Source organism: Halorubrum sp. Atlit-8R, assembly GCF_003666025.1.
Lineage (GTDB): Archaea > Halobacteriota > Halobacteria > Halobacteriales > Haloferacaceae > Halorubrum > Halorubrum salinarum.
In genome coordinates, this window is the sequence record NZ_QPLV01000002.1 from 111040 (window position 1) to 541462 (window position 430423).

Below are 430423 nucleotides of genomic sequence, written 5' to 3' on the forward strand. Positions count from 1 at the left end.
CGTTCCACCCGTTAAAACCTCATGCGGTTCGCGGTGGAGCGACGCGGTGCGGGGCGGGAACGGCCGGTCACAGGGACGGCCGCGCGGCCGCCGGTCGAGCGGCCGAGGCCCCGCCCGGCGACGCTCCCTGAACACTTATCGGGGGCGTCGGTGTAGGCCCGCGCATGGACATCGGCGTGCTGACCGTCCCCCTCGGCGGCGAACCGATCGGCGACGCGGCCGCGTACCTCGACGGCCTCGGCGTCGACGCCGTCGAACTCGGCGTCGGCGGCTGGCCCGGCGAGGACCACGTCGACCGCGAGCGGCTCCTCGGCGACGGGGAGGCGCGCGACGAGCTGCTCCGCCTGCTCGACGGGCACGGGCTCCGAATCTCCGCGCTGGCGACCCACAACAACCCGCTCCACCCGGACGAGGAGCGGGCCGCGGCGGCCGACCGCGAGCTGCGCGAGGCGATCGAGCTGGCCGACCTGCTCGGCGTCGACGCGGTGACCTGCTTCTCCGGGCTCCCCGCGGGGGCGCCCGGCGACTCGACGCCGAACTGGGTGACCGCGCCGTGGCCGACCGAGCACGCCGACGCGCTCGACTACCAGTGGGACGAGGTGGCGGTCCCGTACTGGCGCGACCTGGCGGAACACGCCGCGCACCACGGCGTCGACGTCGCGATCGAGATGCACCCGAACATGCTCGTCTACGAGCCGACCGGAATGGCCGCGCTGCGCGAGGCCACCAACGAGCGGATCGGCGCCAACTTCGACCCCTCGCACCTCTACTGGCAGGGGATCGACGTGACGGAGGCGATCCGGTTCCTGGGCGAGCGCGACGCGATCCACCACGTCCACGCGAAGGACACGCGGGTGTACGAGGCCAACTCGCGCGTGAAGGGCGTCCTCGACACGACGGGCTACGCCGAGGAGGCCGACCGCTCGTGGCTGTTCCGCTCGATCGGTTACGGGCACGGCGAGGAGCACTGGAAGGACGTGGTCTCGACGCTCCGGATGGTCGGCTACGAGGGCGCGCTGTCGATCGAACACGAGGACTCGCTCACCTCGGCGCGCGAGGGGTTAGAGAAGGCGGTCGACGTGCTCGACCGCGCGGTCTTCGAGACGGAGCCGGGCGACGCGTACTGGGCGGAGTGAGGCGGCGACCGAGGAATCCACGACAATGACCGACGAACCACTGCGGATCGGCGTACTGGGGTATCGATTCATGGGTAGGGCGCACGCGAACGCGCTGGCGCGGCTCCCGATGTTCTTCCCGGACGCGCCCGAGGTCGAGCGGCACACGCTCGTCGGGCGCGACGAGGAAGCGCTGGCCGAGGCGGCGGAGCGGTTCAGCTTCGCGAACACCGCGACCGACTGGGAGGCGGTGATCGACGAGGTAGACGTCCTCTACAACCTCGGGCCGAACCACGTCCACGCCGAGCCGTCGATCGCGGCCCTCGAAGCCGGGGTCCCCGTCCTCTGTGAAAAGCCGCTCGCGCCGACGGTCGAGGAGGCGGCGGCGATGCGCGACGCCGCCGCGGCGACGGGCGTCACCGCCGGGACCGCGTTCAACTACCGGTTCGTCCCCGCGATCCGGCACGCGAAGGGGCTGATCGAGGACGGCGAACTCGGCGAGATCCGACAGGTCCGCGGGCGGTACCTCCAGGACTGGCTCGTCGACCCGGAAGCGCCGTGGGCGTGGCGGATGGACGCCGAGATGGCGGGGTCGGGCGCGCTCGGCGACCTCGGGGCCCACACCATCGACCTCGCGGACTTCCTCGTCGGCGACCGGGTCGGCGGGATCGATCGCGTCTCCGGACACCTGACGACGTTCGTCGACGAGCGCCCGGTCTACGACGAGGACGGGGAGGTGACCGAGTACCGCGACGTGACCGTCGACGACGCGTACGGCGCGCAGGTCGCCTACGAGTCGGGCGCGACCGGGACTTTCGAGGCGAGCCGCGTCGCCGCGGGCCACAAGAACGACCACACGGTCGCGGTCCACGGGACGGAGGGGAGCCTGAAGTTCTCCTTGGAGCGGCTCAACGAACTGGAGGTCCTCCGCGAGGGGAACCGCGGCTACGAGACGGTGCTGGTCACCGAGGAGTCGGACCCGTACGTCGACCGCTGGTGGCCCCCCGGACACGTGATCGGGTGGGAGCACACGTTCGTTCACGAGAGCTACGAGTTCCTCTCGGCGGTCGCCGAGGGGCGGTCGTTCGAGCCGTCGTTCGAAGACGGGTACGAGGTCCAGAAAGTCCTCGCGGCGATCCAGCGCGCCGACGAGCGCGGCGAGCGGGTCGCGGTCGAGTGAGCGGTCGCGGTCGAGTGAGCGGTCGCGGTCGAGTGAGCGGTCGCGGGCGGGCGTCGCCCGGGGGTCGAACGCCGACCGGCCTCAGACGCCCACGGCGCCGCCCGCGGCGGCGCCCCCGTTCTCCTCGCTCCACTCCTGTATCGCGGAGTCCTCGCCGTTGTAGCTGCCGAGCGTCTCGCGGGTGTCGAACGCCACGGGCTCCCAGACGACCTCGAAGTTCTCGTTGCCGGTCGCGTTGGGCACGACGACCTGATCGCCCGGTCTGACGATCCCGTCGCCGGGCCACGCGCCGAACTGGACGTTGCCGTCCGGGTCCTCGCCGCGGACGTACAGCTCCTCGGCCGGCACCGGCTCGGGGCCGAGCGCGACGACGACGAGGGAGCCGTTCTGCTGTTGTCCCTCGAACTCGGCGTCCGGCGGGGCGACCCCGTCGATGAGCCCGAACACCGCCGCGCCGACGAGAGCGAGCAGCAGCACGACGACCCCGACCAGCAGCCCCGTCCCCGCCAGCGGGGTGAACCCTCGCTCGTCGTTGCTGAACGCGGCCATTCGAGCGACAGTCAGAGAGGACCGATATAAGGGTTTGCGCGCCGCGTATCAGCGCTGATAAGTTTGGAGGCGGCCTCCCCCGAACGCACGGGCCGACTCCGCGGACGGGACCGAACCGGAAACGGGTTATTCCGCGCGGTCGAACTACCCTCGTGACCTCTCGGATGAGCGGTTCGTCGGGCGGTCGACCCCGCGGCCTGCGGGGGATAGCGCGCACGTGGGCCGAGGTGCTCGTCCGGCCGCGGCGGGCGTTCGCGAACGGGATCACGCCCGGCGACCAGGCGCCCGCGCTGACGTTCGCGGTGGCGGTCGCCGCGGCGTTCACGCTCGGGTGGATCGCGTCGGACCCCGCCGCGATGCCCGTCGTCGTCCCCTCCTCGCCCCTGCTCTCGCAGGCCGTGGTCTTCCTCGTCGTGGTCGCGCTGGCGGCGCCGGTCGGCCTCCACCTGACCGCGGCGGCGGCGACCGTCGCCGTCGTGGTCGCGAGCGTCGAGATCGCCGACGGACACTTCGCCTTGCGGGACCGCGGGGGCGTGAGCGAGACGGTTCAGGCCGTGGCGTACGCGAGCTCGCCGATGGCGCTGGCCGGTCCGGCGATCCCGGAGCTCAGGGTCGTCTGCGGCGCGTACGCGGCGGTGCTTCTGTTCGTCGGGTTCCGTGAAGTCCACGGGCTGGGGCCGCTCCGGACGGCCGTCGCCGCGGTGCCGCCGGCCGCGCTCGGCTACGGGGTCGGCTACCGCGCCGTGGCCGCCGCGCGAACGCTGCTCGGCGCGTGACGCGCCGGGCGCTCGCGCCGCCGCCAGCGGGCTTTCGACAACCGTTTTAGGCCCGAGACTCTCGGTGTACTCAAATGGGATCCTGTATCATCTGTGGCACCGACGTCGGGGGCGGTCGCGTCTGCGACTCGCACCAGGAGGACGTCGTGTTCGATTTCCGCGGCGACTCCCCCGAAGACCTGGTTCCGAGCCGGTTCTACCGGGGCGTCGTCGACGGGTACGCCGAGTTCGGCGTGTTCGTCGACCTCGCGCCGGGCGTCACCGGGCTGCTCCACCGCTCCGAGCTCGACCGCCGACTCGACAGCCTCAGCTGGGAGCCGGGCGACGACGTGTTCGTCCAGGTGAAGGGCGTCCGCGACAACGGCAACGTCGACCTCGCCTGGTCGATCCGACAGGCCGACCGCGAGTTCCGCGGCGTCCTCGTCCAGGAGTCCTCCGGGGAACACCTCCCCGACGAGGACCCGGACGACGACGAGCCGACGACCGATGAGTCCGCCGAGACAGCGGAACCGACCGACGAGAGCGACGACGAGGCCGTCGAGGAGTCCGCCGAGGGCGACGCAGAGCCCGCCGAGGCCGACGCGGGCACCGAGACCGCAGAACCCGACGACGAGGCGGAGGGTGACACGGAATCCGCCGACGAGACGGAGGCCGACACGGAGGCCGCTGACGAGTCGGAGGCCGCAGAGCCCGAGACCGACGACGTCGCGACCACGGGCGACGAGGCGACGCCGGAGGTCGAGGCCGACGAGGACGACGCGGAGCCGGAGCGCGTGTCGATCGCGACGCTCGGGGACGCCGTCGGCGACGTGGTCCGGATCGAGGGCGAGGTCGTCGGCGTCCGTCAGACCGGCGGCCCGACGGTGTTCGAGGTCAGCGACGAGACGGGCGCCGTCGACGTGGCGGCGTTCGTCGAGCCGGGCGTCCGGGCGCACCCGGACGTCGAGGTCGGCGACGCGGTGCGGGTCGACGGGGAAGTCGAGAGCCACCGCGGCGACATCCAGGTCGAGTCCGAGGCGCTCGCCCTCCTCGACGGCGAGGCGGCCGAGGCGGTCCGCCGCCGCCTGGCCGAGGCGCTCACGGACGAGGCGCGGCCGGAGGGCCTCCAGCCGCTGGCCGGCGACGAGACGGTCGCCGAACTCGCCGACGGCCTCCTCGACGCGGCCGAGGCGGTCCGCCGGGCGGTCCTCGAATCGCGGCCGATCGTCGTCCGTCACCCGGCGACCGCCGACGGCTACGTCGCGGGCGCCGCGGTCGAGCGCGCCGTGCTCCCGCTGATCCGCGACGAGCACGCGAAGAGCGACGCCGAGTACCACTACTTCACCCGCCGCCCGCTCGACGAGCCGGTGTACGGGATGGACGCGGCCACCAACGACGCGACGCGGATGCTCCAGGACCGCGACCGCCACGACGAGAAGCTCCCCCTCTTCCTGCTCGTCGGCGCGGGCTCGACGACCGAGTCCGCCGACGGCATCGACCTGCTGTCGGTGTACGGGGTCGACGCGGTCGTCGTCGACGCCGCGGTCGCGGACCCGGAGACCCGGGACGCGGTCGACACGCTCGTCTCGCCGGAGCTGTCCGACGTGGGCGGCGACGAGACGCTCTCGACGGGCGCGCTCGTCGCCTCGCTGGCGTCGGCGATCAACGGCGAGGTCCGCGAGGACCTGCGGCACCTACCCGCCGTGAGCTACTGGGCGGACGCCCCCGACCGCTACGTCGACCTCGCCCGCGACGCGGGCTACGACGCCGAGCGCGTCGCGGAGCTCCGCGAGGCCGTCGCGCTGGAGGCGTACTACCAGTCGTACCAGGACAAGCGGGAGCTCATCGCTGACCTCCTGTTCTCGGACGGCGGCAACCTCGCGGCGCACGTCTCCGAGCAGTTCCGCGAGAAGCTGGAGACGGAGATCCAGACCGCGGACGCGAACGTCGTGACCGAGGCGGTCGACGGCGTCGAGTTCGCGCTGCTCGACACCGACGGCTACACCCACCGCTACGACTTCCCGCCGACGCCGCTCCTGCTCGACGACCTCCACCGGCGCCGCGCCGACGGCGAGCCGTTCGCGACGGTCGGCGTCGGCACCGACGAGCTGTACGTGCGCACGACTGCGGACGTCTCCGTCCGCGACGTGGCCGAGCGCGCCGCCGAGCTCGCGCCGAACGCCGACATCGCGACCGCCGGCGTCCGCGAGGGCAAAATCGAGTTCCTCTCCGGCGAGCGCGACGCGGTCGAGGACGCCGTCGTCGCCGCCGTCGCCGAGTCGTTCTGAGCCGCCGGGCCGGTTCGGACGGGGCGTCCCCGCCCTCGACCGTCGAACCGGCCGAATATGTTCGTTAGTTTTAGAATAAGTTCCGCGTAGAACCGACGAGCATCGGGTCCGCCGGTAGATTATTGCTGGTGTATGGGACTTCCTCACGTGAGGTGTTACACAATGGCAACACAACCGTCGGAACGGACGCTTCGCGCGGACCTGCTCGGTCGCAACGTGGACTTCAACTACTCGGAGACCTGGCTCGCGTACTCGATGCTCGGGCTCCGGGTCGTGATGGCGTGGGTGTTCCTCCAGGCGGGGCTGTCGAAGCTGTTCGAGGGCGGCCTCGCCGACCCGCTCGCGTGGAGCTCGGTCGGGTTCCTCCAGAACGCCGTCGCGGACGCCAACCCGCTCCAGGGGCTGTTCCTCTTCTTCGCGGACTACGCGGCGATCATCGACCCGATGGTCGTGTTCGGACAGATCCTGATCGGACTGGCGCTGCTGTTCGGCGTCCTCTTCCGGTTCGCCGCGCTGATGGGCGCGATCATGATGTCGATGTTCTGGACCGCCGCGTGGCAGGGCGGACTCATGGACGGGTTCCCGGTCGCGCACGGCTACTTCGTCGACAGCTCGCTCGTGTATCTACTGATCCTGTTCGGCCTCGGCGCCTGGGGCGCGGGCCGGATCGTCGGGATCGACCGGGCGTTAGAGGAGACGGAGCTGGTTCGGAACACGCCGGCGCTCCGGTATCTGCTGGGGTGAAGGAACCGGCGTCACCCGCGGTCGCCGGCGGTCGGCGAGCCGCGGTCCGCCACGGTGATTTTTGCGGCGCGCGATCCGCGCTCAGCGGCGCGTGAAGGGGCCGGGCGGGAGGATCAGGTCGTCGAGCTCCGGGCGCTGTTTCACGTTGAACACGACCGACAGCTCGTCGGTCAGCGGGTAGCCGTTACAGGAGAGCCGGAAGCCGCGCTCGGCCAAGTCCTCGGGCATGATGTGGTCGGTCGGCTGCGAGAGCTCCCCCTCCGCGAGGTACACCGCGCAGTTCGCGCAGGCGCCGCCGCGACAGGAGAAAGGCCACGCGAAGCCGCTCCGCTCGGCCGCCTCTAAGAGGCTCTCGTCGGGGTGGACCAGCAGCCGACCGTGGGCGTCGGGGCCGAGGTCGGCGTGGCCGGCCTTCCGGAACAGCTCGTCGTCGTCGAGCGACCAGCCGTAGTCGACGACGGCCTCGTAGTCGAGGAACTCGACGCGGGTCGAGGCGGGCTCGCGCGCGTCCTCCCCCTTCGTGAGGTCCACGTCCGCCGGGTCGGCCCGGTCGTCGCCCCCGTCGCCGTCCCCGTCGCGCTCGGACAGCTCCCGGTAGGCGCGACGCACGAGCTGGAACTCGTCGATCGAGCCGCCCTGGTCCGGGTGCGCCCGCTTGACGCGCTCGCGGTAGGCCCGTTCGATCGCGTCGTCGTCGGCGTCCTCGTCGACCTCCAACACCTCGAACGGGGAGACCATTCAGACGGGAGTCCGTACGCGCGTGACGCACATAAACTGCCCAGAAGTCGGCAGGCGGGTCCCGGGGGCGTGCGGGAGGCGGACCGGACGCAGGGGAGACGGACCGGGCGCAGGGGAGACGGACCGGTGGGCGTTTAATAGCGGCGCGCCCCAGTGACCGACGATGGGAAACGCCGACCTGCGCGACCTCGCGTCGATCCGCGACGTCCCCTTCGCGGACATCGAGGGGAGCGTCGTCGCCGTCGACGCGCACAACTGGCTGTACCGCTACCTCACGACCACGGTCAAGTGGACGAGCGACGAGAAGTACACGACGGCCGACGGCGTCGAGGTCGCGAACCTCATCGGGGTCGTCCAGGGGCTCCCGAAGTTCTTCGAACACGACCTGATCCCGGTGATGGTGTTCGACGGCGCCGTCACCGACTTGAAGGCCGACGAGGTGGCCGAACGGCGCGAGAAGCGCGAGGCGGCCGAGGAGCGCAGGGCCGCCGCCGAGGAGCGCGGCGACGCAGTCGAGGCAGCGCGCCTGGAGGCCCGCACCCAGCGGCTCACAGACACGATCCAGGAGACGACCCGCGAGCTGCTCGAACTGCTCGACGTACCGATCGTCGAGGCGCCCGCGGAGGGGGAAGCGCAGTGCGCGCACATGGCCGCGACCGGGACCGTCGACCACGCGGGCAGCGAGGACTACGACACCCTGCTGTTCGGCGCGCCGACGACGCTCCGCCAGCTGACGAGCAAGGGCGACCCGGAGCTGATGGACCTGGCGGCGACGCTCGACGACCTCGGACTGGACCGCCAGGGCCTCGTCGACGCCGCGATGCTCTGCGGGACCGACTTCAACGAGGGGGTCCGCGGGATCGGGCCGAAGACGGCGGTAAAGGCGATCCGGGAACACGGCGACCTGTGGGGCGTCCTCGAGGCGCGCGGCGCCGAGATCCAGAACGCCGAGGCGGTCCGAGAGCTCTTCATGGACCCCCCGGCCGAGGACGTCGCGGTCGACGCCGACGTGAACCCGGACGTCGAGGCCGCCCGCGAGTACGTCGTCGACAAGTGGGGCGTCGCCGCGGACGAGGTCGAGCGCGGGTTCGAGCGCATCGCGGAGTCGCAGGTCCAGACCGGGCTCGACCGCTGGACCTGACGGGGCGGCGCGACGCGGGCTCGACCCGGCGCTCCCCCGCTCGACCGCCGCGAACACACCTTTTATTTCCTCGTCGCCGGAAGGGTGATTCACACGTGTCGCGGACCGCCACCCGATCGCGGACGCCGCCCGCAGCCGACCGACGGGTCGCCCCCGGCGACGGCGCCGACGTCCCGGCGCCCTCGCGGCCAGGCCTCCGAGCGGACCGCGGCGACCCTGACCAATGAGCTTCGACGTTCCCGACGACAGACGGTACCTGGAATCGCACGAGTGGGCGACGACCGGCGGCGACGCGGTCCGGATCGGCGTCTCCGACTTCGCGCAAGACGAGCTGGGCGACGTGGTGTTCGTCGAACTCCCCGAGGTCGGCGACGAGGTCGCCGCCAGCGAGTCGTTCGGCGTCGTAGAGTCGATCAAGGCCGTCTCCGACCTGTACGCGCCCGTCTCGGGCGAGGTCGTCGCGGTCAACGAGGCCCTGTTCGACCGCCCAGAACTCGTCAACGAGGACCCGTACGGCGAGGGCTGGATGCTGGAGGTCGCCCCCGCCGCGGACGGCGAGGCCGACGGCCTGCTCGACGCCGACGAGTACGACGACCAGATCGCGTGACGCCGGGGACTCCCCGGCGCGCGGACCGCGGACACCGGACCACACACCCATCCGACACACGACCATGACCACGCCACCTTCCCACGTTACCGCACCCGCGAACCGACGAGTCGCGCCCGGACGGGCCACCGGCGGACGGCCGAACGACCGCGGACGAGGCGAGACGCACCGATGAGCCGGGCGAACGGCACGCCGTACGCGCCCCACACCGACGAAGAGACCGCGGCGATGCTGGCCGAGATCGGCGTCGACGACGAGGAGGCCCTGTTCGACATCCCCGACGCCGTCGCCTTCGACGGCGAGTTCGGCATCGATCCCCGGACGGAACGCGAGATCCGCGACGAGTGCGCGCGGATCTTCGCCCGGAACGACGACCTGACCGAGTTCCTCGGCCGGGGCCACTACGGCCACTACGTCCCGAGCGTCGTCGACCACCTCGCGGACCGCGCCGAGTTCCTCACCAGCTACACCCAGTACCAGCCGGAGGTGTCTCAGGGGTTCCTCCAGGCGCTCTTCGAGTACCAGTCGATGCTGGTCGAGCTGACCGGCCTCGACGTCGCGAACTGCTCGATGTACGACGCCGCGACCGCGCTCGGCGAGGCCGCGACGCTCGCGGACCGCGTCCGGTCGACCTCGGGCGACACCGTCCTCGTCCCCGAGCAGCTCCGCGAGGGGAAGCGGGCGGTGCTGGAGAACTACTGCGACGGCGCCGACCTCACGGTCGAGACGTATCCGATGGCCGACGGGACCGCCGACGTCGACGCCCTCGCGGACCGCGCGGGCGACGACGTGGCGATGCTGTACGCCGAGAGCCCGACCGTCCGCGGCTGTATCGAGGAGCGGCTCGCGGCGATCGGCGACCTCGCCGACGAGACGGACGCGCTGTTCGTCCTCGGCTCGGACGTGGTCGCGCTGTCGGTCCTGGAGACGCCGGCCGCGGTCGGCGCCGACGTCGTCGTCGGCGAGGCGGGGTCGCTCGGCCTGCCGACCGCCTACGGCATGGGGCTGGGGATCTTCGCGTGTAGCGATGACTTCCTGCGGCAGGTCCCCGGCCGGCTCGTCGGCGCGAGCGAGGACGCCGACGGCGACCGCGCGTACACCCTGACGCTCCAGACCCGCGAACAGCACATCCGCAAGGAGCGGGCCACCTCGAACATCTGTACGAACCAGGCGTGGGTCGCGCTCCGCGCGGCGATCCACGCGGCGACGCTCGGGCCCGACGGGCTCGTCGACCTCGCGAACGACTGCGTGCGCGAGGCCGCCGACCTCGCGGATCGGATCGACGGCCTCTCCGGGGCCGCGGCGCCGGTCCACGACCGCCACCACTTCCGGGAGTTCGCGGTGCGCGTCGACCAGCCGGCGCCCGCCGTGGCCGAGGACTTAGAGGCCGAGGGGTTCGCGGTCCACGCGATCGGCGACCACCTGCTTCAGGTGTGCGTCACCGACCTGAACGCCGGGAAGACGGACGGCCTCGTCGCGGCCTTCGAGGAGGTGCTCTGATGATCCACGACCAGGCGAACTACGAGCGAGAGGCGGAGGGCGTCCGAGAGCCGCTGCTCTCGGAGAAGGGGCAAGAGACGGTCGACGTGCGCGAGGACTCCCCGCTGCCCGACGACCTCACCCGCGAGGAGCTGACGCTGCCGAACCCCTCGGAGCCGGAGACGGCGCGCCACTACACCCGGCTCTCGCAGATGAACTGGGCGATCGACGCGGGGCCGTACCCGCTCGGGAGCTGCACGATGAAGTACAACCCCAAGTTCACCGAGGACGTGGCCGCCGACCCGAACGCGGCGATCCACCCGGACCGCTCCGCGCGCTCCGCGCAGGGGAACCTGGAGCTCCAGTACCGGCTCCAGGAGGCCCTCGCCGAGATCGGCGGGATGGACGCCGTGACGCTCCAGCCCCCGGCGGGCGCCGCCGGCGAGCTCACGGGCATCCTCGTCGCGAAGGCGTACCACGAGCACCACGGCAACGACCGCTCCGAGGTCGTGATCCCGGCGTCCGCCCACGGGACGAACTTCGCGACGGCCGCGACCGCGGGCTACGACGTGGTCGAGCTGCCCTCCGGCGAGGACGGCCGCGTCGACCTGGAGGCGCTGGAGGCGGCGGTCGGCGAGGACACCGCCGCGCTCATGCTGACGAACCCGAACACCGTCGGGCTCTTCGAGCGCGACATCACGGAGATAGCCGAAATCGTCCACGACGCCGGCGGGCTGCTCTATTACGACGGCGCGAACCTCAACGCGCTGCTCGGGCGCGGCCGCCCCGGCGACATGGGGTTCGACGTGATGCACTACAACGTCCACAAGACGTTCGCGACCCCCCACGGCGGCGGCGGCCCGGGCGCCGGGCCGGTCGGCGTCGTCGACGAACTGGCGCCGTTCCTCCCCACCCCGCGGGTGTGCGAGACGAACGGCGGGAAGGGGTACGAGCGGTTCGAGCCGGAGCACACGATCGGGAAGGTCCACGGCTTCGCCGGCAACTGGCTCGTGGCGATCAAGGCGTACGCGTACATCGCGCGCCTCGGCGACGAGGGGCTGGCGGACGCGGCCGCGAAGGCCGTCCTCAACGCCAACTACCTCGCCGAGCGGATCGACCTCGACGTGCCCTTCGGCCCGTTCCACCACGAGTTCGCGGCGACGGCCGGCGACCGCGACGCCGCCGACGTGGCCAAGCGCATGCTCGACTTCGGCGTCCACCCGCCGACGACGAAGTGGCCGGAGATGGTGCCGGAGGCGATGCTGACCGAGCCGACCGAGATAGAGGGACGGTCCTCCCTCGACGACCTCGCGGAGGCGTTCAACCTCGCGTACGCCGACACCGACGAGGCGCTCGACGCGGCGCCGAGCCGGACCGCCGCGAGCCGGATCGACCAGGTCGGCGCCGCGCGGAACCCGCGGCTCTCGTGGCAGGCGCTCGACGGGGAGTAACCGTCGCGACGGACGCGGCGACCGCGGGCCTCAGGGCTCGGTCGCCGCGGACCGGACCGGCTCCTCGCGGTCGGCGGCCTCGAACTCGTCGGCGTCGGACTCGTCGCCGGCGCGCTCGGCCGCGTCGAACTCGTCGCCGTCGAGCGCGACCGCCTCGGCGGGTTCGGTCGCGTCGTTGCCCGCCGTCTCCGGCGGCGAGAAGGGCCCCTCGCCGTCGACGAACCGCCGCATCACCCGCCCCTCAGCGCGGTGGAGCGTCTCGCTACAGGTCGACTTCGCGATGTCGTTCGCCGCCGCCAGCTCGGTGAGCGTACACCGCCGCGGGGTGTCGTAGTAGCCGGTCTTGACCGCCTCGAACACTAGCTCGCGCTGCGCCTCCGTGAGCGTCCGGTCCGGCTCGTCGCTCCCGGTGGCGGCGACGCCGACAGTCACGCCGTCGGCCGCGAGCCGTCGACCGAACGCCTCGACCCGGTCGCGCTCGCCGACGACGCTCACCGTTGCGCGGCCGTCGACGACCTCGACCGTCGCCGCTATCGGGAGGCCGACCGCTCGCGCCGCGGGGAGGTACGCGGGCGCGCGGCCGACGACCCGGAGCGTGCGAACGTCTCCCCGGCGCTCGACCGCCGACGCGCGGTCGACCCGGTCGTGCTCGCGGAGCGCCGCCTCGACGCGGTCCCTGTCGGTGCCGCCGACGCGGACGGTCGCGGCCGCCGTCAGGCCCTCGCCGGCCGCCCCCAGGCCGTCGTCGTCGGTCGCCGTCGAGCCGTCGACCGCGATCGTCTCCGCGACCCGGAGCGTCGCCGCGGGGACGCCGCGGGAGACGTCCCCGAGCCACGACCCGGTCGGGAGGTCCAACCGCAGTTCCGTTCGGCTCATCGGTTCCACCTCGCTTCCCCCGGCGGACCGGACGCGGTCGCTGAAGCGGGCATCTCCCGTGGAGGTACGGCCGCGGCCCCCCTCGGCGTACCCCTTCATACGTTTCGACCATAAGTACCCGCCGCGGCCGCGACGCCGAGCGCCTCGCTGCGCCGCCGTGACCGCGGCACCGAAGGGCTCGGATCACGCCGCGATCACGGCACCGAAGGCCCCGGATCGCGCCGCGACCACAGCACCGAAGTCCCCGGCACGCGAGCCGAGGTCCATGGAGACGACAGACGCGTTCATCGGCCTGACCTGCGTCGACTGCGGCGAGACGTTCGACGCGGAGACGGCGACGCACCGCTGTCCCGACTGCGACGGCATCCTCGACCCCGACTACGACTACGACCGGATCGACCTGACGCCGGAGGCGCTCGACGCCCGACCGGACGGGTCGATGTGGCGCTACGACGAACTGCTCCCGTTCCCGGCCGAGGCGGCGGTGTCGCTCGGCGAGGGCGCCACGCCGCTCGTCGAGTGCCCGGCGCTGGCGGACGCGATGGGGGTCGGGCGCGTCCTCCTGAAAGACGAGGGCGCGAACCCCACGGGGACGTTCAAGGACCGCGGGCAGGCGGCCGCGATGACGGCGGCGCGCGAGCACGGCGCGAGCGAGGTCGCGCTGAACAGCGCCGGCAACGCGGGGCAGGCGGCCGCCGCGTACGCGGCCCGCGCGGACCTCGACGCGCACGTGTTCCTCCCCTCCCGGGCGGGGTTCACCCAGAAGGCGATGACGGAGGTCCACGGCGCGGACTTGACCGTCACCGACCCCGTCGACGGCAACTCGCAGATCGGCGACGCGGGGCGGGCGTACGCCGAGGCGATGGACGAACACCCCGAGTGGTACTCGACGAAGACGTTCGTCACGCCGTACCGCCACGAGGGGAAGAAGACGATGGCGCTGGAGCTCCTGGCGCAGCTCGACTGGGAGGCGCCCGACGGCGTCGTCTACCCGACCGGCGGCGGCGTCGGGCTGGTGGGGATGCACAAGGCCGCCCGCGAGGCGCGCGACCTCGGCTGGACCGACGGGCTGGTCCCGATGTACGCCGCGCAGGCCGCGGGCTGTGCCCCGATCGTCCGCGCCTACGAGTCGGGGGGGGACCGCCACGAGCCGCTCGCGGACGACGAGGTCGACACGGCCTGTAACGGGATCGCGATCCCCGACCCCGGCGCGAGCCACCTCATCTTGGAGGCGGTCCGCGAGTCCGACGGCGGCGCGGTGGCGACGACCGACCGCGAGATCCTCGACGCCGCGATCGAGGTCGCGCGGAGCGAGGGGCTGGAGGTCGGCGCCACCTGCGCGGCCGCGGTCTCCGGGGCGTTCGCGCTCGCCGAGTCCGGCGAGTTCGGCCCCGACGACACCGTCGTCCTGCTGAACACCGGCGCGGGCAACAAGGACGTGGACGCGCTCCGCGCGCACCTCGGCGAGCGCGAGGCCGAAGCGGGCGAATAGCCCAGAGGCGGACGGGCGGGCGAGGAGCCGAACCGGAACCACTACGGCGGGCGGTCGCCACCCCTCGCGCATGGAACTCGGGGTCATCGGACTCGGTCGGATGGGGCAGATCGTCGCGAACCGGTCGATGGAGGCGGGCCACGACGTGGTCGCGTTCGACCTCTCGGCGGAGGCGACCGCCGAGGCGGCGGCGAACGGCGCGGAGCCGGCCGACTCGGTCGCCGACCTCTGCGAGCGACTGGACGGGTCGGGCGAGGCCGACGGCAAGCGGATCTGGCTGATGGTGCCCGCGGGCGACGCCGTCGACGCCACCCTGGCGGACGTAGAGCCCCACCTCGACGGCGACGACGTCGTCGTCGACGGCGGCAACTCCCACTTCGAGGCGTCGGTCCGCCGCGCCGAGGCGACGGACGCCGCCTACCTCGACTGCGGGACCTCCGGCGGCCCTGTGAGCGCGGAAGCCGGGTTCTCCCTGATGGTCGGCGGCCCGGAGTGGGCCTACGAGGCGATGGTCCCGGTCTTCGACGCGGTGGCGACCGGCCCGGACGGCCACGACCGCATGGGCGAGTCCGGCTCGGGCCACTACGTGAAGATGGTCCACAACGGCGTCGAGTACGCGCTGATGCAGGCGTACGGCGAGGGGTTCGAACTGCTCACCGACGGGCGCTACGACCTCGACATGGAGTCGGTGGCCCGCACCTGGAACAACGGCGCCGTGATCCGCTCGTGGCTGCTGGAGCTCTGCGAGGAGGCGTTCCGCGAGGAGGGCTCCGACCTCGGCGACGTGGCGGACCACGTGGCCGGCGGCTCGACGGGGACGTGGACGGTCGAGGAGGCGCTCGAACAGGAGGTGCCCGTCCCGATCATCTACCAGGCGCTCGCGGAGCGGTTCGACTCCCGGAACGAGGGGCGGTTCTCCCGGCGGCTCGCGAACCGCCTCCGGTACGGGTTCGGCCGCCACGAGGTCGCGCGGCGCGACGACGCGTAGCCGTCCCGGCGCGCGCGGCGTCGACGCCGCGCGCCGGTGCCCGTACGCGGCGGGACCTCTTCCTCGAACGACACGTATTACTGATGGCTGTCCGACAATTCACTCGTGCTCGACCTCGCCTTCAGTCGTCGGCAGTACCTCGCCCGGCTCGCAGACGGTCCCGCGCGGATCCGGGACCTCGTCGACGCGTTCGAGCACTCCAGGTCGACGGTCAACCGCGCGGTCCGGGCCCTCGAAGCGGACGGGCTCGTCGAGCGCGGCGCGGACGGCTACGAGGCGACGTACGCCGGTCGGATCCTCCTTGACACCGTCGACGAGGCGGTCGCGGTCGCGGAGGCGGTCGAGACCGCGAACGGCGTCCTCAACGAGCTCCCGTCGTCGCCGCGGAACCACCGGTTCTTCGCGGACGCCGAGGTGGTGACGATAGCCGAGACGCCGCCGGCGACGGTGCTGTCCCGGCTTCGTCGCGTCGCCGAGGCGGCCGACCGGCTCCGCGGGGCGTCGATCGCCGCCAACGACGAGCAGTTCGTTTCGACGCTGTACCGCCACACCGTCGTCGAGGGGTCGCTGGAGCTGTCGTCCGTCCTGACGGAGTCGGTCGCGGACTACCTGGCCGCGGAGAGCCCGGAGCGGGCGCGCTCCATCGTCGAGGCCGAGGTCGAGGTGAGCGTCGTCACCGACCTCCCGTTCGCGTGGTACCTGAGCACCGTCGACGGCCGGACGACGGCGTACCTCGCGATCCACGGCGACAAGGGCAACTTCCTCGGGTACGCCGCGAACGACGACCCGGACGCCGTCGCGTGGCTCGCCAACCTGTTCGAGTCCCACTGCGAGCGCGGCACGTCGCTGGCGGCGTATTACCGGACGAACGACGGCGACGCGCTCGCTCCGTAGCGGACGCCCCGCCCGAATCTCAGCGCGCGCGAGTCGCGGGAAACGCTTATATGTAGTCATGGCAGAGAGTACCACGCATAGAATGTTCGAGCGATTCTCGAGCGGCTACTACCTGGGGGAACTGTACGTGGAACCCCACGGCGGCGAGCGCGCCGTCATCCAGCGGGCGGACCACGAGCACGTCAACGAGCAGCTGTACGCGGACGGCGAGGGGGTCGAGCGACTCGACGCTCCGCTCGTCATGAAGGTCGACGGCGGCCACATCCCGGTCGCCGGCGACGACGACGTACCGAGCGGGACGCTCGCGATTCCGCGAGAACTCGCCGACGAGACGCTCCCGGACCGCCGGAACGTGCTGTTGGCGGACGCGGACCGCGCCGAGAAGCTGCTCCGCTGGGAGGGGTGGGAGCCGTTCGTGAACGCGTAGGACTACGTGATTGACCCCGTTTTCGCTGATTTCGTCCCCGTGACCGGCTATTTATAAATAGCTGCTGACGGATCGACGGCGAACACCGCCAAAGCCCCAGCCGGGAGGCGGGCGCACGCTCGTTGCGCGCCTCGGTCGCTCGCTCCGCTCGCTCCCTGCGGTGCTTATGTCGCCTGTGCCCGCCTCCCGGCTGCCCCTTTGAGTCCCGCACCGCACAACGGCCACAGCCTCACACCTCCCCAACCTCGTCGCTCACGCCCTCCGGGCGTTCGCGACTCCCTCGCGCGTGCGACTCGCGCCACACGGGCGCTCGCCGGCACGCGCCACCGCACGGCACTCACTTATAAACAGATTCGAGCGTGTCGCCGTCGCAGACGCACCTTTTAGGTCGCGGGGGAGCGCCGTTCGGGTATGATCGACAGGCTGCTCGGGCGCGCCGAGCTGAAGGAGCGCATCGAGGAGTTAGAGGAGGAGAAGCGGCACCTCGAACGGCGCGCGGAGGCCGAAGAGGAGCGCCGGTCCGACGCCGTCGCCGACCGCCAGCGCGCCGAGGAGCGCGTCAACGAGCTCGAACACCGGATCGAGTCGTTAGAGGAGCGGCTGGAGCGCGCGGAGGGGACCGAGGCGTCCGTCGAGTTCCGGCGCGTGAGCGACCTGCGCGGCCCGAAGCTGACCGACGCGCTCGACCGCTTCCGCGCCGTCGAGAGCGACGACCCCGAGGGGCTGTTGACCGCGTTCGTCCCCGACGCCGACTCCGTCCCGGCGACCGTCGCGGACTGGTTCGGCGAGCGCGCGGCGCTCGTCCGGCGCGCGGCCCCGGCCGTGGTCCTCGCCGACGACACCGGCGCGGTGAGCGTCGCGCTGACGCCGCCGATAGCGCCCGACCCGTTCGACCGGTGGAGCGACCGCTTCCGGCTCGACGAGTCGTGGTTCCGCCCGACCGGTCGGTTCGCGTTCGCGCTGGTCCGCTCGGACACCTTCGCCGTCGGCACCTACGAGGGCGCCGAGCGCGTCGCCTTCGAGGGGTTCACCAGCGACGTGAAGGAGGCGCACTCGAAGGGCGGGTTCTCACAGGGGCGCTTCGAGCGCCGCCGCGAGGGACAGATCGACGACCACCTCGACCGGGCGGCCGAGACGCTCTCCGAGGTCGCCGACGCGAACGACCTCGACCGCGTGATCGCCGTCGGCGAGCGCAGCGTCCTCGGGCGGGTGCGCGACCGCGCCGACGTCACCGACGTCTCCGACGCCACCGGGAAGCCGGAGGCGGCGCTCGACGACGCGTTCCGCGACTTCTGGCGGGTTCGGGTCCGCGCGATCTGAAGGCCGGGCCCGGAGCGGCCGGGCCGCGTCAGAAGGGCGACTCGGGGCCTTCGTCGGCCCCCTCGTCCCCTTCGGGCGCCGGCGACTCGGTCAGCTCGCCGATCGCTTCCTGCCACCCCTCGATGCCGCCGCGGAGGCTCTCGACGCGCGCGTCTTGCGTGCCCTCGTAGCTGCCGATGAGCTGGGCCGCCTGCTGGCTGGCGACGCCGTGGGGACAGACCGTGACGATACGGTCCGCGCCCTCCAGCTCCGCGACCCGGCTCGTCAGCTCCGGGAAGGGGATGCACTCGCTGTCGGGGAGGTGGCCGCGGTCGAACGCCCGCTGATCGCGGATGTCGACGATACGCAGCGACTCGTCGGGGGAGCCGTCGCGCTCGTCCAGCAGCGCCGACAGCTCCTCGGGATCGATTTCGCCGTCCATCAGGGGAGGGGTGCGATGCTGGCCGTGAGCACGGCCCGGTCGTCGGTGTCGTTGCGCGCGCCGTGGACCGCGCCGCGCTCGTTCGGCACCACCGCGGGCGCCGCGAGCGCCGCCTCCTCGCCGTCGCGGACCACGGTCGGCTCCCCCTCCAGCACGTGGAACACGTTCGTGGCGTCGGCGTGTTCGTGCGGGTCGACCGCCGCGTCGGGGCCGAGGACGAACGCCTTCACGAGCACGTCGTCGGTCACCAGTAGCTCCGCCGTCTCGACCTCGCCGGGGCCCGGGTCGAGCCCGTCGACCGCCGCCGCGTAGCTGTCGAGCGTCATACCTCCACCTCGCGGGGGACGGGGAAAAATCGCGCGCTCGGGGCGACTCAGTACGTGGGCGACTCCTCGGGCTCGCCGTCGCGCGCGTTGACGACCCGACCGAGGGTGAAGAGGAGGTCGGAGAGCCGGTTGAGGTAGGTGACGACGGCCTCGTTTATCGGCTCCGAGCGCGCGAGGTCGACGACGCGCCGCTCCGCGCGCCGCACCACGGCGCGCGCGTGGTGAAGCGCCGCCCCCGCCTCGCCGCCGCCCGGCAGGATGAACGACTGGAGCGGCTCCAGCTCCTCGTCGAACGCGTCGATGCGGTCCTCGAGCGCCGCGGTGTGATCGCTTTCCACCTGCGGGTCGTCCGGGTCCGGGTCGGGGTTCGCGAGGTCCGCCTGGACGATGTGGAGGTGGTTCTGTATCGTCTCCAGCAGGTCGTCGACGTCGTCGTGACCCGTCGGGCGGACCGTGCCGAGGAGGGCGTTCGCCTCGTCGACGGAGCCGTACGCCTCGATGCGGTGGCTCGACTTCGACACCCGGCTCATGTCCCGGAGGTCGGTCTCGCCCTCGTCGCCGCGGCCGGTGTAGATGCTCATGCGAGGGTCCTCTCGACGTACTCGACGATGTTCGCGCTCTCGGCCATCGTCACGCCGCGCTCCTCGTCGACGAGGACCGGGACGCCGCGCTGGCCGCTGACGCGCTTGACCTCGTTCCGCCGCGAGTGGAGCGCCTCCACCCACTCCGTCTCGTAGTCGACGCCCGCCTCGTCCAAGGCGTCGGCCGCCTTCTCGCACCAGGGACACCCGTCAAGGGCGTACAGTCGAACGCTCATACCGATCGATCCGTCCGCGGCGTCAAGAAGGTGTGCGTCCGGCGCGGATCGGCCGGCGGGACCCGGTCCCCCGAGCCCCTCAGAGGTCGTGGTACGACTCCATCTTGGCCCGGTGTTCCTCGGGGATCGGCGCCGGGTCTCCGGTCTCCGGGTCCAGCGCGACGACCGTCGCCTCGGCCTCCGCGGCGACCGCGTCGCCGACGCGGATCTCGTGGGTCATCGTCGCGCTCGACCGCCCCAGGTCGGCCACGTCGACGGTGACGGTCACCGACCCGTCCGGGAGTTCGATCGGGCGACGGAAGTCGATCGACAGCGACGCCAGCACGGTCGACGCCCGAGAGAGGTTGATGTCGAGGACGTCGCGGAAGTACCTCGTCCGCGCCTGCTCGACGTACGTCGCGTAGACGGCGTTGTTGACGTGACCCAGCGCGTCGATGTCGCGGAACCGCACGTCGATGTCCGCAGTGTACGTTCCCATGTCGGACCCACTGGCGGCGGTCGTATGTAGGCGTCGGGTTCGAGGCGACGACCGCCGGCGCGGGCGGCGCGCGGAGCCGCCCCGGCAACGTATAAAGGCGACACGCGCCTATCGGCGGGGTATGGACAACGGCGCGATCGACGACGTCGACAGGGCGATCCTCTACGCGCTCCAGGCCGACGCCCGGAACACGTCGTCCGGGGACATCGCGGAGCGGACCGGCACCTCGGACAGCACCGTCCGCAAGCGCATCCAGCGGCTCGAATCGGAGGGCGTGATCAAGGGGTACAGCGCCAGCGTCGACTACCAGCGGTCGGGGTACCCGCTCCGGATGCTGCTCTACTGTACCGCGTCGATCCCGGAGCGCGGGGAACTCATCCCCGACATCTTAGAGATCGACGGCGTCGTCTCGGTCCAGGAGCTCGTGACGGGCGAGCAGAACCTGCTCGTGACGGTGGTCGGCGAGTCGGACAGCGACATCACGCCCGTGGCGCAGGCGCTCCTCGACATGGGCGTCACGGTCGCCGACGAGGTGCTCGTGCGGACCCACGAGACCACCCCCTTCGGGCGGTTCGACGCGGAGCGGCACGAGGGCGACTGACCGGGGCGGTCAGCCGACGACCCGCTTCACGTCCAGCCCGGTGGCGCGCCGGACGACCGCGCTGACCGGGTCGGCCGTCCCGGAGGTGTTGTCCGAGTCGCCGTCGAGGACGAGCAGCGCCGCCCGCCGCCCGGGCTCGACGACGCCGCAGTCGAGCCCGGCGATCTCGGCGCCCGCGGCGGTGGCCATCCGCAGCACCTCCCGGTCGGTCACGTCGAACCGCTTCGCGGCGGTCGCCATCTCGCGGAACATCGACGGCTGGTTCAGCATGACGTTGTCCGTGCCGAGCGCGACGGTCGCGTGGTCCACCAGGTCGCGCATCGGCGCCGTCCCGACGCCGAGGACCGCGTTCGCGCGCGGGCAGACCGCGATCGGAACGGACTGGTCCGCGACCCGTTCGAGGTGCTCTTCCTCGGCGTGGACCATGTGGACGAGCAGGTCCGGGTCCAGGTCGAGCGCCGGGTGGATGTCGGTCGCGTCGGGCTCGCCGGCGTGGATCGCGAAGGGGACGCCGCGCTCCTCGCAGGCGGCGCGCTCGGCGGCGAAGTCGTCGTCGTTGGCGCCGGAGGCACCGTAGCCGTCGGCCACGTCGAGCACCGCCGGGTCGCCGCTCCCGAAGATGAACGGGTCGACGCCCGTGTCTTCGGCCGCCTCGCGGAGCGCGCGCGCGCCGGGAAGGCCCGACTCGCGGAAGTCCAGCGCGGAGACGGTGCCCGTCCGGCGCATGTACCGGAGGGTGCGGCGCATCGCCGACACCAGTTCGTCGCGGTCGGCGGCCGCCAGCCGGCGGTGTTTCAGGCTGTCCGGCGGCGCCACGGCCTCGTCGAGCGAGAGGCCGACGGCCGCCTCCTTCGCGACGGAGTCCCCGAGGTGGGTGTGCGCGTTGACGAACGCCGGCAGCACGATGTCCGTCGACTCCGTGGCCGTCTCCTCGACCGCCGCTATCCGCCCGTCCTCGACGACGACCCGTCCCCGCACCGGCTCGAACGACTCGCCGGCGAGGACGGTCCCCGAGAGTTCTTCCATACCGCCTCTCCGAACCGGGGGACGTTATGGTTTCCTGAGTGGCGACGGCGGGCGAGCGGAAGTCGAGTGGGGTCGCAGGCCGGGGTCGTCCGCTGTACGCTCGCGAGTCGATAAACATAATGTTCTATAATCCAGAATATACGAACGAATTGTGAATACAGACAGATTTAATAGACGTAACGTTCTCGAAAGCGCATAGATGCGACCGAATTCGGATCCGGACGCGGTCCGGACGCCGACGGCGGTCGCGTGACGGCTCGAACGATGTCAGGACGCACCTCGAAACCGACGGTCGGAGCGCTCCGGGAGACGGCCGAACCCTCGTCCCTTCCCGTCGCATTAACCCGGCTCGCGTGGACGCTGTTCGCCGCGAGCGTCGCCGTCCTCGTCGCCCGACTCCGACTCGGCGGGGTGTGGGAGATCCCCGGCGCGGTCGCCGTCGACGGGCTGACCGTCCTGATGTGGGTGGTGGTCACGTTCTTCAGCGGGATCGTCCACAGCTACTCGCGCCGCTACATGGCCGGGGACGCCCACGAGACCGACTTCTTCCTCGGCGTCTTCGGGTTCACGCTCGCCGTGATGGCGCTCGTCGCGGCCGACCACGTCGCGCTGTTCTGGACCTGCTGGCTGGCGATGGGGCTCCTGATGGCCCGGCTCGTCGGCACCGTCGACGGCTGGCCGCAGGCCCGCGCCGCCGCGAGCGTCGCCCGCCGTCACTTCCTCGCCAGCAGCGCGCTGCTCGGCGTCGCGCTGGCTGCGCTGTGGCGGACGACCGGCGAGACGACGATATCCGGAATCGCCGCGAGCGCCGACGCCCTCGGCGGGCCCGCGTGGCTCGTCGCCGGCGCCGCGCTCGTCCTCGCGGCGATGATCCAGTCGGCGCTGGTCCCGTTCCACGGCTGGCTGCTCTCCTCGATGACCGCCCCCACGCCCGCCTCGGCGCTGATGCACGCCGGGTTCGTCAACGCGGGCGGGATCCTGTTGACCCGGTTCGCGCCCGTCGTGACCGTCGAGACCGGGCTCATGCTCGCCGTCGTGGTCGTCGGCGCCGCGAGCGCGCTGGCCGGGAAGCTGCTCAAGACCGTCCGGGCGGACGTGAAGGGCGAACTGGGCTGCTCGACGGTCGGGCAGATGGGCTTCATGATCGTCCAGGCCGGCCTCGGCTTCTTCGGCGCCGCCGTCACGCACCTCATCCTCCACGGGTTCTACAAGGCGTACCACTTCCTGAGCGCGGGCGACGAGGTCGAGCGCGCGGCCCCGGGAGCGGCCGGCCACGACGCCGGCGGGACGGGCGTCGCCGGCGCGGTCGTCGTCCTGCTGACGGGGCTCGCGGGCGGCGCGACGTTCGCGCTCCTGACGGGGAAGGGGACGAGCGTCGACACCGGGCTGCTGCTCGCCGGGTTCGTGACGCTCACGACCCTCCACGCGGCCCGGAGCGCCGTCCGGCAGACCGCCCTCTCGACGGCGGCCCGCTACGCGGCGGTCCCGCTCGTGGCGCTCCCGGCCATCGCCGTGTACGCGCTCGCGTACCGGGCCGTCTCGGGGGTCCTCTCCGGGCTCCCGCTCGTCTCCGCGCCGACCGAGCTGACCGCGCTCCACGTCGTCGTCGCCGTCGCCTTCCTCGCGGCGTACGTCGCGGTCGAGACCGGCGTCCACGAGCGGAGCGAGCGCCTCTACGTCGCGCTGCTGAACGCGGGCCAACCGGCCCCGAACACCGTCCTGACCGCCACGGAGGAGTACAATGACAGCTGAGACCGGTACCGACGACGACGCTGACGACATCGAAGCGGAGATCGACGCGGCCGCGACCGCGGTGGGCTCGGTCTGGCCGGTCCACTCGTTCGTGACCGCGAACCCCCTCGCCGGCTTCGAGGACCTGCCGTTCGACGAGGCCGTGAGCCGGGCGGCGACCCTGCTCGGCGGGCGCGGCTACCCGCGCGCGGAGACGTTCCGGGCGGCCCTCGACGAGGGGCGGATCGACCCGGAGCGCCTCGACGCGGAGCTGACCGACCGGGGGTACGAGGCGGACCCGGAGGCCACGCTGGAGCGGCTGGCGGCCGCCGAGGACGCGGACGGAGCGAGCGGCGCCGGCGAGGCGGCCGGCTCGGCCGCGGGCGCCAACCGCGTCGACCGCGTGCTGACGAAGTGGCTCTCGGCGTTCCTCGACGAGGGGCAGGCCGAGTGGGCGATGCCGAACCGCGAGGCGGGCTTCTACGACGCGTTCCGCTCTGTGGCCCGCCACGACGACGAGATCCCCGACGACGGGCTCGTCGCCGACCTGCCGGCGTCGCCGACCGAGGCGATCGAGGCCGCGCTGGCGCCGTATCCCCGCGAGCGGTGGGAGGCGGTCTTCGAGGCGCAGTTCGCCGCGCTCCCCGGGTGGACCGGACTGCTCAAGCGGCGCGCCGACGACGGCGGCGCGTGGCAGAGCGCGTACCCGATCACGCTGACGGGGTACCTCGCGGCGCGGCTCGCGCTGGCGGACGCCCTCGGGGTCGACCTCTCGCCGCCCGAGACCGACAGGCCGGCGGTCGAGCCGAGCGACGAGATCGCCGACGCGTTCCTGAGCGCGTGGGAGGCGACGTACCGCGACGGACTCGTCGAGCGCGTCGCCGCCGAGAGCGAGGCCCGCGAGGAGGAGCGCGGGGCGCGCGCCGACGGCGGCGCGTCGGGTCGCCCGGACGCCCAGCTGGTCTTCTGTATCGACACGCGCTCGGAGGTGATCCGCCGTCACGTCGAGGCGACCGGCGACTACGAGACGCACGGGTACGCCGGCTTCTTCGGCGTCCCGATGGAGTACAGCGGCTACGACGCGGACGTGTCCGTCGACGCCTGTCCGCCGATCCTCGACCCGCAGCACCGCGTCGAGGAGGTCCCGACGGACGGCGACGCGCGCAGGAGCCGCGACCGCTGGGGCGGCCTCCGCGAGGCGGCCGGCGAGGTGGTCGAGACGCTGCGGTCGAACCCCGCCACCGCGTTCAGCTTCGTCGAGGGCGCCGGGAGCGGGTACGGGCTCGCGCTCGCCGCGCGCACGCTCGTCCCGGGCCGGGTGCGCGACCTGCTCGGCGGCGCCGACGACGCGGTGCCGGGCGACCACGAGTTCTGCGAGCCCGGCGTCCACGGACACGACGACGCCGGCGAGGGGCTGCCGACGGGGCTGTCCCGCGACGAGCGGGTCGAGTACGCCGCGACCGCGTTCGAGCTGATGGGGTGGGAGTCGTTCGGCCGCCTGGTCGTCTTCACGGGCCACGCGGCGGAGACGGCGAACAACCCCTACGACTCCAGCCTCGACTGCGGCGCCTGCGCCGGCAACCCGGGCGGCCCGAGCGCCCGCGTGCTCGCCGCGATCTGTAACGACCCCGAGGTCAGGGACGGATTACGCGAGCGCGGGATCGACGTGCCCGACGACACCGTCTTCCTCGCCGCCGAACACAACACGACGACCGACGAGGTGACGCTGTACGACCGCGACGTGCCCGACTCGCACGCCGACGACCTCGAACGGCTGCGCGCGGACCTCGACGCCGCCCGCGAGCGCGCCGCCGACGAGCGCACCGGCGGGGCCGCCGAGGGGGCGGGCGTCCGCGAGACCGAGCGCCGCGCCGGCGACTGGGCCGAGACGCGCCCCGAGTGGGGGCTGGCCGGCAACGCCGGCTTCGTCGTCGGGCCCCGCGATCTGACGGACGGGCTCGACCTCGACGGGCGCGCCTTCCTCCACTCGTACGACTGGGCGACCGACGCGGACGGCGACGCGCTCGAAGCGATCCTCACCGGACCGATGGTCGTCACCCAGTGGATCAACGCACAGTACTACTTCTCGACGGTCGACAACGCGGCGTACGGCAGCGGGTCGAAGGTGACGCACAACCCCGTCGGGAACGTCGGCGTCTACCAGGGCAACGGCGGCGACCTGATGACCGGCCTGCCCCTCCAGTCGGTCATGGCCGCCGCCGACGAGCCGTACCACCTGCCCCTCCGGCTCTCGACGGTCGTCCACGCGCCGGTCGACCGCGTCACCGAGATACTGGCCGACAACGAGTCGGTGGCCGGGCTCTTGGACAACGGCTGGCTGTCGCTGACGGTCGTCGACCCGACGCGCGACCACCGCGCCTTCCACTACGACGGCGGGCTGGAGTGGACGCCGACGCCGGAGGCGGCCGACCCCGCCCGCGAGCGGCGCGCGGCCCCCGCCGTCGCGGACGACTGAGCGCCGTCCTCGGGCGGCGGCCCGCCGCGCGGTATCAGAAGTGATTGTCGGGAGGCAACGCCTATCCCCCGGGCGACGATGTCGGTGGTATGAGGAGCGAACGGCCCGTTGACCTGCTGTACGTCAACGACGACGATCAGCTCCGGGAGCTGGTCTCGCGGCAGCTGCGGGCGGAGAGCGACCGGCTCCGGATCGAGACCGCGGACTCCGCGGCCGAGGGAGAGCGACTGCTGGCGGAACGGGCGATCGACTGCGTGCTCTGCGACCACCACATGCCGGACGTGACCGGCGTCGAGTTCCTGCGGTCGGTCCGCGAGGACCGGCCGGACCTCCCCTTCCTGCTTTTCACGAACACCGGGACCGAGACGGTCGCGAGCGAGAGCATCGAGGCCGGCGTCACCGACTACGTGATCCAGGACGCCGTCGAGAACCAGGCGCCGCTGCTGGCGCGGAAGATCGTCACCTACGTCGAACACCGGCGGGCGCAGCGCGAGCGCGACCGGACGAACAGGCGGCTCCGCGAGATCGCCGCCGTGACGGACCAGGTGTGGTGGGTGTTCTCGCCGACGTGGGACGAGCTCCGGTTCATCAACGACGGCCACGAGGCGATATTCGGCCAGCCGGCGGATGAGCTCCGGGACGACCCGACGACGTTCTTAGACAGGATCCACGGCGACGACGTGGCCCGGGTACAGCAGGCGATGGAGTCGGCCTCGGCGGGGACGCCGCAGGTCGTCGAGTACCGCGTCGAGAAGTCCGAAACGGTGGAGATATGGGCCGAGTCGCGGTGTAAGCCGATCACCGACGACGACGGCGCGGTCACGTCGCTCGTGGGGCTGACGCGCGACATCACCGACCGGAAGCTGTACCAGCGGGAGCTGACGGAGACGATCGACCAGTTGGAGGAGTTCACCGGGACCGTCTCGCACGACCTCCGGAACCCGCTGAACGTCGCGGCCGGGAACCTCAGCCTCGCGGCCGCGGAGCGCGACGACGAGCGCGTCGACACAGCGCTCAACGCGGTCCAGCGCATGGACGCCCTCGTCGACGAGCTGCTGACGCTCGCGCGGGAGGGCAAGACGCTCAGCGACCGGAGCGAGGTGCCGTACGCGGAGATCGTTTCGAAGAGCTACGAGAACGTCCGCGCGCCCGAGAGCAGTCTGCGGATCGAAGAGAGCGTCGCGCTCTCGTGCGACTCCGCCCGGCTCACCGAGGCGTTCGAGAACGTCATCCGCAACGCCGTCGAACACGGCGGCAGCAGCGTCGCCCTCACCGCGGGCGTGCTCCCCGACGGGCGCGGCGTGTTCATCGAGGACGACGGGCCCGGGATCGCGCCGGAGGACCGCGAGCGCGTCTTCGAGAAGGGCCACACGACGAGACGGGACGGGAGCGGGTTCGGCCTCGCCATCGTCGAGCGAATCGTCGACGCGCACGGCTGGGACGTGCGCATCGACGAGGGCGACGCGGGGGGCGCCCGCTTCGAAATCGTCACCTGACCGCCGGACCGCTCCTCCCGAACCGGGGCCGGTGCCCGCGCGTGCGGAGCCGGTTCAGACGCCGGGCACCCCGAACGCGCTGATCCCGAGCCCGAGAACGCCGTTCAGCACGGCGATGACGACCAGGGCGGCGGCCCACGCGACGAGCCCCATGACCGCCGCGTCCCTCCAGCCGCCGGGGTACCGCCACTTGATCACCCACACCCACGCGACCAGCGCGACGACCGGGCCGATCAGCGGGATCAGCGATCCGAGCGCCCAGGCGAGGGCGCCGAGCAGCGCCGTGACCACGGCGTGCGAGTAGTCGTCGACCCCCGCGACGATCCGACCGCTGACGTAGATGCCCAGGCCGCCGACCAGCAGCGCGACGACGAACGAGACGATTGCTCCGAGAACCATGCGTCCGACCTCGCCGCTCGGACGGATATAACAGGGGGACAGCGTCAGACTCGGTGACAGGTTCCGGGCCGTCGGCGCAGACTGTGCCGGGTCGGTGACGGAGACTGCGACCGTATCGTCGACGCGGCGGAAAATCGGAAGGGGACGGGCGGCGGTCAGTACAGCAGCGCGTCGTCGTTCTCGATCATGTACAGCGACCGGGCCGCGATGTTGACCGCGTGGTCGCCGACGCGCTCGAGGTCGCGGATCGTGAGCAGGAGCCGCGAGACGTTCCGCATCGTCGCCTCCACGTCCTCCTCCTCGCGGAGTTCGTCGCGCTCGATGAGGTCGCGGACGACGAGGTCGCTCGCGGCCTCGCAGGCGGCGTCGAGGTCGTCGTCCGCCTCGGCGACCGCGTAACAGCGCTCGGGGTCCGACTCCGCGTAGGCGTCCATCGCCTCCTCCAGCATCGCCAGCGTGTCGTCGCCGATGCGCTGGACGTCGACGTCGGGGAACACCTCGCGGTCGGCCCGCTTCGCGTACTCGCCGAGGTTCGTCGCGAGGTCCGCGATCCGTTCGAGGTCCGTGATGATCTTGAACGAGGCGGCGATGAAGCGCAGGTCGCCCGCGACCGGCTGCTGTAACGCGATGAGGTCCGTACACTGCCCCTCCAACTCCAAGTAGAGGTCGTTGATCTCGGCGTCGCCGGTGATCACCTCCTCGCCTAACTCCTCGTCCTGCTGTTCGAGGGCGTCGAGCCCCTTGCGGAGGCGCTCGGCGACCACTTCGCTCATGTAGAGCACGTCGTCGCGGAGCCCCTCTAACTTCGTCTGGTACTGTTCGCGTGGCATCGTGTTGGCGTATCCGCCACGCCGGACGCACAAAAACACGTCGGCGGGCGTCGGTTCTCGGCGACAATCTCCGGTTGTCCGGCGTACGGTCGAACGCTGCCACGGTGTCTCCTGATTTATCCCCCGGAGCGATAGGGGAGGGCATGTCAGGTGAACTCGACCCGTCGCGGCGGCGCGTCTTGCGCGGCGTCGCGACCGGGGTGACGGCGGGAGCGATCGCCGGCTGCGCCGGTCGCAGCCCCGACGCCGATGGGAACGGAACCGCCGAGACGAACCAAAACGGAACGGACGACGGGAGCGGGGGCGAGAGCGAGCCGGTCAGCGGCGGGGAGCTGGTGTACTCCCAGCAGGTGTCGCCGATCGAGTTCGACCCGATCGTCGTCAACGACATCTACTCCCAGCAGGTGTGCTCGCAGGTGTTCGAGCCGCTGTACGCCTACGACGAGGGGACCGACCCCGTCCCGCACCTCGCCCGCGAGGAGCCGACGATCGAACGCGACGGGACGCGGTACGTCGTGGAGCTGCGCGACGGCCCGCGCTTCCAGAACGGCGAGCCGGTCACCGCGGAGGACGTCCGGTACTCGCTGCTGGCGCCGGTCGAGGAGGAGACCGCGAACGCCCCGGACGTCGACATGATCGACGCGGTGGAGGTCGTCGACGAGCGGACCGTCCAGATCGACTTACAGTACGGCTACGGCCCGTTCTACGCGCTCGGGCTGACGCGGAACGTGGTGCCCAAGTCGGTCCGGGAGGAGGACAAGGACGCATTCAACCTCGAATCACCGGTCGGCTCGGGGCCGTTCGAGTTCGTCGACTGGACCGAAGGCGAGTTCGTCGACCTGGTGAAGTGGGACGACTACTGGGGCGACGAGCTGCCGCACCTGGACCGGCTCCGGTTCGAGCCGGTCGCGGAGAGCACGACGCGCGTCGTCTCGCTGGAGACCGGGCAGTCGGACGTCGCGGACGGGATCACGCCGCAGACGTGGCAGACGGTCCAGAGCGCGGACAACATGTCGCTCCAGTCGGAGCCCGGCATCTCCTACTACTACCTCGCGTTCAACTGTAACGAAGGGCCGACCGCGGACCCGCAGGTCCGCGAGGCGATCGACTACGCGGTCTCGATGGACCAGGCGGTCTCCGACTTCATCGAGCCGGCCGGCGAGCGCAACTACGGACCGGTACCGCTCCCGGTCGCCGACTCGTGGGACTTCTCGGTGGACGAGTGGGCGGAGGTGCCCCACGACCGCGACGTCGACCGCGCCGCGGAGCTGCTCGCGGACGCCGGCGTGCCCGAGGACTACAACTTCCGGATCATCGTGCCCCCGGACGACCTCCGGGAGCAGATCGGGATCTCGGTCTCGAACGGCCTCAACGAGGCCGGCTACGAGGCGGAGGTGCGCCGCTACGACTGGGGCACCTTCCTCGACTCGTACAGCACGGGGAACGAGGACGACTACAACATGTACGCGCTGGGGTGGCTCGGCGGTCCCGACCCGGACTCGTACGTGTACAACCTGTTCTACGACGGACAGATCGGCGCCACCAACGGCACCTACTACGAGAACGACGACCTCATGGACGAGATCGTCGAGGCCCGGCGCGCCAGCGACGTCGACGAGCGCCGCGAGCGCTACGAGTCGATCATCCCGACGCTGCTTGAAGACCGGGTCCACCTCCCCAGCTACAGCCTGCGCGTCTCCATCGGCGTCCGCGACTACGTCAACGACTTCGTCGCCCATCCGCGCTCGCAGTACAACCCGCGGGTACTGAGCGACTACAACAACGTGTGGATCGACGAGTGACCGACCGGTTCGGCGGGTAGCGCGGCGCTCGGTCGAAGCGTTCAAACCCCGCGGCGACGAGGGGGCGCACATGCAGAACCTCGAAGACATCGTCCTCGACGAGAACGAGGAGGCCCTCGCCCCGGCGGTCGTGATCGCGACGGTCGCGCTCCTCGCGGTGTTCGTCGTCGGAATCGCGGTCTCCCTCGTCGGACTCGTCGCCTGAGGCCGGCCGCTCGGGCGGCGAACGCGGCCCGCCCCGGCGCGGCCCCGCGCACGGCGTTTTTTGTTCCCGCGTGCGGTCGGGACGGTATGGACAGCCGGATACTCGCCGACCTCCTCGACCGCAACGACGACCACGTCGCTGCGCTGCCGCCCGGCTCCTTCGACCGGCACCGCGACGACCAGCGGCCGGGCGTGGTCTCCGTCTGCTGTTCCGACTCGCGCGTCTCGCAGGAGGGGATGTTCGCCGTCGACGAACCGGGGTACCTCTTCACGTCCGGCGCCATCGGCAACAGCGTCAGCGCCGTCGTCGACGGCGAGCGGGTCCTCGACGGGAGCGTGGCGTATCCGCTCGGACACACCCACACCGAGGTGCTCGTCGTGGTCGGCCACACCGGGTGCGGCGCCGTCGACGCCGCGCTCACCGCGGCCCGCAGCGGCGAGTTCCCGAGCGAACCGGGCGTCCGCGCCGACGTCGAGGCGCTGTTGCCGATCGTCGAGGACGGGCTGAGCGACCCGCGGGTCGTCGGCGAGGCGGCCGACGAAACGGGCGGGGACGCGGCGGGCGAGGACCGGGGCGACGGCGCCGGCACCTCGCTCCGCGACCGCCTCGTCGAGCACAACGTCCACGAGCAGGTCGCGTTCGCCCGCGGGCGCGAGGAAGCGGCGGACGCGACCGTGTACGGCTTCGTCTACGACCTCCACGGGGCGTACGGCGACCGCGACGGCGCCGTCTACCTCGTCAACGCCGACGGCGAGCGCGACTTGGACGCGCTGCGCGACCTCGTCGGCGAGGAGCGCGCCGACCACGTGGGGACGCTGCTGGCGCGGTAGGGTCAGAGCCGGGCACGGCTCCCCGCGGCGCGGGCCGGGGGGTCGCATCCGACAACCGTTTCACGGCGACGCCCGAAGGGGGTTCAAATGGACCGACGCGTCCTGTTCGCGACGCTCATCTTGCTGGCCGGCGGGGCGACCGGCGTCGGGGTGGCGCTGTTCGCGTTCGTCGGCGTCGACGACGCCACCACGGGGACCACGGTCGTGTGGGAGTCGGAGCCGGCGGCCGGCGACGACGGCAGCGGCGCCGTGGTCGCGACCGCCGACGGCGACCCGCTCCTCCTCCGGCCCGCCGTCGAGAACGGGTCGCGTGTCGTCCGCGCGACCGTCGTCGGGACCGATGAGACCCCGTGGACGGTGCCGATCGCCGGGCCGGACGCCGAGCGCGGCGGCGGTGACGACGGGGACGGCTCCGGCGACGGTCCCGTCGGCGTCAGCGGACTCGCGACGGGCACCCTCGGCGGCGACCCGGTCGTCGCGCTCACGACGGCGTCCGGCGAGCTACACGTCGTCGACGCGGCCGACGGCGCGGAGCGGTTCGCGGTCGACCTCGGCGGGCCCTCGGGGATCCGCCCCACCGTCGGCGACCTCACCGGCGACGGAAGCGCGGAGGTGGCCGCCGTCACGACCGACGGGGGCGTCCTCGTCGTCGACGGCGAGGGCGACGCGGTCGCCGAGGCCTCGCTGTCGGGCGAGGTGGCCCGGCGGCCGCTCGTCGTCGAGCCCGACGCCGAGGCCGGCGAGCGGGGCGGGCTGGCGGTGCTGACGACCGCCGGCGACCCCGCGACGGTCCACATGCTCGACGCGAGCGGCGGGACGCGCTGGACGACCGAGCCGAGCGTGAACCCGCTGAGCTGGAACGCGGCGGACAGCCGCGACGGACCGGTGCTGGCGCTCGGCGGCGCGAACGGGAACATCGAGACCGTCGAGACGAGCGACGGGTCCGATCGCTACGAGGTGAAACTCCAGGACCGCCCGATCGCCGTGGGGGACGCCGACCCCGGTCGGGTGTACGTCGGCGGCTCCGGAAGCGTCTGGGCCGTCGACCTCCTCGACGGCGAGGTGGTCTGGAAACAGCAGTACGGCGCCTCGACCCGGATCAACGAGCCGCGGATGGGCGACGTCGACGGGAACGGCGAGCGCGCGCCGGTCGTGGTCAACCGCGCCGGCGAGGTGCTCGCGATGACCCAGCAGGGCGAGGTGCTCGCCCGGGGCGGCCCCGCCGAGGTCGTCGTCTACGGCGGGCCCCTGTTCGCCGACGTGACGGGCGACGGCGGCGACGAGGTGATCGTGGTCGCGGACGACGGGACCGCCGTCGCGGTCGACACCTGACCCGGCGGGGACCGTTACGGTCGTTTATATACGGTCCGCTGAGAGAAACCGGACGACTGAGCGGAGCTTTTCGAGGAACTTCACCGGAAACGCGGTGTGTCGACCAAGCGATGACTCTCCGGAGGTGGGGCGGCGGCGAAAAGCGAAATCCGCGAGCGGCGTCAGTGGTCCTCTTCCTCGTACACCCACGCCGAGGTGTCGAGGTCGTAGTCGACGAGCTCGTCGTCGTCGAAGAACAGGTCGATCTCGCGCTCGTTGGCGCCTTCGTCCTCGTGGTCCGACGCGTGGATCACGTTGTGGCCGAGGTCTAGGCCGAAGTCGCCGCGGATCGTGCCCGGGGCGGACTCGGTCGGGTCGGTCTCGCCGACCATCGCACGGACCTGTCGGGTCGCGTCCGCGCCCTCCCACACCATCGCGAAGACGGGGCCGGAGGTGATGAACTCGACGAGGCCGTCGAAGAACGGCTTGTCGGCGTGCTCGCCGTAGTGCTCCTTCGCGAGCTCCTCGTCGAGCTGGACGAACTTGCCGCCGACGAGCTTGAGCCCGCGCTCCTCGAAGCGAGAGACGATCTCGCCGATGAGGCCGCGCTGGACGCCGTCGGGCTTCACCATCACGAAGGTGCGCTCGTCGTGGTGGCTCACTGCTCGTCGCCTCCGGCTCGGTGGCCCTCCTCGGTCCACTCGACGTCGCGCGCCTCGCGGCCGAGGAAGTAGTTCTTCTCCGCCTTCGAGTCGACGAAGTGGAGGACGGTGCCGTCCTTCTTGACGAACATCGTGCCCGTGCCGGGCTCGATCTCCTCACCGCTGTAATCGCAGGTGCGTGTCTCGACCATTGGTTATCGGCCTCCGATGGAGTCGGCGTCGCGCTGGGTCTCCCGAAGCTGGAGCACGTCGCCCAGACGGACGGGACCCAGGACGTTCCGGGTGATGATCCGGCCCTGGTTCGATCCCTCCTGGATGCGGCACTTGACCTGCATGGCCTCGCCGTGCATCCCGGTCTTGCCGACGACCTCGATGACCTCCGCGGTCGTCGAGTCGCCGGTGCCCTCTTCTGCGCTCATGGGAGGTTATCGGAGCTCCGCGACCTTCTCGCCGATGTCCTCGACGTCGTCGGCGGCGTCGCCGGCGTCGACGACGGCGGCGGCGGCCGAGCCGACCTCGAGGCCGGCGGCCTGTCCGACCTCGTCCTGGGTGTCGACGAAGGCGACGGGGATCCCCTTCTCCTCGGCGAGCTCGGGGAGGTGCATCACGATCTCCTCGGGGGAGACGTCCTCCGCGACGATGACCAGGTCGGCGTTGCCGCGCTCGACGGCCTTGGTGGTCTCGTTGGTTCCTTTCTTCACGGTGCCGGTGTCTCGGGCGACCTCGAGCGCTTCGAGGGATCGCTCCGCGAGGTCCGCCGGGGTGTCGTAGTCTACGTAAACGGGCATGTGTTGTTCACCTATCCTCCGTGTAGGCTCGCGTGTCCGTCCCGTGGTCGGTCCCTAACGGAACGGCACATCATCGACCCCACAGAGGCTGTGCCCCGTCGTAGTCCGGACATCCATAAAAGCGCTTTCAATGTCCTGCGCGTGTGCGAGCGGGGATCACGGGGCGAAACCGCGGGCGGCGGAACGGACGCCGCGCGATCCGGCCGCGCCCCGACCGCGCGGGCGCCGACCGACTCCGCGATTTTTAAACCCCGCTCGCCCCTCTCGTTTCACATCGAATGGTCCGCCTCGTTCACTACTCCGACATCGAGAACGTCTTCGACGCCCCGGAGCGGGCGGCCCGCCTCGCCGGCCGGATCCGCGCGCTCTCGGGCCCTGACGCCGCGGTCGTCGGGACGGGCGACACGACCGCGCCGGGCGTCCTCTCGCTGGTCGCGACCGGCAGGCAGGTCCTCGACTTCTACGAGGCGACCGACACCGCCTTCGACACGTTCGGCAACCACGAGTTCGACTACGGCCCCGACGCGCTCCGCGGGCTCGTCGCCGACTCGCCGGCGACGTTCGTCTCCGCTAACGTCCGCGACGAGTCGGGGGAACCGTTCGGGCGCGCCGAGGGCGTCGTCCCGTGGGCGACCCGGGAGGTCGACGGCGAGACGGTCGGGTTCGTCGGCGTCACCGACCCCGCGACGGACTCGCTGAACCCGATGGCCGCCGACCTCTCGTTCGATGACCCCGTCGCCGCGGCGCGCGACGCGCTCGCGGAGATGCGGACCGCGGTCGCCGAGCGCGGGGAGGAGGGGGCCGGCGGCGACGCGGGCCCGCTCGATCACGTCGTCGTCCTCTCGCACCTCGGCGCCGGCGACGACGATCTCGCCCGCGAACTCGACGTCGACGCGGTGCTCGGCGGCCACGTCCACAGCCGCCGGAACGAGGTCGTCGCGGACACCCTGCTCGTCCGCCCCGGCGTCAACGGCGAGGCGGTCGCGGAGATAACCCTCGACGCAGAGCCCCCGACCGCGACGCTCCACGAGCCGGACGGGGCCGAGCCCGCGCCCGGCCTCGAGGCCGCGCTCGCGGAGCGGATGGCCGCGGCCGACCTCGACGAGGTCGTCGACACGGTCGCGGAGCCGATAGCGCGGACCGGCGACGTGGTCCACGGCGGGGAGTGCCGCGTCGGCAACTTCGTCGCGGACGCGTTCCGCTGGGTCCACGACGCCGACGTGGGGCTGTCGAACGCCGGCGGCCTCCGGCAGGGCGACCCGTTCGCCGGCGACGTGACGAAGGCTGACCTGATCAGTCTGATCCCGTTCGAGGAGCCGGTCGCGCTCGCGTCGGTCACGGGCGCGGAGCTCCACGACGTGTTCCGCGAGATGGCCGCGCCCGACGTGGACTTCGGCGAGGACGACTGGTGGCACGGCCACGTCTCGAACGCCCGGGTCGTCTGGGACGACGACGCCGAGCTGATCTTGGAGGCCACCGTCGGCGGTGAGCCGATCGACCCCGACGCCCGCTACACGGTCGCCGTCTCCGAGTACCTGCTCCACTCGGAACACGAGTACCCGACGCTCGCCCAGCGCCACCGGATCGACGAGGCGGACATCCAGTACGAGGTGCTGGCCGACTACGCCCGCGAGCGGGGGATCGACCCCGAGATCGAGGGCCGGATCGAGATCCGGAACCGCGCCGCCGCGGCCGACGACGACTGAGCGGCGAGCGCTACGGTAATTTCACGTCGACATCGCGCTGGAGCCCGGCCGCCTTCACCGTGTTATAGAGGAGCATCGCGCGCGTCATCGGCCCCACGCCGCCGGGGACCGGGGTGATCGCCCCCGCCACCTCGCTGGCCGACTCGTAGTCAACGTCGCCGACGAGCTCGTACCCCTTCTCCGTGTCCGCGTCGACCCGGTTTATCCCCACGTCGATCACGGTCGCGCCCTCCTTGAGCATCGAGCCGTCCACGAACTCCGGGAGGCCGGCGGCGGCGACGACGAGGTCCGCGCCCGCCAGCTTCGCCTCGAGGTCCTCGGTCCGGGAGTGGCAGACCGTCGTCGTCGCGTTGCCGGTCGGCGACTTCTGGATCAGGAGGTTCGCCATCGGCTTGCCGACGATGTCGGAGCGGCCGACGACGACGGCGTCGGCGCCCTCCGTCTCCACGTCGTAGGCGTCGAGCAGCTTCTGGACGCCGTGGGGGGTACACGGCTTGAACCGCGCGTCGCCCGCGACGAGGCGGCCGACGTTCTCCGGGTGGAAGCCGTCCACGTCCTTCTCCGGGTCGATCCGCCGGAGGACCGTCCGCTTGTCCACGTGGTCCGGCAGCGGCAGTTGGACCAGAATTCCGTGGACGTCGTCGCGGTCGTTGAGGTCGTCGATCGTCTCGTACAGCTCGCTCGCGGGGGCGTCGGCGTCGATCTCGACGTGGAAGCTCTCGATGCCGACCTCCTCGCAGTCGCGCTGTTTCATCGAGACGTACGTCTCGCTGGCCGGGTCGTCGCTCATCAGCACCGTGGCGAGCCCCGGCGCGACGCCGGCGTCGGAGAGCCGCGTCACCTCGTCGGCGACCGCGCCGCGCACGTCGGCCGCGACCGCCTCCCCGTCGATGATCTCTGTCACGGGAGAACATCGACGGCGGCGGGATAAAAATCATACGGGATCGTGGTTATCGGCTCGCTAATATCGAATATTATGTACAAGAACGCGGATCGGCTACTCGGGGAACAGCTCTTCCTCGCGCTCGACGGCGTCGATCGCGGCGACCTCCGCGTCGGCCAGTTCGAGGTCGGCCGCGGCGAGGTTCGCCCGGAGGTGGGCCTCGCTCGACGCCTTCGGGATCGTCACCACCGGCTCCTTGGCGGCGGCCCACGCGATCGCGACCGCCTCGGGCGTCGTCCCGTGCGCCTCGGCGACCTCGACGACGGCGTCGACCTCGCGCACCCGCCCGCCGGCGAGCGGGGAGTAGGCGACGACGGGATAGCCGTGCTCGCGGGCGTGGCCGAGCAGTTCCGGACGGTGGAAGAGAGGGTGGAGCTCGGTCTGGTGGGCGGCGGGCGGGCGACCGAGAACCTCGACCGCGCGGTCGAGGTCCGCGACCTCGAAGTTCGAGACGCCGACGTTCCGCACGAGGCCCTCCTCGACCAGTCGGTCGAGCGCCGGCAGCGTCGCCTCCGGGTCGTAGTCGCCGCGCGGGCGGTGGACGTACAGCAGGTCGATCGCGTCGACCCCCAGCCGCTCCGCGCTCTCGCGGGCCGCGGGCGCGACGGCCTCGCCCCCGAGGTCGTCGATCCACAGCTTCGTCGCGACTGTCACGTCGTCGCGGTCGAGGTCGGCGGCGGTCAGCCCCGCGGCGAGCCCGTCGCCGACGACCGCCTCGTTGTCGTAGATCCGAGCGGTGTCGAGGTGGCGGTAGCCGACCGAGAGCGCGGTCGCGACCGCGTCCGGGTCGTCGATCCCCATCGTTCCGAGGCCGACCGGCGGGAGGTCCATGCGCCGGGGTCCGGGCGACGCGGACAAAAGCCTCCCGTCACGTCGCCGACCGCGGTCCGACGCGGCGCCGAGGGCCACGGGATCACTTAGGTGAGCGGCGGTCGTAGCCCCGGCCGTCGATGTCAGTCCGCCCTCCGCGTAGTCCCCGCGCCGGACCCGCTCCGTCCGCTCCGTCCGCGCTGCCCGTCGAACAAATGTCGATCGATCCCCGCGCCGCGTGACCCGGACCGGGACGTGGTCGTTCGCGACGACCGCGGGACGGGTCGAGGTCGCGCCCGACGAGATCCGCGTTCGGAAGCGGCTCGCTCGCGTGGCCGAGACGACCGTCAGGCGCCTCGCGAGCGGCCGAGCGCCCCCAGTCGGACGCGAGGTGAGCTGGTCGGTCGTCGCGAGCGGGATCGCCCTCCTCGGGACCCTGATCGAGCTGTTCGCCGGGTCCGGCGGGGGGACCGAGGTGGCCGGGTTCGCGCTCGCGACGGCGCTCGCCGGGACCGGCGTCACCGCGCTCCAGAACGCCCGCGTCGAGGTGTCGACCCGCGATGTCCAGTACGTCGCGTTCAGGGACGGCGACGTGGTCGTCGTCCGCGACGACGACGGCGACGAGGCCGAGACCGTCCTTCGTCCCCGGTCGCCCGCGGCCCGGAACGACGCGGCGCTCGCCTTCCGACTGCGCGGGATCGAGGTCCGCGGCGCAGACGACGCGGAGGGCGTCTCCCGGACCGTCGTCGACGCGCCGAAGGCCGAACTGGTCGCGTGAGTCACCGCGTCATCGACACCGACCGCTCGACGACCTCGTACCCCTGCGCGGCGAGCACGTCGGCGTAGTACCGCTCCGCGACCCGTCCCTGCGGGAGGCGGCGGAGGTCGAACCGCCGCGTCGGCCGCAGTTCGATGTCGACCACACTCCCGCCGTCGGCCGCCTCGCGGACCGCGACCGCGTACGACGCCCACGGCTTCCCGCCTGCGCTCCCCTCGATTTCGACCGTCGCGACCGGCCGGCGCTCGGGCTCGTCCCCGTCGACCTCCTCGTCTCGCGCGTCCCCGTCGCTCACGTCGACGGAGAGGTCGAGTTCGACCGTCTTGAGCCCCAGGAGGTACGAGAATTCGTACGTCGCTGCCGTTCCGGACGCGCCCCCGTCGGCGGAGTCGGCCGGGCCGTCGTCGACACCGCGCACCTCGTCGGCGACGGCCCACTGGAACGCGAGGATCGGCGGCCTCGCGGACGCGAACTCGCGCACGACGGTCGCCGGCGGGGCGTCCGTCCGGAGCCGCGCGGTGCCGCGCCGCCGGAACGCGGGCGCGCGGAGCGCGAGCAAGAGGAGGCCGCCGACCGCCACGCCGGGCCAGAACGAGAGCGCGGCGACGGCCGCGAGGACGGCGCCGGCGGCGAGCAGCGCGAGCGTCCAACTGACCGCGCGTTCGGCGCGGCGGTAGCGGGCGGTCGATTCGTGGAGTGCGTCTCGGTCGGTGCGCCGGCGCGACCCGACGCGGGCGGAGGGCGCGGACACGGCTCCGACTCGTCGGGCGCGCAGTTCAGGATTGCGGTCGGATCCCGGTCGGACCCCCGGGGAACGGCGGTCAGGCCGGACCGTCGGTCGGCGCGCGGCCGCAGATGCTGACGAGGTCGTGGAGGTCGTCTATCTCGTAGGTCGGGTGGCAGGCGAGCTCCGTCGACCGGCGGTGCGGGCGCCGGAGGAACGCGGAGTCGATCCCCGCGTTGTCGGCCGCGCGCACGTCGGACTCGTTGTCACCGACGAACAGCGCCGTCTCGGCGCCCATATCTTCGAGGGCGCGTTCGAGGTAGTACGGGGAGGGCTTCTTGCGCGAGAGGCTGGCCACCGAGGGCTCGCGCCCGTACGCGACCTCGAAGTGGCCCGCCAGCCCGAAGTGGTCGAGGAGGGCGTCGACGGTCTCCTGCTGGTTCGAGGAGACGACGCCGAGCGAGGCGTCGAGCGCGCGGAGCGCGTCCACGTCGTCGTACGGCGTCTTCTGTCCCTTCCGGGCCGCGTCGATCTGCGCCGCGGCGGCGGTCTCGTCCCGGACCCGCCAGAACTCCGTCGGGTCGACCCCGTACCGCTCGCAGATGTCGGTCAGGGTCGCGGGGTCGACGCCGACGGCCACGTCGTCGACGTGCGAGAGGTCCGGATCCTCGACGCCGAGGCTCACGAACGCGTCCCACGCGGCCTCGCGGAGCGTGTCGAACGGCGTCCGCCCGACCAACACCCCGTCGTTGTCGAGGACGACGGCGTCGTACACGCCTTCCTGTGCGGGGGTAACGGGCAAAAAGCTTTCACACGCCGGGGGACGGCGCCTCACACGCCGAAGAGGCGGAGGAAGAGCCCGGCAAGCACCGCGAGCGCGCCGGCGATCACGCCGACGAAGGGGATCGGAACCGGCAGCGGGATCACGATCAGCGCGACGCCGACGGCGATCAGGGCGGTCGAGAGCTTCACGAAGCGGCTTCGTCGGCGACGCCCAAATACCTTCAGGCGGATTCCGGCGACCGGGCGAGACGTGTCGGCGGGCGCGACGACTCCCGCACTTTCAATACCCGGCCCGTCGAACTCTCAGAGTGGACTATGAACATCTCTGATATCGCGGTCGCGGAATACGTGGAGGTCGACGTCGACGAGCGGCTCGCCAAGGTCCGTTCTATCTTCGAGCGAGAGAACCCCAAGGGGATCGTCGTCGTCGAGGACGGCGAGTACGCCGGCGTCGTCGGCGAGAAACAGCTGATGCGGTCGCGCATGGAGGACGACACGAAGGTGTCGGCGGTGATGAAGCCCGCGCCCTCCGTCGACCGACACGAGGACGTGCGCGAGACCGCTCGGCTCCTCGTCGAGGGCGACGTGAAGATCGCGCCCGTCTACGAGGGGGAGAAGCTCTACGGGATCGTCACCGTCGACCAGATCCTCGAGGCCGTCATCGACAGCCTCGACGCGATCACCGTCGCCCAGATCGCCACCGAGGACGTGATCGGCATCGGCGAGACGGAGAGCGTCGGCCGCGCGATCAACCGCCTCCGGGAGAACGGCGTCTCCCGGCTCCCGGTCCTCGACGACGAGGGCGACCTCGTCGGCGTCGTCACCACGAACGACATCGTGGAGTTCGTCGTCCGCGACCAGGAGCGGCAGGGCAGCGGCGACCGCGCCGGCGACATCGACCGGATGCTCGACATCCCCGTCTACGACATCATGTCGAGCCCCGTCGTCACGGCGGCGAACGACGAGACCGCGCAGACGGTCGTCCAGCGCATGTTCGACAACGACGTCTCCGGGCTGGTCGTCACCCCCGAGGGCGCCGACACCGTCGCCGGGATGGTGACGAAGACCGACGTGCTGCGCGCGCTCACGTTCACCGAGCAGGACTCGATGGACGTCCAGATCACGAACGTCGACCTGCTGGAGGGGACCTCCCGCGAACACATCGTCGAGTCCATCGAGCAGGTCGCGGACAAGTACGCGGAGATGCAGGTCATCCACGCGCACGTCCGGCTCCACGCGCACAAGGAGAAGCTCCGCGGCACGCCCCTGATCCAGTGTCAGATCCGCCTCCGCACCAACGAGGGGCAGGTCGGCGGCTCCGGCGAGGGGTACGGCGCCGAGCACGCCTTCCACGTCGCGCTCGACAAGCTAGAGCGGAACGTCCTCGAAATCAAGGGCGTCAACGCCGACGAGGAGTACCGCGGCCAGCTCCTCCGGAAGCTCGGCGAGCTGTGAGCCGGTAGGTCGCCGTCCGGTCGACGACCGCCCTCTTCTTCTCCGCCTTCCGCGGCCGCTTGCCGCGTCGGCTACCCGTCGCCCCCCTCCGCGAGCCCGTCGCCGACGATCCGGAAGGTCGCGGTGTCGCCCGCGGGCTTCGACCGGTGCTTTTCGAGGGTCACGCGGCGGTTCCCGCCGCGGAACCGGTCGACGCGGAGGATCGCGCCGGTCCAGTGGTTGAGGGTGTTGCCGCCGAGCGCGCGGTCCCGGTCCCCCTCCGGGTCGGTGAACACCTGGTTCGTTATCACCACGGCGACGTCGTGACGCCGGGCGAGAGAGAGGAGATGGGTCACCTGCTTCGCGACCTTCCGGAGCGACTCGCCGCCCTGGGTGTCGCCGGCGCGCTCCAGCCGGTAGAAGCCCGTCGCGGAGTCTAAGACGATCAGCTCGATCTCCTCGGCGAGCTCCTCGGCGTCGCGGACCGCCTCGCGCTGGTCGTCGAAGTCGTACGCCTCCGAGATGACCAGCCGCGAGGCGAGCGCTTCGAGGTCGTCGTCGCCGTCGCCCCGGTCGAGCCGGCCGGCGGCCATCTGCTCGAACCGGTCGATGGAGAGCCCCTCGGTGTCGATGTAGAGGGCGCGGTCGCCGCCGGCCGCGACCTCGACCGCCGCGGCGAGCGCGAGGTTCGTCTTCCCCGCGGCCGGCGGGCCGTACACCTGCGTGACGACGCCGCGCTCGAAGCCGCCGCCCAACAGCTCGTCGACCGGCCGGCAGCCGGTCGGGATCGGATCGCTCACTGGACCCGACTTGGCCCGGGCTCGTATTTAAACGGTCGATCGCGTCGCTCCGCGGGGGCCGACGGTCGCGCGTCCGCGGTCAGCCGCCGCTCGTCGAGGTGTAATAAGTGTGAGAGAAACGGAGACGGCGCCGATCGCGTCGAGCGACGGCCGAAATCCGGTGGTTCGTGCGGACGCGTCGTCCGCGGTGTGAAGGGTTAGTTGCGGACGAGGTTCGTCGCGCGGGGTCCCTTGGGGGACGACTCGATGTCGAACTCCACTTCCTGCCCCTCCTCGAGGTCCGGGCCGCCGACGTCTTCCATGTGGAAGAACACGTCTTCGTCGTCGTCGAGGTCGCCGTCGTCAGTCGAGATGAAACCGTAGCCGCCAGTGTCGTTGAAGAAATCAACCTTACCGTTTGCCATTGCGAATAAACGTACAGCCGGTTCGGGGATAACCCTTGCGAGGGTCACGGTACCACGGGGGTTCCGGACGTTCGTCCAAGCGCGCAGTCTCCGGAGAACGGCCGCTCACGGCCGCTGAACCGGCTCATCGGGCGGCTGCGGTCGTGTTCATCGCGCGCCACCAGCCGCGGGGTTCATTTACGAGCGACCACGTAGGTCGGACAACGACATGGACCGCCGCCACTTCCTCCGCACGCTCGCCGCGACCGGCGCCGTCGCCGGGACCACCGCGACGGCCGGCTGCGCCGGCGTCCTCGGCGACTCCGGTCCCGAGGGGACGGTCCTCGGTCCGCCGGAGCAGAGCCGCGGCGATCCGGTTCATCCGATCCAGGGCGACGAGATGCCCGAGTTCACCGTGCCGGACCCGATCACCGGCGAGGAGATATCGACGGCGCAGTTCGAGGGGGAGCGCGCGTTCCTGTGGACCTCCTTCTACACGAGCTGCCCCGACGGCGTCTGTCCGGCGCTCATCCTCCGGCTGCGGCGCGCACAGGAGGTCGCCGCCGAGGAGGGGTTCGGCGACGAGGCCGCGTTCCTCCCGCTCACGTTCGACCCCGAGCGCGACACCGCCGAGGTGCTCCGCGAGTACGCGAACCGGCGAGGGGTCGACCTCGACGCCGGCAACTGGCACTTCCTGCGGCCCGAGAGCTACGAGGCGGGCGTCGAGTTGATGGACGAGAACTTCGGGCTCAAGATCCAGAAGACGGACGCCGAGGGGTACGAGAACCTGGAGTACGCGTTCCCGCACTACGGGCTCATCCTGCTCGTCAACAAGCGCGGCATCGTCGAGCGCGCGTACCCGCGCGGGCCGGCCACCGACGTGGAACGGATCGTCGACGACTTCAGACGGGTGGTCACGGCGTGAGGCGGCGGCACCTGCTGGCGGGGCTCGCGAGCGTCGGCGTCCTCGGCGGAGCGGGCGCCGTCGCGACCGGCGGGGTCCCGGACCCGCTCGGGGGCGAGGAGGCCCCCGAGCCGGTCGAGCCGGTGACGATCGACGCCATCGACGCGCCGGGAAGCCGCGACGGCGAGGTGACGATCCCCGCGCCCGACCGGCCGACGTTCGTCGACTTCTTCGGGACGTGGTGTCCGCCCTGCGCCGAGCAGATGCCGGCCCTCGTCGCGGCGCACGACCGGATCGGCGACGACGTGCTGTTCGTCTCCGTGACGACGGAGCCGGTCGGCGAGGCGGTCAGCGAGGAGACGGTGGTCGACTGGTGGCGCGAGCACGACGGCGACTGGCTCGTCGCGGCCGACGTCGCGGCCGAACTCGCGGCGCGGCTCAACGTCGGGAGCTACCCGAGCGCGCGCGCCGTCGACGCCTCGGGGCGCGTCCGCTGGGCGACCTCCGGGACGCACACCGCAGACGAGTTCGTCGCGGGCATCGAGCGGGCGCTCGACCGATGACCCGACGGCGCGACCGATGACCGACGTCTCGCTCGCGACGAACGTCCCGTTCGCCGTGACCGCGGGCGTGGCGACGTTCTTCTCGCCGTGCGCGTACCCGCTCCTCCCGGGGTACGTCGGCTTCTACGTGAACTCCGTCGAGGCCGACTCCGCGTCGGTGGTCGGCGCGGGCGCCCGCGGGGTCGCGGCCGCGGTCGGCGTGTTGGCGACGTTCGCGCTGCTCGCCGGCGCGACCGTCCGGATCGGCTACTCGACGCTGTCGAACATCACCGTCTTCGAGACGCTCGTCGGGGCGCTGCTGATCGCCTTCGGCCTGCTCGTGGTCAGCGGGCGCGCGCCGTCGGTGTCGGTGCCCCTGCCGGAGCGGCGCGCGAGCGTGTTCGGCTTCGGCGTCTTCGGCGCGGGGTACGCGCTGGCCGGCGCGGGCTGCGTGGCGCCGGTGTTCCTCGGCGTCGTCGCCCGCGCGGTCGCGCTCCCGGCCGAGGCGGCGACCCTCGTCGTCGGCGTCTACGCCGGGACCGTCGCCGTCCTGATGGCCGCGACCACGGTCGCGACGGGCGTCGGCCTCGTCAGCAACGCGAACCGGGTGATGGCCCACGCCGGCCTGCTGAAGCGGATCGCCGGCGCCGTGATGGTCGTCGCGGGGGTCGGACAGCTCTACCTCGCGCTGGTCGTGTACTGAATCCGGCGCGTCGCGGGCGCCCCCTGTGAGGCGCCCGCACGCCGCCCCATACCTTCTTAACCGATAGCGGGGAATCTCCGTACAGCCGAACCGAACGGTTCGGTCCCCGCATCATGAACCTAGACGAGTTCACCGCCGCGAACGCACCGACCGACAGCGCGGAACCCTTCCAGCGCGAGAACAGCTACACCCTCGACGTCGAGGTTTCCGGCACCGTCATGGCGAAGGCCGGCTCGATGGTGGCGTACACGGGCGACGTGTCGTTCACCGGGAAGGCCTCGGCCGAGGGCGGGATCACCGGCTTCCTCAAGGAGGCCGCGACCGGCGAGGGGACGCCGATCATGGCCGTCGAGGGCGACGGACACGTCTACTTCGCGGACGACGGCAAGAAGGTCCAGGTGATCGAGCTCGGCGCCGGCGAGTCGATCACGGTCAACGGCGAGGACGTGCTCGCGTTCGAGGAGTCGCTCTCCTACGAGATCAACACCATCGACAGCCTCGCCGGCGCGCTCGCCGGCGGCTTCAGCAACGTCTACCTCGAGGGGCCGGGCTACGTCGCGATCACGACGCACGGCGACCCGATCGTCTTGGAGCCGCCGGTGGCGACCGACCCGAGCGCGACCGTCGCGTGGGGCGGCACGTCGCCGGACGTGGAGGTCAACCGGAGCCTCTCGGACATGATCGGCCAGGAGTCGGGCGAGCGCTACCAGATGCGCTTCGACGGCGCCGACGGCTTCGTCGTGGTCCAGCCGCGCGAGGAACACGTCTGAGGCTGGGAGGCGACGCCCCCGCGACCGCGGTTACCGCGCGGCCAGCCAGTCGGCGAAGCCGCCGGTGAGGAAGTCGACGTAGTCGGTGACGCCGAGGACTAACGAGACGAAGATGACGACGACGAGGGGGAGTCGAACGACCCAGATCCACGCGCCGTCGAAGCCGGCGGCGTCGCCCATCCCCTTCCTAAGCTCCTCGCGGCCGACGCCGGGCACGACCCAGCCGACGAACAGCGCGAGCAGCAGCGATCCGAGGACGAGCAGGATGCCGTACGCGAGCCCGTCGTACAGGCCGAGGAAGATCGAGTCGATCGTCACCGGCACGCCGAGCAGGAACACCGCGGCGCCCAGCGCGGCTGACGCCGGGAGGCGGGCGACGCCGACCTCGTCGATCAGGTAGGAGACGAGCACTTCGAGGATGCTGATCGCCGACGAGAGCGCGGCGATCCCGACCATGCCGAAGAAGACGATCCCGAGGATCCGGCCGCCGGGGATCCCGGCAAACGCGGCCGTGAGACTGACGAAGATCGCGCCGGGACCGCCGGAGCCCGGTTCGATCCCGACCGTGAAGAGGACGGGGAAGACGACGAAGCCGACGAGGACGGCGACGAGCGTGTCGAGCGTCGCGATGATCCCGGCGTCGGCCGCGAGGTTCCGGTCCTCGCCGAGGTAGGAGGCGTAGGTGATCATCACGCCCATCCCGAGCGAGAGCGTGAAGAACGCCTGTCCGGCCGCGGCGGGGAGGATCTCCGTCCAGTTCGCCGCGATCGTGCCGAAGTCCGGCGAGAGGTAGTAGGCGTACGCCGCGCTCGCGCCGTCGAGCGTGAACCCGTACGCGGCCAGGCCCACGAGGAGCACGAGGATGGCGGGGATCATCACCTTCACGCTCAGTTCGATCCCGCGCCTGACGCCGGCGGCGATGATGCCGACGACGAGGAGCATGAACAGGGCGTGGAAGACGAGCGTGTCGAGTCCCGTCGAGACCGTCTGGTACAGCGCCTCGGCCTCGGCCGGGTCGGTCAGCGTGTACCCCTCGGTGATCCCGATGAGCGTGTAGCGCAGGAACCACCCCGCGACGACGCTGTAGTACGAGAGGATGATGAACCCGGTGACGACGAACAGCCACCCGGCGGACCCCCAGACGCCGCTGCCGAGTTCCCGCAGCGCGCCGACCGGGTTCCGGTCGGTCCGGCGCCCGATGACGAACTCCACGAGGATCGCCGGGAACCCGATCAGCGCGACGAACGCCAGGTAGGTGATCAGAAACGACGATCCGCCGTACTGGCCGGTGATGAACGGGAACCGCCAGACGTTCCCCAACCCGACCGCGCTGCCGACCGCGGCGAGGATGAAGCCCGCTCGCGTCGCCCACGTCTCGCGTGCCATTTGTGTGCCGGATGAATCCTCGCTCCCCCCTAAAAACGTGTCTCTCCGGCGCTCTTACCACCGATCATCGAACATGATCAATCGGTCACCGGCGGCGGCGGAGGGGGACGGCGACCCGCGGTCGCGCCGGGAGGGCGACCCGATCCGCGCCGCGTCGGGGACCGTGAATTTAATAGCCGGACGGCAACCTCTCGGGGTATGGAACGCGTAGACGTCGCGATCGTGGGCGGTGGGCCGGCCGGGTCGTCCGCGGCGCACGCGGCCGCGACCGGCGGCGCGGACGCCCTGGTCATCGAGAAGGGGGTCCCACGGGCCGACCGCGACCGCCTCGGCCCGGACTCCACCGACGCGGCCGGCATCTTGGACTACTGGGTGGACATCATGGGGATCCACCCCGACGAGTTCGACGACGGGGTCGTTCAGCGCGAGCTGAACCGCGCGGAGTTCCGCGGACCCGACGAGGCGGCGACGCTGACCTCGACCGGCATCGACTCCTCGTACGACAAGTTCGGCTACACCTTCCAGCGCGCGCGATTCGACGACTGGCTCCGCAACCGCGCCGAGGACGCGGGCGCCGAGTACCGCGTCGGCACCTCGGTCCGCGGCGTCGACACCGACCTCGCGGTCGCGCCCGGCGACGACGGCCCGCGCCACGTGCTCGACCTCGCGGACGGCGGGAGCGTCGGCGCCGACTTCGTCGTCCTCGCTGACGGCCCGCAGCGGACGGTGACGAACCGCGTCCTCGACGAGTACCTGCCGGCGGACGCGCAGGCCTCCGAGCGGTTGGCCTCCCGCACGGCGAACCACATCGCCTACCAGGAGTACCGGCGCGTCCCCGAGGCGGTGTTCGAGGAGGTGAACGACGCCATCGTCTTCTGGTGGGGCGTGATGCCCGGAGAGACCGCGTACCCGTGGATCTTCCCGAACGCGGACCGGGTCTGTCGGATCGGGCTGACGATGCCGATCGGCCTCGACATCGACGAGGTGGACGCCTCGGAGTACGCCCTCCTCCGCGAGGACGACGAGTCGATACCGCAGGGCGGCGAGTACATCCGCCGCCTCCTGGAGTGGCAGTACGGCGACGAGTACGACGTCGAGGAGGACTTCCCGCTGGTCGAGGAGGCCGGCAAGCGGAACGGGACGGAGACGTACCCGATCTCGTCGACGCGGCCGATCGACTCGCCCGTGGACGCCGGCATCGCGGTCGCGGGCGGCGCGATGGGGACGACCTCGGCGTTCCACGAGGGCGGCGACCACGTGGCGGTCCGCACCGGCGCCATCGCTGGCGAACTCGCCGCCGAGGGCGACCTGGCCGCCTACAACCGCCGCTGGAAGGAGGCGATCGGCGACGAGGTCGTCCGCAACGTGACCATGGCCGACATGGTCGCCGACTACGGCCCGGACGACTGGAACCGCGTCATCGGGGCGGCCGACGCGATGCTCGCCGCCGAGGCGGGCGGGAACCTCCTCTCGCAGCCGTACCGGTCCGGCTGGGAGTCGCTGAAGCTGCTGCTCGGCTACAAGTGGAACAAGCGCCGGGTGAAGGGCGACTACGTCGGCATCGACGAGAGCGAGTACGTCTACTGATCCGCGGCGCGCGCCCCGGTCCGGAGCGGGCTACCCAGGGCCGGCGCCGCGCCGGCGGCGCCGTTATCGGATGACCGGCGCCGCCAGTTCGACGGGCTCGCCGTCGACTCCCGCGACGTCGACCGGCTCGACCTCGTGGGTCGGCCACCGACCGGTCTTCGTGAGCCGCTCGGTCAGGTCCGGCGCGACGAGGTGCGTCTCCTCGCTTTTCGTCCCCTGAACCGTCGGGTTCCACGCGTAGCCCATCGGCCACCGGACCGGCTCGTCGCCGCCGGGCGTCGCGAACCACTCCCGGCCCGCGAAGCCGGCCGCGCCGCCCTGGTGGTGGTTCTCCCACTCGTCGCCGAAGCCGACCGCGTCGTACGCGTCCCGGATGGCGCCGAAGACGTCGCCGGCGGTGTCGGGGGCGTCGTCGTCCCCGGAGAGGGCTCCGGCCGCCGCGGCCTCGGTGGCGCGGACCGCCGTCGCCTCGACGCGCGCCGCGGCGCGGTGGCGCTCCTCGAACCAGTCCGGGGCGTCGAAGGCGACGGTGCGCGTCATCGAGGCGTACAGCCCGGCGCGCTCGGCGGTGACGGAGACGAGCGCGTAGTCGCCGAGCGCCGCGTCGGTCGGCGTGTAGTGTCGGAACGACTGCGCCCGCTCCGCGCCGCCGACGAGGACGACGGGCGTGTCCACGTCGCGTGAGGCGAGCGAGATGTCGATGCCGGCCGCGACCTCGTACTCGGGGTCCTCGGGTTCGAGGTTCCGACAGACCGTCTCGACGGCGGCCGCGACCTCGCGGCCGAGCTCGCGGTACCGCTCGACGTCGTCGTCGGTCAGGGGCTGTCTGAGCCGGCTCCCGTCGACGGCCTCGAAGCCCGGCACGTCGAAGTCGGCGGCCGCGGGCGCGGGCGAGCGCTCGGCGACCGCCTCCGGGAGCGAGTCGGCGTGCCACGGGAACGACTCGACCGCGAACGCCTCCGGGAGCTCCTCCGCGGCGAGTCGCTCCGCCTCGATGTTGTCGGTGATCACGCGGAGCTCGCCGTCGTAGCCGGCGGCCGCGACGCCCGTCGTCGCGTCGTCGTCGACGACGTTGTCGCCGCCGGTGAGCCACGCGAACCCGTTCGGGCGCGCGAACCAGACCGCTTCGAGCCCGCGCTCGTCGAGGTACGCGTCGAGCCTCTCCGTGCGGGCGGCAAGGTCGACCATACCCACGGACTCTCACCGAACGGGTAAAACCGGTCGGAACCGCGCCGACGGCCGAGAGACCGCCGCGCGGGGTCGGTGGGGCTCGACCCCGGAGGCCCCGAGACGACTCCGGCTGAGCCCGGACGAGCCGGGATCGTCGCCGCGCCGTCTCCCGATCGAGCGCTCGAAACCGAGTCGGCGGGCGGGCGGAAACGAAAGGTTCAATTACGTCCCTCGGAAACGAAGAGATGCGTCAGTAAGCCCCTGCGGGTTGGTAGTCTAGTCCGGTTATGACACCTCCTTGACATGGAGGAGGCCGGCAGTTCAAATCTGCCCCAACCCACTTTCTTATACCTGAAAACCGCACGACGGCGAGAGACGTGTGTGCCGTCGAAGGAACTCGGATCGCTGTGCTCTCCGATGGCAACGGGCACCCCCTGGGTGACCGCCGACCGACCCACAACCGACCGCTGACAGAGTAGATTGTCGGAAAGGCGGCACCGCCGACTCCACCGACCGGCCGGTCGGGAGTGGTACCGGACACGTACCTCTTTCCCTGTGTAGCGCAGTAAGGAAATATGAAACGAACAGGGGGTGCGCTCAAGGTCCTCCTGGTCGTGGGGATCGTCGTCCTCGCGGGCTGTGCCGGCGCGGCGCCCGGCGATCAGTCGCCGACGGGGCCGGACACGGGCGACGAGATCCCGGCCGGGACGGCGAACGGAACCGTCGAGGTCCACTACATCAATGTCGGGCAGTCGGTCAGTACGCTAATCTTCGGGCCGGAGGGCGAGACGATGCTCGTCGACACGGGCCACTACAACGACGACGGGGAGTACGTGCTGGAGTACCTCCGGCGACACGACGTCACGCGGATCGACCACCTCGTCACCTCGCACAACGACGCGGACCACATCGGCGGCAACGCGGCGGTCATCGAGTACTACGAGACGGAGGCCGACGGGATCGGGGCCGTCTACGACCCCGGGATCGCCGCGAGCACGCAGACGTACGCGGAGTACCTCGACGCCGTCGAGGAACACGACGTGACGCTGTACGAGACCCGCGAGGGCGACGCGATCTCGTTCGGCGCTGTCGACGTCGACGTGCTCGGGCCGCCCGAGCCGTACCTCGAAGGCGAAGCGCGCAACGAGAACAGCATCGTGCTGAAGCTCACGCACGGCGAGACGAGCTTCCTGCTCTCCGGCGACGCCGAGGACGATCAAGAGGAGTACCTGGTCGACACCTACGGCGCGGAGCTGCGGTCGACCGTGCTGAAGGCCGGCCACCACGGCTCGTCGAGCTCGTCGAGCGGCCCGTTCGTCGACGCGGTGGCCCCGCGGGCGGTCGTCGTGTCGAGCGCGTACGACTCGCAGTACGGGCACCCGACCGAGGAGGTGCTCCGCCGGTTCGCGGACCGGTCGATCCCGACGTACTGGACTGCGACGCACGGGAACGTCGTCCTCGTGAGCGACGGGAGCGGCGTCTCCGTGCGGACGCAACGCGACGCCCCCACCGATCCGCTCGCGCTCCGCGACGCCGAGCCGATCGAACCCGGCGCGGGGGGCGAGGTCGTCGAGCGCGCTCGGCTCGGGGGCGACCCAGTCGCGGGCGGGACCGACGGCGAGACCGGGGGCGATACCGGGGCCGACGGCGGCGGCGGGGACGAGGAGACGGCGAGCGGCGCGGACGCACTGGCGGTCGCCGCGGTCAACGCAGACGCCGAGGGCGCCGACGGGGAGAACCTCAACGACGAGTACGTGGTCTTCGAGAACACCGGCGAGGAACCGATCGACCTGTCCGGGTGGAACGTCGCGGACGAGGCGGGCCACAGCTACGAGTTCCCTGAGGGGTTCGCGCTCGACGCCGGGGCGACGGTCACGCTGCGGACCGGGAGCGGCGCGGACACCGAGACGGACCTGTACTGGGGCGCCGGGTCGCCGGTCTGGAACAACGCCGGCGACACCGTGATACTCTCGGACGCCGAGGGGGACCGCGTGCTGGAGGTGAGCTACGAGTGAGCGACGTCGACCTCCCGGACGGCGAGTACACCGCGGTCGTCGACGCCGTCGAGGACGGGCTCGCGACCGTGTTCTTCGAGCGGGACGGCGAGGAGGTGGGAGACGCGGTGGTGGACGCCGCGCGGCTCCCGCCGGACGGGCGACGCGCCGACGCCGTCCTCTCGGTGACTCTCAACGGCGGACGCATCGAGTCCGCCGCCTACGATCCCGAGCGGACGGAGGCGCGCTCGGAGGCGGCGCAGGACCGGTTCGACCGGCTCTCGGAGCGGCCGCCGTCCGACGACGACGCCTGACCGCTCGAGCGGTCGGAGCGCGCCGCGCCGGACGGACCGAGCGTTGAGCGCGGCGGGGGCTCGCGGGGGCGGACGATGCGAAGTTTCTTTAGCGTCACCCCGGAGGGTACGGGTAGATGAGCGACGGAGGCGGCCGACGACCGGGCCGGGCCGAATCGCCGACTTCAAAGCGTGACGCGTCCGATTCCCTCGCCCCGGAGGCGTCGACCGCGGCCGCTCCGGCCGCCGAGGACGGACTCTCGTCCGGGCGGCTGGTCGTCGTCTGCGGCCTGCCCGGCGTCGGCAAGACGACCGTCGCCGAGCGGGTCGCCAAGCACGTCGACGGCCGGATCCGCCGCACCGACGTGATCCGCAAGGAGCTGTTCGACGACCCCGAGTACACCGACGCGGAGACCGCGACCGTCTACGCCGAACTCCTCTCTCGCGCCCGCGACGACGTCGACGCCGGCGACGCCGTCGTCCTCGACGCGACGTTCGCGGACGCGCGGTTCCGCGCGGACGCCCGCGAGACCGCCGCCGCGGCCGCCGCCGAGTTCGACCTCGTCGAGGTCGCCTGCGACGAGGCCGTCGTCGAGCGCCGGATCGAGCGGCGCGACGGGATCAGCGACGCGGACTTCGACATCCACCTCCGCTTCAAGGAGCTGTTCGACGAGATCGCGACCGACCACGTCGTCGTCGACAACTCCGGGACGCAGGCGGAGACGTTCGCGCAGGTCGACGCCACGTTCGGCGGCAGCGCGCCCGGCGAGGACGCGCCGAACGAGGAGGCCGCCGCCGGCGACGACCGCCCGGCCGCGGTCACCGACGCGGAGTGAGGGCCCCGTCCGCGACGCGGCGGTCGTGTGAACAGACCGCATGACGGGAGTACACACGCGTCTCCCATCACTTATACGGGCGAGCGCACTACGGGTGGTATGAGCGAAGAATCCGGGCGGAAGAACCTCCGCATGCCCAACGACGACGAAGTGTTCGCCGTGGTGACGGAACACCTCGGCGGCAACCACGTTCAGCTGCGCTGCGCCGACGGCGTGGAGCGCCTCGGCCGGATCCCCGGCCGCATGAAGTACCGCACGTGGATCAGCGAGGGCGACGTTGTCCTCGCCGAGCCGTGGGACTGGCAGGACGAGAAGGCGAACGTCGAGTGGCGGTACGAGGACGAGGACGCCGACCAGCTGCGCCGCGAAGGCCACATCCAGTAAGCGAAGCGCGCGCCGCGTCGCCGCCGACCGGCACCTCTCAGTCTCTCTCAGTACTCCGACGCGCTGCGTGCGGGCGCTCGCCCGGGCAGCGCCGTTTCCGACCCCGATAGCGGCCGGGCCGGCTCGCACCGCGGCCCGATCGGACCGACCGCGCCAGCCGCGTTACGTAGTATTGTGGTTTCTATCCAAAACCATTATCACGTCGAGGCGCGTAGACGGGGGTATGAGTTCGACAGAAGCGGCCCCCGCGGAACCGATCCAACTGACCGACGCCGACGCGTTCGACGACCACGTCGCCGACGGCGTCGTCCTCGTCGACTTCTACGCCGACTGGTGCGGCCCGTGTCAGATGATGGAGCCGGCCGTCGAGGCGGTCGCGGCGGACACCGATGCGGCGGTGCTGAAGGTCGACGTCGACGTCCACCAGGCGCTGGCCGGCGAGTACGGGGTCCAGGGCATCCCGACGCTGCTCGTGTTCGCGGACGGCGAACTCGTCGACCGGATGGTCGGCGCGCAGTCCGAGCAGGCCCTGACCGACGCGATCGAGCAGCACGCCGCCTGAGCCGTCCTGGACGCGCAGCACGCCGAAGCAGCCGGGGCGCGGTCGGCGGTCGATCAACCGCGGCCCGGGTCGCCGAAACCGACACCATGAGAACGATTCGACTCGACGACGACGGTATGACCCCCAGAGAACTCCGCGCGGACGTCCCGGCCCTCGGCGACGCGGCGTACTTCAACTTCGGCGCGCACGGCCCGAGCCCCGAGTACGTCGTCGAGGCGGCGGCCTCGTTCGTCGAGGACCACGAGTACGGCTCCGCGACGACCGACCCCTACGAGCGCGCCTTCGAGACGTACGACCGGGTGCGCGAGCGGATCGCCGCGTTCGTCGGCGCCGACCCCGAGGAGATCGCGCTCACCGAGAGCACGACCGACGGGATCAACCGCGTCGCCGGCGCGATCGACTGGGAGCCGGGCGACGTGGTCGTCCGGACCGACCTCGAACACCCCGCCGGCGTCCTCCCGTGGCGGCGCCTCGAACGCGAGGGCGTCGAGGTTCGCGTCCTGGAGACGGAGGACGGTCGCCTCGACCGCGACGAGTACGCCGCGGCCGTCGCGGACGCCCGCCTCGTCTGCTTCAGCGCGATCACGTGGACGCACGGCACCCGCCTTCCGGTCGCCGACCTCGTCGAGGTCGCGAACGACGCCGGCGCGTTCACGCTCGTCGACGCGGTCCAGTCGCCCGGACAGGTGGCGATGGACGTTCACGAGTGGGGCGCCGACGCGGTCGCGGCAGCGGGCCACAAGTGGACGCTCGGCCCGTGGGGCGCCGGGTTCCTCTACGTCGACCGCGACGCCGCGGCCGACCTCGCGCCCCGCGCCGTCGGCTACCGGAGCGTCGCGGACCCGACCGGCGACGAGATCGAGTTCAAGCCGGCGGCGGGGCGGTTCGAGATCGGGACGACCACGGCGGCGGCCCACGTCGGCCTCGCCGAGGCGCTCGACGCGATCGACGCGGTCGGGCTCGACGCGATCGAGTCGCGGATCGAGTCGCTCACCGACCGCCTGAAGGAGGGCGTCCCCGACGACCGGCTCCGTAGCCCGCGAGCGTACGAGTCGGGGCTCGTCACGATCGACGTCGACGATCCCGAGGCGACCGTCGAGCGGCTCGCCGAGGAGGACGTCGTCGTCCGCTCGCTCCCGCACCCGAACGGGATCCGGGCGTCGGTCCACGCGGTCTCGACGGAGACGGAGGTCGACCGGCTCCTCGACGCGCTGGAACCGGAGTGGTGAGCCGCGGCGGAAGCCGGCGGTCCCGCACCGCGCGACCGGACGCGTTTTAGCACTCGACGGACAAGACCGCGTATGGGATTCCACACGTTCGACGCCGAGCAGGCGGACCGGCTGGAGCGCCCCGGCCGGTACCGCTGGGTGTCCGCGGAGGAGCTGGTCGGGCCGCTGGTCGAGGCCGACGCCGCGGTCGTCGCCGACCTCGGCAGCGGCACCGGCTTCTACACGGACGACGTGGCGCCGCACGTCGAGACCGTCTACGGCGTCGACGTCCAGCCCGAGATGCACGACCGGTACCGCGAGAAGGGGACGCCGGCGAACGTCGAACTCGTCGCGAGCGACGTGGAGGACCTCCCGTTCGCCGACGGGGAACTCGACGGCGCGGTCTCGACGATGACGTACCACGAGTTCGCGAGCGACGCGGCGGTCGCCGAGGTCGCGCGCGTCGTGCGCCCGGGCGGCGTCGTCGCGACGTTCGACTGGTCGGCCGACGGCGACGGCGAGCAGGGGCCGCCCGTCGACGAGCGGTTCGCCGCCGCCGACGCGGTCGCCGCGCTGGAGGCCGCGGGCTTCGATGTCGTCTCGGCGGCGACGCGGACCGAGACGTTCGCGGTCATCGCGCGGGCGCCGTAGCGCTCGCCGCCGCGGGGGTGAACCGACCGTCTCAGCCCCGGGGACGAACGTTCGTGAAGAAATAGCGTTAGGTGCGTTCGGCCCGTAACGAGAACATGTCCGTTCGCCACCGATCAGTCGCCGCGGTCGCGGTCGCACTGCTCGCGACGCTCGCCGCGCGGCCGGTCGCCGCCCACGTCGACTACGTCACCGAGGACTCGGGCGACCCGCTTGACGCGGCGGCGTTCGTCGCCGAGGTGCTCTCGGACCCGTTCAACGCGGCCCTCTTCGCCGGGTCCGGGCTCGTCGCGGTCGCCGGGCTGGCCGCGTACCTCTGGGTGCGTCCGACCATCGTCGACGTCGTCGTCCTCCGGGAGAAGCTCGCCGGGTACGGCGACCTCGTCCCGTGGATGCTGCGGCTCGCCGTCGGGCTCCCCCTCGTCGGCGCCGGCTTCCAGGGGTACCTGTTCGCGCCGACGCTGTCGTTCGACCCCGCGGCGAGCCCGCTCCTCCGGCTCCTGTTCATCGGGCTCGGCTTCGCCCTCCTCTTCGGGCTCGCGACCCGGATCGCCGCCGCGGTCGGCCTGCTGACGTACGCGTGGGTGCTCGTCGCGGTCGACCCCCTCGTCGTCCTCGCGGTGGAGTACGTCCCGGTGTTCGTCGCGCTGGGGATCCTCGGCGGCGGGCGACCGAGCGCCGACGACATGCTCCTCGAGGTCGCGAGCACGCCCGGGTCCTACTACGGTCGGGTCGACCCCGTCCACCACCTGAAGTCGTTCCTCGACGAGAGGACCGGGCCGCTGCGGCGCTACGTGCCGACGGTGCTCCGGGTCGGGATGGGCGTCTCGTTCGTCTACCTCGGGCTGATCCAGAAGCTGGCCGACCCCGCGAGCGCGCTTCAGGTCGTCGAGAAGTACGACCTCACGTCGGTCGTGCCCGTCGACGCGGGGCTGTGGGTCGTCGGCGCCGGCGTGACCGAGGTCGCCGTCGGCCTCGCGCTGATCGCGGGCTTCTTCACCCGCGGCGCGGCCGCCCTCTCGTTCGTCCTGTTCACGACGACGCTGTTCGGGCTCCCCGACGACCCGGTCCTCGCGCACGTGGCGCTGTTCGGTATGGCCTCGGCGGTGTTCACGCTCGGCTCCGGCCCGCTGGCGTTCGACCGCTGGGTCGGTCGGCCCGCGCTCGGCGAGGAGGAGGAACCGATCGCGGCCGCCGACTGATCGGCCGCCGATCGACCGGGGGCCGACCGACTCCCGTCGCTCGCGCGTCGCGCCGACGGGCGGCGGGGCGACGGCCGTCCGCCGGCGGTTATTAAGTCCCTCTCGCGCGGTGAGACACGTATGCGAGTGGACCTCGGCAACGCCCTGGAGACGACCCCGGGGCTCACGACGGAGACGTTGGACAGGCTCGACGACCGCGTCGCGGCCGCGCACGAGCGGATCGCGGCCGGGATGGCGGACGACGAGTTCGGGTACGCCGCCCTGACCCTCCCCGAGACCGCGGACCCGGACGCGATCTACGCCGCGGTCGACGGGTTCGACCGGCCCGAGGCGGTGCTGACGGTCGGCATCGGCGGGAGCGCGCTCGGCGCGGCGACGCTGTCGAACGCCCTCGCGAGCGACGTGGACGCCTACGTCCTCGACAACGTCGACCCCGACGACGCGCGGGCGCTGCTCGCCGACCTCCCCCTCGACGACACCGTCGTCAACGTGGTCTCGAAGTCGGGGACGACGGCCGAGACGCTCGCGAACTTCCTCGTCGTCCGCGAGGCGATGGCGGACGCGGGCGTCGACTGGACCGAGCGCACCCTCGTCACGACGGGGGAGTCGGGGAACCTCCGCGAGCTGGCCGACCGCCACGACCTGCCCTCGCTGCCCGTCCCCGACGGCGTCCCGGGTCGCTTCTCCGTCCTCTCGACGGTCGGGCTCGCGGTCGCCGCGCTCCGGGGCCACGACGTGGAGGCCGTCCTCGCGGGGGGCCGCGACGGGATGGACGCGCTCGCGGGGTCGCTGTACGAGTCGCCCGCTTACGCCTACGGGGCGGCGACGTACGCGCTCGCGGAGCGGGGCGCGCTCACCAACGCCGTGATGCCGTACGCCGAGTCGCTGGAGACGTTCGCGGAGTGGTTCGCCCAGCTGTGGGCCGAAAGCTTAGGGAAGGACGGGCTCGGGCAGACGCCCGCCCGCGCGCTCGGCGCGACGGACCAGCACTCCCAGCTCCAGCTGTACCGCGCCGGCCCGCCGGACAAACTGGTGACGCTCGTGCGCCCGACCGAGCGCGCCGACGCGCCGATCCCGGAGACCGACCTCGACGGGCTCGCGTACCTCGGCAGATCGTCGCTCGGCGACCTCCTCGACGCGGAGTTCGAGGCGACCGAGGCGAGTCTCGCGGCCGCCGGCGTCCCCAACGTGCGCGTCGAGGTCGACCGCGTCGACGAGCGCGCGCTCGGCGAGCTGCTGTTCGGGATGGAGGCAGCCTGCGTGCTGTACGGCGAGCTCGCGAGCGTCTCGACGTTCACGCAGCCCGCGGTCGAGTGGGGCAAGAAGGCGGCCCGCGGGCTCCTCGGCGGCGGCGACTTCGCGGAGGCCGAGGCGGTCGACGAGAAGCGCGAGTTGCGGATCGAGTGACTCTCGCGCCCGCTCCCGGGGCGGGCGCGCGGCGACCGCCGATCGACATCCGGTGCGTCTAAGCCGCGGGGCGCCGTACGGCCTCCAATGAGCGACGACGCACCCGGCTCGGCGGTCGCCGAGCGAGTGCTCCGGGTCGCGAGCGCGCTGTTCGCGATCGTGTTCGCCCTCCTCGTCGCGAGCGCGATCACCGTCCCGGCGGCGGACCTGGCGGTCTCGATCGGGCTGGTCGCGGAGGGGTCGACCGGCTACCAACTGCTCCGGACGGTGCTCCAGTTCGGCGGGTTCGCGGTCGCGGTCGCCGGGTACCTCGCGATCACGGGCGAGTGGGAGCTCGCCCGCGCGTCCCGGCCCGACGCGCGACAGGCGGCGATCGTCGTCGGCGGCGGGGCCGTCCTCTTCGCGTTCCAGTACGGCGCGCTGTTCGCGCTCGACCAGGTCGGGCTCTCGACCGGACAGAACCAGGCGGTCGTCCCCGCGGGCGACCCGGTCACCTACTACCTCGCGATGATCGCGGTGTCGCTCGCGGTGGTCGGCCCGGTCGAGGAGCTGCTGTTCCGCGGCGTCGTCCAAGGCGGCGTCCGGCGCGCGTTCGACGCCGTGCCCGCGGTGCTCATCGCGAGCCTCGCGTTCGGCCTGATCCACCTCCCCTCGGTCTCCGGCACCCCGGCCGAGCGGTGGGCGTACGTGGGCGTCGTCGTCGTGCTCGGGTCCGTCCTCGGCGCGCTCTACGAGTGGACGGACAACGTCGTGGTCCCCGGGCTGGCGCACGGCGTGTACAACGCCGCGATCTACGTGGTGCTGCTCGCGCAGGCGCTCTGAGGCCCGGAGCGGCGGGGATCGCGGTTGCCCCGGCGGGGGTCATCCGTCGGCCGGACGCTCCGTCACGGCGAGTTCGCCGGAGAGCGACTGCGCCGACGGGGGCGCGATCGCGATCCCCTCCTCGTCGAACCGGCGCTTCACCTCGCGGCGGAAGTCGGACCGGAGGGTCGCCACGTCCCTGTCCCCGGGGTCGTCGACCCACAGCTCGGCCTGGACCGTGACCGCGTTCTCGCCGAGGTCGAGGACGCGCGCGTTCGGCGCCGGCTCGTCGAGGACCGCCTCCGTGTCCGTCGCGACGGAGCGGAGCGCCATGAGCGCCCGCTCGACGTCCTCGTCGTAGGCGACGTACACCGCCTCCGTGATCCGGTAGGTGTCCCGGCCGTAGGGGCGGGTGAGCGCGTTGCTCGTGAGCTCCGTGTTCGGCACCGATATCGTCTCGTTGTCCGGGGTCCGGACGCGCGTCACGCGGAAGTCGACGGCCTCGACGGTCCCCTCCCCGCCGGGCCACGCGATCCAGTCGCCGACGTTGAAGTCGGGGTCGGCCACGAGGAAGATGCCGCTTATCAGCGACCCGAACACCTGCTGGCCGGCGATGCCGAAGACGAAGGTGATCGCCGCGATGACGATCGCCGAGTCGGTGAGCACGCTCCCGTAGCCGGCCGCGATCACGCCGGTCAGCGTCGCGAACCCGATCAGCGCCACCCGGACGTACGTCCTGACCGCCGTCTCGATCGTCGGGTTGTTGCGGTTCCGCGCCCGCACGACGCGGACGACGAACGGCACGACGACGACCTGTCCGAGGGCGTAGACGACCGCGAGCGCGGCGAGGAACCAGAACAGCTCCGAGAGCACGCGGTCGTACGCCGACACCAGTTCCGTCGCCCACCTCGGCAGCGCCGTCAGCCCGGTCATACGCTCGCGTCGCGTCGCACCGGTAAAAACCCCGGACCGCGCGGGAGCCGGGCCGGCGGGTCAGTACCCGTCCTTCCCCCAGCGCAGGTCGTCGTAGGTCGCCTGCTGGTCGCTGCCGAGCCGCTCCTCGAACTTCCGCCGGAGCGCCGCCTTCTCCGTGGCCGAGATCCGGGCCAGCTCGTCGGCCTTCGCGACCGGCTCCGGCGGGCCGCGCGTCGCCGCCACCTCCGCGATCACCTGTCGGGTGAGCCGCTCGCGCGTCGACTCGTCGCGCGTGAACGCGTACGGCGCCTCCAGCTTGTACGTCACGTCGGTCCGGGGGTCGTAGACGACCATGAACGTCGGCTCGTACAGCGCCGGGTCGAGCTCGCGTTCGACGCCGAGCGCGTCGCCGTCGGCGGCCATCGGCGCGTCCGCGCCGCCGCGGCTGCGGAACCACGTGGTGAAGGTGAGGTCGTCGTCGAGGCGGGCGCCGCGGTCCGCGCCGCGGCCGCCGGCGTCGTCGCCGCCCCCGACGCCGGCCGCGTCCGGCTCGCGCCGCTCCAGCAGGCGGGTGAACAGCGCGGTGTCGTCGGGCCACGGGGACTCCACGCCGGCGCTCGCGAGCGCCCGGACCGCCGTACCGCTCGCGGGGTTCTTCACGAAGCCGGCCAGCGGCACGTCCCGCTCGACGAACCGCTCGACGAGGCGGACGTACTTCTCGACCACCGCGCGGGGCTTCGCCTCGCGGGCGAGCGCGCCCAGTTCCGGGTCGCGGTCGGCCCAGGTGAAAAGCTCCTTCGGGTAGACGGGGCCGTCGAGGACGAGGAGCTCGTCGACCTCGTCGGCGTGGTCGAGCGCGTGGGTCCCCTCGGCGAGGTACAGGGCCAGCGCGTGGACGACCCGCTCCGCGTAGCGGTTCACCCGTGGGACGTGGAACACGCGCTGGCGGGTGTGGCCCTCGTCGCGGCGGGTCCACTCGCTGTCGAAGCCGGCGGTCGAGTCGCCGGCGTGGACCGTGGCGACGATGGTGCGGTCGCGGTGGAGGTCCAGGTCCGTCGGCGAACTGGCCATCGCCGCGTGCGCGACGTCGACGACGAGCCCGTTCTTGAACGTCGTGGGGTTGATCGTCCCCGAGTCGAGGCCGTGGACCGTCTCGAACGGGCGCGCCGCGAGCGCCACGTCGTCGATGGCGGCGCGCCGGCGCTCGTGGTCGCCGAGCGCCTCGACGACGACCCGGCCGTCGGCGCGGAGCTCCGGGAGCCACTCGCGCCACACGCGCTCCGCGAGGTCGTCGTGGTCCGTCGCGTCCACGTCGCCGCCGATGCCGTACGCGAGCTGGGCGATGTTCTCGACGTGGATCGGATCGAGCGTCACGGGCGTACGGCGGACCGGACCGATATAAAAACCGTCGGCCGCGTCGCCGGCGGCGTCACCCGGCCGAGGGCGACGAGCAGACCGGGGCGACGCCGCCGCGTCCGCGAACACGTTCGACTATCGCCGAAGAAGGAGCAAGGGCGGCCGGTAGCTGGTGTCAACTAAATACCACGCTTCGGCTTATTTTCCGGCTTCTTAGAGCCTAAACGACGATATCAGCGATAATAGTTGGAGGCGATGTCCTTTTATGATATACGACAACCAACGGATATGGCAGAGACTGCGACGGGGGTCGACGCGGGGGGATCGGGCGGGCTGACGGAGAAGGTGCGCGAGGTGCTCCGGTACATTCCGGACGGCACCTCGATGCCGACGGAGATGTGGGCGCCGCGGCATCGCAACATCCTGATCGCGACGCTGGTCCAGGTGCCGTTCCTGATCGCGCTCGGGCTCTACGAGGGGACGGAGTCGTTCACCGGCGCGCAGATCCCGGCGACGCCGCCGTGGATGCTCGGCGGGTTCGTCGCCGTCATCGTCGGCACCGCCGGGCTCGCGGCCTGGTCGGGGCTCGGCCGCCGCCAGCGGACGGTGCTCACGGCGTTCAGCCTGATGACCGTCTCGATGGCGATGGTGAAGCTGTCGGGCGGGTACATCGAGGCGCACTTCAGCTTCTTCGTGTTCATCGGCGTGCTCGCGCTGTACGAGGACTGGCTCCCGTTCGCCGTCGGCGTCGGCTACGTGGCGATCGGGCACGGCGCGTTCAGCCTCATCGATTCGAGCCTCGTCTACAACCACACCGCGGCGATCGAGAACCCGATCATCTGGGGCGTCATCCACGCGGTCTTCGTCCTCGGGCTCTCCGGCGCGCTGATGGTCAACTGGTACTCGATCGAGAAGTCGCGCGAGGCGGCCCAACAGCAGCTCGAACTCGCGGAACAGAAGCAGTCCGAGATCCAGGACGTCGAGGCCGCGAAGGCCGAAGTCGAGAAGCGCCGCGAGGAGGTCGAGCGCCTGAACAGCCACCTGGAGACGAAGGCCGACGCCTACAGCGCCGCGATGGACCGGGCGGCCGACGGCGACCTGACCGTCCGGCTCGACGCGGAGAGCGAGAGCGAGGCGATGGCCCAGATCGGCGAGGCGTTCAACGGGATGATGGACGACATCGACGACGCGATGGGCGAGGTCCGCTCGTTCGCCCAGGAGGTGTCGACCGCGAGCGCGAACACGGTCGACGGCGTCGAGACCGCGGCCGACCGCAGCGAGGTCGTCAGCCAGTCGGTCTCGGAGATCGCCGAGGGCGCCGACGAGCAGCGCGAGATGCTCCGGCAGGTGTCCGACGAGATGAACGACCTCTCGGCGACGATCGAGGAGGTCGCCTCCTCGACCGAGACCGTCGTGGACGTCGCCGAGCAGACCGCCGACATCGCCGACGACGGCGAGGAGACCGCCGAGGCCGCCATCGAGCGCGTCGAGGAGTCCCGCGAGGCGCTTGACAACGCGGCGGACACGGTCCAGCAGCTCGACGAGCGGATGGAGGACATCGGCGAGATCGTCGACCTCATCGGCGACATCGCCGAGCAGACGAACCTACTCGCGCTGAACGCGAACATCGAGGCGGCCCGCGCCGGCGGGGGCGGCGGCGGGAGCGACGGCTTCGCGGTCGTCGCCGACGAGGTGAAACAGCTCGCCGAGGAGACCCAGGACGCGGCCACGGAGATCGAGGAGCTGATCGGCGCCACGCAGTCGCAGACCGAGGGGACCGTCGAGGCGGTCCGGAGCGCCGAGGAGAACATCGCCGCCGGCGCCGACGCCGTCGACGACGCCGCGGACGCGTTCGCGCGGGTGTCGGACAACGCCGCGGAGGCCGGCGAGGGGATCCGCGAGATCAGCCGCGCCACCGACGACCAGGCCGCCAGCACGGAGGAGACCGTCTCGATGGCCGAGGAGGTCGCCGACATCAGCCAGTCGACGGCCGACGAGGCCGACGCGGTCGCCGAGGCCGCGGACGAGCAGCTGAGCGCGATGAGCGAGGCGACGAGCGAGGCTGGGTCGCTCGCGGAGCAGGCCGAGCGGCTCGGCGCGCTCGTCCGCGAGTTCGACGTCTCCGGCGAGGGGGCCGACCCCGGCGCCGCGCCCGGCCCGAACGTCGCGGTCGGCGACGGCGGACAGCCCGAGTAGCGACCCCCGAGACGGGCTCCCCCGCCCGTCGACGACGATTTCTCACCCGGCGCCGGTCACTCGGCGTCGGGCCCCGTGCGGAGCGCTTCGAGGACCGCGAGCGCTCGCTTCACCGCCGCGCCGTCCTCGACGAACACCAGCGTCCGCGGCGGGCGGACCGCCTTCGGTCGGACCCGGAGGCCCGCGGCCGCCGCGGCGTCGGCGACCGCGTCCGGGGCCGCGAGCGCCTCGATCCGCGTGCGGTCCGGCTGGACGTACACCTCGGCGACGGGGTCGCCGGCCTCCCGGGCGATCCGGTACGCCAGCGCGCCGTCCGGCGTCGGTTCGACGTCGCGGTCGGCGTCGGCGACGGTCAGCCCGCGGAGTCCGCTCTCGTTGCCGGTCACCTCGGAGGCGAGCAGCTGCGCGATCCGGACGCCGTCGTCGAGGCGGTCGGCGACCATCTCACGCGACCTCCGGGTCGTCGGCGTCGGTTGAGTCCGCGGTCCCGTCGTCGCCCGCGTCGGCGGCGAGCTCCTCGCGCACGTCGGCCGCGAGCCGGTCGACCGCGGCGCCCTGCTCGCGGGCGTAGAGGACCGCGGCGGCCTCGATGGTGACCGCGAGCGCCCGCTGGCGCTCGTTGATCGCGGCGACCGCGCGCTGCTTCTCGACGCCGGCGGCGACGATGGCGTCGAGCGCGCTCTCGAAGGTGGACTGCTCGCGGAGGACCGACTCGTCGGGGACGAACCCCTCCGGGACCGTCACCTCCGCCGGGTCGAACTGCGGGACGAGGTCGCCGTTCTCGGAGGCTAACAGCCCGCGCCCGACGGCGACGTCGACGAGCCGCTTCGCCTGGTCGGGCGAGAACCACTCCCGCTCCAAAGAGAGCGCGACGACGAACTCCCCCTGGCCGAGCCGGTCCTGTGCCCGGGTCTTGAACGGGGCGGCGACGGCGACCTCCAGGCTCATGTGAGACGGACGGCGCGGCGGCCGCGTAAACGTGTCGAACGCGGGGCCGATCGGCCGCGCGCGTCAGTCAGTCGTCGCCGCCCGGCGCGGCGGCCGCGTCGGTCGCGGCGGCGTCGGCCGAGGCCGGGCTCGCGTCGAGCGTGTAGCCCGTCGCGGCCATGGCGAACAGGACGAGCGGCGAGAGGAACGCGAACAGGTAGTACGGCGCGTACTCCAGCGTCGGCACCCCGGTGACGCCGGCCATGTAGACGGCGCCCGCGTGCCACGGGAACAGCGCGCCGGTCGGGGTCCCGGCGGCCTCGACCGCGCGGGAGAGCTGGTCGGTGTCGAGCCCGAACTCGTCGTAGGTGTTGCGGAGCGTGACGCTCGGCAGGACGATGCTCATGTACTGCTGGGCGGTGAGCGCGTTGATGGCGATGGCCGAGACGCCGGTGCCGCCGACGAGCGCGCCGGGGCTCTTCACCGACGTGGTGAACGCGTGGGCGATCACCGCGAGGACGCCCGTGCGCTCTAAGATGCCGCCGAGCGACAGCGCGGCGACGACGACCGTGATCGTCCACGCGGAGCCCGTGAGCCCGCCGGTCGCGAGCAGGTCGTTCACCAGCTGGGAGCCGGACTCCGGCGCGGTGCCGTACATGAACGTCTCCCAGGCGGCGACGAAGCCGGCCCCCTGGACGAGCAGGGTCGTGGCGACGCCGGCGAACACGCCCGCGACGAGCGTCGGGAGCGCGGCGTAGCCGCGCAGCGCCAGCCCGAAGGTGACGACGAGCGGGACGAAGGCGACGACGGTGATCGCGTACGTCTCGCCGAGCGCACCCTGGATCTCCGCGATTCGCCCCGCCGGGATGCTCCCGCTCGCGCGAAGGCCGAGCGCCGCGAAGCCGAGGACGGCGAGGCCGAACGCGACCGCGGTGCCGGTCCGCATCCGGCGGATGTGGGCGTACAGGTCCGTGTTCGTGACCCCGGCCGCGAGGTTCGTCGTGTCGGAGAGCGGCGACTGCTTGTCGCCGGCGTACGCGCCCGAGAGGACGGCGCCGACCGTCATCGGCGCCGGGACGCCGAGCCCCGCGCCGATGCCGACGAAGGCGACGCCGAGCGTCCCGACCGTGGTCCACGAGGAGCCGATGGCGAACGCGACGACGGCGGCGACGATTGCGGCCGCCGGGAGGAACGTCGTCGGCGAGAGGATCTCCAGGCCGTAGTACATCAGGCCGGGGATCGTGCCGGCGCTGACCCACGTGGCGATCAGCCCGTAGATGGTGAAGATGATCAGGAGCGCCTGGAGCCCCATCACGAGCCCGTTGGCGATGCCGTCGAACAGGTCCTCCCAGTCGTAGCCGAGCCAGAGGCCGAAGGCGCCGACGAAGGCGATACTCCAGATGAGCGGCGGGTGCGGGTCGAGGCCGAGGACGGCCGAGCCGATTCCGAGGAACGCCACGACGGCGAGGACCGGGACCAGCGCCGCCGCCAGGCTGGGGCGGCGGTCGGGGTCGAGGTCCTCGTACGACGTCGGCGTGAACGAGCGTGCCATGAGCGATCGTATTTCTCTGAAGCATAAGTATGTCTCGAAATATGAGCGCCGAAGATAACGATCGTTCATCGCAGACGCGGTCCCTCGGCGCCGGCCGCTCCCGCTGCCCCCACAGACCCCGCGTCCGCCCGTGTGCCGCCGTGTCGCGGCGGTCCGCGAACGGACGCTCTTATACGCGTCGGCGGTGAAACGCGGGTAACAATGATATTTGAGGGCCTCCCGACGACTCCGCGCGCGGAGGAACTCGTCGACAAGGCGTTCTCGCGGGCGTCGCGGGCCGGGCGCGCGAAGCGCGGCCACGAGGCGCAGGAGTCGATGCTACGGACCGCCGGCAACGTGCTCTCCGACAACTTAGAGAACGTCGTCACCTCGTGGCCCGACTTCGGCTTCGACGTCGACCCGTTCTACTACGAGCTCGCCGACGCCATCGTCGACGTTGACCGCCTCCGGCAGGCACTCTCGCAGGTGATGTGGGCCAGCCGCCAGATCGAGTCGCTCCGCGACGAGTACACGACGAAGATCCGGAACTCCGACGTCGACACCGCGCGGAAACACCGGAAGCAGGCGTTCGCTCGCATGGCCGACGTGATGGACCAGATCGAAGCGGACTTACGGTACATCGGCGACTCGCGGGACCAGCTGAAGGTCCTCCCCGACGTCAGGCCCGACGAGCCCGCCATCGTCGTCGCCGGCTACCCGAACGTCGGGAAGTCGTCGTTCGTCAACCGCGTCACCCGCGCGTCGAACCAGATCGCGGAGTACCCGTTCACCACGAAGGGCGTCCAGATCGGCCACTTCGACCGGAACCACGTCCGGTACCAGATCGTCGACACGCCCGGCCTGCTCGACCGCCCCGAAGACGAGCGCAACGACATCGAGCGGCAGGCGGTGAGCGCCCTCGAACACCTCGCGGACGCCGTCGTCTTCGTCATCGACCCCTCCGGCGACTGCGGCTACCCGCTCGACGTCCAGCTCGAGCTGCGCGAGGAGGTCCGCGAGCTGTTCGGCGCCGACGTGCCGCTGCTCACGGTGGCCAACAAACACGACCGCTTCGAGGCGGTGAAGGCGGAGTCGGTCGACGCGACGATGAGCGTCACGGAAGACGAGAACGTCGAGGCCGTCCTCGACACCGCCGTCGAGGCGGTCGGCTTCGAGCCCGACCTCCCCACGCGCGACGGGGAGTAACCGAGCCGCGGTCGGAGGAAAAAAGCGGTCGCCGCCGGTCAGGCCGGGACGGCCTCGTAGACGACGTTCACCGAGACGCGCACGGTCACGTCGCCGGTCTGGACGCTCGTCGACGCGCCCCCGGCGTCGCCGCCCGCGGCCGCGTAGCGCTCCGCGACGAACGGCGACGAGCCGGACTGCGCCGTGGAGAGGTCGTACACGCCGACCACTTCGAGGTCGCTCGCGTTCGCGAGGACGGCCGCGTCGTCGTCGGCGTTCGCCATCGCCGCCGTGATCGCCTCCTCGCGGAGCTCGCGCTCGCGCTCCTCGCTCAGGCCGAACCGGATCCGCTGGACCTGGTCGGCGCCGGCGTCGATGGCGACGTCGATGACCTCGCCGACGGCGTCGACGTCGCCGACTTCGATCGCGTACTGGTGGACCCCCTCGTAGCGCGTCCGGTTCGGGTCGTCCCGGGTCTCGTAGGCCTCGCGCACGTCGTACCGCTCCGTGCGGATCGCCTCCTCGTCGAGCCCCCAGTCGGTCAGGGCCGCGCGGAGGTCCGCCTCGCCGGCCGCCAGCTCGTCGCGGACCGCCTCGGCGTCGCCGCCGGTCGCGGTGACCGCGACCCGGAGGGTGGCGCGGTCCGGGGCCGACGCCGCCTCGCCGGTGGCCGTCACTTCGATGCTCCGCTCCAGTTGCGCGTCGTCGCCGCCGGTCGGGGTGGCGGTGCCCGCGAACCCCGTACAGCCGGCCAGCGCGACGAGCGCAGCGATGCCGATGAGTGCCGTCAGTCGCCTGTCCATACGCGACCGTTCGCGCCCGGACGACGTATAAACCGCAGATAACACAAAGAGCCGTTTTGCCTATCGGTCGTCGCGCTCGGCGTCCGCCTCCTCCGCGGCCTCCTCGTCCGCCTCGTCGTGGTCCGCGACGAACGTGTCGTCGAGGTGCGGCTGCTCGTCCTCCGGGCCGTCGTCGTCCGCGGCGGGCGCTCCGTCGTGGGCGGCAGACGCCGGGTCGGCGTCGGCGGACGCCCCGTCGGCGTCGGCGAGGGCGCCGTCCGCGTCGTCTTCGGGGGTGGCGTCCGCGTCGTCACCAGCGTCCGCCTCGTGGTCCTCGATCGACCGCACGTCGGTCCCCGCCGACCGCTCCGGGTCGCGCTCGACCCCGGGGGACAGGTCGGTGGCCCGGCGACCGGAGCCGAACAGGCGCTCGCGCAGCGACCGGCTGCTCGGCCGCTCGGTGAGCAGCACCGAGGCCTCGACCTCGTGGATCACGTCGAGGTGGAGGGAGTTCGAGACGAGCCGCGAGAGCAGCCCCTTCTCCGTGGCGCCGATGATGACGAGCGTCTTGTCGGCGGCGGCCCGGCAGATCCCGCCCTCCACGTCGCCGCCGTCGTCGACGACGAGCTCGGCGTCGCCGAGCCCGTGTTCGTCGGCCCACGACGCGAGGAACGCCTCGCCGCGCGCCCTGTCGCCCGGGTCGTCGACGACGTGGAGCAGCGTCACCTCGGCGCCGGTCGTCTCGGCGAGCACCCGCGCGACCTCGGCGCTGAGCGCCGAGTCGGGGCCCCCGGAGGTCGGGATGAGGATCCGCGAGGTGTCCAGGTCGCGCTCGTTGAGGATGAGGAAGTCGCAGGGGAGCTGGTTGGTGAGCTCGTCGATCGGCCGCTCGGCGCGGGCGGCGCTCCACAGCTGGTCGTCGCCCCAGCCCATCAGCACGGCGTCGGGGCGGGTCCGGCGCGCCATGTTGAACATCTCCTCGAACGAGCGGTGCGAGACGACCGTCGAGGTCGACACGTCCACGTCGTAGTCGGCCGCGGTCGACCGGAGGTTCCCCATCCCCTCCGCGGAGACGTCCGCGATGCGACGCCCGGCGTCGCCGGAGGACAGCGACATGCGCTCGGGCGCCTGGACGACGTGGACGATGTGGACCACGCCGTCCTCGTGGCTGCTCGCGAGCCGCGCCGCGAGCTCGACGATGGGGCCGTCGGTCCGAGGGTTCGTGATCGGCACCATGATCCGGTAGCCCTCGCCCGCGAACAGCGTCGCCTCGGTGGCGTCCAGGATGGGGACGTACGAGCGCCCGGCCGCGCGGCCGAACACCCACTCAGGAACGGTGAGGCGGCGACTCATGCCCTCGAAGCGCGCCTCCTCGAGGCGCTCCTCGCTGGTCTGGAAGTAGTTGACGAGCGTGACCAGCACGACCCCGCCGATCGTGTTCCCAAGCAGCACGGGGATTACGAAGCCGACGATACCGGTGTAGAGGCTGATCTCGGCGCCGTACAGCGGGATACCGTCCTCGAAGAACAGGAAGAGGACCTCGGTGAAGGAGACGACCACGTGGAAGAGGTCGCCGAGCGGGATCGCGAGGAACGCGAGGTAGACGACGAGCATCCGGCTCACGGAGTCGGTGGAGGCGAAGCCGACCCAGACGACGCCGGCGACGATGAGCCCGGCCATCGCGGCCTTGAAGAACAGCGGGACGAAGTCGACGGCGAACCCGCCCTGCGAGATGTACCGCGCCGCGGAGACGGTCTCACCGGTGAAGACGCCGCCGTACGAGAGGACGAGCGCCCCGATCGCGCCGCCGACGAAGTTGCCCGCCAAGACGATAGACCAGTGGCGCAGCAGGGTCGGCAGGCTCGCGAGCCGTTCGAGCGTGAGCGCCACCGGCGGCAGCGTGTTCTCGGTGTACAGCTGGTAGCCGCCGATGATGATGTAGATGAACCCGAGCGGGTACAGGAGGACGCTCAAGATAGGGTGCGAGTCGGTCGCCGCCGTCAGCGACGCGTACAGCATGAACGTGATCGTGATCGCCAGCCCGGCGGCGAGCCCGCTGAAGAACAGCTCCCGGCTCCCCGAGGTCACCTCCTCGTCCGCGGCCGCGATGATCCGCTGGAACACCTCGTCGGAGGAGAACCGGTCCCTGACGGCCTCGCCGACCGCGGGCGCGCCGCTCCGGGACCGCTCGACGACCTCCCGCATGGAATCGTCGTCGGGTTGCTGTGAGTCGGTCACTGGCGGGTCTCACGGCACCCCCGTAAAAAGTAGTTCCTCTTCGCCCCACTGCGGCGGCGTCCCGCCGCGCGCCGCCGGCCTCAGGCGCGCTCGACGGTCACCGTGCGGACCTCGACGTCGACCTCGCGGTCGACGACCGACTCGATCCGGTCGTCGAGCGCGGGCGCGGTCCCCGCGACGGTGCTGCCGGGCGGGACGCCCACGGTGACCACCACCCGGTCCGTTTCGAGCGGCGGGACGGTTCCGGTCCGTTGGACGGTCAGTTCGAGGAGCTCGAACTCGGAGTCGATCGCGGTCAGCTCGTCGGTGGCGGCCGCTCGGATGTCTGCTTCGGTGGTCGAGGCGACGTACGACTCGTAGGTGACGCCGCCGAGGAACACCGACAGCAGCGCGATCGCGACCGCCAGCACGGCGACGCGCTTGAGGAACGCCGAGCGCGCGTCGTCCTCGCGGAACCACCGCTGGGGGCGGTACCCCTCGTACCACAGCATGACGAGCGCCGAGAGGTTGATCGAGAGGACGTTCACGGCGACGATGACCCCCGCGCCGAGCACGAGCCGCGGGATCCGGAAGGCGATCCCGATCCCGACGGCGGCCGCGGGCGGGATGAGCGCCACCGCGATCATCACGCCGACGAGCGTCGCCGAGACGCCGGTCATCAGCGAGACGATGCCCGCGACCCCGGCGCCGACCGCGACGACCAACACGAGGACGTTCGGCGCGAGCCGCTCCGACACCTCCGCGAGCTCCAGCGGGTCGAGCCCGGGCGGGACCAAGGCGAGCGAGCGCAGCGCGAGCGCGAACAGCGTCGCCGCGAGGACCGCGACCGCGACGCCGATGACCTGCATCCGCACGCCCCGCCGGAACAGCGCCTCGTCGTCGACCACGGTGCCGATCGCGGCCGACATCGCCGGCCCGATGAGCGGCGCGATCACCATCGATCCGACCACGGTCGCGGGGGAGTCGAGCAGGAGCCCCGCCGTGGCGATCACCGCCGAGATGACGGTCATCAGCACGTAGGTCCCCAGCCCGGACGCGAGGTCGTCCGCCTTCGCTTGGAGCTCCTCGCGCGAGATCCGGTCGCCGCCGCGGTCGGCGTCTTCCTCGTACTGCTCTTCGAGCGCCTCGAACCGCCGCGAGATGACCGTCTCGGCCGCGACGATGACGGTGTAGGTGCTCTCGTCGATCCCGGCCTCCCGGAGTCGGTCGAGGACCGGCTCGACGGCGGCGGTCGGCAGCGGGAACGTCGCGACCGCGGTGTACTCCCGGCCGCTCGTCTCGTCGGTGACGACGTAGTCGACCCCCTCGTCGTCGAGCGCGCGGACGACCGCCGCCCGCTTGCCCGCCGGAATCATGACCTGAACGAGTCGCACGGTCCCCGGTGGCGCCGGCGACCCTTATAATATCGGCACGCGGCGAGCGCCCGGGCCACGAGAAACGGAACTTTAATGCGCGAATCGCTCGCACCTTCGGCCAAGAATGCTCTCGCCGCTGGTCATCGACACGTTCCTGCTCGACTACCACCTCGGGCACATCATCCTGTTCGGGCTCCTCGTGTCGCTCCTGGGGGCTGCGCCGCTGAAGTCACAGAAGGTCATCGCGTCGATCCTGGCCGTCTTCGGGGTCGTCTTCCTGATGGCGCCGTACACGACGATGCCGCCGACGTTCATCCTCCTCGGCGTCCCGCTCGTCCTCGTCGGCGCGCTGCTGTGGACGATGGCCCGGTAACGCCGCGGACCGACCGCCGACCGCTCCGCCCGCTCGAACCGCCCGCGACGCCGCTTTCTCTCGTCTCTCTCCGCCCGACAGCGACCGATTCGGTCCCCGTCTCACTATCTGTTCGATCCCGCTCCTTTTTGCCCCGCGGGGGACACTCCCCGCCATGGTAACGGTACGGGCCCCCGCGACGAGCGCGAACCTCGGGAGCGGCTTCGACGTGTTCGGGGCGGCCCTCTCGCGCCCGGCGGACGTCGTCACGGTCGAGAAGGCGGCCGAGACGACGATCGAGGTCACGGGCGTCGGCGCGCAGTACATCCCGGAGGACCCGGAGAAGAACACCGTCGGCGCCGTCGTCGAGGCGCTCGACGCGCCCGCGCGGATCCACATCGACAAGGGCGTGCGCCCGGCCTCGGGGCTCGGCTCCTCGGCCGCGAGCGCCGCCGGCGCGGCGGTGGCGCTCAACCGGCTGTACGACCGCGGTCTCTCCCGGAAGGAGCTCGTCCCGGTCGCGGCGGAGGGCGAGGCGGTCGTCTCCGGGGTCGCGCACGCGGACAACGTCGCGCCCTCGATCCTCGGCGGGTTCACCGTGACGACCGCCGAGGGGACCAGTTCGGTGGACGCGGCGATCCCCCTCGTCGTCTGTCTCCCCGACGTGGCGGTCTCGACCCGCGACGCGCGCCGGGTCGTCCCCGAGAGCGCCTCGATGGAGGACCTCGTGGAGACCGTCGGCAACGCGGCGACGCTCGCGGTCGGCATGTGCCGCTCGGACCCGGCCCTCGTCGGGGCCGGCATGAGCGACCCCGTGGTCACGCCCGAGCGCGCCCGTCTCATCACCGGCTACGACGACGTCCGCGAGCGCGCCTTCGACGCCGGCGCGACCGGCGTCACCGTCAGCGGCGCCGGCCCCGCCGTGATCGCCGCCTGCCGCGAGCGCGACCGCCGCGACGTCGCGGCCGCGATGCTCGACGCCTTCGCCGGCGCCGGCATCGAGGCACGCGCGTACCAGACCCGGATCGGACGCGGCACGACGTTCCTCGACGGCTGACTCGGGGTGAAACGGTGCGGAGCGGCCCTCGCCGACCGCTCCGCCGACACTCCGGGACGCCGACGCCCGTCGTCGTCACCGAAAGGGGTATATATACGCAGAAAGCTAGGATTAGACGAGTCTAACAATTGGATGTGGTTAGTGATATGATATCCGACGCGGACGACGGACGGTCGGTGACGCGACGCGACGCGCTTCGCATCGGTGGCGCGACGGCCCTGGCCGGAGTGGCCGGGTGTACGGCGCTCCCGAGCGCGCCGGTCGGGTCGGGGCGCGCCGAGGGCGACGACGGCGGGCCGGTCGCCGTCGCCTCCTTCTTCAGCTTCTACGACTTCGGGCGGAAGGTCGCCGAGGGGACCCCGCTGACCGTCGAGAACCTCGTTCCCACGGGGCTCCACGGTCACGGCTGGGAGCCGAACGCGAGCATCACGCGGCGGATCGTCGAGGCGGACGCGTTCGTCCACGTCGGCGAGGACTTCCAGCCGTGGGCCGACCGCGCCATCCGGACGGTCGAGGCCGACGGGACGGACACCGCGCTGATAAACGCCCGCGAGGGCATCGACCTGGTGGACCTCGCGGCGTCGCTCGACCGGGACGAGGAGGGGGTCGGCGCCCAGCGCGGGAAGGACCCGCACTTCTGGTTGGACCCGCTCCGCGCGAAGCGGTCGGTCGACAACATCGCCGAGGGGTTCGTCGACCTCGTCCCGGACCACGCCGAGACGATCCGCGAGAACGCGGCCCGGTACAAAAGCGAGGTGCTCGACCGCATCGACGCCGACTACGAGGCGATGTTCGAGCGGTCGGACCGCGACGTGGTCCAGCTGGCCGCGCACAACGCCTTCCAGTACATCGGCGTGCGGTACGGCGTCCGGATGCGCCCGCTCGTCACGAGCCTCGCGGCGAGCGGCGACGTCAAGCCCGCGGACATCCGCGAGGCGACGCGCGTGATCCGCGAGAACGACATCCGGTACATCGCGAACGGCGTCTTCGAGTCGCAGCGCCCGGCCCAGCAGCTCGTCCGCGAGACCGCCGTCGAGGCGTACTTCCCGGTCACGCCGTACGCCGGGATCCGCGAGGAGTGGCTCGCGGAGGACTGGGGGTACGAGGAGATCGCGTACAACATCAACATGCCGACGTTCGAGATCGTCTTAGGGAACGAGACGCCCGAGGCCGCGGCGCCGACGGACGGGTGGGTCGAACAGTGGCGGAACTTCGAGCCGGTATGAGCGCGGACGACGCTGACCAAGCGGCGGTCGTCGAGCGCGCCGACCGCTCGGCCGAGGCCGGCGCCGACGGCGCGGCGGAGTCGGTGATCGACCTCGCCGGCGTCACGTTCGGCTACACGGCGACGCCGGTCGTCGAGGACGTGTCGCTGACCGTCGAGTCCGGCGAGTACGTCGCCGTCGTCGGGCCGAACGGCTCCGGGAAGTCGACGCTGATGCGGCTCATGCTCGGGCTGCTCGGGCCCGACGCGGGGACGGCCCGGCTGTTCGGCGAGGACGCGGCGGGGTTCGACGACGGCGAGCGGATCGGCTACGTCGCCCAGCAGGCCAGCGCCGCCCAAGACATGCCGATCACCGTCCGCGAGGTGGTGAAGATGGGCCGGTTCCCGTACCTCGGGCTCGACCGGCTGGCCGGCGGCGCGCTCGCCGACGGGCTGGCCGACGACCCCGTCCGCACGGCGCGGTGGGCCGCGAACGTCGTCTCGGGCCGGCTCACGGCCGCCGACTGGGAAGTCGTCGACGACGCGCTCGCGACCGTCGGGATGGGCGCGTTCGCCGACCGGCGCGTCGGGCGGCTCTCCGGCGGCCAGCGCCAGCGGGTGTTCATCGCCCGGGCGCTGGCGGGCGAGGCCGACCTGCTCGTGTTAGACGAGCCGACCGTCGGCGTCGACGCCGAGTCCGTCGACGCGTTCTACGACCTGCTCGACGCGCTCAACGACGCGGGGATCACCGTGGTCCTCATCGAGCACGACCTCGGCGCGGTCGTCGAGCACGCCGACCGCGTCGTCTGTCTCAACCGCGAGGTGTACTTCGACGGCCCGACCGAGGAGTTCGTCGAGAGCGACGCCCTGGCGCGGGCGTTCGGGACCGAGGCGCGCTTCCTCGCCGGGGGTGCCGAATGAGCGACCCGCTGACCGCCGCGCTCGCCGCGTGGCTCCTCGCCGCGCTCGACCAGTCGCTGCCCCTCGCCGCGGGCTCGCAGCCGGCGGCGCTCGCGTTACAGGGCGGCCTCGCCGGCGTCGGGGAGGCCCTCTTCGCCGCCCTCCGCTGGGTGCTGGCGCAGTGGTACTGGCTGATGGACTGGGCGTACTACCTCTCCGGCCTGGAGATGCTGAACCCGCGCTACCGGTACATGCACCGGGCGGTGCTCGTCGGGCTCTGCGTGGGCGTGATGGCGCCGCTCATCGGCACCTTCCTCGTCCACCGCCAGCTCGCGCTTATCGGGGACGCGCTGGCGCACACGGCGTTCGCCGGGGTCGCGGTCGGGCTCTTCCTCAACGCCGTCATCGACCTCGGGGTGTCGCCGTACCTCACCGCGGTCGTCGTGGCGATGATCGCCGCGCTGTTCATCGAGCTCATCTCCGAGACGACCGACGCGTACAACGACGTCTCGATGGCGATCGTCCTCTCGACGGGGTTCGCGCTGGGGACGACGCTCATCAGCCTCAACGCGGGCGGGCTCGCGGTCGGGGTGAACCAGTTCCTCTTCGGGAGCCTCTCGACGGTGTCGCCCCAGAGCGCGGGGATCCTCCTCGTGCTGTTCGTCGTCATCGTCGGCACGGTCGCGGTGACCCGCAACCAGCTCCTCTACGTGACCTTCGACGAGACCGCGGCCGCCGTCTCCGGCATCTCCGTCAACTGGTACAACCGCGTGATGGTGATGCTGACGGCGATGGTCGTCGTCGGCGCGATGCAGATCATGGGGGTCATCCTCGTGGCGGCGATGCTCGTCGTGCCCGTCGCGGGCGCGACGCAGGTGTCCCGCAGCTTCACCGAGTCGCTCGTCGTCTCGGTCGTCTTGGCGGAGCTCGCGGTCCTCCTCGGCATCGGCGTCGCCTACTACGGCGGCGTCACCGCCGGCGGGGTGATCGTGCTCGTCGCCGTGGGGATCTACGTCTGCGCGGTGGTCGCCGGGAAGGTCCAGTCCGCCCGCGGCGGGCGGGAGGTCCCCGAGATGGAGAGCATCGAGACCGACGACGCGGCCCCGGACGCCGGAACGGGGGGTGACTGACCGTGGCGGGCGACGAGGACGGATCCGACGCGGGCAGCGCGGACGGAACCGCCGGGGGACGCGAGGCCGACGCCGACGGGTCCGGGCCGCGGGCGTCGTCGGACGTCATCAGCGCGGTCATGGAGGATTACATCAAATCGATCTACGCCATCGAGCGCGACACCGGGGAGCGGGTGTCGACCTCCGCCCTCGCCGACTACCTCGAGGTCACCGCGCCGACCGTCTCCTCGATGGTGAAGAAGCTCGAAGAGCGGGGGCTCGTCGACCGCGAGGAGTACAAGGGCGTGACGCTCACCGAGGAGGGCGAGGTCGTCGCGTTAGAGATCCTCCGGCACCACCGGCTCTTGGAGGCGTTCCTGACCGAGCAGCTCGACTACAGCTGGGTCGACGTCCACGACGAGGCCGACAGGCTCGAACACCACGTCTCCGAGAAGCTGAGCGACCGCATCGCCGAGGCGCTCGGCAACCCGCCGGTCGACCCGCACGGCGACCCCATCCCCGACGCCGACCTCTCGCTGCCGACGGCGGGCGACACCGTCCGACTGGTCGACGCCGACGAGGGCGACCGCGTCGTCGTCCGTCGGATCCGCCATCAGGGCGACGCCGAGCTGCGCTACCTCTCCGACGCCGGCGTCCGCCCGGAGGTCGAGCTCGCCGTCGTCGACGTGGCGCCGTTCGGGATGGTGACCGTCGAGACGCCGACCGACGACCAGAGCCTCCCCGAGGAGATAGCGCGACTCATCGAGGTCGAGCCCGTGGACGCCGCGAGCGACGGCTCCTGACGCTCGGCGCGAGGTGGGGACGGACCGAACGCGAGGCCGGGACGGACCCGAACACCCCCGTCGGCGCGGCTCAGTCGCGCTGAACGAACGGGCCCGAGCAGTCGTACTCGATCAGTTCGAACCGGTTCGCGGCCTCGACCGTCCCGTTGTAGGGATTCGTCCGCTCGTACGCCTGGTAGATAGTCACGTTCTCCACGGCCGTCTCGTGGGTGCGGTTCCACTCCCCGCAGAGGTAGTTCGCGAGGTACGAGCGGTGGTTCTCGTTGTCGGCGCCGTAGACGTTCTTCAGGTACTTCCGCCAGCGCGAGGTCGGATAGGTGGTCTCGACGCGCGCCGGTCTGTCGAAGGTGACCGGGGCGTCGCGGAACACGTCCCGCTCGCTCCCGTCTTCGAGCGTGCCCGCCGCGACGTACCAGCGCGTCGTGTGGATCGGGTCGGGCGCGAACATCTGCCACGACTGGTCCATCTCGGCGGCGTCTAAGGCCTCGTCGGCGGGCTCCGGCACCTCGGCGTAGCCGACCGACGCCGCGCTCGACAAGAGGATCAACACGAGGAAGACGTACGGCAGGACCGTCGTGAAGAGGACGCGCCCCCGGGCGAGGCCCGCGCCGAGGTCGCTGCCGCGGACGGAATCGAGGCGTTCAGACGCGGCCAGGCGGGGGAGCGACGGGCCGGCGGAGAGCGCGGTCCGCGCGAGGGACTCGGATCGGGCCTTCCAGCGCGCGAGCGGCGCCGACAGGTTCAGGCGGTCGGCTACCCGTCCGAGGGCGTCCCAGACGGGCGTCTGGAGGAAGGGGATGAAGCCGACAACGACGATTATCGGGAAGAGGCCGACCCGTATCGTGACCGCCATCCCGAGGTGCATGCCGACGAACAGCGAGGCGAGGCCGGCGCGCGGGAGCCCGGTCAGTAGAAGCAACAGCGGCGACGCGAACAGCAGCGCGACCCACAGGACCGTGAACACGCGCAGGAGGCCGGTGAAATCGGCGAGGTACGCGCCGAGCAGGTAGGTGAACTGGTCGGCCTGCATGACGTACGCGACCGCCTCCCCGCTCATCCAGGGCTCGCTCGCGAACTTGTGGACGGCGTTCGTCAGGTACATCACGAGGATCTGTAGCAGGACCGCCATCGTGGCGACGCTCGCCACGGCGGTCCCGCCCGAACTCGGTGACGGCGAGTCCCCGTCGCCGCCGGCCTCGCGGTCGGCGCGCCTGACGGCGTCGACCGACCAGCGCGCGCCGAGCGGGAGGAAGACGCTCCAGAACAGCAGCATGCGGAGCAGGGTGTCGCCCGAGTTCAGCACCATCGGGTTGCGGGCGTGAAGCGAGACCAGCAGCAGCCACGAGGCGATCGTCGCGAGCCGCGTCCGGTACCCGACGGCCAGCGAGAGGGCGAGGACGCCCGCGAGCGCGAACAGCAGGCCGACGGCCCACGGCTCGCCGGAGAGCGCGTGGAGCGAGTTGTTCGTCGCGTAGTCGGAAGTAAACGCCCGGAGCGGCAGGACGCCGGCGTCGGTGTAGAAGGCGGTGAACGAGCGCGAGCGGAGGAGCAGGTCGACGATCAACAGGGTTCCGAGCCCGATCCGGAACGCGGCCAGCGCGCGGCGGTCGACCGAGACGCGCGCGGCGACGGCGTCCCCGAGGCGTCGGACGGCCGCCGAGAGCCGCGACCGGGCGGTCGAGTCGGAAGGGGTTCCAGCCATGGTCTTGCGGTCCAACTTGTTGGTGACGACGAGGAACGCGTATAAGTTTTCCGTGCGACGGCACCGTCATCGCCTCGCGACGCCGGAGCGAGCGCCGCCCGCACCGGAATCCTGAACTGCGACGGCCGCGTAGGTCCGCCAGGCAATGGACGAGGACATCCCGGACGACGCCGCCGTCGTGCTCTTCGACGGCGTCTGTAACCTCTGTAGCGGGTTCGTGCAGTTCGTCCTCCCCCGCGACCCGGAGGGGAAGTACCGGTTCGCCTCGCTCCAGTCCGACGTGGGACGGTCGCTGCTGGCGGAACACGACCTCGCGACCGACGAACTGGACTCCGTCGTCCTGATCGAGGACGGCGAGAGCTACGTGAAGTCGGCGGCGATCATCCGGATCGCGACGGGGCTCGGCGGGGCCTACCGGCTGCTGTCCCCGTTCCGGTTCGTGCCGCGAGCGGTCCGGGACCGCGTGTACGACTTCGTCGCCGACAACCGGTATCGCTGGTTCGGGAAGAAGGACCGGTGTATGATGCCCCCAGGCGACGCCGAGTCGCGGTTCTTAGAGTGAGCGGCGGTCCGAGGGCGAGCGAAAGCCGGGTCCCGGCGCCTCTCACTCCGCGTCGCGTCGCTCGTAGGTGACGAACGCGAGGTCGCCGTCGGTCTCGCGGTCGCGCTCGGTCCACGCGTCGGCGTCCCACTCCGGGAAGCGGGTGTCGCCCGCCGGGCGCTCCGGGATCTCCGTGATGACCATCCGGTCGGCGCGGTCGAGGTAGGCCGCGTAGACGGTCGCGCCCCCGATGACGTAGACGGCGTCGACCCCGCGCTCGGCGGCGTCGGCGGTCGCTCGCGCGAGCGCGGACTCGACGTCGTGCGCGACGACCGCGCCGTCGGCGAGGTCGGCGTCGCCGATCGGACGGGTCGTCAACACGACGTTCGTCCGGTCGGGGAGCGGCCCGCCGATCCGCTCGGCGATGCGCTCGTACGTCTTCCGGCCGACGATCACCGGGTGGTCGGTCGTGAGCCGCTTGAAGTGCGCGAGGTCGGCGGGGTAGTGCCACGGCATCCCGCCGCCGTCGCCGATCACGCCGTTGTCCGCGACGGCGGCGACGAGGACCACGTCCGGGTCGGCGTCGCCCGGCGATTCGGCCGTGTCGGCGCCGCGCGCCGCCTCGCCGGCGTCGGCGCCGCCCTCCGACCCAGGCGCGTCGGCGTCCGCCATCACTCCGCGACCGCGAACGAGATGCCGTCCGCGGAGTCGTAGTCGACCACCGAGACATCCTCGTAGGCGAGCTCGTCGAGGGGCTTGTCCGCGATCTCGATCCGCGGTCGGTCGCGCGGCGTCCGCGAGAGCTGTTCGAGGAGGCCCGGGACGTGGTCGTACCCCTCCTGGCCGTTGGGCTCGTCCGGCGCGGTCCGCTCGACCCAGCTTTTCACGTCGAGGTACCCCTCCTTGCTCTCGACGTTCGCGAGCCGCTCTTGGACGTACCTGAGGTTGTTCGCGTACCACTGCCCGCGGTCGCCGCGGCCGCAGTAGACGTGCGCGTCGACGACGGTGTGGCCGAACTCCCCGACCTCGAAGCCGGTCCGCTGGGCTAAGACGTTCGCGAGCAGCGCGTACGCGGCGATGTTGAACGGGACGCCGAGCGCGATGTCGCCCGAGCGCTGCGTGAGGTGGAGGTTGAGCCGGCCGTCCTGGACGTTCACCACGAAGGTGTAGTGACACGGCGGCAGCGTCGAGACGGCGGCGTTCGCCGGGTGCCACGCGTTCACGACCATCCGGCGCGAGTGGGGGTTCTCCTCCAGCGTGTCGAGGACGTACCCGATCTGGTCGAAGGTCCGTCGCGTCGTCCCGTCGGCGTCCTCCTCGACGGTGACCCAGCGGTGCGCGTCGTCCGGCCACGTCTCGCCCGGGAGCGCGGCGTCGTCCTCCGGGACCGGGTAGCGGCGCCAGTACCGACCGTAGGCGGTGTCGAGCTTCCCCTCCTCGTCGGCCCACGCGTCCCAGATCTTCGTCTCCTCGCGGAGGTTCCGGATGTGCTCCTCGCCCGAGAGGTACCACAGCACCTCGTGGATGAGCGAGTTCCACCGGTAGCCGTCCATCTTCTTCGTGGTCAGGAGCGGGAACCCCTCCGCGAGGTCGACGGTGTACTGCCCGCTGAACGTCGCGATGGTGTCGACGCCGGTTCGGTTCGGTTTGTACGTGCCGGACGAGAGCGCGTCGTCGACGAGGTCGAGGTACTGTTGCATGGTGGGTTCCGCGCGCCGGGACGGGCGGTCGCCGGCGCGGACTGTTATCGACTCGTGTGCGGCGGGGAAAGTAAGCGCTTGGTTCCCGGACTTCGCCGGGGCGTCACCGGTACCGCTCGGGGAGGTACGGGTCGAGCGACGACGGGAGCAGCGGGATCACGGCCGCCGCCATCTCGGCGAGCCGCCGGCGGAGCGCGGTGTACACGACCGCGACGGCCAGCGTCCCGATCACGACCGCGCGGAGCGGGGGGTCGACCAGCACGAGCAGCGGGACCGAGAGCCCGACGGAGAGGGCGAGGTCCTCGACGGCCCCGTCGTACCGGACGCCGCGCCGCGGCGCGACCCACGTCTCGCGGTAGTGGTCGTACACGGCGCGGTCGGAGTTCCCCTCCCACGGGCGGAGCTCCAGGCCGCCGCCGTACATGTCGGCGACGCTGTGGAGCGCCGCGCCGAGGAGGAAGAGCGCGACGGCGACGGTGAGCGCCGACGGCGCGACCGCGGCCGCGACGAGCGCCGGGACGGAGGGGACCGAGTAGTAGACGGGGTAGTGGAGCGTCCGCCGGTGGCCGGTGTACATGTCGAGGTCGGGGACGAGCCCGCCGAGGAACCCGGCGACCAGCCCCACCGGCGCCAGTTCCGGCGCGACGCGCACCAGCGGGGCCGCGAGCAGCATCCCCGCCAGCACGTGGGTCGGAAGCATCATCGTACCGGAACGCAGGCGACAGAAACATATGAGCGTGTCGGCGCGCCGGTCGCGGGGCCGCACCCGCGTCGACGGCCGCCTCGGCCGCCGCAGCCGTCGTTTCGCGGTCCGTTTATATCCCGTCGCGCGAACCGGGGCGTATGCTCATGACGCCGGGGCCGACCGCGGTCCCAGAGCCCGTGCGCGAGGCGATGTCCCGCGAGCTGATCAACCCCGACGTGGACCCGCGGTTCCGGGAGATATACGACCGCCTCACGGAGCGGCTCGCGACCGTGTACGGCGTCGACCCCGCCGTCTCGGCGGCCGAGGGAGGGCGCGACGTGGTCGCCCTCGGCGGCGAGGGGATCCTCGGCCTGGAGGCGGCCGTCGCGTCGCTCGTCGAGCCGGGCACCGAGGTCCTGTGCCTGTCGAACGGGCTCTACGGCGAGGGGTTCGCCGACTTCGTCGAGTCGTACGGGGGCGACCCGACGCTCGTGGCCGCCGAGCACGACGAGCCCCTGCCGCTCGACGCGCTCGACGAGGCGCTGGCGGCCGACGACGCCGACTTCGACCTCGTCACGCTGGTCCACTGCGAGACGCCGACGGGGACGCTCAACGACCTCGAGGCCGCGCTCGACCGGATCGAGGCGGCGGCCCCGGCGGCCCTGACGGTCGTCGACGCCGTCTCCTCGCTCGGCGGCGTCGAGGTCCCGACCGACCGGATCGACGTGTGCCTCGGCGCGTCCCAGAAGTGTTTCAGCGCGCCGCCGGGGCTGGCGACCGCCGCGGTGAGCGACCGCGCGTGGGCGGCGATGGAGGCGAGAGAGCCGCACTCGCTGTACGCGAACTTCCTCCCGTTCCGCGACGTGAGCGACGGGTTCCCGTACACGCACCTCACGACCGAGGTCGTCGCGCTCGACGCCGCGCTCGGACTCCTGCTCGACGAGGGGCTCGACGCCGTCCGTGAGCGCCACACGGCGGCCGCCGCGCGGTGCCGGGAGCGCGGCGCGGATCTGGGGCTGGAGACCGTCCCGGGCCCGGAGCGCAGTTCGCCGACGGTGACCGCCTTCGAGGTGCCCGGGCGGGCCGAGGCGCTCCAAGACCGGCTGCGCGAGGAACACGACGTGATCCTCGCGACGGGGCTCGGCGAGGGGGCGGAGGACGTCCTCCGCGTGGGGCATATGGGCCACAGCGCGCGGGTCGAGCGCGTCGAGGAGGCGATGGACGCGCTCGCCGCGGTGCTGTGAGCGAGGAGTGAGAACACGGAGCACGCCGCCGGAACGTTGAACCGTCGCGCGACGGGGCGTCCGCACATGGCGTCGCCACGCGAGGCGATCCGGGAGCGCGGCTGGACGGTCGAACACGTTCCCCACGAGGAGATCGCGAAGTACAACGCCTGCTACCGCGTCGTTCTCGACGGCGAGATCATCTACCCGCCCGCGGCCGACGACCTCGGAATTCCGCGCAACGAGATCTGGGTCTCCGAGAAGTGGGCGAAGTACGACCGGTTCATCCTCTATCACGAGCTCAGAGAGATCGAACACCGAGCGGCGGGCCACGACAAGACCACGGCCCACGAGCTCGCGGAGCGCGACGAGCGCTCGCTGTGGCTGGACAACCCCCGCTGGCGGGTGATGAACGCCGAGTGGGACGAGGGGCGGGCGCACCTCCCGTTCCCGGGCGAGTAGGGGCCTCAGTCGCGGGGTTCCCACAGCAACAGCGCGATCCCGGAGAGCGACACCGACACCCCGAACAGGATCACGCCGAGGTATCCGACCGCGACGGAGCCGATGTCGGCTATCTGCGATACCTGTTGGTCACGTGTGCGTAACGCACGATGGTGCCGACCGCGCTGATCAGCAGACCGGCCGCGTTCACCGCCGGTCCGAGCCGCTTCATGACGCGCCCGAGTCGTTTCGGGTCCCCGTTACAACGGGTGATGTCCGGCGATGACGGCGATCGCCCGCCTCCGGAACGCCCTTGCGTCCGGCCGAGAAACGTTCGGGCGACATGAACCACCGCGAACTCGGCGACGTCGGCGCGGTCAGCGAGGTCGGCTACGGCGCCTGGCAGATCGGCGGCGACTGGGGCGAGGTCACGGAGGCGGAGGCGGTCGCGGCCGTCGAGGCCGCCCTCGACGCCGGGATCGACTTCTTCGACACCGCCGACGTGTACGGCGACGGCCGGTCGGAGCGGATCGTCGGCGAGACGCTCGCGGACGAGATCGCCGCGGGCGACGTGACCGTCGCGACGAAGGCCGGCCGCCGGCTCGACCCGCACGAGGCGGACGGCTACGCGGAGCCGAACCTCCGGCGGTTCGTCGACCGCTCTCGGGAGAACCTGGGGATGGACACGCTCGATCTGGTCCAGCTTCACTGCCCGCCGACGGACGTGTACTACCGGCCGGAGACGTTCGACGCGCTCGACGCGCTCGCCGACGAGGGACGGATCGCGAGCTACGGCGTCAGCGTCGAGCGCGTCGAGGAGGGGCTGAAGGCGATCGAGTACCCGGGCGTCGAGACCGTCCAGATCATCTTCAACCCCTTCCGGCAGCGGCCGGCCGAGCTGTTCTTGGAGGAGGCCGCCGCGCGCGACGTGGGCGTCATCTGCCGGGTTCCGCTCGCGTCCGGGCTGCTCACGGGCGCGCTCTCGCGCGACGCCGAGTTCCCCGAGGACGACCACCGGAACTTCAACCGCGAGGGCGAGGCGTTCGACGTGGGCGAGACGTTCGCGGGCGTCCCCTTCGAGGCGGGCCTCGACGCGGTCGACGCGCTCGACGAGCGCCTGCCGGACGACCGCCCGCTGCCCGAGTTCGCGCTGCGCTGGATCCTCGACCACGACGCCGTCTCGACGGTGATCCCCGGGTCGACGACGCCCGAGCACGTCCGGGCGAACGCGGCCGCGAGCGAGGCGCCCTCGCTCTCCGACGCCGAGCGCGACGCCGCGAGCGAGGTGTACGACGAGCACGTCCGCGAGCACGTCCACCAGCGCTGGTGAGGGCGGAAGAGCGCCGGCGAGCGGGACGCGGAGCGGCGTGAGGACGCGGTGCGCGCCCCGTTACCTCACTCGTCGAGCGCCGCCGCCAGCTTCTCGATCGGATGGGGCGGCGTCTCGGCGCCCTCGCGGTCGCCGAGCTGCGACCGGCAGGAGGCGCCGGGCGCCGTCACCGCGTCGCCGTCGCTGTCGGCGACCTGCCCGAAGAGGATCCGGCCGATCGCCTGCGAGAGGTCGTAGTGCTCGCTCTCGTAGCCGAACGACCCGGCCATGCCGCAACACGAGGAGTCGATCGGGTCGACGCCGTAGCCGGCGCGCCGGAGGACGCCGACGGCGTGGTGGTCCGTGTTCGCCGCCTTCTGGTTACAGTGGCCGTGGTAGGTGAGCGTCTCCGCCGGCGCGTCGAACGAGAGCCGCTCGTCGACCCGGCGCGCGTCGAGGTACTCGCAGACGCCCGCCGCGGCAGCGGACACCGCCTCGACGTCCGGGCCGTCGAGCAGGTCCAGGTACTCGTCCTGGAACATCACCGCGTCGGAGGGCTCGACGAAGAGGACCGACTGCCCCTCGCGGGCGCGGGGCGCGAGCGCCGCGACGTTCTCGGCCGCGCGCTCCCGGGCCGTGTCGAGGAAGCCGGTCGAGAAGGCGGCGCGGCCGGAGGGCGCGAGGCCCTCCGGGACCTCGACGCGGACGTCCGCGGCCTCCAGCACGCGCACCGCCGCCTTCCCGGCCGCCGGGTAGCTGTAGTCGGTGTAGGTGTCGGGGAACAGCGCGACCGTGTCGACCGCGTCGTCCGGGTCGACCGCCGGGCCGCCGCGGGCCGCGAACCACGCCTCGAAGCTCTCGGACCGGAAGGTCGGCAGCGCGCGCTCGGGCGCGATCCCGACGAGCGCGTCCATCGCCCTGCGGGCTCCGGGGAGCTTCGCCGCCGCGTTCGACAGCGGCGCGAGCCGGCTCCCGAGCGCCGAGAGCCGGTCGATGTCGCGGAAGAGCCGCTCGCGCAGCCCCGCGCCCTCCCGCTCGTGGTGCTCGTGTTTCACCTCCGCCTTCAGCTTCGCGAGGTCGACCCCGGTCGGGCAGTCGCTCTGACAGCCCTTACAGCCGACACAGAGGTCTAACACCTCCGCCTGGAACCGGTCGGAGTGGATCTCCTCGTCGTCGAGCTCGCCGCTTATCGCGGCCCGGAGCATGTTCGCCCGCCCGCGGGTCGTCTGGATCTCCTCGCCGGAGGCGCGGTAGGTGGGACACATCGTCCCGGAGTCGGTCTCGCGGCAGGTGCCGCAGCCGTTACACAGCTCGACGAGCTCCGAGAAGCCGCCCTCGTCGGAGAAGTCGAGGTTCGTCTGCGGCTCGATCGACCGGTACGTCGGCCCGTACCGGAGGTTCTCGCGCATGTCGGTGTCGGCGGCGGCCTCGGGGTAGCCGCGCTCGGCCGCGGTCTCGCCGTCGACGTAGACGACCTTCCCGGGGTTCATGCGCCACTCGGGGTCGAACGCGGACTTCACCTCCTGGAACGCGGCCCAGAGGTCCTCGCCGTACATCTTCGGGTTGAACTCGGTGCGCGCGAGCCCGTCGCCGTGCTCGCCGGAGAAGGCGCCGTGGTGCTCCAAGACGAGGTCGGTGACGTCGTCGGCGATGGCGTGCATCGTCTCGACGCCCTCGGACTCCTTCAGCGAGAGGATCGGGCGGATGTGGAGCGTCCCGACGCCGGCGTGCGCGAAGTACGCGGCCGAGGTGCCGTGGTCGTCGAGGACCTCCTCGAAGGCGGCGACGTAGTCGGCGAGCTCCGCGGGCGGCACCGAGGCGTCCTCGATGAACGGGTACGGCTTCGCGTCGCCGTCCATGCTCATCAGGAGCGGTATCGCGGCCTTCCGGAGGTTCCAGAGGTCCGCCTGCGCGCCCTCGTCGTACGCCTCGATGACGTCGAAGGCGTCGCGGTCGCCGTCGCCGCGGAAGCGGTCGTTCGCGTCGGCGACCGCCGCCTCGAAGTCGTCGACCAGCTCCGAGTCCCACTCCAGCATGAGCGCGGCCGCGGCCCGGTCCGGGATCGGCTCCGCGTACTCGGCGTACTCGGGCGACCCCGCGGCCAGCTCCACGACCGCGTCGTCCATCAGCTCGACCGCGCTCACCGGGAGCTCCAGCGCCTCGGAGACCGCGCGCATGGCGGCGTCGAGCGAGTCGAACGAGTACAGCGCCAGCGCGGTCGCCTCGGGGCGGGTGACGAGCGAGAGGGTGGCCTCGACGACGACGCCCAAGGTCCCCTCGGCGCCGACGAACAGCTTCGAGAGGTTGATCACCTCCTCGCCGTCGTCGTTCTCGTAGATCACCTTGTGGAGGTTGTACCCCGAGACCGACCGCTTGAGCGTCGGGTACCGCTCGGCTATCTCGTCGGCGTTGCCCTCGACGAGCGCGCGGACCGTCTCGTACAGCGCGGCCTCGCGCTCGCCGGCCGCCTCGCCTGCGACGATGGCCTCGTACTCGGGCGAGTCGAGGACGACCTCCCGGGTGTGAACGAGCGAGCCGTCCGCCAGCACCACGCGCAGCTCCTCGGTGTAGGCGTCGGTGATCCCGTACCGCACGGAGTGGGCGCCGGTGGAGTTGTTGCCGATGCCGCCGCCGACGGTGGCGCGCGCCGAGGAGGCGGGGTCGGGCGCGAACTTCAGGCCGTCCGCCGCGAGCCGGTCGTCGAGGTCGTCCTGGACGACGCCGGGCTGGACCGTGGCGCGGCGGGCGTCGGGGTCGACCGACAGGATCGCGTCCATGTGACGCGAGCAGTCGAGCACGACGCAGCCCGGCCCGACGGTCTGTCCCGCGAGCGACGACCCCGCGCCGCGCGGTAGCACGGGGACGCCGTGGTCGGCCGCGACCCGCATCGCGGCCCGCACGTCGTCGACGCCGCGGGGGTAGACGACGCCCGCCGGGCGGGCCTGGTAGACGCTCCCGTCGGTCGCGTACAGCACCTGCGCGTACTCGTCGAACTCGACGCCGCCCGCGACCGCGCCGCGCAAGTCGGCCGCGAGCGACCGGTACGCCTCGACGTCCGGTCGGTCGTGGCCGAGCGCGGCGGCCGAGACGCCCGATCGGTCCGCCCCGGCGGCCCCCGCGGCCACTCCGCCGTCGGACGCGGCCCGTCGCGGTCGGTCGTCGTCGGCCTCGTCGCGCGATCCCCCCGGGCCGCCGTCGCCGGCGAGTCCTCCTCCGTCCATGGGGTAGGTGGACGGGATGAGCGTGATAAATCTATCGTGAACGATAATTATATTCATTTAGGCCGGCGGCGAAGCGGGCCGCTTTTTCCGCGGCACCGCGACCGACCGACGGAGACGACCGTGGCGCACGAACGCGACGAGGCGGCGAGCGGCTCGGACGCCGACGGCCGGGAGAGCCACGAGCGCGCCGGAGGCGGAGGCGATGCGCGGTCCGACGATAGAGGCGACGCGCGATCCGAGGACGGAGGCGACGCGGGGTCCGACGGCGGAGGGGACGCGATCCCGGACGACGAGCGGGAGGCGCTGGAGACGATCGCGCACGGCGCGGTGCTCACCTCCGGCGGCGTCGCCGGCCAGCGCGCGCTGATCGCGGCGACGGAGTTCGCGCTGACCCGCGGGCTCGGCCCGACCGCCTACGGCGTGTACGCGCTGGCGTGGCGGATCGCCCAGCTGTGTTCCCGGCTCGTGACGTTCGGCAGCGTCCCCGCCATCCAGCGCTACCTCCCCGAGTACGCGGACGAGCCGGACCGGCAGGGCGCGGTCGCCGGCCTCGCGTACGCCACGACCGTCGCGTTCGGGGTCGCGATCGCGGCCGGCGTCTGGGTCGCGGCGCCGGCGATAAACGCGCGCACCGTCACGGAGCCGGCGTTCGCGGGGACGGTGCGCGCGTTCGGCGGGCTCGTCGGGCTCCTCGGCGTCGTGATGGTCGCGTCCGCGCTCCTCCGCGCGGTCGGGTCGGCCCGCGGCGAGGTGCTGTTCAACAAGCTGCTGCGGCCGGGGGTCAGGCTCGTCGGGGCCCTGGGGGCGCTCGCGCTCGGCTACTCAGTCGTCGGCGTCGCGGGAGCGATCGTCGCCGCGACCGGCCTGCTCGCCGCGGCCGCGGTCCCGCTGTCGGCGTCCGTCACCGGCGTCCGCCCGACGCTCCGAGGCGCCCGCGCTGAGGCGCGCCGCTTCTACGACCACGCGGCGCCGGTCGCGATGAGCAGCCTCGGAAAGGTGTTCCAGAACCGCGTCGACGTGCTGCTCGTCGGCGCGCTGCTGACGGCGACCGCGGCCGGCGTGTACAACGTCGTCCTCGTGGTGATCGCGGTCGCGTGGATCCCGCTCCTCTCGTTCAACCAGCTCCTCCCGCCCGTCGCCTCGGACCTGTACGCGAACGACCGGACGGCGACGCTCAACGCGGTGTACGGCTCCGTCACGCGACAGATCGTCACCGCCGTCGTCCCGATCCTCGCCGTGCTGGCGGTGTACGGCCGCGAGGTCCTGGCGCTGTTCGGCGCGGCGTACGCCGACGGCTACCTCCCGCTCGTCGTCTACCTCGGCGGCGTCTTCGTCGGGAGCGCGGTCGGCGCGACCGGCTGGCTCCTGATGATGACCGACCACCAGTACGCGCGGATGGCGCTCGACTGGCTGCTCGCGGTCCTCAACGTCGGACTGACCTACGCGTTCGTCGTCCGCTACGGGCTCGTCGGCGCCGCGCTCGGCACGTCGCTCGCCATCGCGGTTCAAAACGGGATCCAAGTGCTCCTCCTCCGCCGCTTCGAGGGGCTGTGGCCGTTCGACCGCACGTTCCTCACCCCGCTGGCGGCGGGCGCCGTCGCCGTCGCCGCGATGTACGCGGTCCGAGCGGCGCTGGCGGGCGCCCCGGCGGTCGTCGCCGGAAGCGCGGTCGGGCTCGTCGCGTACGCGGCGTCGCTCCGGCTCATCGGCGTGGACCCGCGCGACCGCTTCGTCGCCCGTCGGCTGGCGCGGCGGTACCGGGCCGCGCTCGCCGACCGGTTCGACCGCTGATCCCGCCGGGCGCGGATCGCGACGATTTATGGGCGGACCGGGACGTACTGACGGTATGCAAACGTTCGACCGCGGGTCGGCGGGGTCGGCCCGCGTCGCGATCGTCGGCGGGATCCACGGCGACGAGCCCGCCGGCGTGCGGATCGTAGAGCGGCTCGCAGCGGAGCTCGCGCCCCTCGACCCGTCCGACGACGAGGAGGGGTCCGCGGGGCTCGTCCGACTGATACTCGCCAACGAGCCGGCGATCGAGGCCGGAACGCGCTACACCGACGCGGACCTGAACCGGGCGTTCCCGGGCGACGCCGACAGCGACGAGTACGAGCGGGCGCTGGCGCCGCGGCTCGCCGCGGAGCTGGAGGGGTTCGACGCCGTGCTCGCGCTCCACACGTCGCACAGCGCGCCGCCGCCGTTCGCCATCTTCAGCGACCTCACGGAGTCGGTCCGCCGGACCGTCACCGGCCTCCCCGTCGACCACGTCGTCGACGCGAGCGGGCTGCGGTCGACGACGCTCGACTCCACCATCCCGCACACCGTCTCGATCGAGGTGGGCCGACAGGGCAGCGAGGAGGCCGTCGAGTTCGGCCACGAGGCGTGCCGCGCGTTCCTGCGGGTCCACGGCGCGCTCGCCGACGAGCCGCCGATATTCTCGCGGACGACCGTGGTCGCGGGCAGCGAGGAGGTGCCGAAGGGCGGCGGGACGCCGCACGTCCACTTCCGGAACTTCGAGCCGATCCCGGAGGGCGCGGTGTTCGCCGAGGACGACGTGTACACCCACCGCGTCGAGGAGCCGGGCGTGGTCCCGATCCTCGCGAGCGAGGACGGGTACGACGACATCTTCGGCATCTACGGCCGCGTCACGGGCACGCTGAAGCCGCCGGGGGAAGGAGACCTGCGGGTGTACCCGCGCGAGGAGAGCGAGGAAGGGGACGACTGAGAGAGCGGGGCGGACCGATCGCTCGAACGGCCTACGGCCGGGCCGGGACCGTCACTTCGCGGTGGGCGTGATGTCGCCGACGGCGTCCATCACCTGGACCGCCGCGCTGGCGGCGAGCCCGCGGGCGACCTCGTCGGTGTCGGACTCGGCGATGCCGGCGTCCAAGTCCTCCGGGTCCGGCGTGAAGCCGGCCGAGACGGGGTGGCCGGCCGGGGGGTTCACCGCGACGGTCGCCTGCGGGCCGTCCGCGCCGACGGACAGCTCGGAGCCGACGGCGTAGCTGTCGGGCAGGTACGATTCCGTGCGCGATACGATTCCGGCGACCGCGCGCCGGAGCTGTTTTTCCTGGTCCGGAGAGAGGTCGACGGCCGCGGGCGAGCCCGCGTCCGTCACACCCGGTGCCCCGGCGTACGGGTTGTTGCCGTTCATTCGAAGACACGACCCGTACGCGGAGCCGAGTCAAAAAGGCGTCGGCGACGGCGACCGGGGCTCCGGCGCGGCCCGGCCTCTCTCCGCGCGGCCCGTTACAGGATCGACTCGGACTCCCCGTAGGCGGCGATGACGACCGCGGTCGCGTACCGGTCCGGCTCGGCCGCGACCGTCTCGACGCGCGTCTCCCGGTCGGGGAGGTCCCAGTCGCGGAGGTCGCCCCCGGCGTCGAGGCCCGCCTCGATCCGCTCGCGCACGTCGTCGGGGTCCTCGCCGGTCACCTCGTAGAAGAGTCCCGGACCGGGGCCGGTCGCCCAGCCGAGCCCCGCGACCGCGTCGGGGTGCCGGCGGGGCGCGCGCTTCGACTCGGCGCCCTCGGCGCCCGCGCGGCCGCCCTCGCGGAAGTCGACCTCGTCGCCCGGCCCGACCGTCCGGCGCGCCTCGACGACGGTGAGCCGGTTCCCCGCGGGGCCGAGGTCGGGCGCCTCCGCGACCGCCTCGACCGTCGCCTCGGCGGGGACGACCGAGGAGACCGCCACGAGGTTGTAGTTGTGGAGGTTCGCGTCCGCGAGCGCGGCGTCGTAGGAGGCCATCGCCGTGTCGGCGATCCCGACGCCGCCGGCGACGTGGATGGTGTTCATTACGGGCGAGTCGGCGGCGGGCGCGCTAAGGGGTTACGAACTGACCGCTCCGAAACGGGCACGGCGGGGACAGGGACGGGGACGGGAACCGGGGGTTCAGTACTGGTAGTTGATGACCCGCTCGTCTTCCGTGTCCGCGTCCTGAAGCTTGTCGCGGGCCTGCTCGAAGTCCTCCTGGGTCACCTCGGTGCGCCCGTCGCGGATGGCGAACATCCCGGCCTCGGTCGCCAGGGAGGCGATGTCCGCGCCGCTGTACCCGTCGAGGTCGCGGGCGACGACGCCGAGGTCGACCCCGTCGGCGACGTTCATGTCGTCGGTGTGGATCTCCAGGATGCGCTCGCGGCCCTCGGCGCCAGGCTCGGGCACCTCGATGAGGCGGTCGAAGCGGCCGGGGCGGAGGATGGCCTCGTCGAGCATGTCGAAGCGGTTGGTCGCGGCCATGATCCGGACCTCGCCGCGGTCGTCGAAGCCGTCCATCTCGCTGAGGAGCTGCATCATCGTCCGCTGGACCTCGGCGTCGCCCGAGGTCTTCGAGTCCGTCCGCTTGGCGGCGACAGCGTCGATCTCGTCGATGAAGATGACGGCGGGCTCGCGCTCGGCGGCCAGCTCGAACAGGTCGCGGACGAGCCGCGCGCCCTCGCCGATGAACTTCCGGACGAGCTCAGAGCCGGCCATCTTGATGAAGGTGGCGTCGGACTCGTTGGCGACGGCCTTCGCGAGCATCGTCTTCCCGGTGCCCGGCGGGCCGTGGAGGAGGACGCCGCTCGGCGGCTCGACGCCGACCGTCTCGAACTGCTCGGGGTTCTCCAGCGGATCCTCGACGGCCTCGCGCACCTCCCGGATCTGGTCGTCGATGCCGCCGATGTCGGCGTAGGTGACGTCGGGCGACTCGGTGACCTCCATCGCCTGCGCCCGGGAGTCGGTCTCGTCGTCGAGCACCTGCTGGACCGCGAAGGAGTCGTTGATCGCGACGCGGTCGCCGGGGCGGAGGTCCTCGTCGAGCCGCGAGGCGGCCTGCGTGAGCACCTCCTGGTTGTTGCCGTGCTGTTTGATGACGACGCCCTCGTCGGTGATCTCCTCGACGGACGCGATGTACAGCGAGGTGGTCTTCAGCACCTCGTTTTCGCGCTTCAGCTGCTCGACGTCGTCCTTCAGCTCGCCGCGGCGCCCCTCGGCGTCCGCGAGCCGCGATTCCAGTTCCTCGTTCACCTGAACGATCCGCCGGTAGTGCTGGCGGATCGCCTCCAACCGCTCCGCGTCGCTCATCTCGGGGTCGAGCTCCAACCGCGGGCGGTCGGGCAGTGAGGGGCTGTGAGACATTCGTTGTGCCCGACTAAGATGCGGGCGTAAATGTGCCTTTGGGTCACGGAGAGACCGTTGGATCCGCGGGAGAGACGCCCCCGGCAGCGCGACGAGCCCCGGCCGGTCGGGTCCTCTCGACGACCGATATCGGCTTTGATAATCGAGGGTCAACGTTTTAACGCGAAGGGGGGCAAGGTGGCCGTATGGACGCACGAACGGCGGGCGGACGCGCCGGTCCGGGGGTCGCGAACCGCGAGACCGGGAGGGCCCGCCCATGAGCGGCACCCCGGACGCGACCGTCCTCGCGGTCGACGACGAGCCGGACCTCGCAGAGCTGTACCGGGTGTACCTCGACCCGGAGTACGACGTTCGCATCGCGACCGGGGGCGAGGAAGCGATCGACGCGATGGACGAGACGGTCGACGTGGTCCTCCTCGACCGCCGGATGCCCGACATGTCGGGCCACGAGGTGCTGAACGCGATCCGCGGCGAGGGGTACGACGCCCGGGTGGCGATGCTGACCGCGGTCGAGCCCGACGTCGACATCGTCGAGATGCCGTTCGACGACTACAAGACGAAGCCGGTCACGAAAGAGGACCTCATCACGCTCGTCGAGGTTCTCCTCCACCGCGCCGCGTTCGACGAGCGGAGCCAGGAGTTCTTCGCGCTCGCCTCGAAGAAGGCGGCGCTGGAGGCCGCCGGCACGACGAACTCCGACGAGTACGAGGAGCTCATCGAGCAGATGGAGTCCGTACGCGTCGAGGTCGACGACACGCTCGACCACCTCTCGGCGCGGGACGCGTTCGTCGAGGTCCCGGGCGAAGTACCGTAGCGGGGCGGGGACCGCCACCGGACCCTCACTCGATCGTCAGCTCGCCGTCCGCCGCCTCTTCGCCGCCGTCCTCGTCCCACTCCAGTTCGAACTCGACGCTCAGCTCGCCCGGCCCGTCGGCCGGCCCCTCGCGCTCCGCCTTCACCTCGAAGGTGGGGCGCGCGGGCGGCTCCAGCGTCGTCGACTCGGCGCCGCGCGTGAGGGTGATCGCGTTCCCGGCGTCGAGCGAGTCCGCGACCGTCCGCAGGTACGCGGCGATCTCCTCGCGGCTCCGACGGCTTTCCGACTTGAACAGGACTTCTTCGGGCATACGAGGCCGTACGCGTCCACGAGTGATAAACACCGACGCGGCGCGGGCGGCGGGTCGCCCCCGATCGTTTTGTGCTCCCCGAGCGAACCCACGTCCCGTGTCCGTCCCCGACTCGCTCCGTACGGTCGTCGCCGTCGCCGTCTACTGGACGGCGATCGCGCTCGGCGGGAGCGTCCTCCTCCCGGACCCGACGAGTCCGCTCGCCGCGGTCCCGATCCTCGGCGGCGGCGCCGTCGTCGCCCACGCGGCGCGCACCGGTCGCCTCGTCGAACTCGGGTACGCGGTGGGAACGATGTGGCTCGCCGTGCTCGCGCTGTCGGTCGGCACCGGCGTCGTCGACGTCTTTGTCCTGCCGGCGGGCGAGATCGCGCCGCTCGCCGGCTACCCGGGGATCGCGGCGATCGGCACGGTCGGGCTGTTCGGCGTCCTCCTCGTCGCGTACGCGGCGTTCGCCGGCCGCAACGCCGACGGCGCGGCCGAAACGTCGTGACCGCTGGGCCGTCGGGATTAAAACTCGTCCTCGAAGACGAACGTCCCGTTCCGCTGGACGACCTCGCCGTCGACCTCGATGACGGAGTCCTCGCTCATGTCGACGATCATGTCGACGTGCTCGGCGGACTCGTTGACCGCGTTCTCCTCGCCGACCGTCTCCGGGTACGCTGAGCCGACCGCCATGTGGACGGTGTCGCCCATCTTCTCGTCGAACAGCATGTTGTACGTGAACCGGTCGATCTGTCGGTTCATCCCGATCCCGAGCTCGCCGAGGCGCCGGGAGCCCTCGTCGGTGTCGAGGATGCCGGAGAGCAGGTCCTCGTTGCGCTCGGCGGAGTGGGAGACGACCTCGCCGTCCTCGAACCGGAGCCGGACGCCGTCGATCTCGCGCCCGTAGCGGTAGAGGGGTAAATCGAAGTGGACCTCGCCGTCGACCCCGTCGCGCGTCGGCGCCGTGAACACCTCGCCGCCGGGGAGGTTCGCCTCGCCGTAGTCGTTGAGCGTGGAGTTGCCCGACACGTCGAGCGTGAGGTCGGTCTCGTCGCCGGACCTGATGCGCACCTCGTCGGCCTCGTCCAAGATATCGACCATCTCCGCCTGGAACTCGCGCTGTTCGTCCCAGTCGAGCGAGACGGCGTCCCACACGAAGTTCTCGTAGGCCTCGGTGCTCATCCCGGCGAGCTGGGCGTGGCTCGCGGTCGGGTACTGCGTGAGACACCACGTCTTCGAGAGCCGCGTGCGCTTGACCTCCTCCATCGCGCGGTTGTACGCGGCGTTCGTCTCCGGCTCGATGTCGGCGTCCTCGGTGGCGTTCGCGCCGCCGCGCGCGATGACGAAGACGTCGGCCTCCTCGTAGAGCGCGCGCCGGTGGCTCGGCTCGGAGAAGTCCTCGGCGGCGCGCTTGAACGCGCGCTGGGCGCGCTTCGAGTAGTTGAGGTAGACGGGGTTCGCCCCGCGGTCGCCGCAGACCTCGTGGAGCGCGACCGCGAGGTCCTCGGCCTCCTTCGGCATCTGGATGACCACGTCGTCGCCCGACTCGATGCCGGTCGAGTGGTCGGCGATGATCTCCGCGTGTTCGCGTACGCGTGCGTCCATGACAGCCGATTTCGCGGCCGGGGAATTACCCCTTTTCCTTCCGGCGGGCCGGGTGGGGGAGCGGCCGCCCCCGTCGCGGCCCTCCCGGCCGCAACGCGTTTGCCCCGCCGTCGCGTAGCCTCGGACATGCCTCGGCTCGCGTTCCGCGCGGCCGCCGCCGCCGTCGGCGTCGCCCTCCTCGTCGGCTACCTGACCGCGGCGCTGCTCGTCGCCGACCTGCTGCGCGCGGCGTGGGCGGCCCGCCCGGACCTCCCGGTCCTCGTCGCGCTGCTGGCCGCGGTCGCGCTCGGGTCGGCGTACCTCAGCTACCGGCTCGGCACCGCGCAGATCCTCGCGAACCTGGAGGGCGACCGCGTTCCGCGGAGGCGGGCGCCGGATCTCCACCGCCGGGTCGACGCGCTCGCGGCGCGGATGGACCTGCCGCGGCCGGCGCTGTACGTCACCGACGCCCGCGCGCCGAACGCGTTCGCGGTCGGCGGCGGGGGCGACGGCGGCGCGCTGGTGATCGACCGGTCGCTGTTCGGGCTGCTCTCGCCGCGCGAGGTCGAGGCGATCCTCGCGCACGAACTGGCGCACTTAGAGGGCAACGACGGGTTCGCGATCGCGATGGCGGACGGGGTCGGCCGCTCGCTGGTCGGAGCCGCTACCCTGGTCGCGCTGCCCGCGCTGCTCGCGCTGTCCGGGCTCGCGGCCGCCTCGGCGTGGATCCGCGGGCGGCCCGGCGACCGGTCGGGGCCGTTCGCGCGGCTTCACCGGGCGCTCGCGGGCGGGCTCTTCGCCGCGTTCGTCCTCGCGACGCTCGTCGCCCGGTCGCGGTCGCGCAAGCGCGAGTTCGCGGCCGACGACCGCGCGGCCGAGGTGACGGGCGACCCCGCGGCGCTCGCGCGGGCGCTCCGCCGGATCGAGCGCGCGACCGACCCGGAGTGGCCCCTCGCGCCGTTCTCGTCGCAGAAACGGACCGACGAGGCCGCAGAGCGCTGGCTCTCGACGCACCCCTCGACCGACGAGCGGGTCGAGCGCCTGCGGGAGCGGGCCGAGTCGCAGGGGCCGACGCGGCGGATCCCGGCGGGGCCGTCGCGGACGGCCACCGGACGCGGCCGCTCGCTCCGGTGAGGGCTTACAGCCCGTACTGTTCGCGTGTCACGTCGTCGAGGCCCGACTCAGCCAGCACGTCGGCGGGCACGAGCATGTCGAGCTGGACGACCCCCGGGAGCCGACCGATCTGGACGCCGCCGGTGAAGGTACACCGGGCGCGGACCTCGCCCTCGCTCATGCCGAGCAGCGTCCCGGCGCGGTCGAAGGCGTTCTGCGTGGCGTCGTTGACGGTCGCGCCGGAGCCGATCACCTGGATCGGGGCGGCGTCGGTGTCCACGTCGACGCCGTGCTCCTCACCGAGGGCCTCGCCGGCCGCGACCTCGTCGTCGTCGTACGGCGCGCTGATGAACGGGAGGTCCTCCTCGTTCGGGAGCAGGACGGGCCCGTCGAGGTCCACGTCCTCGATCACCTCCACGTCCATCGTGACCGTCCCGCTCACGTCGGTGGTGTGGAGGGAGAGTTCGCCGTCCCCCTGGTTCGCGTGGAGGTCGCCGACGTAGATCCCGCCGCCGTCGACGGCGACCGGGCAGATCAGCGTCGCGCCCGCGCGGACCTCGGGCACGTCCATGTGGCCGTCGGTGCGCAGGTCCAGGTCCTCCTCGGTCTCGACGCCGTAGTCGTGGTCGGCGCCGATGAGGTTCTGCCCGAAGTCGCCCGCGTTGTGCGAGTCGGGCATGGTGACCGGCGGCGTCGTCCCGATGTTGCCGATGAACGGGCGGAGCCGACCGAGCGTGCCGGGCATCTCGTCGGGCTCGTACAGCAGGATCGGGTGCTGGCGGGCGTTCTCGGGGATGTCCATCACGCGCTCGGCGTCGGTCGCGAGCGCGTGGGCGCCGTCCTTATCGAGCGTGATCCCGACCGCGTTCTCGTGGTCGAAGGCGACGGTGTAGCCGTACTCGAAGCCGAACGAGGAGGCGTTGGCGCCGCACTCCGCACAGCGGATCGCGTCCTCGCCGGTCCCCTCGACGACGGAGTCGGGCCAGGTCGTCCCGCACTCCGGGCAGCGGTGGTCGACGAAGGGGTCGTCGCCGAACGCCTCGTCGCGCTCCGCCATCGATCCCGTGCTGGTGGCCATGCTCGTCACCTCCACGTCGCGGATGTGGATCGCGACGGCGTCGCCGACCTCGGCGCCCTCGACGCGGATCGGTCGGGTCACCTCGTGGCCGCCACGGAACGAGGGCGTCACCATCGGCCCCCAACAGCCCGGCGGCGTGTACGTCGTCACCGTCCCGCCGTCCGCGACCGTGCCGGCCCACTCCTGGTCGGGCCCGACGAGCCCGAGCGTGTACTGGTCGACGTACAGCTCCTCTTGAACGCCTTGCTGTGACATGACGTGTCAGGGTATGGCGCAGACCAAAATAACCCTACTGCCCGCGGCGGCGGACGGTCGGGGGAGCGATCCGGAGCGCCCGCGTCCGCCCGGGCTCGCTTGCGGTTGTTTATACCTGCGCCCCGTCAAACGGAGCGCGTATGCAGACCCACGTCGTGCCCGTCGGGTTCGACTACGACCGGATGATCGCCCCCCTCATCCGGGACCAGTTCGACGTCGACCGCGTGATCCTCTTGGAGGGCGCCGTCGGCAGCGAGGCCAACGTCGAGTACTCGCGGAACATCGCGCGCAAGCTCGAACAGGACTTCCGGAACCTCCTCGGCGCCGAGACGGTCCGCGAGCGGTTGGACGACGTGTACGACTACGACGCCGCCTTCGAGCGTGCCTTCGACCTCATCAACGCGGAGCTGGACCGCGACGATGACCCCGACGCGGCGGGCGACGAGGCGGGCGCGGAGGGCGTGGGGGACGCGGACGACCCGTCCGCCGGCGACCGCGAGGTGTGGGTGAACCTCTGTTCGATGCCCCGGCCTGTCTCCTTCGCGTTCGCGACCGCTGCGCACTCGATCATGGTCGAGCGGCAGGCGGACCGCGACCGCATCCACACCTACTACACGGCCCCCGAGAAGTACTTGGAGACCGAGCTGGCGGAGGAGCTGCGCGCGACGCGGGAGCTCCTACAGGATCTCAACGACGACGGAGATGCCGACCCCGACCGCGTCGCCGACCGCCTGGCGAGCACCACGGACCTCCTCGCGGAGTTCGACGAGCGCGGCACCACCATCGGCGCGAAGCGCATCGGCGACCGCCACGTGATCGAGCTGCCGGTCGCCTCCTTCCAGAACGTCAAGCCGTTCGAGGAGCTGGTGCTGTTCACGCTCGGCGAGCACGGCGAGTTCGAGTCGGTCTCGGAGCTGGCGGAGACGCTCGCGGCCGAGCTCAACGAGGAGTACACGGAGTCGTTCCGCTCGAAGGTGATCTACAACGTCGACCGGCTCGGCCCCGGCGGGAAGGGGTACATCGAGCGCGAGGAACACGGGAAGTCCTACCGCACGAGCCTCTCGCGGATCGGGGAGCTGTGGGTCCGCGCGCACGCCGACGAGGACCGGGACTACCGGGATCCGGCGTGAACGCGCCCTGACGAGACGGTCGCCTCCGCTTCGGTCCGGCCGCTCGCCGGCACGCGCCACGGGGGGACGGCGCGCGATTATCGCTCGGCGAGTGTCTCGACCCGCCCGTTTATCAGGGTGGAACCGGGAGCGTTAGGGGATGAGTTCGGGGGGCAGTTCCGACGCGAGCGGGTCGCACGGTCGCGGGGGCGGCGACGGCGAGAGCGGCGCGGACGAGTTCGACTTCGCGGCGCCGGCGACCGGCCAGTCGTTCGAGAACGCGCTCGCGAAGGCCCGCGACGGCGCCCGACTGACGGTCGACGACGCGACCGAACTGCTCGCCACGGGCACGGACCGCGAGGGGATCGACCCCGTCCGCAAGGAGGCGGTGCTGGAGGCGGCCGACCGGCGCAGGGCCGAGGAGGTCGGCGACGAGGTCACCTTCGTTGCCAACCTCAACAACAACGTCACCACGGCGTGTAACACGGGCTGTCTGTTCTGTAACTTCAAGGACACCGCGCACGCCTTCGAGGCCGACAGCGACGTGGAACACGCCGGGTTCACCAAGCCGCCCGCGGAGTCGCGCGCGGTCGTCGAGGACGCCCTCGACATGGGGGTCTACGAGGTGTGTTCCGTCTCGGGGCTCCACCCGGCGTTCGCGCTGAACGAGGAACATCACGAGATACTCGCCGCGCACGACGACCCCGCGAGCGAGGTGAACTACAAGCCGCCCGAGGCGTACGCGACCGACCCGGGCACCTACGTCGAGCAGATGGCGGCGATGTCGGTCGGCGGCGTCCACCTCCACTCGATGACGCCGGAGGAGGCGTACCACGCCAAGCGCGGCACCGACTGGGCGTACGAGTCCGTCTACCGCGAGTTGGCCGAGGCCGGCCTCGACTCCGCGCCGGGCACGGCCGCCGAGATCCTCGTCGACGAGGTCCGCGACGTGATCTGTCCGGGGAAGATCCGCACGGGCGACTGGGTGGCGGCGATGGAAGGCGCGGCCGCCGCCGGCCTCGACGTCACCTCGACGATGATGTACGGCCACGTCGAGACGGTCGCGCACCGCGCGCAGCACTTAGAGGTGATCCGCGACCTCCAGGACCGGACGGGCGCGATCACCGAGTTCGTCCCGCTATCCTTCATCCACCAAAACACCCCGCTCTACCGGCGCGGCGTCGTCGACTCCGGGCCCTCGCGCGCCGAGGACGAGCTGGTCGTCGCGGTCGCGCGGCTCTTCTTAGACAACGTCGACCACGTCCAGGCCTCGTGGGTGAAGTCGGGCGACGCCCACGGGCTGAAGCTGCTCAACTGCGGCGCCGACGACTTCATGGGCACCATCCTCTCGGAGGAGATCACCAGCCGCGCGGGCGGCGAGTACGGCGAGTACCGCTCGTTCGACGACTACGTCGAGATGATAACGGCGATCGGTCGGACGCCCGTCGAGCGCTCGACGGACTACCGCACCCGCCGCCGGATCGACCCCGACGACGGCCCGCACGGTCCCCGGCTCGGCCCCCGCGCGGACGGGACGCCGATGCTCCCGGACGGCCCGTCCGGCGGCGAGAGCGGCGCCGACGCGACCGGGACGCCCCCCGCCGACGCCGACGACTGAGCCGCCCGGAGCGACGCCGCCCCGACTGGTTCTTCACCGAACATGTTCCGCCGACCGCCGGCGACTCCCAGCGAGTGGGAACCCGCGGTACCCCCTTTATCGTGGTACACGTCACCACGTGTGAGATGGCCCTACCTGACGCGCGGCCCGTCGACCGTCCGGAGGACGCCGTCGATGACGGGAGCGGCGACGAGGGGGTCGACTTCGAACGGCCGTCGCTCACGCGCTCCGACGAGCGACTGCTCTCGTACCTCGCCGACGTGGGCGCCGACTACCAGGCGTTCATCGCCGGGAACACGGGCCTGTACGCCGACCACGTCGAGTCGCGGCTGACCGCGCTGGCGGACGCCGGGCTCGTCGAGCGCGTCTCCGGCGAGGCGGTGTACCGCGTCACCGACGCGGGGCGGGAGGCCCTCCGCGAGGACTGCCCGCGCTGGTCGGATTAAGAGAACGGCAGGATTGCCGCGCGGCGCCGACCCGTCTACCGCCCCAGCTCCTCGTGGGCCGACGAGAGGTGTCGCGACCCGAGCGCCGCGAGCAGCGACAGCTCGCCGGCGAGCGCGCAGACCGCGATCGACTCCGCGAGCGCGTCGGCGTTGCTCCCGGCCGGGTCGCCGCCGCCCGCGACGCCGAGGATCTCCAGGCTGGCCTGCTGCGTCGGCAGCTTCGTCCCGCCGCCGACCGTCCCGACTTCGAGGCTCGCCAGCGAGACGGAGACGTAGAGGTCGCCGTCCGCGGTCGTCTCGGCGGTCGTGATCGCGTTCGCGCCCTCGACGACCTGCGCCTCGTCCTGCCCGGTCGCGAGGAACATCGCCGCGACCGCGTTGGCGACGTGCGCGTTGAACCCGAGCGCGCCCGCCTTCGCGGAGCCGACGAGGTTCTTCCGGGTGTTGATCTCCGCGATCGCCTCCGGGGTCGTGTGGAGGCGGTCCTCGACGACTTCGCGCGGGACCGTCGCGTCCGCGACGACCGAGCGCCCGCGCCCCTCGACGGCGTTGATCGCGGCCGGCTTCTTGTCCGAACAGAGGTTCCCCGAGAGCGCGACGAGCGAGGCGTCCGTCTCCGCCTCGATCACGTCGCAGGCCTCCCGGGTCGCGATGGTGGCCATGTTCATCCCCATCGCGTCCTTCGTGTCGTATCGGAACCGGCAGAAGACGTTGTTCCCGACGACGTACGGGGTCACGTCGAGCAGTTCGCCGTGGCTCGTCGTCGACTCCGCGGCCTCGGCGAGCGCGGGCTCGTTGTCGCGGACCCAAGCGACGAGCGCCTCTGCCTCGGCGACATCGGCGACCCGGAAGACGGGCGCGCGGGTCATCCCGCTCTTCGTGACCCGCGCGGTCGCGCCGCCGGCGTCCTCGACGACGGAGCAGCCGCGGTTGATCGACGCGACCAGGGCGCCCTCGGTGGTCGCCAGCGGGAGGTAGCGCTCGCCCGAGGCGGCGCCGCCGTCTATCGTCACCGGGCCGGCGACGCCGACGGGGACCTGGACGCCCCCGAGCGTGTTCTCGATGTTCGAGCCGTGGACGGCGTCGGCGTCGAACGCGTACTCGCCGAGCGGGTCGAGGTCGGCGTCGGTCGCCTCCGCGACGAGCAGCCGGCGCGCGGCGGTCGCGACGTCGGCGTCGGCGTGGTCTTCCAGCTCGTGGAAGCGGAGGTCGCCGTCGCGGACCCGGGCGGCGAGGTCCGCGGGAGTCGGTTGCGACATGGCGGCCACTCCTCGCGGCGGGCGCTAATTACTGTCGGTTCGGCCGGCTTCGGGGGGGAGCGGGACGGGCGCGGAGGACGGTCGCCTACCGGCCGACGAACCCGGAAAGGCGCTCCCGGAGCGACTCGCCGCCGAGCTTGAGGTAGTAGGCGTCGCCGCCGTCCTCGTAGTAGTCGTCGATGCGGCGGATCACCTCGAAGCCGAGGTGCTCGTAGAAGCCGAGCGCCCGCCGGTTCGTCGTGCGGGCGTGGCACGTGACCGACCGGTGGTTCGCCGCGACGTCGGCGACGAGCCGCTCGGCGTGACCGCGGCCGCGGTGGTCCGGGTCGACGGCGAGAAAGAGGATGTAGCCGTCGCGCCGGACGGAGGCGAAGGCGACGAGCCGGTCGTTCTCCACGAGCAGGTGGGCGGTCGACCGGCGGTACGCGTCGACGAAGAAGCCGCGTCGCTGTCGGAGGACGCCCTCCGCGGACCGAATTCGCTCTTTGAGCTCCCACGCGGCGGTCGCGTAGTCGGACTCGCCGGGCGGGTCGGTCCGCTTTTCGACGTTGACGCTCACTGCGATGACCTAACACGTGGACGGAATATAACTCCACCGCCAGCGGGGACCGTTGCGGGCGCGTACGGCACCGTGCGCGGGTCGGCGCCCGTGCCGACGGGTCGAGGCCGAGGGGGGCGCCGACCCTGACGGAAACGATTTTGTCGCGGTCGCGCGTGGAGTCACACAATGACCGACGAGTCGTCGGGAGTCGAACTGCTCCGACGAGCCTTCCTCACCGGCATCGCCGTCATCGTCCCCGCCGTCATCACGCTGGCCGTCCTCGCGTTCGCGTTCAACGCGGTGTACGACTACCTCGACGCCTTCTCGTCAGCGATCGTCGCCGTGTCCCCGGGGAACGGGCTGCCGCTCGTCAGCGCGGTCTCCCGGGAGCTCGCGATCGAGATCGCGACCCCCGTCGTGTTCGTGGCCGCGATCCTCCTCATCGGCGCCGCCGTCGAGTCCTCGCGGTACGGCGAGCGCGCCGTCGACTACGTCGACTACGCCGTCGAGCGGGTCCCGGGCGTCGGCTCCGTCTACCAGGGGTTCCGGCAGATGAGCGACGCGATGCTCGACTCGGACGGCGGGAACTTCCGCGAGGTCGTCCTCGTGGAGTTCCCGACCGAGGAGACGTACACGCTCGCGTTCGTCACGAGCGAGACCCCCGACGTCATCGCGGACCACGCGGACGGCGAGGGCGACGGCATGCGGACGCTGTTCATGCCGATGGCGCCGAACCCGGTGATGGGCGGCCACGTCGTCTTCGTCCCCGACCGCCGGATCGTCGACGTCGAGCTGACCGTCGACGAGGGGATCCGCGCGCTGGTGACGAGCGGCGTCGCGTTAGAGGAGGTCGCCGCCGACCTCGACGACGTGGACGCGGAGGACCTCCGCGCTCCCCAGCCGGAGCGGACCATCGACGCCCGGTTCCAGCCCGACGAGCGGACGGAGAGCCACGAGGACTCCCGCGACGAGCGCGAGCGGAACGGTGACGGATGACGTACGAGCTGCGCGAGCACACCGCCGACGTCGCCGTCGAGGCGACGGCCGACACGCTCTCGGGACTGTTCGCGGCGGTCGCCGACGGGCTCGCGGCCGCCAGCGCGGAGTCGGTCCCGGCCGCCGGCGAGCGGTTCGACCTCGAGGTCGCCGCCGAGAGCCGCGAGGCCCTGCTGTTCGACTACCTCGACCGCCTGATCTACGAGCGGGACGTGCGGCTCGTCCTGCCGGCTGACCACCGGTGTACGGTGGTCGCGCCGGAGTCCGTCGGCGCTGCGGACGACGACGCCGCGGACGCGGACGAGTGGCGGCTCACGGGGAGCGCGCGCGGCGTCCCCCTCAACGCGGTGTCGGCCCGCGAGGTCAAGGCGGTCACTTACTCCGAGATGGCGCTCGAACGGCGCGGCGACGGGTGGTACGCGTACGTCGTGTTCGACGTGTGAGGCCGCCCCGCGGGGCGTGACAAACCGTTATGTTTGTCGAGTACATTGTTACCGTATGTCACGCACAGAGCTTCGCGACGGGACCGGACCGGACGGCACTGGTCGACGCTGGCGCGCGGGGGCGAGTTCGGGGCTCGTCGCCGGCGCGGCGATGGGCGCCGTGTTACACGTCGGCCTCGGGCTCATGCCGACGATCGGCGCGCTGGTCGGCGTCGAGACGGTCGTCGGGGGGTGGGCCGTCCACCTGTTCAACAGCACGCTGTTCGGCGCGCTGTTCGTCGCCGTCTTCGACCGGTCGTTCTTCGCCGACCTCCGCGGGGACGTGGGCGGGTGCCTGTCGCTCGGCGTCATCCACTCGGCGCTGCTCGGCGTGATCACCGGCGGGCTGCTGCTGCCGGCCGCGATCGCGATCGAGGGCGCCACCTCGCTGCCCGTGCCGACGCTGCCCGTGCCCGGCCTCACCGCGAGCTTCGAGTTCGGCGTCGTCATCGCGGTCGCGCACCTCGTGTACGGGGTCGTCCTGGGGCGGGCGTTCGCCGCGTTCACCCTCGCGGAGGGCGCGATCGACTGGCTCCCGATCGACCCCGCGAACCGGTAGCCGGCTCGCCGGCCCCCGGGCGGCGTCGCGGCGGCCCGCCGGCGACCGCCTGACGCAACGCCCTTGGCGCCCCGCGTCGAAGTGGCGCGCATGACAACGCGCGAGTTCGACGGGATCCGGCTAGAGAAGGTGCGCGAGCACGTCTGGGAGATCCCTCGCGAGGGCGAGATGAACGTCCCCGCGCGGGTCCTCGCCAGCGAGTCGCTGCTGGAGGCGATCGGCGACGACGACTCGCTCCGGCAACTGAAGAACGCGACGCACCTGCCCGGCATCGTCGAGCCCGCGATCTGTATGCCCGACGGCCACCAGGGGTACGGCTTCCCCGTCGGCGGCGTCGGCGCGATCGACGCCCGGACCGGCTGTATCTCGCCCGGAGCGGTCGGCTACGACATCAACTGCGGCGTCCGGATGGTGCGGACGAACCTCACCTACGACGACGTGCGCGGCCGCGAGGAGGAGCTGGTCGACGCGCTGTTCGAGGCGATCCCCTCGGGGCTGGGCGGCGGCGGCGTGATCGACGGCACCGCCGACGCCGTCGAGGGCGCGCTCGAACGCGGCGTCGAGTGGGCGGTCGAGGCGGGGTACGGGATCGAGAGCGACCTCGCGCGCTGCGAGGACGAGGGGCGGCGCCCCGACGCGCGCCCGGAGTACGTCTCCCAGAAGGCGATGGACCGCGGGCGCAACCAGATGGGGTCGCTCGGGTCGGGCAACCACTTCCTGGAGGTCCAGCGCGTCACCGACGTGTTCCGCGCGGACGTGGCCGGGTCCTACGGGCTGAGGGAGGACGGGATCGTCGTCCTGATCCACTGCGGGAGCCGCGGGCTCGGCCACCAGACGTGTAACGACTACCTGCGCCGGATCGAGCAGGAGCACGGCGACCTCCTCGACGAGCTCCCGGACAAGGAGCTGGCGGCCGCGCCCGCGGGCTCCGAACTGGCCGACGAGTACTACGGCGCGATGGGCGCGTGCATCAACTTCGCGTGGGTGAACCGTCAGCTGATCACCCACCAGACGCGCGAGACGTTCGGCGAGGTGTTCGACGCGGACCCGATCGACGACCTCGGGATGGAGCTGCTGTACGACGTGGCGCACAACATCGCGAAGAAGGAGACCCACGAGGTCGGCGTCGACGCCGAGGGTCGCCCCGCCGTCGGCGACGCGGCCGTCGACCGCGCGGAGCGCGAGCTGTACGTCCACCGCAAGGGCGCGACGCGGGCGTTCCCCGCGGGCAACGAGGACGTGCCCGAGGCGTACCGCGGCGTGGGCCAGCCCGTCATCATCCCCGGGAGCATGGGCGCCGGGTCGTACGTCCTCCGCGGCGGCGACGAGTCGATGTCGGTGTCGTTCGGCTCGACCGCCCACGGCGCCGGCCGCCTGATGAGCCGGACGCAGGCGAAACAGGAGTTCTGGGGCGGCGACGTCCAAGACGACCTCGAAGACGGTCAGCGGATCTACGTGAAAGCGCAGTCCGGCGCCACCATCGCGGAGGAGGCGCCCGGCGTCTACAAGGACATCGACGAGGTGATCCGCGTCAGCGACGAGCTGGGCATCGGCGACAAGGTGGCGCGGACGTTCCCCGTCTGTAACATCAAGGGGTGACGGCGGGCGCGGATACGGCGTCGCCGACGGCCGCGGGGCCTTTGTTTCCGCGGGCCGTTGAGCGGGTCGATGGGCGACACCCCGCCGCCGTACCCCGTGGAATCACTGCGTGATCCGGAGACGCTGCTCGACCGGGACGCGGTCGCGGTCGAGCGCGTCGCGAGAGGACTCGACGCCGAGAGCTACGAGGCGCGGCGCGAGCGGTACGAGGACATCGACGGCGTCGTCCAACTCGGCGTCACGGACGGCGACGGCCGCGTGCTGCTACAGGACTGGAACGGCACGGGCGAGTGGGCGCCTCCGGGTGGAACCGTCGACCCTGGCGAGGACTGGGCGGCGGCCGCGCGTCGGAGCGCCGAGCGCTTGACGGGCGTCTCGGTCGACATCGACGGGGCGGTCCTCGTCGAGGACCTGCGGTTCGAGCGGCGCGACGGCTCGGCGTCGTTCTCCGCGTACGGCGTCTCGTTCGTGCTCTCACTTGCGGAGACCGCCCCCTCGTTCCGCGAGGACCCAACCGTCGCCCCCGGGAGCCGATTCTCGGGGGGCGACGCCGAACTCGCCTGGGTCTCGGCCGTGCCCGACGACGCAAACGAGAACCACGTCGACCACGTCGAGCTGTTCCTCCGGTTCGCGGGCGGCGACTGAACGGCGGCCGCCCGCGGATCAGCGCTCCCGCTTCGCCTCTCGGCCGAGGTGCTCCTCGACGGCGTCGACCTTCGCCGCGGCGGTCCCGTCGCTCGTCCGCTTGTCGTCTATCTTGAGGAACGTCGAGACCCGGTCGCCGTCGACCGCGTCGTGGGCGGCCGCCGCGGCCGCGAACAGCGTCTCCGCGTCGTCGGCCTCGATCACCGTGCCCATCGGGTTCGTCTCGTAGCTCACGTCGAAGTCGTCGAGCGCGGCGACGGCCGCCGCCACCTCCTCGGCCATGCTCTCCTCGATCACCGGCGCGACGCTCAACATCGCGATCGCTGTCATACCCCAGTGTGCGCCGCGGGCTCACTTAAGCTGTCGCGCGGGCCGGTCCGCGGGCGCGGGCGAGCCCGACCGCCCGCCTATTCGAACGCGTCGCGCAGGAAGGAGAGCTGGTGCCCGACCGCGCCCTCGAAGTCGTCGCCGAGCACCGAGAAGTGGTCCGCGGGCATCGTGACGACGGTTCCGCGCGAGAGGCGCTCGCCGGCGGCCGCGACCGCGTCGGCGTCGACGATGGCGTCGTCGGTCCCCGCGAGCAGCAGGGTGGGCGCGTCGACCTCGTCCAGCCGCGTCACGGGCCGGTAGCCGACGAGGCCGAGCAGCGACCGCGCGGGCGTCTCGTTGCGCCACGCCGACTCGCGGTCGACGAGGTCGATGTACTTGCGCTCCGCTCCCGGCTCGGTGATCGCGGCGCGCTCCTCGGGGTCGCCGACGATCGGCACGGTGCGGCCGCGACCGACCCGGTGGCCGAGCAGGTCGCGCAGCCCGGCGGCGCCGGACCGGAGGAGGTAGCGCCCGCCGCGCCGCAGGGCGATGGCGCGCCCGTCGAGCATCGGGACGAGGCCGACCACCGCGTCGACGTCGCGGCGCTCCGCGGCGAGCGTGAGGACGTGCGCGGCCGACAGCGACGCCCCCCAGAGCACGAGGTCGTCGCCGGCGTCGTCGACGCGCTTCGCGCGGTCGATCGCGGCCGCGTACGCGTCGCGCTGGCGGTCGAGGTCGACGAGCTGGGAGTCGCCGTCGGACGCGCCGAACTCGGGGTGGTCGAAGAGGAGCGCGGCGTAGCCCGCGTCCGCGAACCGCTCCGCGACGGCGGGGTAGCCGAAGCTCCGCTCCGCGCCGAGCCCCGGGGCCATCACGACGACCGGGGGGTCGGCCGCGTCGCCGCCGGGCAGGTACAGCGTCCCGCGGCAGGTCGCGCCGTCGACGTCGAACGCGACCGCGCGGGTGGCGAACCGCTCGCGGGCCGGGCGCGCGAGGCGCCGCTGCGCGCGGTTGACCGGCTTGCGTCGGGTCACCGGTCCGCCTCCTGCCCGTCCGCGTCAGCGTCCGCCGCGTCCGACGAGCCCTCGGCCTCGTCTCCGGACTCGTGGCTGAGCGTCTCCAGCACGCGCGACGAGAACTCGGTCTCGGATATCTCGTAGCCGATGAGCGCCTCGAACCACTCGGCCTCGGCGTGCCACGTCCCGAGGACGTCGCCGGGCGAGCGGACCACCGTCCCCTCGACCCGGACGGGGTCCCACTCGTCGGCCTCGGCCTCGTCGATGAGCGCGTTGAGCGCGCGCCCGATCTCGCCGCGGTGGACCTCGCGGCCGGGGAACGCGGTCATGTACGTCAGCTCCAGCGGGTCGCCCCCGTCGATCGATTCGACGCTGACGCCGTAGCTCCTGAGCTCCGGCTCCAGATCGGTCGTCCCCTCGTCGCCGGTCATACCCGATCCGTCGGCGGGACGGGATAAATCGGTACCGGCACGCGGCGGCGACGCATCTGGGGGAACGGCGTCGGCAGAAAGCCGCGGACGGGGGGCGACCGCCGAGTGGCGGCCGCGGTGGGTTGTCAGAGGCACACGATTGTCCCGCGCGGCCGACCGGCAATACTCCGCGAAGCGGTATAAACGCTCGGGCCGGGTACCATTTATGCGGCTCCCGTCCCTGTGTCCGGTCACATGCTCACCGCGGCCGCGACGGCGCTGACGCGAACCGACGACACCGCGGGCGTCGTCCTCGTCGGCGGGTCCGTGACGCTGTTGGGGTGGATCCTCACACCCCTGTGGCTCGCCGGCGTCCTCTTCGTCAGCCCCGCCGTCGCCGTCGCGGCCCCGGTCGCGCTCGCGCCGTCGCTCGTGGCGCGCGGCTACCTCGTCCGGGTGACGCAGGCGGCGATCCAGCCCGGCGACGCCGCCGGCGCGCCGTCGCTCGTCGCCTGGGGAGAGCTGGCCAGGGACGGCCTCAAGTCGGCGCTGCTGTCCGCGGCGCTGCTCGCGCCCCTCGCCGGCGGGCTCGCGGTCGCGGGCGGCGCCGTCGCCGCGCTCGTCGCGGGCCCCGTCGAGCCGGCGGCGACCGCGACCGCCGTCGAGTCGGCGCTCGGACCGAACGGGCCGGCCGCCGTCGCCGTCGTCGCCGCCGGCGCCGTCCTCGCGCTCGTCGGCGCGTACCTGGTCGCGTTCGCGTACGTCCGCCCCGCGGCGCTCGCCGCGTTCGCCGCGTCCGGTCGCCTCCGGGACGGGCTCGACCCGCGAACGGTGGCCGGCGTCGCCGCGACGGGGCCGTACGCGACCGGGTGGACGCTGGCCGTCGGGGCGCTCGCGGTCGGGTACGCGGTCGCGGCGCCGACGGTCCCGCTCGTCGTCGGCGTCGCCGTCGCCTTCCTCGCCCGGATCGTCGCGCACGACCTCTACGGGCGGGGGGCGGCCGACAGCCTGACCGAGGGGACGGCGGCGGCAAGCGCGGCGACCGCGACGCGGCAGACGGTTGGTCAGGCGCACGACGCCGCTCGCTCGGGCGACGAAACGGGAGCCGACGCCGGATCGAGCCCGAGCGTCGGTCCGGCCGGCGACGGGCCGCCGGCCCCCGTGGTGTCGGGGGACGGCGGACGGCCGATGCGCAGCGAGCCGCCGGCCGCGGTTCAGGTCGGCCGCGACGTTTCGGTCGGCGAGGGGAGCGACGCGGTCGGCGGCGACCCGACCGACGCGGTCGGCGACGACGCGACCGGCGAGTCCGCCGATGCCGACCCGAGTCGCCCGGGTGACGCGAGCGACGGGGACGCCGATCCGACCGGCGGCTTCGAGTGGGGGCCGGCCCTGTCCGACGCGGAAGACAAGAGTTGATACGGGCGCGAGCGAACGCCCGGACATGCGCATCTCCGAGCGGGGGTACGGCGAGGAGGGCCGGGAACGGCTCACGCTGGTCCCCGAGAACGTGGACGACCTCTGGCACCTCGCGCACGTCCTCGAACCCGGGGACCTGGTCGAGGGCGACACCACCCGGCGGATCCAGCGGAACGACGACCAGATGCGGGACACCGGCGGGCAGCGCGAGCACATCTTCGTCACGCTGGAGGTCGAGGACGTGGAGTTCGCGCGGTTCGCCAACCGGCTCCGCGTCGGCGGCGTCATCGTCGGCTGCTCCCGGGAGGACCAGCTCAACGCCCACCACACGCTCAACGTCGAGGAACACGACGAGATAACCGTCGAGAAGCACTTCAAGCCGGACCAGACGGAGCGGTTGGAGGAGGCCACCGAGGCCGCGGAGAACCCCGACGTGGCCATCGCCACCGTCGAGGAGGGCGCCGCCTACGTCCACACGGTCCAGCAGTACGGGACGGAGGAGTACGCCTCGTTCACGAAGCCGACCGGCAAAGGCGAGTTCTCGCGGCCGCGCGAGGAGCTGTTCGCGGAGCTCGGCGAGGCGCTCGCGCACCTCGACGCCGACGCCGTCATCCTGGCCGGGCCGGGGTTCACGAAGAACGACGCGCGCGACTACATCGACGAGGAGCACCGCGACCTGACCGACCGCATCTCGGTCGTCGACACCTCGGCGGCGGGCGACCGGGGCGTCCACGAGGTGCTGAAGCGCGGCGCGGTCGACGAGGTCCAGAAGGAGACCCGCATCTCGAAGGAGGCGAACCTCATCGACGAGCTGACCGAGAACATCGCGAAAGGCGAGAAGGCGACGTACGGCCCGGACGACACCGCCGAGGCCGCCGAGTTCGGCGCGGTCGAGACGCTGCTCGTCGTCGACGAGCGCCTCCGGACCGAGCGCCAGGGCGACGGCGATTGGGACATCGACGTGAACGCGGTGATCGAGTCGGTGGAGCAACAGGGCGGCGACGTGGTCGTCTTCTCCTCGGAGTTCGCGCCCGGCGAGCAGCTCGCCAATCTCGGCGGTATCGCCGCGATCTTACGCTACCGGCTCCAGTGAACCGCTGACAGTCGAAGTGCGGTGGCGCGTGCCTGCGAGCGGCCGCCACCGCGGCCGCGAGGAGCACGCGCGAGGGACGCGGTGAGCGCTCGGAGAGCGCGAACCGCGAGGCTGGGGAGGTGTGAGGTGCTGTGCGGTGCGGGGCAGGAATCGAAGGGGCAGTCGGGAGGCGGGCGCAGGCGACGCAAGCACTGGAGGGAGCGAGCAGCGCGAGCGACCGAAGCGCGCAGCGAGCGTGCGCCCGCCTCCCGACTGGGGCTTCGGTGGTGTTCGTGCCGACCGGCGATTTATAAGGGCCACTTTCGCACGGCCGAGCGGCTGGGGCTTCGGTGGCGTCCGTGTCGATCGCCAGTTTACAAGTGTCACCTTCGTACGGCCGAGCGACCGGGACACCGGCGCGCTCGGCCCGCGGACCGTCCACAACGAAACCGGTCACATACGCGGCCGTGGCCTTATGAGAGCGGGCCGCCAACTCCGGATCGATGGCGGACCGACCCGGCGGTGACGAGAGCGTCTCGACGACCGCCGACCGCGAAAGCGCCGACGACGCGGACGCAGACGCGCTCCCCGACACCGACGCCCGCTCGGACGCCGACGCCCTCCCCGACGACCTCGACGACGCGGGCGTCGACGAGGAGGTGAAGCGCCGGCTCCGCGAGGCGTACCTCAACGACGAGGAGAACGCGCTGATCGTCACGCGGGTGCGCTCCGTCGGCGACCGCGTCGCCGTCGAGATGCGCCCGCCGCACGGCGACGCCACCCACACCGAGCGGTTCGACGCGCCCCGCGACGGGTCCCTCCAAGAGTCCGAGGCGTTCCTAGAGTTCCTGGAGGCCGCCGGCGTCTCGCCGCTCGACGTCGACGAGCTCGTCGGCACCCGGGTGCCGGCGACGTACGACCCGGAGACGGGGTGGCGCGTCGACGCCGCGTACCGCGGCGAGTCCGAGGCCGGCGGCGGAAACCGGGTCGCGGCCGCCCGCGAGTGGCTGTGGACCTACCGGGCGTGGCTGCTCGCCGCGCTGCTCGTCGGCGGCGAGCTCGCCTTCGTCGCCGTGCTCATCCTGTTGTACGCGTAATCGGGAGGGACGGCGCGTCCGGGTCGCGGCGCGGGCGCGAGCGCGGTCGCCCGCCGGTCAGGCCGACTCGGCGCCGTCGACGTAGCCGATGACCAGCTGCGGCGCCACGACGGCGACGAGCAGCAGCACGCCGATCAGGAGGCGGTCGCCCAGGTCCGTCGCGACGCGAGCGCCGTAGGCCAGCGCGAGGCCGGCCGCCATGAACAGGAGGATGATCGCGTTCTCTCGGGAGACCATGGGCGGCGCTGATCGCTCGGAGGAAAAGTGTCTTCCGGGGGCTTACTTGCCCCAGAAGGGGTCGCGCTTGCGGCGCGTCTCCAGGTAGCCCTGAAGCGCCTCGCGCTCGTCGGCGGTGATCTCCTCTCTCAGCTCCTGTTCTAAGATCTTCGCGTGCTTCTCGGGCACTTCGGTCCAGAGCGTGTCGCCCTCCTCGATGCCGCGGCCGACGGTCGGCCCGTCGATGGCGATGCTGACCCGCTCGCCCGAGCGCGCCTCGTCGACGTCCTCGCCCTGCTTCTGAATCCCGGAGAGGCCGCCGACGCGCTCGAACTCGTTGCCCTCGAAGTAACCGACGTTGCGGTTGTTCTGGAGCGTGCCGGAGATGACCTCCACGCCGACGACCGCGGGGTCGTTCTGCCGGAACGTGTGGTCGGGGAGGATGCGGAAGCGGGCCGGGCGCACGACCTTGTCCAGCACCGTCTCCTGTTGGGCGCGCTGCTTCTCCTCGACGTAGCGCTCGTAGTCCTCGACCAGCTGGTAGATGACCTCGTTCTTGAACAGCTTCACGTCGGCGTTCTCCAAGTCCGACTCCGCGTTCTGGAGGAGGTCGACGTTGAACCCGAGGATGGCTTTGTGCTCGTCCTGGTTCGCCGTCTCCGCGACCGCGATGTCGCGGGGCGCGATGTCGCCGACCTCGGCGCGCAGGATGGGGACCTCGGCCTCCCGGAGGGCGTTCGCCATCGCCTCCAGGGAGCCGAGGGTGTCCGCCTTGACGACGACGCCGTTGTCGGCGGTCTCGACCTCGATCTCGGCCAGCTCGGCCTTCACCTCCTCGACGACCTGATCGACGGTGCGGTCGCGGACGACGCGGACCGGCGCGCCGGCCATCGCCTGATCGAGGTCGGGCGCGGCGATCTTCACGCCGGCCGCGGCGCCGACCTCGCCGACCTTCTCGAACTCCTTCTCGGTGCGTATCTCCGCGAGCGGCCGCGGGCGGAGCAGCGCGCGGATCTCGGTGACGATCGGCTCGTCCTGCCCGCCGACGACGACGGTGTCTCCGTTGCGGATCACGCCGTCGTAGACGACGGTGTCGACGGTGGCACCGAACCCGCGCTCGTCTTTCACCTCGAGCACCGTCCCCTCGCCCGGGCCGGTGACGTCGATGGCCATCTCCTCTTTCATGAACCGCTGGGAGAGGCCCATGAGAACCGTCAGGAGGTCCGGGACGCCCTCGCCGGTGAGCGCCGACAGCGGGACGACGCCGATGTTCTTCTGGAAGTCCTGGACGCGCCAGTAGAGGTCGGCGGAGAAGCCGGCGTCCGACAGCTGGCCGATGATCTCGTAGAGGTTCTCGTCGAGCATGGACTTCGCGCGCTCGGACTGGGCGTCCATGCTCCGCTGGATCGGTTCGCCGTCCTGCGGGTTCCACCCGGGCGTCGTGTCGACCTTGTTGGCGGCGACGACGAAGGGCGTCCCCGTCCGCCGGAGGATGTCGATCGCCTCCTCCGTCTGCGGCTGGAAGCCGTCGTTGACGTCGACGACGAGCACCGCGATGTCGGCGAGCGCGCCCCCGCGGGCGCGCAGCGTCGAGAAGGAGTGGTGCCCCGGCGTGTCGATGAACAGCAGGCCGGGTAAATCGAAGTCCGACGGGTCGATCAGCTCGCCCGCCATCCCGGAGATGGTGTCGAGCGGGATGTCCGTCGCCCCGATGTGTTGGGTGATCGCGCCGGCCTCGCCCTCGCTGACGGCGGAGCCGCGGATCGTGTCGAGCAGGCTCGTCTTGCCGTGGTCGACGTGCCCCAGCACGGCGACGATGGGGGTTCGCAGGGTGTCCGCGTGTGTGTGGTCGGTCATATGTGATCGCCCCGAGAAGGTTATACCGTCTCTTGCGCCCGGCCGTCAGTTAAGCCTTTCAAAATGCCGCGACGAACGGCGGCGGCGAGCGCCCGGTCCGCGTCCGTCGCCCGTCCGACGCCCCGTGGCGTTTAATACCGTCGCCCGGAACCGTGCGGGTATGGTCGACATCCTCGCGGAGAACCTCTCCGGGAAGGCGGTGATGAGCTCGGACGGCACGGAACTCGGGGACCTGTACAACATCACGATGAACCTCGAGTCGGGGGAGCTGAACCACCTCCTCGTCAGCCCGCACGAGCAGCTCAGACACGAGCGCGTCGACTTCGAGTTCGACGAGATGGGGCGGCTCCGAGTCCCGGTCGCGAACGTGCAGGCGGTGAAAGACTACATCGTCGTCGCCCGCTGATGCAGGTCCTCGACTCGTCCGCGTTCATCCACGAGTACACGACCGACGAGGACGTGGTCTCCATCCCGGCGGTCCACGAGGAGCTCACCGGCGAGGTCGCGCTCCGGTTCGACGCCATGGAGGGCTCCGGCATGACCGTCCACGTGCCCGCGCCCGAGGCGGTCGACCGGGTCCGCCGGGCCGCGAAGGGCTCGGGCGACGCCGCGGAGCTGTCGGACACCGACATCCGGCTCATCGCGACCGCACTGGAGCTTCACGCGACGCTCGTCAGCGACGACTACGCGATGCAGAACGTCGCCGAGCGGCTCGACCTCCCGGTCGAGCCCATCGACAGGGAGGGGATCACCGAGGAGCGGGAGTGGCGCTTCCAGTGCGTCGGCTGTAACCGCACCTTCGACGAGAACAAAGAGCGGTGTCCGATCTGCGGCAGCGACCTCACGCGGAAGAACCCGGCGTGAGCGGGCGGGGGAGGTGACGCGGTCCGGCAGGAGGGTGCGGGCCGACGGGGTGACGCGGCCCGACCTGACGCCCGCGCCGCCCCGCCGCACGCGACCGACCGATTGAACAGGCGCGCCGCCGACCCGCCGCCATGAACGCCTTCGAGGAGCTGTCGCCGGACGCGCTCCGGGCCGGCCGGGCGGACGCGCTCGACGACGCCGTCGCGACCGCGCTGGCCGCGAACCCGCTCGACGGTGTCGAGACCGAGTACCCGGACTACCGGGGGACCGTGGAGGGCCCGGAGGCGCCCCCGCGGCCCTCGGAGACCCACCCCGTCTTCTACGGCTGCTTCGACTGGCACTCCGCCGTCCACAGCCACTGGGCGCTCGTCCGCGCGCTGCGGCTCGCCCCCGACCACCCGGACGAGGCCGAGATCGCGGCCGGCGTCGACGAGCGACTGACGCCCGAGAACGTCGCCCGCGAGGTCGACTACCTCGACGAGAACCCCGGCTTCGAGGAGCCGTACGGCTGGTCGTGGCTGCTGCGCCTCGCCGCCGAGCTCGACCTGTGGGACGACCCGCGCGCCGACGCGTGGCGCGAGACGCTCCGGCCGCTCGAAGACCGGGTCCGCCGCGGAACCCGCGAGTCGTTCCTCGGGATCGACCGCCCGCAGCGCGTCGGGACCCACGGCAACACCGCGTTCGCGCTCGCCGGCGTCCTCGACTACGCGCGGGTGGTCGGCGACGCCGCCCTCGAACGCGAGGCCGAGGCGGCGGCGCGGCGGCTGTACGCCGACGACACCGCCGCGGTCGTCGGCGCGGAGCCGATCGGCTGGGACTTCCTCTCGCCGGCGCTCGTCGAGGCGGACCTGATGCGCCGCGTCCTCGATCCCGACCCGTTCGCGACGTGGCTCGGCGGGTTCCTGCCCGACCTCAGCGCGCCCCCGCACGACGCGCTGCTCGCGCCCGTCGACGTCGAGCCGGAGGAGGGCGACGGCGCCGCGATGCACCTGATCGGGCTCAACGTCTCCCGCGCGTGGTGTCTCGCCGGGCTGAGCGACGCGCTGGCGGAGCGGACCGGTCCCGTGGCGGCCCGGCTCAGAGAGCCCCTCGACGCCGCGGCGCGCCGCCACGCCGAGGCGGGGGCCGCGGACGTGCTCACCGACGACTACGCGGGGTCGCACTGGCTCTCGTCGTTCGCGCTGTACCTGCTGACCCGGAACGAGGCCGGGATCGCGCCCGGCGCCGCTTAGTCGGCTCCCGACGCGTCGCGCGCGTCCCCGTCGGTCCGGCCGACCGACTCGCCGTCGGCCGACCCGACCGCCTCGCCCTCCGCGATGCCGAGGGCGTCGTCCGAGAGGTCGCTCCCGTCGAGCCGGGGGACGCGCTCCCGGAGCCGGGCGGCGGCGGCCCGCGCCTCAGCGAACTCGACCTCGGCGAGCGCGCGCACCAGCGCGGCGGCCCGCTCCGCCCGGGCGCGCTGCCACGACTCCTCGCGCGACTCGTAGGTGCGGATGGCACGCAGGAAGTCCGCCTCGGAGAACTCCGGCCAGTAGGGCGCACAGAAGTAGACGGCCGCCTCGTTGCCGTTCGCGTGCCACGGGAGGAAGTTCGACGTGCGCTCGTCGCCGCCGGTGCGGACGATCAGGTCCACGTCGCGGATCGGCCGGTCGTACAGCCGCTCCTCGACGGTCTCGACGTCGACGTCCTCGGGGGCCATCTCGCCGGCGTCGACGTCGCGGGCGATGGCGCGCGCGGCGTCGAGCAGCTCGGTCCGGCCGCCGTACGCGAGCGCGACGTTGAGCGTGAAGCGGTCGTTCCCGGCGGTGCGCCGCTCCGCGTACGCGACCGCGTCGCGGACCCGCGGCGGGAGGCGGGGCACGTCGCCGATGGCGCGGACGCGGACGCCCTGCTCGTGGACGCGGTCGGCGTCGGCGAACTCGCGCAGCTTGCGTTCCAACAGGTCGAAGAGGGGCTCCAGCTCCTCGTCGGGGCGCTCGAAGTTCTCCGTGGAGAAGGCGTAGAGCGTGAGCTCCGAGACGCCGAGGTCGGCGCACCAGTCGAGGACGCGCTCGGTGGTGTCCGCGCCGGCGCGGTGCCCGTCGGGGGCGTCGTCGCCGCGCTCGCGGGCGTACCGCCGGTTCCCGTCCTGGATGACGGCGACGTGGGCGGGGACGTCGTCGATCTCGCGGCGGAGGTGTCGCCGGTACGCGCGCCCGGCGAGGCCGCGGAGTCGGTTCAGCATCTTTCCTGACTCAGACGGCCAAACGGTATGTACTTTTATCCTCCCGCCGGTCCTCCGGCCCGCAGATGGAGGCCGCCTACGTCGTCAGCGTCGCGATCCGGCTCGACCCGCCGGCCGCCGCCGTCGACCCCGACCGCTTCGAGACGACGATGGAGATCCCCGCGAGCGAGCCCGGAACCGACGGCTGGCTGTTCTTCCGCGACCGCCTGTGGCGCGGCGAGATCGGCGACGAGCCGTCGTTCCGGCGGCTGGCGGAGGAACGACTGGGGCTCGCCGACGCGCCCGGCGCCGCGGTCGTCGCCGCGGACTTCCGAGAGCTGCGCACCGACGGGCCGTACCTCGACGCGCTGAAGGCGGCGATCGCCGACGACCTCGACCGGTTCAACGCCGACTCGGTCGACGAGGTCCTCCACAAGTACCTCGGCTCGTCGGTCCACGTGCGGGAGTGAGCGGCGGAGTCGGACCGGAACGACGTCGCGGGGCGAACCCACAACGCACTTGCCCGCCGCCGTCGTACGGAGCGATCCGTGACCCCCGCCGACTACGATTTCCACCTCTTCGACCTCGACGGGACGCTCGTCGACGCCGAGTGGGAGTACACCCGGACGGTGTTCGACCGCGTCGGCGACCGGCTCGGCCGCGAGTTCTCGGACCGCGAGGCGCGCGTCCTCTGGCACGGGCTCGGCGGCTCCCGCGCCGAGACCCTCCGCGGGATGGGGGTCGACCCCGACGCGTTCTGGCCCGCGTTCCACGCCGTGGAGGACCCGGTCGCCCGCGCGGAGGCGACGTACCTCCACGACGACGCCGCGCGCCTGCTCGACCGCGTGGGCGAGGTCGGCGGGCCGACCGGGCTCGTCACCCACTGCCAGGAGTTCCTCGCCGAGCCGGTCCTCGACCGCCTCGACCTCGGCGGCCGCTTCGACGCGGTCGTCTGCTGTACCGACGAGACGGGGTGGAAGCCGGCGCCGGACCCGATAGAGGCCGCGATGCGCGAACTCGGCGTCGACCCCGCCCGCCACCGCGGCTACTACGTCGGCGACGGCGAGAGCGACGTGGCGGCCGCCTGGAACGCCGGCCTCGACGCGGTCCACGTCGAGCGCGTCGGCCACGACGAGCGCGGCCGCTGTATCCTCGGGGACCGGCGCGTGCGCCGCCTCGACGAACTGGTCGGCGCTGAGGGCCGGATCGACGCCGGCCGGAGCGGCGACGACCCGCTCGGCGCCGGCGGGCCGGCGGACGCGTCGTGAGCGATTTATCCGCCCGCGGGGCGAGGCGCCGACCATGACGAAGTGGTTCCACAGCGGCCGGCGCCGCGACCTCTGCGCGCTCCTGTACGACCACGGCGAGCTGCGCGCGCAGTCGGCCAAGAGCCGGCTCGAATCCCACTACGACGAGCGGATCGACCCCGGGTCCTTCTACGGCACGCTCTCCGCGCTCGTCGAGGCCGGGTACCTCGACCGCCGGACGGAGGGGATCGCCGACGTGTACGCGCTCACCGACGCGGGCGAGGCCGCGCTGCTCGACCACTACGACTGGCTCGGCGAGCGGATCGAGGGCGGCGACGGGGACGACGGCGACGACGGCGGCGACGACGCCGACGACGGTGGCGACAGAAGGTAGCGGGGTCGGCGGGCGAGGGGCGGAGCGCCGCGGCCCGGACCTCAAGGATTAACAACTTCGTGGGCGTGGATTAACATATGACAGTCGTCAGCGTGTCCATGCCGGAGGAGTTGCTCGAACGGATCGACCGGTTCGCGGACGAGCACGGGTACACCGGCCGGAGCGAGGTCGTCCGCGAGGCCTCGCGGAACCTCCTCGGCGAGTTCGAGGACGCCAAGCTGGAGGACCGGGCCCTGATGGCCGTGGTGACCGTCCTGTTCAACTACGAGACGACGAGCGTCGAGGAGCGGATGATGCGGCTGCGACACGAGGACGAGGGGATCGTCGCCTCGAACTTCCACAGCCACGTCGGCTCGCAGTACTGTATGGAGCTGTTCGTGCTGGAGGGGGGCTTAGAGGAGATATCGGCGTTCGTCGGGAAGGTCCGCGCGACGAAGGACACGCTCACGGTCGATTACAGCGTCACGCCGGTCGACGAGTTCGGCGCCGGCGCGCTCGGCGACGCCCACGCCCACGGCGGGCACGGGCACGGGGCGTCCGAGGAGCCGGAGGGAGAGGCGGACGCGACCGCCGAGGCGAACGAGGACGACTGAGCGGGCCGCGGTCCCGGGCGACGGACCGGCCGTTCGCCCGCCTCAGGCGGTCTCGGGGCGGACGGACTCGAGCGCCGCGTCGAAGTCCTCGCCGGTGATCCCGACCTCGTCGGCGTGGTCGTTGGCGGCCTCGCCGTGCTCGTCGGCGACGCGCTCGATGGCGCGCATCGCGGCCGCCCGCGACAGCGAGGCGATCTCCGCGCCGGAGTACCCCTCGGTCTCGTCGGCGACCCGCTCTAAGTCGACGCCGTCGGTCAGGGGCTTCTCGCGGGTGTGAACCTCCAGGATCTTGCGCCGGGCCTCGCGGTCCGGCTCCGGCACCTCGACGTGGGTCTCCAGGCGCCCGGGGCGGAGCAGCGCCGGGTCGAGCGCGTTCCGCCGGTTCGTCGCCGCGAGGACGACGAGGTTCGGGTTGTCGCTGGCGCGGTCGAGCTCGGTCAGGAGCTGTGAGACGACGCGCTCGCTCACGCCGGAGCCGTCGCCGCCGGCCGCGTCGCGGTCGGTCGCGACCGCGTCGATCTCGTCGAAGAAGACGATCGCGGGCGCCGCCTGCCGCGCCCGGTCGAACAGCTCGCGGACCGCCTTCTCCGACTCGCCGACGTACCGGTCGAGCAGCTCCGGCCCCGCGACCTGGATGAAGTTGACGCCGCTCTCGCCCGCGATGGCGCGCGCGAGCAGCGTCTTCCCGGTCCCCGGCGGGCCGTACAACAGGACGCCGGTCGGCGGGTCCGCGCCCGCCGCGTCGAACAGCGGGCCGTACGACAGCGGCCACGTCACGGCGCGGTCGAGCTCCGCCTTCGCGTCGTCGAGCCCGCCCACGTCGGCGAAGTCGGTCGTCGGCTGCTCGGCGACGTACTCGCGCATCGCGCTCGGCTCGACGTTCGCGTGAGCGGCCTCGAAGTCCGCCTTGGAGACGGTCACCTCGTTCAGCGCGCGGGAGTCGGACTCCCTGGCGCGCCGGAGCGCGGTCATCGCCGCCTCCTGCGCGAGCCCCTCGATGTCGGCGCCGACGAACCCGTGGGTGCGGCCCGCGATCCGGTCCAAGTCCACGTCGTCGGCCAGCGGCATCCGGCGCGTGTGGACGTCGAGGATCTGTCGGCGCCCGGACTCGCCGGGGACGCCGATCTCGATCTCGCGGTCGAACCGCCCGCCGCGCCGGAGCGCGGGGTCGATGGTGTCGACGCGGTTCGTCGCGCCGATGACGATCACGTCGCCGCGCGCGTCGAGCCCGTCCATCAGCGAGAGCAGCTGGCCGACGACGCGGTTCTCCACGTCGCCGCCGTCGTCGCGCTTGCCCGCGATCGAGTCGATCTCGTCGAAGAAGACGATGGCCGGGGCGTCCTCGCTCGCGCGCTCGAACACCTCGCGGAGCCGCTCCTCGGACTCCCCCTTGTACTTCGACATGATCTCCGGGCCGTCGACGGTGATGAACGTCGCGTCCACCTCGTTGGCGACGGCGCGGGCGATGAGCGTCTTCCCGGTCCCCGGCGGGCCGTGGAGAAGGACGCCCTTCGGCGGGTCGATGCCGAGCCGGGTGAACACCTCCGGCTCGGAGAGCGGCAGTTCGATCGTCTCCCGGACCAGCTCCAGCTCCTCGTCTAACCCCCCGATGTCCTCGTAGGTCGCGCCCGCGGTGTGCTCGGCCGGCGGGGCGTCGCCGCCCTTCGGACGGGCGTCGTCGCCGGGGCGGTCGGTCCCGGAGCCGGCGGCGGATCCGGACCGGTCGTCGGCCGACGCGCCTCCGCGACCGTCCGCGTCCGCCCCGTCGCCGGCGTACTCGACCGACACGTCCGTCGCCGCCGTGATGCGGACGGTCCCCGCGGGCGACGTCCGCGCCACCACGAAGCGGAGCCCGCCGAGCCGCTCGACGTGGACGGCCTCGCCCTCGGTGACGGGGCGGTCGCGGAGCTCCCGGGAGAGCGCCCGCTCGACCACCTCGCGGCTCACGTCCACCTCCGCGAGGCGGCCGGGCGCGGTCAGCGTCGCGCGCTCGGCGTCGGACACGTCGACGGGGGCGATCGTGACGGTGTCGCCGACCTTCACACCGGCGTTCGCGCGGGTGTCGGCGTCGATGAGGACGGAGCCGTCCGGCGCGTCGGGACCGCCCGGCCACACCTTCGCGACGGCGGTGCGCTCGCCGCGCACCTCGACCGTGTCGCCGCTGAGGAGGGCGAGCCGCTTGCGGGCCGACTCGGGGAGCCTGGCGATGCCCCGGCCCGCGTCCCGCTTCTCGGCGGCACGCACCGTGAGCCGGAGCCCTGCGGTGTCGTTCATACCACTCGTTCTCGCCGGCGGCTCTTTATCCTTGTCCGGTCGCCGCGAGCGACCGTCCGAACGCGCTTCGGAGCCGCCGGTCGCCGAACCTCCCGCGCCGGCGCCGACCCGGGCGGCGAGTCGGGACCAAAACCGGTTTGTGCGCGCTCCGGAACCGACGGGTGTCCCCGATGAAACGCGAAATCGCCGAACGGCTCGACGCGGCGTTCGACAGCCACGAGGTCCGTCGCCGACTCCACGACGTGCCGCCGCACGAGGTGTACGAGGTGTCGGTCGACGGCCGCCGCGCCGTCTACAAGAGGAACACCGGGCCGACCGGGAACGCGGAGAGGGAGGGGCGGGTGATGGCCGCCGTCGCCGACCGTACCTCCGTCCCGGTGCCCGAGCCGCTGTGTATCGGGGACAGCTACTACGTCGCGGCGTGGCACCCCGACGCCCCCGCGGCCGAGGCGGACCACGAGGCGGACGAGGCGTGGGCGCGCGCCGCGGGCCGCGGGCTGGCGACGCTCCACGAGGAGACGACGCCGCTCGTCGACGCGTACGGCGCGTTCCGGGCCGACGAGGCGTTCGCGGTCCGCGGCCGCGACGAGTGGCACGCCGCCGCGGTCGAGTACGTCGAGGAGCGCCGCCCGGTCCTCGCTCGGTACGGGCACGCCGACGCGGCCGACCGGGTGCTCGACCACCTCGCCGAGCGGCCCGACGCGTTCGCCGGCGCCGGCGGGCCGGTCTGCTGTCACGGGTGGGCCACGCCCGAACACGTCGCCGTCGCCGACGGCGCGGTGACGTGCGTGATCGACTTCGAACACGCGATCGCCGCGCCCGGCGAGTACGACTACTGGCGGACGGTCTTCCCGGCGTTCGGGCCGGGGGAGAGCGAGCCCCGCAAGGCGTTCCGCGAGGGGTACGAGTCGGTCCGGTCGCTGCCGGCCGGGTTCGAGCGGCGGGCACCCCGATACGGTCTCCTGAACGCGGTGTACTACTTCGAGTCGCTGTACGTCCAAGACCAGAACGGCCCCGCGGAGACCGCTCGGCAGGCCGACCGACTGCGGAGTCGGATCGACGCGATGCTGGACGACGTCGCGTGAGGGGCGCGGCCCGCGGGCCGGGCGCGACCGCAACCCCCTTCCCTCGGCCGCCCGGCCCCACGGGTATGCAACCGACCGGCCACCTGCGGGGCGACGCGGTCCGCGTCGGCGGGGACGCCCGCCAGCGCTTCTACGACGCCCGGGGGTACGGGCGACCGCTCGACGGCAACGAGATCGCGCTCTCGCGGGTCGAGGCCGCCCACCTGCTGTTCCGCGGCGACCTCTCCGGGATCGAACTCGACGGCGAGGGCGGCGACGCCGACCCGGTCGGCTTCGAGCGCTTCTTCGTCGCGAGCGCGGCCGCGGCCGACCGCTTCGCGGTGCGGTTCCTCGTCTACTCGGACCTCCGCGACCGCGGCTTCTACCTCTCGCCCGCACGCGAGCCGTGGCCCGGCGGGCGCGACGCGGCGAGCGACGCGGTCGACTTCGTCGCCTACGAGCGCGGCGAGACCCCGGACACGGGGAACGTGAAGTACCCGATCCAGGTCGTCGGCGAGCGCGAGACGGTCGCGGCCGCCGGGCTCGCGGGGCGCACGCTCGCGGTCGTCGACGAGGAGTCGGACATCACCTACTTCGCGGCGGAGTCGGGCGCGGTCGACGGCGCGACCAAGTACGAGCCGCCGGCGGCCCTGAGCGGCGTCCTCCTCGCGGACCGCGTCGTCGTCTGGGACGCGCCCGAGGACCTGTACGACCGCGGGTTCTACGGGCGCCCGCTCACCGGCCGCGCCGCAGACGTCGAGGGCGCGCTCCAGCTCTCACTCGTCGAGGCCGCGTCGCTGGCCGCCGACGGGCGCCTGTCGCTGTCGGCGTCGGTCGGGGGCCCCGAGGCCACGGACGCGGGCTCGGGGGACGCCGCCGCCCGGATCGTCGCCCGCGGCCGCGACGTGGAGGGCGAGCGCTTCGACCGCCGGCTCGCCGTCTACCGGCGCCTCCGCGCGGCCGACGCGGTGCCGAAGACCGGCTTCAAGTTCGGCGCCGACTTCCGGACGTACCTCGACGTGGAGACCGTCGAGGACCTCCCGCACTCCGAACACCTCGTGCGCGTGGTGGGGCCGGGCCACGAGTTCTCGCCCCGGGAGCTCTCGCTCGACGTGCGGCTCGCGGGCGGCGTCCGCAAGGAGATGGTGTTCGCCCTGACCGAGGTCGGCGGCGCCCACCCCGCCGGCGGCGAAGACGTGGAGTGGCTCGCCGTCGACCGGCTGACGCCCTGACTCCCGGGTCGACGCGAACAGAAGGCTTTTTTGACCGCTCGCCGTCGTCGCGTCCATGCCGTTCCCCTCCGCGTCCGACGCCGAGTCGGGCACGTACGACATCTCGACCGTCGACCTCAGCGACGACCGCTACGAGGTGACGCAGTCGCTGGTCCGGAACAAGTACGCCGTCCGGGACAGCGCCGGAAACGTCGTCCTCCGCGGGAAACAGAAGATGTTCAAGCTGAAAGAGGAGTTCCCGTTCGTCACCGGGGACGACGAGGACGCCTTCTCGGTGAAGGCGGGCGGGATCGTCGACATCGGCGGCAACTACGCCATCGTCGACGCGGGCACCGGCGAGGAGGTGGTCGTGCTCGACGAGGACTACTCGCTGTTCGTCGAGAACTGGACGGTCCGCGACCCCGACTCGGGGGAGGCGCTGGCGACGATCAAGTCCAAGAACAAGCTGCTGTCGGGGCTCCGGCACCTCGTCGGCGCCGCGAACCTGATCCCGAACAAGTACGAGATATTCGACGCGGACGGGGGCCACGTCGGCGACATCGAGGGGCAGTTCTCGATGCGGGACGCCTACACGGTCACCATCGACGACGCGAGCGACGTGCCCAAGGAGGCGGTGATCGCCGCCGCCTGTATCCTCGACGCCCTGGAGAACCAGTAGCGGCGCTCGCGGCACCCCGGTACAAACCGCGGCCGCGCTACGGTCGGAACTCGTCCGCGTAGTCCGCGACGAACTCGCGGACCGTCCGCGGCGGGCGCCCGAGGACCGCCTCGACGTCGCCCGTCGTCCGGCCGGAGCGACCCAGCCGCACGACCGAGTACTCGGCGGTCATGAACGCGACGAACCCCGGGGAGAAGCCGCGTTCGTACATCCGCCGCGCGAACGTCAGCCGCGACGGGTCGGCGTACGCGATCGGTCTGTCGAGCACCTCTGTGAAGACGTCGGCCACCTCGTCGAAGTCGAGCGCGGCCGGGCCGGTGAGGTCGTACGCCCGGTTCGCGTGGCCCGACTCGGTGAGCACCCGCGCGGCGACCGCCGCGACGTCCCGCGCGTCGGTGAAGCTCAGGACGCCGTCGCCGGCCGGGACGAATATCTCGTCGCGCTCGACGATCTCTCGGCGGTGGATCTCGCTCAGGTTCTGGGCGAACCACGAGGCACGGAGGAACGTGTGGTCCATGCCGGTCCCGGCGAGGTGGCGCTCGATCCGACGATGGGGGAGGACCGGGAGCTTCTCCGCGCCGAGGATCGAGAGGAAGACCACGTGCTCGACGCCCACGCGGTCGGCGGCGGCGGCGAACTCGCGGACGTCGCTCACCGCGCTCCCCGGCGGGTACAGGAGGAAGAGCCGGTCGACGCCAGCCAGCGCCGCCCCCCACGTCTCGGGGCGACCGAGGTCGAACACCACGGGCTCCGGCCCGTCGCCGAACGCGTCCCGCGCGTGCTCCGGGCTCCGGGTCGCCACGCGGACGGACGCGTCCCGGTCCGCGAGCGCTCTGACGAGCGGATCGCCGACGGTCCCGGTCGCGCCGGTGACGAGCAGCCGGTCCGTCATCGCTCGTCCGTGACCTTCGGCATCTTGCCGACGTACGTCTCCGCTTCGAGGCAGTCGAGGACGAACGCCGCGACGTTCGCCCGCGCGGCGGCGTCGCGCATCCCGAGCGTGAGGTCCGTCCCGTGTCGGAACGCGCCCGTGTGCTCGTCCTCGGTGAGGCGCGGGGCGCGGACGACCGTCCAGCGCGCGTCGCTGGTCCGAACGGTCTCGACGTGGTCGCGGGCGTCTTCGAGGGCCGCCCGCGCCAGCAGCTTCAGGAGCGACTCCATCACCCTCCCGCCGAGACTCACCGACTCGCCCTCCTCCCTGACACCCGCGCCGACGAGCGTCACGAAGCGATCGACGCCGTGCTGGTCCATCGCCGCGAGCACGTGCTCGCCGGCCGCCGTGAGGAGGTCGTCCGGGCTCCCGTCGGTCTGTCCGAGGACGCTGACGACGGCGTCGACCGGGGCCCCGTCCCCGCCGACGGCGCGGTCGACGCCGTCGCCGGTGTACGCGTCGCCCGCGACGACGGCGACCCGGTCGTCGTCCCGGACCGACGACGAGAGGCTCGCGGGGTCCCGGACGAACGCGACCACCTCGTGCCCGCGGTCGAGCGCCTGTTCGACGAGCGGTCGGCCGGTTCGTCCCGACGCACCGAATACTGCGATTCGCATACCCGAGAGTGGCGCGCCGAGGACATATACTTGTGACTTCGAAGCTTCGAAGTGTTAGCCGGCATTCGGTCTGTATCCCAAAGATACAATAGCAATAGCGTCCAGTAATCGCTCGATGAACGGACAGAGCGATGTGCCGGACGTGCCCGGACTGAGCGGGGGGTTGACTCGCGCGGAGGCGACCGCCCTCCGCGAGTCGTTCGCCCCGGAGGAGCAGGAGCGCATCGGTCGGACGGTGGCCGAGCTCCTGGACCTCCTCGGAAAGACCCACACGATGGCGGTGTTGAGCGCGTTCGCGTTCGCCGAGGACTCGCTGCGGTTCAGCGACCTGGAGAGCGAACTCGACGCCGCCCCGAACACGCTCTCGGCGCGGTTGAAGGAGCTGACCGAGGCGGGGCTGCTCGACCGCGAGGCGTACGACGAGGTGCCGCCCCGGGTGGAGTACACGCCGACGGAGAAGGCGGAGTCGCTGTTCCCCGCCTTCGCGCACCTCCACCACTGGGCGATCGAACACGAACTCTGACGTGCCGAGCGGTCGACCCCGCTCGCCGACTTCATTTTTCGTAGTAACGTCGGACGTTCGAAGTCGGGAGTATATGCCGCCGGATCCGGTAATACGGATATGCCTACACAGGACACGGCGGGACCGACCGATCGGTCCCGAGACGGCAGCGCCGGCGAGCCGGCGGCCGCCGAGTCGGCGTCCGCCGCCGCGATCGACGTCGACGGGCTCGAACTCACCTACGCGGACGGGACCGTCGCCGTCGACGGGATCGACATGACCGTTCCCGAGGGGGAGTTCTTCGGCTTTCTGGGGCCGAACGGGGCCGGCAAGACGACGACGATCAAGGTGTTCGCGACGCTTTTGTCCCCGACCGGCGGAACGGTCCGGGTCAACGGCTTCGACGTGCGCTCCGACTCCCGGAAGGTCCGCGAGTCGATCGGGTACATGGCTCAGGAGACGAGCATCGACCCCGAGCTCACCGCCGCGGAGAACATCCGGTTCGCCTGCGAGGCGTACGGAGTCCCGCGGGACGAGCAGTCCGAGCGGGTCGACGAGCTGCTCGACCTCGTCGACCTGGCGGACGTGGCCGACAAGCGGGCCGAGGAGTTCTCGGGCGGGATGAAAAAGCGGCTCGACGCCGCGACCGCGCTGGTCCATCGGCCGCCGCTCGTCTTCCTGGACGAGCCGACGACGGGGCTCGACCCGAAGGCCCGCAACCGACTGTGGGAGTACTTCCGACGCATCAACGACCTCGGGACGACGATCTTCCTGACGACGCAGTACCTGGAGGAGGCGGACCAGCTCTGCGACCGCCTGGCGGTCATCCTCGACGGCGAGATCGTCGCCGACGGGAGCCCGAGCGAGCTCAAACGCGAGGTCGGGGGTGAGGTCCTCGACGTGGAACTGGAGGGCGACGGGACGGCAACCGAGCGGGCCGCGGCGATAGCGCGGGAGTTCGACGCCTTCGCGGACGCCTCGGTCGCCGAGACCGAGGAGGGGATCAGCGTCACCGCGGAGACGGCCCGGGAGCACGGCACCGACCTCCTCGTGGCGCTCCGGGACGCGGACGTAACGGTGACCGGGTTCAACATCCGCGCGCCGACGCTCGACGACGTCTTCCTCGCGATCACCGGGGAAGAGCTCGACACCGACGACGGGGAGGTGGCGCAATGAGCGCGCCCGCGAACGACCGCTCGGGGTCGAGCGCGCGCTCCGGGAACACGTTCGTCGGCGACGCGTGGGTGAACTTCAAGCGGTGGAATCTCAAGGCCGTGCGGAACCCGTTCGTCCTCGTCGTCTCGCTCGTCCAGCCGATCATCTTCCTCGTGCTGTTCACGGAGGTGTTCGGAAATGTCGCGGGCGGCGCGGTCAACCGGGGGCTACCAGGGATCAGCTACGAGACGTATCTCGTGCCGGCGATCACCATTCAGGTGGCGCTCGCGGCGGCGATCACCTCCGGCGTCGGGCTCGTGAACGACATCGAGAACGGGATGTTCGAGAAGGTGCTCGTCACGCCGATGAGCCGCACGGCCGTCTTCGTCGGCAAGACCGCCGCCGAGGTGTTCCGGATCGCGGTCCAGATCGCGATCATCCTCGGGCTCGGCGTCCTCCTCGGCGCCGACATCGTCACCGGCGTCGCCGGGGCGGCGGGGATCGTCGCGGTCGGGATCCTGTTTTCGCTCTGGTTCGTCGCGTTCTCGAACGCCGTCGCGATCCTCACGCGAGACCAGGAGTCGACGATCATCAGCGCGAACCTGCTGCAGTTCCCGCTGTTGTTCCTGTCGAGCGCGTTCCTCCCGCTCGAAGCGCTCCCGGGGTGGATCCAGACGTTCGCCCGCGTCAACCCCGTGACCTACGGCGTCGACGCCGCTCGCTCGCTCATGATCGACCGAGACGTGATGACGGTCATCGACGTCGCGTGGTTCGGCGGGACGCTCGACGGCGTCGCGCCCGGCGTCGCCGTGCTCGTCGGGCTCGACCTCGTGTTGGGCGCCGTCGCCGTCGTGCTGCTCTCCCGCGCGTCGAGTTCGGACGTGAAGTAGGTGGGAGCGCCGGCGCCGCTTCGGGGCGCGAGCGGTCGGAGGGCGTGCCCTACTCCCCGCCCAGCTTCGACTCGCCGACCGCGTCGCCGCCCTCGATGACCTCGGTGCCGCCCATGTACGGGCGCAGCGCCTCGGGGACGGTGACGGTGCCGTCGTCGTTCTGGTAGTACTCCAGGATGGCGACGACGATCCGCGGGACCGCGAGGCCCGAGCCGTTCAGGGTGTGGAGGTACTCCGCGGACTCGTGGTGCTCCTCGCGGTACCGGATGCCGGCGCGGCGCGCCTGGAAGTCCTCGAAGTTCGAGACGGACGAGACCTCCAGCCAGCGGCCGCCCTGCTCGGGGCCCTCGTCCATGTCGTCGGCCGGGGCCCACACCTCGATGTCGTACTTCTTCGCCTGCGTGAACCCGAGGTCGCCGGTACACATCTCCAGGATGCGGTAGGGGAGCTCGAGGCGGCGCAGCACCTCCTCGGCCTCGTCGACGAGCCCCTCGAAGCGCTCGTCGCTCTCCTCGGGCCGGACGAAGTTCACCATCTCCACCTTGTTGAACTGGTGGACCCGGACGATCCCGCGGGTCTCGGTGCCGTGCTCGCCCGCCTCCTGCCGGAAGTTCGGCGTGTACGCCTGATACTTCAGCGGGAGGTCCTCGCCGAGGAGGATCTCGTCGCGGTGGAGGTTCGTGACGGGCACCTCCGCGGTCGGGAGCAGCCAGAGGTCGTCGTCGTCGTACGCCTCCTCGTTGGAGCCCTCGACGCGGTAGGCGTCCTCGGTGAACTTCGGCAGCTGGCCGGTGCCGCGCATCGACGCGGAGTTGACCGGGATCGGCGGGAAAACGTCCTCGTACCCCTGCTCGCGGTGGACGTCGAGCATGAACTGGATCAGCGCGTGTTCGAGGCGGGCGCCGTCGCCCTTCGCGACGTAGAAGCCGCCGCCCGCGACCTTCGCGCCGCGCTCGAAGTCGAGGATCTGTAGCTCCTCGCCGATGTCGTAGTGCGGCTCGACGTGGTCCGGGAGCTCGCGGCGGTCGTCGAACCCCTCGCGGCGGCGCTCGACGTTCTCGGACTCGTCTTCGCCCACGGGGACCGAGTCCTGCGGGATCTGGGGCAGTTCGAGCAGCGACGCCTCCAGCTCGGCCTCCAGCTCGTCGGCGCGCTCCTCGATCGCCTGGAGCTCGGCCTTGAGGTCCTGCGAGCGCTCGATCGCCTCCTCGGCCTCCTCCTCCTTCCCGGCCGCCTTCAGCTCGCCGATCGTCGAGGAGACCTCGTTGCGCTCGTGGCGCAGGTCGTCGCCGCGCTGTTTCAGCTCCCGCCACTCCTCGTCGACGTCGAGTATCCGGTCGAGGTCCACGTCGACGCCCTTGTTGTCGAGCGCCTCGCGGACGACCTCGGGGTTCTCCCGGACGAACTGTCGAGACAGCATTTGGCTCAGGTTCCGCGGGGCGACCCAAAACCGTATCGGAGCGTCGGCAGCGGTTGGCACGGGGGCCGCACGGCGGACGGCGCCGCCGAGTTCGCCTCAGGGGATGAACGCGAAGTTCGCGACGACCATCAGCAGCGCGAGCGCGGCGACGACGACGCCCATCACGCGCATCGCAAGGACCCGCGTGTCGCTCGGTTCGATCCGCCCGGTCGAGCCGTCGGGCGAGCGCGTCTGCCAGCTCATCATCTTTCGGGGGAACGCCGCCATCGCCAGCGCGCCGCCGGCGACGAGGAGGGGGACGGCGACGAAGAACAGTCGGAAGGGTGCGGGGAGCATGCGCCGGGGACTGCTCGCGCGAGCCAACAAAGCGTTACGGAGTCGAACCGTCCCCGGGACCCACCGCGGTCGGCCGGTGTGGCGCGGGCGAGCGGCGCCGTCAGTACCCGCCCGGCAGCGCCATCCCGACCGCGAGCGCGACGAGCGGGACCGCGGCGACGGCCGCGTACCACAGCCCCGCGCCGCCGAGGAGGAGGTACGTCGAGACGCCGTAGCCGGTCGGGTCCCAGTCGGCGCCGAGCCGCGGGAGGCCGAGCGCGGCGACCGCCGGCGCGACGATTCCGACGAGGACGGTTCCGATCAGCGCCGTGAGCAGGAACCCGGAGCTCCAGGCGGGGCCCGCCTCGGCGGCGCGCGTGACCGTGACCGCGACGCCGACGAGGTACGGGACCGAGAGCCCGACCGAGACGCCGAGGTACGAGGGGAGGAGCCGCCCCGTCGGCGGCAGCGCGCGGAACAGCGCGCGGAGGCGCTCGGCGGCGAGGAACGGCGCGCACAGCCCCGCGGCGACGATCCCGGGGAAGAGGAACAGCGCGACCGTCCACAGCCAGCCGATGACAGCGTCGGCAATGGCGGGGACCGCGAGGGGCGCGGCCGAGCCCGAGAGCGAAAGAACGGTGCCCGAAAGCGGAGGGATGGCATCCGAGAGCGGAGGGGCGGCGCCCGAGAGGGCGGAGAGCGCAGAGACCATGCGCGAGGGAGCCCGCGCCGGCGACAAACGTCTTGTGGTGCCCTGTGGCGGGCCGCCGCGGAGCCCGCGACCGGGAACCACCAGCGTTTATCCCGCTCGCCGCGACCGGCCGACAACGATGCTCATCACGGGCGCGACGCTGGCCGACGGCCGGGTTCGAGACGTGCGGATCGGCGACGACGGACGGATCGACGCGGTCGCCGGAGGGCTCGGTGCCGACGCCGGCGAGCGCGTCATCGAGGCCCGCGGGAGACACCTCCTGCCGGGCGCGGTCGACGTCCACGTCCACTTCCGCGAGCCGGGCGGGAGCCACAAGGAGACGTGGACCTCGGGGTCGCGGAGCGCGGCCGCGGGCGGCGTCACGACCGTCGTCGACCAGCCGAACACCTCGCCACCCACCGTCGACGGCGCGGCGTTCGACGAGAAGGCTGCGCTCGCGGCCGACTCGCTCGTCGACTACGGGATCAACGGCGGCGTCACGGCGGAGTGGGACCCGGAGAGCCTCTTCGACCGACCCCTCTTCGCGCTCGGCGAGGTGTTCCTCGCGGACTCGACGGGCGACATGGGCATCGACGCCGACCTGTTCGCCGACGCGCTCGACGCGGCGGCCCGGCGCGACGTGCCCGTCACCGTCCACGCCGAGGACGCGACGCTGTTCGACGAGGGGGCGCTCGACGACGACCTCGGGGGCGTCGGCACGGCCGCGACCGCCGACGCGTGGTCGGCCTACCGGACGGCCGACGCCGAGGTCGCCGCCGTCGAGCGCGCGCTCGCGGCGGCCGCGGACCGCGACGCGCAGGTCCACGTCGCGCACACCTCAACGCCGGAGGCCGTCGACGCCGTCGTCGAGGCCCGCGACGACGGGGCGGACGCGACCTGCGAGGTCACGCCGCACCACCTGTTCCTCTCCCGCGAGCGGGCGCGGTCGCTCGGGACGTTCGGGCGGATGAACCCGCCGCTCCGCTCGGAGGAGCGCCGCGAGGCCCTGTTCGCACGGCTCGCCGAGGGCGCGGTCGACGTGGTGGCGACCGACCACGCGCCCCACACCGTCGCGGAGAAGCGCCGCGGGCTCGTCGACGCGCCGAGCGGCGTCCCCGGCGTCGAGACGCTGTACCCGCTCCTCCTCGAATCGGCCCGGACCGGGGAGCTGTCGCTCGAACGCGTCCGCGACGTGGTGGCCGCGAACCCCGCCGAGACGTTCGGCCTCGACCGGAAGGGGCGGGTCGCGGAGGGGCGCGACGCCGACCTCGTCCTCGTCGACACCGCCGACCCGCGCGAGATAGAGGCCGCCGCGCTCCACAGCGCGTGCGGGTGGACCCCCTTCGAGGGCCTCCGCGGCGTCTTCCCGGAGGTCACCCTCGTCCGGGGCGAGGTCGTCTACGAGCGCGACCCGGCGACCGGCGCGGCGTCGTTCGGCGAGCCGGTCGGTCGGAACGTCGGGGAGTCGTAAGTTCGCGACTGACGGCCCGGTCGCGAGGCGCGAATCGTCGCCCGCGACCGTCGGTGCCGAAGGGCCGAAATCGGCCGAGACGAGCGGACCGCCGCCGGCGGAACGCATATGCCGTTGCTCGCCTTACCCGTGGTATATCGATGATCACGGGGAGCATTCGCACGGTCGCCTTCGGACGGGAGCCCGACCCGAACGAGGCCGGCCGAACATGACGGACCCCGGAGAGTCGGGACCGTTCGGCGCCGGTCCCGCGGAGCCGGTGGACGGCGAGGCGGAATCGACCGGCGGCGAGGTCGGCGGGGCGGCCGCCGCCGCGGGCGTCGACCCCGAGACCCCCGCGGACGTGGCCGCGCTCGCTGACCGCATCGTCGAGGAGGTCGAGGACGTGATCGTCGGCAAGCGCGACGCCGTCGAGCACGTCCTCGTCACCGTGCTGGCGCGCGGGCACCTCCTCGTCGAGGACGTGCCCGGCGTCGGGAAGACGACGCTCGCGAAGTCGGTCGCGCGCTCGATCGACGGCTCGTTCAAGCGCGTCCAGTTCACCCCCGACCTGCTGCCCTCCGACGTGACCGGCGTCAACGTGTTCAACCGCCGGACCGACGAGTTCGACTTCCAGCCCGGCCCGGTGTTCGCGAACGTCGTGCTCGGCGACGAGATCAACCGCGCCCCGCCGAAGACGCAGTCGGCGCTGCTGGAGGCGATGGAGGAGAACCAGGTGACGACCGACGGGACGACCCGCGCCCTGCCGGACCCGTTCTGCGTGATCGCGACCCAGAACGACGTGGAGCCGGGACAGACGTACGAGCTGCCCGTCGCGGAGGTCGACCGCTTCACGAAGAAGATCCGGCTCGGCTACCCGGACACCGAGGAGGAGGCCGCGATCCTCGGGCGGCTCACCGGCGACCACCCGGTCGACGCGGTCGAGCCCGTGGCGACGATCGCCGACGTGCGCCGGGCCCGCCGGATCGTCGGCGAGATCGAGGCCTCGGAGGCGGTCCGGGAGTACGTGGCCCGGCTCGCGGTGTTCACCCGCCGGAACGCCAAGCTCGGGGCGAGCCCGCGCGGGAGCCTCGCGCTGGTCCGCGCGTCGCAGGCCCGCGCCGCGCTGGAGGGCCGCGGCTACGTGATCCCCGACGACGTTCAGGCGGAGGCCCCGACCGTGCTCTCGCACCGGATCCGGACCGAGTCGGGCGGGACCGACGGGGCCGACGTGGTTCAGGACGCGCTCGACCGGATCCGCGTGGAGTGACGAGATGACGCCGACACCGCCCCCACTCAGATGACGCCCGAACTCACCCGCCGGGGGCGCGTCGCCGGCGCCGTCGGCCTCGTCGCGGCCGCGAGCGCGCTCGCCGCCGGCGGCCGCGCGCTCGACGCGATCGTCATCCCCGTCGCCATCGCGCTCGCGGCGGGCTACGTTCAAGTGTCGCGCGTCGACGCCCCGACCGTCCGGCACGTGACGCCCGCCGACGGGTTCGTCGGGGAGACGCGCGAGGTCCGCCTGGAGTTCGGGCCGCCGGCGCGGGACGGCGGCGGGGCGTCCTCGTTCCTCGCCGACGTTCGGGTCCGGGTCGACGATGGGCTCGACGGACCGACGGCGCCGATCCGCGCGGCCGTCGGCACGGAGCCCGTCTCGTACGCCGTCACGTACCGCGAGCGCGGCGAGCGGACGCTCGGCCCGGTCGAGCTCACCGCGACCGACGTGTTCGGCCTCTTCGAGCGCTCGCTGCTCGTCGACGAGACCGACGCGGTGACCGTGTACCCGCCCCGCGACCCGGTCCCGGCGCGGTTCCGCCGGGCGCTGTACGCGGCCGACGCGGTCGACGTGAGCCGCCAGCGCGAGGAGTTCGACCGCCTCCGGGAGTACACCCGCGGCGACGCGGTCCGCGACGTCCACTGGGCGACGACCGCCAAGCGCGACGAGATCGTCGTCAAGGAGTTCGCGGCCGAGACCGCGCGGAACCGGGTGACGATCGCGGGCGGGACGGAGGTCAGCGGCGGCGGGCGCGCCGACCGCGGCGGCGACCCGTTCGGCGGCGTCGGGCGCGACGGCGACGCGGACGCCGACCGCACCGCGAGCGCGGCCGCGGCCGACGAGCTCGCGCGGGCGACCGTCAGCCTCGCGCTGGCGCTGCTCGACGACGGCGTCCCGGTCGACGTGCGGCTGCCCGCCGGACGGGTCTCGGCGGCTCCCGGCGGCCGCGGGCGGCGCGAGGTGCTGGAGCTGGCGGCGCGGACCGGCCCGGGCGCGGTCGCCGACGACGAGGCCGACGTCACGATCGTCGCCGGCGCGGACGACGCCCGGTTCCGCGCGGGCGACCGGTCCGAGTCCTTCGCCGACCTGCACCGCGAGGCCGAGGCGGAGCGCGCGACCGGGGACGACGCCGGGACGGGCCGGGCCGACGCGGCGCCGGACGGACGGGAGGTGGCGTCGCCGTGAGCCGCGGGGCGTCCGTCCGGGAGCTGCTCGCCTCGGGCGGTCCCGCCGGGGACGAGCGGCGGCTGGCCGACCCGGCGGTCGTCGGCGTCGCGGTCGTCGCCGCGGCGTACCTCGCCGTCTTCTTCGAGGTGACGAACGTCGTCGGCGGGACGGGGCGGACCGCGGCGGTCGTCGCGGTCGCGGGGGTCGGCGGGGTCGCGCTGGCGCGGGCGGTCGGCGAGCGGACCGCGCTGTGGCTGGCCGGCGTGCTGTTCGCCGCGGGGCTGGCGGGCTACTTCCTCGCGATCCCCGAGAGCCAGCGCGCGCTGTTCACGGTCCGGAGCGTCGCCTTAGACCTCCTCGCGCTGTCGACGGGGCTCTCCGTGTTGCGGCTGGCGCTCGCGGACGTGTGGGTGCTCGCCGTGGCGCCGGTGCCGACGTTCCTCGTGGGCTACTTCGCCGGCCGCGGGCGCCACGTCGCGGCCGCGAGCGTCGCCGGCGGGACCCTCGGCTTCCTCGTGCTCACGGGCGACGCGGAGACGGGGGCGGCGGTCGCCGGCGTGGTCGGGCTCGCGCTCGCCGTCGGCCTCTCGACGCTCTCGACGCCGAGCCGGCGCCGCGGCCACGCGGGCACGTTCGCGCTGGTGGTCGCGGCGATGGTCGTCGCGAGCGCGACGATCACCGTGATCCCGGCGGGCGCGGCGGCGCCGCTGGGGCTCGACCGCGGCACGACGACGCTGGAGTCGAGCCTGAGCGGCGAGGACGAACTCGACGTGATCGGCACCACGCGGCTCTCCCCCGAGGTGCGGTACACGATCGAGAGCCCCGTCGAGCGGAACTGGCACACCGGGGCGTACGACACCTACACCGGCGACGGCTGGGTGCGGACCGGCGAGCGGACCCCGCTGAACGGCACGCTGGCGGGGCCGCCGGGGGCGGCGGAGACGGTCGACGTGACGGTCACCGCGGAGACGGAGTCGGGCGCGCTGCCCGCGCCCTGGAAGCCCGTCTCGGTCTCGGGCGGCGGGGCAGTCGAGGTCGACGAGCGCGGCAGCCTCCGGCTCGCGGCGCCGCTCGAACCGGGCGAGGACGTGACGGTGACGAGCCGTGTCCTCGACGCCGACCCCGCGACGCTCCGGAACGCCAGCACCGACTACCCCGAGGCGATCGAGGAGCGGTACACCCAACTGCCCGAGAGCACGCCCGACCGGGTCGGCGAGCGGACCGAGGAGATACTCGCGGCCGCGGACGCCGAGTCGCCGTACGAGCGGGCGGCCGCGGTCGAGGCGTACCTGCGTTCGGAGTACGACTACTCGTTGACCGTCGAGCGGCCCGAGGGCGACGTGGCCGACGCGTTCCTCTTCGAGATGGACGCGGGCTACTGCGTCTACTTCGCGACGACGATGGCGGCGATGCTCCGGACCCAGGGGATCCCGACGCGGATGGAGACGGGCTACACCCCCGGCGAGCGCGTCGGCGACGACGAGTACGTCGTCCGCGGACAGAACGCCCACGCGTGGGTGTCCATCTACGTGCCGGACCACGGTTGGGTGGCGTTCGACCCGACCCCGTCGGAGCCGCGCGACGAGACGCGGGCGACCCGGCTCGCGGAGGCGCGCGCCGACGGGGCGGAGAACGTCGACACCGAGGCGTCGTCGCCGGACGCGGCGACGGAAGAAGACGACAGCGGTACCGCCCCCGACCCGACCGGTGGCAGCTCCGAGCCGGGGGCGGACGCGAACGGATCGACTGGCCCGGAGCCGGAGAGCCCGAACGGGACGAACGGATCGGGAGGCGTCTCGTCCGTCGATATCTCGCGTTTGGAAGGGGCAGGGGTGGAAGAGATCGAGACGAGCGGCGAGTCCGGCGGCTCTGGAGGAGATGGCTCCCTACCGAAACCGAGCGCGGAGACCGCGCTCTACTGGCTGCTCGTCGCCGGCCTCGGCGTCGCGGGGGTCCGGCGGACCGGCCTCGCGAGCCGCGCGGGCCGGCGGATCGGTCCGTTGCTCCCGCGCCGGCGCGGCGACCCGACCGCGGACGCCGAGCGGGCGTTCGCCGACCTCGAACGGCTGCTCGCCGAGCCCTACCGCGAGCGGCGGCCGGGGGAGACCCCGCGGCGCTACGTCGAGACGATGCGGGCGCTCGGCGCCGACGAGCGCGTCGAGACCGTCGCGACCGCGTACGAGCGCGCCGCCTACGCCGGGTCGGTGACGCGGTCCGAGGCCGACGCCGCCCGGCGGGCCGTCCGCGGGCTCGCGCTGGAGCGACTGCCGCTCATCGGGCGGTTCGTCCGCTGATCGGGGGGCTTCCCGACACTATTTAATACGGGCGTCCTGTAGATTCGGGCTGTAATGTCGGAAGTCTGCTCGACGTGCGGACTGCCCCAGGAACTCTGCGTCTGCGAGGACGTCGCGAAGGAGTCCCAGCAGATCAGCATCCGCATCGACGAGCGCAGGTACGGTAAGGAGGTAACGGTCATCGAAGGATTCGACCCGAAGGACGTGGACCTGAGCTCCCTCTCGTCGGACCTCAAGTCCAAGTTCGCCTGCGGGGGCACCGTCGAGGACGGCGCCATCGAGCTCCAGGGGAACCACTCGGGTCGCGTGGAGGACTTCCTCCGCGACAAGGGCTTCAACGTCGCGTGACCGTCACCTGACCGTCCGCCGTCGAGCATCGCTTCGAGCGAGACCGTTTTTTCGCCGCGCCACTCGCCCGGTAGCGGCCGCGCGACCCGTCTCACGCGACCACGGCTGCGTGACCTCTCTCACGCGACCACGGCGACCCGCCCGACGACGAACGCCGCCGCCGCGAGGAAGGTGCCGTACTTGAACCGGCGCTGCGCCGCCGCGGGGTCCTCGAACCCCTCGTAGGTCGCGTACAGCATGACCGCGTCCGCGACCGCGACGACCGCGAGGTACGCCGCGCCGAGGGTCCCGGAGAGGTACGGCAGCGGGCTGACGGCGACGGCGACGACGAGCGCGGCCGCGCCGATCCACAGCGCGGTGCGCTCGCCGACCGCGATGGGGAGCGTCGCGAGCCCCTCCTCGCGGTCGCCGGCCACGTCCTCGACGTCTTTGATCACCTCGCGCGTGAACGTCGAGAGCCCCGCGAGCGCCGCGAGGACGAGGACCGCCCGCGGGTTCCCGACCGCGGCGCCGCCGAACAGGAACGTCGAGCCGACGAGGTACGCGACCAAGGCGTTGCCGAGGCCCGGCGTCCCCTTGAAGAGGCTCGTGTAGGTGAGCAGGGCGACGAGGTTCACCGCGGCGATGGCGATGGCCGCCGGAGGGAGCGTGACCGCGGCCCCGACGGCGACGGCGAACCAGGTCGCGGCCGTCGCGAGCGCGAGCCGCGGCGGGACGGCGCCGCGCGGGATCGGACGGTCCGGACGGTTGACGGCGTCTATCTCGCGGTCGAAGTAGTCGTTGATCGCGTTGCCCGCGGCGACCGCGAAGACGGTCGTCGCGGCCGCGAGCGCGGTCGGGACGGCGGCGCCGCTCGCGCCGGCGACGAACGCGCCGGTGGCCGTGAGCACCCCGGCCGCGACGCAGTTGCCGAGGCGGGCGAGCTCGACGAGGCCGCGGAGCGTGTCTCGCACGTCGTCCGCGTACTCCCGCCCGCGAGGAATAAACGGTGCGGGATCGGTCGGTGACCGCCCCACCCCGAAGGTGTTCGCCCGGCCGCGAGCGAGGCCGGATCGATCCGCCACGAACGTTTATCACGTCCGAAATGAAATACCCGGATATGGCCAAGGGCTTAGACGTCGGCACGATGAACATCCTCTCCGGACGACAGGAAGGCGCGGAGACGGTGTTCGTACAGCAGCGGAACTCGTTCGTCGAGATCGAGTACAGCGACATGGCCGAGCAGATGCTCTCGCGCAGCGAGGTCCTCCACATCCGCAAGGACGACAAGGTGTACGTCGTCGGCGACGACGCCTTGAACTTCGCGAACATCTTCAACAAGGAGACCCGGCGGCCGATGCAACACGGCATCCTCTCCAGCGAGGAGGCCTCGGCCATCCCGATGATCAAGCTGATCACCGAGCAGGTGGTCGGCGAGCCCTCGAAGCCGAACGAGCGCCTGTTCTACTCCAGCCCGGCGGACCCCATCGACTCGCCGCTCACGACGCTGTACCACGAGAAGACCCTCGAATCGATGCTCGGCGACATGGGGTACGACCCCGAGCCGATCAACGAGGGGATGGCGGTCATCTACTCCGAGCTGGCCGACAACAACTTCACCGGCCTCGGGATCAGCTTCGGCGCGGGGATGACCAACGTCTGTCTCGCCTACTACGCGGTGCCCGTGATGAAGTTCTCCATCGCCCGCGGGGGCGACTGGGTCGACGAGCAGACCGCGCAGGCGACGGGCACGCCCGTCGACAAGGTGACGAGCATCAAGGAGGACGACTTCGAGCTCGACTTCCGCACCGACGTCGGCGGCGTCGAGGGCGCGCTCGCCATCTACTACGAGAACCTGCTCGACTACGTCATCGAGAACATCACGCGCGAGGTCGACGAGGAGGACGTCGAGGAGGGCCTCGACGTGCCCGTCGTCGTCACCGGCGGCACCTCCAGCCCGAACGGCTTCGAGGACCTGTTCGCGGACCACCTCGCGGACGCGAACATCCCGTTCTCGATCAGCGGCGTGCGCTCCGCCGAGGAGCCGATGTACAGCGTCGCCAGCGGGGCGCTCGTCGCCGCGCGCTCCGAGGAGGGCGAAGAGGAGTCGGCCGGCGGGAGCGAGCCGGCCGCCGAGGAGGCCGCCCCCGAGTCCGAGGACTGAGGCGCGACCCGCCCGCGCCTCCGACGCGACCGCGACCCCGACGCCGACCCTTTTCAAACCGACGAGCGCAGCGCCGGATTCCGGGAAACCGCCGAAAGATGAAACCGACGCCGTCCGTAGCGACCGACATGTCTGACGCCGCCGGCGCCGAGGGTGACCGCCGCCTGCGGGTCGACCTCGACGTCGATCCGAGCGGCGACCGCGGCTGTCCGATCGTCGCCGAGGCCGACGAGGCCGCCGAGGTGGCGGTCAACGCGGTCGGCGACGAGTGCGTGGTCGACGTGACGACGCCGGACGGCGACGTGCGCCGCGGGACCGGCGAGGTCGACGAGGACTGCCTCTGTCACGCGTTCGGGCGGCTCGGCTGCGTCCCGCACTTCCGCCGCGTCGAGGACGGGACGGTCCTCGTCACGACATACGTCGACGACCGCGACGCGGTCCGCCGGCTGGTCGGGGAGCTCCGGGAGGTCGTCGACCGCGTGCGGCTCGTGCGGCTCGCGGTCGTGGAGGGCCCGGACGCGACCGAACAGGTCACCTTCGACCTCTCCGCGCTGACGCCGAAACAGCGGCGCGGGCTCGAACTCGCGGTCGTCCGCGGCTACTTCGACGACGACCGCGACGTGCGCCTGAGCGAACTGGCCGACGAGCTAGAGATCAGCAAGTCCGCGCTCTCCCAGCGGCTCCGCACCGCGCAGGCGAAGCTGGTGACGGACGTCTTCGACGGCGCCGAGCGGTGAGCGGCCCCCTTGAAGGGGTACACCGGTAAAGCGGGAGGCGGAGGCCTCGCCGGCCCCTCGGTCCGGACATGGACGACGAGGACCCGCCGGCCGTCGAGCCGGTCCGAGACGACGCCACGCTCGAACTCGTGCGCGACGCCATCGGCGTCGCTCGCGGCGAGGTGCCCGCGGAGCGCTTCTCGGCGAAGTACGGGACTGGGGGAGACGCCGAGGGCGCGGGCGAGGAGCGGGAGTGAGCGCCGCCGGGCGAGCGCCTCAGTCGTCGGCCGGCGCGGACCGGTCGGCCGCGTCGATCCGGGCGAGCGCCTCGTCGCCGGCGCGCTCGGCCTCGGTGAGGTAACACTTCGGATCGGGGGCGAACGGGTCGCCGTGCGCCGAGAGCGCGCGGAGCCGCGACCCGCCGCGGCAGATCGACCGGTACGCGCAGTCGGCGCAGCGGCCGGTGAGGCGGTCCTCGCGCTCGCGGAGCCCGGCGAGGAGCGGGTTCGACTCGTCGGACCAGATCGCGCCGAACGAGCGGTCGCGGACGTTGCCGGGCGAGTACCCCTGCCAGAACTGCGTGAGGTGGACGTGGCCGACTGGGTCGACGTCGGCGACGCGCTCGCCGGTCGGGTCGCCGCCGTTGCGTTCGAGGTACCGGTAGATCAGGCGGGCGCGGTCGGTCCCCATCTCGCGGTCGGCGTACTCGACGAGGTGGCCGGCGTCGGCGTAGTTGCCGACGAGCAGCGTCTCTATCTCCTCGCCGGCCGCGTGGTACTCGCGGGTGAGGTCACAGAGGTCGGTGACGGCCTGCCGGGTCGCCTCCGGCGAGAGGTCGACGTCCGAGATGTCGGCGCCGCGGCCGCCGTAGTCGAGGTGGTAGAAACAGAAGCGGTCGACGCCCACATCGACCAGGAGGTCGACGACGCCCGCGAGGTCGTCGACGTTGTGCTCGGTGATCGTGTACCGCAGGCCCGTCTTGAGCCCGACGTCGAGGCAGGCCTCGATACCGCGGACCGCGGCGTCGAACGCGCCCTCCTCGCCGCGGATGCGGTCGTTGCGCTCGGGGAGGCCGTCGACCGAGACGCCGGCGTACTTGAGCCCGGCCTCCTTCAGCTCCCGGGCGCGGTCGCGGGTGAGGAGCGTGCCGTTCGTCGAGAGGACGGGGCGGATCCCGCTGTCGTCGGCGTAGGCGATCAGCTCGGGCAGGTCCTCGCGGACGAGGGGCTCGCCGCCGGAGAACAGGAGGACGGGGACGCCGAACTCGGCGAGGTCGTCGATGAGCGCCTTCCCCTCCGCGGTGGAGAGCTCGTTCGGGGCGCCCTCGGCGTCGGCGCCCGCGTAGCAGTGCTCGCAGTAGAGGTTACACCGCTTCGTGGTGTTCCAGACGACGACCGGCCGGCGCTGTTTCTCCTCCGTGATCTGCGACTCCTCGGAGTCGTCGGCCGCGTCGTACCGGAGTCCGTCGCTCTCGGCGTCGAGCCCGCAGAGGAGCTTGCTGACGGAGATCATCGCGACCCCTCCTCGTCCGCGTCGACCGCGGGCGCGCCGGCGCGGGAGGCGGTCGGCGTCCCCTCGGTCTCCTCGTAGACGCGCGGTTCGTCCGCGTCGGCGGCCTCGTCGTCCGTTCCGTCCGGGTCGGCCGCCTTCCCGTCCGCCTCGTCCGCGTCGCCCGCGAGCGACTCCGCGGAGTACCGGGACACCTCCGCGGCCGGACACACCCACACGTCGCGGGCGTACCACGCGAAGAGCTTGCTCGCCTCCTCGTGAGCGACGTCCGGCGTCGGCGCGGCGACGGTGCCGACGTGGCGGAGCGGGTCCGACTCCGCCTCGCGGACGAACACCTCGAACCGGCGACCGTCGGCCGACCGCGGCCCGTTCGCGTCCTCGGTTCGGTCCGTCTTCTCGACCATACCCCCCGTACGGACGGTTCCCCGAACGGGGTTTCGCGCGTTCTCACGGCCGCGAAATTCGCCCGAACAGGTTCGGGCGGCGAGGGCGACGCTCGGTCACCGGGTCGGCGCCGCCCGCCGCGGGCGGGCGCCGTCGCTGGCGGAGCGGCGAGAGATGCGAGGACCGCGAGCGGCGCGGTCCCGCGTGAGAACGGCCTGTCACCACAGGAGAGAGCCGATCAGATGACGCGGTTCTGCAGGTAGTCGAGGTGTTTCGCGTTGTAGACGATCTTGACCTCGTCGGTGGCCGGGCTACCGATACAGGTGAGGCGGACGTTCTTCTCCTCGACCTCCTCGTCGGAGAGGATCTGCTGCATGTCCATCTCGATGTCGCCCTCCTTGACGATGGACGCGCAGTTCGCACAGGCGCCGGCGCGGCACGAGAAGGGCCAGTCGTAGCCCTGCGCCTCGGCCGATTCGAGGATGTACTCGCCCTGGTTCACTTCGAGGGTGCCGTAGTCCTCCTCGTCGAGGCCCGCGTCGGCGGCCTCCTCGAAGAGGTTGTCGTCGTCCATCGACCAGCCGTGGTCGTCGAGCACTTCGTAGTTGAGGTATTCTACTGTGGGCATCACCTGCCGGTTTGGTGCCCACCTCATTAGGCTTTGCTGTTCCCCAGCCGACCGCCCCGACGCCGGGCGCCGTCGACCGAACAAATTCGGTCCCGTTCGGCGAGTCTCGCCGCTCCGATCCCCCGATCCGACCCGCTCGATCGGCGGCCCGCGGCGCTCGGGTGACAGATCGTTATCACGACTGATACGGGGTGAGTAACAATAAATAGCGTACGGCGCTCAGGAGACACCGATGGAGGAGTCCGTCGTCGCCGACTTCGTCGGCCGCGTCCACGCGGCGAGTTTCGGGACCGACGAGCCGGTGACGGGTCGCGTCCTGTTGAGCCAGCGGCGAATGGTCCTCGCGACGGACGACGGGAAGGAGACGATTCCCCTCTCCCGGGTGTTCGACGTCGTCGTCGGGAGCGTCCCGGGCGACCTGCGCTCGTTCTTCAACGACAGCGTCACCGTCGCGTACGACCGCGACGGGTCGCGGCGCTCGGCGCTCGTGGAGGGCGAGGCCGAGGACATGGACCGGTTCGTCCGGCTCCTGTTCAAGGTGTTGTTGCGGAACGTCACCGTCACCGTGCGGCACCCCGCGAAGGTCGGCGGGCGCGTCACCGACGCCAGCGACCACCGCGCCTCGGTGTCGGTGTCGCCCGGCGAGATACGCTTCGGGGACTGCCCCGAGCCGTTCGTCGTCGACCTCTCGGCCGTGATCGACTACGAGCGGACCGACCGCACCCTCGGGGGCACGAAGCGCCCGGCGCTCGTCTTCCGCCACGTCACCGACGGACAGACGGTCACGTCGATCGCGACCGTCCCGAACGAGCGGGCGCTCAACATCCTCGGCCGGTACATCAAGATCGAGTACGACGAGGCCATGGAGGACCTCGACTCGTTCGACCCGACCGAAGAGCAGCTGGAGATCCTCGTGTCGATCTACTCCGCCGGGGGCGAGGCGAACATCGCCGACGTGGTCACGGGCGACGTCACCCAGACCTCGATGATCCTCGACACGCTCCGCGAGGCCGACCTCGTCGCCGACGGCGACAGCGGGGCCGCGCTCACCCGGAAGGGGCAGATGATCGTGAGCTCCTACCTCGAATCGGTGAACGCCTGACGCGCGTCTCCGGCGCGTCGACCGCCGAACGCGCCGCCCCTGCGGGGGGAAGTTTCATGCTTGTGTAACCGTAGATACCTCTCATGCGAGACAACGACCACCGCGGCGGCGAGACGCCGCTCGACGCCGTGGTCCGCGAACGCGGAATCGACGCCCCCGACGCGGCCGGGGAGCGCGGCCCGCCCGGGGACGAGGCGCCCGCGGGCGACGCCGCCGGATCGGGCCCGCGGGTCGCCCGCGTCCCGTCGGACCACGACCACGACACGTTCTCCGTCGAGGGGATCGACACCGACCGGCGCGAGGGGCTGGTGGAGGCGGTCCTCCGCGACGTCGACGGCGTCAGCGCCGCCTCGGCGACCCGGCGCAACGGGACGGTCGGCGTTCACCACGACCCGTCGGTGTCGCGCGAGGCGCTCCGCGAGGTGTTGGCGGAGTGCGGGCTCGTCGTCGCGCCCGGCGACGAGGCGTTCGAGGCGCGGCGGGCCGCGCAGTTCGCGTCGGCCCGCGTCGCGGTCGCGGTCCTCTTCGGGCTGATGGTCGCGACGCCGTACATCGCGGTGCTGTACCCGACACGGGTGGAGTGGCTGTTCTACGACCCCGTGACGGTCCAGTACCTCCAGTCGATCCTCGACTCGTCGATGACGACGCACTTCTTCGTGAACCTCGGCGCGCTGTCCGGGCTCGCGTTCCTCGTCGCCTGCGCGCCCGCGATCCGCCGCGCGGTCGCCGCGGCGCGCGACGGGCGGTTCACCAACGAGGCCGCGTTCGTCGGGGGCGTCGCCGCCCTCTACGGGTACAGCACGCTGGTCGCGTTCGCCGGCGTCGAGGGCGCGGTCCACTACGACCTCGTCGCGTACGCGGTCGTCGTCGCCACGCTCTGGACGGAGTTCGGCGTCACCGACGCCGCGACCGACCCCGCGTCGAGCGACGACGCGGCGGCGGAGGCGCCGGCCGACGTCGACGCCGACGAGCCGGTCGCGATGACCGACGGCGGTCGCTGACGCGGTTCGCGTTCGCGGCGCTTTCCTCGCGGTACGTTCTCGCCCCCGCGTTGTTCGACGGTTACCCGTTTCCCGCGCTCGCTCGGGAACGTCCCGCTCGTGCGAGCGAGCGGACTGCTCGCGGACGTGACTGACGCCCGTTCGACGAGCGGAGGCGGTCACTGTCGACGGGTCGAGGGCGGCGTCGCGGCGTGCGGTCGAACGGGGGCGAAGAAGGACAGTCGCGGCGGCCGGGGGCCGCCCGCGGCCTCAGAGCAGTTCGAGGTAGATGAGCAGCCACCAGACGTAGCCGCCGGTGAGCGCGAGCGCGGTGAGCAGTTCCAGCGCGCCGACGTACTTCGAGCCGTGCGTCCGGCGGAACGCCTGGACCTTCTCCACCTGGTTCCACACCGGCAGCAGCGGCTCCGGAATGATCTCGTCGAGCCCGCCGGCCTGCTGTGCCGACTGCTCGGCGACCGCCTCGGGGGAGTCGTCGTCGCTCATTGGCTCGCCCCCCTGCCGAACGGCAGCGTGAGACCGCGGATCATCACCTTCTCCGCGACGAACACGGCCGCGAAGACCGCGATTCCGGCTATCTTCGCGACGTTCGACGGGTACACCATGATCAGCACGCCGAGCGTCGCGAGCAGGGCTCGCGCGCCGAGCTTCCGACCGGGGCGCATCTTGAACGGGTAGTTCAGCCCGTAGATGATCGTCACCGCGCCGAGCAGGACGAGCAGCCCGACGTACAGCGTGTTCAGCCCGACGTCCATCGAGATCAGGCCGGGGTTGTAGACGAACGCGACCGGCAGGATGAAAAGCGGCGCGGCGATCCGGATCGCCGCCCCGCAGGTCCGCCAGAAGTTCGCCTCCGCGATCCCCGCGGCTATCACCGCCGCGGTGGCCACCGGCGGCGTGATCCCCGCGAGGATCGCCGCGTAGAACATCGTGTAGTGGGCGGTGATCGCCGGGACGTTGAAGTCGGAGACGAAGGTCGGGACGATGAGGATGGCCACGATGACGTACGCGGCCACGGTCGGCATGCCGACCCCCATCAGGATGGCGACCCCCATCCCGAGCAGCACCGCGAACAGCAGCACGCCGCCCGAGATGTTGATGAGCAGCAGCGCGATCTTCGCCGGGATCCCGGTGGTGCTGAAGAGGTTCACGACGCCGCTGATGACGACGAGGATGATCGCGATGGGCGCGAGGATGATCGCGCCCCGCCGGATCCCGTGAACGGTGTTTTTCACCTGCGTGACGACTTCGCTGACCGGGCTGACGCCCGAGCTGTCGACGACCCGCTGGAGCGGCGGCATGAGCGTCCCCGTGATCATCATCGCGACCACGGTGTACAGCGCGGAGGTCATCACGGTGTACTGCGCGATGCCGAGCAGGTAGATGAGGATCCCGAACGGGACGCCGAACCGGATCGCCTCGAACACCTTCTTCTCGGTCGAGAGCGTCTCGTCGAAGAACTCGGAGAACTCCATGTCTTGGCTGCTGGAGTCCGAGATGGCGAGGTAGTGGACCGCGATAGAGATGGAGACGACCAGGATGGCGGCCGGCACGAGGCCGGCGACGACGATGTCGAGGTACGGCACCCCGAGGTACGACGCCATCACGAACGCGGACGCCCCCATCACGGGCGGCAGCACCTGCCCGGAGGTGGACGCGACCGCCTCGATGCCCGCCGCGCGGTGGCCCTTCATCCCGGCCTCCTGCATCGTCGGGATGGTGAACGAGCCCGTCATCGCGGCGTTGGCGGTGTACGACCCGTTGATCGAGCCGATGACCGCCGAGGAGAGCACCGCGGTCTGGGCGATGCCCGACTCGATGTACTTCGCGGCGACGATGGCGACGCGCAGGATCAGGTCGAACGCGCCGTACGCGAACAGCAGCCCGGCGTACAGCAGGAACGGCGCGATCCACGAGGCCGTGATCTGCGTCAGGCTCCCGTAGAACCCGTACAGGTCCGTGACCGTCGCCTGGAGCAGCGTCGCCTGGTTCATCCCCGCGTGGCCCAACACGCCGGGGACGAGGTTCCCGAACATCGCGTACCCGAACACGGCGAAGACGAGCCCGAGGAACACGTTGCCGAACTCGCGCCACGTGAGGTACATCAGCGAGAGGATCACCAGCCGCGCGAGCATGTACTCGTGTTCGAGCGCGTACCCCTGCCGCTGGAGGTACACGTCCTGGAAGTTGATCGCGAAGAACGCCGACGCGGTCATCAGCGCGAGCGACGCGGGGATCAGCACGGCGCCGTCGATCCAGTCGCCGTCCGAGATGGCGAGCCGCGTCTCGTTGAGCGCGTACACGGTCAGGATGCCGCCGACGAACGCGGTCGCGAACCGCACCTGCGAGATCGCCTGCGTCTGCGCCCAGTAGAGGACGCCGGCCCAGAACAGCAGCGCCGCCCCCGTGACGGTGACGTCGAGTCCCCGAAGGAGTCCGGACTCGGAGTCCGTCGAGGCCGTTTCCGTACTCATTGGCGCGGCTGTACCGCAGAGCGGCTGGTCGGTCGCCCGGACGTGAGTGATAGTGTCATAGTTGGTGTCTGAGTTGTCGGTTACGTATTCGATGATTTTAAATTACTGATCGGTACACCGCGGCAAACGGAGAGGAAAACCCGGTTACCGACCGATTAGGGGCTTTCGCCTTCGGTCAGGCTGTCGTCCCAGGCGTCGTTGTCCCGGTAGTACTGGACGGCGCCGCGGTGGACTGGGATGTTCTCGCGGGCGGAGCCGAGCATGTCGGCGGTCGACTCGAAGTCGTTGAACTGCGCCTCGCCCTCGTTGACGGTGTCGTTGTGCTCGTCGACGACGCGGCACAGCTCGTAGACGGCGTCCGGGTTCGCCTCGGGGTTGAACGTGTAGTTCACCTCGAGGTTCCAGTGGAACACCTCGTCCGTGCCGATGTCCGTGCCCGCGATGGACCAGTCGTCGTAGCTCGTGGTGCCGGTGCCGGCCCCGTCGTACGACTCGGCGGACTCGATGAGCGCGTCGGTCGGCTCGACGTAGTGGATGTCGACCCGGGAGGCGATCTCCTGGACGAAGCCGGTGTACCGCACGCCGGGCGTCCCGTACGCGATGCTGGCGTCGATGGTCCCCTCCTCCATCGCGCCGGGCGCGGAGTCGACGCCCATGTTCTGGATGTTCATCTGGTCGAAGACGTCAGCCGTCGGGTCCTGCGACCAGACGTCGAGCGTCGTCGCGCGCGTCGAGTACCCCGGCTCGGCCGGGTAGACGTTCGCGCCGGCCAGGTCGTCGAACGTCTCGATCCCCGTGCCGTCGCGGGCGATGACGTAGATGCTGTACGGGAACGCGTAGAAGCCGTACTGCGGGATGCGCTCGACCGGCTGCTCCGAGAACGCGCCCGTGTCGCTGAGCGCCTTCGACAGCGAGTTGTTGTCGGTGATGCCGGCGTTGAACTGGTCGTTCGCCATCCGGCGGATCGTCCCGATGTATCCCGGGCTCTCGATGGTCGAGTAGCTCAGCGTGTCGCTCTCCTGGCTCACCGCGCGCTCGACCGCCAGGCCGACGTCCTGCGTCCCGCCGGCCGACGTGCCGACGCGCAGCGAGAGGTCCTGGCTACCGCCGTCGCCGCCGTCTCCGCCGTCCATGCCGTCGCCGCCGTCGGAGCCGTCTCCCCCGTCGCCGCCGTCCCCGCCGCCGGAACAGCCGGCGAGTCCGGTGATGCCTACCGCGCCGGTACCGTACAGGAACTTCCGCCGATCGATTGAGTTCTCGGACATACTCAACAGAGTACTCCCAGTCGATCATTAACAATGTGTCTGTTTATTTCAGTTCAAACCGAAGGAATATTCATTATAGTGGTCGTCAGCGAACACGTCGCCGGAACGGGTTACCCGTCGAGGGAGGCGGTATCGGATCCGATTACCGGTCGGGATCCCGGTACCGGCGCCGGTTACTCGTCGAGGATGACCGTCACCGGTCGGTCGGCCGCGAGCAGCACCGACTGCGTCGTGCTCCCGAACAGCATCTTGCCGGTCGGGCTCCGCCGCCGCCCGCTCATCGTGATGTTGTCGACGTCGAGCTCCTCGGCGACCTCGATGATCGTCTCCGCGGGGTCGCCGTGCTCGCGCCGCTTCGACGTCGCCACCCCGGCCTCCTCCAAGCGCGCCTCGACGGCCGCGACGGCCTCGGGGAAGTTCTCCTCGTTCCACACGTCCTCGGAGTCGACGCGGCCGCCCTCGCCGCTGACCTCGAACCCCTCGTAGACGTTGAGCAGCACCGCCTCGACCTCCTCGGCGGCGTTCGGGAGCGACGCGACCGCGTCCGCGGCGGCCGGCGCGTGTTCGGACTCTCCGCCGACCGGCAGCAGTACCCGGTACATACCCGCCACTACCCGAAAGCAGGTAATAAAAGTAGCTGCCGGCTCGCCGGCCTACCGCGTCACCGGCGCGGTGACGGACCCGATCGACTCGACGACCGCCCGCACCTCGTCGCCGGGATAGATGGGCGCCGCGCCGGGCGTCCCGGTGCTGAACAGGTCGCCGGGCTCCAGCGTCATCACGTCGGAGTGGAACGAGACGATCTCCGCCGGCGGGAACAGCATGTTCCGGATCTCGTTTTCGGCCCGCACCTCCCCGTTGACTTCCGTCCGCACGGAGAGCCCCTCCAGGTCGACGGGGCCCTCCGGCACCGCGAGCGCGGCGCCGGGGACGAGGAACGTGTCGTAGCTCTTCGCCCGCGTGAGGAACCGCGGGTTCCGCTGGAGCACGTCCTCGGCGGTCATGTCGATCACGGGGAGGAAGCCGGCGACCACGTCGTCGACGTCGCCCTCGGCGACGTTCCGACACGTCCGCCCCATCACGACCGCCAGCTCGGCCTCAGCGGTCACCCGCTCGCTCTGCGACTCCGGGGGCAGCCGGATCGGGCCGCCGGGCCCCGTCAGGACCGACCGGGGCTTCATGAAGCTCGCCGGCTCGTCGGGGCGCTGCTCGTCGAGGTCCCCGGCGTGCTCCTCGTAGTTCAGGCCGATCCCCCAGAGCTTCCCGAACGGCTCCAGGGGCGCGCCGAACGACACGTCCGCTGCCGGGACGGGGTCCGCCGGCGCGTCGGCCGGGTCTCCAAGGTCGCCGGCGGCCGCCCGCGGGAGCGCCGCTCGGACGCTGCCCAGGTCGGGCTCGACGGCGCCGAGCGGGACGTACCCCTCGTCGTCGCCGAGGAGCGGCTCGCCGGTCGCCGTGCGCGCGAGGTACTTCATCGCGGGGTGGCTCCGTTCATCTCACTCCTCCCGGTCCGTCCAGAAGTCGAACGAGCGCCCGGGCGCGAACACGTCGAGGCCGACCGCGCGCTCGTCGCCGGTGTTCTCGACTCTGTGGGGCTCGTTCGACTCCAAGAGGACGGAGTCGTTCTTCTGAAGCGTGACCTCGTCGTCCTCGGAGACGACGGTGAGCTCGCCCTCCAGGCAGAGGCACACCTGCTCGTTCTCGTGGTCGTGCATCGGGGAGCTGTGGCCCGGCGGCTTCTCGAACCACTCGAAGGAGAACCGGTCGCTGCCCGCCATCGAGACGCGGCGCCAGCCCTCGTCGGGCTCGTACGTCTCCGCCTCGTCGAACGCCACCGGCTTCATAGGTTCGCTCCGGTGGAGCCGCCGTCGATCGGGAGGGCGGTGCCGTTGACGTACCCCGACTTCGGCGACGAGAGGAACGCGACCGTGTTGCCGAGCTCCATCGGGTCGCCGATGCGTTCGAGCGGGTTCTGTGCCCAGTCGTCGAGCCCCTCCTCGTAGGAGTCGTAGTCGCCGCGCTCGACGGCGGCCTCGACGAGGTCCCGGATCCGGCTCGTCTCGTGGGGGCCGGGCAGGACGGCGTTCGCGCGTACCTCCGGGGCGAACTCCTTCGAGAGGGTCTTCTCCAGCCCGATGACGCTCATCCGCACGGAGTTCGATAACACGAGGCTGTCGATGGCCTCCTTGACGCTGCGGGAGGTGACGTTGACGATGGTGCCGCCGTCGCCCTCCTTGAGGTACGGGTACGACTCCCGCGCCAGTCGGACGACGCTCATCACGAGCAGGTCGTAGGCGTGCTGCCAGTCCTCGTCGTCCGTGTCGAGGAACGCGCCGGAGGGCGGGCCGCCGGCGCTCGTCACGAGGTGGTCGATCGTGCCGAACTCGTCGACGGTCGCCTCCACGAGCGCCGCGACCTCGTCCGCGTCGGTCAGGTCAGCCGAGTGGGCGACGACCTCCCCGGTCGCGACGGCCTCGACCTCCTCCTTCGCGTCCGCCAGCCGCTCCTCGTCGCGGCCGTTGATGACGACGTCGACGCCCTCGCGGGCGAGCGCCTTCGCCGATGCCTTGCCGAGCCCGCTGGACGATGCGGTGACGAGCGCCGCGTTGCCGTCGATCTGTAGGTCCATGTCTCACCCATCCCGAGTGCGGCGTGAAAACGTTTGCCTACAGGCAACCGGGCGGTCTCAGGCGACGACGCGGCGGGTTCGACCGGCCGACGCGGAGGGGTTCGAGCAGCCGACTCCGAGGGCTCGACGGGCCGACGCGACCGCTACGCGTCCGCGTCGCCGTCGGCCACCGCCTCGAACGTCGCCGTCCCCGCGTCGAACGTCACCGCCTCGCGGTCGGTCACGACCGCGGCCTCCGGGAGGTCCTCGATCAGGGCGTCGGAGACGCGGAACTCGCCGAGCTCCTGCGTGTTCCGGATCCAGACGATCCGGGCGGTCTCCGGGTCGTACGCCCCCAGCGCGGCCGCCGCGGTCCGGAGCGCGAACTCGTCGTCCGGCGCGACCACGGGGAGCTTGGACTTCGCGAGCGAGCCGCTCGTGAGCGCGTTCGCGTACGTCTTCTTCAGGTCCAGCTGGTCGACCGCGGCCCGCCGGGTGAGGTCCGCCAGCCCGATCCCGTTGCCGTTCCCCTTCGTCGCCTCGGTGAGTCCCCGGACGTAGATGAGGTCGATGTCGGGCGTCTCCGGGTCGGGGGCGTTGAGGACGCGGTAGCGACCGATGACGTTCGTGTCCATGCCGGCGCCGGAGATCTCCTTGCCGATCTCGTCGACGACCAGCAGGTCGACGTCGTCGACCGGCAGCGTCGGCATCTCCTCGTAGGCGCGCTCTAACAGCGCCGGCTCGCGGTCGAGGAACGAGCCCGCCGGGACGCCTTCGACGTGGCCGATCTCCTCCTCGAAGTTCTCGACGAGGGCGACGCCGCCGACGATCGGGGTCTCCTCCTCGATGACGTCGAGCGCCGCCGTCAGCGTCTCGACGTACCCCTCGGCGATCGCCGTCGAGTGGAACGCCTTCGCGCCGCGCTGCTTGCCGAGCCCGACGACGGTCATCTTCGCGAGCCCGCTCTCGATCGGCCCGGTGAAGTTGGTGTGGGCCTTCACGCGGTTCACCACTACGGCCGCGTCCGCTTCGAGCGCCGCCTCGGCGAAGTACACCGGCGTCTCGGCGTCGCCGACGGACACCGTCGCCAGCTCCGCCGCCGCCATGCGCGCGTCGATCGGCGCGCCGACGCTCTCCTCGGTGATTCCGAGCGCCGCCAGTACCTCGCGCTGCCCCTCGGGCGTCGCGCCGCCGTGGCTGCCCATCGCGGGCACGACGACCGGGTCGAACCCCCGCTCGTCGAGGCGGTCGACGACCCCCGCCGCGACCTCGTCGATGCGGTCGATCCCGCGGCTGCCCACCCCGACCGCCACGGTCGCCCCCGCGGGGAGGCCGTCGAGGTCGAGCGCGTCGAGCGACTCCCGGGCCGCCCCGACGGGATCGTCGAGGCGCTCCGTGCGCGGCTCGTACCGCACCCGCGCGAACTCCGGAAGCGGCTGCGGGTCGATGAGTCCGTCGACGTCGGCTCGCTCGGGGAACTCCATACGGGGCCCCTCGCGGCGCCGATACAAAAGCTGCCGGTGGGCGCCGTCGGCGGGAGCCGGCGGGCGCGCCTCTTGCGCCGCGGCCCGAAAACGACCGACGACGGCCGGACTGTGGGCGGCGCGACCGAGAGCATTGCCGATACAGCGGGCTACTTGTACCCGTGTGACGCCGCACCACGCATGCAGATAACCGAAGTCGAGTCGTTTCCGATCAAGCTGCCGCTGGAGTCTCCCGTCTCCTTCTCCAACCGGACGCTCACCTACCGGGACCACGCGATCACGTACGTGCGGACGGACACCGGCCACGAGGGGGTCGGCTACTCGCTGGGGTACGAGGGGGCGGGGCTCATCGCCGACGCGGTCGAGTCGCTGCTGGCACCGCCGCTCGTCGGCGAGGACCCCCGCGACACCGAGCGCCTGTGGCACGAGATGTACGAGGGGAACGTCCAGATCGGGCGGAGCGGGCTCTTCTTGCGCGCCATCTCGACGGTCGACATCGCGCTCTGGGACGTGAAGGCGAAGGCCGCCGACATGCCCCTCCACAAGCTGCTGGGCGGCCATTCGGAGTCGGTCCCGTCGTACGCCAGCGGCGGCTACTACCGCGACGAGAAGGGCCACGAGGCGCTCCGCGGCGAGATGCGGCGCTACGTCGACGAAGGCCACAACGCCGTGAAGATGAAGGTCGGGCGCCTGTCGGCCGCCGAGGAGGCCGAGCGCGTCGCCGCCGTGCGCGACGAGATCGGCGACGACCGCACCCTGCTGCTCGACGCCAACGGCGTCTGGGAGTCGACGACGGAGGCGCTCCGCAACTGCCGGGCGTTCGCGCCGTACGACCCGTACTTCGTCGAGGAGCCCGTGATGATCGACCGCGTCGACACGATGGCCGAGGTGAACGACGGGATCGACTACCCCGTCGCCACCGGCGAACTGGAGGGGACGCGGCACAGCTTCGCCCGCCTCGCCGACAGCGGCGCGGCGTCGATCCTCCAGCCCGACGCCACCGTCTGCGGCGGGATCACGGAGTGGCTGAAGATCGCGAACCACGCCTCTGCGTACGACATTCAGATCGCTCCCCACTACAACTGGAACCTCCACGCCTCCCTGCTCGGCGCCGTGGAGAACGGGCTCTGGGTGGAGTACTTCTACCGCGACATGGACGTGAAGGCGTTCGACGACGTGGTCGCCGACCCCCTGAAACCCGGCGACGACGGGAGAATAGACCTGCCCGACCGCCCCGGTCACGGCGTCCCCCTGGACGAGGACGCGCTGGAGCGGTTCAGAGACGACTGACTCGGGGATACCAGCGAAACACAAACACCACACACATGCGAGACTACTCAGACCAGATCGACACCCGCGACCCGGACCGAGACGTACAGATCACCGGCCTCGACGCCTGCGTCGTCGAGGGGAACTTCGAGTGGAACCTGATCAAAGTGGAGACCGACGCCGGCGTCACCGGGATCGGCGAGGCGTACCGCGGCGGCGGGATCCCGGAGCTCGTCGAGTACACGAACCGGTTCCTCGTCGGCGAGAACCCGCTCGACGTGGGGCGGCTCGTCCGGTACGTCTTCCAGGAGATGTCGGGCCACGGCGGCACGACCGGGAAGGTCGTCACCGCGGCGTCGGGCATCGAGATCGCGCTCTTAGACGCCGCCGGGAAGATCCTCGGGCTCCCGGTCTACCAGCTGCTCGGCTCGAAGTACCGCGACGAGGTCCGGATCTACTGCGACTGCCACGCCGGCGAGGCGTACGCGGTGGAGGACGGCGCGACCGCCTACGCCGACGCCGAGGCGTACTCGCCGGAGGCGTACGCCGCCGAGGCCGCCCGCGTCACCGACATGGGCTTCTCCGCGCTGAAGTTCGACCTCGACCTCCCCGCGGACAACGAGAACGACCCGTACAACGGGCGCCTGACCAACGCGGCGATCCGGGAGAAAAAGGAGATCGTCGCCGCCGTGCGCGACGAGATCGGGTACGACGTCGACCTCGCGTTCGACTGCCACTGGGACTACTCCGTCGAGAGCGCGAAGCGGCTCGCCCACGAGTTGGAGGAGTTCGACCTGATGTGGCTCGAGGACCTCGTCCCGCCCGAGAACATGGAGGCGCAAAAGGAGGTGACGAAGGCGACGCGGACCCCGGTCGCGACCGGCGAGAACCGCTTCCGCGTGTTCGAGCTGTCGGACCTGATCTACGACCACGGCGTCGACATCGTCACTCCCGACCCGACGACCGTCGGCGGCCTCACGGAGACGATGCGGATCGCCGACCGCGCGGAGGAGAACTACATGCCGCTGTCCCCGCACAACGTCTGTAGCCCGGTCGGGACGATGGCCTGCGTCCACCTCGGCGCCGCCACGCCGAACTTCGACCTGCTGGAGTACCACGCGCTGGAGGTCGACTGGTGGGACGACCTGCTGGCGCGCGACGAGCCGCTGATCGAGGACGGCCGCATCGAGGTCCCGGAGGCGCCCGGGCTCGGGATCGAACTCGACGAGGCCGTCGTCGAGGAGCACCTGCTCGACGGGACGGACGGCTGGGATTGAGGCGCCGCGAGGGGTCGCCCGCCGACTGAGGTCCCGGGCGGTCGCCGGCCCGCTTCCGCGGCCTCCGCCCGGCGGCGATTTCGGCGTCGCCCCCGGCTCACTCGACGGCGAAATCGGCGGTTTTGGTCGCTGAGCGGACACAACTATACTTATTTATCCTTGGGATCGCAAGCGATCGTATGCTGGATTACTTCGACATGGAGTCGACGCTGTCAGAGGAGGAGCGGCTGCTCGTCGACTCCGCGCGGTCGTTCGTCGACGGGGAAGTCCCCGACATGGGAGACCACTGGATCGAGGGCACGTTTCCCACGGAACTGATCCCGAAGATGGGCGAGATGGGCTTTTACGCGCCGAACCTCGACGGGTACGGCCTGCCGGGCGTCAGCGAGACGGCGTACGGCCTGCTGATGCGCGAGCTAGAGGCGTGTGACTCCGGGCTCCGGTCGATGGCGAGCGTCCAGGGCGCCCTGGTGATGTACCCGATCCACGCCTTCGGCAGCGACGAGCAGAAGGAGGAGTGGCTCCCGCGGCTCGGCACCGGCGACGCGGTCGGCTGCTTCGGGCTCACGGAGCCGGAGCACGGGTCGAACCCCTCCGCGATGGAGACGATGGCCGAGCCGGACGGCGACGAGTACGTCCTGAACGGCTCGAAGACGTGGATCACGAACTCCCCGATCGCCGACGTCGCGGTCGTGTGGGCGAAGGACCACGGCGAGGAGGGGACGCCGGTCCGCGGCTTCCTCGTCGAGACCGACCGCGACGGCGTCACGACCAACAAGATCGACGAGAAGCTCAGCCTCCGGGCGTCGATCACGGGCGAGATCAGCCTCCAGAACGTCCGCGTCCCGGCCGAAAATCGCCTCCCCGGCGTCGAGGGCATGAAGGGCCCGCTGTCGTGTCTGACGCAGGCGCGCTACGGCATCGCGTGGGGCGCGGTCGGCGCCGCGCAGGACTGCTTCGAGGTCGCCCGCGAGTACGCCACCGACCGCGAGCAGTTCGGGAAGCCGATCGGCGGCTTCCAGATGCAACAGGAGAAGCTGGCGGAGATGGCGACCCAGATCACGCTCTCCCAGCTGCTCGCCCACCGGCTCGCGGACCTCAAGGAGGCCGGCGAGATGCGGCCGCAGCACGTCTCGATGGCCAAGCGTAACAACGTGCGGATGGCCCGCGACCAGTCGCGGATCGCCCGGGAGATGCTCGGCGGCAACGGGATCACCGCCGACTACTCGCCGATGCGCCACATGGCGAACATGGAGACGGTGTACACCTACGAGGGCACCCACGACATCCACACCCTGATCCTCGGCGAGGACCTCACCGGGATGCAGGCGTACCAGTAACCCCGCCCGCCCCTCATCCCCCGACTCCTATCTTCGACGGACCCGACGGGCGAGCCGTCCGCGCGGACCGCGTCGGCGCACGGCGGTCGCCGACTGGAGGCCGTCGCGGTTGGGATGGGAGGTCGTCGCGGTTGGGCGAGCGGACCGGCATACCGACCCTCTTTTGCTCGCCGGTCCGACGACGAGGTGATGCGAACGAGTTTCAACGTCCCCGAGGGGCTGATCGAGGAGTTCGACCGGACGTGGCGGGACGAGGGGATCGAGAACCGGTCGCGGGCGGTCCGGGAGGCGATGCGGGAGTACGTCGAGTCGCACGCGCGGCTCGAAGACACGGCGGGCGAGGTCGTCGCGCTACTCGGCTTCGACTACCGTCACCACGAGGTGATCCGGGAGCTCCACGGCGTCCAACACGAGTACCAAGACGTCATCCTCAACACGAGCCACACCCACCAAGGCGAGTGGTGTCTCGAATCGCTGTTCTGCCGCGGCGACGCCGCTCGCGTCCGCGAACTGACCTATCGGCTCCGCGACTTCGACGCCGTTCGCCGCGTGAAGGTGATGATGATCCGCGACGGCGATTGACTTCGGAGTTTCCGGACCGCCCGACGCGGAACCGGCCGGACCGTGGGATTGATACCTGTCGGTTCGCCAACTAGACTCGATGCTCGGACTCGTCGCGTTCGCCGCCGCGGCGGGCTGTCTTCTCGGGCTCTCGGCGGTGATGATCGTCTCCCTGCTCGCGCCCGAGCGTCGGCTCTGGCCCGCGGGCGACGACGACCGGAAGCGCCGGGTCTACCTCGCGTTCAGCCGCCCGCTGTTGCCCGCGGTGTTCGCGACCGGCGTCCTCGACTGGAACGCCGGCCCGCTCGCGGCCCCGTGGCACCTCGGCGTCGGCGCCGTCGGCGTGCTGGTCGCGTTCGGGGTTCTCAACAGGTCCGCCGTCGACCTCGGCGAGGCCGCGACCGAGGGGCGCGAGGACGAACTGCGGACCGACGGCGTCTACCGGTACACCCGGAACCCGCAGAACGTCGGCTACGTCCTCCTGTTCGCGGCGTACGCCGTCCTGGCGAACTCCCCGCTCGCCGGTGCGCTCGCCGTCGCCACCGCCGCCTTCTCCGTCCTCCAAGTACTCGCGGAGGAGAGCTGGCTCCGGGAGGTCTACGGAGACGCCTACGACGAGTACTGCGAGCGCGTCCCCCGATTCGTCGGCGTCAGGACGCTCACGCGCGTACTCGACGACGACTGAATTTCGGGAGCGCTCCGACGCGGCGACGGCGCGCTCACCGATTCTCCCGCTGTTCGACCTTGTTCAACTCGATCAGCAGCCGGAAGATGGCCTTCACGAGGTTGGCGTCCACGTCGAAGCGCTCGGCGTTCTCGCCGGCGCGCTCCATCACGCGCTCCTCTTGGCCCTCGTCGGTGGTGGGGAGGTCGCGCTCCTCCTTCACGGCCGCGACGGTGTCCGCGACGTACGTCCGGCGGGCGATCAACTCGACTATCTCGCGGTCGATGTCCTCTATCTCGCGTCGCAGTTCGTCGAGGCTCCGGTCCTCCGCGTTGGGTGTGTCACTCATTGGTAGTGGGGTGGGTCGTGTGGTCACTCGACGGCCGCGCCGTCGTTTCTGGTCGTCGTCCGTCGCAGCGTTCCGGGGCGCTCGCCCCAGGCGTCGGCGACCGCGTCGAGGTCGGTTTCGGGATCGTCGGGGTCCGCGACGGCGACGACGCTCGGGCCGGTCCCCGACAGCGACACCGCCGTGGCGTGCGGCATCGCCTCGACCGCGGGGTCGGCGTCGAAGCCGAGCGCGGCCGAGAACGCCAGCCCGTTCACCGTCATCGCCTCGCCGTACCGGCCGTCGAGCGCGAGGTCGGCGACGAGGTCCGCCATCGGCGCGACGGCCTCGCAGCGCGCCACGTCGGCGTCGGCCGAGTAGGCCCGCTCGGGCGGGGTCCAGACGAGGGCGTCCCAGTCGACCGCCTCGCGGCGGCGCAGCTCGTCGGCGCCGTTGTCGGTGACGGTGACGCCGCCGAGCATCGACGCGGTCGCGTCGTCGAACGCGCCCGTGACCGTGACGCCGGCCTCGCGGGCCGCGCGCACGCCGAGCCGGCAGGCCGCGAGGCGGGTGACCTCGACCGCGGGGTCGTCCGGGTCGTCGCCGACCGCGAGCCCGAGCGCGTCGCAGGTCGCGAGGACGGCCGCGTTGGCGGCCGCGCTGGAGCTCTTCAGGCCCGCCGCCAGCGGCACGTCGCTGTCGGTCCGGACGCGGCCGCCCTCGCCGTCGCCCCAGCGGTCGGTCGCGAGCGCGACGCAGCGCTCGATCAGGTCGGTGTCGGCGGCGGCGTCCTCGGCTATCTCGCCCTCGACGCCGTCGGCCGCGGGGTCCAGTTCGACCGCCGCGCGCGTCTCGACGTCGAGGCCGAACGCCGCGCCCGTGCCGGTCGCGAGCGCGTTCAACACGGTCCCGGCGCCGAGCGCCGCCGCCTGTCCCTCCATGGGTTCACGGCTCGCGACCGCGGACAAAGAGGTAGCGATCACGGCGAGTCTCTCTGCCGGGGGCGGAGCGGAACCGCGGCCCCGATCGAGGTCGCGTCAGAGCGGCTCCGCGCGCCGCACCGCCGCGTCGACGGCGTACCGGTCGCGCTCGGGACGGACCGGCGTCTCGTCGCTCTCGAAGCGGATCGTCACGTCGAACGACCGCGAGCGGCCCTCCCCGAACCGGTCGTCCGGGGAGAAGCGGCGCGTGACGTAGCCGAATCCGACCGGTTCGCGCTCGTCCGTGCCCGGGCTGACGGCGTACGCGTCGGCGCGGAACTCGACGGTCCCGTACTCGAACCGGCCGGCGTTCCGGACGGTCAGGCGGGCGCGAACTCTGGTCCACCCGCCGCCTTCCGTCACCTCGCGGACCGTCGCGTCGGTCACGACGAGCCCGGAGCCGTCGGGACCGACCTCGTCCGGGGTCGCCTCGCCCTCGGACTCCCCCCCGTCGCTTCCAGCGTCGCCGCCGGACCCGCTTCCCCCCTCGTCGCCGTCGGCGTCGCTCCCGTTCGCACCGTCGCTCGTCTGTCGGGCGTCCGAGCCCTCCTCTTCCGACGTGACGAGGCAGCCGGCCAGGAGTCCGGCGGCGCCGACCGCGAGGACGCCTCGCCGCGACGCGCGTCGGATCGGTCTGTCCGGTCGGTCGCCGTCGCCGGACCCGGACCGGCTTCGTTCGGCGGTCATCGCATCACCGTCCCGAGGACGCCGGTCGACGCGCCGACGGCGCCGGCGACGAACGCGGTCGCGAGCGTCGGGACGACGGCGTCGACGAGCCCGTGCGCCTGCGCGGCGGCGTCGCCCTGCGAGACCACGATCACCGTGACCGCGATCAGCCCGTACGCCAGCGCGCCGAGGCCCGTCCCGAGCCCGCAGGTCGTCGCCGCGGAGCCGACGCCGCGGGCGCGCGAGCCGACGAGGACGCCGAGGACGCCGGCCAGCGGGACGGCGGAGACGAGGACGGTCGCGGTCGCGGCGAGGTACGACTGCGCGACGAACACCGGGCCGAACCGCGCCGTCTCGCCGGTCGCGGCGGTCGCGAGCGCCGCCTCCGCCCAGCCCGTCGCGGCCGCGCCGACGATGCCGACGCCGGCGCCGACTAGGGCGAACGCCGCGGCGACGAGACCGATCTGGTTCGCGTTCACGCGCCGGTCACCCACCCGTGCCGCAGGCGGCCGTGCCACCCGGTCCGCTCCTCCCACGCGTCGCCCGAGAAGCCGGTCGCGAGCAGGAACTCGCCCGCCCGGACGAGGTAGCCGTACTGGACGCCGGCGTGCTCGTCGAAGCCGTACCGCTCGCCCTCCGCCTCGCGGTGGTAGAAGCGGTGCCAGGCCGTCGGGCTGTCGTCGGTCCCGCCGTCGGCGTCGGTGGCGTTTCCGCCCTCGGACGCGTTCCCGCTGAAGTCGGACCCGGCGAGCGTCGCCTCGGGGTCGACCGGCGCGCGGCCCTCGGTCGCCCCCTCGTCGAGGGCCGTCGAGAGCCGCGCCTCGGCGGTCTCGGCGTCCGGGTACCGCTGGACGTGGACCGGGACGCCGTCGAGCTCGCGGGGCCAGCCCTCGAACGCCTCCTGCTGGCGGGTTCCCAGCGGTGGCCGCCGCGCGTACGCGACGAACAGCTCCTCGACGCGGTCCTCCGACTGGGGGATCGGGCCGAGCCGGGCGCGGAGCTCCCGCTGCCGCTCGGGGTCGAACGCGTCGCCGTAGATGCGCGGGATCCGGTCGCGGTCGACCCCGTCGCGGTCGTACGGGCGGTGCGCGAACGTCGAGAAGTCGCGGCTCGCGACGGCGAGCTCGACGAGCGTGCCGCCGGTGACGCGGCCGCGCTCGGGGTCCTCGGGCGGGAGCGGCGCCAGCAGTCGACGGAACAGCCGGTTGTAGATCGGGTCCCGAGAGAACTCCTCTTCGACGTAGATGGAGGTTCCGACGCTCGCGAGGTCGCGGCGCATGCGGTCGAGTTCCTCCAGCGCGCGGTCGACGTCGTTGCGCGGCGCGAACTCCCGCAGGACGCCGACGTGTCGCTCGACGCGGGCGCGGATCCGCGGGCCGGGCGAGAAGTGCGGTTCGAGCGCCTCGGCCGCGCGGTCGGCGGCGGTCTCGCCCGCGGCCGCGACCGCGTCGACCTGTTCGGTCGCGATCGCCGCCTCCTCGTCGACCGTCGCGCGGACCGACCGGACCGTCGCGACCGCGTCGGCTATCGCGTCGCGGTACGTCGCGACCGCCGCCGGGTACTCGGTCGCGAACCACACCGCGTCGTCGACGACCGCGCGCGTCGCCGCCGCCAGCGCGGCGTTGGCGGCCGGCGGGTCGCCGTCGGTCTGCTCGGGCGGGTCGTCGGGAGGGCCGTCTTCGGGCGGGTCGCCGTCGGGGTCGTCCCCGTCGCCCGGCGCGTCGGCGCCCGCGGCGGCGTCGGGGTACTCGACGCCCTCGACGCCGAGACACCCGGCGGTCCCGGCGAGGGCGGCGCCGACCCCGAGAAGCGCCCGTCGCGTCCGTTGCATGCCACGCACTCCCCGCGGCAGGAACTTAAATGTGGTACGCCGATTCTCGCGGCTGAGGCCGCCCCGCCGCGCGGCGTTCGGGGCGGCTCGTCGCCGGGCGCGCGTCGGCGCGAGGCCCGAGCGCGTCCCTTTTGAGGCCGGCACTCCGAGCGTCGCGTATGTCCGCGCCATCACGCAGCGACGTGCCGCCGACCTCGATCGGCGTCGACCTCCGCGAGGAGGGCGTCGTCGTCGAGTACCTCGACGGCCGGACGACCCTCTACCGGGGCGTCCCCGAGTCCGCCGAGGGGTCGGTGACCGCCGGCCCCGGCAAGGAGACCCACGTCCTCGTCACCGACCCCACGGAGACGGAGGGCGTGATGACGTACGTCAACGACTACAAGACCGACGACGAGATATTGGAGGAGTCCGGCGTCGGCCGCGTCATCGTCGAGGACGGCGAGCGCGACGAGGTGTTCCCCGGCGTGATCGTCGGCCGCGAGGGGCAGCGCAACGAGGTCGTCGCCGACCCCGAGATCGCCGGCGGACGCGTGTTCGTCTTCGTCGAGGACGGCTGGACGGAGGGGAGCTACGAGATCGTCGAGGGCCCCGAGGACGGCCTCGACGCGCACCGGTGACGGGAGCGAGGGCGACGCCGTGAGCCTCGCGAAGCCCTGGCGCGACCTCGACCGCTCGACCGTCGGGAGCGCGCCGAGCCGCTACGCGCTGTACGAGCTGGGCGACGCCGACGGCGACACGGTCGGATTCGGCACAGGCGTCCTCCGCGACGAGCTGAAGGAGGCGCTGGCGTACGGCGACGCCGCGAAGGTCCGGTGGGAGCTGGCCGACTCGCCCGAGCACGCCGAGCGGCTGCTCGCCGAGCACACGGACGGCTGACGCCCGTCATCTCGGTTCGAGCGAGCGGGAACAACCGACAGACGAAAGGCCCGCGACCGCCGAGGGAGCGACATGAGCGACGAGGCCGAGACCGACGGCGGCGACGAGGTGCTCCGCGCCAGCGACATCGGCGGCGAGGGGCCGCCGATCGACGAGAAGCCGTACAAGATCGTCTTCGAGGCGAACAAGTGCTTCGGGGCGGGCAAGTGCGCCGAGGTCGCGGACAACTGGGTCATGGACGTGGTGAGCGGGATGGCGAAGCCCGAGGCGTACTACATCGGCGAGGAGGACCTCGAAGAGAACGTCCGCGCGGCCGAGGCGTGTCCCGCCAAGAAGGACGCGGGCGTGATCCACGTCGTCGACCGCCGCACCGACGAGGAGATAGCGCCGGACCCGCACGGCGACGGGACGCTCTCGGTCGACTGGTAGGACTTCCGAAAGGGGTTTCACCCCGCCGCCGGTAGCCGAATCCGCGCGGGGGTGGCTGAGCCTGGCCAAAAGCGGCGGACTTAAGATCCGCTCCTGTAGAGGTTCGAGGGTTCGAATCCCTTCCCCCGCATATCGCGGCGCTCACACATCGTGAGCGCCGCGTCTCTGACTGGAAGGGATTCGAATCAGGGAGGTCGCGCGCAGCGAAGCGAGCACGTCCGACCGTGGTTCGAATCCCTTCCCCCGCATGCTGTCGCGAACAATACGTGAGCGACAGCACTAGGAGCGGAAGAGATTCGAATCAGGGCGCTCTGTTGAAATCCTCAGTAGGCGAGATGTTCTTGGAGCCATGCTGAATAAAGTGCGCGAGTCGATCACCGGTAACTCATCGATAAAACATATTATACGCCCGACCAGGATCCGTTCACACATAGGATGCGACCAGAATGTGACCCCTATCGATGACTGACGTCGACGACGAGTTCAGTGGTGTGTGGGCCGGCGTGAGTACGATTCTGATCGCAATCCTCGCTATCGGCGTCTTCGTACTCACGACAGACCCTATCAATACTGGTGGAGTTGTCGCTGGAATCGTTCTCGCTCTCATCGGCCTCGCACAGGTTCTCGCCCCTCGCATCTCACCGTGGTTCGAGCACCTCAGCCATCACTGGATTGGACTGTGTTGGATACTCGTCGGTGGCGGGATAGCGACTCTTGGGCTTGTTGCCTCGCCAACAACCGGAAAGTTCGTTGGTGGGCTTGTACTCGGGGCACTGTTCATGCTCTTTGGAAGCTTCGTTGTGCTCGGTCGATAGACCACCCGCTGTATCTCGCACGCCGGTCCTATCAATTCTTAAGGATTTCAACAGAGCCAATCAGGGAACGGAGCGAGCGCAGCGAGCGGAGTGAGTGAGGTTCGAATCCCTTCCCCCGCATTGCTGTCGCGAGCACTTCACGAGCGACAGCACTGAGTACAGAAAGGATTCGAATCAGGGCGCTCTGTTGAAACCCTCAGTAGGCGAGATGTTCTTGGAGCCATGCTGAATACAGTGCGCGAGTGTATCACGAGTCAAACGAACAGAGGCCATCAGGAGGATTATCGTAATCACACGCTCGGCGGTAGCCGAAGTCGAGGCGTTCTCCTTCCCAAAGCGTGCCCTCGGCGATTGCAATCGAACAGTCGCCACCGTCTGTCTCATACCCTTGGAACGACTCGGTAACCCAGTCGCTATCGTCGACTCGAACATCGACTTCGTATCGTCCACGGGCACTCCCCCAGTCGCACTCCGGAATCGCGCTCTCGACGACGGCCCCGTCCTGTCCGGCCACATCGTGTGTCGAACGGTGAACGTTTGTGCCGTCGCGTCTCACCCGAATCGCAATCTGGTGAGCGTTCTCGGTGGAGTTGTGAACTGCGACGTAGCCAAGTTGGAACGACTCGTTCGGAATCCCCGCGAGACTATCTAGACACCCGGACGTCGAGGCAGCCCCATAGGTAGCGAGCGAGGCAAGGAGGGCACGACGATTCATACGTCGGTTTCTGTCCTTCTCAAAAAGTATCTTCCCATACCCGTCTCGTCAGATACATCCTCTGTATCTCGTACGCCAGTCTTATCAATTCTTAAATATTTCAACAGAGCCAATCAGGGAGCGGGACGTGAGCGAGCCGCACCGCGGCGAGCGAACGGGAGCGACCGTGGTTCGAATCCCGTCCCCCGCACTCCTGCGGCGAGAGCGCGACGCCGACTCACGACCGCTCGTTGAGCAGCCGCGTCACGCGGCCGTACCCCTTCCGAAGCAGTCGCGTGGCGCCGATCAGCGTCAGCACGGCGGCGCCGGCGACGACGCCGATGTGAACGACGCGGAACGACGGCACCGGGGTGTACCGTCCGAGGATGAGCAGGACGGTCAACAGGAGCCACAGCAGGTACGCACCGATTCCGAGTCGGTAGAGGGCCGCGTACATGGGCCCGGATAACGGCGGCGGCGGAAAAAGCGCACCGACGGCGGCCGGGGCGGCGAGCTAACAGCAGAACATGAACGGGTACACCAGGGCGACGCGGTCGCCCTCCTCCAGTTTCGTGTCGAAGCCGTTCTCGTTCTCGTTGAAGTGGCCGTTGACGAGGATCCGGGCGTAGGTCGTCGTCTGCTCGCCGACCGGGTTCTTCGTCCAGGTGCCGGGGAGTTCGTCGGGCGCGGGCGCCCAGCCGCTGTGGGTCGCGTCCTCCTCCGTCTCGGCGATCAGCATGTCCTGAAGCTGAGGGTACTCCTCGAACAGCTCGTCTAAGAACGCGCGGAGCGTGTCCCCCGCGAAGGTGTACTCGAACTCGTACACGTCGAGTTCGGTGCGCACGTGGCCGGTACACCGCACGGTGACGGTCGTCTCCGCCTCGGTCGCGGTCGCCGTCGCCCCGTCCGCGCCGCTCGCGTCCGCGTCCGTCGGGGGCGACTCCGCCCTCTCGGTGGTCTGGGACATACTCGACGATACGCCGCAAGGCCGTGTAAGACGGGTCGCGAACATGTTCGCGGGCGTCCGGCCCGTCGGCGAGCGGAGTCGGCCGGCTGCGCCCCTCGAACGCGCGGAGCGCGGCCGGGCGTTTCGCGATGCGCCGGTGACCGCGTCCGAAACCCCCCGACTGCGACGGTTTCGGGCGTCGGGAACGCGACCGAACATGTTGCCGCTAAGCGCATAGGGCCTCCCGGCGGTACGCTCGCCCATGCGACTCACGAGAAAGACGATAGCGAAGGTGATCGTCGCGGCGTTCCTGTTGAACCTCGCCGTGATGGGCGCCGGGGCGTGGTTCGCGTACCAGGAGGCACCACCGATACCCGACGAGGTCGTCGGGCCCGACGGCGAGACGGTCGTCACGGCGGCCGAGGTCCAGGACGGCAAGGCGGCGTTCCAGCAGTACGGGCTGATGAACCACGGGTCGATCCTCGGCAACGGGGCGTACTACGGCGAGGACTACACCGCCGAGACGCTGGAGCTGAAGACGCAGTACATGCGCGAGTACTACGCCGACGCCGAGTACGGCGCGGCGTACGAGTCGCTCGACGCCGGCGAGCGGTCGCGGGTCGACGCGCTCGTGCGCGAGGAACTGGACGCGTCGCACGACGGCGGCGACGTGGTGGAGTACTCCGCGGCGGAGCTGTACGCCCACGAGCGGGTGCGCGAGACGTACGTCGAGCGCTACCACGAGGGCGACCACGACCGCGGCGTCCCGGTCGGGATGATCGAGTCCGCGGAGGGGGCGGAGGACTTCGCCGACTTCGCGCTGTGGACCGCGTGGTTCTCACACACCGACCGCCCGAACGCCGACCACTCGTACACCAACGAGTGGCCGTACGCGCCCGGCGCGGGCAACGACGCCACCGGGTCGGCGATGATCTGGAGCGTCATCGCCATGGTGCTGCTCGTCGGCGCCGCGGGCGCGGCGATCCTGCTGTACAAGTCGGTGAAGCTGCCCGAGCCGTCCGCGGAGGGGATCTCGGTCCCCGAGCCGGGCGACGTGAGCGTCTTCCCGAGCCAGCGCGCCGCGCTCCGGTTCATCCCCATCGCGGCGGGGCTGTTCCTCGCGCAGGTACTCCTGGGCGGCCTGCTCGCGCACTTCTACATCGAGCGGGCCGGCTTCTTCGGGATCGAACGGATCTTCGGGGTCCACATCCTCCAGCTGCTCCCCTTCTCCATCGCGAAGACGTGGCACATCGACCTCGGAATCTTGTGGATCGCGTCGACGTGGCTCGGCGCCGGCCTCTTCCTCCCGCCGCTGCTCACCGGCCACGAGCCGAAGCGGCAGGGGACGTACGTGAGCGTCCTGCTCGGCGCGCTCGTCGTCGTCGTGGTCGGCGGCATGGGCGGCATCTGGCTCGGCGCGAACGGCTACCTCCCGGGCGAGCTCTGGTGGCTGCTCGGCAACGAGGGGCTCGAGTACCTCGAGGTCGGGAAGGTGTGGCAGGTCGGCCTGCTCGCCGGGTTCGTCCTCTGGGCGGTCCTCGCGATCCGCGGCCTCAAGCCCCTGCTCGACCGCGAGCCGATCTACGGGCTCGCGCACATGATCCTCTACGCGGGCGGGTCGATCACCCTGCTGTTCGTCGCCGGCTTCATGTTCACGCCGTCGACCAACATCGCCGTCACGGAGTTCTGGCGCTGGTGGGTCGTCCACATGTGGGTCGAGGGCGCCTTCGAGTTCTTCATCGTCGCCATCATCGGGCTCACCCTCGTCTCGATGAACCTGCTCTCGCGCCGCAGCGCGGAGAAGGCGGTCATGCTCCAGGCGCTCCTGGTGATGGGCACCGGCGTCATCGGCGTCTCGCACCACTACTGGTGGATCGGGATGCCCGACTACTGGGTGCCGATCGGCAGCGTCTTCTCGACGCTGGAGCTGCTCCCGCTGATCTTCATCCTCTACGAGGCCATCGGGCAGTACCGCGCGATGAGCGAGACCGGCTTCCCGTACAAACTGCCGTTCATGTTCATCGTCGCCAGCGGGGTCTGGAACTTCGTCGGGGCGGGCGTCCTCGGGTTCTTCATCAACCTCCCGCTGATCAACTACTACGAGCACGGCACCTACCTCACGGTCGGACACGCGCACGCCGCGATGTTCGGCGCGTTCGGGTTCCTCGCGCTCGGCATGGTGACGTACATGCTCCAGCTGTCGATCGACCCCGACCGCTGGGACGCCTCGTGGCTCCGCGCGTCGTTCTGGTGCTGGAACGTCGGGCTCGCGCTGATGGTGTTCGTCTCGGTGCTGCCCGTCGGCTTCCTCCAGCTCGACGTCGCGTTCACCGAGAGCTACGCCGCGGCCCGCAGCCTCGGCTTCTACGAGCGTGACCTCGTCCAGACGCTGTTCTGGGCGCGGCTCCCCGGCGACACGCTGATCATCGCCGGGACGGCCATCTACGTCGCCGACCTGATCCGCAAGCGGTTCGTCCTCCGCGCGTCGGAGGACGACCCCGCGGTCGAGGACATGGCGGTCGCGGAGGGGATCGTCGGCGACGACGACTGAGGGACGCCTGAGGGGGCGGTCCTCAGTCGCGGAGCCGGTCGGACCGCTCCGACCACCCGGTCGCGTCCGTCGCGAGGTCGCGGACCTCCCGGCGGATCCCGGCGTAGTTGTCGACGATGTCCTGCGTGGTGACGATCCCCTCGGGCGTCACGCCGTCGACGACGACGAGCTTCTTGACGCCCTCCGAGCGCATGCGCTCGGTCGCGCTCCGGAGGGTCGCGCTCGGCCGAACGGTGACGAGCGGGGCGCTCGCGGCCTGCCGAACCGGGATCGCAGACAATGGGTCGTCGGTGACGTACCCGGCGTGGAGGACGTCGCTCTCGGTGAGGATCCCGGCGGGCGTCCCGCCGTCCGTGACGACGACGCTGCCGATCCGGTTGCGGAGCATCGACTCCGTGGCGTCCCGGACCGTGGCGCCGACGTCGCAGGTCACGAGGTCCGTCGTCATCACCTCCTCGACCAGCATGGGTAGCGGTACCGCGGCGGGGTACTTGTAGGTGACTGGGGCGACCGCTCCGAGGGCCCTCGCGCGAGCGGCCGCGTCTCGGCGCCCCCGTCAGTAGTGCCAGGGGTAGTCACGGAACTGCGGCTCGCGGCCCTCAAGGAAGGCGTCGCGACCCTCCTGCGCCTCCTCGGTCATGTAGGCGAGCCGCGTCGCCTCGCCCGCGAACACCTGCTGGCCGACCATCCCGTCGTCGGCCATGTTGAACGCGTACTTCAGCATCCGCATCGCGGTCGGCGACTTCCGGGTCATCTCGTCGGCCCACTCCAAGGCCACGTCCTCCAACTCCTCGTGCGGGACGACCTCGTTGACCATCCCCATGTCCGCGGCCTCCGCGGCGGAGTAGGTCTTGCCGCGGAAGAACACCTCGCGGGCCTTCTTCTGTCCGATCTGCTTCGCGAGGTACGCGGAGCCGAACCCGCCGTCGAACGACCCCACGTCGGGGTCGGTCTGGAGGAACTGCGCGTGCTCCTCGCTGGCGAGGGTCATGTCGCAGACGACGTGCAGCGAGTGGCCGCCGCCGACCGCCCAGCCGGGGACGACCGCGACCACGGGCTTCGGCATGAACCGGATCAGCCGCTGGACTTCGAGGATGTGGAGCCGGCCCGCGCGCGCCTCCCGGACGAGGTCGTCGTCGTCGTCGCCCGCCTCGTCGTCGTCGCGGTACTCGTAGCCGGAGCCGCCCCGGACGGACTGGTCGCCGCCGGAACAGAACGCCCAGCCGCCGTCCTTCTCCGAGGGACCGTTGCCGGTGAGGAGGACGGTCCCCACGTCGGCCTGCTTGCGGGCGTGGTCGAGCGCGGCGTACAGCTCGTCGACCGTCCCGGGCCGGAAGGCGTTGCGGACCGCGGGGCGGTCGAAGGCGATCCGGACCGCGGGGACGTCGACGGCGCGGTGGTAGGTGATGTCGTCGAACTCGTCGGTGACGGGCTCCCACGCGTCGGGATCGAAGATCTCCGAGACCATGCGAGCCCGTACGGCCGGGGCGCTCATAAACGGCGCCGAATCGGAAGGAGAGGGGTCCGTCAGAGAGGCGATTCCTCGCGCGACGCGGCGACGACGGGGAGCCGCTGCCAGGGCCTGGGACGGACGCCGGGACCGCGGCCCGTCCGTCGGGACGTGTCAGTCGTTCTGCGCGTACGCACCCTTCGGGTGCCCTTTGTGCTGGAGGTTGCGGTTGTCGCGCTCCCGCGTCGCGGTCGCGGGGATCACCTCGCGGCTCGGGTCGAGCTCGGACCGCGGCATCCCCGTGTACCCGTGGTCCGGGTGCTCGGAGCAGTGCGCCATCGCGTCGTGCGAGCCCTCCCACGGGCCCTCGTCACAGCCGTCCGCCGTACAGACGAACACTATCTCCTCTGACATGCTAACCGGAGGTATCGGAGCGGTGTATAAAAACCTCGCACCGAAATTATCAGATTTGATTCCGCAGAGGAGCGGAGAACGACCGCCCGGCGGGCCGGTCAGTCGCTGACGGCGGGCGCGCCGAACAGTTCGACGTTCGTCCCGTCGTGCCGGCAGTCTTCGAGGGCGTGCTTGGCCGCGAAGCCGGCCTCGTGGGCGGACGCGCCGCGGCCCACGCCGACCTGGAGCTCGATGTCGACGTCGTCCTCGACGTGGGCGACCGCCGACGAGAACGCCGACTCGGGGAGGTCGGGGCAGACCGCGACGACGTTGTCGCCGCCGACGAAGAAGGAGAGCGCGCCGTGCGCCTCGCGGAGGTGGCGCATCAGCGAGCCGTACGCCCGTTCGATGTTGATGAACGTGTCGAACTCGTTGAGCTGGTCGGTGTACTTGCCGGTCGCGTTGATCACGTCGAAGTGCGCGACCTGGAGGTCCGACCGGTTCGTCTCCGAGAGGTACTCGCCGGCGAGCACCTCGGTCCGGCTCTCGTCCTGGGCGCTGCCCGCGGTCTGAAGCCGCCGGTTCGCCGCTTCGAGCGCGTCGACCGGGCGCTCGGCGACGGCGGTCCCGAGGCTCACGGTGACCGGGTAGCGGTTGCCGATCGACTCCTGGAGGGTCGCGTGGGCCGCGCCGTCGACGCCGTTCGTCACCGCGATCATGTTGTCGAAGCGGGTGAAGAAGACGTAGGCGTCGCGGTGGCCGAGGAACTGGGCGACGTCGGCGTAGAGCCGCGACTGGAGCGTCTGGAGGTCCATCTCCCGGCGCGGCTCCGGCGTCGTCGTCCACGGCCCGTAGTTGTCGATCTGGACGAGGGTCACCTGGGTCGTCGTCACAGTGACCACCGATACGGAACGCGGCCGCTTTACCCTTCCGTTATCCCGAAGGTGGGACCGGTACCGAGTTCGTGATCCCTGCGGCGGGCGGCGGCCGGGCGTCGCGGATCCGGGCGCAACCCCTACGGCCGTGGCGCTCCCACTCCCGGCATGGAATTCAGCGGCGCCGTCGTCGACGTCGACGGCACGGTCGTGCGCGGCGACGATCCGATCCCGGGCGCCCCGGCGGGGTACCGCCGGCTCCGCGAGGCGGGGGTCGAGACGCTGTTCGTCTCGAACAACCCGACGAAGGCGCCGCCGGCGTACGTCGACCGCCTCGGCGCGGCGGGGTACGACGTGGACGCCGACCGAGTGTTCACCGCCGGCAGCGTGACCACGCGGTACCTCCGAGAGCGCCACGCCGACGATGACCTCCTCTGTATCGGCGAGTCGGGGCTGCTCGACCAGTTCGCGGCCGCCGGCCTCTCGACGACCGACGAGGTCGACGCCGCCGACGCGCTGGTCGCCTCCATCGACCGCGGGTTCGACTACGACGACCTCTGTACCGCGCTGTGGGCCTTGGAGCGCGACATCCCGTTCATCGGCACCGACCCCGACGTGGTGATCCCGGCGCCCGAGCGCGACGTGCCCGGCTCCGGGGCCGTGATCAACGCGATAGCGGGCGTCGCGGAGCGCGAGCCCGACGCCGTCCTCGGCAAGCCCTCCGACACCGCCATCGAGATGGTCCGCGAGCGGCTCCCGTATCCGCCCGAGGAGTGTCTCGTCGTCGGCGACCGGCTCGACACGGACATCGCGCTCGGCGAGCGCGCCGGGATGACGACCGTCCTCGTCCGGTCGGGCGTCACCGACGAGGCCGCCCTCGCGGCCTCGGACATCGAGCCGGACCACGTGATCGACCACCTCGGAGAGATCGACCGCGTTCTCGGCTGAGCGCCGCGTCGCGGAGGGTGATAACGTTCACCGCGTGGGAAACAGTTATGTACCGGCGAGCGCACCGCTCGCATATGGGAGTGGTTGACTCACACGAGGACCGGACCGCCGACGACGAGGAGGACCCCGAGGAGTCCGTCCGCGTGCTGGAGGGACACGCGGTCCAGTTCAACGAGTACCGGTACTGAGCGCGGCGTCGCGGCGGGAGGCGGCGTCAAGCGACCGCCCGACGGCTGTCGGGACCGTTAAGTGGTCGTCGGGGGTAGCCGATGGTGTGATACGGAGGCTCCGACGCGCGGGTATCTTCGCCGCGGTGGCCGCCATTGCGGTCCTCGCACCGGCGCTCGACACCGCCGCCGCCGTCCCCTTCTTCGCCGTCGCCGGCGCGGCCTTCTTCGGCGTCCGCGACGGCGAGTGGTTCGAGACGCTCGCGCTGCCCGGCGACCGCGAGGCGGAGCGGCTCTACGGGCTCGTCTCCTTCGCGCTCGCCGGCGCGGGCCTCGCGCTGTTCGCGTCGCTGCCGCGCGCCCCGCTGCCGTACGAGGCGTTCGCGGCCGCGACGCTCGCGGTCGGCGTCGGCCGCCTCGGACGGACGGTCGTCTCGCGCCGGACGACCGACGAGTTCCCGCTCGTCGCCGGCTACGTCGTCGCCGGAACGGCCGCCGCCCTCGTCGGCCAGGTGGGGGTGCGGCTCCAGACCGGCGCCCCCGTCGACGGCGCGACGGTCCCCCTCCTCCTGTTCCTCGCGGCGGCGGCCGCGCTCACGGCCGCGCTGGTCCGTTCGCTGGTGTTCTCCCGCGACGCGCACATCACGACGATCCTCGTCGCGTTCGTGACGTGGGGGTTCCTCGCGCTGGAGCCGACAGTCAGCGTCGCGCTCATCCTCGTCGCCCTCCCGGTGACCGGCGCGCTCGGCTACGTCTCGTTCGCCATCGGCACCGCCTCGGTGGCCGGGATGCTCACCGGCGTCGTGGCGGCGCTGCTCGCGGTCGTCCTCGGCGGCGTGGGGTGGTTCGCGACGCTGATGGCCTTCTACGCTATCGGCGGCCTCGCCTCGAAGTACCGGTTCGACGAGAAGGCCGCCCGGGGCGTCGCCCAGGAGAACGAGGGCGCCCGCGGCACCGGCAACGTGCTGGCGAACTCCGCGGTCGCGCTCGCGGCGGTGGTGGGCTACGCGGCCGCGCCGCACCTCGCGGTCCCGGCCGCGCCGCTCGGCTTCGCGTTCGCGGGCGCGACGGCGACCGCGATGGCCGACACGCTCTCCTCTGAGATCGGCGGCCTCTTCGACGGCCCGCGGCTGGTGACGACGCTCCGCCGCGTCGAGCCCGGCACCGACGGCGCGGTCACCTGGCAGGGCGAGCTGGCGGGCCTCGCCGGCGCGCTGCTCGTCGGCCTCCTCGCCGCCGCCGGGGCGCCGGTCCTCGACCCGGTGACCCCGGGCGGGGTCGCGGCTGGCGGCGCGGTCGTCGCCGCGGGCGTCGCCGGCATGACCGTCGACAGCCTCCTCGGCGCCCTGATAGAGGGCGACCGGATCGGGAACCAGACCGTGAACTTCCTCGCGACGCTGGCCGGCGCGGCCGTCGCCGTCGCGCTCTGGGGGGTGGCGTGAGATGGCGGGCGAGAACGCCGCCGGCCCCGGCGGAGACGAGCGCGACGGCGGCGCCGACGAGCCCGCCGGCGACGACGGCGACCGCGGCGGCCCGGACCCGAGGGTCCGGCCGGGGCGGACCGCGGACGCCGACCGGATCCGCGAGCTCCAGTCGCACCTCCGGCAGCCGAGCCCGGACCTGCTGGAGTACGGCCTGGCGGTGGGCGCCGCCCGGGTGACCGTCGCGGACGGGCGCGTGGTCGGCTACCTGCTCCCGGTGGACGCGCCGAACCGGCCCGGCGTCCACCTCGCCGAGCTCGTCGTCGCGCCCGGGTTCCGCCGGGAGGGGCGCGCCCGCGGGCTCCTGCGGGCGGCGATAGCGGACTCCGACGGGCCGGTGACGCTCCAGGCGCACCCCGACAACGACGCCGCGCTCGCGCTGTACGACTCGCTCGGCTTCGAGGTCGTCGAGCGGCGGCCGGACGCGTACGCCGACGGCGACGCGCTCGTGCTGCGGCTGGGGTAGCGCCCGGACCGCCGGACGGCGGCTCCCGCGCGGTGACCGCAGGCACAAGGACTATTCGAGCGCCACGCCTCCGGACGGACATGAGTGACGCCGACGCGGAGTCCGAGCCGATCGACGTCGACTTCGGCGAGGACGGGCTGGTGCCGGCGGTCGCCCAGGACGCCGACTCCGGCGAGGTGCTGATGCTCGCGTACGTCTCGCCCGAGGCGCTGGCGCGCACCCGCGAGACCGGCGAGGCCCACTACTACTCCCGGTCCCGCGAGGAGCTGTGGCACAAGGGGGCCACCTCCGGCCACACCCAGTCGGTCCGGGAGGTCCGGGTCGACTGCGACGCGGACACCCTCCTGTACCTCGTCGACCAGGCGGGCGGCGCCTGCCACACCGGCCACCGGTCGTGCTTCCACCGGACGATAGACGGCGAGCACGTCGGCGAGCGCGTCTTCGACCCGGACGAGGTGTACTGACCGATGTCCGAGAGCGCCGGCGGGACCGCGGGACGGGCCGAGGGCGAGGGGGACGACCCGGTCGCCGAGGCGGGCGAGGCGGCCGCGCGCCTCCGCGAGCGCTACGACGAGCTCCGGCGCATCGAGTCGCGGATCGACGACTACGGCCGCGAGCGCGTCGAGGCGGCGGCCGACGCGTACCGGCACGCGCACCGGATCCTCGACCGCTTCGAGGAGGACGCGGTCGGCTCCGGCGACTTCGAGTCGTACGTCCGGTTCCGCGGCGAGTTCGACGACGCGGTCGACGTCGACGACGACCTCCCGGCCGCGGCGGCGTTCGACGCGGCCGACGAGGCGGTCGACAAGCGCCGGCTCTCCGAGGAGGACTTCGCGGCCGCCCGCGAGGCGCTGGAGCCCGCCGGGGAGTTCGTCGACCTCCTGGAGGCGTACGACGACGCGGTCGACGACTACCGGGCGGCCCGGAAGGCGGCCCGCGAGGCCCGCAAGCGCCTCGACGCGCGGCTCGACGAGCTGCGCGAGGTCGCCGAGATGGCCGACGCCGACCTCGACGCCGACCTCGACCGCCTCCGCGAGCCGATCGAGGCGTACGACGAGGCCGTCCGGGCGGCGTTCGAGGAGTTCTTCAAGTCGGCGTCGGCCCGCGAGGTGTTCGACTTCCTCGACCGCGCGGACGGGACGCCGTTCGTCGACGTCGACGTGCCGCCGACGGACCTCGCGGAGTACGTCGAGACGCACGCGGCCGGCGAGGAGCCGCCCGCGACGCTCTTAGAGTACGCCGACTACACGAACTCCAAGCTGGAGCACTACGTCGACGACCCGGGCGCGCTCCGCACCGCGGTCGCGGTCCACCGGACGTACCTCGAACGGCTCGACGGCGAGCCGCTGACGCTCGACTGGCCGCCGAAGCCCGGCGACGAACTCGCCTACGAGATCGACGAGCTGGTCCCGCTCGTCGGACGGATCGCGGACGACGAGGCGGTCGCGACCCTGCGCTCCGTCCGCGAGCTGGCGCGGAGCGACGAGTACGAACGGCTCCGCCGCGCGGCCGAGGTTCGATACGAACTCGACGACGAGGACCTGGCGCTGATCGAGGAGGGAGAGGCCGAGGCGCGGCTCGCCGAGGCCGAGCGGACGCTGTCGACCGTCGAGGCCGTGCTGGCGGAGACGGAGCGGGAGTAGCGGAGAGGGAGCGACGACGCCACCCCGGGCCTCGTTAGATTTTGTATGACTCGTACTAATAAATGTCCAAACACAATATGTGATCGTAGAAAAGCACAAACAGGCGGCTTCGTTAGAATTCCACGTTTCAGACCTGTTCTCGCCTGAAACAGCCGGTCGATGAGAACTGCGAGTCGGATTGTAATTACTGGTCGCCAGCAGAAACTATTTACGCATAAATAGACAATTTCTGACATGAAGCGCCGCGCCCTCCTCGCCTCACTTAGCGTGGTCGGTACATCGACACTGTCGGGGTGTTCCGGTTCAGTACCCACCTTCGAGCAGACCACACTGGGCTTCCTCGCGGTGAGGAACTACGATGAAACAGCAGCGCACACGTTTGATATACGTGTCCTTCGCGACGGAACACTCGTACACGAATCGACTCATTCCCTCAAGACCGCTGAGAAGGTGGACGGCGGCACAATCCCAACTGCCATCGTCGATTGTACGTGGGATGACGTAGCTGGCAAGTACGTAGTCACTGTCCGCGTCGACGGTAATGCGTGGAAATCATTCAATCTCCAAAAAATCGAACGCGACACGCCATCATGCGTTGTCGCAAATGTGGAGTACGGAAGATTTGGAACAGCCGACAACTCACTCCGTCTCGATTCCCTACTCTCCTGTTCAGCGGTCGATCAGGACGCTGGTACCTGCCTACGCTCATTCGAGGCGTCATCCACCCGCGGTTCCGGGACGGACTGAGTGATAGATAAACTCCCGCCACCAAACTATCCGCATCAATCCGATCTTCGTCGGCGACCACCCAGCGCCGCGGAGTGCGGATTTTTAAGCCCCGTCGCGGCCGAGCGGGGGTATGACCAGATTCGACGCCGCGAGCGAGGACGAGCGGCTGAAGCTGTTCGCCGACGCCGCGGCCGCGCACCGCGCGCGCTCCGGCGACGTGATGACCGTCGACGTCGACCCCGACAGCGACGACACCGAGGGCGGCGAGGTGCCGCCGTGGATCCAGCTGGCGGGGACGGAGCTCATCATGGACTGTACCGACGAGGAGCTAGAGCGCCTGAAGGACCTGATCTCGGAGTTCCCGGAGTTCCGGATCGACGAGCTCGTCAGTCCGGAGGAGGCCGAGGGGACGAACGCCGTCGTCACCGCGCGGTCGGACGCGAACCGCGTCGCGGGGTTCGTCGAGCGCGCGTTCCGCGAGGTGTACGAGCTCGACGCCGAGTACCGGGCGTGGGTGACGGCGATCTGAGGGCGACGGTTCCGGTTCGCCCTCGCCGCTCCGCGCGTCACTTCGCGAAGTAGCTCGTGAAGAACCCGGAGAAGAACGAGCTGATCGCGACCGCGACGAGGAGGTCAGCCGTGCTGTGGTCGCCGTCGCCGGCCGTGAGCCAGGTGACGCCGACGCCGATGCCGAGCGAGATTACGCCGTTCGCGGTGTCTTCTTTGAGTCCCATACCAGGTGTTGACCGCGGAGCGACAAAACCGATACGGCGGTGGTCGGCAGGCTCGGTCCGCGCGGACCGAGGAGTCGCCCCGGTCAGTGGAACCCGCGGTCCACGTCGTCGTCCTCGATCAGGTCGTCGAGCTCGCTAGTGAGCAGCTCCTCGGCCTCCTCGAAGGTGTCGGAGAGCTCGTCGAGCTCGTCCGGGCGGCCGTCGAACTCGTACTCCATCGGGCCGAACGCGGGCGACTCGACGGCCTCCATCACGTCCTCGAAGAGGTGGTCGGGGTCGGTCGGCGCCTCCGCGTGGACCCGCAGCGTCTCCGTGAGCCGGGTCGCCATCTCCTCGGCGTGTTCCTCGTCTTCCGGGGCCGACCGGACCGCGAACCGCCCGTCGCTGTCGGCGTCCGGGAGGAGCGGGTCGAGCTCGTCGTCGACGCTGCGGGCGACCTGCGCGCCGACGCCGCGGAGGTCGCGGGGGTTCTTCGCGTACGTCTTCAGGTGGTAGAGGCCGACGCTCGGGTGGCCGAAGTAGAGGTCCTCGCCGAGGCCGCCGCGGCGGGTGCCGGCGACCGCGCGCCAGCCGTCGGGGTCGGTCGAGTCGCTCGCGACGTCCGCGAGGATGTCGTCCCAGTCTCGTACGCGCATGCTGGTGGATGCGTGGGGGTCGCGAGCTCAAGAGCGTGTCGGTGCCGGGCGAACGCGGGGGGCGCCGGCGAGCAGAGGAGCACCGGCCGCGACGACCGCGCTCACCGACAGCGTTTTTCGCCGTCGCCGCCGAGCGGGGGCGTGAACGTTCGGGGGCCGATCGTCTCCGTCGGGGAGGCGCGGACGGTGTCGACGTCGTACGGCGAGCGCGACCTCCGCGAGGTGCGGGTCCGGCCCGACCGCGGCGCGGGCGACCCGGTCGACGTGACGCTGTGGGGGAAGTGGACGGAGACGGCCGAGCACGCGGAGCCAGGGATGGAGCTGCTCGTGACCGACGCGGAGGAGGACGAGTACCGCGGCGAAACGGGGTACGCCACGACCGACGAGTCGTGGGTCGTCCTCCAGCCCGACTTCCTCGTCGACGTGACGGGGATCCGGTCGTGGGTCCAGTGTCCACGGATGTACTACCTGAACAAGCTCTCCGGGATCCCGCTCAACTACCCGGTGGTCAAGGGGACCATCGTCCACGAGGTGTTCGGCGACCTGCTCCGCGGGATGGAGCTCGAGGCCTCAGTCGAGGACCGCGTCGCCGAGGCGGGGCTCGAACTCGGCCTCCTCGGCTACGAGACCGCGGAGGTCGAAGACGAGGTGCGCCGCAACGCCGCCGCGATCGAGGGGTGGCTCGCGCAGGGGACGCTCTCCGACGACGACACGTGGCGCTCGGAGTTCAGCCTCATCTCGCCCACCTTCGGGCTGAAGGGGCGCGCGGACGCGCTCCGGCGCGGCACGCCCGTCGAGCTGAAGACGGGGAAGAACACCAAGCGGGAGCCGCGCTTCCACGACAAGGTCCAGGCGGCCTGCTACGCGCTCATGCTCGACGAGCGCGGCGTCGACCCCGACATCGGGACGCTGCTGTACACGAAGAACACCGCCCTCGACCGTAACGAGGCGTCGGGCGACCTCGCGCCCGCCAAGGAGTTCACGGTCGGGCGCGGCTTCCTGGAGTTCGTCGTGCGCGAGCGCAACGCCCTCGCTGCGATGGAGTGGCGCGCGCTCAACGACCCCGGCGAGCGCCCGACGGTGCCGACGGGGTACGAGGCGGACGCGACGTGCAGCTACTGCTTCGAGCAGGACGCCTGTATGGTCGTCTCCGGTCGGCTCGACCAGGAGTCGAAGGCGGGACAGATCGGGACGCCGATCCCCGACGCGGAGCGCGACTACTTCGACCGCTTCTACGTCGCCTTAGAGGAGGAGCGCCGCGAGACCCACGCCGAGTACCGGAAGCTGTGGGAGCAGAGCCCGGAAGAGCGCGCCGCGGACGACCGCGCGCTGATCGGCCTCGAACCGGTCGCGCGGACGGAGATCGACGACGCCCGCTGGGAGCTCCGCGCCCGGAAGCCCGGCGACGCCGTCTCGAAGCTCCGCGAGGGCGACGTGGCGCTCGCGAGCGACGGCGACCCCGTCTCCGGCCACGCGGAGCTCGGCCGGATAACGTCGCTCGGGAGCGACGAGGTGGTCGTCGAGACGGACGAGCCGGTCGAGCTGCGCCGGCTCGACGTGTACCCGTCCGAGATATCGGTCGACCGCTCGCTCACCGCGCTCCACGACGCGGTCCTGAAGGGCGACCCGGACCGCAAGGACGTGCTGTTCGGCCGCCGCGAGCCCGAGTTCCGGGAGCCGAGCGAACGGCCGCCGGGCAGCCCCGGGACCGACGACCCGGACGCGCCGGAGGCGTACATCGGCAACAACGCGGCCCAGAACGAGGCGGTCGAGCTCGCGGTCGACGCCGAGGACCTGGCGCTGATCCACGGGCCGCCCGGCACCGGGAAGACGTACACCATCGCGCGGACGATCCGCGCCCTCGTCGCGGAGGGGAACCGCGTGCTGCTCTCCGCGTTCACGAACCGCGCGGTCGACAACGCGCTGGAGGCGCTCCGCGACCAGGGGTTCGACGACGTGCTCAGGGTGGGCACGGAGACGGGCGTCCGCGGGGACATGCAGGACGTGCGGCTGGTCCAGCGCGGCGAACCGAACGCGAAGGCGGCAGAGCTGCGGGACGCGCCGGTCGTCGCCGCCACCACCGCGGCCTGCGGCTCCCGGGTCATGCGCGAGTGCGAGTTCGACGTGGCGCTCGTCGACGAGGCCTCCCAGCTCACGGAGCCGGGTACCCACGCCGCGATCACCCTCGCGGACCGGTTCGTCCTCGTGGGCGACCACGAGCAGCTCCCGCCGGTCGTCCGGGCGGAGAACGACCTCAAGACCTCCCTCTTCGAGCGCCTCATCGAGACGTACCCGGACGCGAGCGTCATGCTCGACCGCCAGTACCGGATGAGCCAGCGCATCCAGGCGTTCGCCTCGGCGGAGTTCTACGACGGCGCGCTCCGGCCCGCCACGCCCGAGGTCGCCGGGCAGACGCTCGCGGACCTCGGCGTCGACCCCGACGCGCTCGCGCCCGACCTGACCGGCGGCGTGGGGTTCGTCGACCCGGACGGGGAGCGCGACGGCAACCGGAACGTCCGCGAGGCCGAGCGCGTCGCCGCGGTCGTCGACGCCTACGTCGCCGCCGGCGTGGACCCCGACGACATCGGCGTGATCGCGCCGTTCCGCGCGCAGGTCGCCGAGATCGGTCGCCGGACCGACGTGACGGTCGACACCGTCGACCGCTTCCAGGGCTCCTCGAAGGAGGTCATCCTCGTCTCCTTCGTCGCCACCGGCGACCTCGACGGGCCCATCTTCGAGGACCACCGCCGCGTCAACGTGGCGCTCACCCGGGCAAAAAAGCAGCTGACGATCGTCGGCGACGCCGACGCGCTCGCCTCCGACCCCTTCTACGAGCGCATGCTCGACTGGGCGCGGCGCTGACGGGGTCGTCAGTCCGAGTCGCTCGCTCCGATGGGCGACGGCGTCGGTTATTTATAAATCGGTGCGGTGGCGCGTGCCTCCGAGCGCCCGCAGGGCGGGAGGAGCACGCGCGAGGGAGTCGGCCGGTCGGAGCGAAGCGAAGACCGGCCGACGAGGCTGGGGAGGCGTGAGGTGCTGTGCGGTGCGGGGCGGGACTCAAAGGGGCAGCCGGGAGGCGGGCGCAGGCGACGCAAGCACTGGAAGGAGCGAACGAAGTGAGCGACTGAAGCGCGCAGCGAGCGTGCGCCCGCCTCCCGGCTGGGGCTTTGGAGGAGTTCACCGCCGATTCGCTATCAACTATTTATAACTCGTCGACCGCGTCTAGCGCCGTCTCGATGTCGGGCACGTCGAACCACTCGCGGTCGGTGTAGGCGTTCGTCCCCGCCGCGTACAGGTCGGAGACGGCCTCAACGACGGCCGCCGGAAGGGGATCGGGAGACTCGTCGCAGAGCTCGCGCCAGTCGTCCGTCTCGCGGCCCGCCACCGACTCCTTCGCTTCCTTCACGGCCGCGACCCAGTCGGGGTCGTTCGCCTTGTACCACTGCCGGACGACCTCCTTCGAGATGCCGCGGCCGCCGTACGAAAATCGATTCTCGTCGAAGGTGCCGACCACGTCGGCGACGCGCAGCTCGCCGTCGACGTAGAGGCACTCGATCTTGCCGTCCTCGTGGACGAACCCCGCCGCCTCGGCGCGGTCGGTGACGACGCGGTTCACGTCGCACGCGAGCGATTCGAGGGCGCCGACGTCGGCGACGCCCGCGACCTCGTCGGCCTCCGCGCGGGTCAGGTAGCGGTCCTGCTGCTCGTACTTCGTCGAGAACTCCACGACCGGCTCGGGGAGGTCGACCGGCTCGTCGGGCCACTGGCCGTCGGCGCCGGCGAGGTCGTCGAGGCCGAAGTCGGCGGGCTCGCTGCGGCGCCGCAGGCTCGACCCGACGGGGACGCGGTTGCGGAAGACGACCTCCAGCGGGACGAGGTAGTTCTCCCCGCCCGCGGCGTGGAAGGCGTCGTAGTCGTAGCCGGCGTGGGGCCCCTCGTACGGGAGGTCGGGCACCTGCGTCAGGCCGATGGCCATCTCCGTCGGCGGGGCGGCCGCCTCGTCGAGCGGGACGACCTCGCCGGAGTCGGGGTCCGCGACCCCTCGGTAGTGGGTCGGAACCCCCTCGCGCTCCAGCAGTTCGAAGTTGAACGCGCCCATCGCGCAGAGGCTCGCGCCCTTGTTCGGGATCGCGTCGGGCATCTGCCCCCAGTCGAACACCGAGTAGGCGTCCGTGAAGACGAACCGCCCCCGGCCGAGCCCGTCGGCGGTCGCCGGCTCGTCGACGCGGAACTCCTTGACGCTCGTCATGGCGCATACCGCGACCGCCTCCCACAAGAAGGTTCCAGTTACGTGGTTACCTCGGCCCCTCTTAGATCGTTTCGATCCACGTCTGCGGATCAATCCGAGCGCGGCGAGGCTCGTCGCCGGCGCGCTCGCATCGAAAGCGACACCCCGCTCGCCCGCCCAGCCCGTGGCATGAACGATGCGCGCGAGGTCGTCGTCCTCCGGTACGGCCACCGGCCGGGGCGCGACGACCGCATGACGACGCACGTCGGGCTCACGGCGCGGGCGCTCGGCGCCGACCGGGTGATCCTCCCCGACAACGCGGGCCAGTCCGCGGAGACGGTCCGCGACATCACCGACCGGTTCGGCGGGCCGTTCGCGGTCGAACTCCGCGACGACCAGAAGGCGATCGTCCGCGACTTCGAGGGCGTGGTCGTCCACCTGACGATGTACGGCGAGCGCGTCCAGGACGTGGAGGCGGCGGTCCGGGAGGCGGTCGGCCTCGACGAGCCAGCGGTGGTGGGGGAGGCGTCGCCGCCGCGCGACCTCCTCGTCGTCGTCGGCGGCGAGAAGGTGCCGTGGGCGCTGTACGAGCGCGCCGACTTCAACGTGGGCGTGACGAACCAGCCGCACTCCGAGGTCGCCGGGCTCGCGGTGTTCCTCGACCGGCTGTTCGGAGGCGCGGAGCTCGACCGCGAGTGGGCGGACGCCGACCGCCGCGTGGTGCCGGAGGCGACCGGGAAGACCGTGGTCGACGCCGACCGGGACTCGGCGGACGCGAGCGACGACGCGGCCGGTGAGGGCGACGACGCGGCCGGTGAGGGCGACGACGCGGCCGGCGAGAGCGCCGGAACCGACGACCGCACCGAAACCGACGACCGCACCGAAGCGAACGACCGCACCGAGGCCGACGACTGCGACTGAGCCGGCGCTCCGCTACTCGTCGGCGTCGTCCCGCTCGGACCGGCGCAGGTCCTCCTCGACGACCTCCGGCGTGCCGCTCAGGATGCCGCGGAGCCCGGACATCGGCTCGCCGACGGTGATCCCGTGTTCGGTGATCCGGAACTCGCGGATCGTCCGCTCGAAGTCGCTGGTCCGCTTTTTCAGGACCCCGATCGCCTTCCGGAGCTCGCCCCCGACCTCGATGTGCCGGAGGAAGACGATGTTGTCGGCGAGGTAGCTGACGTTCTCCATCGTCGCCCGGAACTCGCCGGTGACGTTCCGCGTCTCGTCGACGAAGACGCCCGTCACGCCCTCGTTCTTGAGGTAGCGACCGAGCGCGTGGAGCTGCTGGAGCATCTGTTCCTCCTCGCCGCGGAGCGTCAGCCGGTAGCCGGAGATGCCGTCGACCATGACGATGTCGGCGCCCTCGCCCTCGACCTCGTCGCGGACCATCCGCGCGAACTCCTGTGGCGACCGCTCTAACGCCTCCACCTCGACCACTTCGAGAGTCCCCTTCTCTAGCATCTCGTCGACCGGGATGTTGACCGCTCGCGACCGCGCGAGGAACGTCCGCCGGGACTCCTCGAACAAGTAGATGACGGAGCGTTCGCCCCGGCCCGCGGCCTCCTTCATGAACTGCGTGCTGAGGGTGGTCTTCCCCACGCCGGTCGGCCCGCTCACGATGCTGACGGTGCCGCGCTCGATCCCGCCGTGGAGCAGTTCGTCGACCTCGGGGATGCCCGAGGAGATCTGCTCGAACTCGGCGTCGCCGGCGCGGTCCGACCCGGGCTGGAGCGCGGGGTACACCTCGATTCCGGAGTCGGTGACCCGGTAGGCGTGATCGCCGCTCTGCGTCGCCGACCCGCGGAACTTCGGGACGCGGACCGTCGTGCCGGACCGCGTCGCGTCCAGTCGAATCGTCCCGTCGGTGATGAACTCCAGGTCGTCCGTCGGCAGGGAGTCGGTGTTCTGGACGGTGAACAGCACCGTCGCGTCCCGGTCTTTCAGGAACCGCATGAACCCGACCACCTGCTTCCGGAACTGGTAGTCGTCGGACAGCAGGAAGCGGAGCTGCGTCAGCGGGTCGACGACGACGCGGTCCGGGTCGACCTCGGAGACCCCTTCGACGATCCGGTCGGTCAGGGGCTCGCGCTCGACCTCCGAGGGCGCGAACACCTCGTACGACTCGTCCTCGACGAAGGCGTCCGCGCTCGGGCTCAGGTCGAGGAACTCGACCGCGTCGGTGTCGAACCCGAGCGCCGCCGCGTTCGCCTTCAGGTCGCGGAGGTCCTCTTCGAGGTTGATGAAAAGCGCCGTCTCGCCCTCGTCGATCCCGGCCTGAAGGAAGTGGAAGCTCAGGATCGTCTTCCCGCTCCCCGCCTGCCCGCGGACCATGTAGCTCCGCGCGGGGATGAGCCCCCCGGAGAGTACCTCGTCGAGCCCGGCGACCCCCGTCGACGCTCGCTCGGATAGCGGTGATGGCATACCACACCCGTCGGCGGCGATCGACATATAAATGAGGTAGTTCTTAGTGACGGCCGCGCCTCGTAGAAAGTAAGATGGGCTCGGACTCGGACCCCCCGGCCGCCAGCGTCGACGGCGACGAGTCCGGCGAGCGCGCGGTGCCGATGGACACCGAGGGCGAGGCGCCGCCGACCGCCGAGGGCGACGACGCGACCGTCCTCCTCGTGATGGACGCCGACCGCGACCGCGACCTGCTCGCCGAGGCGCTCGGCGACCGCTATCGGGTCCGGGCCGAGTCAGACCCCGCCGCGCTCGACAGCCAGTTCGACTGCTGTCTCCTCGACGCCGGCGCGTTCGAGGCCGTCGGCGACGCGCTCGACGCTCGCCGCGAGCGCGCCGACCCGGCGTTCCTCCCGTTCGCGCTGCTGGTCGGCGAGGGCGCGCGGACGCAGCCGACCGAACGCACGTGGGAGCGCGTCGACGACGTCATCGAGCTGCCGGTCGGTCGGCGGGCCCTGCTCACCCGGGTCTCGAACCTGATCGAGCGGCGGCTGACCTCGCTCCGCCTCAGGCGGACCGTCGCGGACCTGCGGCTCAAGGAGCGGGCGATGGACGAGGCGCCGGTCGGCATCACCCTCGCGCGGGCGGAGGGTGACGACAACCCCCTCCTGTACATCAACGAGGGGTTCGAGACGCTGACCGGCTACGGCGAGGAGCGCCTGGGCGAGGACTGCCGGTTCCTCCAGGGCCCCGACACCTCGGACGAGACGCGCGCGGAGATCCGGGCGGGCCTCGACGAGGAGCGGTCGATCGACGTGGACATCCTCAACTACCGGGCGAACGGGCAGAAGTTCTGGAACCGGCTCCAGATCGAGCCCCTGCGGAACGAGGCGGGCGAGACCACGCACTTCGTCGGGTTCCAGACGGACATCACCGAGCGGAAGATCCGCGAGCGGCGGCTGGAGGTGATGGCCCGGGTGCTCAACCACAACCTCCGGAACAAGATGAACCTCATCACGGGGTACACGGACCTGCTTCGAGACGACCCCGACGAGGAGTCGCGCCGCCGCTCGATCGACGTCATCACCGAGACGGCCACGGACCTCACGGGGATCGCGGAGGCGGTCCAGACGGTCGACGAGACGGTCTCGGCCCCTGCGCTCGACGCCCCGGTCGACCTCCGCGACGAGCTGGTCGAGATCCGGAACCGGATCCACAGCCGCTACCCGGACGCCGAGGTGACGCTGTCGTTCCCGGACGACGACCCGATCGAGGTGGCGGTCGTCGGCCTCGCCGTCGCCGTCGCGGAGGCGGTCGAGAACGCCGTGAAGCACAACGACGCGCAGTCGCCGTCGGTCGAGGTGCGCGTCGAGCGGCGCCCCGAGGGGTGGGTCACCGTCGAGGTCGACGACGACGGCCCCGGGATCCCGGACCACGAGACGCAGGTGTTGGAGGCGGGCGAGACCTCGCTGACCCACGCCGACCGCCTCGGCATCTGGCTCATGTACTGGGTCGTGGCCAAGGCGGGCGGCGAGTTCGACGTCGAAACTGACGGGGACGGGACGACGATCCGACTCCAGGTGCCGAGGCGGCCCTGAGTCGGACCGGGACCGGCGGGACCCTTCTTACAGCGTCCGCTTCGAACGGAGCCGCGCGAGCCGCGTCCGGGCCTCCTGCCGGCTCGTCCCGCGGACCCGGCCCGTCTCGGCGTCGGCCATGGAGACGAGCGAGAGGCGGTCGAGGAGCGGCGGCCAGTCGCCGGCGCCCGCGGCGTCGCCGGCGAACGCGACGGCGTTGCCGAGCCCCTCGCGCTCCGCGGCGCCGGCGCGCGCGACCAGCGCGTCCGCGGCGCGCCGCCCGCCGGCGACGGCGAACCGGTCGCCGACCGTCGCCGGGATCCACGCCGGGAGGAGCAGCAGCCAGCAGAGCACGCCGGCGGCGGCGTACGCCCACGACGGGACGCGCTCGCGGTCCGGCTCGTACCCGTGGATCCGGTTGACGCGCCGGTCCGCGGCGGTGCGGTCCCCGCGGCGCCCGACGAGCAGCGTCGCGAGCAGCGCCGCGGTCTCGACGGCCGCCAGCGCCGGGAGCGTCGCGGTCGCGAGCAGCGCCTGCCGCGTCCGGAGCCTGACGAGCGCGTGGCGCAGCGCGGCGTCCCGGTCGGCCTTCGGGAGGGCGAGCAGCCGCGTCGAGACCACCAGCCGGGACCCGCGGTAGCCGTCCGCGACGGCGACGTTCGCGGCGTCGACGCGGACGGCGGTCACCTCGGGCGGGTCGACGCCGACCTCGGCCGCGAGCGACGCGACGCGGTCGGCGACGAAGTCGGCGCGGCGCTCGTCGAGGTCGGCGTCGGGGAGCCGCGCGATCCGCCTGTCGACGAGGACCGGGCCGAGCAGCGCGGACGCGGCCGGTCCGACGACGGCCGCGGCGAGCAGGCCCCCGGCCGCGCCGAACGGGAGCGCGCCGAGCCCGCCGGAGCCGAGCAGCGCGGCGAGCGCGACCAGCGGCACCGCCGCCAACACCGTCGGGACGGCGAGGAGCGCGAGGGCGCCGAGCGCGCGTCGTCCCCGTCCGTCCACCGAGTCAGCCATACGGGCGAGTGTGAGCCACGGCCCGTAAAGCTCTGCCGGACCGGCGGGTCGGTCGGCGGCGGACCGGGCGCCGTTCGGCGGGGCGGAGCGGGAGCGTCGCGACCGCGCCTTTCGGAGGTTTTAACCGGATTCCTCCACCAGTTTCCCGTAATGGCTTTTGAGGATCTACTGAACGACCCCGTCATCCAGAAGTACCTCCACGAGCTGGTGGGGCCGACGGGGATGCCGGTCGCGGCCGCGCCGCCCGACGGCGAGGTCACCGACGAGGAGCTGGCCGAGGAGCTCGGCTTAGAGCTCAACGACGTGCGGCGCGCGCTGTTCATCCTGTACGAGAACGACCTGGCGACGTACCGCCGCGTCCGCGACGAGGACTCCGGGTGGCTCACGTACCTGTGGACGTTCCACTACGACAACATCCCGGAGAACCTCCAGGAGGAGATGTACCGGCTGCTCGAGGCCTTAGAGGAGCGCGAGGAGTACGAGCGCACCCACGAGTTCTACCTCTGTGAGGTGTGTTCGATCCGCTTCGAGTTCGGCGAGGCGATGGACTTCGGCTTCGAGTGCCCCGAGTGCGGCTCCCCCCTCGACGCGATGGACAACGACCGGCTCCGCGACGCGATGGACCAGCGCATCGCGGCGCTTCGCGACGAGCTCAACGTGGACGTGACCGGCTGATGGTCGTCCTCGCAACCAAGTGCTACGTCGAGGGCGACGCCCGCGACCGCGCGCTCGACGGCATGCACTCGCTCGTCGCCAACGACGTCGGCGAGCTCGACGTCGACTGGCAGGTGGGCGTGCGCGACGACGACTTCGTCCAGGTCGACGTGACCGGCGAGGACGCGCCGGTCGCGCGCAACGTCCTCGCCGAGACGTGGGGCGAGATCGTCGCCCACGACGGCGGGCTCGACGCCGGCGAGGAGTACGTCGGCACCCTCGAGTCGTGGGACGACGTCGGGTTCACCCTCGACGCCGGCGTCGACGTGTTCGTGCCCGCCGACGAGCTCGGCCTCGGCGTCGGCTCGCCGGAGCAGGTCGTCGAGCGGTTCGGCCTCGTCCAGCACCTACCCATGCGGTTCGTCTACGGCGGCGACGCCGGCGACCCGGACGCGGAGCCGTCCCGGCTGGCCGACGCCGAGCGCGACCGCCTGTACGACTGGCAGCGCGGCGACGGCCGGGTGAACGTCAACTCGGCGACGCGCGGCGAGACGCGCGCGACGGTGAACCGCGCGGGCCACGCGCAGGACATCGTCACCGTCGAGCGGCTCGGACTGCTGGAACAGAGCATCGTCTGCGCCGAAGGGACCGACCCGCCGGGACTGCTCGCCGCCATCGGCTCGTACCTCCCGGCCGAGATGCGCTGTGTGGTCTAACCGGAGGTAACACGTGAACAGACGCTTCGCGCTCGCGGCGGCGGCGATCGCCCTCCTCGCGGTCAGCGCCGGCTGCCTCGGCTACGCGACCGGCGGCGGCGAGGTGACGAACGAGACGCTGGACGCCGAGCCGCCCCGCGAGTACGACTTCGACACGGACCGCGACGCCGCGTTCGAGCTCTCGACCGACGCGCGCTACACCGTCGTGTACGCGGTCGGCGACAGGGAGGAGATCCGGCTGTACGAGCAGACGCCGTACGCGGGCGACCAGCCGCTCGAGTTCGAGGCGTTCCGGTACCGGTACCCCGACGGCGAGGTGATCACGGGCAGCGAGTTCCGCGCCCGCGGCGGGGAGATAGAGCGGACGACCGACGAGACGTGGATCCGCTTCGCGGACGACATGAGCGGCGGCCGGGTGGCGTTCTCGGGCGCCGGGTCGCCGCGCCGGTTCACCATGCGCGCGTACGTCGAGGGGTCGTACGCCGTGACGCTCCCGCCGGGCTTCAGCACCGAGTTCCCGGTCGTCGGCCACGTGTCGCCGCGCGACCACGCGGTCGAGACGGTCGGCGACCGCGACCGGATCGTCTGGGAGGAGGTGTCCCGCGGCTCGATCGTCGTCCAGTCGTACCGAGAGGGCGACCTGCTGGTGTTCGGCGTCATCCTCCTCGTGGGCGTGGTCGCCGCGGCGGCGGGGACGCTCTACTTCAGGCGACAGCTGGAGGCGCTCCGCCAGCGCCGCCGCGACCTCGGCCTGGGCGTCTACGACGACGAGGACGACGACGGCTGGCTCTGACGCTCGCGTCGCGTCGAGCGCCGTCCGGTCGCCGCCGCCGCGGTCCTTTTCTACCGCGCGCCGCTTGAACTGGGTATGAACGCCGCCGTCGTCACCGTCGGGGACGAGCTCCTCGTCGGAGACACCGAGAACACGAACGCGACCTGGCTCTGCGACCGGCTCGACGCGCGGGGCGTCGCCGTCCGACGGGTGACCGTCGTGCCGGACGAGGTGAGCGAGATCGCGCGCGTCGTGAACGAGTACCACGCCGAGTACGACGCGGTGATCGTCACCGGCGGCCTCGGGCCGACGCACGACGACGTGACGATGGAGGGGGTTGCGGCCGCGTTCGGCCGCGACCTCGCGGAAAACGAGGAGGCGGCCGCGTGGCTCGCCGAGCGGGGGTACAGCGGCGGCGACCTCGCGGCGGAGACGACGCACCTCCCGGCCGACTGCCGCCCGCTGCCGAACGAGGCGGGGGTCGCGCCGGGCGCCGTCGTCGAGTCCGTCTACGTCCTCCCGGGGGTGCCCGGAGAGATGAAGGCGATGTTCGAGCGGGTCGAAGCGGAGTTCGCGGGGACGCTCACCCACGTGCTCACGGTCGACGTGGACGAGCCGGAGAGCGAGCTGCTCGACCGGTTCGCGTCGCTGCGCGAGCGGTTCGACGTGCGCGTCGGCTCCTACCCGGGCGAGGTCGTGACGGTGAAGATCACCGCCGAGAGCGAGGCGGAGGCCGAGCGCGCGGCGGCGTGGATCCGCGAGCACGCGGACGCGGTCGGGGAGCGGTCCGCCTGAGCGGCCAAGAAGCGATCGGTCGGAGCGGTCGGTGCGACGAGAGCGGCCGAGGAAGGGGCAGCCTAGCGGTACAGGTACGCGACCCACACGGCGACGAGCGCGAGGCTCGCGAGCAGGACCACGCCCGCGGTCGCGCTGATCGGCAACGGCTCCGTCACGGCGGCTTCGAGGATCATGTCTCGCGGTTGTTCTGGGGGCGTCTTAAGTATTGATTCTCCGACGGAGTCCGTCGGCGCGGGACCGAGGACGGTCCCGAGACCGCGTCACAGGAGTTCGAAAACGGGACCGGAAGGCGTGGGCGTGTGGCAGCTACCGAGGGAGGGATCCAGTCCCGGTGAGACGAGCGGCTGACGTCGCCGATGGCGGGCTCGTTCCATCGGCGTCTACTGTGATGAGCGGACGCCTGTTGGTTCCCGTGTCCGCGTGTTGAGGGGCTTTATGAACCGTTCGAGTGAGTCGCCGGGCGACCGCCCTCGCGCCGCGGCCGGACGCGGCTCGCTTAAGAGGCCGGCGCGGTGAACGTCGGGCATGCACGTGGGGATCGCGGTGAATCCTGTCGCCGGCATGGGCGGCCGCGTCGGGCTGAAGGGGACCGACGGGAAGGTGGCGGAGGCGGTCGAGCGCGGCGCGGAACAGCGCGCGCCCGAGCGAGCGCGCCGCGCGCTGGACCGGCTGGCCGCGGTCGCGCCCGACGCCGTCGTGTCGGTGGCCGCGGACCCGATGGGCGAGTCCGTCGTCCGCGCGGCCGGCTTCGAGCCGGCGCGGGTCGTCGACCCCTTCGAGGGCGACGCGCCGGGACCGACCGACACGACCGCGGCGCACACGGCCGCCGTCGTGCGGGCGTTCGCCGGGCTCGACGGGGACGACGCGGCCGACGGCGACGGGCCCGCCGACCCCGTCGACCTCGTCCTGTTCGTCGGCGGCGACGGCACGGCCGCGGACGTCGCGGGCGCGCTGGAGGGGACCGACGTGCCGATGCTCGGCGTCCCCGCCGGGGTGAAGGTGTACTCGTCGGTGTTCGCGGTCTCGCCGGAGGACGCCGCCGAGGTCGCCGCCTCGTTCTCGCGGACGGAGCGCCGCGAGGTGATGGACATCGACGAGGACGCCTACCGGGAGGGGGAGGTGAGCCCGACGCTGCGCGGCGTCGCGCACGTCCCCGTCGCCGAGGACCTCCAGTCGTCGAAACAGACCGCGAGCGGGACCGTCGAGTCGCTGGCTGAGGGCGTCGCCGCCGACGTTCGCGAGCGCGACGGGGAGGGCGTCACCTTCGTCCTCGGTCCGGGGTCGACCGTGGGCGCGATCAAGGACGAGTTGGGGTTCGAGCCGTCGCCGATCGGCGTGGACGTGTGGCGCGACGGCGAGGTGATCGTCCGCGACGCGACGGAGGCCGAGATCCTCGGCGCGCTCGGCGAGGAGAACGTGATCGTCGTCTCCCCCATCGGCGGGCAAGGGTTCGTCTTCGGCCGCGGCAACCCTCAGATCTCGCCGGCGGTGATCCGGCGCTGCGACCTCCGGATCGTCGCGTCGCGGGCGAAGCTGGACGACGTGCGCGCGCTGCGCGTCGACACCGACGACCCCGACCTCGACGACGAGCTCGCGGGCTGGGTCCGCGTCCGCGTCGGGAAGTTCGAGACGCGGATGATGAAGATCGTCTGAGGCAGGCGGCCGCCGCCCGGCCGCCGCTCAGCCCCCTCTCCGCTCCCGGGCGCGGCGACGGACAGCCCTTTTGTCGCTCGCCGCGCCGGGAGGCGTATGGGACGCGAGAAGGAGCGGATGCTCGCCGGCGAGGCGTACGACCCGTCGGCCCCCAAACTGGTCGCCGACCGGCGGCGCGCGCAGGAGCGCTGCCGCCGGTACAACGCCACCGCTCCGACGGAGACCGACCGCCGCGAGCGGCTGCTCGGGGAGCTGTTCGGCGAGGTGCGCGGCGAGGCGACCGTCGCGCCGCCGTTCCGCTGCGACTACGGGTACAACGTCGGCGTCGGCGACGGCTTCTTCGCGAACTACGGCTGCGTCCTCCTCGACGTGGCGCCGGTCGCGTTCGGCGAGAACTGCCTGCTCGGCCCGGGCGTCCACGTGTACACCGCGACCCACCCGATCGACCCCGACGAGCGGGCGGCTGGGGTGGAGTTCGGCGACCCCGTCACGGTCGGCGACGACGTCTGGATCGGCGGGCGGGCGGTGATCACGCCGGGGGTCGAGATCGGCGACGGCGCGGTCGTCGCCGCGGGCGCCGTCGTGGTCGACGACGTGCCGGCGCGGACGGTAGTCGGCGGGAATCCGGCCGAGGAGATCCGCGAGATCGGCGACGGGTGATCCGTTACAGGGAGTCCATCGCGTCGGCGACGGCGGGCGCGGCGCTGACGACGCTACAGCCGCGCTCGACTGTGTCGCTGCCGACGATCCGGTCGACGCCGGCGGCGCGGAGCTTCGTCACCGCGTTGGCCGCGAGGACCGGATGGACGCAGGCGGTCAGCACGCGCGCGGCGCCGCGATCGGTGAGGACCGCGACCGACTCGCTCATCGTCGACCCGGTCGCGATGATGTCGTCGACGACGACCACGTCGCGGTCGGCGACGGGGGCGTCGGAGGGCGACACCGCGACGGCGCCCGTCTCGCGGTCGCGGTGCTTCTCGAAGTAGTCCGTCTCGCCGGCGCCGTAGGCGTCGCGGACGGTGGCGGCCACGTCGATCGCTCCCTCGTCGGGCGCGAGGAACAGGGGGTCGTCGAGGTCGGCCGGGAGCGGCGCCGCGAGGACGCCCGCGGCGTCGACCGCCTCGACCGGGACCTCGAAGAAGTCGGCGACGGTCGCCTCGTGGGGGTTGACGAGGACGACGCGGTCGGTGCCGGTCGAGATCGCTCGCGCCATCGCGCGGGCCGAGACCGGCTCCCCCTCGCCGAACGAGGCGTCCTGTCGGGCGTAGCCCATATACGGGACGACGGTGGTCACGTCTGTCGCGCCGGCCTCGCGGACGGCGTCCTGGAGCTGGAGCAGTTCGACCCACGCCTCGTCGGAGTCGGTTGCGGCGACGATCACGGCCGCTTCTGCGTCGAAGTCGGGCACCGCGGCGAGCCCCTCCCCGTCCGGGAACCGGTCGTATGTCGGGGTCGCGAGCGCCCGGTCCGTCTCCGCCGCGAGCGCGGCCGCGAGCTGCTGCGAGCTGGACCCGGGTACGATCATAGGCGACCGTTCCGCGGACTCCGGTAAACCAGTTTCCTTACCGCGCTGCCTCGGCGGCGCGCGCGGCCGCGGAACCGCGACGGCGTCGCCGCGCGCCACGCGAGCGCGACCCACACCGCCCCCACAGGGGCGGATATTTACGGGCGCGGCGGGTACGAGCGCCCAATGAGCGACACCGAAGCCGGCGCGCGCGTCGGGCTCCCCTGTCCGTCGTGTTCGCCCGCCGAGCCGACCGTCCACGAGGTCCTGAGCCCGGGCGGGCAGGCCACCGTCCGCTGTACCGAGTGCGACCACACCCACAAAGCCGAGATTCCGGAGGAGGAGACCGTCTCCGTGACCATCGTCGTCTCGCAGGACGGCGACTCGTTCACGACGACGATGGACGTGCCCGCCGAGGGCGACGTGGCCACCGGCGAGGAGTTCGTCGTCGACACCGACGACGCGCTGATGCAGGTGCGGATCACGGGGATCGAACTCGGCCCCGAGAATCGCGCCGAGGAGGCCGACATCACCGACGTGGAGACGCTGTGGACCCGGGCGGTCGACAACGTCGCGGTCCCGGTCACCCTCCACCCGAAGGACGGCGACGCGGACCAGACGCGCTCGCTCCGGGTGAACGTCCCCGGCGACTACGAGTTCACCGTCGGCGAGACGACGGAGTTCGGCGACGAGGAGTTCACCGTCGAGGGGCTCCAGATCCGCGAGGACGCCCCCGAGTACCGCCACGAGAAGCTCGACCACGCCGGCGACCTCGCCTACGCGAAGGACCTCAAGCGGGTGTACGCCCGCGACGAGACGCTCACCGCGTGGTCGGCCTGGTAGGGCGCCCCGGCGACGCGATCGGCGCGGTCGATCCGTCCCGTCCGCCCCGCCCGGCGATCCTCACACTAACATAAACAATTATGAAGGATACGCGCCTTGTCGGATCCGTGCCACCCGTAGTACACGACTGACGCACGCTCGACGGCGGGGACGACGACCGGTCCCGGCGGTCCGAGCACGCGCGAGGCGACGGAGACCGAACCGGCGACCGACCGATCGGGTCCATCGACCAGTCCGACCGAAGACGGCGCGACCACCGACGCCGAGGATCTCCCGACCGCCGCCGAGGCGGTCGCGAACGCGGCGGCGACGTTCGACCCGTCCGACACCCGGCGGATCGCGAACGGCACCGACCGCTGGAACGAGTACGCCGGCTCGTCGCACTGACGGCGCGGCCGGATCCTTTTATTCGACGGCGCGACTACTGGCGAGCGGCCAATGACGAACCACCGCTCCGAGCCGGACTCGGCACCCGGCGACGACGAGCCCTATGAGTGCCGAGGCCGACTTTCGATCACAGCGTGTCGAGGCGGCCAGCGACGCCTGCGAATCGCGTCTGTCGCCCGCTGAGAGGACGGCGTCGTCCGAGCGACCCCGCAGTCCCGCCGCGTCTCGAGGTGACATCGACCGCTCCGGCCCACGCGCGGAGACGCCGGCCACTCGGGACCGCCGCACCGGGCGGTTGGCGGCTACCGCTCGCTGAAGAACGGTCGAGGCAATCGTTTTCAGGCCGCCGCGTGATTCCGAGTTCATGGACCACCGCTGTCCCGATTGCGCCGTGACGATGGAAGAGGTCGAGTTCAGCATGGGCGACGCCTGGAACGCGCACGTCAAGACCGGCGAGAAGCGGTCCGGGCTGCTCGGGAAGCTCGGCATGAACGAACGCAAGGAGCTGACGACGGTGATGTGTCCCGAGTGCGGGCTGGTCCGGCACTACGCCGAGTTCGACGAGTGACGCGCCGGCGCGACCGGTCGCGGCGAGACGCTTCTGAGCCGCCCGATCCGGGCCGTAGACACCGGATAGATCCGGTCGGTGGTTTATTCTCCCGGGCGCCGGACGGGTTCGTATGGAGCCAGACTTAGACCGGTTCACGTCGCGCCGATCGACCGTGTACGGCCAGCGCGGCGTGGTGGCGACCAGTCAGCCGCTCGCCAGCGAGGCGGGGATCGAAGTCCTCCGCGAGGGCGGGAACGCGTTCGACGCGGCGGTCGCGACCGCGGCCGCGCTGAACGTCGTCGAGCCCACCTCGACCGGGCTCGGCGGCGACGTGTTCGCGCTGTACCGGACCGCAGACGGCGAGGTCGGCGCGATGCGCTCGTGCGGCGGCGCCCCCGCGGACGCGACGATAGAGAACGTCAAGGCGGCGCTCGCCGAGGACGACGACGCCGACTCGTACTACCCCGACGACGGCGGCTACGCGGTCGACGACGCCGGCGAGGCCGGGATGCCGTTCTACGGCCCGCACGCGGTCACGGTGCCCGGGACGGCCCGCGGCTGGGAGGCCACCGTCGAGGAGCTGGGCCGGCTCACCCTCGCGGACGCGCTCGCGCCCGCCATCCGCTACGCGACCGAGGGGTACCCGGTGTCGGAGGTCATCGCCTCCTACTGGGCGAGCGCCGACGCGCTCTTCACCGACGACCACGCCCGCGAGGCGTTCCTCTTTGACGGCGAACCGCCGGACGTCGGGCAGACGGTGACGCTCCCGCGGCTCGGCGAGTCGATGCGGCGGATCGCGGAGGAGGGCGCCGACGTCGTCTACGAGGGCGAGATCGCGGAGGCCATCGCCGACGAGGTCCAGTCGCAGGGCGGGTTCATGACCGTCGACGACCTCGCCGACTTCGAGGTCGAGTGGCCGGACCCCGTCTCGACCACCTACAACGGCGCCGAGGTGTACGAGCTCCCGCCGAACAACCAGGGACTGATCGCGCTGGAGGCGCTCAACGTCGCGAGCGAGCTCGGCGCCGGCGAGTACGACTACGACTCGCCCGAGCGCGTCCACTACTTCGCCGAGGCCATGAAGCGGGCGTTCCACGACGGCCACCGCTACATCACCGACCCCGACTACGAGGAGGTCCCGCCGCTCGCGTCGAGCGAGTGGGCGAGCGAGCGTGCCGCCGGCGTCGGCGAGACGGCCTCGCACGACGTCTCCTTCGGCGTGCCGAACGCGAACGCCGAGGACGCAGACACCGTCCTCCTCACCGTCGCGGACGAGGCGGGCAACGTCGTCTCGTACATCAACTCCCGGTTCGCCGGCTTCGGCTCCGGGCTCGTCGCCGGCGACACCGGCATCGCCTTGCAGAACCGCGGCGCGTCCTTCTCGCTCGACCCGGACCACCCGAACAGTCTCGAACCCGGCAAGCGGCCCTTCCACACGCTCATCCCGGGCGTCGTCCGGTTCGACGAGGACGACTGGGCGGCGTTCGGCGTGATGGGCGGGTACATGCAGCCGCAGGGCCACGTCCAGGTGATCTCCAACCTCGTCGACTACGGGATGCCGCTCCAGCGCGCGCTCGACGAGCCGCGGTGGCGCTACCGCGAGAGCGGCGAACTGGCGCTGGAGCCGCACTTCGACGACGACGCCGCGGCGAAGCTGGTCCGCAAGGACCACGACGTGCGGACGCTCTCGCCGGTCATGTTCGGCGGCGCCCAGATCGCGCGGAGCCGGGACGGGGTCCTCTCGGCCGCCACGGAGCCCCGGAAGGACGGGAACGCGCAGGGGTACTGAGGCGGGCGCGACCGCGCCCGGCGGCGCCGACCGAGCTCCTATCAGCGAGCGGGTACGACGCACCGTTCGCGGCCGGCCACCGATCGGCGAACCCGTCAGTAGAGCGCACGCGGACGCGGCGAAACCGGTCTGAAACGTCCGAACGCCGGCGCTGTGGTATTTGTGACCGTGGATACACTTATAACGGCTCGTATGGTATACGCTCACAGAATGAAGCGAAGAATCCAGCGACGCGACGTACTCAAGGGCGCCGGCGCGGTCGGCATTGCGGGGCTCGCCGGTTGCTCGACGGAGAGCGGTGACGGCGGCGACAGCGGGGACGGATCCGACGGGTCCGACGGCGGCGACGGGATGGACGGCGGCGACGGCAGCGACGGGTCCGACGGCGGCGACGGCGGGGACCAGAACAACGTCCCCGACGCCGTGATGGTCGTCGGCTTCCCGCAGTCCGGGATCCAGCTGTTCCGCGACTTCTACTCGGAGTTCGCCGACAGCGCGCCCGACCTCGACATCATCGTCCCCGACGGGCTGATCGACAGCGACCTGCCCGGCGAGGTCGACAACGACATGAACAACGTCATCGGCACCGCGCCCTCCGCGGGCGGCCCCGGCGCGGAGTTCTTCACCGAGTCGTACCAGGAGGCGTACGGCGAGGAACCGGGCGTGTTCACCGCGCAGGCGTACGACGCGATGGCGGTCGAGATCCTCGCCGCGACCGCCGCGGGCGAGAACAGCGGCCAGGCGATCCGCGACCGCGTCCGCACCGTCGCCAACCCCGGCGGCGAGGAGTTCGGTCCCGCTGACCTGCCTGAGGCCGTCGAGACGGTCGCCGGGGGCGACCCCGTCCACTACGTGGGCGCGTCCTCCAGCGTCAACTTCGACGCCAACGGCGACATCGCGACCGCGGCCTACGACATCATCGACTTCCAGGACGGCGACCTCGTCACGCTCGACACCGTCGAGTTCGGGAACGAGCTCAGCGAGGAGGACCGGAACGCGACCGCGGCCGGCCCCGTGGGCGTCGACTCGTTCACCGCCCGGATCGGCGTGTTGATGCCGGAGACCGGCGACCTCGGCCCGCTCGGCGTCCCGATCCGCGACGGCGCGCTGCTCGCGGCCACCCAGGTCAACGACGCCGGCATCAACGTCGACGTCGAGACGAGAGTCGAGGACACGCAGACCGACCCGCAGGCGGGGATCTCCGGCGCGAACGCCCTCGTCAACGCCGGCTTCGGCGCGGTCGTCGGCCCGGCGTCGTCGAACGTCAACCTCCAGGTCTCGGACCAGGTGTTCATCCCGAACGGCGTCGTGGGCATCTCGCCGTCCTCGACCGACCCGAACGTGACGGACTTAGAGGACAACGGCTACATCTTCCGGACCGCGCCCTCGGACCTGCTCCAGGGGCCGGCGATGGCCGACCTCGCCGTCGGCGACACCGTCGGCGCCTCGTCGTCCGGCACGCTGTACCTCAACGACGCCTACGGCCAGTCGCTAGAGGAGGCGTACGTGAACGCCTTCCAGGAGCGCGACGGGACGATCACCCAGCGCGTCTCCTTCGAGCCGAACCAGGCGACGTACACCAGCCAGTGGTCGAGCGTGCTGAACCAGTAGGGAACCGACCGAACTTCTCCCGATTTTTTTCCTTCCCGCGTGAGCCGCGGCGCTCGCCCGCGCGACGGAGGGCGTCGTCACCGCGTCGTCAGTACGCCCGGCTCTCGAACGTCGAAGGTGAGCCGCTCGCTCCCGTCGCCGTCGGGGACGAAGTGGACGTGGCCCTGATCGGTCAGCCTGGACCCGTCCTCGTAGACCCGGTAGCGGACGAGGTACCGCCCGACCTCGGCGACCGCGTCGCGCGCCGCCTCGCCGCCGGGGCCCACGTCGAGGGCGGACTCGTACGCCCGCGCCGCCGGCTCCGGGGCGTCGTCGTCGAAGAATCCTATCTCGACGGTGTAGGTCGCGTCCGTCTGGTTGAACACGGTCAGCCCGACGCGCTCGGCGTCGGAGGAGAGACGCGAACAGCCGCCGAGCGAGCCGACCGCCGCGACGCCGACCGCGCTGAGGACCGCTCGTCGAGAGGGCACGGCCTCACTGCGACGGCGCACCTGATAAGCCTTCCCCGAGCGGCGTCGTGAACGCCGTTCAGAGCCGCGCGAGCTGCGGTCGACCGCGGCTCACCCGCCGAGGAAGTCGCGCCGCACGTCCTCGTCGGCGAGCAGCACGTCGCCGCGGTCGGTGTAGCGGTTCGCGCCGTTCACCAGCACGTAGCCGCGGTCGCAGCGGCGCAGCGCCTCCTTCGCGTTCTGCTCGACCATCAGCACCGCCGTCCCGCTCTCGTTGATCCGGTCGATCCGGTCGAACATGTCGGCGACGAGGTCGGGGGCGAGCCCCGCGGAGGGCTCGTCAAGCAGCAGGAGGTCCGGGTCGAGCATGAGCGCCCGCCCCATCGCGACCATCTGCCGCTGGCCGCCGGAGAGCGTCCCCGCCTTCTGGTCGCTGCGCTCCCGGAGGATCGGGAACCGGTCGTAGATCGTCTCGATCTGGTCTTCGGGCACCTCGTCGAGGATGTACGCGCCCATCTCGAGGTTCTCGCGAACGCTGAGCCCGGGGAACACGTTGTCCGTCTGCGGGACGAAGCCGATCCCCTCGCGGATGATCTGCTCGGGCGCGAGCCCCTGGATCTGCGCCCCCTCGAACTCGACGGTGCCGCCCATGTGCGTCGTGAGCCCGAAGACGGTCTTCATCACCGTCGACTTGCCGGCCCCGTTGGGGCCGACGATGGTCACGTACTCCTCGTCGGCGACGTCCAGGGCCACGTCGGAGAGGATCTGGAGGTCGCCGTAGCCGGCGTCGAGGTCCCGGATCCGGAGGATCGCGTCCCCGTCGATCGTGTGGATCGTCCCGGCGGCCGCGTCGGCCGCCGGCTCGTCGGCGTCAGTCGGTGCGGCCTCGGCGGCGGTGTCGGCGTCCCCCGCCTCGCCCGCCGCGCCGTCGGCGGTCATAGGTCTTCCCCCAGGTACGCCTCGATGACCCGCTCGTCGTTCCGTATCTCGTCGCCGGTCCCCTCGGCGAGCACGCTGCCCTGATGCATGACGATGACGCGTTCGCAGTTGTTCATGATGACGTCCATGTCGTGTTCGACGAGCAGGAAGGTGTAGCCGTCCGCGCGCAGGTCGTGGACCCGGTCCAAGAGCTTCTCCTGGAGGGTCGGGTTGACCCCGGCGAGCGGCTCGTCGAGCAGCACCATCTCGGGGTCGGTCATCAGCGCGCGGGCCATCTCCAGCAGCTTCCGCTGGCCGCCGGAGAGGTTCCCCGCGTGCTCGTGCGCGAGGTGGTCGATCTCGAAGAACTCCAGCGTCTCCCAGGCCCGCTCGCGGATGTCGGTCTCCTCTTCGATCACCGCGCCGCGGAGGCCGGGCGTCACGGCCCGGATCGCGGACTCGCCGACCTGGCCCTGCGGCGCGAGCATGAGGTTCTCCAGGACGGTCATCTCGGAGAGCTCCCGAGCGATCTGGAAGGTCCGCACCAGCCCCTTGCGCGCGATCTCGTGGGGTCTGAGCCCGGTGATGTCCTCGCCCTCGAAGGTCACCGTGCCCGCGGTCGGCTCGTGGACGCCGGTGATACAGTTGAACGTGGTCGACTTCCCGGCGCCGTTCGGCCCGATGAGGCCGGTCAGCGAGCCGGCCTCGACCTCGAAGGAGGCGCCGTCGACGGCGGTGACGCCGCCGAACCGCTTGACGAGCCCCTCCACGCGGAGCGGGGGCGCCCCGGACGGGACGTGCTTCGCGGCCTCCTCGACCGCGCTGTCGTTCGCCTCGGGTTCGTCCTCGGGGGCGTCCGCCGCGTCGACCGCGTCGGCGACCCCGGCCGCGTCGTCCGCCTCCGGAACGTCGCTACTCATCGGTCTCACCCCCGTCCGGCCGCTCCGAGAGGTCGACGGCCGCGGCCGTCTCGATCCGGTCGCCGAGGATCCCCTCCGGGCGCCGGTGGATGATGAACACCAGGACCAGCCCGAGGAAGACGAACTGGAGCGGCGCGATGTTGTCGGTCGCGTACGCGAGGAACGTCACCGGGTCGAGCGAGACGACCGCGTCGGCGAACGACGGCGGCGTCTCCGCGTCGATGAGCCCGCGGACGACCCCGCCGACGCGGCGCGGCCCCTCGAACAGGACCGCGGCGAAGACGATGCCGCCGAGGACCGAGCCGGTGTTCGACCCCGACCCGCCGATGATCACCGCGATGAACACGTAGAACGTGAGCAGGGGGCGGAACTGCGGGGTCGGCGAGACGTTCCCCTGGCTGCCGAACCAGAGGATGCCCGCGAGCCCCATCAGGGCGCAGCCGATGACGAACACCTTGATCTTCACGAGGTTCACGTCCTTGCCGAGCGAGTCGGCGACGAGTTCGTCCTCCCGGATCGCCTTCATCGTCCGGCCGAACGGCGAGCGGCCGAGGCGTTCGACCAGGAGGTAGAACCCGACCAGGAAGGCGGCGAGGACGGCGATGTACCCCCAGCCGATGAGGATCGGGTTGGAGATGCCGAGGCCGTCGGCGCCGAAGACGCCGAAGACGAACTCGCCGAACGCGGTCGGCGTCCCCGCCTGCCCGTCGACGAGGAACAGCTCGCGGACCGGGTTGTCCGGCATGCCCATCCCGCGACCGCCGCCCGTCCCGGCGCCGACCGTGTCGCGCAGGAAGTTGTCGAAGGCGCTCGACTGGAGCGACAGGCGGATGATCTCCGAGAGTCCGAGCGTGACGATGGCGAGGTAGTCGGCCTTGAGCCGCAGCGCGGGCAGGGCGGCGACGGCGCCGAGCACAGCCGCCATCGCGACGCCCGCGGCGATCCCCACCGGGAGCGGCAGGCCGAGTCCGGGCGGGCCGAACGCGGGGTCCGGCGAGCGGACGACCATCCCCATCGTGTAGACGCCGACGGCCATGAAGCCGGCGACGCCGATGTTGAACAGGCCAGTGTACCCCCACTGGAGGTTCAGGGCGAGCGCGGTGAGCGCGTAGACGATCCCGAGGAACGTCAGCGTCTCCATGAGCCCGACGACGCTGTTGAGCCCGTCGGTGAACGTCAGCAGCGTCGCGGCCGCGTAGATCGCGAGCAGCGTCCCGACGACGAGGCCGAGGTCGCTCTCCCGGGCGGCCTCGACGAGCGCCGCCGTCGCGCTCTCGGGCGCCTCGGGCGCGCTCGGTCCGGACCCGGAGTCGCCGGGCGCGTCGGCGTCGCTCATGTGGTTGTCACCCCGCCGAAGAGCCCCTCGGGGCGCAACAGCAGCATGAGGATCATCACGCCGAACGCCGCGGCCTGGTTGAAGTCGGACGGGATCCAGATCGTCGAGGTGGTGAACACGACGCCGATGACGAGGCCGCCGGCGATGGCGCCGTAGACGGAGCCGATCCCGCCCAAGATCACGGCCGCGAAGATCAGCAGGAGCAGGAGCCAGCCGAAGTCGAACTGGATCGTCCCGCGGAGCAGGACGTAGAGGTAGCCGGACGCGCCCGCGAGCCCGCCGCCGATGATCCACGTCGCGGTGACGACGCGCTCGGCCGGGATGCCGGTGATGAGCGCGAGGTCCTTGTTGTCGGCCATCGCCCGCATCGCGGTCCCGAGCTTCGTGTGCTGGAGCATTCCGTGCATCGCGAGCATCAGGCCCACCGCGGCCACGAGGATGGTGAGTTCGTGGGCGTTCACCGACAGCCCGAGCGGGTCGAACGCGAGGTTCGACTGCTCGACGCTGGCGGTGACGCCGCGCCGGTCGGAGCCGTAGCCGAACTGGAGCAGGTACCGGACGATGAGCGCCGCGCCGATGGAGGCGATGAGCAGCGCGATCCCGTCGCGGTCGCGCATCGGCTTGTAGAACCCCCGGTCGAGCGCCACCGCGAGCAGCGCGGTGACGACGAACGCCGCCACCAGTCCGACGAGGATGGCGGCGGGCGTCGTGAGGATGTGCGCGCCGATGTCGCCCGGCGAGGCGTTCCCCGCGTCGCGGACGGTCAGGAGCGCGCGGACCGGCACGTCGCCGAACCCCGCGATCAGGAACGCCACGCCCCACCCGGAGAACGCGCCGACGCTGACGAGGTCCCCGTGCGAGAAGTTCGCGAACGAGAGGATGCTGTACGTCATCGAGAGCCCGATTCCCGCGAGCCCGATCACGAGGCCGATGACGACGCCGTTCCAGAGGTTCGAGCCGAGCCGGTCGACCGAGATCGACCCACCGATCGGGCCGAGGCCGACCCCCGCGAGCTTCGCCGCGAGGTCGACGACGAGCAGGCCGCCGAGGAGGGTGACGAGGAGAAGCCCCGGCCGGGCCCGCGCCGAGTCGACGATCGACGAGTCAGTTGTTCCCATGTGTACGTCTCACTGACGCAGGGTGAGTCACCGAGAGGTAAATAACTCGCTGTTCGGACAAGAATCCTCGAAACCGCCTGACAGCTGTGACGGGGCCGACGGCTCAGTCGCCGCCCGCCGCCCGCGCGTGGCGCCGCGCAGCCTCCGGCGACCGCCCCTCGCGCAGCAGCGCCTCGACGAACAGCTCGCCCGCCTTGTACGACGACCGGACCATGGCGCCCGACGCGCAGTAGAGGAAGTCGAACTCCTCCTCGGCGACCCGGCGCCACGTCTCGAAGACGTCCGGGTGGACGTACTCGAACACGTCGAGGTGCGAGCGCGAGGGCTGGAGGTACTGGCCGAAGGTGACCACGTCGACGCCGACCTCGCGGAGGTCGCCGAGCGTCCGGTACACCTCGTGGTCGTACTCGCCGACGCCGAGCATGAGGCTCGTCTTCGTGTGGATGTCGGACTCGCGGTCGACCTGATCGAGGACCGAGAGGGACTGCTCGTAGTTCGCGCGCCGGTCCCGGACCGGCCACTGGAGCCGCTCGACCGTCTCGACGTTGTGCGCGATCACGTCCGGCTCCGCGTCGATGATCCGCCGGATCGCCTCCGGGTCGCCCTGGAAGTCCGGAATGAGCGTCTCGACGAGCACCTCGGGATCGCGGCGCTTAATCGCCCGGATCGTCTCGGCGAACTGCGCCGACCCGCCGTCCGCGAGGTCGTCGCGGTCGACGGAGGTCAAGACGACGTAGTCGAGTCCGATCTCGGCGACCGCGTCCGCGACATTCGCGGGCTCGTCGGGGTCGAGCGGCTCCATCCCGCCCGTCTCGACGTCACAGAAGTTACACCCGCGCGAGCAGCGGTCGCCGAGCAGCATGAACGTCGCCGTGCCGGGGCCGTCCTGCCCCGACCAGCACTCGCCCATGTTCGGGCAGTTCGCCTCCTCGCAGACCGTGTGGAGGTCGTGGTCGCGGAGGGTGGACTTGATCTCGGTGAACCGACTCCCGGACGGCGGGCGCGACTTCAGCCAGTCCGGCTTCCGGCGGCCGCGTTGCATGGTCGACCCTTGGCGTCCGAGCGCAAAAGGGTGCGGGTCGGCGGGGGGTCGCGCCGCGGGCGCGACGCCGCCCGGCGGCCCTACGCCTCGGGGACGAAGACGTTCATCGACGGCGTCTGGATCCCCTGGAACTTGTTCTTCCAGTTGTACGCGATGTTCAGCACGCGCCGGCGGTTCCCCGGCGGGCCCGTCACCACGCTCACGGAGGTCCCGTCCTCGGGAATCTCGACGCGCGTGTCCTCCCACTCGAAGCCGGCGAGCAGCTCCGAGGGGTTCTCGACGCTCACCGCACCGCTGTTCCTGTTCACCTCGTAGAGGCGGTAGGAGTCCGTCTCCAGCAGCCGCTTGATGTCCTCGAGGTCGTCGTCGAAGTGCTCGTCGAGCGCGTCCGCGGTGTGGTAGCCGCAGACGATCAGGTGCGCGAACGTCTCGACGTTGCGCGGGTTCTGCTCGGCCTCGCGGAGGTGGTCGAAGTAGGCCAGCTTCTCCTCGCGGTCGAGGTCGAGGATCGCGTTCACGATCCGGGCCGCCTCGCGCTCTTTCTCCGTCGCGTCCGGGTCGGCGAGCACCTCGTCCGCCCGCGAGCCCGTGTTCTGTCCCCGGGACACGTCGAGGACGTTCTTGAGGTGTTTCGCCCGGTCGTACACCGCCGACTTGTACGACCAGTCGCGCACGTCGTCCGGGTAGCCGTCGAACTCCCGCAGCAGGGCCTCGCGGTCCTCGGGGAAGCCGATCTCCTCGCGGAAGTCGCTCCACGCGGTGGCGTCCTCGAACAGGCCGAACTCCGTCAGGGTGTCCTGCCCGAGGTTCGCCCGCGTGCCGCCGCTGGCGACGAACTTGGCCTCGACGAACGTCTCGCCGTCCGGCGTCTCGACGATCAGGTCGCCGAGCGAGTCGTAGGAGTTGCCGGCGTGGCGCACCGCGGTCGCGTCCGGGAAGTCGCTCCGGAGCCGGTCGGCCAGCGCCTCGGCGAGGTCGGGCCGGCCCGCCTCGACCAGTTCCTCGTCCGGGTCCGCGCCGTTCGCGAGCCGCGCGGTCAGCCGCTCGGTGGCCTCGACCCACGCGCGTTCGTGTTTGCCCATGTGGTGTGTCGGTCGCAGCGTGGGGACCAAAAAAGCGCGTACTGCGGCGTGGCGGTCGGGTCCCGGAACGGACGGCTATCGAGCCGGCGAGGTCGCTCGGGAAGCGAGGAAGGGAGGAAGCCTAGGCCGAGATTTGAACTCGGGGTCTCGTCCTTACCAAGGACGCGCTTTACCGCTAAGCTACCCAGGCGCGCAATCAGTCGTTGACCGGATTCGACTTTATGGGTTTCGATCCGGCGTCGCGGCGTCGGGGAATCCCGCGCCGTCTCGGAGGGTCGCCGCGCGGGTCACCGGTCGGTCGCGCTGACGGCCCGCTCCGAGATGTCGGCGATGCGGTCCGCGGTCGCCTCGGGCAGCGCGCGGCCCGCGGGCGGGAACTCGCCGTCGCAGTCGGCCGCGAGGTCCCGGGCGTATTCGAGCAGCTCCGCGGGCGGGTCGCCGCCGACGGCGGTGGTGCCCGCGACGACGGCGAGCTCCATCGCGTCCACCTCCAGGTTGCGGTCGAGTTCGGCCGCCGTCTCGGCGTCCGTGCCCTCGCGGTCGCGGAGCGTCTGGTCGCGGCCGAACGCGCGCACCACGTCGACGGCGGGCCGGGCGGCGTCGGTACAGGCCAGAAGCGAGAAGCCGCGGGAGACGAGCACGTCGGCCGCGAGGATGTCCATGTCCGCGTCGATGTCGGCGGCGGCGGTCGGCGCCGTCACCCACGGCTCGTCGTGAGCGACCGTCCGGGTGAGGCGAAGCCCCTCGTAGATGAGCTGCACGCCCGCGGCGCGGTCGGCCACGTCCCCGAGGTTGACGGCCGGTTCCAGCGCGCGGGCGGTGACCAGCGCCAGCACGCCGGGGGTCACCGCCGCGTCGCCGATCCGGGCGTCGAGGGCCTCGCGGAGCTGTTCGGGTTCGACGTCCGCGAGCGCCTCGCGCGCGGCGTCACGCGCTCGCGCGGCATCGTCCATTGTCGTTTCGTAGACGAGCGAAGGGCAAAGACCTTTGGAAACGAACGGGATTCCGTCTCGTGATCCGAACCCGAACCGACGGCGACGTGCGTGTCGTCACGCTCGACCGCCCCGAGGCGCGCAACGCGCTCCGGCCCGCGGACCTGACCGCCCTGCGCGAGGCGTTCGAAGCGCCCGCCGACGGAGACCTCCCGCCCGTGACGTACCTCCGTGGCGCCGGCGACGCCTTCTGCGCGGGCGCCGACCTCGACGCGGTCGCCGCGCTCGACGACCCGGAGGCGTTCGCGCGGCGGGGGCAGCGCGCGGTCGCCGCCGTCGAGGAGTCGCCGTCGGTCGTCGTCTGCGGGGTCGACGGCCCGGCCCGCGGCGGCGGCGTCGAACTGGCGCTGGCGGCGGACGTCCGGGTCGCCACCCCGCGGGCGACGCTCGGCGAGCCCGGCGTCTCGCTCGGGCTGTTCGGCGCCTGGGGCGGCACGGTCAGGCTCCCGCGCGTCATGGGCGAGGGCGAGGCGCTCGACTTCGCGCTCTCGGGGCGGGTCCTCGACGCCGAGGCGGCGCTGCGGACCGGGCTCGTCTCGCGCGTCGTCGACGACCCGCGCTCGGTGGCCGACGAGATCGCGGCGGGCGAGGCCGACGCGCTCGCGGCGATCAAGCGCCGGATCCGCGACCGCCGCGAGGACGGGGCGCAGGAACGGGCGGAGGCCGCGGCGTTCGCAGAGCTTCACGACGCGCACGCGGAGGATATCGCCCGACGGCGCGACCGGTGATCGGCCGAACGGGCGCCGACCGCGTCCGCCCGCCGTCCCGATGTGACAGACTTAAGTGAGTCTCCGTCCAACTGCGGGATGCGAAGCACGCACCGGTAGTGTAGTGGTATCACGCAACCTTGCCATGGTTGCAACCCGAGTTCAAATCTCGGCCGGTGCATTTTGCGAACGAAGTGAGCAAAATCACCGAGAGAGATTTGAACGCTATCAGTCGCGCGCAGTGAACGGCGAGCGGTGCGAGGCGCGAGCGAAGCGAGTCGCCTCGAAGAGCGAGCGGCGAAGCCGCGAGCCGCGAGCCGTGAACGAGCACGTCTGATTCTGAGTTCAAATCTCGGCCGGTGCACTCCTTTCAGTCGTACCCCGACCTGACTCTCGCTCGCTGCGCTCGCGAGAGTCTCGGCCGGTGCATTTTGCGAACGAAGTGGCGAAAATCATCGATAGACATCTGTGTGCGGACAGCGCGTCCCCCGACCGAATCGCGCAGATGTCATCGCCGATGGGCGGGCCCGTCAGCGGCAGACCCCGTCCGTTTAACAGCGCGTGTGTGCTCTGTTCGGGTATATGGTTGAGCCGCTTCTTCTCGTCGGCGTCGCGGTCGCGGCGTTCGTCGGATACAACATCGGTGGGGCGACGACGGGACCGGCGTTCGGGCCGGCGGTCGGCGCGGACGTGATATCGAAGGCGGGCGCGGCGGCGCTGATGTCGGTGTTCTTCTTCGTCGGCGCGGGGACGCTGGGGCAGCGCGTGGTGACCACGCTGGGCGAGGACCTCGTCACCGGCGCGAACGTGTTCACGCTGGAGACGAGCATCATCGTCCTCTTCTTCATCGGCGGCGCGCTGTTCGTCGGCAACTTCGCCGGCGTCCCGGCGTCGACGTCGATGACGGCGGTCGGCGCCATCGCCGGGCTCGGGATCGCGACGAACACCCTCGACTGGGCCGTGATGGGCGAGATCGCGATCTGGTGGCTCGTCGCGCCGATCATCGGGTTCTGGGTGTCGGGCGTCGTCGGCCGCTACTTCTACTCGGCGATCGACCGCTGGGTGGCCATCGAGAGCACCGAGGGCGCGCTGTTCGAACTCGACCGGTCGGGGCTGATCCCGCGGCCGGTCCTCGGCCCGAACACGACGCGACGCGAGCTGACGGGCGGGGTCGTCGTCATCTCCATCGGCTGTCTGATGGCGTTCTCCTCGGGCACCTCGAACATCGCGAACGCCATCGCGCCGCTCGTCGCGCTCGACGGCGTGGAGATGACGCCGATGATCCTCCTCGGGAGCGCGGCGGTCGCGGTCGGCGCGTTCACCATCGCCCGGCGGACGCTCGACACGCTCGGCAACGACATCACCGACCTCCCGCTGACGGCCGCCATCGTCGTCGCGGTCGTCTCCTCGGGGATCGTGATCAGCCTCTCGGCGGTCGGCATCCCCGCCTCGTTCGTCATCATCGCGACGATGTCGATCGTCGGGCTCGGCTGGGGGCGCGCGACGCGCACGGTGACCGTGCGACAGGGGATCAGCGGCGAGAAGGAGCCGGCGGTCTCCGTCGGCGCGCTGGCGGCCGACGAGATGCCGGAGATCGGCGAGGGCGACGCGAGCGACGTGCCCTCCGCGTCCGACCTGTTCAACCCCGGGACGAGCGCTCGCGTCGTGCTGATGCAGAACGTCGTGCCGATCCTCTCGACGGTCGGCGCGCTGGTGACGTTCGCCGTGCTATTCAGGTTCGTCTGGTAGGGCGGGGTCGGCGTCTCGCGGGGTCGGTCACCTGCCGAAGCGGCGCTGGCGGTCCTGGAAGTCCAGCACCGCGCGCAGGTACTCGCGCCGGCGGAAGTCGCGCCAGTTCACGTCGGTGAAGTAGAGCTCCGCGTACACCGACTGCCAGATGGCGAAGTCGGAGAGCCGCTCGGCGCCGGTCTTGATCACGAGGTCCGGCTCCTCGGGGAACAGCAGCCGCTCCGCGATGTCCGTCTCGTCGATCGCCTCGGGCGTCACCTCGCCGTCGGCGACGTCGCCGGCCAGTTCGCGGACCGCGCCGGCGAACTCCGCCTTCCCGCCGAGCCCGACCAGGATCCTCACCGGCGCGTCGATGGATTCCGGCGCCGCATCCGCGCCCCGGTCCGTCGGCGCACCCGAACTCTCGCCGTCGAACTCGTCGGTCTGGGGGCCGCGGACCACGGTCCGCTCCGGCGCGTCGAGCCGGCGAAGCTCCCGGACGAGCGTCGGGGCGACCGCGCGGTCAAGGACGGAGACCGAGACGGTGACGCGCTCCGCGCCGTACTCGAACGCCCAGCCGATCGCCGACGACAGCGTGTCGAAGGCGCCGTCGGCGAGGAGGTCCCGCTCGGTGAGCACGAGGGCGACGTGCGCCGGCGGCTCGGCGTCGTGGAGGCGGTGGCGCGTCGCGAGGTACGCGTCGTAGAGACCCACGTCGAGTCGATCCGGCCGCGCGTATAAATGGCTTCCCGCCGACGAGGGATTTAATTCGCCGACGCGCCTACCACGGGTGATGGCAGACAGCTACCGCGGGGTGTTCGGCGCGATCCCCTACGCGTTCCGCGCGACCGAGTCGTGGACCATGCGCGCGTACGCCGCGCTCGGCGCGCTGGCCGCCGGGTTCGTCGCGCTGGTCGTCACCCTCGCCTTGGTCGTCTGGATGGGCGAGACCGCCTCGGCGCAGGGGGGGACGTTCCTCTTCTCGCGGTCGCTGTACGTGGTCGCCGGCCTCGCGGCCGTCGGGCCGCTGCTCGCGCCGATCCTGTTCGTCGCCCGGCGCCACCGCCGCGGCGACCGCGTCGCGGCGACGTACGACCGGTGGATGGGCGTCGCCGGCTTCCTCTTCCTGCTCTCTCTGTACCTCGGGATGATCATCTCGGCGCCCGAGGGGCTCCGGGACCCGAGCGACTCCCTGATCGTCAACGCGCTGTACGACCTCCCGCAGCTCGCCGGGTTTGCCCCGCCGGTCGCGGCCGGGCTCGCCGTCTTCGCGACGCACTTCCGGCTCCGCGGCGGCGCCGACGGCGGGTCCCCCGACCGCGCCGAGTCGACCGAGGACGGCGGCTCGGCGTGAGCGGCCCCCTCCCGGTCGCGGCTCGAAAGCCGGAAGGCGCCGGAGTGACTACCCGGACGCAATGACCGACGAGAAGGAGAGCACGTTCCTCGTCACGCACGTCGAGAGCGACTCGGCCGTGCTGAAGGACGTCCACGACGGACAGGTCCACACGCTGAGTTCGAACCCCGGCCTCGACGTCGACGACGCCGTCGAGGCGACCGTCGCCCCGGACCCGCCGATGGAGGTGACCTATCAGGTGATCGAGGTCGCGGAGCGCCGGTCGCTGTCGATAGAGGAGAGCCCGGAGCCGCCGACGGTCCACGAGCGCGAGCTCGCCGCGGAGACCGCGACGGGGGATCTCTCCCGCGAGGAGCGCGCGGGCGTCGGCGAGGTCCACGTGTTGACGCCGCCGGAGTCGGAGACGGAGGCGGCGGTCGCGGACGTGATCGACGACCGCGAGGGGACGCTCTCGCGCGCGGCCCGGCTCGGCGTGAACCGCGTCGAGATCCGGTCGGAGCCCGGCGTCGTCGCCGTGCGGTACCTCCCGTAGGCCCGGCGAGCGCGCCGGCCGCTCAGTCGCCGTCGGACTCGGCGGACCGTTACCGCCGAGCGGGAGAGCGGTTCGACGGCGCCGAGCGGCCGCGTTATCGGGGCCGTGGACCGTCGGACGAGAGGCCGCAGCCACCCAGATAAGAAGGCTTATTCGCGCCCGCAGAGGAAGCGGTATTTATGGTAGCGATCGAGGTGCCGGAAGTCAACTACACCGACTACTCGAACCGGCAGCTCGCGGCGGTGCCGCTCGCCTTTCTGGTCCTCGCGCTGGCGATCATCGGCGGCTGGGTCGTGGCCACCGGTGCGCCGGCCAACCTCGGACTGGAGTTCACCGGCGGCGTCGAGCTGCGAGTCGCGGACGAGGCGAACGGGGACGTCGAACAGCAGATCCGGACGGCCTTCGACCGCGAGCCCGACGCGGTCCGGACGATCCCCGGCGACGACGTGGTCGTCGTCACGTTCCAGGCGGCCGAGGACGATCCGGAGGGGCTCGCGAACGACCTCCAGGACCAGGCGGAGGCGGCCGGCCTGACGACGACCGCGGTCGACCAGGTGTCGCCGAGCTTCGCGAGCGACACCGCGCGGACCGCGCTGTTCGGCGTGGCGCTCGCGTTCCTCGGCATGAGCGTGCTGGTGTTCGCGCTGTTCCGGACGTTCGTTCCCTCCGTCGCGGTCGTCGCGTCCGCCTTCTCCGACCTCGTGATACCGATCGCGACGATGAACCTCCTCGGCATCCAGATGACGCTCGGAACGATCGCGGCGCTGCTGATGATCATCGGGTACAGCGTCGACTCGGACATCCTGTTGAACGACTCCGTTCTGCGCCGGACCGGCGAGTTCTACGAGTCGGTCAGCCGCGCGATGCGGACCGGGGTGACGATGACGCTCACCTCCATCGCCGCGATGGTCGTGATGGCCGTCGTCGCCTCGGTGTTCGGGGTCGGGCTCCTCCGTGACATCGGGATCATCCTCTCGGTGGGCCTCTGTGCCGACCTGATGAACACGTACCTGCTGAACGTCTCGCTGCTTCGCTGGTACAAGTTCGAGGGGGTGGCCCGGTAATGCTCGAACCGATCAAGGAGAACTGGCGGATCCTGCTGCTCGTCCTCGTCGTGGTCGGGTCGACGGTGACGCTGTTCGGCCCCGGGTTCGGGCCGGAGCCGGCGCCCGGCGAGAACGCGAGCGAGGCCCGCCAGGGGGTCACGAACCTCCAGTACGGGCTCGACCTGGCCGGCGGGACGCGCGTCCGCGCGCCGCTGTCGGGATACACCGCGACGGACGTGGCGTTCGGGGGTGACACCCCGGGAACGGTCGCCGAGGCGGTCGCGGCCGAGCTCGACAACGCGTCGGTCCGGAACGTCGGCGTCGTCCCAGAGGAGGGCGCGGTGGAGGTCACGGAGCCGTCCGTGACCGAGTCCCAGTTCCGCGCGGCGATGGACGCGAGCGGGTACGAGTACGGCGACATCCGCGAGGGCGTCACCCAGGAGACCCGCGACGAGACGATGGAGGTCATCCAGGGGAAGATCAACGAGGCGGGCCTCTCGGGCGGGAGCGTCCAGCAGGTCCAGTCGATCACCGGCGAGTACTTCATCCTCGTCGAGGTGCCCGGACAGGGGCGCCAGGAGGTGATCGACCTCCTCGAAGAGCGCGGGACCGTCCGGATCGACATCGCGTACCCCGACGGCAACGGGACCGCCGTTCAGGAGGGCGCGCTGATCCAGGACGACTTCGAGGAGATCGGGACCGCGGCACAGAGCGACCGCGGCACGGGTGCGTACGTGCCGGTCACCGTCCGGAACACCGCCGAGAACGGCCAGTCGCCGGCGCACAGCTTCCAGGACGCCGTCGCCCAGCGCGGGTTCCAGGACGCGTACCAGAACCAGGCGGACCGGTGCGGGTACAACCCCGAGACCGGTGACATCGAGGTGGTGAACGGCGACCGGAACCCGTGTCTCCTGCTCGTTGTCGACGGGGAAGTCGTCAACTCCTTCGGGATGGACCCCGGCCTCGCCGACAGCATGGCGGCCGGCTCGTGGGCCGACACCGGGAACTTCCGCCTCACGACCGGCGAGTTCGCGGAGGCGCAGACCATCTCGCTGAACCTCCGCGCCGGCGCGCTCCCGGCCGACCTCGACATCAGCGGCGAGGGGACCTCCTCGTCCATCTCGGCCTCGCAGGGGGAGAACTTCCGGACGTACTCGCTGATCATCGGCGTCCTCTCCGTGTTCGCCGTCTCCGGGATGGTGTTCCTCCGCTACCGCGAGCCCCGCGTCGCGCTCCCGATGATCGTCACCGCGCTGACGGAGGTGTACGCGCTCCTCGGCTTCGCGGCGCTGCTCGGCTACCCGCTCGAGCTCGCGGTGATCGCCGGCTTCATCGCGGTGGTCGGGACCGGGGTCGACGACCTCGTCATCATCGCCGACGAGGTGATGAGCGAGGGCGACGTGAACTCCCGGAAGGTGTTCGACTCCCGGTTCCGGCGGGCGTTCTGGGTCATCGGCGCGGCCGCGGCGACGACCATCATCGCGATGTCGCCGCTGATGGTGCTGTCGCTCGGCGACCTCTCCGGGTTCGCCATCTTCACCGTCCTCGGCGTGCTGGTCGGCGTGCTAATCACCCGCCCGGCGTACGGCGACATCCTGCGTCGCCTGCTGACGGTCAGGTGAGCCGAGCCGGCGTCGCCCGGAATTTCACGCCGACCCGCCGACCGGGAGGAGGCGAGTGACGCATGCCCGGCTACGCCGAGATCGTCGTCGTCGCCCTCGTGGCGCAGCTCGCGGTGCTGCCCGGCGAGAAGGTCCAACTGATGATCGCCGGGCTCGCGACGAAGTACGACCCGAAGGTCGTCGTCGCCGCCGCGAGCTCGGCGTTCGCCGGCTGGACCGCGGTCGAGATCGCGTTCGGCCGGGCGCTCCAGTCGGCGCTCCCGCCGGTCGCGCTCGACGCCGTGACCGCGACGCTGTTCTTCGCCTTCGCCGTTGCCCTGTACCGCTCCGCGCCGCCGCGCGGCGCGTCCCCCGCGGCCGAGCGCGACGATGACGGGGGCGACCCGTTCGAGGAGCTCTCGCTCCCCGGACCGCTCGACAGGTACTCCGGGTCCTTCGGCGGCTTCCTGCCCATCTTCGCGCTCACCGCGACGGGCGAGTTCGGCGACAAGACCCAACTGGTGACCATCGGGCTGAGCGTCCAGTACGGCGCGACCTCCGCCATCTGGGTCGGCGAGATGCTCGCGATCGTCCCGGTGAGCCTCGCGAACGCGTACTTCTTCCACACGTTCGCGGGGCGGATCGACATGCGGCTCGCGCACTTGGGCTCCGCGCTGCTGTTCGCCTTCTTCGGCGCGGACACCGTGTTGGCGATCGCGACCGGCTTCTCGGTGTGGGAGACGTTCGTGGGGGCGGTCGGGGGATTCGCTGCCGGACTGTTCTGAAGCCGGCGCTGCCGCGTGGGCGAAGCCGAATCGGCGTCGGCCGACCGGGAGGGCCATCCCGCTGAACGGTTTAAATACTCGCGGCGCCTCCCGGTAGCAATGAAGCTCACACGCGGTCCACTCGTGCTCGCCGTGGCGCTGCTGGTCCTCGTCGCCGCCACCGGCGGCGCGGTCGCGCAGTCGTCGGGCGACGACCTGTACGAGTCCTTAGAGGAGATGGTGCCGACGTACAACGACAACGTCGACGGCATCAACCTCGGGCCGATCAACCTCGCCGGGACCAGCAACATCTACGTCGAGGACGGTGACTCCACGGTCACTTACTCGGTGACGATGGACGACCAGAACCGCATCACCGGACTGTCGGAGAGCCCGAGCGACGACGCCGTCAGGAAGATAACGACCGACCGTGAGACGATCCAGGGGATCGTCGACGCCGACGACCCGGCGACAGCGTTCCGGGACGCGGTCGCGAACGACGACATCGTCATCAGCGGCGAGAGCGGCCAGCCGATCGAGCAGATCAAGTGGGCGGTCATCAACGCGTTCAAGGGATTCTTCCTCTGACGCGGCGGTGAATCCCGCGGCGCCCGCGCGGCGGTCGGACCTCGATTTTTCCTCGGCGCGGCGGTCAGAACTCGTCGAGCGCCGACTGCTCGGCGGCGGCGAGCGCGTCCTCGCAGGTCGCCCACGACGCTCGCGCACAGCCCGGCAGCGCCCCGTTGTCGCCGACGTACGCCGCGAGGAACGCCCTGGTGGCCGGGTCGCTCGGGTAACCGCTGCCGAGGTCGTCGTACGCGGGATACGCGGCGTCGATCGCGGCCATCGCGGCGTCCCGCTCCACCTTCGCGACGACGCTCGCCGCGCCGACGACGGAGTCGTCCTCGTCGGCGCCGTGGGCGGCGGTCACGTCGACCGACGGGACGCGGTCGGCCCCCGCGGCGGAGTCCGCCTCGCCGCCCTCGGCGACGAAGCGCGCGAGCCGCTCCGCGAACCGCTCCTCGCTGGTGTCGCCCGCGTCGGCGACGACGCGGACCGGTTCGGCGACCTCCGGGGGGCGGTCGGCGAGCGCGGCCCGGACCGCCCGCGCCTGTCCGCGGACGGTGAGCGTGTTCATGTCGGTGTCCGGCCGGTCGATCTCGGCGGGCTCGACGCGGGCGACGCCGACGGCGACGGCCGGGTCGTCTCGGAGCGCCGCGGCCAGCTCCTCCCGCCGACCCGGCGCGACGCGCTTCGAGTCGTCCACGTCGGCCGGCAGGCTCTCGGGGTCGGCGATCACCGCCGCCGCCACCATCGGTCCCAGGGCGGGCCCCTTGCCGGCCTCGTCGACGCCGAGGTACACGCGTGGCTGGTGGGCGTGCGGGGGGAAATACCTTCAGAAAGGGCGCGGGCTCAGTCGAGCAGGACCGCGTTGACCTGGCCGGTCTGTCCGGGGCGGGAGGTGACGCGGGCGCGGCCGGCGGACGTCTCGATGATTGCGCCCTTGGTCACGATGTTCCGGCGGGCGTAGTTGACGTTCGCGGGGTTGTCGACGACGTTCTCGATCTCGGCCTCGTTGACCTCGCCGTCGTCGGCGACCTGCGCGACGTTCGTCGAGAGCGCGCGGACCTTCTTGTCCGTGCCGCGGGAGTCGATGTACTGGAGTCGCGTCTCGCCGACCGTGGTCTCGGCGGGCTCGCGGCCGAGCTGGTGGCGCTTCTTGTTCGAGGCGTGCTTGAGTCGGCCGCCGGTCCGCTTGCGCGCGGAGCGTCCCTGGTCTTTCATACGGGTACGAACAGCCAGCGAATACTTGAAGCGTTCGACTCGGCCCGGCGGGAACGGTCGCGCGGGCGGGATCGGCGGCGGAGGCGGGGACACGGGCGAGACCTGCGGCACGGACCGGTCAGGCGAACGCGCGCTCGAACGACCGGACCCCCTCGTCGGTGCCGGCGAGGACGAGCTCGTCGCCGCGCTCGATCCTCGTCTCGGGGCCCACGTCGGTGATGAGGTCGCCGTCCCGCTCGATGGCGATGACGGTACAGCCGGTGGTCTCGCGGACGGCCGCCTGCCCGACGGTCCGGCCGGCCAAGACCGACGCCTCGCTCCTGACGACCTCGACGTGCGTGTCGAGCGAGAGCACGTCGCGGTCCGTGAACACGGCCGATGCCGACATCCGCCCGGTCACCGTCGACAGCGAGAGCACGTAGTCGGCGCCGGCGCGGTGCATCTTCGGCACGCTCTCCGGGTCCTCGACCCGCGCGAGCAGCTCCACGTTCGGCGCCAAGTCGCGGACCACGAGCGTCGCGAACTCGGCGGTCGTGTCGTCGGGGAGCGCGAGGACGACGGTCCGCGCGTCGGTGACGCCGGCCTCCCGCAGCGTCTCCGGGTCGGTCGCGTCCCCGACCACGTCGATCGCCTCCCCGTCCTCGCGGTCGACGACTGTCACCGGGACGTCGCCCGCTTCGAGGGCGCTCGCGACGGTCCGTCCGACCTGCCCGTGGCCCACGACGACGGTCTCGCCCGCGCCGAACCGGCGGGCCGCCGAGTTGGTCAGGTCGACGAGCCGCTCGACCTGTTCTTCCGTCCCCGAGACGAGGAGGACCGTTCCGGCGGACAGCGTCGCGTCCGGCGGCGGCGCCGCCTCGAACGAGCCGTCGAACCACGCGCCGATCACGTCGACGCCGGTGCGCTCGCCGATGGCGCTGCCGGCGAGCGTCGACCCGGCGAGGCCGCTCCCGTGGTGGACCGATATCTCCGCGATCCGCAGGTCGCCGACCGCGACCGCCTCGTCGAGGTCGGTCCGGAGCGCGGTCGTGACCTTCGAGGCGAGGCGCTCGCCGAGCAGCGACCGCGGGGAGAGCACCTCGTCCGCGCCGGCGAGCCGGTGGTACCGCTCGCGGCTCGGGTCCTCGACGACGCTTATCGCGCGGACGTCCGTCGACAGCTCCTTCGCCGCGAGGACGATGCTCGCGTCCACGCGGTCGGAGACGTCGGTGACCAGGGCGCGCGCCGCCCCGAGGCGTGCCCTCTCGAGCCCCTCGGTCGTCTCGGGGTCGGCCCGAACCACCCTGTGGCCCGCCTCGTACAGCGCCAGCGCCCGGTCCGGATCGCGCTCCACGACGGCGTAGGGGACATCCTCCGACTCGAACTCGTCTAAGAGCGCGTCGGAGCGCGTGGTGTCGGACGCGACGACGACGTGTCCCTCCAGGTCCGACTCCAGCGACCGCGGGACGCTCGTCGCGAACGCGGACTCGAGGAGCGGGGTCGCGACGACGGGGAGCGCCCCGAAGATCAGCGCCATCCCGACGAGGTCCATCACGGCGATGTACGCGTTCATCTCGGGGCTCCGCCACGGCGCGTCGCCGCCGAACCCGGTGGTGGAGAACATCTCGACCGCGAAGCGGAACGACTCGATCAGGGTCCGCGGGTCATTCTCGTACGCCCGCATCCCGTACTGATACGTGACGGCGGTGAACGCTATCATCCCCCCGAGGAAGACCGCGTACAACACGACCCGCCGCTTCCACGTGTCCATCGGCCCGCGGTACGCCGCGGCCGTACAAAAACGGGCGGCCTCGGGCGGGCCGACTTCCGCGTCGCGCGGAGCGACCCCTGCGACCGGTTCCGGGCGGTCGCCGGCCGCGCCCTCGTGCGATCGGTCGCCGCTCGGACCGAAGTTCGATGGTTTAAGTTCCGGGGGCCGAACCGTCAGGCATGGTGCGGGACCCATCGCGAGAGCCGGAGCCGCCGTCGGTCGACGAGGTGCTCGACGCGCTGGCCGACGACGCGGCCCGTCGGATCGTCGCGGCGCTCACCGAGCCGAAGACCGCGAGCGAGCTCTCCGAGGAGTGCGACATCCCCCTGTCGACGACCTACCGGAAGCTGGAGAAGCTCACCGACGCCTCCCTGCTCTCGGAGTCGACTGACATCCGGCGGGACGGGCAGCACACGACGCGGTACTCGGTGTCGTTCGACGCCGTCACCGTCTCCGTCGACGACGGCGCCGACGGCGACGCGGACCGCCGCGAGTTCGACGTGGAGTTCTCTCGGCCCGAGCGGACCCGAGACGAGCGACTGGCCGACCTGTGGTCGGAGCTACGAGAGGAAACATGAACCCCTACATCGACCTGACTATCATCGTCGCAAAGACCGCCATCCTGGTGCTCGGTGGCAGCATCACCTACTACGCGCTCCGCGCGTACGACCGGACCGGCGACCGGTCGCTGCGCGAGCTGGGCGTCGGCTTCGGCATCGTCACGGTCGGGGCGCTGCTGGGCGGCGTCTCCCACCAGATCATCGGCGCGAACCTGACCGTCGGCATCGCCATCGACGGCCTCCTCACGGCGGTCGGGTTCGCGGTCATCGTCTACTCGCTGTACCTGGAGTGAGTCGAGGGCGTTCGACGCCCGACGAACGGTACCCTTTTGCGGCGCTCGGCCGTCCGTTCACGCCATGAGCGACGCACGTGAGGAGCTCTCCCGCCGGATCGCCGGCGAGATAACGCTGAGCGACGACCCGGGGGCGACCCTGCGGAAGTGGCGGACCGACTTCGACGTCTCGCAGACGGAGCTGGCCGACCAGCTCGGCGTCTCCTCGTCGGTCATCTCCGACTACGAGAGCGGTCGCCGGGAGAGCCCGGGGATCGGCGTCGTTCGCCGCACCGTCGAGGGGCTGCTCGACATCGACGAGCGCCGCGGCGGCGGCCGCCTCCGCCAGCACGCCCGGGTGCTCTCGGCCGGGTTCGAGAGCGACATCGTCCACGACCTCCGCGAGTACTCGACGGCGGTCCCCCTAGAGGACTTCTACGAGGCGATGGGCGCGACGGAGATCGTCCGCGGCGACCACGACCACGTGAACGGCCACACCGTCATCGACTCGATCCAGGCGATCACGCGCCTCTCCAGCGAGGAGTTCTACCGGCTGTACGGCCAGTCGACGAACCGCGCGCTCGTGTTCACCCGGGTGACGCGCGGCGAGTCGCCGCTCGTGGCGCTCCGGGTCGTGAGCCCGACCCCGAACGCGGTCGTGCTCCACGGCATCGAGGACGGCGACCTCTGGGACCACGCCGCCGACCTCGCCCGCGTCGACGGCGTCTCGCTGGCCACGTCGAACCGCGACCTCGACGACTGCCTCGCGGACCTCCAAGCGCTGTGAGGGCGTCGCGAGCCGGGAGGGCGGCCGAACCGCGGCCCTGAAACCGCCGGCGCCCGTCGGACCGGCCATGAGCGAGGACTACGCCGAGCGGCTCCGCGCGAACCGACGGGAGAAAGACGAGTTCTTCGACGAACACCCGCAGTCGCCGATCCCGCCGGAGGACCGCGACGAGTTCGACGGGCTCGACTACTTCCCGCCGGACCCGGACTACCGCGTCGAGGCGACGGTCACGGTCCACGACGACCCCGAGCCGGTCGAGATGGAGACGACCGCGAGCAACCCGGTCCGGTACCTCCGGGTCGTCACGTTCGCGTTCGACGTCGACGGCGAGGAGCACACGCTCGCGGGCTATCGACAGGAGGGCGACGACGGCGCCATCTTCGTCCCCTTCCGCGACAAGACGACCGGCCAGCAGACGTACTACCAGGGGCGGTACATGGAGCTGGAGCCCGAGGGCGACCTCGAGGACGGCGACGCCGTCACGATCGACTTCAACCTCGCGTACAGCCCCTTCTGCGCGTACAGCGACACGTTCTCCTGTCCGCTCCCGCCCGAGGAGAACTGGCTGGAGATCGTGATCCCGGCCGGCGAGCGCGCGCCGGACCTCGGCTAATCGGGAGCGCGGTCGGGGAGAGCGCGGTCGGCGGAAGCGCGGTCGCCGCGAGCGCAGTCAGTGGAGGCGCAGTCAACAGAAGCGCGGCCGGCGGCGCCGCTCGGCAGTGTGGAAAAAGCGGAGAATCTGAGATCCGGAACGGCCCGGAAGCGGTCCGCCGCGGTCGGCTTATTCGAGCGTCTCGCTCGTGACGAGGGTGTCGTCCTCGAGGTAGTGCTCGATGTGGTGGCCGTGTTCCTCGACGTCGCCGAGGATGTCGCGGAGCTGCTCTTCGGTGTTGTAGTCGCCGAGGTTGTTGGCGAGCTGGATGTGCTCCCGGAGCTGCTCGGTGATGTCGCCGAACATCTCGAGGTCGTGTTCGAGCGACGTCCGGATGTCGTAGGCGTCGGCGTCCTCGGGGGTCACCGGCGCGTGCTCCTCGTAGTTCGCGCCGCCCGAGAGCGGCACGCCGCCGAGCGCCTGCGCGCGCTCGGCGAGCACGTCGGCGCCCTCCTCGAGGTCGGCCGCGACCTCGCCGAGGTACTCGTGGATGTCGAGGAACTCGGCGCCCTCGACGAGCCAGTGGTGCTTTTTGATCTGGTGGTAGAGCACGTACGTCGCCGCGAGGTCGCTGTTGAGCGCGTCGACGAGCTGTTCGGCCTTCTCCTCGGGGACGCGGAGCGCTTCGCTCTCGTGAACGTCGCCGTATCGCTGACGGGCCTGCTTCTGGGTACTCATTTCGTCTCAGTATAGACGCGCGACCCACTTAATAGTTCCTACTGAGAAAACTACTTTTTCGACATAAGAAAATTATTTTCTATTTTTGCCGATAGCGCCGACGAGGTCTCGCTGCGCGGCGAGCGTGTCGCGGTCGAGCGTCGCGGTCAGCGTCGCCGGGTCTCGGCCGAGCTCGGTCGCGACCGCGCCGTCCGGGCGTGCGACGAGGGAGTTGCCGGCGTACGCCGCCTCGTCGGGCGCGCGCCCGCCGCCGGAGCTCCCGGTTCGGCCCGCCCCGACGACCCACCTGACGCCGTCGAGCGCGCGGGCGCGGCACAGGAGACGCCAGTTGGTGACGTGGTCGGCGGGCCACGCACCGACGACGACGAGCGCGTCGACCGCGCGCTCCGCGAACCACGCGCTCTCCGCGACGAAGTTGAGGTCGTAGCAGGTCAGCAGGCCGGTCGGTCCGGCGGCCGTCTCGACGACGACGCGGTCCTCGCCGGGCTCGACCCACGCGGTCTCGTCGTCCCACAGGTGTCGCTTGCGGTAGACGGCGAACCGGCCCGGGCCGTCGCCCGTCTCGCCCGTCGGCCCGGTGTTCGCGCCGCGGTCCGGCGGCGGAACGTACGCGGTCGCGTTGTAGACGCTCCCCTCGTCGCGCTCGGCGTAGCCCGCGATCACCGCCGCGTCCGCCGCCCGCGCGACGGATTCGAGTCGCTCTCGGGCGGCGTCGCGGGAGAGCGCGGCCTCGCGGAGTCGCTCGTCGGCCGCGAACCCCGTGAGCGCGTACTCGGGGAAGACGGCGAGGTCGACCCCGCTCGGCAGGTCGGCCGCTCGGCGCCGGAGCCGGTCGGCGTTCGCGTCGACGCGGAGGTCCTCGACCGGGACCTGCGGGACGGCGACTGTCGGGTCGATAGCGGATCGGTCGCTCACGGAGTCGCCTTTCGCGCGGGCGACCAATAACGTCCGGACTCCGGCGCCGGACCCGCTCTGCCGAACGCCGCCGCGACCGCAGCCCAAATACTGATTACCGTGACGCCTCCACTCGTACGGAGGGAATGCCTGAGAAACAGCAGCGTCCCGACTGGAACCTCTCCGAGCGGGACACGATCATCCTCCGGGAGCTCGCTCGCGACCCGCAGCTCACCTCTCGCAAGCTGCGGGACCTCCTCGAAGAGAAGCACGACATCGACGTCTCCCACGTGACCGTCAGCGAGTCGATCCGGCGAATGCGCGAGGACGGCGTGTTCCGCGAGGCGCTCGTTCCCAACGAGGAGAACCTCTTCTTTTCGCTGTTCGAGTTTCAGTTCAATCCGGAGGGGTTCGAGGACAACTGGCGGGAGGCGCTCGAACACATCCGGTCGAGCCGTCACACGTTCATGTACTTCCTCTCGGACGGCGACTACCAGTGGAAGACCATCATGATGTTCGAGGACCGCGAGCAGGAGTCGAAGTGGATCCACGCGTTCTACAAGGAGTACGGCGAGCTCATCACGAACCTCCGCAACTCCGTCGTGACGAACGTCCTCAAGTTCGGGACGGATCCCGAACTGTTCGAGGTGTTTCAGGAGGACGCCGACGACTGAGACGCACCGGGGCCACGCGCCGGATCAGTCGAACTCGCCGAACCGAGTGACGGCCTCCAGCTCCTCCGTCGGCGGGTCCTCGAACGCGTCGCGCGCGATCGACCGCCGGTGGACCTCGTCCGCGCCGTCGACGAGCCGGAACTGGCGGACGTTCTCGTGGAAGCGCGCGATCGGCAGGTCGTAGGCGATCCCGTTGCCGCCGCAGAACTGGAGCGCGTCGTCGATCGCCTCCTGGACCACGTTCGCCGCGAACGTCTTCGCCATCGCCACCTCGATGCGCGCCTCGTGCCCGTCGGCGATCCGGCCGGCGGCGTGCCGCACCATCGTGCGGGCGGCGTGGAGCTCGGTGCGGCGGTCGGCGATCCGGAACCGCGGCACCTGCTTCTCCGAGAGCGGCTCGCCGAACCCCTCCCGCTCCGAGAGGTAGGCGGTCGCGATGTCGAGCGCGCGGTCGGCCATCCCGGCGTACCGCATACAGTGCGTGAGCCGCGCCGGGCCGAGCCGCTGTTGGACCAGCGTGAACCCCTCGTTCTCCTCGCCGAGCGTGTTCTCGACCGGGACCCGAACGCCGTCGAACCGGATCTCGGCGTGCGTCGTCCCCACCAGCCCCTCGCCGAGGTGCGGGATGTTCCGGACGACTTCGACGCCGTCGGCGTCCGCGGGGACGAGGATGACCGAACAGCCCGCGTACGGGTGCGCCTCCCGATCGGTCCGAGCGAACGTCAGGAACACGTCGGCGTCGACGCCGCCCGTCGTCCACCACTTGTGGCCGTCGATGACCCACTCGTCGCCGTCCTTCTCGGCGGTCGTCTCCAGCATCTTCGGGTCCGACCCCCCGCCCTGCATCGGCTCGGTCATCGCGAACCCGGAGTCGATCTCGCCGGCCGCGAGCGGGCGGAGCCACCGCTCCTTCTGGTCGTCGGTGGCCGCTATTTCCAGGGTGTGCATGTTCCCCTCGTCGGGCGCCGCACACCGGAGCGCGGTCGGGCCGAGCAGGCTCCGCCCCGCCTCCTCGAACACGGGCAGCATCTCGCGGAACCCGAGCCCCAGCCCGCCGTACTCCTCGTCGACCTGCGGGGCGTAGATCCCCCTGTCGCGCGCGGCGTCGCGCAGCGCCTCGACCTCCGCCGGGGGGATCGGCCCCCGACCGAGCCACTCGCGCTCGACGGGGAGCACCGTCTCCTCGACGAACTCCCTGACGGCGTCCGCGACCTCGGGTCCGCGTCCGATGTCGTCGTACTCCATACCGATCACTGTTTAGCAATGTAAATAGAAGTTCCGGACAGATTCCCCAAAAATCTATAATACGAGAACACGAACGGATTTCTACCACAGATTGATTTACAATGTTAGTCGATCCTCCCACGACGAATAAAAGCCGTTCGGGCGGAGGCGGCTCGGGTGCGGTCGCCTTCGGCCCGACTCGGACGGAGGCCGATCGGCCGTGACCGACTACCTCGATCGGCTGGTCGACGACGACGCGCTCGGCGCGTACCTCGCGCGGGAGTTCGGGCCGGCGGACGCCTTCGCCGTCGAGCGACACGCGGAGGGCCACTCGAACGAGACGCTGTTCGTCACGTGGGGCGAACGCGAGCTTGTGATCCGGCGGCCGCCGCCCGGCGAGACGGCCGACACGGCGCACGACGTGCTCCGCGAGCACCGCGTCGTCGACGCGCTGGGTGACACCGGCGTCCCGGTTCCCCGGACGCTGCGCGCCTGCGACGACTCGTCGGTCCTGGGGAGCGACTTCTACGTCATGGAGCGCGCGGACGGCGACGTGCTGCGCGACGCAGAACCGCCCCGGTTCGCCGGCCCGGTCGCCCGCGAACGGATCGGGACCGAGCTCGTCGACACCCTCGCGTCGGTCCACGCGGTCGATTACGAGGCGGTCGGACTCGGCGAGTTCGGGCGACCGGAGGGGTACACGGCCCGGCAGGTCGAACGCTGGACGGACCAGCTCGAGTGGGCCTTCGGGACGACGGAGTCGGTGCGCGAAGTCCCCGACCTCGTCGCCGTCGGGGAGTGGCTCGCCGACAACGTCCCCGACGACCACCCGGAGACGCTCGTCCACGGCGACTTCAAGCTCGACAACGTGATGTACGGGCCCGGGACGCCGCCGGAGGTCGTCGCCGTCTTCGACTGGGAGCTGTCGACGCTCGGAGACCCACTCGCCGACCTCGGCTGGCTGCTGCTGTTCTGGTACGACGAGGGCGATCCGGACCCGGCGATGCCGGACCTGATGTCGACGTTCACCGCCCGCGAGGGGTACCCGACACGCGCGGAGCTGATCGACCGCTACGAGGCGGCGACGGGGCGCGAGTTCGCCCACGAGCGGTTCTACCGCGCGCTCGCGGCGTACAAGATGGCCGCCCTCGGCGAGATGTTCCTCGCCCGGCACCTGAACGACGACAGCGACGACCCGCTGTACCCGAAGATGGAGACGCAGGTCCCCGAACTGGCGGCGCGAACGCTCGCGTACGTCGAGGGCGAGACGGAGCGCCTATAGCCGCGGGGTCGGCGTCCCGCTTCCCGGCTGGCGGTTACCGGGGCGGCGGTCCCCGGGGCGGCTCACCGCGCCGTCCAGCCGCCGTCCGCGGCGAGCGTCTCGCCGGTGACGAAGTTCGCCGCGTCGCTCGCGAGGAAGACGACCGGGCCCGCGATCTCCGTCGGCTCCGCGAAGCGGTCGAGCGGCGTCCGGTCGAGGATCGACTGCCGGAGCCGCTCGTTCTCCTGGAGCGTCTCGGTCAGGTCGGTCGCGACGTAGCCGGGGGCGACGGCGTTGACCCGGACGGTCGGCGCCCAGTCCATCGCCGCGCTCTTCGTCAGCCCGACGAGCCCGTGCTTCGACGCGACGTACGGGTGCTGTCTCGGCAGGCCGACCTCGCCCGCCACGCTGGCGACGTTGACGACGCTCCCCTCGGCCTCCCGGAGGTGCGGGCCGGCGGCCCGGAGCGTCCGGAACGCGCCCCGCAGGTTCACGTCGAGGACGCCGTCGACCGCGTCGGACTCGATCTCGGCCGGGTCGCCGAGCGCGTCGCCGGGGTTGAACCCGGCGTTGTTGACTAAGACGTCGAGCGAGCCGAACGCCTCGACGGTCTCGTCGACGAGCGACTCCACGTCGGCGTCGTCGGTCACGTCGGCGGGGATCCCGCGGGCTTCGACGCCCAGTTCGCGGGCCTCGTCGGCGACGGCCTCGACCTCCGAGGCCGTCCGCGCCGAGGGGACGACCGTCGCCCCCGCGGCGGCCATTCCGAGGGTTATCGCGCGTCCGATCCCGCGCCCGCCGCCGGTGACGACGGCGACCTTCCCCGAGAGGTCCGGGAGCGCGTCGCCCGGCGTCGGGTCGTCGCCGGTCATGCTCCGCCTCCGTCGCCCGGCGCGTACGGGAGCTCCGGGTCCTCGACGTCCTCTCGGAGCGTCTTCTTGTCGAACTTCCCGGTCGCGGTCTTCGGGATCTCCTCCCGGAAGCGGACGTCGTCCGGGAGCCACCAGCGCGGGAACTCCTCTTCGAGGAAGGATCGAACGGCCTCGACGTCGAGCTCGCGGCCCGCCTTCGGCACGACGAACGCCAGCGGGCGCTCCTGCCAGCGCTCGTGCGGGGCCGCGATCACGACCGCCTCGGCGACGTCGTCGTGCGCCATCAGGGCGTTCTCCAGCTCGATGCTGGAGATCCATTCGCCGCCCGACTTGATAACGTCCTTGGCGCGGTCGACGACCTCGATGTAGCCGTCCTCGTCGACGGTGGCGATGTCGCCGGTGCGGAGCCAGCGCGCGCCCCCGTCCTCGGCCGCGACGAAGTCCGTCTCGTTGGCATCCGGGCGATTGTAGTACTCGCCGACGACCGTCGGCCCCCGGACGAGCAGCTCGCCGAACGCCTCGCCGTCCCACGCGACCGGCTCGCCGTCGTCCCCGACGACCCGCATCTCCAGCCCGGGCGAGAGCAGCCCCTGCTTCGCCCGCTTGTCGAGGGCCGCCTCGCGGTCGCCGTCCGCGGTTCCGGAGGTCGGCCGCGACACCGAGCCGATGCTCATCGTCTCGGTCATCCCCCACGCGTGTTCGATGGTCACGTCGTGTTCGTCCTCGTACCGGCGCATCACCTCGCGGGGCGCCGCGCTCCCGCCGACGACGATCCGCTCCAGCGAGGAGAGGTCGCCGCCGTGTTCGTCGAGGTGATCGAGCACGTCGATCCAGACCGTCGGGACGCCCGCCGTCAGCGTGACGCCCTCGGACTCGATCAGGTCCACGAGGTCCGCGGGGTCCGGGGACGGCCCCGGGTACACCTGCTTCGCGCCCGCCATGGTCACGGCGTACGGGAACTCCCACGAGTTCACGTGGAACATGGGGACGACCGGCATCACCACGTCGTCCTCGGCGATGTCGAGCGCGGCGGGCGTCATCACCATCATCGCGTGGGCGTACAGCATCTTGTGCGTGTACTCGACGCCCTTCGGCTGCCCCGTCGTCCCGGAGGTGTAACACATCCCGGCCGGGTCGTCCTCGGAGAGCGGCGGCCACGACGCCGTCGGCTCGGCGTCCGCGATCAGCTCCTCGAACGCCGACAGCGGCAGGTCCGACTCCGTCTCCGGCACCGCGTCGTCCATGACGACGACCTCGCGGACGCCGTCGATCCGGTCCCACAGGCGGTCGAGGATCGCCACGGCCTCGCGGTCGGCGATCAGCACGTCGTCCGCGGCGTCGTTGACGATGTACTCAATGTTGTCGTCCTGGAGCAGGAGGTTCACCGTGTGGAGCTGCGCGCCCGAGAGCGGGACCGCGTAGTACGCCTCCAGGTGTCGGTGCGTGTTCCACCCGAGCGTCCCGACGCGGTCGCCGGGCTCGACGCCGAGGTCGTCGAGGGCGGTCGCGAGCCGACGGACGCGGTCGCCGAAGTCGGCGTACGTGTACCGGTCGGTCCCGTCGTGGGTGCGGGAGACGACCTCCGTCTCCGGGAAGAGCCGCGTCGCCCGCCAGAAGAACGGGCGGAGGGTGAGCTCCTCAGGCATCGGCGGTCCCCACGGAGAGGTACGTCTCGAGGAGGTCCTCGCGCTCCCGGATCTCCTCGACGGTCCCGTCGAAGACGATCTCGCCGGTGTCCATGATGTACCCTCGCTCGGCGAGCCCGAACGCGAAGTCGACGTTCTGTTCGGTCAACAGGACCGTGACGTTCTGGTCGACCACCGTCTGGACGATCTCTTCGAGGTCGTCGACGATCACCGGCGCGAGCCCCTCGGTCGGCTCGTCGAGCAGCAGCAGGTCGGGCGCCTGGACCAGGGCCCGAGCGACCGACACCATCTGCTGTTCGCCGCCGCTGAGGTTCCGTCCGTTGCTGTCCCGGAGGTCGTCGAGCGCCGGGAACAGCTCGTACATCTCCTCGACCGGCCGCGGGTCGCTCGCGAGGTTGTGCGCCAGGCGGAGGTTCTCCTGAACGGTCAGGGTGGGGAACACCCGCCGGTCCTCGGGCACGAGCGAGATCCCGAGCCCGTTGATCTCGTCGGATGACAGCCCCGTGATCTCCTCGCCGCGGTACATGATCGACCCGGACCGCGGCGGCGAGGCGCCGACGATAGAGCGCATCGTCGTCGTCTTCCCCGCGCCGTTTCGCCCGAGCAGCGTCACCACTTCCCCCTCGTCGATCTCCAGCGAGACGCCGTGGAGGACGTGGCTGTTGCCGTAGTACGTGTTTATGTCGTCGACCGTGAGTATCGTCATACGCTGTCACTCCCTAGGTACGCTTCCGTCACTCGCTCGTCCGCCAACACGTCCTCCGGCGTCCCGTCGGCGAGGATCGACCCCTCGGCGAGCACGACGATCCGGTCGGAGATGTCGGTGACGACGTCCATGTTGTGTTCCGTCACGACGAACGTGGCGTCGAGGTCCGCGTCGAGCTCCCGGATCAGCGAGACGATCTCGGAGACCTCCGCCGGGTTCATCCCCGCGGTGGGCTCGTCCATCAGGAACACGTTCGGCTCGATGGCGAGGGCCAAGGCGATCTCGACGGTCCGCTTCTCGCCGTGGCTCAGCGTGTCGCAGGCCGCGTCCGCGATGTCGGTCAGCCCGGTGAGCGCCAGCAGCTCCTCGACGTCGGCCTCGACCGACTCGTCGCCGGTCGCCCGCGAGCGGAAGTCGAGCCGGGACCCGTCGTGGCTGATCCGGGCGACCCGCACGTTCTCGCGGACGGTGAGCCCCTCGAAGATATTCGTGATCTGGTACGACCGGGAGAGCCCCGCCTGCGCCACCTCGTGCGGCTCCGCGCTGGTGATGTCGGTCAGGTCGTCCCCGTCGCCGCTCCGCAGCCAGATCGACCCGGCCGTCGGCTGGAGCACCCCGGTCAGCAGGTTGTAGAAGGTGGTCTTCCCGGCCCCGTTGGGGCCGATAATGCTGGTGATCGCGTCGTCGTCGATCTCGATGGAGACGTCGTCGACGGCGGTCAGTTCCCCGAACTGTCTGCGGAGATCTTCGGTCTTGAGTACGGTCGTCACGAGGCGTCACCTCCGTCCGTCTGCGCGTTGTCGTCGCCCGATTCGGCCGCTTCGCCCGGCGCGGTCGGCTTCGCGTCGGCGTCGAGGGCGCCGCCGCCCCCTCGGTCCGACCCGCCGGCACCGCCGTCTCCGACCAGCCGATCGCGGAGCAGGTGGAGGCCGCCGACGGCCCCCTGCTTGAAGAACAGCACGACGGCGATGAGCAGCGCGCCGAAGAACAGCTCCCAGTACGCTTCGAGCGCCGGGAACCGGCTGATCGCCCACCGGATGTACAGGAAGACGAACGCGCCGACTATCGGCCCGGAGAAATAGGTCGCGCCGCCGATCACGGTGGCGATGACCGCGATCGCGCTGGTCGACCAGTGCGTGAGCCCCGGGGACGCGACGCTCGCGAGCCCCGCGCGCAACACGCCGGCGACGCCGACGATCATCGCCGAGAGGATGAACGTCATCCAGCGGTGGTGTCTGACGTCGATCCCGAGCGCGGCCGCGCGGTCGGGGCTCTCGCGGATCGCCTTACAGACGGTTCCGAACGGGGAGTTGACGACGCGCCAGACCCCGTACGTCGCCGTCACCACGGTGACCGCCGAGATGACGTAGTAGACCCGCCGGCCGCCGACCGGGACGCTCGCACCGCCGAGGTCGACGGTCCCGAGCAGAACGATGATCCCGTCGGTCCCGTTCGTCAGCCCGGCGGGGTCCTGAATGATAAGCGAGTAGCCCAACATCCCGAACGCGAGGGTGATCAGCGCGAAGTAGATCTCTTCGAGCCGAACGCTGAGCCACCCGACGGGGAGGGCCACGACGACGACGAGCGCGAGCCCGACGACGCCGCCGACGACGAACGTGACGAGCGGCGAGATCCCGGCGCCGACGACGTCGGCGATCACCGGGCCGAGGTCCCGCAACACGATCGCGATCCCGTACGCGCCCCCCGCGTAGAACAGGCCGTGACCGAACGAGAGCAGGCCCGTGTAGCCGTACAGCAGGTTGAACCCGAGCGCGAACAGCGCGACGACGAGGAAGTCGGTGAACAGGTACACCTGGAACGGCGGCCCGAACGCGATCAGGACCAGCGCGACGGCGCAGAGGAGGCCGAACCGCTCGCGGGTCCACCCCTCGGCGACGGCCGAGCCGAACCGGCTGACCCGGCCGCCGGTGTCGGTCGCGCTCATTCGCCGATCCCCCCGAACAGCCCCTCCGGACGGATCAGGAGCACGATCACCATCGCCAGGAACGGGATCGCGATGCTGCCCGCGCTGACGAACTGCGGGCCGAGGCTCTGCATCATGCCGATGAGCATCGCGCCGACGAACGCGCCGCCCATGGAGCCGAGCCCGCCGATGACCACGACGATGAACGCGTCGATGATCACCTGGTCGCCGAGCGCCGGGCTGGTCGCCTGGAGCGGCGCCGACAGCGCGCCGCCGAGCCCGGCCAACACGCTGCCGAGGAAGAAGACCCCGGTGTAGAGCCGCGGCACGTCGACGCCGAGCATGGCCGCCATCTCGCGGTCGGAGGACGTCCCCCTGACCAGCGATCCGAAGTACGTGCGCGTGATGAACAGCCAGAGCCCGATCAGCACGGCGACGGCCAGGCCGATGACGACCAGCCGGTAGGCGTTGAACGTGCTCCCGCCGAGCGACACGGAGAAGTTGAACACGTCCGGGGGATCGATCGAGTAGGAGCCCGACCCCCAGACGAACCGGACCGTCTCGTGGATCACGAGCACGAAGCCGAACGTGACGATGAGCTGGTCGAGGTCCGAGTCGACCCGCTCGTACAGCCGGCGGATCGCCGAGAGCTCGATCGCGGCGCCGACGACGCCCACCGCGAGGGCGCCCGCGAGCGCGGCGACCCAGAAGTTGTCGACGACGTTCGAGACGACGGCGAGGGTGACGTACGCCCCGAGCATGTAGAACCCGCCGTGCGCGAAGTTGAGCACGCCGAGCACGCCGAAGATGAGGCTCAGCCCGACGGCGATCAGGAAGAGGCGGCTGCCGAGGCTCAGCCCGATGACGACGTCGGAGATACCGATCAGCGGAACGAGGGATGTGAGACTCATGGGGATCGCGACGGGCTTAGATACCCGTCGGGAGGTCGGAGTCGCCGAGCGCTTCCGACAGCACGTCGGGACCGGCCTCGTACCGGTTCACGGGATCGAGCACGTTGCTCTCCCACTCGTCGTCGTACGTGACGGTGCCCCAGATGGACGCGACGGTCGCCTGGTTCGTCTCGCTGAACCGGTAGTCGCCGACGGGCCCGGAGTGCTCCATGCCGCTGAACTCGTCGAGGAGCGCGTCGGTGTCCGTGCTGCCGGCGGACTCGATCGCCTCCTTGTACAGGTAGAGCGCGCGGTACGCGCCCTCGGCGTTGTACGTCGGCAGCGTCCCGTACTCCTCGTAGTAGTCCTCGCGGAACGAGTTGTTCTGCTCGGTGTCGGGGACGAACGGGTCGTACCGGGTTGAGGCGTACTCGCCCTCCGGGAGCGGACTCCCGTCGCTCGGGTAGTCCGTCCCCATCCCGACGCTGAACAGCGTGTGGTCGATCTGGTCGAACCAGCCCGCGTCCTCGGCCTGCCCGATGAAGGTCGTGAGGTCGGCCCCCCACAGCGGGGTGAGCACCGCGTCCGGGTCAGCGTCGAGGATGGAGCTGATGAAGGGCGTGTAGTCGCTCGTCGCCAGCGCCGGGAACTGCTCCGCGGTGAACTCGGCCTCGACCCCGAGGCCGTCGCAGTACGCCTGGAAGTAGTCCCACGTCTCGTACCCGAACGCGTAGTCCGGACCGATGGTGGCCCACTCGGTGGCGTCGAGCTCCTGTGCGACCCGCGCGGCCCCGTAGATGTCCTGCGCGAGGCTGTTGGAGTCGCGGAAGACGTACTCGTTCCCGACGGAGTCCTCGTGTTCGCCCTGCGGCGAGGTGACGAACGGGGTCGCCGCGTGCGTGATCATAAAGGGGATCTGGAGCTGCGAGATCTGCGGCGCGACCGCCTGCGCGACGCCGCTGGAGTCGAGCCCGAACAGCCCGTCGACGTTGTCCTCCTGAACGAGGCTGCGGATCTGCTGGATCGCCGTGTCGCCGCTCGCCTCCGTGTCGCGGACGAGCACCTCCAGGTCGCGACCGTCGATCCCGCCGTTCTCGTTGATCCGCGTCTGCGCGAACTCGATCCCCCGTTCGGCTTCCTCGCCGTACAGCGACGCGAAGCCCGAGAGGATGTACGCGGCGCCGAGCGTCACGGGGCCGCTGTCGCCGCCCCCGCCGCCCGAACAGCCGGCGAGCGCGACCGCCGTGCCCGCGCCGGCGGCCTGGAGAAACCGCCGTCGACGGACCGATGACTGTGCGACCGAATCCGTCGTCGAGTCGTTTTCCCGGTTATGCTTGTTTCCGGCACCTCCATTTTCGGTTTCCATTGTTAACAATCGTCCGTGAGTGTCGCTCACCACATAAATATGTAGGTCCGTGACATACACGAGCCCGAGTTTCCGGTGAGACGCCCCGTCGAGACGCTCTGAACCGGGGTCGAACGCCTCGGATTGCCCCCTCTCCGTGGTGATTAGCGCGGCTCTCCGTGTGACCAATGTTAATGTGTCTGTGTGACATTGTCACGTCTTACGTAGATGTCGTGAACCCGCCAACCGGAGACCGCGCATTCGCCCCGGGAGCCGAGCGCGGCCGCAAGGACGATACGCCCGCGGCGTCGACCGTGACACATGACCTTCGGCGACCTGTTCGAGCGCGCGGCCGCGCTCGACGGCGACCGCGACGAAGCGGACGTGCGGCGCGCCCTCGACGACGCGCGAGCGGCGCGGGAGGCCGGGGACTCCTCCGGCGGCGACGCGGTCGCCGAGCCCCGCGAGCCCAGTCCGGCGCGCGTCGTCGCCGACGCCGACGCGCTCGCGGCCGACCTCCTCCTCGGCGGGGCCGCGCGCGAGGCGCTCGACGCGCTGCGGTCGCACGCGTGGACGACGCTCGTCGCCAGCGACCCGCTCCTCGACGACGCCGAGGCGGTGATCGCGTCGCTGTCGGACCCCGACCTAGCGGCGGACTGGCGCGCGGCGGTCGAGGAGTGGCGCGAACCGGCGGCGCAGCCCCCGGACGACCACCCCGCGCTGGCGTCCGCGTACCGGGGCGGCGCGATGCAGGTCGTGACCCTCGACCCGTCGCTGACCGGGCCGGGGGCCGCGGCCGGGCTCCGCGACCGCCTCCCCGTGAGCGTCCGGGAGCCGCGGGCGTTCGCGACGGTGTTCGACCCCGCGAAGCTGTACCCGGACGCGGTCGGCGGGACGTACCCCGGTCCCGACCGCGACCCGCGGACGATGGAGTCCGTCGTCGCCGACGGGGACCAGCACCGATAAACCGCCGCCGGCCGGAGGGATCCGCATGACCGACGCGGAGGGCGTCCCCGAGCTCCCGGCCGACCTCGACGCGGTCCGCGGGGCGCTCGTCGACTGGTACGAGGCGGACCACCGGGACTTCCCGTGGCGCCGCACGGAGGACCCCTACGAGATTCTCGTCAGCGAGGTGATGAGCCAGCAGACCCAGCTCGACCGGGTCGTGCCGGCGTGGGAGGACTTCCTCGACGAGTGGCCGACGACCGCCGCCCTCGCCGCGGCCGACCGCGCCGACGTGGTCGCGTTCTGGTCGGACCACTCGCTGGGGTACAACAACCGCGCGAAGTACCTCCACGAGGCGGCCGGGCAGGTCGAGGACGACTACGACGGGGCGTTCCCGCAGGACCCCCAGGGGCTGCGCGAGCTGATGGGCGTCGGCCCGTACACCGCCAACGCGGTGGCATCGTTCGCGTTCAACGACGGCGACGCCGTCGTCGACACCAACGTGAAGCGGGTGCTGTACCGCGCGTTCGACGCCCCGGACGACGACGACGCCTTCGAGCGGATCGCCTCGGCGCTCATGCCAGCGGGCGAGTCCCGGGTGTGGAACAACGCGGTCATGGAGCTCGGCGGCGTCGCCTGCGGGAAGAAGCCGCGCTGCGACGAGGCGGGCTGCCCGTGGCGCGAGTGGTGTCACGCCTACCAGACGGGCGACTTCACCGCGCCCGACGTGCCGGAGCAGCCGAGCTTCGAGGGGAGCAGGCGGCAGTTCCGCGGCCGGATCGTCCGCCTGCTCGGCGAGCACGACGAGATGGAGCTGGACGCGCTCGGCCACCGGATCCGGGTCGACTACGCGCCCGAGGGCGACCACGGCCGGGAGTGGCTCCGCGGGCTCGTCGACGACCTCGCGGACGACGGCCTGGTCGAGGCCGACGCGAGCGGGGACGGCGTCGTCGTGTCGCTCCGGCGCTGAGCCGCGTCGACGGCCGGCGCCCCCGCCCGGTGAACCGTCACCCGTTTATTACGGGAGCCGGAACGGAGACCCATGAGCGAGACCGTCGACGCCGACCTATACACCCGTACGAAGGCCCTCTTGGAGCCCGGTGACATCGAGCTGGTGGGCTGTATCGTCCACACGGACCTCGACGGCCAGCAGGACTTGGAGATGCACGAGCTGACGGTCGCCGCCAACGAGGTCATCGCCGACCACGCCGACAAGGGCGAGACGTACATCGAGGCGGGCAACGACGACACGAACTTCTCGTCGAACCAGTTCCAGGGGCTGACGCTCGACGGCGAGGAGTTCGTCTGGGAGTGCCAGCAGCTCCTCCGCGACGGCGCCTTCGACATCGTGTTCTACTACGAGGCGGGCGTCGACCAGGAGGCGCTCGCGGCCGACCTCGCCGCCCTCGATAACGTCGACCGCGTGACGCAGGTCCCGTGACGGAGAGCGACGGCGACCGCGGAGGCCGGACCCGGTGAGCGACACCGTCCTGATCCCCGGCGGCCGCGACGTGCGCGCCACGCTCGACACCGCCGCGAGCGACGGCGCCCGAGAAGGTTCCGACGACGCGCCGCGTGCGGACGCGGTCGTCGTCGCCTGTCCGCCACACCCGCAGCAGCGCGGCCACCGCGGCGACGAGCGGCTGCGGGCCGTGAGCGACGCGCTGACCGACCGCGGGGTCGACTGCCTCCGGTTCGACTACGGCGACTGGGACGAGGGGTACGGCGAGACCACCGACGCGGACGCGGCGGTCGGCTGGGCGCGCGAGCGCTACGACCGCGTCGGCCTCTTCGGCTTCTCGTTCGGCGGCACGGTCGCGCTCGTCGCGGCCGCCTCGCGACCCGACCTCGCGGGCGTCTGCGCGCTCGCCCCGACGGCGCGGCTGAACCCCGACGTCGACGCGGTCGCGGCGCTCGGCGACCTCGTCGAGCGCGGCGTGCCGACGCGCGTGCTGTACGCGACCCGGGACTCGACGGCCGACTGGGAGCCCGTGGTCGAGCGCGCGGGGGAACTGGGGATCGAGACGGTCGCGTTCGAGTCGGACCACTTCTTCGTCGGGCGGAGCGGAACGGTGGGCGAGGCGGCCGCGGCGTTCCTCGGGGAGCAGCTTAGCGACAAGCCGTGAGCGGGCGGCGGGGGCGGGTCGGTCGCCTATCGTAGGTCGTCGATCAGTTCGGCCGCGATCCGCTCCCCGCGGGCGGGATCGTACCCCTCCATCCGCAGGTGCGCCAGCGGCGCCACGTACGGGTTCCGCTCCCAGTGAGCCCATATCTCCGTCGAGCCGTCGGGCGCGGGGAACAGCCGAACGTGGACCTGCCAGTCGCCGGTGAGCCCCTCGGGACGGTGGACGAAGCTGCCCACCTCGTGGACCGTCTCCCCGTCGCGCTCGTAGGCGTGGAAGTACGCCCGGATCAGCTCCGAGAAGCCCCGGTCGGGGAGCATCGCGCGGGTCTCCGCGGGGCTCGTCGGGACCGTCCCGGCGTACTCGTCCGCGGGCGGCGGCAGCACCCGGACGTGGTCCGGAGCGCCCTCCTCGGGCAGCAGCGCGAGCAGCTTGCCGACCGCGAGCCGCACGCGCCAGAACCCGACCGCGCGGCCGAGGAGGAACGCCGCGGGGGCGACGACCGCGAGCGCCGCGAGCGCGCGGACGGCGGACGCGCGGAGGGACGGTCGCCGCGATGGAACCGCGTCCATCGCGGTCAGCTGTACCCGCGCCAGCGGTGGCCGCACTCCTTGCACTTGAAGAACCGCGTGGGCGGCTCGTCGGCGGCGCCGGTCTGTTTGATCGTGTACCACGCCTCGCCGTGACCGCACTCGTCGCAGACGACGTCGTCGGCGGTGGGCTTCCCCTCGAAGTTCGCGCCCTCCTCCGTCTCGATCACCTCGTCGCCGGTCTGTTCGGTCGTCGACTCGAACTCGGCGGCGAGCGCCTCGTCGCGCTCGGTCGTGGCGCCGCAGTCGTCGTTCTGACACACCATCTCCCCGTCGCGAGAGATCATCATCGAGCCGCAGTCGTCACAGAACTGCATATACGCGAGAGACAGGGGATCGAGCGGTATAGGTCCGGTGGGTGCGGCCGAGACGAGGACGTGTGGACCGAAGAGATCTTGTCAGTGACCCTCGGCACCGAGTTCGGAGTCGACGTATCAGGAACTGCCATCGTCGTCGCCTCTCCGAGAGCCCCGGCCGCTTACTTATCGATGGTCGAGTGCGAATCGGCGACGGACACCGCCGAAGCCCCAGCCGCGAGGGCGACGTACGCTCGCTGCGCGCTTCACTCGGTCGCTCACTGCGTTCGCTTCCTCGTTCCAGTGCTTGCGTCGCCTACGTCGCCCTCGCGGCAGCGTGGCGCTACGCGCCACGAGCAACCGGCGGCTTCGCCGCCGGTAACTGCCCCTTTGAGTCCGCCCCGCACCGCACGGCAACCGCACCACACGCCTCCCCAGCCTCGTCGCTGGCGGCGCCAGCCGCCAGCGACTCCCTCGCGCGTGCGACTCGCGCCCTACGGGCGCTCGTCGGCACGCGCCACCGGGCACGGAAATCACCACATTCACGGCGCGTTATCCGCCGATCCGCCCCCACGCGAGGTGGACGGCTATGCCGACGAGGAACGCGACGCCGAGGTTCGTCGCGAGCGCGAGGAGGCCGATCCCGACCGAGAGCGCGCGGTTGTCGGAGTCGGTGACGTTGCGCGCCAGCGAGACGGCGACGACGGCCAGCAGCGCGCCGAGCATCGCCAGCGGGAACGCGGCGATCAGCGCGGGCGTGGCGAAGAGGGCGGCGACGAGGTAGCCGGCGCCGAGCACGACGTTCGCGCCGCCGGTGCGGGCGCCGAAGGCGTACTTGCCGGCCACCCCGTCGCAGCCGTGACACATCGGGACGCCGCCCAGCGGCACGGCGATCAGGTTCGTCACGCCCATGCTCGTCGACAGCTCGTCGGGCGTGACGTCCGCGTCGAGCAGGTCCGAGAAGAGGAGGGAGGTCGCCAGCGCGGCGTTGCCGATGGTCATCGCCAGCTGCGCGACCGCGCCGTCGAACGCCGCCCGCGTGAGCGCCGCCCAGAACGCCGGCGTCGGCGGCGCACCGGGGAGCCGGGGCGAGGGGACGCCGGCGACGACGAGCGCGGTCGCGACGCCGACGCCGGCGACGGCCAGCGCGCTCGCCTTCCCGTGGCCCGCGAGCGCGAGCCCGCCGGCGACGGCGACCCCGGCGAGCGCGACGAGCGGATCCTCGACCGCGAGGCCGAGTCCCGTCTCCAGGAGGACGAGACCCACCGCGAACTGGACGCCGCGGACGACCGGCTCGCCGATCCACCGCTCGACGGACGCGAGCGTCCCGGTGCGTCCGATCGCGAGGAGGACGACCCCGAGTACCACCCCCGCGAGCGCGAGTTCGGCGTACGTGAGCGCGCCGGCGATGGCGAGCGCAGCGAGCGCCTTCATCGGCTCCACGGACACCGGCAGCCCGTACCGGACCCCCCAGACGATCTGGAACGCGCCGAACGCGACGAGCGCGTGCGGGAGCGAGACGTCCGTCAGCAGCGCCAGCGCGACGACGAGCGGGATCACCGTAATCGAATCCCCTATCGCGCCAGTGACGGCTCCCGGACCGAACTCGACCGATCGCCGTCCCTCGAAACCGAACCCTCCCACGGTACTGACGACGTACCGGGCGGTCAGGCTTGAACGTGTTCAGAAATCGACGGCGGGTACTCGGCGGCCGAAGCGAAACCGCTTCCGGTCACTCGCCGTCGAAGGCGGGGTCGTCCGCCTCGACCATCGGACAGTTACGGACGCGGAACTGCGAGAAGTCGACCGACTCCACTATCTCCGTTCTCTCGTGGGTACACGCCGTCTCCGGGGGCGCCGCGAAGTGCGGACAGCGCTGGCAGTAGCTCCGCTTGTCGACCACGCGCTCGTCGCCGGTCGCCGCCGCGCCCGGCGTCCCGGGAGTCGGGCCGTCCGTGTCGCCGAGGTCGGTCGCGTCGGCCCCAACGGCGGTGCCCTCGTCGAGCGCCGCCCACACGTCCTCCTCGCCGACGTCCCCGCTCCCCATCGACTCGAAGGGGTCCCCGTCGGTCGGCCCGTCGGCCGCGTCCGCGTCCAGTTCGGCGAAGGGGTCGTCCGCGGGCGCGCCCGGCTCCGGATCCGCGCCGGACCGCGTCTCGCCGCGGTCGTCGAAACGGCCCTCGTCTCGGTCGGGTCCGGCGTCGTCTCCGACCCCCTCGCCGAGGGCCGCGAACGGGTCGTCGACCCCGCCCGCGTCGGGCCCGTCGAGGCCGTCGCCGGCCTCGTCGCCCGGCCCCTCGGCGAACGTCTCGTCGCCGAAGGGGTCGTCCTCCGAACTGTCGTCGCCGAACGGGTCGTCTTCCGAAGCGTCGTCTCCGAACGGGTCGTCTTCTGAAGCGTCGTCTCCGAACGGGTCGTCCTCCGAGCCGCCATCGTCGAAGGGGTCGTATTCGGCCGCGTCGTCGTCGGAGCGGTCGTCGCTCATCGGCGGTCACCGTCTCCCCCGCCGTCGCTCGCGGCGGCGTTCGACCGGTCACTCGCCCCGCTCGTCTCGTCGCCGGGAGCGCCGTCCGCGACGTCGCCGTCGATGGCGGGCCGGTCCCCGACGAGGAGCTTCGACGTGCCGAGGAAGCCGGTGTTCGGCTCCAGGTCCTCGAACCGGCGCCCGCAGTGGGGGCACTCCGGCGCCGACAGCAGTCCCAGCTCGACGCCCCCGCCGCAGTGGTCGCAGTCGGCCGCCCGCACCCCGTGCCGGTTCGCCGTCCGCGTCAGCGCGTCGAGGCGCTCGCGGTCGGCGCGGTCGCGCTCCGCCGCGTCGAGCCGGCGCTTGACCCTGACGACCGCGTTCGCGACCCGCGAGAGCTTGTCGTCGATGTCGGACAGGTCCTCCGCGGATATCGCGTCGAGGTCCGTTTCGACGCCGTCGAGGCGATCGTCCACGTCGTCGACCCGGCCGTCTACCGCGTCGACCCGCCCGTCCACCTCGTCGAGGCGGTCGCCGAACTCGTCCACCCGGTCGCGGACGGCGTCCAGTTCGTCGACCCGGTCGTCGAGCGCGTCCAGTCGGTCGCGGAGCTCGTCGACGCGGTCCGCGGTCGGCGCGTCGGCGACGGCCGCGTCGAGGCGGTCGAGCCGGGCCGCGACCTCCTCCAGCTCGTCGGCGAGGTCGTCGATCCGCGCCGCGGCCGCGTCCCCCGCGCCGTCCTCGCCGGCGTCGAGCGACTTGACCTCGCGGTAGAGGTCGACGAACCGCTGGCGGAGGTCGGTGACCTTCTCGTCGAGCTCGGCGTCGAGGTCGTCGAGGCGGGCCTCGACCGCCGCCACCTCCTCGGCGTCGGGGACGTCGATCCCCTCGGACTCCGCGAGCGCGACGATAGCGCGCTTGAGGAGCTCCTCGCGGCTCACGCCGGCGTCCTCGGCCGCGGCGTCGAGGGCGGCCGTCGCCGGGTCGTGGTCGCTCATCGCGGATCCTCCGTCATCTACCTGCCGTTGAGCGGCGAGACATAAGTAACCTGTCGCGTCGTTCTCCGAATCGATAGCCGGCGGCCGTCCGACCCGGCGTCGGGGCGCGGGCTACCGGATCTTCCGCACGTCGCTGATGTCGAAGCCGCCCTCGTGGATCTCGGTCTCGAAGCGGACGATGTTCTCGGCCTCCAGCCGCGAGAGCACGCCGCGGAACTCGCGGACGAACATCGTCCGGGCGCGCTGGGAGCCGCCGCTCTCCCACGTGAACTGGAGGGTCCCGCCCGCGGCGTCCATCAGGGTGCCGAACTCGCGGTCGCGGAGCGCCTCGGAGTTCACCAACACGAGGACTAAGGCGTCCCACTCGTAGGCCGCCTTCTTCAGCCCCTTCATCACCATGGCGACGTCGCTCCAGTCGGTGTCGTCGGAGACCATCGAGACGAGGTCGGTGACGGAGTCGATACAGACGAGGCTCCGCTCGCCGTGCTCCGAGAGGTAGTCGCCGAAGGCGGTGAGCACGTCCTCGTACTCCCCGCGCTCGCCGAGTTCGGTGATCGAGGTCGTCGCCGTCTCGTACCAGTCGCGCGGCACCGGCGACAGCTGGAAGTACTCCGGCGAGAGGTCCCGGAAGGAGATCCCGTCGACCGCCGCGTCGACGATCTCGTCGGCCATCGTGTACCCCATCTCCCGGGTGATCGCCTCGGTGTCGGCGGTAAAGGAGAGGTAGTGGACCGACTCGGGCAGGGTGGCGTCGTCGTCGACGTCGCCGTAGTAGAGGTCGAACAGCTCCTCGTCGGCGTGCGCCAGCGAGTTCATCGCCGCGCTGGTGTAGGCGAACTCCCGGGCGCCGGCGCCCGCCTCGCCGGCGAGCAGCACGACGCTGCCGGACGGCGCCCCGCCGCCGAGGATGGAGTCGAGGCGCGCGACCCCGAACGGAACACTGGACATGCCTTACGCCCCGTCGCCGCGGGGCTTAGTGTTACCCCTCTCCGGGTCGGCCGACAGGGGGTCCGTCCCGCCCGCGGGGTCGATCTGCGCCCCCTCGTTCGACGCCCGGACGACCGACACCTCGCCGTCGACGCCGGCCCGATCGAGCGCGCGCTCGCCGGCCGCCAGCGCCGCGTCCGCGCGGGCCGCGTCGGTGACGCCGTAGACGGTCGGTCCCCACGAGGACTGCCCGGCGCCGAACACCGACGCGGCGCCCGACAGCGAGTCGACGACCGCGCCGACGGGCGGCCGGTACACGCCGCCCTGCTCGTCGGCGTACCACGCGCCGTTGAGCCGGCCGATCTCCGCGACCGCGGCCCCGAACGCCTCCGCGTCGCCCGTCGCGACCGCGGGGAGGACGCGCCGGGTGACGATCCCGCCGATCCGGTCGGCGAGGGCCGGGTCCGCGCGCTCGACCGCGGCGCGCATCGCGTCGTCCTCGGCCGGCCCGCTCCGGCCGGCGTCCGCGGCGGGCTCGACGAGCAGGAACCGCCAGTCGTCGGGGACTCGGTGGCGGGCGGCCACCGGCGGGACGGTCCACTCGCCGTCGGCGGGGCGGTCGGTGGTGAAGCGCGCCGTCGGGTGCCCGGCGTCGAGGACGAACCCCCCGTCCTCGAACGTCGCGACGCCCACGCCGGAGCGCCCGCCGCGGCCGAGGGCCGGGGCGCGCTCGCGGACCCGGGGCGGCTCGCCGTGGGCGGCCGCGACAGCGGCGAGCGTCGCCGCCGCCAGCCGCGTCCCGCTGCCGAGGCCGGCGTGCCGCGGGAGCGACTCGCGGACCGCGACCCGGGCGCCGTCGACGCCGAGCAGGTCGGCGGCCGCGGTCGCGTACCCGCGGACGTCGTCGCGCACCGCCGCGGCAGATTCGGTCGACTCGGCGAGGGTCCCCGCGGTCTCGTCGACCGTCACGCGGACCGCCGAGGCCGGCTCCGCGTCGACGACCGCGCGGGGCGCCGCGAGCCCGACGCCGAGGGCGCCGTACAGCCGCTCGTGGGAGAGGCTGAGGTTACAGAAGCCGAAGTGGAGCCGGGCCCCGACGCTCGCGCGTGCCATCTCGGCTGCGCTTCGGGGCGGACGGATAAATGGCCCGTGACCGTGGCCGGAGTTGCCTCGGTACGCGAGGACGGGCGCGAGCGAGCCGGAACGCGCGCGTCGGCGCTGCGGTCGCCGAGGCACCGCGGTCGCCGGGGCGGCCGAACTGGTGCGCTTTTGAACGCGGGGGACCTCGGTCCGCGTATGACCGAAACGCTCAGGCTCGCGACCCGCGGGTCGGACCTGGCCCTCCGGCAGGCCGAGACCGTCCGCGAGGCGCTGTCGAGCCGGCGCCGCGACGTGGAACTCCGGCAGGTGGAGACGCGCGGCGACCAGATCCCCGACGAACTGATCCACCGGCTCGGGAAGACGGGCGCGTTCGTGCGCGCCCTCGACGAGGAGGTGCTCGGCGGCGACGCCGACCTCGCGGTCCACTCGCTGAAGGACCTCCCGACCGAGGAGATGGCGGACCTCGTCGTCGCGGGCGTCCCCGAGCGCGCCCCCTCCGGCGACGTGCTCGTCCACCCGGACGGGCTGGGCATCGAGGACCTCCCGTCGGGCGCCGTCGTGGGGACCGGCTCGCTCCGCCGGGGCGCGCAGATCCGCGCGGCCCGCCCGGACCTCACCGTCGAGCCGATCCGCGGCAACGTCGACACGCGGCTGGAGAAGCTGCTCGCGCCCGGCCTCCAGGCGGAACACGAGCGGCGCCTGATCGCGTCGGGCGAGGAGAGCGCGCTGACGGCCGAGGGCGACGGCGAGGGCGACGCGGACGGCGAGAGTGCCGGCGAGGAGGACGAAGGAGACGACGCGGACGAGGTCGACGAGGAGTTCGAGCGCAGCGTCGAGGAGTGGTTCGACTCGCTGTCCGACCTCGAACGCTCGGCGATGGAGCGCAAGGTCGAGACGGAGTACGACGCGGTCGTGCTCGCCGAGGCGGGCCTGCGCCGCTCGAACCTCTTCCACGAGGTGGAGACGACGCGGCTCCCGCGCGAGGAGTTCGTCCCCGCGGCCGGTCAGGGCGCCATCGCGGTCACCGCGAGCGACCCGGACGTGGTCGAGGCGGTCCGCGACGCGGTCGACCACCCCCGGACCCGCGTGGCGGTCACCGTCGAGCGGACGGTCCTCGGCGAGCTCAACGGCGGCTGCGTCGCGCCGATCGGCGTCGCCGCGATGGTTCAGGGCGAGCACGTCCACGTCCGGGCGCGGGTGCTCTCGACGGACGGCACCGAGGAGGTGGCCGGGACCCGCGACCTGCCCATCCGGTCGCACGCGACCGCGGCGGCCGAGTTCGCCGCGGACCTCGCCGAACGCGGCGCCGACGACCTGATCGCCGAGGCGCGCGAGGAGGCGGAGACCGATGACTGACGGCGGCGCGACCCCCGGGGAGGACGCCGAGGAGCCGCCGACGCGGCGACGCGACGACGGCGTCGGCACCGTCTTCCTCGTCGGCTCCGGCCCGGGCGACCCGGACCTGCTCACCGTCAAGGCGAAGCGCCTGATCGAGTCGGCCGACGTGGTCCTCCACGACAAGCTCCCCGGCCCCGAGATCCTCGGCGAGATCCCCGAGGAGAAGCGGGAGGACGTGGGGAAACGCGCCGGCGGCGAGTGGACGCCCCAGGAGTACACCAACCGGCGCATGGTCGAGCTGGCCCGCGAGGGGAACCGCGTCGTCCGGCTGAAGGGCGGCGACCCGTTCGTCTTCGGCCGGGGCGGCGAGGAGGCCGAGCACCTCGCGGCCGAGGGAGTCCCCTTCGAGGTCGTCCCCGGCGTCACCTCGGCCATCGCCGGTCCCGCGGTCGCCGGGATCCCGGTGACCCACCGCGACCACGCCTCGTCGGTCTCGTTCGTCACCGGCCACGAGGACCCGACGAAGGAGGAGTCGGCGGTCGACTGGGCGGCGCTGGCGGCGACCGGCGGGACCATCGTCGTGCTGATGGGCGTCGGGAAGCTGCCGGCGTACACCGCGGAGCTGCGCGACGCGGGGCTCGACGGGGACACGCCCGTCGCCCTCGTCGAGCGCGCCACCTGGCCCGACGGCCGCGTCGCGACGGGCACGCTCGACACCATCGTCGACGCCCGCGACGAGGCGGGGATCGAACCGCCCGCGATCACCGTGATCGGCGACGTGGCCGCGACCCGCGACCGCGTCGTGACCTTCCTCGAGAACGCCGACTCGGCGCCCGTTCGGTCGCCGGGCGAAGGGCGCGACGGCGACGCGACCGGTGGTGACGGGGCGTGAGCGGGGGCGCCGACCGGCCGCGCGTGGCCGTCTTCCGCCCGGACGACGAGCGGATCGAGTCGGCCGTCGAGCTGCTCCGCGAGCTCGGCGCGGAGCCGGTCCCGGACCCGATGCTCGAGGTCGAGCCGACGGGCGCGGTCCCGGCCGACGCGCCGCTCGTCGTGCTCACGAGCAAGACCGGGGTCGAGCTCGCCGCGGAGGCCGGCTGGGAGCCCGGCGACGCGGACCTCGCCGCGATCGGACCGGCGACCGCCGCGGCCGCCCGCGAGGCCGGTTGGACGGTGGACGTCGTCCCGGAGGAGTACACCTCCGCCGGCCTCGTCGCCGCGCTGGAGGCGCGCGTGGCGGGCGAGCGCGTCGTCGTCGCCCGCTCGGACCACGGGAGCGACGTGCTCCTCGACGGTCTCCGCGACGCCGGCGCCGACGTGACCGAGACCGTGCTCTACCGGCTCGCGCGGCCGACCGACGCGGGCGACTCGGCGGAGGCGGCCGCGGCCGGCGACCTCGACGCGGTCGCGTTCACCTCCTCGCTCACGGTCGACAACTTCCTCGCGGCGGCCGCCGACCGCGGCGTCGACGGGGCGGCCCGCGCCGGGCTGGCGGACGCGGTCGTCGGCGTCATCGGCCCGCCGACCGCGGAGACCGCCCGCGACCGGGGCCTCGGCGTCGACGTCGTCCCCGACGAGGCGTCGTTCGAGGCGCTCGCGACCGCGGTCGTCGACGCGCTCGACGAGCGAGCCGACCGGCGCGACTGACGCCCCCCGGGCGCGTGACCGGCGCACCCGGAACCATCGCACGCGAGTCGAATCTCGTCTGTCGATAACCGACGCCGGCGGCGTCGCCGGTCGGCGCGGCGCCGACGGCCCCTCCGATCCGCGGACTCGCACGGATCGGCCGCCGGATCGCTCCGCCGTCCGGACCCTAGTATCCGATACGATAATCGGAGAGTGTAATTTATACCCCAGTACGTGGGAGATCGTGTCATGGAACCGAGCGAGCGCTGGCTGCTGCGGGTCGAGGACGAGGTCCTCGTGGTCGAGTTCCCGCACGGGACTGGACTGAGTCCCGCGGACGGCGAGGCGCTCCCCGATCGCTGGCGGACCGCGACCGATCCCGACACCGTCGAGGCCGTCGTGATCGTCGTCCGGACCAGCCGGCCGTGCTCCGACGCCGGCCGGCGGGCCCTCCGCGAGTCCGCGCAGATCGCGGTCGCGCGCGGCGTCGACCGCTTCGCCGTCGTCGGGCAGCGCTCGAAGCGGCGCTTCCTCAAGCGGACCATCGACGTCGAGGGGGTCGACACCGAGGCGTTCAACGACGACGACGCCGCGATGCGGTGGGCGCAGTCCCCCTCCGCGGTCGCCTCGTCGGCAGAGCGCTCCTCGTAGTTAGCTCCCGGCCGCGGTCCCGTTCTCGGCGTCATCCGTCTCGTTACCGGCGGGAGCGTCGCCGCCGTCGGAACCGTCACCGCCCGAGCCGTCGCCATCGGAGCCGTCGCCATCGGAGCCGTCATCAGCCGTCTCCTCATCGTCGTCGTCCTCCTCGTCGTCATCCTCCTCGTCGTCGATCTCGTTGACGTCGACGTCGCGACCCGCGACGCCGCTGCCCGAGATCACGGGCCTGAGGATGTACCCGTTGTTCCTCCCGCGCTTGACGACGTTGATGTCGAAGACGAAGTCGACTCCCTCGTCCGGCGTGACCTCGAACTCGGTGGTGATCTGGAGCTTCTCGCTCGGGAGCTTCACGTCGACCTCGCCGCCGTCGACGATCCCCTCCACCGCGGAGACGTCGAGTTCGATCTTCTCGTAGCTTCCAGCCGGGATCTCCCCGTCGAAGACGGCGATGGCGTCGTCCTCGATCACCCGCGTGAGGTCGACCGTCGCGCCGTCGAGGTCGACGACGATGAACCCGCGGTCGTCCTCGTCGGATTCGTCCGCGTCGTCCGAGTCGTCTTCGTCGTCCGCGTCGTCTCCGTCGTCCGAATCGTCTCCGTCCTCTGATTCGTCCCCGTCGTCGTCCGCGTCCGCCGTTTCGTTCGCTCCGTCGTCCTGGTCCGCCGTTCCGTTCAGCGGCTCACCGTCGCCGTCCTCGGCGTCCGTGGCGTTCTCCGCGGACTCGTCGTCGTCACCGCCATCTCCGTCCGATTCGGTCTCGTCGTCCTCGTCACCGCCGTCCTGAGCCTCGAAGACGCGAGCCCGGTCGAGAGTGACGTCCAGCCGGTCGAAGTCGCCGATATCGGCGGGCGCGTCGCTGATCAGGAGCCGGAAGTCGCCCGTGAGCGTCGCTGAACCGTCCGAGTCGTCCGACCCGCCGGAGCCGTCCGAACCGTCAGATCCGTCCGACCCGCCAGACGACGGGAGCGATCCGTCGCCGGCACAGCCGGCGAGCAGCGTCGCGCTCGCGCCGACGCCGAGGGCGACGACCTCCCGGCGACGGAAGCCGTCGGCGGACGTGTCCGTCGGACGACCGTCGCCCGTCGTTGCCTCCTCCCGTTCGCCCGTCGTTCGCGATGGGTCCGTCATGGTGAACCGATCCACGGGCCGTGGATGGGTATAAACCGGAGATACTCCGCCCGAATTCAGGCGGATAAAGCCGTTTTTAGCGCCTCTCGCTTCAGTTTCGGGACGGAAGACGAGATCCCGCCGGCGACGAGGCTACGGTTCGGCGACGTCGATGCCGGCCGTCTCCACCACGCGCTCCGCGTGGCGCGTCGCGCGCTCGCGGACCGCGGCGGCGTCGACCCCGACGTGCTCGCCGTCGGCGTAGCGGACCTCGCCGTCGACCATCGCGAAGGTCACGTCGTCGCCGTGCGCGGCGTACACCAGGTGCGAGAGCGGGTCGTGGATCGGGGTCGCCCGGGTCAGGTCGGTCGTGATCCCGATCACGTCGGCGCGGTACCCCTCGCGGAGCGCGCCGAGGCGGTCGAAGCCGGCGGCGCGGGCGCCGTGGGTCGTCGCCATCTCCAGCACGGTCGCGGCCGGGAGGCGCGTCGGGTCGCGGGCGTCGACCTTGCCGAGCAGGCTCGCCTGCCGCATCTCCGTGAACGGGTCGAGCGTGTTGTTACACGGCGGGCCGTCGTTGCCGAGCGCGACGGGGATCCCGCGGTCGAGGTAGTCTTGGACCGGGGCGATCCCCGAGGCGAGCTTCATGTTCGAGGAGGGGCAGTGCGTGACGACCGTTCCGGTGTCGGCGAGCACCTCGCGCTCGCGCTCGTCGGTGTGGACGCAGTGCGCGAGCGTCACGTCCGGGCCCGTCAGCCCGACCTCGTCGAGCCAGAGGACGTTCCGCTTCCCGGTGTCGGCCTCGACGGTCGCTATCTCGTCCTCGTTCTCGCTGGCGTGGGTGTGGATCGTCACGCCGTCGTAGCGGTCGGCCAGCTCGCGGCAGCCGCGCAGACAGGCCTCGGTACAGGTGACGGCGAACCGCGGCGTCACCGCGTATCGGACGCGGCCGTCGGCGGCGCCGTGGTACTCCCGAATCAGGGCCTCGCTCTCGGCGAGCGCGGCGTCGGTCTCCTCCAGCAGGCCGTCGGGGGAGTCCCGGTCCATCAGCACCTTCCCGAGCCGCGCGCGGATCCCGGTCTCGATCGCGGCCTCGAACGCCTCGTCGGCGTGGTTCACCGAGAGGTGGTCGACGACGGTCGTCGTCCCCGATTCGAGACACTCCAGGTAGCCCAGCTCGGCGGCCGCCCGAGTCGCCTCGGCGTCCATCGCGGCCTCCATCGGGAGGACGGCGTCGAAGAGCCAGTCGAGGAGGGCGGCGTCGTCGGCGATCCCCCGGCCCAGCGACTGGACCGAGTGGACGTGGCCGCCGACGAGGCCGGGCGCGACGAGGTCGAACGCCCGGCGCTCGTGGTCGGGGTAGCGGTCGCGGAGGGCGCGCTCCTCGCCGACCGCGGCGATCGTGTTCCCCTCGACGACGACGGCGCCGTCGGGGATGACGGTCTCGGAGTCGGCGACGACGGTTCCGGCGATCAGCATGTCCGTCCGTTCCTGACGGTCGACTCCTAAGAGGCTGTCCCTCGGCGCCGCCGGCGATCGCGTCCCGTCGCTGCTACCGAACGAGGCCGTTTCACCGGCGGATGCGGCCTGCGCGTGCCTGCGAGCGGCCGACAGGCCGCGAGTCAGCACGCGCGAGGGACACCGCGAACGCGAGCGGCGCAGCCGCGACGCGTGAGCGGCGAGGTTGGGGAGGCGTGAGGCTGCGGTGCTGTGCGGGGCGGGTGGGACTCAAAGGGGCAGTCACGAAGCGGGCGCAGGCGTTCGCCGCGATGCCACCCACGTACCATCGAGCGACTAGGGCTGTGGAGGGGCTCACCGTTGAGCCCGAGGCGACAGTGCCGAAAGGTCCGCGACGAGAACCCGATTCGACCTATTCCAGTCGGCGGTCGCGGAACGCGCGGATCACGTCCTGCCGCGCGATGATCCCGACGATCCGCCCGTCGTCGTCGACCACGGGCACGCGATTGATATCCGGATCGTCGCCGACGAGCAGGTCGAGCACGTCGTCGACGCTCGCGTTCGGCGTCACCGTCGCCACGTCGGCGCTCATCACCTCGGAGATGGGGCGGTCGGCGTTGCGGATCAGGTCCACGCCGAGGTCGAGGTCGGCCCACGGGCGCTTCACCTGATACGAGAGCGTGTCCACGAACGGCGGGAGCCCGATGGGGATCCACAGCGTCTCGTCCTCGGGCTCGAAGAGGTCGACGAGGTCCGACTCGGTGATCACGCCCACCACCCTGTCATCGTCGCCGACGACCGGGAAGCCGCTGAACGCGTAGCGGGCGAACCGCTTGAACACCTCGGCGACGTCGTCGTCGGGCGAGACGGTCTTCACGTCGGGCTCCATCAGGTCGCGGGCAGTCAGGGACATACCGGACGGTCACCGCGGGAGGCCGTAGGCGTTTCGCCCCCGGGGCGCGGACGCCGGTCACGCGGCGGGCGACGCAACGGACTTAGGGGACGGACCCGCACTGCGGGGCGTGTACCGGAAGGGCCACGTCGGAGCCTCGCTCGTCGTCTACGCCCCGCTCGGGTTCCTCGTCACCGCCCTCGCCTCGATCGAGGTCGGCGCCGCCGGCGCCGTCGGCGTCGCCTCGCTGGCGATGGTCCCCGACCTCGACATGCGAGTTCCCTTCGTCAAACACCGGGGGATCACCCACACCGTCTGGTTCGCGCTGCTCGTCGGGATCGCCTTCGGGGCCGCCGGGCTGGCGGTCGGTCTTCGGAGCGGACTCGTCGAGGCGCTCCTCTTCGGTGGCGCCGGGTTCCTCTTCGGCGTCGTGACGATCGGTTCGCACCTCCTCGCGGACGCGCTGACGCCGATGGGGGTCCGACCGTTCGCGCCCCTGCGAGACACCGAGTACACGCTCGATCTGGTCGCCGCGGCGAACCCGCTCGCGAACTACGCGCTGCTGGGACTCGGCGTCGCCGTCGCCGCGGCCGCGCTCGTCGCGGGCGAGGCCGTACCGGCGTAACAGAATCTCCGTCGGTCGGCGGCCCCTCGCCGCCGTTCGTGCTCGTGCGCGACGTGTTCGTTCCGGACCGCGTCCCGACCGCCTCAGGCGGCGCGCCGCTCCCCCGGGTGGCGCGTCAGCGTGACCGTGACGCTGAACTCCGCGCCGCAGTCGTCGCAGGCCACCCACTCGGTCATCCCCTCGTCGTCCGTCGCCGTCGCGTCGATCGCTGCCCCGCACGAACAGTCGAATGCGATCCGCATCTGTCGATCGCTTCGGCCGGTCGCCTAAACATCTGTTCAAATAGCGTACATATCGTGGGGAACGTTCCCGTGAACCTGACCCCCGGAGCGCGGTGCGGCGCTTGCGTTGTCGGGCGAGACGGTCTTCACGTCCGTATCCATCAGATCGCGGGCTGTCGGGGACATATCGGACGGTCACCGCGGGAGGCCGCAGGCGTTTCGCCGCGAGCGCGGCGACGCAACGGGCGTGGGAAAACTATCCAGAATCTATTAGACATTTCAGTTACAGTTGAGTGTATGCGAGCCAGGCGAGAGTTGTTAGCAAGTGTGGGCGCTATCAGTACAGTCGCGATCGCCGGGTGTTCTGGTGGAGGAACTGACGACACGGGTAATGAGGGAGACGGTCAAGATGGTGAGGGTGGTACAGCAACGAGTAACGACGAGAGCGGCGAAAATACGAGCAGCGATGGGGATGACGAGGATACTGAGAGCGGGACAGCGGAGAACACAACCTCGCAAACGCCGACGAGCGTTGTTCGACAGTTCTGGGAGGCGATCATAGCGGGCGATTATGAACGGGCGAATGAGTTACTACACCCGGGATCGCTGAATTACCCGTTAGATGAGTCTAATGTGGCAATCTCCGGGCAGACGGTCGAAAGCGTCGAAGTGGTAACGTACGAGGAGGCCAGTGAAATCATCGCAGTAGCTTCCGAAGAAGAGTTCGACCAAGCAGTTCAAGATGTGACTGGCGCCGCCGAGTACACGTTGGTACATGTTTCCCTGACGGAAAATGATGGTATTACTCCCGTAGTCGAGCAAGACGGTGAGCTACTGGCTGTCTGGCTGCGATAGGAACTCCGGCGCAGGGGTTTTGCGCCTGACTGTGCCAGAAGTGTAAATTATGGCCGGGGTGGGCTCCGAACCCACGATCTCCGCATGTCCCAGGTCCGAGGCTCGGCGGAGCCACGGGAAGGACGCGGACGCTTCCAAGGCGTCACCGCACCGAATCTCCGAACCCTATGAGTGCGGCGCTATGTCCAGCTAAGCCACCCGGCCTCACCTTTTCGTACCGCGATGAGACTCTTTAACCTTCCCATCCGTCGGAGGGTTGTGAACCGATCGCAGATCGCCGCGGGCGGCCGCTTCCACGCCGTTCGCGCGGGGGGCGACGGCGATTTCGCGCGGGAGTCCGACGGTGACCGGCGGGCAGAGCGCGCTCGCGGACGCGACGGCGACGAACTGGTACGCGGCCCGCTCGCGGCCGACCCAGCGGATTTATGCCGGGCGCGGCGTATCCCGGGCGTATGAGCCTCCCCGAACTGCTCGCGGCGACCGTCGGCGACGAGGACGTCGTCGCCGAGGTGCCGCTGGGCGGCGACGATCGACTCGCGGTCACGCCCACCCGGACCCTCGTCTTCCGCGGCGACGGGCTCCTGTCCGACGAGTCCGTCGACGAGTACGGCCACGACGTCGAGCGGATCGACGTCTCGACGGGCCGCCGCAAGGCGAAGATCACCCTCGGGTACGGCCTCGACGGCGACGAGACGCTCTCGGTCCCCGCCAAGCGCGTCGACGACGTCCTCCACCCGGTCCTCGCCGGCGTCCTCTCGGCGAGCGGCGTCACCGGCCCCGGCGAGACGGTCGTCCGCACCTTCCGCTTCTCCGAGCTCACCCTCATCGTCACCAGCGAGCGGCTGGTCAAACACGTCGGCTCGGCCGTCTGGGACGCCGACTTCGAGGAGTTCCATTACGAGGACATCACGGGCCTCGACTTCGAGGAGGGGACCGTGGCCACCGCGGTCGTCCTCGTCCACGACGGCCGCTCGGAGCGGTTCAAGGCCCCCAACGAGTCCGCCCGGGCGGTCCGGGAGACGCTCGCCGACGCGGTGTGTTCGTTCCACGGCGTCGACAGCCTCGAGGAGTTCCGCGTCGCCGCCGCCGAGGCCGAGGAGCCGGCCGCGGACGCCGAGCCGAGCGGCACGACCGACTTCGGCGAGGGACCCGACCCGCTCTCGGCGTCGCCCGCCGCCGACGCCGAGGCCGACGCGGAGGGCCCCGAACCGGGAGACGCGACGGGCGGCGCCGGCCGGTCGACCGAGACGGACCCCGGTTCCGGGGACGACGGCGCCGACTCGGCCGAGGCCGCGGCCTCGGCGTCGGCGGGGTCGGCGTCGGGCGACGACCCGCTGGACGCGGACCCCCTCGCCGCGGACGCGGGCGTCGACGACGCGGCGACCGACCCGCTGGCCGCGGACGCGACGGAGCCGGCGTCGACGGCCGAGGGGATCGACTCGGAGGCCGCCGGCGAGTCCGCGTCGGCGGTCGGCGCCGAAGGGCGCTCGGCGGACGCGGCCGGCGCCGAGTCAGCGGGCGGAGACCCCGTCGGCGACGCCGACGCCGTCGCGGCCGAGACCGACGCGGAGGGCCCCGTCCGCGGGGACGACGCCTTCGACGGGTCGCCGTTCGAGAGCGCCGGGGTCGAGGACGCCGACCTCGCGAGCGAGGTCGCGGCGCTGCGCCGCACCGTCGAGGCGCAGTCCGAGCGCCTCGACCGGCAGTCGGCGCTCATCGAACAGCTGATAGAGGAGCTCCGCCGAGGGCGGTGAGGGACCGCCCCGCTCCCGCGGCCCCCGCCCCCGGAGCGGCCGCGCCGATTCTCCCGACTGAGACTCGCGTCGGATCCGTTATCCGACCGGCGGCGAACGGACGACCGTGATCGGCGGACTCGGCGCTCGGGTCGGGGCGGTGTTGAGCGACGTCTCGAGCACGGAGGGGCGGCTGGCGGTCACCGCCGCCATCGCCCTCGGGACGCTCGCGGTCGGGTGGCTGCTGCTGCCGAAGGCCGTCCGCGCCGGCGAACGGACCGCCGCGAGCTGGATCGAGCGGCTCCTCGACGAGCGGATGGCGGAGTCGACCGAGGGCGCGATCGAGACGTTCCGCGAGGGGGTCCCGACCTCGTTCATCCTGCGGCTGTCGGTCGGGCTCTTACAGCTCGCGCTGTTCGCGCTCGCGGGCGTCGCCGTGTTGACGCTGTGGGGGCGCTTCGAACTCGTGGTCGCGGTGTTGCCCGTCGCGGAGAACGCCGCCAGGGTCGGCGCGCAGGTCGTCGTCACGGCGGTGCTGCTCGGCGGCGCCTACGTCGTCAGCGACGTGGTGGAGACGTACGTCGGCGAGCTGTCGGCGGACAGCGACCGGATCACGGCCCACCAGGAACAGCTGCTCACCCGGCTCGCGCAGGTCGGGCTGCTGGTGCTCGCCGGGATCACGGTCCTCGGCATCTGGGGCGTGAACCTCGGCGGCCTCCTCGTCGGCGCCGGGTTCCTCGGGATCGTGCTCGGGATGGCGGCCCGGCAGACCCTGGGGTCGCTCATCGCCGGCTTCGTGCTGATGTTCGCCCGCCCGTTCGAGATCGGCGACTGGGTCGAGATCGGCAACGAGGAGGGGTTCGTCACCGACATCACGATCATAAACACCCACATGCGGAACTTCGACGGGGAGTACGTCGTGGTGCCCAACGACCTCGTCGCCAACCAGGCGATCACGAACCGGAGCCGCGAGGGGCGCCTCCGGATCCACATGGAGGTCGGGATCGGGTACGACGACGACCCCGACGAGGCGGCCGGGATAGCCGAGGACGTACTCTCCGGGATCGACACGATCGCGAACAACCCGCAGCCGTACGCGATCCCGTCCGGGTTCGGCGACTCGGCGATCCTCCTCGACCTCCGGTTCTGGATCGACCCGCCGACGCCCCAGGCGCGGTGGCGCTCGAAGGCGATCGCCGTCGAGCGGATCCAGGAGCGCTTCGCCGACGCCGGCATCTCGATCCCCTACCCGCAGCGGACCGTCTCGTACCCGCCCGAGACGGCGGAGGCGGAGGAGACTGTCGAGCGCGTCGAGCGGATCGACGAGGACGGTGACGGCCGCTCGCGGGACGGGTCGGTATGAGAACGGTCGGCGTGCGTCGGCTCGCGGCCCGCGGCCGCGCTTACAGGTCTTCCGACGGTCCCGTGTAGCCGCTCGGAAGTTCCGAACCGCGGCCGGTGAAGAGACGCTCGAACCGCTCGATGCGCTCTAAGACGTAGCGCAGCGCCGCCGTGAGCGAGTCGGCGCCGATCGACAGGAGGTGGCGCGCCCCCTTCGTGCGGTCGGCGTGGTAGAAGCTGATCTCGCCTTCCGGCTCGGTGTTCCGCTCCGGCATCACCACGAGGTCCTGTCTGCTCGGATCGTGCCTGAAGACGAGCACGTCGGTGAGCGAGTCCGCGCCGTAGGTGACCACGTCGTGGAGGACGCTCCACTTCTGTGGCGTCTCCTCCGCGAGCGCGTCCGTGTCGACGACGTTCCGCATCGTCGTCGCCGTCGAGACGCGCTCCAAGCCGGATCCGCGCCGCTCCCGGAGCCACGTGAGGATCCGCTCGACGACGTCGCGGAGGCCGTCGGGGCCCGAGAACCGGCCGGCCGACCGCTCCGCCGGCAGCGACCCCCGCGTCACCTCGGTCCGCTCTCCCATGCGAGTACCCCCGGTCCCATCGCGTTAATAGGTATCGGTCAGGGACCCCCGTCCGAGCGCCGAGCGCCCCGGGTTCCTCACCGGTCCCGCCCGAACCCGGCCGCGAACGTCGCCGCGTCGACGGAGAGGACGGTCGGTCGGCCGTGCGGGCAGGCGTACGGCCGGTCGCACTCGCCGAGGCGGTCGAGCAGGTTCCGGAGGTCGCCGTCGCCGAGGGCGGCGAAGTCGCCCCGCTTCAGCGACGGGTGACACGCGAGGTCCGCCAGCAGGTCGTCGCGCGCGTCCCGCGCCGTCCCGGAGTCGGCCCCCGAGAGCGCCGCGAGCGCGTCGCGGAAGGCGTCCGCGTCGGCGGCCCGCCCGAACGGCGCGGGGACGGTCCGGAGCCGTCGCGTGCCGCCGCCGAACGGCTCGGTCTCGAAGCCGAGCGCGGCGAGGTCGTCGGCGTGCGCCCGCGCGGCCGCCGCCTCGTCGGTCGACAGCGAGACGGTCGCGGGCGGGTCCAGCGGCGCGGTCGGCACCGGATCGCCGTCGAACGCGCGCGCCAGCCGCTCGTAGTTCACGCGCTCGTGGGCGGCGTGGCCGTCGATAACGAGGAGTTCGTCGCCGGACTCGACGAGGACGTAGAGGTCGCGGAAGACGCCGATCGGCTCGGCGTCGGCGAAGGCGCCGGCCCGCGAGCCGTCCCCCTCGCCGACCGGGTCGAGCGCGCTGTCGAGGTCGGTGGCGACGTCCGCGGCGCGCCGGAGGTCGGCGCCGGTGAGCGCGTCCCCGACGACCGACGCCACCGCGTCCGCGACCGCGTCGGCGTCGCGGAGCCCTACCTCCCGCTTCGCCGGGTGGACGTTCGGGTCGACGCGCTCGGGCGGGAGCGACACGTCGACCGCGGCGACCGGCTCGCGGCCGTCCGAGAGGAGGCGGCCGTAGCCCTCGCGGACCGCGGCCGCGAGCCGGTCGTTCCGGACCGGGCGGCCGTTCACCGAGACGCGGACGTGGTCGCGCGTCGCCCGGGTGATCGAGGGGTACGCCAGCGCGCCCGAGACCCCGACCGAAGTTCCCCCCGCGTCGGCGCTCGCGTCGACGGTCGTCGACCGGCTCGCGGTGTCGCGGTCGTACACGCCGAGGAGGGCGTCGGTGCGGTCGGTCCCGGGCGTCGACAGCGTCGCCGACCCGTCGTGGTCGAGCGAGAAGGCGACCGAGGGGTTCGCCAGCGCGTAGTCGGCGACGAGCGAGGAGATCCGCTCGAACTCCGCGCTCGCGCCCGCGAGCGACTCCCGGCGCGCGGGCCGCGTCGCGAACAGGTCCTCGACGACGACCGTCGTCCCGCGGGCGCGGCCCGCCGGTTCGACCTCGACGCTCGGCGTCGCGTCCGCCCCCTCCGCGCCGTCCGCGGTCGGGGCGGTCCCGTCGACGACGACCCGCGTGCCGACCCCGTCGCCGGGGCTCGTCACGAGTTCGAGCCGGGCGGCCTCGGCGATGGCCGCGAGCGCCTCGCCGCGGAAGCCGAGCGAGTCGACCCCGACCGGGTCGCCGTCGGGCGCCAGCTTGCTCGTCGCGTGGCGCTCGACGGCGCGGGCCGCGTCCGCGCGGGCCATCCCCCTGCCGTCGTCCGCGACGCGGATCCGGTCGGTGCCGTCGCCGTCGACCGCGATCTCGACCCGAGAGGCGCCGGCGTCGAGCGCGTTGTCGACGAGTTCGCCGACGACCCTCGCCGGTCGGGTGACCACCTCGCCGGCCGCGATCCGGTCGACGGTCGCTCCGTCGAGTCGGCGGACGCGACCCTCCTCGTCGCCCGGGTCGCCGGCGCCCGAGGCGCGGTCGCCGCCCGCCGCGCCCCGGCCGGCGTCGGGCTCACCCGTCATCGTCGACTCGCGACTGGAGGTCGTGGAGGGCGTTCAGCGCCTCGATCGGCGTCATCCGGGCGAGGTCGAGGTCGCGGAGCGCCGCGGCGAGGTCGGGGGACGTGCCGGGCGCGGTCTCGCCGTCGGCCTCGTTCGACGGCTGCGCACGGTCGCCCTCGGTGGGGGTCTCGGCGGCGGGGTCGCGCGCCGCTGGACCGCCCCCGTCTCCCTGCTCCGACGCCTCCTCGGCGAGGAACTCCCGCAGCGACGCGTCGCCGTCGCGGTCCCCGTCGGCCGGTTCGCCCTCGTCGGTCGCCGCCGCGTCGTCGACCGGGCCCTCGGGGTCGGTTCCGCTCGGGTCCCGGCCCCGCTCCGCCTCCTCCGCGGCGACCAGGTCGCGCGCGCGGTCGACGACCGGCCCGGGGACCCCCGCCAGCTCCGCGACCTCGACGCCGTACGACGACGAGGAGGCGCCGGGGACGACCCGGTGGAGGAACGTCACGTCGCCGTCCTCGCGGGTGGCGGTGAAGTGGAGGTTGAAGACGCGCTCGCGCTCCTCGGCCAGGTCCGTGAGGCCGTGGTAGTGAGTGGCGAAGAGGGCGGTCGCGCCGAGCTCGTCGTGGAGGAACTCCGCGGCCGCGCGGGCGATGGCCCGCCCGTCGGTGGTGGCGGTGCCGCGGCCGACCTCGTCGAGCAGGACGAGCGAGTCGGCGCCCGCGTCGTGGAGGATCTCAGTCAGCTCGCTCATCTCGCGCATGAACGTCGACTGCCCGCCCGCGATGTCGTCGGAGGCGCCGACGCGGGTGAACAGCCGGTCGAAGACCGGGAGCGACGCCGCCTGCGCGGGGACGAACGACCCGGTCTGCGCGAGCACGACCGCGAGCGCGACCGACCGCATGTACGTCGACTTCCCGCTCATGTTCGGCCCCGTGATCACGGCGACCGAGCCGCGCGGGAGGTCCGCGTCGTTGGGGACGAAGGAGTCCTCGGTCCGCTCGACGACCGGGTGTCTGCCCCCCTCGATCGCGACGCCGGCGTCCGGGTCCGCGCGCAGCTCGGGCCGGACGTAGTCGCCCTCGACCGCGACCGTCGCGAGCGAGGTCAGGGCGTCGAGCTCGGCGAGCGCGTCCGCGAGCCCCTGGATCCGCTCGGTCTCCGCCGCGACGCGCTCGCGGACGTCGACGAACAGCTCGTACTCCAAGGCGTCCGCGCGCTCCGCGGCGCCGACGATCTCCTCCTCGCGCTCCTTCAGCTCCGGGGTGACGTAGCGCTCGCTGTTCTTCAGCGTCTGCCGGCGCCGGTAGTCGTCGGGGACGCGGTCGAGGTTCGCGTCGGTCACCTCGATGTAGTAGCCGTGGACCTGGTTGTGGCCGACCGACAGCGAGTCGATCCCGGTGCGCTCGCGCTCGCTCGCCTCCAGGTCGGCGACCCACTCGCGGCCCTCGCGCTCGGTGGCGCGCAGGTCGTCGAGGTCGCCGTCGAACCCCTCGCGGATCACGCCGCCCTCGGTGATCTCCTGGGGCGGGTCGGCCGCGATCGCCGCGTCGATCAGGTCGCGGACCTCGCCCAGCTCGTCGAGCCGGTCGCGGAGGTCGGCGAGGTGGTCGGTGCGTGGGAGTGCCGGCCCGTCGGCGTCGCCCCCCGTCTCGCGCTCCCCCTCCGCGCCCGCGAGCGTCGCCTTCAGCTCGGGGACGACCGCGAGCGTTCGGTGGAGCGACCGCAGGTCGCGGGCGTCCGCCCGGCCCCGCGAGACCCGGCTCACCAGCCGTTCGAGGTCGTAGGCGGTCGCGAGCGCGTCGGCGACCCCCTCGCGGGCGAGGCTCCGGTCCGCGAGCTCGCCGACCGCGTCGTGGCGGCTCCGGATCGCGTCGGCGTCGACGAGCGGGCGGCGGAGCCAGCGCTCTAAGCACCGTCGGCCGAGCGCGCAGTTCGTCTCGTCGAGCGCGTCGAACAGCGTGTCGCTCGCGCCCAGCCCGCGGTTCTCGAACAGCTCCAGGCTGCGCTGGGCGGCCGCGTCGAGCCGGAGCCGGTCGCGGGGGTCGTACCGCCGGATCCGGGTGACGTACCCGAGCGGCCCGTCGTCGCCCTGGGTGTACTCGGCGTACGCCAGCACCGCGCCGGCCGCCCGCAGCTCCGCGTCCGCGTCGAAGCGCCGCTCGGGCGCCGGGAGGTACGGCTCCAGGCGCTCGCTCGCGCGCCGGCGGTCGAACGCGCCGTCGTCGTACTCGTGGGTCGTCCACCCGCGCTCCGCGTCCGCGGGGTCGAACGCGGGGGCGTCCGGCCCGGCGATGAGCTCCGCCGGCGCGATCCGGTCTAACTCGCCCGCGACCGCGTCCCGGTCGCCCGAGGTGACGAGGCACTCGCCGGTCGAGACGTCGACGGCGGCGAGGCCGACGGTCCCGGAGGAGGAGTCGGTCTCCCCGCCGGCCCCGCCGCCCCCGTCGGCCGCCACCGCCGCGACGTAGTTCGTCGTCCCGGATTCGAGCAGGTCGTCCTCGACGACGGTGCCGGGCGTGATCACCTCGGTGACCGCGCGGTCGACGAGGCCGGACGCCTGCTCGGCGTCCTCGACCTGGTCGCCGAGCGCGACGCGGTAGCCCGCATCGAGCAGCGATTCGAGGTACGGCGCGGCGTTGTCGATCGGGATCCCGGCCATCGGGTAGTCGCCCGTCGAGTCGGACCGCTCCGTCAGCGTCACCTCGCAGACGCGCGCGACGGTCTCGGCCGCCTCGCAGAACGCCTCGTAGAAGTCGCCGACCTGGAACAGCACCAGGGCGTCCTCGTGGGCGGCACAGAGGTCGGCGTACTGCGAGAGCATCGGCGTGAGCTCCTCGCGGGCGGCCGCGATCCCGGGCGGCAGCCCCGTGGCCGTCTCTCGGTCCGCCGGTTCCATACCCCGTGTCCGGGCGGCCGCGGGCATAAACGGTGCGGAGCGGCGCGGACCGCCCCGGTCGAGCCCCCGCCGGCGGCGAGAGCCTTACGGTCCTCCGCCCCCGAATACGGCCGTGACGAACCGAACGATCGTCGTGGGGCTCGCCGGGGCGTTCGTCGGCATGACGGCGCTGCTCGTGATCGGCGGGATCGTCCTCCACCCGATCGCGCTGGCGCTGGCGCTGCCGTTCGGCGCCGTCTCCTACTTCCTCTGGTACCACGCCACCGGGCGCCTCCACGACCAGGCCCGGCGGTCGGCCGAGGCGGCGGGCCCGACGGAGCGCCAGCGCGCCAGGCAGCGCGCCCGCGCCGAGGCCAACCGGGAGCGCGCGTACCGCGCCGCCGGCACCGACGGCGGTCGCGGCGCGACCGGGCGGCGAGGGGGCGCTCGCGGACCGGGCGGACGCGACCCCCGCGACCGCGCGCCCGCCGCCGACCGGATGACCGAGCGCGAGGCGTACGAGACGCTCGGGCTCGACCGCACGGCCGACAGCGAGGCGGTCCGGCGGCGGTACCGCGAGCGCGCGAAGCGGCTCCACCCCGACGGCGAGGACGGCGACGAGGAGGACTTCAAGGAGCTCAACGAGGCGTACGAGGTCCTGAAGGAGTGAGCGGAGCGCGCCCCGCGGCAGCCTGCGAGCGCGGCGGTCCGCGACCGGGACGGTGACGCCGCGGCTCACCCCGCGTCGGTCGCGGCGGCGACCGCCCGCTCCGCCTCGTCGCGCTCGGCCCGCGTGTTGACGTTCGTGAAGGTGCGCTCGGTCGTCAGCGACCGGATCGCCTCGTCGTCGACGACCGCCTCGTTCACCCGGTCCAGCATCGCGAGCACCTTCCGCTCGCCCCAGTCGAGCGCGCGGTCGCAGGCGTCCGCGGCTGGTTCGGCCGCGTAGACGGCCTGCGTCGTCTGGTACCAACGGTCGTCGAGCCGCGGCACCGCCGCGTCGACGCCGGGCTCCGTGGCCAGTTCGCGCAGCGTCGCGAGGAACGACGGGTCGACGAACGGCATGTCGCAGGCGACGACGGCGGCGTAGCGGTCGGTCGCCGCGCGGCAGGCGTTCCGGATACCCGCCAGCGGGCCCAGGTCGGGCTCCTCGTCGAGCGCCCAGCGGACGGGGAGCGGGGTCCCCGACAGGGCCTCGGCGATCGCCTCGCGCTGGTCGGGGCGGCAGTTGACAACGAGTTCGTCGACGACCGGGTCGCCGCCGCTCGCGCGGTCCGCGCCCGGCGGGACCGGGTTGTCGGTCCCCGCGAGCCGGTCCGCGACGCGGCGGATCATCGGCACGCCGGCGATCGGCGCGACGGCCTTGTCGGCGTCGCCGAAGCGCGTCGAGCGGCCGCCGGCGAGGATGGCTCCCGTGGTCACGGCCGCGGCTTGGACGGCGGGGGACTTCGCGGTTGCGGTGGCGAGGCGCGCGCGGCGGTCTGGCGACCCGTGAACGGGGGTTTCGACCGGTCCATCCACCCGAAAGCGACCCGTTAAGTGTCCGGCGCCCCAACCGATATCCATGCCAGAGGCCACGGATCTGGAGGAACTGAAGCGCGGGACCGAGCTGGTCAAGCGCGGCTTCGCACAGATGCAGAAGGGCGGCGTGATCATGGACGTCGTCAACCGCGAGCAGGCCCGCATCGCGGAGGACGCCGGCGCGGTCGCCGTGATGGTCCTCGAACACGTCCCGGCGGACATCCGCAAGCGCGGCGGCGTCGCGCGGATGCCCGACCCCGAGCGCGTCCCGGAGATCATCGACGAGGTGTCGATCCCGGTGATGGGCAAGTCCCGGATCGGCCACCGGAAGGAGGCGGAGATCTTGGAGTCCCTCGGCGTCGACATGATCGACGAGTCGGAGGTCCTGACGCCCGCCGACGACGAGTACCACACCGACAAGCGCGACTTCACGTCGCCGTTCGTCTGCGGCGCCCGGAACCTCCCCGAGGCGCTGCGCCGCATCCGCGAGGGCGCGGCGATGATCCGGACGAAGGGCGAGGCCGGCACGGGTGACGTGAACCAGGCCGTCAAACACCAGCGCACCATCAAGAACCAGATCCGGACGCTCAGCGGCCTCAACTACGAGGAGCGCGAGAAGTGGGCCCGCGAGCACGGCGCCCCGCGCGACCTCGTCCACGAGACCGCCGAGGCCGGCCGCCTCCCGGTCGTCAACTTCGCGGCCGGCGGCATCGCGACGCCCGCCGACGCCGCGCTGATGATGTACCACGGCTGCGACGGCATCTTCGTCGGCTCCGGCATCTTCGGCGCGGAGGACCCCGAGGCGATGGGCACCGCCATCGTCGAGGCCGTCAACAACTGGGACGACCCCGACGAGCTCGCCCGGATCGCGAGCGGCACCGGGAAGGGGATGAAAGGCCAGTCCAACGAGGACATGAAAGAAGAGGAGAAGCTCCAAGGCCGCGGCGTTTAAATAGGCGTTTTCGGCACCACGACGACTTTTTTGATAGACTGCGGTGGCGCGTGCCGACGAGTAGCCGTCAGGCTGCGAGTCGCACGCGCGAGGGACGCCGCGAGCGACCGGAGGGAGCGAGCGGCGAGGCTGGGGAGGCGTGAGGCGTTGTGCGGAGCGGTGCGGGGCGGGACTCAAAGGGACAGTCGCGAGGGCGAAGCCTGACGACGCAAGCACCGCAGTGAGTGAGCGGAGCGAACGAACGAGGAGCGCAGCGAGTCATGCGAGCCCTCGCGACTGGGGCTTTGGAGGTGTTCAATATCGATCCGCAATCAACGAATTATAAGCGAACGAGCGAGTTTATTTGGACCCACTCGTTCGCGTCGACAGCCGACTAACGATCACTCCGACCGGGTACCCGACCAGCCCGATCACGACCGCGAACAGCAGCCCGTATCTGACGCCGATTTCGATCCCGCCGAGCAGTTCCGCACTCGCGGATTGGTACCCGTATCCCATCATTCGCGGATACGAGTACCGGCCCGCGCCCGTCCAGTTACCCGTGAGGTAGCCGACGAGGGGCGGGAAGGCGAACCACCAGAACCCGACGAGCCACAGCGAGCCGACGGTCGGGAGGAGGCCCGCACCCGCGACCCCCGCCGCGACGGCGATCCCGAGCGCCAGCGCGATCCACCAGAGGGAGATCCCGGTGTTCAGTCCGACGGCGAACCCGATGGAGGCGAGCAGGAGGAGCCCGACCACCGCCAGCGGGAGCACCGTCCTCGCCGGGGCGTCGCCGATGAGATGGGGTGACGGGCGGGCGTCTTGGAGGGCCATGATCGTCGGTTGTCCCGCCGCGCGCAAAAGCCGTTTGGGGCCGGGAGTCGGTCGGACCGCGGGGAGGGCGGTCGACGAACTCGACGGGGACGCCGCTCACCGCACGTCGTCGTCGTACACCCACGCCCCCACGACCTCCTCGTCGCCGTCACGACGCCAGCGGACCGTCACGAGGTCCGGGAACCGGATCCGTATCCGCAGCGTCTCCCCGTTGATCGCGTCGTCGGGTCCGAGGTCGTCGTCCAGTTCGGCCCACGCGACGGTGTCGTTCTCGCCCGCCTCGTAGTCCACGCTGACGTTCGTGACGAACACGTCCCCGGCGCGGAGCCGTTCGGTCCCGCCGGTGTGTTCGATCACCAGTCTGCTCGCCACGTCGTCCGCCCCATGGTGCTCGAACGCGAAACAGGCGAGCTCCTCGCAGTCCGTTAGTTCGCGATACCCGATGGCACCGAATCCGACCGCGCCCGCGCCGAGGAGGAGGACCGCTCGTCGCTTGGGGGACATGGCTAGGGCCGAGACGCGGCGATACATAGGCGTTTGGCTGGCCCGTCTTCCTTTATAAATAGTCGATAGTGAATCGACGGGGAACACCACCAAAGCCCCAGTCGCGAGGAGCGCGGACGCTCGCTGCGGTCCTCGGTCACTCGCTACGCTCGTTCCCTGCGGTCCTTGGGTCGCCTCCGCGCTCCTCGCGACTGCCCCTTTGAGTCCCGCCCCGCACCGCTCCGCACCACCGGAAGACGGTCCTGCTCGCTCACTCCGTTCGCTGCGCGGGCTGCGACTTCCGTACACCCGTTCGCTCCCTTCGGTCGCTCACGGGACCGCAGCCTCACGCCTCCCCATCCTCGCCAGTCGCCCTCGCTTCGCTTCGGGCGACTGACTCCCTCGCGGGCGGCTCGCGCCCTGCGGGCGCTCGCCGGCGCGCCGCTCGTGTTTTAAATGGCACGGAGCGGTGCGGCCGGTCGATCGGTCGCCGAGATCAGTTCCGCAGCGCCTCGACCGGCCGCTCGTTGGCGGCCTTCCACGCCGGGTACGCGCCGCTGACGATCCCGACGCCCACGCCGAACACGAGCGCGAGCAGGAGGTAGTAGCCGTTCGTCGGGTCGATCACGAGCGCGGCGTCGACGGCGGGCGTCGCGAGGACGAGCCCGGCGACGAGCAGGACGGTGAGCAGCGTGCCGGCCGCGGCGCCGGCCGCGCCGATCAGGCCGGCCTCCGCGAGCAGGACGCGCAACACGTCGCGGCGGGCGACGCCGACCGCGCGCATCACGCCGATCTCCTGCCGGCGCTCGACGGTGCTCATCAGCATCACGTTGAGGATCGAGACGCCGGCGACGACCAGCGAGATGGCGCCGAGTCCGAGCAGGAACGTCGAGAGCAGGTCGAAGAACTCGTTGATCTCGTCGACGAGGGCGGCCAGCTCGAACAGGTCCACGCGCTCCTCGCGGGCGTTCACCTCCTCGCGGATGGCGTCGGCGGCCGCGCGCGCCTCGGCGCCGGAGTCGGAGATGACGAGCGCCTGCGCGTAGCCGTCGGCCGAGAACGCCGACTCGGGAAGGAAGACGGCGTCGTCGGGCGCCACCGGGCTGAACGTCTGACTCTCGACGAGCACCGCGATCACCCGGACCTGCGAGCCCGCGATCTCGACGGTGTCGCCCGCGCCGGCGTCGAGGTCAGCGGCGATGCCCGCGCCGAGGATCGCGCCCTGTCTGTGCCGCTCGGGGAGCCGCCCTTCGGCGGCCTCGTACGCCAGCGCGGGCTCCTCGATCCCGTATACGGTCGCGAACGTCTGCTCGCCCTGCCGCGCGACCGTGGCGCTATCGGAGTACAGCGGGACGACCGCGGGCTCGCCGACCGCGCGCCGGATGGAGGCCACGTCCGCGTCCGACAGCGACTCCACGCCGGCGTCGGCGTTCGGCGAGACGACGACCTGCGTGCCGATGTCGCCGATGGCGTCGTCGGCGCCGAGCGCCAGCACGTTCCCGAAGATGCCGAGCGCGGCGACCGCGAGCACGCCGATACAGACGCCGAGCACCGCCAGCACCGTCCGCACGCGGTTCCGCCGCAGGTTCCGCGACGCCATCGACACCGCGGGGCGCCAGCCGCGGAGCCAGCCGGCGGAGCCAGCGCCCCTCCGGCCGCCGTCGCTCATCGGTCGTCCCCCGGGTCCGGCAGCCCGCCGGTCAGCACGCCGTCGGTGAGGTCGACGACGCGGTCGGCGTACTCCTCGACGAGCGGGTCGTGCGTGACCGCGACGACGGCGACCCCCTCGGCCTTGACGCGCTCGAACTCCGCGAGGATCGACTCTCCCGTCTCGGTGTCGAGATTCCCCGTCGGCTCGTCCGCGAGCAGCACGTCGGGCTCGTTGATCAGCGCGCGGGCGATGGCGACGCGCTGCTTCTGCCCGCCGGAGAGCTCGCTGGGGTCGTGGTCGAGGCGGTCGCCGAGCCCGAACCGCGCGAGCAGGTCGGCCGCCCGGCCGCTCGCGTCGCCGGGGTCGAACGCGGTCGGCATCGCGACGTTCTCGACGGCCGTCAGCGTCGGCAGCAGGTGGAAGTCCTGGAAGACGAACCCGATCGACTCCTTGCGGGCCCGCGTCCGCTCGGCGACGGAGAGGTTCGTCACGTCGGTCCCGTTCAGCAGGCGCCGGCCCGCGGTGGGGTCGTCGAGCAGCCCGAGCACGTTCAGCAGCGTCGACTTCCCGGAGCCGCTGGGGCCGACGACCGCGACGAACTCGCCGGGCCGGACCGCGAAGTCGACGTGATCGAGCGCGACGACCGGCTCGCCGCCGCCGCTCGGGTAGCGCTTCACCACGTCCCGCAGCGCGACGCCGAACTCGCCGTCCACTGCGGGGTCCGTCGTTCGATCGACCGCGGAGTCGCCGCTCACCGCGTCGTCGAGCGGGTCGGCCGCGGAGTCGTCGCTCACCGCGTCACCCGTCGCGTCGGCCGCGGCGTCCCCGCTCACGGCGCCGACCCGCCGCGTCGCCGCCCCGTCGACCCGCCGATCCGTCCGGTCCTGACGGCGAGGCCGACCGCGCCGGCCAGGCCGACGAGCGCGAGGCCGCTCGCGACCGCGCCCGCGGCGCCCACGCCGCCGACGCCGATCCGACCGAGCGTGCCGCCGCTCTCCCCGTCGTCGTCGGCCTCGGGCGCCGCCACCGTCAGCGTCTCCGTGTACCGGACGCCACGCTCGGTGTAGGTGACGCGGATCGGTATCTCGTCGGCGACGGAGGCGTTCACCGCGGTCGTCAGGTCGAACCCGACGAAGTCGCTCGGGCCGAGGGTGCCGACGAAGTACTCGCCGCCCGCGGCGGTCGGCTCGACGCCCGGCGCGTCGCCGACCGAGACGACCGCGCCGGTCATCTCGCCGCCGCCGGCGTTGCCGAGGTTCGCGTCGACGACGACGCCGTCGGCGGTCTCCCGCACGGTCGCGTCGGTGACGGTCGGCGCGGCCTCGCGGACCGGGTACGTCACCGTCGACTGCGCGCTGCGGTCCGCGCCCCGGTCGTCGAACCGGTCCGTGTCGGCGCGGAAGGCGGCGGTGACCGTCACCGCCGACCGCCGGTCGAGCGGGCCGAGGTCGACGATCACCCGCCGCTCCTCGCCGGGCGCCACGTCCTCGACGACGAACGGGCCGACCGAGACGGTCCGCTCGTCGCCGGCGACCGCGGTCCCGACCGCGCGGAGGCTCACCCGGTCGGCGGTCGTCGTGCCGGTGTTGACCACCGTCACCTCGACGGGCGAGTCGGCGACCGGGGGCGCGTCGCCCTGGCCGCCCGCGTCGCCGGTGTCGAGGCCGCCGCCACCGCCGAAGATGCCCTGGATGCCGCCGACGCCGAGGTCGCCGGCCGAACTCTCACTTCCCTCGTCGCTCTGGAGGTCCTCGGGGTCGAGCGCGCGGGTCCGGAGGTCGAGCGCGACCTGTGTCGGCCGGACCTCGATCACAGTGTCCCGGCTGACGGTCACGAGTTCGCCGGTCGTCGACTGGTTCGCGACCGCTTCGACGGTGAGCCGCTTCGCGCCCGGCTCGTCGAACGACGTCCACAGCGTCGCGTCGAGCGAGTCGCCGGCGGAGAGCGCGCCGACGCCCGAGACGCTGTCGAGCACGTCGCCGTCGGCGTTCCGGACGCGGACCGTCGTGACGTTCGCCGCCGCGTCGCTGCCGCCGGAGTTCGAGACGGTGACGTTCAGCGCCGTCCGCTCCCCGACGGTCGGGTCGCCCGGGGAGGCCCCCACCTCGCCGACGGTGATCCGCGCGTCCGGGACCGCCGCCGCGCCGCCCACCGCGAAGGCCCCGCCGATCGTCGCGAGAAGGGTCACGGCGGCCAGTAGCGCGGCCGTGGATGGTGTACGAGTCAATGTCATACCATCTACGCGATACCCGTGGATATATCCGTCGGCGACGGAAGCGACGCCCCTAACCAATTCAGCGACGGGCGCGACGGGAGCTCCCCCGGCGGTCGCTCGGGGGCAGGGAGCCGCCGGGCTCGCGGTTTCGACGGCCTCCGAGACGTACCGGTTACGGATGCTTTTTCAACGGGCCGACGTAAGTAGCGGTAATGAGCGAACGCGACACCGCGCGAGCGGGTGATGGGCGATGATGGGGAACAACGACCAGCAGGCGTACGACCGCGGCACGTCGCTGTTCTCGCCGGACGGGCGCATCTACCAGGTCGAGTACGCCCGCGAGGCGGTCTCGCGCGGCGCGCCGAGCGTCGGCGTCCGGACGACCGACGGCGTCGTGTTCGTCGCGATGTCCCGCCCCTCCTCGTCGCTGATGGAGGCCGAGAGCATCGAGAAGCTCCACAAGCTCGACGACCACGTCGGGACCGCGAGCGCCGGCCACGTCGCCGACGCCCGCCAGCTGATCGACCTCGCGCGCCGCCAGTCGCAGGGGAACCGCCTGCGCTACGGCGAGCCCGTCGGCGTCGAGACGCTGACGAAGTTCGTCACCGACCACATCCAGGAGAACACCCAGCGCGGCGGCACGCGCCCCTACGGCGCCGCCCTCCTCATCGGCGGCATCGACGACGGCGAGCCGCGCCTGTTCGCGGCCGACCCCTCGGGCACGCCGAACGAGTGGAAGGCGACCGTCATCGGCGGCGGTCGGCAGGATATCCAGGGCCACCTCGAAGACGAGTGGCGCGACGACCTCTCGCTCGCCGAGGGCATCGAACTCGCGGTCGCGGCGCTGGCCGCTCACGACGACGAGTTCGAGCCCGCCGACCTCGCGGTCGCGACCGTGACCGAGGCCGACGGCTTCCGGACGGTGCCGGTCGAGGAGGTCGAGACCGCGTTCGAGGCGGCCGGCCTCGACGCCGACGACGAGGCGGACGCCGACGGCGACGCCGGCGCAGACGAGTAGCGACCCCTCGGGCGGGTCGCGGTCGGCGCTCGGCGGCGGAGTGCGCGGAATTGTATGTCCCACACACAACACTTTTAGCGGCGGAACGCCTTACCTACGACGTAAAATGCCCGATTCGATGTCCGAACAGCTCCAGCGGGACATGGAGTGCGAGGGGTTACTCGAGTGTTTCCACGGCCTGAAGCAGTTGGACAAGGACTGTTACCAGGCGCTCGTCTCGGCCGACGAGGCGCTCACGATCGACGAGGTGGCCGAGCGCGTCGACCGGGAGCGCTCCACCGCCTACCGCGCGGTCCAGCGGCTCCTCAAGGCCGGCTTCATCCAAAAGGAGCAGATCAACTACGAGCAGGGGGGATACTACCACGTGTACCGGCCGACGGACCCGTCGCAGATCGCCGACGACATGCAGCGGATGCTCAACGACTGGTACGCGAAGATGGGCCAGCTCATCGGCGAGTTCGAGGAGAAGTACGACCGCCCCGAGCGCGCCGCCGTCGAGAGCTGAGGCGGGGCGCGCCCCGACTGACGACCGCGACCGCGACGGCGACGCGGACCGGTGGCGTTACGCCGTTCGAGGCCGCACGACCGGTATGGCGACGACCGTCCGCTGTGACGACTGTTCGTACGAGGAGGCGTTCGACTCCCTCCGGCGGGCGCGGACGGCCGTGAGCGAACACGAGCGCTCGACCGGCCACGCGGTCGCGTGGGAAATTGAGTCGCTGGCCGGCGGCGTCGAGCGCGCCGGCGCCGACGCGGGCGTGTGCGGCCGGCCGGAGTGCGCGAACCCCGACTCGCCGCTGCTCGACCGCGACGCCGCACGCGGGGGCGACCCCGACGACTGACGGCCCAGCCCCGTCCGCCCGCGGCGGAGGTTTTTGGTCCCGCCGCCCGGAGCGAGAGTCGATGTCACGAGAAGTCGTCTCACACCGCGACGGCCACGTGTACGAGTTCGGTCCGGAGATGGACCCGGTCTACGAGGCCGCGGACGGCGAGTCGCTGACGATCGAGACGGTCGACAGCCTGAACGGCGCGATCCAGGAGGACGACGACCTGCTCGACGCGATCCCGGAGGAGGTCAACGCCGCGACGGGGCCGATCGCCGTGGCCGGCGCGAGCCCGGGCGACGTCCTCGCGGTCGAGATAGAGGACGTGCGCGTCGCGGAGGACCGCGGCCGGGTGCTCACCGCCCCCGGGTTCGGACTCCTCCAGGACGACCCCGAGATCGACCACCCCGCGACGCGGATCACCGAGGTCGACGCAGACGCGGAGGCGGTCGACTTCGAGGGGATCGACGTGCCGATCGAGCCCGTGATCGGGACGATCGGCGTCGCCACGGACGGCGAGACGGTCTCGACGCTCACGCCCGACGACCACGGCGGGAACCTCGACACGACCGACGTGACCGGCGGGACGACCGTCTACTTCCCCGTCTTTCAGGAAGGGGCGATGCTGGCGCTGGGCGACGCGAAGGCCGCGATGGCGGACGGCGAGATGTGCGGGACGGGCGCCGAGATAGCGGTCGAGGTCGACGCGACGCTGTCGGTGATCGAGGACCCCGCCGTCTCGCCCGCCCGCCCCCTCCTCGACACCGGCGACGCCGTGAAGACCGTCGCGAGCGCCGAGACGATGGAGGCGGCGGTCGAGCTGGCGAACGCCGACATGCTGGACCTGCTTTCGCACCACCACGGGTTCTCGCGCACCGAGGCGTACCTCTTCTCCAGCCTCGTCGGCGGCCTGGAGGTCAGTCAGGTGGTCGACCCGCAGGTGACGGCGCGGAACGCGGTGCCGAGCGAGTACCTCTCGCTGCCGTTCTGACCCCCTACACCGCGTCCCCCTGGGTCGTACTCATCGCGTCGACCGGTCGACCCGGCCGGTCTCAGCGCTCGGACCGCTCGGCGAACCGCCGCGCGGCGTCGCTCAGCCCGCCGCCGGTCGGCGTCTCGGTCCGCTCCGACTCGGCGGCCTCGCCGGCCTCGGCCGCCGCCTCTCCGTCGCCGTCGGTCGCGTCGGCGTCGGTGCCGACCCCCTCGGCCTCCCCGGGTGCCGCGCCGGCACCGTCTCGGGCGGCCGCACCCTCGTCGGGGTCGGCGGCCGCCCCCTCCCCGACCTCGGCCGGGTCGGCGTCCGGCGGATAGCTCAGTTCGGCGGGGGGGACGAAGGCGGTCTCGACGGCGCGGACGATCTCGCGGACCTGCGCCTCGTCGAGGCGGTCCGCGTACGCCTCGCGGACGAGGTCCGGGACCGCGTACGCGTAGTGGCCGCGGCCGGCGTGGCGGATGAGCCCCGCGCGCCGGATCGGCCGGTGGCGGCTGTAGGCGTGCCCGGAGTCGCCGTCGCCGCCGGCGTCGATGTGGGCCGCGACGGGGTCGCTGGCGCCCTCGCGGCGGTAGTGACGGAGCATGCCGCGCGAGAGCTCCGGGAGCGCCTCGATCCGCGAGCGCAGCTCCTCGATCACCGCCTCGCGGGTGCCGAGCTCTATCGCGTCGTCGAACCGGAGCGCGCTCTCGGCCACGTCGTCGCGGGTGACCGGGTCGACGTCGTCCGGCGGGGCGGGGTCGGACTCGGCCGCGGCGTCGCCGTCTGCGGCCGCGGCGTCCGGATCCGACGAATCGCCGTCGGCGGACGCGGCCGGCTCCGCGTCTCCCTCGGCGCCGCCGTCGGCGGAGGGCGCCGCCTCGCTCGCGGGCTCGTCGTCGCCCTTCGTGGCGGCGACCGCCTCGTCGTACGACTTGAGCACGGACTGCCCGTCGTCGCCGTCGGCCGCGGCGTCGGAGGGATCGGCGCCGACCCGGGGCCGGCCGCCGCCGCTCCGGTACGGCGCCTCGGCCTTGCCGAGGAGCGCCTGCGCGAACTGGTCGGCCATGTCGCTCAGGTCGCGGGCCTCCTCCAGTTCGCGTTCGAGGTCGGCGATCCGGCGGTCCTTCTTCTCCAGTTCCTGTTTGAGGTCGGCGATCTCGGACTCGCGGCGCTCCTTCTCGTCGGAGATCGACTGGAGCTCGCCGACGAGGTCGCTGGAGACGGACTTCAGTTCGGGGCGCTCGAAGTCGTCGAGCCCGGGGGTCGCGCCCGCGTCGAACGTCTCCTTGCGGTGGAACTGGATCCGGCGGATCGACTCGTCCCAGTCGGTCATCAGGAACGCCTCGCCGTCGCCCAAGTCCTCCACCGCGCTCGCGTACTTCGACCCGAGGATGCGCCCGACGACCTTCGTGTCGTTGTCCCACGTGAGCCGGTGCCAGCAGAGCCAATCGCACTGGGTGATGAAGTCCTTTTTCACGTCGGCGGGGCGCTGGCTGATCCCGACGATGCCGAGGCCGTGTTTCCGACCGCGCTTGCCCACCTTGATCAGCATCTTCCCCGTCTCGTCCATCCCGCCGCCCTCGGGGATGTACTCGTGGCACTCCTCGATGACGAGGAGGAAGGGCTTCTTCATCCGCTTCTCCTTGGCGAACAGCTGTCTGACGACCGCCAGGAGGAGCTCGTTTGCGGTCTCCTCTTCGAGGTAGCCGGAGACGTCCAAGATGATCGGGACGTTCTGGTCGAGCGCGAGCGTCGCGAGCTTCTCGGCGTGTTCGGGGGAGACGACGATGTCGCACTCCTCGTCGGCGCCGGCGTGGAGGATCTCGTACTCCTCTTTCAGGCCGTAGTACTCCCCGTCCGTGTCGACGATCATCACGGGGAACCCGTTGTCGAGCAGGTTCTCGATGACGACGCTCGCGGTGTTACTCTTCCCGGACCCGCTTTTCCCCGTGATAAACGAGCGGCCGGTGAGCACGTCGACCACCGGGAGTTCCACCGGCGCGCCCGGCTCCGCCGTCGCGTCGCCGCCGATCCCCTCGCTGACGTCCGCGACGTGGATCGTCTCCTCCTCGCTCATACCCGTGAGAGGTGGCGCCCGCCTCATAAACTATCGCCTCGCTCGCCGCCCGGGCGGGCCGCTCTGCCGGCGGTCGCGTCGCCGACCGACCGCGACCGGGCCGCCCTCGGGCGTCCGCAAGACGTATGCCGTCCCCGGGAGTCCGACCGCACATGGACACGGACAACGCCCTCCTCAACGCGGTCGTCGGCGCGATCGCGTCGGCCCTCCTCTCGTTCACCGGCATCTCACCCCTCCTCGGCGGCGCGGTCGCCGGGTACCTGAACGGCGACGACGGCCTCCGGGTCGGCGCGCTCTCCGGCGCGATCGCGTCGATCCCGATCGTCGGACTGCTGCTGCTCGCGCTGGTGGTGCTCCCGTTCCTGGGCCTCTTCGGGTTCCCGCTCGAAGCCGGTCTCGCGGCCGGCGGCGTGTTCCTGGTCGCCGCCCTGATCGTGTTGGGCGGCGTCGCTTACAGCGTGGTGTTGAGCGCGCTCGGCGGACTGCTGGGCGTGTACGTGAAAAACGAACTCTGAGGCGCGCACGCGGCAGCGCCGAGCCGACGCCGCGACGGCCGCAAGAGGTATCTGACCGCCGAGAGTCGGTGTCCGAATGGACACGCAAAACACGTACGTCAACGCGCTCGTCGGCGCGGTCGCGACGGCCCTGCTCTCGTTCACCGGCATCTCGCCCCTCCTCGGCGGGGCGGTGGCGGGTTACCTCGAAGGCGGCGACGCGCGCGACGGCCTCCGGGTCGGCGCGATCTCCGGCGCGATCGCGTCGATCCCGGCGTTCGGGATCTTGATCGTGGTCCTGTTCCTGATCCCGGTCGCCCCGGATCCCGGCGTCGTGATCGGCGGCGGCCTGATCGCCCTCGCGCTCGTCGCGCTCGTGTTCGGCTACGTGGTGACGTTCAGCGCGGTCGGCGGGCTCGTCGGCGCGTACGCGAAGCGGGAACTGTAGGTCGCGGCGGCGCCGTCAGTGCTCGCCGCCCGTGCCGCGCCGGTCGGAGTCGAGGTCGATGTCGAGGTTCTCAAGCAGTTCCTCGGCCTCCTCGCGCTTCTCCTGGTGGTCTTCGAGGAACTCGCGCATCAGCTCGGCGGCCTGCTCCTTACAGCCGCCACAGAGTCGCTCGCCGTTGACGCACTCCGAGTACACCTCCTTCGTCAGCTCGTCGTCGTCGCCCGCGAGCAGGTAGGCGTATAGCTCGTAGACGGGGCACTCGTCGGCCTCGCCGCCGAGCTCGCGCTGCTCTTCGGCGGTGTCGCGCCCGCCGGTCGTCGCCGCCTTCACCTTGTCGTAGCCGTCCTCGGGGTCGTCGAGCAGCGAGATGTGGCTCGCCGGGATCGACGAGGACATCTTCCCGCCGGTGAGCCCGGTCATGAAGCGGTGGTAGATCGAGGAGGGCTGCCGGAAGCCGAACCCGTCGTGGTCGATCTCGACCTCCCGGGCGACCGACTCCGCCTCGCCGCGGGTGAGGTCGAAGGCGTCGACGTGGCCCTCGAACACGCGCTTCTCGCCGTCGACCGCCTCGATCAGCGCCTCGAACGCCTCGTCGGTGGCGTTGCGGTCGAAGAAGCGCACGCGAGGCCGGAGCGGCTCTTTCCCGCCGGCGCGGAGCTTGTCGAGCGCGGTCGCCTTCGCGGCCGCGAGGTCGACGCTCTCGCGGTCGCTCTCGGGCGGCTCGTAGTCGGCGAGCCACTCGGCGGCGTCCTCGCAGCGCACGTCTGGGTCGTCGCCGTCGGCGGCGCGATCCGCCGCGAGCGCGTCGTAGGCGGCCCGGACCAGCTGCCGCTCGTCGTCGTCGAGCTCGAAGGAGGCGAACGCCTCGGTCACCTTGAAGTAGCGCACGCGGGTCGCCAGGTCCCGGGTGAGCCGGACGTGGGGGTCCTGGTCCGGGCCGACCGGGATCACCGTGGGCTTCGGCTCGTCGACGAGCTGGGGGTAGAGGATGTCCGCCGTCTGGGTGATCACGCTCTGCATGTGCGAGATGTTGGTCTCGCCGTCGAAGCCGTAGATCGCCTCGAACTCCGAGAAGTTCGCCTTCGAGCCCAGCTCGAACCCGAGGTCCTGGACCTCGCGGTTGTCGGACTGGCGGTAGATCTCGCCCGCCTCCGCGTCGAAGCCGAGCGCGAGCAGCGAGAGGAGGTAGTTGCGCGCGTGCTCGTCGATCTCGTCCCACGACATGCCGCGCGCCGAGTGGGCTTCGAGGTCGGCGATGAGGCCGAACGCGTCCCCGCCCATCTCCTGGTGCCAGATGATCTCGTCGAACACGAGCTTGTGGCCGATGTGCGGGTCGCCGGTGGGCATGAACCCGGACAGCGCCGCGAACGGCTCGTCGTTCGCCATCGCCTCGGCGACCGCGTCGTACTCGCGGTGGCCGAAGATGACGCCGCGGCGCATCAGGTAGTGCGGGTCCGGAACCTCGTCGGCGACCTCGTCGAACGCCTCGATGCCGAACTCCTCGAACAGGTCCGCGTAGTCGCCGACCGACGCCGACCCCCACGGGTCGAGCGCGACGTCCTCGGTCGGCTCGCCCGCGCGCTCGGTCCCGCCGTCGGTCCGGGGGGCCGTCGACGGCTCGGGGGCGGGGTCGGACCCGCGCCCGTCGCCGCCCGGCGTCGCCCCCTCGGGGGTGTCCTCGTCCATACCACCTCTCCCGTCGGTCGACGCAAAAACCGTTCGCTTGCGCGAGAGCGGTTCCCACGCTCGGCGGGCGGACCGACCTCACCGAAACGGACGACCACGCCGACACGCGAGCCCACCGGACGGCGTCACGCCGCGTGCGCCACCAGCCGCGTCGCGGTCGCCTTCCAGCGGATCGAGACGTGGTCGCCGGGAGCGAGGCCCAGCCGCTCGATGCTCTCGGCGGTGATCAGCGCGGCCACCTCGACGTCGTCCGAGCCCTCGGCCGCCCCGACCGCGATCCGGACCGTCGACACCGTCTCGCCGGGGTCGACGCGCGAGACGCGGCCGGCGAGGCGGTTCCGGGCGCTCGTCGCGTCGGGGTCCACCGCGTCGGCCGCGTCGTTGACCGTGACGGCGTCGGCGCCGATCCGGACCTGGACCGCGTCGCCGACGGCCACCCCGCCCCCGTCCCCGACGCCGTCGCTCTCGCTCCCGCCGTCCGCGTCGTCTCCCGTCCCCCCGTGAAGCCCGGACAGTTCCCCGACCGGGGTGTCGACGACCGCGAGCTCGCCGTCGACGGCCGTCACGGTGCCGTCGAGCACCGTCTCCGGGACCGCCGCGGTCGCCGCGAGGACGGCCTGGAGCCGGTCGTAGCGGTCCAAGAGCGCGCGGCCGGACGCGGCGAGCCGGCTCCCGCCGCCCCCCTCGCCGCCGCGGCGCCGCTCGACGAGCGTCCCGTAGGCCTCCTCTAAGGTCTCGATCCGCGAGAGGGCGCGGGCGCGAGAGCGACCCAGCTCCGCGGCCGCGCCCGCGACGGACCCCGCCGCGTCGACCGCGCGCAGCAGCGCCGCGTCGCGGCCGTCGAACTCGACGCCGTCCTCGATGAGCGCGGCCCGCCCGCGTCCCGCCGCCGCGTCCGGCCCGGCCTCGGTCGGCTCTCCCATGCCCGGAGGATGCCCCCGGGCCGTCATGGCGTTTTCGACCGCCCGCGCCGAGCCGCCTGCCGCGGCGCGGAAGTTATATGTGGCGTCGACCCACCGTTGTATCTATGCCGATACAACGGAGGCGGTTCGTGGCCGCGCTGGGCGCCGGAGCGATCGCGAGCACGGCGGGCTGTTCGTCGACGAGCGGCGACGGCGGCGACGGCGGGAACGGGACCGACGACGGCGGGAGCACCGCCGAGTCGGTCGGCGTCGCGGGCGAGACCCTGACGCTCACCACGACGACGAGCACGTACGACACGGGGCTCTTAGACGAGATCCACACGGACTTCGAGGAGATGTACGGCGTCACCGTCGACGCCGTCGCGCAGGGGACCGGCGCGGCGTTAGAGACCGCGCGCAACGGCGACTCGGACATCGTGATGGTCCACGCCCGCGGACTCGAAGACGAGTTCATGCGGAACGGGTACGGGGTCAACCGCCGCGACCTGATGTTCAACGACTTCGTGATCGTCGGCCCCGAGGGCGATCCCGCCGGGATCGAGGGGATGGACTCGGCGACGGCGGCGCTCACCGCCATCGCCGAGGCGGAGGCGCAGTTCGTCTCCCGGGGCGACAACTCCGGCACGCACACGAAGGAGCTGAACCTCTGGGAGGCGGCCGGCACGGAGCCCGGCGGCGACTGGTACCAGGAGACCGGCACCGGGATGGGCGAGGCGCTGAACATCGCGAACCAGCAGGGCGCGTACACGCTCTCGGACCGCGGGACCTTCATCTCGCAGCGCTCGGAGATCGACCTCACGATCCTCGTCCAAGGGCCGATCGAGGACGGGCCGGAGATCCTCTCGAACCCGTACGGAGTGATGGCGGTCAACCCCGGGGTCCACGAGAACGCCAACTACGACCTCGCGATGGCGTACATCGGCTGGATCACCAGCCCGGGCGTCCAGGAGGCCATCTCGGAGTACCAGGTGAACGGCGAGCAGCTGTTCTTCCCGGAGGCCGTCTCCGAGGACCCGAACTTCCAGCAGTACGTTCCGGAGGGTTGGAGTAGCGAGAGCGACGACTCGTAGTCGTGCCATTCGAAGCGACCGTCCAGTCGGTCCCGGCACTGCTCGACGCCGCGGGGCCCGCGGCGTCGCTCCTCGGCGTCTCGTTCAGGGACGGGTACGTCGGGAGCGTCATCGCCGTCTCGCTGTACGTGAGCCTGACCGCGGTGGCGCTGAGCACGCTCGTCAGCGTGCCGGCCGCCGTCGCCATCGGGCTCACGGAGTTCCCGGGCAAGGGGTTCGTGAAGTCGGTGGTCAACACCGGGATGGGGTTCCCCAGCGTAGTCGTGGGGCTCGTTGTGCTGTTCGCGGTCTCGAACCAGGGGCCGCTCGGCTCGCTGGAGCTGATCTTCACCCGCGAGGCGATGATCATGTCGCAGTTCGTCCTCGCGACGCCGCCGATCACGGCGATCAGCCTCGCGGCCGTGAGCGGCGTCGACGACGGGGTCCGCGACGCGGCCTGGGTCCTCGGCGGGACGCGCGTCGACGTGGCGCTCGTCGTGATCAAGGAGGCGCGGTACGGGATCGCAACCGCGGTGCTGGCCGGCTTCGGCCGCGCGATCAGCGAGGTCGGCTCCGTCCTCATCGTCGGCGGGAACATCACGAGCGCGGACGGCATCTCGAAGACGCGGACGCTGACGACGGCGATCCAGCTCGAAGCGCGGCAGGGGCAGTACGAGACCGCCATGGTGCTCGGCGCCGTCCTCGTCGCGCTCGTGTTGACGGTCAACGCGATCGTCGTCCGCTTCGGCGACCGGGGGGTGGCCGGATGACGCGCTGGGAGGTGACGAACTGATGCTCCGCGCGACGGAGGTGACGGACTGATGCTCCGCGCGACGGGGGTGTCCCACGCGTACGGCGACGAGCCCGTGTTCCGCGACCTCTCGATCGACGTCGACGCCGGCGAGGTCGTCGCGGTGATCGGCCCCTCGGGGGTCGGCAAGACCACGCTCCTCCGGACGCTCGCGCTCTCGGTCGAGCCCGACGAGGGGACCGTCGCGCTCGACGGGACCGACGCGTGGGCGGTCGAGGAGGCCGAGCGCCTCGCGCTGCGGCGCCGCGTCGGGATGGTGTTCCAGGAGGCGAGCCTCTTCGGCGGGTCGGTCGCGCGCAACGTCGAGTACGGGCTCCGCGTCCGGCGCTCGTGGGGCGACCGGCTCGCCTCGGTCCTCCGCCTGAACGGCGCCGCCGACGCGGTCGAGGAGTCCTTGGCGGTCGTGGGCCTCGAAGACAAGATCGACCAGCCGGCCGACGCGCTGTCGGGCGGCGAGGCCCAGCGCGTGTCGTTCGCCCGGGCGCTCGCGTACGACCCCGACGTCCTGCTGCTCGACGAGCCCACCTCGGACCTCGACCCGCGGAACACGGCCGTCATCGAGGAGGCGATCGACGAGGCGAAGTCCCGGGGGATCGGGGTCGCGCTCGCGACCCACGACATGCACCAGGCCGAACGCGTCGCGGACCGCGTCGCGGTGCTGCTCGACGACGGGATCACGGAGGTGGGGCCGACCGAAGCCATCTTCGAGGACCCCGATAACGAGCGCACCCGGAAGTTCATCTCGGGCGAGTTGGTGTACTGATTCGCGTCGCGGAGAGCCGCCGACAGAGCGGCGTCAGCGGTCGACGCCGAGGTCGAACGAGAGTCGGACCGCGTCGCCCGCGTCGGCGTCTCCCGAATCGACGACGTGCTCGCCGGCCGCGAACCCGTCGTGGAGGTGGTCGTAGGTGCGCTCTATCGCCTCCACGATCACCTTCGTGTCGCCGGTGACGGGCATGAAGTTCGTGTCGCCGCTCCAGCGCGGGACGACGTGGGTGTGGAGGTGGTCGATCGAGCCGCCCGCGGCGTCGCCGCCGAGGTTCTGCCCGGTGTTGACGCCGTCGGGGTCGAGGTCGCGGCGCAGCGCGGCGAGCGTCGCCGCCTTCAGCCGCGCGTGATCGAGGAGCGTCGCGTCGTCGAGGTCGGTCGGGTCCTCGACGTGGGCGTCGGGGATCACCATCGCGTGGCCGGGGTTGTACGGCGCGTTGTTCAGGATGACGTAGTTGCGCTCGCTCCGGGCGACGATCCGCGCCTCGCGGGCGTCCTCGCGCTCGGGCAGGACGCAGAACGGGCAGCCGTCGATCGGGTCGGCGTCGCGCTCGACCCACTCGATCCGCCACGGCGCGAAGATCCGGTCCATCAGTCGTCGAAGCCGTGGATCCCCGCGGTCGTCACCTCGACGCCGTCCTCGGTGACGAGGAGGGTGTGTTCCGCCTGGCTCACCAAGGCGTCGTCGTCCTCCTTCAGGACGGGGTACCCCTTGATCGCGTTCGCCTGCTTGAGGCGGCGCAGCGCCATCTCGGCGCGGTCAGTCTCCAGCCACCGCGCCGCGAACGGGAGGTCGTCGAACCCCTCGATCTCTTCGAGCGCCTGTCGGGCGCGCCGGTCGCGGACGCTCGCGGAGCCCTGCTGTTCGAAGATCTCCTCGTCGGTCCCCTCGCCGACCTTCCCGCGGCCGTCGGTGGCGAACGGCTCGATCGCGACCGCCTGCCCGGGCTCCAGTTCGACCGAGCGGTCGACGCCGCGGTTCGGCACCGTGGGACCGGTGTGGGCGTCGTAGCGCTCGACGCCGTGCCCGGAGAGGTTGAGCACCGGCGTGTAGCCGTACCCGCGGATCACGTCCTCGATCGCCTGCCCGACGACGCCGACCTCGACACCCGGGCCGGCCTCGTCGAGCGCGGCTTCGAGCGCCATCTCGGCGGCCTCGACGAGCTCCGGAGTGCCGGTGTGGTCGACCGTCACCGCGGCGTCGGCGATGTAGCCGTCGACGTGGACGCCGACGTCGAGACACACCATCTCCTCGCCGAATTCCGTCTCGTCGTCGCGGCCCGGGGTGGCGTGGGACGCCTCGGGGTCGACGCTGATGTTCACCGGGAAGGCGAGACCGGCCCCCTGCTCGCGGACGAAGTCCTCCGTCCACTCGGCGACCTCGAGGTGGGTCCGGCCCGGTTCGACCATCTCGCGGGCCTCGTTCATCGCCTCGACCAGCACCGCGCCGGCCTCGCGGTAGCTCTCGACCGCGCCCTCGTCCAGAGGTCCGTGACTCATGGACGCGGGTTCGGCGACCGCGCGCAAAGAGGTTGCGGAGAGCGGTCGACGCCGCGGGGGCCGAGCCGGCCAGCCGGCCGGGGCTCAGGGGCGCGTGATCTCGACGTGCCACTCGTCGTCGGCCGGGTTCGCCGTCTCGTGTTCGAACCCGCGCTCCGCGAGCACGTCGTACAGCGGCACCGGCTCGAAACTGTTCACCAGACAGAGCGACTCCCCCTCGTCGAGGCCGTCGAGCGCGGCCATGATGTCGCCGAACGGCTCGCCGTCTATCTCGCGGGCGTCCAACCGCTCGTCCGCGTCGTCGAACGGGTCGGGGCTCATGGGTGGGTCGTCGGGTCCCGCGGTGATGTAACTCCTCCCGAAATCGTTCGGGATGGACGGTCGAGCGCCGGGACGCCGCTCGAACATGTTCGCTCGAAGACGGACGGTGCCCGAGCGCCTCGGACGAGACATGGCGAGCACACCGTCCGACCCCGACGACGAACACGACCACGGCGCCGACCCGGTGACCGACCGCTTCCACGAGAACTCCTGGTCCGCGAACCTCGAAGGCCCGGAACACGCCGCGGACCGCGACCTGCTCGTGCGACAGGCCGTCGACGCGGTCGAGCACACGGCCGCGGGCAACCACGTCAACCTCGTCGCCCACGGCGACCACGGCCACCCGGAGGAGTACCTCTTCGGGGCGCTGGAGTCGGCGTTCCGCGACGCCGTCGACGTGGAGTACGTCGAGCAGTGCGGCTGCGGCGGCCACGTCGTCCGCGTCCACGTCTGAGCGGCAACGCCGCGGCGGCGGGCGGGCCTACTCCCTCTCCTCGGCGGCCCGCGGGAGCCACATCCGGACCACCGTGCCGGTCGGCTCGCGCGTGTCGATCTCCATGTCGCCGCCGGACTCCGTGACGATCCAGTGGACGAGCCAGAGGCCGAGCCCGCTCGCGTGTTCGAGCGCCGTCTCCCGCGCCTCCGAGAACACCGTCCGCTCGACCGGCGGGATCCCCGGGCCGTCGTCGGCCACGTCGAGCCGGAACCGGTCGCCGTCGGCCACGACCGTCGCCTCGACGCGCGGGTCGTCGCCGTCGTTGTGGACGACGGCGTTCTCCAGCACGTTCCGGACCGCCGACTCCAAGAGCTCGTCGGCGGAGACGACGGCCGACTCGGGGACGGACACGGTCACCGTCGCCTCGGGGAACGACGACGACAGCGACTCGCAGAGCCGCTCGACCAGCTCCGAGAGGTCGATCTCGGCCTGTCCCGCGTCGCTGTGGAGCGCGACGTCGATCTCCCGGGCCTGGTCGCTGAGGTGCGTCAGCGTCCGCACCTTCCGGTCGATGATGTCGAGGTACGGGTCGCCCTCCTCGTCGACGTGGTCGCGGAGCAGGTCCGCGTAGCCGCCGATGACGTTGGTATCGTTCTTCAGATCGTGCCGCAGCACGCGGTTCAACACCTGAAGCCGCTGTTCGTACCGCCGGGCGTCCGTCACGTCGGTCGCGGTGATGACCACTTCGCCCGTGTCGGCGAACAGCCGCTCGATCACGGTCTCGAACCGCCGCCAGCTCCCGTCGGCGCGCGCGATCCGGTGCGTGAGCGACTGCGGCTCGGCGCTGTCGAAGGCGCGCTCGAAGGCCTGCTGCGCCTCGCGCCGGTCCTCGGGGTGGACCAAGTCGATGATCGGTCGCCCCTCGATCTCCGTCGGCCGGTGGCCGAGCAGCCGCTCTATCGACGGGCTCACGTAGCGGAGCAGGCCGTCCTCGCCGCAGACCGCGATCACGTTGGGCGACTTCTCGATGAGCGCGCGGTAGCGCCGCTGGAGCGTCTCCCGCTCGGTGACGTCGCGGAACAGGAGGACGGTCCCCCCGCTGGTCGTCCCCGGCCCGGTGATGTCGTGGACGTCCACTGTCAGGAACCGCGGCGCGCTGTCGCCGTCGAGCGTCACGCGGAACTCGTCGTCGGCCGCCGGGTCCGTCACCGCGTCGGCGACCGCGGGAACGTCGTCGAACGCCTCGTCGGCCCGGGCGCCGATCTCGGCGTCGGGGAACAGCGCCTCCGCCGGGTCGTTGGTGTCGACCACGCGGCCGTCGGCGTCGCAGACGACGACGCCGTCCGAGAGGTTCGCGAACACCGCGTCGCGGGCGATCGGCGAGACGTCGAGGAGCCGGTACCGGAACACGACCCACGCCAGAAGCGCCGAGGTGCCGCTGAAGGCGATCGGGGTGAAGTCGACGAACCCGGCGTCGGGGCCGACGACGCCCGCGATGCCGGCCGCGCTGAGCGCCATCGGCGCGACGGCGGCGACGAAGAGGACGGCCGCCTGCCGGCGGAACACGCCGTCGCGGGCGACCGCCGCGTAGCCGAGGACGGCGAACGTGAACAGGTTGACCGCGTAGGTGTAGCCGACGAAGCCGAGCAGCGCCGGCGTCGGCGTGTAGCTGAGGACGCGGTACCCGCCGGCGTCGACGAGGGAGGGGTCGGCGTAGAAGAGCGGGTCGACGCCGGCCGTCCAGACGGCGACCGCGACCGCGACGGGGACGACCCAGAGGAGCGCGAACCGGCGGCGGTCGAGCCACGCGGTCCGGTCGACGTACGAGAGGACGAACGCGGGCCACGCGACCGCCAGGCCGGCGGAGCCGAGCCAGACGAAGCGGTTGAAAAACAGCGTGGCCCCGAGGACCGTCGCCGACAGCTGGGCCGCGTACGCCAGCGACCAGACGCCGGCGGCGACCGCGACGGCGACGAAGCTCCACAGGAGGAGGTTCTCGCCGCGCGACCGCTTGGCGGCCCCGTAGGCGGCGAACCCGAACGACGCGACGGCCGCGACGAGCAGCGGGGCCGTGTACGGCGTCGGTTGCCACGCCATCGATACCGGTAGGATGCGAGTATCCGGTAAAAAGGGACCGAATCGCCTAACAGCTTGGAGGCGCGTCGATCCGTATGCTCGAACCGGGCGACTCCGCACCCGAAATCACGCTCACCGACCACCGCGGCGAGACCGTCACCGTCGACCCCGCGGCGGCCGCCCACACGGTGGTGTACTTCTACCCGCGGGCCGACACGCCCGGCTGTACCGCCGAGGCGTGTAGCTTCCGCGACGAGTGGGACGCGTTCGAGGCGGAGGACGTCGCCGTCGTCGGGATCAGCGACGACCCCGTCGCGGACCTCGAACCGTTCGCCGCGGAGTACGACCTCCCCTTCACGCTCCTCTCTGACCCCGACGGCGCGGTGTCGAGCGCGTACGACTCCTACGGCGAGAAGCAGATGTTCGGGAACACCTTCGACGGCGTGTTCCGGAACACGTACGTCCTCGACGACGAGGGCACCGTGGTCTTGGCCTACGAGGGCGTCTCCCCCGAGGACCACGCGGTCGAGATCATCGACGACGTCCGCGCGCTCGACGACTGACGGAATCGGTCCCCGAGCGGTGAGCTCCGACGCGACGCTCACCCGGGGAACCGGATCCCGGCGGCCGCGTCGGCTATCTCGCGGCGCTTCAGCAGGCCGAACCCGAGGACGATGACGACGAAGCCCGCGACGGTGAACGGCGTCACCGGCTCAGCGAGCAGCAGGGCGCCCGCGACGGTGGCCACGATCGGGACGACGTAGGAGACGAGGTTGATCTCGAAGGGGCCGAGCCGGTCGAGCAGCGTGAAGTAGATGGTGTACGCCACCGCGGAGGAGAGCAGCCCGAGGAACCCCAGCGAGAGGAGCGCGGGCGGGGCGGCGGCCGGGAGCCGCTGGCTCTCCCCGATGCCGAGGCTGAGCGCGTGGATGGCGAGCGCGCCGAACCCCATCGCCCACCCGGTGAGCGCGACGCTGGAGAACGAGGTCTCGACGGTCCGGAGCCCGACGCTGCCGACCGCGACGGCGACCACGCCGACCGCGATCAGCCCGACGCCGACCGCGACGCCGCCGCCGAGGTTCGCGGGGTCAGGCTGCGCGACGAGCCCCACGCCGAGGAACGCGAGGACGACCCCGACCGCGCCGCGACGATCGAGGTCGGCGCCGCCGATCCACAGGGCCGCGACCGCCGCGGTCGCGATGGGCACGAGGCTGTAGGTGATGGAGGCGATGCCGCTCGTCGTGTACTGCTGGCCGACGAACAGCAGGGCGTTGTTCGCGGCCACGGAGAGCCCGCCGCTGAACCCGATCGCGGTGAGGTCGCCGCGCGTCCGCGGGAACGGGTCGTCCTGCGTGACCAGCACGTACGACAGCAGCGCGAGCGCCGCCACGTCGAACCGGTACGCGGCGTACAGCACCGGCGGGTAGTAGTCGAGGCCGACCTCGATGGCGACGAAGGAGCCGCCCCACAGCAGTGCGAGGGTGAAAAACAAGAGGACGTTCCGGTACCGTGACACGGCCGACCGAACGGGGGCCGCGGGTAAAGCGGTGTCCGTCCCGGCCCGGACCGCCGGTGTCGGGTCGTCGGACGGGACCGCCCGCGGGCGGTCGGCTCAGTAGCCGCGGACGATGAGGTAGTCCGCGAGGTCTTCGAGCAGGCCGCGGGAGCCGCTCTCGGGCAGCAGTTCGAGGTGCTCCTTCGACCGCGCGGTGAGCTCCTCGGCGGTCTCGCGGGCGTACTCGATGGAGCCGACCTCCTCCAACGCGGCGACCGCGTCGTCGATGGCCGCCTCGGTCACCTCGGCGGGCGTGTCGGCGTCGACGAGGCCGTCGACGTCGACGCCCTGCTGGCGGGCGTGGAGCGTGATGAGCGTCTCCTTCCCCTCGACGAGGTCGGAGCCGCGCTGCTTGCCGAGGTCCTCGGAGGGGACCGTCAGGTCGAGCACGTCGTCCTGGATCTGGAACGCGCGGCCGGAGTCGATCCCGTACTGGTAGAGGGCGTCGACGACGTCCTCGTCGGCGCCGAGCAGGAGGGCGGGCGTCGCCGCGGAGGCGCCGTACAGCACCGCCGTCTTCAGCTCGACCATCTCCAGGTACTCGTCCGGGAGGATGTCGTCGCGGTTCTCGAAGGCGACGTCGAGCGCCTGGCCCTCGCAGATCTCGGTACAGGTCGACGCGAGCATCCGCATCGCTTCGAGCCCGTGTTGCGGGTCGGCCCCGGTCTCGGTCATGAACTCGAACGCCTTCGAGTAGAGCGTGTCGCCCGCGAGGATCGCCGTCGAGACGTCGTACGCCTCGTGGACCGCGGGGACGCCCCGTCTGAGGTCGTCCTCGTCCATGATGTCGTCGTGGATCAGCGTGAACGACTGGATCACCTCGATGGCGACCGCGGCCCGCATCACGTCGACGTCGTCGCCGTCGAGCGACGGGAACGCGCGGAAGTCGGCGCCCATCGGCTCGGTCCCGGTGACCGCCTCCGCGGCCAGCGTGGTCACCGTCGGGCGGAGCCGCTTGCCGCCGGCCTCGAGGATGTATCGGGTCGCCTCGTACAGCCGCTCCGGTTCCTGCACCGGCAGCTCCTCGTCGATAGCGGCGTTGACGAGTTCACGCCGCTCGCGGATGGCGTCGAGCACCCGCGCCTCCTTCGTCTCGCTCGTCATTCGACGAGCTGGATGGTGGACCCGTTCTGCGTGACGTGTACGTCACGTCCGAGCTTGTACCCCTGCGAGGTCGCGAGGTCGACGTACGGCGAGCGGCCCTCCAGCGTCTGGTGGCCCGGGATGAGGTGCTGGGGCTGGAGCGCCTGCAGCATCTCGTAGTGGCCCTCCTCGCGGAGGTGGCCGGAGACGTGGATGTCGTCGTAGAGGCGCGCGCCCTGCATCCGGAGCAGCTGTTCGCTCTGGTAGCGCTGGCCCTCGTTGGTGGGCTCCGGGATGACGCTGGCGCTGAAGACGATCTTGTCGCCGTCGTCGATTTCGTACGGCGTCTCGCCGCGGCCCATGCGGGTGAGCATCGCGCGGGGCTCGCCCTGATGGCCGGTGACGATGGGGAGGAAGTTGCCCTTCCCCTCCTTCATGATCCGCTTGAACGCGCGGTCGACCGACTTCCGGTGGCCGTACATGCCGACGTCGCCCTGGAAGTCGACGAAGTCGAGCCGCTCGGCGGTGCCGGAGTACTTCTCCATCGAGCGCCCGAGCAGGACCGGCTGGCGGCCGATCTCGCGGGCGTACTCGACGAGGGTCTTCACGCGGGCGATGTGGGAGGAGAACGTGGTGGCGACGATGCCGCCCGAGTAGTCCTCCATCGACTTCAGCGTGTCCTCGACGTGCTTCTTCGCGTACGACTCGGAGGGGGTCCGACCCTTGCGGCCGGCGTTCGTACAGTCCTCGATGTACGCGAGGACGCCCTCGTCCTGGCGGCCGATCTCGCGGAACCGGTCCATGTCGATCGGGTCGCCGATGACGGGGTCGTGGTCCAGGCGCTTGTCGAGGCCGTAGACGACCGCCCCCTCGGGCGTGTGGAGGACCGGGTTGATCGCGTCGATGATCGAGTGGGTGACGTTGACGAACTCCAGTTCGACCTGCTCGGAGTCGCCGATCGCCATCGACGCGCCCGGCTTCATCTTCACGAGGTCGTTGTCGACCTGGAACTTGCCCTCGTCTTCGATCTGCTGGCGGACCAGCTCGATCGTGTACGGCGCCGAGACGATCGGGGCGTCGTAGCGGTGGGCGAGCTTCGGGATCCCCGCGATGTGGTCGAGGTGGCCGTGGGTGGGGACGATCGCCTGAACGTCGCCCTCCAGTTCGCTCATGACCCGGTCGTCCGGGATGGCGCCCATGTCGATCAGGTCGAGGCTGTGCATGCTCTCGGTCTCCACGTTGTCGTGGATGAGGACCTTACTGAGGTTCAGGCCCATGTCGAAGATGACGATGTCCTCGCCCGCGCGGACCGCCGTCATCTGTCGACCGACCTCTTCGTAACCGCCGAGTGTCGCAATTTCGATTTCCATGGTGTGTTCGTGTCTGACGCCGTGGTCGGCGCCGGTCACTGAAACCCCGCAAGGAGCCGTCGGCGCACCGTCGTACCGCGCGTCGTTGAGGCCCCGCTACGGCCGAGTCGTCGCGACTCACCGTGTCCCGCGGGAGTGTGGTACCTCGGCGTACTCTCGCCCACGTTAAAAACTCCCGGGTTCGGCCCCGCGACGGTGGTTCGCGTCCGAACGGGGCCTCGGCGGTCCGACGCGAGAGGGTCGCGTCCCACAAAGCGTTTCAGGCTCTCCGCCGAACCGCCGCCGATGACGGACGTTCCCCGCCGCCGAGCCCTCCTCGCGGCCGCGTCAGGGATCGCCGCCCTGGCCGGCTGCGCCGGCAGCGAGACCGCGTCGAACAGCTACCCGAGCAGCGACCGACCGATCGACGACTACGAACTGGAGAAGGCGCGCGACGAGCGCGGCGGCGCGCTGGTCGCCGAGGGCGACGAGCTGCCGTCGCTGTCGGCCGACGAGCGGGCGCCGCAGCGGCGGCAGACGCACCGCGTGTTGGTCGCGGCGTCGGAGCTCGACGAGCTCACGTTCGCCGGGACGGGCGCGGGCGAACGGCTCCGGACGTTCCTCGCCGCGACCGACTTCGAGTCGGCGTCGGCGTACCTCCTCTCGATGCCGGTGCGGGCGTGTCGGGAGGTGCGGTTCCGGTCCGTGTCGGTCGAGCCGGACGAGCTTGCGGACGGCGACCTCCACCCCCACGCAGACTTCTGCCGGGCGTACCGCCCGGCCGACGTCGAGTGCGACGCGGACGCGATCCACACGGTCGGGTTCGCGATCCGGCTCCCGGTCGCCGCCGACCACTCGACCGGGAGCGGGAGGGGCATGAGCGGCTCCTGCCTGCGGCGGGAGCCGCCGGCCGCGTTCAACGCCTCGTCGGCCGACTCGAGGGGTGATGGCACGTGACCGAAGAGGGCGGGTCCCGGCGACGGTTCCTCGCCGGGGTCGCGACCGCGGGCGCGGCGGCGGTCGCCGGCTGTTCCGGCCTCCCGTTCACCGGCGGCGAGACGGAGCGCAGCGAGGCGGCCGCGGTGCCGCCGGACCTCGTCGACGCGACCGAGTGGCCCCGCGCGCCGTTCCCCGCGACCGTCCCCGACGCCCTCGCGGCGGCCCACGTGTCGCGCGCCCGCGACCTGCTCGACGCCGTCCCCGCGGAGCCGTCGCTTCCGAACGCGGCGGTCGCGGCGGCGATCGCCGACGACAGGGCGCGGGCGGTCGAGCGGGTCGACGCGGAGCCGACCGACCCGTGGCCGACCGAGGCCCTCGCCGCGCGGCGGCGGGCCCGCGGAACGGCGGCGACGGTCCGCGGCGCCCACCGGGCGGCAACCGGCGTCGACGACGGGGCGGCCCTGACCGCCCGGCGCCGCGCCGTCCGCGAGGACCGGGCGGCGCTCGCGGCCGACCTGGAGTACCGCGCCGAGGCGACGGCAGCGGCGGCGCTCGCCTACGAGCCGGTCGAGTCGCTGCTCGCGGCGTGCGCGCGACACTTGGTCCCCACCGTCCGGTACCCGGACGACCCGGTCGCGGCGCCGTTCCGGGCCGGGGACGCGGTCGGCGACGTCGAGCGCGCGCGGGCCGCCGCCAGCGACGCCGCGGGCCTCCGCGACGCGTTCCGCGGCGACCGCGAGGGGCTCGACCCGCGGTGGGCGTCGCTGGTCGCGGCCGCGGAGACGCTGGACGGGTCGGTGCGCCGGACGCGCGCGGAGGTGCGCCGACGCACCGGCGACGAGGCGGCGCCCGGCGACGAGGACCTGAGCGGGACCGTGGCACAGGAGCTGGCGGTCGCGACCGAGCGGCGGACGGAGTCGGCGGTCGACGACGTCGAGCGGGCGTCCGACAACGGGAACTACGCCACCGCGGTGATCGAGGCCGGGACCGCGCTGGCGACGGTGGAGGCGCGGCGGCGCGCCGTCGAGGCGATCCGCGACGGCCGCCACCGGGAGCCGCCGTCGGAGTCGTCGCTCCGGTCGGCCGCGGAGCGGGCGCGCGAGGCCGTCGCGGCGGTCGACGGCGGCGACCCGCTCGCGGCGCGGTTCGTCCGCCCGGCGCTGGCCTCGCTCGAACGCGTCGCCGACGAGATCGACGGGGGGTACGCCGCGCCGAGACGGACCCAGGCGGAGCTGACGTACGCCGCCCTGTACGCGCGGGCGGTCCCGCCGGCGACCGCGTTCGTGCGCGAGCGACTGGGGTGAGGGCCGGTCCGAGAGCGGTGAGGGCCAGTCCGAGAGCGGCGGGCCCGCGGTCGTGTCAAACCGACCGGCCTCGGGGCTCCGTCCCGGTATTTTTATTACCGCGACGGGCGGCGATCGGACAATGAGTGGACGACCCCTCGACGTGCTCGAAGCGTCGCTCGAGGAGCCCGTGACGGTACACCTGAAGGACGGGACGACCTACTACGGCGTCCTCGGCGGCTACGACCAGCACATGAACGTCGTCATCGAGCCCGAGGCCGACGTGGACGACCGCGTCGACGACGACCTCGACGGCGAGTTCGCCGTCGCGATCGAAGACACAACGATTATACGCGGCGATAACGTCGTCACCATCAAAGCATGACCGGCGCAGGTACGCCCTCTCAGGGAAAGAAGAACAAGACGGTCCACGTGAAGTGTCGACGCTGCGGTGAGAAGTCCTACCACGTCAAGAAGGAGCGCTGCTCCTCGTGCGGCTTCGGGGAGTCCGCCTCCCGGCGCGACTACGCCTGGCAGTCGAAGAACGGCGACAACTGAACCGGCGTCTCTTCGGTTTCTTCTCGCTTTCACTCGCGTAGCTACGGGTTTACGGTGGAAGAGCGGCGAACGGTCTCGAAGTTCCGGTCGCTCGACTGTACGAGATCGCTGACTCCGTGGTGACCACCGCCAAAGCCCCAGCCGCGAGGACTCGCGCGTGCGACTCGCGCCCGCTGGGCGCTCATCGGCACGCGCCACCGCACGGAATCCGGGGTTGCGATCCGCCACGACGCCGCCGGGACCCAAACCGTTTCACGCGGCGGTCGCCGAGCGGGCGTATGGACCTCTCAGTCGTCGACCTCTCGCCGGTCCCCCGCGGCGGCACCGCGGCGGACGCGTTCGCGAACACGGTCGACGCCGCGAAACACGCCGAGCGACTGGGCTACGAGCGGTTCTGGGTCGCGGAACACCACGGGATGGGCGACCGCCTCGCCGGCACCACGCCCGAGGTGCTGCTCGGGCGGCTCGCCGGCGCGACCGACTCGATCCGGATCGGGAGCGGCGCGGTGCTGATGAACCACTACAGCCCGTTCAAGGTGGCCGAGTCGTTCGGCGTCCTCGACGGGCTGGCGCCCGGCCGCGTCGACCTCGGCATGGGCCGCGCGAACGGCTCGCCCGCGTCCGACCGCGCGCTCGGCACCGACCGCCGCGTCGAAGAGCCGAACGAGGACCACCGCGAGCGGATCACCGCGGTCGTGAACCACCTCCGCGACGACTACCCGCCGGAGCACCCCTACTCCGACCTCTCGGTGCCGGGCTCCGACTCGGGGCCGGCCGTCCCGTGGGTGCTCGGGTCGAGCCCGTCGAGCGGCGAGATCGCGGGCGAGCTCGGCCTCCGCTACTGCTTCGCGGGGTTCATCCGGCCCGGATTCGCCGAGCGCGCGTTCGCGGCGTACCGCGAGGCGTTCGACCCCGAGGGCGGACTCGGGGGGCTCGACGAGCCGCGGGGGATGGTCGCGGTCAACGCGGTCGCGGCCGAGACGGACGCGGCAGCGGCCCGGCGTCGCGCGCCGGCGGAGGCGACGTTCCGGCGGATGAAGCGCGGCGAGCTGGGCGACGAGACGCCGACGGTCGAGGAGGCGGTCGACGAGCTGGGCGGCGCGCCCGAGCCGACGCCGGCGACGCTGGACGACGACGAGTGGCCGCGGTCGATCTCGGGGAGCCCGGAGACGATTTCGGGCCTCTTAGAGCAGCTGGCCGACCGCGTCGGCGTCGACGAGGTGATGATCCAGCACACCGTGCCGGACCACGACGACGCCTTGGAGTCGCACGCGCTGCTCGCCGAGGCGATGGATCTGGACGCGAGAGAGTAGGACGGTCGCTGCGCGTCGGCTGCTTCTCGCCCCGCGGATACTCTCTGAAAAGCTGTCGGGAACAGGTCGGTGACGGCCACCTCCAAAGCCCCAGTCGCAAGGCACCTCACACCTCCCCAGCCTCGTCGGGCGCATCCAGCGGGCTCCCTCCGGTCGCCCTCGTCGCGCCCGACTCCCTCGCGCGTGCTGGCTCGCGGCCGCCGAGGGCGCCCGCTCGCAGGCACGCGCCACCGCACCACCAGCTTATAAACGATATGCGGCCGGAACCGGCCCGCTCGCGCGCCTACTCCACGCGCTCGCGGGCGGCGGCGACGAGCATCGGGAGCATCACCGTCGCGTCGCCGTGGACGGAGGCGTTGCGCGCGTCCTTCTCAAGCTTGCCCCACGAGCGCGCCTCGTCGAGGCTCGCGCCGGAGAGCCCGCCGGTCGCCTCGGGGTCCATCGTGACCTGGACGGCGTAGTCGTAGGCGCGGGGCGTGACGAGCATCGTCTGGAGCGTGAAGTTCTTCGGGACGCCGCCGCCGACGAGCAGGCAGCCCGCGTCGTCGGCCTCGAACGCGAGGTCCGTCAGCTCGGTCATGTCCGCGAGGGCGTCGATGGTGAAGTCGGCCGTCTGGGCGTACATCCACGCCTGAAGCCCCAGAACGGAGTCCTGGACCGCGGGGCAGTAGACCGGCACGTCGTGCTCGTAGGCGGCGGCCGCGACGCCTGGCCCCTCGGGGACGTCGTCGCGCTCGTTGACTTCGGCGTTCGCGCGGCCGAGCTCGCGCGTGAGGTCGGCGATGGAGACGGCGCCGCTCCCCGCGTCGTCCGGGTCGGCCTCCAGCGCCGGGAACACCTCCTCGCGGAGGTGGCCCTCGAAGTCGGCGAAGTGCTCCTGCGGGAGGTAGACGTTGTAGATGCGGTCGACCCCCTCGTCGCGGAGCCCCTCGTCGTGCTCGCGCGGCGTCTTCTCGGGGTCGTGAGTGCGCCCGTGGTGGTGTTTCCCGCCGATGGCCTCGATGGCGTCGTGGGTGAGGTTCGCGCCCGTGGTCACCAGGGCGTCGACGTAGCCGTCGCGGATCAGGTCCGCGACGATCCGGCGCATGCCGGCGGGGACCATCGCGCCCGCCAGCGAGAGGAAGACGGTACAGTCGTCGTTGTCGAACATCTCCGCGAGCACGTCCCCGGCCTCGTTGACAGCGGCGGCGCCGATCCCCGCGTCCCCGTAGCCGTCGACGAGTTCGCTCACCGTCATCCCGGCGGCCGCGCGCGTGTGGCCGACCGGGTCCTCGTGGAACTCCTCGCGGTGCGGGTCGTGGCCGCCGTCGTCGCCGTGGCCGCCGTCGCCCTCGTCGCCGTGGTCGCCCTCGTCGCTGTCGGTCATGGCTCCGGATGGGGTCGGCGCGCGTTTGAAACGACCGATCTATCGGACGGAGCGGCCGCCGCTCACGGGCGGGAACAGCGCGAGCTCGTCGCCCGCCTCCAGCGTGGCGTCGAGCCCCTCGTCGTGGCGGACGCTCCGCCCGTTCCGGAGGACGTTGATGTGGTCAGCGACGGCGCCGTCCTCCATCACGCGGTCCCGCAGGCCGGGGTGTGCGTCAAGCAGCGCGTCGAGCGCGTCGCCGACCGTGTCGCCCGGCCCCGCGTCGACCGCCACCGTGCGGTCGCCCGCGATCTCCGCGAGGTCGGCGAACAGCTTCCACTCCATACCGGATCCCCGCGCGGGCGACTCAAGAGCGTTGCGTCCCGTCGGGGTCCGCGCCGCCGTCGTCTGTGTCGCCGGCGTCCCCGACCGCGGCGCCGGCGGCGGCGTCGGATCCGGCCTCGCTCCCGGTCGCGGACGCCGCGCCCGGCGCGCCCGGCGCGTCGTTCGCGGGGTCCGGATCGCCCGACGCCGCGGCGGCGGTCTCGAACCGCCGGATCGCGCCCGGGCGGCCGACGAGGTACACCAGGTCCCCCGCGCCGAAGGCGTACGCCCGCGGCGGGATCGGCTCGACGGAGCCGCCCGCCGGTCGGACCGCGGCGACGACGGCCCCGACCTCCCCGACGGTGCTCCCGTCGAGCTCGCTGCCGGCCGCGACGGTGACGGAGGCCATCGTCTCGTCCGCGTTGCGCAGCAGGGAGGCGAACTCGCGGTCGGCCTGCGGCTCCGCGGGGAGCGTGACGAGCCGGTAGCCGCCCTCGTCGGTCAGCCGCTCGGCGTCCGACTCGTCGAGCGCGACCGTGACGGCGTCGCCGGCGACGCCGCGCAGCTCGCCGGTCGCGACCCGCTCCGGCTCGGGGTCGTCGCGCCACAGCTGGACCGTGTCGCCGACGGTGGCGTTGTTCGGCGGGTCAGCGGCGACGGCGACCGCGGCCGACCCCGGCGCGAGCGTCGGGCCGAGCCCGGCGGCGCGGGAGCCGACCGCGAAGTACTCCACGGTCCCGTCCGCGCCGAGGTCGGCGTCGACGTAGCCGACCCCGTACTCGTCTTTGAGCCGGGCGATGAGCCGCTCGCGGAGCTCGGTCTCGGAGAGTTTCCGCGGGAACAGCAGGGTCGTCTCCGCGAGCTCCGCCTTCTTGTCCGCCGAGACCGGGTCGTACGTGTCCATGTCGCGGATCTCGTCGACCGACGGGAGCGTCACCGCGGTGAACCGCCCGACTGCGCGCACCATCCCGCTCAGCTCGCCGTCGAGCTGTTTGGCGCCGGAGAGCGCGAACACGTCGACCGCGAGCCGGTCGCCGGCGTACCGACCGACTGGCGCGGTCACCGCCGCGACGCCGAGCGAGACGAGGTTGAAGAAGACGCTCTCGGGCGCCAACAGGGCCGGGTTGTCGCCGACCGCCACCGACCCCAGCGAGGTCGTGTTGAGGTACAGCGCGACGACCGAGACGCCGAGGAGCCAGGTCACCCCCTCCGGGATCTCCGTGCGGAAGTACCAGCGGTAAGCCAGCGCGGCGCCGGCCGCGACGAGCACGGCGACGGCCGCGAACGTGACGAGCGTCACGGCCGCCTGCCGCGGGCGGGCGAAGCCGACGTCGACCGCCCCGACGGCGAGGCCGGCCGCGACGACGCCGGCGTCGAGGCCCGCTGCGACCGCGTCCGCCCCGGCGGGACTCACGCGGCCACCTCCGCGAACCGGTCGAGCGCGTCGCGGCTCCCGACGACGAACAGGTCGTCGCCCGCGGACAGCGACTGCGAGCCGTCCGGCGCGACCGTCCACGTCTCGTGGCGCGCCGCGAGGACGGCCACGTCGTACGCCTCGCGGACCTCGGCCTCGCCGATCGTGTGGCCGTCGAGCGGGCCGTCGGCGACCACCGAGACCTTCCGGAAGCGCTTCCCGGCCCGACGCAGCAGGGCCGTGAGCTCGTACTCGCGACGGGTGCCCCGCGACAGCACCAGCACGCGCCCGCGGTCGGCCCGGAGGAGCGCCGTCGCCTCCGAGCGGTCGAGCGCGAGCGTGACGCGCCCCTCGCCGCCGGTCGTCGTGGGCGCGGTCGCCGCGGGGGGCGCGGCGACGGCCTCCTCGCCGCCGTCCGTTCGGGCGTCGTCGTCCGGGTCCGGGTCGTCGCCCGCGGCGGCGGGCGTCGACGCCGCGGCGGCCCCCGGCTCCGGCTTCCCGCTCGACCGGGCGGCGATCACGGCGCCCTCGGCGTCGAGGTCCGGGGTTATCACGCGGACGACGTCGCCGCGGGCGATGCCGGTCGGGACCAGCGCCGACACCGACACCGCGCGCTTCCCGGCGGGCACCCGCTTCGAGAGCGCGCCGGTCGGCGGCGCGGCCGACACCGTCGCGCGCGCCTGTTCGTCGATCCGCACGGCCACGTCGGCGAGGTCCAGCTCGGTCCGGAGCCGCTCCGCAAACCGGCTTTCGAGCTCCGCGAGCGGGAGGTCGGCGGGGAACGTCCAGTCGCCGTCGACGATCGCGCGGCGCGTGTCCGCCGGCAGCGGCGGGTACCCCTCCATGTCGTTCACCTCGCCGGTCACCTCGACCGAGACGCGCCCGCGGCCGCCGACCAGCTCGATCACGTCGGTCGAGAGCGTCCGGTCGCGGAGCTGCTTGAGCGAGATGCGCTTCGGGACGCTGGCGCCGAGCTTGTCCCCCTGCGCGTGGGCGTACATCGAGAGCATGAGCACCACGACGATCGCCGTGAGGATCGCCGGCGCGCGCTCCGAGGACCGGATCGTCTCGTCGTTGAGCGCGAGCAGCCCGCCGTTGACGCCGGCGATGGCGAGCGACAGCACGACCACCCCGAGCCCGGGGATCGTCACGTCCGTGACGTACTTGAACACGAACCCGAGGGTCCCGGCCACCAGCGCGGGGACGATCCCGGTGATGACGCCGAGGTAGACGCCGAAGACGATCTCGACGGGCAGCGACATACGCCCCCCAACCGGCGGCGCGGTTAAACGTGTGTCGGCGCGCCGCGTCCGGGCGGGTCGCGGGAGCGGCCCAGGCGCGCGCCGTTCCCGCCGGCGGCGAGCGGATCGGACCGGCCTCGCGGGGTTTAAGTTCGGTCTCGGCGACCCGGAGATATGGAGCTGACCCGGGACTGGGTGACCGTCCGCGCGTCGATCGCGTTGACGTTCGGGGTCGCGATCCTCTCCATCCTCGCCGGGCTCGCGCAGATCGGCGGGCTCGGCGTCGACGGCCCGCTCGCCCCATACGTCGGCGGCGTCGTCCGCCAGACGGTCGGGTTCACGGGGACGATCACCGGCTTCGCGATGTTCGCGAGCGGGTTCGCGCTGCGGAACGGGTACCGAGTGGGGTGGTACTCCACGGCGGTGCTGCTGCCGCTGACGGCGCTTCAAGGGCTGTTACAGGCGTCCGTCCTGTCGTTCCCGCTCGTGGCGCTGTCGGTCCTGTCGGCGCCGACGCTCGTGATCAACCGGGGGCGGTTCGACCGCCGGTTCAGCCCCTCGCCCACGCAGCTGGCCGCGGGCGCGGCGCTCGTGGGAGCGGTCGCGTACGGAACGGTCGGCTCGTACGCCCTCAGGGACCAGTTCGAGGGGATCGAGACGATCGTCGACGCGTTCTACTTCACCGTGGTCACGGCCTCGACCGTCGGGTACGGCGACGTCCACCCGGCGACCGGCCCGGCCTCCGACATCGCGCAGCTGTTCGCGCTCTCGTCGCTCGTGGTGAACGTCGCCGCCTTCGCGGTGGCGCTCGGGGTCCTCCTCACGCCCGCAATCGAGGCGCAGCTCTCCAAGGCGCTCGGGAAAATGACAGACAGACAGATAGACCTCCTCGACGACCACGTCCTCGTGTTAGGCTACGGGGACCTGACGGAACCGATCCTCGAAGAGCTCGACGCCCGCGACGGCGTCGAGTACGCGGTGGTGACGCCGGACGAAAACGTCGCCAGGCGGCTCACCGACCGCGACGTGCCCGTGTACACCGCCGACCCCAGCGACGTCGACCCGCTCGAACGGGTCAACCTCGCCGGGGCCCGCGCCGTCGTCGCCGCCACCGAGGACGACGCGCGCGACGCGCTCGCCATCCTCACCGCCCGCCAGCTCAACCCGGACGTGCGGATCGTCGCGGCGGTGACGCAGCGGGAGAACGTCGACAAGCTCCGCCGCGCCGGCGCCGACCAGGTCATCTCGCCGTCGACGCTCGGCGGGCACATCCTCGTCGACTGCGCGTTCGGCGCGGACAGCAAGGACGCGACCGAGGGGATCTTAGACGAGGTCGACCTCGACGACTGAGGCCGGACCGCGAGGGCTACCGGCTCCGCCGCCCCTTCGTCTGCCGGTAGTCCCGGCTCAACACGTTCTCGCGCATGTGGTCGCGGAAGGCGTCGGCCTCGTCGTCGGTCATCGCGGCCGGCTCGGTCATCGGCACGAGCTCGAACCCCCGCCCGCGGATCGTCGTCGCGTGCTCCGCGTCGATGTCGAAGGAGTCCGGTCGGCGCGTCGTGTACTCGACGGCCAACTCCCTGAGCGGGCGCTCGCCGACCGGCACGATGATCTGCGGGTTGATCATCCGGATCTCCGCGTTGAGGAAGGGCTCGCAGGTGTCGACCTCGCGATCGGTCGGCCCGCGCTCTGGGTGGCGACACCGCGTCAGGTTCGTGAAGAAGACGTTCTGTACGTCCAGCTCCGCGGCGTCCGGCGCCGACCGGACGAAGCCGAGGTCGGCGAAGATAGACTGGACGCGCTCGCCGCCCCCCTCGCCGGTGAAGGGGACGCCGTTGCGCTCGGCGGCCGCCGTCGGCGCCGTCCCGACCACGAGGAACTCGGCGCCGACGTCGCCGTAGCCGTGGACGACGCGGTCGCGGGCGCCACACAGCGCCTCGCAGTTCTCGCAGTCGGTGTCCATCGCGAACGGGTTCTCGAACTCCGTCTGGTTCGCGTCCACGGTCGACGTGGGCGCTCCGCCACCCTAAACGCTCCGCTGCGGCGGGGAACGCGAAGAGAGGAAGGCGGCGTCGCGAGCGAGGGGTCGCGAGCCGGGGGACCGCGAGCGAGGGGTCGCGAGCCCGGGGGCCGCGCGGTCGGCGCCGCGGCCGCGTCAGTTGGGGACGTAACAGTCGCCGTCGCAGTCGACGAGGCCCTCGTTGCGGAGGGTCTTCAGGATGCTGTACAGGGAGAGCTTCTTCATGCCGAGCGACTCGCCCATCTCCGAGACCGTGGCGTCGCCGTTCGTGGTCAGGTAGAGGTACACGAGCTTGGCGCGGGGCGACTGGAGCTCCCGGGGCAGCGCCGGGGCGGCCGCGGACGCGGTTTCCGTCTCGATCATCTTGTCCGATCCGTGTAGTTCGACGATAATAAATCCCCTATTCAACGTTCGTCGAAACTACCGGAAGGTATCGGAGAGCGCGTCTTCCGTCGATTCTCTCGGACCTCGTGCGTTCAACGTCGATTAACGAACCGGAAATCGACGCGTATCGACGGCCGGTTTCGACCGTCGACGGATAGGAGACCGTGAACGATCCGGATCGATCGGGTGAAAGCGAGGGGATACCGAAGCGAGTCGCCGCCGGCCCGCGGCGGACGGTCGCGAACGGCCGCGCGTCGCCGGACGGCTCAGTACGAGCGGCTCTTCGGCTCGTACGTCTTGTTCTCGCCCTCGAGGACGACCGGCTTGTACCACAGCTCGGGCTCACCGTCGTTCCACGAGATGAGCGTGTGCTTCAGCCAGCCCTCGTCTTTGCGCTCCTGGTGCTCCTTGCGCCAGTGGGCGCCGCGGAACTCCTCGCGGGCGAGCGCGCCCATCGTGAGCGCCTCCGCGATGTCGAGGATGTTCCGGGTCTCGATTGTGTGGATGAGGTCGGTGTTGAACGTCCGGGACGGGTCCGACACCGCGACGTCTTTGTACGCCTCGCGGGCCTCGCGGAGGTCTTCGAGCGTCTCCTCCAGGCGGCCCTCCTCGCGGAACACGTTGACGTTGGCCGTCATCGTCTCCTGGACGGCGGAGCGGATCTCCGCGTGGTTGCGCCCCTTCCGGGAGAGCAGCTCCTCGACGCGCTCCTGGGCGCGGTCGACGGCCGCCCCGAGGACGCTGTCGGCGTCGGTCGCCACGGCGCCGCCGTCGGCCGCGGCGGGGCCCGAGCCGCCGGTCTCGCCGACCTCGACGCCGAACTCGTAGTCGGCCGGCTGCCAGTCGCCCGAGCGGCCGGTCTCGATCTCGGCCTCGCCCATGTCCTCGCCGGCGGCGTGGCGGCCGGCGCGCTTGCCGAAGACGATGAGCTCCGGCAGCGCGTTCCCGCCGAGGCGGTTCGCGCCGTGGACGGAGGCGCAGGCGCACTCGCCGGCGGCGTACAGCCCGTCGATGACGGTCTCGCCGAACTCGTTCGTCTCGATGCCGCCCATCGCGTAGTGCTGGCCGGGCTTGACCGGCATCGGCTCTGTGAGCCCGTCGGCGCCCTCGAAGTCCTCCGCGAGGTGGAGGATGTTCTCCAGACGGTCGAGGATGCGCTCCTCGCCGAGGTGGCGCATGTCGAGGTGGACGTACTCGTCCTCGATGCCGCGCCCCTCGTTGACCTCGGTCAGCTCGGCGCGGGAGACCACGTCGCGGGAGGCGAGCTCGCCGGCGTTGTTCGCGTAGCCGTGCTCGAACATGAACCGCTCGCCCTCGCTGTTGTAGAGGATGCCGCCCTCGCCGCGGACGCCCTCGGAGATGAGGACGCCGGTGGACGGCAGCGTCGTCGGGTGGAACTGGATGAACTCCATGTCCTCCATCGGGACGCCGGCGCGGTACGCCATCGCGACGCCGTCGCCGGTGTTGGCGACCGCGTTCGTGGTGTGGTCGAACACCTGGCCCATCCCGCCGGTGGCGAGGATGACGCCGTTGTTCGCGCGGAACCCGCTGATCTCGCCGCTCTGGATGTCGTAGGCGACGACGCCGTGACAGGTCCGCTCGGCGGGGTCTTCCTCGTCGGTGACCGCCAGGTCCATCACGTGCCACTCGTCGTACACCGTGATCCCGCGTTTGACCACCTGCTCGTACATCGTGTGGAGCATCTGGTGGCCGGTCTCGGCGCCCGCGTAGGTCGTGCGCGGGAACGAGAGGCCGCCGAACGGCCGCTGGGAGACGCGGCCGTCGTCCTCGCGGGAGAACGGCATCCCCCAGTGTTCGAGGCGGATGACCTCCTCGGGGCTCTCCTGGCAGAGCGCCTCGACCGCGGGCGCGTCGCCGAGGTAGTCGGACCCCTTCATCGTGTCGTACGCGTGGTCCTCCCAGGAGTCGGCGTCGCGCAGCGCCGCGTTGATCCCGCCCTCTGCCGCGCCAGTGTGGGACCGGACGGGATGGAGCTTCGACACCATCGCCACGTCCGCGCCCGCTTCCTGTGCCGCGATCGCCGCCCGGAGTCCCGCCCCGCCGGCCCCGACGACGACGACGTCGTGTTCGTACATTGTTGGTATGTAATTTCGTAAGTTCCGGAGTCCCTTGATACTGTCTGTCGGGTTTACCAGAACTTCAGGCTTTGTTTGGTGTAACTGAACATAACCTTCTACTAAATCGGGCGTGACTCGCCTCTATGGTTCGAGGTGACGATCCCGATCATAAGTTGCGAAAAGAAAAGGACCGTATTAGGGATTGCGGCTCACTTTCCGACGATGGGAAAGAGGCAGCGTTAGAGTTTCTGCGAGCCTTTGACCCCGAAGATATCGAACACTCATACCAAGACGAAAACGGAGAGACAGAGACGCTTTCGCACAACTCGCTTGAGGGGTATGGGCGCAGTCTTCGGCTTATTGCCAAAGAGTCGGATAGAAACCTGTTGGACCACTCTCTCGAATCCCTGACCGATATTTTCAACGAGTGGCTTGAGGACTTAGCCGTCGAAACCGTGCGACAGCGACAAGCCGCCGCAATCAAATTCTACCGCTATCACGAGACGGAGATTGACCCCGACGCCATCTCGCTAAAGCAGCGAGAGAACAACGGCGGGGCCGTAGATGAACGCGATATGTTCACGGCGGAGGATATTGACGCGATCCGTGGGGCGTGCGATAATGCCCGCGATAGGTGCCTGATTGAGTTACTACTATACACAGGCCAGCGTATCCGTGCGATTCAGACGCTCCGTATCAAAGACATAGACCTTGAGAGTGGTCACTACTATCTCAATACCGACGCGGACGGTCTGAAAGGCGCGGACGATGTCGGCCAAAAGCGCCCCCTACTCGGAGCCGAGAACGCCGTCCGTGACTGGCTCAATAAGCACCCAACTGGTGAGCGCGACGACTATCTCATTACAGCTCTGCCATCCGCGAGAAACATCAGCGGGAAAGGCGACTATCTCTCAGCACCTGCCATCCACGACCGCTTGAATAGGATTGTCGAGGAGGCAGGGGTCGACAAGCCAGCGAACGCACACAATTTCAGACACTATTTTGTTACCCTTGCCGTCCGTGAGTTTGACCTCGATCAGTCCCATATCAAACATCTCATCGGCCACAGAAAAAACTCAGTTGTGATGGAAACAACGTATCAACATCTGACCGACGAAGATCACATCCGAGCGGCGCGGGAGGCTACCGACGCGGGCCGTGACCCCGAGCCGAAAGAAGGGAGTCTAACGCCCGACACCTGTCCGACTTGTTCGGAACCACTACCAAATGCCGCGAAGGCCTGTTCCCGTTGTGGGATGGTATTCACGCCAGACGCCAAATCGGCTAAGGAGTCCGTAGAGGAGACAATCCACGAAGGAGCGAAACAAGCCACTACTGACGCAGAGCGTGAGGCGATTGACGCCGTCCGTGAACATATCCAAGAGAATCCCGAAATTGTCTCTGAGAACCCCGAGTTAGTCAAGCAACTGTTAGGGGGTGAGTAGCGGCCGCAGGGAGAATCCCCGCCGATTAGTCGGCGACAGCATCCCTGCGGCCAGAGGCCGAGTCTCCTGCGCTCACGTCCCCCGACTCAACGGTCAGGATGAATTGAGCGAGGGGCGCGGCGGGATTATCAGCCTCACGGAGCGTATCGAGGTGTTGGGGTTTCACAGGTGTCATGTGAGAGCCGTCAGGCCGTTTGACGGGCCGTCTGGCAGAGACCTTCCACGCTCCATATCGAGAGACGTTTGTCCACTATTAAAATCTCATGGCGACAGAGATAGAGCGGCGTCAGAAATCATACGACGGCGGAGCCGTGCGGAGATACGGACGCCACGAGGACTTGTCACTTCCACTACCATACCACATACGCACAGACGCCCGCCGTGGCGCTCGCGGGGTTAAGGGATGATTACATTTTGAGTATGACCGCTATTGTAGTGATTTTGCGGTTTAACGTGATTGTCCGTTACCACGGGAGTCCCGGGCCGCGCGTGCGACCCCCTCCGCTCAACGCACGGTCCTCGAAGCAAACGCGATAGGAAGACGCTCGTATTCGGGGATGTCTCCGAGGACGGCGACGGCGGCGGAGCGGGAGTCTCTTGCGGCCCACGATCTCCCCTCACGTCGACGGCGACGAGTCGGCGGGGAGTTGCGTATGCGTTCCACCCGCCATGGCTACCAGTCGTTATCTGTAGTCGCTTAGAGGCACATAACAGACGCTCAGAGAGATTTTTTTCATAGTACGAGACCCTACCAACATCTTTCTATTTGCGTCGCCTCAGAGACGCGTCTCACGCCACACATAGAGTTATATCACTTCGCGTATGCGTATGGCCCTTGAGTTACTGTGCGAAAAGCCGCCGAGTGACGGTCTATTGGCGTGGGAGTCGTGGCCCGTCGCCCTCCATGTACGGTCAAGCCGACTTTGTCGACACTAACCCTTGGGGTCAGACGAGGTAAGACGCGGTAGAGGACCACCTCATCGGGGGTGCGACGATCCTCAAGTCGATAGGATCAACCCCGTCCGTCCCCGCCGTGGGGGGCGTAGGTCCGTCCCTGTGCTCGTGGGGCGCTCCCCACGTCGCCACGGCGGTCCTCGTGGGGGGTCTGGTCCCACAACTCGGCATAGAGATTTTTATCCCGTCGTGTATGACTACTACCGATAGGCAAAAATCGCAGTACGTGACCGCCCCACTATTCTTACTGTTTATTTTTCTCGATATTAATCCCGAATAGTACTAAGTATTCTGATAGAATATCAATCGCCACAACAAACTGTTGTCGGGAATCTCAGATTATGGGACATCTATAAGTAACACCACAGTCAACCATAGGATGCTTGTTAGGCTGGCTCCGACCACATTGTGTCGGACGCCACCTTAGTCACGTAGCAACTGCTTTGTGAATCGAAAAGTGGTCACTCAGACGCTATAGCGACCGCGGAAACGGGAACAGATACTCCTGACCGACGATATGGTAATCACCCCCATTATACGTCTGTACAGGCGCATTAGCCACAAACTGGCGGGGTGCGTAGCCAATGAGCCTCACATCTGTCTCGCTGATACGTGATGCCAAGACGTAGTAGTCAGCTCGCAACTGTTCATAAGCATCGACGGTAAGGGAGGGGTCACACCGATGTCGACCAGCGGTTTTCACATCGATCGTCGCTCCACGGTGAGTGAGATCAAACCCACCGTCCCCTCCGTCAGTATAGACATCGAGATCAATCGACTCACGAGCGCCGAGTGGCTTAGCGACGGCGTCTTCTCCGATCTTACCAGTCCGATGATTTCCAACACTCCCTCTGGAAGCGTTAGCGATACGTCGTGCGTATTCTTGTAGCATGTAGAGACGGTTCTCGGGGATGTGTACGACAGGGTAGTCGTCAATACTGAGGTCTGCCGCTGAAAAGAGCGGCGTAGCGGCTGGCTCCTGTGGGGGCGATACGTCGTTCGTGTCGTCGTTGGTGTCGTTGGACATAGCGGACGCTGTCTGAGAGGCCCACCAGGAGAACTGTGCTTGTTAGGCTGGCTCCGATGGGTGTTTCGAGGGGCTTCCTCGGTCGACGGTATCTATGACAGGTGAAAGACGTTTAATTCTACCGTCCGATCCGCGTTCGCCTCACCTGTCACAAAAACTCAAAGCGGGGCTAACGTATTAAAAGGTCCCATCGCTCGATGAAACTAAATGATTGATTATTAAGAATCCTATTCAGACCTGCTGGAAATGGCTCATAATAAGATACTATCTAATGCTGAAGGTACGGTTGTCCCGCTGCGTCACGCCAGTTGATTATAAAAAGAGGGAGGTTTTTCTAAGCCAGTTTCACCAAAACTTCAGGTTGTTTTTGACTGCCTCCCGCTTCAGCTCCTGGATGTGCTCGGTGAGGGGGATGTCCTTCGGGCACACCTCCGTACAGGAGAACTGGGTCTGACACCGCCAGACGCCGTGTTCCTGCTCGATGATCTCCAGGCGCTTCTGTTTCATCTCCTCGCCCTCGCGCTCGTCCATGGCGAACCGGTACGCCTTGTTGATCGCGGCCGGCCCGAGGTACTCGTTGTCGCCGGCGGCGATGTTACACGAGGACATGCACGCGCCACACCAGATACAGCGTGTGGACATCTTGATCTTCTCGCGGTTCTCCCGGTCCTGGCGCTGCTCTTCGAGCTCGCCGTCCGGGTACTCGTTCGTCTGGAAGTACGGCTCGACGGCCTCCATCTGGTCGTAGAAGTGCTCCATGTCGACGACGAGGTCCTTCGTCACCTCGGCGTGCGGGAGCGGCTCGACGCGGACCGGCTCTTCGAGGTCCGAGATCTGGGTCTTACACGCCAGCTTCTGCCCGCCGTTGACGAACATGGCGTCCGAGCCGCAGACGGCCTGCCGGCAGGAGTGCCGGAAGGTGAGCGAGGAGTCGTACGTGTCGCGCGCGTACATGAGCGCGTCGAGGACGGTCATCCCCTTCGTGAACGGGACGTGGAACGTGTCGAAGCGCGGCTCCTGTTTCCCCTCGACCTGCGGGTCGTAGCGGAACACCTTCAGCTCGACCGTGCTCTCGTCGGCGGCCGCCTTCTCCGCCTCCTCCTCCTGTCGCTGCTCGCGGCGCTCGGCCGCGCGGCGCCGCTTCTCGGCGCGGCGCTCGTCGCCCTTCGAGGCGGGCTCCGTCTCGGTCTCGGTCGATTCCTCGGTCTGCTTCGGAATTTGCGTGCTCATTGTCGGTTCAGTAGAGTCCGATGCCCGCCCACGCGTTCGCGGTGCGGATTCCCTGCGCGATCAGCACGACGCTCGCGGCGACGAGCGTCCACTTGATGACGGTGCGTTTCGTGCCGGTGAGCCCCTGGTTCACCAAGGCGTTGTAGACGCCGTTGACCCCGTGGAACGTCGCCGTCACGAGGAAGAGGATCATCAGCGAGTAGTAGCTCAGCTGCTCCATCCGCGCGGAGCTGGCGAGGAACGACACCTCGTCCGCGTGGTGGACGAAGTGGAGCAGGAAGAAGTGGAACGCCAACACGACCAGCAGGAAGACCGCCGTGACCCGCTGGAGGAACCACATCCGGCCGCCCGACTGGAACGAGGAGTAGCGCTCGGCCATCTCAGAACGCCCCCGCGATGAACGTCGGAACCGACGCGACGGTGATCGCTCCCGTGAGGATCAGCGACGCGTAGAAGCTCTTGTCCTGTGCGTCGAGTCCGATGCCGAGGTCGGTGAGGAGGAGTCGCGTCCCGTTGAGCATGTGGAAGACCGCCACCGCGAGCAGGCCGACCTCCAGGAGGCGCACGAGCAGCAGCCCCTCCAAGGAGACGATGGTCTGCGTGTACACGTCGTTTCCAGCGGCGATCGCCGCCTCGCTGGCACCGGCAGCCGGGATCCCCGTACTCAGGACGGCGATGTGCGTGAACAGGTACCCGATGAGCACCCATCCCGTGAACTTGTGGAAGATCCACGCCCACATCCCCGCCTCGAACTCCCGCCAACGGCCGAAGTCCTCGATGAGGCCTCGATTGTACGACTGACTCATACCTAACGGTTCTGAACCGCGCTGGTATAGTAGTTACTAACACGGCGGCCTGCGCGGCCGGGTTCCGGACCATCCCGATCGGCGCGGAATCGGAGGGCACGCGGGGGTCAAGCGGCCGAACTCCGAGACGGATCCGATCCGAGAACGCGGTCCGTGCGAGGGCGTTCCACGCCGCGTATCGTCGCGGAAGCCTTATATGTCACAGTCCCGCTTCTACGGTCGCAATGGCGAAAGGCGAAGTTGACTTCTTCAACGACACTGGCGGCTACGGTTTCATTTCGACTGACGACGCGGACGAGGACGTGTTCTTCCACATGGAGGACGTCGGCGGCCCGGACCTCGAAGAGGGTCAGGAAGTCGAGTTCGACATCGAGGAGGCGGACAAGGGTCCGCGCGCGTCGAACGTCACCCGTCTGTAAGTCGGCGACACCCGAGGCGAATCGGCTTTTCGACTGTTCTCGACCCCCCGAGCGGCGGCGCCGTCGTGCGCCCCGCCGCGGACGGGCGTCGCTCGCGGCGCCGAGCGGTTTCGGCGCCGAACGGCCCCGACCGATAGGAATTTACCGCTCGTTGACTGACCGGTCAGTCAATGAGCGACTCGCCGAGCGCGGCCGCGGAGATCATGGACGGGGTGTACAGCGCCCTCCGCGCTCACGGCTACGCCGACCTGACGATGCAGGACATCGCCGACGAGTGTTCGAAGAGCAAGTCGCTGCTCCACTACCACTACGACACGAAGGAAGACCTGCTCGTCGCCTTCCTTGAGTACATCATCTCCGACTCCGAGGACCGGATCGCGGCCCGCGCGGACGACCCGCCCGTCGACCGACTGGTCCAGTTCGTGGGGTGGTTCGTCTTCGCCCCCGACGAGGCCGACCGCGAGGCGTTCCACATCGCCCTGCTGGAGCTCCGCACTCAGGGCCCGTTCAACGAGCGGATCCGCGAGCAGTTGGCGCGCAGCGACCGGCTGCTCCGCGGGACCGTCGCCGACATCCTCGCGGACGGCATCGAGGCGGGCGTCTTCCGCGACGTCGACGTCGAGGAGACGGCGGCGCTGCTCGTGGCGACCCTCGACGGCGCGCGAACCCGGCAGATCACCCTCGCCGGCGCCGAGCGCGACGCCGAGGGCGAGGGGTACACCCGGGAGGTCGCGGAGGCGGCGCTCCGGCGGATCGTCGGCCCGCTGCTCGCCGACGGGGTCGAACTGCCGCCGCTCGACGCGGCGATCGATGCGCTCCGGCTCGACGCCGACGAACCGGGGAGCGACGCCGCCGCGGACCGCACCGAATGACCCGCTTCGGGTTCGAGCGCCCGCCGCCGGTCCTCCTCGCGGTGATCGCGAGCACGTTCTTCGTCGGCTTCGGCGGCGGCGTCGTCTTCCCGATCCTCCCGAACCTCGGCGCGGTCCTCGGTATCTCGGCGTTCATGGTCGGCGCGATCCTCTCCGCGAACCGGTGGGTGCGGCTCGTCGCGAACGCGCCGGCCGGCGCCCTCGTCGACCGGTACGGGACGCGCACGCCGTTCGTCGTCGGGCTGTTCGTCGAGGGGGTCGCCACGCTCGGGTACGTCGTCGCGCTCGCGGTCCCGGCGGGGATCGCTCCCGAGGCGTGGTTCCTGCTCGCGCGGGTCCTCTGGGGGCTCGGCTCCGCCGCGGTGTTCGCGACCGCGTACACCATCGCCGCCGACCTCTCCGACAGCGGCTCGCGGGGGACGAACATGGGGATCGTCCGCGGCGGGATCACGATGGGGTTCCCGGCCGGCCTCGTGCTCGGCGGGGTCGTCTCCGCGGTCGCGGGCAACGTCGCGGCGTTCGCCGTCGCCGCCGCCTTCGCGCTCACCGCGAGCGTCGTCGCGTACCGGTACGTCCCGGAGACGCACGTCACCGGGGACCGCTCCGGCGACTCGATCAAGCCCTGGGAGGTCGACACCGCCGTCCCGGCCCTGACGGTCGGGCTCGTCAACTTCGGGCTGATGTTCGCGTACATCGGCGCGCTGTTCTCCACGCTCGTGCTGTTCCTCGGCGCGAACGACATCTCGCTGTTCGACCTCGCCCCGCAGGGGACCTCCGGGCTGTTCATGGCCGGCACGGTCGTCTCGGCCGCGGCCTTCATGCTCGTCGGCGGCCGGATCTCCGACACCCGCGAGTCGCGGACGCCCATCCTCCTGACGTTCCTCGCGGTCTCGTTCGTCGGGTTCCTGCTGCTCGCCCGGGCCGGGTCGGTCCTCTCTCTGGGGCTCGCCTGCGTCTTCATCGGCGCCGGCCAGGGCGGGACCAGCGGTCCGATGATGGCCCTGCTCGCCGACCTCACCCCCGACGAGCGGATGGGTCGCGCCTCCGGGACGAACAACGTCCTCGGCGACGTGGGGGGCGGGCTCGGCCCCATGGTGTCGCTCCCCCTCATCGAGGCGGTCGGCTTCGCGCCGATATACGCCGCCTGCGCCGCCCTGCCGCTGCTCGCCGGCGGCGTCCTCCTCCTCGGCGTCCGCCGAGAGACCGGGACGTTCCTCCCCGGCCGCGTCGCCGACGAGGCGGGGGCGACCGACCCGTCGAGCGTCGTGGACTCGTAGGTGCGGACTCCACTGTCGGTTTCGCTGACTGATCTATAAGAGCGATTTGTGAATCCGGATTGCGGTGGCGCGTGCCTGCGAGCGACCGGAGCAAAGCGGAGGTCGCGAGGCAGCACGCGCGAGGGACGCGGTGAGCGAGGGGCGACCGCAGGAAGCCCGAGCGAACCGCGAGGCTGGGGAGGTGCGAGGCGGGGGCCGTGCGGTGCGGGGTGGGATTCAAAGGGGCAGTCGCGAGGAGGCCGTAGGCGACGCAAGCACTGGAAGGAGCGAGCAGCGCAAGCGACTGAAGCGCGCAGCGAGCGTACGGTCTCCTCGCGGCTGGGGCTTTGGAGGCGTTCGGTGTCGGTCCGCAGCCAGTGTCTTGTAAATAGACGATACGATCGTCGACGGGGGACCGCGCGATGTTGAGTGGTGACGTATGAAGTCAGACCGGATAGGCGCGCCTCGCCGAGCGAGGGGCTCACCGCCGGGGAACCCAGACGTACGGTGTGCGAACCGCTGACTCCCCCTACCCGAAAGAACAACCGTTAAAAGTCGGCGACGGGTTCGTACGGACATGGCTGGAACTATCGAAGCGCTCGTCCCCGGCGGGCAGGCCAACCCCGGCCCGCCGCTCGGTCCCGAGCTCGGACCGACGCCGGTGGACGTCCAGGACGTCGTCGCGGAGATCAACGACGAGACCGCTGCCTTCGACGGCATGGAGGTGCCCGTCACCGTCGAGTACGACGACGACGGCTCCTTCACCATCGAGGTCGGCGTGCCGCCCACCGCGGAGCTCATCAAGGACGAGGCCGGCTTCGACACCGGCTCCGGCGAGCCGCAGGAGAACTTCGTCGCCGACATGTCGATCGAACAGGTGAAGAAGGTCGCCGAGCAGAAGTCGAGCGACCTGCTCGCGTACGACACGAAGGCCGCCGCCAAGGAGGTCGGCGGCACCTGCGCCTCCCTCGGCGTCACCATCGAGGGCGAGGACGCCCGGACGTTCGACGAGCGCGTCGACGCCGGCGAGTACGACGACGTCCTCGACGAGTAACGCCGCCCCTTTTCGCGAGCTCCGCCCTTCCGCGGCGATTTCGATTCGACTCCGTTACACCGCGGGCCGTTCCGCGGGCTCCGTCTCCGGCGGTTCCGTCCCGACCGGGCGCACGTCGGTCCACGTCCACCCGACGATGGCGGCCGCCGCCACGAGCGCGTAGAACTGGACGAACACCCCCGCGATCGTCCCGAGGATCGGGACCACGGAGAGCACGCCGATCGCGAGCGCGCCGGCGAGCACCACGACCGCCGCGGTGACCCACCCCGTCGCGTACGCCCGCTTCGTGACGACGCCCCAGAGCGTCCCGAGGGCGAAGCCGTCGCCGATCTTCCCGGAGTCCGCGACCGCCGCCAGCGCCGCGGGCGTCACGTAGAGGCCGACGAGCGACAGGCTCAGGGCGACGAGCCCCGCGACGAGGACGACGACGCCGACGACGAAGGTGCCGAGGAACGTCCCGGCGCCGGGGTCGCCGGTCCCGGGCACCACGACGAACGCGCCGACGGTCAGGGCCCCGGCGACCGCGAGGACCCCGAGCGGCAGCAGCGAGTAGACGAACGCGACGACGAACGCCTTCAGGCCGTCGACGAACAGGTCGCCCCACGCCTCGAACGCCGGGGGCTCGTCGTCGCCGCCGGCGGTGCGCCGAATGACGCGGGTCACGTAGCCGAAGACGAGGATCGAGGGGATGATGAGCGGACTCGCGAGCAGCAGGAGTCCGCCGATGACGGCGGTAGTGACGGCGTCGTCGCCGTCGCGAAGATAGTTGAGCGATGCTTCTAACATGGTGATTCTCACGGCCATGACGCGCCGTGAGGTATTAAAGTAGTACGGCGACGGTCCCGGACAGGGCGGCGGTGGTTCGGGGTCCGGACGCACCTTACGACGGGCAGAGCCGAGCCGATGGACGGGAGACGGGGTCCGTTTATGTCAGTTCACGAGGATCGGAGGGTATGGCCGAAGAGAGGGACGCCGTCCCCGCGGACGCGGAGCGCGAGTGGGACGCGATCGATATCGACGATATCGGCGGGTTCGACGTCGCGGGGATCGGGGAGCCGTTCGACGAGGACCTGTGGCTGGACGGGCTCGCGCGGAAGGTGGGGATGGGGCACCTGTCCGACGCGCTGCCCGGATCGGTCCCGCCGTCGTACCTCTACGCCCTCGTGACGATCGGCGTGCTCGAACTGGTGCTGGGCGCCTACTCGTACGCTATCGGCGAACCGGTGATCTACCTCCAGAACCCGTTCTTCCTGCTTCAGCCGATCGGCCTGCTTGCCGCCGTTTACGGGTCGCGATCGCTCCGGCGGCGCTACCACGAGGTCACGGTGGAGATGCGGATCAGGAACCGGACCGACGACCCCGAGCGACTGACGAACGTGATCCCCTCGTGGCTTCCGTGGACGGTGTTCCTGTCCGTGGTGGCCGTGAACTACGTGCGGCTGTTCGCGCTCGGGGGACCGGTCGCCGTCTACCAGGACGCGAACCTCGCGGCGGTGATCGGCTGGACGGTGGCGAACCCGGTCTGGGCGTCGATCGCCACGCAGTTTTTCACCGTGTACGTCGCCGTCACGCTCATCGCGCCGCGTCGCCTCCGAGACTCCGACGTCGGCGTTGACTTCCTCGATCCGGAGGGGCTCGGCGGACTCCGACCGATCGGTGAGCTGGTCAAGCACGCGTACTACTACGTCGTCGCTGGACTGGTCGCGATCGGGCTCGTCCTCTACGGGCCGGCGATCGTTGGCATCGAGTGGGAGCGGACGACGGCGACGAACCTCATCTTCACGACGGTGTGGCTGAGCTCGGTCGCGACGGTCGGCTACGCCGTGTTCACGCTTCATCAGTTCATGCGCGACGAGAAGCGTCGCGAACTCCATCGACTACGGGCGATGGAGGAGCGGCTCGTCGAGGACCGGTGGGGAGTCGGGTTCCAGAGGGCGTCGAGCGAGAAACAGGGAGTCCTCGAAGGGGTCCGGCGCCGGATGGAACGGGTGAGCGCCACGCAGGAGTACCCCGCGACGTTCAGCATCTGGTCGCAGCTGCTCCTCAGTATCGTGATTCCGAAGGCGGTCCAACTGGTCGTCGCGAGGATATAGCACGGCGGCCCCCGGAACGCCGGACACGGGCAGCCGAACGCGGGTCCCGGGCGTCACTCGGAGCGCCGCGCTTATACGCCGCACACGCCGACCTGCCGGTATGCCGGATCTACACCCGATCGCGAAGCGGATCCACAACGTCCAGCCGCGCCCGGTGCGGCTCGAACTCGACTCGGGCGAGACCGGCGTCTACGAGTTCTCGTCGACCGAGTTCTTCCAGCGCGAGTTCCGCGGCGAGGGCACTCGGACCGATGCCGACGCGGACGCCGAGTTCCGCCTGATCAGCTCCGAGGACTACGAGCGGATCCTGCTCGGTCGGTCGGGGCCCGACGAGGAGGGCTGGTCGATGGTCGGCGAGGTGGTCGAAGCGGAGGCGGCGGCGGCGGCCGAGGAGTGAGCCTCAGCGGACGACCGTCACGGGCATCTCGGCGCGGCGGACGACCCCTTCCGCGACGCTGCCGAGGAGGACCCGCGAGAGCCCGGTCCGGCCGCGGCTCCCGACGACGACGTGGTCGAACGGCTCCGGGTCGGCGGGCTGGTCGCGGTCCGTGGTCGGCTCCGTCTCCCCCGCGGCGACGCCGAGGATGGTCGCCGTCGGGCGGCCGACCTCCATGCGGGTGTCGATATCGCGGTCGACGGACTTGGCCGCCTCGCGGAGGATGCGCTCGCCGCGCGCGGTGGCGCTCTCGTACCACTGGTCCGCGGCGCCCGGGAACCCGCCCTCCGCGCCGGTGGTCGAGTCCGCCGGGTTGACCACGTACAGCGCCGTCAGGTCGGCGTCGGGCCACTCGGCGACGGCGAACGAGAGCGCTTCGGCGGCCTCCTCCGACCCGTCGACCGCGACGAGGATGCGTTTGCTCATGCGCGGGGATTCGCCCGCACCGAACAAAAAGGGCGACGGCGACTCCGGGCCGCCGACAACGCGCCGCGGGCGGCACGTTTCGGGGGCGGAGGCGACCGGTCACAAAGCACTTGCCGGCGCCGGCTCAGGCGCTTGTATGAGCACCCCGTACGCGCGGTCGCAACTGGCGTCGGTCACCGCCCGCGGCGGCGCGTGGCTCATCGACATCGTCGCGAGCGTCGCCGTCGCCGCGGTCGTCTCGCTGGCGGTCGGCGCCGTCTCGGCGGGCCTCGCAGACCTCGCGTTCCTCCTCGTCGCGTTCGGCTGGTACGTCGCGTCGGAGGCGGTCTGGGGGCGCACGCCGGGCAAGTGGGTCGTCGGGATCAAAGTCGTCGACACGGACGGCGACGAGGTCTCCGGCGTCGCCGCGGTCGTCCGGAACGTCACCAAGATCGTCGGCGGCGCCTCGCTGCTTTTGATCCTCGCGGGTGTCGTGTTCATCGCCGACTCGCCGAACAGCCAGCGGCTCGGCGACCGGTTGGCTGACACGCTGGTCGTGCGAGTCTGAGTCGGGTCGGGACCCCCGTCGGCGACCCGACGGGCCCAGGGTGGTCGGCCGTCAGTCGTGCCGCGTCACGCACTCCGAGAGGCCGATCAGCTCGACGGGCTCGGAGTTGTCGGGCGAGTAGACGACCATCTGTCCCTTCTCCATGTACGGCACCTTCCCGGCGAGGTTCGTCGGGATGTTGACGCTGGAGATGGCGTCCTCGTCGCCGAGGTTCAACACGATCTTCGTGTTCACCTGCTTGAACACCGACTCGGCCACGTCCTGCGGGTCCTGGGTGATGAGGAAGAGCCCGAGCCGCTCCTTGCGGCCCTGCTTGGCCGCCTCGGTGAACTTCTGGACCACCTTCTGCGCCTGGACGTTGTCGGCGTCGGCGAGGAAGTTGTGGGCCTCGTCCATCCCGACCAGGAGTGGCGTCTCCTTGATCCGGTCGCTGTCCGGGTCGTTCGAGAGCTTGTCGTCGATGAGCAGCCCCGCGACCGCGAGGACGACGATCTCCTTCTGCCGGGAGGTCGGCAGGTGGTAGGTGGGGACGACCGAGAGCCCGCCCGGCCGGACGAGCGTGTGGTCGAGTTCGGTGATCGACTTCGCGTCCTGGTCGAACACGCCGCTCGGGACGCCCCGGACCCGACGCTTGACGGCGTCGAAGGTGGCCTCGTGGACCCGGCCGCTCTCGTGGAGCTCCTCTTTCAGCGCCGGGTCGTCGAGGTACGAGAGGAACTGGCTGTACGTCCCCGAGTCGCCGTAGTTGTCGAAGAAGCGGTTGAGCAGCGTCAGGAGGGCCGGGTACTGGTTGTCGTTGAGCCCGGAGCCGGCGACGAGCCACGGCATGTCCCGCGCCAGCGAGAAGGGGATGGTGAACTCGACGCGCTCGGCGCGGTGGCCCTCGCCGGGGTACGTCGCGTTCGCGACGCGGGGCACGAGGGCGACGGTGTCGTCGTGGCCGCCGTGGGCGATCCCCTCCCGCTCCAGCCGGCGGGCGAAGCCGTCGTCGAGGTCGGGGTTGTCGTCGTGCATCTGGGCGTACTCGTCCTGCGGGTCGAACTGGACGACCGCCATGCGCGACTCCCGACCGTCCCCCATCGGGTACGTCCGGTCGTCGTCGAGGTACTGCCGGAGGACGTTCTTCGAGGCGTGGGTCTTCCCGGACCCGGTCCCGCCGGCGACGAGCGTGTGGCGGAACGCGAGCGGGTCGCCGTCGGCGTAGTCGTCCTTCACGCGGTAGTCGACCGTCGGGGGCTCGGCGGCGGTGCGCACCTTCTCGCCGCCGACGGAGAGGTGCCCGAGGAAGACGCCGTCGTCGGGGATCTTCAGGCCGGTCTTGATCTCGGCGTCGTCGGCCGCCTCCTCGACGACCGCGCCGGGCTTCGGGACCCGGTCGGTCATCCGGCGCTTCATCGAGTCCCCCTCGCCGTAGACGACGGACATCGGCTCCAGGTCGGCGACGAACTTGTAGTCGCGCTCGGCGAACTCGTCGCGGCGCATCTGCCGGCGGGCGTGAATCTCGGTCGCGTCGTCCGACTGGAACTCCTGGGCGTACTCCAGCCCCGTGATCCGACAGAAGAGCCGCTCGCCGTCCGGGTACGGGATCAGGAGGTACTTCCCGAGCCGCACCGACTCGCGGTTCCCGGTCGTGACGAACGCCTTCAGCGACGTCTCCTCCTCCTCCTCGGCCACGCGGAGCCCCTGCGAGACCGAGACGACGCCCAGGCCGGCGTCGCTGCCCGCCGGCGTCGCGTCGTAGGCGGCGAACGCGTCCTCGTCGGCGTCGGCCCCGGGGGCCTCGCTCGCGCTTCCCCCGTCGGCGACGCCCCCGCTGTCGGCCGCGGACTCGCCGTCGCCCCCGCCCTCGGCGCCGTCGGCCTCGCTCGGGGCGCCGCCGTCGCCGTCACCGTCCCCGGTGAAGTCGGTGAAATCCTCCAGCGTCATGGCGTATCCACCGGTCGCCGGGCCGAAAGCGTTTGCCCTCGCGCCGCGGCCGACCTCCCCCTGTCGACGGGCGCTCTGTGCCCGTCGCGGGGCGCTTATCACGCTCGGCCCCGTACCCGAGGCATGATACTCGTTCGCGGCAGCGGCGGCGGGACGGACCTCACCGGCACGGTGTTCGAGCGCGGCGAGGAGCCGCCCGCGTACAAGGGCGCGCCGGACGAGGACGCGCCGTACGTCTGGGTCTGCGACTCGTTCTACGAGGTCGAGAGCGGCGGCTCGCCGCTCGTCGTCGACGGCGGAGAGATCCGCGTCGCCTTCGAGGAGCCGATGCCCCGCGGGTTCGACACCCGCGACCAGGCGGTCGCGGCGGCCCGCGAGCACGTCCGCACGCAGTTCGCGCGGATCGGCGTCGACCCCGACGCCGTCGAGGTCGAGGTGACCGCGGCCGACCCGGCCTGAGGTCGGACGCGCCGAGCCGTCCGGTCCGGCCGCGGCTCCGCCTCCCGCAACCCCTTTTCGCCCGGGGCCCAACCGGACCGTATGACCGAGCTACCGGACCGCGTCGTGGGCGACGCGCGGACGAGCGACTTCGGGTGGGACCTCCTCACCGACCTGACCGACATCGGGAACCGCATGGCGGGATCGGCGGGCGAGCGCCGCGGCGCCGAGCGCGTCGTCGAGGCGTTCGAGACGGCCGGCCTGCGCAACGCCGGCCTCGACGAGTTCGAGATCCCCGGCTGGTGGCGCGGCGAGTCGTCGCTGTCGGTGACGGGCGCCGTGGACCGCCGCCACGAGGGCTCGCACGAGGTGATCGCGCTGCCCGGCACGCCGAGCGGCGAGGCGTCCGCCCCGCTCGTCGACGTGGGCGACGGCACCGACGAGGAGTTCGCGGCCGCGGAGGGGGACCTGGAGGGCGCGGTCGCGATGGCCTCCTCCCGCACGCCGGACTCCCACGACCGGTGGATCCACCGGATGGAGAAGTACGTCGCGGCGGCGGAGCGCGGCGCGGTCGGGTTCGTCTTCCGGAACCACATCGAGGGCGCGCTCCCGCCGACCGGCGAGATCGGCTACCACAACCGGCCCGGTCCGATCCCCGCGGTCGGCGTCTCGAAGGAGGTCGGCGACCGGCTCTCGCGGCTCGCCGCGGACGAGGGCGGCGACCCCCCGACCGTCTCGCTCGACGTCGACTGTCGGAACGAGCCGACGACCTCGGTGAACGCGGTCGCGGAGGTCGGCCCCGACACCGACGAGGCGGTGTACCTCACCGCCCACGTCGACGCCCACGACGTGAGCGACGGCGCCAACGACAACGGCGCCGGCTCGGCGCTCGTCGCGGAGGTCGGGCGCCTGCTCGCGACCGTCGAGGGCGACCTCGACACTCGGGTCCGGCTCGTCACGTTCGGCTCCGAGGAGATCGGGCTGTGGGGGGCGTACCACGCCGCGGAGACGACCCCGAAGGAGGACATCGCCTGCGTCGTCAACCTCGACGGCGCCTGTAGCTCGCGGGACCTCCGCGTGGGGACGAACGGGTTCGAGGGGATGCGCTCGACGTTCGAGGCGGTCGCCGAGGCGTTCGACGCGCCCCTGGCGACCGGCGAGACGATCTCGCCGCACGGCGACCAGTGGGCGTTCGTCCAGGAGGGGATCCCGGCGGTGATGGCCTCCACGACGAGCGACCAGTCCGGGCGCGGCTGGGGCCACACCCACGCCGACACCCTCGACAAGCTCGACTCCCGCGACCTCCGGGAGGTGGCGACGCTCGTGACCGCCGCGGTCTACCGGTTCGCGACCGGCGAGGTCGGGGCCGAGCACCGGTCGCGGGAGTCCGTCCGCGACGCGATCGACGAGGGGTACGTCGAGGAGCTGAAGACGGGCGGGCGGTGGCCCTACGACGAGTGACCGGGACCGCGGGTGAGGCGTGACCGAGACCGCGGGTGGGACGTGACCGAGACCGACCTCGCAGGGTCTCTACGTCGCTCGGCCGTCAGGATCCCGAGGCCGCCTCTCGGGGGTCCATCATCCCCTCCTTCACGCCCCGGCTGATCAGGAGGACGTTGACCGGGTAGGCGGCGACCAGGCCCAGCGACAGCGACACCGTGAGCGCGGACCAGAACAGCACGTCCGTCAGCCCGGCGTCGCCCGCCAGCCAGAGGTCGGTCCCGATCGCGACGACCTCCATCACGGTGATGCTCGGCGTCTCGCTCAGGAACGCGTCCCACACCGCCCGCCGGAAGGAGACTCCCTCCTGGACGAGCGGGCCGACGGTCAGCGCGTAGCCGAAGACGTAGGCGAAGCCGAAGGTCACGGCCGCGACGGCGAGGTGGTCGAGCGCGAGCAGTCCGAGGGCGACGACGACGCCGGTCACCTCGCCCGCGCCGCAGCCGGAGTAGCAGTGACAGACGCTGCGGAACCCCCGACGCCAGAGGCTATCCCGGGAGATCTGGCTCCGCCCGGCGTACCAGTAGACCCCTAGCCCGATGGGGCCGGAGTACAGCACCGTGAAGCCCCAGACGAACTTCATCAGGCTCCCGAGCCCGGCGTTGTTCGAGCGGAGGTCGTAGACCAGAATCCCGAGGGCAGTGGCGACGAGGATCCCCCAACCCAGCAGGTACGCGGGGTTCGTGAGGAGGCCCTGGAGCGTGGCGCGGAGCGTCATGCGTGTCGAGCGTTCCCCGCGACGCTGGCACGGATGTAGCGCGCCGACCGCGGTTGTGGGAGGCCGCGTTCGAGGAGGGTTCAAAGCTTCGGGTTCCGCCGACCGCGGCGCGCGCCGCGGCTCACGGACGCCCCGCCGGTCCGACCCGCGCTCACTCCTCGGCGGAGTCGTCGCAGACGCCGAGGGGGAGCGTCTCGGGGGCCTCGTCGCCGTCGAGGCCGGCGTACGCGTCGTCGATGAGCCGGGCCAGTTGCGTCTCGGGGCTCACGCCGCGGGCGGCGGCGAGGGCCGCGAGCCGCTCGTACTGCTCGTCCGGCACGGAGACGGTTCCGTCGTCCATACGCGGCGCTCCGTCCCGAAGCTACAAAAGCGTTGGTCTGAGCCCGCTCACGGCGATTCCGACCGGTCCGTCTCGCGCACGGCGCCGATCGGCTCGCCCTCGGCGAACCGCTCGAACAGCGCGTTCATCACCGACGACTCGGCGCGCGAGAGGTGCTCCCACACCGTCGTCGAGCCGAGGCCGAGCTCGGCGGCGACCTCCTCGACGCCCACGCCCCCGCCGTGGTCGTAGTAGCCCGCGGCGATGGCGGTCGCGAGCACCTCCCGCTGCCGGTCGGTGAGCCCGTCGAGGAGCCCCGAGGCCGGGAGCTGCGGCGAGCGCTCGATCGACGCCAGCTCCACGTTCCGCGCGAGTTCGACCTCGTTGCCGCCGCGCTCCAGCTCGCGCATCACCGCCGAGAGGTCGTCGTCGTCCTCCAGGTACGCCGTCCAGCGCTCGACGCCGCCGGCGATGGTCGTCCCGGTCCGGTAGTGGATGCCCATCCGCGAGAACCGCTCGCCGATGCCCTCCCAGTCGGCCGCCCCCGCGTCGATCGTCAGGGCGACGTAGGCGTGGGTGCCCTCGATCGGCGCCAGCGGCTCCGCGGAGACGACCAGGTCGAACTCGCGGAACTCCTCGACGAACGCCTCGATCTCCGCCGGCGGTCCGGTGAGTTCGGCGATCCGCTTGCGTTCGGGGCCGCTGCCCGTCATCGAGGAGACGGACCGGTACCGCACCTCCGGGTGGCGCGCGCTCACCTCGCACTCCGGCTCCCCCGCGTGGCGGATCCGGAACGTCACTTCCCGCATGGCAGAGCGGAGGGCGCCGGGGTTCAAACGGGTTCCGGACCGTCGCGAGGCATTTATCACCGCGACCGCGCAAGCGTCGACGTGGTGGCGATGACGAGTCGGTTACCCCCACTGAGCCCCTCGTGATGACGGGTTTCGACCGAGCCACCGTCTACCCTCGCCAGCGGCGCGACCGTGCCGCCCCCGAACGGTCGTCGACACCCCGCGGGGCGGCGCCGAGCGACGGAGCGCGGTGAAAGTGATTCAGCGCCGTGGCACCCGCTCGCAGTCCGGCGGTTTCGAGGCGAAAAGGGCGGGTCGGTCGGCGTCGATCGCTCGGCGGACGGGGGCGTCCGCTCAGTACGAGGCGGCGCGCTTGTCGAGGCCGGCGGCCTCGATGTCCTCGCCGTCGACGGAGGTGCGGAGCACGTCCATCCCGTCGTCGCGGTCGACGTCGAAGTTCCGGGCGTACAGCTCTTCGAGGCGCTCGTACTCGGCGTCGGAGATCGGCGGCACGTCGGCGGCGGCGCTCCACTCGGCGATGTCGTCGCCGTCGCGGAAGGTGGGCGTGACGGACGCGACCTCGTCGTGGGCGAGCAGCCAGCGGATCGCGGCCTGCGCCATCGTCCGGGTCCCCTCGACGCCCTCGGGGTCCTCGAGGAAGCGGATCGCCTCCACCTTCTCCCAGCCGGTCTCGTACCACTCCTTCGGGCGGTGCGAGCGGTGGTCGCCGTCCTCGAGGACGGTGTCGGGCGTCACCTGCTCGTTGAGCAGGCCGGAGGAGTGCGGGACGCGCGCGATGACGGAGGTGTCCGAGCCGGACTCGCGGATCGTCTCGACGAAGTGGCGGCCGGGCTCCTGCTCGAAGAGGTTGAAGACGGTCTGGACCGCGTCGAACTCCTCGTACTCGACGGCCGCGTCGCCCTCGGCGAGCCAGCCGATCGAGGGGCCGAGCGCCCAGCCGAGCGCGCGGACGCGCCCGTCTTCCTTCCACTCGCGGAGGAGGTCGCGCACCTCGGGCGTCACCTCGTCGACGTTGGCGTTGTGCAGCTGGAGCACGTCGACGTAGTCGGTGTCGAGGCGGTCCAGCGAGGCCTCGAACGCCTCGGTGAGGTACTCGCGGTTCAGCTCCTTGGGGAGCTCGCCGTGGCCGGCCTGCGGGTTGTCGTAGAAGTCGTAACCGATCTTCGTCGACAGCGTCACCTCGTCGCGGCGGCCGTCGATCGCCTCGCCGATGATCGCCTCGCTGTCGCCGTGGCCGTACACGTCGCCCGTGTCGACGTAGGTGACGCCGGCGTCGAGCGCCTCCTCGACCATCGCGACCGCCTGGTCGTCCGAGCGGTCGCCCCACCAGTCGGTGCCGACGACCCACGCGCCGAAGCCGATCTCCGAGACCTCGACGCCCGAGTTACCGAGTTCGCGGTGTTCCATACCGGCCGGTTGGCGGTCGGGACACTTATCGGGCGCGGTCGCTCTCGGCCCGCCGGAACCGACGCCGTGCGGGCGCGGCGGACCGACGGAAACAATGCCTTGCGGACGCGGCGGACCGCCCTCCCGGGTCGCGGCCCGCACCGTTGGATATTACTCGCCCGTCGCCGATCGGACGGGCATGGACGACGCCCTCCGCCGGCGGCTCGACGCCGTCGTCGCCCTGCTCGCGGTCATCACTGTCGTCTCGGTCACCGCCCTGCTGCTCTCGTTCGGCAGGGCGGCGATCGCCCCGGTCTTCACGGTCGCGTTCGTCGGCGTCCTCGCGGGGCTGTTCGTCCGCGCCGAGCTGTACTGACGGATCGGGCGCAGCGGTCGCACAACCGAATCCCTTTGAGGGGCGGCGACGAAGGTGGGCCGATGACAAAGCGACACGTGTCCCTGCCCGACGGCGCCGAGGCCGGGGTCCGAGGGTTCATCGACGAGGTGGACGAGCGGCTCTCCTCGGACGAGGACACCTGCGAGGTCGTCCGCGACGTGCTGATCGACCTCCACGGCGACCGGGAGGCGTGGGAGGCGTGGCAGGACGGCGAGTCGGTGTCGCGCGCCGAGCGCGTCCGCCTCCAGGGGTACGACCCGTGTAACGCGACGCTGGAGTCGGAGTACTACGCCGAGAAGGACGAGGACCGCTTCCAGCGCTCGAAGCACCTCCAGTGGCTCTGGCGCCAGTTCGACGCCACCCCGATGGCCGACAACGTCGAGTTCGCGCTCCGCTTCCGGCAGATGCTCGGGAACCACCTGTTCGCCGAGTGCGGGGACAACTGCCGCTTTTTCAAGGGCATCTCCGTCACCTACGGCCACAACATCGAGGTCGGCGACAACGTCGTGATCCACGACGACGTCCACCTCGACGACCGCGGGAAGCTGACGATCGGCGACCGCGCCTCCATCTCCGACGGCGTCCACCTCTACAGCCACGACCACGACATCGTCGACCAGACGGAGGTCCGGAACTTCCACACGATCGTCGGGGACGACGCCCGGGTCACCTACGACGCGATGGTCAGGGCGGGCTGCCGGATCGGCGAGAACAGCGTCGTCGGCGCGCGCTCGGTCGTCCAGGGCGACGTGCCCGACCACCACGTCGTCGTGGGCTCCCCTGCGCGCTCCGTCCGCGTGAAGCCCGGGTGGGAGGAGGTCGCCGACGACCTCGAGGACGGGCGGCTCCCCGACAACCAGGACGAACGCGAGATCGAGTACGAACTCCCCGAGGACCTCGAACAGTTCGACGAGTTCCAGCGGGACCTCCGGCCGCCGAACCGATCGCGCTGACGCCGCCGTGCGGTCGACCCCGTTGAAGCCGTGAACCGGGGGCGCGTGGTGTGTTACCGCTCGCCAGCATCGTTATGAGACAGTAGCACGTACCGCCGACCGGTGTTACACGCATGACAGGACAGCGCATACTGATGATCGTCGGCGACTTCGGGGAGGACTACGAGATCATGGTCCCGTTCCAGGCGCTTCAGGCGGTCGGCCACGAGGTCCACGCCGTCTGCCCGGACCGGGAGGCGGGCGAGACGGTCAAGACAGCGATCCACGACTTCCGCGGCGACCAGACGTACTTGGAGGAGCGCGGCCACGACTTCGAACTCACCCACGGCCTCGACGAGGTCGACCCGGCCGACTACGACGCCCTGGTCGTTCCCGGCGGGCGCGCCCCCGAGTACCTCCGCGGCTACGACGCGGTGCTCGACGCGGTGCGCCACTTCTTCGAGGCGGACAAGCCCGTCGCGTCGATCTGTCACGGCCCGCAGATCCTCGCGGCCGCGGGCGTGCTCGACGGCTACGAGATGACGGCGTACCCGGCGGTCAGGCCCGAGGTCGAGGCCGCCGGCTGCTCGTGGGTCGACGGCGTGACGACCGACGGCAACCTCGTCACCGGGCAGGCGTGGCCCGACCACCCCGAGTGGATCGCGCAGTTCCTGGACCTCCTCGGGACCGAGGTCGAACACGAGGGCCCCGCCGCGACGGCGGACTGAGTCCCCCGATTTTCCCGCATGCCCGATCCCCGCGCGGTCGCCGTCAACGTCGCCGCCAACACGAACGAGCCCGAATTCCGCGGGCCCGTCTACCCGGACGGCTCCTTCGCGTACGTCCCGATCCCCGAGCCGGCGGCGACGCTGCCGCGCGACCGGTTCCCGGTCGACGAGCCGCTCCCGACGTACGGCGACCTCGACCTCCCCTTCGCGGTCCCCGCCGACCTGCGCGAGACGCCGGTCCACGCCGACCCCGAGTTCCCGGGCGTCCACGGCCGCGAGCGGGCGACCTACGGCGACCCGTACGCCGTGAAGGCGGGCCGGATCGCCCCCCTCGACCCCGGCGACTGGCTCCTCTTCTACGCGACGCTCACGCTGCGGCCGCGCGACTGGGCGGGGCCGGGCGACGGGCGTCCCGGCGATTCGACCGGCGACCGCGACGGCGGAACGGACGACCGCGACGGCGCGTGGCTCCGCGAGCGAGGGGTCGCCGTCGACGACGACCTCGCTCCCGACTGGGGCGCGTACCTCTTCGCGGGGATGCGGATCGAGCGGGTGCTGTCGGGCGGAGATGGTGACGAGGGGACCGAGACCGTCGACCGCGCGGCCGCCGCGAGGGCCGCGCCGACCAACGCGCACCTGAAGCGCGACCCGTTCGACGCCCGCGTCGTCGTCGCGGGCGACCCGGACGCCTCCGGGCTCTTCGACCGCGTCGTGCCGCTGAGCGCGCCCGACGCCGGGAGCGAGGCGAACCGGATCGTCACCGACCTGTCGAGCGACTCCGGGAAGGGCCCGTGGTGGCGCCGCCCGATGGCCTTCGACGCGGCGGCGACGAGCCGGCTGCTGACGCGGATCGACGGGGTGTGACGGCGGGGCGAAACGACGGCGCGGGGCTCCGATCCAAGCGCCACCGCGATTTATGGGGCGCGCCCCCGTTGCGTGCGGTATGAGCGACGACGACACGGAGACGAGCGACGGGGCGACCGGCCGCGGCGCGCCGTCGCGGCTCGGCCGCGTCCTGCTCGGCGTCGGCCTCGCCGCGCAGGCCTCGGAGGACTTCCGCGACATGGACGACACGATCGAGTACGCCGAGTCGGCGGGCGTCCCGATGCCGGACCTCGCTGCGCCGTTCGCCTCCGGCATGATGGTGGTCGCCGGCCTCGGGATCGCGCTCTGGCGGCTCCCCCGGATCGCGACCGGCGCGGCGGTCGCGTTCCTGACCGTCGTGACCGGCACGATGCACGACTTCTGGAACGCCGACGAGGACGACAAGAGCGGCGAGCGGCTCGCCTTCTTCGGGAACCTCGCGATGCTCGGCGGCGCGCTGGTGTTCCTGCGCGAGGCGTACAAGAAGTGAACGGCGGCGCGGAGCGGGGATCCGAGGTCCCGGACCCTTATTTCTAATCAGCCATCGGGTCGCCGGGGAGCGCCGGCGTCGCCTATAGGTTCCCGGCGTCCAGCGGGTCCTCGAGCTGGCCCATCACCGCTTCCATGGCGTCCGTCGCGGTGATCAGGCCGACGACCTCGCCGTCTTCGATGACTAAGGCGAGCTCCTGGGACTCCGCCTGGAACCGGTCGAAGGCGTCGCTGACGCTCGCGTCCGCCGCGACCGTCATCGGCGGGGCGGCGACCTCGGCGAACGTCAGGTCGCCGTTCCGCAGCTCGTCGTAGCGGCTCACGATCGAGGGGGCGTACACGATCCCCTCGAAGTCGGTCAGGTCGTCGCCGACGAGCGGGAAGCGGGTGTGCGGCGTGTCCCGGATCCGGTCGAGGTTCTCGTCCACGGACGCCCCCGTCGTCAGCGAGACGATCTCCTCGGGCGCGGTCATCACGTCCGCGACGGTCACCCGATCGACGTCGAGCGCGCTGAGGACCTCCTCGCGGCGCTCCTCGGGGAGCTCGACCTCCTCCATCATCGACCCGAGGCGGTTGCGGAGCTCGGCGCGCGTCTCCAGCACCTCCTCTTCGGCCTCGGTCCACGAGGCGGTCATCTCGACGCCGAACAGCCCGAGCGTCGCCTTCGCGACCCAGTCGCCGACCTTGATCAGCGGCGAGATGAGCCACGCGAACCAGTAGAGCGGCCGCGAGCCGTACCGGGCGACCTGCTTCGAGCGCTCGACGCCGAGGTACGTCGGCGTCTGCTCGCCGTGGGTCAGGTGGACCATGTTGATGAGGAAAAAGCCCAGGAGCGACCCGGCGCCGGCGGACGCGAACGCCGTGTTCTCGAATATCGGGGCGAAAAGCGCCGCGAGCCCCGGCTCGGCGACGATGCCGAGCGCGATGGACGTGCCGGAGATCCACACCTGGCAGGTCGTGAGGTAGAACTCCAGGTCGTCGGTCATCTCCCAGGCGCGCCGCAGCCCCGGGGTGTCCATCTCCGACTCGGGGTACTGGCGGAGGCGCGTCAGCCCGAACTCGATAGCCACGAAGTACGCGTTGATCAGGATGAGGAGGACCCCCGCGGCCACGCGGAGGGCGACCTCGGTCGCGGGCATCGCCGTCGCGAGCGGGATCATCGTCCACACCGTGCCGACGCGCGACCCAAAAGCGTTCAGGGATCGCGTCGCCCGGCCGGCGGGACGGGCCGCGGGCGCGCCGCGGCGTTACTCGTAGTCCTCGTAGGTCGGCAGCCCCTCCTCCGGCGGGAACTCCTCGACCGGGACCGTCGTCTCGTCGCCGCTCGCCATGTCCTTCACCGTGTACTCGCCGTTCTCCAGGTCGCGCTCGCCGACGACGACGACCATCTCGGCGTTGATCGAGTCGGCGTAGCCCAGCTGGGCGCCGAACGAGCGGCCGGAGACGTCCTGCTCGACGACCACGTCGTCGCCGAGCGCGCGGAGGTCGCTCGCGAGCGCGGCCGCCTCGCTCCGCGTGTCGCCCACGCTGAGCACGTAGTAGTCCGTCGTCAGCTCCTCGTCGGGCCAGACGCCGGCGCGCTGACAGAGCAACTTGAGCGTGGCGTGGCCGGGCGCGACCCCGACCGCGGGGGTGGGCTGGCCGCCGAAGCTCTCGATGAGGTCGTCGTAGCGGCCGCCGCCGAAAACGGACCGAGACACCTCGCCGGTGGAGTCGAAGCACTCGAAGACGACGCCGGTGTAGTAGTCGAGCCCGCGGGCGGTCGTCAGAGACACCTCGCAGAACTCGCCCGCGCCGAAGTCGTCGGCCGCGGCGAGGACGTTCCGGAGGTTCTCGACCGCGGCCTCGACCTCTTCGCCGCCGGCCTCGGCGACCGCGTCGAGGTCGTCGACCGTCTCCACGTCCGCGATGAGGTCGTCGAAGTCGCGCGCGGTGTCGCGGGCGAGGCCCGCGTCCGAGAGGAGCCCGATGTACTCGCCGTCGTCGACCTTCGCGCGCTTGTCGACCGCGCGGATCGCGGCCGCGGTGTCGACCGCGTCGGGGTCCGCCGCGAGCGAGCGGACGAGGCCGCCGAGGATGTCGCGGTGCGAGACCCGGAACTCGAAGTCGTCGCCCGTGAGCCCGAGGTCGGTCAGGGCGTCGGCGGCGACCGCCAGCACCTCGGCGTCGGCCTCGGGCGCCGAGGAGCCGAACACGTCGATGTTCGTCTGGTAGAACTCGCGGAACCGGCCCTGCTGGACCTGCTCGTAGCGCCAGAACGGGCGGGTGGACACCCACTTGATCGGCTTCGACAGCTCCTGGCCCTTCGCGACCACCATCCGCGCGACGGTCGGGGTGAGCTCCGGGGTCATTGAGACGCCGCGGCCGCCCTTGTCGTCGAAGGCGTACAGCTCCTCGACGATCTCCTCGCCGGACTTGTCGACGTACATCTCCGTCCGCTCCAAGGCGGGGGTGGCGATCTCCCGGAAGCCGTGCCTGGCCGCCGCGTCCTCGACCGCGTCGGTCACCTCGCGGCGGGCGGACTGCTCGCCGGGGTAGAAGTCGCGGAATCCCTTGAGGCCGTCGTACATACGCGTCGGTTCGGCGAGCGCCCGCTTGAAAGCATCCTTTCGGGGGCGGCGCTCGCCGGCGTCGATGCGCGTCACGTCGGCGACGGGCGGCGTCGCCTCGGTCCGCCTACTCGCGCTGGTACTCCTTCTGGAACCCGCGGAACTCCGTCCGGTGTGCCTCCTCGTCCGAGAGGAGCGTCACCGCGAGGTCCTCGGTGACCGGGTCGTCGGCCGCCTCGGCGGCGTCGATCAGCTCCCGGTACGTCGCGATGGCGTCCTCCTCGGCGTCGAGAACGCCGTTGATGACGGCCAGCACGTCGGTGGAGTCCTCGGGCGGCTGTAGCGACTCCTGGCCGGCCGTGAACTCGGCGGAGCCGGGCGGCCGCGCGTCGAGCTGTTTGAGCCGCTGGCCGAGCTGTTCGGCGTGGCCGAGCTCCTCCTGAACGTCCTGTTTCAGGCTCTCCTTGATCTCCTCGGCGCGGACGCCGTCGAGGACGATCGCGTTCGTCTGGTAGTTCATCACGGTCTCGATCTCGTCGGCGTACGCCGTTCGGAGCAGGTCGACGACTCGGTCGGATGACATGCCTCACGCTACGCCCGGGGGGTCGAAAGGCGTTCCGGCGAGCGGGTGCGGCGGGAGGTCGCCGACGGCGGACGGAAAGCGGGGCGGTCGGTCAGTCGCTGCGGCCGTGGACGTACGTCTGGTCGTGGTCGGGGAACACGTCGCCGACGGTCCCCTCGCCGTACTGGTCCGCGATGAGCGTGCGGAGCTCGTCCTCGTAGTCCGCCTTCGGGACCTCCTCGCTCGGGCCCTGCTGGACGTCGAAGGTGGCGTCGACGAGCTGGTCGACGGCGTGGCGACCGAACCCGGACAGCGGGGAGATGTAGTCGATCCCGTTGCGGTCTTCGAGGCTCTGCGCCTGCGCCCGCGACACCGTGGGGACGCGGTCGTCGCGGCGGGTGCCGTCCGCGATGGCGTCGACGTCGAGCGCGGCGATGGTCTCTAAGGCGTGCTCGTGGACGCGCTGGATCCCGTTGCGCGGGTAGCCGTCCGCGACCATGGTCTCGGCCGCGCTCTCGGCGACCTCGCGGTCGAGGTCGACGCGCTCGAACGGGAACCCGAGCTCGGCGGCCGCCCGCTCCGCGTGCTCCCAGTCGTCCGTGAGCCCGAAGCTCCCCGTGACGCAGCGGACGTCGTAGAACCGGTCGAGCAGGTGGGCGGCCAGCGAGGAGTCTTTCCCCCCGCTGTACAGCAGCGCGAGCTCCATCTACCGGTGGCGGATGTCGAAGCTCTTCTGGTCGGGCTGAAGCTCCTTGAGGAGCTCGCGCATCTGCTCTTCGTCGATCTGTCCCTGGATCCGGCCGCTCTGCGCCAGCGCGGCGACCTGCTGTTTCACCTTCTCGCCGAACTGCGGCTTGGACATCTCGACCGCGTTGAGCCGCTGGCGGGCGCCGTCCGTGAGGTACTGCTTCAGGACGGCCTCCTGCTGGGCCTCGGCGCGCTCCTGGGCCTGCTGTTGGGCCTCGGCGGCGTCGCCCTCGCCGCCCTGCCGCTCGCGGAGCTCCTCCATCTTCTGTTCGCGCAGTTCCTCGAGCCGTTCGTCGTCGGGGTTACCGCTCATACACGCCCGTTCTCGGTCCGTGCGAAAAACCATTTCGGAGGTCGGGACCCGCTCGAAGCGGCCGGAGCCGCCGTCGCGGCGTCGGCGCCGGCGGGGGCGGTCCGCGCCGTTTAAACAGGTCCTCGGCGTAGCGGGCGCCAATGAGCGAGTCGCGGGAGTTCTGTCCGCGCTGCGGCGACCCGGTCCCCGAGCGGCGCGACCCCCTTCCGGGCGAGCCGGGCGGGCGAGACGCCCTGCTGTGCGACGACTGCTACTTCGAGGACTTCGACCTGGTCGACGCGCCCGACCGGATCGAGGTGCTGGTCTGTTCCGGCTGCGGCGCCGTCCGGCGCGGCGAGTCGTGGCGCGACGTGGGGGCGCGCGACTACACCGACGTGGCCGTCGACGAGGTGGCCGAGTCCCTCGGGGTCCACGTCGACGCCGCGGACGTGGAGTGGGGCGTCGAGCCCGAGCAAGTCGACGAGAACACGGTCCGGATGCACTGCCGCTTCTCCGGCGTGGTGCGCGGCACCCTGCGCTCCGCGGAGGTGACGGTGCCCGTGAAGATCTCGCGGGGGACCTGCGACCGCTGCGGGCGCATCGCCGGCGGCTACTACGCCGGGATCGTCCAGGTCCGCGCCGACGAGCGCGACCTCACGCCGGCCGAGCGCGCGGAGGCGCTGGACATCGCCGAGCGGTACGTCGCCGATCAGGAGGCCGACGGCGACCGCGAGGCGTTCATCACCGAGGTGACGGAGACCGACGACGGGCCGGACATCAAGCTCTCCTCGAACCGCCTCGCGCAGAACGTCGCGACGCGGATCACGGAGTCGCTCGGGGGGAGCTTCGAGTCGTACCCGACGCTCGTCACCGAGGACGGCGACGGCAACGAGGTGTACCGGGTCACGTTCGCGGTCCGGCTCCCGAGGTACGCGGAAGGCGAGATCGTCGACCCGGAGGACGGGGACGGTCCGGTCCTCGTCACGGGCGTCTCCGGCCGCCTCCAGGGGGTTCGGCTCGCCACGGGCGCGGAGTACACCTCCGCGTTCGCGGACGGCGACGCCCCCGACGCGACCCGGCTCGGCACCCGCGACGACGCGGCGGAGACGACGGTCGTGACCGTCGAGGACGAGAACGCCATCCAGGTGCTCGACCCCGTCACCTACGAGGCGAAGACCGTGCCGAACCCGGCGTTCGTCGACGACGACGCCGAGTCGGTCCTCGCCTTCGAACACGACGGAGAGGTCCACCTCGTGCCGGACGAGGACGCGGAGCGGCCGGCGGAGTCGGTCTCGAACCGGGAGTAGAGGAGACTCGCGGCTCGCTGGGAGAGGAGAACTGATCGTTCGTAGGACGGGTCGGAACGCCGACGCGGCGCGCCGCCCTCGCGGGCGGCGACGGAGCGCCGTTCAGTCGGCGCGAGCGGGCTGTTCGCGGCCGAGCGCCGCGGCGCGCTCGGACTCGGTTACCTCGATGCCGCGGCGTTCGAGTTGATCGATGAATTCGGCCTCGCTGAGCCCTGCCTGTGCGGCCGCCTGCGACAGCGTCAGGGTTCGCGCACCGTACAGCGTCAGCGCACTCGACAGCCCGTTCGTGGCCATACACCCAGTAGTCGGGTGAGGGATTATGAAGGTTACTACTTCATTGAGGGGCCTGATACACCTTATACGATATATATTGACGAGTGATCGACTCGGGGGTGGTAATATGACTCGCACCCGGGCGTCCGTCGCCCGCAGGAGTTATACGGCTCTGCGGTCGAAACGCCGATATGGACAGACAACAGCTCATGGCGCTGTTCTTCGCGTTTCTCATGGTGAGCTCCATGGTGGCGTACGGCGTCTCGCTGCTGTAACCGACGGGCGGTCCCCGCTCTCGCGGCGGTCGCCCGTCGCGCCTCGGCGGCGCCGGTCCCCGTCAGCCGTCGCCCCACACGTCCGACAGCGGGTGGTTCTCCCGCCGCTCGGCGTCCTGCTCGGACCGGGTCCGAACGGGGTCGTCGCCGCCGTCGCCGGGCGCGTCCCCGCCGTCCCGCCCCTGACCGGAGCCGTCCCGAGACGAGCGACCGCCGGGTGCGCCGGCCGACCCGCCCGTCCGACGGCTCTTCCGGCGACCCGCCCCCGCGCCGCTCGACGGCGACGCGTCGACGCCGGCCAGCGCGGCCTCGGGGTCGAACGCCGGCAGCGAAGGGGTCGTCATCGCGTCGACCTGGTCGCGGAACCAGTCGGGGGTGTCCGCCGCCGCGCGCTCGAAGAGGTCGAGCAGGGAGTCGTCGGCGAGGTAGGTCGTGCCGCGGTCGTCCGGGGCGCGGACGACCCGCCCGCACGCCTGGATGACGGTGCGCAGCGCGGTCCGGTGGTACCACGCCCACTGCCCGTCCGCCAGCCGTCGGGCGACCCGCGAGTCGTTCGTGTTCCGGTACGGCGCCTTACAGACTACCTGCCAGCGACAGAGGTCGCCCTTCAGGTCCAGCGCCTCCTCCATCTTCACGGAGACGAACACCTCCGGGTCCGAACTCGCCTTCCACGCCTCCAGCTCCGCGTCGCGGTTCGACCGGTCGTGGCGCCTGACGCGCGCGGCGACGCCGAACTCGCCGAGCCGCTCGGTGATCCGCTCCGCGATGTCGTACGAGTGCGCGTGGATCAGCCCCTTCTCGTCGGGGTGTTCCGCCATCAGCCGGACGATCAGGCGGGCGATCTTCGGGGTCGTCTCGTCGCGGTGCTCGTAGGTCATCGACCCCTGCGTCACGTCGTACAGCGGGCGGTTCGCGAGCGGGAACGTGTGCTCGACGTCGACGAGCGCGACGTCGGCGGGGTCGAGCCCGACCCCGCGGCAGAACGCCTCCTTCGAGAGGATGGTCGCCGACAGCAGCGCGAACCGGTTGCCCCGGTCCCACACCGTGTGTCTGAGGTACCGCGCGGGGTCGAGCGGCTTGATCTCCATCGCCGACCCCTCGCCGCCCGGCTGGTCGACGACCCACGAGGTTGGGGACTGCGGGTCGCGGTAGTCCTCCAGGAACCAGCCGAGCTCGCCGATGAGCTCCTGGAGCCGGTCGCGCCGGGCGACCTCCTCGCGGTCGAGCTCGGGCCGCCCCACCAGCTCGTCTTTCGCGCGGATCGCGACGTCGCGGAGCGCCTCGACGAACCGCGCGGTGCGGTCGACGGCGTCCTCCTCGGGGCCGGCGTCGGCCGCGACGTCCGGGACGCCCACGTCGTCCCAGACCGGGACGCGCTCGGGCGATATCTCGATTGTCGCGTACATCTCGGCCCACTCGGCGAGCCCGTGTGCCTCGTCGATGACGACGACGTCGCGCTTGCGAAACACCTCGGAGCCGGCGGTGCGCATGAAGTACGCGAGCGTCATCGCGGCGAAGCGGTTGCCGGAGGCGATGGCGCGGTCGGAGAAGTACGGACAGCGGTGCCGGATCGAGCAGTCGAACCCCTGCTGGCGCGCGCAGGGCGCGCGGTTCACCGGCGTGTCGTGCTCGCCGGGCAGCACGCAGTCGTAGTTCGACTTGCCGCGGATCACGGCCAGGTCGTCCAGCAGGTCGTCGGCCTCAACGTCGTCGATCTGCGACACCTGCGGGGTCGTGTAGTAGGCGCCCGTCGCCTCGCTGGGGGCCGCCTCGCCCGCCGTCTCGGCCGCGCCCATGATGGCGCGGGCGAGCAGCGACTTGCCGCTGCCGGTCGGCGCGCGCACCAAGACGACCCGGTTGCCCGCCGCGAACGCGTCGCGGATGTCGGCGAGGGCCTGCTCCTGCGCGCCGCGGAAGCTCGGCGCGGGGAACTCTGCGGGGATCCGGCTCGGGTCCACACGACGCCCTCGCGCGCTGTCGGAATTAAACCCTCGCTTGGCGGTCGGGCGCACGCCGCGGCGCTGGCCGCGCCCGACCGCGTCACCTATTCGTGGCCGGCCCCGAGAGGAGAGGTAATGAGCGACGACGGGATCCTCGGGTCGCTGTCCGCCGTCGGCCTGCTGAGCCTCTGTTGTATCGGGTTCGGCGGACTGGCGGGCGGGGCGGCGGTGGTCGGCGGCTCCGCCTCGGCGAGCGCGTTCGCCACCGGCGCGACGAGCGCGCGCGGCGCGCTGATCTCCGGGCTCGTCACGTTCGGGACGGTCCTCGTCGCCGCCGCGGTGATCCGCTGGCGGCTGAACCGCTGAAGCGGCGCGCTCGCGTCGACCGCGGCGCTCACTCCCGGCCGTGCGTCTCGATGTTCTCCCAGACGACGGCCATCAGCTCGCCGGTCTTCGCCACGAGGTCTTCGACGGCGTCCTCGTCGACCCCGGCGGCCGACGCGCAGCCGAGGTCGCGGATCGCCTTCGTCGCCGACACGTGGTGGACGTGGACCCGGTCGTCGCCGGCGCACTCGTAGACGACGGTGGTACACGGGAGCATGCCGGCGAGCGTCGGGTCGATCCGCAGCGCGTCGTACGCGATCTCGGGGTGACAGACGACGATCAGCGCCGTCCGCTCGACGTCGTCGCGGCCGAGCATCCCCTCGATCATCTCGTCGAGCCGCGTGACGCGCACCGTCTCGAAGTCCGCGAGCTCGTGTTCGAGCTGGACGAACGGCACCGCGTCCTCGAAGGGGAGGTCGACGGTCGTGTGGAGCGCCTCGTCGGCGGTCGGCGCGGGGCGTGCGGCGTCGCTCATGCGATCCTCTCACACCCCACCCGGCTAAACGGGTTTCGCCGTCTCAACACCTGCCGCTACCTCCGACGGGGAACCACCTCGGCTGTGGAGTCAGTGCGCGAGCACGCGCCCCGGCGACCCGTCGTGGTCGGCGCCCCCGTCAGACCTTAGCCCGGCGCGTCCCGTCCCCACGTATGGCGCACTCGGGCTTCCACTCGCTCCGCGAGGAGACGGCCGCCTCGCTCCCCGTGACCGGCGACCTGCCGGACTGGCTCCGCGGGAGCCTGATCCGGAACGGTCCCGGCGCGTTCTCGTTCCCCGACGGGAGCGCCGTCGACCACTGGTTCGACGGGCTCGCGATGCTCTACCGCTTCACGTTCGACCCGGGCGGCCGGACGGGCGGGGGCGGCGACGCGGTCCACTACCGGAACCGGTTCCTCCGGACCGACGCGTACGAGGCGGCGCGGACGGGGGAGTTCGACGGCGGGTTCGCCACGGGCGAGACCACCCTCCGCTCGCGGCTGGCGGGGTTCCTGACGGCGCCGTACGACAACGCGAACATCGTCGCCGAGCGGGTCGGCGACCGCTACGTCGCGCTGACCGAGTCCCCGCGCGGCGTCGGCTTCGAGCCGAACACGCTGGCGACGACGGGGCCGGTCGACCGCGAGGGCGACGCGCCGAGCGGCCAGCTCTCCTGTGCCCACTTCAAGCGGGACCCGGCGACCGGGGCGCTGGTCACCCTCGACACCGAGTTCGGGCGGACGAGCCGGTACCACGTCACCGCCTGGACGCCGAGCGGGGACCGCCGGCACGTGGCGACCGTGCCGACCGAGAAGCCGGCGTACATGCACAGCTTCGCGCTCACGCCGCGGTACGTCGTGGTGACGGAGTTCCCGCTCCGGCTCGACCCGCGGCGGTTCCTCAGGCCCGGGCGACAGGCGCCGTTCATCGAGCAGTTCGAGTGGGAGCCGGACCGCGGCACACGGATCGCCGTCGTCGACCGGACGACCGGCGCGGTCGTCGCGGAGCCGGTGACCGAGCCGCTGTTCGGCTTCCACCACGTGAACGCCTTCGAGCGGGCGGGCGGGAGCGAGGTGGTGTTCGACTTGGAGACCGTCCCGGACGCGACGGCGATCGACTCGCTGTACCTGGAGAACGTCCGCGCCGGCGAGATGGGCGCGATCGCGGGGCGGGTCGACCGGTTCGCGGTCGACCTCGGCGGCGCGGTCGGGACGGACCGCTACGGCGCCGCGGAGGCGACGGTCTCCCGCGAGCGCCTGTCCGACGAGGGCACCGCGCTCCCGACCGCGTCGCCGGCGCGCTGGTGTCGCGAACACCGCTACGTGTACGCGATGGGGATGGACGCGCCGGTCACCGAGTGGGCACGGCGGGTCGTGAAGCTCGACGCGGAGACGGGCGCGACCCGGACCTTCGGCGACAGGGGCGACTACTTCGGCGAGCCGGTGTTCGTCCCGGCGCCCGACGGCGACGGCGAGGACGACGGGGTCGTGCTGACGGTCGCGCTCGACGCCGACGCCGACCGGTCGCGCCTGTTCGTCCTCGACGGCGAGACACTCGCCGAGCGCGCCCGGGCGACGCTGCCGCACGCGGCGCCGTTCGACTTCCACGGCCGGTACTTCCCGGAGCTCCGGGCGGCCGCGGCGGAGTGACGGCCGCCGTCTCGGTCGGCGCCCCCGCCCCGTCCGGCGGGTCGCGCGCCGGCGGTCACCGGTCGACGCGCCGGCCGGGCGTGGGGGCCGGCCACAGACCTTTGCGGCTGGCGGCCGTCGGTTCGGCCATGACCGACGACGAGGCGGCGGTCGGCGAGGTGACCGAGTGGGACGGCGGGTTCGGCTGGATCGCGGTCCCCGACGAGGAGGCTCGGCGAGCGAGCCACGCGCTGGCGACGGCCGACGGGGTCTGGGTCGTCGACCCGGTCGACGCCGACGGGCTCGACGACCGCCTCGCCGAGCTGGGCGACGTGGTCGGGGTCGCGGTCGTCCAGGACCGTCACACCCGGGACGCCGAGGCGGTCGCGCGGCGGCACGACGTCCCCGTGGCCGCGCCGGAGTGGGCGTCGCTGACGCGCGAGAAGCTCGACGGCGAGGCGGCGCCGCTCGGGCCGGCGCTCGACGGGACGGATTACGCGGTCCGCGACCTGATCCGCCGCGACGACTGGGAGGAAGCCGCGCTGTGGGACGCGGCGGCCGGGACGCTGCTCGTCCCCGAGACGCTCGGCACCCTGCCGGCGTTCACGGAGGGGGACGCCGCGCTCGGCGTCCACCCGGCGATCGACGACCCGCCCGACTGGCTCGCCGACGTGGACCCAGACCGGGTGCTCGTGGGCCACGGGGCGAGCGTCCACGAGGACGCGAGCGCGGCGCTGGCGGCGGCGGTCGGCGACCGCTGACGACCTGTCGCCGAAGTAGAGCTGTTACGCCGGAGACGCGCGAACGTCCCATGAGGGACGGATCAGCCGGCTCTGAGGCGGGCGCCTCGCCCGGACGACCGAGGCCGGGCCTCAGAGGAAAACTGCCGCGAGAATCGGGATGCTCCGGCTGGGATTTGAACCCAGGTCCTTGCCGTGAGAGGGCAAGATGATTGGCCGGACTACACCACCAGAGCGCGTCCGTTCGTCGCAATCAACGGTAGGTGAGCGGATTGTAAAACAGTTCCGTTTCGACCCCGCCGTGCCCCGGTTTGTCGTGCCGGGGCGCGTTCAGACGTCGACGGCGAACGGCTCCGGTCCGGCCGCGTGATCGCCCGCCGCAGCCCCGATCGCGGCGAGGAGGTCGGCGACCTCGTCGAGGTCCCCCGTGTCGATCACCTCGACCGGCGTGTGCATGTACCGGTTCGGGATCGAGACGTTGAGCGCCGGGGTGCCGCCGCGGACCGTGTAGAACGCGTCCGCGTCGGTGCCGGTGCGGGTGCCGGCCGCCTGTAGCTGCACGTCGACGCCGGCGTCGGCGGCCGCCTCGCGGGCGAGGTCCACGAGGACCGGGTGGTTCGCGCTGCCGCGACCGATCACCGGGCCGGCGCCGAGCTCGATCGGGCCGCGGTGCTCGCGGTCGACGTCCGGGTTGTCGGTGGCGTGGGTGACGTCGACCGCGACGAAGGCGTCGACGGCGTCGAGGTCGACGCCGACCATCCGCGCGCCCTGGAGCCCGACCTCCTCCTGGACCGTCGAGACGGCGTAGACCGTGGCGTCGACGTCGCGCTCGGCGGCGCGTCGCAGCCCCTCCGCCGCCGCCCACGCGCCGGCGCGGTTGTCGACGCCGCGGGCGGCGATCCGGTCGCCGACGAGGTCGCGACGGCCCGTCGAGAACGTGACGGGGTCGCCGACCTCGACGTGCTCGCGCGCCTCGGCGGCGTCCTCGGCGCCGATGTCCACGAACTGCCCGGCGACGTCCTCGTACTCGTCGTCGGCCTGGTCCCGCAGGTGGATCGCGGTCTGCCCGACGACGCCCTGGACCGGCTCGTCGGCGTGGACCGTGACGTGCTGGCCCTTCGAGACGGTGCGGTCGGAGCCGCCGATCCGGCCGATCCGGAGGAAGCCGTCGTCGAGCACGTCGCGGACGATGAACCCGATCTCGTCGGCGTGGCCGGTGACCGCGACCGTCGGCGCGTCGGGGTCGCCCTCGTGGACGGCGACGGCGTTGCCGTAGGCGTCGGTTTCGACCCGGTCCGCGAACTCGCGGACGTAGTCGGTCCACACCCGCTGGGCGGCCGTCTCGAAGCCCGAGGGGCTCGGCGTCGCGAGGAGGTCGTCGAGGAACGCTCTGCGCGCGTCGTCCATGCCGGTGGCTGTGGGGCGGCCGGCAAGAAAACGTCGGTGTCGGATCCGGCCGGGACCGGTCGACACAAGCGCTTTGAGGCGCCCGCCCGTCCGATCCGTATGGACATCCTCCGAAGCGTCCGGACCGTCGCCGAGGCCGAGGGGCCGGGCGTCGTCGACTGGGACCGGGCCGCGGCGGCCGCGAAGGACGCCACCGACCCCGGATCGGTCGCGCTCTCCGACGCGGAGCGCGCGGGGTACGCCGGCGACGTGCGCGACGCCCGCTCGCGGCTGGCCGAGGTCGCCGGGATCGAGTTCGACGTGCCCGACACCGTCGAGGTACAGAACCGCCACCACTGGATCGACGCGAGCGTCGACACCTTCCGGCGCGTGATGGACCCGATCGAGGCGGCCGCGGCGGGCGACGCGGGCGGTCGGATCGGCGCGGACGCGGGCGGCGACGCCGACACCGACTCGCTGGACGTGTTCCCCGACACATCGTCCGGCCCGGTCGGGCCCGCGCCCGGCGCCGGGTTCGCGCGTGACCTCTCGCGGGTCGCCAACACGGGATCGATGGCGTTCGCCCTGGGCTTCCTCGCGCGCAACGTCCTCGGCCAGTACGACCCCCTCCTGCTCGCCGACGAGCCGGACGCCGACCACGGGCTCTACTTCGTCCACCCGAACATCGTCGCGGTCGCGAGCGCGCTCGACGTTGAGTACCCCCGGTTCCGACGGTGGATCGCGTTCCACGAGGTGACCCACGCCGCCGAGTTCGGCGCGGCGCCGTGGCTCCCGGAGTACCTCGAATCGCGCGTCGAGCGCGGGGTGGAGGGCATGGTCGGCGGTGCGGGCGGCGTCGGGGGGACGGCCGGTCGCGGGCTCGACCCCGACGCGTTTGCGGAGCTCCAGGCCGCGATGACCGCGGTCGAGGGGTACGCCGAGGTGCTGATGGACCGCGCGTTCGACGGCGAGTACGCGGACCTCAGGCGGAAGCTCGACGAGCGCCGCGGCGGCGGCGGCCCCGTGCGGCGGCTCGCGCAGCGCCTGCTCGGACTGGGCCTCAAGCGCCGGCAGTACGAGCGCGGCGCCGCCTTCTTCCGGCACGTCGCCGACGAGCGCGGCATCGAGGCCGCGGGCGCGGTGTGGGAGCGCGCCGAGAACCTGCCGACCGGGGCGGAGATCGACGACCCCGAGGCGTGGCTCGTCCGCGTCGACCCCTGAGCCCCGCGTCGACTCACTCCAGTTCTACGTCGCGCTCCCGGTGCCGGTCGCCGCGGTCGGACTCGACCCGGTCGAGCCGCTCGTCGAGGTCCTCGGTCGCGAGCAGGCGGTCGAGCCGGCGCTCGAACTCCGCCTCGTCGATCTCGCCACTCGCGTAGCGGTCGCGCAGCGCGGCCACCGGCCGCTCGGCCGGCGCGTCGCCCGCGGCCGACGCGTCGGGCTCGTCGGCCGCGACGAGCGGGAAGTCCTCGCCCAGCACCAGCACCAGCGGGATCAGGATGAAGAAGCCGGTGATGAAGAGGGCGGGCCCGAGCCCGACCAACTGGCCCGGGAAGAGCACGGCGGAAAGCGAGGTGAGCCCGAACGACAGGATCGCGATGAGCCCGATGAGTCGCTTCTTCTCGAACGTGGGGAGGGCCATACGCGAGTGCTGTCGTCGGCCCGACAAAAACGTACTGCCGGCGGCGGCCGGGGCGACCGCCCGCGACCGACGCCTATTCGTCGCGGGCGCGCCCACGGCGATCCGTGCTCAGGTACGTGACGACGAACCCGGGGAAGGTGCGCGAGGCGGAGCGGTACCTCCCGGACGGCTCGGTGGAGCGGCTCGACTTCGACTACGCGGAGGTCCAGGCCGACGAGCTCGGCCCCATCGCGGCGCGGGGCGCGCGCGAGGCGTACCGCCACGCGGACGCGCCGGTCCTCGTCGACGACGCGGGGCTGTTCGTCGAGGGCCTCGACGGCTTCCCGGGCCCGTACTCCTCGTACGTCGAGGAGACGCTCGGGATCGAGCGCGTCCACGACATCGCCGCCGACCTCGACGACCGCCGCGCCGCCTTCCGCTGCGTCCTCGGCTACTGCGACGGCGAGGGGTTCGCCGCGAGCCCCGACCCGGTGGACCGGGGCGACCGCGACGCGGCCGCCGCGGCGGGGCCGGACGAAGAAGGCGAGAGTGGCGGGAGTGGCGGCAACGCGGGCGGGGCGGACCCGCTCCCGGTCAAGCTGTTCGAGGGGTACGTGCCGGGTCGGATCGTCGCGCCGCGGGGCGACGGCGGTTTCGGCTACGACCCGATCTTCGAACACGACGGCGAGACGTTCGCGGAGATGGACACCGACCGAAAGAACGCGGTGTCGCACCGCGGCCGGGCCTTAGAGAAGTTCGCGGAGTGGTACGCGGACCGGTAGGGCGGCCGTTCCGTGGCTATCTGACCCTCAGGCCGCGGCCGCGATCGCGTCCGTGAGGAGGTCGGCGCCGAGGTCGATCTCGCGTTCGGTGACGTCGAGCGGCGGGAGGATCCGGAGGACCTTGTGGCCGCACGCGAGCGTGAGGAGGCCGCGAGCGAACGCCTCGTCGACGACCGCGTCCCGCCGCTCCTTCGTGTCGAACTCGACGGCGAGCAGCAGCCCCTTCCCGCGCACGTCCTCGACGGGGTCGAGGGCGGCGTCGCGCATCGTCTCTTTGAACTGCCGGCCGCGGGCGACGGCGTTGGTCATCAGGTCGGCCTCTTCGATGGCGTCGAGGGTGAGCGCGCCCTGCGCGGCGGCGATCACGTCGCCGGCGCCCCACGTCGAGGAGAGCCGGCCGGTCTCCTCGGGGAACACGTCGCTCCGCGAGACGGTCGCGCCCACGCGGAGCCCCTTCGCGCTCGCGATCACGTCCGGGTCGTACGCGTAGTGGTCGGAGCCCCACATCTCGCCGGTGCGCCCGACGCCGGTCTGGATCTCGTCGGCGATCACCGTGATGTCGTGCTCGTCGGCGAGCGCGGCGATCTCGTCGGTGAACGCCTCGGAGGGGAACCGGTAGCCGCCCTCGCCCTGGATCGGCTCCATGATCAGGTACGCCACGTCGTCCGGGTGGACGTTCCCCCGCTTCGGGTCGAGCTTCCGCCGGAGCCGGGAGACGCCGTCGGCGAAGAAGCCGCACGAGCAGGTCTCGGGCGAGCAGGTCCGGTCCTCGCAGAACGGGACCTCCGTGACGCCGCTGACCTCCGGGAAGTCGCGGCGGTACACCGACTTCGAGCGGTTGAGCGAGAGCGCGCCGAGCGTCCGGCCGTGGAACGCCCCGTCGAAGGTGATCGCGTACTTCGCGCCGTCGGAGGCGTCGTAGGCGATCTTGATGGCGTTCTCGACCGCCTCCGCGCCGGAGTTCGAGAGGAAGACGGTGTCCATGTCGTAGTGGCTCGTCAGGTCGGTGAGCCGGTCCATGAGCCCCGACGAGCCGGGGATCCCGTCCCCGGGCGCGGGGCCGCCGGCGGCGTAGAAGTCCTGGCCGGCGATCTTCAGGGGGTCCACGAGGTCGAACTCCGCGAGCCGGTCCATGATAAGCGGGTTGTTGTAGCCGAGCGGCGCGGCGGCGACGTGGCTGGTGAAGTCCATGAGGACGTTGCCGTCGACGTCGGTACAGAACGGGCCCTCGGCGGGGGCGGTGCGGTCCCAGACGAACTCGTAGACGTAGGTGCTCGGCGCTGCCGACTCGTGGTGGTAGTCGACCCACTCGCGAGCGCGCTCGCCGGGGAGGTCCGAGACGGCGGGCGTGGCGGTGTCGCGATCCATGTGTCGGGGTGGCACGCGGACGAAATAAATCCGGGGCGATCGCGAGAACGTTGGAGAAATATCCAACCGAACGCGTCACACCTTACCGACCGTCCGGGAACGAGCCCGTTCGCCGGGGCGGTCCGCCGCCCGGAGGTGGTTGTTAATTACTCCCAAGATTCGTTGAGTTTTTATAGAATCGCTACCCTATTACTAGTTGAGTTCGAGGTGGTCAGCAATGCCCATGCTCGAACCGGCGAACACGTGGACGCAAGGACTCGACTTCCCGAGCCGACTGTTCGAATCCGGTAGCAACGACTACGAACTGTACGAGGAGGACGGCGAGTTCGTCCTCTCGGTCGAACTGCCTGGGTTCGACCCAGCCGAGATCACCGCCTCGTGGAACGACGGCGTGCTCAACGTCGCCGGCGAACACGAGGACGAGCGGCGCGGGACCCGCCGGACGTACCACCGGCGGTTCCGCTTCCCGAAGGCGATCGACGAGGACGGCATCCGGGCCGAGTACCGGAACGGCATCCTGACGGTGCGGCTCCCCGTGACCGTCGAGGGCGCCGTCTCCGGCACGGAGATCGAGATCGAGAGCTGAGCCGGACCCCCGCCGGCGACCCCCCGGTCTCCGGATCGCCCGCGTCGGCCGGTGAACCGCCGGTCGGCGGCCGTCCGTGTTCCTTCTCCCGTTTCCGTCGGGAATCGCGTTTTTCAGCGCCGTTCGCCCGAAGCCGCCGGTGCGACCCAGCACGTCTTTTATCCTCCGCCGCGACGGGAGACGCATGAACCGCGAGGAGTTCGCCGCCAGCATCGACCACACCGTCCTCGGCCCCGAGACGACCTGGGACGACACCCGGACCGTCCTCGACGAGGCCGCCGCCCACGGGATGAACGCCTGTATCCCGCCGTGTTACGTCGCGGAGGCGGCCGACTACGAGAACGCGCCCGAGACGATCGCCACCGTGGTCGGGTTCCCGCACGGCCAGCACGCCCCCGAGGTGAAACGCGACGAGGCGGTCACGGCCTGGGAGGCGGGCGCCGACGAGGTCGACATCGTGATCAACGTCGGCCGGCTGAAGGCGGGCGACGACGGCGCGGTCGCCGACGAGCTCGCGGACGTGGTCGCGGCCGTGCCGGTCCCGGTGAAGGTGATCATCGAGACCGCGCTCCTCGACGACGCCGAGAAGCGCCGCGCCTGCGAGGCCGCGGTCGCCGCCGACGCCGACATGGTGAAGACCTCGACCGGCTTCGCCGACGGCGGCGCGACGCTCGCCGACGTCGAGCTGATGAGCGAGTACCTGCCGGTGAAGGCCTCCGGCGGCGTCGGCTCCTACGAGGAGGCGACGGCGATGCTCGACGCGGGCGCGGTCCGGATCGGCGCCTCGTCGGGGGTCGCCATCGTCGAGGGACACCCCGAGGCCGACGGCGAGACGCGGTCGGCGGACTAGGCGTCGTCCCCGTCGGCGGGCCGGTCCCGGCCGTCGCCGTCGGCGGCGAGGCCGGCGTCGCCCGCCGAGTCGCTCTCCGTCTCGGCCGGCGAGTCGCCCGCCGTCTCAGTCTGCGAGTCGCCCGCCGTCTCGGTCGACGCTCCGACGGCCGTAGCGTCGATGCCGGCGCCGTCCGCCTCCGCGCCCTCGCTCTCCTCGGGCGCGACATCGACTTCGAACGCCGAGACCGACTCCGAGAGCGACGCGGCCTGGTCGCGGAGCCGGTCCGCGTTCTCCGCGATGGTGGTGACGGTCGCCGTCTGCTCCTCGGCGGCCGCGGACACCTGCTCGGAGCCGCTCGCGACCTCGCCGCTCACCTCGGCGACGTCCTCGACGCCCTCGACAGCGCGCTGGGTCGACCGCGCCTGGTCCTCCGCCGCCTCGCTGATCTCTTGGACGCCGTGGTTCGTCTCCTCGACCGCGTCGACGACCGCCTCCAGCGACGACGACGCCTCGCGGACTGTGTCCGACCCCTCGTCGATCCGGGCGTTCGTCTCGCGGATGTCCGCGACGGTCTCGTCGGTCTCCTCGCGGACCGCCGCGATCTCCGACTCGATCTCGGCGGCCGCCTCCTGCGTCTCCTCCGCGAGCTCCTTGACCTCGTCGGCGACGACCGCGAAGCCCTCGCCGGCCTCGCCGGCGCGGGCGGCCTCGATCGAGGCGTTGAGCGCGAGGATGTTCGTCTGCTCGGCCACGTCCGTGATGAACTCGACGACCTCGTCGATCTCGTCCATGCGCTCGTCGAGGGCCTCCATCTGCTCGACCGCGGCCGCGGAGCGGGCCTCGATAGCGTCCATCTCGTCGAGCGCCTCGGCGGCGGCCTCGCGCCCCGCCTCGCCGCGCTCGGCGGCGGCCTCGGCGGTCTCCGCGACGGAGGCCGCGGACGACGCCACCTCCTCGATGCTCGCCGAGAGGTCGCTCATCTCGTCGCTGACCGAGTCGAGCCGCTCGTCCTGTCGGACCGCGCCGTCCGCGATCTCCTGGATCTGCTCGCTGACGGTCCCGCTCGCGGTCTCGACCTCGTCGGCGCCCGCCGCCAGCTCCGCGCTGGCGTCGTCGACCTCGCCGGCGAAGGCGGCGACGCGCGCGGTCGTCCGCTCCAGCTGCGCGACCATGTCGTTGAACTCCTCGGCGATCTCGCGCATCGCCTCGCGGTCCGCGTCGGGGTCCATCCGGCGGGTGAGGTCGCCGTCGGCGACGGCGCCCATCACCTCGCTGTAGTCGGCCGCCCGCGCCTCCATGTCGCGGGTGACGGCCTCGGCCTCCTCGCGGGCCGCCTCGGCCTCGTCGGCGGCGGTCTCCGCCTCCGCGATCCGCTCGCGGAGCGCGTCGCGCATCTCGGCGAAGCTGGTGAACAGCCGGCCGATCTCGTCGACCCGGCCGGTCGACAGGTCGACGTCGAGGTCGCCGGACTCGATCCGCTCGGCGCGGTCGCGGAGCCGCGCGAGGGGGACGACCGTGCGCCCGCCCAGCACGACGCCGACGGCCCCGAGCGACGCGAGCGTGAGGAGGAGCAACAGCAGCACCGAGTTCCCCACGTCGTTGCGCACGGCGAACGCCGTCGACTTCGCGACGCTCGTCACCGCCACCCAGTCGGTGCCGGGCACGGCCGCGTACGCGTGGACCTCGCCGTCGCCGATCCGCGTCGCGGTCGTGGCGTTGCCGTCGCGGACCGCGGCGATCCCCTCCTCGTGGCGGTCGCCGTCGACCGTGCCGTCGATGTCCAGCACGGTCTCGCCCGCGGCGTTGAGGATCGTCGTCTCCTCGCCGGTGTCGGTGTCCTGGATCCGTTCGAGCTGCGGCTGGATCCGCGTCACGACGACGAGGTACCGGCCGTCGGCCCGCGGCACGGAACTGGCGAACGCCATCACCGGTCGATCGTTGAGCACGGGCGAGCGGTACGACCGGGCGGAGCGCCAGACGCGGTCGTTCTCGCCGACCCCCTCGGGCACGTCGGCGTCGCTCCACGGGGCGTTCAACTCGCTCGGCGCGCGCCCCTCCAGGGGCCGCTCCGTGCTGGCGACGACGCGGTCCTGCGCCGCGTCGACGAGGTGGATGCTGACGATGTCCTCGGAGAGCAGCTGGTCTTTCAACAGGACGTACGCCGCCGCGCGGCGGTCGGACCGGAGCTCGTCGGCCGCGGACATCGACCGGGTCTGGGTGGTCATCCGCTCGGTCCACGAGCCGATCGCGTCCGCCTGGAGCCCGCTCGTCTCCGCAAGCTGGGTCGTGGCGTCGGTCTCCACGGCGTCCCCGGTCTGGAGGTACGTGAACGCCCCGCCGGCCGCGACGACCGCGGCGACGACGAGGAACGCGAGCGCGAACTTGGCGGCGTACCGCCGGCGGACCGCGTCGGGGAGGACGCGGCCGACGGCGCTCGCCAGCCGTTCGAGCGGTCCGGCGCTCATCGGTCGACCGCCTCCGGATCGGTGGGGACCGACAGCTCGCCGGCGACGATCCGCTCGCCGGAGTCGGCGATGGCCGCGCGCACGTCGTCGGGGATCACCGGCCCGAGCGTGGTGCCGTACACGAGCGCGACGCCGTCCTCCGCGAGCCCGAGCGCGGTCGTCGACCCCGTCCGGAGCGAGTCGTCGATCGTCCGCTCGGCGGCGTCGTACACCGCGGTCCCGACCCGTTTCACCATCGAGCCCAAGATCACGTCCGCGTACCGCGGGTTGCTCCGCGACTGGTCGGAGTCGACGCCGATCGCGTACCGGCCGTACTCCTGTGCGGCCTGGAAGACGCCGAGGCCGCTGCCGCCCGCCGCGTGGTACACCACGTCCGCGCCCTGATCGTACATCTCAGCGGCGGCGTCGTAGCCGGCCTCGGGGTCGTCGAAGGCGCCCACGTACGTCCGCAGCACGGACGCGTCGCCGTCGGCGTGCGCGACGCCGGCGAGGTAGCCGGCCTCGAACTTCGCGATCAGCGGCGACTCGACCCCGCCGACGAAGCCGACCGTCCGCTCGCCGTCGACGGTCCCGCCGGCCCCGACGGAGAGGTCGCGGCCCGTCACCAGCCCGGCGAGGTGCCCGGCCTGGAACGACCCCTCGTGCTCGCGGAACACGTAGTTCGCGACGTTGTCGCGGTCGACGACGGAGTCGACGAGCGCGTACTGCTGGTCGGGGTGCTCGCCCGCGACCGTCGAGAGCGCGTCCGCCTGGAGGAACCCGATACAGCAGATCAGGTCGTAGTCCGGCCGTTCGGACGCCGACAGCGCCGCCTGCGTCGTCTCGAAGTCGGCCATCGAGCTCGGCTCCTGGTTGGTGAACGCCACGTCGTGGTCGAGGCGCGCGCGCTGGATCCCCCGGTTGGCCGCGTCGTTGAACGAGCGGTCGTCGAGACCGCCGAGCGCGTACACCATGCCGATCGTCGCGCTCGCGTCGGCCGAGACGGCCGGCGCGTCGTCCCCGGCGTCGGCCGCCGCGTCGTCCCCGTCGTCGATCGACGCCGTTCCGGTCGGATCGGTTCCCAGACACCCGGCGACGGCGCCCGCGACGCCCGTCCCCAGGGCGGCCGCGAACCGCCGGCGCGAGTGCGTGATGCCTCTCGTGTCGGTCATCACGCCGACATCGACGAGAGGGGTCTAAAACGCCTCCGCGCAAATTATCAACGGCAATAGTCAATATTGGTAGGTTGTCGCACGACCGGAGCCGTCGCCGTTCCCCGGACCTGAGAATCCCGCTGGCGGATTTATGCCGGGAGCGCGTACGACGGGGTATGAGTCACCAACGGCGATCGCAGGGCTTCGACCTCGACGCGGCGTTCAAGGCGTTCGGCGCGGTCGGCATCGCCATCTCGGTCGCGCTCATCGTGGCGGTGTTCGCGCTGACCGACCCGTTCGGCGAGTACGTCACCGCGTCGCCGGCCGTCTTCGGCACGCTGCTCTCGGCGGTCCTCGTCGTCGCGGTCGGGTACACGACGCACGCGCTCCGGCGCCGGTGACGAGCGGGCGCCCACCGCGACGGCGACCGCGGCGCCGAGAGACATAAACCGCTCGCGGGCGGAGCGACGCGCATGTCCGACGAGCCGACCGACGAGGCGGTGGAACGCTTTCTCGACCGAGCGGCGGCCGCGCTCGACGACTACGATCAGGGGTACGCCGACGCGGACGCGACGCTGGCGACGCTGCGGACCCACGTCGACGAGTTGGCGGCGACCGTCGGGGGAGACGGGGACGGCGCGTAGGCGCCGACGAGCGGGAGCCGGCGTCGGGGCGGCTACGGCCCGGCCCCGATCAGCTCTCGCACGCGGCCCACGCGCTCCGCGAACGCGGCGTCGCCGCGGTCGCGCGGGCGCTCGATGTCCACGTCGACGATCTCGCGGACGCGCCCCGGGTCGGCGGCCATCACGACGATGCGGTCCGCGAGCGTCACCGCCTCCGCCACGTCGTGCGTGACGAAGAGGATCGTCTTGCCGGTCGATTCCCACACGTCGAGCAGCTCGCGCTGGAGCATCTCGCGGGTCTGGGCGTCGACCGCGCCGAACGGCTCGTCCATCAGGAGGAGGTCCGGGTCGACCGCGAGCGACCGGGCGATGGCGACGCGCTGTTTCATCCCGCCCGACAGCGACTTCGGGTAGGCGTCGCGGAACTCCGTCAGCCCGACGAGGTCGAGCATCTCGTCGACGCGCGCCTCGCGCTCGGCGGGCGAGCGGTCGCTCCGTTCGAGGCCGAACCCGACGTTCTCCGCGACGGTGAGCCACGGGAACAGGTGGTACTCCTGGAACACGACGCCCATGTCCGTCGTCGGGCCCGTGACCTCGGTGCCGTCGAGGAGGACGCGGCCGTCGGTCGCCTCGGTGAGCCCGGCCGCGATCCGGAACAGCGTCGTCTTCCCGCAGCCCGACGGCCCGACCAGACAGACGAACTCCCCGTCCGCGACCGAGAAGGACACGTCGTCGAGCGCGCGCACCGAGCCGCCGTCGCCGTCGCCGGGGTACGTCTTGCCGACGCCGTCGAGCGCGACGCTCGCCTCGCTCGGCGCGGGGGGGTCTCGCCCGTTGCGCTCGGCGGCGTCGGCCGCCCCGTCACCGTTCACGCCCGCCACGCCAACGCCCTCCGTTCGACCGCGCGGAACGCCACGTCGACGAGCAGGTACATCAGGCTCAACACGAGGATGTACGCGATCGCCCGGTCGACGCGGAGGTTGTTGCTGGCGCGGATGATCTCGCGGCCGACCCCGGGGACGCCGAATATCTCCGAGGCGACGACGAGCATCCAGCACCGGCCCAGTCCGGTCCGGATCCCGGTCATGATCCCCGGCAGCGACGCCGGCAGCACGATCGACCGGACCGCGTCGAGGTCGCCGCGGACGCCGAGCGTCCGGCCCACGTCGAGGAGGTCCTCGCTCACGCCCTCGACAGCGCCGTACGCCGCGTAGAAGTTGATCCAGAACGCGCCGACCGCGATGATGAAGGCGGCGCCCCAGTCGTTGATCCCGAACCACGCGATCGCGAAGCCGATCAGCGCGAGCGGCGGGACGGGCCGCAGCGTCCGCACGAGCGGCGCCGTCAGGTCGTCGAGCAGGCGGCTCCACCCGAACGCGACGCCGGCCGCGACGCCGAGCCCGGTCCCGGCGACCGTGCCGGGGATCCAGTGCCGGACGCTCTGGTAGAGCGCCGTCGTCATGTCGCCCGCGGCGAGCTCGCTCGCGAACGCCCCCGCGACCGCGACCGGCGAGGGGAGGACGAACGGGTCCTGCGTGAGCGAGACGGCGTGCCAGACGACGAGGAAGCCGGCGACGCCGACGACCCCGCGGAGCAGTCGCCGGCCGTCGCCGAGCGCGACGCCGGCGAGCGCGTCCCCCTCGCCGGCGGCCGATGCGGTTTCGGTCGCCATCAGAGCGAGTCGTACACCTCCAGATCGAATATCTCGTCGGTCGACAGCTGCGCTTCGATCTGGCCGTTGTCGGCCGCGAACTCGGAGAACACCTGCGTCGCCTCGGTGATCTCGTTGGGGTCGGTGATGAAGTTCGACAGCGGCGAGTCGAGCGCCTTCCGCGCGCGGTCGACCGGCATCCCGATCCCCTCCTCGACGTGCTCGGCCGTCGCGTCGGGGTTCGCGTCGATGAACTCGGTCGCGCGGACGTGCTGTTCGAGGAACTGCGCCGCGAGCGGCGAGTCCCGGACCGCGTCGCTCATCAGCGTGACCGCGGCGGGCTGGCCGGGGAGGACCTCGGCGGCCGTGCGGAGCATCGTCACCGAGGAGCCCTCCGCCTGCGCGATGGTCGGCACCGGCTCCATGATCGAGGTGCCGTCGATCTCGTCGTTCGCGATTGCCTGCCAGACGGAGCTCGCGCCGTTGATCTCGATGATCTCGACGCTGTCGTTCGCGGCGGGGTCGACGCCCACGTCGCGGAGCCAGTAGCGGAGCAACACGTCGGGGACGCTCCCCTGCGGGAACGTGCCGAAGGTGAACGGCTCGCCCCGCTCGTCCGCCCAGGCCGCGAACGCGTCGGCGCCCTGCTGTTCGAACGTCTCGTGGAACGACTCCTCCGCCATGATCCCCATCGGCTCGCGGATGTTCGCGGCGGTCACCTGCGCCGAGATGCCCCGGTCGATCGCGATCATCGCCGGGACGATCCCGAACATGGCGATGTCGATGTCGCCGCCCCCGAGCGCCTGGACGATCGCGGGACCGTTGCCGAACTCCTGGCCGGTGATCTCGGCGTCGATCTCGGAGAAGTACCCCTCGCCCTCCATCACGTACCACTGGAGGTCGGGGTAGATCGGCATGTGCGCCACCGTCAGTTCGTCGAGTCCGCCGCCGCCGCCCATACAGCCCGCGAGGCCGACCGTCGCGGTTCCGCCCGCCGCCGCGAGGAACGACCGCCGCGACGCTGTCAGATCTGAGTCGTACATACTATTCCAAGCCGCCGGGCGGGCAACACCCTCGCGTCACCAGCAACTGCGGCGGATTCCGATGACGGATTTTATCACAGAATTCGACGTTAGAGAGCCTGAAAACCCTGTAAGTACCTTTTTCAGTATCTCAATCCGTCACCGAACGACGCAATTATTGCTCCCATATTCCCGCGACGATGCGATGTCGCTGCCCGCGAGCGCTCGCGAACGGGGGTTCGGCGGCGCTCGCTCACGCCTCCTCGTCGAACAGCCCCAAGTCCTCGGCGACGAGGTCGGCGAGGCGGTCCTTGATCGCGGGGTCGACCTCCGCGACGGACTCGCCGCCGTGCTTCTGGGCGTTGTGCTTGTCGAGCGCGTCCGCGAGGTCGTCGAGCGGCACGCGGGTCTCCGTCTCGCACTCGTCGCACACGATCGGGACGGACGGCTCGTCGGTGGACATTACGCCGACCATCGCCCGTGTCGGATATATGCCTTCGGGCGTCGGCCGGGAGACCGAGGCCGGCGGCGCCGCCCGCGTCGCCGAGTCCGCCTCCGGCGACGCGAACCGCCACCGTCTACTGGCCCCGCCGCGACCCTCCGGCATGTACGTTCTCGTGACGGGGGCCGCGGGCGGGATCGGCGGGGGCGTCGCGCGCTCGCTCGCGGCCGCCGGCCACGACGTCCTCGGCGTCGACCGGGACGCGGACGGCCTCGCGGCGCTGCCCGACGCGGTCGAGACCGCAGTCGCCGATCTCCGCGACGAGGCGGCGGTTCGAGACCTGCTCGCGGAGCGCCCGCTCGACGCCGTCGTCTCCTGCGTCGGCGGCTACGAGATCGCGTCGGTCGAGGACACCTCGGCCGAGGCGTTCCGCCGGCAGGTGGACACGAACCTGACCGCGGTCCACGTGACCGCGTCCGCGGCGCTCCCGACGCTGCGCGAGCGCGGCGGGCGCGTCGTGGTCGTCGGGTCGATGGTCGGCTCCGTGGCGCTGCCGTACCACGGCGCGTACAGCGCCGCGAAGGCCGGGCTCGACGGGTACGTCGACGCGCTCCGCCGCGAGGTCGAGCCGCTGGGGGTCGACGTCGCGCTGGTCGAGCCGGGGCCGGTGCCGACGGGGTTCAACGAGCGGGCCGCCGCGGCGGTCGAGGGCGCGGGCGGCGAGGGGCCGTACGCCGACGCCTACCGGGAGTTCGAGGGGTACTCCCCGGCCGCAACCGACGTCGAGACGGTCGTCGAGCGCGTGGTGACCGCGGCGGCGGCGGAGCGGCCGGAGACGCGCTACCGCGTGAGCCGCCGGGCGCGGTGGCTGCCGCGGATCGCGCGCGTCCTGCCCGACCGGCTGTACGACCGGCTCGTCCGCGCCGGACTCCCCGGCGGGCTCCTGTGGCGGCTGCTCAATCGGTGAATCGCGACGCTGCGAGTCGGGGACGCCGACGCAGGCAGAGCGCCGCGCTCAGTCGTCGGCGGCGCCGGAGGAGGGCTCCTCGGCGTCGTCCGCGGGCTCCGTCTCGGCGGAGTCCGGCTCGGCCGCGTCCGCCGCGGCGCCGTCCTCCCGGGCGTAGAACTCCTCGGGGGAGGCGTCGATCCGCTCGAACTCGCCGAAGTCGCGCTCGTGGTGGCGGATCATCTGCTCGACGATCCACGCGCTGTACCGCTCCGAGAACGCCCAGTCGGCGTCCGCGTCGTCGACCTCGAACCGGCCGTCGGTGGCGAGCGCGGCGTACAGGTGGTAGAAGCCGAGGACGACGTCGCCGAAGTCCTTCGCCTCGCCGCCGATCGCGCGGCGCTTCTCGGCCAACTCCTCGCGGCCCGCGTCGGTGAGCGCGAAGTACTTCCGGTCGGGCTCGTCGGCGCGCTCGACGCGCTCGGCGACGCCCTCCTCCTCGAACTTGTAGAGGATCGGGTAGACGGAGCCGTAGGAGGGCTCCCAGTGCCCGCCGCTGATCTCCGTTATCTCGCCGAGCAGCTCGTACCCGTACCGCGGTCGCTCGTCGAGCAACTCCAACACGAGGTACGAGATCAGTCCTTTCGGCGGGCCGCTTTTCCGCATCGTCCGGACATTTCGGGGTCGCGTCGAAAGGGTTTCGGTCACGGTGACTGCTGACGCGAGCCGCGACGATCCGGGCGGTTCGGGCACTTCGACGCCTCCGGAGCCCGACCGACCAGCCACGTGCGGCGGCGCGTGCCTGCGAGGCCGCTTTGCGGCCGAGGAGCACGCGCGAGGGACGCCGCGAGCGAAGCGAGCGGCGAGGCTGGGGAGGCGTGAGGTGCCGTGCGATGCGGGGCGGGACTCAAAGGGGCAGCCGGGAGGCGGGCGCAGGCGACGTAAGTAGCGTGGCGCTACGCGCCACGGAAAGCCGGCGGCTTCGCCGCCGGCGACACCGCAGGGAGCGAACGCAGTGAGCGACCGAGGAGCACAGCGAGCGTGCGCCCGCCTCCCGGCTGGGGCTTCGGCGGTCTCGGTAACGGCGTCCGTTAGCGAAGGCACTCGGGTACACCCGAGCGGCTGGGACTTCGAAACCGTTTGTGCCGCTTTCCGCACCGGCGCGACCGGCGACGGTCCGGCCGATTACTACGTCTCGGGACGACCCGCAAACCCCTAAGTCGCGGGGCACCAACCCGGCGTATGGTCGAGGCTCCACAGACCGCCGAAGGGTGGTTCTCGCTACACGACTTCCGCTCGATCGACTGGGACGCCTGGCGCGAGGCGCCCGAGTCCGAGCGAGAGCGGGCGATCGAAGAGGGTGAGGCCTTCCTGAAACACCGCGAACTGGTCGCCGACGCCGACGACGGCGAGTCGGCGCTGTTCTCCGTGCTCGGGCACAAGGCCGACCTCCTCTTTTTACACTTCCGGCCGTCGCTCGACGACCTCTCCGCGATCGAGCGCCGCTTCGAGGACACCGCGCTCGCGAAGTTCACCGAGCGCGAGACCTCCTACGTCTCCGTCACCGAGGTGTCGGGGTACGTCTCCGACGACTACTTCGAGGAGGGCGCCGACGCCGTCGACGAGGGGCTCCGCCGGTACATCGAGGGGAAGCTGAAGCCCGAGATCCCGGACGAGGAGTACGTCAGCTTCTACCCGATGAGCAAGCGCCGCGGCGAGGAGCACAACTGGTACGACCTCGAGTTCGAGGAGCGCGCCGAGCTGATGGCGGGCCACGGCGAGGTCGGCAAGGAGTACGCCGGCAAGATCAAGCAGGTGATCGCCTCCTCCGTCGGCTTCGACGACCACGAGTGGGGCGTCACGCTGTTCGGCGCAGACCCGACCGACATCAAGGACATCGTCTACGAGATGCGGTTCGACCCCGCCTCCTCGCGGTACGGCGAGTTCGGCGACTTCTACGTCGGCCGGCGGTTCCCGCCGACCGACCTCGACGCCTTCCTCGCCGGGGAGACGGTCCCGACCGGCCGCGTCCCCGAGCGCGACAGCGCCGGCCACCCCCACGGCGGGGGCGGCCACGGCGACGAGGGCGGCCACCACGGCGAGAGCGGCCACCACGGCGACGACGCGCACGGCGGCGAGGGGCACGATCACTCGGGCGCGGGCGGCGGCTCCGCCCACGGCGACCACCCGCACGGCGACGGAGACGGCGGCGAGGGCGACCACCCCCACGGCGAGGACGGGAGCGGCGACGGGGGCGGAGACGAGGACATCCGCGGCGAGCTCGCCGACCTCGACATCTACGCCGGGAAGCCCCACGGCGAGGACGTGTACGCCACCGTGCTGTACAGCGAGGCCGACACCGAGGAGCTGTTCGACGAGGTCGAGGGGCTCCGCGGCAACTTCGACCACTACGGCACCCACGTCAAGACCGCGGTGTACGAGGGGCGCCACACCGACCGCGCCGCGGTCGTCTCCATCTGGGACACGGCGTCGGCGGCGGAGACGGCCGGCGGCTTCCTCTCGGAGCTGCCCGACATCGTCGCCCGCGCCGGCGAGGAGTCCGGCTTCGGGACGATGGGGATGTTCTACACCGTCAAGCCCGACTACCAGTCGGAGTTCGTCGAGACGTTCGACGACGTGGGCGACCTGCTCGGCGAGATGGACGGCCACGTCGAGACCGACCTGATGGTGAACGTCGAAGACGAGAACGACATGTTCATCGCCAGCCAGTGGAACGCGAAGGAGGACGCGATGGCCTTCTTCCGCTCCGACGAGTTCTCCGAGACCGTCCAGTGGGGCCGCGACGTGCTCGCGGATCGGCCGCGGCACGTGTTCTTGGCGTAACTCGCTCGGACGCGCGCGGTTTTTGTACGGCTGTTGGAACTGGATAGCCGGCTGTTGGAACCCGCAGAAGGCGATGAACTCCGGCCTGATCACGGTCGATACGGGGAGCCACGTTTCGGTAGGTACTTCCTTCGATTCTGTCGAGTGACGGTATGGTCTCTCGCGAAAACCGGAAACTAGCCGCCTCTGCTGTGGTCGCCCTCGTCGTTCTTGTCGCCTTGCGGGCATTGACGGATTTTGGGCTGCTGTCGAGGTTTGCGATTGTTGTCGTCGTTACAATCGTTACACAGTCGGTTTTCGAACGGGTGTATCAGTAAGCAGCGCTCATCGACCGACTGTGTAGGGCGTATGTGCCTGAAAAGAATGTTTCAACGGTGCCAGACAGCCGATAGTGGATCGACGGCGAAGGCGGTCCGAACTCACCTCGGTCCTTATAGGTAACCGGCTATGTGATGGCGGCGAACACCGCCAAAGCCCCAGCCGCGCTCGGCTCCCACAGCTCGCTGCGCTCCGCAGTCGCTCGCACCGCTCGCTCCCTACGGTGCCTGCGTCGCTGGGGTTCGCCGAGCGCGGCTGCCCCTTTGAGTCCCGCCCCGCACCGCGGCCTCACACCTCCCCAGCCTCGCGGCTCCCTTCGCTTCGCTCCGGTCGCCGCGTCCCTCGCGCGTGCTCCTCGCGGCCGCCTTCGGCGACCACTCGGAGGCACGCGCCACCGCCCAATCCGGATATTTGTAAGTCGAGTTGTCGTCGCACTCGCGCCGCTCCGTGTCGCCTCTCCCCTCCGCCGACCGCCGGGTTTTAGGTGCCGTTGCGGCGAACGGACGGCCATGTTCGACACCATCGTGGTCGCGACCGACGGCTCCGACAGCGTCCAGCGGGCCGTCTCGGTCGCGGTCGACGTGGCGGCGCGGTTCGACGCCGATGTCCACGCGGTGTACGTCGTCGACGCCGGCGAGGTGGAGTCGTCGCCGGACACGGTCCGCGAGGACCTCCGCGACGCGCTCGACGACCAGGGGCGCGACGCGCTCGACCGCGTCTCGGAGGCGGCGCGCGACCGCGACGACGACCTCGGCGTCACCATCGAGGTCCGGGAGGGCCGCCCGGCCTCGGAGATCGACGCGTACGCCCGCTCGGTCGACGCGGACCTCGTCGCGATGGGCACGCGGGGGCGTCACGGCGAGAACCGCTTCCTCATCGGCTCCGTCGCCGAGCGCGTCGTCCGGACCTGTCCGATCCCCGTGTTGACGGTCCGTCAGCTGACAGAGGAGGACCCGCGCCGGACGACCGTCTGAGGGCGCGCGAGGCGGCCGGACGCCGCGGCCGACGCGAGAGCGGCGGAGTTTTCCGGCTGCCGCCCGCCCCGACGGTATGGACGACGACCTCATCGACGCGGGGGACGCCCCCCGATCGCGGTACACGAAGCTCCCGGGGAAGGGGTTCTTCTACCCGGACTCGCTGGACGACGAGCGCGCCGAGCGCCGAGCGCGGGAGACGATCGAGGGCAGCGAGGCGGTCGTGATCGCCGACGGCGACGCCGACGGGCTCGCCTGCGCCGCGATGATCCGCGAGGCGTACGACGCCGCGCTCGACGTGGAGCCCTTCGAGGACGCCATCGCGGCGCGGCTGGAAGAGAGAGACGACGGGAGCGACGACGCGGACGCGGGCGACGAAGATGCGGACGGCGACGAGACGGCGGACGACGACCCGCTCGCCGACGCTCACGCCGAGTCGCCGGTCGGGCTGCTCTCGGCCGGGCCGTACTCGATCGACACCGCGCTCGAACGGGTCGAGGCGTACGCCGACCCCGGGATCGACCTGTTCGTCTGCGACCTCTGTCCAGACGACTACGAGTGGATCGCGGAGCCGCTGGAGGCGCTCGCCGAGTCGACCGAGTCGATCCGCTGGTTCGACCACCACCAGTGGGACGACGCGACCGCGGCCGCGGTCCGCGACGCGGGCGTCGACCTCGTCGTCGGCGACTCCGACGAGGAGTGTACCGCCGACGTGACGCTCCGCTCGCTCGACCACGCCTTCGACGACCGCTGGACCGAGCTGGCCGCGGTCACGCGCGACCACGACCTCTGGATCAAGGAGGACTCCCGGTCCGACGACCTCGCCGACTACTCCTACTGGGCCGGCGCCGAGGAGTACGCGGCCGTGATCGGCGCCTACGGCGTCGACCTCCCCGAGACGGTCCGGTCGTTCGTCGAGGAGCGCCGCGTCGAGAAGGAGGCCCGGATCGACCTCGCGGTCGACCGCGCGGTCACCCACGAGGTCGGCGACTGGCGCGTCGCGGTCACCTACGGCCGCTGCTCGCAGAACGAGGTCGCGGAGGCGCTCCGCGAGGCCGGCGCCGACGCCGCCGTGATCGTCAAGCCCGCCGGGTCGGCGTCGATCCGCGGCTCCGAGGACTTCCGCCACGCGCACGAGGTCGCCGGCCGCGTGAACGGCGGCGGCCACCCGCAGGCGGCGGGCTGTAAGCCCGACATCTACGACGACATGCTCGACTACGCCCACCACTGGAGCACCGAGGGACAGGCGTGCAAGCGCGTCATCCTCGCGGCGTTCGAGGCGGTCGCCGAAGAGGTTGACGCCGCGGGCGGCGAGGACGGGGCCGAGACGGCCGAGTAGGCTGATGCCGGAGGTCTTCGTCGCGGGCGAGACGCTTGTCGACTTCGTGCCCGGCGCGGGGGAGACGCTGCGCGAGGTCGACGGTTACGCCCACCGCCCCGGCGGCGCGCCCGCCAACGTCGCGGTCGGGCTCGCGCGGCTCGGCTCGCCGCCCGCGTTCTGGACGCGCATCGGCGACGACGCGTTCGGCGAGTTCCTCGCCGAGACGCTCGCGGCCGAGGGGATCCCGGAGACGCACGTCGAGCGCGTCGAGGGGCGAACGACGCTCGCGGTGGTCGCCCCGCCCGGCGCAGACGGCCCGCGGTTCGGCTTCTACGGCTCGCGAGACGCGACGTTCGGGTTCGATCCGAGCGCCGTGCCGACCGAGACGCTGACGGGAGAGGCGACCGGCGAGGACGGCGATCCGCCGTGGGTCCACCTCGGCGGCGCGGCGCTGACGCACCCCGGCGGGCGGGCGGCGACCCGCGAACTGCTCGCGGGCGCGGCCGAGGCCGGCTGCCCCGTCTCGTTCGACGTGAACTACCGGGCGGACCTGGTCCCGGACGGCGCGGCGGAGGCCGTATCGAGCGCGGTCCGCGAGGCGGTCGCCGCGAGCGACCTCGTCCTGTGTAGCGCCGAGGACGTCGCGGCGGCCGGGCTCTCGACGGACGACGGGGCGGCGCTAGCCCGCGACCTGCTCGATTTCGGCCCACACACCGCGGTCGTCACGCTGGGGAGCGAGGGTGCGCTCGCGGTCAGCTCCGACGCCGCGCCGTGGAGCGCCGCGACGGTCCGCCGCGGCGGGTTCGCCGTCGACGCCGTCGACGCGACCGGCGCCGGCGACGCGTTCACCGCGGGGCTGCTCTCGCGGGTCGCGACCGGGGGACAGGTCGGCGGCGAGGACGGCCTCCGCGACGCGCTCGCGTTCGGCAACGCGACCGCCGCGCTCTCGGTGCGGTCGGTCGGCGGGATGGGGTCGATCCCGTCGCGCGAGGAGGTGGCGGCGTTCCTCGCGGCGCGGGAGTAAGGGAGGCGAAAGCGGGTCGAGAAAGGACGGACCGGAGCGCCGCCTACGAGGAGGACGGCGACATCTCGATGTTGAGGCTCTTCTGGACCAGCTGCGTGAACGCCATCGAGCAGAGGAAGTACCAGAGGATCCACATCTGGATCGGGCCGACGATCCCCGTGTCCCACGTGACGGTCCCGGCGAGCGGGACGACGAGCTCCTGGGCGGCGACGGCCGGGTACGCGGCGTCGGAGCCGCGGTAGCCGATCACCCAGAACATCCAGAGGAACGCGGGGATGGTGAGGAACATGATCCACACCATCGGGCGGAACTGCTCTTTGAACATCCCGAGCTGGTCGCCCATCGCCTCCATCTGCTCTTCCTGGATCTGGTCGAGCGCCTCGTCGTCGTCGCGCTTCTCGGCCTCCTTCCGGCGCTCCTGGATGTCCTTCATCCGGTCTTGGTACGCGCCCATCTTCTCCATGTCCATGAGTCCGGCGCGCAGGAGCGTCGAGTACAGCCCCGTGCCGAGCGCGATGACCATGATGACGACGTAGAACGGGACGAGGTTCAGGAGCGGGCCGAGGACCACGTCGATGGCGCCGGCGATCGCGTCGCGGACCGGCGGGACCGCGTAGCCGACGAACGCGCCGACGGTCGCCAGCCCGGCGAGCTTGTCCCACTTCGACCAGCTTGTCGTCTCGGGCGTCTCGACGTCGCCGTCGCCCCCGTCGTCGTCCTCCATGCCGGCCTCGATGCCGTCGCGGTCGGCCAGCGCGAACCCCTCCTCGCCGTCGACGAGGATCTCCTTCTCGATGAGCCGGCCCCACTGCCCGCTCGTGATCTCGTCGCGAACGTCGACCCAGCGGACCTCGCCGCCGCTGGCGTTGTCTAGGACGGTTTGGATGGCGTCCCGCATCTCGCCGTCCTCGCGGACCAGCGAGCGGACTCGCCGTTCGACTTTGCTCATTACCGGCCGGTTAGCGGTCGACGGTTAAGAACCTTGTAGAATCGCCGCTCGAATCGGTCCCGGGGCGACGCGGATCGGTTCGCGGCGCCGGGGCGGGTCGCCCCTCGACGCGCCGGGTCAGTTCTCGACGACGTCGCGGATCCGCTCGAAGACCTCGTCCGGGGTCGCCTCGCCGTCGACCTCGACGAGGACGCCCTCGTCGCGGAAGTGGTCGACCACGGGCTCGGTGTTGTCGTAGAACACTTCGAGGCGCTCGCGGGCCGTCTCCTCGGTGTCGTCCTCGCGCTGGACGAGGTCGCCGCCGCACTCGTCGCAGACGCCCGGCTCCTCCGGGGGCTGGAAGTCGACGTGGTAGTTCGCGCCGCAGTCGTCACAGACGCGGCGGCCGGTGAGGCGGTCGACGAGCACCTCCTCGTCGACGTCGAGGAGGATGACCGCGTCGAGGTCCGTGATCTCAGAGAGGTACTCGGCCTGGTCGAGGTTGCGCGGGTAGCCGTCGAGGACGAACCCGTCGGCGTCCTCGAGCGCGGCCTTCACGATCTCGTTGACGACCGGGTCCGGGACCAGTTCGCCCGCGTCCATGAACGACTTGGGCGTCCCGTACTCCGTCTCCATCTCCTTGTTCGCGCGGAGCGCGTCGCCGGTCGTGACGTGCTCGACGCCGTACTCGTCGGCGAGCTTCGCGCTCTGCGTCCCTTTCCCGGCGCCGGGCGCCCCCAACAGCAGAATTCGGTGACTCATACCGGAGCGGTCGCGGGCCGCCCCTAAAGGCTTGAAGATTCCGGCCAGCCCTACTCGTCGCCGTCGGCCTCGCCCGCGGGTCCGCCGGCCCCCTCCGCGGCCGCCTCGTCGGCGCGGAGGCGCAGCCCCATCTCCAGTTCGAAGCTCTCGGCGTCCGAGGTCTCGAAGCCGATCTTCTTGTACAGCGAGACCGCGGCGCGGTTCCACCGCTCGACGGTGAGCCACACCTTCGCGACGCCGTTCGCCTGCCCGTGCCCGAGCAGCCCGCGGATGAGGTGGGTGCCGATCCCGGCGCGCTGGTACTCCTGGTGGACGAAGATCGCCAGCTCGTATGCGTCGCCGTCGGGCACGAGCGTCGCGTGGCCGGCCGCCTCGTCGCCGCACCAGGCGATCACGTTGTAGCAGTCGTCGGCGAGGATGGCGCCGAGCCACTCGCGGATGCGCTCCTCGCCGCCCGGCGGGATCCCCTGCGCGCGGTCGGCCGGGTCGAAGTCGTCGTACATCTCGACGAGGGCCTCGCGGGCCGCGTCGTCCCCATCGTACGGCCGGATCTCGACCTCGCGGTCCTCGCGGTCCGCGAACGCGGTCGGCGGCGGCGGGAACTCGTCCGCCACCGCGTCCGGGTAGCCTCGGTCGCTCATCTGACCAGCGTCACCGACGTCTTTGCGTTCAACAGGACGAACTCCGCGATCGACCCGATCGTGATCTTCCCCATCGGGCTCGTGTGGCCGCCGCCGAGGACGATCTCCTCGAACCCCTCGGTCTCGGCGATCTCGACCAGCCGGCTCCCGGGGTCGCCCTCGACCCGTCGCACCTCGGCGGCTACCTCGGCGTCGTCGACCGCCTCCCGGGCGCGCTCCATCACGTCCTCGGGGGCGACCGACGAGTCCTCGTTGTCGACCACGGCGATCGTCAGGTCGTCGTCCGCGACCGCCGCGCGCTCCACCGTGCGGTCGAGCGCGCGGAACGAGTCGTCGCTGCCGCCGATCCCGCAGAGCACTTTCATGCCCCATCCCTCCACGCGACGGTACAAAAGTGGATCTCCGGCGCCCGACCACCGACAACCCTTTTGCCCGCCCGCGGGCTTTCGAACGTATGAGCGACAACACCGGTCCGGCGGCCGACGACGCCGAGGGGACCGGCGACGCCGCCGCGGACCGCGTTCCCTCCGAGGGCGACGACGGCGGCGAAGCGACCGGCGGAGACCCGACGCCCCCCGACGAGGACGCGGCCGGCGACGCGACGGACGGTGAGAACGCGGCGGCCGACGACGCGACGGACGCCGGCGACGGCGACGCGTCGGACGTGCCCCGCGACGTCCAGAAGTACGAGCGGTTCCAGAAGATGGACGGGGCGCGCTACGAGCGCGTCAACGAGTTCCTCCGCGACCGGACGTACATCACGGCCCGCGAGTGGGCGATAGCGCGCCTCTGCGCCGACTTCCGCACGGAGACCGGCGTCGAGATGACGAAGATCGGCGAGAACCTCCCCGAACTGGTCCCCTTCATGACCGACACCTACACCCCGCAGGCGGTCAACCAGGCGCGCTACTCCTTCGAGGAGAAGGTGACGAAGGCGGGCGCGACGTTCCTCTACGGCGCGATGTCCGGCTTCTTCACCGCCGAGGACTTAGACGAGATGATGTACGAGGTGACGGAGGTCGCGAAGTTCCTCCTCGAAGTGGAGGGCGTCGACCTCGCCGTCGCCGACGAGTTAGAGGCCGAGGACAAGATCAGCGAGGTGATGCGCGACGTGCGCGCCTCCTCGGCGGACCTCCGCGGCGAGGAGGTGCGCTGCCCCGAGTGCGGTCACGTCCACGAGCCGGAGGAGTGACGATGGACAGCTTCCCGGAGGCGATCGACGCGACCCCGGACCCGACGCTCGTCGTCGACGGCGACGGCGTCGTCCGCGCGGGCACGCCGAGCGTCGAGGCGGTCTTCGGGCTCGACCCGGCCGAGCTCTCGGGACGGTCGGTCGGCGCCGTGTTCGAGGACCCGACGGAGGTGGACCTCGACGACGCCGCGGTGACCGCGGCCCTCGACGCCGACCCGGGCGACGGCGACGCCGATCCCGCCGGCGAGGCGACGGGCGACTGGGAGGCGACGAGCGACGGGGAGGCCGACGCGGGCGACACCGTCGCCGCGCTGGTCGACGCGGTGCGCGCGGGGGAGTCCCGGTCGCTGGCCGACGGGTTCGAGCTCGTCGTGCGCCGCGGCGACGGCGTCCTGATCCCGGTCCGCGTCAGCGTCGGCGCCTTCGGGCTCGACGGCGACTCGTACGCGGTCGTCACCGCGATAGACGTCTCGAACGAGCGGACGCAACAGCTGGCGCTCCGGCGCCGCACGGAGACGCTCGAATCGCTCCACGAGGCGACCAGGGAGCTGCTGAAGACGACGGACAGGGAGACGGCCGCCGAGGCGGCGGTGTCGTACGTCGACGACGTGCTCGGCCACCCCATCGCCGCGATCTGGTTCCACGACGAGCGGCGCGACGCGCTCGAACCGGTCGTCTGGACCGAGACCGCCGAGGCCGTGGTCGGCGACCATCCGACGTTCGACGCCGCGGGGCAGAGCATCACCTGGGAGGTGTTCGAGAGCGGCGAGCCGACCTACGTGGCTGACGTCGCCGACGACCCCGACCGGTACACCGAGGACGCGACGATCCGCAGCGAGCTCGTCGTCCCGCTCGGCCGGTACGGCGTGTTGAACGTCGGCGCCACGGTCCCCGACGCCTTCTCCGAGTCCGACCTGGCGATCGCGCGCATCTGGGCGGCGACGGTGACGATGGTGCTCGTCCGCATCGAGCGGGAGCGACAGCTCCGCCGCCGCGAGGCGGAGGTGGCCCGCGAGCGCGACCGCCTGGAGGAGTTCGCCAGCCTCGTCTCGCACGACCTCCGGAGCCCGCTCAACGTCGCGACCGGCAACCTCGAGATGGTCGCCGACCGGCTCGCCGAGGAGTCGATAGAGGTCGCGGAGCTGAGCGCGGTGAAGCGCTCGCTGGACCGGATGGACGCGCTCATCGAGGACCTGCTCGCGCTGGCCCGGCAGGGGGCCGGCATCGACGAGACGGAGCCGGTCCCCCTCGCCGACCTCGTCGCGGAGTGCTGGGAGACCGTCGACACCGAGGACGCGACGCTCGCGGTCGAGACGGACGCCGTCGTCGCCGCGGACCGCAGCCGCCTGCGGCAGGCGCTGGAGAACCTCTTCGGCAACGCGGTCGAACACGGGGGGAGGGACGTCGCCGTCGCGGTCGGCGCCCTCCCCGACGGCGACGGCTTCTACGTCGAGGACGACGGCCCGGGCGTCGACCCCGACGACAGGGAGTCGGTGTTCGAGGCGGGCGTGACGACGGACCCCGACGGCACCGGGTTCGGGCTGAAGATCGTTGCCGAGGTCGCGAAGGCGCACGGGTGGACGGTCGAACTGGCCGAGAGCGAGGCCGGCGGCGCGCGGTTCGAGTTCCGCGGCGTCGAGTTCGCGCCCCCGGACGATCCGGCGGAGTGAGGCGGCGTCGGGCGGGGCCTCGCGATCTCAGTCGTCGGCGGGCGCCGCGCTCGCGGGGTCGATCCCGTCGCCGTGGTCGGGCACGGTGCCGTCGTCGTTCCAGCCGCGGAGCGCGTAGTACTCCGACAGCGCCGCGTCGAACCCCTCGATCGCGTCGGCGTACGGGAGCGTGTCGTCCGCGCGGTCGAAGCCGCGGGCGTTGTTGAACGCGCGCTCCAGTTCGACGATCCGGGCGCCCAGCGTCTGGAGGGCGTCGTAGTCGGCGTCGAGCAGGGCGGCGAGCCGGTCGTCGGTGACGGTGCCCCGCGAGAACTTACAGACGACCGCGGAGTCGAGCACCGCGTTGCGGTTCTCCTTCGCGACGAGCTTCGGGGGCTTCCCCGCCAGCCCCTCGGGATCGAACGCCTCGTCGGGGTCGACGAGCGGGTACTCGTACGGGTAGAACTCGCCGTACATGTGGTCGGCGCCGCGGTTCGCGGTCGCGAACGCGAGCCCCTGCCCGTTGAGCGCGCGGCCGTCGTGCCCGGAGAAGGCCATCCCCTTCACGGTCCAGTCGTCGGCGCCGAACTCCTCGTGGGCGCGGTGGACGCCCTCCGCGAGCTTGTCGCCGACGCCCTCGCGGTAGGCGATCTGCTCGACGAGCGAGCGGACCAGCTCCGCGTTGCCGAACTCGTCTTCGCTCTGGAGGAACATCGAGACGGCGTCGCCACAGGAGATGGTGTCCATCCCAAGCTCGTCGCACAGCTCGTTGGCGGCCATCACGTCGACGATGTCGTCGACGCCCGCGTTCGACCCGAACGCCATCACGGTCTCGAACTCGGGCCCCTCCGTCTCGACGCCGGTGGCCTCGTCGCGGGTCGGGAGCTTACAGGCGAACGCGCACTGCGAGCAGGTCCCCTTCTTGTACTTCTTCTCTTCGACGCGGTCGCCGGAGATGCCCTCGACGCCCTCGAAGGAGGTCTCGGCGAAGTAGTAGGAGGGGAGCGCGTCCACCTCGTTGGCCAGCTCCGTCACGCTCGTCGTCCCCTGCCGTTTCATGATCGAGTCGGAGGTCGCGGCCTCGCGGTGGACCTCGCCCGCCTCGTCGGGCCAGTCGAGGTCGAGGTCGACTTCCGCCTCGCCGTCGAACGTGAGCGCCTTCACGCCCTTCGAGCCGAGGACCGCGCCCAGCCCGCCGCGCCCGAACGCCCGCGTGTCCGAGGTCATCACCGACGCGAACCGCACCTCGTTCTCGCCGGCGGGGCCGACGCAGGCGACGTGTTCCGGCTCCAGGCCGTGCGTCTCCGCGAGGCGGTCGGAGACGGTGGACACCTCCGCCTGCGCTAGGTCCGGGACCTCTTCGAACGTCACGTCCGGCTCGCCGTCCGGACCGATCTCGCGGACGTGGACCGCGAGCAGGTCGTCGCTCGCGCCGACCAGCTCGACCGCGGCGTACCCCGCGCCGGTGAAGTTCCGCGAGAGGAACCCGCCCGCGTTCGACGACAGCAGGCCGTTCGTGAGCGGCGAGAGGCCCGTGGCGGCCATGCGTCCGGTGTAGGAGGTCGTCGAGTACTGCATCGGCCCCGTCGAGAGGAACAGGCGGTTCTCCGGCCCCAGCGGGTCGGCGTCGAACGGGATCCGGTCGTACGCGAGCGACGTGTTGAGCCCGCGGCCCCCGACGAACGACGCGAGTCGGTCGTCGATCCGCGTCGTCGACGCGGTCCGCTCTGTCAGGTCGATCGTGAGGAGCGGTCCCTGCGCGTGTCTCATAGAGGTACGGAGCGAGCGAGCGGCGATAAAACTCGGGGTGGGGGCGACGCGCGCCGCGCCGCCGTCGAACGGCGCCGCCGGTCGCCGGGCGCCGTCAGCCGTCGAGGACGTGGTGCGTCACCGCGTCGACGCCGGACTCCGCCATGTCGAGCGTCGCGACCCGGAACGCGTCGTCGGCGCCCGCGACCGGGATGGGGAGGCCGCCGGGGTTCACGCGGACGGTTCCGCCCCGCGCCTCGACGCCGTGCGCGTGGGTGTGGCCGTGGAACACGTAGTCGTAGTCGCCGCAGTCGACGAGCGCGTCGACGACGAGGCCGCTCGTGCCGTGGGTGACCGCGACGTCGACCGCGTCGTCGCCGGTCGCGTCGCCGCTCCCCGCGCCGTCGAACGAGAGCGCGGCGGCCTCCCCGTGGTAGGTGCCGAACTCCTCGACCGTCGACTCGACGGCCCACTCCCCGTCGTTGTTCCCGCGGACCGCGTGGAAGTCGAAGCCCGCGTCGAACGGGGTCGCGGAGAAGGGCGCGACGAAGTCGCCGCAGTGGACGACGGCGTCGACCCCCTCGCGCTCGAACAGCGAGACGGCCGCCTCGACGGCGGCGAGGTCGTCGTGCGTGTCGGAGACGATCCCAACGAGCATACCGGCCGAACGCCGGCAGGCCACTTCAACCTCCGGCTACTCTCCGGTCAGCGCCTCGCTCGCGGGCGCGAAGTCGACGATCTCGCCCCGCCCGGCGTCGCTCGCCCGCTCGTACAGCATGTGGGCGGCGGCGACCGTCTCCACCCCGGTCCCGCCCGAGTCGAAGACGGTCACCTCCTCGTCGCTCGTCCGGCCGGGGTGGTCGCCCGCGACGACCGCGCCGAGGTCGGCCGCGATCCCTTCCCCTTCCTCGATCAGACCCGCCGCGACCGCGGCGAGGTACGAGCCGGCGTCCTGCGTCGCGCGCGCTCTCAGGTCGGGGACGTAGGTGGCGCGCGCGACCAGCTCGGGGGGCAGCTCGTTCTTCTCCGGGTGGTACTGGCCCATCGCGGTGACGTGCGTGCCCGGCTCCACGTCGGCGTCGGCGATCACGGGGTCGCTCGCGGTCGTCGCGGTGATCACCACGTCGGCGCCCGCCAGCGCGTCGCTCGCGCTCTCGACCGCCGACACGTCGGCGTCGAGTCGCTCGTCGAAGTCGGCGGCGAACGACTCGCGGTTCTCCGCGGTCGGCGAGAAGACGCGGACCGCCTCGAACTCGCGGACCGTCGCGGTCGTCGCGACCTGCCCGCGCGCCTGCGCGCCGCTGCCGATCACGGCGAGTTCGGTCGCGTCGTCGCGGGCGAGCGCGTCGACCGCGACGGCGCCCGCGGCGCCGGTCTTGAACGGGTTCATCGACGCGCCGTCGAGCAGCGCGAGCGGCTCGCCGGACTCGGCGTCGAACAGCGGGGTCATGAACCACGCGTCGCCCGCGCCGAACCCCGCCGAGTAGGTGTACCCGCCCATCGCCCCCGTCTCCGGGAGGACCGCGGCGTAGGTGGTGAGCATGCCCGGCGGCTCGCGGTTGAACAGCTTCGTCCGCGGCTCGGCCGGCGCGCCCTCGCCCACCTGGCGGTACGCGTCGCGGACCGCCGCGACGTAGTCGGCCGGCTCCGCGAGGTCGTCGACGTCGCCGCTCGACAGGAACAGGGTTTCCGTCATACCCGACCACTCGCGGCGAGGGGACTAAACGGTACAGGACGCGGCGAGCGGTCGGGACGACGGGCCCGGACCGCGGGGGCCGGGCGGTCGTGCGCTCAGTCGGCGGCGCCCGCGGAGGAGCCGCCGGTCGCCGATCCGCCGGAGCGCTCGCCGGCCTCGCCGTCGAGCGACCGGCGCGCGGGCGCCTCGCCCGCGACTGGATTTCGGACGAACATCGCGTGAGCCATCACCGCGCCCGCGGCCGCGGCGCCGACCGGGAGCGCGGCGGTCAGGGACAGCCCGACCAGCGTGAGCGAGGCGGTCACACCGATCAACGCGCCCGGAATGAGCCCAAGGACGTAGTCGTAGTATCCAGCCATGCTGTCGTTGAATACTAATTGGATCGTCCGTATTAAATTTTTCTCGCGGTTCGTAGGCGGTTCGGCCGTGAACACACAGATGTAACTCATAACTTATGAGCCGCGCGATGGACCCGGGTAGCCGTTTCGGTCGGACGGGGAGAAAGGGCCTGCGCGGTCGGTCGCCGGAGGCGGCGGCGAGAAGGGGGCTGCGCGGTCGGTCGCCGGAGTCAGCGGCGGAACGCGGGAATTACCGCAGTCGGAAGTAGAGCGCGCGCCAGCCGCCGAGCGCGAGCGATCCCAGCACGAGCATGACGGCCGCGAAGGTGAGCTCGGCGCCGCCGCGGAAGACGAACGCGCGGAGCGCCAGCCCGACGACCGCCGCGGGGATCCACGACCTGACGACGAGCGGCACCGACGACTTCGCCGTCTCGGCCGCGCCCGCGGAGTAGGCGCCGACGAGCGGCGCCACCGCCGCCCAGCCGATCAGGAACGGGGCGTAGACGCCGGGGAGGTACAGCGGGTTGGCGGTGAGGAACGCGACCGACTGGTGGTTGAGCGTCCCGACGGTCAGGAGTAGGATCAACGCGATCACGTCGCCGACGACCAGCGGGGCGGCGTCGCGGTCGAGGCGAGCGGCGAGAAACGACGGAGCGTCCATACCGACCCCTGCGGGCCGCCCCCACTTTTACGCACGGATTCGTCGGCGCGGCCCGACCCCGCGACGGCGCCGGGCCGTCACTCGTACAGCGGGTGCGCCTCGCAGAGCTCGACGACGCGCTCGCCGACCTCGTAGATCACGTCGTCGCTGTCGGCGTTGTCGACGACGCGGTAGATCAGGTCGCCGACCTCCTCGATCGCGTCCGCGTCGAACCCGCGCGTCGTGAGCCCGGCGGTGCCCGCGCGGATCCCGGAGGGGTCGAACGGCGAGCGCGTCTCGCCGGGGACCGTGTTCCCGTTGAGGACGATGTTCGCGGCCGCCAGCGCGTCCTCGGCCTCGCCGCCCGAGAGGTCCGGGTGCGAGTCGCGCAGGTCGGCGAGCACGAGGTGGTTGTCGGTGCCGCCGGAGACCAGCGAGAGGCCGTGCTCTTGGAGCGTCTCGGCGAGCACCTCGGCGTTGTCGACCACGTTCCGGGCGTACTCCTCGAACTCGGGCTGGAGCGCCTCCTTGAACCCGACCGCCTTGCCGGCGACGTTGTGCATCAGCGGGCCGCCCTGCCCGCCGGGGAAGACCGCCGAGTCGACGTCGTCCGCGAACTCCGCGTCGCACATCACGATCCCGCCGCGGCCGGCGCGGATCGTCTTGTGGGTCGAGCCGGTGACGAAGTCGGCGACGCCGACCGGCGAGGGGTGGACGCCGGCGGCGACGAGCCCGGTGATGTGCGCGATGTCGGCGAGGTGGTAGGCGTCGACCGCGTCGGCGGCCGCCTGGATCTCCTCCCAGTCGACGGTGCGGGGGTACGCGGAGTAGCCCGAGACGATGATGTCCGGGTCGAACGACTCGGCGGTGTCCCGGAGCCCCTCGTAGTCGATGTAGCCGCTCTCGGGGTCGACCTCGTACTGCTCGACGTCGTACAGCTGCCCCGTGAAGTTCGCGGGGTGGCCGTGCGAGAGGTGGCCCCCGTGGTTCAGCTCCAGCGAGAGGATCTTGTCGCCGGGTTCGAGGACGGAGTAGTACACCGCCTGGTTCGCCTGCGTGCCGGAGTGGGGCTGGACGTTGACGTGGTCAGCGCCCCACAGCTCCTTCGCGCGTTCGATCGCCAGCTCCTCGACCTCGTCGGCGTACTCGCAGCCGGCGTAGTAGCGCGACCCCGGATAGCCCTCGGCGTACTTGTTGGTGAGGACGCTGCCCTGCGCCTCCAGTACCGCCTCGCTCACGTGGTTCTCGCTCGCGATCATCGCGAGCGTCTGCTCCTGTCTGTCGCGCTCGCCGGCCAGCGCGTCGGCGACCGCCGGGTCGACCTCCCGGACGTGCTCGTGGTCCATGTGCGAACCCGGGCGCGACCGCGCATTAATCCTTCCGTCGCCGCCGCGGCACCCCGCCGCCGACGGTCGCGCACGCGGCGTCGACGGCGACCGTCGAGGCGCCGATCGACCGGCGATCGACCGGCGACCGATCGGCGATCGCCGTCGGAGCTGATCGGGCGATTTCGGCCTTTTGAGGCCTGCTACGTGAGTTGTCCGAACCATGAATCCCGTTAATATTAAATACGCAACCGGCTTTTATACCGAGAGACAAATGGTATCGAATTTACTGGCGGCCGACGTCGAGGCGGCGCTCGAAGCGGCCTTCGCCGGGGGCGACGACGAGTTGCTCGTCGTGGACCCCTCCGCGGAGACGATCGTATCGCTGGTCGAGACCGCCGTCGGGCGGGACGACCTCCCGGAGCTGTCGATGCTCGCCGACGAACGCACCCTCAAGGACGTCATGGACGACTTCGTCGTCGCGTCCCGGGCGGCCGACCTCGTGGCCGACGGCGCCTTGGACCTCCGGGTGCTGGACGGCGAGGTCGACAACGCGCTGTTCGTCTCTCCCTCTCGGGTCGTGGCGCTCGTCACCGCCGGGGACGACGTCGCCGCGCTCTCGACCGACGACGGCGAGTTCGTCGACCAGGTGTACGAGTCCCACCGCGAGGCGTTCGAGGACGCCGAGCCGTACACGCTCCGCACGCCGGCGATCAGCCGGGTCCGCGAGACGATGGCGTCGGAGATCGGCGAGGAGGCCCGCGCCGACTTCGACGCCGTCCTCGACGCGACCGAGGGCGACGACGGCGCCGACCTCGACGAGGTGACCGTCTCGCTGCTCGTCGCGGCGAAGAACGACGTGCTGCTCTACGACATCTCGAAGTGGGGCGAGGACGTCGGGATCGCCTCGAAGGCGACGTTCTCCCGGACGAAGACGCGCCTGGAGGACCTGGGGATCATCGACACCGAGAAGGTCCCGATCGACGTCGGCCGCCCCCGGCTCCGCCTGAAGCTCGGCGACGAGCGGCTCGAAGGGGTCGACGCCGCCGACCTCGCCGCCGAGGCCGCCGAGATGATGGCGGCCACGCCGGCCTGAGCGGGCCGCCCGCCCGACCGCCGCCTCCCTCTCTTTCCTCGCGTCCCCGAGCGTTCTTCTCCGTCCGCCCTCCCGCGCCGCGGACCCGCGGCTTTTTTCCGCCGCCTCGCGTCCACGGGGTATGGATATCGGACTTGTCGGCGACGGCCCCGCGGTCGAGGCGGCCGGGGCCGCGCTCGGCGACGTCGACGTGAACGCGATGCCCGTGGAAGCGGAGCTGCTCGACGGGTTCGACCTCGCGGTCGTCGTCGACACCGCCGGGTCGGCGGCGTTCGCGACCGCGAACGAGCTGCTCGACCGGTGGGTCGCCGTCGAGGTGGGCGGGCTCGGCGGCGTCCCGCTCGCCGACCTCGACGCGGCGGTGACCGTCTTCGACGACGCCTGCTACGACTGCCTGCGCGCCCGGGTCGAGAGCGGCGGCGCGGAGCCCGCCGACGCCCCGACCGGCCGCCGCTCCGCCGTGCGCTACGCCGGCGCGGTGGCCGGGCGGCGGGCGATCCGCCTGCTCGCGGGCGACCCGGTGGCGGACACGGTCGCCGAGGTGCCCGGCGGCGAGCGGACGCTCCTCCCGGCGCCCGGGTGCGGCTGCGGCGCCGACCCCGGCGACGCGCTCCCGCGAGAGCACGCCGACCGCGACCTCGGCGAGACGCTCGACCGCGCGGAGCGCGCGGTCGACCCGCGGGTCGGCGCGCTGACCGAGGTCGGCGAGCAGGAGTCGTTCCCGCTGCCGTACTACGTCGCGCGGGTCGCGGACACGACGCCCTTCTCCGACGGCGACGCGGCCGACTTCGGCGGGGGCGCGGCCGCCGACTGGGACGCCGCGTTCATGAAGGCGCTCGGCGAGGGGTTAGAGCGCTACGCGGCCGGCGTCTACCGCGAGGCCGCGTTCACGCGCGCGCCGGCCGCGAACGTCCCGAACCCGGTCACCCCGGACGCCTTCGTGCGCCCCGAGAGCGCCGAGGCGTACGGCCGCGACGACCGGCTCCCGTGGGTCCGGGGCGAGCGGCTCGGGACCGGCGAGCCGGCGAGCCTCCCGGCGGAGTTCGTCCACTTCCCGCCGCCGGAGCGCCGGTACCGCCCGGCGATCACGACCGGGCTCGGGCTCGGGAGCTCCGGGCCGGACGCCGCGCTCTCCGGGCTCTACGAGGCGGTCGAGCGCGACGCGACGATGACCAGCTGGTACTCCACGACGGAGCCGCTCGGGCTCGACGTCGACGACCCCGGGTTCGCCGAGCTGGAGAAGCGGGCGCGCGCCGAGTCGCTGTCGGTGACGGCGCTGCTCGTCACGACCGACGTGGACGTGCCGGTCGTCGCCGTCGGCGTCGGCCGCGAGGGCGACTGGCCGCGGTTCGCCGCGGGGTCGGGCGCCGACCTCGACCCGGCCGCGGCGGCCCGGAGCGCGCTCGCGGAGGCGCTCCAGAACTGGACCGAGCTCCGCTCGATGGGCCGGGAGGCGGCCGACGAGCAGGGCGCCGCGATCGGCCACCACGCCGACCGCCCCGCCGAGACCGCGGCGTTCTTCGACCCGGACGCGACCGTCTCGACCGACGGGCTCGGCGAGCCGGCGCTGTCGGGCGAGGCCGAGCTCGCAGCCGTCGTCGACCGCGTCGAGGCCGTCGGCCTCGACCCGTACGTCGCGCGGGTGACGACGCGCGACCTCGCGTCGCTGGGGTTCGAGGCGGTCCGCGTGCTGGTGCCCGGCGCGCAGCCGCTGTTCACCGGCGAGCCGTTCTTCGGCGACCGCGCCCGCGACGTGCCGCGGTCGATGGGGTTCGAGCCCGCGCTCGACCGCCCGTACCACCCGTTCCCGTGAGAGCCCCGAGGCGGCGCCGGCGTCGCCCCGGCACCGGCTGCCCGTCCCCGCGGATTTAGGTGCCTCCGGGCCGCCGGAGCGCGTATGGACGTCGCACCCGACGCGGACGCGGAGGCGGTCGAGGCGGTCGACGGCGTGTTCCTCACCCAGGGGGCCGTCGGCGACGAGACCAGCATCCAGCGGTTCGAGATCGAACCGGGCGAGGGCGTGCCCGAGCACGACCACCCGCACGAGCAGATCGGCGTGATCACGGCCGGCCGGCTGACGTTCCTCGTCGACGGCGAGGAGCGGGTCGTCGGCCCCGACGACACGTACGTGATCCCCGGCGGCGAGCCGCACGCGGCCGAGAACCGGACCGACGAGCCCGTCGTCGGCTTCGACATCTTCGCGCCGCCGCGGGCGAATCCGGACTGGGGGGAGTAGCGGGGCGAACCCCCGCGGATCGCGGCGTTGCGCGCGTCCGCGATACCCGCAAGACGTACCGGACCGAAGGTGTGTTAGTGCTCGGGGCCCGATAACGGGTAATGGGAGTCCAAGAACAGTACCCGTTCGACGTGGAGGCGCTCCGCGCCGACTTCCCGGTCCTCGACCGGAAGGTGGGCGGGGACCCGGAGACCGCCGGGGAGGGCGAGGGCGACGACACCCCCCTCGTCTACCTCGACAACGCGGCGACCTCGCACACCCCCGACCCGGTCGTCGACGCCATCGCCGACTACTACCGGAGCTACAACGCCAACGTCCACCGCGGGATCCACCAGCTGAGCCAGGAGGCCTCCGTCGCCTACGAGGAGGCCCACGACGCGGTCGCCGACTTCATCGGCGCCGCGGGCCGCGAGGAGGTCGTCTTCACCAAGAACACGACCGAGGCGATGAACCTCGTCGCCTACGCCTGGGGCCTCGAAGAGCTCGGCCCGGGCGACAACGTCGTCCTCTCGGAGATGGAGCACCACGCCTCGCTCGTCACCTGGCAGCAGATCGGCAAGCGGACGGGCGCCGACGTGCGGTTCATCGACGTCACCGACGAGGGGCGGCTCGACATGGACCACGCCGCCGAGCTCATCGACGACGACACCGAGATGGTCTCGGTCGTCCACGTGTCGAACACGCTCGGCACGGTGAACCCGATCCGCGAGCTGGCCGACATGGCGCACGACCGCGACGCCTACGTCTTCGCCGACGCCGCGCAGTCGGTGCCGACGCGCCCGGTCGACGTGGAGGCGCTGGACGTCGACTTCCTCGCCTTCTCCGGCCACAAGATGTGCGGCCCGACCGGGATCGGCGCCCTCTACGGCCGCGAGGCGATCTTAGAGGAGATGCAGCCGTACCTCTACGGCGGCGACATGATCCGCCGCGTCTCCTTCGAGGACTCCACCTGGGAGGACCTGCCGTGGAAGTTCGAGGCCGGGACGCCCTCCATCGCGCAGGGGGTCGGCCTCGCGGCCGCCATCGAGTACTTAGAGGATATCGGCATGGACCGGATCGAGGCCCACGAGGACCTGCTGGCCGAGTACGCCTACGACGAGCTGACGGCGCTCGGCGGCGTCGAGATATACGGCCCGCCGGGCGACGACCGCGGCGGGCTCGTCTCGTTCAACGTCGAGGGCGTCCACGCCCACGACCTCTCCAGCATCCTCAACGACTACGGCGTCGCGATCCGCGCCGGCGACCACTGTACGCAGCCGCTCCACGACGAGATGGGCGTCGCCGCCACCGCGCGCGCCTCCTTCTACTTCTACAACACCGTCGAGGAGGTCGACGCGCTCGTCGACGCCGTCCGCGAGGCGCGCGACCTGTTCGCCTGAGCGGGCCGGGGGCCCGCCGACCCGCCGCCGCGGTCGGATACGCGGACGCGGACGCGACCCGGCGACGCGCCGCCCGCGCCGTCGGGGAACCGCTCGGCGTGTCTTCGGTTATACCACCGAATAATCGACGTAGGCGCCGTGACAACGGTGATCGCGCAATTATTATAACACCGCTACGGCAAATATTGTTCGAAGAAATATCACAACTCGCGTAGTGAGTCGCGCTCCGCCGAGTCGTCGCCCGCCGCCAAACGAATGACCGACCACACATCTCCGCCGTCAGACGCGCACGCGGACACGAACGCAGCCGCCGACCGATCAGCACAGCCAGCAGACGGGCCCGCGACGGAGGCCGACGGGCCGATCACCGTCCTCCAGGTCGAGCCCGACGCGCGCTCCGCCGAGCTGCTGGAGACGTTCGCGACGCGGCTCACCGAACGGGTCCGGATCCGCTCCGTCGAGCGCGTCGCCGCCGCCGTCGACGCGGTCGAGGAGGGCGTCGAGGTCGACGGCGAGCGGGTCGAAGTCGACTGCGTCGTGACCGAGCAGCGGCTCCCCGACGGCGACGGGGTCGGTCTCACCGGACGGCTCCGCGAGGCGGGCCACGAGGTCCCGGTCGTCTTTCACACGACGTGTTCGGGCGAGGAGTGCGAGGCGGCGGCGTTCGGCGCCGGCGCGGACGCCTACTTCGAGAAGCGGTCCGAGCGCGGCCGCTTCGGTTCGATACTCGATCGGATCCTCGCGGTCGTCGACGGGGATCGGGAGCGCGGGACGGCCGCGGCGCGGGCGACCGCGTCGCCGCCGCGCACATCGGGCTCGCCCCGCGGGACGCTCCGCTCCGAGGAGTGAAGTCGGGGGCGCCGAACGGCGCCGGAAGCGGAGCCGCCGCGGTGGCGCGGGCGGCGGGAGGAGGTTCGTTACCGTTCGAGTTCGACCGTGAGGTCGGTCGCGATCCACGCGTCGGTGTTGCCCTGTTCTGCGAAGACGGTCCGGTCCTGCGAACAGCGGGTCGCGGCGACCGTCGGCCGCTCGTCGGTCGCCGACTCGGCGTCCCGCTCGATCCGGTCTCCCGTTGTCATTACAACCCGCTCAGTGGCCGGCGGTGTTATAGATTTCGGTCGGCCTAAACCACAGGCGGCGATCCGCGCGGGGGATCGGAGGGCCTTACGTGGCGGGGGTCGTTCGTCGACCCGTGACTGACACGCTGTTCACGCCGCTCGCGCTCCGCGACACAGAGTTCCGAAACCGGGTGATGCTGTCGCCGATGTGCCAGTACTCCGCCGACGACGGCCTGGCGAACGACTGGCACCGCGTCCACCTCGGCGCCCGCGCCGCCGGGGGCGCCGGCGTCGTGATGACCGAGGCGACCGCCGTCGAGGCCCGCGGCCGGATCACGCCGAACTGCCTCGGGATCTGGTCCGACGAGCACGCCGAGGCGATCGAGCCGATCGTCGAGTTCGTCCGGTCGCAGGGCGCGACGCCCGGGATCCAACTGGCCCACGCCGGGCGGAAGGCCTCCCACAGCCCGCCCGCGGAGGGGGGCGATCCCATCCCCGCCGACGAGCCCGCAGGCTGGGAGACCGTCTCCGCCAGCGACAAGCCGTACCCGCATTCCGAGGTCGACGACGGGGACCTGGCCGACACCCGACGGCTCGACGGGGACGGGATCGACGCGGTGATCGACTCCTTCGTGGCCGCCGCGGAGCGGGCGCGCGACGTCGGCTTCGAGGTCGCGGAGGTCCACGCGGCCCACGGCTACCTGCTCCACCAGTTCCTGTCGCCGGTCACCAACGACCGCGACGACGAGTACGGCGGGAGCTTCGAGGACCGCACCCGGCTCCTCCGGGAGGTCGTCGCGGCCGTCCGCGAGGTCTGGCCCGACGGCAAGCCGATCTTCGTCCGGATCTCCGCGACCGACTGGCTCCCCGACCGCGACTCGTGGGACGTGGACGACTCGGTCCGGCTGGCCCCCCTGCTGGCCGAGGCCGGCGCCGACCTGATCGACGTCTCCGGCGGCGGTATCCACCCGGACCAGGAGATCCCGAGCGCGGGACCGGGCTATCAGGTGCCCTACGCCGAGGCGGTCCGCGAGGGGACCGACGTGCCCGTGGCCGCCGTCGGGGGGATCACGGAGCCGACCCACGCCGACGCCCTCGTCCGGAACGGGCGGGCCGACCTCGTCGCGCTCGGCCGCGAGATGCTCCGCCACCCGTACTGGCCGCTGGAGGCCGCCCACGAGCTCGGCGAGGAGGCCGAGTGGCCGGTCCAGTACCGGCGCGGTCAGTTCGACTGAACGAGCCGCCGAAGCGACCGCCGACCGGACGACCGGGCGACGGCCGACCGGAGCATGAGAACCACGCGCAGGCGCCGGGAAGGCTTATCAGGCTCCCGGGCGCCGACGGCGTATGGGCGACCTCGACTACCGGCCCTTCCCCGAGGAGCGCGGCGACGAGTTCAGCGCGTTCATGCGCTACGCCTTCTCGCCCGAGGAGGGGCCGTACGACCCCGAGGAGGACGACGACGACCGCGAGCACCTCGCGGAGTACCGGGGGCTGTTCGACGGCGACGAGCCCGTTGCGGTGTGCGGGCACCACGACTTCTCGCTCCGGATCCGGGGACGCGACCGCGACGTGGCCGGCCTCTCGGCGGTCGCCTCGCCGCCCGAGCACCGGCGCAACGGGCACATCGAGCGGCTCCTCCGCGAGTCGCTGACGGAGTACCGCGACGACGGGGTGCGCTTCTCCGCGCTGTGGCCCTTCGAGCACCCGTTCTACCGCCGGTACGGCTGGGGGACGGTGAACCGCTACCGCTGGGTGAAGGCGCCGCCGGAGCAGCTGGCGTTCGCGGCCGAGGAGAGCGACGGCAGCGACGAGGCGGGCCGGTTCCGCCGGCTCGGCGAGGACGACCACGGCGCGGCCGCCGACCTGCTGGCCGCGACCGCGGAGCGCTACGACTTCACGATGGCGCGGACCGCGGCGTGGTGGCGCGAGCGCACCCTCCGGGGGTGGCAGACGGACCCGTACGTGTACGGCTTCGAGCGCGACGGCGGGCTCCGCGCGCTCCTCTCGTACACCTTCAAGGAGCGCGACGACGGCGACGGGCGCGCGATGGTCGTCTCCGACGCCGCCGTCGCCGACCCCGCCGACTGGAACCGCGTCTTCCGGTTCTGTCGCGACCACGACTCGCAGGTCGAGCGCGTTCGGCTCCGCCTCCCCGCCGACGTGAGCCTCCTCGACCGGGTCGACGACCCGCGCGCGGTGACCGAGGAGGTCCGCGCCGGCCCCATGTTCCGGCTCGTCGACGTCCCCGAGGCGCTGCCCGCGCTGGCGCCCGACCCCGGGCTCGAAACCGCGTTCACGCTCGCCGTCGACGATCCGCTCGTCGACTGGCACGACCGACCGATCCGGGTGACCGTGGAGGGCGGCGAGGTCGCCGCCGAGCGAGTTGAGGACGCTGATGAGGGTGATTCCGCGGCCGCCGACGTGACCGCCGGGATCGGCGCGCTCTCGCAGCTGTACGCCGGCTACCGCGGCGTCGACGACCTTCGGGCGCACGCCGACCTCGACGTGTCGAGCGACGCCCCGGACGGCCTCGCGGCCGACCTGTCCGCCCTGTTCCCGCCGCGGCGCACGTTCCTGCGCGAGGGGTTCTGAGCGCCGCGCCGCGACCGATCGGGGCGCCACGCGGCGCTGCCGGGCTTTTTATTCGCGGCCCGCCTACGAGGCGGCATGAGTTCCCGCGACCGACGCGACGACGACCTCGAGGAGCGGCTCGACGAGCTCGAATCGGTGTTGGGCGAGCTCCGCGCCGACCTCCGGGAGAGCGAGCGCGACCGCCGCGGGCCGCCGCGGCCGCCCCGGCTCTCGGAGCTGGTGCGGTTCACCGAACAGTACACCATCCCGACGGTCATCGCGCTGCTGGAGACGACGATCAAGTCGCTGGAACTGCTCCGGGGCACCCTCCGGCTCGCCGACCCCGGCCGGAGCGTCGCCGAGGGGACCGAGGGCGCGGGCGACCGCCTCGCCGACGTCCGCGACGGCGCGACGGCCGGGCTCGCCCGGTCGCTCTCGGAGCTTCGCACCGCGCTCTCGGAGGCCGACCTCCCCGAGGACGCCGCCTCCCGGTCGATCATCGCCGACGCCCGCGACCTCACCGCGGAGATCGAGTCCCGGATCGACGAGGGGCGCCGCGAGGCGGACGCCGCCCGGGACCGCCGGCTCGGGCGCGACCGCGACCGGGGCCGCGGCGACGAGGACGGATCCCGGAGCGCGCCGGACGCCGGGCGTAACGACGACAGCCCGGTCCAGATCGACGTGACCGAGCCCGGCGACGGCGGCGACGACGCCGAGAGCGAGGCGGCCGAAGACGACCCGCCGGAGGTGGACGTCGAGTCCGAGTTGGAGTCGATAAAGCGCCAGATCGACGGGGACGCTGCGGGGGACGAGACCGACGCGGAGGCGGTCGAGGCCGACGATGCGCACGACGACGGAGACGACGCGAGCGCGGACGACACCGCGAGCGCGGACGACGATGCGGACGGGCAGGGCGACGACGACCGGGCGGACTGACGCCCGTCAGAAGGAGGCGCCGAGCCGGTCGGCGACGCGCTCCGCGGAGTCGACGAGGAGCGCCTCGTCGTCGGTGAACACTTCGAGCGCGACCGTGCCGTCGAAGCCGGCGAGTTCGGACGCGACGAGGTCGTAGTCGACCTCGCCGGCGCCCACGGGGAGGTGCGTGTCGCCGCGGCGGCGGGCGTCGTGGCAGTGGAGGTGCGAGACCCGGTCGCCGTGGCTCCGGAGGAACCGCTTGATCGCCTTGTTGCCGCCCTCCATGTAGGCGTGGCCCACGTCGAAGCAGACCGGCGTCCCGGTCTCGCGGGCGAGGTCGCCGAGGACGGAGAGCTGGAGCCCCGCGTGCTGGTGGCCGACGTTCTCGACGACGACCTCGACGCCCGCCTCGCGGCCGGCGTCGGCGACGCGGCGGAGCTGCTCGGCCGCGGTCTCGCGGAACTCGATGTCGTCGCGGTCGGCGGAGGTGGCGTGGATGACCGCCTTCTCGGCGCCGAGGTCGCCGGCGGCCGACAGGAGCCGGCGCTGGTAGTCGACGATGGCGTCGTTGACCTCGGGGACGTACGTCGCCAGCCGCTGGCTGTACGGGAGGTGGACGAGCAGGTCGCGACCGGCGAGCGCGTCGGTCAGCCGCTCCGGGTCGATCTCGCCGGGGACGAGCGTCGGCTCGCCGACCCCGACCTCACAGAAGTCGAACCGCGTCGGAGACGCCGCGAGGCGGTCGAGGTCGTCGCCGACGGTGAGACCGATCTCCATGTCGGTGGTGGGGTCGGCGCGGTTTTATAAATAGTGGCGCGGGCTCCGCAGCGCGGTCGGGACCGAGCGCGGCCGCGACGCGCCCCGATCGCTCGGCCGCCGGGACCCGCGTCTGTCAGTACCGGTCCGGCGCGGAGTCCACGTACCCCTTCAACGCGATCGGAACCACGAAGAAGCCGATCACGCAGGCGATCGTGACCGCGATCTGGTCCGCCCTCGGGAGGTCGCCGAGCCCGACGAGCAGCGTCAGCGACGTGCCGAGGTACAGGAACGCGATCGCCCATCGAACGGCGGGGTTCGCCAGCAGCCGAACGGCGTTCACTGACGAGCCGTACGCGGTCTCAGTACGAAACGTTTGGCCTCGGTCCGACCGCGCTCGCAGCGGTCGTAGGCTTCGGAGGAGGTATCGCCGACCCGGAGCGCCACCGAAGGGCCGAGCCACGAGAGTAGTCCCGAGGCGAACCGTCGGCGGCGCCTCAGTCGTCCGCGAGCGGGTTCTCCACGTCGATCTCGCCGGCGTCGATCTCGGCCTCGACCTCGCGGACAGCGGTCACCATGTTCTCGGTCTTGCCGTACGCGACCTCGCGGGGAAGCAGCTTCAGCCCGCAGTCGGGGGAGATCGTGAGCTTCTCCGGCGGCACGACGCGCAGGCCCTGCCGGATGTTCGCTTTGATCTCCTCGACCGGTTCGATCTCGGCCGTGTGAGCGTCGACGACGCCGAGCGCGAGGTCGGGCTCGAACTCGGGGTCGGTGAACGTCGGGATCTGCTCGAAGTCGCCGTTACACAGCTCCACGTCGAACTCGTCGATCGGGTAGTCGTTGATCTCGGGGTAGATCCGCGAGTAGTCGCCGTAGCAGACGTGGAGGCCGATGCGGACCTCCTCGGGGATGCCCGCGGCGATGCGTTCGAGCGCCTCGCCGACGATGGCGTGGTCCTCGGGGGTCGTCGCCAGCGCGGGCTCGTCGATCTGGATGTAGCGGGCGCCCGCCTCGACCAGCTTCTCGACCTCCTCGTTGACGAGGTCGGCGAGGTCGTAGACGAGCTCCTCGGTGGAGGGGTACGCCTCGTTGAACGCCCAGAAGCCGAGGGTGTACGGCCCCGTGATCGGGACCTTGACCGGGCGTTCCGCGACGTTCGAGGTGAACTCGAACTCGTCGACGAGCCACGGCTCGTCGTACGCGACCTCCTCGACGACGCTCGGCTTGTCGAAGTAGTTGTGGCCCCACACCTTCACCGGCCCGTTGAACTCGTAGCCGTCGATGCGGTCGGCGAAGAACTCCACCATCTCGTTGCGGCGCATCTCGCCGTCGACGACCGTGTCGAGGCCGGCGCGCTCGTGCTCGTGCGTGATGAGCCGACAGGCGTCGTCGTGGGCCTCTTCGAGGTCAGACTCGTCGAACTTCGAGTCGGGGTCCTCGACCAGCTCGTCGGCCCGGTTGAGCCACTTCGGCTTCGGGTACGAGCCGACGACGGTCGACAGCAGGAACGTGTCGTTCGGGTGGTCGTGCGGGCGGAACTGGTCGCGGTTGGCGGACGGGTTTCGGACCATCAGTCGAGCACCTCCGCGGCGGCGGCGAGCGCGTTCAGCTTCTCGCGGTACTTGTTCGTCGGCAGGTAGAACAGCTCGGTGTTCGGCGTGAGGTAGGTCCGGTCGAACCCTTCGAGCGGGATCTGCGACTCGAACCACTCGACGCGCTCCGCGACCGTCTCGGCCTCCTCGACGAGCGTGTTCTGCCCGTCGACGAGCCCGAGCGACAGCGAGTCGGTCGAGCCGAACTCCTGGACGTTGTAGACGGTGTCGTCGCGGTCGCCGGCGACGAGGTCGAGCCCGATTGCGTCCGCGCCCGCCTCGTCGACGAGGTGGGCGTACAGCTTCTCGCCGAGCGCGCCGTAGAACGTCTGGACGACCACGTCGGCGTCGGTCGCGTCGGCGACCGTCGCGATGGCGTCCGTCGCCGTCGACTCGTCGCCCTCGGCGGGCGGGTCCGTGACGAGCGAGGGTTCGAGGAGGAACAGCGTCTCGTGGGCCGGGAACGCCGCGACCTCGTCCGCGAGGAACTCGGCGACCGCGGCCTGGAACTCGGCCTCGTCGCCGTAGTGCTCGTCGGTCGCGAGGGCCGCGAGCGAGTACGGGCCGGGGAGCGTCGCGGCGAGCGACGCGTCGTCGCCGCCGTCGGCGGCCGCGAGCAGGTCGGCCGCGTCCGTCAGTTCGTCCGCCACGTCGCCCGAGAAGCGGAGGTCGTCGACGACGCGCGGGTCGCGGTAGAAGTTGTTGTTGTCGTAGTACCGGACGATCCCGCCGGTCTCGACCGCGTCGCTGACGGTCAGCGGGTGCGCGATCATGTCGTCCCAGCGGCCCTGCCCCTCGGAGATCAGGTCGAGGCCGGCGTCGAGTTGGTGGTCGACGTACTCGGCGCGCACCTCGTCGTACTCCGCGACGATCGCTTCGCCCTCGTCGCCGCTCAGGAGGTCCCCCTTCTGGTGACCCTTCAGGTCGGAGAGCGTCTCTTTCGCCCGGTCCGGGAGCGGATACAGCCCCGGCGTCGCCGCGACACGTTCGGTCATCACCGTCCGTTAGATATGCCGTCGTATAATATTTGCTAATACGTTTTATGCCTTACAGTAATCTACTGCGGAGGCCTACGCCCGACGGAGGGCCAGCACCGTGAGCGTCTCGAAGGGGAACGACTCCTCGACGACCGGCTCGGCCGCGAAGCCGGCCTCGTCGGCTGCGTCGAGCACCTCGTCGTACCCGGTGAGCGAGGAGACCAGGAGGAGGACGACGCCGTCCGGCGCGAGCGCGCGCCCCACGTCCGCGAGGAACGGTTCGATGAGCTCGCGGCCCGACTCGCCCCCCGAGAGCGCGTGCTCCATCCAGTCGTCCCACCCGTTGTCGGGGTCGGTGGGCAGGTACGGCGGGTTGAAACACACCGTGTCGAACGCGTCCGCGCGGAACGGCGAGAGCAGGTCGGCGACGACCGCCTCGACGCCGCGCTCGCGGGCCTGACGCGCGGCGTGCGGGTTGAGGTCGCCACCGACCACGTCGAGGCCGCGCTCCTCGGCGATCCGCTCGGCGACCCACCCCGACCCGGTGCCGACCTCCAGCACGCGGCCGTGCGCCTCGGCGACCGCCGCCTCCGCGAGCAGACCGGAGTCCTCCGCGGGCTGGTAGACGACCGCGTCGTCGACGCCGCGCCGCGCCGCGAGGCCGTCGTCGTTTCCGTTTCCGCCGCCGCCTCCGCTCCCGTCGCCGCTCATCGGTCACCCTCCGCCCCGTCGCCGTCGGTCGACGCCCCGTCCGCGTCGCCGGCGTCGGCCGAGCCGCCGCGCGTCGCCGCGCGGCTCTCGACGGCGGCGTCCAACTGCGGACCGGAGGCGCCCTCCGTGCGGGCGGAGAGCGTCTGCTGCGGGAACGGGATGACGATCCCCTCGTCTTCGAGCGCGTCCTTCATCGCGCCCATCGCGGCGGTCTGGGTCCGCCAGCGCTTGCGCATGCTCGGGTTGCGGATCCAGTACCGGAGCCCCAACACGACCGCCGAGTCGCCGAAGCGCTTCGTCACGGCGTTCGGCTCGGGCATCTCCGCGATGTCCTCGACGCCCGCGACCGCCTCCTCGACCACCGCGGCCGCGCGCTCGACGTCGGTGTCGTAGTCGACGCCCACCTCGATCTCGATCCGCAGCCGGTTCCGGCGCGACCGGTCGACGATCGACCCGGACCGGACGTCGTCGTTCGGCATCGTGATCACCTCGCCGTCGAACGACCGCAGCCGCGTGCTCATGATCGATATCTCCGTCACCGTCCCCTCGTGGTCGCCGATCACCACCCAGTCGCCGACCTCGAACGGCCGGGAGAACATCAGCACGAACCCGGCCAGTATCGCGCCGAGCGTCTGCCGCGCCGCCATGCCGACCACGATACCCAGGAACCCCGCGCCGACGAGGAGGCTGCCGACGTTGTCGGTGAACAGGCCGACGACGGCGAGGATCGCGGACGTGTAGACGCTCAGCTGCGTGATCCGCAGGATGACCTCCTGCTGGTGTTGCGAGATCGAGGCGCTCTCGGCGCCGATCTCGCGGATGACGCCCCCGAGGAAGTCCGTGAGCGCGTACGCGATCGCCAAGAGCAGCACGGCGAGGACGACGTTCGACAGCTGGTTCGCGCTCAGCGCCGACCGGGCCGTCTCGAAGAGGGCGCCGCTCTGGTCCCACACCGCGATCAGCGTGATCGCGCCCAGCGCGGTGGCGCCGCCGACGCCCGCCGACAGCAGGAGCCGTTGCGTCGAGCTGAGCTCCCTGTCGCCGCGCCGCAGTCGCCGCGTGAGGAGCCGGACCCCGAGCACCGCGACGACGATCCCCACCGAGGCGGCGAACCGCTCGGCGTTGCCCGCGAGCGCGCGCTGAAGCTCCGTCACGAGGCCGATCCAGCCCGTCATCGTCACGCCTCCGCGGGGGAGCCGCGCTCGCGGGCCAGCTCCGCCAGCGCCGCGAACGCCGCCGGCTCCAGCGTGCCGGGGCGGCTGCTCAACAGCTCCTCGTCCGCCGCGTCCACGACGGCCTCCGGGTCGTCGAGCCCGGAGATGTGCGCCGTGTTCCGCACCGCGTTCCGCACCGTCTTGCGCCGCTGGGTGAACACCGCCTTCACGAACCGGAGGAAGAACGCCTCGTCGCCGACGGCGTAGTCGGGGTCCCGGGGGGTACAGCGCACGACGGCGCTCTCGACGGCCGGCTGGGGGTCGAACGCCTCCTTCGGCACGCGCTCGACGATCTCCACGTCGGCGTAGTGCTGCGCCGACACCGAGAGGCGGCCGTACGCGGACTCGCCGGCCGAGGCCACCATCCGGTCGGCGAACTCGGCCTGGAACATCACCACGAGCGGCTTCTTCTCCGGGAGCAGCCGGAAGGCGATCTCCGAGGAGACGCCGTACGGCAGGTTGGCGACGCAGGCGGAGAAGGGCGGGAGGTCCACGTCGAGCGCGTCGCCCTCGACCACGTCGAGGAGCCCGTCGGCGACCGCGGCCGCGAACTCCTCGCGGAGGAACTCGGCGAAGGCGCCGTCGCGCTCGATCACGGTGACGCGGCGGGGCGGGCCCTCGCCCGTCGCGGCGGCGTCGTCAGTCGCCGTCGCCAGCAGCCGGTCGGTGAGCGCCCCCGCGCCGCCGCCGATCTCGAGGAGGTGGCTCCGGTCGGCGTCGTCCGGGAGGTAGCCCGGGATCCGGTCGAGGACCCGGTCGTCGACGAGGAAGTGCTGGTCGCGGTCGGGGTCAGCCCGCGCGCCGGCCCGCCTCGCGAGCGCGTCGGGGTCGCGCTGCCCGTACGCGGCGCCCTCACCCGTCGATGAGTCGGTCATAGCCGGGGTACACGCGGTGTTCGGGTAAAAGTCTCGTTTCGGGGACACCGGGAGGACCCGGGGGCGGCGCGGCTCACTCCTCGCGCCCGACGAACGTCCGGTACTTCAGGTCGGACTCGCGGATCTCCTCGACGATCCGTTCGAGGATCACCTCCCGGGGGCGGTGGAGCCCGGAGATCCGCTCCTCGACGTCCGCGAAGCTCTCGAACGGCCCGCGCTTCCGCTCGTCTAAGAGGTCGTTCCGCAGCTTCTTGCCGATCCCCGGCAGCAGGTTCAGCTGGTGGAGCCGGAGGGTGATCGGCCCGGCCTCGTTGTAGAAGTCGACGAACCGCTCCTCGTCGGCGTCGACGATCGCCTCGACCGCATACTCGACCTCCGCGGCCGCGTTCCGGGTGAGGTCGTCGAACGACACCTCGCGGTAGCGGCCGACGTCCGGGCCGTCCAGCGCGATCCGGTCGCCGACGGAGGCGTCCGCGTCGTCGGCGAGCGTCAGTTCGTACAGCGCGAACGACGGCGCGCCGAGCGCGTACGCCACCGGCGATTTGCGGGACTGCGGGCGGTCGTCGTCGGGGCGCCCGTTCGGCAGCACGTCGAGCAGGACGGCGGTGGGGCCGCCGCCGTCGTCACTCTGTTCCGCTCCGGCGTCCGCGGCGGCGCCACCCCCGTTCCGGTCGTCTGCCGGCGTCCCGTCGCCGTCGGCGTTGTCCATGTATCGTTTATCGCTCCGAGCGGTGAAAAAACCGCTGGCGAGGCGAGTCGCGGCGCGGCCGCCGACGGTCGGATTCAATAGCGTCGGGTGCGACGTGGTACCATGGCGAAACCGGACCCCGAGGAGCTGGTTCGACTCGTCGAGGCGTTTCCCGGACCGTCGGTCGAGGCGGACGGCTCCGACCGCGGCGAGGCGACTGAGGCGACCGAGGCGACGGAGGTCGGTCGGGTCGACGAGTTGCTCGACGGCGCGTACGGCGCCCTGACGCGGCGCTGGTACCCCGAGCTCCGCCGGCGCGCCGCGGCGCACGCGGACGGCGACTGCCTCCGCGAGCGGGTGCTCGAACACGTCGAGGCCGTGCCGTCGTTCCGCCTCTCGGACGGGCCGACCGCGCTGACGGAGCGGCGCGAGGCGCTCGCGGAGGCGGCGGCGCTGACCGACGAGGTCCGCGAGATCGCGGAGTGGTACGGCACGCTCCGGTCGCGGCTGGAGGGCGACCGGGCGTCGCTGACGCGGGGCGAGCGGCTGCTCCACGACTTCGGCTACGCGCTGGCGCACGTCCTGTTCCTCGGCGCGTCGTCGCCGCGCGCCGTCGTCCGGCGGCTCCGGCTGGCGTACCGGTCGGTCGGCGTCAGGATCGACGAGACGGCCTCCGAGGGAGGCATCGAGGAGACGACGTTCACCTGTCCGTACCGGAACGTCGCGGCCGGGACCTGCGGGAAGCGGTGGGTGTGTCACGAGAAGCTGGACCGCGTCGACGACGGCTACGTGTCGTACCTCGCGGAACGCGGGATCAGCTACCAGCGGCCGCGGGGCTGTGCGGACTCGGAGCAGTGCCAATCGACGGTCGCCCGCGACGGGCCGGCGCGGTGGTGGCCGAAGACGCCCCCGGCCGCGGTCGGCGCCGACTCGTGACCCGGGACGGCGCGGCGAGCGGCCGGGCGGGTTCGGAGGCGCCCGCCGCGGAGCCGGACTCGGGGCGCCTGCGTCGGGTCCGGCGCAGCTACGACGCGTGGGCCCGCGTCTACGACTGGTTCGCGCGGGCCACGGCGTCGGTCGGCGGCGTCCGCGCCGCCTGCGTCCGCTCGCTCGACCTCGCGCCGGGCGACACCGTCGTCGAGTTCGGCTGCGGTCCGGGGGTGAACCTCCCCGCGCTCCGGGAGGCCGTCGGGCCGAGCGGCCGCGTCGTCGGCGTCGACGTCTCAGCCCGGATGCTCGACCGGGCCGCGGGGCTCGTCGCGCGGCGCGGCTGGGAGAACATCTCGCTCGTCGAGGCGGACGCCGAGCGCCCGCCGGTCGCGGCCGCGGACGCCGTCCTCGCGACGTTCGTCACGTCGCTTTTCCCCGATCCGTACGCGGTCGTGCGCCGCTGGTTCGACCTGGCGGACGCCGTCGTCGTCGCGGCGTTCGTCCCGGAGGGAAACCGCGCGGCGAACGCCGCGCTCCGGGCGTTCGTGGCGCTCAACGGGCGGCTCTTCGACGCCCGGACCGACGACCCGCTTGGCATGCTCGCGGAGCGGACCGCCGCGGCGCGGCGCGCCCTCGACGACGGCGCGGCCGTGCGCGAGCGCGACCGACGGCTCTTCGGAACGATCGTCGTCGAGGCCGGCCGCGACCGGTGACGCGCGGGACCCGGCGCCCGCCCGGGGTCACCCGGAGACGGGGACGGAGACGACCGTGGCGTCCGCGGTCCGGATGACGCGCTCGGTCGTGCTGCCGAGGAGGTCGTCGGCCGCGGCGTCGAGGCCGCGCTTGCCCATCACGACCGCGTCGGCGTCGACGGCGTCCGCGTGCGCCGCGATCTCGTGGGCGGGGACCCCGGACTCGATCGCGGTCTCGCTGTCGATGCCCGCGTCCGCGACGGCGGTCGCGACCCGGTCGACCGCCGCCGCCAGCCGCTCGCGGCGCTCGGGGTCGTCCTCGTCGAACTTCTCCGGCTTCCCCGACCGCTCGTACATCGGTATCTCCTCGACGACGCCGAGGACGTGTACCGTCCCCTCCGCCGCCGTGATCTCGATCGCGTCGTCGACCGCGTCGAGGGCGGCGTCGCCCTCGCCGGTCGGCACGAGGGTGGTCTGGTACATGCGGCTCGACGTACGGGCGGAAATCTGAAAAAACGTGTCGGCGACCCGTCCCGCCGGGCCGGGTGGGACCCGCGGTCAGGCGTACTTCGCGACGACGTTGAGGATCTCGTCGAGCTCGTCGCCGTCGAGCGAGTAGCGCTCCTGGGCGAACACCGAGCGGAGCTCCGTGCGGTCCTCGGGGAGCAGGTCGGCGATCTTCACCGCGGTCGGCACGTCGATCTGGTCGAGCTCGGTGAGCTCCTCGACGAGCTCGCGGGACTCGTCGGCGTCGAGGTCCGCGAACCGGTTGACGTGCTCGATCGCGCGGGCCAGCTCGTAGCGGAGGTCGCGGTCCTCGTCGGCCGCCCGCTCTTCTTCGATCTCCACGAGGATCTCCTTCGCCTCGGAGGTGGTGACGTACTCCTCGTCGAGCTTCTCTTTGAAGATCGTCATCTCAGTTCTGCTGCGCCCGCATGTGGGCGGCGGTGACGATGAGGGTCTTCGTCTTGCCGCCGTCCGGAATCTCGACTTTGAACGCCGACCCCTGCTTGCCGACGACGGTGCCGGTCCGGCCGTCGAAGCGGGGGTGGAAGCGGCCCTTGGGGACGCTCGGGTCGATCTTGAGGTGGACCTGCGACCCCTCGTCGAACTCCTGGATCGCTCGCTGCGGCGGGGAGGTGCCGCGGTTGCGGGGCTTGTTCGAGAGCTTGTCGCGAGTCGCCTTCTGCGGCCCATTGGAACTCGGCATGGTCTTGGGATACCTTCCGCTGCCGCCGTTATAAATCGTGCGTTACGACCCGCAGGACGTTGGCTCCTCACACACGCGGCGATCCGCGGGACCCGGCGACGCCGGAACCGCTCGATCGACGGGGGTTCGGGGACGCCGCGCTCGCGACCCGCTCCTCTCGCGACCCGCTCCTCTCGCGACCCGCCCCTCGCGCGGCCGGGTGCGCACGCGACTACCAGACGAACCTCCCCCTTCCGAAAGGGCTAATCCCGGGAGTCCCTATCATGTTCGTAATGAGTCATCAGCTGCCGGACGTACAGGCGTCGTCCCCCGACGTCACCGTCGGGCTCTCGCAGGTCGGCGTCACCGGCGTGGAGAAGCTCGTCAAGCTGGCGCGCGGCGACAAGCGCCCCATCGTTCTCATGGCGGAGTTCGAGGTGTTCGTCGACCTCCCGAGCGGCCGGAAGGGCATCGACATGTCGCGGAACCTCGCGACGGTCGACGAGATCTTAGAGGACATCACCCGCGAGGAGGCGTACCGCGTCGAGGACGTCTGCGGCGACGCCGCCGAGCGGCTCTTGGAGAAGCACGACTACACGACCACTGCCGAGGTGTCGATGACGGCCGAGCTCGTCACCCGCGAGCACACGCCGGCGTCGGACATCGAGACCCAGAGCACGGCGACGATCGTCGCCAGCGCGACCGCCACCGAGGAGGGGACGCGCGAGGAGATCGGCGCCGAGGTCACCGGCATGACCGTCTGCCCCTGCTCGCAGGGGATGAGCGAGTCGCGGGCCCGCGAGAAGCTCGCCGAGCTGGGCGTCGACGAGGAGACGACCGAGGAGTTCTTAGACGCCGTCCCGCAGCCCGGGCACTCCCAGCGCGGCCACGCGACCCTGACGATCACGACGGACGGCCACCCGGACGTGGACCTGCGCGACGTGATCGACGTCGCCCGCGACTCGATGAGCGCGCGCATCTACAACATGGCGAAGCGGCCCGACGAGGACCACATGACCTACGAGGCCCACGCCGACGCGAAGTTCGTCGAGGACTGCGTCCGCGCGCTCGCCGAGGGCACCGTCACCGAGTTCCCGCACCTCTCGGACGACGCCGTGATCCACATGAAGCAGTCGAACGACGAGTCGATCCACCAGCACAACGCCCACGCCGAGCGCGAGGTCCGCTTGGGCGACCTCCGCGACGAGCTCGACCGATAGCCCGCCGGGACGGCCTCAGAACGTCAGCAATTCCGAGTCCGCCCAGCGCGGCTCGAACTGCTCTTTCACGCTCGTCGCGAAGTCGATGTCCTTCACGTCGATCATCGCGAACGGCTCGTCCGCCGACAGCGGGTGCGGGACCTCGATGCACACCTCTATCTCGTCGAAGACGTTGAACGTCCCGTCGACGTTCGGGGAGGTCCGGACCTCGAACCCGTCCATGTCGGCCAGCTCCGACGTGTACCGGCGCCCGACGCTCCGCGGGAGCGCGTCGACCGTCGCCGGCGACAGCAGCACGCGGATCTCCACGCCGCGTTCGAGCGCGGACTCGAGCTCGGCGGTCACCTGCTCGCCGATCGTTCCGAGGTCGAAGCCGGTCGCCGGCGCGCCCGCGACCACGACGACCCGGCGCTCCGCGGCGGCGATCCGCTCTAAGAGGAGGTCCGTCGCCTCCTCCGCGCCGACGGCCGCGGTCCAGAACTGGCCGTCGACCGGCTCGCCGGCGTCGAGCTCCGCCGAGAGGTCGTCGACCACGGACTCGTACTGCTCGGCCTGCGTCCGCAGCTCCTCTTTCTTCTCGTCGAGCAGCCGGTCGAGCGCCGCGTCCGGCTCGACCGCGACGTACTTCTTCGGGCGGCTCGCGGCCTGACTGCGGACCAGGCTGTGTTGCTCCAAGCTGTTGAGCACGTCGTAGATCCGTCCCATCGGGACCTCGCTGGCCCGCGAGAGGTCCTTGGCCGTCGTCGGCCCGGTCCGAAGGAGCGCCCGGTACGCCCGGGCCTCGTACTCGGAGAGCCCCAGGTCGCGAAGAGATGCCATACGCTGGGATGCCCCGGCGTCCGTATAAACGCATCGTCCGTTTACGATCCGCGAGGTGCCTCGCGGGCGACCGTCGAAACGAGGCCGCTGCCGCCGGCGCGTCGATCCAGCCCGGTCCCGGATCTCAGGCGAGCACGTCGCCGACCCGGTCCATCAACTCGTCGGGCGTTTCCGCCGGCTCCGAGGCGCCGTCGCCGGCGAGGACGACCGCGGTCCCCTCGGGGACCGTCCGCGGCGCCGGCGCGTCGGCCTCGTGGGCGTTCGGCGCGACGACCTTCTCGTGGTCGGCGACCCGCCACGCGGCGCGGTGGAGGTCGCTCCCGGGCGCCGTCCCGACCGCGATGACCGTCGTGCCGCGCCGGAGCCGGGCCGCGAGGCTCCCGTAGGCGGCGACCTGAACGCTCAGCCGCTCGGTGGCGCCGGCGAACGCCTCGGCGGTCTCGCGGGCGACCTCGCGGTAGCGCTCGGCGCCGGTGAGCGCCGCGAGGTCGCAGAGCGCCGTCGCCATCTCGACGTTGGCGTCGAGCGGGCGGAACGACCGGTCGAGCAGCCCGGGTCCGCTGCGCGGGCCGTCGACGAAGGAGCCGTCGACGCGGAGCCGGTCGATCGCTCGGTCCGCGACCGCGCGGGCGACGGCGGCGCCCTCGCCGCGCACGCCGGCGGCGCGGACGTACGCGCCGACGACGCGGGCGGCGTCTTCGAGCAGGTCTGACTCGCCGGTCTCGTCGCTGCCGCGGTAGTGCGTCACCTCGCCGGTGTCGGCGTCGATCAGGTCGCGTTCGAGCCCGTCGAGGATGCGCCCGCCGTACTCGCGGGCCCGCTCGTCGTCGGTGTAGGCGGCCACCGCGAGGAGCGCGTCCGCGGCGAGCGCGTTGCCGCCCGCGAACACGGTGAGGTCGCGGCGGGGCTCGTCCAGGTCCGCGCGGTCCTCGGCGGGCGCGGCGTAGTAGGCGCGACCGAGCCCCGGGCCGAGGCTCCCGCCGACGCCGTAGCCCGTCCAGAGGTCGTCCGTGAGGAAGGAGACGGCGTCGAGCGCGGGGTCGAGGTAGGCCTCGTCACCGGTGTAGAGGAAGGCGTTGGCGAACGCGCGGGTGACGGCGGCGTTCGTGTCGAGCGGCTTCTCGTAGGCCACGTCGCCCCAGTCCGACGTGCCCGCGTACCGGAAGAACCCGCCGTCGACGTCGTCGGTCAGGTGGTCGCGGACCGCGTCGAGCGTCCGGAGCGCCCGATTCCGGTCGCGCTTCAGCGCGAACTCGACGGTGCGGGGGAGCGGGAACTTCGCGTCGGTCCCCCAGCCGGCGTGTTCGGCGTCGTACTTGGCCTCCAGCTGGCCCGCCAGGTGGCTTTCTATCGCGTCGGTCACCTCGCCGCGGGGCGGCAGGTCGGCGTCGAGCGCGCGGGGGACGCGCCCGGCCTCCCGGCCCTTGTCGGCCCACATCTGCCGGACCGACTCGAGGACCTGCCGCATCCCGTCGACGTCGAGGTAGCCCGCGCCCGTCAGCAGCGTCCCCTCGGGCGCCAGGAAGGCGGTCGTCGGGAACCCGCCCATGTTGTACCGCTCGCGCACCCGCGGGTGGCGGTCGACGTCGACGCGGACGGGGACGAACCCCTCGTTGACGTTGGCCGCGATCCGCGGCTCCGCGTAGGTGATCGCGTCCATCTCGTGACAGCCCTCGCACCAGGTGGCCGACAGCGAGAGCAGCACCGGGCAGTCGCGCTCGTCGGCCTCGGCGAACGCCTCGGGGCCCCAGTCGCGCCACTCGACGCGGGTCTCGTCGCTCATATCCCCAGTCGGACTGGGGCGGGGGTAAGCGCTTCGAGAGCGGCCCGCTGGGACGGGACGCGGAGGGCCGCGGAGCGGCGGCTGTGAGGGGAAACGACGGAGGGCGGAAGGAGGGCGCTGCGTCGGTGTCCACGCGACGCGTCGGCGTTCGGACGGGCGGTTTTATCGACGGTCCGGCGTCAGCGCTTGTAGTCGTGGCCGAGCGCGAGCGCGAGGGCGTTCGCGAATAGGAGGGCGACGAACAGCTGCCCGGTGCCGCCGTCGAGCCCCGAGTACAGCAGCACGGGGTACGCCGCCGGGATGGCGATGGCCGCCCAGAAGGCGGCCGCCTTGACGGTACCGGTCATCAGCCCGGCGAGCCGTTCGCCGGAGGCGATCTGGGTGGGAGCGGGGGTTGACATGGACACTTCCGCGTACGACGGGGACCCACATATACCCCGCCGAGGGTTCGGCGAATTTCACGGCGTTTCTCGACCGATCGGGTCGTTTTACAACCGGCGCAGAAACGTTTTAACCGTTCATCGAGCCCGCTAATCCTTTGTTCTCGGATCCCCGCCGATCCGGGCGTTCCGGTCGCTCCCGGGGCGTCCAGCGGGGCCGACCGCGGCGCCCCGGCGAACGCGGGGCCTGAACGACTGCCGCGGCACCAACCGCTTTGTCCGTCGGGCGGCGAGGGAGAGGCATGACCGAGACCGATCCCCGCGACGGACGCGATGACCGGACGGACCGAGACGACGCGCGCGCCGACGGCGGCCGCCCGCGGGTAGCGGTCGTCGCCTGCGGCGGCACCATCGCCTCGGAGCCCGGCGACGACGGCGCGGCGCCCGAGAAGACCGGCGACGACCTCGTGGCCGCGGTGCCGGCCGTGTCGGACCACGCCCGGGTGACGACGACCGAGGTATGCTCGCAGCCGGGGTTCGACGTGCGGTGGCGGGACGTGCTCGCGACCGCGGCGGCCGCCCGCGACGCGGTCGGCGAGGGGGCCGACGGCGTCGTCGTCACCCACGGGACGGACACCCTGGCGGACACCGCGTTCGCCGTGGACCTCCTCACGGACCTCGACGCGCCGGTCGTCGTCACGGGCGCGCAGCGCCGCCTCGACGAGCCCTCCAGCGACGTGCCGGCGAACCTCGCGCTCGCGGTCCGGGCGGCCGCGGACGCACGGTTCTCGCGCGGCGTCCACGTCGCGTTCAACGACGAGCTCCACGCCGCCCGCGACGTCGTGAAGGGCCACAGCAACGCGCTGTCGACGATGACCTCGCCGGGGACGGGGCCCGTGGCGACGTTCACCCGCGACGCCTCCCGGCTCGTCCGAGCCCCCGAGCGCGGCGTCGCGGTCGACCCGCTCGCGGACGCGATAGAGGGCCCGTCCGACGTGCCCGAGGTCCCGGTGATCCACTCCGGGACCGGCGTCGGCGCGGGCGCGGTCGAACGCGCGCTCGACGCGGGCGCCGGCGGCGTCGTGGTCGAGGGCACCGGGCTCGGCAACGTGACCGGCGCGCTCGGCGACGCGCTCGGCGAGGCGGTCGCGTTCATGCCGGTCGTCGTCGCCGGCCGCCCGCCGGCCGGGCCGACGGAGCCGGTGTACGGGACGCCGGGCGGCGCCGTCACGCTCGCGGACCACGGCGTGACCTTCGCCGGCGACCTCCCGGCGGCGAAGGCGCGCGTCGCGCTCGCGCTCGGCCTCGCCGCGGGGCTCGACGGCGAGGGGATCGAGGCGCTGTTCGCGCCGGCGTGACGCGAGCGCGGGCGCGCTGAAGGGGCGGAATCGCCCGGCGGTGTCGGTCAGACGGTTGTTTTCGTTTACACGAGGCCCTTATGTGTCGCCCGCGTACCGGGAGGTATGAGTCAGCTCACGCGACGAGCGGCCCTCTACGGCGTCGCCGGCGGCGTCGCCGCGCTCGCGGGGTGTACCGAGGCCGGCGTCCCGGCGGACGGGGACGGCACCGACGGCGGGGACGGAGACGGAAACGGCACGGACGGGAGCGACGGAGACGGAAGCGACGGCGGAAACGGAGACGGAAACGACGGCACCGACGGCGACGGGAGCGACGGGGACGGCGGCGACGGAGCCGACAGCGACGACGAGGAGGTAACGACGGTCGTCCAGCAGGTCGGTGCCGCGCTCTCGGGCCCCGCGTGGGACCGGACCGAGCGGCGCGGCTTCTGTACGCTGATCGCCGAGGAGGGGGACGCCTCGTGGCTCCTCGACGACGCGCCCGAAGCGGTCCGCGCGTTCGTCGAGGAGACCGACTTCGCGGCGTCGGTGCTCGTCTACGTCGAGTCCGTCGGTCCCGACACCTGCCACGACGAGATCACGTTCGATAGCACCGGCATGGGCGTCGAGGACGGGACCTTCGTCGCGGACGCGACGGTCCAGGGGCCGGGGAGCGACGACGTCGCCTGCGGCGAGGCGATCACCTACCCGGCCGCGCTGATCCGGGTCACGAGCGACCCGCTCCCCGACGCGGCCCGGCTCACCGTCACCGACGGCTGGGGCGAGACGGGGACGGTGCGCGACGAGGAAGGCGTCCCGGACTCGGGCCGGCTCGCCGGCGGGATCTGATCCGCCGGGGACAGCTCGACCGTTCCTGTTTCGGTCGCCAACGACGTGGGGGTCCGCTCAGCGCCGCTGTGCGAGGCCGCGGCCCGCGGACGACGCCCGCGCGCTCAGGCCCGGACCTCGATGAGGAGGTCCGTCTCGGGCGACTCGCCCATCCGCTCGCGGACGCGGTCCCACGAGAGGTCGGTGCGGGCGGTCACCGACTCGGTGGCGACGGCGCCGCAGGCGTTGCCGACGAGTATCGGCACCTGGTAGTCGCGCGGGTCGTGCGAGAAGCCGTCGCCGGTGATCTCCGGCTCGCGCAGCGCGGCCGCGAGGAACCCGGCCGCGAAGGCGTCGCCCGCGCCGGTCGTGTCGACCGGGTCGACGTCGAACCCCGGGTGCGAGACGCTGCCGTGCGGCGTCCGCACCGTCGCGCCCTCGTCGCCGAGCTTGATCGCGACGACGCGGTCGTCCGGCTCCCACGGGTCCACGTCGGTCGCCGCGTCGAGCGCGTCGGCCTCGCGGTCGTTTACGAAGAGCACGTCGCTCGCGTGGAGCGCGGCGTCGAACTCGCGGTCGGCGACGCGGCGGCCGGGGTCGAAGCTCCGGGTCGCGCCGGCCTCCGCCGCCGCGGTCGCGAGCGCCGCGGCGGTCTCGGGCTGCTGGCCGGTGAGGTGGAGGTGGTCGGCGGCCGCGAGCGTGTCGCGGTCGAGCCCGGCCGCGGAGAAGGACTCGTTGGCGCCGTCGTTCGCGAGCATGAGCAGCTCCCCGCCGCCGTCGACGATGACGTACTTCACCGAGGTGGGCTCGTCGGCGTCGACGAGCACCTGTCCGGGGTCGACGCCGGCGCTGGCGAGCTCGCGCAGCGCCAGCGCGCCCGACTCGTCGCCCCCGACGCTGCCGTAGACGACCGACTGGCCGCCGAGGTCGACGAGCCCGACCGCGACGTTCGCCGCGCTGCCCCCGCCGGACTGTTCGAGCCGGTCGATCCGCGTCTCGCCGTCCGGCTCGGGGAGGCTGTCGACGTGGATCGTCACGTCCCAGTTGATGTGGCCCGCCGAGACGACCTTCGGCACGCGGTCGGCGTCGTCGGGCGTCAGGTCGGGGTCGCGGTCGACCGCGGGGTCGACATCGTCGTCGGAGCCGCCGGCGGCGGTTCCGTCACCGGTGTCGCCGCCGGCATCCGGGTCGCTCGCGTCGTCGGAGGGGTCGCCTTCCCACTCGTCGACCTCGCTTTCCCACTCCGCGACGGTCTCGTCCCAGTCGTCGACGCCCTCGCCGCCCGCCGAGTCGCCCGACGGCGGGTCGTCGCCCGGCGCGCCGTCGCGCCCGCTCATGGCTCGGCCCACGGCTCGGCGGCGCCCTCGCCGAACAGTTCCCGCATCAGCGTCACGATGCTCTCCGGGGGGAATTGCCCGTGTTCGGTGACGATCGCGTCCATGTACCGCGGCGGCGTCACGTCGAACGCGGGGTTCTCGACGGTGATCTCGCCGATCGCCTCGCGGGTCCCCGGCTCGATCACCTCCTCCTCCGAGCGCATCTCGATCTCGACCGTGTGGCCCGTCAGCGTCTCCGGGTGGAGCTTGATCGTCTGCGCGGCGGTCATGATCGGCACGCCGCGCTCGCGGGCGTTGACCGCGAGCCCGGAGGTGCCGATCTTGTTGATGACGCCGCCGTCCGCGGCGATCGAGTCGGCGCCGACGACAACGTGGTCGACCTCGTCGAGGTAGCGCCGCGCGGCGGAGTCGACGATGAGCGTGACCGGAACGCCCATGTCGCGGAGCGCCTCGGCCGTGATGTGGCCCTGCTGGCGCGGGCGGGTCTCCTTGACGACCGCCGAGATGGACTTGCCCTGCTCGACGGCCGCCTCGATGCACGCCAGCGCGTCGGTGGAGTGGCAGTGGGTCATCACCGTGTCGCCGTCCGCGAGCCGGTTCGCGCCGACGCGCCCGAGGTCCTCCTGCGCGCGGTCGAGCTGGTCGACGAACGACTCGCTGGCGTCGACGACGCTCCGGCGGAGCCGGTCGACCGAGTCGCCCTCCATCCGCTGGAGGACGTACCGGAGGGCGTTCGGCAGCGACACCGCGGTCGGGCGCGTCTCGCGGAGGGTCCGGGCCGCGGCGCGCATCGACGCGCGGAACGCCTCGGGGTCGCTCGCGGTCGCGTCCGCCTCGGCCGCGGCGTCCGCCTGGTCGGCGAGCGCCTCGGCGGCGGCGGAGGCGATGGTGGCCGCGCCGCGGATCTCCATGGTCGCGATCGACTCGGCGGTCTCGCGGACCGCCGGCGACGGCTCCGTGTCTGTCATACCGATCCGGTAGCCGCCCGTGTATTTATAAAACCGGCCGACTGGCGGCGCGGGGCGTCGGGCCGCGCCGAGTCCGCCGACTCGCGTCGGGCCGCCCTACTCCGCGTCGGGCTGTTGTCCGTAGCTCTCGAAGCGCTCCTCGACCGTCGCCATCTGCTCGTCGGTGAGGACGTGCGGCTCGCCGACGGCCGACGCGCGGAGGTAGAGCCGGCAGATGTCCTCGACGTGGCGGGTGTTCTCGACCGCCGTCGCCACGTCGGGGCCGGTGACGACGAGCCCGTGGTTCGCTAAGATTGCGGCGTCGGAGTCGGCCTCGGCCATCGCGGCGACGACGTTCGCGGCCAGCTCCTCGGTACCGTACGGCGCGTAGTCCGCCAGCGGGACCTCTCGGCCCACGGCGGCGATCATGTAGTGGATCGGCGGCAGCTTCTGATGGAGCGTCGCCATCGTCGTCGCCCACGGCGAGTGGGTGTGGACGATCGCGCCGGGTCGGTCGTGCTTGTAGATACCCGTGTGCATCGGGACCTCGCTCGACGGCGCCATCCGGCCGGCGAGCCGCTCGCCGTCCAGCGAGACCACTGGCACGTCGACCGCGTCGAAGGAGTCGTACGGGACCCCGGTGGGGGTGACGGCGACGCGGTCGCCCTCGCGGACGCTCAGGTTCCCGGTCCGACCCGGCGTCAGGTCGGCGAGCGCCGGGGCGTACTCGACGACCGCCTCGCGCGCCTCGCGCAGCAGGTCCGGGCTCGCGCCGGGATCGGGGCCGGCGCCGGAGCCGTCGGGGCTCACGCCGCCACCTCCGTCAGGTCGGCGAAGGCGTCGAGCCGGTGGTCCGGGCGCTGGCGCGCCGGGAGCTCCGCATTGGGGGGCGCGTCGCCGTCGGCGACGAACAGCGCCGAATCGAGTCCGACCGCGTCGGCGCCGGAGATGTCGGTCTCGACGTTGTCGCCGACGGCCAGCGCCTCGCTCGGGCGGCGGTCGAGCTCCGCGAGCGCGGTCGTGAACGGGAGCGCGCTCGGCTTCTCGCGGCCCACCTCCTCGGAGGTGACGAGCAGGTCGATCCGGTCGTCGATCCCGAGGCGCACGAGCTTGCGAAGCTGGACCCGCGTCGTGAGGTTCGTCACGACCGCGACGTCGGTCCCCGTCGCGTCGAGGGCGTCGAAGACCGCCTCGACGCCGTCACAGAGCGACATCGCGCCGAGGAAGCCGTTCCAGTAGGCGTCGCCGGCCGCCAGCGCGCCCGCGGGGTCGGGCCCGTCGGCGTGCCGGGACAGCCCGCGCTTGAAGTAGACGTGTCGGGAGTGCGAGGCCGCGGTGCCGCCGGTCTCGCGCTTCGTCTCCCGCCGCCCGGTCGCGTACAGGTCGTCGAACGCCGCGCGGTCCAGCTCGTACCCGCGCTCGCGGAGGGCGTCGAGCGCGGCCCGCTTGCCCGCCTCGTTACAGGGGGCGTACGGGTACAGCGTGTTGTCGAGGTCGAAAAGCACTGCCTCGTAGCTCATGCCCGTACTGCGCCGGGCGGCGACTTAAGCGTGATTCGACGCGCCGACGCGGAGGCGGGACCGCCTCCGAAGAGCGGGCGCGCCCTTACTGCTCGTTCATCGCCTCGCTGGCGATGTTGCGACCGCGGGAGTTGAGCGCGACCTCGCGGCGGATCCGGACCTCCTCGACGACCTCCAGCTCGACGAGCCGCTCGAACGTCTCCTCCACGTCGTCGACGTCCATCCCGAGGAACGAGGGGATCTCGAACGGCGAGACGCCGGAGTACAGCGCCATCAGCACCTCGCGGTCGCGGCTGGAGAGGTCGACGTTCGTCGACGACCGCTCCTCCCCTTTCCGGAGCCACGACTCGACGAACCGCATCCGGCTCGGCTCGCCGGCGACGTGCGTCTCGATGCTCGTCCCCTCGTCGTCGGTGTGCGACACCTCGATGACGGGCTTCTTCTCGCCGTTCACCGTGCGCTTCGCGGCGTCGAGGCCGCTGATGTCGTCGAGGTCGAACTTCACGAAGGCGCCGCGCTCTAAGGCCGCGTTGAGCCCGTTCTCGTCGATCTTCACGCGGGCCTGTTCCCACTCGGTGTCCTGGACGACGCCCCCCTCGATGGCGGGGTGTTTCGCCATCACGGTCTTCTGGTCTAAGAGCGCGCGGTACACGTCGCGCTCGAACGGCTCGTGGTCCGAGGCGGCGACGAGCAGCACCTGCTCGCCGAGGTCGAAGCTCACGTAGTTGGAGACGCGCGCGACCGACTGGTTCGCGTCGTGGCGCCCGCCGAGCCGCTCCAGCTTCGACAGCGGGACGGTCCGCTTCCCGTCGTTGCCGGCCAGGATCAGCCGCCGGTTCGAGAGGAGGACGCGCCCGGGCGTCCACGACACGTCGCTCACCTTGCGGCCCTCGCGGACCGCGACGGCGAACTTCGCCTGCGTGTCCGTGATCTTGTACTCGCCGTCCTTCTGCGCCATTTAGGGACCCCCCGCGCGGAGCTTCGAGACCGCCGAGAACACGCGCTTCCTGACGGCCTGACTGTCGTCGTCGGCGTACTCTTCGAGTTGGTTGAGCGTCTCCTGTCCGCCGATCTGTCCGAGGACGAACACCGCCTTCGCGCGGGCGTCCTCCGGGTGTTCGGGCCCGAGCCTGTCGAGCAGTTGGTCCTCGACGACCGGGCCGCCGAGGCTCTTCAGGCTCGTGGCCGCGAACTGCGCCGTCTGCGGGTCGTCGTCCGCGAGCGCGTCGGCGAGCGCCTCCACCGCCGCCGACGCGTCCGGGTCGGCCACGCGCCCGAGGATCCACGCCGCGTTCCGCCGCTGGCGGGACTGCTGGCCCTCGGTGAGGATCTCGACTAACGGCTCGACGACGGTCGCGTCGTCGGCCGCCTTCAGCTCGGAGACCACCTGGTCGCGGACCGCGTGGCTCTGCTGGGTCGGCACGTTCGAGAGCAGCTCGATCACCGAGTAGACGGCGGCGTTGCGGACGACCGCGCTCTCGTCGCCGAGCGCCCGCGCGAGCGGCTCGACCGGCTCCGGGTTGCTCGCCTTCCCGAGCGCGCCGGCCGCGATCCGGCGGATCGACTCGTCGCCGTCGTCGAGCAGGTCCAGCAGCGGCGACAGCGCCTCGTCGGTCCCGATCGTGCCCAAGGCGTTCGCGGCGGCGCGCCGGACGCGAGGCTCCGCGTCGCCGAGCCGCTCGCGCAGCCCCGGGATCGCCCGGGGGTCGGCGAAGGTCCCGCAGGCCTGCGCCGCGCGGAGCCGGACGCGGGGATCCTCGTCGTCGAGCGCGGTGACGAGCGGTTGGAGGCCGCTGGCGTCGTCGAGGCGCCCGAGCGCGTTCGCCGCCGCCATCCGGAGCTCCGGCCGGTCGGCCTCCAGCGCCCGGGCGAACTTGCGCGCGGTGACCCACTGGGCCTCCGAGTCGCCGCCGCCGCCCGTCAGCTCCTTCAGGAGCTGCTGGAGCGCGGCCTCGCCGATCTCGTCGAGCGCGTCGACCGCGGCCCCGCGGACCTCGGGGTCGTCGTCCGTCGTCGCCGCGCGGAGCAGCGCGTCGATCGTCGGCTGGTCGCTCTCCTCGCCGACCTCGCCGAGGAACTCCGCCGCGCGCCGCCGGACGGCCGCGCTGTCGCTGCCGAGCGCGTCCCGGAGGCGCTCCGCGTTCCCGTCCCGAGCGTGCTGGTACAGCGACATCAGCGCCTCCCGAACACCCGCCGTCGCTTGTCGATCGGTTCGTAACGGTCGCTCCGGTCCGGGGGGACGCTCTCGGTCATCCCCAAGACGAGGACGCCGTCGTCGGCGAGCGACGCCTCCAGCGTGTCGAAGAGCGCGGCCTTGTGGTCGACGTCGATGTAGATGAGCAGGTTCCGGCACAGCACCACGTCGAACGGGTCGCGGGCGCCGTCGCGGATCAGGTCGTGCGTCTCGAAGTCGACGAGCCGCTTGACCGCGGGGCGCACCTGAAACGCGTCGCCGTCGCGCTCGACGTAGCGGTCCGGGTCCGAGAGCGGTTCGAGCTCCTCGGCGATGTCGGTCGTCCGCGTCGTGTGGTAGACGCCCTCGCGGGCGTTGTCGAGCGCCTCCTCGCTGATGTCGGAGCCGAGCACCTCCACGCGCGACTCGTCTATCTCGGGGTCGTCGCAGGCCAGCATCGCGACCGAGTACGGCTCGCGGCCGTCCGCCGACGGCGCCGACCAGACGCGGACGCGCCGCTGCTCCGCGGTCCGCTCGCGCAGCACGTCGCGGAGCACGTCCCACATCTCCGGGTTGCGGAAGAACTCCGTCACGTTGATCGTCAGCGCGTCCATCAGCGCCTGCCGCTCCTCGGCGTCCTCGCGGAGGATGCGCTCGTACTCGGCGTGCGACTCGGTGTCGCGGCGTCGCATCCGCGCCGTGATCCGGCGGTCGAGGTACGACTCGTTGTAGTACCCCGGCTCGAACGGGACCGTGTCGTCGATCTGGCGGAGCACGCCTTCGAACGCCGTCTCGCCGTCGTCCGCGGACCCGCTCATAGGCTCACCACGTCGAGCACGGCCACGACGTCCCCGTCGCCGAGGACGGCCGTGCCGCTGAGGCCCGGCGTCCCCGAGAGCGGGCCGTCGAGGGGTTTGACCACCACTTCCTCCTGGTCTAACACCGCGTCGCAGTGGAGCGCGACCTGGCGCGTCTCCTCGCGGATGCGGACGAGCATGCCGTCGTCGTCGGGGTCCGCGTCGGACCCGTCGGCCGCCGTGGGGTCGGCCGGGACGAACCCGTCGTCGCCCGGCTCGTCGACCGCGACGCCGCCGTCCGCGGCGGGCGACTCGGTCGGGGTCGGCTCGGCCGCGTTCGGGTCGATCTCGCCGAGCCGCTCGTTCAGCCGGATGACCGGGTAGAGGTCGTCCTCGTGTCGCACGACCTCGTCGCCGTGGACCTCCTCGACGTCGTCGGCGCGGGCGACCTCCGCGATCGACTTGATCGGGATGCCGTACTCCGTGCCGCCGACGTCGACGAACATCACCTTCACGATGGCGACGGTGACGGGCAGCCGGAAGCGGACCGTGCTCCCCTCGCCCGGCTCGCTCTCGATGGAGACGGAGCCGTCGAGGTCGCGGGCGGTCGTCCGGACCACGTCCATCCCGACGCCGCGGCCGGAGACGTCGGTGACCTCCTCCGCGGTGGAGAAGCCGGGGTGGAACACGAGGTCGTACACCTCGTCGTCCTCCATCGCCTCGACCGCCTCGCGGCTCTTGACGCCCTCGTCGACCGCCTTGTCGCGGAGCTGGTCGGGGTCGAGCCCGCTCCCGTCGTCCGAGACCTCGATGATCACGTGGTCGCGCTCGCGCTCGGCCGTGAGCTCCACGTGGCCGGTCGGGTCCTTGCCGGCGGCCTCGCGCTCCTCGGGCGGCTCGATCCCGTGGTCGACCGCGTTCCGCAGGACGTGGACGAGCGGGTCGCGCATCTCCGTGAGGATCGTGCGGTCGAGCTCCACGTCGTCGCCCTCGATCTCGAAGTCGATCCGCTTGTCGAGGTCCCGCGAGATGTCGCGCACGAGCCGCGGGAACGAGTCCGACACCTGCGAGAACGGGATGAGCCGCATGTCCATCGCCGTGTCCTGGAGGCTGGAGGCGAGCTTGTCGAGCTCGTCTAAGGCGTCGGACTCCGCGTCCGTCCCCTCTATCTCCCGGCGGAGCTTGATCCGGCTCGTCACCAGCTGCTCGACGAGGCCGTACAGCTCGTCGACCTGGTCGACGTCGACGCGGATCGACTTGATCTCGTCGCCGGACTTGGAGTCGGAGCCTCCGGCCGAGCCGGAGTCGCCGCCGTCGTCGGACGGGTCGTCCGCCTCGTCGGCCTCCTCGTCCGAACTCGCCTCGTCGGCCGCTTCGGCGGGCGTGGGGTCGGCGGCCGCGTCGTCGTCTGCCTCCCCGTCCGCGGGCGCGTCGTCGTCGGCCGAGTCGTCCGCGGGCGCGTCGTCCTCCGCTGCTGTGTCGTCCTCCGCCACATCGTCCGCCTCGGCGTCGGCCGACTCGGGTTCCTCGCCGCTCGCGTCGCCCGAGTCGCCGACCGCGACGGCGGCGACGGACTCGACCTGCGTGAGCGCCCGGAGCCCCTCGGCGACGACCTCGGGGTCGGCGCCGCCGACGAAGGCGTCGAACGACTCGTCGTACTCGCCGTCCTCCAGCGCCTCCGGGGACGGGTCGGTCGCGTGGCCGTCGAACTGCTCGTCGAGGGCCTGGAGGACGAGCGCCGCGTCGACGCCCGGCATCTGGGCGTCGCCGATCGTCACGTCCGCGTACGCGACCGGGTCCGCCAGGTCGGCCGCGCCCGCGGGCGGTTCCGGAACCGACACGTCCGGCGCGTCGTCGGCGTCGCCGTCGTCGGGCTCCTCGGCGTCGGCGTCCTCGGCATCAGCGTCCTCGCCGTCGGCTTCTGCCGCGTCCTCGCTTCCGCCGTCGGCGCCGTCTCCGCCGCCGACGGTGCCGTGTTCCTCCATCTCGCGCAGCCGCGATTCGAGGTCGGAGGGGTCCGTCGACACCTCGCCGGTGTCGGCGATCTCCTCGACCATCGCCTCGACGGCGTCGACCCCCTCGAAGAGGAGGTCCATCAGCTCCGGCGTCACCTCGCGCTCGCCCTGCCGGACCGCGTCCAGCAGGTCCTCCAGCGCGTGCCCGAAGTCGGAGACGTCCTCGTAGCCCATCGCCGCCGCGTTCCCCTTCAGCGTGTGGGCGACGCGGAACACGTCGTCCATCGCCTCGGCGTCCTCGGGGTCCGCTTCGAGCGCGAGTAAGGCGTTGTTGAGGTCGGTGATGCCGTCCTCGGCCTCGGCGACGAACGCCGCGCGGTGGGAGTCCATCAGGCCTCACCCCCGACTATCGCGCCGGCCACGTCGTCGAGGTCGTACACCGCGTCGACCCCGCCGGTCTCGACCGCGCGCTTGGGCATCCCGTAGATGACGCAGGTGTCCTCGCTCTGCGCCAGCGTGCGCGCCCCGGCGTCGGCCATCGCGCGGATGCCCTCGGCGGCGTCCGACCCCATCCCGGTCAGCACGACGCCGACGAGTGGGTCGTCGATCACCTCGGCCGCGGAGCGCATCGTCACGTCGGCCGCGGGGGTGACGGTGTGGGTGTCGTCGTCCGCGTCGAGCTTGACCCGGAGTCGCCCCGCCCGGTAGCTGTCGATCACCGTGTGGCTCCCGCCGCGGGCGACGAGCGCCTCGCCGGCGCCGATCCGCGCGCCGTCGCTCGCCTCGCGCACGTCGTACGCGGAGGCGGCGTCGAGCCGGTCCGCGAACCGCGAGGTGAACGCCTCCGGCATGTGCTGGACGATCACCACGCGGCAGTCGGCCATCGGCAGCGCCGACAGCACGCGCTCGACCGCGTTCGGCCCGCCGGTCGAGGCCGCGATCACCACGGTCAGCGGCTCGTCGACGTCCGCCGCGTCGGCGCCGGGGTCGGCGGCGGTCCCGGTCGACCGCGAGCCCGCCCCGCTGGGGTCGTCGCGCTCCCGGGTCGCGGCGTCGAGGTCGGCGCCCGCGACCGAGCGCACCGCCTCCACGAGCCGGTCCGACTCCCGCGAGACGCCGGTCGACACCTCGCCGCCGGGCTTCGCGAAGAAGTCGACCGCCCCGCGGTCCAGCGCCTCGAAGGTGACCTCCGCGCCCTCGTCGGTGTGCGCCGACAGCATCAACACCGGCGTCGGCGTCTCCTCCATCAGCCGCTCGACGGCTTCGAGCCCCCCCATCCCGGGCATCTCCACGTCCATCGTGACGACGTCCGGACGGGTCTCGGCGACCACCGAGAGCGCCTCTTCACCGTCCCCCGCCTCGCCGACGACCGCGACCCCGGCGTCGCTCAAGAGGTCGCTTATCAGCCCCCGCATGAACGGGGAGTCGTCGACGACCACCACCCGCGGCGACCCGTCCCGACCGCCGCGCCGATCCGTCGTCCTGCTCATGTCACAGGGCGGGCGCAGAATCAGCATAAATCCACGGACCCAGTAATCACCCCTGATAATTCAGGGAACACGGTTATTTGTCGGTTTACCGCAGGTGTGGGCATGGCAGCCACAGAGGCGGAGGCCGAACCGACCAAGGTGTTGGAGTTCGGGCTAGGCGACGGGACGTACTGTCTGGACATCGGCGTCATCGACGAGATCGTCGACGCGGGCGAGCTCACGCGGATCCCCAACTCGCCGGACCACGTCGAGGGCGTGATGGACCTCCGCGGCCGGACGACGACGATCGTCGACCCGAAGACGCTGTTCGACATCGACGGGGACGGGAAGCGCGAGCGGATCGTCGTCTTCGACGACGCCGAGATCGACGAGGGCGGCACCGTCGGCTGGATGGTCGACGAGGTGTTCCAGGTCCGCGACGTCTCGCCCGAGGACGTCGACCAGGGCACCACCGTCGAGGACGAGGGCGTCCGCGGCATCGTCAAGTCCGACGACCGGTTCGTGGTGTGGGTCTCGCCGGACGTCGACGACGCGCTCGCCGCCGACCTCGACGACGTCGACGCCGCGGAGGCGTAGTCGGCGGATTCGGCCGTCGGCCGCGCCGGGCCGCCGCGGCCGATCGGTTCTCACCCGTGAGAACCGGGTGCCAACGCTTATCAGCGGTCCAACGGGTCACGTACGTATGCGTGTCTCAAGCGGCGTCCCGGGGTTCGACGACCTCGTCGACGGCGGGTTTCCCGACGGTCGGCTGTACGTGGTGAGCGGTCCGCCCGGGAGCGGCAAAACGACCTTCTGTTCGCAGTTCGCGGCCCAGGGCGCCCGGAACGGCGAAGACGTGCTCTACATCAGCATGCACGAGACCAAGGAGGGGATCCGCGAGGACATGAGCGGCTACGAGTTCGGGTTCGACCGCGCGCTCGACTCCGACCGCGTCACCTTCCTCGACTCCTTCTCGTCGGACGGTCGCCGCTTCTTCGGCCTCCCAGGCGACCGCCGCGACCGGTCCGGCGTCACCAACCGGCTCACGGGCTTTATCAACTCCCGCGACATCGACCGGGTCGTCTTCGACTCGACGATGCTGTTGCGGTTCCTCCTCGACGACGACGAGGACACGATGATCCAGCTGCTCTCCTCGCTGAAGCGGACCGACGCCACGACGCTCCTGATATCGGAGATGACCGACCCGAGCGCCTACTCGGAGGAGCACTACCTCGCGCACGGCGTCGTCTTCATGCACAACTACCTCGAGGACGAGGGGATGCGGCGCGGGGTCCAGGTGCTGAAGATGCGAGGGACGAACGTCGACACCGACATCCAAGACGTGGAGTTCACCGACGGCGGGCTCCGCGTCGGCTCGGCAGCGACGGTGACGCACTGATGTACGACCGCACGTTCGGCACGGAGTGGGACGACCTCTCCCGGGAGGAGGCCGTCGAGCGCGCCTTCGCGCTCGGCGTCGCGGCCGGCGTCGACAGCCCCCGTCCGGAGGAGTTAGAACGGGTGCTGGAGGCGTTCCCGGGGAGCTACGACCAGAGCATCGTGGAGCTGGCGTACGACGAGGGGCGGACGAAGGCGCTGGAGGCGACGGCGGAGCGGGACGACCCCGACGACGAGGCCGTCTGGCGGTCGCTCGTCGACGGCGCCGGGGAGCCGCGCGAGTCCCCGGTGCCCGCCGCGCTGCCCGGTGCGATACGCGAGCTGACACTAACCGACGGGCCGCGGGAGGGCCCGCCGTCGTCGCTCGACCTCCCTTCCATGCTCCGAAAGTGATCCCTCGGAAGGGTTTTACCCGACACTCTCTCACGTCCACCAAATGACTGTGCTTCCCGACGCTGTCCGCGGTGCCGACAGCGTCCTCATCAGCGGTCCTCCGATGAGCGGGAAGTACGACCTGTTCAACCGGCTGCTCGCGGAGTGGTCGGACGGCCCGGTCGTCATCTCGACGGGGCGGACCGCGGAGAAGGTCCGCGACGACTACGAGGCGCTGACGGGCGGCGACGGCGACGACGTGGTCGTCATCGACTGCGTCACCCACGAGCAGGGCGACAAGCGCGAGGACACCCCGACGACGAAGTACGTCGCCAGCGCGGGCAACCTCACCGACATCGGGATCAAGTTCACCGACGTCGTCGAGTCCTCCGCGGGCCGCGACCGCGCCGTCGGCGTCTACTCGCTCTCCCAGCTGCTCATGTACTGGGAGCCCGAACGGATCTACCGGTTCACCCGGGTGATGACCTCGCAGACCTCCGGCGAGGGGTGGCCGTTCGTCGGCGTCGTCGGCTCGACCGCCCACGACGAACAGGTCGTTCACACCCTCCACGGGCCGTTCGAGGTCGTCGTCGAGACCCGCGTGGACGACGACGACCGGGAGTTCCGCGTCCGCGGCCGCGTCGGCAAGCCCTCCGACTGGCAGCCGTTCTGAACCGCCCCCGAGCCGGTCCCCTCGGCGACGCTCCGGCGTCGCTCCGGCGTCGCGTCGGCCCCGCCTCACCCGACCAGTTCGAACGCCGCGCCGATCGGCGGCGCGTCGACGAGCCCCCAGTAGACGAACCGATAGCTCCCGGGGCCGAGCGGCGGACAGACCGCCAGGTCGACGCCGTCGACCGCCCCGGCGATGCCCGACTCGGTCAGCGTGACGTCCCAGGCGTACGCCGAACTCGTGTCGAGCGTCGACTCGCTCCGGGGGAGCTCGACCGCCTCGCCGGTCGTCGACCCGCGGACGTCGAGCCACCCCTCGCCCGTCTCGCGCTGGATCGAGTAGGCGGCCTCGCCGCGCGTGGGCGTCGGGGCGTCGCCGGTGTTCCGGAGGACGAGCCGGAGCGACTGGCCGTACGTCTCGGTCGTCCCCTCGGAGGAGAGCTCCACGGTGGTCTCGCCCGTCTCGACGAGGGTCTCGGTGACCGACGCCTCGAACGGCCGATCGAGGCGGACGAACCCGTCGTCGTCGCAGGTCAGCGTCGCCGGCGTGCCCTCGGGGCCCTGCGGCCCGTCGCCCGCGGCGAAGTCGAGGCAGCCCGCGGTCGCGAGGGACAGGGCGAGCGCGCCCCCGGCGAGCGCGTCGCGTCGCGTGTGGTCCATACGGGACGAACGGGCGCCACCGCCATGAACCGCACGCGTCGTCGCGGCGGGCTCCGTCCCGCGGCTCCCGGCGGGCGGCCGCGGCGGTTCGGAACCGCTTTCCCCTCGGCCGGCGGATGGGCTCGCATGGAGCTGTTCGGATCGAGCGGCATCCGCGGGGTCGCGCTGCGGTACCTCACGCCCGCGCTCGTCCTCGACATCGCGAAGGCGGCCGGGACGGTCTGGGACGCCGACCGCGTCGCCGTCGCCCGGGACACGCGGACCACCGGCGAGCTGTTCGCGAACGCGGCCGCGAGCGGGCTCGCCGCGGTCGGCTGCGACGTCGACCGCCTCGGGGTCGTCCCCACGCCGGCGGTCGGCAGCTACTGCGAGTCGGCGGGCGTCCCCGCCGTCCTTGTCACCGCCTCGCACAACCCGCCGGAGTTCAACGGGATCAAGCTCGTCGGCGACGACGGCGTCGAGCTCTCCGTCGACGTGTTAGAGCGGATCGAGCGGCGCGTCCTCGACGACGAGTACGACCACGCCGACTGGCGGTCGGCGGGCGCGACGACGCCGGTCGAGGGGGTCGTCGACGACTACGCGGCCCAGCTGACCGACGCGGTCGACGCCGAGGCGGTCGCCGACGCCGACCTCACGGTCGCGGTCGACCCGGGCCACGGCGCCGCGTCGGTCGCGTCCCCGCGGATCTACCGCGAGCTGGGCTGCGAGGTGCTGACCGTGAACGCGACCCCGGACGGGCACTTCCCCGGCCGCGACTCCGAGCCGGTCCCCGAGAACCTCGCGGACCTCTCGCGGCTGGTGGCGACCTCCGACGCCGACGTGGGGATCGCCCACGACGGCGACGCGGACCGGGCCGTTTTCGTCGACGAGGACGGCGAGTTCGTCGACGGCGACACCTCCTTCGCGACGCTGGCCGACGCCTGTCTCGAACCCGGCGACGCGGTCGTCAGCGCGGTCAACGTCTCCCAGCGGCTCGTCGACGTCTGCGCCGCCAACGACGCCGACCTCGAGCTGACCCCCATCGGCGCGACGAACATCATCACCCGCACCCGCGATCTCCACGAGGAGGGGGTCAACGTCCCCATCGCGGGCGAGGGCAACGGCGGGGTCTTCTTCCCGCCGTACCGGCTCTCGCGGGACGGGGCGTACATCGGCGCGCGGTTCCTCGAACTGCTCGCGGCCGCGGACGGCGCCCCCGTCAGCGAGGTCGTCGCGCCGTACGCCGACTACCACTTCGTGCGGGAGAACGTCGAGTACGCGGACGACGACGAGCGCGACGAGATGCTCTCGGCCGCGCGGGCGTACGTCGAGACCGCCGAGGCGGAGCCGAACACGACCGACGGCTACCGGCTCGACTACGGCGACGCGTGGGTGCTCGTCCGCCCCTCCGGCACCGAGCCGAAGATCCGGATCTACGCCGAGTCCGCCGACGCCGACCGCGCCGAACAACTGGTGGCCGATATGCGCGTCGCCGTCGAGAGCGGTCGGTAAGGGGACGGCCGCGTGTCGGCGCGAGTCCGCTCGGACGCGGCGGGGACGGTCGGGACGCGACGATTGGGTCCGGCCGTCCCGAACGTCGGCGATGTGACCTGAAACGGAATTGTTATTTCCGCGGTGAGACGTACGTACAATGAATGGATGCGTCGGAGGATGAGCGCGCGGTATCGCCGGTCGTCGGCGTGGTGCTGCTCGTCGCGATCACGGTCGTTCTCGGAGCCGTTCTCGCCGGGTTCGCGCTCGGCTTCGCCGACGACCTCGGACCGCGGCCCACCTTCGCCGCCCTCGAACTGACCTTCGAGGAGGAGCCCGCTTCGGCACCGCAGTACGCTGAGTTCCGCTGGGATCTCAGGCTCACTAACACCGCGGGAGACACCGTGGACGCCGAAGAGATCGTGGTCTACCTCGACCACGGGGATCAGCGGGTCACCGGAACGCTCGACCGGTCGCTGAGACCGGGGGAGACGGTCGAGTTGACGATCGTTCACAACAACCAAAACGGGGACACGATTCCGGCGGGCCTGAGCTGTTCGGACGTCAACGTGGCGTGTCGGCTGGCCGGCGATACCGGTAACTTCCCGGAGGAGAACCGGATCCGGCTCCAGATGGTCCACGAGCCGTCGGGGTCTATCCTCTACCGGGAACGGATCGGGATCTCCGGCGAGTACGGGATATTCAACGGTAACCCGAGCGACATCGACATCACGGACGAAACGCTGACGTTCGCGTGACGCGCGGCCCGGATTGACGGAGGGGGCGCGTCTCAGTCCAGCGCCGCGAGCGCCTCGGCCGCCTCGCGGGCCGCTTCGAGGTGGTCGCGGGCGCGTCGCGGGTCGTCCGTCTCCTCGGCCGCGCGGGCGAAGCGCGTCAGCGTCCGCGTCAGCGACGCCCGGGCGGGCCCGACGCTCTCGGCGTCGACCGCCGACGGCGACGGAGGCGACCGGGGGGTCTCGGCCTGCGGGTCGTCGGCGGACTGGGCCTCAGTCTCTCGGGCCGCCGTCCGCTGTGGCGGTGCTGTGGGTCGTGACTGCGCGGGGCTCGACGCGGACGCTCCCGACCGACCGGCGTCGCTCGCGGCGGCGTCGACCGCGTCCCCGCCGACCGCGCCGTTCTCGGCCGCGGCGTCGGTGCCGACCTGCGGGTCCTCGTCGGCTGAGGTCGCGGGCTCGGCGGGCGGAGCGTCGCCCGCGTCGGCCGGCGCCCCGTCGGCGTCCGCGGCCGACGCGCCGCCAACCTCGTTCCCGCAGGTGGGGCAGAACTCGCGGCCGTCGTGGCGGAAGATGGGGTCGCCGCACTCCTCGCAGTGGCGGTTCGTCATCGTCGCGCCCTTCAGGAGGAGCTCGGACATCCGCTGGGTGTGCTCGCGCTTCTTCTCGTCCTCGGCGAACTTCTCGCGGAGCTTCTCGCGTTCCGCCTCCTTGTCGAAGCCGTCGCTCATGGGCGGACGAACGTGGTTCGCGGGCAAAAGTCCGGTGGGCTCGGGACGGCCCCTGCGAAGGGGTCGAGGACCGCCGACCGCGGCCGGCTACTCCTCGGTGATCGTGCGGTCGTCCGGGTCAAGCTCGCCCCGGTGGATCTTCGCGCCGTCCTGCGCGACCTGCCGTCCCAGCACCGCGCACTTCACGCGCATCGGGGAGATGTCGACGCCGAGCATCTCGGTGACGTCGTCGGTGTCGAGCGCGTCGAGGTCGTCGAGAGCCATCCCGTGGAGCCGCTCCGAGAGCATGCTCGCGGAGGCCATCGAGATGGCGCAGCCGTCGCCGGTGAACCGCACCGCCTCGACCGCCTCCTCGGCGTCGTCGAGCCGGACCTCCATCCGGATCGTGTCGCCGCAGGAGGGGTTCTCGCCGACGTGCGTGAAGTCCGGATCCTCGAGTTCCCCGTAGTTGCGCGGGTTCTTGTAGTGGTCGAGGATCTGCTGCCGGTACATGTCCGAGCCCAGTCCCATACTGGCTCCGAGTAGGCCGGTCCGGCTCAAAAGGGTTCCGTCGGTCCGGCTCGGGCCGTAATCGCCGACGGTTCATCCGGACGGACGCCGCCGTGTGCCGCTCGCGAGATTCCCGCCTACGGCGCGTGTTCCTCGACCCACGCCGTCAGTTCGTCGCCGGGGACGAACCCCTCCGCGCGCCGGGCGACCGGCTCGCCGTCCACGAAGAGGACGAACAGCGGAACGCTCCGCACGTCGAACCGCTCGACCAGCGGCGGGTCGTCGCGGGGGTTCACCAGCCCGACCGCGAGGTCGGCCTCGACGCCGCGAGCGACGTTCCCGATCACCGGCTCCATGCTCGCGCAGATCCCGCAGCCGTCGGTGTAGAACTCCACGAGCGCGACGGTCGCGTCGCCGACGAAGCCGTCGAGGTCGGCCTCGTCCGACAGCGAGACCGGACGGCGAGCGTCCGCGACGCCGCCGGTCGCCTCGGACGTATTTGGGGCAGTATTGGATTCCATGCGCACTATCGGTCGCGGACGGACATAACTGCTTCTGTGGGCGAAGTCGACGCCGGGGGCGAAACGGGAAGTGAGGAAAGCGCGCGGCGCCAGCGTCGCTACGCGGGCTCGTCGCCCTCGGGCTCGGTCCGCCACCCGCCCTTCAGCGTGACGTACCAGACCGAGGCGCCGGCGAGGACGAAGACCGCGGCCATGTACGGGATGATCGGCAGTTCGATCCCGAGGAAATCGAGCACGGTCCGCAGCTCGTAGACGATCACGCCGAAGATGGCGAGCGTCACGAGCAGCCCGCCGCGAGAGATGTCGACGCTCATCGGACCACCTCGGTGAACGCGGCCGACGCGTCGCCGACCGCGCCGACCAGCGCGGTCGTCGCGTTCGCGAAGGCGTCGAACAGCGGCGTAAGCCACACCGGGTAGGTGCCGACGCCGGGACCGAGCAGGCCGCCGCGCTGGATGATCGCCGCCAGCGGGAGCGCGTAGGCCAAGACGACGAGCGTCAGCGCGATGCCGACCCACAGCCGGAGGTTGTCGAGCACCTCCGGCGAGTCGGCGGGCCCGGACAGCGCGGGCGGCAGCGGGTCCGCGAGCCCGGACACCGTCGGGTTCCCCATCGTGAGCAGGAGGTTCCCGATGAACAGAATCGTCGAGACGAACAGGAGCGTCCCGCCGATCGCGATCTGGATGTTGAGCTCCTCGAACCCGCCGAACATCGTGGCGTACTCGAAGCCGGAGTACTCGGGTTCGGCGGTCCGGCGCGGGACGCCCATGATCCCCTGCGCGTGCATCGCGTTCGACATCAGCGCCATGCCGATGAACCAGACGACGACCTGGACCAGCCCGATCGTCCGGCTGTAGATCGGCTTGTTACTGATCTGCGGCCAGAGCCAGTAGGTGGCGGCCATGAACGTGAGCGCCACCGCGGTCCCCACGGTGAGGTGGAAGTGGCCCGGCACCCAGATCGTGTTGTGGATCATGTAGTTGATGTTCATCCCGGCGTTCACCATGCCGGAGAAGCCGCCGGCCGCGAACATCAGCCCCGCGAGCATCATGCCGGTGAACTCGGGCTTCCGCCACGGGAGGTCGGTGAGCCAGCCGAGGATCCCGCTTCCGCCGCGCTGGCGGGCGCCGTACTCGACGCTCGCGACGACGGTGAACGCGGTGAGCAGGCTGGGTAACAGCAGGAACAGCGTGTTCGTCATCGAGATGAACTTGAACCCCTCCGCGATCCCCGGGTCGAGGTACTGGTGGTGGATCCCGACCGGGGTCGAGAGCAGGAGGAACAGCACGAACACGACCCGAGCCAGCGGGTCGCTGAACAGGCGCCCGCCGGCGATCTTCGGCAGCACGGTGTACCAGAGCAGGTACGCCGGCATCAGCCAGAAGTACACCACCGGGTGGCCGAAGAACCAGAACAGCGTCCGGGTCAGCGTCGGGTTCACCTGGTCGATCAGCCCGAGCGACCACGGCAGCAGGAAGATCAGCACCGACGCCGCCACGGCGGACGACGCGATGTACCACATCGCCATCGTCGTCAGCACCATGAACGTCTGGAGCGGGATCCGCTCGTCGGGGTGTTCGCGCTTCCACGCGAGCCACGTGCGGAAGAAGTCGGCGCCGGCGATCCACGACCCGACGATGAACACGGCGAGCCCCGCGTAGAACATCGGGTGCGCCTGGAGCGGCGCGTAGAACGTGAACAGCACGTCGGCGCTCATGTCGATCGAGTCGACGAAGCCGGCGAGGATCGCCACGCCGGTCATCGTCATCCCGACGGCCATGAGCGCGTACCAGGTCCACGTGATCTTGGTGTTGAGGAGCGGCCGGTCGAGGCTCCGCACGACCGCCCACGTGAACAGGCCGACGAGGAAGAACGTCGTGAAGCTGATCGCGAGGAACACCCCGTGAGCGGTCAGGACGGTGTAGTAGTCCGTCGACGGGATGATCCGCGCCACGTCGGTGCGGTGGAGCGTCTGGATGATCCCGAGGATCGCCCCGATCACCAGCGCGAGGAAGGAGCTGAGGAGCGCGGCGCGGACGATCCGCGCCTCCTCGGGGAACTTGTCGGCGAAGGTCCGGTCGCCCTCGAGCGCCTGGCTCATTCGCCGTCACCCCCGTCGGTTCGCTCCTCGAAGGCCGCCTGACTGACGACGTTCACCTTCCCTTCCATCACGTGGTGACCGGCGCCGCAGTACTCGTTACAGAGGAGGCCGTACTCCTGCGGCTCCTCGACGCGGACGGTTATCTCGGAGACCTCGCCGGGGACGACCATCGTGTTGGCGTTCGTCCCGGCGACCTCGAACCCGTGTATCACGTCCGCCGACGTGATGTAGAACGTCACCGTGCTGTTCGCCGGCACGACGATCGGGTCCGGCTGGAACCCGAACTGTCGGGCGACGACGTACGCCGCGTACTCGTTCTCTCCGACCCGTTCGACGCGGGGCTCGGAGAACCGCTCGTCCTCGTCTAACGCCCCAGCGTCGATGGTCGGTTCCGTGTCGCTCACCATCGCGACGCCGGGCCCGACGGCGCCATAGGTGACGGAGCCGAGGAGGAACAGGATCAGCAGTACCGACGCGGCCAGCCAGATCTTCTCGTAGGCGTGGATGTGCATCTCGTGATCACCCCACGACGACCAGGTCGCGGCCGAGGAACTCGATGTAGTAGATGTACACCCACGACAGCACCAGGATAACGAAGTATATCCCGATGAGCGTGAGGGTCCCGATCGGATCGAACTCCTCGGTGTCACCGCTCACGTCGTCCGGCGGACCGTGTGCGGTCTCGTTTCGGCTCATGGGCGGGCTTGACAACAGAGAGCTATATAAGATCCATCCGTTCTCGGACCCTGAAAACACGGGTATTATATATTCCCAGCGGGCGCTAGGCTACGGTATGGACTTCTCGATCCAACAGGCCGTGCTCCTGATCCTCGGCGGGATCGTCCCCGCGGCGGTGTTTATCGCGGATCGGGCGGAGGTCTTCGTCGCGATCACGCTGGTGAACGTCCTGCTCATCTGGGCGAGCCTCCGGATCGCGACCGGCGGGAGCTTCCCGGGCGTGGGCGGCGACGCGAACGACGCGGAACAGGCGTAGCCGGTCGGCCCGCGAGACGCGGCGGCCCGCGAGACGCGACGGGCCGGTCGCGCGGGACGCCGGAATCGAATCCACATGTCACGCTGTACGCTCTGTGACCTCCCGACCGGGGACGACCCGCACACCGCCCCCGACGTCGACGGCGAGTTCTGCTGCCGCGGCTGTCTGACCGTCGCGCGCTCGCTCGACGGCGTCGAGGATCTCGACGACCTCGACGAGCGGCGCCCCGACGCGACGCCGGGCGACGAGTTCGACGGCGAGACGACGTTCCTCCACGTCGACGGGATGCACTGCGCGACCTGCGAGTCCTTCCTGGAGATGCGGGCGGGCGAGCAGGAGGGGGTCGCGGCCGCGGAGGCGAGCTACGCGACCGACACGATCCGCGTCGACTACGACCCGGAGACGGTGGACGCGGACGAGCTGCCCGACCGGCTCTCCGTCGCGGGGTACTCGGCGAGCGACCGCGCGGACCCGGACGCCGACGAGGACGACGCAGTCGTGCGGTTCCTGATCGGCGGCGGGTTCTTCGGGATGATGGCGATGCTGTGGTACGTCCTCTTCCTGTACCCGACCTACTTCGGGTACGAGCCGATCCTCGACCTCGGCGGCGTCTCCGGCACCTACCTCTTCGCGCAGATCTGGCTGTTCGCCTCGATCGTGCTGTTCTACACCGGCTACCCGATCCTGCGGGGCGCGTACGTGAGCCTCCGGGCGCGACAGCCCAACATGGACCTCCTCGTGTCGCTCGCGGCGACCAGCTCGTACGCGTACAGCACGCTCGCGCTGCTCGTCGGCCGGACCGACCTCTACTTCGACGTGACCATCGCGGTGGTCCTCGTCGTCACCGCGGGCAACCACTACGAGTCGGTCATCAAGCGCCGCGCGACCGGCATGCTCGCCGACCTGACGACGACCGGGGACCGGACGGTGCGGACCGAGGCGGGCGAGACCGTCGCGGCCGACGCGGTCGACCCCGGCGACCGCCTCCTCGTGCGCCCCGGCGAGCGGGTGCCGTTCGACGGGACCGTCGCCGAGGGGACCGCCGCGGTCGACGAGGCGCTCGTCACCGGCGAGTCGCTCCCGGCGACGAAACGCGAGGGGGACCCGGTCCGCGGGGGGACCGTCGTCACGGACTCGCCGGTCGTCGTCGAGGTCGGCGAGGAGGCGGCGAGCACGCTCGACACCCTCGTGCGGCTGCTGTGGGAGATCCAGAGCTCGCGGTCCGGGATCCAGCGCCTCGTCGACCGGCTGGCGACGGTGTTCGTGCCGCTCGTCGTCGCGGTCGCGGCCGTCGGCGCCGCCGCCACCCTCGCGCTCGGGTCGGCGCCGGTCGACGCCGCGCTCGTCGGGCTGACGGTGCTGATCGTCTCGTGTCCCTGCGCGCTCGGGCTGGCGACCCCGCTCGCCGTCGCGGCCGGGATCCGCGACGCGGCGAAGCGGGGTATCGTCGTCGTCTCCGACGCCGTCTTCGAGTCCGCCGCCGACGTCGACACCGTCGTCCTCGACAAGACCGGCACGCTCACCGACGGCGAGATGCGACTGCTCGACGCGACGGCGGCCGAGGGCGAGTCGGTCGAGCGCGTGCGGGAGCGCGCCGCGGCCGTCGAGCGCGCCTCGGTTCACCCGGTCGCGGAGGCGATCGTCGCGGGCGTGCTGGGCGACGGAGACCGACCGGCGGGGTCGCGACCGGCCACCGACGGCGGCGAGGCGGCCGCCGCCGGCGACGCGACCGACGGCGCGCCGGCCGAGGTCGACGCGCTCGACTCCCCGTCCGCGACCGGCGTCGACGTGTTCGACCGCGGGGTCGCGGGGCGGGTCGACGGCGACGAGGTCGTCGTCGGCCACCCGGACTGCTTCGACGAGCGCGGCTGGCCGGCGTCCGATCGACTGCGCGAGGCGGGAACCGCCGCCCGCGACCGCGGGAACGTCCCCGTCTACGTCGGCTGGGAGGGCCGCGTGCGCGGGGTCCTCGCCGTCGGCGACGAGGTGCGCGACGGGTGGGAGTCGGTCGTCGCCGACCTCGACGCGGACGGGCGGCGCGTGGTCGTGCTCACCGGCGACGCGCCCGCGGCCGCGGCGCGGTTCGCGGACCACCCCGCGATCGACGAGGTGTTCGCCGAGGTGCCGCCGGAGGCGAAGGCCGAGACGGTCCGGCGGCTGGGGGCCGACGGCCCGGTCGCGATGGTCGGCGACGGGAGCAACGACGCGCCGGCGCTCGCGGCGGCCGACCTCGGCGTCTCGGTCGCCTCCGGCACGGACCTCGCGGCCGACGCCGCGGACGCGGTCCTGCTGGAGGACCGCCTCTCGGCGGTGCCGGAGCTGTTCGCGGTCACGCGCGGGACGAACCGGCGCCTGAAACAGAACCTCGGCTGGGCGTTCTGCTACAACGCCGTGGCGATCCCGCTCGCGCTGACGGGCGTCCTCAACCCCCTCCTGGCGGCGCTCGCGATGGCGTCGAGCAGCATCCTCGTGGTGACGAACTCCGCGCGGGCGGTGTTCGACCCGGACTGACGCGGTCAGGTCCCGCCCCGCCCGGAGCGGTCTTCCCCCTGACCGCTGCCCGAGGGGAGGAGCCGGCGCGCCAGCGCGCCGAGGCGCTTGTACGCGAGGTTCACGTACAGCCCCGAGAGGAAGACGATCCCGACGACGAGCGGCACGTCGTCGACGCCCTGCCCGAGGATCAGGTCCGAGAGCAGGTAGACCCCGACGCCGAGCGGCAGCGCGGCCGGCAGCCGGAGGTTGTACCGGAGGAGCCTGCCGACCGAGGCGTCGAAGCGCTCGATCAGGGCGGTGGAGACGAACCCCAGCGCCCCGAGCAGGCTGAACAGGGGGACGAACGGGGGGACGATCCCGGGCCCGAGCCCGTCGATCCCGGCGTACGGCGCGTCGACCGCCACGGAGGCCGCGGCGGTGAGGGCGACGGCGAGGAGGACGTCGCCGGCGACGACGGCGGTCCCGAGCCGGGACCGATACCAGGCCCGCGCGAGCCACGGCCGGTCGTCCGCGCCCGGCGCGGCGTCACCCCCGAGCGTCGAGTCGTCGGCCGCGAGCGTCGGGTCGTCGGCGGGAGGGTCGCCTCGCTGCCGCTGCGATGAGTCCGACATCGCCGGGGCTGTTCGCGGCCGAGCGATAATTAGCTTGTGCCGCGTGAACGAGGCGCAAGGGCTCCTGCGGTGCTGCCCGAAGAAAGAACTGAGACCGAACCGCGGCCGGAGTTACGCGGTCGCGCCGACGTGCGGCTTGACCGCCCGGACGATGGCGTCGACGTCGTACTCGTCTTCGGTCTTGTCGAAGACGACCTCGCCGTCGGCGCGGACGACGAAGACGCCGTCGTCGCCGGTCACCAGGGCCACCTCGTCGACGCCCTCGCCGAACTGCTTGAGGATCGCCTCGGAGACGTCTTGCGCGCGGTTCAGCATGCCACAGGGGACGCAGTACTCGACTTCGACGCGTGTCATGCCCTCCGATAGAGCGCGAATCGGATTAAAAGGGCGGGTCGCGGCCGGGCCGGCGGCGGGCGCCGACCGGTTCAGACCACCAGCGCGTCGAAGACGACCGCGAACAGCAGCAGCCCGAGGTAGGCGTTCGAGGCGTGGAACGCGCGGAACGCCGCCTTCTCCGTCTGCTCGTAGTGGAGCCGGACGACCGCCCAGAGGAAGACGGCGCCGACGCCGACGCCGACGACCGCGTACAGCGCGCCGAGCGGGTCGGCGGCCGCGGCGAGCGCGACCGCGGCGACGAGCGTCGCGCCGAGGTACCAGAGGATGTGGCGGCGGGTCGCGGTCTCGCCGCGGACGACGGGCATCATCGGGAAGCCGCCGCGCTCGTAGTCGTCCTTGTACGCCAACGCGAGGTTGTAGAAGTGCGCGGGCGTCCACAGGAAGATGACGAGGGCGAGCAGCAGCCCGCCGCCGCCGACCTCGCCCGTGACGGCGGCCCAACCGATGAGCGCCGGGAGCGCGCCGGCCGCGCCGCCGATGACGGTGTTCTGGACCGTGTTCGGCTTGAGGACGAGCGTGTACACCACGCTGTAGAACACGATCGCGACCAGCCCGAGCGCGGCCGTCAGCGGGTTCACGCTCCAGAACAGCCCGAGCGAGGCGACGGTCAGGAGCCCGCCGAACGCGAGGGCGTGCGAGACCGGGACGAGGTCGGTCGCGAGCGGCCGGTCGCTGGTGCGTTGCATCCGCTTGTCCACGTCGCGTTCGAGGACGTGGTTGAACGTGCCGGAGGCGCCGATGGAGAGCGCGCCGCCGGCGAGCGTGGCGGCCACGACGCCGGGCGTGAACCCGGCCCCGCCCGCGAGCGCCATCGCGGCCGCGGCGACGAGACAGAGCAGCCACATCAGCCGCGGCTTCATGAGCCGGAAGTACGCGGCCGCGGTCGCCCGCAGCCGCGGGAGCGTCGCGGTCGGGATGTCCGGCTCCGGCGCCTCCTCGACCGGGGGGAGGTCGTCGGTGCCGGCCTCGAAGTCGTCGGGGGCGTCGTCCGGGACGCCCGTCTCGGCCTCCAGCCACCACGCGAGCGCGGCGAGGACGGCGCCGAAGATGCCGATGCCGAGGAGGAGGTGGGCGGAGCCGAGGGCGGCGGGCAGGTCGCCGAGCGCGACGAGCGCCCCGACGCCGGCCTGCGCGGGGTAGACGGCGAGCGCGACCGCGAGGGCGGCGCGGACCCGGCGGTCGGCGCCGTCCCGCCACGCGATCGCGGCGGAGAGCGCGACGAGGAGGCCGACGACGACCGCGAGGACGCGGTGTCCGAGGGCGATCCAGCCCTCGGTCGCCGTCGGCAGGGCGGCGCCGCTCCCGCAGGCGGGCCAGCCGCCGCAGGCCGCCGCCGCCTCCGTGAGGGAGGTGGTGGCGCCGACGACGACGAGGAGGTACACGCCCATCGCGGCCGCGGCCAGCACCGCGGGGAACTTGTCGGGGATATTCACTCACCTCGGCTTGGGAGTCAGTCCATTTAGATGCCGCGCTTCCCCGCCCGCGCGCCGTCCGGCGGGGCCGACCGCCGGGTCACCGCGGCGTCCCGTCCGAGTCGTCGCCGCGCTCGCGGACGATCCGGTCGACGATGTCGCCGCTGGAGAGCAGTTCGTCGTCGTACTTCGGCTCCCGGCCCGACGCGCGCTCGACGCGGCAGTCGATGCCGCGGGCGGCGAGCGCGTCGGCGATGGCGGCCTCGTCGTGGTGCTGGTCGAACCCCAACACGATCACGTCGGGGTCGAGCCGCTCGATGGGGACGAACACGTCCTCCGGGTCGCCGAGGTGCGCCTCGTCGACCGCGGCGAGCGCGGCGACCATGTCGCGCCGCTGGCGGGCGCAGAGGACCGGCGCGGGCTTGTGCGTGACGTTGCTGCGGCGGGCGACGATAGCGTGGAGCTCGTCGCCGTACGTCGCCGCGTCCTCGAGGTAGTGGACGTGGCCGGGGTGGAGCAGGTCGAAGGTGCCCTGCGCGACGACCCGCGTCATCGGAACCACGAGAGGAAGCCGCCGCCGTCGCGGTCGTCCAGCTCGCGGTCGATGTCCTCCTGGGTGAAATCGAAGAAGTGCTCGTCGGGCACCGCCACGTCGAGCACGTCGAGGGTCGTCTGCTTGCCCTCGTTGTCGAACGCCTTCCAGTCGCCCCACCCGTAGGGGGCGCCCACGATGATGTGGACCTTCCCCTGCCCGAACGTGGCGAGGTCGGCGTCGCTCGGCCGGAGCGCGCCGTTCGGGTGGGAGTGGACCGAGCCGACGGCGCGCATGTCGTTCGGCTTCATGTTGGTGCGGACGGTGGCGCTCGTCGGGCTCGACTGCGTGCCCGGGATGACGAGCACGTCGGTGATCACCTGCCCGTCTCGGTCGAGGTCGAGCTTCCGGGCGTCGTCCGCGCGGAGGAACCCCATGTACTCGTTGGGGTGGGTCTCCTCGCTCGCCTCGAGGACGAACTCCAGGGTCTCTCGGGCGATGCCGAGGAGCTCGTCCGAGCGGAACAGTCGCATGGGTCAGACAAGTCGCCGTCGCCTCATAGGGGTTCCGGACCGCGGGACGCCGGACGGGCTCCACGCTCCGGAGGTCCGCCGCTCCGCGGGCGAGAGCCCCGAGAGAACAGGCTTAACACCGGCCGTTCCCGATTGCTCTCCATGAGCGAGAACACCGCCGGGGATTCCGGCACGCGGGGCGATTCGAGCCCCGAACCCGACGCCGACGCGGCGGAGGGGGCGGCCGACGACCGGCCGACCGTCTACGACCTGGCGCCCGACTGCACCCTCGAAGACGCCGAGATCGACGCCCTGTACCACGCCGAGGTCAACGGCGTCGTCGACTACGGCGTGTTCGTCGACCTCTCCGACGCCGTGAGCGGCCTCGTCCACGAGTCGAACCTCGACGGCGACTACGCCGTCGGCGACCGGCTGATCGTCCGGCTCACCGAGGTGAAGGAGAACGGCGACGTCGCGTTCGACGACGTCGACCCCGACGGCTACCGCACCGAGACCGTCGCCCACGAGCCGACCGTCTCGCGGGTCCGCGGCCTGACTCCGGGCGACGAGGCGACCGTCGAGGGCGAGGTCGTCCAGGCGAAACAGACCGGCGGCCCCACCATCTTCGCCGTCGCGGACGCCTCCGGGGTCGTCTCCTGTGCCGCCTTCGAGTCCGCCGGCGTCCGGGCGTACCCGGAGGTCGAGGTCGGCGACATGGTCCACGTCTCGGGGACGATCGAGAGCCGCGAGGACGCCCTCCAGCTGGAGGTCGACTCGCTGAAGCGCCTCCCCGACGACCGCGCCGCCGAGGCCCGCGAGCGCTTCGAGGCCGCCCTCGACGAGCGCGCCGAGCCCGCCGACGTCGACCCCCTCGTCGAGTGGGAGGCGTTCGAGCCCATCCACGAGGACCTCCGCGACCTCGCGCGGCTGCTCCGCCGGACCGTCCTCGCCGGCCGCCCGATCCGCGTCCGCCACCACGCTGACGGCGACGGGATGTGCGCCGCGATCCCGGTCCAGCTCGCCGTCGAGAACTTCGTCCGGGAGGTCCACGGCGACCCTGACGCGCCGCGACACCTGTTCAAGCGGCTCCCGAGCAAGGCCCCCTACTACGAGATGGAGGACGTCACCCGCGACCTCAACTTCGCCCTGGAGGGCCGCGCGCGCCACGGGCAGAAGCTCCCCTTCCTCCTCATGCTCGACAACGGGTCGACCGAGGAGGACGTGCCGGCCTACGAGAACCTCGCGCACTACGACATCCCCATCGCGGCCGTCGACCACCACCACCCGGACCCGGAGGCGGTCGAGCCGCTGCTCGACGCCCACGTGAACCCCTACCTCCACGGCGAGGACTACCGGGTCACCACCGGGATGATGTGCGTCGAGCTCGCGCGCCTGATCGACCCGTCGCTCACCGAGGAGCTCGAACACGTGCCGGCGGTCGCCGGGCTCTCCGACCGCTCGAAGGCCGAGGCGATGGACGACTACGTCGCGCTCGCCGAGGGCGCCGGCTACGACGAGTCCGACCTCCTCGACATCGGCGAGGCGCTCGACTACGCCGCCCACTGGCTCCGCTACTCCGAGGGGAAGACGCTCGTCAACGACGCGCTGAACGTGGGCTGCGACGACGAACAGCGGCACGAGGAACTCGTCGAGTTCCTCTCGGAGCGCGCCGAGCGCGACGTGGAGCGTCAGCTCGACGCGGTCGACGACCACGTCGAACACGAGCGGCTCGCCTCCGGCGCGCACCTCTACCGGATCGACCTAGACGAGTACGCCCACCGCTTCACCTACCCCGCGCCGGGCAAGACCACCGGCGAGCTCCACGACGAGAAGGTGACCGAGACGGGTGACCCCGTCATCACCATCGGCTACGGCCCGGACTTCTGCGTCCTCCGCTCGGACGGCGTCCGGCTCGACATCCCGAACATGGTGACCGAGCTGAACGAGGAGCTGCCCGAGGCCGGCGTCTCGGGCGGCGGCCACCTCGTCGTCGGCTCCATCAAGTTCGTGAAGGGCCGCCGGAGCGAGGTGATCGAGGCGCTCGTCGAGAAGATGGCGGGCGCGGAGATCGACGAGGCGCTCTCGTCGACCATCGCGCTCGACGACTGACCAGACGGCGCCGCGACCTCTCGGGGCGGTCCCCGGCCGGGCGACCGCTCGCCCCGACACCGCTTCTCAGCCGAACGCGATCTCCCGCCGAGCGACGGCGCCGGCCGCGGCGAGCGCGACGCCGAACCCGGCGGCGAAGCCGACCGGGAGCTGGACCCCGCCGCCGCGCCAGTCCGCGGCGTACGCGCGGGCGTAGAAGTCCGCGACCGGCTCGCTCTCTATCGCGAGCAGCACCTCCCGGTTGTTCGTCGCCGCGCTCGGGTTCCAGTTGAGGCTGCCGACGACCGCCGCGTCGTCGACGACGAGCCCCTTCGCGTGGACCTTCCCGAACCGGCCACGCGGCGCCGCGAGGTCGACCGCGATCGGTTCGTCGGCGAGCGCATCGGAGAGGTTCCGGTTCGCCTCGCGGTCGTACCAGGCGTCCGAGAGCAGCAGGTGGACGTCGACCCCGCGGTCCGCGGCGCGCCGGAGCGCGCGGACGATCCGGTCGTTCGGCCCGCCGACCCGCGGCACGACCGCGAGCACGCGCTCGTCGGCGGCGTCGATCCGGGCGACGATCCGGTCGGCCGCGTTGCCCGGCGCCGTCAGGACGGTCACGTCGGCCGTCGACGGCGCCGCGGGCGCCTCGAACCGCGTCGGGTAGGAGCCGTTCGCGCGGCCGCCGTCGTGGAACTCCGTGTCGGCGCGGAAGGCGCGCCAGGGTCGCGCGTCGCGCGCCTCGAAGTCGGCTAGGAACAGTTCCGCGAGGTCGTCGGCGACCGCCGCGCTCCGGTCGCTACCGCTCCCGAGACCGGCGTCGGTCTCGCCCGAGGCGCCGCGGTCGCCCCCGACGAGGACGCCCCACCCGCGGTTGCCGTGCCCGCCCGTGCCGGACGGCTTCCAGTTCTCCGTGAGGACGACGGCGCGGTCGTCGGCGACCGCGTACTTCGGGTGGTGGAACCGGAACCGCTCGACCTCGCCGTCGAGGATCCGGACGGCGACGCCGGCGGCCGTCAGCCGGTCGATCAGCGCCGCGCTCCGGGCCGGGAACCCGCCGACCGGCGACCCCTCCAGCAGCACCCGGACCCGCACGCCGCGGTCGGCGGCCGCGACGAGCGCGTCGGCGACCCGCTCCGAGGTCAGCGTGTAGCCGGCCACGAACAGCCGCTCGTCCGCGGCCCGGAGCGGTTCGACGGGCATCCCGGGGCTGTCCGGGAGGACGAAGGGGGTCACGGCGGCGTCCGCGGTCGACTTCGGCGAGCGGGGGTCGTAGCCGCGCGGGCGCCACTCCCCCCAGTCGGCGCGCCACCGGTGTCCCTCAGGCGCGCGGTCGTACGCGACCACGGCGACTGCGGTCCCGTTGCGGCGGAGCTCGATCCGGTCGCCGGACGCGGCGAGCGGGAAGTGGTCGTCGAGCGCGCGGAGCGTCGGGTCCCCGGTGCCGCCGTTGCCCGGGGCCGCGGTCTCGTCGGCGAGCAGCGGCGTCGCGTTCGCGGGGTCCATCGAGAGGGCGACGACGCCGCTGGCGTTCGCCGGGATCTCGGCCTCGTGGTGGCCGTCCGAGAGCGACCAGTCGCCGCGCTCGGGGAGCCGGACGACGAGGTACTCGCCGCGGTTCTCCGCGGCCGCCGGGTTCGGGAACAGCTCGACGATCCGCGGCGTCGTCGAGACGAGCGTCACGTTCGCCGCGCTCCCGTTCGACCGGTCGGCGGCACCGCCGGAGTCGACGGCGGCGCCCGGCGACCCGGGTCCGGCGCCGCCCGCGGCCGCGACCGGGACGAGGGCCGCGAGAGCGAGCAGCGCGAGCGCGACGGCGGCGACGCTCGCCGTCGCGTCGCCTGCGGAAGGAGATGAAACGAACGACACGCCGGGCCTCGCCCCGGCTTCGGATAAGAAGGGTCGGCCGAGGGGCGGGCCGCGTCAGGCGGTCGGCGCGGGCTCGGCGCCGTCGTCGAGCGCGTCGCGCGCCTTTTCGCCCTCGGTCGAGACGACGAAGGAGCGCTCGTCGGCGTACTCGGCGACCGCTTCGAGCGCCTCGCGGGTGCCGATCTGCCGGAGCGCCCAGCCGGCGGCGGCGCGAACGTCGTCGGACGGGTGCGCTTCGAGCGCGTCGGCGAGCGGGTCGACCGCACGGGTGTCGCCGATCAGCCCGAGCGCGCGGGCCGCGTGGGGGCGGACGAGCTCGTCGGTGTCGCCGTCGGGGTCGAGCTGGTTCGCGAGCGGCTGGACGGCCTCGGCGGCGCCGATTTCCCCGAGCGCCTTGAACACCGCCTTCTGGAGCTGCGGGTTCGAGTCCTCGTCGACGTACTCGATCAGGGTATCGGTCGCTTCCTCGGCGGCCATCTTCCCGAGGATCCGGATCGCGGGCCGGTCGCGCTTCTCGGCGCGGCCGAGGATCTCCTCGACGGACGCCTCGGTCTTGCCGCGCTTGCCCATCCGCTCGAACGCCTCCAGGCAGTGGCGCTCCATGAACTCGGACTGGAGCGAGTCGAGCGCGAGCAGGATCATGTCGACGTTGCCCCGCGCCTCGTGCTCCTTCAGCGCGGCCCACTCGACCGGGAAGTCCTTGTAGTGGCCGAGCACGTCGTAGTACCCCTGCGCGCGGAGCTGCTCGTGGGTCTCGAGGTCGTCCCACTCCTCGGCGTCCTCGAGGGCGGCCTCCAGGTCGTCGGTCGCCGCGAGCAGCGCCGCGATCACGTCCGCGTCGTCGTCCGCGTCGAAGCCGGCCTCGACGACCGCCGCGGCGACGGCGTCGAGCGCGGCGGTGAGCTGATCGACGGGGATCGGCTCCGCGGCGTCGGCCTCTTCGTCGTCCGCGGGCTCCGCCAAGAGCGCCTCGGGGTCCTCCTCCGCCTCGTCGATCGCGTCGGGAGCGGCGTCGTCGATCGCGTCGGCGGCCTCGTCGACGAACGACGTGACGGCGGCCGCGACGTCGTCGTGGCCCGCCTCGGTCCACTCGGTGTCCGCGACCGTCCCGGACGCGGCCTCAATCGCGTCGGCGACGTCCTCGCCGTAGGGGCCGCGGGCGTCGGCGACGCCGTCGCGGAGCTCCGCGACGCGGTCCTCGAGGTCGCCGCGGGGGTCGTCGGCGTCCTCGTCGTCCTCGTCCGGCTCGGGGAGGTCCGCGTCCTCGATGCCGGCCGCCGCGTCGTCTAAGAGCGCCTCGACGTCGTCGAGGGCGGCCTCCGTCTCGGCGGCCTCGAGCCGGTCGGCGATCTCGTCGAGGTACTCGTTCAGGGACTCCTCGGTCGCGTCATCGGGGAGCGTCGGGGCGGCCGTCTCCGTCGACTCGTCGGCGTCCCCGCCGTCGTCCGCGGCCTCGGCCTCCTCGGAGGCGTCGGCCGGGTCGTCGTCGCCGTTGCTCATATACCACGAACTCCGTGTGTAGTCCATTAAGAGGTTTCCCTTCGCGGGCGCCGGGCGACCGCGTGCGGGGGCGAGACGGTGCGCTCGCCGGGCCGGACGGGCGCGCCGGTCCCCCGACTCGCCTCTCACCGGAGTCCTGCCCCGGCGCGGGGCGGTCGACCGCTCGCCGCCCCGGATCGAACCGGCGGACCGCGCCTCGATTCGAGAGTCGTGTTCACGACCAGCACACTTTTATTATCCCCTTCCAATACCGTAACGATTCGATGCTGGACGTCGACCGCGAGGCGATCACCGACGGGCCGGTCGGGCGGGTGCTGCTCGCTCTCGCCGCGCCGCTCGTCGCGCAGAACGTCGTCTACGTCGCCAACGCGCTGGTCGACACGTTCTGGCTCGGGCGGGTCGGCGAGGACGCGGTCGCCGCCGTCGGGCTCAGCCTCCCGGTCCAGTCGCTGCTCGGCGCGACGGTCGTGATCGGCGCGGTCGGCACCCAGATCCTCGTCTCGCAGCGCGCCGGCGACGGCGACGAGGCGGGCGCGCGCCGGGTCGCGGTCAACGGCGCGCTGGTCGCGCTCGCCGTCACCGCGGCAGTCGCGCTCCCGGTGGTCGCCTACGCCGACGAGGTCGCGGCGCTGCTCGGCGCCGACCCCGCGCTCGCCGGCGCGACCGCGACGTACCTCGCGATCGTGACCGCCGTCCTCCCGGTCGGCGCGGTCGGCGACACCGTCGAGAACTGCTTCACGGCGTACGGCGACACCCGCGCGGTGTTCCACGTGACCCTCGTGGGCGTCCTCGTCAACGCCGTCGCCGCGCCGGTCCTCATCTTCGGCGTCGGCCCGGCGCCCGAGCTCGGCGTCGCGGGCGCCGCCCTCGGCACCGCGCTCGCGGGCGTCGCCGGCCTCCTGTGGGTCCTCGGGTACGCCGCGGGGATCGGCCGCGACACCTTCCGGCTCACCCGCGAGGCGTTCGCGTTCGACGCCGCGACCGTCCGCGAGGTCGTCTCCGTCGGCCTCCCGCTCGGCGGCCAGCGCGGGGTGAGCGAACTGGTCCGCGTCCTCGTCGTCGGCCTCGTGGCGGTCGCCGGCGGCGCGGCGGGCGTCGCGGCGTACACGGTCGGCGCCCGGGTGGCGACGCTCGCGATCGTCCCGGCGCTCGGGATGCAACAGGCCGCCCAGTCGATGATCGGACAGAACCTCGGCGCGGACGCCCCCGAGCGCGCCCACCGCACAACGACTGTCGGCACCGGGATGGTCGTCGCGGGGTTCCTCGCGCTCGGCGCCCTCCAGTTCCTGTTCGCCGGCGGGATCGCGGACCTCCTCGCGCCCGACCTCACCGCGACCGGGCGCGGCCTCGCGGTCACCTACCTCCGGATCCTCGGCGCCTCCTACTGGGCGCTCGGCGGCACCTACACGCTGTTGGCCGGGTTCAACGGCGCCTCCCGCACCCGGACCTCCTTCGTCGCGGACCTGGTCAAGTACTGGGCGGTCCGGTTCCCGATCGCGGTCGCGGCCGTCCCGGTCGCGACGACCGTCGGCGCGTTCGGCGTCACCGTGACGCCGGGGCTCGGCTGGGGCGTCGAGGCCGTCTTCTGGGCGGTCGCGGCCTCGAACGTCCTCGGGTTCCTCGGGCTCGGCGCGTACTTCCTGTACACCACTCGCCGCGGCATGTTCGCGAACGCCGCCGAGCGCGCGGGCGGCGGCGAGGCCGACGCGGCCGCCGCGGAGGCGGCCGACGACGACTGACGGCGGTCGGGTCGGGCGGGTTGGCGCCGGACGGCGCGATCAGTCGACGACGAACGGCGCGCTCAGTCGAGGTCGGTCAGCCGAACCGACCCGACCGCGCCACCGTCCCCGACGAACCGGACCGTCACCGCGTCCTGCTCGGGGTAGAGCCAGTCGCGGGCGACCGCGACGGTCGCCGTCTCGTCGGGGGCGAGAACGACCGGGTCCACGGACGCGACCGACTCCTCGCCGTCCGGAAAGGAGAGTTCGGCGCGCGACACGCGGACCGGTTCGGCGCCGTCGTTGCGGAGGGTGAGCGCGAAGCGATCGACGGCGCGCTTCCCGCCGGCCGGCGAGACCGCGAGGTCGACGTCGACGACGCGGACCGGGTCCGTCGCCGCCGGATCCCCGGCGGCCCCGTCGGTTCCGCGGTCGCGGTCGGTCTCGTCGCCGCCGTCGTCGAGTCCCGCCGCCTCCTCCTCGGTGAACTTCGCGAAACAGCGGTAGCAGCGGTAGACGGTGAGGTCCGAGGGGGGCGGCACGTGGCCGCCCGCCATCCGGATCTTCCGCACGAGGAACCGGCTCCCGCAGTCCGGGCACCGCGGCGCGTGGCGGAACACGTGGAGGCTTCTCGCCGGAGCGGGATGGGCTTTCGGTCAGTCCGCGAGCAGGTCGGCGCTCTCGACGACCGTCGCGAACTCGCCGTCCAGGTGCGCGAGCGCGACGCGGTGGGAGATCTCGGGGTCGATCCGCTCGCCGTCGGGCGCCTCGCGGGCGTGGGTCGCCGTCGCGTCGGCGACCACGCGCACGTCGTAGCCGCGGTTCTCGGCCTCGCGCGTCGTCGTCGAGACGCAGTGGTCGGTGGTCAGCCCGCAGACGACGAGCGACCCGTACCCTTCCCCGCGGAGCCACGCGTCGAGCCCGGAGTCGAGGAACGCGCCGTTGACCGACTTCTCGAAGGCGGGCTCGCCCTCGACGGGCGCGGTCTCCGGCTTCCACGCGAAGCCGGGGGCGTCGGGGCGGAGCGGCGAGTCCGGCTCCGTCGAGGCGTGCCGGACGTGCGCGACGGGGCGGTCGGCGTCGCGCCAGCGGTCGAGGAGCGCGGCCGCGGCGGCCTCGGCGTCGGGGTTGTTGCGCTCGCCCCACCCCGGCTCGTCGAAGCCGGTCTGAAAGTCGACGAGGAGGAGGACGGCGTCGTCGCGGTCAGTCATCGCCGAGCCCCGAGGTGGCGGGCGCGTCGCGGTCGGCCGCGACCGCCCCGGCGAACCGCTGCCACGCGCCCGGTTCGAGGAGCGACTCGGGCGCTTTCGGGTGCTCGCGCGTCGGGTCGAGCGGGCAGGCGTCGGGGCTCTCGGCGGCGTCCTCGCGGAACAGGTACTGCTTCCACTCGCGGTCGCCCTCGGCGCCCCAGTCGCCGAGGTCGGCGTGGGGGCAGACGCCGTCGTAGTCGCCCATGCGGTCGCGGATCGCCTCGCGGGCGTGCTCGCCGGCCTCGGTGTCGGCGGTGATCCCCTCGAAGACGGCGCGCGGCTGGAAGGTGATCTCCAGCCCGACCGGCGAGTACCGGCTCTTCCGCTCGTCGTAGAACGGCGCCCGCGACGTGGGGAACAGCGGCTCGCCGCCGAAGCAGAACTCCCAGCGGGGCGTGTCCGGGTCGGTCGGGATGTCGTCGGGCCACGGCTCCGGGTCGTGGACGTGGAGGAACTCCAGCACGTGCCAGAGCCGCTCGTGGTAGTGCGCCTCGCCGCGCTCGCCGTCCGGCGGCCTGAAGAACACCGCGAGCGGCGCGCGGTCGGCGTGGTCGGGGTACGTCTCCAGGTACTCGACGAGCACGTCGCGCAGCCGAAGGAGCGCGGCGGGGTCCGTCGTCGACTCGCAGGCGGCGTACAGGAGGTCGCCCTCCCGTTCGACCTCGATGCCGAAGTAGCAGGGGAACGGCGACCCGTCGCGCTCGCCCAGCATCGACTCCCGGAACGTGCGGTAGTGCTCGCGGAGCCACGGCGGCGCGTCGTCGAGCCGATCGCGGAGCGTCGCCTGGTCCAGCAGCACGCCCTCGGTGCCGGGCTCGTTCATACCCGTATTCGGGGACAGACCGGCTTTTGACTTTCGGGGAATCCGACGCGACGAGACGGATGAGCGCGGGGATTTATCACCGATCGCACCGACGCTCACCGACGACATGTCGGCAGACGACCCGCACGACCTCGAACGCTTCCTCGACGCGCAAGAGGGCGTGATCGAGTCGGCCAAGCGGGAGCTGCGGTCGGGGCGGAAGCGCGGTCACTGGATGTGGTTCGTGTTCCCGCAGGTCGAGGGGTTAGGGAGCAGCCGGACCTCGCGGCGCTACGCGATCGGGTCCCGGGAGGAGGCGGTCGCGTACCTCGCGCACCCGACGCTCGGGGCGCGGCTGCGGGAGTGTACGGCGATCGTCAACGGGATCGACGGGCGGACCGCCCGCGAGGTGTTCGGGTCGCCGGACGACCTGAAGTTCCGGTCGTCGATGACGCTGTTCGACGCGGTCGCGGACGGGTCCGAACCCTTCGGGACCGCGCTGGACCGCTACTACGACGGGCCCGACGAGAAGACGCTCCGGTTCCTGCGAGCGGAGTGAGGTCGGCGGGCGAGAGGCCGCCCGCCCGACCGGCCGTCGATCCCGGGCTCAGTCGCCCGCCACCGCGAACCGCGAGGCGTCCTCCTCCTCGGTCGGCGCGGTGAGCAGCGAGACGCCGACGGTGAGGACGGCCGACAGCGCCATCAGCCCGAGCGCCACGTCCCAGCCGCCCGCGACGGTCCGGGGCAGCGTCGGGACGGCGCCGACGACCGCCGACAGCACGACCGCGAGGTACGCGGCCTGCGGGACCGCGACGCCGGCGAGCATGCCCGTACGCGTCGTCCGCGGCCAGTAGAGCGCGCATATCACGGGGAGCGCGAGCAGCGCGAACCCGGAGAACGCGGTGTCGCCGACCTCGACCAGCGTCCCGGGGCGGAACAGGCTGGCGACGAACGCGAGCGCCGCGAACCCGGCGACGCCGACGCGCGCGACCCACGCCTCGCGGCGCTCGGAGGCGTCGGCGTTCACCACGGGCCGGTACAGGTCCCGTGTGAAGTACGACGACCCCGACAGGAGCATCGAGTCGGACGAGGACATCATCGCGGCCATCGCGCCGGCGATAACGAGCGCCGTGAACCACGCCGGGGTGTACTCGCCGAGCACGACCGGGAGCACGTTCGCGTTCTCGGGGACCGTCACCGGCGTCCCGGCCGCCCACGCGCCGAGCATGAACGCGGGGAGGAACAGCAGGAGGACGAGCACGGGCCACAGCGCGAACGACCGCTTCAGCGTCGCGGCCGACTTCGCGACGAAGAACCGCTGGTTGATCTGCGGGAACATCGTCACGCCGAACGCGATGGTGATCGCCGTCGAGATGATGAACCCGGGCGTGTACGTCCCGCCGCCGAAGCCCCCGAACTCGGGCCTGGCGGCCAGCATCCCCTCGGTCGCGGCGCCGACGCCGCCGAGCGCCGAGACCAGCCACGCGGCGGCGATCCAGACGACGGAGAGCATGAACAGCCCCTGGAGCGTGTCGGTCCACGCCACGCCGCGCAGGCCGGCGACGGCGACGTAGAGGATCATGAACGCCGTGATCAGCGCCGCGCCGCCCCAGTAGGGCACCGCGCCGTCCGTGAGCCCCACGAGCGCCTCGCCGGCGCCCATCTGCTGGAGCATGACGTACGGGAACAGCCAGAGGAGGCTGACGCCGGCGACCAGCGCGCGCAGCCCGGTCGAGCCGAACCGGTCGCCGAGCATCTCGCCGAGCGTCACGTAGCCGTTGCGGGCGCCGATCAGCCACTGCTTGTAGCCGATCACGTACCACAGCACCGCGAACAGCACGCCGTCGAGGGTGCCCATCACGATCAGCCACTCCGGGCCGGCCGCGTACGCGAGGTTCGGCCCGCCGAAGAAGGTGAACGCCGACAGCAGGGTGGCGAACGTCGTGAACAGCAGCACGAGCGTGCCGATCGACCGGTTCGCGAGGTAGTAGTCCTCCGCCGTCGACTCCGAGACGCGGTAGGCGACCAGCCCGAGCGCGAGCGCGGCGACGAGGTACCCGACGACGACGCCGAGCGAGAGCCCCAGCGTCATCGGCGATCACCGTCGGCGGGCGCCGACGCGTCGCCGCCGGCGACGTCGCGCCCCGGTCGTCGCCCCATCCCGCGCTCCCACGCGCCGCTCCGGACGAACAGCGCGAACAGGGCCGTACACAGCCCGAGCCACGCCACGTGCCACCAGATCCACACCGGCAGCCCCGCGACGACGCGGTCGACGCCCCACAGGGGCCACGGCACCGCGAAGGCCACGAGGACCGCGAACGTCGGTATCCACACGAGATCGCTCCGTGATCGCGTCATGTGAGAGAATAGTGTTTCTATAGATACAAAGAACCATCGAACAGATTCGGATATACATTTCGTAGAGAAATTTTCTTCAATAGTCGGCGCCGGAGGAGGAGCGTGCGATAGCTATTTTCCGCGAGGAGCGCAACCATACACGGACGGGCGCTACCGCCCGACATCACCATTCACCCATCATGAAAGACACAGAGAAATACCTGATACACGCCACCATCGCGGCCGACGGCGTCGTCGAGCGGAGCGACGTCGTCGGGGCGGTGTTCGGCCAGACGGAGGGTCTGCTCGGCGACGAGTTGGACCTCCGCGACCTCCAGGAGTCCTCGCGCGTCGGCCGGATCGACGTCTCCGTCGAGTCCGAGAACGGCCAGTCGTTCGGCGAGGTCACCGTCGCGTCGAGCCTGGACAAGGTCGAGACCGCCATCCTAGCGGCCGCGCTGGAGACGATAGACCGCATCGGACCCTGTCACGCCTCCGTGGAGGTGACGAGCATCGAGGACGTGCGGGCGGCCAAGCGCCGCGAGGTCGTCGAGCGCGCCAAGGAGCTGATCGCCGGCGGCTTCGAGGAGACGAGCCTCGCGAGCAGCGACGTGTTAGACGAGGTGCGCGACGCCGCGCGCGTCGAGGGCATCGTCGACTACGAGGGGCTCCCGGCCGGGCCGCGCGTCGGCGACTCCGACGCCGTCATCATCGTCGAGGGGCGCGCCGACGTGCTCACGCTGCTCGACTGCGGGATCAAGAACGCCGTCGCGGTCGAGGGGACGAACGTCCCCGAGGCGGTCGCCGACCTGACCGCCGACCGGACCGTCACCGCGTTCCTCGACGGCGACCGCGGGGGCGAACTCATCCTCCGCGAGCTCGCGCAGGTCGGCGAGGTCGACTACGTCGCGTTCGCGCCGCCCGGCGAGTCGGTCGAGGACCTCGACCGCGACGCCGTCTTCGAGGCGCTCCGCGGGAAGGTGCCGTACGCCAGCCTCGCGGACGCCGCCGACCTCCGCGCGGCCGCCAGCGACGAGGAGGCCGGCGACGGCTCCGGCTCGGTCGCCCGCGTCGGCGACGGCGGCGCGGTGCCGGGCGACGCCGGCGGCGGCTCGACCGGCCCGTCGACCCGAACGACCCGGTCACCCGATCCGGAGGCCGAGTCGACGGACCCGGACGACGGCGACGCGGCGGCCGAGAGCCGCGACCCGTCTCCCCGCGACCCGTCCCCCTCCGACGGCGCGGGCGAGGCCACTGGGCCGGCGTCGACGCCGACAGACGATCCCGACTCGACGCCCGACGCGGACGCGGCGTCGGCCGTCGAGCCCGACGCGGCCGCCGACCCCGTGTCGGAGCCGGTCGACGACTCGGACTCCGAACCGGCTGACGAGGCGGACGACGGGGCGACCGATGAATCGGACGCCGGGTTGGCGGAGGAGTCCGACGACGGCTTGTCGGACGGAGCGGACGCCGAGTCGGCCGAAGATGCGGATCCCCGGTCGGCCGCGGAGCCGGAGTCCGACGGGAGTGACGACGGGGAAGGCGACGCGGCCGACGACGGGTCCGACGAGCCGCGGTCGATGGGGGCGCACGTCAGCGAGGTCGTCGACGGGGCGACGGGCCGCGCGCGGCTCCTCGGCGACGAGTTCGAGGTCCTCGACGAGGTCGACGCCGGCGAGGCGTTCGACGCGGTCGAGGGCGCCGAGCCCGCGCCGCACGCCGTCGTCGTCGACGGGACCGTCGACCAGCGGCTGCTCGACGTGGCGGCCCAGCGCGGCGTCGGCGACCTGGTCGGCCGCGACCTCGGCGAGTTCGTGAAGCGGCCGGCCGGGACGCGCGTCCTCGCCGCCGCGGACGTCTGGGCCGGGAACTGACGATACGGCGCGGTCGCGGTCGTGTTAACTTAAGCATCGGTTCCAGCAGACGGCGAAGGCTCGAAGCCATGATTCTGCCGCTGTCGGCTCCGCGTTTCTAAACGTATTTGAAAACGAAGAGGTTCTGCGTTTTACTTCTCTAA

General features: G+C 71.7%; 451 protein-coding genes, 6 tRNA genes and 2 pseudogenes. 226 read left to right on the forward strand and 233 right to left on the reverse strand.

Going from position 1 to position 430423, the window contains the following annotated elements; genetic code table 11:
• Positions 1–164 precede the first annotated feature (164 nt).
• Both DVK05_RS06335 and DVK05_RS06340 read left to right on the forward strand, forming a co-directional pair.
• On the forward strand, positions 165–1136 hold the full coding sequence (locus tag DVK05_RS06335; protein WP_121562560.1) for a sugar phosphate isomerase/epimerase: 972 nt from the start codon (positions 165–167) through the stop codon (positions 1134–1136).
• A 25-nt stretch (positions 1137–1161) separates the two neighbouring features.
• Complete coding sequence (locus tag DVK05_RS06340) at positions 1162–2295, forward strand: Gfo/Idh/MocA family protein (RefSeq protein ID WP_121562561.1); 1134 nt, start codon at positions 1162–1164, stop codon at positions 2293–2295.
• Positions 2296–2376: 81 nt separating this feature from the next.
• On the opposite strand, the gene DVK05_RS06345 is transcribed toward DVK05_RS06340, so the two are convergent.
• Positions 2377–2844, reverse strand: coding sequence for a type IV pilin (locus tag DVK05_RS06345; protein ID WP_121562562.1), 468 nt, complete (start codon positions 2842–2844; stop codon positions 2377–2379).
• A gap of 164 nt (positions 2845–3008) precedes the next feature.
• Here DVK05_RS06345 and DVK05_RS06350 point away from each other — a divergent pair, with 164 nt between their 5' ends.
• From DVK05_RS06350 to DVK05_RS06360, 3 genes are all read left to right on the forward strand, one after another.
• Positions 3009–3620 (forward strand): YIP1 family protein, encoded by a 612-nt coding sequence (locus tag DVK05_RS06350; protein WP_121562563.1) that lies wholly within the window; start codon positions 3009–3011, stop codon positions 3618–3620.
• Positions 3621–3694: 74 nt separating this feature from the next.
• Positions 3695–5887, forward strand: coding sequence for an OB-fold nucleic acid binding domain-containing protein (locus DVK05_RS06355; protein ID WP_121562564.1), 2193 nt, complete (start codon positions 3695–3697; stop codon positions 5885–5887).
• A 162-nt stretch (positions 5888–6049) separates the two neighbouring features.
• Complete coding sequence (locus DVK05_RS06360; RefSeq protein WP_121562565.1) at positions 6050–6631, forward strand: DoxX family protein; 582 nt, start codon at positions 6050–6052, stop codon at positions 6629–6631.
• A gap of 81 nt (positions 6632–6712) precedes the next feature.
• On the opposite strand, the gene fer (DVK05_RS06365) is transcribed toward DVK05_RS06360, so the two are convergent.
• The gene (gene fer / locus DVK05_RS06365; protein ID WP_121562566.1) at positions 6713–7369 is read right to left on the reverse strand and encodes a ferredoxin Fer; all 657 of its coding nucleotides are present in this window, start codon (positions 7367–7369) and stop codon (positions 6713–6715) included.
• 163 nt (positions 7370–7532) lie between these two features.
• Between fer (DVK05_RS06365) and fen the strand changes: the two genes are divergently transcribed.
• From fen to gcvPB, 4 genes are all read left to right on the forward strand, one after another.
• Positions 7533–8510 (forward strand): flap endonuclease-1, encoded by a 978-nt coding sequence (gene fen, locus DVK05_RS06370; protein WP_121562567.1) that lies wholly within the window; start codon positions 7533–7535, stop codon positions 8508–8510.
• A gap of 223 nt (positions 8511–8733) precedes the next feature.
• Positions 8734–9117, forward strand: a complete 384-nt coding sequence (gcvH, locus tag DVK05_RS06375; protein ID WP_121562568.1) for a glycine cleavage system protein GcvH — start codon at positions 8734–8736, stop codon at positions 9115–9117.
• Between the two features lie 171 nt (positions 9118–9288).
• Positions 9289–10617 (forward strand): aminomethyl-transferring glycine dehydrogenase subunit GcvPA, encoded by a 1329-nt coding sequence (gene gcvPA, locus DVK05_RS06380; RefSeq protein ID WP_121562569.1) that lies wholly within the window; start codon positions 9289–9291, stop codon positions 10615–10617.
• Complete coding sequence (gene gcvPB, locus DVK05_RS06385; protein WP_121562570.1) at positions 10617–12047, forward strand: aminomethyl-transferring glycine dehydrogenase subunit GcvPB; 1431 nt, start codon at positions 10617–10619, stop codon at positions 12045–12047. The genes gcvPA and gcvPB overlap by 1 nt, the downstream gene beginning before the upstream one ends.
• Positions 12048–12077: 30 nt before the next feature.
• Here gcvPB and DVK05_RS06390 read toward each other — a convergent pair whose 3' ends face one another.
• Complete coding sequence (locus DVK05_RS06390) at positions 12078–12923, reverse strand: helix-turn-helix domain-containing protein (RefSeq protein ID WP_121562959.1); 846 nt, start codon at positions 12921–12923, stop codon at positions 12078–12080.
• Positions 12924–13188: 265 nt separating this feature from the next.
• On the opposite strand from DVK05_RS06390, the gene DVK05_RS06395 reads away from it, so the two are divergent.
• The 5 genes and pseudogenes from DVK05_RS06395 to DVK05_RS06415 all read left to right on the forward strand — a co-directional run bounded on the left by DVK05_RS06395 (position 13189) and on the right by DVK05_RS06415 (position 18044).
• The gene (locus DVK05_RS06395) at positions 13189–14415 is read left to right on the forward strand and encodes a threonine synthase (protein ID WP_121562571.1); all 1227 of its coding nucleotides are present in this window, start codon (positions 13189–13191) and stop codon (positions 14413–14415) included.
• A 49-nt stretch (positions 14416–14464) separates the two neighbouring features.
• A pseudogene (locus DVK05_RS06400) lies at positions 14465–15403 on the forward strand (NADP-dependent phosphogluconate dehydrogenase); the annotation flags it as partial.
• 105 nt (positions 15404–15508) lie between these two features.
• On the forward strand, positions 15509–16297 hold the full coding sequence (locus DVK05_RS06405; protein WP_121562573.1) for a helix-turn-helix domain-containing protein: 789 nt from the start codon (positions 15509–15511) through the stop codon (positions 16295–16297).
• A gap of 82 nt (positions 16298–16379) precedes the next feature.
• On the forward strand, positions 16380–16724 hold the full coding sequence (locus DVK05_RS06410; protein ID WP_121562574.1) for a DUF5802 family protein: 345 nt from the start codon (positions 16380–16382) through the stop codon (positions 16722–16724).
• 411 nt (positions 16725–17135) lie between these two features.
• The gene (locus DVK05_RS06415; RefSeq protein WP_121562575.1) at positions 17136–18044 is read left to right on the forward strand and encodes a Vms1/Ankzf1 family peptidyl-tRNA hydrolase; all 909 of its coding nucleotides are present in this window, start codon (positions 17136–17138) and stop codon (positions 18042–18044) included.
• Between the two features lie 28 nt (positions 18045–18072).
• Here DVK05_RS06415 and DVK05_RS06420 read toward each other — a convergent pair whose 3' ends face one another.
• The 5 genes from DVK05_RS06420 to DVK05_RS06440 all read right to left on the reverse strand — a co-directional run bounded on the left by DVK05_RS06420 (position 18073) and on the right by DVK05_RS06440 (position 20086).
• Positions 18073–18465, reverse strand: a complete 393-nt coding sequence (locus DVK05_RS06420; RefSeq protein ID WP_121562576.1) for a rhodanese-like domain-containing protein — start codon at positions 18463–18465, stop codon at positions 18073–18075.
• A complete protein-coding gene (locus DVK05_RS06425; RefSeq protein WP_121562577.1) occupies positions 18465–18791 on the reverse strand; it encodes a cupin domain-containing protein in 327 nt (108 codons plus the stop codon). The genes DVK05_RS06420 and DVK05_RS06425 overlap by 1 nt, the downstream gene beginning before the upstream one ends.
• A gap of 47 nt (positions 18792–18838) precedes the next feature.
• The gene (locus tag DVK05_RS06430) at positions 18839–19372 is read right to left on the reverse strand and encodes a cob(I)yrinic acid a,c-diamide adenosyltransferase (RefSeq protein ID WP_121562578.1); all 534 of its coding nucleotides are present in this window, start codon (positions 19370–19372) and stop codon (positions 18839–18841) included.
• Positions 19369–19608 (reverse strand): glutaredoxin, encoded by a 240-nt coding sequence (locus DVK05_RS06435; protein WP_121562579.1) that lies wholly within the window; start codon positions 19606–19608, stop codon positions 19369–19371. The genes DVK05_RS06430 and DVK05_RS06435 overlap by 4 nt, the downstream gene beginning before the upstream one ends.
• Before the next feature lie 79 nt (positions 19609–19687).
• Positions 19688–20086, reverse strand: a complete 399-nt coding sequence (locus DVK05_RS06440) for a thioesterase family protein (RefSeq protein WP_121562580.1) — start codon at positions 20084–20086, stop codon at positions 19688–19690.
• A 121-nt stretch (positions 20087–20207) separates the two neighbouring features.
• Here DVK05_RS06440 and DVK05_RS06445 point away from each other — a divergent pair, with 121 nt between their 5' ends.
• Positions 20208–20687 carry an Lrp/AsnC family transcriptional regulator gene (locus DVK05_RS06445; RefSeq protein ID WP_053771048.1) on the forward strand — a complete coding sequence of 160 codons (480 nt, stop codon included), beginning with the start codon at positions 20208–20210 and terminating at the stop codon, positions 20685–20687.
• Between the two features lie 9 nt (positions 20688–20696).
• On the opposite strand, the gene DVK05_RS06450 is transcribed toward DVK05_RS06445, so the two are convergent.
• Positions 20697–21713 carry an amidohydrolase family protein gene (locus DVK05_RS06450; RefSeq protein WP_121562581.1) on the reverse strand — a complete coding sequence of 339 codons (1017 nt, stop codon included), beginning with the start codon at positions 21711–21713 and terminating at the stop codon, positions 20697–20699.
• 264 nt (positions 21714–21977) lie between these two features.
• On the opposite strand from DVK05_RS06450, the gene DVK05_RS06455 reads away from it, so the two are divergent.
• From DVK05_RS06455 to DVK05_RS06465, 3 genes are all read left to right on the forward strand, one after another.
• Positions 21978–23465: a proton-conducting transporter membrane subunit gene (locus tag DVK05_RS06455; protein WP_121562582.1), complete on the forward strand. Its 1488-nt coding sequence runs from the start codon at positions 21978–21980 to the stop codon at positions 23463–23465.
• Positions 23455–25920: a DUF2309 domain-containing protein gene (locus tag DVK05_RS06460; protein WP_121562583.1), complete on the forward strand. Its 2466-nt coding sequence runs from the start codon at positions 23455–23457 to the stop codon at positions 25918–25920. Before DVK05_RS06455 ends, DVK05_RS06460 begins: the two co-directional genes overlap by 11 nt.
• A gap of 89 nt (positions 25921–26009) precedes the next feature.
• Positions 26010–27416 (forward strand): hybrid sensor histidine kinase/response regulator, encoded by a 1407-nt coding sequence (locus DVK05_RS06465; RefSeq protein ID WP_121562584.1) that lies wholly within the window; start codon positions 26010–26012, stop codon positions 27414–27416.
• Between the two features lie 54 nt (positions 27417–27470).
• Here the strand turns inward: DVK05_RS06465 and DVK05_RS06470 are convergent, their stop codons facing one another.
• Both DVK05_RS06470 and phoU read right to left on the reverse strand, forming a co-directional pair.
• Positions 27471–27815 (reverse strand): hypothetical protein, encoded by a 345-nt coding sequence (locus DVK05_RS06470; RefSeq protein WP_121562585.1) that lies wholly within the window; start codon positions 27813–27815, stop codon positions 27471–27473.
• A gap of 155 nt (positions 27816–27970) precedes the next feature.
• A complete protein-coding gene (gene phoU / locus DVK05_RS06475) occupies positions 27971–28645 on the reverse strand; it encodes a phosphate signaling complex protein PhoU (RefSeq protein WP_121562586.1) in 675 nt (224 codons plus the stop codon).
• A gap of 143 nt (positions 28646–28788) precedes the next feature.
• Between phoU and DVK05_RS06480 the strand changes: the two genes are divergently transcribed.
• From DVK05_RS06480 to DVK05_RS06490, 4 genes are all read left to right on the forward strand, one after another.
• Complete coding sequence (locus tag DVK05_RS06480; RefSeq protein ID WP_121562587.1) at positions 28789–30447, forward strand: ABC transporter substrate-binding protein; 1659 nt, start codon at positions 28789–28791, stop codon at positions 30445–30447.
• A 70-nt stretch (positions 30448–30517) separates the two neighbouring features.
• Entirely contained in the window at positions 30518–30652 is a 135-nt protein-coding gene (locus tag DVK05_RS17690) for a hypothetical protein (RefSeq protein ID WP_255409701.1), read from the forward strand.
• Positions 30653–30738: 86 nt separating this feature from the next.
• A complete protein-coding gene (locus DVK05_RS06485; RefSeq protein ID WP_121562588.1) occupies positions 30739–31482 on the forward strand; it encodes a carbonic anhydrase in 744 nt (247 codons plus the stop codon).
• Between the two features lie 87 nt (positions 31483–31569).
• Positions 31570–32814: a PQQ-binding-like beta-propeller repeat protein gene (locus DVK05_RS06490; RefSeq protein WP_121562589.1), complete on the forward strand. Its 1245-nt coding sequence runs from the start codon at positions 31570–31572 to the stop codon at positions 32812–32814.
• 161 nt (positions 32815–32975) lie between these two features.
• Here the strand turns inward: DVK05_RS06490 and ndk are convergent, their stop codons facing one another.
• From ndk to rpl7ae, 4 genes are read right to left on the reverse strand one after another with little or no spacing between them, the layout of a single operon-like run.
• Positions 32976–33455 (reverse strand): nucleoside-diphosphate kinase, encoded by a 480-nt coding sequence (gene ndk, locus DVK05_RS06495; RefSeq protein WP_121562590.1) that lies wholly within the window; start codon positions 33453–33455, stop codon positions 32976–32978.
• Entirely contained in the window at positions 33452–33646 is a 195-nt protein-coding gene (locus DVK05_RS06500) for a 50S ribosomal protein L24e (RefSeq protein WP_004595320.1), read from the reverse strand. Before DVK05_RS06500 ends, ndk begins: the two co-directional genes overlap by 4 nt.
• Positions 33647–33649: 3 nt before the next feature.
• Positions 33650–33874 (reverse strand): 30S ribosomal protein S28e, encoded by a 225-nt coding sequence (locus tag DVK05_RS06505; RefSeq protein ID WP_004595321.1) that lies wholly within the window; start codon positions 33872–33874, stop codon positions 33650–33652.
• A gap of 6 nt (positions 33875–33880) precedes the next feature.
• Positions 33881–34243: a 50S ribosomal protein L7Ae gene (rpl7ae, locus tag DVK05_RS06510; RefSeq protein WP_004595322.1), complete on the reverse strand. Its 363-nt coding sequence runs from the start codon at positions 34241–34243 to the stop codon at positions 33881–33883.
• A 278-nt stretch (positions 34244–34521) separates the two neighbouring features.
• On the opposite strand from rpl7ae, the gene DVK05_RS06515 reads away from it, so the two are divergent.
• Positions 34522–35949 carry a bifunctional UDP-sugar hydrolase/5'-nucleotidase gene (locus DVK05_RS06515; protein WP_121562591.1) on the forward strand — a complete coding sequence of 476 codons (1428 nt, stop codon included), beginning with the start codon at positions 34522–34524 and terminating at the stop codon, positions 35947–35949.
• A gap of 10 nt (positions 35950–35959) precedes the next feature.
• Here DVK05_RS06515 and DVK05_RS06520 read toward each other — a convergent pair whose 3' ends face one another.
• Positions 35960–36853: a bifunctional methylenetetrahydrofolate dehydrogenase/methenyltetrahydrofolate cyclohydrolase gene (locus tag DVK05_RS06520; RefSeq protein ID WP_121562592.1), complete on the reverse strand. Its 894-nt coding sequence runs from the start codon at positions 36851–36853 to the stop codon at positions 35960–35962.
• 93 nt (positions 36854–36946) lie between these two features.
• Complete coding sequence (locus DVK05_RS06525) at positions 36947–37723, reverse strand: aldo/keto reductase (RefSeq protein ID WP_121562593.1); 777 nt, start codon at positions 37721–37723, stop codon at positions 36947–36949.
• 217 nt (positions 37724–37940) lie between these two features.
• Between DVK05_RS06525 and DVK05_RS06530 the strand changes: the two genes are divergently transcribed.
• A complete protein-coding gene (locus DVK05_RS06530) occupies positions 37941–38480 on the forward strand; it encodes a hypothetical protein (RefSeq protein WP_121562594.1) in 540 nt (179 codons plus the stop codon).
• Position 38481: 1 nt separating this feature from the next.
• Here DVK05_RS06530 and DVK05_RS06535 read toward each other — a convergent pair whose 3' ends face one another.
• The 3 genes from DVK05_RS06535 to DVK05_RS17275 all read right to left on the reverse strand — a co-directional run bounded on the left by DVK05_RS06535 (position 38482) and on the right by DVK05_RS17275 (position 40176).
• Complete coding sequence (locus DVK05_RS06535) at positions 38482–39231, reverse strand: hypothetical protein (protein ID WP_121562595.1); 750 nt, start codon at positions 39229–39231, stop codon at positions 38482–38484.
• A 70-nt stretch (positions 39232–39301) separates the two neighbouring features.
• Entirely contained in the window at positions 39302–39979 is a 678-nt protein-coding gene (locus DVK05_RS06540) for an HAD family hydrolase (protein WP_053771033.1), read from the reverse strand.
• Positions 39980–40035: 56 nt separating this feature from the next.
• Positions 40036–40176, reverse strand: a complete 141-nt coding sequence (locus DVK05_RS17275) for a hypothetical protein (protein ID WP_173230156.1) — start codon at positions 40174–40176, stop codon at positions 40036–40038.
• Positions 40177–40302: 126 nt separating this feature from the next.
• Here DVK05_RS17275 and DVK05_RS06545 point away from each other — a divergent pair, with 126 nt between their 5' ends.
• Complete coding sequence (locus DVK05_RS06545; protein ID WP_121562596.1) at positions 40303–41442, forward strand: CBS domain-containing protein; 1140 nt, start codon at positions 40303–40305, stop codon at positions 41440–41442.
• 71 nt (positions 41443–41513) lie between these two features.
• On the opposite strand, the gene radB is transcribed toward DVK05_RS06545, so the two are convergent.
• Together radB and DVK05_RS06555 are read right to left on the reverse strand one after the other, a co-directional pair.
• Complete coding sequence (radB, locus tag DVK05_RS06550; RefSeq protein WP_121562597.1) at positions 41514–42221, reverse strand: DNA repair and recombination protein RadB; 708 nt, start codon at positions 42219–42221, stop codon at positions 41514–41516.
• A gap of 197 nt (positions 42222–42418) precedes the next feature.
• Positions 42419–42625, reverse strand: a complete 207-nt coding sequence (locus DVK05_RS06555; RefSeq protein ID WP_004595330.1) for a cold-shock protein — start codon at positions 42623–42625, stop codon at positions 42419–42421.
• A 208-nt stretch (positions 42626–42833) separates the two neighbouring features.
• Here DVK05_RS06555 and DVK05_RS06560 point away from each other — a divergent pair, with 208 nt between their 5' ends.
• The 4 genes from DVK05_RS06560 (at position 42834) to DVK05_RS06575 (ending at position 45523) form a co-directional block, all read left to right on the forward strand.
• Positions 42834–43529, forward strand: coding sequence for an SCO family protein (locus DVK05_RS06560; protein WP_121562598.1), 696 nt, complete (start codon positions 42834–42836; stop codon positions 43527–43529).
• A complete protein-coding gene (locus DVK05_RS06565; RefSeq protein ID WP_121562599.1) occupies positions 43526–44071 on the forward strand; it encodes a TlpA disulfide reductase family protein in 546 nt (181 codons plus the stop codon). Before DVK05_RS06560 ends, DVK05_RS06565 begins: the two co-directional genes overlap by 4 nt.
• Before the next feature lie 16 nt (positions 44072–44087).
• Positions 44088–44753 carry a cytochrome c biogenesis protein CcdA gene (locus DVK05_RS06570; RefSeq protein WP_121562600.1) on the forward strand — a complete coding sequence of 222 codons (666 nt, stop codon included), beginning with the start codon at positions 44088–44090 and terminating at the stop codon, positions 44751–44753.
• 113 nt (positions 44754–44866) lie between these two features.
• Positions 44867–45523, forward strand: coding sequence for an AIM24 family protein (locus DVK05_RS06575; protein WP_121562601.1), 657 nt, complete (start codon positions 44867–44869; stop codon positions 45521–45523).
• Between the two features lie 30 nt (positions 45524–45553).
• Here DVK05_RS06575 and DVK05_RS06580 read toward each other — a convergent pair whose 3' ends face one another.
• On the reverse strand, positions 45554–46909 hold the full coding sequence (locus DVK05_RS06580) for a sodium-dependent transporter (RefSeq protein WP_121562602.1): 1356 nt from the start codon (positions 46907–46909) through the stop codon (positions 45554–45556).
• A 198-nt stretch (positions 46910–47107) separates the two neighbouring features.
• Here DVK05_RS06580 and DVK05_RS06585 point away from each other — a divergent pair, with 198 nt between their 5' ends.
• A complete protein-coding gene (locus tag DVK05_RS06585; RefSeq protein ID WP_121562603.1) occupies positions 47108–48496 on the forward strand; it encodes an NAD(P)/FAD-dependent oxidoreductase in 1389 nt (462 codons plus the stop codon).
• A 63-nt stretch (positions 48497–48559) separates the two neighbouring features.
• Here the strand turns inward: DVK05_RS06585 and DVK05_RS06590 are convergent, their stop codons facing one another.
• Positions 48560–49684, reverse strand: a complete 1125-nt coding sequence (locus tag DVK05_RS06590) for a Xaa-Pro peptidase family protein (RefSeq protein WP_121562604.1) — start codon at positions 49682–49684, stop codon at positions 48560–48562.
• Between the two features lie 247 nt (positions 49685–49931).
• Here DVK05_RS06590 and DVK05_RS06595 point away from each other — a divergent pair.
• The 11 genes from DVK05_RS06595 to DVK05_RS06645 all read left to right on the forward strand — a co-directional run bounded on the left by DVK05_RS06595 (position 49932) and on the right by DVK05_RS06645 (position 59022).
• Positions 49932–50006, forward strand: a tRNA-Val gene (locus DVK05_RS06595).
• 235 nt (positions 50007–50241) lie between these two features.
• Positions 50242–51681 (forward strand): lamin tail domain-containing protein, encoded by a 1440-nt coding sequence (locus DVK05_RS06600; RefSeq protein ID WP_233559413.1) that lies wholly within the window; start codon positions 50242–50244, stop codon positions 51679–51681.
• Positions 51678–51974: a DUF3006 family protein gene (locus DVK05_RS06605; protein ID WP_121562605.1), complete on the forward strand. Its 297-nt coding sequence runs from the start codon at positions 51678–51680 to the stop codon at positions 51972–51974. The genes DVK05_RS06600 and DVK05_RS06605 overlap by 4 nt, the downstream gene beginning before the upstream one ends.
• Before the next feature lie 116 nt (positions 51975–52090).
• Positions 52091–52789: an AAA family ATPase gene (locus DVK05_RS06610; RefSeq protein WP_121562606.1), complete on the forward strand. Its 699-nt coding sequence runs from the start codon at positions 52091–52093 to the stop codon at positions 52787–52789.
• Between the two features lie 99 nt (positions 52790–52888).
• Positions 52889–53173 carry a translation initiation factor eIF-1A gene (locus tag DVK05_RS06615; RefSeq protein WP_006628131.1) on the forward strand — a complete coding sequence of 95 codons (285 nt, stop codon included), beginning with the start codon at positions 52889–52891 and terminating at the stop codon, positions 53171–53173.
• Positions 53174–53396: 223 nt separating this feature from the next.
• The gene (gene trxA, locus DVK05_RS06620; RefSeq protein WP_121562607.1) at positions 53397–53735 is read left to right on the forward strand and encodes a thioredoxin; all 339 of its coding nucleotides are present in this window, start codon (positions 53397–53399) and stop codon (positions 53733–53735) included.
• Positions 53736–53821: 86 nt separating this feature from the next.
• Positions 53822–54964 carry an aminotransferase class V-fold PLP-dependent enzyme gene (locus DVK05_RS06625; RefSeq protein WP_121562608.1) on the forward strand — a complete coding sequence of 381 codons (1143 nt, stop codon included), beginning with the start codon at positions 53822–53824 and terminating at the stop codon, positions 54962–54964.
• A 72-nt stretch (positions 54965–55036) separates the two neighbouring features.
• A complete protein-coding gene (locus DVK05_RS06630; RefSeq protein WP_121562609.1) occupies positions 55037–55594 on the forward strand; it encodes a class I SAM-dependent methyltransferase in 558 nt (185 codons plus the stop codon).
• Positions 55595–55689: 95 nt separating this feature from the next.
• Positions 55690–56793, forward strand: coding sequence for a DoxX family protein (locus DVK05_RS06635; RefSeq protein WP_121562610.1), 1104 nt, complete (start codon positions 55690–55692; stop codon positions 56791–56793).
• A 120-nt stretch (positions 56794–56913) separates the two neighbouring features.
• Positions 56914–58200: a glucose-6-phosphate isomerase gene (locus tag DVK05_RS06640; RefSeq protein WP_121562611.1), complete on the forward strand. Its 1287-nt coding sequence runs from the start codon at positions 56914–56916 to the stop codon at positions 58198–58200.
• Positions 58201–58287: 87 nt separating this feature from the next.
• Positions 58288–59022 carry a CPBP family intramembrane glutamic endopeptidase gene (locus DVK05_RS06645; protein WP_121562612.1) on the forward strand — a complete coding sequence of 245 codons (735 nt, stop codon included), beginning with the start codon at positions 58288–58290 and terminating at the stop codon, positions 59020–59022.
• A 39-nt stretch (positions 59023–59061) separates the two neighbouring features.
• Here DVK05_RS06645 and DVK05_RS06650 read toward each other — a convergent pair whose 3' ends face one another.
• Positions 59062–59934, reverse strand: coding sequence for a mechanosensitive ion channel family protein (locus tag DVK05_RS06650; RefSeq protein ID WP_121562613.1), 873 nt, complete (start codon positions 59932–59934; stop codon positions 59062–59064).
• 60 nt (positions 59935–59994) lie between these two features.
• On the reverse strand, positions 59995–61290 hold the full coding sequence (locus DVK05_RS06655) for a DNA double-strand break repair nuclease NurA (protein WP_121562614.1): 1296 nt from the start codon (positions 61288–61290) through the stop codon (positions 59995–59997).
• A gap of 270 nt (positions 61291–61560) precedes the next feature.
• On the opposite strand from DVK05_RS06655, the gene DVK05_RS06660 reads away from it, so the two are divergent.
• Positions 61561–63468: a methyl-accepting chemotaxis protein gene (locus tag DVK05_RS06660; RefSeq protein WP_121562615.1), complete on the forward strand. Its 1908-nt coding sequence runs from the start codon at positions 61561–61563 to the stop codon at positions 63466–63468.
• Positions 63469–63524: 56 nt separating this feature from the next.
• On the opposite strand, the gene DVK05_RS06665 is transcribed toward DVK05_RS06660, so the two are convergent.
• From DVK05_RS06665 to DVK05_RS06675, 3 genes are all read right to left on the reverse strand, one after another.
• A complete protein-coding gene (locus DVK05_RS06665) occupies positions 63525–63911 on the reverse strand; it encodes a hypothetical protein (RefSeq protein WP_121562616.1) in 387 nt (128 codons plus the stop codon).
• 1 nt (position 63912) lies between these two features.
• The gene (locus DVK05_RS06670; protein ID WP_199712294.1) at positions 63913–64416 is read right to left on the reverse strand and encodes a DUF2240 family protein; all 504 of its coding nucleotides are present in this window, start codon (positions 64414–64416) and stop codon (positions 63913–63915) included.
• 67 nt (positions 64417–64483) lie between these two features.
• Positions 64484–65947, reverse strand: coding sequence for a Na+/H+ antiporter NhaC family protein (locus DVK05_RS06675; protein WP_121562617.1), 1464 nt, complete (start codon positions 65945–65947; stop codon positions 64484–64486).
• 201 nt (positions 65948–66148) lie between these two features.
• On the opposite strand from DVK05_RS06675, the gene DVK05_RS06680 reads away from it, so the two are divergent.
• Positions 66149–67132, forward strand: coding sequence for an NOG1 family protein (locus tag DVK05_RS06680; RefSeq protein ID WP_121562618.1), 984 nt, complete (start codon positions 66149–66151; stop codon positions 67130–67132).
• A gap of 38 nt (positions 67133–67170) precedes the next feature.
• Here DVK05_RS06680 and DVK05_RS06685 read toward each other — a convergent pair whose 3' ends face one another.
• From DVK05_RS06685 to DVK05_RS06695, 3 genes are all read right to left on the reverse strand, one after another.
• Positions 67171–67914 carry an SIMPL domain-containing protein gene (locus DVK05_RS06685; protein WP_121562619.1) on the reverse strand — a complete coding sequence of 248 codons (744 nt, stop codon included), beginning with the start codon at positions 67912–67914 and terminating at the stop codon, positions 67171–67173.
• A 60-nt stretch (positions 67915–67974) separates the two neighbouring features.
• Positions 67975–70131, reverse strand: a complete 2157-nt coding sequence (locus DVK05_RS06690) for a formate/nitrite transporter family protein (RefSeq protein WP_121562620.1) — start codon at positions 70129–70131, stop codon at positions 67975–67977.
• Positions 70132–70211: 80 nt separating this feature from the next.
• Positions 70212–71486 carry a TIGR00341 family protein gene (locus DVK05_RS06695; protein ID WP_121562962.1) on the reverse strand — a complete coding sequence of 425 codons (1275 nt, stop codon included), beginning with the start codon at positions 71484–71486 and terminating at the stop codon, positions 70212–70214.
• 124 nt (positions 71487–71610) lie between these two features.
• Here DVK05_RS06695 and DVK05_RS06700 point away from each other — a divergent pair, with 124 nt between their 5' ends.
• The 6 genes from DVK05_RS06700 (at position 71611) to DVK05_RS06725 (ending at position 76911) form a co-directional block, all read left to right on the forward strand.
• Positions 71611–71859 (forward strand): hypothetical protein, encoded by a 249-nt coding sequence (locus tag DVK05_RS06700; RefSeq protein ID WP_053771008.1) that lies wholly within the window; start codon positions 71611–71613, stop codon positions 71857–71859.
• Between the two features lie 154 nt (positions 71860–72013).
• On the forward strand, positions 72014–72895 hold the full coding sequence (locus DVK05_RS06705; RefSeq protein WP_121562621.1) for a homoserine kinase: 882 nt from the start codon (positions 72014–72016) through the stop codon (positions 72893–72895).
• 176 nt (positions 72896–73071) lie between these two features.
• Positions 73072–74121 carry a metal ABC transporter substrate-binding protein gene (locus DVK05_RS06710; RefSeq protein WP_121562963.1) on the forward strand — a complete coding sequence of 350 codons (1050 nt, stop codon included), beginning with the start codon at positions 73072–73074 and terminating at the stop codon, positions 74119–74121.
• On the forward strand, positions 74118–75020 hold the full coding sequence (locus tag DVK05_RS06715; protein WP_121562622.1) for a metal ABC transporter ATP-binding protein: 903 nt from the start codon (positions 74118–74120) through the stop codon (positions 75018–75020). The genes DVK05_RS06710 and DVK05_RS06715 overlap by 4 nt, the downstream gene beginning before the upstream one ends.
• Entirely contained in the window at positions 75017–76129 is a 1113-nt protein-coding gene (locus DVK05_RS06720) for a metal ABC transporter permease (RefSeq protein ID WP_121562623.1), read from the forward strand. The genes DVK05_RS06715 and DVK05_RS06720 overlap by 4 nt, the downstream gene beginning before the upstream one ends.
• Positions 76130–76248: 119 nt before the next feature.
• The gene (locus DVK05_RS06725; protein WP_121562964.1) at positions 76249–76911 is read left to right on the forward strand and encodes a metal-dependent transcriptional regulator; all 663 of its coding nucleotides are present in this window, start codon (positions 76249–76251) and stop codon (positions 76909–76911) included.
• Between the two features lie 70 nt (positions 76912–76981).
• On the opposite strand, the gene DVK05_RS06730 is transcribed toward DVK05_RS06725, so the two are convergent.
• Complete coding sequence (locus DVK05_RS06730) at positions 76982–78613, reverse strand: HTTM domain-containing protein (RefSeq protein WP_121562624.1); 1632 nt, start codon at positions 78611–78613, stop codon at positions 76982–76984.
• 145 nt (positions 78614–78758) lie between these two features.
• On the opposite strand from DVK05_RS06730, the gene DVK05_RS06735 reads away from it, so the two are divergent.
• Entirely contained in the window at positions 78759–79175 is a 417-nt protein-coding gene (locus DVK05_RS06735) for a thiol-disulfide oxidoreductase DCC family protein (protein ID WP_121562625.1), read from the forward strand.
• Positions 79176–79217: 42 nt separating this feature from the next.
• Here the strand turns inward: DVK05_RS06735 and DVK05_RS06740 are convergent, their stop codons facing one another.
• The 3 genes from DVK05_RS06740 to DVK05_RS06750 all read right to left on the reverse strand — a co-directional run bounded on the left by DVK05_RS06740 (position 79218) and on the right by DVK05_RS06750 (position 81554).
• The gene (locus tag DVK05_RS06740) at positions 79218–79826 is read right to left on the reverse strand and encodes a dihydrofolate reductase (protein ID WP_121562626.1); all 609 of its coding nucleotides are present in this window, start codon (positions 79824–79826) and stop codon (positions 79218–79220) included.
• Positions 79826–80854 (reverse strand): thymidylate synthase, encoded by a 1029-nt coding sequence (thyA, locus tag DVK05_RS06745; RefSeq protein WP_121562627.1) that lies wholly within the window; start codon positions 80852–80854, stop codon positions 79826–79828. The genes DVK05_RS06740 and thyA overlap by 1 nt, the downstream gene beginning before the upstream one ends.
• A 103-nt stretch (positions 80855–80957) precedes the next feature.
• Complete coding sequence (locus tag DVK05_RS06750; protein WP_199712302.1) at positions 80958–81554, reverse strand: metal-dependent hydrolase; 597 nt, start codon at positions 81552–81554, stop codon at positions 80958–80960.
• A 143-nt stretch (positions 81555–81697) separates the two neighbouring features.
• Between DVK05_RS06750 and DVK05_RS06755 the strand changes: the two genes are divergently transcribed.
• From DVK05_RS06755 to DVK05_RS06770, 3 genes are all read left to right on the forward strand, one after another.
• A complete protein-coding gene (locus tag DVK05_RS06755) occupies positions 81698–82783 on the forward strand; it encodes an alanine--glyoxylate aminotransferase family protein (RefSeq protein ID WP_121562629.1) in 1086 nt (361 codons plus the stop codon).
• A 66-nt stretch (positions 82784–82849) separates the two neighbouring features.
• Positions 82850–83224: a hypothetical protein gene (locus tag DVK05_RS06760; protein ID WP_121562630.1), complete on the forward strand. Its 375-nt coding sequence runs from the start codon at positions 82850–82852 to the stop codon at positions 83222–83224.
• A 322-nt stretch (positions 83225–83546) separates the two neighbouring features.
• Positions 83547–84533 carry an aldo/keto reductase gene (locus DVK05_RS06770; RefSeq protein WP_121562631.1) on the forward strand — a complete coding sequence of 329 codons (987 nt, stop codon included), beginning with the start codon at positions 83547–83549 and terminating at the stop codon, positions 84531–84533.
• 65 nt (positions 84534–84598) lie between these two features.
• Here DVK05_RS06770 and DVK05_RS06775 read toward each other — a convergent pair whose 3' ends face one another.
• The gene (locus DVK05_RS06775; RefSeq protein WP_121562632.1) at positions 84599–87733 is read right to left on the reverse strand and encodes an FAD-binding and (Fe-S)-binding domain-containing protein; all 3135 of its coding nucleotides are present in this window, start codon (positions 87731–87733) and stop codon (positions 84599–84601) included.
• A 120-nt stretch (positions 87734–87853) separates the two neighbouring features.
• On the opposite strand from DVK05_RS06775, the gene DVK05_RS06780 reads away from it, so the two are divergent.
• Together DVK05_RS06780 and DVK05_RS06785 are read left to right on the forward strand one after the other, a co-directional pair.
• Entirely contained in the window at positions 87854–89524 is a 1671-nt protein-coding gene (locus DVK05_RS06780) for a lipopolysaccharide biosynthesis protein (RefSeq protein WP_121562633.1), read from the forward strand.
• A 55-nt stretch (positions 89525–89579) separates the two neighbouring features.
• Positions 89580–90458 carry a succinylglutamate desuccinylase/aspartoacylase family protein gene (locus DVK05_RS06785; protein WP_121562634.1) on the forward strand — a complete coding sequence of 293 codons (879 nt, stop codon included), beginning with the start codon at positions 89580–89582 and terminating at the stop codon, positions 90456–90458.
• A 51-nt stretch (positions 90459–90509) separates the two neighbouring features.
• On the opposite strand, the gene DVK05_RS06790 is transcribed toward DVK05_RS06785, so the two are convergent.
• The 3 genes from DVK05_RS06790 to DVK05_RS06800 all read right to left on the reverse strand — a co-directional run bounded on the left by DVK05_RS06790 (position 90510) and on the right by DVK05_RS06800 (position 92848).
• The gene (locus DVK05_RS06790; RefSeq protein ID WP_053770950.1) at positions 90510–90887 is read right to left on the reverse strand and encodes a DUF5811 family protein; all 378 of its coding nucleotides are present in this window, start codon (positions 90885–90887) and stop codon (positions 90510–90512) included.
• A gap of 95 nt (positions 90888–90982) precedes the next feature.
• Entirely contained in the window at positions 90983–91528 is a 546-nt protein-coding gene (locus DVK05_RS06795; RefSeq protein ID WP_121562635.1) for a pyruvoyl-dependent arginine decarboxylase, read from the reverse strand.
• A gap of 96 nt (positions 91529–91624) precedes the next feature.
• Entirely contained in the window at positions 91625–92848 is a 1224-nt protein-coding gene (locus DVK05_RS06800) for a proteasome-activating nucleotidase (RefSeq protein WP_053770948.1), read from the reverse strand.
• A 256-nt stretch (positions 92849–93104) separates the two neighbouring features.
• On the opposite strand from DVK05_RS06800, the gene DVK05_RS06805 reads away from it, so the two are divergent.
• Positions 93105–93662 carry a response regulator gene (locus tag DVK05_RS06805; RefSeq protein WP_121562636.1) on the forward strand — a complete coding sequence of 186 codons (558 nt, stop codon included), beginning with the start codon at positions 93105–93107 and terminating at the stop codon, positions 93660–93662.
• Between the two features lie 25 nt (positions 93663–93687).
• Here the strand turns inward: DVK05_RS06805 and DVK05_RS06810 are convergent, their stop codons facing one another.
• Positions 93688–93972: an amphi-Trp domain-containing protein gene (locus tag DVK05_RS06810; RefSeq protein WP_121562637.1), complete on the reverse strand. Its 285-nt coding sequence runs from the start codon at positions 93970–93972 to the stop codon at positions 93688–93690.
• Positions 93973–94069: 97 nt separating this feature from the next.
• Here DVK05_RS06810 and DVK05_RS06815 point away from each other — a divergent pair, with 97 nt between their 5' ends.
• On the forward strand, positions 94070–94462 hold the full coding sequence (locus DVK05_RS06815; protein ID WP_121562638.1) for a hypothetical protein: 393 nt from the start codon (positions 94070–94072) through the stop codon (positions 94460–94462).
• A gap of 17 nt (positions 94463–94479) precedes the next feature.
• Here DVK05_RS06815 and DVK05_RS06820 read toward each other — a convergent pair whose 3' ends face one another.
• The gene (locus DVK05_RS06820) at positions 94480–95559 is read right to left on the reverse strand and encodes an aminopeptidase (protein WP_121562639.1); all 1080 of its coding nucleotides are present in this window, start codon (positions 95557–95559) and stop codon (positions 94480–94482) included.
• Between the two features lie 126 nt (positions 95560–95685).
• Here DVK05_RS06820 and DVK05_RS06825 point away from each other — a divergent pair, with 126 nt between their 5' ends.
• Complete coding sequence (locus DVK05_RS06825) at positions 95686–96672, forward strand: M48 family metallopeptidase (RefSeq protein ID WP_121562640.1); 987 nt, start codon at positions 95686–95688, stop codon at positions 96670–96672.
• A gap of 4 nt (positions 96673–96676) precedes the next feature.
• Here the strand turns inward: DVK05_RS06825 and DVK05_RS06830 are convergent, their stop codons facing one another.
• The gene (locus tag DVK05_RS06830) at positions 96677–97984 is read right to left on the reverse strand and encodes an acetamidase/formamidase family protein (RefSeq protein ID WP_121562641.1); all 1308 of its coding nucleotides are present in this window, start codon (positions 97982–97984) and stop codon (positions 96677–96679) included.
• Positions 97985–98124: 140 nt separating this feature from the next.
• Between DVK05_RS06830 and DVK05_RS06835 the strand changes: the two genes are divergently transcribed.
• The 3 genes from DVK05_RS06835 to DVK05_RS06845 all read left to right on the forward strand — a co-directional run bounded on the left by DVK05_RS06835 (position 98125) and on the right by DVK05_RS06845 (position 101157).
• Positions 98125–99114 carry a DUF6293 family protein gene (locus DVK05_RS06835; protein ID WP_121562642.1) on the forward strand — a complete coding sequence of 330 codons (990 nt, stop codon included), beginning with the start codon at positions 98125–98127 and terminating at the stop codon, positions 99112–99114.
• Positions 99115–99253: 139 nt separating this feature from the next.
• Positions 99254–100711 carry a 7,8-didemethyl-8-hydroxy-5-deazariboflavin synthase subunit CofH gene (cofH, locus tag DVK05_RS06840; protein ID WP_121562643.1) on the forward strand — a complete coding sequence of 486 codons (1458 nt, stop codon included), beginning with the start codon at positions 99254–99256 and terminating at the stop codon, positions 100709–100711.
• Positions 100712–100836: 125 nt separating this feature from the next.
• Positions 100837–101157: a DUF2250 domain-containing protein gene (locus DVK05_RS06845; RefSeq protein ID WP_121562644.1), complete on the forward strand. Its 321-nt coding sequence runs from the start codon at positions 100837–100839 to the stop codon at positions 101155–101157.
• Positions 101158–101192: 35 nt separating this feature from the next.
• Here the strand turns inward: DVK05_RS06845 and hmgA are convergent, their stop codons facing one another.
• Together hmgA and DVK05_RS06855 are read right to left on the reverse strand one after the other, a co-directional pair.
• A complete protein-coding gene (hmgA, locus tag DVK05_RS06850; protein ID WP_121562645.1) occupies positions 101193–102416 on the reverse strand; it encodes a hydroxymethylglutaryl-CoA reductase (NADPH) in 1224 nt (407 codons plus the stop codon).
• Between the two features lie 85 nt (positions 102417–102501).
• Positions 102502–102975, reverse strand: coding sequence for an N-acetyltransferase (locus DVK05_RS06855; protein ID WP_121562646.1), 474 nt, complete (start codon positions 102973–102975; stop codon positions 102502–102504).
• 168 nt (positions 102976–103143) lie between these two features.
• Here DVK05_RS06855 and DVK05_RS06860 point away from each other — a divergent pair, with 168 nt between their 5' ends.
• From DVK05_RS06860 to DVK05_RS06880, 5 genes are all read left to right on the forward strand, one after another.
• Positions 103144–103953: a DUF502 domain-containing protein gene (locus DVK05_RS06860; protein ID WP_121562647.1), complete on the forward strand. Its 810-nt coding sequence runs from the start codon at positions 103144–103146 to the stop codon at positions 103951–103953.
• Positions 103950–104396, forward strand: coding sequence for an archease (locus DVK05_RS06865; protein WP_121562648.1), 447 nt, complete (start codon positions 103950–103952; stop codon positions 104394–104396). Before DVK05_RS06860 ends, DVK05_RS06865 begins: the two co-directional genes overlap by 4 nt.
• A gap of 55 nt (positions 104397–104451) precedes the next feature.
• A complete protein-coding gene (locus tag DVK05_RS06870; protein ID WP_121562649.1) occupies positions 104452–104994 on the forward strand; it encodes a hypothetical protein in 543 nt (180 codons plus the stop codon).
• A gap of 90 nt (positions 104995–105084) precedes the next feature.
• Complete coding sequence (locus tag DVK05_RS06875; RefSeq protein ID WP_121562650.1) at positions 105085–106593, forward strand: RtcB family protein; 1509 nt, start codon at positions 105085–105087, stop codon at positions 106591–106593.
• Positions 106594–106662: 69 nt separating this feature from the next.
• Complete coding sequence (locus DVK05_RS06880) at positions 106663–107238, forward strand: NUDIX domain-containing protein (RefSeq protein ID WP_121562651.1); 576 nt, start codon at positions 106663–106665, stop codon at positions 107236–107238.
• A gap of 18 nt (positions 107239–107256) precedes the next feature.
• Here the strand turns inward: DVK05_RS06880 and DVK05_RS06885 are convergent, their stop codons facing one another.
• The 3 genes from DVK05_RS06885 to DVK05_RS06895 form a co-directional block, all read right to left on the reverse strand.
• The gene (locus tag DVK05_RS06885; protein WP_121562652.1) at positions 107257–107568 is read right to left on the reverse strand and encodes a thiamine-binding protein; all 312 of its coding nucleotides are present in this window, start codon (positions 107566–107568) and stop codon (positions 107257–107259) included.
• A 77-nt stretch (positions 107569–107645) separates the two neighbouring features.
• Positions 107646–108581 carry an alpha/beta hydrolase gene (locus DVK05_RS06890; protein WP_121562653.1) on the reverse strand — a complete coding sequence of 312 codons (936 nt, stop codon included), beginning with the start codon at positions 108579–108581 and terminating at the stop codon, positions 107646–107648.
• A complete protein-coding gene (locus DVK05_RS06895; protein WP_121562654.1) occupies positions 108578–108994 on the reverse strand; it encodes a hypothetical protein in 417 nt (138 codons plus the stop codon). The genes DVK05_RS06890 and DVK05_RS06895 overlap by 4 nt, the downstream gene beginning before the upstream one ends.
• A gap of 234 nt (positions 108995–109228) precedes the next feature.
• Here DVK05_RS06895 and DVK05_RS06900 point away from each other — a divergent pair, with 234 nt between their 5' ends.
• The 3 genes from DVK05_RS06900 (at position 109229) to DVK05_RS06910 (ending at position 112558) form a co-directional block, all read left to right on the forward strand.
• Complete coding sequence (locus DVK05_RS06900) at positions 109229–110389, forward strand: DUF4013 domain-containing protein (RefSeq protein ID WP_121562655.1); 1161 nt, start codon at positions 109229–109231, stop codon at positions 110387–110389.
• Between the two features lie 25 nt (positions 110390–110414).
• Entirely contained in the window at positions 110415–111482 is a 1068-nt protein-coding gene (locus tag DVK05_RS06905) for an mRNA surveillance protein pelota (RefSeq protein ID WP_121562656.1), read from the forward strand.
• A 482-nt stretch (positions 111483–111964) separates the two neighbouring features.
• Positions 111965–112558, forward strand: a complete 594-nt coding sequence (locus DVK05_RS06910; protein ID WP_121562657.1) for a hypothetical protein — start codon at positions 111965–111967, stop codon at positions 112556–112558.
• Positions 112559–112615: 57 nt separating this feature from the next.
• Here DVK05_RS06910 and DVK05_RS06915 read toward each other — a convergent pair whose 3' ends face one another.
• Complete coding sequence (locus DVK05_RS06915; protein ID WP_121562658.1) at positions 112616–112795, reverse strand: hypothetical protein; 180 nt, start codon at positions 112793–112795, stop codon at positions 112616–112618.
• Positions 112796–112837: 42 nt separating this feature from the next.
• On the reverse strand, positions 112838–114631 hold the full coding sequence (gene infB / locus DVK05_RS06920; protein ID WP_121562659.1) for a translation initiation factor IF-2: 1794 nt from the start codon (positions 114629–114631) through the stop codon (positions 112838–112840).
• Between the two features lie 160 nt (positions 114632–114791).
• Here infB and DVK05_RS06925 point away from each other — a divergent pair, with 160 nt between their 5' ends.
• The 3 genes from DVK05_RS06925 (at position 114792) to DVK05_RS06935 (ending at position 116727) form a co-directional block, all read left to right on the forward strand.
• Entirely contained in the window at positions 114792–115037 is a 246-nt protein-coding gene (locus DVK05_RS06925; protein WP_119713056.1) for a PRC-barrel domain-containing protein, read from the forward strand.
• Positions 115037–115495 (forward strand): NOB1 family endonuclease, encoded by a 459-nt coding sequence (locus DVK05_RS06930; RefSeq protein WP_121562660.1) that lies wholly within the window; start codon positions 115037–115039, stop codon positions 115493–115495. The genes DVK05_RS06925 and DVK05_RS06930 overlap by 1 nt, the downstream gene beginning before the upstream one ends.
• Before the next feature lie 131 nt (positions 115496–115626).
• Positions 115627–116727, forward strand: a complete 1101-nt coding sequence (locus DVK05_RS06935; RefSeq protein WP_121562661.1) for a DUF2891 domain-containing protein — start codon at positions 115627–115629, stop codon at positions 116725–116727.
• Here the strand turns inward: DVK05_RS06935 and uppS are convergent.
• Positions 116724–117719 carry a polyprenyl diphosphate synthase gene (gene uppS / locus DVK05_RS06940; RefSeq protein WP_121562662.1) on the reverse strand — a complete coding sequence of 332 codons (996 nt, stop codon included), beginning with the start codon at positions 117717–117719 and terminating at the stop codon, positions 116724–116726. The genes DVK05_RS06935 and uppS overlap by 4 nt on opposite strands.
• 65 nt (positions 117720–117784) lie before the next feature.
• Here uppS and lwrS point away from each other — a divergent pair, with 65 nt between their 5' ends.
• From lwrS to DVK05_RS06960, 4 genes are all read left to right on the forward strand, one after another.
• The gene (gene lwrS, locus DVK05_RS06945) at positions 117785–118168 is read left to right on the forward strand and encodes an LWR-salt protein (RefSeq protein ID WP_121562663.1); all 384 of its coding nucleotides are present in this window, start codon (positions 117785–117787) and stop codon (positions 118166–118168) included.
• 78 nt (positions 118169–118246) lie between these two features.
• A complete protein-coding gene (locus DVK05_RS06950) occupies positions 118247–118966 on the forward strand; it encodes an HAD family hydrolase (protein WP_121562664.1) in 720 nt (239 codons plus the stop codon).
• Positions 118967–119000: 34 nt separating this feature from the next.
• Positions 119001–119339 carry a PadR family transcriptional regulator gene (locus DVK05_RS06955; protein ID WP_121562665.1) on the forward strand — a complete coding sequence of 113 codons (339 nt, stop codon included), beginning with the start codon at positions 119001–119003 and terminating at the stop codon, positions 119337–119339.
• Between the two features lie 77 nt (positions 119340–119416).
• Positions 119417–119932: a CopG family ribbon-helix-helix protein gene (locus DVK05_RS06960; RefSeq protein WP_121562666.1), complete on the forward strand. Its 516-nt coding sequence runs from the start codon at positions 119417–119419 to the stop codon at positions 119930–119932.
• Positions 119933–119974: 42 nt separating this feature from the next.
• On the opposite strand, the gene DVK05_RS06965 is transcribed toward DVK05_RS06960, so the two are convergent.
• On the reverse strand, positions 119975–122206 hold the full coding sequence (locus DVK05_RS06965) for an AAA family ATPase (RefSeq protein WP_121562667.1): 2232 nt from the start codon (positions 122204–122206) through the stop codon (positions 119975–119977).
• A 170-nt stretch (positions 122207–122376) separates the two neighbouring features.
• On the opposite strand from DVK05_RS06965, the gene DVK05_RS06970 reads away from it, so the two are divergent.
• The 3 genes from DVK05_RS06970 (at position 122377) to DVK05_RS06980 (ending at position 125160) form a co-directional block, all read left to right on the forward strand.
• Positions 122377–123291, forward strand: coding sequence for an aminoglycoside phosphotransferase family protein (locus tag DVK05_RS06970; RefSeq protein WP_121562668.1), 915 nt, complete (start codon positions 122377–122379; stop codon positions 123289–123291).
• Between the two features lie 65 nt (positions 123292–123356).
• Positions 123357–124502 (forward strand): tRNA-intron lyase, encoded by a 1146-nt coding sequence (endA, locus tag DVK05_RS06975; protein WP_121562669.1) that lies wholly within the window; start codon positions 123357–123359, stop codon positions 124500–124502.
• A 55-nt stretch (positions 124503–124557) separates the two neighbouring features.
• Positions 124558–125160, forward strand: a complete 603-nt coding sequence (locus tag DVK05_RS06980; RefSeq protein WP_121562670.1) for a hypothetical protein — start codon at positions 124558–124560, stop codon at positions 125158–125160.
• A 37-nt stretch (positions 125161–125197) separates the two neighbouring features.
• Here DVK05_RS06980 and DVK05_RS06985 read toward each other — a convergent pair whose 3' ends face one another.
• Positions 125198–126052: an SDR family oxidoreductase gene (locus tag DVK05_RS06985; RefSeq protein WP_121562671.1), complete on the reverse strand. Its 855-nt coding sequence runs from the start codon at positions 126050–126052 to the stop codon at positions 125198–125200.
• Positions 126049–126708, reverse strand: a complete 660-nt coding sequence (locus DVK05_RS06990; protein WP_121562672.1) for an NAD(P)-dependent oxidoreductase — start codon at positions 126706–126708, stop codon at positions 126049–126051. Before DVK05_RS06990 ends, DVK05_RS06985 begins: the two co-directional genes overlap by 4 nt.
• A gap of 115 nt (positions 126709–126823) precedes the next feature.
• On the opposite strand from DVK05_RS06990, the gene DVK05_RS06995 reads away from it, so the two are divergent.
• From DVK05_RS06995 to DVK05_RS07005, 3 genes are all read left to right on the forward strand, one after another.
• Entirely contained in the window at positions 126824–127231 is a 408-nt protein-coding gene (locus tag DVK05_RS06995) for a helix-turn-helix domain-containing protein (RefSeq protein ID WP_121562673.1), read from the forward strand.
• Between the two features lie 99 nt (positions 127232–127330).
• Complete coding sequence (locus DVK05_RS07000) at positions 127331–128386, forward strand: ATP-binding cassette domain-containing protein (protein WP_121562674.1); 1056 nt, start codon at positions 127331–127333, stop codon at positions 128384–128386.
• A complete protein-coding gene (locus DVK05_RS07005; RefSeq protein WP_121562675.1) occupies positions 128383–129255 on the forward strand; it encodes an ABC transporter permease in 873 nt (290 codons plus the stop codon). The genes DVK05_RS07000 and DVK05_RS07005 overlap by 4 nt, the downstream gene beginning before the upstream one ends.
• 49 nt (positions 129256–129304) lie before the next feature.
• Here DVK05_RS07005 and serS read toward each other — a convergent pair whose 3' ends face one another.
• From serS to DVK05_RS07020, 3 genes are all read right to left on the reverse strand, one after another.
• Entirely contained in the window at positions 129305–130675 is a 1371-nt protein-coding gene (gene serS / locus DVK05_RS07010; protein ID WP_121562676.1) for a serine--tRNA ligase, read from the reverse strand.
• 96 nt (positions 130676–130771) lie between these two features.
• Positions 130772–131011, reverse strand: a complete 240-nt coding sequence (locus tag DVK05_RS07015) for a hypothetical protein (protein ID WP_121562677.1) — start codon at positions 131009–131011, stop codon at positions 130772–130774.
• Positions 131012–131111: 100 nt separating this feature from the next.
• Entirely contained in the window at positions 131112–131702 is a 591-nt protein-coding gene (locus DVK05_RS07020; RefSeq protein WP_121562678.1) for a hypothetical protein, read from the reverse strand.
• Positions 131703–131820: 118 nt separating this feature from the next.
• Here DVK05_RS07020 and DVK05_RS07025 point away from each other — a divergent pair, with 118 nt between their 5' ends.
• From DVK05_RS07025 to yciH, 5 genes are all read left to right on the forward strand, one after another.
• A complete protein-coding gene (locus DVK05_RS07025) occupies positions 131821–133152 on the forward strand; it encodes a dihydroorotase (protein WP_121562679.1) in 1332 nt (443 codons plus the stop codon).
• Between the two features lie 208 nt (positions 133153–133360).
• Positions 133361–134401 (forward strand): MoxR family ATPase, encoded by a 1041-nt coding sequence (locus DVK05_RS07030; protein ID WP_121562680.1) that lies wholly within the window; start codon positions 133361–133363, stop codon positions 134399–134401.
• Between the two features lie 30 nt (positions 134402–134431).
• Complete coding sequence (locus DVK05_RS07035) at positions 134432–135592, forward strand: DUF58 domain-containing protein (RefSeq protein ID WP_121562681.1); 1161 nt, start codon at positions 134432–134434, stop codon at positions 135590–135592.
• Positions 135589–137868, forward strand: coding sequence for a DUF3488 and DUF4129 domain-containing transglutaminase family protein (locus DVK05_RS07040; RefSeq protein WP_121562682.1), 2280 nt, complete (start codon positions 135589–135591; stop codon positions 137866–137868). The genes DVK05_RS07035 and DVK05_RS07040 overlap by 4 nt, the downstream gene beginning before the upstream one ends.
• A gap of 54 nt (positions 137869–137922) precedes the next feature.
• Positions 137923–138216: a stress response translation initiation inhibitor YciH gene (yciH, locus tag DVK05_RS07045; RefSeq protein ID WP_004596695.1), complete on the forward strand. Its 294-nt coding sequence runs from the start codon at positions 137923–137925 to the stop codon at positions 138214–138216.
• 119 nt (positions 138217–138335) lie between these two features.
• Here yciH and DVK05_RS07050 read toward each other — a convergent pair whose 3' ends face one another.
• Positions 138336–139169, reverse strand: a complete 834-nt coding sequence (locus DVK05_RS07050) for a geranylgeranylglycerol-phosphate geranylgeranyltransferase (protein ID WP_121562683.1) — start codon at positions 139167–139169, stop codon at positions 138336–138338.
• A gap of 146 nt (positions 139170–139315) precedes the next feature.
• Between DVK05_RS07050 and DVK05_RS07055 the strand changes: the two genes are divergently transcribed.
• From DVK05_RS07055 to DVK05_RS17075, 3 genes are all read left to right on the forward strand, one after another.
• Complete coding sequence (locus tag DVK05_RS07055; protein ID WP_173230077.1) at positions 139316–140359, forward strand: hypothetical protein; 1044 nt, start codon at positions 139316–139318, stop codon at positions 140357–140359.
• 128 nt (positions 140360–140487) lie between these two features.
• Positions 140488–141096, forward strand: a complete 609-nt coding sequence (locus DVK05_RS07060; protein WP_121562685.1) for a helix-turn-helix domain-containing protein — start codon at positions 140488–140490, stop codon at positions 141094–141096.
• A gap of 68 nt (positions 141097–141164) precedes the next feature.
• A complete protein-coding gene (locus tag DVK05_RS17075) occupies positions 141165–141332 on the forward strand; it encodes a hypothetical protein (RefSeq protein WP_158598853.1) in 168 nt (55 codons plus the stop codon).
• 19 nt (positions 141333–141351) lie between these two features.
• Here the strand turns inward: DVK05_RS17075 and DVK05_RS07065 are convergent, their stop codons facing one another.
• The 3 genes from DVK05_RS07065 to fer (DVK05_RS07075) form a co-directional block, all read right to left on the reverse strand.
• Positions 141352–142587, reverse strand: coding sequence for a TIGR04347 family pseudo-SAM/SPASM protein (locus DVK05_RS07065; RefSeq protein ID WP_121562686.1), 1236 nt, complete (start codon positions 142585–142587; stop codon positions 141352–141354).
• Positions 142584–142988 carry an Htur_1727 family rSAM-partnered candidate RiPP gene (locus DVK05_RS07070; protein WP_121562687.1) on the reverse strand — a complete coding sequence of 135 codons (405 nt, stop codon included), beginning with the start codon at positions 142986–142988 and terminating at the stop codon, positions 142584–142586. Before DVK05_RS07070 ends, DVK05_RS07065 begins: the two co-directional genes overlap by 4 nt.
• 218 nt (positions 142989–143206) lie before the next feature.
• A complete protein-coding gene (gene fer / locus DVK05_RS07075; RefSeq protein WP_049931604.1) occupies positions 143207–143596 on the reverse strand; it encodes a ferredoxin Fer in 390 nt (129 codons plus the stop codon).
• A 232-nt stretch (positions 143597–143828) separates the two neighbouring features.
• Between fer (DVK05_RS07075) and DVK05_RS07080 the strand changes: the two genes are divergently transcribed.
• The gene (locus tag DVK05_RS07080) at positions 143829–144698 is read left to right on the forward strand and encodes a CheF family chemotaxis protein (RefSeq protein WP_121562688.1); all 870 of its coding nucleotides are present in this window, start codon (positions 143829–143831) and stop codon (positions 144696–144698) included.
• A gap of 83 nt (positions 144699–144781) precedes the next feature.
• Positions 144782–145699 (forward strand): heavy-metal-associated domain-containing protein, encoded by a 918-nt coding sequence (locus tag DVK05_RS07085; protein WP_121562689.1) that lies wholly within the window; start codon positions 144782–144784, stop codon positions 145697–145699.
• A gap of 249 nt (positions 145700–145948) precedes the next feature.
• Here DVK05_RS07085 and DVK05_RS07090 read toward each other — a convergent pair whose 3' ends face one another.
• From DVK05_RS07090 to DVK05_RS07125, 8 genes are all read right to left on the reverse strand, one after another.
• Positions 145949–146182, reverse strand: a complete 234-nt coding sequence (locus DVK05_RS07090; RefSeq protein WP_053770891.1) for a hypothetical protein — start codon at positions 146180–146182, stop codon at positions 145949–145951.
• A complete protein-coding gene (locus DVK05_RS07095; protein ID WP_121562690.1) occupies positions 146179–148170 on the reverse strand; it encodes a TRAP transporter fused permease subunit in 1992 nt (663 codons plus the stop codon). The genes DVK05_RS07090 and DVK05_RS07095 overlap by 4 nt, the downstream gene beginning before the upstream one ends.
• A 155-nt stretch (positions 148171–148325) precedes the next feature.
• A complete protein-coding gene (locus DVK05_RS07100) occupies positions 148326–149435 on the reverse strand; it encodes a TAXI family TRAP transporter solute-binding subunit (protein WP_121562691.1) in 1110 nt (369 codons plus the stop codon).
• Between the two features lie 173 nt (positions 149436–149608).
• On the reverse strand, positions 149609–150037 hold the full coding sequence (locus DVK05_RS07105) for a universal stress protein (protein ID WP_121562692.1): 429 nt from the start codon (positions 150035–150037) through the stop codon (positions 149609–149611).
• A 51-nt stretch (positions 150038–150088) separates the two neighbouring features.
• Positions 150089–150910, reverse strand: coding sequence for a fumarylacetoacetate hydrolase family protein (locus tag DVK05_RS07110; protein WP_121562693.1), 822 nt, complete (start codon positions 150908–150910; stop codon positions 150089–150091).
• 21 nt (positions 150911–150931) lie between these two features.
• Positions 150932–151279 (reverse strand): cupin domain-containing protein, encoded by a 348-nt coding sequence (locus DVK05_RS07115; protein WP_017344206.1) that lies wholly within the window; start codon positions 151277–151279, stop codon positions 150932–150934.
• Positions 151276–152064 (reverse strand): SDR family oxidoreductase, encoded by a 789-nt coding sequence (locus DVK05_RS07120; RefSeq protein ID WP_121562694.1) that lies wholly within the window; start codon positions 152062–152064, stop codon positions 151276–151278. The genes DVK05_RS07115 and DVK05_RS07120 overlap by 4 nt, the downstream gene beginning before the upstream one ends.
• A gap of 143 nt (positions 152065–152207) precedes the next feature.
• The gene (locus tag DVK05_RS07125; protein ID WP_121562695.1) at positions 152208–153527 is read right to left on the reverse strand and encodes a DUF362 domain-containing protein; all 1320 of its coding nucleotides are present in this window, start codon (positions 153525–153527) and stop codon (positions 152208–152210) included.
• A gap of 180 nt (positions 153528–153707) precedes the next feature.
• Between DVK05_RS07125 and DVK05_RS07130 the strand changes: the two genes are divergently transcribed.
• The 5 genes from DVK05_RS07130 to DVK05_RS07150 all read left to right on the forward strand — a co-directional run bounded on the left by DVK05_RS07130 (position 153708) and on the right by DVK05_RS07150 (position 158659).
• The gene (locus DVK05_RS07130) at positions 153708–154817 is read left to right on the forward strand and encodes a mandelate racemase/muconate lactonizing enzyme family protein (protein ID WP_121562696.1); all 1110 of its coding nucleotides are present in this window, start codon (positions 153708–153710) and stop codon (positions 154815–154817) included.
• Between the two features lie 35 nt (positions 154818–154852).
• Positions 154853–156073 carry a mandelate racemase/muconate lactonizing enzyme family protein gene (locus DVK05_RS07135; RefSeq protein ID WP_121562697.1) on the forward strand — a complete coding sequence of 407 codons (1221 nt, stop codon included), beginning with the start codon at positions 154853–154855 and terminating at the stop codon, positions 156071–156073.
• A gap of 179 nt (positions 156074–156252) precedes the next feature.
• A complete protein-coding gene (locus DVK05_RS07140; protein WP_121562698.1) occupies positions 156253–157413 on the forward strand; it encodes an acyl-CoA dehydrogenase family protein in 1161 nt (386 codons plus the stop codon).
• A gap of 189 nt (positions 157414–157602) precedes the next feature.
• Positions 157603–157995 carry a CopG family ribbon-helix-helix protein gene (locus DVK05_RS07145; RefSeq protein ID WP_053770881.1) on the forward strand — a complete coding sequence of 131 codons (393 nt, stop codon included), beginning with the start codon at positions 157603–157605 and terminating at the stop codon, positions 157993–157995.
• A gap of 79 nt (positions 157996–158074) precedes the next feature.
• Positions 158075–158659, forward strand: coding sequence for an isoprenylcysteine carboxylmethyltransferase family protein (locus DVK05_RS07150; protein WP_121562699.1), 585 nt, complete (start codon positions 158075–158077; stop codon positions 158657–158659).
• Between the two features lie 34 nt (positions 158660–158693).
• On the opposite strand, the gene DVK05_RS07155 is transcribed toward DVK05_RS07150, so the two are convergent.
• The 5 genes from DVK05_RS07155 to DVK05_RS07175 form a co-directional block, all read right to left on the reverse strand.
• Positions 158694–158987 (reverse strand): chorismate mutase, encoded by a 294-nt coding sequence (locus DVK05_RS07155; protein WP_121562700.1) that lies wholly within the window; start codon positions 158985–158987, stop codon positions 158694–158696.
• Positions 158988–159010: 23 nt separating this feature from the next.
• Entirely contained in the window at positions 159011–159904 is an 894-nt protein-coding gene (locus tag DVK05_RS07160) for a shikimate kinase (protein ID WP_121562701.1), read from the reverse strand.
• Between the two features lie 96 nt (positions 159905–160000).
• The gene (locus DVK05_RS07165; protein WP_121562702.1) at positions 160001–160630 is read right to left on the reverse strand and encodes a hypothetical protein; all 630 of its coding nucleotides are present in this window, start codon (positions 160628–160630) and stop codon (positions 160001–160003) included.
• On the reverse strand, positions 160627–161088 hold the full coding sequence (locus DVK05_RS07170) for a hypothetical protein (RefSeq protein WP_121562965.1): 462 nt from the start codon (positions 161086–161088) through the stop codon (positions 160627–160629). The genes DVK05_RS07165 and DVK05_RS07170 overlap by 4 nt, the downstream gene beginning before the upstream one ends.
• A complete protein-coding gene (locus DVK05_RS07175) occupies positions 161085–162440 on the reverse strand; it encodes a hypothetical protein (RefSeq protein ID WP_121562703.1) in 1356 nt (451 codons plus the stop codon). The genes DVK05_RS07170 and DVK05_RS07175 overlap by 4 nt, the downstream gene beginning before the upstream one ends.
• 158 nt (positions 162441–162598) lie before the next feature.
• Between DVK05_RS07175 and DVK05_RS07180 the strand changes: the two genes are divergently transcribed.
• The 5 genes from DVK05_RS07180 (at position 162599) to DVK05_RS16855 (ending at position 164560) form a co-directional block, all read left to right on the forward strand.
• Positions 162599–163057, forward strand: coding sequence for a DUF5796 family protein (locus tag DVK05_RS07180; RefSeq protein ID WP_121562704.1), 459 nt, complete (start codon positions 162599–162601; stop codon positions 163055–163057).
• 19 nt (positions 163058–163076) lie between these two features.
• A complete protein-coding gene (locus DVK05_RS07185; RefSeq protein WP_121562705.1) occupies positions 163077–163316 on the forward strand; it encodes a hypothetical protein in 240 nt (79 codons plus the stop codon).
• Positions 163317–163388: 72 nt separating this feature from the next.
• Positions 163389–163745, forward strand: coding sequence for a ferredoxin (locus DVK05_RS07190; protein WP_053770869.1), 357 nt, complete (start codon positions 163389–163391; stop codon positions 163743–163745).
• A gap of 45 nt (positions 163746–163790) precedes the next feature.
• Positions 163791–163875 (forward strand) — tRNA-Leu (locus DVK05_RS07195).
• A gap of 331 nt (positions 163876–164206) precedes the next feature.
• Complete coding sequence (locus DVK05_RS16855; protein ID WP_147437740.1) at positions 164207–164560, forward strand: hypothetical protein; 354 nt, start codon at positions 164207–164209, stop codon at positions 164558–164560.
• A gap of 247 nt (positions 164561–164807) precedes the next feature.
• Here DVK05_RS16855 and DVK05_RS07200 read toward each other — a convergent pair whose 3' ends face one another.
• From DVK05_RS07200 to DVK05_RS07210, 3 genes are all read right to left on the reverse strand, one after another.
• A complete protein-coding gene (locus DVK05_RS07200; protein ID WP_121562706.1) occupies positions 164808–165275 on the reverse strand; it encodes a hypothetical protein in 468 nt (155 codons plus the stop codon).
• Positions 165276–165492: 217 nt separating this feature from the next.
• Positions 165493–165711, reverse strand: a complete 219-nt coding sequence (locus DVK05_RS07205) for a hypothetical protein (RefSeq protein ID WP_121562707.1) — start codon at positions 165709–165711, stop codon at positions 165493–165495.
• A gap of 57 nt (positions 165712–165768) precedes the next feature.
• Positions 165769–166221, reverse strand: a complete 453-nt coding sequence (locus tag DVK05_RS07210) for a MoaD/ThiS family protein (protein WP_121562708.1) — start codon at positions 166219–166221, stop codon at positions 165769–165771.
• Positions 166222–166462: 241 nt separating this feature from the next.
• Between DVK05_RS07210 and DVK05_RS07215 the strand changes: the two genes are divergently transcribed.
• A complete protein-coding gene (locus tag DVK05_RS07215) occupies positions 166463–168751 on the forward strand; it encodes a nitric-oxide reductase large subunit (protein ID WP_121562709.1) in 2289 nt (762 codons plus the stop codon).
• 22 nt (positions 168752–168773) lie between these two features.
• Here DVK05_RS07215 and DVK05_RS07220 read toward each other — a convergent pair whose 3' ends face one another.
• The 4 genes from DVK05_RS07220 to DVK05_RS07235 all read right to left on the reverse strand — a co-directional run bounded on the left by DVK05_RS07220 (position 168774) and on the right by DVK05_RS07235 (position 171487).
• Positions 168774–169217: a CBS domain-containing protein gene (locus tag DVK05_RS07220; RefSeq protein WP_121562710.1), complete on the reverse strand. Its 444-nt coding sequence runs from the start codon at positions 169215–169217 to the stop codon at positions 168774–168776.
• Positions 169218–169307: 90 nt separating this feature from the next.
• Positions 169308–170219 (reverse strand): 1,4-dihydroxy-2-naphthoyl-CoA synthase, encoded by a 912-nt coding sequence (locus tag DVK05_RS07225; protein ID WP_121562711.1) that lies wholly within the window; start codon positions 170217–170219, stop codon positions 169308–169310.
• Positions 170220–170375: 156 nt separating this feature from the next.
• Positions 170376–170615, reverse strand: coding sequence for a hypothetical protein (locus DVK05_RS07230; protein ID WP_053770864.1), 240 nt, complete (start codon positions 170613–170615; stop codon positions 170376–170378).
• Positions 170616–170713: 98 nt separating this feature from the next.
• The gene (locus DVK05_RS07235) at positions 170714–171487 is read right to left on the reverse strand and encodes a GTP cyclohydrolase III (protein ID WP_121562712.1); all 774 of its coding nucleotides are present in this window, start codon (positions 171485–171487) and stop codon (positions 170714–170716) included.
• Between the two features lie 150 nt (positions 171488–171637).
• Between DVK05_RS07235 and DVK05_RS07240 the strand changes: the two genes are divergently transcribed.
• The 7 genes from DVK05_RS07240 to DVK05_RS07265 all read left to right on the forward strand — a co-directional run bounded on the left by DVK05_RS07240 (position 171638) and on the right by DVK05_RS07265 (position 177432).
• Positions 171638–172417, forward strand: coding sequence for an HAD-IIA family hydrolase (locus DVK05_RS07240; RefSeq protein ID WP_121562713.1), 780 nt, complete (start codon positions 171638–171640; stop codon positions 172415–172417).
• Between the two features lie 274 nt (positions 172418–172691).
• Positions 172692–174026 (forward strand): DUF92 domain-containing protein, encoded by a 1335-nt coding sequence (locus DVK05_RS07245; protein ID WP_121562714.1) that lies wholly within the window; start codon positions 172692–172694, stop codon positions 174024–174026.
• 1 nt (position 174027) lies between these two features.
• Positions 174028–174531 (forward strand): GNAT family N-acetyltransferase, encoded by a 504-nt coding sequence (locus tag DVK05_RS07250; protein WP_121562715.1) that lies wholly within the window; start codon positions 174028–174030, stop codon positions 174529–174531.
• Positions 174532–174611: 80 nt separating this feature from the next.
• Positions 174612–174995, forward strand: coding sequence for a phosphoribosyl-AMP cyclohydrolase (gene hisI, locus DVK05_RS07255; protein ID WP_121562716.1), 384 nt, complete (start codon positions 174612–174614; stop codon positions 174993–174995).
• Positions 174996–174998: 3 nt separating this feature from the next.
• The gene (locus DVK05_RS07260) at positions 174999–176174 is read left to right on the forward strand and encodes a hypothetical protein (protein ID WP_121562717.1); all 1176 of its coding nucleotides are present in this window, start codon (positions 174999–175001) and stop codon (positions 176172–176174) included.
• Positions 176175–176408: 234 nt separating this feature from the next.
• Positions 176409–176921, forward strand: coding sequence for a hypothetical protein (locus DVK05_RS16860; RefSeq protein WP_147437742.1), 513 nt, complete (start codon positions 176409–176411; stop codon positions 176919–176921).
• A gap of 112 nt (positions 176922–177033) precedes the next feature.
• Positions 177034–177432, forward strand: a complete 399-nt coding sequence (locus DVK05_RS07265; RefSeq protein ID WP_121562718.1) for a hypothetical protein — start codon at positions 177034–177036, stop codon at positions 177430–177432.
• A 37-nt stretch (positions 177433–177469) separates the two neighbouring features.
• Here the strand turns inward: DVK05_RS07265 and DVK05_RS17280 are convergent, their stop codons facing one another.
• A complete protein-coding gene (locus tag DVK05_RS17280; RefSeq protein ID WP_199712295.1) occupies positions 177470–177637 on the reverse strand; it encodes a hypothetical protein in 168 nt (55 codons plus the stop codon).
• A gap of 83 nt (positions 177638–177720) precedes the next feature.
• Positions 177721–178272, reverse strand: coding sequence for a hypothetical protein (locus DVK05_RS07270; RefSeq protein ID WP_121562719.1), 552 nt, complete (start codon positions 178270–178272; stop codon positions 177721–177723).
• Between the two features lie 141 nt (positions 178273–178413).
• On the opposite strand from DVK05_RS07270, the gene DVK05_RS07275 reads away from it, so the two are divergent.
• Entirely contained in the window at positions 178414–181134 is a 2721-nt protein-coding gene (locus tag DVK05_RS07275; RefSeq protein ID WP_121562720.1) for an AAA domain-containing protein, read from the forward strand.
• A 340-nt stretch (positions 181135–181474) separates the two neighbouring features.
• On the opposite strand, the gene DVK05_RS07280 is transcribed toward DVK05_RS07275, so the two are convergent.
• Entirely contained in the window at positions 181475–182521 is a 1047-nt protein-coding gene (locus tag DVK05_RS07280) for a phosphoribosylaminoimidazolesuccinocarboxamide synthase (protein WP_121562721.1), read from the reverse strand.
• 168 nt (positions 182522–182689) lie between these two features.
• Here DVK05_RS07280 and DVK05_RS07285 point away from each other — a divergent pair, with 168 nt between their 5' ends.
• Entirely contained in the window at positions 182690–183421 is a 732-nt protein-coding gene (locus tag DVK05_RS07285; RefSeq protein ID WP_121562722.1) for a tRNA (cytidine(56)-2'-O)-methyltransferase, read from the forward strand.
• 12 nt (positions 183422–183433) lie between these two features.
• Here the strand turns inward: DVK05_RS07285 and DVK05_RS07290 are convergent, their stop codons facing one another.
• Positions 183434–184924 (reverse strand): ATPase domain-containing protein, encoded by a 1491-nt coding sequence (locus DVK05_RS07290; protein WP_121562723.1) that lies wholly within the window; start codon positions 184922–184924, stop codon positions 183434–183436.
• A gap of 74 nt (positions 184925–184998) precedes the next feature.
• Here DVK05_RS07290 and DVK05_RS07295 point away from each other — a divergent pair, with 74 nt between their 5' ends.
• Positions 184999–186501 (forward strand): PAS domain-containing protein, encoded by a 1503-nt coding sequence (locus tag DVK05_RS07295; RefSeq protein ID WP_121562724.1) that lies wholly within the window; start codon positions 184999–185001, stop codon positions 186499–186501.
• A gap of 27 nt (positions 186502–186528) precedes the next feature.
• Here DVK05_RS07295 and DVK05_RS07300 read toward each other — a convergent pair whose 3' ends face one another.
• Complete coding sequence (locus DVK05_RS07300; protein ID WP_121562725.1) at positions 186529–187494, reverse strand: hypothetical protein; 966 nt, start codon at positions 187492–187494, stop codon at positions 186529–186531.
• A gap of 150 nt (positions 187495–187644) precedes the next feature.
• Here DVK05_RS07300 and DVK05_RS07305 point away from each other — a divergent pair, with 150 nt between their 5' ends.
• The 6 genes from DVK05_RS07305 (at position 187645) to DVK05_RS07330 (ending at position 192747) form a co-directional block, all read left to right on the forward strand.
• A complete protein-coding gene (locus DVK05_RS07305) occupies positions 187645–188169 on the forward strand; it encodes a transcription factor (RefSeq protein ID WP_121562726.1) in 525 nt (174 codons plus the stop codon).
• Positions 188169–188864, forward strand: coding sequence for a DUF2110 family protein (locus DVK05_RS07310; RefSeq protein ID WP_121562727.1), 696 nt, complete (start codon positions 188169–188171; stop codon positions 188862–188864). The genes DVK05_RS07305 and DVK05_RS07310 overlap by 1 nt, the downstream gene beginning before the upstream one ends.
• Before the next feature lie 13 nt (positions 188865–188877).
• Positions 188878–189657 carry a DUF5803 family protein gene (locus tag DVK05_RS07315; RefSeq protein ID WP_121562728.1) on the forward strand — a complete coding sequence of 260 codons (780 nt, stop codon included), beginning with the start codon at positions 188878–188880 and terminating at the stop codon, positions 189655–189657.
• A gap of 75 nt (positions 189658–189732) precedes the next feature.
• A complete protein-coding gene (locus DVK05_RS07320) occupies positions 189733–190431 on the forward strand; it encodes a molybdopterin-binding protein (RefSeq protein ID WP_121562729.1) in 699 nt (232 codons plus the stop codon).
• 528 nt (positions 190432–190959) lie between these two features.
• Positions 190960–192087: an ATP-NAD kinase family protein gene (locus tag DVK05_RS07325; protein ID WP_121562730.1), complete on the forward strand. Its 1128-nt coding sequence runs from the start codon at positions 190960–190962 to the stop codon at positions 192085–192087.
• A 96-nt stretch (positions 192088–192183) separates the two neighbouring features.
• Positions 192184–192747 (forward strand): maltose acetyltransferase domain-containing protein, encoded by a 564-nt coding sequence (locus DVK05_RS07330; protein WP_121562731.1) that lies wholly within the window; start codon positions 192184–192186, stop codon positions 192745–192747.
• Between the two features lie 4 nt (positions 192748–192751).
• Here DVK05_RS07330 and prs read toward each other — a convergent pair whose 3' ends face one another.
• Complete coding sequence (gene prs, locus DVK05_RS07335) at positions 192752–193612, reverse strand: ribose-phosphate diphosphokinase (RefSeq protein WP_121562732.1); 861 nt, start codon at positions 193610–193612, stop codon at positions 192752–192754.
• A gap of 165 nt (positions 193613–193777) precedes the next feature.
• Between prs and DVK05_RS07340 the strand changes: the two genes are divergently transcribed.
• From DVK05_RS07340 to DVK05_RS07355, 4 genes are all read left to right on the forward strand, one after another.
• Positions 193778–194434 (forward strand): HVO_0476 family zinc finger protein, encoded by a 657-nt coding sequence (locus DVK05_RS07340; protein WP_121562733.1) that lies wholly within the window; start codon positions 193778–193780, stop codon positions 194432–194434.
• Between the two features lie 751 nt (positions 194435–195185).
• Positions 195186–195389, forward strand: coding sequence for a hypothetical protein (locus DVK05_RS07345; RefSeq protein ID WP_053770841.1), 204 nt, complete (start codon positions 195186–195188; stop codon positions 195387–195389).
• A gap of 112 nt (positions 195390–195501) precedes the next feature.
• Positions 195502–197160: a gamma-glutamyltransferase gene (gene ggt, locus DVK05_RS07350; RefSeq protein WP_121562734.1), complete on the forward strand. Its 1659-nt coding sequence runs from the start codon at positions 195502–195504 to the stop codon at positions 197158–197160.
• A 210-nt stretch (positions 197161–197370) separates the two neighbouring features.
• Complete coding sequence (locus DVK05_RS07355; RefSeq protein ID WP_121562735.1) at positions 197371–198771, forward strand: ABC transporter substrate-binding protein; 1401 nt, start codon at positions 197371–197373, stop codon at positions 198769–198771.
• 77 nt (positions 198772–198848) lie between these two features.
• Here the strand turns inward: DVK05_RS07355 and DVK05_RS07360 are convergent, their stop codons facing one another.
• From DVK05_RS07360 to DVK05_RS07400, 9 genes are all read right to left on the reverse strand, one after another.
• Positions 198849–199241 carry a hypothetical protein gene (locus DVK05_RS07360; RefSeq protein WP_121562736.1) on the reverse strand — a complete coding sequence of 131 codons (393 nt, stop codon included), beginning with the start codon at positions 199239–199241 and terminating at the stop codon, positions 198849–198851.
• 90 nt (positions 199242–199331) lie between these two features.
• Complete coding sequence (locus DVK05_RS07365) at positions 199332–200159, reverse strand: ABC transporter ATP-binding protein (RefSeq protein WP_233559415.1); 828 nt, start codon at positions 200157–200159, stop codon at positions 199332–199334.
• Positions 200156–201058 carry an ABC transporter ATP-binding protein gene (locus DVK05_RS07370; RefSeq protein ID WP_121562737.1) on the reverse strand — a complete coding sequence of 301 codons (903 nt, stop codon included), beginning with the start codon at positions 201056–201058 and terminating at the stop codon, positions 200156–200158. The genes DVK05_RS07365 and DVK05_RS07370 overlap by 4 nt, the downstream gene beginning before the upstream one ends.
• Positions 201051–202394, reverse strand: a complete 1344-nt coding sequence (locus DVK05_RS07375) for a branched-chain amino acid ABC transporter permease (RefSeq protein WP_121562738.1) — start codon at positions 202392–202394, stop codon at positions 201051–201053. Before DVK05_RS07375 ends, DVK05_RS07370 begins: the two co-directional genes overlap by 8 nt.
• Positions 202391–203512 (reverse strand): branched-chain amino acid ABC transporter permease, encoded by a 1122-nt coding sequence (locus tag DVK05_RS07380; protein WP_121562739.1) that lies wholly within the window; start codon positions 203510–203512, stop codon positions 202391–202393. Before DVK05_RS07380 ends, DVK05_RS07375 begins: the two co-directional genes overlap by 4 nt.
• A 103-nt stretch (positions 203513–203615) precedes the next feature.
• Positions 203616–204554: a lipoyl synthase gene (gene lipA / locus DVK05_RS07385; RefSeq protein ID WP_053770835.1), complete on the reverse strand. Its 939-nt coding sequence runs from the start codon at positions 204552–204554 to the stop codon at positions 203616–203618.
• A gap of 80 nt (positions 204555–204634) precedes the next feature.
• Complete coding sequence (locus DVK05_RS07390; protein WP_121562740.1) at positions 204635–205636, reverse strand: hypothetical protein; 1002 nt, start codon at positions 205634–205636, stop codon at positions 204635–204637.
• A 118-nt stretch (positions 205637–205754) separates the two neighbouring features.
• A tRNA-Thr gene (locus DVK05_RS07395) sits at positions 205755–205826 on the reverse strand.
• Between the two features lie 97 nt (positions 205827–205923).
• On the reverse strand, positions 205924–206589 hold the full coding sequence (locus tag DVK05_RS07400; protein ID WP_121562741.1) for a hypothetical protein: 666 nt from the start codon (positions 206587–206589) through the stop codon (positions 205924–205926).
• 59 nt (positions 206590–206648) lie between these two features.
• Between DVK05_RS07400 and DVK05_RS07405 the strand changes: the two genes are divergently transcribed.
• From DVK05_RS07405 to DVK05_RS07415, 3 genes are all read left to right on the forward strand, one after another.
• Positions 206649–207356, forward strand: coding sequence for an enoyl-CoA hydratase/isomerase family protein (locus DVK05_RS07405; RefSeq protein ID WP_121562742.1), 708 nt, complete (start codon positions 206649–206651; stop codon positions 207354–207356).
• An 89-nt stretch (positions 207357–207445) separates the two neighbouring features.
• A tRNA-Gly gene (locus DVK05_RS07410) sits at positions 207446–207516 on the forward strand.
• A gap of 401 nt (positions 207517–207917) precedes the next feature.
• On the forward strand, positions 207918–209084 hold the full coding sequence (locus tag DVK05_RS07415) for an inorganic phosphate transporter (protein WP_121562743.1): 1167 nt from the start codon (positions 207918–207920) through the stop codon (positions 209082–209084).
• 27 nt (positions 209085–209111) lie between these two features.
• Here DVK05_RS07415 and DVK05_RS07420 read toward each other — a convergent pair whose 3' ends face one another.
• Positions 209112–209777 (reverse strand): undecaprenyl diphosphate synthase family protein, encoded by a 666-nt coding sequence (locus tag DVK05_RS07420; protein WP_121562744.1) that lies wholly within the window; start codon positions 209775–209777, stop codon positions 209112–209114.
• Between the two features lie 79 nt (positions 209778–209856).
• Between DVK05_RS07420 and DVK05_RS07425 the strand changes: the two genes are divergently transcribed.
• The 6 genes from DVK05_RS07425 to DVK05_RS07450 all read left to right on the forward strand — a co-directional run bounded on the left by DVK05_RS07425 (position 209857) and on the right by DVK05_RS07450 (position 214948).
• Complete coding sequence (locus DVK05_RS07425) at positions 209857–210417, forward strand: hypothetical protein (protein WP_121562745.1); 561 nt, start codon at positions 209857–209859, stop codon at positions 210415–210417.
• Positions 210418–210478: 61 nt separating this feature from the next.
• Positions 210479–210949, forward strand: a complete 471-nt coding sequence (locus tag DVK05_RS07430; RefSeq protein WP_121562746.1) for a DUF5812 family protein — start codon at positions 210479–210481, stop codon at positions 210947–210949.
• A 179-nt stretch (positions 210950–211128) separates the two neighbouring features.
• A complete protein-coding gene (gene secF / locus DVK05_RS07435; RefSeq protein ID WP_121562747.1) occupies positions 211129–212013 on the forward strand; it encodes a protein translocase subunit SecF in 885 nt (294 codons plus the stop codon).
• Entirely contained in the window at positions 212013–213617 is a 1605-nt protein-coding gene (locus DVK05_RS07440; RefSeq protein ID WP_121562748.1) for a preprotein translocase subunit SecD, read from the forward strand. Before secF ends, DVK05_RS07440 begins: the two co-directional genes overlap by 1 nt.
• Before the next feature lie 62 nt (positions 213618–213679).
• Complete coding sequence (locus DVK05_RS07445) at positions 213680–214381, forward strand: TMEM165/GDT1 family protein (RefSeq protein WP_121562749.1); 702 nt, start codon at positions 213680–213682, stop codon at positions 214379–214381.
• 99 nt (positions 214382–214480) lie between these two features.
• Positions 214481–214948 (forward strand): hypothetical protein, encoded by a 468-nt coding sequence (locus tag DVK05_RS07450; protein ID WP_121562750.1) that lies wholly within the window; start codon positions 214481–214483, stop codon positions 214946–214948.
• Between the two features lie 64 nt (positions 214949–215012).
• Here the strand turns inward: DVK05_RS07450 and rnhB are convergent, their stop codons facing one another.
• The 3 genes from rnhB to DVK05_RS07465 all read right to left on the reverse strand — a co-directional run bounded on the left by rnhB (position 215013) and on the right by DVK05_RS07465 (position 217895).
• The gene (gene rnhB / locus DVK05_RS07455; RefSeq protein ID WP_121562751.1) at positions 215013–215723 is read right to left on the reverse strand and encodes a ribonuclease HII; all 711 of its coding nucleotides are present in this window, start codon (positions 215721–215723) and stop codon (positions 215013–215015) included.
• Between the two features lie 50 nt (positions 215724–215773).
• Positions 215774–216145 carry a 30S ribosomal protein S8e gene (locus DVK05_RS07460; RefSeq protein WP_121562752.1) on the reverse strand — a complete coding sequence of 124 codons (372 nt, stop codon included), beginning with the start codon at positions 216143–216145 and terminating at the stop codon, positions 215774–215776.
• A 118-nt stretch (positions 216146–216263) separates the two neighbouring features.
• Positions 216264–217895, reverse strand: a complete 1632-nt coding sequence (locus tag DVK05_RS07465) for a TrkA family potassium uptake protein (RefSeq protein WP_121562753.1) — start codon at positions 217893–217895, stop codon at positions 216264–216266.
• Between the two features lie 179 nt (positions 217896–218074).
• On the opposite strand from DVK05_RS07465, the gene DVK05_RS07470 reads away from it, so the two are divergent.
• The 4 genes from DVK05_RS07470 (at position 218075) to DVK05_RS07485 (ending at position 220127) form a co-directional block, all read left to right on the forward strand.
• Positions 218075–218473, forward strand: coding sequence for a helix-turn-helix domain-containing protein (locus DVK05_RS07470; RefSeq protein WP_121562754.1), 399 nt, complete (start codon positions 218075–218077; stop codon positions 218471–218473).
• Positions 218470–218748 (forward strand): hypothetical protein, encoded by a 279-nt coding sequence (locus DVK05_RS07475; RefSeq protein WP_121562755.1) that lies wholly within the window; start codon positions 218470–218472, stop codon positions 218746–218748. Before DVK05_RS07470 ends, DVK05_RS07475 begins: the two co-directional genes overlap by 4 nt.
• Positions 218749–218812: 64 nt before the next feature.
• Entirely contained in the window at positions 218813–219514 is a 702-nt protein-coding gene (locus DVK05_RS07480; RefSeq protein WP_053770815.1) for a helix-turn-helix domain-containing protein, read from the forward strand.
• 67 nt (positions 219515–219581) lie between these two features.
• On the forward strand, positions 219582–220127 hold the full coding sequence (locus tag DVK05_RS07485; RefSeq protein ID WP_121562756.1) for a DUF1684 domain-containing protein: 546 nt from the start codon (positions 219582–219584) through the stop codon (positions 220125–220127).
• Positions 220128–220295: 168 nt separating this feature from the next.
• Here the strand turns inward: DVK05_RS07485 and dpsA are convergent, their stop codons facing one another.
• Positions 220296–220844, reverse strand: coding sequence for a DNA starvation/stationary phase protection protein DpsA (dpsA, locus tag DVK05_RS07490; RefSeq protein ID WP_121562757.1), 549 nt, complete (start codon positions 220842–220844; stop codon positions 220296–220298).
• A 72-nt stretch (positions 220845–220916) separates the two neighbouring features.
• Positions 220917–221759, reverse strand: a complete 843-nt coding sequence (locus tag DVK05_RS07495) for a carbon-nitrogen hydrolase family protein (RefSeq protein ID WP_121562758.1) — start codon at positions 221757–221759, stop codon at positions 220917–220919.
• A gap of 125 nt (positions 221760–221884) precedes the next feature.
• Between DVK05_RS07495 and DVK05_RS07500 the strand changes: the two genes are divergently transcribed.
• A complete protein-coding gene (locus DVK05_RS07500) occupies positions 221885–222412 on the forward strand; it encodes a winged helix-turn-helix domain-containing protein (RefSeq protein WP_121562759.1) in 528 nt (175 codons plus the stop codon).
• A gap of 24 nt (positions 222413–222436) precedes the next feature.
• On the opposite strand, the gene DVK05_RS07505 is transcribed toward DVK05_RS07500, so the two are convergent.
• Positions 222437–223657, reverse strand: coding sequence for an acyl-CoA dehydrogenase family protein (locus tag DVK05_RS07505; RefSeq protein WP_121562760.1), 1221 nt, complete (start codon positions 223655–223657; stop codon positions 222437–222439).
• Positions 223658–223856: 199 nt separating this feature from the next.
• Between DVK05_RS07505 and DVK05_RS07510 the strand changes: the two genes are divergently transcribed.
• Positions 223857–224918, forward strand: coding sequence for a phosphotransferase family protein (locus tag DVK05_RS07510; RefSeq protein ID WP_121562761.1), 1062 nt, complete (start codon positions 223857–223859; stop codon positions 224916–224918).
• Positions 224919–224980: 62 nt separating this feature from the next.
• Here the strand turns inward: DVK05_RS07510 and DVK05_RS07515 are convergent, their stop codons facing one another.
• The 7 genes from DVK05_RS07515 to DVK05_RS07545 are packed head-to-tail and all read right to left on the reverse strand — an operon-like array spanning position 224981 to position 232301.
• Positions 224981–225769, reverse strand: coding sequence for an SDR family NAD(P)-dependent oxidoreductase (locus DVK05_RS07515; protein WP_121562762.1), 789 nt, complete (start codon positions 225767–225769; stop codon positions 224981–224983).
• Positions 225766–227415 (reverse strand): long-chain fatty acid--CoA ligase, encoded by a 1650-nt coding sequence (locus DVK05_RS07520; RefSeq protein WP_121562763.1) that lies wholly within the window; start codon positions 227413–227415, stop codon positions 225766–225768. Before DVK05_RS07520 ends, DVK05_RS07515 begins: the two co-directional genes overlap by 4 nt.
• Entirely contained in the window at positions 227408–228121 is a 714-nt protein-coding gene (locus DVK05_RS07525) for an ABC transporter ATP-binding protein (protein ID WP_121562764.1), read from the reverse strand. Before DVK05_RS07525 ends, DVK05_RS07520 begins: the two co-directional genes overlap by 8 nt.
• Positions 228118–228891 (reverse strand): ABC transporter ATP-binding protein, encoded by a 774-nt coding sequence (locus DVK05_RS07530; protein WP_121562765.1) that lies wholly within the window; start codon positions 228889–228891, stop codon positions 228118–228120. Before DVK05_RS07530 ends, DVK05_RS07525 begins: the two co-directional genes overlap by 4 nt.
• On the reverse strand, positions 228888–230066 hold the full coding sequence (locus DVK05_RS07535; RefSeq protein ID WP_121562766.1) for a branched-chain amino acid ABC transporter permease: 1179 nt from the start codon (positions 230064–230066) through the stop codon (positions 228888–228890). The genes DVK05_RS07530 and DVK05_RS07535 overlap by 4 nt, the downstream gene beginning before the upstream one ends.
• Positions 230063–230956, reverse strand: coding sequence for a branched-chain amino acid ABC transporter permease (locus tag DVK05_RS07540; protein WP_121562767.1), 894 nt, complete (start codon positions 230954–230956; stop codon positions 230063–230065). The genes DVK05_RS07535 and DVK05_RS07540 overlap by 4 nt, the downstream gene beginning before the upstream one ends.
• Before the next feature lie 16 nt (positions 230957–230972).
• Positions 230973–232301: an ABC transporter substrate-binding protein gene (locus DVK05_RS07545; RefSeq protein ID WP_121562768.1), complete on the reverse strand. Its 1329-nt coding sequence runs from the start codon at positions 232299–232301 to the stop codon at positions 230973–230975.
• A 300-nt stretch (positions 232302–232601) separates the two neighbouring features.
• Between DVK05_RS07545 and DVK05_RS07550 the strand changes: the two genes are divergently transcribed.
• The 4 genes from DVK05_RS07550 (at position 232602) to DVK05_RS07565 (ending at position 235351) form a co-directional block, all read left to right on the forward strand.
• The gene (locus tag DVK05_RS07550; protein ID WP_121562769.1) at positions 232602–233246 is read left to right on the forward strand and encodes a hypothetical protein; all 645 of its coding nucleotides are present in this window, start codon (positions 232602–232604) and stop codon (positions 233244–233246) included.
• Between the two features lie 25 nt (positions 233247–233271).
• Positions 233272–234195, forward strand: coding sequence for an A/G-specific adenine glycosylase (locus tag DVK05_RS07555; RefSeq protein ID WP_121562770.1), 924 nt, complete (start codon positions 233272–233274; stop codon positions 234193–234195).
• A gap of 72 nt (positions 234196–234267) precedes the next feature.
• Complete coding sequence (locus DVK05_RS07560) at positions 234268–234666, forward strand: DUF5778 family protein (protein WP_121562771.1); 399 nt, start codon at positions 234268–234270, stop codon at positions 234664–234666.
• A 34-nt stretch (positions 234667–234700) separates the two neighbouring features.
• Positions 234701–235351: an alpha/beta hydrolase gene (locus tag DVK05_RS07565; RefSeq protein WP_121562772.1), complete on the forward strand. Its 651-nt coding sequence runs from the start codon at positions 234701–234703 to the stop codon at positions 235349–235351.
• Positions 235352–235377: 26 nt separating this feature from the next.
• Here DVK05_RS07565 and DVK05_RS07570 read toward each other — a convergent pair whose 3' ends face one another.
• The 7 genes from DVK05_RS07570 to DVK05_RS07600 all read right to left on the reverse strand — a co-directional run bounded on the left by DVK05_RS07570 (position 235378) and on the right by DVK05_RS07600 (position 241736).
• Positions 235378–235920, reverse strand: a complete 543-nt coding sequence (locus DVK05_RS07570) for a hypothetical protein (protein WP_121562773.1) — start codon at positions 235918–235920, stop codon at positions 235378–235380.
• A 5-nt stretch (positions 235921–235925) separates the two neighbouring features.
• Complete coding sequence (locus DVK05_RS07575; RefSeq protein ID WP_121562774.1) at positions 235926–236255, reverse strand: transcription factor S; 330 nt, start codon at positions 236253–236255, stop codon at positions 235926–235928.
• 531 nt (positions 236256–236786) lie between these two features.
• Positions 236787–237878 (reverse strand): putative sulfate/molybdate transporter, encoded by a 1092-nt coding sequence (locus DVK05_RS07580; protein ID WP_121562775.1) that lies wholly within the window; start codon positions 237876–237878, stop codon positions 236787–236789.
• Between the two features lie 88 nt (positions 237879–237966).
• On the reverse strand, positions 237967–238719 hold the full coding sequence (locus DVK05_RS07585; RefSeq protein ID WP_121562776.1) for a hypothetical protein: 753 nt from the start codon (positions 238717–238719) through the stop codon (positions 237967–237969).
• Positions 238716–239696: a hypothetical protein gene (locus DVK05_RS07590; RefSeq protein WP_121562777.1), complete on the reverse strand. Its 981-nt coding sequence runs from the start codon at positions 239694–239696 to the stop codon at positions 238716–238718. The genes DVK05_RS07585 and DVK05_RS07590 overlap by 4 nt, the downstream gene beginning before the upstream one ends.
• Positions 239697–239807: 111 nt before the next feature.
• On the reverse strand, positions 239808–240644 hold the full coding sequence (locus tag DVK05_RS07595; protein ID WP_121562778.1) for an HTR-like protein: 837 nt from the start codon (positions 240642–240644) through the stop codon (positions 239808–239810).
• A gap of 3 nt (positions 240645–240647) precedes the next feature.
• The gene (locus tag DVK05_RS07600; protein ID WP_121562779.1) at positions 240648–241736 is read right to left on the reverse strand and encodes a beta-ribofuranosylaminobenzene 5'-phosphate synthase family protein; all 1089 of its coding nucleotides are present in this window, start codon (positions 241734–241736) and stop codon (positions 240648–240650) included.
• 183 nt (positions 241737–241919) lie between these two features.
• Between DVK05_RS07600 and hemC the strand changes: the two genes are divergently transcribed.
• The 4 genes from hemC to DVK05_RS07620 all read left to right on the forward strand — a co-directional run bounded on the left by hemC (position 241920) and on the right by DVK05_RS07620 (position 245339).
• Positions 241920–243080: a hydroxymethylbilane synthase gene (hemC, locus tag DVK05_RS07605; RefSeq protein ID WP_121562780.1), complete on the forward strand. Its 1161-nt coding sequence runs from the start codon at positions 241920–241922 to the stop codon at positions 243078–243080.
• On the forward strand, positions 243073–243954 hold the full coding sequence (gene cobA, locus DVK05_RS07610) for a uroporphyrinogen-III C-methyltransferase (protein WP_121562781.1): 882 nt from the start codon (positions 243073–243075) through the stop codon (positions 243952–243954). Before hemC ends, cobA begins: the two co-directional genes overlap by 8 nt.
• A complete protein-coding gene (locus tag DVK05_RS07615) occupies positions 243951–244709 on the forward strand; it encodes a uroporphyrinogen-III synthase (protein ID WP_121562782.1) in 759 nt (252 codons plus the stop codon). Before cobA ends, DVK05_RS07615 begins: the two co-directional genes overlap by 4 nt.
• A gap of 228 nt (positions 244710–244937) precedes the next feature.
• On the forward strand, positions 244938–245339 hold the full coding sequence (locus tag DVK05_RS07620) for a hypothetical protein (protein ID WP_121562783.1): 402 nt from the start codon (positions 244938–244940) through the stop codon (positions 245337–245339).
• On the opposite strand, the gene DVK05_RS07625 is transcribed toward DVK05_RS07620, so the two are convergent.
• The 3 genes from DVK05_RS07625 to DVK05_RS07635 all read right to left on the reverse strand — a co-directional run bounded on the left by DVK05_RS07625 (position 245340) and on the right by DVK05_RS07635 (position 248823).
• The gene (locus tag DVK05_RS07625; protein ID WP_121562784.1) at positions 245340–246473 is read right to left on the reverse strand and encodes a DUF4382 domain-containing protein; all 1134 of its coding nucleotides are present in this window, start codon (positions 246471–246473) and stop codon (positions 245340–245342) included.
• A 132-nt stretch (positions 246474–246605) separates the two neighbouring features.
• Positions 246606–247931, reverse strand: a complete 1326-nt coding sequence (locus tag DVK05_RS07630) for a 5'-deoxyadenosine deaminase (RefSeq protein ID WP_121562785.1) — start codon at positions 247929–247931, stop codon at positions 246606–246608.
• Between the two features lie 391 nt (positions 247932–248322).
• A complete protein-coding gene (locus tag DVK05_RS07635) occupies positions 248323–248823 on the reverse strand; it encodes an HPP family protein (RefSeq protein ID WP_121562786.1) in 501 nt (166 codons plus the stop codon).
• Between the two features lie 109 nt (positions 248824–248932).
• Here DVK05_RS07635 and DVK05_RS07640 point away from each other — a divergent pair, with 109 nt between their 5' ends.
• Positions 248933–249427: a metal-dependent hydrolase gene (locus DVK05_RS07640; protein WP_121562787.1), complete on the forward strand. Its 495-nt coding sequence runs from the start codon at positions 248933–248935 to the stop codon at positions 249425–249427.
• 83 nt (positions 249428–249510) lie between these two features.
• On the opposite strand, the gene DVK05_RS17080 is transcribed toward DVK05_RS07640, so the two are convergent.
• Entirely contained in the window at positions 249511–249669 is a 159-nt protein-coding gene (locus tag DVK05_RS17080; protein WP_158293463.1) for a hypothetical protein, read from the reverse strand.
• A 276-nt stretch (positions 249670–249945) separates the two neighbouring features.
• Between DVK05_RS17080 and DVK05_RS16865 the strand changes: the two genes are divergently transcribed.
• Positions 249946–250503, forward strand: coding sequence for a hypothetical protein (locus DVK05_RS16865; protein WP_147437744.1), 558 nt, complete (start codon positions 249946–249948; stop codon positions 250501–250503).
• A 50-nt stretch (positions 250504–250553) separates the two neighbouring features.
• Here the strand turns inward: DVK05_RS16865 and DVK05_RS17085 are convergent.
• A tRNA-Met gene (locus DVK05_RS17085) sits at positions 250554–250707 on the reverse strand.
• 248 nt (positions 250708–250955) lie between these two features.
• On the opposite strand from DVK05_RS17085, the gene DVK05_RS07650 reads away from it, so the two are divergent.
• Both DVK05_RS07650 and DVK05_RS07655 read left to right on the forward strand, forming a co-directional pair.
• The gene (locus DVK05_RS07650) at positions 250956–252257 is read left to right on the forward strand and encodes a hypothetical protein (RefSeq protein WP_121562788.1); all 1302 of its coding nucleotides are present in this window, start codon (positions 250956–250958) and stop codon (positions 252255–252257) included.
• Positions 252258–252363: 106 nt separating this feature from the next.
• Positions 252364–253599 carry a mechanosensitive ion channel family protein gene (locus tag DVK05_RS07655; protein ID WP_121562789.1) on the forward strand — a complete coding sequence of 412 codons (1236 nt, stop codon included), beginning with the start codon at positions 252364–252366 and terminating at the stop codon, positions 253597–253599.
• A 40-nt stretch (positions 253600–253639) separates the two neighbouring features.
• Here the strand turns inward: DVK05_RS07655 and DVK05_RS07660 are convergent, their stop codons facing one another.
• From DVK05_RS07660 to mutS, 3 genes are all read right to left on the reverse strand, one after another.
• A complete protein-coding gene (locus DVK05_RS07660; protein ID WP_121562790.1) occupies positions 253640–254161 on the reverse strand; it encodes a hypothetical protein in 522 nt (173 codons plus the stop codon).
• 77 nt (positions 254162–254238) lie between these two features.
• Positions 254239–256020 carry a DNA mismatch repair endonuclease MutL gene (gene mutL / locus DVK05_RS07665; RefSeq protein ID WP_121562791.1) on the reverse strand — a complete coding sequence of 594 codons (1782 nt, stop codon included), beginning with the start codon at positions 256018–256020 and terminating at the stop codon, positions 254239–254241.
• Positions 256010–258892, reverse strand: a complete 2883-nt coding sequence (mutS, locus tag DVK05_RS07670; RefSeq protein ID WP_121562792.1) for a DNA mismatch repair protein MutS — start codon at positions 258890–258892, stop codon at positions 256010–256012. Before mutS ends, mutL begins: the two co-directional genes overlap by 11 nt.
• A 112-nt stretch (positions 258893–259004) precedes the next feature.
• On the opposite strand from mutS, the gene DVK05_RS07675 reads away from it, so the two are divergent.
• Positions 259005–259541, forward strand: coding sequence for a DnaJ domain-containing protein (locus tag DVK05_RS07675; protein ID WP_121562793.1), 537 nt, complete (start codon positions 259005–259007; stop codon positions 259539–259541).
• Between the two features lie 65 nt (positions 259542–259606).
• Here the strand turns inward: DVK05_RS07675 and DVK05_RS07680 are convergent, their stop codons facing one another.
• A complete protein-coding gene (locus DVK05_RS07680; protein WP_121562794.1) occupies positions 259607–260293 on the reverse strand; it encodes a molybdenum cofactor guanylyltransferase in 687 nt (228 codons plus the stop codon).
• 142 nt (positions 260294–260435) lie between these two features.
• On the opposite strand from DVK05_RS07680, the gene pdxS reads away from it, so the two are divergent.
• Positions 260436–261344: a pyridoxal 5'-phosphate synthase lyase subunit PdxS gene (gene pdxS, locus DVK05_RS07685; protein ID WP_121562795.1), complete on the forward strand. Its 909-nt coding sequence runs from the start codon at positions 260436–260438 to the stop codon at positions 261342–261344.
• A 339-nt stretch (positions 261345–261683) separates the two neighbouring features.
• On the opposite strand, the gene DVK05_RS07690 is transcribed toward pdxS, so the two are convergent.
• From DVK05_RS07690 to DVK05_RS07710, 5 genes are all read right to left on the reverse strand, one after another.
• Positions 261684–262160, reverse strand: coding sequence for a hypothetical protein (locus DVK05_RS07690; RefSeq protein WP_121562796.1), 477 nt, complete (start codon positions 262158–262160; stop codon positions 261684–261686).
• A gap of 96 nt (positions 262161–262256) precedes the next feature.
• Positions 262257–262664 carry a hypothetical protein gene (locus DVK05_RS07695; protein WP_121562797.1) on the reverse strand — a complete coding sequence of 136 codons (408 nt, stop codon included), beginning with the start codon at positions 262662–262664 and terminating at the stop codon, positions 262257–262259.
• A gap of 475 nt (positions 262665–263139) precedes the next feature.
• The gene (locus DVK05_RS07700) at positions 263140–264312 is read right to left on the reverse strand and encodes an ABC transporter permease (RefSeq protein WP_121562798.1); all 1173 of its coding nucleotides are present in this window, start codon (positions 264310–264312) and stop codon (positions 263140–263142) included.
• Complete coding sequence (locus tag DVK05_RS07705) at positions 264309–265127, reverse strand: ABC transporter ATP-binding protein (RefSeq protein WP_394338856.1); 819 nt, start codon at positions 265125–265127, stop codon at positions 264309–264311. Before DVK05_RS07705 ends, DVK05_RS07700 begins: the two co-directional genes overlap by 4 nt.
• Entirely contained in the window at positions 265124–266527 is a 1404-nt protein-coding gene (locus tag DVK05_RS07710) for a hypothetical protein (protein WP_121562799.1), read from the reverse strand. Before DVK05_RS07710 ends, DVK05_RS07705 begins: the two co-directional genes overlap by 4 nt.
• 232 nt (positions 266528–266759) lie before the next feature.
• Between DVK05_RS07710 and psmA the strand changes: the two genes are divergently transcribed.
• The 4 genes from psmA to DVK05_RS07730 all read left to right on the forward strand — a co-directional run bounded on the left by psmA (position 266760) and on the right by DVK05_RS07730 (position 269342).
• Complete coding sequence (psmA, locus tag DVK05_RS07715; protein ID WP_199712296.1) at positions 266760–267527, forward strand: archaeal proteasome endopeptidase complex subunit alpha; 768 nt, start codon at positions 266760–266762, stop codon at positions 267525–267527.
• Between the two features lie 106 nt (positions 267528–267633).
• Positions 267634–268032: a helix-turn-helix domain-containing protein gene (locus DVK05_RS07720; protein ID WP_121562801.1), complete on the forward strand. Its 399-nt coding sequence runs from the start codon at positions 267634–267636 to the stop codon at positions 268030–268032.
• 85 nt (positions 268033–268117) lie between these two features.
• Positions 268118–268369, forward strand: coding sequence for a hypothetical protein (locus DVK05_RS07725; RefSeq protein ID WP_121562802.1), 252 nt, complete (start codon positions 268118–268120; stop codon positions 268367–268369).
• Between the two features lie 61 nt (positions 268370–268430).
• Positions 268431–269342 carry an acetamidase/formamidase family protein gene (locus DVK05_RS07730; protein WP_121562803.1) on the forward strand — a complete coding sequence of 304 codons (912 nt, stop codon included), beginning with the start codon at positions 268431–268433 and terminating at the stop codon, positions 269340–269342.
• 61 nt (positions 269343–269403) lie between these two features.
• Here the strand turns inward: DVK05_RS07730 and DVK05_RS07735 are convergent, their stop codons facing one another.
• The gene (locus tag DVK05_RS07735) at positions 269404–271401 is read right to left on the reverse strand and encodes an ATP-binding protein (protein ID WP_121562804.1); all 1998 of its coding nucleotides are present in this window, start codon (positions 271399–271401) and stop codon (positions 269404–269406) included.
• A gap of 152 nt (positions 271402–271553) precedes the next feature.
• On the opposite strand from DVK05_RS07735, the gene DVK05_RS07740 reads away from it, so the two are divergent.
• Together DVK05_RS07740 and DVK05_RS07745 are read left to right on the forward strand one after the other, a co-directional pair.
• Positions 271554–271916: a DUF5518 domain-containing protein gene (locus DVK05_RS07740; RefSeq protein ID WP_121562805.1), complete on the forward strand. Its 363-nt coding sequence runs from the start codon at positions 271554–271556 to the stop codon at positions 271914–271916.
• A gap of 76 nt (positions 271917–271992) precedes the next feature.
• The gene (locus DVK05_RS07745) at positions 271993–272343 is read left to right on the forward strand and encodes a DUF5518 domain-containing protein (protein WP_121562806.1); all 351 of its coding nucleotides are present in this window, start codon (positions 271993–271995) and stop codon (positions 272341–272343) included.
• A gap of 15 nt (positions 272344–272358) precedes the next feature.
• Here the strand turns inward: DVK05_RS07745 and DVK05_RS07750 are convergent, their stop codons facing one another.
• Together DVK05_RS07750 and DVK05_RS07755 are read right to left on the reverse strand one after the other, a co-directional pair.
• Positions 272359–274029, reverse strand: coding sequence for a tryptophan--tRNA ligase (locus DVK05_RS07750; protein ID WP_121562807.1), 1671 nt, complete (start codon positions 274027–274029; stop codon positions 272359–272361).
• A gap of 125 nt (positions 274030–274154) precedes the next feature.
• Positions 274155–274952, reverse strand: a complete 798-nt coding sequence (locus DVK05_RS07755) for a TOBE domain-containing protein (protein ID WP_121562808.1) — start codon at positions 274950–274952, stop codon at positions 274155–274157.
• A 104-nt stretch (positions 274953–275056) separates the two neighbouring features.
• On the opposite strand from DVK05_RS07755, the gene DVK05_RS07760 reads away from it, so the two are divergent.
• Genes DVK05_RS07760 through DVK05_RS07770 form a run of 3 tightly spaced genes read left to right on the forward strand, consistent with a single transcriptional unit; the run spans position 275057 to position 277575 of the window.
• Positions 275057–276022, forward strand: coding sequence for a substrate-binding domain-containing protein (locus DVK05_RS07760; protein WP_121562809.1), 966 nt, complete (start codon positions 275057–275059; stop codon positions 276020–276022).
• 2 nt (positions 276023–276024) lie between these two features.
• Positions 276025–276771: an ABC transporter permease gene (locus DVK05_RS07765; protein WP_121562810.1), complete on the forward strand. Its 747-nt coding sequence runs from the start codon at positions 276025–276027 to the stop codon at positions 276769–276771.
• A gap of 51 nt (positions 276772–276822) precedes the next feature.
• A complete protein-coding gene (locus DVK05_RS07770; protein WP_121562811.1) occupies positions 276823–277575 on the forward strand; it encodes an amino acid ABC transporter ATP-binding protein in 753 nt (250 codons plus the stop codon).
• 33 nt (positions 277576–277608) lie between these two features.
• On the opposite strand, the gene DVK05_RS07775 is transcribed toward DVK05_RS07770, so the two are convergent.
• From DVK05_RS07775 to DVK05_RS07785, 3 genes are all read right to left on the reverse strand, one after another.
• Positions 277609–278172, reverse strand: a complete 564-nt coding sequence (locus DVK05_RS07775) for an HIT family protein (RefSeq protein ID WP_121562812.1) — start codon at positions 278170–278172, stop codon at positions 277609–277611.
• On the reverse strand, positions 278172–279080 hold the full coding sequence (gene map / locus DVK05_RS07780) for a type II methionyl aminopeptidase (protein WP_121562813.1): 909 nt from the start codon (positions 279078–279080) through the stop codon (positions 278172–278174). The genes DVK05_RS07775 and map overlap by 1 nt, the downstream gene beginning before the upstream one ends.
• Positions 279081–279164: 84 nt before the next feature.
• A complete protein-coding gene (locus tag DVK05_RS07785; RefSeq protein ID WP_121562814.1) occupies positions 279165–279401 on the reverse strand; it encodes a DUF2249 domain-containing protein in 237 nt (78 codons plus the stop codon).
• 130 nt (positions 279402–279531) lie between these two features.
• Here DVK05_RS07785 and DVK05_RS07790 point away from each other — a divergent pair, with 130 nt between their 5' ends.
• Positions 279532–279855, forward strand: a complete 324-nt coding sequence (locus tag DVK05_RS07790; protein WP_121562815.1) for a CGCGG family rSAM-modified RiPP protein — start codon at positions 279532–279534, stop codon at positions 279853–279855.
• A gap of 27 nt (positions 279856–279882) precedes the next feature.
• Here DVK05_RS07790 and DVK05_RS07795 read toward each other — a convergent pair whose 3' ends face one another.
• The gene (locus DVK05_RS07795) at positions 279883–281934 is read right to left on the reverse strand and encodes a histidine kinase N-terminal 7TM domain-containing protein (RefSeq protein ID WP_121562816.1); all 2052 of its coding nucleotides are present in this window, start codon (positions 281932–281934) and stop codon (positions 279883–279885) included.
• A gap of 74 nt (positions 281935–282008) precedes the next feature.
• Here DVK05_RS07795 and DVK05_RS07800 point away from each other — a divergent pair, with 74 nt between their 5' ends.
• A complete protein-coding gene (locus DVK05_RS07800; protein ID WP_121562817.1) occupies positions 282009–282476 on the forward strand; it encodes a peroxiredoxin in 468 nt (155 codons plus the stop codon).
• Between the two features lie 38 nt (positions 282477–282514).
• Here DVK05_RS07800 and DVK05_RS07805 read toward each other — a convergent pair whose 3' ends face one another.
• The 3 genes from DVK05_RS07805 to DVK05_RS07815 all read right to left on the reverse strand — a co-directional run bounded on the left by DVK05_RS07805 (position 282515) and on the right by DVK05_RS07815 (position 285921).
• Positions 282515–283429 carry a DMT family transporter gene (locus DVK05_RS07805; RefSeq protein WP_121562818.1) on the reverse strand — a complete coding sequence of 305 codons (915 nt, stop codon included), beginning with the start codon at positions 283427–283429 and terminating at the stop codon, positions 282515–282517.
• Positions 283430–283525: 96 nt separating this feature from the next.
• Positions 283526–284572 (reverse strand): geranylfarnesyl diphosphate synthase, encoded by a 1047-nt coding sequence (gene idsA3 / locus DVK05_RS07810; RefSeq protein ID WP_121562819.1) that lies wholly within the window; start codon positions 284570–284572, stop codon positions 283526–283528.
• Positions 284569–285921: a ribonuclease J gene (locus tag DVK05_RS07815; protein WP_121562968.1), complete on the reverse strand. Its 1353-nt coding sequence runs from the start codon at positions 285919–285921 to the stop codon at positions 284569–284571. The genes idsA3 and DVK05_RS07815 overlap by 4 nt, the downstream gene beginning before the upstream one ends.
• Before the next feature lie 285 nt (positions 285922–286206).
• Here DVK05_RS07815 and DVK05_RS07820 point away from each other — a divergent pair, with 285 nt between their 5' ends.
• The 5 genes from DVK05_RS07820 to DVK05_RS07840 all read left to right on the forward strand — a co-directional run bounded on the left by DVK05_RS07820 (position 286207) and on the right by DVK05_RS07840 (position 289993).
• Positions 286207–286857: a hypothetical protein gene (locus DVK05_RS07820; RefSeq protein WP_121562820.1), complete on the forward strand. Its 651-nt coding sequence runs from the start codon at positions 286207–286209 to the stop codon at positions 286855–286857.
• Positions 286854–288143, forward strand: coding sequence for a hypothetical protein (locus DVK05_RS07825; RefSeq protein WP_121562821.1), 1290 nt, complete (start codon positions 286854–286856; stop codon positions 288141–288143). The genes DVK05_RS07820 and DVK05_RS07825 overlap by 4 nt, the downstream gene beginning before the upstream one ends.
• Positions 288144–288264: 121 nt before the next feature.
• The gene (locus tag DVK05_RS07830; protein WP_017344111.1) at positions 288265–288507 is read left to right on the forward strand and encodes an LSM domain-containing protein; all 243 of its coding nucleotides are present in this window, start codon (positions 288265–288267) and stop codon (positions 288505–288507) included.
• Positions 288504–288680: a 50S ribosomal protein L37e gene (locus tag DVK05_RS07835; RefSeq protein WP_053770758.1), complete on the forward strand. Its 177-nt coding sequence runs from the start codon at positions 288504–288506 to the stop codon at positions 288678–288680. The genes DVK05_RS07830 and DVK05_RS07835 overlap by 4 nt, the downstream gene beginning before the upstream one ends.
• 278 nt (positions 288681–288958) lie before the next feature.
• Positions 288959–289993, forward strand: coding sequence for an LLM class flavin-dependent oxidoreductase (locus DVK05_RS07840; protein WP_121562822.1), 1035 nt, complete (start codon positions 288959–288961; stop codon positions 289991–289993).
• A 283-nt stretch (positions 289994–290276) separates the two neighbouring features.
• Here DVK05_RS07840 and DVK05_RS07845 read toward each other — a convergent pair whose 3' ends face one another.
• From DVK05_RS07845 to DVK05_RS07860, 4 genes are read right to left on the reverse strand one after another with little or no spacing between them, the layout of a single operon-like run.
• Entirely contained in the window at positions 290277–291359 is a 1083-nt protein-coding gene (locus tag DVK05_RS07845; RefSeq protein ID WP_121562823.1) for a deoxyhypusine synthase, read from the reverse strand.
• A gap of 39 nt (positions 291360–291398) precedes the next feature.
• Positions 291399–291683: a ubiquitin-like small modifier protein 1 gene (locus DVK05_RS07850; protein ID WP_121562824.1), complete on the reverse strand. Its 285-nt coding sequence runs from the start codon at positions 291681–291683 to the stop codon at positions 291399–291401.
• Between the two features lie 22 nt (positions 291684–291705).
• Entirely contained in the window at positions 291706–293076 is a 1371-nt protein-coding gene (locus DVK05_RS07855; RefSeq protein WP_121562825.1) for a cation:proton antiporter regulatory subunit, read from the reverse strand.
• Positions 293073–294338 carry a potassium channel family protein gene (locus DVK05_RS07860; RefSeq protein ID WP_121562826.1) on the reverse strand — a complete coding sequence of 422 codons (1266 nt, stop codon included), beginning with the start codon at positions 294336–294338 and terminating at the stop codon, positions 293073–293075. Before DVK05_RS07860 ends, DVK05_RS07855 begins: the two co-directional genes overlap by 4 nt.
• Positions 294339–294491: 153 nt before the next feature.
• On the opposite strand from DVK05_RS07860, the gene DVK05_RS07865 reads away from it, so the two are divergent.
• Positions 294492–295667, forward strand: coding sequence for an NAD-binding protein (locus DVK05_RS07865; RefSeq protein WP_121562827.1), 1176 nt, complete (start codon positions 294492–294494; stop codon positions 295665–295667).
• Between the two features lie 16 nt (positions 295668–295683).
• Here the strand turns inward: DVK05_RS07865 and DVK05_RS07870 are convergent, their stop codons facing one another.
• The 3 genes from DVK05_RS07870 to DVK05_RS07880 form a co-directional block, all read right to left on the reverse strand.
• Positions 295684–296319, reverse strand: a complete 636-nt coding sequence (locus DVK05_RS07870; protein WP_121562828.1) for a uracil-DNA glycosylase family protein — start codon at positions 296317–296319, stop codon at positions 295684–295686.
• Between the two features lie 153 nt (positions 296320–296472).
• Positions 296473–296700 (reverse strand): helix-turn-helix domain-containing protein, encoded by a 228-nt coding sequence (locus DVK05_RS07875; RefSeq protein ID WP_053770751.1) that lies wholly within the window; start codon positions 296698–296700, stop codon positions 296473–296475.
• 287 nt (positions 296701–296987) lie between these two features.
• A complete protein-coding gene (locus DVK05_RS07880; protein WP_121562829.1) occupies positions 296988–298817 on the reverse strand; it encodes an FAD-binding protein in 1830 nt (609 codons plus the stop codon).
• A gap of 125 nt (positions 298818–298942) precedes the next feature.
• Between DVK05_RS07880 and DVK05_RS07885 the strand changes: the two genes are divergently transcribed.
• Positions 298943–300244, forward strand: coding sequence for a site-specific integrase (locus DVK05_RS07885; protein ID WP_121562830.1), 1302 nt, complete (start codon positions 298943–298945; stop codon positions 300242–300244).
• Positions 300245–301670: 1426 nt separating this feature from the next.
• On the opposite strand, the gene DVK05_RS16870 is transcribed toward DVK05_RS07885, so the two are convergent.
• The 4 genes from DVK05_RS16870 to sdhC form a co-directional block, all read right to left on the reverse strand.
• On the reverse strand, positions 301671–302225 hold the full coding sequence (locus DVK05_RS16870) for a hypothetical protein (RefSeq protein ID WP_147437746.1): 555 nt from the start codon (positions 302223–302225) through the stop codon (positions 301671–301673).
• A gap of 345 nt (positions 302226–302570) precedes the next feature.
• Positions 302571–303455, reverse strand: a complete 885-nt coding sequence (locus tag DVK05_RS07890) for a succinate dehydrogenase/fumarate reductase iron-sulfur subunit (protein WP_121562831.1) — start codon at positions 303453–303455, stop codon at positions 302571–302573.
• A gap of 7 nt (positions 303456–303462) precedes the next feature.
• Positions 303463–303834: a succinate dehydrogenase hydrophobic membrane anchor subunit gene (locus DVK05_RS07895; RefSeq protein ID WP_004596874.1), complete on the reverse strand. Its 372-nt coding sequence runs from the start codon at positions 303832–303834 to the stop codon at positions 303463–303465.
• 1 nt (position 303835) lies between these two features.
• Positions 303836–304261: a succinate dehydrogenase, cytochrome b556 subunit gene (gene sdhC / locus DVK05_RS07900; RefSeq protein ID WP_053770748.1), complete on the reverse strand. Its 426-nt coding sequence runs from the start codon at positions 304259–304261 to the stop codon at positions 303836–303838.
• 224 nt (positions 304262–304485) lie between these two features.
• Between sdhC and DVK05_RS07905 the strand changes: the two genes are divergently transcribed.
• The 4 genes from DVK05_RS07905 (at position 304486) to DVK05_RS07920 (ending at position 307862) form a co-directional block, all read left to right on the forward strand.
• The gene (locus tag DVK05_RS07905) at positions 304486–304680 is read left to right on the forward strand and encodes a cold-shock protein (protein WP_004596869.1); all 195 of its coding nucleotides are present in this window, start codon (positions 304486–304488) and stop codon (positions 304678–304680) included.
• A gap of 170 nt (positions 304681–304850) precedes the next feature.
• Complete coding sequence (locus tag DVK05_RS07910; protein ID WP_121562832.1) at positions 304851–305552, forward strand: TetR/AcrR family transcriptional regulator; 702 nt, start codon at positions 304851–304853, stop codon at positions 305550–305552.
• The gene (locus tag DVK05_RS07915; RefSeq protein ID WP_121562833.1) at positions 305549–306829 is read left to right on the forward strand and encodes an MFS transporter; all 1281 of its coding nucleotides are present in this window, start codon (positions 305549–305551) and stop codon (positions 306827–306829) included. Before DVK05_RS07910 ends, DVK05_RS07915 begins: the two co-directional genes overlap by 4 nt.
• Positions 306830–307385: 556 nt before the next feature.
• Positions 307386–307862 carry a 50S ribosomal protein L11 gene (locus DVK05_RS07920; RefSeq protein ID WP_053770745.1) on the forward strand — a complete coding sequence of 159 codons (477 nt, stop codon included), beginning with the start codon at positions 307386–307388 and terminating at the stop codon, positions 307860–307862.
• Between the two features lie 54 nt (positions 307863–307916).
• Here the strand turns inward: DVK05_RS07920 and DVK05_RS07925 are convergent, their stop codons facing one another.
• Complete coding sequence (locus tag DVK05_RS07925) at positions 307917–308648, reverse strand: DUF4013 domain-containing protein (protein ID WP_121562834.1); 732 nt, start codon at positions 308646–308648, stop codon at positions 307917–307919.
• Between the two features lie 167 nt (positions 308649–308815).
• On the opposite strand from DVK05_RS07925, the gene DVK05_RS07930 reads away from it, so the two are divergent.
• Entirely contained in the window at positions 308816–309955 is a 1140-nt protein-coding gene (locus tag DVK05_RS07930; protein WP_121562835.1) for a hypothetical protein, read from the forward strand.
• A 100-nt stretch (positions 309956–310055) separates the two neighbouring features.
• Complete coding sequence (locus DVK05_RS07935) at positions 310056–310352, forward strand: transcriptional regulator (protein WP_121562836.1); 297 nt, start codon at positions 310056–310058, stop codon at positions 310350–310352.
• Positions 310353–310355: 3 nt separating this feature from the next.
• Here DVK05_RS07935 and DVK05_RS07940 read toward each other — a convergent pair whose 3' ends face one another.
• Positions 310356–310817, reverse strand: a complete 462-nt coding sequence (locus DVK05_RS07940) for a universal stress protein (RefSeq protein ID WP_121562837.1) — start codon at positions 310815–310817, stop codon at positions 310356–310358.
• A gap of 136 nt (positions 310818–310953) precedes the next feature.
• On the opposite strand from DVK05_RS07940, the gene DVK05_RS07945 reads away from it, so the two are divergent.
• On the forward strand, positions 310954–311364 hold the full coding sequence (locus tag DVK05_RS07945; protein ID WP_121562838.1) for an RDD family protein: 411 nt from the start codon (positions 310954–310956) through the stop codon (positions 311362–311364).
• A 51-nt stretch (positions 311365–311415) separates the two neighbouring features.
• Here DVK05_RS07945 and DVK05_RS07950 read toward each other — a convergent pair whose 3' ends face one another.
• On the reverse strand, positions 311416–313290 hold the full coding sequence (locus DVK05_RS07950) for an ATP-binding protein (RefSeq protein WP_121562839.1): 1875 nt from the start codon (positions 313288–313290) through the stop codon (positions 311416–311418).
• Positions 313291–313413: 123 nt separating this feature from the next.
• On the opposite strand from DVK05_RS07950, the gene DVK05_RS07955 reads away from it, so the two are divergent.
• Both DVK05_RS07955 and DVK05_RS07960 read left to right on the forward strand, forming a co-directional pair.
• A complete protein-coding gene (locus DVK05_RS07955) occupies positions 313414–313749 on the forward strand; it encodes a hypothetical protein (RefSeq protein ID WP_121562840.1) in 336 nt (111 codons plus the stop codon).
• Between the two features lie 81 nt (positions 313750–313830).
• Positions 313831–315189 (forward strand): M28 family peptidase, encoded by a 1359-nt coding sequence (locus tag DVK05_RS07960; protein WP_121562841.1) that lies wholly within the window; start codon positions 313831–313833, stop codon positions 315187–315189.
• An 85-nt stretch (positions 315190–315274) separates the two neighbouring features.
• Here DVK05_RS07960 and DVK05_RS07965 read toward each other — a convergent pair whose 3' ends face one another.
• The 4 genes from DVK05_RS07965 to DVK05_RS07980 form a co-directional block, all read right to left on the reverse strand.
• On the reverse strand, positions 315275–315946 hold the full coding sequence (locus tag DVK05_RS07965) for a DUF4396 domain-containing protein (protein WP_121562842.1): 672 nt from the start codon (positions 315944–315946) through the stop codon (positions 315275–315277).
• Between the two features lie 151 nt (positions 315947–316097).
• On the reverse strand, positions 316098–316286 hold the full coding sequence (locus tag DVK05_RS07970) for a hypothetical protein (RefSeq protein ID WP_121562843.1): 189 nt from the start codon (positions 316284–316286) through the stop codon (positions 316098–316100).
• A 47-nt stretch (positions 316287–316333) separates the two neighbouring features.
• Positions 316334–317074 carry a helix-turn-helix domain-containing protein gene (locus DVK05_RS07975; protein WP_121562844.1) on the reverse strand — a complete coding sequence of 247 codons (741 nt, stop codon included), beginning with the start codon at positions 317072–317074 and terminating at the stop codon, positions 316334–316336.
• A 336-nt stretch (positions 317075–317410) separates the two neighbouring features.
• Complete coding sequence (locus DVK05_RS07980; protein WP_121562845.1) at positions 317411–318484, reverse strand: aldo/keto reductase; 1074 nt, start codon at positions 318482–318484, stop codon at positions 317411–317413.
• A gap of 178 nt (positions 318485–318662) precedes the next feature.
• Between DVK05_RS07980 and DVK05_RS17090 the strand changes: the two genes are divergently transcribed.
• The 5 genes from DVK05_RS17090 (at position 318663) to DVK05_RS08000 (ending at position 321874) form a co-directional block, all read left to right on the forward strand.
• On the forward strand, positions 318663–318839 hold the full coding sequence (locus DVK05_RS17090) for a hypothetical protein (protein WP_158598854.1): 177 nt from the start codon (positions 318663–318665) through the stop codon (positions 318837–318839).
• A 62-nt stretch (positions 318840–318901) separates the two neighbouring features.
• The gene (locus DVK05_RS07985; RefSeq protein WP_121562846.1) at positions 318902–319813 is read left to right on the forward strand and encodes an acyltransferase; all 912 of its coding nucleotides are present in this window, start codon (positions 318902–318904) and stop codon (positions 319811–319813) included.
• Between the two features lie 113 nt (positions 319814–319926).
• A complete protein-coding gene (locus tag DVK05_RS07990) occupies positions 319927–320520 on the forward strand; it encodes a DJ-1/PfpI family protein (RefSeq protein WP_121562847.1) in 594 nt (197 codons plus the stop codon).
• Between the two features lie 18 nt (positions 320521–320538).
• Positions 320539–321384, forward strand: coding sequence for a hypothetical protein (locus DVK05_RS07995; RefSeq protein WP_121562848.1), 846 nt, complete (start codon positions 320539–320541; stop codon positions 321382–321384).
• A gap of 79 nt (positions 321385–321463) precedes the next feature.
• Complete coding sequence (locus DVK05_RS08000) at positions 321464–321874, forward strand: DoxX family protein (RefSeq protein ID WP_121562849.1); 411 nt, start codon at positions 321464–321466, stop codon at positions 321872–321874.
• An 82-nt stretch (positions 321875–321956) separates the two neighbouring features.
• Here the strand turns inward: DVK05_RS08000 and DVK05_RS08005 are convergent, their stop codons facing one another.
• The 5 genes from DVK05_RS08005 to DVK05_RS08025 all read right to left on the reverse strand — a co-directional run bounded on the left by DVK05_RS08005 (position 321957) and on the right by DVK05_RS08025 (position 326044).
• Positions 321957–323033 (reverse strand): CNNM domain-containing protein, encoded by a 1077-nt coding sequence (locus tag DVK05_RS08005; protein ID WP_121562850.1) that lies wholly within the window; start codon positions 323031–323033, stop codon positions 321957–321959.
• A gap of 87 nt (positions 323034–323120) precedes the next feature.
• Complete coding sequence (gene hisS, locus DVK05_RS08010) at positions 323121–324443, reverse strand: histidine--tRNA ligase (protein ID WP_121562851.1); 1323 nt, start codon at positions 324441–324443, stop codon at positions 323121–323123.
• A gap of 106 nt (positions 324444–324549) precedes the next feature.
• Positions 324550–325005 (reverse strand): DUF892 family protein, encoded by a 456-nt coding sequence (locus DVK05_RS08015; RefSeq protein ID WP_121562852.1) that lies wholly within the window; start codon positions 325003–325005, stop codon positions 324550–324552.
• Between the two features lie 91 nt (positions 325006–325096).
• Complete coding sequence (locus DVK05_RS08020; protein ID WP_121562853.1) at positions 325097–325690, reverse strand: asparagine synthase-related protein; 594 nt, start codon at positions 325688–325690, stop codon at positions 325097–325099.
• Positions 325691–326044 (reverse strand): DNA-binding protein, encoded by a 354-nt coding sequence (locus DVK05_RS08025; RefSeq protein ID WP_053770715.1) that lies wholly within the window; start codon positions 326042–326044, stop codon positions 325691–325693. It abuts the gene before it with no gap.
• Between the two features lie 140 nt (positions 326045–326184).
• Here DVK05_RS08025 and DVK05_RS08030 point away from each other — a divergent pair, with 140 nt between their 5' ends.
• Positions 326185–327330 carry a 60S ribosomal export protein NMD3 gene (locus DVK05_RS08030; RefSeq protein WP_121562854.1) on the forward strand — a complete coding sequence of 382 codons (1146 nt, stop codon included), beginning with the start codon at positions 326185–326187 and terminating at the stop codon, positions 327328–327330.
• A gap of 102 nt (positions 327331–327432) precedes the next feature.
• Here the strand turns inward: DVK05_RS08030 and DVK05_RS08035 are convergent, their stop codons facing one another.
• Both DVK05_RS08035 and DVK05_RS08040 read right to left on the reverse strand, forming a co-directional pair.
• Positions 327433–327624, reverse strand: a complete 192-nt coding sequence (locus DVK05_RS08035) for a UPF0175 family protein (RefSeq protein WP_121562855.1) — start codon at positions 327622–327624, stop codon at positions 327433–327435.
• 316 nt (positions 327625–327940) lie between these two features.
• The gene (locus DVK05_RS08040) at positions 327941–329836 is read right to left on the reverse strand and encodes a helicase C-terminal domain-containing protein (RefSeq protein ID WP_121562856.1); all 1896 of its coding nucleotides are present in this window, start codon (positions 329834–329836) and stop codon (positions 327941–327943) included.
• 117 nt (positions 329837–329953) lie between these two features.
• Between DVK05_RS08040 and DVK05_RS08045 the strand changes: the two genes are divergently transcribed.
• Positions 329954–330184, forward strand: coding sequence for a hypothetical protein (locus DVK05_RS08045; protein ID WP_121562857.1), 231 nt, complete (start codon positions 329954–329956; stop codon positions 330182–330184).
• 28 nt (positions 330185–330212) lie between these two features.
• On the opposite strand, the gene DVK05_RS08050 is transcribed toward DVK05_RS08045, so the two are convergent.
• A complete protein-coding gene (locus DVK05_RS08050; protein ID WP_121562858.1) occupies positions 330213–330677 on the reverse strand; it encodes a DUF302 domain-containing protein in 465 nt (154 codons plus the stop codon).
• 173 nt (positions 330678–330850) lie between these two features.
• Between DVK05_RS08050 and DVK05_RS08055 the strand changes: the two genes are divergently transcribed.
• Entirely contained in the window at positions 330851–332326 is a 1476-nt protein-coding gene (locus DVK05_RS08055; RefSeq protein ID WP_121562859.1) for a carotenoid oxygenase family protein, read from the forward strand.
• 128 nt (positions 332327–332454) lie between these two features.
• Positions 332455–333066, forward strand: a complete 612-nt coding sequence (locus DVK05_RS08060) for a hypothetical protein (RefSeq protein WP_121562860.1) — start codon at positions 332455–332457, stop codon at positions 333064–333066.
• A 140-nt stretch (positions 333067–333206) separates the two neighbouring features.
• On the opposite strand, the gene DVK05_RS08065 is transcribed toward DVK05_RS08060, so the two are convergent.
• Together DVK05_RS08065 and DVK05_RS08070 are read right to left on the reverse strand one after the other, a co-directional pair.
• Positions 333207–333281 (reverse strand) — tRNA-Glu (locus DVK05_RS08065).
• Between the two features lie 94 nt (positions 333282–333375).
• Complete coding sequence (locus DVK05_RS08070) at positions 333376–334452, reverse strand: M28 family peptidase (RefSeq protein WP_121562861.1); 1077 nt, start codon at positions 334450–334452, stop codon at positions 333376–333378.
• Positions 334453–334551: 99 nt separating this feature from the next.
• Between DVK05_RS08070 and DVK05_RS08075 the strand changes: the two genes are divergently transcribed.
• Positions 334552–335652, forward strand: coding sequence for a zinc-dependent metalloprotease (locus DVK05_RS08075; RefSeq protein WP_121562862.1), 1101 nt, complete (start codon positions 334552–334554; stop codon positions 335650–335652).
• 13 nt (positions 335653–335665) lie between these two features.
• Here the strand turns inward: DVK05_RS08075 and DVK05_RS08080 are convergent, their stop codons facing one another.
• Positions 335666–336073, reverse strand: coding sequence for an SHOCT domain-containing protein (locus tag DVK05_RS08080; protein ID WP_121562863.1), 408 nt, complete (start codon positions 336071–336073; stop codon positions 335666–335668).
• Between the two features lie 104 nt (positions 336074–336177).
• Between DVK05_RS08080 and DVK05_RS08085 the strand changes: the two genes are divergently transcribed.
• Entirely contained in the window at positions 336178–336834 is a 657-nt protein-coding gene (locus DVK05_RS08085; protein WP_121562864.1) for a non-canonical purine NTP pyrophosphatase, read from the forward strand.
• A 27-nt stretch (positions 336835–336861) separates the two neighbouring features.
• Here the strand turns inward: DVK05_RS08085 and DVK05_RS08090 are convergent, their stop codons facing one another.
• Positions 336862–338202, reverse strand: coding sequence for an aminotransferase class III-fold pyridoxal phosphate-dependent enzyme (locus DVK05_RS08090; protein ID WP_121562865.1), 1341 nt, complete (start codon positions 338200–338202; stop codon positions 336862–336864).
• Between the two features lie 223 nt (positions 338203–338425).
• Between DVK05_RS08090 and DVK05_RS08095 the strand changes: the two genes are divergently transcribed.
• A complete protein-coding gene (locus tag DVK05_RS08095; RefSeq protein WP_121562969.1) occupies positions 338426–338788 on the forward strand; it encodes an Hsp20/alpha crystallin family protein in 363 nt (120 codons plus the stop codon).
• A gap of 184 nt (positions 338789–338972) precedes the next feature.
• A complete protein-coding gene (gene deoC, locus DVK05_RS08100) occupies positions 338973–339638 on the forward strand; it encodes a deoxyribose-phosphate aldolase (protein WP_121562866.1) in 666 nt (221 codons plus the stop codon).
• Here the strand turns inward: deoC and DVK05_RS08105 are convergent.
• Both DVK05_RS08105 and DVK05_RS08110 read right to left on the reverse strand, forming a co-directional pair.
• Positions 339635–342085: a methyl-accepting chemotaxis protein gene (locus tag DVK05_RS08105; protein WP_121562867.1), complete on the reverse strand. Its 2451-nt coding sequence runs from the start codon at positions 342083–342085 to the stop codon at positions 339635–339637. The two genes, deoC and DVK05_RS08105, sit on opposite strands and share 4 nt — an antisense overlap.
• The gene (locus tag DVK05_RS08110; RefSeq protein WP_121562868.1) at positions 342082–343236 is read right to left on the reverse strand and encodes a BMP family protein; all 1155 of its coding nucleotides are present in this window, start codon (positions 343234–343236) and stop codon (positions 342082–342084) included. Before DVK05_RS08110 ends, DVK05_RS08105 begins: the two co-directional genes overlap by 4 nt.
• 158 nt (positions 343237–343394) lie before the next feature.
• Between DVK05_RS08110 and DVK05_RS08115 the strand changes: the two genes are divergently transcribed.
• A complete protein-coding gene (locus DVK05_RS08115) occupies positions 343395–343619 on the forward strand; it encodes a hypothetical protein (protein WP_121562869.1) in 225 nt (74 codons plus the stop codon).
• A gap of 72 nt (positions 343620–343691) precedes the next feature.
• Positions 343692–343862, forward strand: a complete 171-nt coding sequence (locus DVK05_RS17285; RefSeq protein ID WP_199712297.1) for a hypothetical protein — start codon at positions 343692–343694, stop codon at positions 343860–343862.
• Between the two features lie 32 nt (positions 343863–343894).
• On the opposite strand, the gene DVK05_RS08120 is transcribed toward DVK05_RS17285, so the two are convergent.
• The 4 genes from DVK05_RS08120 to DVK05_RS08135 form a co-directional block, all read right to left on the reverse strand.
• Complete coding sequence (locus DVK05_RS08120; protein ID WP_121562870.1) at positions 343895–344722, reverse strand: ABC transporter ATP-binding protein; 828 nt, start codon at positions 344720–344722, stop codon at positions 343895–343897.
• The gene (locus tag DVK05_RS08125) at positions 344710–345513 is read right to left on the reverse strand and encodes an ABC transporter permease (protein WP_121562871.1); all 804 of its coding nucleotides are present in this window, start codon (positions 345511–345513) and stop codon (positions 344710–344712) included. The genes DVK05_RS08120 and DVK05_RS08125 overlap by 13 nt, the downstream gene beginning before the upstream one ends.
• Positions 345513–346535, reverse strand: a complete 1023-nt coding sequence (locus DVK05_RS08130) for an ABC transporter substrate-binding protein (RefSeq protein ID WP_121562872.1) — start codon at positions 346533–346535, stop codon at positions 345513–345515. Before DVK05_RS08130 ends, DVK05_RS08125 begins: the two co-directional genes overlap by 1 nt.
• Before the next feature lie 232 nt (positions 346536–346767).
• A complete protein-coding gene (locus DVK05_RS08135; protein WP_053770698.1) occupies positions 346768–346977 on the reverse strand; it encodes a hypothetical protein in 210 nt (69 codons plus the stop codon).
• Positions 346978–347119: 142 nt separating this feature from the next.
• Between DVK05_RS08135 and DVK05_RS08140 the strand changes: the two genes are divergently transcribed.
• On the forward strand, positions 347120–347923 hold the full coding sequence (locus tag DVK05_RS08140) for an SDR family oxidoreductase (RefSeq protein ID WP_199712304.1): 804 nt from the start codon (positions 347120–347122) through the stop codon (positions 347921–347923).
• 48 nt (positions 347924–347971) lie between these two features.
• On the opposite strand, the gene DVK05_RS08145 is transcribed toward DVK05_RS08140, so the two are convergent.
• Entirely contained in the window at positions 347972–348568 is a 597-nt protein-coding gene (locus DVK05_RS08145) for a PadR family transcriptional regulator (protein ID WP_121562873.1), read from the reverse strand.
• A 576-nt stretch (positions 348569–349144) separates the two neighbouring features.
• Between DVK05_RS08145 and DVK05_RS08150 the strand changes: the two genes are divergently transcribed.
• The 4 genes from DVK05_RS08150 (at position 349145) to DVK05_RS08165 (ending at position 354383) form a co-directional block, all read left to right on the forward strand.
• On the forward strand, positions 349145–350746 hold the full coding sequence (locus DVK05_RS08150; RefSeq protein WP_121562874.1) for a heme-binding protein: 1602 nt from the start codon (positions 349145–349147) through the stop codon (positions 350744–350746).
• 827 nt (positions 350747–351573) lie between these two features.
• Positions 351574–352038, forward strand: a complete 465-nt coding sequence (locus DVK05_RS08155) for a universal stress protein (RefSeq protein WP_121562875.1) — start codon at positions 351574–351576, stop codon at positions 352036–352038.
• Between the two features lie 76 nt (positions 352039–352114).
• Complete coding sequence (locus DVK05_RS08160; protein WP_121562876.1) at positions 352115–353377, forward strand: DHH family phosphoesterase; 1263 nt, start codon at positions 352115–352117, stop codon at positions 353375–353377.
• A 4-nt stretch (positions 353378–353381) separates the two neighbouring features.
• Complete coding sequence (locus DVK05_RS08165) at positions 353382–354383, forward strand: carbohydrate kinase family protein (RefSeq protein WP_121562877.1); 1002 nt, start codon at positions 353382–353384, stop codon at positions 354381–354383.
• 43 nt (positions 354384–354426) lie between these two features.
• Here the strand turns inward: DVK05_RS08165 and DVK05_RS08170 are convergent, their stop codons facing one another.
• The 4 genes from DVK05_RS08170 to DVK05_RS08185 form a co-directional block, all read right to left on the reverse strand.
• On the reverse strand, positions 354427–355332 hold the full coding sequence (locus DVK05_RS08170; protein WP_121562878.1) for a DUF106 domain-containing protein: 906 nt from the start codon (positions 355330–355332) through the stop codon (positions 354427–354429).
• Between the two features lie 117 nt (positions 355333–355449).
• Complete coding sequence (locus tag DVK05_RS08175) at positions 355450–356073, reverse strand: adenylate kinase (protein WP_121562879.1); 624 nt, start codon at positions 356071–356073, stop codon at positions 355450–355452.
• Positions 356074–356123: 50 nt separating this feature from the next.
• Complete coding sequence (locus tag DVK05_RS08180) at positions 356124–356714, reverse strand: GNAT family N-acetyltransferase (RefSeq protein ID WP_121562880.1); 591 nt, start codon at positions 356712–356714, stop codon at positions 356124–356126.
• Positions 356711–357079 carry a universal stress protein gene (locus DVK05_RS08185; RefSeq protein WP_121562881.1) on the reverse strand — a complete coding sequence of 123 codons (369 nt, stop codon included), beginning with the start codon at positions 357077–357079 and terminating at the stop codon, positions 356711–356713. Before DVK05_RS08185 ends, DVK05_RS08180 begins: the two co-directional genes overlap by 4 nt.
• 89 nt (positions 357080–357168) lie before the next feature.
• Here DVK05_RS08185 and DVK05_RS08190 point away from each other — a divergent pair, with 89 nt between their 5' ends.
• Together DVK05_RS08190 and DVK05_RS08195 are read left to right on the forward strand one after the other, a co-directional pair.
• Positions 357169–357906: a DUF5806 family protein gene (locus DVK05_RS08190; RefSeq protein WP_121562882.1), complete on the forward strand. Its 738-nt coding sequence runs from the start codon at positions 357169–357171 to the stop codon at positions 357904–357906.
• Positions 357907–357908: 2 nt separating this feature from the next.
• Positions 357909–359576 (forward strand): ATP-binding protein, encoded by a 1668-nt coding sequence (locus tag DVK05_RS08195; protein WP_394338857.1) that lies wholly within the window; start codon positions 357909–357911, stop codon positions 359574–359576.
• A 27-nt stretch (positions 359577–359603) separates the two neighbouring features.
• Here DVK05_RS08195 and DVK05_RS08200 read toward each other — a convergent pair whose 3' ends face one another.
• The 6 genes from DVK05_RS08200 to glyA all read right to left on the reverse strand — a co-directional run bounded on the left by DVK05_RS08200 (position 359604) and on the right by glyA (position 365324).
• Complete coding sequence (locus DVK05_RS08200; RefSeq protein ID WP_121562884.1) at positions 359604–361325, reverse strand: aldehyde ferredoxin oxidoreductase family protein; 1722 nt, start codon at positions 361323–361325, stop codon at positions 359604–359606.
• Between the two features lie 94 nt (positions 361326–361419).
• Complete coding sequence (locus tag DVK05_RS08205; RefSeq protein ID WP_121562885.1) at positions 361420–361962, reverse strand: metallophosphoesterase; 543 nt, start codon at positions 361960–361962, stop codon at positions 361420–361422.
• 36 nt (positions 361963–361998) lie between these two features.
• Complete coding sequence (locus tag DVK05_RS08210; RefSeq protein ID WP_121562886.1) at positions 361999–363000, reverse strand: ornithine cyclodeaminase family protein; 1002 nt, start codon at positions 362998–363000, stop codon at positions 361999–362001.
• A gap of 95 nt (positions 363001–363095) precedes the next feature.
• Positions 363096–363359, reverse strand: a complete 264-nt coding sequence (locus DVK05_RS08215) for a hypothetical protein (RefSeq protein WP_121562887.1) — start codon at positions 363357–363359, stop codon at positions 363096–363098.
• A gap of 229 nt (positions 363360–363588) precedes the next feature.
• The gene (locus tag DVK05_RS08220) at positions 363589–363999 is read right to left on the reverse strand and encodes a DUF3054 domain-containing protein (RefSeq protein WP_121562888.1); all 411 of its coding nucleotides are present in this window, start codon (positions 363997–363999) and stop codon (positions 363589–363591) included.
• 77 nt (positions 364000–364076) lie between these two features.
• Positions 364077–365324, reverse strand: coding sequence for a serine hydroxymethyltransferase (glyA, locus tag DVK05_RS08225; RefSeq protein ID WP_121562889.1), 1248 nt, complete (start codon positions 365322–365324; stop codon positions 364077–364079).
• A 253-nt stretch (positions 365325–365577) separates the two neighbouring features.
• On the opposite strand from glyA, the gene tbsP reads away from it, so the two are divergent.
• The 5 genes from tbsP to DVK05_RS08250 all read left to right on the forward strand — a co-directional run bounded on the left by tbsP (position 365578) and on the right by DVK05_RS08250 (position 370863).
• A complete protein-coding gene (tbsP, locus tag DVK05_RS08230; RefSeq protein ID WP_121562890.1) occupies positions 365578–366399 on the forward strand; it encodes a transcriptional regulator TbsP in 822 nt (273 codons plus the stop codon).
• Positions 366400–366520: 121 nt separating this feature from the next.
• The gene (locus DVK05_RS08235) at positions 366521–368212 is read left to right on the forward strand and encodes a YcaO-like family protein (protein ID WP_121562891.1); all 1692 of its coding nucleotides are present in this window, start codon (positions 366521–366523) and stop codon (positions 368210–368212) included.
• A gap of 84 nt (positions 368213–368296) precedes the next feature.
• Positions 368297–368635: a cupin domain-containing protein gene (locus DVK05_RS08240; protein ID WP_121562892.1), complete on the forward strand. Its 339-nt coding sequence runs from the start codon at positions 368297–368299 to the stop codon at positions 368633–368635.
• Positions 368636–368736: 101 nt separating this feature from the next.
• Positions 368737–370014 (forward strand): aminotransferase class V-fold PLP-dependent enzyme, encoded by a 1278-nt coding sequence (locus tag DVK05_RS08245; protein ID WP_121562893.1) that lies wholly within the window; start codon positions 368737–368739, stop codon positions 370012–370014.
• Between the two features lie 255 nt (positions 370015–370269).
• Positions 370270–370863: a response regulator gene (locus tag DVK05_RS08250; RefSeq protein WP_121562894.1), complete on the forward strand. Its 594-nt coding sequence runs from the start codon at positions 370270–370272 to the stop codon at positions 370861–370863.
• Positions 370864–370931: 68 nt separating this feature from the next.
• Here the strand turns inward: DVK05_RS08250 and DVK05_RS17290 are convergent, their stop codons facing one another.
• Positions 370932–371093: a hypothetical protein gene (locus DVK05_RS17290; RefSeq protein ID WP_173229912.1), complete on the reverse strand. Its 162-nt coding sequence runs from the start codon at positions 371091–371093 to the stop codon at positions 370932–370934.
• Positions 371094–371206: 113 nt separating this feature from the next.
• Between DVK05_RS17290 and DVK05_RS08255 the strand changes: the two genes are divergently transcribed.
• The 3 genes from DVK05_RS08255 to DVK05_RS08265 all read left to right on the forward strand — a co-directional run bounded on the left by DVK05_RS08255 (position 371207) and on the right by DVK05_RS08265 (position 374582).
• Positions 371207–372307: an NADH:flavin oxidoreductase/NADH oxidase gene (locus DVK05_RS08255; RefSeq protein WP_121562895.1), complete on the forward strand. Its 1101-nt coding sequence runs from the start codon at positions 371207–371209 to the stop codon at positions 372305–372307.
• 112 nt (positions 372308–372419) lie between these two features.
• Positions 372420–373667, forward strand: coding sequence for an enhanced intracellular survival protein Eis (gene eis, locus DVK05_RS08260; protein ID WP_121562896.1), 1248 nt, complete (start codon positions 372420–372422; stop codon positions 373665–373667).
• A gap of 75 nt (positions 373668–373742) precedes the next feature.
• Positions 373743–374582, forward strand: a complete 840-nt coding sequence (locus DVK05_RS08265; RefSeq protein ID WP_121562897.1) for a hypothetical protein — start codon at positions 373743–373745, stop codon at positions 374580–374582.
• A 6-nt stretch (positions 374583–374588) separates the two neighbouring features.
• Here the strand turns inward: DVK05_RS08265 and DVK05_RS08270 are convergent, their stop codons facing one another.
• The 8 genes from DVK05_RS08270 to DVK05_RS08305 all read right to left on the reverse strand — a co-directional run bounded on the left by DVK05_RS08270 (position 374589) and on the right by DVK05_RS08305 (position 381395).
• The gene (locus tag DVK05_RS08270) at positions 374589–375338 is read right to left on the reverse strand and encodes a sugar phosphate isomerase/epimerase (RefSeq protein WP_121562898.1); all 750 of its coding nucleotides are present in this window, start codon (positions 375336–375338) and stop codon (positions 374589–374591) included.
• A 115-nt stretch (positions 375339–375453) separates the two neighbouring features.
• Complete coding sequence (locus DVK05_RS08275) at positions 375454–375660, reverse strand: hypothetical protein (RefSeq protein ID WP_053770670.1); 207 nt, start codon at positions 375658–375660, stop codon at positions 375454–375456.
• 154 nt (positions 375661–375814) lie between these two features.
• Positions 375815–376888: a methionine synthase gene (locus DVK05_RS08280; protein WP_121562899.1), complete on the reverse strand. Its 1074-nt coding sequence runs from the start codon at positions 376886–376888 to the stop codon at positions 375815–375817.
• Positions 376888–377904 (reverse strand): 5-methyltetrahydropteroyltriglutamate--homocysteine methyltransferase, encoded by a 1017-nt coding sequence (locus tag DVK05_RS08285; RefSeq protein WP_121562900.1) that lies wholly within the window; start codon positions 377902–377904, stop codon positions 376888–376890. Before DVK05_RS08285 ends, DVK05_RS08280 begins: the two co-directional genes overlap by 1 nt.
• A 75-nt stretch (positions 377905–377979) precedes the next feature.
• Positions 377980–378597 carry a HemK2/MTQ2 family protein methyltransferase gene (locus DVK05_RS08290; RefSeq protein ID WP_121562901.1) on the reverse strand — a complete coding sequence of 206 codons (618 nt, stop codon included), beginning with the start codon at positions 378595–378597 and terminating at the stop codon, positions 377980–377982.
• A complete protein-coding gene (locus DVK05_RS08295) occupies positions 378594–379778 on the reverse strand; it encodes a mechanosensitive ion channel family protein (RefSeq protein WP_394338858.1) in 1185 nt (394 codons plus the stop codon). The genes DVK05_RS08290 and DVK05_RS08295 overlap by 4 nt, the downstream gene beginning before the upstream one ends.
• The gene (locus tag DVK05_RS08300) at positions 379775–380686 is read right to left on the reverse strand and encodes a 16S ribosomal RNA methyltransferase A (protein WP_121562903.1); all 912 of its coding nucleotides are present in this window, start codon (positions 380684–380686) and stop codon (positions 379775–379777) included. Before DVK05_RS08300 ends, DVK05_RS08295 begins: the two co-directional genes overlap by 4 nt.
• Before the next feature lie 73 nt (positions 380687–380759).
• Entirely contained in the window at positions 380760–381395 is a 636-nt protein-coding gene (locus tag DVK05_RS08305; protein ID WP_121562904.1) for a DUF655 domain-containing protein, read from the reverse strand.
• 102 nt (positions 381396–381497) lie between these two features.
• Between DVK05_RS08305 and DVK05_RS08310 the strand changes: the two genes are divergently transcribed.
• Both DVK05_RS08310 and DVK05_RS08315 read left to right on the forward strand, forming a co-directional pair.
• Positions 381498–382310, forward strand: coding sequence for a hypothetical protein (locus tag DVK05_RS08310; RefSeq protein WP_121562905.1), 813 nt, complete (start codon positions 381498–381500; stop codon positions 382308–382310).
• Positions 382268–383017, forward strand: coding sequence for a class I SAM-dependent methyltransferase (locus DVK05_RS08315; protein ID WP_121562971.1), 750 nt, complete (start codon positions 382268–382270; stop codon positions 383015–383017). The genes DVK05_RS08310 and DVK05_RS08315 overlap by 43 nt, the downstream gene beginning before the upstream one ends.
• Before the next feature lie 27 nt (positions 383018–383044).
• Here DVK05_RS08315 and DVK05_RS08320 read toward each other — a convergent pair whose 3' ends face one another.
• From DVK05_RS08320 to DVK05_RS08330, 3 genes are all read right to left on the reverse strand, one after another.
• Positions 383045–383479 (reverse strand): universal stress protein, encoded by a 435-nt coding sequence (locus DVK05_RS08320; RefSeq protein ID WP_121562906.1) that lies wholly within the window; start codon positions 383477–383479, stop codon positions 383045–383047.
• Positions 383480–383554: 75 nt separating this feature from the next.
• Positions 383555–383911 carry an RNA polymerase Rpb4 family protein gene (locus DVK05_RS08325; protein ID WP_121562907.1) on the reverse strand — a complete coding sequence of 119 codons (357 nt, stop codon included), beginning with the start codon at positions 383909–383911 and terminating at the stop codon, positions 383555–383557.
• Position 383912: 1 nt separating this feature from the next.
• Positions 383913–384206 (reverse strand): 50S ribosomal protein L21e, encoded by a 294-nt coding sequence (locus DVK05_RS08330; protein ID WP_006112901.1) that lies wholly within the window; start codon positions 384204–384206, stop codon positions 383913–383915.
• Positions 384207–384478: 272 nt separating this feature from the next.
• On the opposite strand from DVK05_RS08330, the gene mptA reads away from it, so the two are divergent.
• Positions 384479–385405, forward strand: a complete 927-nt coding sequence (gene mptA / locus DVK05_RS08335; RefSeq protein ID WP_053770660.1) for a GTP cyclohydrolase MptA — start codon at positions 384479–384481, stop codon at positions 385403–385405.
• A 15-nt stretch (positions 385406–385420) separates the two neighbouring features.
• On the opposite strand, the gene DVK05_RS08340 is transcribed toward mptA, so the two are convergent.
• The 3 genes from DVK05_RS08340 to DVK05_RS08350 all read right to left on the reverse strand — a co-directional run bounded on the left by DVK05_RS08340 (position 385421) and on the right by DVK05_RS08350 (position 388408).
• Complete coding sequence (locus DVK05_RS08340; RefSeq protein WP_121562908.1) at positions 385421–386224, reverse strand: TrmB family transcriptional regulator; 804 nt, start codon at positions 386222–386224, stop codon at positions 385421–385423.
• A 124-nt stretch (positions 386225–386348) separates the two neighbouring features.
• Positions 386349–388007, reverse strand: coding sequence for a DUF255 domain-containing protein (locus DVK05_RS08345; RefSeq protein WP_121562909.1), 1659 nt, complete (start codon positions 388005–388007; stop codon positions 386349–386351).
• Positions 388008–388186: 179 nt separating this feature from the next.
• Complete coding sequence (locus DVK05_RS08350) at positions 388187–388408, reverse strand: hypothetical protein (RefSeq protein WP_121562910.1); 222 nt, start codon at positions 388406–388408, stop codon at positions 388187–388189.
• Between the two features lie 281 nt (positions 388409–388689).
• Between DVK05_RS08350 and DVK05_RS08355 the strand changes: the two genes are divergently transcribed.
• Together DVK05_RS08355 and DVK05_RS08360 are read left to right on the forward strand one after the other, a co-directional pair.
• Positions 388690–389745 carry an asparaginase gene (locus DVK05_RS08355; RefSeq protein WP_121562911.1) on the forward strand — a complete coding sequence of 352 codons (1056 nt, stop codon included), beginning with the start codon at positions 388690–388692 and terminating at the stop codon, positions 389743–389745.
• A 105-nt stretch (positions 389746–389850) separates the two neighbouring features.
• Positions 389851–390573, forward strand: a complete 723-nt coding sequence (locus tag DVK05_RS08360; RefSeq protein WP_121562912.1) for a hypothetical protein — start codon at positions 389851–389853, stop codon at positions 390571–390573.
• 104 nt (positions 390574–390677) lie between these two features.
• Here the strand turns inward: DVK05_RS08360 and DVK05_RS08365 are convergent, their stop codons facing one another.
• The 9 genes from DVK05_RS08365 to cheB form a co-directional block, all read right to left on the reverse strand.
• On the reverse strand, positions 390678–391889 hold the full coding sequence (locus DVK05_RS08365) for a carbohydrate kinase family protein (RefSeq protein ID WP_121562913.1): 1212 nt from the start codon (positions 391887–391889) through the stop codon (positions 390678–390680).
• Positions 391886–392857: a ribose 1,5-bisphosphate isomerase gene (locus DVK05_RS08370; protein ID WP_121562914.1), complete on the reverse strand. Its 972-nt coding sequence runs from the start codon at positions 392855–392857 to the stop codon at positions 391886–391888. Before DVK05_RS08370 ends, DVK05_RS08365 begins: the two co-directional genes overlap by 4 nt.
• Before the next feature lie 96 nt (positions 392858–392953).
• Positions 392954–393646, reverse strand: a complete 693-nt coding sequence (locus DVK05_RS08375) for a class II aldolase/adducin family protein (RefSeq protein WP_121562915.1) — start codon at positions 393644–393646, stop codon at positions 392954–392956.
• Entirely contained in the window at positions 393643–394356 is a 714-nt protein-coding gene (locus tag DVK05_RS08380; protein ID WP_121562916.1) for an HAD family hydrolase, read from the reverse strand. The genes DVK05_RS08375 and DVK05_RS08380 overlap by 4 nt, the downstream gene beginning before the upstream one ends.
• An 85-nt stretch (positions 394357–394441) precedes the next feature.
• Positions 394442–395314, reverse strand: a complete 873-nt coding sequence (locus DVK05_RS08385) for a CheF family chemotaxis protein (RefSeq protein ID WP_121562917.1) — start codon at positions 395312–395314, stop codon at positions 394442–394444.
• Positions 395315–396529 carry a HEAT repeat domain-containing protein gene (locus DVK05_RS08390; protein WP_121562918.1) on the reverse strand — a complete coding sequence of 405 codons (1215 nt, stop codon included), beginning with the start codon at positions 396527–396529 and terminating at the stop codon, positions 395315–395317.
• Positions 396529–397347: a protein-glutamate O-methyltransferase CheR gene (locus DVK05_RS08395; protein WP_121562919.1), complete on the reverse strand. Its 819-nt coding sequence runs from the start codon at positions 397345–397347 to the stop codon at positions 396529–396531. The genes DVK05_RS08390 and DVK05_RS08395 overlap by 1 nt, the downstream gene beginning before the upstream one ends.
• The gene (locus DVK05_RS08400) at positions 397344–399671 is read right to left on the reverse strand and encodes a chemotaxis protein CheA (RefSeq protein WP_121562920.1); all 2328 of its coding nucleotides are present in this window, start codon (positions 399669–399671) and stop codon (positions 397344–397346) included. Before DVK05_RS08400 ends, DVK05_RS08395 begins: the two co-directional genes overlap by 4 nt.
• On the reverse strand, positions 399671–400771 hold the full coding sequence (gene cheB, locus DVK05_RS08405; RefSeq protein WP_121562921.1) for a chemotaxis-specific protein-glutamate methyltransferase CheB: 1101 nt from the start codon (positions 400769–400771) through the stop codon (positions 399671–399673). The genes DVK05_RS08400 and cheB overlap by 1 nt, the downstream gene beginning before the upstream one ends.
• A gap of 102 nt (positions 400772–400873) precedes the next feature.
• Between cheB and DVK05_RS08410 the strand changes: the two genes are divergently transcribed.
• From DVK05_RS08410 to DVK05_RS08425, 4 genes are all read left to right on the forward strand, one after another.
• Positions 400874–401347 (forward strand): chemotaxis protein CheW, encoded by a 474-nt coding sequence (locus DVK05_RS08410; protein ID WP_121562922.1) that lies wholly within the window; start codon positions 400874–400876, stop codon positions 401345–401347.
• Between the two features lie 106 nt (positions 401348–401453).
• A complete protein-coding gene (locus DVK05_RS08415; protein WP_121562923.1) occupies positions 401454–402149 on the forward strand; it encodes an ATPase domain-containing protein in 696 nt (231 codons plus the stop codon).
• Entirely contained in the window at positions 402149–402541 is a 393-nt protein-coding gene (locus tag DVK05_RS08420; protein WP_121562924.1) for a hypothetical protein, read from the forward strand. The genes DVK05_RS08415 and DVK05_RS08420 overlap by 1 nt, the downstream gene beginning before the upstream one ends.
• 43 nt (positions 402542–402584) lie before the next feature.
• On the forward strand, positions 402585–403193 hold the full coding sequence (locus DVK05_RS08425; protein ID WP_121562925.1) for a hypothetical protein: 609 nt from the start codon (positions 402585–402587) through the stop codon (positions 403191–403193).
• A 65-nt stretch (positions 403194–403258) separates the two neighbouring features.
• Here DVK05_RS08425 and DVK05_RS08430 read toward each other — a convergent pair whose 3' ends face one another.
• Positions 403259–403849 carry a DUF6517 family protein gene (locus DVK05_RS08430; RefSeq protein WP_121562926.1) on the reverse strand — a complete coding sequence of 197 codons (591 nt, stop codon included), beginning with the start codon at positions 403847–403849 and terminating at the stop codon, positions 403259–403261.
• A 126-nt stretch (positions 403850–403975) separates the two neighbouring features.
• Between DVK05_RS08430 and glmM the strand changes: the two genes are divergently transcribed.
• Together glmM and DVK05_RS08440 are read left to right on the forward strand one after the other, a co-directional pair.
• A complete protein-coding gene (gene glmM, locus DVK05_RS08435; protein ID WP_121562927.1) occupies positions 403976–405340 on the forward strand; it encodes a phosphoglucosamine mutase in 1365 nt (454 codons plus the stop codon).
• 188 nt (positions 405341–405528) lie between these two features.
• Positions 405529–406077 (forward strand): type IV pilin, encoded by a 549-nt coding sequence (locus DVK05_RS08440; RefSeq protein ID WP_233562175.1) that lies wholly within the window; start codon positions 405529–405531, stop codon positions 406075–406077.
• A gap of 32 nt (positions 406078–406109) precedes the next feature.
• On the opposite strand, the gene DVK05_RS08445 is transcribed toward DVK05_RS08440, so the two are convergent.
• From DVK05_RS08445 to DVK05_RS17295, 7 genes are all read right to left on the reverse strand, one after another.
• Entirely contained in the window at positions 406110–406784 is a 675-nt protein-coding gene (locus DVK05_RS08445; RefSeq protein ID WP_121562929.1) for an Sjogren's syndrome/scleroderma autoantigen 1 family protein, read from the reverse strand.
• A gap of 87 nt (positions 406785–406871) precedes the next feature.
• Positions 406872–407294 (reverse strand): iron-sulfur cluster assembly scaffold protein, encoded by a 423-nt coding sequence (locus DVK05_RS08450; protein WP_121562930.1) that lies wholly within the window; start codon positions 407292–407294, stop codon positions 406872–406874.
• A gap of 116 nt (positions 407295–407410) precedes the next feature.
• Complete coding sequence (locus tag DVK05_RS08455; protein WP_121562931.1) at positions 407411–407794, reverse strand: co-chaperone YbbN; 384 nt, start codon at positions 407792–407794, stop codon at positions 407411–407413.
• A gap of 98 nt (positions 407795–407892) precedes the next feature.
• Positions 407893–408108, reverse strand: coding sequence for a CbaC protein (locus DVK05_RS08460; RefSeq protein ID WP_121562932.1), 216 nt, complete (start codon positions 408106–408108; stop codon positions 407893–407895).
• Positions 408105–409895 carry a b(o/a)3-type cytochrome-c oxidase subunit 1 gene (locus tag DVK05_RS08465; protein WP_121562933.1) on the reverse strand — a complete coding sequence of 597 codons (1791 nt, stop codon included), beginning with the start codon at positions 409893–409895 and terminating at the stop codon, positions 408105–408107. Before DVK05_RS08465 ends, DVK05_RS08460 begins: the two co-directional genes overlap by 4 nt.
• On the reverse strand, positions 409892–410407 hold the full coding sequence (locus DVK05_RS08470; protein WP_121562934.1) for a cytochrome c oxidase subunit II: 516 nt from the start codon (positions 410405–410407) through the stop codon (positions 409892–409894). The genes DVK05_RS08465 and DVK05_RS08470 overlap by 4 nt, the downstream gene beginning before the upstream one ends.
• A 7-nt stretch (positions 410408–410414) precedes the next feature.
• Positions 410415–410591 (reverse strand): hypothetical protein, encoded by a 177-nt coding sequence (locus DVK05_RS17295; RefSeq protein WP_173229882.1) that lies wholly within the window; start codon positions 410589–410591, stop codon positions 410415–410417.
• A 97-nt stretch (positions 410592–410688) separates the two neighbouring features.
• On the opposite strand from DVK05_RS17295, the gene DVK05_RS08475 reads away from it, so the two are divergent.
• Positions 410689–410889: a hypothetical protein gene (locus tag DVK05_RS08475; protein ID WP_121562935.1), complete on the forward strand. Its 201-nt coding sequence runs from the start codon at positions 410689–410691 to the stop codon at positions 410887–410889.
• Positions 410890–410964: 75 nt separating this feature from the next.
• Positions 410965–413400 carry a cation-translocating P-type ATPase gene (locus DVK05_RS08480; protein ID WP_121562936.1) on the forward strand — a complete coding sequence of 812 codons (2436 nt, stop codon included), beginning with the start codon at positions 410965–410967 and terminating at the stop codon, positions 413398–413400.
• A 5-nt stretch (positions 413401–413405) separates the two neighbouring features.
• Here DVK05_RS08480 and DVK05_RS08485 read toward each other — a convergent pair whose 3' ends face one another.
• The 5 genes from DVK05_RS08485 to DVK05_RS08505 form a co-directional block, all read right to left on the reverse strand.
• Entirely contained in the window at positions 413406–413993 is a 588-nt protein-coding gene (locus DVK05_RS08485) for a hypothetical protein (RefSeq protein ID WP_121562937.1), read from the reverse strand.
• Between the two features lie 111 nt (positions 413994–414104).
• Positions 414105–414347, reverse strand: a complete 243-nt coding sequence (locus DVK05_RS08490) for a SelT/SelW/SelH family protein (protein WP_053770630.1) — start codon at positions 414345–414347, stop codon at positions 414105–414107.
• Positions 414348–414418: 71 nt separating this feature from the next.
• A complete protein-coding gene (locus DVK05_RS08495; RefSeq protein ID WP_121562938.1) occupies positions 414419–415822 on the reverse strand; it encodes a heme o synthase in 1404 nt (467 codons plus the stop codon).
• A 79-nt stretch (positions 415823–415901) separates the two neighbouring features.
• Positions 415902–416354 carry an adenylyltransferase/cytidyltransferase family protein gene (locus DVK05_RS08500; protein ID WP_121562939.1) on the reverse strand — a complete coding sequence of 151 codons (453 nt, stop codon included), beginning with the start codon at positions 416352–416354 and terminating at the stop codon, positions 415902–415904.
• Positions 416351–416866 carry a Mov34/MPN/PAD-1 family protein gene (locus DVK05_RS08505; RefSeq protein ID WP_121562940.1) on the reverse strand — a complete coding sequence of 172 codons (516 nt, stop codon included), beginning with the start codon at positions 416864–416866 and terminating at the stop codon, positions 416351–416353. Before DVK05_RS08505 ends, DVK05_RS08500 begins: the two co-directional genes overlap by 4 nt.
• Before the next feature lie 141 nt (positions 416867–417007).
• Here DVK05_RS08505 and DVK05_RS08510 point away from each other — a divergent pair, with 141 nt between their 5' ends.
• The gene (locus DVK05_RS08510) at positions 417008–418954 is read left to right on the forward strand and encodes a DHH family phosphoesterase (RefSeq protein ID WP_121562941.1); all 1947 of its coding nucleotides are present in this window, start codon (positions 417008–417010) and stop codon (positions 418952–418954) included.
• Between the two features lie 66 nt (positions 418955–419020).
• On the opposite strand, the gene DVK05_RS08515 is transcribed toward DVK05_RS08510, so the two are convergent.
• Together DVK05_RS08515 and DVK05_RS08520 are read right to left on the reverse strand one after the other, a co-directional pair.
• Positions 419021–420799: a phospholipase D-like domain-containing protein gene (locus DVK05_RS08515; protein WP_199712298.1), complete on the reverse strand. Its 1779-nt coding sequence runs from the start codon at positions 420797–420799 to the stop codon at positions 419021–419023.
• Between the two features lie 54 nt (positions 420800–420853).
• Complete coding sequence (locus tag DVK05_RS08520; RefSeq protein ID WP_121562942.1) at positions 420854–422299, reverse strand: HEAT repeat domain-containing protein; 1446 nt, start codon at positions 422297–422299, stop codon at positions 420854–420856.
• Between the two features lie 263 nt (positions 422300–422562).
• On the opposite strand from DVK05_RS08520, the gene DVK05_RS08525 reads away from it, so the two are divergent.
• The gene (locus DVK05_RS08525) at positions 422563–424038 is read left to right on the forward strand and encodes an MATE family efflux transporter (RefSeq protein ID WP_121562943.1); all 1476 of its coding nucleotides are present in this window, start codon (positions 422563–422565) and stop codon (positions 424036–424038) included.
• 62 nt (positions 424039–424100) lie between these two features.
• Here the strand turns inward: DVK05_RS08525 and DVK05_RS08530 are convergent, their stop codons facing one another.
• From DVK05_RS08530 to DVK05_RS08540, 3 genes are read right to left on the reverse strand one after another with little or no spacing between them, the layout of a single operon-like run.
• Positions 424101–424637, reverse strand: a complete 537-nt coding sequence (locus tag DVK05_RS08530) for a hypothetical protein (RefSeq protein WP_121562944.1) — start codon at positions 424635–424637, stop codon at positions 424101–424103.
• Positions 424638–424673: 36 nt separating this feature from the next.
• The gene (locus DVK05_RS08535) at positions 424674–425228 is read right to left on the reverse strand and encodes a cysteine hydrolase family protein (protein WP_121562945.1); all 555 of its coding nucleotides are present in this window, start codon (positions 425226–425228) and stop codon (positions 424674–424676) included.
• Positions 425221–426090: a YqcI/YcgG family protein gene (locus tag DVK05_RS08540; RefSeq protein WP_121562946.1), complete on the reverse strand. Its 870-nt coding sequence runs from the start codon at positions 426088–426090 to the stop codon at positions 425221–425223. Before DVK05_RS08540 ends, DVK05_RS08535 begins: the two co-directional genes overlap by 8 nt.
• A 106-nt stretch (positions 426091–426196) precedes the next feature.
• On the opposite strand from DVK05_RS08540, the gene DVK05_RS08545 reads away from it, so the two are divergent.
• Positions 426197–426628, forward strand: a complete 432-nt coding sequence (locus DVK05_RS08545; protein ID WP_121562947.1) for a DUF1810 domain-containing protein — start codon at positions 426197–426199, stop codon at positions 426626–426628.
• A gap of 48 nt (positions 426629–426676) precedes the next feature.
• Here the strand turns inward: DVK05_RS08545 and DVK05_RS08550 are convergent, their stop codons facing one another.
• The gene (locus DVK05_RS08550; RefSeq protein ID WP_121562948.1) at positions 426677–428161 is read right to left on the reverse strand and encodes a sodium:solute symporter; all 1485 of its coding nucleotides are present in this window, start codon (positions 428159–428161) and stop codon (positions 426677–426679) included.
• The gene (locus tag DVK05_RS08555; RefSeq protein WP_121562949.1) at positions 428158–428427 is read right to left on the reverse strand and encodes a DUF3311 domain-containing protein; all 270 of its coding nucleotides are present in this window, start codon (positions 428425–428427) and stop codon (positions 428158–428160) included. Before DVK05_RS08555 ends, DVK05_RS08550 begins: the two co-directional genes overlap by 4 nt.
• Positions 428428–428606: 179 nt before the next feature.
• Here DVK05_RS08555 and dnaG point away from each other — a divergent pair, with 179 nt between their 5' ends.
• Positions 428607–430280 carry a DNA primase DnaG gene (gene dnaG / locus DVK05_RS08560; protein WP_121562950.1) on the forward strand — a complete coding sequence of 558 codons (1674 nt, stop codon included), beginning with the start codon at positions 428607–428609 and terminating at the stop codon, positions 430278–430280.
• A gap of 24 nt (positions 430281–430304) precedes the next feature.
• On the opposite strand, the pseudogene DVK05_RS17560 reads toward dnaG, so the two are convergent.
• Positions 430305–430423: pseudogene (locus DVK05_RS17560) on the reverse strand (IS6 family transposase); the annotation flags it as partial.

Coding starts and splice junctions, on each gene's coding strand:
- DVK05_RS06335 (WP_121562560.1), top strand. CDS start 165: ATGGACATCGGCGTGCTGACCGTCCCCCTCGGCGGCGAACCGATCGGC.
- DVK05_RS06340 (WP_121562561.1), top strand. CDS start 1,162: ATGACCGACGAACCACTGCGGATCGGCGTACTGGGGTATCGATTCATG.
- DVK05_RS06345 (WP_121562562.1), bottom strand. CDS start 2,844: ATGGCCGCGTTCAGCAACGACGAGCGAGGGTTCACCCCGCTGGCGGGG.
- DVK05_RS06350 (WP_121562563.1), top strand. CDS start 3,009: ATGAGCGGTTCGTCGGGCGGTCGACCCCGCGGCCTGCGGGGGATAGCG.
- DVK05_RS06355 (WP_121562564.1), top strand. CDS start 3,695: ATGGGATCCTGTATCATCTGTGGCACCGACGTCGGGGGCGGTCGCGTC.
- DVK05_RS06360 (WP_121562565.1), top strand. CDS start 6,050: ATGGCAACACAACCGTCGGAACGGACGCTTCGCGCGGACCTGCTCGGT.
- fer (WP_121562566.1), bottom strand. CDS start 7,369: ATGGTCTCCCCGTTCGAGGTGTTGGAGGTCGACGAGGACGCCGACGAC.
- fen (WP_121562567.1), top strand. CDS start 7,533: ATGGGAAACGCCGACCTGCGCGACCTCGCGTCGATCCGCGACGTCCCC.
- gcvH (WP_121562568.1), top strand. CDS start 8,734: ATGAGCTTCGACGTTCCCGACGACAGACGGTACCTGGAATCGCACGAG.
- gcvPA (WP_121562569.1), top strand. CDS start 9,289: ATGAGCCGGGCGAACGGCACGCCGTACGCGCCCCACACCGACGAAGAG.
- gcvPB (WP_121562570.1), top strand. CDS start 10,617: ATGATCCACGACCAGGCGAACTACGAGCGAGAGGCGGAGGGCGTCCGA.
- DVK05_RS06390 (WP_121562959.1), bottom strand. CDS start 12,923: ATGAGCCGAACGGAACTGCGGTTGGACCTCCCGACCGGGTCGTGGCTC.
- DVK05_RS06395 (WP_121562571.1), top strand. CDS start 13,189: ATGGAGACGACAGACGCGTTCATCGGCCTGACCTGCGTCGACTGCGGC.
- DVK05_RS06410 (WP_121562574.1), top strand. CDS start 16,380: ATGTTCGAGCGATTCTCGAGCGGCTACTACCTGGGGGAACTGTACGTG.
- DVK05_RS06415 (WP_121562575.1), top strand. CDS start 17,136: ATGATCGACAGGCTGCTCGGGCGCGCCGAGCTGAAGGAGCGCATCGAG.
- DVK05_RS06420 (WP_121562576.1), bottom strand. CDS start 18,465: ATGGACGGCGAAATCGATCCCGAGGAGCTGTCGGCGCTGCTGGACGAG.
- DVK05_RS06425 (WP_121562577.1), bottom strand. CDS start 18,791: ATGACGCTCGACAGCTACGCGGCGGCGGTCGACGGGCTCGACCCGGGC.
- DVK05_RS06430 (WP_121562578.1), bottom strand. CDS start 19,372: ATGAGCATCTACACCGGCCGCGGCGACGAGGGCGAGACCGACCTCCGG.
- DVK05_RS06435 (WP_121562579.1), bottom strand. CDS start 19,608: ATGAGCGTTCGACTGTACGCCCTTGACGGGTGTCCCTGGTGCGAGAAG.
- DVK05_RS06440 (WP_121562580.1), bottom strand. CDS start 20,086: ATGGGAACGTACACTGCGGACATCGACGTGCGGTTCCGCGACATCGAC.
- DVK05_RS06445 (WP_053771048.1), top strand. CDS start 20,208: ATGGACAACGGCGCGATCGACGACGTCGACAGGGCGATCCTCTACGCG.
- DVK05_RS06450 (WP_121562581.1), bottom strand. CDS start 21,713: ATGGAAGAACTCTCGGGGACCGTCCTCGCCGGCGAGTCGTTCGAGCCG.
- DVK05_RS06455 (WP_121562582.1), top strand. CDS start 21,978: ATGTCAGGACGCACCTCGAAACCGACGGTCGGAGCGCTCCGGGAGACG.
- DVK05_RS06460 (WP_121562583.1), top strand. CDS start 23,455: ATGACAGCTGAGACCGGTACCGACGACGACGCTGACGACATCGAAGCG.
- DVK05_RS06465 (WP_121562584.1), top strand. CDS start 26,010: ATGAGGAGCGAACGGCCCGTTGACCTGCTGTACGTCAACGACGACGAT.
- DVK05_RS06470 (WP_121562585.1), bottom strand. CDS start 27,815: ATGGTTCTCGGAGCAATCGTCTCGTTCGTCGTCGCGCTGCTGGTCGGC.
- phoU (WP_121562586.1), bottom strand. CDS start 28,645: ATGCCACGCGAACAGTACCAGACGAAGTTAGAGGGGCTCCGCGACGAC.
- DVK05_RS06480 (WP_121562587.1), top strand. CDS start 28,789: ATGTCAGGTGAACTCGACCCGTCGCGGCGGCGCGTCTTGCGCGGCGTC.
- DVK05_RS17690 (WP_255409701.1), top strand. CDS start 30,518: ATGCAGAACCTCGAAGACATCGTCCTCGACGAGAACGAGGAGGCCCTC.
- DVK05_RS06485 (WP_121562588.1), top strand. CDS start 30,739: ATGGACAGCCGGATACTCGCCGACCTCCTCGACCGCAACGACGACCAC.
- DVK05_RS06490 (WP_121562589.1), top strand. CDS start 31,570: ATGGACCGACGCGTCCTGTTCGCGACGCTCATCTTGCTGGCCGGCGGG.
- DVK05_RS06500 (WP_004595320.1), bottom strand. CDS start 33,646: ATGGTCGAGACACGCACCTGCGATTACAGCGGTGAGGAGATCGAGCCC.
- DVK05_RS06505 (WP_004595321.1), bottom strand. CDS start 33,874: ATGAGCGCAGAAGAGGGCACCGGCGACTCGACGACCGCGGAGGTCATC.
- rpl7ae (WP_004595322.1), bottom strand. CDS start 34,243: ATGCCCGTTTACGTAGACTACGACACCCCGGCGGACCTCGCGGAGCGA.
- DVK05_RS06515 (WP_121562591.1), top strand. CDS start 34,522: ATGGTCCGCCTCGTTCACTACTCCGACATCGAGAACGTCTTCGACGCC.
- DVK05_RS06525 (WP_121562593.1), bottom strand. CDS start 37,723: ATGGACCTCCCGCCGGTCGGCCTCGGAACGATGGGGATCGACGACCCG.
- DVK05_RS06545 (WP_121562596.1), top strand. CDS start 40,303: ATGAACATCTCTGATATCGCGGTCGCGGAATACGTGGAGGTCGACGTC.
- DVK05_RS06555 (WP_004595330.1), bottom strand. CDS start 42,625: ATGGCAAACGGTAAGGTTGATTTCTTCAACGACACTGGCGGCTACGGT.
- DVK05_RS06560 (WP_121562598.1), top strand. CDS start 42,834: ATGGACCGCCGCCACTTCCTCCGCACGCTCGCCGCGACCGGCGCCGTC.
- DVK05_RS06570 (WP_121562600.1), top strand. CDS start 44,088: ATGACCGACGTCTCGCTCGCGACGAACGTCCCGTTCGCCGTGACCGCG.
- DVK05_RS06575 (WP_121562601.1), top strand. CDS start 44,867: ATGAACCTAGACGAGTTCACCGCCGCGAACGCACCGACCGACAGCGCG.
- DVK05_RS06580 (WP_121562602.1), bottom strand. CDS start 46,909: ATGGCACGCGAGACGTGGGCGACGCGAGCGGGCTTCATCCTCGCCGCG.
- DVK05_RS06585 (WP_121562603.1), top strand. CDS start 47,108: ATGGAACGCGTAGACGTCGCGATCGTGGGCGGTGGGCCGGCCGGGTCG.
- DVK05_RS06590 (WP_121562604.1), bottom strand. CDS start 49,684: ATGGTCGACCTTGCCGCCCGCACGGAGAGGCTCGACGCGTACCTCGAC.
- DVK05_RS06600 (WP_233559413.1), top strand. CDS start 50,242: ATGAAACGAACAGGGGGTGCGCTCAAGGTCCTCCTGGTCGTGGGGATC.
- DVK05_RS06610 (WP_121562606.1), top strand. CDS start 52,091: ATGAGCGACGGAGGCGGCCGACGACCGGGCCGGGCCGAATCGCCGACT.
- DVK05_RS06615 (WP_006628131.1), top strand. CDS start 52,889: ATGAGCGAAGAATCCGGGCGGAAGAACCTCCGCATGCCCAACGACGAC.
- trxA (WP_121562607.1), top strand. CDS start 53,397: ATGAGTTCGACAGAAGCGGCCCCCGCGGAACCGATCCAACTGACCGAC.
- DVK05_RS06625 (WP_121562608.1), top strand. CDS start 53,822: ATGAGAACGATTCGACTCGACGACGACGGTATGACCCCCAGAGAACTC.
- DVK05_RS06630 (WP_121562609.1), top strand. CDS start 55,037: ATGGGATTCCACACGTTCGACGCCGAGCAGGCGGACCGGCTGGAGCGC.
- DVK05_RS06635 (WP_121562610.1), top strand. CDS start 55,690: ATGTCCGTTCGCCACCGATCAGTCGCCGCGGTCGCGGTCGCACTGCTC.
- DVK05_RS06640 (WP_121562611.1), top strand. CDS start 56,914: ATGCGAGTGGACCTCGGCAACGCCCTGGAGACGACCCCGGGGCTCACG.
- DVK05_RS06645 (WP_121562612.1), top strand. CDS start 58,288: ATGAGCGACGACGCACCCGGCTCGGCGGTCGCCGAGCGAGTGCTCCGG.
- DVK05_RS06650 (WP_121562613.1), bottom strand. CDS start 59,934: ATGACCGGGCTGACGGCGCTGCCGAGGTGGGCGACGGAACTGGTGTCG.
- DVK05_RS06660 (WP_121562615.1), top strand. CDS start 61,561: ATGGCAGAGACTGCGACGGGGGTCGACGCGGGGGGATCGGGCGGGCTG.
- DVK05_RS06665 (WP_121562616.1), bottom strand. CDS start 63,911: ATGGTCGCCGACCGCCTCGACGACGGCGTCCGGATCGCGCAGCTGCTC.
- DVK05_RS06670 (WP_199712294.1), bottom strand. CDS start 64,416: ATGAGCCTGGAGGTCGCCGTCGCCGCCCCGTTCAAGACCCGGGCACAG.
- DVK05_RS06675 (WP_121562617.1), bottom strand. CDS start 65,947: ATGGCACGCTCGTTCACGCCGACGTCGTACGAGGACCTCGACCCCGAC.
- DVK05_RS06680 (WP_121562618.1), top strand. CDS start 66,149: ATGATATTTGAGGGCCTCCCGACGACTCCGCGCGCGGAGGAACTCGTC.
- DVK05_RS06685 (WP_121562619.1), bottom strand. CDS start 67,914: ATGGACAGGCGACTGACGGCACTCATCGGCATCGCTGCGCTCGTCGCG.
- DVK05_RS06695 (WP_121562962.1), bottom strand. CDS start 71,486: ATGATTCCGGCGGGCAAGCGGGCGGCGGTCGTCCGCGCGCTCGACGAC.
- DVK05_RS06700 (WP_053771008.1), top strand. CDS start 71,611: ATGCTCTCGCCGCTGGTCATCGACACGTTCCTGCTCGACTACCACCTC.
- DVK05_RS06705 (WP_121562621.1), top strand. CDS start 72,014: ATGGTAACGGTACGGGCCCCCGCGACGAGCGCGAACCTCGGGAGCGGC.
- DVK05_RS06715 (WP_121562622.1), top strand. CDS start 74,118: ATGAGCGCGGACGACGCTGACCAAGCGGCGGTCGTCGAGCGCGCCGAC.
- DVK05_RS06720 (WP_121562623.1), top strand. CDS start 75,017: ATGAGCGACCCGCTGACCGCCGCGCTCGCCGCGTGGCTCCTCGCCGCG.
- DVK05_RS06725 (WP_121562964.1), top strand. CDS start 76,249: ATGGAGGATTACATCAAATCGATCTACGCCATCGAGCGCGACACCGGG.
- DVK05_RS06730 (WP_121562624.1), bottom strand. CDS start 78,613: ATGGCTGGAACCCCTTCCGACTCGACCGCCCGGTCGCGGCTCTCGGCG.
- DVK05_RS06735 (WP_121562625.1), top strand. CDS start 78,759: ATGGACGAGGACATCCCGGACGACGCCGCCGTCGTGCTCTTCGACGGC.
- DVK05_RS06740 (WP_121562626.1), bottom strand. CDS start 79,826: ATGGCGGACGCCGACGCGCCTGGGTCGGAGGGCGGCGCCGACGCCGGC.
- thyA (WP_121562627.1), bottom strand. CDS start 80,854: ATGCAACAGTACCTCGACCTCGTCGACGACGCGCTCTCGTCCGGCACG.
- DVK05_RS06750 (WP_199712302.1), bottom strand. CDS start 81,554: ATGCTTCCGACCCACGTGCTGGCGGGGATGCTGCTCGCGGCCCCGCTG.
- DVK05_RS06755 (WP_121562629.1), top strand. CDS start 81,698: ATGCTCATGACGCCGGGGCCGACCGCGGTCCCAGAGCCCGTGCGCGAG.
- DVK05_RS06760 (WP_121562630.1), top strand. CDS start 82,850: ATGGCGTCGCCACGCGAGGCGATCCGGGAGCGCGGCTGGACGGTCGAA.
- DVK05_RS06770 (WP_121562631.1), top strand. CDS start 83,547: ATGAACCACCGCGAACTCGGCGACGTCGGCGCGGTCAGCGAGGTCGGC.
- DVK05_RS06775 (WP_121562632.1), bottom strand. CDS start 87,733: ATGGACGGAGGAGGACTCGCCGGCGACGGCGGCCCGGGGGGATCGCGC.
- DVK05_RS06785 (WP_121562634.1), top strand. CDS start 89,580: ATGCAAACGTTCGACCGCGGGTCGGCGGGGTCGGCCCGCGTCGCGATC.
- DVK05_RS06790 (WP_053770950.1), bottom strand. CDS start 90,887: ATGAACGGCAACAACCCGTACGCCGGGGCACCGGGTGTGACGGACGCG.
- DVK05_RS06795 (WP_121562635.1), bottom strand. CDS start 91,528: ATGAACACCATCCACGTCGCCGGCGGCGTCGGGATCGCCGACACGGCG.
- DVK05_RS06800 (WP_053770948.1), bottom strand. CDS start 92,848: ATGTCTCACAGCCCCTCACTGCCCGACCGCCCGCGGTTGGAGCTCGAC.
- DVK05_RS06805 (WP_121562636.1), top strand. CDS start 93,105: ATGAGCGGCACCCCGGACGCGACCGTCCTCGCGGTCGACGACGAGCCG.
- DVK05_RS06810 (WP_121562637.1), bottom strand. CDS start 93,972: ATGCCCGAAGAAGTCCTGTTCAAGTCGGAAAGCCGTCGGAGCCGCGAG.
- DVK05_RS06820 (WP_121562639.1), bottom strand. CDS start 95,559: ATGGACGCACGCGTACGCGAACACGCGGAGATCATCGCCGACCACTCG.
- DVK05_RS06825 (WP_121562640.1), top strand. CDS start 95,686: ATGCCTCGGCTCGCGTTCCGCGCGGCCGCCGCCGCCGTCGGCGTCGCC.
- DVK05_RS06830 (WP_121562641.1), bottom strand. CDS start 97,984: ATGTCACAGCAAGGCGTTCAAGAGGAGCTGTACGTCGACCAGTACACG.
- DVK05_RS06835 (WP_121562642.1), top strand. CDS start 98,125: ATGCAGACCCACGTCGTGCCCGTCGGGTTCGACTACGACCGGATGATC.
- cofH (WP_121562643.1), top strand. CDS start 99,254: ATGAGTTCGGGGGGCAGTTCCGACGCGAGCGGGTCGCACGGTCGCGGG.
- DVK05_RS06845 (WP_121562644.1), top strand. CDS start 100,837: ATGGCCCTACCTGACGCGCGGCCCGTCGACCGTCCGGAGGACGCCGTC.
- hmgA (WP_121562645.1), bottom strand. CDS start 102,416: ATGTCGCAACCGACTCCCGCGGACCTCGCCGCCCGGGTCCGCGACGGC.
- DVK05_RS06860 (WP_121562647.1), top strand. CDS start 103,144: ATGACCGACGAGTCGTCGGGAGTCGAACTGCTCCGACGAGCCTTCCTC.
- DVK05_RS06865 (WP_121562648.1), top strand. CDS start 103,950: ATGACGTACGAGCTGCGCGAGCACACCGCCGACGTCGCCGTCGAGGCG.
- DVK05_RS06870 (WP_121562649.1), top strand. CDS start 104,452: ATGTCACGCACAGAGCTTCGCGACGGGACCGGACCGGACGGCACTGGT.
- DVK05_RS06875 (WP_121562650.1), top strand. CDS start 105,085: ATGACAACGCGCGAGTTCGACGGGATCCGGCTAGAGAAGGTGCGCGAG.
- DVK05_RS06880 (WP_121562651.1), top strand. CDS start 106,663: ATGGGCGACACCCCGCCGCCGTACCCCGTGGAATCACTGCGTGATCCG.
- DVK05_RS06885 (WP_121562652.1), bottom strand. CDS start 107,568: ATGACAGCGATCGCGATGTTGAGCGTCGCGCCGGTGATCGAGGAGAGC.
- DVK05_RS06895 (WP_121562654.1), bottom strand. CDS start 108,994: ATGACCGGCGACGAGGGGACGACCGATCTGGAGCCGGAGCTCAGGAGC.
- DVK05_RS06900 (WP_121562655.1), top strand. CDS start 109,229: ATGCTCACCGCGGCCGCGACGGCGCTGACGCGAACCGACGACACCGCG.
- DVK05_RS06905 (WP_121562656.1), top strand. CDS start 110,415: ATGCGCATCTCCGAGCGGGGGTACGGCGAGGAGGGCCGGGAACGGCTC.
- DVK05_RS06910 (WP_121562657.1), top strand. CDS start 111,965: ATGGCGGACCGACCCGGCGGTGACGAGAGCGTCTCGACGACCGCCGAC.
- DVK05_RS06915 (WP_121562658.1), bottom strand. CDS start 112,795: ATGGTCTCCCGAGAGAACGCGATCATCCTCCTGTTCATGGCGGCCGGC.
- infB (WP_121562659.1), bottom strand. CDS start 114,631: ATGACCGACCACACACACGCGGACACCCTGCGAACCCCCATCGTCGCC.
- DVK05_RS06925 (WP_119713056.1), top strand. CDS start 114,792: ATGGTCGACATCCTCGCGGAGAACCTCTCCGGGAAGGCGGTGATGAGC.
- DVK05_RS06930 (WP_121562660.1), top strand. CDS start 115,037: ATGCAGGTCCTCGACTCGTCCGCGTTCATCCACGAGTACACGACCGAC.
- DVK05_RS06935 (WP_121562661.1), top strand. CDS start 115,627: ATGAACGCCTTCGAGGAGCTGTCGCCGGACGCGCTCCGGGCCGGCCGG.
- uppS (WP_121562662.1), bottom strand. CDS start 117,719: ATGCTGAACCGACTCCGCGGCCTCGCCGGGCGCGCGTACCGGCGACAC.
- lwrS (WP_121562663.1), top strand. CDS start 117,785: ATGGAGGCCGCCTACGTCGTCAGCGTCGCGATCCGGCTCGACCCGCCG.
- DVK05_RS06955 (WP_121562665.1), top strand. CDS start 119,001: ATGACGAAGTGGTTCCACAGCGGCCGGCGCCGCGACCTCTGCGCGCTC.
- DVK05_RS06960 (WP_121562666.1), top strand. CDS start 119,417: ATGACAGTCGTCAGCGTGTCCATGCCGGAGGAGTTGCTCGAACGGATC.
- DVK05_RS06965 (WP_121562667.1), bottom strand. CDS start 122,206: ATGAACGACACCGCAGGGCTCCGGCTCACGGTGCGTGCCGCCGAGAAG.
- DVK05_RS06970 (WP_121562668.1), top strand. CDS start 122,377: ATGAAACGCGAAATCGCCGAACGGCTCGACGCGGCGTTCGACAGCCAC.
- endA (WP_121562669.1), top strand. CDS start 123,357: ATGCAACCGACCGGCCACCTGCGGGGCGACGCGGTCCGCGTCGGCGGG.
- DVK05_RS06980 (WP_121562670.1), top strand. CDS start 124,558: ATGCCGTTCCCCTCCGCGTCCGACGCCGAGTCGGGCACGTACGACATC.
- DVK05_RS06985 (WP_121562671.1), bottom strand. CDS start 126,052: ATGACGGACCGGCTGCTCGTCACCGGCGCGACCGGGACCGTCGGCGAT.
- DVK05_RS06990 (WP_121562672.1), bottom strand. CDS start 126,708: ATGCGAATCGCAGTATTCGGTGCGTCGGGACGAACCGGCCGACCGCTC.
- DVK05_RS06995 (WP_121562673.1), top strand. CDS start 126,824: ATGAACGGACAGAGCGATGTGCCGGACGTGCCCGGACTGAGCGGGGGG.
- DVK05_RS07000 (WP_121562674.1), top strand. CDS start 127,331: ATGCCTACACAGGACACGGCGGGACCGACCGATCGGTCCCGAGACGGC.
- DVK05_RS07005 (WP_121562675.1), top strand. CDS start 128,383: ATGAGCGCGCCCGCGAACGACCGCTCGGGGTCGAGCGCGCGCTCCGGG.
- serS (WP_121562676.1), bottom strand. CDS start 130,675: ATGCTGTCTCGACAGTTCGTCCGGGAGAACCCCGAGGTCGTCCGCGAG.
- DVK05_RS07015 (WP_121562677.1), bottom strand. CDS start 131,011: ATGCTCCCCGCACCCTTCCGACTGTTCTTCGTCGCCGTCCCCCTCCTC.
- DVK05_RS07020 (WP_121562678.1), bottom strand. CDS start 131,702: ATGGTCTCTGCGCTCTCCGCCCTCTCGGGCGCCGCCCCTCCGCTCTCG.
- DVK05_RS07025 (WP_121562679.1), top strand. CDS start 131,821: ATGCTCATCACGGGCGCGACGCTGGCCGACGGCCGGGTTCGAGACGTG.
- DVK05_RS07030 (WP_121562680.1), top strand. CDS start 133,361: ATGACGGACCCCGGAGAGTCGGGACCGTTCGGCGCCGGTCCCGCGGAG.
- DVK05_RS07035 (WP_121562681.1), top strand. CDS start 134,432: ATGACGCCCGAACTCACCCGCCGGGGGCGCGTCGCCGGCGCCGTCGGC.
- yciH (WP_004596695.1), top strand. CDS start 137,923: ATGTCGGAAGTCTGCTCGACGTGCGGACTGCCCCAGGAACTCTGCGTC.
- DVK05_RS07055 (WP_173230077.1), top strand. CDS start 139,316: ATGGCCAAGGGCTTAGACGTCGGCACGATGAACATCCTCTCCGGACGA.
- DVK05_RS07060 (WP_121562685.1), top strand. CDS start 140,488: ATGTCTGACGCCGCCGGCGCCGAGGGTGACCGCCGCCTGCGGGTCGAC.
- DVK05_RS17075 (WP_158598853.1), top strand. CDS start 141,165: ATGGACGACGAGGACCCGCCGGCCGTCGAGCCGGTCCGAGACGACGCC.
- DVK05_RS07065 (WP_121562686.1), bottom strand. CDS start 142,587: ATGATCTCCGTCAGCAAGCTCCTCTGCGGGCTCGACGCCGAGAGCGAC.
- DVK05_RS07070 (WP_121562687.1), bottom strand. CDS start 142,988: ATGGTCGAGAAGACGGACCGAACCGAGGACGCGAACGGGCCGCGGTCG.
- fer (WP_049931604.1), bottom strand. CDS start 143,596: ATGCCCACAGTAGAATACCTCAACTACGAAGTGCTCGACGACCACGGC.
- DVK05_RS07080 (WP_121562688.1), top strand. CDS start 143,829: ATGGAGGAGTCCGTCGTCGCCGACTTCGTCGGCCGCGTCCACGCGGCG.
- DVK05_RS07085 (WP_121562689.1), top strand. CDS start 144,782: ATGCGAGACAACGACCACCGCGGCGGCGAGACGCCGCTCGACGCCGTG.
- DVK05_RS07090 (WP_053770891.1), bottom strand. CDS start 146,182: ATGAGCGACGACGACTCCCCCGAGGCGGTCGCCGAGCAGTCGGCACAG.
- DVK05_RS07095 (WP_121562690.1), bottom strand. CDS start 148,170: ATGAGTACGGAAACGGCCTCGACGGACTCCGAGTCCGGACTCCTTCGG.
- DVK05_RS07100 (WP_121562691.1), bottom strand. CDS start 149,435: ATGTCCGAGAACTCAATCGATCGGCGGAAGTTCCTGTACGGTACCGGC.
- DVK05_RS07105 (WP_121562692.1), bottom strand. CDS start 150,037: ATGTACCGGGTACTGCTGCCGGTCGGCGGAGAGTCCGAACACGCGCCG.
- DVK05_RS07110 (WP_121562693.1), bottom strand. CDS start 150,910: ATGAAGTACCTCGCGCGCACGGCGACCGGCGAGCCGCTCCTCGGCGAC.
- DVK05_RS07115 (WP_017344206.1), bottom strand. CDS start 151,279: ATGAAGCCGGTGGCGTTCGACGAGGCGGAGACGTACGAGCCCGACGAG.
- DVK05_RS07120 (WP_121562694.1), bottom strand. CDS start 152,064: ATGGACCTACAGATCGACGGCAACGCGGCGCTCGTCACCGCATCGTCC.
- DVK05_RS07125 (WP_121562695.1), bottom strand. CDS start 153,527: ATGGAGTTCCCCGAGCGAGCCGACGTCGACGGACTCATCGACCCGCAG.
- DVK05_RS07130 (WP_121562696.1), top strand. CDS start 153,708: ATGCAGATAACCGAAGTCGAGTCGTTTCCGATCAAGCTGCCGCTGGAG.
- DVK05_RS07135 (WP_121562697.1), top strand. CDS start 154,853: ATGCGAGACTACTCAGACCAGATCGACACCCGCGACCCGGACCGAGAC.
- DVK05_RS07140 (WP_121562698.1), top strand. CDS start 156,253: ATGCTGGATTACTTCGACATGGAGTCGACGCTGTCAGAGGAGGAGCGG.
- DVK05_RS07145 (WP_053770881.1), top strand. CDS start 157,603: ATGCGAACGAGTTTCAACGTCCCCGAGGGGCTGATCGAGGAGTTCGAC.
- DVK05_RS07150 (WP_121562699.1), top strand. CDS start 158,075: ATGCTCGGACTCGTCGCGTTCGCCGCCGCGGCGGGCTGTCTTCTCGGG.
- DVK05_RS07155 (WP_121562700.1), bottom strand. CDS start 158,987: ATGAGTGACACACCCAACGCGGAGGACCGGAGCCTCGACGAACTGCGA.
- DVK05_RS07160 (WP_121562701.1), bottom strand. CDS start 159,904: ATGGAGGGACAGGCGGCGGCGCTCGGCGCCGGGACCGTGTTGAACGCG.
- DVK05_RS07165 (WP_121562702.1), bottom strand. CDS start 160,630: ATGACCGCCGAACGAAGCCGGTCCGGGTCCGGCGACGGCGACCGACCG.
- DVK05_RS07175 (WP_121562703.1), bottom strand. CDS start 162,440: ATGCAACGGACGCGACGGGCGCTTCTCGGGGTCGGCGCCGCCCTCGCC.
- DVK05_RS07180 (WP_121562704.1), top strand. CDS start 162,599: ATGTCCGCGCCATCACGCAGCGACGTGCCGCCGACCTCGATCGGCGTC.
- DVK05_RS07190 (WP_053770869.1), top strand. CDS start 163,389: ATGAGCGACGAGGCCGAGACCGACGGCGGCGACGAGGTGCTCCGCGCC.
- DVK05_RS16855 (WP_147437740.1), top strand. CDS start 164,207: ATGACTGACGTCGACGACGAGTTCAGTGGTGTGTGGGCCGGCGTGAGT.
- DVK05_RS07200 (WP_121562706.1), bottom strand. CDS start 165,275: ATGAATCGTCGTGCCCTCCTTGCCTCGCTCGCTACCTATGGGGCTGCC.
- DVK05_RS07205 (WP_121562707.1), bottom strand. CDS start 165,711: ATGTACGCGGCCCTCTACCGACTCGGAATCGGTGCGTACCTGCTGTGG.
- DVK05_RS07210 (WP_121562708.1), bottom strand. CDS start 166,221: ATGTCCCAGACCACCGAGAGGGCGGAGTCGCCCCCGACGGACGCGGAC.
- DVK05_RS07215 (WP_121562709.1), top strand. CDS start 166,463: ATGCGACTCACGAGAAAGACGATAGCGAAGGTGATCGTCGCGGCGTTC.
- DVK05_RS07220 (WP_121562710.1), bottom strand. CDS start 169,217: ATGCTGGTCGAGGAGGTGATGACGACGGACCTCGTGACCTGCGACGTC.
- DVK05_RS07225 (WP_121562711.1), bottom strand. CDS start 170,219: ATGGTCTCGGAGATCTTCGATCCCGACGCGTGGGAGCCCGTCACCGAC.
- DVK05_RS07230 (WP_053770864.1), bottom strand. CDS start 170,615: ATGTCAGAGGAGATAGTGTTCGTCTGTACGGCGGACGGCTGTGACGAG.
- DVK05_RS07240 (WP_121562713.1), top strand. CDS start 171,638: ATGGAATTCAGCGGCGCCGTCGTCGACGTCGACGGCACGGTCGTGCGC.
- DVK05_RS07250 (WP_121562715.1), top strand. CDS start 174,028: ATGGCGGGCGAGAACGCCGCCGGCCCCGGCGGAGACGAGCGCGACGGC.
- hisI (WP_121562716.1), top strand. CDS start 174,612: ATGAGTGACGCCGACGCGGAGTCCGAGCCGATCGACGTCGACTTCGGC.
- DVK05_RS07260 (WP_121562717.1), top strand. CDS start 174,999: ATGTCCGAGAGCGCCGGCGGGACCGCGGGACGGGCCGAGGGCGAGGGG.
- DVK05_RS16860 (WP_147437742.1), top strand. CDS start 176,409: ATGAAGCGCCGCGCCCTCCTCGCCTCACTTAGCGTGGTCGGTACATCG.
- DVK05_RS07265 (WP_121562718.1), top strand. CDS start 177,034: ATGACCAGATTCGACGCCGCGAGCGAGGACGAGCGGCTGAAGCTGTTC.
- DVK05_RS17280 (WP_199712295.1), bottom strand. CDS start 177,637: ATGGGACTCAAAGAAGACACCGCGAACGGCGTAATCTCGCTCGGCATC.
- DVK05_RS07270 (WP_121562719.1), bottom strand. CDS start 178,272: ATGCGCGTACGAGACTGGGACGACATCCTCGCGGACGTCGCGAGCGAC.
- DVK05_RS07280 (WP_121562721.1), bottom strand. CDS start 182,521: ATGACGAGCGTCAAGGAGTTCCGCGTCGACGAGCCGGCGACCGCCGAC.
- DVK05_RS07285 (WP_121562722.1), top strand. CDS start 182,690: ATGAACGATGCGCGCGAGGTCGTCGTCCTCCGGTACGGCCACCGGCCG.
- DVK05_RS07290 (WP_121562723.1), bottom strand. CDS start 184,924: ATGCCATCACCGCTATCCGAGCGAGCGTCGACGGGGGTCGCCGGGCTC.
- DVK05_RS07295 (WP_121562724.1), top strand. CDS start 184,999: ATGGGCTCGGACTCGGACCCCCCGGCCGCCAGCGTCGACGGCGACGAG.
- DVK05_RS07300 (WP_121562725.1), bottom strand. CDS start 187,494: ATGGCTGACTCGGTGGACGGACGGGGACGACGCGCGCTCGGCGCCCTC.
- DVK05_RS07305 (WP_121562726.1), top strand. CDS start 187,645: ATGGCTTTTGAGGATCTACTGAACGACCCCGTCATCCAGAAGTACCTC.
- DVK05_RS07310 (WP_121562727.1), top strand. CDS start 188,169: ATGGTCGTCCTCGCAACCAAGTGCTACGTCGAGGGCGACGCCCGCGAC.
- DVK05_RS07320 (WP_121562729.1), top strand. CDS start 189,733: ATGAACGCCGCCGTCGTCACCGTCGGGGACGAGCTCCTCGTCGGAGAC.
- DVK05_RS07325 (WP_121562730.1), top strand. CDS start 190,960: ATGCACGTGGGGATCGCGGTGAATCCTGTCGCCGGCATGGGCGGCCGC.
- DVK05_RS07330 (WP_121562731.1), top strand. CDS start 192,184: ATGGGACGCGAGAAGGAGCGGATGCTCGCCGGCGAGGCGTACGACCCG.
- prs (WP_121562732.1), bottom strand. CDS start 193,612: ATGATCGTACCCGGGTCCAGCTCGCAGCAGCTCGCGGCCGCGCTCGCG.
- DVK05_RS07340 (WP_121562733.1), top strand. CDS start 193,778: ATGAGCGACACCGAAGCCGGCGCGCGCGTCGGGCTCCCCTGTCCGTCG.
- DVK05_RS07345 (WP_053770841.1), top strand. CDS start 195,186: ATGGACCACCGCTGTCCCGATTGCGCCGTGACGATGGAAGAGGTCGAG.
- ggt (WP_121562734.1), top strand. CDS start 195,502: ATGGAGCCAGACTTAGACCGGTTCACGTCGCGCCGATCGACCGTGTAC.
- DVK05_RS07355 (WP_121562735.1), top strand. CDS start 197,371: ATGAAGCGAAGAATCCAGCGACGCGACGTACTCAAGGGCGCCGGCGCG.
- DVK05_RS07365 (WP_233559415.1), bottom strand. CDS start 200,159: ATGACCGCCGACGGCGCGGCGGGCGAGGCGGGGGACGCCGACACCGCC.
- DVK05_RS07370 (WP_121562737.1), bottom strand. CDS start 201,058: ATGAGTAGCGACGTTCCGGAGGCGGACGACGCGGCCGGGGTCGCCGAC.
- DVK05_RS07375 (WP_121562738.1), bottom strand. CDS start 202,394: ATGAGCGACGCCGACGCGCCCGGCGACTCCGGGTCCGGACCGAGCGCG.
- DVK05_RS07380 (WP_121562739.1), bottom strand. CDS start 203,512: ATGGGAACAACTGACTCGTCGATCGTCGACTCGGCGCGGGCCCGGCCG.
- lipA (WP_053770835.1), bottom strand. CDS start 204,554: ATGCAACGCGGCCGCCGGAAGCCGGACTGGCTGAAGTCGCGCCCGCCG.
- DVK05_RS07390 (WP_121562740.1), bottom strand. CDS start 205,636: ATGGGCAAACACGAACGCGCGTGGGTCGAGGCCACCGAGCGGCTGACC.
- DVK05_RS07400 (WP_121562741.1), bottom strand. CDS start 206,589: ATGGACGATGCCGCGCGAGCGCGTGACGCCGCGCGCGAGGCGCTCGCG.
- DVK05_RS07415 (WP_121562743.1), top strand. CDS start 207,918: ATGGTTGAGCCGCTTCTTCTCGTCGGCGTCGCGGTCGCGGCGTTCGTC.
- DVK05_RS07425 (WP_121562745.1), top strand. CDS start 209,857: ATGGCAGACAGCTACCGCGGGGTGTTCGGCGCGATCCCCTACGCGTTC.
- DVK05_RS07430 (WP_121562746.1), top strand. CDS start 210,479: ATGACCGACGAGAAGGAGAGCACGTTCCTCGTCACGCACGTCGAGAGC.
- secF (WP_121562747.1), top strand. CDS start 211,129: ATGGTAGCGATCGAGGTGCCGGAAGTCAACTACACCGACTACTCGAAC.
- DVK05_RS07440 (WP_121562748.1), top strand. CDS start 212,013: ATGCTCGAACCGATCAAGGAGAACTGGCGGATCCTGCTGCTCGTCCTC.
- DVK05_RS07445 (WP_121562749.1), top strand. CDS start 213,680: ATGCCCGGCTACGCCGAGATCGTCGTCGTCGCCCTCGTGGCGCAGCTC.
- DVK05_RS07450 (WP_121562750.1), top strand. CDS start 214,481: ATGAAGCTCACACGCGGTCCACTCGTGCTCGCCGTGGCGCTGCTGGTC.
- DVK05_RS07460 (WP_121562752.1), bottom strand. CDS start 216,145: ATGAAAGACCAGGGACGCTCCGCGCGCAAGCGGACCGGCGGCCGACTC.
- DVK05_RS07465 (WP_121562753.1), bottom strand. CDS start 217,895: ATGGACACGTGGAAGCGGCGGGTCGTGTTGTACGCGGTCTTCCTCGGG.
- DVK05_RS07470 (WP_121562754.1), top strand. CDS start 218,075: ATGGTGCGGGACCCATCGCGAGAGCCGGAGCCGCCGTCGGTCGACGAG.
- DVK05_RS07475 (WP_121562755.1), top strand. CDS start 218,470: ATGAACCCCTACATCGACCTGACTATCATCGTCGCAAAGACCGCCATC.
- DVK05_RS07480 (WP_053770815.1), top strand. CDS start 218,813: ATGAGCGACGCACGTGAGGAGCTCTCCCGCCGGATCGCCGGCGAGATA.
- DVK05_RS07485 (WP_121562756.1), top strand. CDS start 219,582: ATGAGCGAGGACTACGCCGAGCGGCTCCGCGCGAACCGACGGGAGAAA.
- dpsA (WP_121562757.1), bottom strand. CDS start 220,844: ATGAGTACCCAGAAGCAGGCCCGTCAGCGATACGGCGACGTTCACGAG.
- DVK05_RS07500 (WP_121562759.1), top strand. CDS start 221,885: ATGCCTGAGAAACAGCAGCGTCCCGACTGGAACCTCTCCGAGCGGGAC.
- DVK05_RS07505 (WP_121562760.1), bottom strand. CDS start 223,657: ATGGAGTACGACGACATCGGACGCGGACCCGAGGTCGCGGACGCCGTC.
- DVK05_RS07515 (WP_121562762.1), bottom strand. CDS start 225,769: ATGACCGGCGACGACCCGACGCCGGGCGACGCGCTCCCGGACCTCTCG.
- DVK05_RS07520 (WP_121562763.1), bottom strand. CDS start 227,415: ATGCCTGAGGAGCTCACCCTCCGCCCGTTCTTCTGGCGGGCGACGCGG.
- DVK05_RS07525 (WP_121562764.1), bottom strand. CDS start 228,121: ATGACGATACTCACGGTCGACGACATAAACACGTACTACGGCAACAGC.
- DVK05_RS07535 (WP_121562766.1), bottom strand. CDS start 230,066: ATGAGCGCGACCGACACCGGCGGCCGGGTCAGCCGGTTCGGCTCGGCC.
- DVK05_RS07540 (WP_121562767.1), bottom strand. CDS start 230,956: ATGAGTCTCACATCCCTCGTTCCGCTGATCGGTATCTCCGACGTCGTC.
- DVK05_RS07545 (WP_121562768.1), bottom strand. CDS start 232,301: ATGGAAACCGAAAATGGAGGTGCCGGAAACAAGCATAACCGGGAAAAC.
- DVK05_RS07550 (WP_121562769.1), top strand. CDS start 232,602: ATGACCTTCGGCGACCTGTTCGAGCGCGCGGCCGCGCTCGACGGCGAC.
- DVK05_RS07555 (WP_121562770.1), top strand. CDS start 233,272: ATGACCGACGCGGAGGGCGTCCCCGAGCTCCCGGCCGACCTCGACGCG.
- DVK05_RS07560 (WP_121562771.1), top strand. CDS start 234,268: ATGAGCGAGACCGTCGACGCCGACCTATACACCCGTACGAAGGCCCTC.
- DVK05_RS07570 (WP_121562773.1), bottom strand. CDS start 235,920: ATGGACGCGGTTCCATCGCGGCGACCGTCCCTCCGCGCGTCCGCCGTC.
- DVK05_RS07575 (WP_121562774.1), bottom strand. CDS start 236,255: ATGCAGTTCTGTGACGACTGCGGCTCGATGATGATCTCTCGCGACGGG.
- DVK05_RS07585 (WP_121562776.1), bottom strand. CDS start 238,719: ATGAGCGACGACCGCTCCGACGACGACGCGGCCGAATACGACCCCTTC.
- DVK05_RS07590 (WP_121562777.1), bottom strand. CDS start 239,696: ATGAGCGACCACGACCCGGCGACGGCCGCCCTCGACGCCGCGGCCGAG.
- DVK05_RS07595 (WP_121562778.1), bottom strand. CDS start 240,644: ATGTCCAGTGTTCCGTTCGGGGTCGCGCGCCTCGACTCCATCCTCGGC.
- DVK05_RS07600 (WP_121562779.1), bottom strand. CDS start 241,736: ATGGCACGCGCGAGCGTCGGGGCCCGGCTCCACTTCGGCTTCTGTAAC.
- hemC (WP_121562780.1), top strand. CDS start 241,920: ATGACCGAAACGCTCAGGCTCGCGACCCGCGGGTCGGACCTGGCCCTC.
- cobA (WP_121562781.1), top strand. CDS start 243,073: ATGACTGACGGCGGCGCGACCCCCGGGGAGGACGCCGAGGAGCCGCCG.
- DVK05_RS07620 (WP_121562783.1), top strand. CDS start 244,938: ATGGAACCGAGCGAGCGCTGGCTGCTGCGGGTCGAGGACGAGGTCCTC.
- DVK05_RS07625 (WP_121562784.1), bottom strand. CDS start 246,473: ATGACGGACCCATCGCGAACGACGGGCGAACGGGAGGAGGCAACGACG.
- DVK05_RS07630 (WP_121562785.1), bottom strand. CDS start 247,931: ATGCTGATCGCCGGAACCGTCGTCGCCGACTCCGAGACCGTCATCCCC.
- DVK05_RS07635 (WP_121562786.1), bottom strand. CDS start 248,823: ATGTCCCTGACTGCCCGCGACCTGATGGAGCCCGACGTGAAGACCGTC.
- DVK05_RS17080 (WP_158293463.1), bottom strand. CDS start 249,669: ATGCGGATCGCATTCGACTGTTCGTGCGGGGCAGCGATCGACGCGACG.
- DVK05_RS16865 (WP_147437744.1), top strand. CDS start 249,946: ATGCGAGCCAGGCGAGAGTTGTTAGCAAGTGTGGGCGCTATCAGTACA.
- DVK05_RS07650 (WP_121562788.1), top strand. CDS start 250,956: ATGAGCCTCCCCGAACTGCTCGCGGCGACCGTCGGCGACGAGGACGTC.
- DVK05_RS07660 (WP_121562790.1), bottom strand. CDS start 254,161: ATGGGAGAGCGGACCGAGGTGACGCGGGGGTCGCTGCCGGCGGAGCGG.
- mutL (WP_121562791.1), bottom strand. CDS start 256,020: ATGACGGGTGAGCCCGACGCCGGCCGGGGCGCGGCGGGCGGCGACCGC.
- mutS (WP_121562792.1), bottom strand. CDS start 258,892: ATGGAACCGGCGGACCGAGAGACGGCCACGGGGCTGCCGCCCGGGATC.
- pdxS (WP_121562795.1), top strand. CDS start 260,436: ATGCCAGAGGCCACGGATCTGGAGGAACTGAAGCGCGGGACCGAGCTG.
- DVK05_RS07690 (WP_121562796.1), bottom strand. CDS start 262,160: ATGGCCCTCCAAGACGCCCGCCCGTCACCCCATCTCATCGGCGACGCC.
- DVK05_RS07695 (WP_121562797.1), bottom strand. CDS start 262,664: ATGTCCCCCAAGCGACGAGCGGTCCTCCTCCTCGGCGCGGGCGCGGTC.
- DVK05_RS07700 (WP_121562798.1), bottom strand. CDS start 264,312: ATGAGCGACGGCGGCCGGAGGGGCGCTGGCTCCGCCGGCTGGCTCCGC.
- DVK05_RS07710 (WP_121562799.1), bottom strand. CDS start 266,527: ATGACATTGACTCGTACACCATCCACGGCCGCGCTACTGGCCGCCGTG.
- psmA (WP_199712296.1), top strand. CDS start 266,760: ATGATGGGGAACAACGACCAGCAGGCGTACGACCGCGGCACGTCGCTG.
- DVK05_RS07720 (WP_121562801.1), top strand. CDS start 267,634: ATGCCCGATTCGATGTCCGAACAGCTCCAGCGGGACATGGAGTGCGAG.
- DVK05_RS07725 (WP_121562802.1), top strand. CDS start 268,118: ATGGCGACGACCGTCCGCTGTGACGACTGTTCGTACGAGGAGGCGTTC.
- DVK05_RS07730 (WP_121562803.1), top strand. CDS start 268,431: ATGTCACGAGAAGTCGTCTCACACCGCGACGGCCACGTGTACGAGTTC.
- DVK05_RS07735 (WP_121562804.1), bottom strand. CDS start 271,401: ATGAGCGAGGAGGAGACGATCCACGTCGCGGACGTCAGCGAGGGGATC.
- DVK05_RS07740 (WP_121562805.1), top strand. CDS start 271,554: ATGGACACGGACAACGCCCTCCTCAACGCGGTCGTCGGCGCGATCGCG.
- DVK05_RS07745 (WP_121562806.1), top strand. CDS start 271,993: ATGGACACGCAAAACACGTACGTCAACGCGCTCGTCGGCGCGGTCGCG.
- DVK05_RS07750 (WP_121562807.1), bottom strand. CDS start 274,029: ATGGACGAGGACACCCCCGAGGGGGCGACGCCGGGCGGCGACGGGCGC.
- DVK05_RS07755 (WP_121562808.1), bottom strand. CDS start 274,952: ATGGGAGAGCCGACCGAGGCCGGGCCGGACGCGGCGGCGGGACGCGGG.
- DVK05_RS07760 (WP_121562809.1), top strand. CDS start 275,057: ATGCCGATACAACGGAGGCGGTTCGTGGCCGCGCTGGGCGCCGGAGCG.
- DVK05_RS07770 (WP_121562811.1), top strand. CDS start 276,823: ATGCTCCGCGCGACGGGGGTGTCCCACGCGTACGGCGACGAGCCCGTG.
- DVK05_RS07775 (WP_121562812.1), bottom strand. CDS start 278,172: ATGGACCGGATCTTCGCGCCGTGGCGGATCGAGTGGGTCGAGCGCGAC.
- map (WP_121562813.1), bottom strand. CDS start 279,080: ATGAGTCACGGACCTCTGGACGAGGGCGCGGTCGAGAGCTACCGCGAG.
- DVK05_RS07785 (WP_121562814.1), bottom strand. CDS start 279,401: ATGAGCCCCGACCCGTTCGACGACGCGGACGAGCGGTTGGACGCCCGC.
- DVK05_RS07790 (WP_121562815.1), top strand. CDS start 279,532: ATGGCGAGCACACCGTCCGACCCCGACGACGAACACGACCACGGCGCC.
- DVK05_RS07795 (WP_121562816.1), bottom strand. CDS start 281,934: ATGGCGTGGCAACCGACGCCGTACACGGCCCCGCTGCTCGTCGCGGCC.
- DVK05_RS07800 (WP_121562817.1), top strand. CDS start 282,009: ATGCTCGAACCGGGCGACTCCGCACCCGAAATCACGCTCACCGACCAC.
- idsA3 (WP_121562819.1), bottom strand. CDS start 284,572: ATGACGAGCGAGACGAAGGAGGCGCGGGTGCTCGACGCCATCCGCGAG.
- DVK05_RS07815 (WP_121562968.1), bottom strand. CDS start 285,921: ATGGAAATCGAAATTGCGACACTCGGCGGTTACGAAGAGGTCGGTCGA.
- DVK05_RS07820 (WP_121562820.1), top strand. CDS start 286,207: ATGACGGACGTTCCCCGCCGCCGAGCCCTCCTCGCGGCCGCGTCAGGG.
- DVK05_RS07830 (WP_017344111.1), top strand. CDS start 288,265: ATGAGTGGACGACCCCTCGACGTGCTCGAAGCGTCGCTCGAGGAGCCC.
- DVK05_RS07835 (WP_053770758.1), top strand. CDS start 288,504: ATGACCGGCGCAGGTACGCCCTCTCAGGGAAAGAAGAACAAGACGGTC.
- DVK05_RS07840 (WP_121562822.1), top strand. CDS start 288,959: ATGGACCTCTCAGTCGTCGACCTCTCGCCGGTCCCCCGCGGCGGCACC.
- DVK05_RS07845 (WP_121562823.1), bottom strand. CDS start 291,359: ATGACCGACAGCGACGAGGGCGACCACGGCGACGAGGGCGACGGCGGC.
- DVK05_RS07850 (WP_121562824.1), bottom strand. CDS start 291,683: ATGGAGTGGAAGCTGTTCGCCGACCTCGCGGAGATCGCGGGCGACCGC.
- DVK05_RS07860 (WP_121562826.1), bottom strand. CDS start 294,338: ATGTCGCTGCCCGTCGAGATCGTCTTCGGCGTCTACCTCGGCGTCATC.
- DVK05_RS07865 (WP_121562827.1), top strand. CDS start 294,492: ATGGAGCTGACCCGGGACTGGGTGACCGTCCGCGCGTCGATCGCGTTG.
- DVK05_RS07875 (WP_053770751.1), bottom strand. CDS start 296,700: ATGATCGAGACGGAAACCGCGTCCGCGGCCGCCCCGGCGCTGCCCCGG.
- DVK05_RS07880 (WP_121562829.1), bottom strand. CDS start 298,817: ATGTACGAACACGACGTCGTCGTCGTCGGGGCCGGCGGGGCGGGACTC.
- DVK05_RS07885 (WP_121562830.1), top strand. CDS start 298,943: ATGGTTCGAGGTGACGATCCCGATCATAAGTTGCGAAAAGAAAAGGAC.
- DVK05_RS16870 (WP_147437746.1), bottom strand. CDS start 302,225: ATGTCCAACGACACCAACGACGACACGAACGACGTATCGCCCCCACAG.
- DVK05_RS07890 (WP_121562831.1), bottom strand. CDS start 303,455: ATGAGCACGCAAATTCCGAAGCAGACCGAGGAATCGACCGAGACCGAG.
- DVK05_RS07895 (WP_004596874.1), bottom strand. CDS start 303,834: ATGGCCGAGCGCTACTCCTCGTTCCAGTCGGGCGGCCGGATGTGGTTC.
- sdhC (WP_053770748.1), bottom strand. CDS start 304,261: ATGAGTCAGTCGTACAATCGAGGCCTCATCGAGGACTTCGGCCGTTGG.
- DVK05_RS07905 (WP_004596869.1), top strand. CDS start 304,486: ATGGCGAAAGGCGAAGTTGACTTCTTCAACGACACTGGCGGCTACGGT.
- DVK05_RS07910 (WP_121562832.1), top strand. CDS start 304,851: ATGAGCGACTCGCCGAGCGCGGCCGCGGAGATCATGGACGGGGTGTAC.
- DVK05_RS07915 (WP_121562833.1), top strand. CDS start 305,549: ATGACCCGCTTCGGGTTCGAGCGCCCGCCGCCGGTCCTCCTCGCGGTG.
- DVK05_RS07920 (WP_053770745.1), top strand. CDS start 307,386: ATGGCTGGAACTATCGAAGCGCTCGTCCCCGGCGGGCAGGCCAACCCC.
- DVK05_RS07925 (WP_121562834.1), bottom strand. CDS start 308,648: ATGTTAGAAGCATCGCTCAACTATCTTCGCGACGGCGACGACGCCGTC.
- DVK05_RS07930 (WP_121562835.1), top strand. CDS start 308,816: ATGGCCGAAGAGAGGGACGCCGTCCCCGCGGACGCGGAGCGCGAGTGG.
- DVK05_RS07935 (WP_121562836.1), top strand. CDS start 310,056: ATGCCGGATCTACACCCGATCGCGAAGCGGATCCACAACGTCCAGCCG.
- DVK05_RS07940 (WP_121562837.1), bottom strand. CDS start 310,817: ATGAGCAAACGCATCCTCGTCGCGGTCGACGGGTCGGAGGAGGCCGCC.
- DVK05_RS07945 (WP_121562838.1), top strand. CDS start 310,954: ATGAGCACCCCGTACGCGCGGTCGCAACTGGCGTCGGTCACCGCCCGC.
- DVK05_RS07950 (WP_121562839.1), bottom strand. CDS start 313,290: ATGACGCTGGAGGATTTCACCGACTTCACCGGGGACGGTGACGGCGAC.
- DVK05_RS07955 (WP_121562840.1), top strand. CDS start 313,414: ATGATACTCGTTCGCGGCAGCGGCGGCGGGACGGACCTCACCGGCACG.
- DVK05_RS07960 (WP_121562841.1), top strand. CDS start 313,831: ATGACCGAGCTACCGGACCGCGTCGTGGGCGACGCGCGGACGAGCGAC.
- DVK05_RS07965 (WP_121562842.1), bottom strand. CDS start 315,946: ATGACGCTCCGCGCCACGCTCCAGGGCCTCCTCACGAACCCCGCGTAC.
- DVK05_RS07970 (WP_121562843.1), bottom strand. CDS start 316,286: ATGGACGACGGAACCGTCTCCGTGCCGGACGAGCAGTACGAGCGGCTC.
- DVK05_RS07975 (WP_121562844.1), bottom strand. CDS start 317,074: ATGCGGGAAGTGACGTTCCGGATCCGCCACGCGGGGGAGCCGGAGTGC.
- DVK05_RS07980 (WP_121562845.1), bottom strand. CDS start 318,484: ATGGAACACCGCGAACTCGGTAACTCGGGCGTCGAGGTCTCGGAGATC.
- DVK05_RS17090 (WP_158598854.1), top strand. CDS start 318,663: ATGGACGACGCCCTCCGCCGGCGGCTCGACGCCGTCGTCGCCCTGCTC.
- DVK05_RS07985 (WP_121562846.1), top strand. CDS start 318,902: ATGACAAAGCGACACGTGTCCCTGCCCGACGGCGCCGAGGCCGGGGTC.
- DVK05_RS07990 (WP_121562847.1), top strand. CDS start 319,927: ATGACAGGACAGCGCATACTGATGATCGTCGGCGACTTCGGGGAGGAC.
- DVK05_RS07995 (WP_121562848.1), top strand. CDS start 320,539: ATGCCCGATCCCCGCGCGGTCGCCGTCAACGTCGCCGCCAACACGAAC.
- DVK05_RS08000 (WP_121562849.1), top strand. CDS start 321,464: ATGAGCGACGACGACACGGAGACGAGCGACGGGGCGACCGGCCGCGGC.
- DVK05_RS08005 (WP_121562850.1), bottom strand. CDS start 323,033: ATGATCCCGCTCGCGACGGCGATGCCCGCGACCGAGGTCGCCCTCCGC.
- hisS (WP_121562851.1), bottom strand. CDS start 324,443: ATGTACGACGGCCTCAAGGGATTCCGCGACTTCTACCCCGGCGAGCAG.
- DVK05_RS08015 (WP_121562852.1), bottom strand. CDS start 325,005: ATGTCATCCGACCGAGTCGTCGACCTGCTCCGAACGGCGTACGCCGAC.
- DVK05_RS08020 (WP_121562853.1), bottom strand. CDS start 325,690: ATGGAGCTCGCGCTGCTGTACAGCGGGGGGAAAGACTCCTCGCTGGCC.
- DVK05_RS08025 (WP_053770715.1), bottom strand. CDS start 326,044: ATGAGCGGTAACCCCGACGACGAACGGCTCGAGGAACTGCGCGAACAG.
- DVK05_RS08030 (WP_121562854.1), top strand. CDS start 326,185: ATGAGCGAGTCGCGGGAGTTCTGTCCGCGCTGCGGCGACCCGGTCCCC.
- DVK05_RS08035 (WP_121562855.1), bottom strand. CDS start 327,624: ATGGCCACGAACGGGCTGTCGAGTGCGCTGACGCTGTACGGTGCGCGA.
- DVK05_RS08045 (WP_121562857.1), top strand. CDS start 329,954: ATGAGCGACGACGGGATCCTCGGGTCGCTGTCCGCCGTCGGCCTGCTG.
- DVK05_RS08050 (WP_121562858.1), bottom strand. CDS start 330,677: ATGAGCGACGCCGCACGCCCCGCGCCGACCGCCGACGAGGCGCTCCAC.
- DVK05_RS08055 (WP_121562859.1), top strand. CDS start 330,851: ATGGCGCACTCGGGCTTCCACTCGCTCCGCGAGGAGACGGCCGCCTCG.
- DVK05_RS08060 (WP_121562860.1), top strand. CDS start 332,455: ATGACCGACGACGAGGCGGCGGTCGGCGAGGTGACCGAGTGGGACGGC.
- DVK05_RS08070 (WP_121562861.1), bottom strand. CDS start 334,452: ATGGACGACGCGCGCAGAGCGTTCCTCGACGACCTCCTCGCGACGCCG.
- DVK05_RS08075 (WP_121562862.1), top strand. CDS start 334,552: ATGGACATCCTCCGAAGCGTCCGGACCGTCGCCGAGGCCGAGGGGCCG.
- DVK05_RS08080 (WP_121562863.1), bottom strand. CDS start 336,073: ATGGCCCTCCCCACGTTCGAGAAGAAGCGACTCATCGGGCTCATCGCG.
- DVK05_RS08090 (WP_121562865.1), bottom strand. CDS start 338,202: ATGGATCGCGACACCGCCACGCCCGCCGTCTCGGACCTCCCCGGCGAG.
- DVK05_RS08095 (WP_121562969.1), top strand. CDS start 338,426: ATGCTCGAACCGGCGAACACGTGGACGCAAGGACTCGACTTCCCGAGC.
- deoC (WP_121562866.1), top strand. CDS start 338,973: ATGAACCGCGAGGAGTTCGCCGCCAGCATCGACCACACCGTCCTCGGC.
- DVK05_RS08105 (WP_121562867.1), bottom strand. CDS start 342,085: ATGAGCGCCGGACCGCTCGAACGGCTGGCGAGCGCCGTCGGCCGCGTC.
- DVK05_RS08110 (WP_121562868.1), bottom strand. CDS start 343,236: ATGACCGACACGAGAGGCATCACGCACTCGCGCCGGCGGTTCGCGGCC.
- DVK05_RS08115 (WP_121562869.1), top strand. CDS start 343,395: ATGAGTCACCAACGGCGATCGCAGGGCTTCGACCTCGACGCGGCGTTC.
- DVK05_RS17285 (WP_199712297.1), top strand. CDS start 343,692: ATGTCCGACGAGCCGACCGACGAGGCGGTGGAACGCTTTCTCGACCGA.
- DVK05_RS08125 (WP_121562871.1), bottom strand. CDS start 345,513: ATGGCGACCGAAACCGCATCGGCCGCCGGCGAGGGGGACGCGCTCGCC.
- DVK05_RS08130 (WP_121562872.1), bottom strand. CDS start 346,535: ATGTACGACTCAGATCTGACAGCGTCGCGGCGGTCGTTCCTCGCGGCG.
- DVK05_RS08135 (WP_053770698.1), bottom strand. CDS start 346,977: ATGTCCACCGACGAGCCGTCCGTCCCGATCGTGTGCGACGAGTGCGAG.
- DVK05_RS08140 (WP_199712304.1), top strand. CDS start 347,120: ATGTACGTTCTCGTGACGGGGGCCGCGGGCGGGATCGGCGGGGGCGTC.
- DVK05_RS08145 (WP_121562873.1), bottom strand. CDS start 348,568: ATGCGGAAAAGCGGCCCGCCGAAAGGACTGATCTCGTACCTCGTGTTG.
- DVK05_RS08150 (WP_121562874.1), top strand. CDS start 349,145: ATGGTCGAGGCTCCACAGACCGCCGAAGGGTGGTTCTCGCTACACGAC.
- DVK05_RS08155 (WP_121562875.1), top strand. CDS start 351,574: ATGTTCGACACCATCGTGGTCGCGACCGACGGCTCCGACAGCGTCCAG.
- DVK05_RS08160 (WP_121562876.1), top strand. CDS start 352,115: ATGGACGACGACCTCATCGACGCGGGGGACGCCCCCCGATCGCGGTAC.
- DVK05_RS08165 (WP_121562877.1), top strand. CDS start 353,382: ATGCCGGAGGTCTTCGTCGCGGGCGAGACGCTTGTCGACTTCGTGCCC.
- DVK05_RS08170 (WP_121562878.1), bottom strand. CDS start 355,332: ATGAGCAAAGTCGAACGGCGAGTCCGCTCGCTGGTCCGCGAGGACGGC.
- DVK05_RS08175 (WP_121562879.1), bottom strand. CDS start 356,073: ATGAGTCACCGAATTCTGCTGTTGGGGGCGCCCGGCGCCGGGAAAGGG.
- DVK05_RS08180 (WP_121562880.1), bottom strand. CDS start 356,714: ATGAGCGACCGAGGCTACCCGGACGCGGTGGCGGACGAGTTCCCGCCG.
- DVK05_RS08185 (WP_121562881.1), bottom strand. CDS start 357,079: ATGAAAGTGCTCTGCGGGATCGGCGGCAGCGACGACTCGTTCCGCGCG.
- DVK05_RS08190 (WP_121562882.1), top strand. CDS start 357,169: ATGAGCGACAACACCGGTCCGGCGGCCGACGACGCCGAGGGGACCGGC.
- DVK05_RS08195 (WP_394338857.1), top strand. CDS start 357,909: ATGGACAGCTTCCCGGAGGCGATCGACGCGACCCCGGACCCGACGCTC.
- DVK05_RS08200 (WP_121562884.1), bottom strand. CDS start 361,325: ATGAGACACGCGCAGGGACCGCTCCTCACGATCGACCTGACAGAGCGG.
- DVK05_RS08205 (WP_121562885.1), bottom strand. CDS start 361,962: ATGCTCGTTGGGATCGTCTCCGACACGCACGACGACCTCGCCGCCGTC.
- DVK05_RS08210 (WP_121562886.1), bottom strand. CDS start 363,000: ATGACGGAAACCCTGTTCCTGTCGAGCGGCGACGTCGACGACCTCGCG.
- DVK05_RS08215 (WP_121562887.1), bottom strand. CDS start 363,359: ATGGCTGGATACTACGACTACGTCCTTGGGCTCATTCCGGGCGCGTTG.
- DVK05_RS08220 (WP_121562888.1), bottom strand. CDS start 363,999: ATGGACGCTCCGTCGTTTCTCGCCGCTCGCCTCGACCGCGACGCCGCC.
- glyA (WP_121562889.1), bottom strand. CDS start 365,324: ATGGACCACGAGCACGTCCGGGAGGTCGACCCGGCGGTCGCCGACGCG.
- tbsP (WP_121562890.1), top strand. CDS start 365,578: ATGGTATCGAATTTACTGGCGGCCGACGTCGAGGCGGCGCTCGAAGCG.
- DVK05_RS08235 (WP_121562891.1), top strand. CDS start 366,521: ATGGATATCGGACTTGTCGGCGACGGCCCCGCGGTCGAGGCGGCCGGG.
- DVK05_RS08240 (WP_121562892.1), top strand. CDS start 368,297: ATGGACGTCGCACCCGACGCGGACGCGGAGGCGGTCGAGGCGGTCGAC.
- DVK05_RS08245 (WP_121562893.1), top strand. CDS start 368,737: ATGGGAGTCCAAGAACAGTACCCGTTCGACGTGGAGGCGCTCCGCGCC.
- DVK05_RS08250 (WP_121562894.1), top strand. CDS start 370,270: ATGACCGACCACACATCTCCGCCGTCAGACGCGCACGCGGACACGAAC.
- DVK05_RS17290 (WP_173229912.1), bottom strand. CDS start 371,093: ATGACAACGGGAGACCGGATCGAGCGGGACGCCGAGTCGGCGACCGAC.
- eis (WP_121562896.1), top strand. CDS start 372,420: ATGGGCGACCTCGACTACCGGCCCTTCCCCGAGGAGCGCGGCGACGAG.
- DVK05_RS08265 (WP_121562897.1), top strand. CDS start 373,743: ATGAGTTCCCGCGACCGACGCGACGACGACCTCGAGGAGCGGCTCGAC.
- DVK05_RS08270 (WP_121562898.1), bottom strand. CDS start 375,338: ATGGAGATCGGTCTCACCGTCGGCGACGACCTCGACCGCCTCGCGGCG.
- DVK05_RS08280 (WP_121562899.1), bottom strand. CDS start 376,888: ATGGTCCGAAACCCGTCCGCCAACCGCGACCAGTTCCGCCCGCACGAC.
- DVK05_RS08285 (WP_121562900.1), bottom strand. CDS start 377,904: ATGACCGAACGTGTCGCGGCGACGCCGGGGCTGTATCCGCTCCCGGAC.
- DVK05_RS08290 (WP_121562901.1), bottom strand. CDS start 378,597: ATGAGCGGCGACGGGAGCGGAGGCGGCGGCGGAAACGGAAACGACGAC.
- DVK05_RS08300 (WP_121562903.1), bottom strand. CDS start 380,686: ATGACCGACTCATCGACGGGTGAGGGCGCCGCGTACGGGCAGCGCGAC.
- DVK05_RS08305 (WP_121562904.1), bottom strand. CDS start 381,395: ATGGACAACGCCGACGGCGACGGGACGCCGGCAGACGACCGGAACGGG.
- DVK05_RS08310 (WP_121562905.1), top strand. CDS start 381,498: ATGGCGAAACCGGACCCCGAGGAGCTGGTTCGACTCGTCGAGGCGTTT.
- DVK05_RS08320 (WP_121562906.1), bottom strand. CDS start 383,479: ATGTACCAGACCACCCTCGTGCCGACCGGCGAGGGCGACGCCGCCCTC.
- DVK05_RS08325 (WP_121562907.1), bottom strand. CDS start 383,911: ATGACGATCTTCAAAGAGAAGCTCGACGAGGAGTACGTCACCACCTCC.
- DVK05_RS08330 (WP_006112901.1), bottom strand. CDS start 384,206: ATGCCGAGTTCCAATGGGCCGCAGAAGGCGACTCGCGACAAGCTCTCG.
- mptA (WP_053770660.1), top strand. CDS start 384,479: ATGAGTCATCAGCTGCCGGACGTACAGGCGTCGTCCCCCGACGTCACC.
- DVK05_RS08340 (WP_121562908.1), bottom strand. CDS start 386,224: ATGGCATCTCTTCGCGACCTGGGGCTCTCCGAGTACGAGGCCCGGGCG.
- DVK05_RS08345 (WP_121562909.1), bottom strand. CDS start 388,007: ATGAGCGACGAGACCCGCGTCGAGTGGCGCGACTGGGGCCCCGAGGCG.
- DVK05_RS08350 (WP_121562910.1), bottom strand. CDS start 388,408: ATGTCAACCCCCGCTCCCACCCAGATCGCCTCCGGCGAACGGCTCGCC.
- DVK05_RS08355 (WP_121562911.1), top strand. CDS start 388,690: ATGACCGAGACCGATCCCCGCGACGGACGCGATGACCGGACGGACCGA.
- DVK05_RS08360 (WP_121562912.1), top strand. CDS start 389,851: ATGAGTCAGCTCACGCGACGAGCGGCCCTCTACGGCGTCGCCGGCGGC.
- DVK05_RS08365 (WP_121562913.1), bottom strand. CDS start 391,889: ATGAGCGGGCGCGACGGCGCGCCGGGCGACGACCCGCCGTCGGGCGAC.
- DVK05_RS08370 (WP_121562914.1), bottom strand. CDS start 392,857: ATGACAGACACGGAGCCGTCGCCGGCGGTCCGCGAGACCGCCGAGTCG.
- DVK05_RS08380 (WP_121562916.1), bottom strand. CDS start 394,356: ATGAGCTACGAGGCAGTGCTTTTCGACCTCGACAACACGCTGTACCCG.
- DVK05_RS08385 (WP_121562917.1), bottom strand. CDS start 395,314: ATGGCGCAGAAGGACGGCGAGTACAAGATCACGGACACGCAGGCGAAG.
- DVK05_RS08390 (WP_121562918.1), bottom strand. CDS start 396,529: ATGTCGCTGTACCAGCACGCTCGGGACGGGAACGCGGAGCGCCTCCGG.
- DVK05_RS08395 (WP_121562919.1), bottom strand. CDS start 397,347: ATGAGCGGGTCCGCGGACGACGGCGAGACGGCGTTCGAAGGCGTGCTC.
- DVK05_RS08400 (WP_121562920.1), bottom strand. CDS start 399,671: ATGGACTCCCACCGCGCGGCGTTCGTCGCCGAGGCCGAGGACGGCATC.
- cheB (WP_121562921.1), bottom strand. CDS start 400,771: ATGAGCAGGACGACGGATCGGCGCGGCGGTCGGGACGGGTCGCCGCGG.
- DVK05_RS08410 (WP_121562922.1), top strand. CDS start 400,874: ATGGCAGCCACAGAGGCGGAGGCCGAACCGACCAAGGTGTTGGAGTTC.
- DVK05_RS08415 (WP_121562923.1), top strand. CDS start 401,454: ATGCGTGTCTCAAGCGGCGTCCCGGGGTTCGACGACCTCGTCGACGGC.
- DVK05_RS08420 (WP_121562924.1), top strand. CDS start 402,149: ATGTACGACCGCACGTTCGGCACGGAGTGGGACGACCTCTCCCGGGAG.
- DVK05_RS08425 (WP_121562925.1), top strand. CDS start 402,585: ATGACTGTGCTTCCCGACGCTGTCCGCGGTGCCGACAGCGTCCTCATC.
- DVK05_RS08430 (WP_121562926.1), bottom strand. CDS start 403,849: ATGGACCACACGCGACGCGACGCGCTCGCCGGGGGCGCGCTCGCCCTG.
- glmM (WP_121562927.1), top strand. CDS start 403,976: ATGGAGCTGTTCGGATCGAGCGGCATCCGCGGGGTCGCGCTGCGGTAC.
- DVK05_RS08445 (WP_121562929.1), bottom strand. CDS start 406,784: ATGAGCGACGGCTTCGACAAGGAGGCGGAACGCGAGAAGCTCCGCGAG.
- DVK05_RS08450 (WP_121562930.1), bottom strand. CDS start 407,294: ATGGGACTGGGCTCGGACATGTACCGGCAGCAGATCCTCGACCACTAC.
- DVK05_RS08455 (WP_121562931.1), bottom strand. CDS start 407,794: ATGGAATCCAATACTGCCCCAAATACGTCCGAGGCGACCGGCGGCGTC.
- DVK05_RS08460 (WP_121562932.1), bottom strand. CDS start 408,108: ATGAGCGTCGACATCTCTCGCGGCGGGCTGCTCGTGACGCTCGCCATC.
- DVK05_RS08465 (WP_121562933.1), bottom strand. CDS start 409,895: ATGAGCCAGGCGCTCGAGGGCGACCGGACCTTCGCCGACAAGTTCCCC.
- DVK05_RS08470 (WP_121562934.1), bottom strand. CDS start 410,407: ATGCACATCCACGCCTACGAGAAGATCTGGCTGGCCGCGTCGGTACTG.
- DVK05_RS17295 (WP_173229882.1), bottom strand. CDS start 410,591: ATGAGCCGAAACGAGACCGCACACGGTCCGCCGGACGACGTGAGCGGT.
- DVK05_RS08475 (WP_121562935.1), top strand. CDS start 410,689: ATGGACTTCTCGATCCAACAGGCCGTGCTCCTGATCCTCGGCGGGATC.
- DVK05_RS08480 (WP_121562936.1), top strand. CDS start 410,965: ATGTCACGCTGTACGCTCTGTGACCTCCCGACCGGGGACGACCCGCAC.
- DVK05_RS08485 (WP_121562937.1), bottom strand. CDS start 413,993: ATGTCGGACTCATCGCAGCGGCAGCGAGGCGACCCTCCCGCCGACGAC.
- DVK05_RS08490 (WP_053770630.1), bottom strand. CDS start 414,347: ATGACACGCGTCGAAGTCGAGTACTGCGTCCCCTGTGGCATGCTGAAC.
- DVK05_RS08500 (WP_121562939.1), bottom strand. CDS start 416,354: ATGACGCGGGTCGTCGCGCAGGGCACCTTCGACCTGCTCCACCCCGGC.
- DVK05_RS08505 (WP_121562940.1), bottom strand. CDS start 416,866: ATGCGACTGTTCCGCTCGGACGAGCTCCTCGGCATCGCCCGAGAGACC.
- DVK05_RS08510 (WP_121562941.1), top strand. CDS start 417,008: ATGAGCGAGAACACCGCCGGGGATTCCGGCACGCGGGGCGATTCGAGC.
- DVK05_RS08520 (WP_121562942.1), bottom strand. CDS start 422,299: ATGAGCAACGGCGACGACGACCCGGCCGACGCCTCCGAGGAGGCCGAG.
- DVK05_RS08525 (WP_121562943.1), top strand. CDS start 422,563: ATGCTGGACGTCGACCGCGAGGCGATCACCGACGGGCCGGTCGGGCGG.
- DVK05_RS08535 (WP_121562945.1), bottom strand. CDS start 425,228: ATGACTGACCGCGACGACGCCGTCCTCCTCCTCGTCGACTTTCAGACC.
- DVK05_RS08540 (WP_121562946.1), bottom strand. CDS start 426,090: ATGAACGAGCCCGGCACCGAGGGCGTGCTGCTGGACCAGGCGACGCTC.
- DVK05_RS08545 (WP_121562947.1), top strand. CDS start 426,197: ATGTCGGCAGACGACCCGCACGACCTCGAACGCTTCCTCGACGCGCAA.
- DVK05_RS08550 (WP_121562948.1), bottom strand. CDS start 428,161: ATGACGCTGGGGCTCTCGCTCGGCGTCGTCGTCGGGTACCTCGTCGCC.
- DVK05_RS08555 (WP_121562949.1), bottom strand. CDS start 428,427: ATGACGCGATCACGGAGCGATCTCGTGTGGATACCGACGTTCGCGGTC.
- dnaG (WP_121562950.1), top strand. CDS start 428,607: ATGAAAGACACAGAGAAATACCTGATACACGCCACCATCGCGGCCGAC.